Source organism: Candidatus Uabimicrobium amorphum (genome assembly GCF_009002475.1).
In the GTDB taxonomy this organism is placed as follows: domain Bacteria; phylum Planctomycetota; class Uabimicrobiia; order Uabimicrobiales; family Uabimicrobiaceae; genus Uabimicrobium; species Uabimicrobium amorphum.
This window is the reverse complement of sequence record NZ_AP019860.1, coordinates 7,356,339-7,817,711: the sequence shown is the minus strand read 5'-3', so window position 1 is coordinate 7,817,711 and position 461,373 is coordinate 7,356,339. Positions and strand designations below refer to the sequence as shown.

The window sequence follows — 461,373 nt, the reverse complement described above, 5'->3', positions numbered from 1 at the left end:
AATTACATACGTGTTGCTGCAAAAAATCGTTTTATAGACTTTCTTAGACGACCAAAACCTCGCAGATTAGAGGATATACAGCCTGTAGTTATTGATACGCGAGCATGTGACATTGAGGAAGAATTTAAAAAATTAAATTCAGCTTGGGAGTCTTACAAGGAAGACTGTGTAAAAAATGATCCCACACTAAAAAGTATCATCGATTTTATCGAGTGTCAATATGAACAATGTGGTAGATGTAGTGCGACAATCGTTTTTCGTAAATTTATTTTGAAACCTCTTTTTTATTTAGGTCAAGAATACAAGTACATTGTAGAGGAGTGCAATATTAGAGATCTACAAAAAGTTTTTAAATTTAAAAAGATATCATTATCCATCAACAGTAGCTTTTATCTGGCTTTCAAAAAGTATTGGGAAATAAACGACAAGCACTTTAAAAAAAAATATGCAATTTCTTGGTTAGATAAAGAGTATCAGTTAGAGATTTTTGAACGCAGTATCACCTACAAACAATTTGCCAAAAAAATAATTCCCATCAAAAAAATTTACGAAAACTACTATATCCTTAGGCAACATTGGCAGGAAAACCAACATGGATGAAAATGAACAATTAGAAGGCTTTTTATTTATGATTAGCCACTACACTCGAAATCAATTTATTCACTTTCTAAAGAAAAAAGAATTACCTTACGAGATGAGAAGCTTAATTCTTCAAAACAGCATTAAGGTTAGTAACATAATAAAAACGTTGATTGAAAAGCATAATTTTAATGAATCAGAGATGAATGAAATTTTTGAACATACAAACGAAGAAATCCTTGAAATGCTGGACGGTTCTACTTTGGACATACAACAGAAAATCGAAATAGAATTTTCAAATAGTGTTCAACAGTATCTTGTTAACTTTCAAGAAGAAGGAACATACTCTTTCTCTTCGGAAAACGAAAAAAAAATTACAGGAAAATTAGATAGTGGGCGTATCACATGGGAACTTGCTAAAAATGAAAGTAATTATATTTTTGGCTTTTATTCACAGGATCAAAGTTTAGAAGGTAAAACTTTTATCCTGAAAGCTGGACTGAAAGAAAAGCTTACATTTGGGAGAATTAGCAAATACTTAATGGGGTGTGAAGTGGAGTTTGATTTAAAAGCTCAAAAAGAACTTATAATTTTAAAAAATTGGCAAATTTCTTGGTGCGAAGAAGGAAAATCTGATGAATCTGAAACCAGATCCAAGTTCAACACCAACGGATCACCGCAAAGCATGGACTGAGATAACAAAAAACGTTTGGAAGCTTTTACAAAATAATGACCATAATAAACTTGTACAGTGTTTTGATGAATGGGAAGAACTTTTCAAAAGCTATAAATCACTACATTCTTTCCCTCAATGGGAATTTGAAATATCACAACTAAGAAATTATTCTTCTATAAAAAATAGAAGTACTTGCTTTGGGAAACAAAAAAACATCAAGTTTATACTTGAAGGTTCAAAACTGGAAGTGATCAGGGAGATTGAACTTGCAGTTCTTATGGTTGAAGATCAATTCAATCAGGGACATGTTGGCCATCTTCAATTAAATTTTATTAAAAATGGTACCGGAGAAATTTACCCATGCCCATTGGCTCATCCATTTCTAAATATACATCAGACTTTTGAGCCTACAATAGTAAACGTAAAAAAATATTGGTGTAAAATACATAACGAATGTGAAAAATATGATCTTCGTTGGAAGATAATTTTGCCAAGCAGCAGAGATATACATTTGATTAGAGGTGAGTCTCTTGGAGGTGCTTTTGCTCTGGGTTTACTTGCTTTTACCAAGAAGTACCATAAACCACTAAAAAGATTTGCAATCAGTGCGAAGCTTGATAGTAAAGGAACTTTTGAACCTGTAGATATCGAAGAAAAGATTAATGATAAGTTATTTACCATTGTAGATAAAGTAATACTAGCAGATGGCCAAGATCTCTCGAACATAAATTTTATGAAAGAAATGTTTCATACAGTAAATTCTCCCCAAGAAGCATTTGTCATTATAAAAAGTAATAAAAAACTACAGTTCATTTACTTATCTGTGGCGATTTTCATTTTTGCTATGATATTATTTAATATTGACCTGCAACCTACCCATGTAGAACTTGAACATACACAACCCCATCACTTGAACTCCAAGATCAAAGAAGTTTCACAAAAAACGGAACCTGTTAAGATGAACCTTAAATATACAAAAGATTCAGGTCTAAATTCCGAATGGTTGGACGCAACGCCCCAAAAAACGATGTTATACACTGACGATGTCTGTCAATTACATCTTCATTTATTAGAAGAGTTTAGAATCATCATTATCGAGGTTACAAAAGACAAAAACAACGATCTAAATTTTGAAAAAGTCTTTCCTAATGAATATGCAGATTTTCATAATCCTTTATCCCGAGGAAGTTATGTACTACCTAGTAAAAAAGTAACTTTGCTGTTGCGAGACGGGAGAGAATTTGAAAAGTTCTATGTGTTTTATCAAAGAGAACCTTTTCGCAAAACATTTGCAGATCTTTGTAAATCCATCGAAAATTTAGATGAACATGAAAACCTGAAAATATTTAGTTATCCAAAAACATACGTAGAAAGAGATAAATAGAGCTTAAAGGAGCAAACTCATATGAAAATATTTTTTATACTTTTTTTTAATTTTATTTGTGTTGTTGCTCAAACAGATAAAGAGATTTGGGACAAAGTAGCACATTACTGCAAAAAAGGTGAAGAGCGTCTTGATGAACAACCTGGTGCAGCATCTATAGACTTTCGAGAGGCAAAAAAGTTAATAGACCTTTATTTCTCTAGGCACAAGATTAGAAATGAAGATGACTTATATGCTATATCATTTGTTTACAATAACTATGGAAAGTCTTTAATTCTTATAGATCGAGTGGAGGAAGGCACAAAACTAAGAAAAGTTGTTTTAAATTTATTTGAAAAAATTTACCAAGATAAGAATTCTTTTTTATTTTCCCAAATTCTCAACAATATGGGATATACGTATGCTGTAAGAAGTGAATTTGATAAATCCTATCAGTACTACAAAAGAGCTTTTAATATGCAAAAAGCTTTACAGTTAGAGCACTCAAAATCTACAAAAAATCTGGAAACATACGCTAAAACCCTAAATAATATGGGCTCTGCACATGAACGTTTAGGAGATGATTATCTCAAATCAGGAGATACCAAAAAATCTTTTGCATTTTACAAAGAAGCTCAAAATTACTATACCAAATCGCTTAACTTGAAAAATAAAATTTTCAAGGAATATGTCGAAAGCATTTCAAAAACTGAAATAAATATTGCAGATTGCTACATCAAGATGGGAGCTATCAAACCAAAATATATTGAAACAGCACATGAGAAAATTGGAAAGACTCTATCTTCCATGTACAAAAATCTGAATAATAAAAAGTCGAGTACCTTTTCAAAAGCCTACATTTCAAAGATAGAAGTCTCATTTAAGAGAAATGAACTTAAACACATTCCGGAGTATGTAGAAAAGCTATATAAAATTCAAAAAAACTTTTTAGAGAATAATACTTGGGCTGGAGCTACTTTGCATAAACAACGTATGTGGAAAGAACAGTTACAGCTCCCTTTAAACCTCTTGCTTTCAACTTTATCTTCGGAAGTTAATTCACAAGATTATATCAAGCGAGCATTTATTTGCAGTGTGTATACTAAAAGTGTCATAAATTGTGCGTTAAAAGCAGAAAGGCAATTTTTAACCCAATTAAAAGGTAAAAGTTCTAAAAGCTCCAATTTTTTTGAAACCTATAAAAAAATAGTAAGCCAAATATCTGATGTTACATACTCTTCTGATAAAAAAGTTTTAAAAGCCTACAATGATTTTGAACAAAAAATTTTCAATTTAGAACAAGCAATCTCACAAAAGTTCAAAAGATACTATGAAGATCCAGAATTAACAGAAAAGCAATTAATTCAGTTGCAAGAAAAATTAAAAGAAGACTCTATTTTTCTTGAGTGGATCGAGTTTGAAGACTGGAATAACAACAAGCAAAAATCTCTTGGGTGCTTTGTTGTTACCCACAAAGGCATCCGCTTTGTAACTTTGCCTGATTCACCAAAAAAAGTGTACAAATTAATTCACAAAATTCGCAGACAAATAAAGCTGGACTTACTGGAACTGAAAAATAACTGGAATAAAGCTATCATTGCAAAAAAAAGTACAGAAAAAGCTTTAGAAACTCTTAAAGAGGCAGAAAATCGTTTATTGCCAAAACTCGCAGAGTTAAAAAATATTTTGTGGATGCCAATAAATGATATTTCGCTTAAAGTACGTAATGTTGTTGTTGCTCCTTGTGGTGATTTACACTTAATACCTTGGGCTATTTTCCCTGATAAATCTCAAAAGGCGTATTCTGTTGAACATTACAATTTTTCTTATTGTTCTTCAGCGAAAGATTTACAAGAAGAACATTCAGTGGAAAATTCTGTCGCCACAAATGGAATTCTCTGTATAGGAGATCCTGCGCTTTATTCAAAGAAAGAGATGAACGATGAACAATTAGCAATGCGAAATATTCGCAGCTCTGTTACATGGGCAGTATGTAATTATTTTAAGCAGGAATTACAGGAGGCAAAAGAATCATCGCTAGAACTTTTCTCCAAGGAAGGAGAGTTGGTACACGGTAAGAACGCTACTAAAGCAAACTTCAAACAAAAAGCTCCCAATGCTGATATTTTACACATTGTAAGCCACGCAACAATGATTAAATCTAATGATGAAGAAAAAATGATGGAAAAATTTCCACTTCTCAAAAATCGTTTTTTAAATAGTTTATTACGAGCATCTATTCTATTTTCTAAAAATGGAGTTGGTGTTGGTTATATGACCGCTTTAGAAATTTCAACACTCAACTTATCACAAGTCCAATGCGTGATTATATCATGTTGTAGTACAGGCGATATCATTCCAGAGGATGCATTTGGTTTTTTAGGTTTTCGTTGGGCTTTTCGCCAAGCAGGCGCCAAAAGAACTTTAAGTAATCTTTGGGATGTACTTGATAAAGAGTCAGCAAAAATAATGAAGCACTTTTATACTGAATATCGAACTTGGACATCGTATTCGTTTGCTGTTAATGAATGTCAGCGAGAGTTTCTCAAAAACAATAAAGCGTATACACATCCAGGTGTGTGGGGTTATATTATTTGTGATGGAGTACCTGATTTTGACAAAAAGAAGGAAGATGATATGGAGGAGGAAGAAGAATGGTAAAAATGATTACGTTGTTTATAGTTACTCTGAACATTTTTTGTGTGGCTACGGAATCCGTTAGCATTTCAATACACAGAGGTGACAATATCATCGAAGTTAACAATAACGAAAAAGTAGAAGCTTTTCTTGACGATAAACTAAAGATATCTTGTTCAGATAACCTTTTAACGTTCTGCAAAAAGAGCAATCAACAACCAATCAAAATTCAAACTATAAACAAAATACTCACGAATATACCACTAAATCACATTAAAAAATCTCAATTGTGGTTTGGGGTCTTGAGTCGTCACGAAATCTTCGGGAGAAAACTTAATCTCGTAAAACAAACTTGTAGAAGCGAGTTTGTAAAATTTTCTAACAAGTGTACTCATAATCCATATGAAAGTGCACAGAAAAAGCTTGTACGTGTTGTTATTGTAAAAAGAGTAAAAGGAGCTTTTGAAAAGGTATTTCAAGTAGATTTGCATGTTCATATTTCAAAACTGTATGCAGTGCTAGATCAAGCAAAAGATTCTCTTAGTGTGCAAATCGTAAATTACCAGAAAGATAGCTTTGCGTACGTGTATTGTGTTAGAAATAACAAAATAGAAATACTTTTTCCCAAAGACGATTCTCAAGATTCTACTCCATACAAAGAACAGCTATTTGTAGCAGATATCGAAATAGACAAAGACGTATGTTATTTACTTTTTTTTCATGAAGAACAGCACCGTAGTAAAAATATACGGCGAAAATATTTACAAGAACTTAACGAGGAAGATTTCGAAGGATTATTTTCTGAAGGTGAATTTATTTCACAAAGAACCGGTGCAGAAATTATGGCAATAAAAGACAAAAAGCAAATTTTATCAGAGCTCGAGAACCTTGTTGCTTTCAAGATAAAAAAACATAAATTAGCAGGACGTTAATTTGTGATAATTATCTTGAAAGCTCTATGAAAATACAGTCCTTAACCATCAACCAGTTAAGGACTTATCAATACCATGTAAAACTCTTTCAAAATAAAAAACATGTCTCAACCAGTGTAAAATAAGAGCATACAAAATATTTATTTTTGTGTGCTTTTTTCTTTGTAACAAACAGTAGATGTTGAAAGCAAAATGACATTGTCTCTGTTACAAAGGATTACAACATGCCAAAACGTTTAACGTTTTTTCTCATACTCATACTGCTGGCACTAAATTTTTTTTGTGTCGCAATATGTACTAACGTACTGCTTATCAAATCAGGTGTAACTATACGAGTTATTACATCAATCCTTATGGCTACAATTACCACTTTGATCAACGTAGTAGGTTACGAACTTGTACGGAAAATACGCAAAAGAGGTATAAAGTTTTTGGAAGTGCAGCTCTCATATATTACCACATACACAATATATGTGTTTTTTGTACACCTCAGTATTTTTGCCAACATATTTGTAGTATCCATTCTCTTTTGTGATGCAAAAATACCACTCTCTGCGGAGCAGTTCTTTTATGTACCAGATGCGTTTTTCCAAGTTATTACAAACAATTTCTTAACGGCAATTGATGTTTTCGCCTTAGTTACTGTACTTAGCATAGCACCGTTCGCACTCTGCTTCTCGCTCAAAAAATTGTTTCGTAAGGAGAGTCTGATATGAAATCTTCGCGGGTATTAAAAGTATTTATTAAGCTCTGGATTATGGTAACGGCCATCTTCGTTGTTTTAGATTTGGTGACCAGTATCATTGGAATATACACCTTAATCTCTAATAAAACGCCGCTTATTTTTCGCATCATTATTTCATTTGTTTTAGCGCTTAGCGCGATCATTGCCAATGGTATCGGCAAAATCTTTTCTGTCGTTACAAAAGAGGGTTACAGTGTCCGCGTTTATAGTGAAAAAAATGGCTTCCAGGATGTCATTGTCACCAGTAAGTTGGTATATGTTCTGGTAGGACAACTTCCACTTTTCTTAAGTGCTTTTGACTGGCTTACTTCATTTTTAGGCACTTGTATTCTCTTCTCTAAACACTCCGTTACCAACATAGATGAAGTATATTCTATTTTTCTTTGGTTTATGTTGCAGTTCAATGAAAACGTAGTTGTCGCCATCATTATCACGATCATAACCATTTTTTCCAGTTGCTCACCGTACTTACTTTTGAGATTAAGTGAAATAGATGAGTATATCGACTACACCAGTGCGGCTCGTCGTAATGATGGTCCATCTGAAGATTCGGAGAGCGAAGGTCTTTAATGATTGTCCTAATCATATGTGTCGTTGTTTTAGTTGTCCTTCTCATGAACCTGGAACCCGAAAGTGTCGAAAGACTAAAGGAATTGGGCAAAGGGTTAGGAATCGTTTTTCGTGGTTTTATTGATTTATGTAAAGAACTTTTTGCAGGAGTTAAAGCGTTTTTTGGATCTGCAAGTTTTGTTATTAAAGAAATTTATGCTGGGGTACGAGCACCCATCCGCGATGTTACTAACATTATCGGTGAAGCCTTTCAACAATCGAAAAGTACCCTGGCAAACTACAAAGAAAAACGAGATCAACGAAGAAGTGATAACAGTCTTTTGTATCAAAAGGTATTTGATGCATTACAAAAAATAGCAATGGAAGATGAAAACGGTAGGAAAGAGCTTATTGTTCTGAGTCAAGAGCATGGAGAACAAAAAATCGCGGCTATTGTAAAGGATATAGAGGAATATCTATGACAGCAAAATCAATCGCAAAGATAAAAGAAAGCATTCGGCTTACTGAAAAAAGGCTTAAAAAAAGTAAAAATGCCAATGAAATTGTATCTCTCAAGAAAAAGTTAAAAAATCTTGGCAAGCAGCTACGAGAAATACAGTCAAATAGGGGGAAAGACATCCTCAAAAAGATAGAGGTGCTCCTAGCACAAAAAAGATTTGTGGAAGTATCTCAACTTTTTGCAAACATACACAGCTATACAAACCAGTTTGAGCGTGAAGAGTTAAATTACTTCCAAAACTTGTGGCAAAAATTTGATGAAATGAAATCACAAACGGAGCAGCAGCCTTCTCCACAAAAGGCAAACGACGTTCTACATAGTGATATTAAAGACTTGAGCAAAACCCAAGAGTACATTAGTGAAATACAGAACCTCAAAGCTGAGCTACAACATGCACAAGAAAATAATGAGAATTTACAGACTCAGATTACATCCCTACGACAAGAACTTACCACAACAAAAGAAGCAAATACGCTGACCGCAGTAGTAATCTCACACTCTTTTAACCATGAGAAAACCGCTGTTTTACCCGAGGTATGTGAAATGATTGAATTTTTCATGAAACAATTTAAGAAATCATCGCGTTTAAACGATGGCTATTTAGACAATATAGTGGATTTGGTACTGGCAAATTACCATAGCATTGTTCAGCCGTACCAACAGATTATGGAGGACTACAATGACAAACGAAAAACCAGATAAACACAAGCTAGCACAAGAAATTGAAGATGATGTGGTTGAAATTCTAAATCCTGAAAGAACCAGGCTAACTCAATTAGAAAAAAACACCTATCTTCTTAACACTGCTGCAAATTTAAAACCAAGGCCCAGAATAACCCCCGTTGCCATTCCAAATAAAATGAATCTACAGCAACAAAAACAAATAGCTACGCAAAATATGGTAGATAATGTAAACGCACTGCAACGCTCATATGAAGAAGATAAAAGCTCTGGCGACATAGATATGACTCCAGCGCAATTTAAGTTTTCGAACCCACAACAAAATAACAATCACTTTACTGGCGATTTTGAACAGATGCAAAATTTCAAACAACAGTTCCAACAAAACTATCAAAAGGCAAAGCAAGACATACAAAGCATAAAAAGGCTCATCGATGATCGTCAGGCCTCAGAATAACCCTCCTGCCTTCCCCTTCGAACTTTACTTTGAAACCACTACGACTCCCCATGAAGTCATCTTCGGGGAGTCAAACGGTAAAATCATCAAAAACAAACTCAAAGACCTCTTTGTCCATCATTTCCTTCTAGGCAAAACTGGAGCAGGAAAAACGTACTACCTCTATCTTTTTATTGCCAACATGATTGCAAGAGGGCAAAGAATGGCGTTTTTTGACCCTCTGGGTACTCTATATCAACTCGTGCAGCGTTATGTGGCGTATATGACCATGCAGTACCACACGATGGGAGGGAAGCGATGGAAGTGGTTTAAGGAAGAGGTTCTCGACAAAATTGTTTTTCTCGATTTGTCGAATGAAAACCACAAGTATCGTTCAAATATGCTACACGCATTTGAAGGCGAAAGTCTAAATCAAACTATTGCTCGCGTAATCAAGTTTCTCAATGCGGAGTTCTCCCCAAAAGATAAACAAGGCGAAGATTTAGATACACAAAGGTTAAGAAGGCGTGGGATCGTCACACTCGCAACATTGTTTATTACTACAAAAACGCCAATGACCGAGGCTGACAACTTTATTTATCACAAAGAAGTCCGTGAGAGCATCATCAGCAAGGCCGAAGAAATTTCAAACTTACCTCTTGTTGTCGATGCCGTAGAGTACTGGCGTTTTGTTGATAGAAGTTACAAAGGCTCATCTTATGCCGATAGAGTTTCTTCTCTTCTTACCGCTTTAGCGCCTTTCAAAGAGTCAAATTCCGTATACAATTTTCTATTTCGTGAAGAATGTAATATTGACTGGCTCGATATTTTTAATAACAAAACTGTTTTTGTACGTTTTCCTATCGATAGTCTTGCTGACCGCAGCATCCTAATGAATTACTTATACTCCGGCGTGTTTTTTTCGCTAATATCGAGACGGAAGGTCAATCAATACACTGATAATTTCTTTCTTGGTAGTGACGAATCAGGCACCATAATCGATAAGGTATACGCTGATGTAATTACCAGGTCGCGTAATCGTAAGGTATTTTTCATATCTGCGATGCAAACCCGGAAACAAATGGGCTCTCAAGAAGGTATACGCCTTGTCGAAAATTGTGAAGATCAATCTGAATTTTGTGTTTATTTTCGCGTAGGTTATGACGATGCAGAAAGAATCGTACGAGAAAAGATAACTCCTACTGGGACTCTCTACAAATACACTGAGATTACAAGATCTCTAACGAAAAGTATTACCGATTCATACAGCAAAACTTTTTCTAAAATGATGTCATGGATGAAGTCTTTAATGTATGGCCAAAGTGCGCAACAAACGTCAACAAAAAGTTTAGCTGAAACATATTCTGCTACTGAAACAGAATCTATTGCCAAAGGCTTGAGTCAAAGTCTATCTAAAGCCATTAACAAAGGTAAAGCTGTAACCTACATGCACGGACAAAGCTTTACAATAACCTGGACGGAAGGAAACACCATTGGGCGTGTTTCAGCAGATGGATTTAACTTTACAATGACAAAAGGAATTTCGATTGCTGAAATAAAGACCAAAAGCGGTAGCGTTACAATCACAGAAACCCAAACACAGGGAGAATCTGACTCTACAGGCAATACTCATACTCAAGGTAGCTCGTCAAATTCAGGATACAACTACACTGTAGATGTAAATGGCCGTAGGCTCGTATCATCTAACGAAGGCGTTGGACAAAGCATTTCTGATGCTTTTCAAAAGGCAAAATCAATTAGCTCAAGTTACGCAACAGGAAGAAATGAAACAGAAGGATATTCATACAGCGATAATCGCGGCTGGAATGAAAATGAGAGCTTTGGTATGTCAAAACAAATGTCTGATAGTATTTCTGTGATACAAAACTTTGCTGAAGGAATAGCAGAAAATTTTAGCACTTCGCAAAGTTTTAATGAGTCGGTTGCAAAAACAAAAGCACAAAACAAGTCACAAACCAAAACAACAGCACATGCCAATGCTCATTCACAAAGTAAAACAGATTCCTTAGCTCAAACACATGGCGAAAACACTTCCCAAGGCTTTAATACCGGCCAAGGTACAACAGATAGTGATGCATTCACGCAATCCATTGGGGAATCTGCTACAGCCTCTCATCGCGATGTTTACCACAGTGATAGCGAAGAAGAAAAAGTGTATATCAAAAAGATAATCAATCAGGACCTTCGCATACACCTACAATGCAACAAAAATAATGAACCAGTATTTGTAAAAACAGCTACTTGTTTTGAGTTGCCATATCGTAACAGCAATACAGACTATTGGGATGCCGTTATTCTTTTAAATGAAGATCCTGATAACAACATAGATGAAATTCTCTCAAGTCCCGCAACTATCCCAATAAAAAATCAGTCCATCGAGGTATTCCAATCTCTGCCAGACGATTTAGATCATTTATTTCCAAAGGATTAAATTATGCCCATAGCAATATCTACAAAAGAACTACTTATACTACAATTCCTTTATGAAGAAGGATATGCTACAACGAAAGATATCAGTGACTACTTATTCTTCTCTGGTGAAAGCGGCGTATCGCAGCAAAATGTTCAACGAATTGTAAAAGAACTCGAACAACGCAAAATTATCACCGATAAACACACGTATGATAAAAAAGAGCTAGCGCGCTACTTAACAAAATATGGTTTAGAACTACTCGAAAAAACCAAAGACGAGATACAACATCACGAAAAACGCATAAAAGGTATTCGTGCTATACATCTATACCACTACTTTTTGATGCGTAGATTAGAAAAGATACTTCATCGGAGTTTTAAAAACTCACAATACTTATTAGAGACTTGCAATGAATTTAATCACGATGGTCATCTTCAGGTCAAAGTAGAAGATCGTTGGGAAACATGCACCCTGCGCTCCGATGGTGAAGTAAAAATATCATTCAACAACTATGAACTGCTTGTTTGCCGCGTGGAAATAGATACAGGAACAGAATCTATCAGTGGTCCAAAAGGACAAATCAAAAATAAATTTGATAACTACAACATCTATCTACGCAGTAACTACATCAATCAGGAATACCAGACCTACCCCGTGTATGTACTGTTTGTGACTCCCCAAGAACGTATCAAAACAATTATTACCAAACTGGGTAACCATGAAGTAATGCCATTTATTTTATTTATGCCTCTCGAAAGAATACAAAGTTTCCGCATTGATAAAAAATGGCAAGAAGAACTCGACCAACACAAAATCATCAGTGAAATGCGTAAACAGATTCGCAAGAATAAGCGCAAAATTTCTGCCGGATCAGAAGAGGTTACTACTTTAAAAAAAAGTAAAAGATGGAAGATTATTGATAATGAATACCAAGTAGAGTACCTGGCACGGTTTGATAATAACTACATTACTGTAGCAGAAGAAAAAGATTTTTTAAATTGTAAAGTTCTCTATGATGCTAAAAATTACTCTCACTGTTTAAAAGATATGCTGTGTGAACGTGAGCCTATCTTAGCTTTTAAAAATTCGGTAGAAAAAAGTATTGTTTCCGAAGCAAATTATCAATGTAGAGTACATACACAATTTTCGACGCCACATAAAAATGCAAATTTTCCTACACGCATACATGTAAACAATAAAAGTAAACTATGGAGTCCTCACGGAAGCTTCAAACTCGAAAAACGCAATAAACAAGAAGTACAAACTCTATTATTCTCGGCTATTTTTGTTTGCCAGCAATTCGAAGATCACGTTATTCAGGAGCTATCATTTTACGATGAATTTTTAAATGAAAAGCATATTCAAAAGATTACATCAGATCCCACGTATTACGGATGCATTATCATCGTCAGGGATACTAATACCCGTAATTACATCTGTACTGCTCTTAGGAGCTACCAAATGGCAAATAGGACAATTATCATTTTGCAGGATGACTGCCATGTAGACTCTGTTTTTTCTAAACCAGTATGGATGACTTTCTCAGGCACAATGCGTACCTTTTTTAAGCATCATGCTGCAACGGATGCCCATGCCTGATTTAAAGTTTTCTCCATAAAAGAGTTTTGCAAAATTTGCTGATTCATACGATCAAAAGCTCTTTGTATCTGCAATTGTGAGTTTACCATTTGCATATGAATGTGCCATTTTACAACAAACTCTTGTACAGACTGCTCAATCTCATTAGAAAAACCGAAATCTTTGGAAGTTTCTTTTGGAGGTGTATACGAACAATTTTCAGAAATATTGAAGATCCGACTACGTATATAATTTTGTAAATCGGACTTTCTGTGTTCAAATTGATTTTCGTTGGATTTATTTTCTATAGCAGAAGTGAAGTTTCTCACATCAAAATCTAATTCATAGTAACTGGCCGTTTCTACGGCCAAGTTTAACCAACCGTGCCCAAGTTCATCTTGGCCACGTTGGTATGCCAAGAAGGCCTTATTCTTGTATTCTTCTAATCTTGTACTGCCGATACTATCTATTACTTGTTGTTTTTCCATATTACTACTGTTGCACAAAAGCTATAGATTAACAACTACTTTGTCTTGACAAAACGCTATATTTGGTTCCACTACTGTTGAAAATTTTAAACTGACTAACAGTGCAATTTGCTTTTTAGTTACATTCGGGATAGAATAGAATGTTTATTTTTTAATTTTAAAACTGGTTGGTAAAAATGGAAATTTACGCTGAAAAAATTATCGAAAACTGGAAATGGTTGAAGAAAAAAGAAATTGTAAAATTCGTAGACGTCAATCCAACATGTATTGATAAGTATGTTGACACACTAAAAACGTTACCCAAAAAACAAGTATATTGGGATTTTGAAAATATTCATCCTAAAGATGATTTTGCATTTGCAAGATTTGCAATTATAACATCAGCTATTAATTTTTGTTATATGGATCTTCAAAAACCAGAGCAAGCTTTTACTATAAAAGAGAGTGAAACGAGCTACAAAGGTGCAATGGCCATGTTTCGCTGTTTTTTCCGTACATTTGGTGAGAAAAATATCACAAGCAAAAATTTAAAAAAAGTATTTTGTAGCCAAGATGCGACTAAAGAATTCTTTACGGGGGTAGTCCAGATTCCCATGCTAGAGTATAGACATTGGATAATCCAGGAGTTAATAACTGTTTTAGATGAAAAATTTAATGGCGACCCAATCAACTTATATGAAGATTCTAACTGGGATGCTCTGTTACTATTAGATAAGCTAATTCAATATTTCCCTATGTCTTTTCAGGATATTTCACATATATATACAACACAAAAAACTTTACAGTTCCCATTTTTTAAGAAAGCAAAATTAGCAATTCTTCTATATCAAGGGCGGTCATCTAAAACTAATAGTCAATTAAAGCCGCTATCAAACTTTAATGAAATTATAGCTGTAGAAGACTATAGAGTTCCACAATACCTCAATAGTGTAGGTGTTTTAAATTATCAAGATGACCTCAAAAAAATTATTGAAAAGCAACAAATAATACTTCCACATCAACAAATGGAAATAGAAATCAGAGCTGCAACAACAGTTGCCAATAGTTTAATTTTAGAAAAGCTAAACAGCGGATTAAAGGCTGATGATAGTCGCTACTGGAGCATTGCCAACCTTGACGCTCATGAATGGTTTGGAGCACAAAGTGTAGATTTTCCTCATCATATTACCCCAACGACTGCCTACTAAAGGAGAACAATGAACGAGGTAAAAAAAATAACTTCCGAAGACGAATGGCATCCAAAGCATTTGGACATAGTTGGTATAGCTTTTATAGTTACCCTCTTAGTTTCAAATATTGCTGCTGTAAAATTATTTAGTCTTGGAAGTGCTATTTTTAGCGCTGGCATTTTAATTTTTCCGATCTCCTATGTTATTGGAGATGTACTCACTGAAGTATATGGTTATAAACGAACTAGAAGATTAATTTGGTTAGGTTTGCTGTCTAATGTGTTTATGGTTTCATTTCTTACTATAGCAGTTATTTTACCGCCAGCTCATAATTGGTCTTACCAAGATCAATTTGCCATAATCCATGGATTTATACCTCGGATAGTGCTTGGATCTTTGGTTGGTTATTGGTTAGGAGAAATAGTTAATAGTACTATTATGTCAAAAATGAAAGTATGGAGTGATGGTAGACACTTATGGCTCAGAACTGTAATCTCGACATTGTTTGGAGAAGGTGTTGATACAATCTGTTTCATAAGCATTGCATACATTGGTATTCTGCCTAAAAACATCTTAATAAGTGCTATGATTTCGGCCTGGATATTTAAGTGTTTATATGAAATTATCGTAACGCCTTTTACATACATGGCAGTAAACTTTCTAAAAAGAAAAGAAGGCGTTGACCAATACGACTCTAAAGTAAACTATAACCCTTTTAAGATATCGATAAAATAAGTTACTCACGAAAGCGATTGATATGCAAAAAGACTTACCCAAATTACTAGTGATTACTTCGTGCACAGGAAAAAAAGCATCGAAACCCGATAACCAGCTCGTGCAAGAAGATTTTAAACAACCAGAACTGCTAAAATCAAAAACTGAAAAGCTAGATAATTATAAATGTACTGCTGAGAATATGTATACAGGAGAGCAGCACATACGATTAATGAAGGGGATAAAAAAATTAAGGGAAAAACAAGCTAATGTAGATCTATGGATTGTTTCAGCTGGCTATGGTTTTATAGGAAGTAATAAAGAAATTGTACCCTATGAATGTACTTTCGATACTATGAAAGCCAAAGAAATTGATGAGTGGTCAAAATTACTAAAAATACCAAAAGATTTTCGTTCTGTGTTAGGAAAATACGATTTAGGTATTGTATTACTGGGGAAAAAATATTTAAGGTCTTTACAAATTGAAAAAAATGAACAGTTTTCTATACCATTAATTTTTTTCTGTTCACAAGAAAAACAGCTTAACGGCTCCAATGGAACAATTTATCCAACAAGTATTCAAGAGGCTAAAGATTTTCATTGTGGTTTGGTTGGCTTAAAAGGAGAAATCTTTAAAAGATTTGCCCAGCATGTATGTCAAAAAACAAACATTTTAAATACATTGAAAAAACAACCCAAAGAAATAGTCACTATTTTAAATACGATGAGAAAAGCAAACAATTCTCAACATAAGAAGGATAAAGACTTGGGTAACTTGCCAAAAGGATATAAATTGTCTGAAAAATGCCCATTTGAGTTACGTTTAGGGTTACCTACGGATTACAAACCACCAAAACGAGTAGAAATTGCTTACACTCCAAGAAAAGACGCAAAAATGCTCTATTTTATACCAGAATGGGATGATCGTGTAGATCCACGTTATGATTTCATTAATGATTTTCACTACTCAGAACTTTTTGGCCTGCAACATGATTCTTATCGTGATGACTATTATTCACATGAATTGATGAAACAATACAATTACGATGGCATATTAGTTTCAAAAGTGACTATTGAAGAAAGTAAAAAAAAGAAACAACTGGTTGAATCTTTAGGTATTCATGCATATCTTCGATGTCCAAAAGAAGTTCCAGTGATGGGAGATTGTGGCGCTTTTGGTTACCTAAATGAGTATAATCCACCTTATACAACAGAGGAAATTATTGATTATTATGAAAGATTAGATTTTAATTATGGAGTTACCATTGATCATTTGATTGTTCCAAGCGTATGCCAAAGAAAAACATATTGGGTTGAGAATAAAAATGGTAATTATGAACCTATCTCAAAAGATAAATTCGAATCTATTTCAAAAGATAAAAAGTATCGTGTAGTAAAATCTCCTCCAAAATCTTCTGATTTGTTCGATAATCGACTTTGTACTTATCAAAAAACAGAGTTTGATTTTTCAGAAGCAAAGAGAAGGTGGCAAATTACACTTGACCATGGCAAAGAGTTTATAAATTTATACAAACAAAAAAAATACAACTTTAAACCTATTGCTGCTTGTCAAGGATGGGATGCTGATTCCTACACTAAGATGTTCGAGGAATATCAACAACTAGGCTATAGTTATATTGCTCTGGGTAGTTTAGTCCGTAGTCAAACAGAAACAATTATTGAAATATTAACCTCTATTGATAAAATAAGAAAGCCAGAAACTCGAATACATTTATTTGGGATAGGACGCCTGGACGCTATTTCAAATTTTATCAACCTTGGAGTTTACAGTTGTGATAGCGCATCGCAGTTAAGGCGCGCTTGGTTAAGTGCACGTGACAACTTTTGGTCTACTTACGATAAAAGATATAGTGCGATTAGAGTACCTCAAGCAAAGATCGGTAATCCTAGAATAAAAAAGATGTTAGAACAAGAACGTGGGTGTTTACAAGAATTTGTTAAATTAGAAAAAGCAGCACTGAAAGCATTGAGGAATTTTGACCAAGGATCACTATCTCTCGAAGAGACATTAAAGTATGTTCTGGAGTATGATCAATTTGTCGGAGACAACAGAGAAAAGCACGAGCGTTTATATGAGGAACTATTAAGGGACTGCCCATGGAAAACGACAAATAATTCGATATGCGAAAAAAATGGTATAGAAGTTGCCATTTTCCGTGGAAATAACCGCAACCGTCGTAGAGGATTCCACAATACCCATGTATTTTTCCAGGAATTTAAGCAAGCAACGCAATAAAATTGGAGTTTAGTGTGGAACCCATCCCAGGAAAAAAAGTTCTAATTAAAGGGCAAGAAAAACTTGGTTTTGGAAATATTTATTGTTACCCAGGTGTGGATGGAATAGTAGAGGTACATTTCTTTATTAGTCCAACTCATTTTGAATCTATACAAATTCACAAATCACAGCTAATTTACCAGATGATCCCCCGCCAAACATGCTGCTTTCAAACAAATGAAAATGTGTCATACGGACGCATTTTATTATGTAGTAATGAAGATAAAAACTTTAGAAGTTACCAGATCACATTTGATAATCAAAAAGCCCCAATCGAATTTCGCGAAGATGATTTTCAAGTCCGATCTTGCTGGCCATCTAGTCCAGAAAAAATGTTAGAAGAACTTGTTCAAGGAACACCTTTTTTTTTCCATCAAAGATATAAACTTTTAGAACAACTGATATACCATCGTCAACTGTGTGAAGGAATTACTAGCTTCACATCCAGCAAAGTGGAATTATTTTCTCATCAGATAGAAATAGCATCTCGTATCTTACGAGATCCTAATATACGCTATCTACTTGCTGATGAAGTCGGTTTAGGAAAAACAATCGAAACAGGGATAATTTTAAAACAAGTGCTTCTGGATTCTCCACAAACGATGATAAAGATTTATGTTCCCACAGCATTGGTTTGGCAATGGAAAGAGGAATTAAAAAGACGTTTTTCTATTACAAATATATCAGTTGTTGAACACAATGATTTATTAACTAACTCTAACAGCCAGTTAGATTTAGTTGTAGTAGATGAAGCGCACCGAATAGTTACCGCTAAAAAGTCTAGTTCGGAGAAAGCGCCTCTGTATGAAGCATTTTGTAAACTAGCTAAGAAAACAAGGCATATTTTATTACTTTCTGCTACTCCAGTTTTGCACTGCGAATCGCAACTTTTAGCTCTACTTCATTTACTCACTCCAGAAACATATCAATTGGAACACATTGAGGTATTTAGAGAACGCCTTGCAAAACGACAGGAAATAGGACGTGTACTTCTAGCTTTATCTAAAGCAAAAAACCCTCTTTTACTTAAAAGGCATGCGAAGAAGTTGTCTGTGATTTTGCCAAGAGATAAGACCATTTCTAGTTTAGTAAATCAAGTATACGAAGCTAAAAAAGATGACATCATAAAAGTAGTAAAATCTTTACAAATCCACATAAGCGAAACTTATCGTATTCATCGTCGGATGTTAAGAACACGTCGAGCATGGATGACAGAAGATCACGGTTTATGTTCGCGTAAAGTAGCATTAAGTTATGAGTTTGAACTTAACGATGAACTTCTTGAATTTCTTTGGGAAAATCTTGAAAATTGGCGTATAGAAGTAGCAAGTAACATTAGTCAACAAATCGATTTACAAAAAAACATAGATCTTTATTTTGAAATCTCAGAGATTATAGCTAGCGATACAATGTTACTGTCTAAAAAAATCAAGAAACTATTAGTCGATAATCCAAAGCAAGAAGGGGCATATATTCTACAAAAAATGTGTGATGCCGTTGAAAAAAAATGGCCTGAAGATAGAATCTTTCTAATACAAGAAATTCTCAAACAACTTAATTCTAAGAAAACTTTACAAAAATATGTAGTGTTTTGTTCGACTGTAGAATTGTGCAATAAAATTGAGGAACGTTTGAAAAAAACTTTCAAAAATCATTTGTATGTACTCCATGAACAAATGTCGGCGGAGTACAGTCAAAAAATCATTCAAGGCTTTAAAAAGAGCAACCGAAATAGCTTTCTGATTGTAGATTCCTCATTAGAAGAGGGAGTAAATTTACATTTTGCTACTGGTATAATTCTATTTGATATCCCTTGGTCACCGATGCGTATAGAGCAACGTTTAGGACGTTTAGACCGTATCAGTCGTACAGAAAACATACCGTGTAAAGTTATTGTTACTCTAGACAATGAAGAACTTGCTGTCGATGATGCTTGGCGTAGACTACTAGTTGAGGGGTACGGAATTTTTAACGACTCTGTTTCTGATATACAGTTTTTAATAGACGAACAGATGCCCTATTTAAAACAGCGTACTTTTGAAGGTGGTCCCAGTGCATTAGTCTCTGCAATAGGTGAGCTTAAATCTAAAATCGAGGAAGAACGACTGCGAATAGTAGAGCAAGATGTTGTTGATGGAATGTATACGTTACGCAAGGTAAACGAAATGTTTAAAAACTTAGACATGGGGGATAACGAAGAGGTTAAAAACAAAACTTTATCAAAAGCATTAATTAGTTACTTAAAAGATAATGTTGGTTTGCGGCCTATTAAAGTAAATCGTGACACATTTAAGTTTACATTGCCTAAACGTAAAGAACCTCTAATCCCATTCAATTATCTAGATGAAATGCAAAGTTTGTTTCAAGAAGGAACCTCTATTCGAAATGTTGCAACTATAAGAAATTCAGGGCTTCAATTTTTTCGACCTGGACATAGAGGTCTCGATATATGTCATGAACTTCTAAAGAAAGATGATCGAGGGCGTTGCTTTGTATTATGGCGCAAGTGTTATGGAAGAATAGATCCTTGTATTATTTTCAGAATAATCCTTAATGTATATCCAAACTTAGATCCAATAATTAAATTTTTAAATGAACATGATTGGGATGATATTGCTCGCGGCGGATTATTACGAATGATAAAGGGGTGGTTTAACGAATATCTTTATGAATTATTCTTAGACGTAGAGGGAGAAATTGCGAAATTGGATTTAATCGAAATTTGTAAAAAACCTTACAAAGCTCCCCCTGATATAAACATGGGAAAAGAAAAAGCTACATATCTTAAAAACTGGTTTGGGGAAGAAAGATGGAAGTTATTATGCCAGGAAATTACGGAAAAAGCTCTTAAAAAAACTTCCACTAGTGATAAATTAAAAACAACTAGTAGCAAAGCTTTGCTTTCAGCCGAAGAATACTTTACCATCAACAAGGCACGTCTAATTGCACGATCTCAAAGTGGTATAGATAGTAATTTAGCCATCGACTCTGATATATGTAAACTTTATTCATTGCATAGTTTAGTATCTCAAGTATTAAAAAATCCAAATATATCAGTTGATGCAATCGGGGTATATGTTTTATCTGAAAAGTTTTTTTGGAAAAAAATATAGTGATAAATTATTTACAAGAACTTCAAAATTCATGGTCATGTCCGATAAAAGGCTTGGCAAATACCTCCTCTGACTGGCAAAACACACCTCATTGGCGTTTATTAAAAGCCTTGAATGATAATAATTACAGAGGAAAAGACTTAATGGTTTTGTTTCGCTCTGTTATCCAATACGAAAAAATTAATAATTCAAAATTAGCAAGTTTAAAAATCCCCAAAAATCTTTGTACTTCTATTTTGCAAGAAGAGTATAAATTGGCGTCTTTAGATGTTAGACAAACCTCTTCTGCAAATACTTGTATAAGATCTTTTGAATGGTATCCTCAATGGTTACCACATGCAAACAAAGAATCATTAGAAAGTAGATTATTTATAGATGAAAATTGTCATTCAAAAACTGAATGTGCAGGGGATCCGTTTTTAAAATTTTTAAATTTTCAAAGGTATCGGTCTAATGCCCAAAGAGAAGCCGTGCGCTCTGTACTTTGCGCACCACCTGGCCAAACGCTCGTATTAATTCTTCCAACAGGTAGTGGAAAAAGCGTATGTGCATTTATCCCGGCAATACTATATCCGTCTGTAGAATCCGAGTTAATGGGTGTCACCCCTATTGTTGTACCAACAATTTCTCTTGCTTTGGATTTGGCAGCTAAGATTGAGAATATTGTTGGTCATAGGGTCGCTTATCGCCCAGAAGAAAGAGAGAATGCTTTAGGAATTCGAATGAGATGTGAAAGCGGTACACAGGGTCCTTTAATTGTTTCTCCAGAAGTTTTTGTAGGTTCTCTATTTTCTACTTTACTTAAAAGTGCCAAAAATGGTCATATTCGTCATGTTGTAGTTGATGAGGCTCATATGATTTTAAACTGGGGAGATGAATTTCGTCCATCTTTTCAACAAATGTCTTCAGCTAGACGAAAGTTACTAAGTCAAACAAAGACCCCCTTTGTTACAGTTTTGATGTCTGCGACTTTAACACAGTATCATTTAGAGTCGTTAGAAAAAATGTTTTCAGAAAATGAAAACCTAACCATTGTACATGCGACGCGATTAAGGCCAGAACCAATATACTGGCAGGCTCAAGCACCAACAAAAAAACAACGAATAGATTGGATATTAGAAGCTATTCACCATTTACCACGTCCTCTAATCTTATATACCACTTTAAAAAGTTCTTGTATTGAGTGGAACAACATAATTATAAATAACGGATTCCAGCGAGTTTCAATGATACATGGTGATATAACACCGCGAGAATACCAGAAGCAGCTACAAAGATGGAAAGAAAATGATGTTGATATCATAATTGCTACATCTGCTTTTGGCTTAGGGGTTGACAAAGCAGATGTTAGGGTTGTTATTCATGCTGAGTTGCCAGAATCATTAGATCGTTTTTATCAAGATGTAGGTCGTGGTGGTCGAAACGGTAATCCATGTTTGTCTTTACTTATTTGGACACTTGACGATTGGGAAATTGTTGATTCTCTCTCAGCACCAACGTTTATTGGCGGAGAAAAGGGAAGAAAGAGATGGAATGCTATGTTCAATAGCAAAAAAGTAGTTGATAAAGCAGAATCCATTTATTGCGTCTCTTTAAACTCTGCTCCAGAACTAGATATGAAAAGCGAACAAAATAGACTTTGGAATTTGCGAACCTTACTTCTAATGGACCGGGCAGAAATAATAAACATTGAACATCCAACAAAAGAAAACACTAGAAATTTTGCGAATGTTCGATTATCAACACTTGGTCATACTCAGCTCAAATTATGGGACGAGAGAATTGTTCCTTTTAGAAATGATCTAAATCAACACTATGCGAAACAAAAAGAGCTTTTAGCAAAAATGTTGAATTTCGATATGTCTTGTTGCATTTCGAGTCTTTTTGAAGAATGTTATAAAAGTAATCGATATCAAATTCCCATTGTACGAGCCTGTGGAGGCTGTTTTCACTGTAGAGAAAAATCCCAACGGCCTTTTTGTGGGAAAATACTACCTCGTCGTACCCCAAAAATAACATTTTCTCAAAAAACAGTAGGGAAAGACTTACAAAAACTATTGAAAACAGACAAGCTTGGATGTGTGTATTATCCTTCAACCATCAAAGGTGATAAACTTCTAAACGCAATACAAGATTTAGTGTTGTGGTTAATTGATCAAGGGGTAAAAAATATAGTATCGTTTGAGAATTTAGAAAAACGTTTGTGGAAAACTCCTTATAACGACCGCTCTCGATTATTTTTTCTACACCAAGATGTCCCTTGTGATATTACAAAAAATCAACCAACAGTTTTTGTTCTTGATCAATCACCAACAACATGGTGGCCAAAAACATGGGAAATAATACAGGACTCTTTACCAACTACAACCATTTTAATTATTCCGATAAACACACAAGCACCAGATCATCCTAATCGATATGTTTACGATGTACTACCATGCCCGTCTATTCAACTTCAATCTTGGGAGGAAGAGTATCTAGAATGAAAATATACAAACAACCGGAACCTGTTCCTAGCCGTATGCTAGCGGTGATAAAGCTATTAAAAATATCGAGTCCTCTGCCAAAAAACGAAATAGTGGCACTGCTCTATCCCACTGCTCAAACCCAAGATAAAACCCCTATACAAGTTACTCGGACTTTATCAGCTTGCGAGGAATGCGGCTTGGTAGAAAAAGATGGAATTCTATATAAATTATCTGATGAATTGTGTCAGGATACAGATAATATCGACAAAACATTTCCAATTACAATGGCTTCCAGAGCTTTATCTCCAGAGGTTGGAGGAACAACTAATTTGTTTGCTCAAATTTGCGCGTGGATACTGGCACAACCTGTTTTAGAACTACCACAAAGTTATGACGAATTTAAAAACACTTTTAATAAACAAGGCTTTGATATCTCCGATTTTGGTCTTCGTAACGATCAACGATGGGATATGATCATTTACTGGATGAAATATCTTGGACTTATAAAAAAGATAAAAGATGAGGGAATAAAAGGTGTATTTCTAGACCCAACTCTTTTTTTTACAAGACACATAGATAAACTAGTAAATAGAGATGAAGAAGTAACCGCTCATAAATTTCGTAAACGCTTGGGAAAATTATGTCCCGTCCTTGATGGTGGGGAAGTTCGAAAAACGGTATTGAATAATATGGAAAATGAGTGGCCAGATGACAAGCTTTGCGAAGCAACTTCTTTTGGTTTAGAACGTTTGAAACTGCAGAAAAAAATAGAGTATTGGTGTCCCGATGACCAAAGAAAATTTTTGCGAACTAGTTTTGGAGAAAAAATAGCTTTTGTGAAACTTGGAAAGGTCTAACTATGAAAGTGCCACCTAAATTTCCTAATGTAATCTGTTGGAATACAAACGATCGTCCCAAAGTGATGAATACAGTCGCATTACGTGTTAACAAAGCCGTCTTTCAGGCTACGCATTTTCCTAGTCCAATAAGGATACTGAATTACGAAACAAACAGCTCGATGCGTTATGATGAACAACAACTTCTGAAAGATTTCTTGGATCAACGTTGTGAGCATAGATTTTGTGCTGCAGTCGGCGACTCAGGAACAGGAAAATCCCATTTGATTCGCTGGATGTATAATAGCACCCGAGAAGCAATATATCACTCTGTTCTAATCCCCCGCGATTGTGCTAATCTGGCAGATGTTCTGTACTGTATTTTACGAGACTTTGAAGGGGAAGAAATCGATCGTATTCGAAAAGAAATTCAATGGACTAATAATATTAGTATTAGAGGTGCTATGACAAAAATTCTTGATGAATTAGCGTTTGTACTTGAACCCGAAAATATAACTACATCTAACCTCTCTTTTCCAAACGATGAAGAGCATGAAATTATCTTAGAATCTATGCCTGCTTTTCTTCGCTCAGATAGTATACGCCAAAAATTAATGGAAGATAAAGATAACGGTATTGTTGTTCGACTAGCACGTCATATTTCGGCAACTGAACGTGAAAAACGTCCTGATGATGAAGAAGAATTAAAATGGAAAGTTGAAGATGTAATAGTAGATGCATCTACAGCAGAAAAAGCTGGGGAAAAAGCTGGAGAACTTGCAGCCACACTGCTCACAGATTCTGATTTATCTTCTTTGTCAGCGCAAATTCTAAATCAAGCGACATCAAAAGCATTAGCAAATTTGTTAGGTCTTAGACATGGTAATTTGCTAAGAGCATTATCTGAAATTCGTAGGGCGTTAAAAAACGAAAACAAACAATTACTTCTTTTCCTTGAGGACCTTTCGATAACTCAAGGAGTAGACGCTGAGTTAATAGAGTCGTTACTCATTTCAACAGAAGACGCTGGAGCTGATTTATGTATTCTACGAAGTATAATTGGGTTAACCAATGACGATTTTGCTAGACTTCGCGAAAACATCAAAGGAAGAATAGATATTACTGTAAATTTTGATTTGACAATCGGTGAAAAAAACAAAAATGGCTCTTTTGGTCAAGATGAATTAGTTGATTTTGCTTCACGTTACTTAAATGCTTCAAGATACAGTATTGAAGAAATGGAGAATTTTCTAACAACAAAAAGTTATGGAGATTATCCCAGTTTTTGCGATCAAGTAAAATGTCCTAATATCTCGTTATGCCATAAGACTTTTGGAGAAGTAAATGGTAGGGGTTTATATCCGTTTACCCCTGAATCCATCGTTCGTTTATATATTGACTATACAAAAAGTCCCTCTAATGAGCCTCAAGCGTTTAATCCTCGTAAACTCATTAGCCGTATAATTAATAGAGTATTAGAAGATGGCGAAAGTAACTTAGAATATAAAAATTTTCCTAGTCCGAGGATGCTAGAGTGGTTTAAACTAAGTTCTGTGGGGGTTAACATACAACAAGAACTTTATGAAAAATATGGAGAAAAAACAGCTGACAAAATAAGAACTGCTTTAGAAATATACTCCAAAAACCCAACAAAACCATCTTTACCTTCAGGCATAATACAAGCCTTTGATTTTCCAAAGCTCTCTAAAATTGAAATAACTCCAGATGTTCATACTACGCCAAAAATAACTGAAAATGTTGGTATAAATATAAATACCTCAGTTGATATTTTTGATAATTGGGTAAATAAAAAATCTGTTGAAGATAAAGATATTAACATTTGGCGAAAAGCAGTATATGAGGCTATATGTTCATCATATGATTGGGATTCAGACACTTATGGCTGGTTTTTTTATCAATTCTTTCAACGCTCAAACATCCACTTTGATGGACAGCATACCAAAACTAAAGGAGGTGATATAAGACTAGAAATAGATGCTTCCCCAAAAAATGCTCTGGCTATTAGAGGATTGGTTAATGGTTTCGGAAAAGATCATAAAAATTTAGTCTTTATTTTTGATTTCGTGGATAGATGTACAAGTGAAGTACATCACAAAATACGCAAATTAGCAAAAACATCTGGAAAACACAAACCTCTCGAAATAACGACCCGATTACTATCTCTTGGAGTCCTACTTCGTCAAAAATGGCCATCAGAACCTGTCTCCCAAGATTTACTATTAAACATTTCAAAAACGCCTAAAGAAAGTATAGTATTCGACGATCTGCGCTCTGCTTCTTGGAAAGGTCTTCTTAAAGCATATGAGCAGTATGGAGAAAAGATAATTGAGGAATGTATTTTTGATGTTTTAACCTGTCGTAAAGGTAAATCTAAAGAAACAAAAATGATAGATGTTTCTCCTATCCTACAAGAGTTAGATGCTTCATTACAAAGAATACAACCTTACAAATTACCAGAACAATCTAAAGACTGGTACAAAAGGACATACGGTAATTTGATAACATTCGCTAAACAAGTTGAAAAATATTTTGATAAAGCTATAGAAGAAGAAGTAGAAAGATGTCAAAAATGGCTAGATCAAACATTAGAATATACTGGAACACTTTCTATAAAATCTATTAGCGAAGAGTTGAGTGAAGCTCTAAATCTGGGCATTGAAGCTGATATTTTTAGTAATCCAAAAGTTATTGAAATATCAAAACGTTTAAAAATTTTGGAACAAGTTGATAAACAAATTCAATTAGCTCGCAAAGTTATTAGAGGTAATTCCCTCATACAGCGCATACAAGCAATTGTTTCATTAGACTATACAATTATGAAAGAAAGTTTAGATATTTTAAATAGTTCTGAGCAAATATTAAAGGATGGTATAAAAAACTTACAACAAAATTTAGATGATGAGGGAATTGAAGACCCTATTGTATGGAAAAAAAAGATAAGCCAAAAGCTCCAAGAACTAGATGAAGACCTTGAAAAATTGGAGGAATAGATTATGTCAGATACAAGGCCAAACATAGTAGATATTGCTAAAGATTTTAAAAATAAAGTTAAATTGTATCAAAATCATAGAGAAGTTAGCGAAGAGATAGAAAAATTAAAAAAACGTTTTAAAGAGATAGATGCAATAAACCTTCAAGCGCATAAACTTGTACATCACTATTCTATTCTATCTAGTTATTGTGAATTAGACATCAATAAACGCAAACTAAAACAAAGACGTAAGCAAATTAGCAAGATTTTAGAAAATGCTAACATCTCCAGTGTTATCCTGGAGCACAAGGGCTTTAACTCTCAAGAATTCAAAAATACTCTAGGAGAAATAGAAACAACGTTACAAAAAAATTGGCGTTCATACATAGATTTACCAAAAAATATAAAAACTTTAGTGGAAGAAGTCCTGGAAGATCCAGAAGAAAATCAGCCAAAAGTAAAGCAATTATATGATACTTTACTCGAACAGGTAAACAAATTACCTGCTGATATTGAAGATGTAAATACATTGCAAGAAGTAAAAAACGAACTTAGTGACATTTGCGAAAAATGGGAAAAGTTAGACGAAGAAGTACAAAAGTTTATAACAAGTATTCGTAAAGGTGGTATTTCCTTACACAAGGTACTTAATGAACCAAAAATTATCAATTGGCTTCAAAAGGATGAGCGAGCAAAGGCTTACTTGGTCACTAGAAAATAGGGGGCGAAAATGGACGAAATTTTAAAGATCTTATATGAAATAGAGCGCGATTTTCTAGAAAGAGGTGTTTTTGATTTTTGGATAACTGCTGAAGAAATTACAAAACGATTACCACATGATCTCCAAGATCATGGTGAGGAATGGGTATTAGAACAATTGAAGAAACTTTGGAAAGCACGAAAAGTTTTACAAGTTCCTCATACAAGTCATAATAACTTCAAATATGAAGATATTGAGTTACAAGGATTAGATTGTTATGGAAGTGAAAAAAATCTAAAAAAAGAGGAGAATGATTGTCGAAACAGCACTAATTCTCCATATGAACAGGTCGCTGTTTATGAAAAAGGTGTGTCTTTAATTTACCGCTCTCGAGTCGCTGAAGTTATACGTCTGTTATCTAGCAATTATCAACGATTTGATATGGCCCCAAGTACCGGTGTTTTGCGTTACAAGAGACAAGCACAGTTACGGCCCAAAAGAGACATTAAAATTCTGGATGTTTCGCAAAAATGGCAATCAGAAATCAAAGCAGGAGAACTGAATAAACATCGTATTAATTCAGAAATAGACCAAGCTATTCTTTCCCAAGCTGTTAATTTTGTCCTCCGCGCGTTAGCAAATTTTTTAGGCGGAAAACATACTTGCTTAGCTACTTTCCAGGTACACTCAATTTTAGCAACACTATGTGGATTATATTGTAATTCATATCGTAGCAAACAAGATGCACATGTCATTACTGCTGGCGTAGGATCAGGTAAAACATTTGCTTTTCAAGTTGGAGCACTTATCCATGTAGCCTATAATGTTATCAGAAAAGAAAAAGGTATTAAGGTATTATTATTGTATCCCAGAGTAGTCCTTGCTGCTAATCAATTTCGCGATTTGTTTAGTTTGATAGAAGAAGTGAATAAATTATCTGGTGCATCAATCCCTCAGCCAATATTGGATGCCGGAGGGCAGCTAAAACAGCAAATGAGTTACGATGATGATACCAAAGGAGCAAACTTTCGAGCTATTCGTGATGCATACAATGGTAATTTCCCGATGCTTATTTCCAATATGGATACACTGGCCAATCGTTTAGTTCATCCTGAGGCATGTCAAGGATTAGCACAAGATCTAGATTTAGTCATTTTAGATGAGATTCATCTTCTCAATGGAATTTATGGTTCGCATACCAAAATGTTGCTAAAACGTATAATGCTCATGCGGGCAATATGTAAATCTAGAAAGCAGAACCCTAAAAGCTGTTTTAAGGATTTATTAGAAAATAAAAAAAATATTCAACTTCCTTATTACATTGGAGCAAGTGCCACAATTGCTGAACCTTGTCGTCATACGTCTAGAGTTTTAGGATGTGCTCCCAATCGCGTTCTCGAGCTGAGTGCAAAAAACATGGAGGAAACCGGCTGGGTTCATCATGTGTTTTTACAGCAACGTCCAGAGGTTAGTAGTATAACAGCATTAGTAAACGCAACTTCTTGCTTAATACACAATCGACGTAATGGTCTATTTCGCGAATATTACCAACTATTATCTGATCAACCAATTGCTCTAAGTGATTTGGGTAATCCTGTACAAACTTCCAATATTTTGAAAGCGCGCTTATCATCTCATATTCACAAAACGCTTGGTTTTTGTGATTCTTTAGATGGAATTGGTCGTTGGGCGGATTTAGTTGCTGACAATGAAAAAAGTAAGTCAATAAAGATGTTTCAACAGGCTAACCCTCAAGGTAATTATCCTTATTTTATCCGATTCCAGGAGCCTTTGTGGCGTGTTATACATCACCTCTCTTTTCGGCAAAACCCTTCTCGGTGGCAACAAAAATTAAGAAGCCACTATGGTGACCTATGCAAAAAATGTAAACAGGGAATAAAAACAACCATTGATCGTGAACCTGATGATGTTTCTCAAAGGCAGCTTTGCAAAATTCAAGAATTGTGGGATTTCTCTCCACAAAACGCTAATAGTTATCTCTCACGTTTAGGTGTTAGGGATGAGTTTCTTACAGCCCAATGGTTTCAACCTCTCCATGAATCAGCGCAATCTAAAACACTTTCCAATCTTGATAAATGCCCTTTTTTTAAATGTGGTTTGTGTTGGTGGTGGTCAATGGACCATGCTGGAAGCAACACTCCTCAGCCTCTGAACAATAATTCCCCTCTCAATGGTTTAAAGCAACCAACTACACGTAACCATCAGCCTCTATATAACTTTATTAATTCTATTCGTCTGCGATCATTCACCTCGCGCACAAATTTTAATGCTCTAACGTTAGATAGTATTAATGATATCTTTTCAGAAACAGCTAATGTAATATTTCGTGATATACATTTTGAACACAACGCAATAGAGAATAGTGCTTTTCTAATTGGTTCCCCACGCCTTGAAGTAGGTGTAGATTTGGATTTAGTCCAAGAAGGAATCACTTTTAAAGCAATGAGTGACCCTTCTAGTATACAGCAAAAAGTTGGACGTGTTGGGCGGGAATTACTATCAGATACAATGCTAGTACATATTGTAACTGAAAACATTCGCGATCAGTATTATTTTAGAAATCCTCAAATTGCCCTAGACCCCGACTATTTGCAACCAATACCTTTTCATGAAGATAACCGTATTATTGCATGCCATCATTTTTTTATGGCAATTATTGATTTTTTATGTTTGCAAAATGATGGGCCAAACAATTCACGTATTCAAAATGATGGACACCGAATAAACCTGATTAATGATCATCAATATGATCGTTCTTTTTCTCGGTGGGATAAGAAAGTGGAAGCCGTTTATAATTTTCTTTTTGGAAATCATCCATGTAAAGAAGAAAATCTGAAAAATTTAAAAATCTATTTAACAGATCTAGGTGCAAAAACTCATGAGATATCTAATCCAACAGAGGTAAGCGAGTTAACTTCAGCCGATGCCCCTCTAGCAAGGAAAGTGGGAGTCATTGATGTTTTCCAACACGAATTTGGACCTAATTTTTTTCTAACGCCTTTACCAATTCAAGGAAACCCTACATTAGCTGAAATTTGCGCTTCTAAGTATGAACCACCTACTCGTAATTTACCAGGATCTTTAGGTAGACATGAACGTTTTTTACAAACATATGATAAAGTTCCGCCGGGTCAAACACCCAATGCTTCACTTCACCGAAGTTATCTGTGGAATTTACTCTCATCAGTGATATTTAGAAGAGGGGTACCAGAAAAAAATATTCCTAGCAATCAGCCCTATTTATGGCCTCCAAATCTATTTGAAGCATCTGGAAACGAAACGGTTCGAGTGTTTGAAATGGTCAATGGGCAACAGCGCGAGTTAGGATATGAAACCGTTTCATTAGCAATATCTCTACTTCTTCCAGGTACAATTACATATCGTTACTCCTCTTCTCCACGTAAGGTACCAGTTAGTCAATTAGCTGCTCAGGGTTTTCCCAATGCGGTTATTCCCAGAGTTCAGGGAGTTTATTTATGCGTAGATAATGCAGAATATTTTGAGCCAACGGTTTGTTCAAATTTACTACCACAGGATCTTCCCCCTGGCTTTGTTGGTACAGGCGAGATTACAGTTTACACTCCTCGTCAAATTGGAGTGATTACTTCATCAAGTGAGCCACTTGTACAGATCTCGGATGGCATGTTGGCTGATGGGGATAGTAGAGACCGGGTTAGTGGAGATAATAATGGAATCATTAGCGTACCAACTCCTCCACGTTGTTACCCACTGAAATGGTATAGAATAAACAAAGGAAAAAAAGCTTCAGTTATTCCTGATCGTTTTTCTTATTTTCAGAAATACGCAAGTAAAAAATTACCTAGTATTCCTCAACCACTAACAACATCATTATTTTATAATATTTCTTTCGAGCCAAATTTAAAAATTACTGAATTTGCATGGGGATTAGAACGCCAATTTATGTCACGTACAGTTAACGCTTCACGCCTTGTTTATCGTGGATTAGAATCTGATGGAAGTCATCCGCCAATAGCTATTGGTCACGAGTATCAAGCACCTGGCATAGTTTTTCAGTTAGATACAGGAGTAAATTCCAAAATTGGAATGTTTATTAATGAAATACACCAACATTCTAACTCTGTAGTCTACCAATCCCTCATTATTCAAGTTTTACACGCTTTTTTAACTGAAAATGCTTGTGATCCTCCTGCTGCAGATGCACCTCCATGGCTAGCAAATCAAAGTCGTCCGTCGGTGTTTACTGTTCGTAATTTGAGAACTATAATTTTGTTTCACTTAATGGTGAGGTGGCATCCTTCTGATTCAGAGGAAAAGAAAGCTTCTGAACCATTTAGTCTAATTTTTGATGAAGTGGTTGGGTGTTTTACTGAAGAACATCCCAATTTTCTGGACAGGAGAATTTTTCGAGAGATTTGCAATATAATCGCGAGAATACACGAACCAAATAATGTACAAGCCCACTGTGACTCTTTAATGAGCACATATGGTAATTTTGAACAAGCTTGTTCAAATATTAACCTGCTTACTAACGATTTTTTCAAAGAAAAATCGTTAGATATTCTTATCAATTCTTTGGGAATGACTATACATTCTGCAGCTCTACGTTTAACAGGTGCAGAAGCCCAAGAGTTAAGCTATTTTTATCGTATTTTAGAAGAAGATAAAGTAGACATATATCTTTTTGATACTGATGCTTTTGGTAACGGTGCTTCTGAACTTGTTCGTGACCATTTTTTAATAACAGCAATAGAAAGGGTTTTAACATCAAAACTTAGTGCACTAGAAAACACTCCAGACCCACTTCCAACAATGGATTTCACACATTGTTTTGAAGAAGCCTTACACGAATGTGAAAGTAGTCACGCAACACATATAGCTTTTCATAACTTAGGTATAGAGGATTGGTTTAAAGATTTGGAAACCGCTGTTCGTGGAGAGAAACAGATAGCAGGAAAAATATTTGAATTTTTTCGTAATGAATTTGGTATGAAATCTTTTGATCATATTTTACCTTTCCAGTACTGTCCAGAGTTTATTGCTTATGTAAGTAGTGAATATTCATGTTATCAAAATGCTAGACTAGTGGGGAGCGAGTTCTATCCTGTTTATCAGTCTTTAGAATCAGCTATGGGGTTTTGCATCAGTGGTTGTATTTCATGCATTTTATCGCCAGAACAAAACATCCATGGTAGTTTAAACGCACAGGAAACTGTAAACAAACTGGTACTTGATGCCCTATATCGTTACCTAATTTGCTCATCTGAAGAGCCTGAAACTAGACTACGCTATCCAGGAACAGAAATGGCTCATACAATATTATGGGAAGATCTTGGTCAAGTTGTTGCGTCTTGTATGGGACAAACCTTACCAAACTTTCCACAAATCGAATTGGATTTGCCAGATATGAGTTGTAATGGTAACCAACACTTAGTTATTATTCCTACTTCCGTTCCTGCTGGATGGGAGAGAGTTTTTCGACGATCATGGGATGCAACATTTTTACTAAAACCTTGGATTCGCCCACACATGGATTTTTAATTTGAAGGACTATTAATGCCCAACGTTACATGGCTAGAACCCAAAATATTATTGGACATACTTGCTCTAAATTTATATACAGCTCAAAATAATCTAAAAATGCCAAATGAAAAAGAACTTTTCATTATTTCTCCATGGATATCCAATTTTGAGTTGACAGTAACCCCAGGAGTTTGGCACCAACAATTGACAATTGGTTATAGGGAAACTAGTTTACGTTTACTAGACTTAATTTATCACTTTTCCAAACAAAAATGGAAAGTTCATATAGCTATATTGAAATACGGTTTCTCAAAAAAAGGATTAAGCAAAGATAAAGAAAAATATTGGCATGAGCGAACTTTTTTAAAAAAATCGCTACGATATCAAGCAAGTATATATGAATGTCCAGAGTTACATGCTAAAGGAGTGGTTACACCTTTAGCAATAATAACTGGGACAACGAATTACACTCATAGTGGTTTATATCGGCAGTCACAAAATGCAAACTATTTTGCATTTGATCACCCAGAGTATAATGGTAATAAAATACAACTAGTCGCAAAATTAAAAGGAGCTAGAAAATTGTCGGCGAAAGATCTTTAGGTAAAACAGTGGACTATTTTACTTAATTTTTATGAGTGTACCTTCTTAATAAAAAATTGGTGACCATGTCTATATGCCTTATTGTATTTTGAATTTCATTCCATGGTAAAATCATTGATTTACTAAACTTCCAAGTACCATTATTCCATGGAACATCTTTACCAAGAATTTTTAATTCATCTAAATATCTCTCAGATAAAGGAACTTTTCCACGCTTCATAAGTCGCCATGAGATAGTATCCATGAGATATCCCATACTTACAATACCAACGCCATGTGTTAACCGATTTCTTCTCGGAGGGAGATGCCATATATCTGAATAGTATGTTTTTACAGCATTCCAATAATTTAGAAGTATGTCAGATACTTTTTGTGGATTATGTCTATACTTAAAAAGGATACCGTTGGTAAGGCTATTTTCAAGCATTTTTAAGATAGACATGTCTTTTATATTCGCAGTTTCTATTCCTCTATAAGTCATTGTTTTTATACGCATATAAAAAGGTGAATTTCTATCAACATTAAGTTTTTCAAGAATAATATAAGCTTCACGCCTAGTCTTTAGTTTACTTGGTACATGTTCTTCAAAACTTGGTAGTAACTCATATATTAAACTTTTTGGAAGAGGTTTTGTATTATTTACAAGAACAAATTGTTGTCTTTCATCATTTTCTCCGTTTGATACGAAAGCAACAACCGAAATAGGAAAATTCGGTTGATTTGCTACTCTTAAAGCTGCTGCTCTTTGCTGACCATCTACAATCCATCCAGGTTTATTTTTATCACTATAGCTTATGGTCAACTTACCCAGTTCACTGTAAACATTTATTTTTTCGCAAGTACAAAAATCAATGTTCTTCTGAAAAGCAATAACTAAAGAGTTTGGAAGTATTGAATTGTCACTTTCTATGTACTCCTTTATTTCTTGGATATGCTGCATCACCTCAGGTCGCTGATAGCCTAACAGATCTCCATTATCTCCTCTTTTAACTCTCGAAACAGAGGCAAATTTTGAGATGTCTTTACCATTCACTACAAATGAATATATATACTTGCCTGGACTCTGCTCTGTTTTTATGCACGGTGCCACAATTTGTTGTTTCATTTCTCTTACCCTTTGAAGTTCTTGGTAGAAATGGAAAAGGTTATGAAATCCTCTACGTTTATTTCTATTTGTTCCTCTGTAAATTATAACTTCTATCCCTAACTGCTTACATATTGGGCAAGTACAATTTTTCCAAGGACTTTCATAAAGTACATTACGATATTTTTGACGGCAACTTTTTCCAAAAACATAGTTTTCATAAGTAACTATTGCTTCTAATGATTCTTCTAAACCAGTCTTTTCTTTTGCATAATTTCTTATTTTCATCAAGGCATCTTGTTCCAATTGAGATGCAACGTCTTGATTTATAACACCTCTCTGAACTTTTCTCTTTATGTCCATATTTTCGTAAACTTGGGGGATTCTAATAGCTCGATATCTTTTGGATTTACCAAAGAAGTAGTTATCATCTTCATCTTTGAATGCTTTTAGTATCGGGGAAGTACTATCAAAAGAATCAATACCCAAACCAGTAAATTTTTCAATTTTCTCTAACCTATTAAAACCAAAAATGTGCAATTTTACATTACTTGGGATCTTTGAACGAACTTCAGAAATAGCATCATAAAGAAAGTCTGTTGGTTGATAAGCCATTCCTCCTAACCCTATGTACTTATATCCGGCATCGACTAAAGTTTTTGCGTACTTACCAGCAGATTTGGGACTCCAACTTTGCACTGCTCCAATTGGTGTAAAGTCAACTTTTTTCGCTTGGCAAATTTTTAAAAATTCTATAGCACTTCGAGAAGAGAACTCTGCTCTTTTAGTAATTTCAGATGGTCGCCTTTTCTCATTGTCCCAAACAGTTTGCATTTTTGCGATAACATGATCTATAGAAACTCCATGAGTAAAATTACACATCTGATAGTACTCAATAATTTCATTATTAGTAAAAGGAGGTAAATCCATGTTTATATATGAAAACGAACCACAATCACCGATGACAGGAAAATTTGTTTTTGGAAGCCTAAAATATTTATGAACGCCTTCTCTAAAAAGGCGATACTTTTGGTTAGTTGAAAACTTTCCTTTATGAAATAAATCCCCTACAATATTACGAGAAACCAAGAGTCCATCATACGGACATGTCTCAAATACTTCATGTGGATATACATCATCAATTTGAGGAATTCTATTTTTCGACCAAGTTTCGGTATCAAAATTAAAGTTGGGATCAATATAATCTATATTTTCAGCAAAAAAAAATTTCACTTAGTTAACCCCCATATAAACTCTAATAAGCATATTTGAAAGTAATTTGATGTGACTTGATGTATTTTGAAGATGATTCCACTGAATGCCTCCTAAATGCTCCCACTTTCCCTCTGTCCAGGCACATACAGGTGGTATGATGGACATTTTCTGTTTTATTGTTTGCTGTAAATTTTTTTCATTTATTGTATGACTTACCATAACTCTATCCATTAAAACGCTCATAGACTTTATCCCAACACCATGCATCAAACGACTTTGAGTCGCTGGTTTTCCCCAAGCATTAGGAAATAAATCTTTCACAACACCCCAGTAGAGATTTAGAGTTAACCTAACACTTTCAAAATCAATTTCGCCACTGGCTACGTTTTTATATTGGTACAAACATCCATGAGGATTGTTCAAACTACTTCTTACCATTTGAATAATGGAGTTATCTGTAACGACTGCTGCTTTTTCAATTTTTCTATCTGTTGTTTGCCTGATAATGAGACCTCGGAATGGAGATTCTGGATCTTTATTGAGAAGATTACATATTGCCGATGGAATTTTATTTTTTGCTAAACTTGGTGGTAAAAGAGTATTCACTTCTGGAAGAAGTTCATTGATCAAACCTTTTGGTAAGGGTTTAACTTTGTTAACTAGTAAAAATTGTGTTCGATGAACTTCGAAGTCATCGCTTATGAATGCTGTGATGGGAACAACTAAATTTTTATTTTTGCACTTCATAAGTGCAAGACTTCTCTGTTGACCATCTACAATCCATGCAGGTTTTTTGCCAGAAATTGTCTTAGGAATTTCAAGAATTCCAGCAGTACAATAATTGCCCCCAACTTGAGGTCCTCGACTTTGCTTGAAAGAAACAGCACTAGATATAGCTAAAATGATGGAGTTAGGAAAAATAATATTTTTTGAGTCTAAATACTCAACTATTTCTTTTACATGATTGTTAACTTCATTTCTTTGGTATCCTAACAATTTTTCATTTTGATCTTTCTTTATTCTTGAAATATCAGCAATCTCAAGTATGAGTTTTCCTGGCAGAAAAAAAGAATAAATTGTTGTTTTATCTTGTTTTGTACAAAGAGTACGCACTTTGAGTGTTTTAGACATATAGTTTTCTACAATCTATACAAGAATTTAATTTAGGAATAATTACGAAAAACAAATATAATTATATTATACAGTTATTTTTAATAAGTTTATATATTTATAATGCAGTTATTTGAAAATTTATTTAGAATACTTTTGTCAATTAATAAACAAAGTAAATATCATAGCTAAACCATTGACAATAATTTTTGTAAATAAAAAACTTAAAAACCTAAGGAGAAACCAATGAGAGATGTTCAAAATAGCCATGATAATCGAAAAATTCCTATTAAAAAAGTAGGCGTAAAAGATCTTCGTTATCCTATTGAAGTGCTAGACAAAAATAATGAGTACCAATCTACCATTGCCAATATATCGATGTATGTAGATCTCCCTCATCATTTCAAAGGTACTCATATGTCTCGCTTTGTTGAAATACTAAATGAATATCGTGGAGAGGTTACCTTAAGAAATATAAACCAACTTTTAGGAAAAATGACAGACCAACTCAATTCTGATTGTGCGCATGTTGAAATAGATTTTGCTTACTTTATCAGCAAAATCGCTCCTGTTTCTAAACGTAAGAGCCTCTTAGATTACAATTGTTCGTTTATCGCAAGCTATAGTAAACAAGATCAGCAATATAACAATATCTTGCAAGTAAAGACTCCAGTAACAACACTATGCCCTTGCTCAAAAGAAATTAGCAAATATGGCGCACATAACCAAAGGGCGATAGTTACAATTCAAGTAAAGTATTCCGATTTTGTTTGGATTGAGGAACTAATAGAGATTGCTGAAAGTTCAGCAAGTTCTCCACTTTACACATTACTAAAACGCGAAGATGAAAAATATGTTACTGAGAAAGCGTATGATAAACCTGTTTTTGTTGAAGATTTAGTCCGAAATGCAGCCGTCTTACTAAATCAAGACCCCCGTATACTTTGGTATCGGGTCGAATCTGAAAATTTTGAAAGCATACACAATCATTCAGCATATGCAATGGTGGAGAGTGGATAAGAAATCAAAACTTTTTATTTAGATTTCAAATAGTATTGTTCTTGGTCGAGATATTTATTAGCATCTTTTTGTGAACCTTTTATGAGAAAAGATGTATTGCTCTATTGCAATAGAAGTGGCGAGAATGTGAAGTACTTTTCCAAAATAACTCAGATATAGAAGTATACCAAAAAGAATGACAATACCATATTGGTGTGATAAAAATATCTTAGGTGTCCAAAACAATACAAATTTTATGTACAAAAAAATTAGTTGCAAAAAAAGAGTTGGTTGCATTGCAAAAAAATGTTTAAATTTTTTTTCCTGTATCTAATATCGAAAGGATTAACAGTTGTTTTTGAGATATCTCATGAGTATGGTTATTTACGACAAAACTCAAAATTGCCAAACCTTTAAAAGGTTACAGTAGCTAAATCATGGAGACATTTAGGATGAAAATTTTAGTTATCAAAATCTGGGACAAACTTGGAAGAGTTCGTTTACTAAATCTCTCCTATTCTATCCCATTTTTCGAAATACTCTTCATTAGAGTACGATTTCACCTGTAACCAGTATGATACTTGCCCCTCTTTCTCCCTTTTTTCTGCTAATTTTTTAACTTCTTCAGGAATTAGGACAAAAGTCTTTGGTTCTTTATCTATTTCATTTACAATAATCCAATAATTTCCCATCACTTTGCCAAGATCTCTTCCCAAGGGGACAGCATTACGTTTGCTAAGGGTTTTAACCTGTATGCTTATCATTTTTGAGCAATCAGAGTTATAAGCAATGATATCGACTCCTTTAGCATTTCTTGCTGTAGGCATAGCATTCCAACCTTGTAATGACAACTTGTAGCAAACATAGTAAAGTCCTACGTTGCTTGTAACTTGTAGATTTTTTTCTTCCATTTTTAATTCTCCAAAGCTATTTTTTGTACTCAAAGACATATAATGGTTATTTTAAATAAATTTAAGATCTTTAAAAATACTTCTTGCAATTTCTTTCTGATTTATTCATCATAAAATAATACTAAAAAATTCATAGCAATTGGTCCGTGATAAGCAGCTAATCCAGATTATTAGCTGTTCGGTTCTCCATTTGCTCATCATAAACCCATATTTAATCTGGAGGGTCACCCATGAAAAGCAAATCGCAAAACTAATCCTCACTTTACAATTCCATAAAATATAACCCCTGAAACTTGGTCCGTGTTAAGTTGCTAATCCAGTTAGCAATTCGGGTTACCATGGTTCAAAATTGATTTCTGGAGGGGCACATGAATTCAACTTCAACCCAAGTTGTTGTTTTAATTGCAACTTGTGATCGGGATGACTTATTGCTTGATCGTTCGTTACCATCAGTACTAAATCAAAACCGATTACCTGATTATATCGTTGTCATTGATGATTCAAAGAATAATTCCAAACTGGAAGAGATTCTAACAGACAGAATACCACCAGGCGTAAAATTTATTTTTCTTAAAAACAAAAGAGCTAAAGGCGCTTCGGGAGCGTGGAATACTGGTCTGGTATTTGTAACAGATAATTTTAAAAATCCCGAAAATACATTTATTGCTATCCTCGATGATGATGATGAATGGCATCCATGCCATTTAGAAACATGTCTAAAACACACTCCAAACTACGATGTAGTAATAGGAGGGATTACTCGATATAGTAGTAAAACCTACAATGATAGCATTCCCAATGTTTTAAATATTGATGAACTATTAGTCACAAACCCTGGAATTCAAGGATCAAATACATTTGTACGCTTGTCTGCAATCCTTGAAGCAGGGCTCTTCGATGAAAATTTAGCAAGTTGTACTGATAGAGATCTATATATCCGCCTTGCACAAATGGGTGTGAAAACAGTATCAACGGAGAGACATACCGTCCATCACTATTGTTGTTCTGATAGATTACGCCTTTCTTCATATGGAAGTCCTTCAAAGCTAGAAGGGCTCCAGGCATTTTGGCAAAAATATCAAAGCCAAATGAGTAATGAGCAAAAGCAAATGTTTCTGGAAAGGAGTAAAACTCTTTTTGGTTTTGTTCCAAAACAGATAGCATCAATCCCTACTGCCAAGATACATTTTCCCAGAGATCCAGAGCCATTCCATTTAATTGTTGCTGTTATAAGTAACAATGCACAACAGTTAAAGCCTTTACTAGAGGATTTGCGTTGTTTGAGAGAAGAATCTTTCTTGTTAGACCTTGATGTACTTGTGATGGAAAATGGTGGAGATGGACAAAACTTACTGGAACTTACAAAAATGGATGGGATAAATTGCCATTTTATCAGCCTTAGTCAACAAATCAGAGATAATTCACGTGGAATATTTGGCAAAGGTTTTCAAAGAGAAAAATCATTGCTAGGTATTGGAAAAGCAAGGACTATTTTACAGCGATATATTCATCGCTTTATGGACAAAAAACAAAATTCTATTGGTTGGATACTTGATGATGATATGAGGCTTGATTTCCGCGCAAGACTATATCTTCCCTGGCTGCCAAGTTTTCGCAGATGGAAAGTCGATGTTTTGTTAGGCTCTTTTGAATATGCATCTCCTAATCCTCCATTGAACGGATCTCGAATACAACTTGTAGATTTAATCCATAATTTACAATGGCTAGATAATTTAAAACCTGATGATGTTTTACCTGATCGTAGTAATGAAAATAGACAAACTCGCCTGGTATATCCAGATTATTACTACGATTTATCGCGACTACATACAGGACATCTGGAAACACCGTACTGGTTAACGCCTATCTACGAGGGAGAAACGGTCAAAGAAGCAAGAACGCGCTTACTAGAACGTGCTCCTTATCTTTTAGCTGGCGAACCGCTTACAAGGCCGATATTGGTAGACTTACCTACTGATCCAATAAACGAAGCAAAAGAGTCTGTGAATAGAGGCGGTAATACTTTCATTTTGAACCCCTTGGCTTTACAAGCACCGAATGCAGTTGCCGAAGTATCTGGAAAAGAAGTAAGACGCTCAGATATGATTTGGGCAGTTATCAATCGTTACTACCATGGCCTCACAATTAAGCATGTTCATTTTCCTGTTATCCATAAAAGAAAGATTGAAGCAAAGCCACAGCTTAATATTCAAAAAGTTGTTGGGGAAATACAAGGATCTTCTCTTTACGCCGCCTTAAAAGAGATTTTAAAAGGACATGCGGTACACAACTTTGAATTTCATGAAGAAACAAAGAATGTTATCTGTGATAAAGTGCAGGAATACCAAAAAAAGCGCCTATTATCTTTAAAGATAAACTATTTTCGAGCTCGCGGTATACAAAAGTATATAAAGAACTACGACCAAACAGGTGAGCTTGAAGAGTTTGTAGAACAGTTATCGCAGTGGTACAGCGAAACTACGTTTGAAGCAATAGAATCAAGAGTAAAAACCCTATCAAAAGATGAAATAAAAAAATTTATAGATTCATTAAAACCTCAAATAGAAAACTATACTCCTAAAAGAGACCTATATTTAAACAACTGGTGTTATCTCCCTACTAACTATGGAGAATTTCGTATGTATGACACCGGAGATGAAGAGATTCGCCTTGTTAGTTATGGAGATGTACATCAGTTTAGTAGTATACCTCTAGTACGAATACATTCCTCTTGCATGGCCTCTGAACTATTTAAATCAAATGATTGTGATTGCGCTGATCAACTTGAAGAGGCAATGCAACGCATTGCTTCTCAACAGGAAGGACTTATTTTTCACCTCCATCAGGAGGGGAGAGGACAGGGACTTTCTAACAAAATCAAAGCAATATCTTTAATGCAAAAGCAAAAAATGGACACAGTTGAAGCCTTTGAAAAACTTCAGCTAAAACAGGATGTTAGAGACTATCAGAAAGTTGTAGATATTCTTTTGGATTTAAACATCAAGAGTGTCAGACTCATAACCAATAACCCTCGAAAGATATCTTGTCTTAGAGAAGCGGGTCTGGTAGTTGAGCCTGTAAATACTCAACCTAAAATCCGTAAAGAAAATCGCGATTATCTGTACACCAAAAGAGACAAACTTAACCACTTTTTTTGCTTAGATTAAAGGCCTGGCGTATTTTCTAATACGCTAGCATTTTAGCAACACAATCAGGAGGCCAAAATGAGTATCTCAATTATTGGATATGATGGCAGAGGAAAAGCTATTCATGAAATGTTTCCTTCTGCAATTATTTACGATTCAAATATCGTTAAATACTCTCAAAACATGGATGCGGCGCTCAAAACACATTTTTGTTTTATATGTGTTTCTGCTGGCGAAATGGAAGGTGGAGAAATAAACACTTCTACTATTGAATCCATAATAAAAACGTCACAAGCAAGAATTAACATCATTCAGACTATACTTCCACCAGGAACTGCACGCTACTTTGCAGAAAAATACAAAAAACAAATTGTTGTATTGTTTAGATACTGTGAGACAGAGAATCAACACCGTACCTATCTCATTGGGGGTGAATGCAACTCTATAAAAGAAGTTACGAACCTTTTGAGTAAAGATTTGAAACATTTCTTTTTGAAAACTTCTTTTGAAACAGCAGAGCTAGGTATGTATGTATATAACATTGCTTCTGCTATGCAAATAACTTTCCTAAATGATTTTTTTGAATTTGCACATAATTTGAATGCTGACTTCGACGTACTGTGCAAATTTTGGAATTTATTGTGTAAATACAACCCCAGATACAAGCCAAAAAATGATCTTAGGGGGTTTACTTCTAAGGATTTTATACTAAGTCTGAGTTCCGCGATTAATATTGCTGAAGAAAAGGGCATAAACACATTTTTTTTGGATGGTATAAGCCGCGCTAATAGTTTCAATATCCGCAAAAATTTTTATCCAAAGGAAAGACATTCCAGCAGAATACTATTCTATCAGATAGAACAGCCTTATGGATGCTTCTCTAATTTTTCTAAACACCCTGTTTATCTCAAAAACAAAATATGGATGACAGTTGAGCATTACTACCAAGCACAAAAATATGCAGGAACTCCTTACGAAGAGGAGTTGCGTATGGCTCCATCCCCAGTAAAAGCATCAAAAATGGGTCGCAAGAAAAACAATCCGAAAAGAGATGACTGGGAAAATGTAAAAAATGATGTTATGCGCGAAGCCATTTTTGCTAAATTTACTCAGCATCCAGATCTAAAAGCCAAACTAATCGCAACAGGTAAAGCAGATATCATCGAACACACAGAGAATGATAGTTATTGGGGAGATGGCGGTGACGGGTTAGGCAAGAATATGCTGGGCGAAATTCTGATGGAAGTTCGTAGTAATCTTCAGCAAGGAGAAAAGATATGATTTACAACATTTTCAAAAGTGTAACTCTTGATTCTTTACCTCTGTGGTTACAAAACGATGTTTATAAAATTTTAATCCATAAAGATTCTGAACCAGACTATAGCCTTACTCTTTGCCGAAAACTCCTTGAACGTTTGTGCGGAGAAATTTGTATTTATGAAGGACTGTTAAATAAAGACGAGATTTTACATTATAAGTTGAATGCCCAATTAAAAATTATCGAAAGAAAGTCGACCATTCCAAAAGTAATCATGGCACATCTATGGACTATAAAAGAGTATGGTAATTGTGGTGTACATGATCACAGAGAGTTTAACAAATGGATTAATTCCCAATATACGGAACCTTGTATATATGCGCTCGCAATGTTTTTAGAATGGTGTGCTAATGCATACCTTGTGGAAAGGAGTTAATTCCATGTGCGGAATTGTTTTATACTTCGGTCCACATGCAGACTCTCGTTTATCAGAAAGCACACATAAGATTAAGCACCGCGGACCTGACGACACAAAATTTTTTCATCAAGAAAATTTGGCTATAGCTTTTAATCGCCTGGCTATCAATGATAAAAGTACTCTAGGGAGTCAGCCATATTACTACAAAGATCATATAGCTGTTGTTAATGGCGAAATATACAACCATATGTCTTTAAGAGAGGAATATGAAATAGATATTAAAGGAGCATGCGATACAAATGTTATTTTACCTTTGTTCGATAAACTTGGAGTAGAAATCATTTCTGTTTTAGATGGCTTTTACTCCGGCTTGATATACAATCGAAAAGACCACAAACTATTTTGTATACGAGACTACATCGGTAAAAAACCTTTATTTTTAGGTAGATCAGGCACTGAAATTTTCGTGACCAGTGAATTGAAAGCTATACCAAACGTGGATAGCTTTGAGATGTTACCTAAAGGAGTAAGTCGGATAGACCTTTCTACAGGGGCAGTTTATCAGGAAGTAAACCATAAAACCAATGTATTAGACAAAGCCACTTCTCTAAAAAACCTTGTACAAAATGCGGTAATAAAACGTTTGCCAGCAGATCCTTTTGGAGTCTTTCTAAGTGGTGGGCTTGATAGTTCGATTGTAGCTTCTATAGTTTCAAAGCATCGGAAAGATGTAATATACTATGCATTAGCAAAAGAAAACTCCATTGATTATAGTTATATTGTAGAGCTACAAAAATATTTAGGCATTCAGGTCAAATATATCGATCCTCCCCATAAGAACACGCTAAGAGAATTGATTTGCAAAGTGGTCTACACCACCGAAAGCTATAACCCATCTATCATAAGTAATGGTATTTGTACGTATTTATTAGCTGAATCTGCCCATAAAGACCAACTAAAAGTTGTTTTGTCTGGAGAGGGAGCTGATGAACTTTTCTGTGGGTATCATATGTTCAAAAAGGATGATGATTGGATCAATATTCGGCAGCAATTAATTAATGATATGTGCTTTACTGAGTTACGTCGTATAGATCAATGTTGTATGGCACATTCTATAGAAAATAGATGCCCATTCTTAGACAAAAAAATACATGATTTCGCTTCTAGCTTAAAATATGATGATTTTTTTCATATAGAAAATGGAACGATGGAAAACAAGTTTATACTGAGACAAACTTTTGAATCTGATCTGCCAAAGAGGATCACTCGTCGCAAAAAAATATCATTTGATGTTGGCAGTGGAATACGAGCTCTGACAGTTTGCCATCTGACCAAAGAGAGTGATACAGAGAAGCAGGTACTTAAAGAAATCTGGCAAAGGTTTTTTGATATAGGTTCAGATGCAATTTATTTCCACTCTTACCCTGTTTTCAACAATGCAATAGCATCTCGTGGTAGGACACACAAATGACAAGTATAAATTACGTGGAAAGCTTAATGTTAAACAAATTTAAAACAGAGCCTTTCCATAACCTATATCTATTATCAAAAACAACACCAAAAACACTAATCTATGGTGGTACTTGCTCAGATAAAACATTAAGCTTTCTTAACACATTAAAAAGTTTAGGGATTGAGGCAAAACTGCATTCTTCTTTGATAAACAACCAAAATATTCATCGCTTAGTGGCAGTTAACATTGAAGGGCAAACTTATTTTGCTGATGTAGGCAATGGTTGGCCATCGATTAAGTTGTTTCCTAAGCATTATGAAGTAAGATACACTTGCTACGGAATTACCTATAGATCAGAAATTAAACCATACTCTTTGAAAGTTTACCAAACTAGAAGAGGAGAGGAGCGTCTATCAACAGAAATTCCGTTTGAATCAAAAAACGAACAACAGATAATGGATGATATCAAAAACAGATTTGATGGAAGTGTTGAGTATCCTTTTAGTACAGGATTGCGATTTTCGCAGGTAGTAGATGATAAATTTCTTTTTTTGCGTGATGATACGTTACTCTTTTTTTGTGAATGTGATAAGCCACAAGACATTACAAATATCGATAGAGAAAAAGCCTCTGACATAATAAAAAAACATTTTCAATTCGATGTTCGAGTTCTTTTTGAAGAAAACCAGGTCAGTAAATTTTCTTAAACATCTACCAAGTGATAGAATTTTCAGGAATACAAAATGGGCAAAGAATCTAGAATATGGGTGACTGGTGGATACTTTGATGAGTCAGGAGAAGGTTTTGTATATGAGGTGGATGTTTTCGGAAGCAACGTGGAAAAAATTATACGATTTACACCACCTGAAGATTTGTTAGTCTCTCGTAAAGGTTTTACTGGTGCCACCTGGGTCGGCACACCTGGACAATCAGACTTACTAGTATGTGGTTTTTGCGCAGTATTTCGCTTTTCTCCACCTCACTGGGATCTCTCTGGAGTTTTACATCAACCATGTATGAATGACTTGCATCATATAACTGTAAACCAAGGAAAAATATTTGTTGTAAATACAGGCGTTGAGAGTATTGATATCTTTGATTTACCTGGAAACTTTGTAGGAAACCACTGCTTTCAACCATCATGGCTTAATAAAGAAAGGCTACATGGCATAACACCTGCCCGCCAAGATTGGCCAAAACTCTTAAAAAGAGGATGGACAAAACAAGATACTCCCATAGTAGATGCTCCTCCTACTAAAGACTACTACCAAAGTGACAAGGAGAATTTTTGCCAAAAGCCAGTTAGAGATTTCGTTCACATTAACCATGTCTCTATATTGCCAACTCAAGTTCTTGTAACTAGTTTATCGGCTTGTGGCATTTATAATATATTGGACTTCAGCAAAATGATAACCACTCCTGCCCCACCACATGATGGATTTATTTATAATGATAAATTCTGGATTACCTGCGTTGATGGGAGAGTTTTAGCTTATAGAATAGAAAATAACGCGGTCACAGATGATGTGATGTACTTTACAAATATTTTTGAAAAAACTTCATATCATGGTTGGTGCCGTGGTCTTATGATCCAAGATAACTATTTATTTGTAGGCATAACTGAAATACGGCGAAAACCACAATATGATTGGCAAGTATCTCCATGGAGTAAAACAAAAACGGGTATTATCTGTTGGGACATTGTAAATGATGAATTTATAGGCTTCGCTGACCTATCAGAAGAGAGACATAGTAAAATTTTTTCAATTATAGAAAGTCCATAATCTTATTTGTGAATGGAGAAAAAGTGCCAAATATAGCCATCTTAATGTATCACAGAATCTGTGAAAAAACAAAACACAATAAATGCTATTTCGCGAGGGGGACAGCCGTTGAACCTCAAGTTTTTGAAAGACAGCTAAATTGGTTGATAAAAGAAGGTTATACCTTTACTTCGCTAACAAAAGCTGTTGAGCTATCAAAACAAAAGGAGGAGGGTAAATATTGCGTGCTAACATTTGATGATGGCTACAAAGAGATTAAAGATGTCGTTTGGCCATTATCTAAAAATCTCCAAATTCCCATTTGTATATTTCCAATAGCAGGACATACGGCAGAAGCTGATTTTCCTGTATACGTAGACCATTACTACATGATATTGCATTACGCTAATAATCGTTCCCCTATCCATTTAAAGTTCCTTGACGTCGATATGCAAGTACCAGCAATAGACACAGACATTCAATGGTGGATTAAAGGAGAATTTAAAGAAAAATTGCACATGGCGACAGCAGAAGAGCAAATTATCCTACTACAAAACTTGAAACAAGTACTTGATAGTCAGATTCCTATAGATTTACCACAGAATTTATATCTCAGTCGAGAAGATATTTCTAGCTTGCATAAGGATGGTGTTGAGGTAGGAGGACACGGATACTACCATCGACGCCTTGCCGAAATAGGTCAAGAAGAATTAAATTTTGAAATATCTGCATCTTTAAAACTGTTACTTGATATTGGAGTTACCAAGCCTGAGCTGTTTTGTTATCCAGATGGAAGTTACTCTAGTAAAGTTATAGAACATCTCCATAAGTATGGGTTTGCCACAGCCTGCACCGTCAATAAAGGCTTTTATAATCCAGATACATCACAAATGGAAGTCCCTAGGATTTTTGTACGTAACATAGAGCCAGGCCACCCAAGTTGGTTACGAGAATACTCTATACTTTTGTAAAACTTGGGTGTTATCGGAGGAGTTAGAATTTACATTTCAAAAAAACTATTAAAATGGCAAAGAGATATTATTTTTACTATGTAAAGGATAGTACTTGACTATTTCCATAAAAACATTTCGTAGGCTTTTTCAAAACATCTTCTTTGCTTGCCAATAAAATTTTCGTTTCAACGCCTTGTCGTTTAACTTTTTGAAAAACATTTTCTACAAGTTTTTGTGTTCCGTTAGGGAATATCAACCCAATACAAACTTCCTCCACTGGTACATAAAGTTTATTTTTCTTAACCCACTTGGCGACATTTTCGTGATCCTCTAACCACAAATGGTATGCACGGAGTATATCCCAATACTTTTCCTGTCGCTCGCCCAACATATATGCGTTGTATAGCGGTAAAAAGTCAAAAACTACACAAATACACTGGTCTTTTTTTGTTAGTACTAACACAAAGTTAGGCGATAAAGAACCACGTTTCACATCAACACGACGAATCTTAAGGTTACGCTTTTTACGTGGATTAAAGTTGGATACCCAGTGAAACATCTGATATTGTTTATGCGATTGGCAATATTTTTCGTACGCAAGAAGTACTTCCAGCTCTTCAATAACACTTGGCAAAACATTTGTATCATCAACACCAAACAACGCTTCCTTTTGTAGTTCTTTGTAGTTATCCTGCGTGAGATCAGCAAGTAATTCTAAACTTTGCTTCGTGTGCAAAAGTATCGTTTCATCACCATGCGTTACAGCTTGCAAGTTATTGTCGAAAACGAGATTTTCCGCAGCTTCTTTGGACAAAAACTTTGCTGCTTGCTTTTGTGTCATACAACCGTATTTGAAAATAAGGGGGTAAATAATTTGTTTGTCGCTATTTGAAAGTTGAAGAATTTCTAACGATTTTTCTATTGCAGGTTGCTGATACTGTTGGGCTGTTGTATCAACTTGTAATACAACACCTTCTTTATCGTTATTTTCCTTATCCATGCTTTCTTCTACAGCATTATCCTGTACATTTTTGTTGTTGTTTGCAAGCGGATCTTGTTCATTATTTCGGCTAAATAATCCCATTTTTTATTCTCCATTTCTGTTTTACGGCAAGATTAGCAATTAGATATAAAGCTTTATATGCCAAATTGTTAAGTCTTTATTTTTGCAATACACCTTAATGATAGTCCTTCATATTTTTTTGCAAAAATATGAAGAGGAAATTCTCTATTTACTACTAGCAAATACACAGAAAAATAACCGGAGAAATAGAAATTTATGTAATTTTTTCTTCGTTTAAACAGTTGTTGTTAGAACAACTATATAAGCTGAATTACGTAAAGAATAGAAGCTATGAACAAACATGAACAGTTAATCGATTACGATAAAATGATTGTAAAATATAAAGGCATCTGGAACTTCGATAAAATAACTACTGATAACGAAATAGCTGTTAGGATAGCCTTTTCTTTTTGCTTAACAAGAGGTGGAGCAGGAGCTGAATATCTTGCATCTATTTTAATTAACAAATACAGTTACATGCAGCCATCAGTCGACATATGGTGGTTGAATACCAAACTTGATGATCAAGTAAGAATGTTGGCATTTAATGTAATTTGTTTTGACAAAGAACCACATAAGATACAAGGTGGGTGGGAATTGATGAAAGAGCTGTTGGAAAAGTATGAGGTTAAATAAGAAAAGAGGGTGGAAAACCCTCTTTGATCTTGAACTTAATCAAGCTTTGATCTTTCTTTTTGGAAAAGATCGGCCTCTTTGCTTTTTTGAAGTAGATCGATGATTGCATCAGGATCTATACTTTTTATTTCATCAAATGCTTTACGTAAAAGTTCTGAACGAACTTCCTGGCTCTTTTTGTTTAAGATACCAGTCAAAACATTACCGATGATGTTGCAGAGAACAGTTTTTAGAAGTGGGTTCATAATAAAAAGATAAAAAAATAAAATAAGAGGCAATACCGGTTTTGTAAACCGATACATATGATACGTACCTGGATTTATCTGTGTTTGCTGCGAAAATAAATTAATGAGAATTTTATTTTATGAACGGCAATGTCATAGATTGTGGGATATAATTTACTATCGGGTTTTACACTCGGTATTTGTCTTATTTCTTAACTACATCAGACTATGTTTGCAAACGAAGTATTGGTGGGGTTTCTTGTGGGGGTAGCGGTTGTCCTGGTTTTGGGTATGCCGTTTCTTGTTATGAGAACTATCTGGCGTATTTTCGGCTCTGTCGGAAATGCTGTTCGCTGGATGTTCAACATCGGTAACAACACCTCCACATGGTTGGAGAACAAAAGGCAGGGTCATGTTGTTGTTGAAATGCGTTTCAAACAGCAAGACCAAACACTGGCTTATGAGAGGTTGTATCTTTCATTTGGAGAAGCCAAAAAACTTCGAAAAATGACCAATAACTTTTCTGGTCAGATCTAGAGGGCTTTCGCCCTCTTAATTTTTTATTTTCAGTTATATTGTTAAGGTTAAATATTGGATAATTTTAATACAAAAATTGAACAACTTGAAAGTCGTATCGCAAAACTAGAAAACTTTAATGCTAAAACTAAAATTGTAAAAGAGAAAGATCACAAAGCTACTTGGATTTTTATTAGTATTGTGGGAGGAGTAGTCTTTTACATCTGTTTGTTATATTTAGTTCTTGATATGGATAGTGCCGCCAAGTTTGGTGACGCTTTTGGGGCTGTTAACGCGCTCTTTTCGGGATTGGCTTTTGCGGGCGTTTTGGTAGCGTTGTTTTACCAAAGAAATGAACTAGCCCTACAAAGGGAAGAATTAAAATTAACAAGATTAGAAATGAAAAGCGGTAATGAAAACACAAAAGAACAAGCTGAAGCTGTAAAAAAACAAAATGAACTTCTAGAAAAACAAAATGAACTGGTTAAAGGTGACAAAAAATACAAAAAGCTGTGGGAAATGTATCAAGATGATATTCCTGTAGAAATTCGATCGGGAAACTTTAAATATCTTCGAAGTGAAGGTTTCGATTGTTTCCGTGGCATTAATTTCTCCGGTTTTGACTTTGCTAATACAAATCTATCACGTTGCGATTTTTCAGGTTGTTCCTTTGTTAAAGCTAGTTTCCAAGAGTGTAAATTGCAACTATGCAATTTTTCAGGTTGCGATTTAAACGAAGTTGATTTTTCAGGTTGTAGTTTGGAAGGCAGTAACTTTTCAGGATCGCGGCTACGTCGTGTTAACTTAGAAAGAGCAAAAGTTGATAACACCAACTTTGGAGCAAGTTATTTATCACCTGCAAGATTCTACGAAACCGAGATGACTCAAGAGCAGCAAAGAGTTTGTGGAAATCTAAAAGATGTTGTAGGACTAAATAAATAAGTTGTAACGGGGCTAAGGCCCCGTTGTAAGAAAACTAAGGTGAAAGAATTGTGATACCGACGGTTGATCCTTTGATGTTGATTCCACCAACCGAAACGGCATTGTGAGATTTTACACGGTCTACAGAGAATTTATTCATGCCAGGATACCCTTTCGCAGGGCTCCAACCTTTTGCACTGCTGTGCTTTTTACTGAAGCCTACCAGAATGGATACCTTATAAGATTTTCCTTCATTCTCTTTGGAAAACTTTCGTGCGTCTTGGCGTAGTTTGCTCAAATCGCGCCAGAAGTCGCTTTTGAAATCTTTACTGTATTTGATGTCGAAACGTGTACGAAAGTCGACTTCTTTCGAGTCTGTGTTTACAACATCAATATAGACATGCTTCAAAGACTCTTCTTTTAACCATTGAACAAGAGAGTCCCGGAGGTACTTTATCTGCCAATCCTCAAATGATTCATCATCAAATTTATTGGCAATGTAGCCTGCGTGGCCGTCAATGGTGTCAGCAGCGTACTCTTCAGGTTTGTCGAGGTCTTTTGCCCAAACGCTGCAAATAACCATCAGGAGAATAATTATTCTCTTCATTTAGTGCTCCTTTCCTGATTTGTATATTACGTTTACACCTGGTTCTTGAATGTGAAGATATGGAAAGTGCGCTATTGCGGTTTTGGACTTTACTTTTTTCCAGTTGTGAGGTGTGTACACGATCTCGTTTAGTGTTTTGATGTGTATTTCTAAGTTTGCATGTTTCAAAAAACTGGACAAGTTGTATATGTTTTGGCGCACAGGCAAGGTGTTGACTTTGTTTGAGGTTAAATTGTATACAATGTTGCAAAACATCGTACGTTCTTGGTTGGCAACAACAAATTTTACCGACTTAAGAGAGTGACTTTTCATAAATTTTTTCAAATCTCCGATAAAATGTGTCACTTGCTCTTCATCTTTCTTCATCTTGTAAGAAAGTAAGTACGAGGTCTCAGTAATAATGTCGAGATATGACTGGGGATGTACTTTTTTTATCTGCTTTTTAGGTGCTTGGTGTGTGAGTTGCTTTGTCTCTTTTTTAATGGATTCAACAACGTGTTTAGCATCGCCAACGTAAATTACACCAACATCGACTTTCGCAGTAATTACACCTGGAGAGTAAGAAAACATTCCTACTGAGCTTTTTGCGTGTAACGTTATTACCACTTGTTTGTGGCTTTGCGCAATCTTGGATAAGATGTGGTGGTGATAACGTAACTTTGTTACGTTAGGATGTTGTTGCATGAGTTGATGCGTTTTTGTTTTTTCATGCTGTACACTGTGTTTTAGTGTGGCATCATCGCTGAAATGATATGAAGCTTTAGATTCACCTGTTCTTTCCATGAGATGAATCGTTGGTTTTAATATACGCCATCCTTGAGGAGCGGTAAACGTAAAAGCTTTTTTTACGCTTTCATTTTCGTCATCGGTTCGTACAGTGATTTCATGCTCAAAGACATTTTTCATCACACCTTCATCACCGATTTTGGACGGAGTGTATTGTGCATCGCCTTGAGCAAAACACACACTTAAAAGTACAAACAGAATAGTATATATTCGCATTTTTTCTCCTTTATAGTAGATGTTTGTTATGACTTTCTACCATCTACTGTCAGCAGAGAAAAAAATAACCTATCTTTTTTTGTAAATTTTAAATGCAAACAAAATCTGACATTTTTACCTTTTAATCCGACATTATTCAGACATTTTAAACGGGTATTACATAGCAGCTGTTGCGACGATGTCCTTGTTTTTGTAGTAAACCCTTCTCTACTAGTTGCTTAAGGTCTCTTAAAGCTGTACGGTCGGTTACAGCAAATAGCTCACGGTATTCTTTGTTAGTAATCTTTCCATTTTTATTGATGTAGGAAAGTGCTTTCTTTTGTCGTTCAGATATTTTTTGAGTTTTGCCAGATTTTGGATCATAAATTTCAGAAGTTTTTTGTTTAATGGGGGTTGTCGGCAGATGCACATTGTGTATCATGCATAACTCTTCTATATAGCGTTGCTTATCTTCAGCAGAAAGATCGTAAGTATTGCTAATCTCATCGATCAAATGGTTTATTTTTTTCCAATTATCAAACATGCTGGGGGCGAGCGACTCAGATAGTCTTGCTTCTATATTCTGTAAAACTTCAATAGTATTTTGCTGAAAGTTATTTTGCTTCATGAGCATCTTCAACAAATCACGCATGATGGAGTGTTGATTGAGTACCGTTTTGTGTAACGTATCAACCTTTATCGATAACTGAAACATCTCCAGAGAAGTTACTGCATTCTGGGAAGTTTTATACATGCCTGTCTGGCGAATAGAGGGCAAAACTTCGCAGGTAATCCAACGTCGAAATTGTTGAGCATCAGGTTTACGAGAAAGAAACAGAGCGGTGTATAAACCCGCTTCTGTGAGTAAAACTGCTGAGCGAGATTGTTTTTGTGGATAATCCGCCATAACAGGGCCAATAGTATTGGCTCTGTTAAGTAACTCCTTGAAAGACTTGAGTTTAGAACCACGTAAAATGATGTATTCTACATTTTCAATGAAAGACTCACTGTGACGAACCGTTTTAGCAAGATTATTGTATTCGAGTTGGCTTTCGAGCTCTTTCGGAAGAAATACAAAGCCTTCGTCCTCCATCTTGATTGGCGTAATGCGGAACCCTGTTTCTTGAGTAAAGGTATCTGTTAGGGCAAACATTTGTATATTCCTTTTTTATGTCGGAATGGAATGTCGGAATTAATATTAGTTTATTGTACATCAATTATGTCGTTTTACCATAGCTCTTTTAAGTCTTTGCCCGTTCTTATTACTTCTCTTGCAGTCTCTATCACATGGGAGAGAGCATCATCCTGAGCTTCTTTGCGTGAGTCAAAAATTTTACCTGAGTCTTTTCCTTTTGGAATAAGAGTTACATAGCCCCAACGACCATCGTGTCTTTGGTATGGCAAATGTATCGAGATCCCCCAAAAGATATACAATGGGTCATTTAAAACATCTTCATCACTCATATATTCCCTTTCATACCAAGCATCTGTCAATAAAACGCTTGTATTCTAGCTTATTCATAAAATTACGATGTCGGAATTCTGCTTGCCAAAATTCCTGAAAAATAGGTTTGGTCATCGCATCTTTTATCGCAAAGTCCCAGTCACGTTTAAGGTATCCTGGTAACGATTTACGATCATGTCCTTCTATCCACATGTGGAAAAAATACCAGAAGAATCTTTCCATTAGATGCGACAGATCATGATGATCGTCTTCTGCTACTTTATCCATCGAAAAGTCTATCATTTTAAAATACTTGTACAGCTGGCCTTTACTTTTATTTAGTTCCAGATAGCGATCCTGATTGTCTCTACCAATTACGATAAATTTGGCTTTCCAATTTTGATGTAGCTTGTATACCGCTAAAAGTAGTGATAGTGGTATTGCCAATGTTTCGAATATTTCTTTTAGTGTACTGATATATTCCATAAAAAAAGAGTTAATGAATTACGAAAATATCATAGCCTGATTTCTTTGCGATGTGAAGTTATCGATGGCAGAGACAATTTGTTGTGCACCGTTTGTACCTAATTTTTGTAGTACTTTTTGTTGATTATTGTGGTGGTGTGGCCAGGAACGTTTTGCTACGAGAAAATTTTTAACTTTGTGCATAAATACTTTTTGGTGTTGTAGATTTTGCGAAAACTGCCTAATCGCGGATAAAACTAGGTCTATCTTTTGCTGCCGTGTCGTACATTTATTGTATGGAAAACGACAAACTTGCTGCCAATCAAAGTAGTTCGTTGCGATTTTGTAATCAGCGAACAATTGTAAGTTATCCACATGAGAATGATTTGATGGCGGTAAGAAAAACAAAGGCAACTTGTCCGCCGCATCATAAAATGTTTGAATTCCTGGAGTGGTAAAGCATACTTGTGAACGATGAAGCTCACTTAACATTTGTTTGGGCGATAGCATTTTATATTGTACCTGGTCATCGGCAAATTTACTTTGGCATTGATCCATAACACATTCGCGTCCTGTGACAAGAATGCTTTCAAAGTGCTTTTTTAGAATGGGTAATAAAAGTTTTAATATGACAAACGGATAATTGCTATTCTTTCCTACGAGTATGAATGAATTTTGTACACGCCCATCACAACCTCCAAAATTAATGATCGCCTGATTGATATTTTCCCCCTTATTGAAATGTTTAGTGATAATAGGTGTAATGACTTGAGCATTGTGCATGTTGTCTTTACGAATTCTATCTGTAATTGGTTGTATAAAGTCTTGGCAAAAGTATATATCGGCAAGATGTGTTTGTTGTGGAATTGTTGGCCACCACCAAAACAACGAATCCACGAGAACACTTGTACACTTAGTTTGAGCTGCTATATCGATGAGAGGAAAGTCCATTACGTTAATAAACACATCACTATTTTGTAGCAAAGAAGAAATTTGCGGTACATCATCGTGTGATAACTCGTAAACTTGCTCGAAATCATGTATTTTTGCCAGATCAAGTGCGACACCAGTACCAAAGAAAATCCTTGTGGCATTGCTAATTTGTTCTGCTATAGCAATTGCCTTACTCACAGGGCCGAAGCCGAAAGGTTGTGCGGTAAAGATAACGGTTTTCAATGTTAATCCTCCTTTTGTGGAGTTTTAACAAATACTCTAGCGATACAGCCCTTTTACAGCTTGTATTTTTTCACAGTTAAAAGCCGCAAGATACGCCATGGTAACTTCGATACTACTGTGCCCCAAAAGTTGTCGCACTAATTCCACATTGTATCTGCTTTGCTTGTATACTCTCACGGCAAAAGTATGACGCATGGAGTGTGTGTAGAAACGTTGTGGATTTTGAATGGTGGTTGCCAATTTCAAAACACGTTTAAACATAATATACAGATTTTCTCTACGATAATGTTCGCCATGCGATGAACGCAAAAATGGCTCATCTTCCTGCCAGGTTTCTCCCCATGAGCGTTTGTATTCTCGGTATTCTAATATCTTTGTAACAAGATATGGATCGAGAGGTACTCTGCGCCTACTGTGAATTGTTTTACCTGTTTCGACAAATATATTGGGGTTCTCATTGTTCTCCAGCTCAATATGATGGCAACTTAAGGCAGCAATTTCTGAGGCTCTTAGGCCTGTACTAAATCCTAAGTGAATAAGAATCCAATCCTTAATGGCAGCTTTGGTATTAAGTTGTTTGCGCTTTTCTGCAGCTTGAAACATCTTCTTTGCTTCCTGTTTTGTCATGCAGGTTTGCGGAGATGGCTTCCACTTCTTTTTCGTAATCACTTTATCGCTTTTCACACATTTCCTGAGAAATGTGCGAATTTTTTTTGAGAAATTGCTCGCGGAATACCTTTTTGATACTTGCATAGGGGAATATTAGGTGTGGTGTTCAAAAATGAAATGTGAGCGGGTTTTTTAGTCAAATGTGATTTTCTTAGGCGGTATTTTATTGATTCTATGGGGAAAATAACCAGTTTTTTTTGAAGTGGATTTTTAACAAAACTCAGGTTTTGTTTAATATTGAGAGCAGATTTTAGAAAAATTTGTTGTAGAAAACAAGCAGTTTTTTTGTAGAGGGCGAAAAAGCACACTCTTTTAAGTTGTACGATCACTAAAATTGTGCGCAGTAGAGTAAACACTCATCTTGTTGTTAGAGAATAGCGGTATTCGTTGTTTTTTTGTCGGCAAAAATTGACATTCATACAACTTTTATCTAACTTTTCTTCCATAAATCGATTGCGAATAAATGGCTTAGGCAAGCCAAAAAACTTGCTGTTGTATCTTGGGTGTTCTAACGTGTAAACGTTTTAAAACATCCATCAGGTTGTATTTCATTTCATTAAACACCTATGAAAATAATCAAAATCACAAACAAAGTACGCTACTACCGCGAAAGGCTATGCCTTTCTCAAGAGGATCTCGCGAAAAAATGTAAAGTCGCCGCCGAAACGATTTCGCGTATCGAAACACAAAAAACTCTCTTACCACATCCCAAAACACGTAAAAAAATAGCCGAAGCTTTAGAGGTGGAAATAAATGAGATATTTCGTCCTGTACAGATAAAACCATAAATTAACTTTATTCATGTCTTCAGAAAAGAAATATTGTTGTATTTGCAACAACACAGGGGTTCTACATTCGCAGGTGTACTATCCAAATTTCGATTTAAGTTCCATTGCATATTGTAAATGTTCTATTGGAGCACAACTATTTGCCAAATGGTGTCAGAGTAACAAAGTTCAAGAATCTATAAGAAATAAACGACTACAAGAAGTTGAGAGAGCCTTAAAATTCTCTAATATTCCGCAGCAGTGGCAGGATAAAAGCTTTTCCAACTTACGCGGATGTCAGCACATCAAGCAACTGTTGCATGATTACCTGGAGAATTTTTATAAAAAAAAGATAGGGATTTACCTGTGGTCCATAGACTCACGTACTGGCAAGACACATGTATCTATTGCCTTGTGCAAAAAGATTATGGATCGCTACGTCGTACCAGCGATATTCATTACAGAAGAAGAAATGTATACACGCATTCGCAGTTGTTTTGATAACCACTCGAGTAGTGAAGAGGTAACAATCAACAAGTTCAAAAAAATCAATTGCTTATTTATTGATGACTTAGGTGCCACAAAAATTACCAAGTGGAAATTAGAAATACTGACAGGTATTCTCAACTTTCGCCTTATGAATTGTAAGCCTACATTCTTTACCAGCAATTACTCTATTGACCAATATCAAAAGAAAATTGCCCAAGTTTGCGACCGACCACAGCGAATACCAATGCGCATTCGCGAGATGGCAGACATCATACATATGACCAAATCCTAACTATGACGTACTTCTACAAAATAAAAATCGCTAACCACAATCAAAGTCCATTAGTTATGGAGCAAGTACTGTCTGTATTACATGGAATCAATGAAAAGACGAGCTTCGAAGTTTGGAGCCGTAAAGGAGAAATGTTCTTTGCTTTTCATACAAAGAGAAAAAAGCTCATCAAGGATCTGCTGGAGATGCATTATCCAGGTGTGTTCATCGAGAGTAAACCTGACATTCTGCAATCTGATATGGAGTTTTTATCTTGTGATTTAAAACTAAATGAAAATGCGATCTTTCCCATACGGCGCTATTCGCAAACAGCGGATCACTTTAATCGTGGTTGGGTCAATCCGTTTAATACTATTCTTCCTGTGATGCAACAAATCCGGAAAGATGAATTGCTTGGCTTACAAGTGATCTTTGCTCCAGGTACAACCACCTGGTATCAAAGAGCCAATGATATCTTACAAATTCACCAATTTTTGTCATCGCTGTGGTTGTTTGAACGTTGTTTACAAAGTAAAAACTTTTTCATTTTCCTGTGTGACAATTTATGGTTACTGAGAATCATCATGGTCATTATCAGTAGAAAATCACCAAGGTTTCTGCGAGAAGATCAAATAGATCATCGTAACCATAATCGTGAATCTATATACAGTGCTGCCCAATCTAAATTGTCCCAACTTACGTTTGTGGTAAATATTCGCTTACTCCACAGTAAAAATCAAGATTCGCCAAAAATACTTCACAACTTGGCAGGTTGTTTTACTCAATTCAATTTACCTGACTTCAATTCATTTACCGCTGGAAATGCAAAGACATTGAGTGGGAGAAATACTCGTAACAGAAAGCTTTACAGAAAAAATGTTGTTCTATCAGTAGAAGAACTGGCTGGCATTCTTTCGCTGCCAAGTGCGAAAGAAACAGAAGAGATTCGCCATTTGCAAAAATCGAGATTTAGAGTGTTACAAGGCGATTTTAAATGTAAAAATGGCATTCATATTGGAAATACACTGAATGATAAACCTGTACGCATTGAAGGCCGAAATACAGCTATTATCGGACGTAGCGGTAGTGGAAAAAGTACAGCTGCATTGAATATGATTTACAATTTTATTCAAAGAAATGAAGGTTTCGCTGTGGTGGATCCTCATGGAGAACTTATTGAAGCAGTTGCAGGTATTATTCCACTTGATAAACATTGTATCCTGATAGATCCCGCAGACGAAGAATTTCCTATTGCATTCAATGTTTTACACTCTTCGCGTGAATTAGCAGCGCAGGTAGTCTCTGGTGTTGGTGATACACTAAGCCGTATTTTTAGTGATAGTTGGGGAAGGCGTACAGATTACTTTTTACGTCATGCTCTCTATTGCCTTTGCATTGCGCAAAAATCAATCTTGGGCATACCACAATTGTTTTTAAATGCTGCTTTTCGCAAGCAATGCATCGCTCAACTATCAGATCCCATTGCTATTGCTTTTTGGAAAAATGAATACCGGACCATGTCTCCCAAAGCCAGACGCGATGCGATAGATCCAATTTTAAATAAAGTTGGTCGTTTCATGCAAGTGCCAGCTCTACGTAATATCTTGGGGCAAAAAGAAAACCGTATCGATTTTCAAGACATCATGAATAGCAACAAAATCTTGCTCATCAATTTATCTAAAGGTCTGTTAGGTGAAGACAATGCTGCTCTCTTGGGAAGTTTCTTTATTTCTCGTTTACAAATAGCCGCTTTGGAACGCACCAAAATCAAACACAAAAACAGAATGCCATTTCATTTGGTGGTAGATGAAGTACAAAATTTTAAAGCATCCATACAGTCGCTAGCCACAATTTTATCGGAAGGTCGCAAATTTAAAGTTCAACTGACAGCAATCTTTCAACACCTAAGCCAATTAAATCCAATATTAGTAGATTCCATACTAGCAAATGCTATAAATCTGATTTCCTACAATGTAAATCATAAAGATGCACAGGTATTGAGCCCTTACTTTAGAGAGATCACACACGATGACCTTATAAATTTACCGCCCTATCACGCATATTTACGTATGATATACGAAAAGCACAACAACGTTTGTACTTTCCGCAATATCTCTATTCCACAACACAAATATAAAACAAAAAGTACTACGCGAAAATATAGCCGTCCACGTAAAGAAGTAGAAAAAGAGATCAGCAAATTTTTTCGCAATACATTCCCTATCCCTTAATAACCAAACATGGTTTGCATTTTTACCTACACTCTGACGAACAATAAACAAATTCGCATCATTTCCTTAAGCTGTTGTGCGGCAAACAAGACATTGTTTCGCCTCTACCCACAGGCTGATGTAAAGCACCTGGCCATCACAATTCGCATAAAATTTCCCCAACCCATATTTTAACCCAATTTATATGAGCACTTCGATTATCTACGTCAATGCCAACGCGCAACCTTCGCAAAAATTCGTTCACGATAGTCTCGAATCATTTTACAAAGAGTTTTGTGAAGAGAAATCCATCATCAAAGAAATTCGTCTTACCGTTACTGAAAACCCAAACCAACAAAAGATATTGCATGACATTATCTGCGACAGTGAAAACTTATAAATTTTAATCCCAATAGCTATGAAAACATTTGCATTAACGCCCAAAAGAAGAAAACTTGTAAAGCTTTTAGGACTTACCATGATAAGTGCTAAGATGCTTGTTCAAGGAGGTATTTTCTACACACAAAACGGTAATAAAAAAACATTGTTGCGTAATGCGCAAAAAACTTTGCAAGAGTTGTTGGAAGCAAAATACATAGATTACAAACGCTACCCAATTCTCGAAACAGGAAAGTATCGCCGATTTTATTTTTTACCAGATCATGTAAAGATGGGCTTCGACTATAAAGACTCCCACATGATCCATGAAGGACTGATAGAGCATGATCAACTCACAGCCTTGTTTCTTGTACATTTGTTTCGTTGCTGCGATAAACAAGGAATATCAGTAAAGTGGTATCCTCCATTCGAGATAGAAACAAAAACAACAGATGGTGCTGTTACTTTAGCTAAAGATGGCAAAATTTATCAGACATTTATTCTCGAATCCGATACTGGTACACATGACTACAAAGAAATCCGCCAGAAATATGAAGAGTACATCAAATGCTTGGAAAATCATCCACAACGCAAGGTACTATTTCTTGTAAAGGGTACAAAACGTCGTGACAATCTACGTAACCTTCTCAAAAAGATGCTTCAAGACTCTCATCACCAAAAATATATAAAGCAAATCGCATTTATATGCCCACTTGAAATCCCGCCACAGGCGAAGTTCTTTTAGGTAAACACTTTTACCTCCGTTTAGAGGTACGTTACAAAACACATGTAGATGTATATCTACACCAATTATTGTTTTTCAATACACGTAGCGTAGAACACAGCATTGGTGTGTTGCTAAGTGTATGCCCATTTATCCTTTAATCTATCTACATATGCTATTTGACAGAGTCATTCCACCATTATCAGAAAACATCCAATCATCAGAAACCAAGCTACCCGATTTAAACCAGCTAGCAGAAATGCCTTCAGATTATCTAATCCAACAGCGTATTGAAAATCTACGAGAAAAAATAGATAAAAGTTTCGAAGAGGTTCTTGAATTGAAAAGACTAGAAAATAAATATGGTAATAAAGAAATCGGTCATAAAAGTGCTCCCACAAAAACACAGCATTTTATCTCGGCATTAGAAGAGAAAAGAACTGGAATATACAAAAATCAGCAGTACGATGGAGAAAACTCTTTAGATACTCAATGTAGTGTAAACAGATACTACATGAGCCTCTTCAACAAGAGTTATCTTAATGTAAAGTCGTTTGTTGTATTATCTAAAGAAAGTAAGCCTTTGTATGTACAAACAGAAAGTGGCAAAAGCAAACAACTAACTATTTTCGATTTATTTGCTACCAATAACCGTAAGCTCGGATTTGAGGAGTACTTGGCGATGATTTGGGATACCGATGAAAATACAGCAAAAGCGAAATTACAAAATATTTCATCAAGTCATGCATGGCAATTAAAAAAAGAGTGGCAATCTTATCTTGACGATATCAGGACATCCCGCCAATCTCCCTACCAAAAACTCTTAATTCTTTGCAAAGATATCATCACATCACCTATTTTTAAAGACATGCAAAAACTGGAAGAGGATACATACTTGGTTCGCCAGAAATATCGCATGCGTTTTACTGACAAAACCGCTGTATTTACTATCCCAATGAGCGAATTTGAGGGGATTCCTCAAAATGTAAGTGCCTTAAATCCAACACATATTTCTTTTGCTATGGTCTTGCCAAAATGTGCCCAAGAGAAAAAACGTTTTTTTCGCAAAGGTGGCTGTTTAAACGAACTAATTAACTTTGTTGCTTTTACTGGTTACGAATTGCCTGAGAAATGGTGCAATTTCTTACAACAGTTAAAAGATAACCAATTTATGCGGATATACCACGAGAATTTAGAATATGGCGGTAAGAGACAAATACGTGGTTATTTTATCAATATAAAAGATGTTACTCGACAAACAGAAAAAGGCCGAAGTGCATATCCAAAAGAATACTTATATCGCCTTTTGCGAAAGCAACTACAGCAAGAGAACTGCATCGTAAAGGAAGTAAGCCATTTACATGAAGGTTATCCTGAGTGGATGAGAAAAATAGGTGGTTTACTGGTTGAGGAAAAACATGGCTTGGTAATGGAACAAACGCTTATTGTTGTTGATCCATCACTACCACAAACAACAAAGCACCAAAAACTTTTGTTACCATCGTATCACTTGCAAAATTCACATTTCCCAGTAGAGCAATTTCGGACTGCATATGTAAATGAACTAAGACAATCCTACCAACATAATCCTAAATTATTCGAGCAATATGCCTTCAACGTTTGTCGTAGTATTGCGGTATTAAAATGTTCTTGTAAAGGTAGTCACAACGATTGCTGCACAGTTCCTGTTCTCCACAAAGTATTTCGTAAAATATATAACCAGCAGTAAAGATACTCAGTTTCTTTTCTATGTTCTCAATTAGGTCATAACTAACATTTATCCGTTTATTTAATATCCATGATACATTCTCAAAGCAACTCCCAAAATAGTTCCAGTAAATTTACTCATGAAGAATTTCGCTCATTCTTCATGAGACTTGCTAAAATCATCAAAAAGCTTGACGATCATAGCAAAAAAGATCAGAATGACGATGCGTAACTATAATCGTTGATTTTTGCGGATTTCCGCTACGAAGTGGGGCAACTTCTAACTTTCAAATATCTGTAAAGATCAATGATAGTTACGCAAAGAAGTTGTCCCATTTTGTTATATGTTAATTTTAGATTTATGAAAAAGTATGTTGGTTATATTCGTGTATCAAATAAAGAACATGATACATCCATTCCTGCCCAGGAGTTAAAACTTAGGGAATATGTATTGCAGCATAACATTGACCTTGTAGAAATATATGTAGAGGAAAAAAGTGCGTTCAAAAAATCAGACCGTAAGGAATTTAAAAAGGCGATGAGGCATTTAGAACAAGACGAGATCCAAGGAATTGTTTTTCATAAGGTAGATAGAAGTGCACGGAACATGAAGGACTTTGCCATACTGGAAAACTTCTTTGATAGAAAAGATATTCGTGTAATTGAGGGAGAGTTTGATACATCTTCTGCTCAGGGAAGATTCCAATTTCGTATCTTCTGTAGTATGGCAGTATGGTACTCTGAAAATCTTTCTGAGGAAGTTACTACCAAGATGACGCAAAGATTACGTAATGGATATTACCCTGCAAACCCTCCTTTTGGTTATCGTAAAGGAATCAAAGGTAAAGATAAAGATTGGAAGAAGAAATATCCCAATCATAATGCACGGTATGTGCGTGAAATATACGAACTTTATGACTCTGGGGCTCATACCTACAACTCCCTTGCTGCTAAAATGCGACTAAAAGGAGCAAAAAACTCCAATGGTGGTAAATTCAACAAACGTCTTGTTGAAAGGATTCTAACGAATCCTTTTTACTACGGACAAATAAAATGGACTCGACGGGCAACAGGCAAAGAACTGTACTTTGAAGGTAACCATAAGCCATTAATTTCAAAACAACTTTTTGAAAGTGTAAAAGACAGAAGAGAAGGTCGAACGGTTGCAAAAGGTGGTTATGGTAAATTAACATACTCACGGATGTTTACCTGCAAATGTGAACGTTACCTGTGTCCAGAGAAGCCTACAGGAAGAAATGGTAAACGAAAACATGTATATCTGCGTTGCCACAATAAAAATTGCGACTTTTCATCTATTCGTGAGGATCATTTAGAGAATTTAATCGTTAATGAATTTGAGAAATACCAGATAAAACCGAAGGCCCTAGAAGGATATAAGGCTGTTATAAATGATATGAACGAAATGGTTGTGGAAGAAAATGAATATATGAGAAAAGAACTCAATATGAGACTGGCACAAATAGAAAAAGAAATCGCCAGAGTACAAAAAGGATATCTCGACGAGTTATTTAACGCTAAAGAAGCAAAAGAAATGCGTACTAATCTTCAGTTGGAAAGAACTACACTTTTCGAAAAACTCAACAAGGAGTCGAACGCGCTGGATGAAGCACTTTTTAAAACAACACAAGATTTTCTCGAAACATTCGCAAAGCTCTCTAGTAACTACAAAAATGCATGTATTGATTTGAAGAGAGAAATTCTAGAATTTTTGTTTTCGAAACACTCTATACAAGGAGGAAACCTCTTACTAGAGCCAAAACCTATCGTTAAAGAAATTACTTTTATGTCAAAGTCGACAAATGGCTGGGGCGACAATACTAAGTCCGAAACATTATCGGCTTTCAAAAGATCGTTTTTGTCCCTCGCGAAATTTATTCAGGAGAATAATTTATCAGGCGTGATTCAAAGACTCGTAAAAGAAATCCATTATCTTAGTACCTCTCCGTTATATACATAATAAAATGAATTTTGTTATGGTGTTTTGAGAAATGAAGCCACTTAAGAGTATTCTAGATCCATAACAAATTTTCTATAGCATTTTCTGGTGAATTAAATTTTATCAAGGAGATGCTCATGTCAAACACTCAATATTATTGCCCCATCTGTCATTCACACAGTGGTTGCTTTGAACACTGTTTTGACAAAATGTATTTGTACTATCTAAAACATTTTCCCCAATCAACACCTGCACTCGAAATTTACAACCGTAATCCAAATTGCAAATCTGAGAAAGCCAATTTCAGCAGTGAAAATCCATTGAAACCCTTAAAAGAAACTGACACTTCTTAGCTTTGAGAAATTCGCCTTTACAAAGGTGAAAATTTTCTTATGCATCCTTTTATGAACCTATTTCTAATAACACGAAAGGAGTGTGTATGCAGTTGTCCATGTCTGAGCTGAAGCAATACATTCGATGTCCAAGAAGCTACAAATTACAAGAAGTTGACGGTGTCGAAATGAAATATACCTGTTTATCTTCGCTTCGAGTAAAAGTCTTGAGCAAAGCAATGTATCAAATTCATTGTGAAGATAAAAAGCCTTGCGACTACAGCAAGGAACACATTGCTACTATTTGTAAAAGCTTATGGTTGCGCGAAATCAACGAAGCCAATATCAATCCTGACGAATTGAATGCGATAATCGTTCAAGAAAAGTCTGCAACGAAAAAACGTGAAGCTATTCCTGCAATCACAAAAGCTGATCGCATACTGGACAATATCACTACGTGGATATTTGAGTATTCGCGTGAAGAAGTCGATGTAGAGGTACTTTACAACAATGTTTACTTTCAAACAACTATTGGTGATTGTCAACTAGTGGGATGGATCGACCAGATTCGTTGTGTAAATGGTGAGCTACAACTGTTGATTTTCAATTCATCGAAGCAAGCACCAAATACGCAGTTTTTGGATCATGATTTTTCACTACGGATGTACATACATGCTATTAGGCACGGTAGCCTTTTCCCAACATACCCAGACTTAACAAACGAAGTAAAACTGGAAGGAATGCCACATGTATTCGTGTACTACTTTCCTTATTTAGAAAGATGCCAACGTAAAAACCGCAAGCATAAAAAGGGGGAACGCAAAGGAAATCCTCTAATCGAGATTAAAGTTGATACACAGCAACTTATAGACTTCGAATATGAAGTGGCGTACACAATTTCAGGTATCGAAAGTGAATACTATCCGAAAATGCCACGTGCAATTGCAGGATGTTCACTTTGTCCTTATAGCGATGCTTGCAAGGATGTAGATCGTCTTTTTACTGATGTATCTTTCAATGTTGAAGAACTTGAAGAAAGAGAGGAAAGTTCATGCAAATAGCTACATTACAAACTTTACGCGAGCAGCGTTTGCCAGATGAAACGCTAAACGAAACCTGGAGAAGACTCAAGCGACAAGGGGCTTTTGACTCTCCCGTTTCGCAAAACGAAAACTCTTACGATGAGGATATTGTTATTGCCAGATATAAACTTCTTCAGCCTTCTTGTCAGATCGAAGGAGCGACACCTGGTTGTTTTTTGAATACCGTTACCCAGGAAGAAGTGGAAAAACTCGAAAATGTAGTATTTCTAAGCAGGCAATACAGTCGTAGCTTATTTGCAAACGGCGACTTCTCCGGTCGAAAAACCTGTTGGTCGTGGAATGGTTATACTCCAGCAATAGAACAAATACGACTCAAAACGGGTAAAGAGCCACGAGATTTGGTCTGCGCAAACCGCGATGAAAACGGCAAATTGATTTTTGTTTGTCCTTTTGCACAGTGGCGCGATGAGTTCGATCAACCTGATCCTTCAGGAACAAAACCACCAACATGTAAAACATCAATTTCTTTTCTTGGATTGGATCTCGTAAAACAAATGCCTTTCTGGATTGTGTTCCATGGGAGTTCTTTACCAATTGTAAAGTCGTATTTACGTGTAATTGATTACAAATGCGTAGAAGCACGAAGACAAAATCGCGAATTGCACATGTATCACTTTAAAACCACGATTTATCTGAAGCAACAAACAACCTCAAAAGGACGCTTTTATGTTGTTCATTTTGATGACAAACAGGAAGTCACAAATAGCGCACAAATTGCTTCTATCAAGCAAGCTCATGACTATTTCGTAGGTAAGTTTTCCAATAATCCAGGGCAAGATCTACAGTAAAATTTGGGGCTTTGGCTCCAGTCATTTAGGAGGCTATTATGACCACAAAATCAGCTATGTCTCGCGCGCAAATACAGCAACAAAAAGTAAAATCGACATTGAACACAATTGTAAACCTATTCAAAAATGGCGATGTTCCCAAAGCTATATCAATAGCAGTGTTTCCACCATACGCAAATATTCCATCTACATCATGGTCTTTAGCAAACAGGCTCATCATGATAAGTAATGATACAAACGATTCTCGTGGTTTTCGCCAATGGCAAAAAATTAGACGCAAAGTGAAAAAAGGTGCAAAGTGTTTTTATATTATTTCTCCAAAAATGGTTAAGAAAACAATTGATAAGGTAAATAAAACCACTGGTGAAACTGAGACCATCGAAAAAAAGATTATTGTTGGTTATATACCTGTTCCTGTGTTTGCTGTGGAAAATACCGATGGAGAAAAATTGGAATATGAACCAATTGAATTACCAAAACTACCTTTGTTTGATAAAGCAAAAGAATGGGGCATATCGGTTTGTGGAGTCAACTTCATGGGATTGTACTATGGGTCCTATGAACAAAGAGGAAGTAGAGAAACAATACGCCTGGCTACGCCATCTGAAAAGACATGGTTTCATGAATTGTCGCACGCGGCACACTCAAGAGTTGTTAAGAATCTCAAGCGCGGACAAGATCCGTACCAAGAGATTGTGGCTGAACTTTCAGCCCAAGTTCTTGCTCAATTAGTTGGCACACAAGTAGAGTCATCTTTGGGGAATTCGTATAAATACATTAAACACTATGCGGATGAGATGAATCAGACCGTTGAAAGAGGTTGTTTAAGTGTTATTTCAGATGTAGAGAAGGTTTTAAATTTAATTTTGCAATAACAAAACGTATTTTACAATAACTTCCCAATGTGCTAACGTTCTTTGTATAAAGTGTTATTCTTGATTATGCAAATAACAAAGTTTGTTGAAAAAGTATTCGCAGGCAAATTCCGCAAAACAGGAGAGCCTTATGTTACTCATCTGCATGCGGTCCATGATATTTTACTTGAAGCAGGTGTAGAAGATCAATACATACTAGATGCAGCTCTGCTTCACGATGTCTTGGAAGATACATCTATTACCAAAGAGTGCATAGAGCAAAATTTTGGCAAAGTGGTTACCCAGATGGTAATAACACTTTCTAAAGAGCCTATGTGGCACACATCGTACTGTAAATTTAAAAGTTATTTATACTCATTGGAGAGCTGCGCCATGTATTATCCAGAAGTTATACTCATAAAAATGGCAGATCGGCTTCATAACTTAATGACGATTGAAGTTTTTGATTTTCAAAAACAAGTAGAATATATCGAGGAAACAGAGTATTACCTTTTCCCTGTATTTAGAAAAGCGATGCACTTTGCACCTTGTAAAAAGCCTTTCATGATTATTTTTCGCCAACTGGAACGAGAAATAAAACACATAAAAAATTATATTTTAATACCTCAAAATGAAAAACACCCCCAAGGAGTTAGCTGAAATCATAGGGATTAGCGAAACAGCACTTGAAGTTTATTTGTTTGTTCTACAGCATGGAGAATTGCCCGAAGAAAAAATTCAAGTTCTTTCAAATATGTCTTCACAAGAAGTCCAAGATGCCATAAAGGAACTGAGTGATCACCAGCTTATTTCTCAAAAAAACAATCCACAAATGTTTTTTGCGAAAACTATCCTGCAAATGCAAGCAGGTATAGAGAAACAGCAGCAACTGGTAAAAGATATTAAAAATTTTGTGTGGCCATCGCTACAAAACCAGGACAATAAAAGATTCTTTCAGTTCTCAGGTTGGGATGCGATTAAACAAGTATATATGGAGCTTTTACAAGAAGCGCGTAAAACGCAGCTACACTTCATTGCCTTTGAAAATAATTTGGTCAATAGCAAACTAGGAAAAGACTTTGTTGATAAATATGTTAATTTGAGAACCAAATATGAAATTACAGCTCATGTAATATGCCCAAAAAATTTAGAGGATGAATCTTACAAAAAAAATTACAAAAACAAATACACAAAGATCAAGTTGATAAAGAATCTTGATATAGATGAAAACGTAGTAATTGTAGGTAATTCTATCATGTCATTTTCACCAAACACTCTTGATGGTAACTTCCACCGCAATTCGTCCAAAGCTAACACCTGGCGCTCTATTTTCTGGCACTTATGGAATGATTAAATAGGATACTTCTGTCGCCACAAAATCGTCTTTTTTTTCTCTGCTACAATATCCGTTGTTTTTGGAAAAAGTAAGCATTCTTGTTCCTTCTGCTTCAAATAAGGAATGATGTCATCAATTGAGTTTCCGGCAAATAAATTGACAATTTTTTCAGATGAGCCTATCTCTTTCTCATATAGCCCAAGGTTTTTTATACCGCTGGGAGCAAATGTTACAGTACTTTCATTTTCCACCAGCCCTACAGATTCCAATTCTTGTCGATGTTTGCCATTGCATGGTATATAACGAATATGATAGGGGAATCCACTACTTTGAATATCTGTAAAATCAGTGAGTAGCATATGATCATTTTCGCCTTCGAGAATTCCCATCTCATGCAAAATATGGTAGGTTTTGAGACGTGCTACATAGTAAAAGTTACCAATTCCTTCACTAAAAGGGATTTCTTCCACAAATACACCTTGCTTTGTGAGCAATTTTTTTACGCTATGATACAAATTATTTCTTACATCTCTTAATGAATCCACATTCGAAAAATCACAAATCTCAGATGTTACCATCCACATAGCGAAAATAGCATCAAACTGCACATCTATATTCTGGGCAACTTCGGTAAAGTCGCCTGGTACAAACTGTAGTTTTACCCCATCAATAATTTGACTGCGTGTTCCATAACAGCGCGCTACTTTTTCGCGTACATGTTCCACATGTTCTGTGAGGAGATCATTTAAATAAATTTCTTTTATTTGTAACTGTTTTGCGATTTCAATTGCAGCAATCGAAGTCCTTCCCTGCCCCTCGCCCATAAAAAAGACTTTATTTGATTTTTGACGTGTAGTTTGCCCTACAAGATGAATTGCTGACCGGAAAAACTCTGCGAGTAGACGGATATGTACAAGTAAGTTGGTAAACCCGTGTTTTTCCAAATCAAAACCAATATAGTTTCCAGCAACAATTGTCTTTTGATAGTACTCTTTAGATACTTTATCATGAAAGATAACCTGTGCAGCTTTACGTAGATTATCATTGTTTAGATTATGATAAATGTTACCACGATTTACTGTGAGTTGCAGTTCTTCCTCTTCAAAGGGCTTGTGATGGTCGATATTGTTGTGCAAAAGATGTGATAAAAAATTTAAAGGAGAGCATAATAATACAGTTTCACGAAAAGTCAATAGAATTATAGCACAGAAGATATTCCTACTGTGGAGAACTGTCGAAAAATGTTGGAGATAAATCCGTCAGTTTCGAATCGAAACTGAGCTCAATTTATGAACTGCTTTTTGCTGCCTTGTGCTCTGCGAGATATCGATAGAAAGTTCTTTTGGCTATACCTAAACGCTTACAAAATTCAGTCACAGGTGTTTTATTCTCTTCATATAACTGTAGAGCTATTTCGAAAGTTTGTTTGTCGATGACTTTCTTCCGACCACCTTTACGACCTCTTGCACGAGCAGCTCTTAAACCTACTTGTGTACGTTCCCGAATTAAATTGCGCTCAAGTTCTGCGAATGCAGCCGTTATGTGAAAGAAAAATTGCCCTGTGGGGGTACTTGTATCAATAGCTTCACTTATACTTTTAAATAGTACCTGCTTTTCTTTAAGTTCATTTACAAACTCAATTAACTGCCGAACAGATCTTCCCAGTCGATCTAGCCGATAAACAACAAGAGTATCACCTGGACGTAAATACTCTAAAGCTTCATTCAAAGCCTTACGATCTTTTTTTACACCACTGACATGTTCTTGAAATATTTTTTCACAACCTGCTTTTTCCAAAGCATCAATTTGTCCATCCAGCGACTGGTCGTCAGTCGAGACGCGAGCGTAACCTATAAACATTTTGCCTACCTGTGCCATTTCTCATAAAAGCTAATTATATATGACTCTTTGTTTTTGGCATGAATTTTAGCACACATTTCAATTACATTCAAGGTCAAAAACGGAAATTGAGGATGGTGTGCCAAAAACCCCGGTTTGTGGCATATTGAAAATTGAAAATTTAATGTTATGAAAATAAAACTCGGGTGATAATTACTAATATTCAAAGAAAATAACAAGATGAGATGTAACTTGTACTTAGTTTGCGAAAAAAAAGTAAACAAAAATTAAAACTGATAAACCGATAAAAAAGAAAATTGCTACATTTTCTATTTTAGAGTCAGTATCATTTTCCCAGTAATCTTTAGCATAGGGGCTACCGCTTTGGTGAGTAGCATCCGTTACAGGCATCTCCATAGTCTCGTCGTTTGCAGCCAGGTTTTCGTAAAAAATAAGTTTACAAAATCCAATAGTAACTTCATCGCCATGAGTAAGGATTTTTTTGGCAGTAACTGCTTTGCCATTCAGCATTGAACCATTACGACTCAGATTTTGGAAAGACCATTGCTGTGTAGACTCTATTTTGATCACGGCATGTGTTTTAGAAATAGCTGGGTGGTGTAAGATAATTGTATGGACTCCTTGTCCCAAAGAACGACCAATAATATTATCTTGGTGAGGATCTAGAGTAAATACTTGTCCTGTATTTTGTTCGATCAGGTAAATGCCTGTGTCTAATTCAGTTTTGTGCATAATGTAAGAACCTCTTTTTTCTTACGAAAAAAGAGGTATTCCTTCAATGAGTTTAGAGTTTAATGGTCATGGCCGTGGTCATGTTCTATCTTTATATTATATTTTACTCCCTTTATGGTAATGGCTATTCTGCCAGCAACTTCTTCCTTTAGAATTTCATCTGTAACTTCAAAGTGGGAGGACTTATTTTCAGCAGTATTCATGGCGACCGTCTTAAGTTGTTTTTTCGTTTCTTTATACCTTAAGTTTAACATGGGAGTACCTTCAATCGCTTCTGCAGTTTTTGCATCTTTTCCCAAAATATATAGGGTTATTTTTCCTACTTTTTCATCATGAATAAATTCTATATGAGCAAGGTGTTCCCCTACTTCTAACAGTTCACCTCCATTAGGTCCGTGTTCATGACCATGAGAATGACCATGTCCTTGTTCTTCTGTGTTCGAATTTCCGTTGTTTGTTGATGAGTCACATCCCATAAAAGATAAAGCGATAATAGAAAAACATATGACAATATATTGTCGAGTAGACATAATATAGTCCCTTAAAATTTACACATGTGTGAAATGTTAGTTTCATTTAATTAGTGTAAGGAACGTCAATGTCCCTCACAGAACCGGACATGCGGATCTCCCAGCATCCGGCTCTTCAATCTAATTCACCTTACACGAGATAAGTAAAAGTTGTGTACTATCTTTGGTTTTGGGAGCGGGTAAAGTTTGAGATATCTCTGGAATCCTTCCCAATTCATACTTTTCTTTTGACTACGACGATTCATCCATTTTATCACCATTCTTATAGTGACTCGATAGAAGTGGCTAATGCTTTCGTAGTTTTCGCTAACACCGTAATATTGATAGTGGCCGCGTAGTTTGGCTTCTAGTGTTTTCCACCATTCTTTGGCTTCAACCAGGTTTCTGATAGATCTTAACCAAGTATTCATATCTTTGCATTTTGCTGCAAATTTCTTACGGCTAGTTTTTCTACCTATTTTAAACCGGCCTTTTCTTGTTACATCACAATAGTGAGTAAAGCCAAGAAAATCGAAAGTATTAGCTCTCCTGTTTTGCAGTCTGGCGTTTCCCCTTTCGAATCTACCAAAAGATAGTATTCGTGTTTTCTCTGGGTGTAGTTCCAAACCACATCTCTTGAATCGTTCGTTGAGTGCTTTTTCTATTTTAATCGCATCTTCTTTGTAGCGTGTTAAGCATAGAAAATCATCTGCATAGCGAATCAGTTCGCAATAGCCTTTCGCACTTTTCTTTATTGTATTTTCAAACCAAGTATCTAGTACATTGTGGAGATATATGTTTGACAGTATTGGACTTAATATGCTACCTTGCGGCGTTCCTTCCTCTGTCCTAATCATCATTTCATGATCTACATAGCCTGCCTTTAGAAATTTCTCTATGAGGTTTAACATTGTTGTGTCTTTTATCCTCATTTTAATACTCGAAAGTAACATCGCGTGAGGTACTTTATCGAAGAATTTTCTTATATCAGCTTCGACTATGTAGCTTACAGGCTGGCTGCTCACTATATTATTTATTTCCTTGAGCGCCTGATGACAGTTCTTTTCTGGTCGAAAACCATATGAGTTATTTAGGAAATCTTGCTCATAGATACTTTCCAGTATCCATGTTATTCCTCGTTCAACGATTTTGTTTTCTATCGCTGGAATTCCTAGTGCTCGTTTCTCGTCACCTTCTTTTGGGATGTAAACCCGTCTTGCTGGCATTGGTTTGTACTTTTTGCTTTTTAGCTTTCGTACTAACTTTGAAAGGTTTTCTTCCAGATTTTCTCCATAATCTCTCCAACTTACATTATCTATTCCTACTGCCTTATTCCTGTTAAGGCTCTTGTAGCAATCCCGAAGGTATTCTTCATTCAGCAAATGAGCTAAGCTCGTAAACTGAAATCTCCTATCTCTTCGAGCATGACTGGATATTAGAGATAACTTCTCCCATGTTTTTCCTGTTTCAGTGTACAGCATGTCGAATTTTACCTCTATTCATTAAACTGCTGTCCCCTTCGAGTTTCCTTTATGGAATCAATAGGCATTACCCTATCTACTCCTCTACTACGAGACAGTCCGACTACCAAAGTATCGTACCTTTTCGTTGCCTCTTCAGCTCCTCCAAGGCTTCTTTGGAATACTTTGGTTCTCCCAAGTTCCAACATAAACCGTTTGTTTGCCCGCTACGGCCTTAGACCCCGGTAAAGTTGTTGCATTCTCACCCTTACGAATGCTACAATTCTGGCTTCAGAGAAATGAAACTCCTGGCCCTTTACGTTAGAGAGATATTACGGGGCTCAATACCTTCACTTGCGTTGCGGCTGACAAACTCCTTTCCCATGGCTTCACGTAATTTGTTACCTCCTTACGCGCATGGTTCCGTTCCGTGCCAGTGGTTAACCTTTACACGTGCTGGATTGTCCAGCTGGTTTTATGTTAGCTTAGCTTGGCGCACTCATTTTTTTCTCCTTATTTTAAGATTTAAGATTATTTTTTGATTGAAACTCAGAAAATAATTTTTCTGTTGCTGTATCAAATGTTTCAGGGGTTTGAGTAACAGTTTCTGCTGCGTTTTTTCCAAAAAGCCAAAAAATAGATGGGCGCACTAAGAAATCCAAAATGGTACTGGATATTAGACCACCGATGATTACAGTTGCTACAGGATATAAAATTTCACTTCCAGGTTTATCTGGATACAAAGCAATAGGTACAAGAGCAATCCCACTTGACAATGCTGTCATCATCACAGGAACCATTCTTTCCTGGCCAGCGCGAATAATCATTTCAGCGCTAAAAGGAATTTTTTCTTCTCGCATTAAATATAAGTAACGATCCAAAAGGAGGATTGCGTTGCGAGAGGCAATTCCTCCTAATGAAATTAATCCTACAAGAGTGGCGATAGAAATAGGCTGCTGGCTCCATACAATGTAGAAAACAGCGCCAATAACGGCCATTGGGATACTCATTAAAATTTGCAGTGATAAGTTTACTGATTTGAAATAGATATAAAGAACCATGAACATAATCAAAATGGAAGCAATACTCAAAAGGAAGATCATGCGCGTTGCTTGAACTTGAGCTTCATATTGGCCACCAATTTGAATAGAATATCCAGGAGTTTGTGCAAGCTCTTTACGTATAGGCTCTAACGCCTGATCTACATCAGCAACCACTTCGCCTAAAGATCTTCCAGCAATATTGTGTTGGATGATGATACGTCTGGATACATTTTCGCGATTGATATTATTAGGTGTTTTGCCAATATAAACATTAGCAACATCAGAAAATAATACCGATACACCGTTATCGCGTTTTACTCTGAAGTTTCTTATTTTTTCTAAATCGTTGCGGTCGTTCTCTTCCAAACGTAAAATAATGGGAAAGGTAAACGATTCTATACGCATACGAGAAATAACTTCACCTTCCATTGCTAGTTCAATGAATTCGGAGATATCCTCGACAGTTAATCCCAGGCGTGCAAGTTCTTCACGCTTTGGTTCAATAACGATGTTGTCTACAAGAACTTGTTGTTCGACATACAGATCCGCAATTCCAGGGATGTTATTTATTGCGGCCTCTACTTTTTTTGCTTGGCGCCGCAAAACATCTAAGTCAGGGCCAAAAATTTTAATAGCTACCTGAGCGCGAACGCCAGACATCATGTGGCTTAATAAATGAGAGAGAGGTTGATCGACTTCCGTGGGAATCCCTCGAAAATCCTTTTTAATTTTTTCTCGTACTTCGCTAATAATTTCTTCTCGGGAACGTTTTGAATTCGAATCAAAAGTGATGATAACCTCTGTGTTGTTAACTCCTTCGGCATGTTCGTCACCTTCAGCTCGACCTGTCCTTCGGGCGATGTGTTTGACGCCCTCTACTTGTGTTAGTATCTTTTCTAAGCGTGCTCCGAACAAATTGGAAGTTTCCAGCCCTACTTCAGGAGGCAAGAACATATTGATTTGTGCAACCCCTTCGTTAAAAGGTGGTAAAAACTGAGAACCACGTGTCACCAGTAAAAAAATACTGACAATGAGCAATGATAAAAACAATCCGATAATGATTTTTGCCTGTTTGATACTAAAAAAAATCATTTTTCCTACTACAATTTTCAAGCATCTCACTACCAAGGAATCACCTTTTTCTTTATGTTCTTCTTTATCTGATAGTAAGGTGTAACAAAGAATGGGAGTAACTGTTAGTGCAACAAAGAGGGAGGCAGAAACGCTTAAAATGTAAGCAATACCAATAGGAATAAAAAGACGTCCTTCTAAACCAGATAAGAAAAAAAGAGGTAAATATACCACGATCACAAGTAGGGTACCGATTAAGATTGGTTGCCTGACTTCGCTGGAGGCGCGAAAAATCACCCAAAGTTTGTTCTTAGGAGATTTCAACTTGGCATTTTCTTTTAGTCGACGATGTACATTTTCTACATCGACAATAGCATCATCAACAAGTGCGCCAATGGCCACCGCCAGTCCACCTAAGGTCATGGTATTGATAGACAAATCAAATATAGAAAAGATAATAGCTGTAATTGCGACTGATAAAGGAATCGCTGTTAGGGTTATAAATGTAATGCGCAAATTCATCAAAAATAACAATAAAACTAAAATAACTAAAACACCACCATCTCGTACAGCTTCAATTACATTGTCTATAGCACGATGAATAAAAGTCGCTTGTTGAAAAAGATCTTCAACGAGTACAATATCTTCTGGAAACCCTTCTTTCATAAGCTGTAGTTCTTTGTTAATACGGTTTGTTAGTGCTACTGTATCGGTTTGTGGTTGTTTAAAGATGACCATGATAACGCCACCTTTACCATCAATACCAGCTTCTCCTGTACGCACCAAAGCAGGTCCAAATTTGACATCAGCTACATCTCTTAATCTGATGGGACGTGTAGGAGAAAGTTTTACCACCGCATTTTTGATAGCTTCTTCGTCAATAGCAAGTCCTATGACAGTGATAATAGGACTTTTTGCTCCCATACTCAGGAAGCCTCCAGAACTGTTGATATTCGTTTTTTGCACAGCGGTCTGTATCTCATCGAGAGATACATCTAAAAGTCTTAATTTATCGATATCAACTATAATTTGTAATTGGCGTGGGGCTCCGCCAATGGTAACAATTTGAGCAACGCCCTGAATAGATAGTAGGCGATATTTTATAGTGTAATCAGCTAAAGCACGTAAATCAGTAGAATCAATATTTCCGCTTTTGCTCTGCACCCCTATCATCTGTATTTGTCCCATAATACTAGAGATGGGAGCCATTTGCGGAGTAATATCTGGTGGGAGTTTACTGGCAATTAGTTGTAATTTTTCTTGGACAATTTGACGGTTGCGATAAATATCTGTGCCCCAGTCAAATTCAACATAAATCACTGATAGCCCCAAACCAGAAGCTGATCTCACTCTGGTAACACCAGTAGATCCATTGAGAACTTGCTCCATCGGAAGAGTGATCAAACGTTCGATGTCTTCAGGGACCATAGATGGAGCTTCTGTTAAAATTGTAACAAGTGGTCGATTTAAATCTGGAAGAACATCTATAGGCATGTAAATAGCAACTATAGTACCATAACACATGACCAAAAGAGCGATAACTATCACAAATAGGCGATTTTTCAATGAAAATGCAATAATACGATTTAACATGATAATATCTCCTTTCTAATGAGCATGTCCATGGTGTCCACCAGATTCTTCAGATCCAGATTTTAGTGCTAAACCTAAGGCAAAAGCACCTGTTTGTACAATTGTATCTCCAGGAAAAATATCCAAGTTATTAGCAATTACTACCACTTTGTGATCCTGATACAAAACTTTTACTTTTATAGGCTCAAAGCTCTTACCATTTTGTAGAAAAACTATTTTTTCAGGTCCATCTTCTGTTACTGCTTCTTTTGGAAAAACATAAACTTTTTCCATTTTTTCTACTGGAATCTCTAACATATACTGTTGACCTTCCTGTACTTGCCATGTACGAAATTGTCCTCTACTAGGGTGTTTTATGATATGAAGAGGTTTATTTTTAACGCGCATATATGCCTTCATACGACTTTGGTCATCGCCAATAGTGTTGAAAAAAATCAGATTTTCCAAATGTGTTCCAACACCAGGAATTAAAGGAGAAGCTTTCATACTTAAGTTTTGAGGCAATGCCTTCAAAACGATGTTTTTTTCGCTACCTATAGGTTCAACCAGCAAATGCAATTCATCAAAATTTTCCAATGTTAAAAGTGGAGTTCCTTCCTCTACTAACGAACCAACTTTCACTTTTATCTCATGGCAATCCCAGTCTTTTGCTAAAGAGGGAGCCTTCACAACAACAACAGGATCAAAAGCTCGTATAGCATACAAAGATTTTATTTTTTCTAGAGTGTGTCCGTTTTGCAACAAACCACCTATTTCCAAAAAGTACTTGCCTGCTCTCGGCTCTTTTTGCAACCATTTTAAAAGCGCTTTATTTAATAATCCTGCGGCTACTAATTCTCCAATAGTAACAACAGTCCAATGAGTTTTTTGAATATCTTTTGGCAAAGTTTTGTAGATATCAGAAGCGATGGGAGGCCATAGTCCATTACGCTTTAAAGGTAAATACCATACTTTGATATCAAGATCAGGTCTTTCTCCCTTTTTAATGTCATCAATTTGCTTTATGGATAAGCCATGTCGTATTAGTTCATCTTTAGTTATAGATAACTCTTGTTTTGCTCTTTCTAATTCATATTTGGCATCAATAAATGTTTTTTTCGATATCACTGGAAATTTATTATTCCCATTATTTTCAGTATATTGCTTTATACGTCTCAATTCCATTTGAGCAATTTCGACATTTTTAATAGCTCTTCTATAACTACCTAAGATTTCATGAACATCTTCAGTCGCAGGCTTTATGATGTTCTCTGTTAAAGTGAGGTTCACTCGCGGAAAAGGGTCGCGAATAATAGTAACTAGAGGATCTTTTGATTTGACCATCGCACCAAAGTGAATCTTTACCTCCTTTACATATCCACGTACAGGAGAAAAAACGGGCTGTATATTGGCTGAAATGATCTTTGTTGTTGCAGGAATAGAGTAATTTTTGACAAAAGTAGTTTGCTGCACTTCACCCATTGTTATTCCCATATTTTGAAGTGCTTCCTCTGAAAACTCGACAGAATGTTCACCATGAGATTCTGTGTCAGAATGTTCATTGTTAACAACAGGACTTTTTTCCATGCCAGCTATCCAACCAGCAGCCAAACCTAAGCCAGTACAGGTTATGCTTAGTAGTGCAATCGGTAGCACTTTGTACATTATTTTTTTTAACATGTTATTCCCTTCCTTCTAGCGATAGATCTTCGATGTTTTGCTCTGCATCAAACAAAATAATAGGCATACCGACTATTTTTTCTATTTCAAGCCATGCTGTGTACATATCCATTTCAGCTTGAACACTACTTAGCTTTATCCTTTGACTGGTGCGTTGCACTTCCAAATATCTTAAGAAATTGACGTTGCCACTATATACAGCAGCTTCAGTCAACTTAATATTCTCTTCGGCTTTGTTCAAAATTGTATCTTTCAACAATGTAAATCTTTTTTGAGCCAGGATATAAGTTTCGTATGCTTTTTGCAGTTCAATTTTATTGCTCTGCAAAGTATTCTGGTATTGGTTTTTAATGCTGCTCCGATTTCCTTTGCTAGCTGCTATTGCCTGCTGGTTTCGATCAAAAATAGGTAGTGGAATTTCAACAGAAACGCCCCATATCTTTGTATCAGCACCAGGATCTCCTTCAAAAGAACTTTGTAGTCTTATATCTGGAGACTGTTTTGCTATTTCAAGTTCCAGCTCTTTTTCAGCAACTTCATAAGTCTCGTTTAAATTAGCAATATCAGGGTTGTTTTTTAGCATTATTTTGTGTAGATCTTCTACATTGGGAATATTCGTTATTCTTGGTATTTCCGGCTTTTCTAAATTCTTTAAAACATGGACATCCAAACCTACTATCTCGAACAAATCAGCTGCTATTTTTAGTAGTTCTGTTTGTAGCTGTAGCTCTTCATTTTTGCTTTGCTGCAACTCTATTTCCATGATACTTACATCTAAACCCGTTGCTCCGCCGGCTTCTATCAACTTTTTGGAAGTTGCAACAGATTTTTCTAAGCTTTTGCTAATCCTACTTTGGACATCATATTGTTTTTGCTTTAGTAGCAATTGAAAATAAAATGTTCTTAGTTGTAAGTACTCGACTCTGTATTTATACAAAAGCTTGGTATAAGCTAATTTGGCTTGTGCTGTATAAACGTTGTCCTGAGCTTGTAATCGGTTTCCTAAAGGAATATCTATACCAATAGCTACATTTGGTTGAAGACGCCGTTCACTGGCACCATTTAATTCAGACCCTATTAACAATCCGATTTCAATTTCAGGATTAGGCCAAGGGGTTTTAATTTGCGACTGTCTCTGTGCATTTTCATATTCTACACGTGCTTCTTTTACTCTGAAATTATTGGTTCCTAACCATTTTACCAGTATTGGTAAATCTATTTTTGTCTGTCCGATCTCTTGCTTTGGTATACTTTCTTTTGCTTCTGGAATAGATTTTCCCACATGTATTGGTTCTGGTGTCGTGAGTAAATCAATACGTTCTGGTGTATAAGATTGGCAAGAAATGACAAAAATCATGGTAATCACTAAGAAATTACGGTTCATACCATACTCCTATAATCATTATCTTTTTTGTTGTTTGTAATATTTCAACAAATAACAACCTACGCATAGCAAAATGCGAAATTGCTTTGCTGAAATAGTATTAAAATATGAAAGATAATAATTTTTTTAGGTGAGTAAAATGCAGGATTGCAATAGAGGAGAAATACCATAACAAAGAGAGGTCTTTGTGTATGTTTGATGTTTATGGAGGGTAATAAATTGATAAGGGATTGTATCTAAGAGGTTGTAAGGCAATACAATTTTTGATTTAGCAGTACATAAAAATTGAAAACCTTCTATTTCAATATCTAGGCACCAATGTGTAGCAAACTGTGATGTTTTTTCTTTATTGCCTGGTTGAGTATCTGTGTGACTATGTTCATGTTTTTGTTCAGAACAACAGGAATAATCTCCAGGATGGGCACCAAAACACTCGCAATAGTTTATGGAAAATCCAAAACACTGCACCCATACTACACAAAATAGTAAAATCCATATTCCTTTTTTTTTCACAGGTTTTCTACCTTTTTTTGAGTTAAATAAAAAATACTATAATAATATTTATTCCACAATAAAAAGCTTTTGTCAACTCAAAAATGATAAGTATTAACTATGCATTAACTTAAAAACAACTTTCATCAATATCCGAAAATTTATTGGAAAAGTATCTGTTTTTTAGTATATATGAATAAGTGTTCATGTGTTTGTCTGAAAGGGAGTGTAAGAATTATGAGTAAATGTAGTTGTGAAGAAAGTTTGCATAGTAGCGAGAGACAGTCTTCCTGGTGGAATGAATACCAACCATACTTTTGGGCATCTTTTAGTGCTATACTGTTGCTCTCTGGTATATGTTTAGAAATGTTCAGACCTGATCTCTTCAAAAAAGAATTGCAATGGATCGTTTATGGAGTAGCCTACTACATTGTTGGAAAACCAGTTGTATGGAAAGCAGTGAAAAAGCTATTTACTGCTGATTTATTTAATGAATTTTTTTTGATGAGTTTAGCTACCATTGGAGCATTTGTCATTGGTGAGTATGCTGAAGGTGTAGCGGTGATGCTGTTTTATACCGTTGGAGAATTATTTCAGGAAGCAGCTGTAAATCGGGCAAAACGTTCTATCGAATCCCTCTTGAAACTACAAGTCGAAGAAGTACAGGTCTTAGAAGATGGAAAATCATTTGTAAAACATCCGAAAGATGTTCAGCCAGGACAAATTATCCAGGTCAAATCCGGCGAGAAAGTAGCATTGGATGGTGTACTTTTTAACAAACATGCATCTTTTAATACAGCAGCTTTGACCGGAGAATCTTTACCTGTTGACAAGGAAAAGGGTGATGAAGTACTTGCAGGTATGATCAATCTACACATGCTTGCTGAAATAAAAGTTTCTCGCAAATATGAAGATTCAAAACTGTCTCAAATATTGAATCTTGTACAGGAAGCCACTAGCAGAAAAGCTAAAGCACAGAGATTTATTACCCGTTTTGCTAAGGTTTATACACCGGTCGTTGTATTCTTAGCAGTGGGCTTAACATTGTTTCCCTGGTTTTTTGTGGAGAACTATGTTTTTAATGACTGGTTATATAAGTCACTAATCTTTTTGGTTATTTCATGCCCTTGTGCATTGGTAATCTCCATTCCTCTTGGTTATTTTGGAGGGATAGGAGCAGCTTCCAAAAACGGTATTCTTTTTAAAGGTTCGAACTTTCTTGACCAAATAACTCGAATTGATACGGTAGTAATGGACAAAACGGGAACTCTTACAAAAGGGGTTTTTGAAGTACAAGATGTAGTTGCTGACAATCTAGAAAAAAACGATTTCGTACAAATGGTAGCTGCGCTAGAAGCTCACTCTAACCACCCTATTGCTCAGGCCATAGTAAAATACGCAGGAGATACCTTTAAAGAATTATCAATTGCTGAAGTTGAAGAAATACCAGGGCATGGACTGAAAGGAAAAATAAACGATAACCAGACCATACTAGCAGGTAATGAAAAATTACTTTATAAGTTTAATATCCCATTCGATGAAAAACTTAGTATGTTATCTGATACAACTGTTTTAGTCGCCATAAATGGAAAATTTGCAGGGTACATTATCATTGCTGATACCTTAAAAGAGGATGCTAAGATAGCGATTAAGGCTTTATATGATGCTAAAATAAAAACTCTTGTGATGCTTTCAGGAGACAAACAAATAGTTGTTGATAGAATAGCTGATCAGTTAGGACTGGATAAAGCCGTTGGCGGCTTATTACCTGAAGATAAAGTAAAAGAGGTAGAAAGATTAAAAGAAGAAGGTCGATTAATCGCCTTTGTTGGAGATGGCATTAATGATGCGCCTGTGGTTACCGTTGCCGACGTAGGTATGGCAATGGGAGGACTTGGTAGTGATGCCGCTATCGAAGCAGCTGATGTGGTGATTCAAACCGATCAACCATCTAAAATAGTAACGGCTGTAAAAGTAGGACATGTCACTAAGCGAATAGTTTGGCAGAACATTGGATTAGCATTTGGGGTAAAACTCATTGTACTTATATTAGGAGCTGGCGGAATAGCTACGATGTGGGAGGCTGTATTTGCAGATGTTGGTGTAGCTCTCTTAGCTATTTTTAATGCCATGAGAATTCAGAATTTCAAATTTGTGCAAATGTAACCTAAAAAATAGTTGCGAAATTATTTTCATCCTGGTATATATGAATAAGTGTTCATATGTTTTCTCAAAGGGGTAAAATGGCAAAATCTAAAGAAAATTTTAACTGTAGTGTCAATAAAATACACCATGAAAAGCTCAATCAAGCTAAAGCAAATATGTCATCATTTGAAGAGATAAATCGTCTTAGCGAGGTTTTCAAAGCATTGGGAGATCAAACAAGACTGAAAATCGTGAATGCTCTCCTATACAATGAACTCTGTGTTTGTGATCTTGCAGCACTATTTGAAGTTACACAATCAGCTATGTCGCACCAACTTAGAGTTTTACGTCACTTAGGCATTGTACATCATAGAAAAGATGGCAAAATTGTATACTACTCTATAAACAAAGAAAAAATAGGTCTGTTAAAAAAAGAAGTAGAAAAAATACTCTTTATGGAAAGACTTGAGTTACTATGAAAAAACAAGATGTAGGTTTATACAAATGAAAACATATGACAGAATTTTTGGTGCTGGGCCAAGAGGTTTTTTTATAAGTTTGGTAGCTCTTGCAGTTGCATGGAAACTTGAACCATTAGTTAGTTTACCAATTGTATGTAGTGATGTATTGATAAGATGGAGTATGTTTTTTATCGCTCTCATTGCTACGTTATTGTTGGTCATTTGGAGCTTTTGGTCACTTCCTCCTGCAACTCGTGGCAAAGAGTTGGTTACAACTGGTGCATTTAGATACTTTAGGCATCCATTATATGCTGCGTTTCTCTTATTTTTCAATTTTGGATTGGCGATTTTACTCAACAATTGGATTTACATTTTTTGGGCTGTTGCACTACATGGTATATGGCATTTAAATATCATAAAAGAAGAGAAACTCATGAAACAAGAATTTCCGAAGGAATATACTGAGTACTGCACTAAGACAGGTCGTTTTGTACCAAGGCTATGGTAATTTAGATGATTGTTGCAAATTTCATAGCGTAATAAGCTGTATATTTGTTAATTTTGGGTATTAAAATATGTTTACGAAAAGATTTTTCTCAGTCTTTATTATAATCTTTGTGATGAAGATAAGTTTTTGTACTTTACTTTGCAATCAAGTATCTTGTTGCGTAGACTCATGCCCTTCCAAAAAAGAACATTGTTGTTCCAACTATCCTTTATTAGCTCAAATTTCAGACGATCCACAAAAATTTAAAATCTTACCTCTTATAGAATTTTGTTGTTTAAAACCTTATCACAACACCTTTAAATTGCCTTCTTTTTTTACCAAAGACTTTTGTTTAAAATTTATACTTCCCTCTCCCTTAACATTTCTCTCATCTCAAGTTCTCCTTATATAAGCCAAATGATTACTTGTTTATACTCTAAGTTATATTTTGGTTAATAATTTTAAGGAGATTTCCGTGAAAAAATCTTTGATAATACCTCTTGTTGTAGCGGCAGTTTGTGCTGTTGCTATCTTTTTTCTAAAACCATACTATTGGTCATTGAGTTCTACAAAATCTAAAGTAAATATTGAGTTATGTTCGCATGGTTATGCAAAAAACAACTGCTACCAATGTAATCCTACATTAGTTGATAAATTTAAAACGGATCTTGATTGGTGTAACGAACATTCATTACCAGAATCTCAATGTGAATTATGTGATCCTTATGCAAAATTTAAAGCAAAAGGAGATTGGTGCAAAAAGCATAGTGTTCCAGAATCTCAGTGTGTAAAATGTAATCCCGAACTGGCGCAAAACCAACCGAAATTTGTCGATTGGTGTAAAGAACACAATATTGCCGAATCTCAGTGTACGATTTGCAATCCCAATTTGACAATCTCATTGAAGTCAGATTGGTGCCAAGAGCACAATGTACGTAATTCAAAATGTGTTTTATGCAATCCGAGTCTTCGAAAAAAATTGAAGCAATCAAACATAACAGTACAAAATTCCGCAAGAAAATGGTGTGAGCATGGCTTCGAACAAGGAAATTGCTATCAGTGCGATCCCAAGTTAGCAGATAAGTTCAAAAAATCAGGAGACTGGTGTGGTGGGCATGATGTTCCAGAATCTCAGTGTTTTCCATGTAATAGTGGCTTACAAGAGGAAGTCAATAAAAGGTTGGCCGAAGATACGGCGCAAAATTCCGCAAGAAAATGGTGCGAGCATGGTTTCGAAAAAGGAAATTGCTATCAGTGCGACTCCAAGTTAGCAGAGAAGTTCAAAAAATCAGGAGACTGGTGTGGTGGGCATGATGTCCCAGAATCTCAGTGTTTTCCATGTAACAGTGGCTTACAAGAGGAAGTCAATAAAAGGTTAACCATTTCAGCAGTAAAACCTGAATTACTCAAAAGTGACAGCGATACCACTATCTCTTTTGATGCTACACTACCAAAGTCTGCTTTTTGTGGCACACATCACTTGCGTATTAAATTTTCGAGAAAAGAAATTGCTAGTCTAATCGGAATCAAAATAGCGCCCGTACGAAAAAGAGCAGTGAAAGAAATTTTAACATGTAATGGCGAGGTGATGTACAATGCTACTAACCAAACAAAAGTCGCTTCTAGATATCGTGGAATTATACAAAAAGTTAATGTTCACATTGGCCAGAGAGTCAAAAAGGGACAAATTTTAGCAGTCATTGATAGCCCCGATTTAGGCCAGCTCAGAACAAATATCGCAACACAAAAAAAGCTTTTTGATAACAAGAAAAAAATATACAGCAATATAAAAAAAATGTTGGCTTTGTTAACGAAAAGCAACATTTCTTCGAGTCAGGCTACAGAAAAAATGAAAACATTAGAAATAGGCCTGGCAAAATCTTCACTTTTAGAAAAACTTGCAGAACTTGAATTAGCCCAATCTGAACTAAATCGCCAGAAGGAGATGGAGAAAGAGGGCGTTGGCCTGAAAAAAAATCTCCTTCAAACACAAAAAAGATTTGATTCGATTTATACATCATATGTCTCTCTACTTGAACATACAAAAGTATCAGCAGAAATAGAAATCATAGAGCTTCAGGGAGAACTCAACAATGCTTTACAAAATTTGGGAACTAAGATCAAGAGAGTTTCAAAGAAGCCATCAGAATATCTAATTCGCGCTCCTTTCGATGCAACAATTATTTCTGTAAAAACTGTAAAAGGAGAACTTGTTGAATATGGAAAGCCTCTTTTCTTAATAGCAGATTTATCTTCTATGTGGGTGCGATTAGATGTATTTGAAAAAGATTTACCACGATTAAAAAACGGTCAACCTGTTCGTTTTAAAACAGACTCTATTAAAGATGTCAACTTTGAAGGCAAAATATTGTGGTTAGGCTCTGAAGTTCATGACAAAGTACGTACAGTGTCTGTTTTAGCTCAAGTAAATAATAAAGAAAATCTATTGCGCGTTAACATGTTTGGAAAAGTCAAAATATTAATACACCAAAATGAAAACGTAGTTGTCGTCCCTAAAAAGGCTATACAGTGGGAAGGATGCTGCCACATTGTTTTTATTCAACTTGAAAATGATTTATACGCACCAAGAAAAGTTCGGTTGGGATACGAGGGAAAGGATTTTTACGAAGTAAAAGCCGGCTTGTTGGCTGGTGAACCTGTTGTTACTGAAGGAAGCTTTCTCTTAAAAACAGAAATTCTAAAAAGTAGTATTGGTGCTGGTTGTACAGATTAACAATTCAGACTACGACTTTTACAATTAATACTATTTTTTAAGGAATTTCCCATGTTGAATAAATTAATAGAATTTTCTTTGATCAATCGATTTCTTGTAATCACGCTGACACTGATTTTAGCAGGAACTGGCTTTCTGTCTTTATCAAAACTTTCTATAGATGCTTTTCCTGACACTACTCCTATACAAGTTCAAATAAATACAGTTGCTCCTGCTCTAAATCCTGTAGAAATTGAGCAACAAATAACCTTTCCTGTAGAACTTGCCATTAGTGGTTTGCCGAAACTTAAACTAGTTCGATCTATTTCCAAATTTGGATTATCTCAAGTAGTTGTGATATTCGAAGATGGAACTGACATCTACTTTGCCAGACAACTGGTAATGGAAAGACTTCAGAGTTTAGAGCTTCCTCAAAATACTCCGCAACCTGTATTAGGACCTGTTGCAACAGGCTTAGGAGAAGTATTTCATTATCTAGTTAAAAGTAAAGCTCACGATTTAACACAAATCACAACTGCCCAAAATTGGATCATTAAACCACAATTGCGTATGGTTCCTGGAGTTGCTGAGATAAATACCTGGGGCGGGTTTGAAAAACAATACCATGTACTTATCAAGCCAGAACTTCTAGTAAAGTATCACCTGACATTTAAAGATATATTTGAAGCTCTTGAGTATAATAATCGCAATATTGGAGGAGGAACAATTACTCCTCATGAAGGTGAAGCTTTTCTTGTTCATGGTTTAGGGGTAGTATCATCTATTTCTGAGATCGAAAATATTGTTATTGACGCTAAAGATGGTATTCCTATCTACATTCGCGATATTGCTACTGTAGAAATCGGTCATGAGATTAGAAGAGCTGCTGTAACTGCAAATGGTAAAGGAGAACAAGTTCTTGGTCTTGGCTTCATGCTTATGGGAGAAAATAGTCACACTGTTACCCAACGTTTAAAAAACAAGCTAGAAGAAGCCAAAAAATCGTTACCTCCAGGGATGACAGTAGAATTAGTCTATGATCGAACGGATCTTGTTGACGCAGTATTAGATACTGTAAAAAAGAATTTATTTGAGGGTGCAATTTTGGTTATAGCAATCCTTTTTATATTCTTAGGTAATTTAAGAGCAGGATTAATAGTTGCTTTGGCCATACCTCTTTCTATGTTATTTGCTTTTAATGCTATGTTGTACTTTGGTATTGCTGGTAGCTTAATGAGCTTGGGTGCTCTCGATTTTGGCCTTGTTGTGGATAGCTCTGTCATCATGGTCGAAAACAATGTTCATCACTTATCTACCGAAGACCAGAGATCTCGTCTAAACATAGTACGGGATGCCTCTATCGAAGTAAGAAAACCTACTATGTTTGGCGAGCTTATCATCATGATTGTGTACTTGCCTATATTATTTTTGGAAGGTGTAGAGGGAAAACTTTTCAGACCGATGGCTTTAACCGTAATTTTTGCACTTGCAGGCTCTATGATTCTATCCATGACCTTGATGCCAGTTCTTTGTAGTTTATTTATTCGAAAAAAAGTAAAGAAAAAAGAACCATGGCTAATTCGTGCTCTCAAATGGTTGTATCGTCCTATACTTCATCTGGCTTTACGTTTAAAATTTCTAGTTATTATCGGAGCACTTTTACTGCTGATATTTTCTAGCTGGATTGCCACTCGTCTGGGCTCTGAGTTTATTCCTCGTTTAGAGGAAGGCGCAGTAGTTGTCAATACTGTACGTCTCGCAGGCGTTTCTTTAGAAGAATCGGTACGTTATGGAAGTCGTATAGAAAAAATCCTTCTTGATGAATTTCCCAATGAAATAAAAAGCATATGGACAAGAACCGGAACTCCTGAAGTAGCCACTGATCCTATGGGATTAGAAGTATCTGACATTTTTATTACTCTAAAATCTAAAAAAGAGTGGAGACGAGCAAAGACGCAGGAGGAATTAGTAATTCAGTTAAGCCGTACTTTACAGGGACTACCTGGCATGCGGTCTGCATTTACTCAGCCAATAGAAATGCGTGTAAATGAAATGATAGCAGGCATTCGTACCGATTTGGGAATCAAGATATTCGGAGATGACTTTGACATTTTAATTCAACTCGCAGAGCAAGTAGAAAATATTTTAAAAAGAACCTATGGTTCAGCTGAACCTGTAACAGAACAACTAACAGGCCAACCAGTTTTACAAATTCGTATCCGTCCAGATGATATTGCGCGTTTGGGAATTTCTAGAAACGATATTCTTTTAGCTGTTGAATGTATAGGTGGGCGCAAAATAGGAGAAATTCGCGAAGGTCAAATGCGATTTGCACTTGTAACACGACTCAAACAGCAATATCGCCAAAATCCACAAGCTATAAAGGAAATATTACTGAGAACAGTAGATGGAAAACAAGTTCTTTTAGAAAAAGTTGCTGATGTTGAATTAGTAGAAGGTCCAACAGTTATCAATCGAGAATGGGGACACCGTCGCATTGTAGTGTCTTGTAATGTACGTGATCGCGATGTAGGTTCGTTTGTGGGCGAAGTAAAAAAAAGGATCAATGAATTAAAATTTCCCCCAGGATATTCTATAGATTACGGAGGGCAATTCGAAAATCTTGAACGAGCACGTTTACGTTTGACGATCATTGTCCCACTAGCTCTTCTACTGATACTTATTCTTCTTTACACAACATATAACAGTATGCGTGATGCATTGATCATTTTTACAGGTGTCCCTTTCGCTACTATTGGAGGTATTTTAGCTCTACATTTACGTGGAATGCCCTTTACTATAAGTGCAGGAGTCGGATTTATTGCTCTTTCTGGAGTAGCTGTGTTAAATGGCTTAGTCATGGTTTCTCGTATTAGAAAGCTACTAGCTGAAAGAAAAACATTAGAACATGCAATTACTGAAGCTGCAGAATCAAGACTTCGAGCTGTTTTAATGACTGCATTAGTTGCTAGCTTTGGATTTATTCCTATGGCACTAGCTACAAGCGTTGGGGCTGAAGTTCAAAGACCATTGGCAACAGTTGTTATTGGCGGAATTATAACAGCTACAATACTTACTTTAGTTGTTTTACCAGTGTTATATTCTTTTTTTGGAAAGGAAGATAATCATGAACCAAAAAATTAATTGCGAAATGATAAATGGTAAAACTTCTATAATAACTGTACTTACCATTTTTATTATTTCATGTACAAGTTTGCAACCTAAAGAACTACGGCTAGAAGAGCCAAAGCTCAAAGAAAAATTGATAATAACTCAAAGCAGAGAAAAGAGCCCCATTAAACAGATAATAAATGTATCAAAAGTATTAACTCTTGACCAGGTTATAACATGTATAAAAAACTATAACCCCAGATTACAAGCCTCCAAAGCAGTAATTCTCGAAGTTCAAGGAAGTGCACAGCAACAGATGCTATATCCCAATCCAGTTTTGGGGTTTGAGTCAGAAGATATGCCACTTGATAATTTTGGCAATTTTGGACGTGCTGAAAATAGCGTTATCTTAAGACAACGATTTATCATGCCCTGGAAACGCAACGCTACTCAAGCAACTTTAAATAAGCAAATAGATATTGTAAAACAAGACTACATAGTTTTTGAAAATCAAATTGTAACAGAAGGTAAAAGAACTTTTTTCAAACTTTTAGCGATACAGGAAAAGCTTACTACAACAAAACGATTGCTAGAAATTGCCAAAACCAGCCTGGACGTAAGTAAAAAACGTGTAAAAACAGGTGAAGCAAGAAATGTAGAATCTATACGTGCTCAAGTAGAATGCTCACAAACTATCTTAAAAATACAAGAATTAGAAAATGAAGTAGATAATACATATCAAAAATTACTTTTACTTATGGGAATGCCAGATTTAAAGATAAAGAAACTACAAGGTGCATTATTTACAAAAATACCTGAATTTGATTTAAAAGAATATCTTTTTAAAGATCATCCCGAATTAAAAAAAGAAGGTTTGAACCATGATCTTGCCGAGTTAAAAATACAACAAGCAGAAAAAGGACGTTGGCCAGACGTGCAAGTTGGGATCGGAATTGAAGATGATAATAACGAAAATGAAGAATCCTTTAGGCTTTCCTTAGAAATCCCGTTGCCAATATTCAATCGTAACCAGGGAAAAATTTCTGAGGCAAAAGGAAGCAAACAGAGAGCTCAAAACACAATACAAGCAACTCGCAATGAACTAAAAACGAACGTAGACCAATACTTACGTTTGTATTTTACTGCACAGAAACAAGTAAACAGTTACAAAGAAGATATCATTCCCAAAGCAAGCCAAACATTTGAGTTGACAAAAAAATTATACCAAGCGAGTGAAATTGGTCAGATTGAACTTCTGAATGCTCAGCAAACACTTGTTAAAGCAGAACTAGGCTATATAGACGCTCTTGCCGATTTGTGGGACTATGTAATATATTTAGAGTATTTTACAGGAGCAAAACTCCTTCCAATTAAAGATTAATGATAAGGTAAAAAACTTTTAGGAGCATACCCTTGGACATGAGAGTAGTTTAGAGGAAGCTCTCCAGGAAAAATTATTTTTATTTAGGAGATATTCCAAGAGTTGTGCTTGAAATAACCAATGAAATGGGGAGGCTCTTTTATGGTATGAAAATTTAGAGAAGGAGGAATACACTGCCTTTGTTATTTATAATTATAGTGTAATATACAAAAAAATACATCATTTTTTTACCGCTACCTTTTTATATAAGGTCCTGGTATACCGTTACAGTCTGTCGTTATGATTTGTTGTTTTGAGGAAATTTGTATGAGGAATTCTTTATTTCAGGAAGTAGAAGTACAAGGTTCTCCTCCACGGCGTGCGGGAATATTTACCATTCCGTTTTTACTACTGTTATTGCTTGTGGGGCTCTTTTTTTGGGTAGGAAGAGATGCCTTCATGTACTCTCGTAAAGTAGACGTTGCCAAGGTACGCCTTGCCCAAGGAAAGGTTGTGGTAACGAAAGAAACGGGTGGCACTCTTTTTCAAACTGCTGGATGGATAGAAGCACGTGTGTCTTGATGATGATTAACGCTCAAGAGATTTATGTGGAATAGACTGAAGTTTTATTAAGTCACAAAGGAATCGAGTTCTCCTTACTGTCATTAAGTTAAACGTTAACTGGAGAATCTGGATTCCTTCGTGATTTACTAGGTAAATTATTTTACTTGATATTATTGATGGTACGCATTGCCAATGCATGTCTGACAATAGGTACTGTTGTATTGTCAAAAAAATCTTCGATGTCATACACACGATATTGGATCTAGAATCTTCATTAAAAAAACTCAATATTGGTGATTGTTCTCTAGTAAGTACCGTGGCAATGCATAGTTTTTGAAATATTTTTATATAATCTTGTTGATTGCATTTTTTGAAGATCTATCTAGTTTTCTAAAAGAAACTATCTCATAACAGTTTCCGATATGATCGCGAAGAATAATGTTATCTTGTGAAATGCATAAAAAATCGCGATTGGGATTTTTCATCAAAAACTTCCTTGGTCCTTTTTCTGTTTCTACATGCCAGTAACGACAAGACCGATGCGATTTTGTTTCAAATACCTTGATAATTTTGGGTAGAAAATAATTTCGTATTAGTTCATCTTTAGCGATTTGGCGACTTTCCGTAGGTATCGAGTTTAGAGAGTCTAAAAATATAATTTCTTTTTTCTTCTCATCTACAATTGAAATTTCTTTCCATCGCCCAGTTAGGGGTCTCGCCCACAATATTTTAGCTAGTTTTTCCTGTTGTTTTTCGAATTGGATGTATACTTTGCCATGCTTTTTTAGTAAGCGAAAATTCATAGCTCAACCTCTTATGAAATTTGTTTTACTTCGTAATTGATTATTCTCTTCTTGAGCCTTAACCAAACTTGCATATCGTCCTTGTGTTTTTATTAGTTCTTCGTGAGAGCCTTTTTCGACTATTTTGCCATCATCTATAACGAATAGTCGGCTGGCGTGGCGCAAAGTGGCAAGACGATGGGCTATTGCTATAGTCGTACGTCCTTTTACCAAATTGGCAATAGCTTCTTGAATCGATTTTTCGGTTTGGCTATCCACCGATGAAGTTGCTTCATCAAAAATAAGTATAGGTGGATCATGAAGTATTGCTCTTGCAATGGCAATACGTTGTTTCTCTCCTCCAGATAAACGACTTCCTTTTTCTCCAATTAGTGTATCGTAACCATTTTCTTTATTGACAATAAAGTCATGAGCATTTGCTGCTTTTGCTGCACGCACTACATCTTGAAAAGATGCTTGCGGGCGACTACAGCGTATATTTTCGAAAATCGAAGAGTTGAACAAAAAAGATTCTTGTGGAACAATTCCCAGACTTTGGCGAAGTTGCTCAATATTTATTTGCTGCAGGTCGTTTCCATCAATAATAACTTGCCCAGAGTCTATTTTGTATAAATGACATATGAGATTCATAATGGTACTTTTTCCTGCTCCTGACTTTCCAACTAAACCGATCATTTCCCCAGGCATGATGTGAAATGAGATTCCTTTTATTACTTCTTGTCCCTTATCATAACTAAAACGCACATCTCTAAAACAAATTTCACCTTGCACTTTTGGCAGGTAAGTATTGTCTTCGACTTTATAAGTTTCTTGTTCCTCATCTAATATCGAAAATATTCGTTCAGCGCTGGCAAAAGCGTTTGTCGAAGAATTCATAATGGAAGTGAACCACTGTAATGGTCCATAGAAAAGCCAGATATAACCAATGAAGGCTAGCAAATCCCCCAATGTTAAAGAAGGGTCTCCAGCAACAATACGTTCCGTCCCAAAAAGCCAAACTGCGGTTACCCCCAAGGACATAATCCAAAACATTGTTTCGTTAAAACCTGCGAAGGTATAATTTATCTGACATCGAATGGAAAAAAACTTTTCATTGTCCGTTTTGAATTGTTTGTTTCGCCGCTTTTCAAGGCTAAAAGATTTGACCACTTTAACTCCATAGATTGATTCGTTTAGTAAGGAATATAAAGCACTAATTCGAGTATTACTTTTATGAAATAAAGGAACAAGGCGATTCCAAAACCAACGTCCTCCTCCTATCAAAAAGGGAACAGGTAAACAAACTAACAAAGCTAGTTGGTAATCAATACTAATGAGAATTATGGCAATTGCCACAAATGATAAAGAATTGACCAAGAGATAGGGAACACCATTTATTAAAAATCGCTGTAGTTGTCCAGTATCATTCATCACACGGCCTATAATCTCTCCTGATTCACGGTGATGGTAAAAACGCATTTGTACACGTTGTAATACATAGTGAAGTTGTGCACGTAAGTCAGCAGCTAATCTGGCACTTAACCATGAGGTCAAGCAACTAGAAACCAGCTTAGAAAGTAGTAATAAAATACCACAGCCAAGCATTAGTAAGATATAAAAATGTAATAAGTTTACATTTGTCCCACTTATACAATTATCAATGATTAATTTACTAATGTATGGTGGCCCCATTTGCGCAGCAACAGTAAAAACTGTAGCAAGTATCAAACAGACAATTTTACCTTTGTAAGGTTTTGTTAAAGCCAGTAGGCGTAAAAAAATATGAGTTTTTTTTAGGCACTGGCTGCACTTGATTTTGCGATCAAGAAGAGGAGTTTGACATTTAGGACAGTACAAAGAAAAAATTTGCTTTATCTGCCAGACATTTGTCGCTAAAAAACGATTGAATGCTTTTTTAAATTCTGCAAATTCGGAGACATAAGCTCGTGAATAGTAGACTAATGGTATTTCTTTTTCATTGGTTACAGCAACCAGGCATGAGTGAGCAAAAAGTTCTTCTATTTTTATGCTTTCGATATTTTTTAAGGAGACCTGTAACGTTTTGTGTTGTTCGCCAACAATAAGGTGTTCTCTTGTAAGAATAAGGTAAGTTGTTTGATATTCTTTATTAATATTTAAATCGCTGGCTTGAAAAAATATTACTTGTTCTTTTTGCAAACCATATGCTTTGTAATTCATTGCGAAATTCTCATAGAAATGCAAATAAGAAAATGGAGAAACTCTCCATTTTTCTATTTGCGAATGCTTTTTATATATTCAGGGGTGTACTTATCAAGATAATCAGAAAACCATTTGATTAACGTTTCTTCTCCCATGTGGTCGTATATAAAGCTGTACATTTCTTTATACTCTTCTTTTTTCTCTGCCATTACACCTTCATAATTTTCTTGTAAACGATCGTGCATTTTGTCTTTTTCATATTTTGTTGTAGGTTGGTGATGAATGTAATGTCCAAAATGCCGTTTACAGTAGTCAAAGTATTCCCTGGTAAAAAGTATAAATGTATGCCACATTTCATCTAAAATAATCATTGATTGAGTAATGACCATCTTTGGTGAACCAGGGTTTTGTATGGAGTATGCACATAGCCACAACCACTTTTTGGTTTCATGAAAAATATCTTCGCATTCTGCGAATGGCAAGTCAAAGTTTTCCATAAATTTGTATACAATTATATCGTTTTTGTAAGCTAAAGCTTCTTCAATAGAACATAACTTGTTTTGTTTTTGTTGTTCAGTCGTTTTCACTTTTACTCTTCCTAAAGAAAACACCTGCAAATTATTTTATTTGCAGGTGTTTAGTTTGTTAGCCAGCCTGGCAGTTTCCACTGCTACATTGACCATTACAACTTCCACCACTACATTCACCATTGCAGCTTCCATTGCAGTTTTCTCTGACTTTGTTTAGGTTTTTTTCAACAAGGTTTTCAATTAATTGCATTTTGTTCATAAAATTTCTCCTTTATTTTGAGATAAATTTTGTTGTAGTAACTATTATAGGTAAAAAAAACACATCCGTCAATTTAGATGCTTACCTTTACAAAGGTTTCCAAATATTCTAATAAAAGATTAGCAATGCAAAATAAAACAAGACAAAATACTTTTGCGAGTACAATCTAACGAGATTTTTTATCGCTTAAAAATTTATTTAAGAAATCAGTAACATCCTTAAACGCAGGATCTTGTATAACATCTTCTATAAAATTTTTACCTTCATTCTCATCATAGTGTACTTCCAGTACAAAATGTAGGCTCTCAACTCCTGATGTATTTTTACCTATTTTAGTCTTAGCCTTTTCTGCAGCTAAATCTAAATTATTGCTAGTAATGCAAGAACATTGTTCAACAACTCCATCGACACCACAGAAATCTTCAAAAGTACTTTCCACAAAAATGTTATTCACTAAACAATTGTGAGTAACGCTGTTTTCTCCTGTGACTATTCCGTATTTATTAGAATTTTTTAATTGTACTCTGATCGTACTTCCTATAGGAAATTTAGGCTTAGATCGCATTATAAACTCCAATTATGTACAAGATAAACGAGATCACAAATTACCAGGAGTAGCAACTTTAAAACTTTAGCTTCTTCAATCTAAGAGAATTTAAAATAACAGATACAGAGCTCAAACTCATTGCGGCTCCTGCAATCATAGGATTTAATAGCCAGCCAGTTATAGGGTAAAATATTCCAGCCGCTATAGGAATTCCCATTACATTGTAAGCAAAAGCAAAAAATAGATTTTGGCGGATGTTGTTCATAACCGCTTTACTCAATGTTAGTGATTTCGCTACGCCATGTAGGTCTCCCTTAACAAGGGTAATCCCCGCACTTTCGATTGCTACATCTGTCCCTGTTCCCATTGCGATTCCGATTTCTGCTTCAGCTAAAGCTGGTGCATCATTAATTCCATCTCCGGCCATCATTACAACGGCTCCTTTGTTTTTTAAATCACTTATGTTTTTTAAATCACTTACAATCTTCTGTTTGTCTAAAGGAGTCAATTCTGCCTGGACTTCATCTATTTGTAGCTCTTTGGCAACAGCCATTGCTGTATTTTCATTATCTCCTGTAAGCATGATAACCTTCAATCCCATTCTATGAATCTTTTTTATTGCTTTAGGAGTTGTTTCTTTTATAGGGTCGGCAATGGCAAAAATTCCCATCGTTTGTTTTTTGTAAGCAATCCAGACAACCGTTTGAGCTTTGCCTCTTAGTTTATCTGCCTGTTTTTTAAGTTCTTCATTGATAGGAGCTATTTCTTTAATAAACTTTTCTTTTCCTAAAAATACATCTTCGCCACCTATTTTACCTTGAACGCCTTTACCTGTTAGCGACTGAAAGTTTTCTACTGATCGCAACTCAAAATTTAGGCCTTTTGCATAATCAACAATAGAACGCGCAAGAGGATGCTCACTACTTTGTTCAAGAGAAGCAGCCAAAATAATCATTTCTTTTTTATGCTGTTCTTCGAGAACAACACAAGAAGTAACAACAGGTTTTCCTGCTGTTAAAGTTCCTGTTTTATCTGTGAGCAAATGGGTAATTTTTTCTGCTTTTTCAATGACTTGTGCATTTTTAATCAGAATACCCGACTGAGCTCCTTTGCCGATACCAACCATTATTGACATTGGGGTTGCCAAGCCAAGAGCACATGGACAGGCAATAATTAGTACTGAAATAGCATTAACCATAGCATATGATAGTGATCCAAGGATAAACCAAATCAAGAAGGAGATAATCGCACATAATATGACAAAAGGGACAAAGTAGGCTGATACCTTATCCACCAATGATTGAATGGGAGCCTTACTCCGCTGAGCCTCAGCAACCATTTTTACGATTTGAGATAAAAGCGTTTCTGAACCTATTTTTGTCGCTTGCATGACAAACGTTCCTGTTTGATTTACTGTCGCTCCAATAACAGGATCTCCTATTTTTTTTGCAACAGCCACTGGTTCGCCAGAAATCATCGACTCGTCAATGGTACTTTGTCCCTCTATAATTTGACCATCTACAGGTATTTTTTCACCTGGTCGAACACGTAACAAATCGCCTTGTTGAATCTCATCAATTTTTACCTCTTGTTCTTCATCATCTACAATTCTATGAGCCGTTTTTGCAGCGAGGCTTAATAACGATTTTATTGCTTCTCCTGTACCTTTGCGAGCCTTTGCTTCCAAAAGTTGCCCCAGAATCACTAAAACTGTAATTACAGCTGCTGCTTCAAAGTATAGCCCGATAGCTCCATGATGTTTTAACTCGTCGGGAAAAATGTGAGGAAATAGAGAGGCAATAACGCTGTAACAATACGCTGACATCACTCCTATTGTGACTAAAGTAAACATGTTAGGACTGCGATTGATGATAGATTTCCATGCTCTTTTAAAAAAAATATTACCAACCCAGAAAACCACTGGTGTTGAGAGTAAAAGTTGTAGCCATTTAGAGGTCTCGTTAGAAATTAGTGCTTCAACGTTAACTCCTGGAACCATTTCTCCCATAGCCAGAAAAAAGACCGGTAGCGTCAAAATCAAGCCCCACCAGAATTTACGCGATAATATCCTCACTTCGTGGTTTTCTTCGCTATCCAATAGCGTTTTTGTCTCCAAAGCCATTCCACATTTAGGGCAATCACCAGGTACATCTTGTTCAACTTCTGGATGCATTGGACAAGTGTATGAGGCCTTAGAAACGTTTGCAACTTCTAATGACATACCACATATCGAACAATCATCAGGAAAATTAGAGCCGATTTCTGGGTGCATTGGACATATATATTTGAACGTACTTTGTGGATTTTTTTCCATCTCTTGCCTTTTCCCTTCTAAAAAATTCTTAGATTACTCAACTTTTAATTGCCCAATCCCCGACTTTATTTTCCACACTAAACTATTTAGTGATCGTGGCCTGAGTGGTCATGGCCATGTTCATGGTTTGAATGATCATGCTTGGAGTCATTGTCTGGTTTTTTTCCCGATGAGTATGAGATCAGTGCTTCGTGATATTCCTCTGGATTATCATTGAATTTTTTAACACATTTAGAGCAACAAAAACGCACCAATTTTCCTTGGTACATTGTACTTCCACCATCTTCTTTTACTTTACCTTCCATTACAGGACAATGGGTATTGTTCCATTCTACAACTTCATTACTTATGTTTTCTTCGTTTATTGTAGTGTTGTCTGATATTTCTGTAGTACCGCTATTTTGCCCTCCATTACACGAAACTAAAATAAAAATGCAGGATGTAGATAGTAAGATAATTAAAGTTTTCATAATCATGTCCTTAAAAGTTATTAAAGTATTCAAAACTCTAAGGTTGGTGTAAGCAAATGTTATGCCATAACTCTTGCTAAAAAGTCTCAGAGCAAAAACATCAGGAAACTCAAAGGAAAAGTAAATTTTTTATTGTTAAAGGCAAAACTTACATAAAAATCAAGTGGAAAGAAACTTTCCATCAGTGGTGAAAAGAAACTTTCCACTTTAATAGAGGAGGTACTACCACTAAAAATAGACGATACTCTCTATGTACTTTAAAATATAGCTTTATGGAAATCGTTTTATATTGGTATGTTTATTGCGTATGTTGGTTTTACATTCGTAAATTTTTTAGAAAGGTTAATAATCATGTTGAACAAAAACATACTATTTATATGTGCAATTTTTCTCATTGGTGGTCTATTTGCAGAAGGAGATGCTTATCCTCTTAGTCACTGTATTGTTACAGGAAAAGATATTTCTCACATAAAAAGACCGATCTCGTACAACTACAAAGGAAATGACTTCAAATTCTTTAATATGAAAGCGCTAAAAAAATTTAAAAGAAGTGTGCGCAAATACATGCATAAGATGAATGAACAAATTATAAAACAACAATTAGCGCATTACCCAATGAATAAATGTGTGGTAAGTGGAGAATTATTGGATAACCACTCTATCAATATAGTTCATAAAAACCGCCTTGTACGTTTGTGTTGTAAAGGATGTGTTAAAGACTTCAAGAAAAAAGCAAAGTCATATATCACAGAGCTAGACAATATCGTTATTCATCACCAAAAACCACACTATTCTCTTACACATTGTGTTGTTATGGACGACGAAGCTCTTGGAGGTGCGATGGGAGAACCTATTGATTTTGTCCACGCTAATCATCTAATAAGATTTTGTTGCGATGGATGCATTAAAAAATTTCGCCGCAATCCATCTAAATTCATGAAAAAAATTCAACACAACCACCAAAACAAAGAAAAGCACCATAAACAAAACGGCCACAACCACAATCATAAACACGATCATTAGGAGAAAATAATGTCTCGAATGTCTGTTGCTATGCTATTCCTATTGACTTTTTCATTAACAATTTATGGAGATGTGGAAGTAAACTCAATGTGCCCTGTAATGCCAGATGAAGAGATAGATAAAGCTATATTTACTGATTATCAGAATAAAAAAGTGTACTTATGTTGTAAAAGATGCCTTAAAAAATTTTTAAAGACCCCAGATACATATGTAAAAAACCTTCCTCAATTTATACATAAAAACAAAGTCACCAAACATGGGAATCATCAACATGAAAACCATCAACATGGGAGTCAGCAAAAGCACTTTAATTTTCTTCACTTTATGAGTAAATTTCATCCACCTAGTACGCATTTTCCTATTGCACTGATACTCTCAGCTATGTTTTTTGAAGTATTATTTTGGTGGAAAAAAAAGTCTATTTTTCAAGAGATGGCAAGAATAATGGTGTTAATGGCAGCATTGATGAGTGTTGTAACTGTTGTGCTAGGCTGGTTTGCTGGAACATTCTCTAGTTATCCGGGAGAGCTGGGTTCAGTGCTAGAAGTACATCGTTGGTTAGGGACATCAACAGGTATCTTCATAATAATAACTAGCATTTTTTCAGAGTTGTATCACCGCAAAAAAGAAAACAGGTACAAAGTAATTTATAAATTCTCTCTATGTATTAGTTCCATGTTAGTTATTGCTACTGGTCACTTTGGTGGGACTTTGATCTACGGCCTAAATTATTATGGATAGGTTTTAATAACTTATGCTAGAAGTTTGTACTGTGCTCCTGGTCGTAATCGGGATCATAACACGCGATTACGACTACACTTTAAGTAGACTCCAGATTTAAAATAGTTTTGGAAGAATTGATATTGTGCTAGTCTTCTATTTTAATCGATCTATTGCTATTTGGTATTCATTAATCTTTTTTCTTAAAGTTGGACGGGAAATTCCTAAAATACCACAGGCATGGCTTATATTACCACTTGTATGCCGTAGAACCTTAAGGATGTGCTTCTTTTCTATTTGTGCTAGAGACAGTAATTCTTTTGTTTGAGATTTTGGCACATGTGCTGCAAATAAATTCTTTGGTAAAACAAGTACTTCACTTGAAGACAATAAAGCAGAACGAACTAAAACGTTTTCAAGTTCTCTTATGTTACCTGGCCATGAGTAACTTTGCAGTTCATGCAAAACGTTTTCAGGTATTTTTTGTATTTTTTTATGTAATTTGTGGTTTGTTTTTAAAACAAGATACTCTACTAACTCAGGAATATCTTCTATGCGTTCACGTAAAGGGGGAATATGTATTTCTTCTGTACATAAACGAAAATAAAGGTCTTCGCGAAAAGAACCTTCTTTCATCATGTTTTGTAAGTTTCTATTCGTTGCACTAAGTATACGAGCTTTAAAGCGAATTTTTTTATTACCACCGACGCTCTCAAATTCTTGTTCTTGAATAACTCGTAGTAACTTTACTTGCAGGTCGACAGGAAGCTCTCCGATTTCATCGAGAAATAGTGTTCCCTCTTTGGCTAGTTCTAAACGACCGATACGCTTTTCAATGGCATGAGTAAACGCTCCCTTTTCATGTCCAAAAAGCTCGCTTTCTATCAAGTGTGGCGACAACGCAGAACAGTTAACAGCAATAAAAGGTTCCTCAGGTGAAGAGTATAGGTGAATTGTTTGCGCAACAAGTTCTTTCCCTGTACCACTTTCCCCAGTGATTAGGACATTTACTTTTCCCTGGCTAACAGTACCGATCTTCTTTAGGATATTAGTAATTTCTTTACTACGACCTATTATTCTACCTTTTTGAAGTAAGTCGTTAGAGCTATCTATATCGCGCAAAGATTTTTGTTGAATAATTTGACTTTGTACACGAGTAATAGCTATTTCTATTTCATCAATATCTAAAGGTTTTTTGATATAATCAGTTGCTCCCATTCGCATCGCGCATATTGGGCTTTCCATGTCCGAATGCCCTGTAATCATAATCGTTGCAACAGTATCTCCAGCATTACGTAAACTTTGTAGTAAATCTAAACCACTACCATCTGGTAGTTTTAAGTCTAAAAGCAATAAATCTGGATTAAATCTGGAATACGCTTCTTCAAATTCGCTAACTGTAGCAATTGTTTCTGTTTGATATTTATCTGAAAAATGAAGTTTAAGGGTTTTACGAATACTTTCTTCATCATCTAAAATTAAAATCTTTAACATAATTTCCTCAATATTGCAGATGCAATAATTATCAAAACTTCTGAAGTGTAGTATTTCAAATACTAGGAGACAATCAGTGATAACAAAACGTAAACCAAAAAGTAAAATCGGCAAAAAGCTTTTTTTACTTTTTACAGTTTCTACCCTTGTTCCTCTAGTGATAATGACGGTTCAGGGGTTTCATTGTGCACACCGTGCTGTTCATAATGCCGCAGAAGCACATCTTCTTTCTTGTGTCGAAGCCAAAAAAAACCAAATTAAGAATTGGTTAGAAGAAAGAGAAAGAGAAATTCAATTTTTATCTGAGATTCCGTGTTTACAATCATGTTGTTGTGATGCTGGATACAACGAAAGTGTTTGCAATATACTACGTAACACAATTGAAAGGATGCCTAGTTATGAGAACATTTGCATTTTTGATATATCAGGTAATGTAATACTCCAAGAAGGAAAGAAAAAATATACAAAAAACTTTTCGTTGCCTACAGAGTTTAAAGCGGCTTTGAAAAGTAAATCATCTGTTTTTAGTCCCATTTTTTTTAGCGACAAAGGTATTCCTCAAATTCAAATAGCATATTGGATTCAAGAACCTGATGGACAAAAATCTCAAATTTTATGGGTTCATCTCAATCTGCAAGAGTCCATTAATAAGTTTCTTTCTGAAAAATCATGGCTTGGAAAATCTGGAAATATAATCCTTATCAATAAAAATGGTGAATTGATCGTGCCTAAGAAACAAAAAACAATAACTACAAGCAAGAATATTTTAGAACTTATAAAGGAAAAAAAAGTAGGTACATATCCCAGTCATTACAAAAAAATAGGCGCTTACAACTCCATAGATTCTTTAGACATGATTGTTGTTGCAGAGATGTCTTGGAAAGAAGCAATGTCTGAGTTATTTCCTTTTCTTAAGTTCTCTTTCATAACAGCCGGCATTTCACTAGTTTTTATGTTTTTTATTGCGAGCATGATGTCCAAACGAATAAGTACGCCTCTTTTACAAATGTCCACAGTTGCCCGAAAAGTCGCGGGAGGCGATTTAGAACAAAGAGTATCTAGCAGATATACAAAAAACCAAGATGAAGTTGCTACTTTGGCTTTTGATTTTAATTCAATGGTGGAAGAATTACAAGAAAATCGCCAAAGAATGGAACAAAAGCATAGAGAATTGATCAATGCTTATGAAAACTTAGAGAGAACCAAGTATCAGCTTAACCAAATTGAGTCTTTAGCGGTGATAGGAAAAACAGCGGCAAGTATTGTACATGAAATAAGGAATCCTTTATCATCAGTTAAAATGAATTTACAAATTCTTACTAGAAAGCTACAAGACGACCCTAAATATCATGAACATGGTCATATTGCCTTAACTGAAGTGCAGCATCTTGAAAATGTGTTATCTGAGTTATTAGATTATAGTCGTCCAATAAAGTTAGAACAAGTTGTTACAGATATCGATCATATCATAAAAGAATCTTTACAAAGCATATCAGGAAATATATCTGAAAAAGAAATAGAAATTTGTTGTAACGTAGTTCCAGTAAAGATTTCTATAGACAAAAGACGTTTTAAGCAAGTCTTGTCTAACATTATTTTAAACGCGATCCAAGCATCAAGACCCAAACAGAGAATTACCATAGAAGCTTTTTATAACAAAGAAGAATCAAAAACTATTATTGAAGTAATTGATCAAGGAGAGGGAATATCTTCGGAATACATAGAAGAAGTTTTTGAACCTTTCTTTACAACTCGTGAAAAAGGTACTGGACTTGGTTTGAGCCACGTCAAAAAAATTGTAGAGTTACATAGTGGAACGATAAAAATAGAAAGTAGTAGAGGCGAAGGAACAACAGTTAGAATAGCTCTTCCTATAAACAAAGAGGAGAATACATTTTGAAAAACTCCGAAGAATATATCCCAGCTTTAAAATATAACTTTTTAACACCACTGTATGATTTTTTACTACGCTGGACACTGCGAGAATCTACATTTAAAAGTGCTTTAGTTCGCCAGGCAAACATAAGAGAACAACATCAAATACTAGACATTGGTTGTGGAACCGGAACACTAACACTTCTAACAAAGCAAATGCATCCTCAAAGTCAAATATTTGGTATAGATGGTGATAGCACTATTTTAGAAATTGCAAAAAGGAAATCTATGTCAACTAATATTCAATTTGACAGAGGAATGTGCTACGCCTTACCTTATTCGGATAATTCTTTTGACAGAGCAATTTCTAGCTTGTTATTCCATCATTTAACAACAGATAACAAGAAAAAAACTTTAAAAGAAATATTCCGAATCCTTAAACCAGGTGGAGAGGTGCATATTGCAGATTGGGGAAAAGCACAAGATCCTATTATGAGAACAGCATTTCTTCTTATTCAAATGTTAGACGGCTTTAAAACCACAACTGATAATGTAAAGGGACAACTACTTTGTTTTCTTTCTGAAGCAGATTTCCAAGAAGTAAAAGAAGTAAAGAAATATCGGACCGTTTATGGTACGCTTTCACTTTATAAAGGAGTCAAAACATAGTTTTGAGATAGAGATGAAAAACTCAATAATTTCTAGTTATAAAATTATCAAGAAACAAAGGTTCATTCTTGTTCTATTTTGCCTTTTTATTCTCATATTCGTAATAGCCCCTCTCTCACGGCCAGATTTTATAGGTTGTATTGGTATTGATGCTAGTATTTCAATCTTATTAATTGTAAGTTTATTTTTTGTCACCGAAAAAACTTTTGTACTCGCCTTGCTAGCAACGTTTTCCGTATTATTGATCCGTAGCTTACTTTATATCTTTCCATCGAATTTGTTAGTTATAACAAGTAATACATTAAGTTTTATATTACTCATTGTTGTTACAATGAATATTTTTGTGCTGCTTTCACAGAAAAACAAAACTGATATTGAAACACTAGCAGCAGCAATATCAGTTTATTTAATGATAGGACTAATATTTGGGTTTATCTACGCGACTATGCACCACTTAAATTCTTTATATTTTTCCTTTAAAGAAGAGCCTCTTTTGCATCAATTTTCAGTGTGGCTATACTATAGTTTTGTAACTTTAACAACTTTAGGTTACGGAGATATTGTACCGTTATCTCCTTTTGCAAAAATGCTCTCTTGTCTGGAAGCGATTTTGGGACAAATGTATTTAGCAATTACCATAGCTCATGTTGTGGGGTTAAGGATAAACGCAGGTAGATATAGGGATTCTGGCTAAAAAAATAAGTGTTTATCTCAAAAATTCTAAACGATGATTACTACTGTGATTTTCGTCAATCTCATTAATATTTATGACTTAAGGGTATCATCAATTTAAACTGGAAAGAAACTTTCCACCACTGGAAACATTTTTTCCACTTAAACCTTTTTGTGAATTTAACAAATCTTACACCAAATCGCCCCAATCCTTTATATTTTGAATATCTAAAACAAAACCATTTGAGCTTCTAACTAAATGGAACAAGATTTGCTAGTCTTCCATTAAAGAAATCTAAAAACGAAACTCCAAAAACATTTAAATAAAGGATTGTAATATGAGATTTTTTATAATTTTGGTTATCTGCATACTTATCTCTGTTTCTTGTACAGAAAGTAACAACACCAACTCCGAAAGTACAAATCAAACGGAACAAAACAATACAGAAAACACAAATAGCACAGATACCGCTGAAGTGCCTGAATGGAATAATACTCACTGCCCAGTAATGGAAGGGAAAGTAAAAGAAGATGGTGGAAGCATAATGTATCAAGGTAAGTTGGTTCGCTTTTGTTGTCCGAAATGCATCAAAAAATTTAATGATAATACCGAAAAATATCACGAAACTTTAGTTTCGTATTCGCAAGGTGCAAAATCTAAATCTGAAAATCATGGTGAGCATGATGACGAAGATCATTCTGGGCATAACCACTAGTATATGTCTAAGAAAAAACAGCGTTCTGCAGCTCTTATGCAAAACGCTGTACATTTTGCAAGAACCTAAATAGAGGTAGCTCTTTGTAAAGGAAAAGGGTAGATAATGAGTAATCTATTTAATGATATAAAAAAAGAGCTGGCAAGCATGGTGTCTTCAGCGGTGGGGCTTTCACCGCTTTCTCCTGATGCCAGTGAAGAAGAAAAAAAAATATACCAACAAAAGTTAATGGAGCGCGTAGCTCGTAGAGGTATGTGGAGTACTATTTTATTAATGCCTGTATTCCTGACGCTACTATGGCTAGGAACGTTTCTTGCGCCTGAAAAAAAACATGACCACAGTAAACACAAACAAAAAAACACAAAAAGCAACGAACGAAAAATTAAGTTTTGGACGTGCTCTATGCACCCACAAATTAAATTGCCAAATAACGATGCAAAATGTCCGGTATGTTTTATGGATCTAGTCCCTGTTTATAGCGGTGGAAATGAAGTCGGACCAAATGAACTTAGCTTAACAAAAAATGCTCTAAAACTCGCCAAAGTAAAAGCAGAACCGGTACTATATCGTAGATTAACTCATACTTTGAGAATAGTAGGTAAAGTCGATTATGACGAAACAAAAGTAACAAATATAAACTTGTGGACTCCAGGAAAAAGCAAACTGGATCGTATGTTCATAGACTTCACAGGTGCAAATGTAAAAAAAGGTGCACCACTTGTTGAAGTCTATAGCCCTGATTTAATTGCTGCCCAGGGAGAATATTTGTCCGCTTATGACAGTTATAAAAAACTAGTAGAAGATTCTCATGTGGGAGGACTTGCTGACAATTTACAAGCCTCCAAGCGCAAACTAATAGATTTAGGAATGACAGAGGAACAAATCCATACTCTAGAGAATAAAAAGCAACCACAACAAACAACGATCATTTATTCCCCTGTATCTGGTACTGTTGTGGGAAAACTAGTAAATGAAGGTGAATGGCATGGCCGCGGAATGTCGCTTTATCGTATTGCCGACCTCTCAAAAGTTTGGGTAAAATTAGATGCATATGAGACTGATATTGGACGGGTTCGTAATGGCCAACAAGTTGAGTTTGAAACAGAGGCGTATCCTGGCAAGGTGTTCACAGGAAAAATAGCATTTATTGATCCTTTTTTAAATACAACAACACGTACTGTTCGCTTAAGAGTTAATGTTAACAATCCTGATGGAGAGCTTAAGCCGGGGATGTTTGTAAGAGCTAGTATTAAAGTACGAGTCGCAGAAGAAGGGCAAGTGATTACTCATAAATATACGAAGAAACCTATAAAGATTCGTAGTCGTGTGCTAACAATACCGCACACAGCACCGCTATTCACAGGAAAAAGAGCCGTGGTGTACTTGCAGAAAGAAAAAAAGAAATATGATAGTAGTCTCGGGAAAATGAAAGTAGTCCAAAGGCTATATTATGCTGTCGAAGTGGAATTAGGACCTCGTGTGGGTGACTATTATGTTGTCTTGTCGGGTTTAGAAGAAGGACAAATGGTTGTAAGCCAGGGAGTATATAAGATAGATTCCGCGCTACAAATTATGGCCAAACCAAGTATGATGAATCCTCCGAAAAAACAATTGGCATCAGAAAAAACAAAAACTTCGCAAGAAAATGTACCTCCATATGCAATAGCAAGCTCTAACTACCACAAAAAGATGAAAGATATTGTAGATAGTTATCTCAAATTAACACAGAGTTTGGCGAAGGACAATGTACAAGACGCACACCATTCGCTATTGGCGCTTGAAAAGCATAGTAAAAAAGTATTAGCCGATGGTTTTTCTTTACCACAAATTTCCAATGCTAGAATTACAGAACATGTGACAGCGTTATCTAATTTTTTAGCAAAAATAGACAAAAAAGAAGATGTCAAACTTTTGCGTAAAGAGCTTAAAGGTTTAACACGTATAGTAACAACTTATTTAGAAGATTTTGGCCATGAGTATTCGAAGTCTTTACACCGCATGTATTGTCCTATGACAAAAGGTTATTGGTGGCAGTTTTCTGAAGAACTACAAAATCCATACTTTGGAAAAAAAATGCTACGCTGTGGTAACAAAAAAACAACATTAGATCCGTTGCAAGAAAAACAAATGGGGAAAATTGCGGCGATGTCGGGAAAATATTGGGATAGTAACGCTGCATATCACCAACCAATAAATGAACTCATCACAGCCTACCTCAATATAGGCAATATTATGGCCCAGGATCAGGTACAAGAAATTCACAAACATAAAAAAACTATGGTAAGAGCTCTCGCAAAAATTAATACCAAAACAATGGTTCGTGGATCGCAAACCAGGAAAAAGATAAGGTCACAACTTAGTGCTTTGCGTCAAGTACTTATGGAAATGCACGGCCATGATATTAAGCAGTTGCGGCGAGACTATTTTGATATTTCAAATGCACTTATTGCCTACATAAAAGATTTTGGGCATCTTTACTCTCGTGACTTATACATAGTGCATTGCCCAATGTATCGTTATGACTTAGGTGGATCTTGGATTCAAGACAATAAAAGAGTTAATAATCCATACTTTGGAAGTGAAATGCTGCGTTGTGGAGATATTGAAGGAATTATTCCTACTATCGCAAAATCAAACAAGGAAGGAGAATAGAAATGGTCGAATCGAATAGTGATAAAACGTTTATCGATAAGATTATTTATTTTTTTCTGGCCAACAAACTTGTTGTTTTTCTTCTAGTTACAGCGATTGTAGGCATGGGGTTTTACGTTATGCCTTTTGATCATGGTTTAACCTGGTATCCGTCTGACCCTATTCCCGTAGATGCGATTCCAGATATTGGAGAAAATCAACAAATTGTTTTTACTGAGTGGATGGGAAGAAGTCCACAAGATATAGAGGACCAAATTACCTATCCGTTAAGCGTATCATTACAAGGTGTACCTGGAGTAAAAACAATTCGTAGTTATTCAGCATTTGGATTTTCTACAATCTATATTATTTTCAAAGACAATATTGATTTTTATTGGTCGCGATCGCGAGTTCTTGAACGACTTAGTGTAGCAAGCAAGGAATTACCCTCGGGTGTAGTTCCCAATTTAGGGCCTGATGCGACAGGTTTAGGACAAATTTTCTGGTATACACTAGAGGGACGAGATGAAAAAGGAAATGTTACCGCAGGATGGGAGCCTCAAGAGTTAAGAAGTATCCAAGATTGGTATGTTCGTTATGCTTTACAAGCGACAGAAGGTATCAGTGAAGTATCTTCGGTTGGTGGGTTTGTAAAAGAATATCAAATTGATGTAGATCCAGATGCCATGTGGGCACACAAAATAAAACTGCAAGATATTTTTAAAGCTGTCAAAAAAGCAAACATTGATGTCGGAGCCAAAACTATAGAAAATAATGGTGTTGAATATATTATTCGCGGAATAGGCTTCATTAAGAATACAAAAGATTTAGAAAACACAGTTATTACAACAAGAAATAACGTTCCTATTTACATAAAAAACGTAGCAAAAGTTGTTATGGGACCTGCTTTACGTCGTGGTGCTTTGGATAAAGGAGGTGCAGAAGCTGTTGGAGGAGTAGCCGTGGTACGCTATGGTGAAAATCCTAAAAAAGCCATCGAAAATATAAAAAAGAAAATCGCACAGATTGCCCCAGGACTTCCCAAAAAGACTCTTGCTGATGGAACTGTTAGCCAAGTTACAATTATACCTTTCTATGACCGTACAGTTTTAATTGAAGAGACGTTGGATACATTAAGAATAGCACTAACAGACGAGATTATTATTACTATAGTAGTCATCATCTTATTTTTGATGAATTTAAAAATATCAATGTTAGTTTCCCTCACTTTACCTCTATCGGTTCTGATTACATTTATTTTAATGAGTTACTTTAAAATCGACTCTAACATCATGTCGTTATCAGGAATTGCAATAGCAATTGGCACCATTGTTGACATGGGGGTGATTATGTCGGAAAACATTGTACGTCACTACAATGAAACTCCCAAGGGACAGCGTAATTTGAAAGTGGCTTTTGAATCTTCTTCCGAAGTAGGAAAAGCTATTTTAACAGCTATATCAACAACTATTGTTTCTTTCATTCCCGTTTTTGCCATGCAAGGGCCTGAAGGTAAGTTATTTAAACCTCTGGCGTTCACAAAAACTTTTGCCCTTTTAGGGAGTGTTGTGTGTGCTTTGGCGATTATCCCCGCTTGTTGTCACGTACTGCTAGGTGATTGGAAACTTTCGAAGAAAGCAAAAATATTTCTGATTTACTTTTCTCATATAGTATTTTTGTCTATAGGAGCTGCTGCGGCATATGTTCTGACATGGTGGGTAGGTGTTATTGTTGGTGTGATGACGGTGTATTCATTTATAAAATCGCAAATACCAGAAAAGAGTAAGTATTATCTCGATTTATTTATAAATTTAACCATTGTCGCCATCGCTATTTTTTATATGACAAAAAGTATGGCGCCGCTGGGAAAAAACGCTTCTTTTATAGCAAATTTTATCGTAGTGGCAGGAGGCATATCGTCTTTAATTCTCGCTTTTATGGCATTTATATGGATATATCGTCCCTTACTATCACTGATCTTAAATTTTAAAAAGCTCTTTCTATGTTTTGTAACACTTATCGTTCTCACTGGAATTACCATTGGAATGGGATTTGATCGAACATTTCGCCCCGTTGTCAAAGCACTAAATTTATTTGGAGTATCTGAAGAAACGGTACGCTCAACAGACTTCTGGGTGTGGGGAGTGCATACTTTCCCTGGATTAGGAAAAGAGTTTATGCCTCCACTTGATGAAGGATCTTATTTATATATGCCTGTGGTTATGCCTCATGGATCAATTGGTGAAGCAATGGATGTTCTTAGTCAACAGGACATAAGACTTAGTCAAATTCCAGAAATTGATATTGTTGTCGGTAAAATTGGGCGTGTAGAAAGTTCTCTTGATCCTGCTCCTGTATCAATGATCGAAACTATTATTCAATATAAACCGGAATATACGATTATAAACGGCAAAGAAATCAGACAGTGGCGAGATCACATAAAAACACCTGATGATATATGGAAAGAAATCCTAAAAGCAACTGAAGTGACAGGAGCAACATCTGCACCGAAACTACAGCCCATAGCAGCTCGTATTGTCATGCTCCAATCGGGAATGCGCGCACCTATGGGAATCAAAATTCGCAGATCAAGCAGTGACGACGTTCGTAAAATTTTACAGGAAATGGAACAATTTGGATTCGAACTGGAAAAATTTCTTAAAGAAGTTCCCGGAGTTCAGCCCGCATCTGTTGTTGCTGATCGCGTTGTTGGTAAACCTTATCTTGAATTCCATATTGATCGCGAAAAAATAGCTCGTTATGGGGTAAATATTCGCGATGTTCAAGATGTTATTGAAATTGCAATTGGAGGTATAAAAGCAAGTACAAGTGTTGAAGGCCGTGAACGTTATCCTATTCGTGTTCGTTACAAACGTGAACTAAGAGACTCAATGGATGCCATGGAAAAAATATTGGTACCTACGAGTTCTGGTACACAAATCCCAATTATGCAAGTCGCTGAAATTCGCTATGTACGCGGACCACAAGTAATTAAAAGTGAAGACGGATTTTTAGTCAGCTACGTTCTTTTTGATAAGAGAAAAGGATATGCCGAGGTTAATGTTGTAGAAGCTGCTCAAAAATATTTAAAGGAAAAAGAAGAAAAGAATGAATTAATTCGCCCAGACAGTACAGAGTACAACTTCTCTGGGAGTTATGAAAATCAGGTACGCTCTGAGAAACGTTTGATGATTCTTATTCCAATATGTTTGTTTACCATTTTCATGATTCTATACTTTAATTTTAATAATCTACTGTTGACTATTGTTGTGTTTATGGCGATACCAGTTGCACTTTCTGGTGGATTTATTCTTATCTGGCTTTACGGGCAACCTTGGTTTTTAAATTTTGACATTTTTGGAACCTCTGCAAGAGAAATTTTCAACATCCAACCCTACAATTTATCGGTTGCTGTTTGGGTAGGTTTTATTGCCGTTTTTGGTATCGCTTCGGACGACGCTGTTGTAACGGCAACATACTTAGAGCAAACATTTAAAAAACGAAAAATTACCTCTGTGGTAGATATTCGTATAGCTACTGTTGATGCTGGAGCAAAACGAATCCGCCCATGCTTGATGACTACAGCAACAACAATATTAGCATTAATGCCTGTTCTTATGAGTTCAGGAAGAGGTTCCGATGTAATGATTCCCATGTCTCTTCCAAGTGTTGGTGGAATGCTATTTGCTTTAGTGACGCTATTTGTTGTACCAGTCTGCTACTGTGGAATCAAAGAAATCGTATGGAAATTTAAGCTGGACGCTGAAGGAGAAGAAGATGAATAACGTTTATCTTGTTTATCATAATGCCGGAAAAGAGTACCTGCTTAAAGAAACTGAAGACAATATTATTGGGCGCGGTATTGAAGGTGAAAGTCCTATTGCCGCCATCGTTCTACCGCATCCATCAATATCCAGGCAACATGCTAATATTAAGTTTTGTAAAGAAACTAAGCGTTGGCTATTTCACAATTTAAGCCGTAATCCTTCTCAAGTTTCAGGAAAATCTATTTCCGAAAAAAAAGAACTCAAGCATGGAGATCAAATCAATATTGGGCCATTTAGCTTTTCTTTTTTTGAAAAGTCTTTAGCTCTTGATGATACCATGGAGTTACCTATGATGAAGCCACCAAGGGAAGGATCATTTGCTAGTAATTGGGAGGATAATGAAAAAACTCCTTTGGGCTCAACAATCGAAGCAGTCGTTATGGTTTTTTTCATACTTCTGTCACTGTTTATCTTTTTTTATTGTTTTGTGTGGTAGAGGTCCACTATGAATAACATGTATATCAAGTTTTTATCTGTCCTTTGTACACTTTGCATTGCAAGTTGTTCTACAGTAGATGTAGATGATGACACCGCTGAAATTTTTGCAACTATTGGCGAACCACTAGCGGTTTCTCAACAAAAAAATGAGACAGATATGAAAACGCAAAAAAGTTCTAAAGGTCCGGTGACATTAAACTCACTTATCAAGTTGGCATTAGAGAATAACCCGCAAATACAATCAGCTCGTCATAAATGGAGGGCTACAGCGGAAAAATATCCTCAGGCAATATCATTGCCTGATCCAATGTTAACATATACTTTCTTTTTGAAAGAACCAGAAACACGTGTAGGACCGCAAAGGCATAAAGTCACTATCATGCAGAACATACCTTTCCCAAAAAAACTACATCTTAAGGGGGAATTGGTAAAGGACGATACGCAAATAGCACGTTTAGCTTATGAGCGTACAATTCGCGATGTTGTGGCTAAGGTACAAAAACATTTTTATGAATTAGTTTATATCGAGAAAGCAATTGAAATTACGAAAAAAAACGAAGATTTAGTTGCGCAATTGGTAAAGGTTGCTGCTGTCGAAAATACTTCAGGGAAAGCACCTTTACCTGACTTGATGAAAGCTCAATCCCAACTAGCACAGTTGGGCTATGATTGTATTCGGCTGCAGGAATTGCGTGAAGTAGAAATAGGTCAACTAAACGCTTTTTTGAATCTCAATCCGCAAAATATTATACAGCTACAAAACCTTATTTTTATGGAAGCGGAAGAACTAAAGCAATTTGAAGTTTTCTATCAGTATGCTCTGAAGAATAACCAGGAAATTTTGGCAGCAACTGTAGCTATTAACAAAGCCGATCATAAACTAGCTCTTGCTTTTACTGAGTACTTTCCTGATTTTTCGGTTGGCGCATCATGGACGCAAGTAGATAGAACACTTTCTGGATTTAATTTTGATTTTGACGATGATGGTCAGGACATTTATGGCATTACCTTTGGCGTTAACCTTCCAATATGGATACCTAAACGCAATGCTCGTGTACGTGAATCACGACATAATATTCAGGATGCCAAGCAAACCAAAAAAAATATAGAAAACCAGCTCGCAGCAGAATTAAAAAAAGTGTATTACAAAGTCAGCAATTATGTGCGTTTGACAAAACTTTATAACGATAGGTTGTTACCAGAGGCAGAGAATTCGATAGAAATTGCCGAAAATTGGTATCGAGATGGCGAAAAAAGCCTTCTTAGTGTTTTGGAAAGCCAAAGTGTGTGGCTTAATTTTTCGTTGTCATTAGCTCGTGCTCAAAGTGACTATGCCCAGGGCATTGTTACATTATCGCAATTATGTGGTGGATCACTTCCTTCAGAAATCACTACAAGAGAGGAGAAATAAAGATGAATATTTACTATGTACCGAGTTTATTGTTTTTATTACTTCTCACTGGTTGTTGGAGCTACAAACCAAAAGTTCATTTGAGTAAACCTCCAGTTATAAAACCTCTTGTACAGCCACAAACTTCTAGGATCAATACGGAAGAACATATAAAAAATCGTTGGCATGAGTCGTTGAAAAGAGATAATGAACAGCAAGTAATTCTATATGATTTTACTTCGCCCTTAGCAAAAAAATACAGATCTTTTGCCGATGCTCCTGAAGATAAACTATCTCAACAGTTGTCTTTAGAGCTTTTAATCTGTCTTGCATACGAACGTAACTCAAGTATTAAAGATATCAAAAAGAAAGTAGAATCAGTAAAACAAAGATATCCACAAACATTCTTTTTACAAAATCTACTCGCGCAATACTCTTCGTTTACGAGAACCATAAATACAAAAGTAGGTATGCAGACACAAAGTCCTACAGTTGATATGAGCACACCTCAACCAGCCAGATCGAGCATCATGGGAGAGATTATTAACACAGAAGTAAAGATGGTAGAGTTAGAATATACCATTGTACTGCGAGATTTAATTAACAGAATAACAAAAGACTATGCCGATTTGATCTATGCAGAAGAAAGTCTGCATATCCAACAAGAACACGAACAAATAGTTTCCGCTTTGGAAAATACAGCCAGAGATAAATTTCGTGCAGGACTAACTGGTTATGCTGATGTTTTAAAATTACAGATTTTAAAAGCTAATATCCAGGAAGATACAAAAACATACGAAGAAAGATTGAAAACGGTAAAAGTAAGTATCCTTACCACGTTAGAACTGCCAACAAATTCAAATTTAGGTGCGCCCTCAAAAAGAAATATCCATAAACTACAAGTAGACCTCAATAAACTATACGAAAAAGGTTTGTACAACCGACAAGAAATTCAAATGATCGCCTTAAAAAGCCAAAAACTACAACAAGTCATTTCTCTCGCAAAGGATAAACTATATCCCGATTTCACTACTGGCTTAAGTTATTTTGAAAATAGAAACAAAGAACGCGTTGGAGCAGGAAGACAAAAAGAATCATTCTCTGATCGCATTGACAATATGCCGCGATTTGATTTTGCACAAAGAGATAGTTATATACAAGAAATGGTCGTTAAAAATACTGCAATACAAGAACAGTTAAAAGATACCAAGCAAAAAACGATTCATAAAATTCGCGATTTATACTTCAAAATAGATACAAGTTGGCGTCAGATTATCCTACACGAAAAGAAGCTAATCCCTCTTGCAAAAGAAGCACTCAAAGTAACACGTGTCTCCTACCAAGCTGGAAAAAAAGTAGATTTTTTAGATGTATTAGACACAGAAAGAACACTACTCGACCTTTCTTTAATGTTAGTAAAGTTCAAGAAAGAATACCAATGGCATGTGGCTGATTTGCAAAAAACTATGGGACTTTTTGAAATTAATAATTAAAAGTATTACAAATTCTTTGAAACGGTCCAAATTTGGTTATATTAATGAAAAGAAGTCTCAAACCCGAATTTTACTGTAAAGCCTTAGTTAGTAACGATTTATAATTCGGGCAAGATAAGTCTCACTTTAGTCGCAACTCGCAAAATAAAACTGCGATTGAGGGTTTGCGACTAAAGTGCGACTAGGAATACCCGAACCTTAAAACATTGCAAAATAATTACTTACGAATTTTTGCGGGTTTGCGACTAAATTTTACAAGTTTGGGATTACAAACCATATTGAAAATCTTCAAAAACAGACCCATGTAAATGCAGTTTATCTTTTTCTAAAGTTCCAATTCCCTGCTCAGAGGCCCATTTCAATAATTCTTTCGCTGGTGCTGATTTTCTGATGCCCATGAAATGACTTTTGTAGATATCTTGAGCAGAGATCACAGATTTACTTCTTTTCTTCGCATAGTTCATAATCTTACGCACTTTTTCTTCATCGGCAGTTTCGTCAAGAATTCCTAAAACTCGTTTTAAGTGTTGCTTGTAATACTTGATAATTTCAATTGCATTCTGCAAAGTCAGTTTGGTAAGTAGAGGTTCATCGGCGATCACAGCAAGTATTAGAGAAATTCTTAAAAGTTGCCCTGGCATTTTGTTTAGTGGATTTTGTAAAATTTCCGCTTGTTCTAAGCTTGTTTTCTTATGGGAAACGAACCATTTTATCCAAAGTTTCTTAGCTTCCTCTGTGAACTCTATAATTTTAGGTTCGTTATTATTGTAGAGATTCAAAAATAATTTTTGAATCTCTGTTTCAGCTTCTACGGATATATCTTTTTCTGACCACTCAGTTGAATGAATGGGATCTGGATAGGAAAAAAGTATCCTGTCGAGAAAGCCATCATCCTTCATACCCTTTTTGAGGGTATCGAGTTCCTTAGGTGGTATAGCACCAGTTATAGACAAAAAGGGATCTGTCAAATACTGAGGTGCTTTTCCTTTTCTATCTACAGGACTTGATGCTCCTGCCCACACTGAGAGAAAGAACTGCCTATCACTACCGTTACCACCTTTGTATTGGTTATGCGATTTTACCCATGCAGTTAGTTCGTCGCGAATAAGAACGACTCCTTGAGGATTGTTGGCGAGTATTTCGGCGATAGACTCAACAGTTGCATCGGCAATATGTGTTCTGATGTAGTAAAATGGTTCTGGCGGTTGAGGGGGAGAATCAACAGCTAAACCTTTTTTCTTGTCTTTTTTCCAAGTTTGGATGTCAGATTCATATTCTGCTAAGCTTTGTAGATACTCCTCCTTACTCTCATTGTTTCTTTCAATGTTTTCTTTTTCAATTGGCTTAAGTAAGTCGGTGACTTTTATCAAAGCAGGGCTTTTACCTGATCCGGGAGCTGCAACAACAGCCGAATATATTGCACAACTTTCTGTCCATGATTTTTTTACTTGAATTTTTTTTGAGCTGCCAATGACACCAGCAGCAACGGTCAAAAGAGGAGTAGCAACAAAATCAGTAGGGCAATCTACTGCTTCAGCAACTTCTTTACAAAATCGGCGTAAAGGTTCTGGTAAACAGCATATAGGAAATTTTGGGACTTTATTCCTGGAGATAAGGTTCTCTCTTTCCAACTGTGTTTGGCTACTACTAGCATTTTTTATATACTGTTGAACTAAACTTGAAAAATTACCATTGGCTTCCTTCAATAAATCGTTTACATCAAACTTGTCACTCTTTTTGTCTTCGAAATAAATAGCTTTGACTTTTTGATGTAAGTTGATTATCTCTTCGGAAATCTCTTCTGTACCTTTATCAAACCAAATATATATTTTTCTATTTGGAAAGGCGCTGATAATTTCGGATATATTGTTTGTGTTGGTAACACCAAATATAGAAACTCCTGTAATTCCAACGCTTGCAAGACAAAGAGCATTTGCTAACGACTCAACGATGACCACTTCTTCGCTATTGGTATCAAAACAAAGCATGCCCTTTTTTGTTCCATGAGCTATCTTTTGAGAGTCTTGTAAACCAATCTTTTCGATACCAACAAGATTTTTACCACTATAGCTGTATATGGGAGCGACGATACTTATGGTATTCTGATAACTATTGATTCGTAGCTTTTCACTGCAGTATTTTGCGCTTATTTCGGCCAGTTTAGAATCAAAACCTCTTTGATTTTTTAACCAATTCAATGCAGTGCTAAAATCTAATCTTTCGGAAACATCCCAGATGTAGAGAAAGAGATTTTTGTTGTTATTTTTGTCATCAGAGACAGTTGGTTTGTAGAATGGGATATTTTCTCCGATAATCTTGCGAGCTGCTTCGTGGGGCTCACAATTGCTATAAATGCTTTCAAAGTCAATAATATCTCCCTCTTTGCCACAGGCAAAGCAATGAAAAAATTCATTTTTTATTCCGAAGCCCTTACTTTTATTATTACAGAAAGGACATGTTTCTGCTCTGTAACCAGAACCTACTTTTTTTAATTTTATACCAGTTCGATTTTCAATGTAGGATTTCAAATTTTTCTGTTTGGCTGCAACAAATATGTTTTCTTTACCCATGATTACCCTCCTTGGAATAGCGATTAGCTACCCTTATCAAAAAAAATTTGAATGCAGAGGGATTTTTTGGTAGGTTATAAATCCTCTGCATGCATGTGGGTCGACTCGGAAGCCAGGAGCCCTAATTCCTGGCTTCTTCATATCCACACTTCAAGACAATACACTTTTGCGACAACTAGTCGCTAAAAGCATTTTCAATTGCCCGTTTTATTGATTCGGGAGTAACATGTGTATAATGTGCAGTCATCTCTGAATTGGTATGACCAACAAGATTACCTATTTCCTGTAACTTAGCTCCGTTATCAGCAAGTATGCTAATAAAAGAGTGACGAAAACAGTGAAAGCCTATACCTTCGTAATCACTATCCTTTAAAGCTCTCACAAAAGTCGGGTATAATGTGTGTACACTCAACTGCCCACCATTTGGTCCAGGAAAGACCCAACGTTCTTTGTTGCGACTCTTTTGTTCTTCTAAAACAGCTTTGAGCTTACTCGACATGTAAACTCCACGACATACTTTCTGTACTTTTCTTGATTGTTTATCCGAGTACACATACAAAATTTCTTTGGTGAAATCTACATTAAGCCAGGTAAGTTCAATCAGTTCTTTCCTACGAATACCTGTATGTGCAAAGGTAATAATAATAGGAATGATCCAATGATCTTCACCTAAACGTTCTTTTGCCAATCTAATGATATGCTTAATTTCTTGACGATTTAGATGGCGGAAACGTTTTATCTTTTTTATTTCCTCTACTGTAAAATTCTTTCGTGCAAGAAGGCTCTTTATTTCAGATGTTGTACGGAAGATATTTTTTGCTTCATCTTCTTTTTCTTTTTTGACATGATCCAGCACGTTTTCGGTAAGATATTCTTTTTCTATAGCACATTGGAAAATTTCACGAAAAGTGTAGAGTTCTTTGTTGATGGTTTTGGCCATTACTTTTTGTTTTTTGCGATATTTTTTGTATCTCTCAAAAAAAATAACGGTAACATCCTTGATAAAAAGGCGTTGATAGTGTTTTGATGCGAATTTCTTCAGGTGGTTTGCATGAATAATTTTTGTCTTAGATGAGTTACTGTCACTGTCAATTTCAGAAATATATATATCGATAAATGCCAAGACGAGTATACTCTTAGAGGGATCCTGGTGTGGTTTTTTAGGTTTGTTGATGGTTTGGGAAAATACAAAGTCACCTATGTTGTGCTTTGGGATTTCTACAAATCCATAGCGCATTTGTACAACTAAGGTATTGATTTTGCATTGAACCAATTCTGCGTAATGTTCACTTTTCCCAACATATTTGACATATTTTTCACCGAATAGGCAAAAGCTGACTCGCCATCCATTTCCATGGCGAAGAGGTTTGGGTTTTATTTTAGCCATAACTTTCTTCCTAAAATTTAGTTCGAAAATTTGTATGGCCTTTAGAAAGTCTGGCTGTCGGAGAATTCCCCCACTTTTTCCCCCATGACCGAGCATAGGCAAAAAAAAAACAGCAGATTACCATATTTAAAACTGGTTAGAATCTGCTGTTTTTCTATGTTTGGTTAGTGCGACCATCACTAACTCTTACATTATACTGTTTTGCGGCTTGTATTGCTCGCAAATTTTGTAAAATTAGTTTGGTGCGAAAGGAGGGACTCGAACCCTCATGCCCGAAGGCACTAGATCCTAAATCTAGCGCGTCTGCCAATTTCGCCACTCTCGCATTTCAGGTTGGCATTGTACCAGAAAAGACTTTGATGTCAAATACTTTTTTGAAATTTTTTTTGTTTTTTCTATTTATTACTGGTAAATGACGAAAATGTGTTAGAAAATCTCCGTTGCAAGACTTTATAGTTTACAAATTAATCAGAATAATTTATATTTTAATGAAACTAGTTTTTCTAACCCATTTTCATGATTTTCATTCCGGAAATACCTTATGATAAAGAGGAAAGATTTTAAGATTTTATCTGATATTCACGATATATCATTAGATGAGACGAAAATAATTGAGCTTTCTCCTGGAACGACTATAGGTCCTAAAGTTGGTAGTTCTCGTCGTTACGAAATTATTACTTTACTGGGAACAGGCTGTATTGGTTGTGTTTATTTGGTAAAAGATCATGAGAGTTCCGGAAAGTTATTTGTTCTGAAAATAATCATTCCTCATCATCTCAATACACAAGCAAAGGTTGATAAATTTATCTCACTTATCAATGACCTTTATCAACTTGAGCATGAAAACTACATTGAAATCATCGATTTGTGGAAACAAAAAAAGCTGTACTTTTTTGTAATGGAGCACATTGAGGGAGCGGCGCTTTCTGATTGGCTACAGCAACAGAAAAATACCGGAAAGTATGTGTCCATTGTCGATGCGTGCAAAATGGTTTTGCAGTTGTGTGAGGTTGTGAAGTATTTTCATGAAACTCGGGCGCATCGTTTACTTCATCCCAATAATATTCTTATTGGGGAAGGTGATGACATTTGTTTAAAGATAGGGGATTTGGGGCTAGAGGAGCTTCTTAATGATAGTGCCTGGGAAAGGTTGTCTATTCATGAAAATTATCAAAATTACCTATCTCCTGAGAGTGGGTCTTCTTCTGCCGATGGACGGCTCTGCGATATTTATGCTTTGGGTTCGATTTTGTACGAAATCCTAACGTTCCAAAGTTATGAAGAGCATATTCGTCTATCTTCTATTCGTTATGACATTCCTCCTGGTTTAGATGATATCATCACAAAAGCTACTCGTATCAATCCTGCTGAGCGTTATCGTGACATTGATGCTTTAATTCTTGCTCTGAATACTTTCCAAAAGAGTATGGTGGCGCGAAAAGCAAAAACTTTGCGTTATAAAGAGTCTGAAGTTCGGGAAAAGGAAAAATTAAACGAGGCATCGCAGATATTGGGGGCTATCGTCCAAAAGTATAAACAAAAAGAGAAGGAAAAGCAAAAAGACGAACCTCAGGCTGACGAAGAGCAAATGGCGTCGAAATTCGAAGAAATTAATGCGGCGTTAAAAACAAAACATGAGCATTTTCAAATTGTTGAAACGTCTAGACAAAAGAGTCCGCAGCCTAATAATGTAGAGAAAGTCCAAAATAGCGAAGATGAGTTACTGGAGTTGTCCAAGCAGATTCAGACGACCCCTGAAGAAAATCATATGGAGAAGTTGTTCGCGGAGGAGACTACGAAAAGAGAGGCACTTTCTGACATTGGACCGTTAGAGGCTATACCTGTTGACCCCGAAGAGTTTCCTGAAAATGAGGAAAAAGAAAAACCTCAAGCAGAGAAGAAAGAGGAAAGCGAAGAACCTCTTCTTGGCAAACCAAAAAAATTAAAGTTGAAAAGATATTTTCCTGGGGCTAAATCAACGGGTACTAATATCAAAAAGATCTCCGAGGAAGACCGCGAAAAGCGCCATATTACAAAGAAAAAGCTTATTAGTAGTATCCAAGAGCAAAAAGAGCAGAACATTGCCGATGATTTTGCACATGCACAAAGCATATTGGAGAAGGCGAAAGAGGAAGAGCAGGAGCAAGAAAATACTGCTGCTGAGAATACTGCCGATACAAACGCAACTGAAAATACGGAGGAGATAAGCTCGGCGGAAAGTGGCGATGAAATCGCGACAACTAACAAAAACAAATTAAAGAAATACTCCCTTCCGTCTGGGAACAAAAAGAAGCGTTTTAAGGTTACCATTGATTATAAGAAAGATTTGGAATCATTGGGAGCACCTAAGAAAGTTGGCTTTTCAGGGGCAGAACAGTCTGAAGATAATGATGCTGGTGAAAATTTAAAAGACGCTGCGGAGAATACGGAAGAGAATACCGTAGGTGCGTCCACGGATAGCGATGGCAAGAGTGATACTGTGGATAGTGAATCTTCGCAAGAAAGCGCAACGGAGGATTCCAAAACTTCAAGAGAAGCCGTTTGGGAACAAGAAACACAGATTGATCGTAAGGTTGAGAGAGCGTCTGAAATATTAGACGAACCTGATGAAAAGCAGTCCCTCGAACAACATGGATTGGATTTGGAAGATCTTGCGCAAAGTGATTCTACTTCTGAAGTAAATTCTACAGAAGAAAGCGGTGAATCTGAAGCCGTGGAAGATGAACCTGAAGAGGAAAGTGAGTCTGTGGAGGAGGATGAATCCGCAAGCGATGAATCTGAATCAATGGAAGACGAATCTGAAGCGGAAGAGTCCGAATCGGAAGAGAAAAGTGAGTCCGTGGAAGAAGGCACATCGGAAAGCGATGAATCTGAACCAGTGGAAGACGAACTTGAAGAGAAAAGCGAGTCTGCAAAAGAGGATGAATCTGAAAGCGATGAGTCTGAATTGGTAGAAGACGAACCAAAAGCCGAGGAGTCTAAGCCAGAAGAGAAGAGCGAGTCTGTGGAGGAAGGGGAATCGGAAAGCGACGAACCTGAACCAGTGGAAGACGAACCGCAAGCCGAGGAGTCCGTACCAGAAGAAACTGTGTCGGATGAAGCTACAGAAGAAAAACAGTCGCAGCTCGAAGAAGAAAACGAATCTAAAGAAAGCGTTTCTAGTGAGTCGGAAGTTACTTTGTCAGAACCTGAAGACAAAGATGAGTCTGCCGGTAAGGCAGATGAACAAGACGATTCCGAAGTGGAAAATGAGATACAACAAGTCCTGAACGAAGGTGACGAACTCGCGATGGACAATTTATTTGAAGAAGCGATTTATAAATGGATGCAAGTCGCTCACTTGATTGATCCCGTTGAGATTGAAGAGCGATTGATGCAGGTAATTGATATGGCGGTAGAAATTGCACAAGACCATTTGGATAGTGATGAAATTTGGGAAGCAAAAAAGTTACTTGACCAAGTTATTGAGCACAACCAAGATGACTTTGTGCAAAGTCTTTACGATGAAATCAATGGTAAACTAGATAACCGTGAGCAGGAATTCCAAGAGGCCATCGGTCAGGTAAACAATCATATTCAGAAAAAACAATACCAGGCGGCTATTGATATTTTAAATACCATAAGGGATTCTTTTCCCGAACACAGCGAAGTCCTCGATGAACAAATTGTAAAAGTAGAAAGTGCCCAACGACAGATAGTTGCTGATGAGGAAGAGTACATGCAACTCATGTACACCGCGAAACTTTTGGAAGACAAAGAAAACTTTCAAGAGGCGTTGCAAACTTTGGAAAAGATACATCAAAAACAAAATGTATGGCGGTGTCCTGTTACTGACATTTCTTCTGATATAGAGCGTGTGAGTAAAATGGTCGCATCTATGCAACCTTCCAACAAAGCAAATCAAATTCTAACACAAATTGAAAATCTCATTACGCAAAATAAATGGAAGGAAGCACATGAGGCTTTTGAAAATCCTATTTTCAATCGCAAATTGCTACCTAAAGTAGAAAAGCGTATTGCAGAAAAAAAGAAAAAACTGGCAGAGTTGCAACAACAGCGTAAGAAAAAACTAGCTACGATGGTTACCTTAGGTGTAACTTGTTTGGTGGTGGTTGCAGTTCTAGTGTATACCTTTGCACTGTAGTCTATTAGATCGTTTGACAAAGTATATAGATTATTTTTTTCTAAGAGTTGACATTTGTGTAAAATATTTTATCATGTCTTTTTTAAGCCTAACCAAAATTTTATTTGATTGAGACTGATTCTCAGTCTCTTTTTGAATCGGAGTAATTATGAGAGCATTATGTCTATGTATTCTATTGGTTTCTATACATGCACAAACATCGTGGCCTGGTTTTCGAGGAAATGGCAACAGTAGCACCGCAGCAAAAGACCTACCAACAAATTGGTCACAAAGTAAAGGAATCGCATGGAAACATGAAATCTCTGGTTATGGGCAATCAAGCCCTGTTGTTTTTAACGATAAAGTGTTTGTGACTTCTAGTGTGGGGGAAATGAAGGAAACACTGTGCGTTTATTGTTTTAATTTGTCCACAGGTGAGCTGCTGTGGAAAAAAACCTTTGCCTCATCCCATCAGCACAAGCGTAGTAAAATGGTTGCGCAATCAGCACCAACACCTGTCGTTGACGAAAAAGCGATTTATGCTTTTTTTGAAAGTGGAGATCTCATTGCTCTAAATTTTAAGGGAGAGGCTCTTTGGAAAAGAAATCTTACCAAAGAGTACGGTGAGTATAAAGGAAATCACGGTATTGGAAGTTCTTTAGGACAAACGCAAAAGTCCATTATTGTACTTGTCGAACATGAGGGACCATCTTATTTATTGAGCATTGACAAAAGCAATGGAAAAAACTTATGGAAGAATGAGCGTTCGCCTCGTGTTTCTTGGGCATCACCACTTGTTTTACAAGACAAAATTATCATAAGTTCTAATGGTGTGGTGGAAGTGTACAATGCACAAGATGGTAAACGGTTATGGTTTATGGACGGTATTAAAAAAAATACGGTACCTTCGCCTTCTTGTACCGACGATGTTGTTGTTATTGGTTCCTCAGCTAAAAACTGGTGTATGGCCATCAAGCGCGGCAAAGATCCCAAGGTTTTATGGAAAGCCTCTGTGGCATGTTCATTTTCTTCTCCTCTTATTGCTGACGATTGTGTGTATTTTGTAAATCGGGCAGGGGTTTTGTATTGTGTGGATTTAAAAAATGGTGAAAAACTATGGTCAGAGCGTTTACCGGGTTCGATGTGGGCATCTGCGGTAAATGCGGGGAAGTATATCTATTTTTTCTGTAAAGACGGCGCAACAGTTGTGTTACAAAAAGACCGTAGTAAGTTTAACAAAGTAGCGGAAAATGTTGTGGAAGTCAAAGGTACTTCTGTCTATGGCGTTGCCGCCACGGACGGTTACTTTTTGATACGCAGTGGTCGCGAAATTATTGCAATTCATACACAGTCTTAAGTGACTTAGGAGAAAACATCTTGAATCAAACATTGCAAACATCAGAAGAGAACATAGAGCAGTCACCACAAATGAAGACAACACCGCCACCACGGCGTCGAAAGAGTAACTATTTATTTTTACCATATAAATTTAGCCGTGGAAAATTTTTAAAGTGGTTGCGGAAAACACACGCGTGGCTGGGTCTATGGGGAGCATTTTTAGGGATAATGTTTGGTGTGACTGGTATCTTGTTAAATCACCGTGGAATTTGGAAAATACCAGCTTCGCAAACGGAAAAAACGGAAATGAAGTTAGCTATTCCAGATAGTGCACGTGAAAGTAGTGATCGTTTTGTGGCTTGGTTGAAAAAAGATTTACAAGTACCTAGTAGCTGGAAAGAGTCATTGCGGGTTTCTGCACCAGAGGAAATTACTTGGGGAGGTAAATCCGTTACACAACCCGAAAAATGGCGTGTTAGCTTCTCGGCACCACACATGGCTTACAGTGCAACGTACTGGCACGGGGACACTTTTGCCACTGTAAATCGCTTTGACCGCAATATATTTGCGATGCTAAATCGCTTACACATGGCAAGCGGAATGGGCATAGCGTGGATTTTACTTGCAGACTCTATTGCCGGAAGTTTTATCATATTGTCTCTGACAGGCATTTTATTGTGGACGCGTCTGCATGGTAAACGTGTTCTTGCTGCGGGACTTGCTTTGACATCCTTAATTGCGGCAATTGTGATTGTATTGACGGCTATGTAGGGCATTTTTTTCCGAACTCGAACCCGATCCCGTATACTCAAAGCGTAATCTAATTTAGCTACCTAATTTACGGGAATGGGATCGGGATCAGGATCGTGAGGTAAAATGAAGTTATTTGTTTTCGGCAATGGCAATACCAGTTTTGAAGAGTATACTGAAAAATACGTTTCGTATTTATGTCAATTGAAAAATGCGGAATTTTTGGTGTGTGATTTTCGCGGTGTGGACACTCTTACCATGGAATATCTAAAAACCAAAAGTAGCAAGGTTTCCGTATATCATATAGGAGAAAAACCGCGCTACTTACCCGCGCGTTATCGAACAAAGGTAAGTAGCTGGGAGTTATTTGGCGGTTATACAACTGACCATGAAAGAGATATGGCCGCGATTTATCATTGTACTCATTTTCTGGCATTTGATTTTAACGTGTCTGCACAACGCAAAAGCGGTACAGCAACTAATATTGAGCAATGTTTGCGTTTAGATAAAATACCATTAACGGAAGTGTTGTAATTATTCGGCAATCGTTTGGTAGACTAGCGTGCGGAATTTTTCTCCCAATTCATTTGAAAATGGCAACATCTGGGTAAAAAGCAAAGCGACTAGGTCTTCTTTGGGATCGATGGTGTAAAATGTGCTTGCTGCTCCTGCCCATTGAAAGGAACCGTTACTGATGATGGTATTTGCTTTTGTGGAATCCATCACCACTGCCCCTCCAATACCAAATCCATATCCCCACATGTCTCTATTTGTACCAAAAGGAAGTTGTGCGGAACTTAGCTGATTTGTCATCATAAACTCTACGGTTTTGCGCCCGAGAATTTGCTTATTTTTGAAACGCCCCTTTTGTAAGAACATCGTACAGAAATTCATATAATCGTTTGCCGTGGATACCAAACCTCCTCCACCAGAGAGGAATTTGGGTTGTTTACTAAAAAAGCCTTGACGTGTGTCAAAAATTTGAGGCTTTTTATCTTTCATTGTGTACAGCGCGGTAAAACGTCCCAGTTTTTCTTGGGGCACAAAAAAGTCGGTATCTTTCATTTCTAAAGGAGTAAAAATTCTATTGCGTAAAAACTCGTCGAAACTTTGTCCTGAGATAACTTCGACTAAATAGCCTAGAACATCTGTGGAAATGCTATACTCCCATTTACTACCTGGTTGGTGTTTTAAAGGAAATTTGGTAAGTTTTGTAATAAAACCTTTTAATGAGGTATTGCGGTCTAAGATATTGGCATCGACATACATTTTATCTACGGGAGAAGTGGCAAAGTAACCATATGTCAGTCCAGAGGTATGTGTTAATAAATCGCGAATGGTGGGTTCACGTTTCATATCTTCTACTTGGATACCGTCCTTGGTTTTGGCGACAAATACTTTGAGTTTTTTGAATTCAGGAATGAATTTAGAGACGGGGTCGTATAACTGAAATTTTGCTTCTTCATGTAAAATCATGACCGCAACACTTGTGATGAGCTTTGACATCGAATAGATGCGAAATATGGTGTTGTCTTGCATATGATGACCATCAACTTCCGCAACACCTTGTTGCTCGAAATGCACAATCTTTCCGTGTCGTGCAATCATGACACTCATCCCACAAATTTGCTTCTCTTTTATGTAATCGCTTAGTACGGATTGTAATTTTTGCAATCTTGGGAGAGAAAGTCCTTGGTATACATCGTGTTTTTGACAAAAAATACTACAAATACTAAATATAAATATTAAAAAATTTTTCATAAAAGGTTCCTTACCTTAGAAAGCTCTATGCAAAATATGAACATCTGTGTTAATATATTTGTCTTCAAATGCTATATTACTGTAAAAAAAAATGAAATCTACATATTTTTTGCGGACCACCATATGTATTAGAGTTGTGGAGCAATAATGTTTATACTCGATATATTTTCTCTTCCCCAAAAGATCGACTTTTCAATAAATTCGTTGATGATTAGTTTAGCTCTCGGAGCGTTGTTGTCGTGGGGACTCAAGATTCACTACCAACGCTGGGGTTCTTCGCTTTCCAATCGCGTGGCTTTTTCTAAAGTATTTGTCTTTATCACATTAACAACAACACTAATTATCAGTATTGTTAAATCTTCTTTGGCCTTGTCACTTGGTTTGGTGGGAGCACTTTCTATTGTTCGTTTTCGGACACCTGTTAAAGAGCCAGAAGAACTGGCCTACTTATTCATGTGTATTGCTGTAGGTCTTGGTTTGGGAGCGAATCAATGGTTGGCGACGGTTGTTGCTTCGTGTATGATCATGGCGATTACCACGTTCAGCCAACGACAAAAAAATGATGAGCAAAGTTTATTTTTAGCGCTTGATTGGAAAAAATCACAGGAAGTGTATTTAAATGAGTTGCAAAATGTGATGAGTAACTTAATGATTGAATGCGACCTACGGCGTTTTGATTCGCATGGTGAATGCGAAGAAGTGGTTTATTATGTCAATATCAAAGACAGTGAAATATTGTTGAAATTCATTGATAAGCTCAAAATGGATTTTCCAAACATCGGAATTTCTTTTCTAGATAAAACAAAGATTCCGGGAATCTGATGAAAATAAAACAAACTCCTCGAAAACAACCTCCGCGCGTTACAAAAACGCCCCGCAAAAAACTGCGGATGGCATGTTTTTTTCTCGTGTTCGTTGGTGTATTTGTCGTGGGCTTTTTTTGTGGAATAAAATATCGAAATGCCCTGGTCGGGGAGCTAAGTGTTCGCGGTTTTACCAAACGTAGTAATTCCTTTACATTGGGAGCTAAGAACTTTCTACGCACGCTACCCAAAGTTCCACAACGTTATTTAAAAGCATCGCCCGCGCAAAAAATCTATCTCAATATCAAATTTAAACATCTCAGTAAGTTGCAGAAAAAACGCAGTGAAGCCCTAAGTATTGGTCATCTTACCAAGACTGATGACGATTATGTTCCGGCGGAGGTGATCATCAACGGAGAAACCTTGGCGGTAAAACTGCGTTTAAAAGGCGATGATCTCGACCACTTACGTGGCAATAAAATTTCTTTACGTGTCAAGGTGCGTGATGGAAAACATATTTTTGGCATGCGGCGTTTTTCATTACAAGCGCCACATACAAAGGGTTATCAAGCAGAAGCACTGATTCACGACCATATGCGTTTGGAAGGTATTATTGCCCCTAGGTATTTTTTTGTGGATACATATATCAATGGCTCAAGGATGGGAATTATGGCTGTTGAAGAACATTTTTCCAAAGAAATACAAGAATTCCATGGGCGCCGTGAGAGTGTTATCCTGTGTTTTGATGAATCATTGATGTGGCAAAGTACAAATGCCAATGCTTCGGCGGGAGTATTCGAAAACTACACAACCGCGACGTTACGCGCATTCCATCCTAGTCGTATTGAAAAAAGTCCACAATTGCAAAGAAATTTACAAACAGCCATTGGTTTAATGCGTGGATTTCTCGAAGGGAAATTGCGCGCCGAAGACGTCTTTGATATAGAACTGTTTGCTAAGTTCTTCGCCATAAGTGAGATATGGAATACCTTACACGGGTTACGTTGGAACAATATGCGCTTTTACTATAATCCGATTACCGCAAAGATGGAGCCTGTGAGTTTTGATGTCAACGCGAACTATGTGGAAGATAATAGTTTACTAGTGTTACAGCATCGCTTCGCCACTTTACCGCGACACATGATGCAATCGCCGAAGATGAAAGAGGCATATGTACGCAATTTACACAAAGTCATTCAGCGACTGGTGGAAGGTGAGACCATTTCTACTTTGCGCAAAAACGAGCAAGGTTATCTACAAATATTATTTGGTGATACACCTCTGCTGGGAAGTTTTTCTTTTTCAAATCTGGTAAAACGTGCACGTACTCTGTCACAAATTACCGTTGATAACTATGCGACGTATGTTCCAAAGATGGTTTTTTCGCAGTTTAATTATCCTCAAATTGTTCACGCGTATTTAGTAAAAGAACCCACGAAACATATCGAAATACATAATGTGAGCGATGTTCCTATTGAAGTGGTGGACATAAAAGCGCAAAAGGCCGTTTCTTGTTCTTTGCCAATGGTCATTGCAGCAAGTCCTTTCGGCCAAAAATTGCAGTACCACTGTGTTGATTACGATTTTGCAGCACAAGAAAAAATCGAAATCACCGTACGATTGCAAGGAAATGAGAAGTTGCACAAAACTGTGGCCCTCCACTATGCCGGAGTTCAAAATAGCCATCCTATTTCACCGCAGCCGCTCATGCAAATTTTACGTGAAAACTCTTTTTTGTTTTGGGATAAAAATCGCCGTTGTGTGGTTGTGAAAAAAGGGGAGTGGCGGGTTGAAAAATATATTGTCTTTCCCCAGGGAATTCAGGTACGCATTCAGAGTGGTTGCAAACTTTATTTTGCGGAGAAGGCCGGCCTGTTAATTCGCGGAGCACTTTTGGCAAATGGCGAAGCCCAAAATCCCATTTTTTTGCAGGCCGTAAAAAATACATGGTGTGGGATTACGGTTTTAGAAGCAAATGAAAGTTCACAACTGACGCATGTGCATATTCACAATACGTCAGGGCATCTATTGCCACATTGGTCTATAACAGGGGCCATTACTTTTTATAAAAGCGACGTGCAAATTAAAAATTGTACTATTGCACATAATAGTTGTGAAGATGCACTTAACATTATTCATAGTCAATTTCTTCTGGAAAATGTACACATACACGATACCATCTCGGATGCTTTTGACGCTGATTTTGCAGAAGGTATTGTCAAAGGCTGTGAATTTTTCCAAATAGCCGGTGACGCTGTGGACAGTAGTGGATCAAAGATAAAGATATACAATACCACAATTCGAGATATAAAAGACAAGGCACTTTCTTTTGGAGAACGCAGTAAAGTAGAGGCGCGCAACATTCATATACTACGTAGTGGTACAGGGGTGGCGGTAAAAGATAATTCCTACTTGGAGATTTTACAGGCCAAATTTACTGATATAAAGCATGCGGCACTTATGGCTTATATAAAGAAAAATGAATTTGGTCCAGCAGAAATTCACGCTACAGATGTCGAAATTATTGGGAAAAAAAACATCATCGCCCAAACGCAAAGTACGATTGTACTCAATAAAAAAGTTATTGAAACACAAGATATTGATATAGATAAAATATATAAAGATGGCTATATGAAAAAGAAACGTTAAAATGGAATATCGCTACGAATTAAAATTTGTTGTAGATAGATATAGACTTTCAGATTTGTTGATGGACATACGTTTGCATCCTTTGCATTTTTATTCTCCGTATGACAAACGCACGGTGAATAATATCTATTTTGATACATATGACTTTGATTCATACCAGGATAATTTAGCGGGCATTAGTAAGAGGTTTAAGGTTCGTTACCGTTGGTATGGAGATGGTTTTCTCGGTAGTTGCGGAGAATTACAGGTAAAGATAAAAAATAACTCATTGGGAACAAAACTGTGTTTTCCTGTACAAGAAATTTTTTATGATGGTAAAAAATCATGGCGAGAAATTACCGATAGTCTACAGAAATCTCTAGGAGAAGAAGGTGCTAAGTGGCTTGAAATTTATCGCTTCCCCACTCTCTTTAACATTTACAACCGCGAATATTATGAAGATTTTTCACGCAATATTCGCATAACGGTTGACTATGGACAACAAATGTACGAACAAATATCGCGTTCTACTCCCAACACAACGACAAAACTTCACATTGCCGATGTGGTAATTATGGAAGTGAAATTTATGCCTGATTCACGTCGTTGTGTCTCGAAAATGTTGAAGAGATTTAACGTACGTCTTACACGCTATTCTAAATATGCTCATGCTATTTCGCATTTTGTTGAGTTTTAGGTGTTTTGTTATGAAAAACCAATTGCTTCACAATCGTTATCGTTTAGTATCTCCTATTGGGGTAGGAGGGTCGGGAGTTGTTTATATCGCTTTTGACACAGAGAACGCACAAAAAGTGGCGATAAAAAAAGTGTCTATCGTTTCTGGAGATAAGTTACAACTCATCGAAAAAGAGTACCGCTTTTTACAGAAAATAACCCACGATAACTTAATTAAAGCGTTTGAATTTTTTGTCATCGATGATCACGCCTACATTGTTTTTGAATATGTATATGGAAAGAACCTTGCCGATATCGTCGTGAAAAATAAACACTCCGTTTGCTTGGTAAGCCAATTGGCCATTGCCAATCAAATTGCCCGCGGAATTGAGGTTCTCAATACGGGGGGCATTATTCACCGCGATATAAAACCGCAAAACATTATGCTCAATATTCGTACTGGGCAGGTGAAGATTGTTGATTTGGGAATAGCGCGAAATATCGAAGATATGAGTGACTTACAAGACGACATTACTGGAACATACGCGTATATGAGTCCCGAACAAACACAAGGAAAAATAAGTTGGACGACAGATATTTTTTCACTGGGAGTGGTTTTGTATCAATTTTTGACTTGGGGTGACACTTCGCCTTTTGAAGAAAAAAACATGTACAACACGATACAAAAAATTCAGAACTACAACCCTATTGATATATGTAGTGTGATTGACTTTACCAACGCGACAAATAAGCAAAAGCAAACCTATGAAGAAGTTTCGCAAATAATAGAGAAGGCATTATACAAGCGACCTGAAGCACGTTGGGAAAATGCGGGAATTGTGGCGGATATGTTTTTTAATTTGCACCAAAAACTTTTACACGAAGTGAATGAAAATCCTGAAAAGTACAAAATAACAACTTCGCGGCAAATTTCACCACAATTACAAGACGTTCTACATGCAATGCGCGACAATTACAAATCTATTTAGAAGAAAGATAGTTTTGCATAATACTCATGATTCTTCCGGCATTGGCGAGGTCTTTTTGTTTGTTGTTTACGATCATGTCTATCGCCTTTTCGTAGCATTTTTTGACTAAGGTGTGATTTTTTTGTTTGAGATAGACATTTCCTTTGAGAAAATGAGGTTCATACATCCAGCCTTGCACTTGGATTTGCATATCACAAATTTCTAGCGCTTTTTTGTACTGCTCTTTTTTTAGAAAATAGTGTATGTAGAAGTGAAAAAACTTGTACGCATGATAGTCACCGAGTTCCCAATTCGGCATTTTTTTATACACGATATCCCATTCGGACATTGCAAGCTTGTCATACTGGTTATTATTCATTGAGGCGATAAGAGAAGCTCTTTTGTAGTATAGCCAAATATTATCATTTCCAGTACGGGCAGCTATATTGTATTGTTGATAGGCTTCGTTCTCCATTTGTAATTTTTCATAACACTCCGCAAAATTAAAATGCATCCACCCAAGATCCTCATCGTTTGCTTTTGTCAGCGCTTTTTTGATGATTTCTAATCCCGATCTATCTTTATTCGAATGTACCAGCGCGTAGCCATATCTTAACTGTGTCCAACCGTGATTGGGATTTTTTTGTGTGGCTTTTTGGAAGATTTTGATGATTTGTTTGTCTTTGATATCGACATGTTTCGCATATGTATACTTACGACCGTATAAATATTCGGTCAGTATTTGTAATGACCGTGCGTTGTGAATGCCTAAAAAATACAGTTCCTGTATGCGTTTTGCGGCTTTTTTTTGTTGTTTTTTTCTTTCATTCTCATCTTTTATTTTTTGTCGATGCGCGCTTATGCATATATGGAGTAGCTTTTCCTTTATTTTTTGTGCAGAAGGCAGGGATAGTAGGGCCACTTTATGCAAGTCTTCATTGATCTCATCACACTTTTGTAAAAATTGGTACTGCTCTTTTAAGATGTCAAAATCATCACTCATGGGTATTGTTGTGGTTACTTTTCCCTCAAAATTAAAATTTTCGCGTAAGATTTTTTCATTTTTCAGGTTTTGTGAGGAATAGTATTGTGCTTTGCTGCGATAGTGTACTACAGCAAAAGTCATGAGTGCAAAAATAAGTGGGATGAATACCATTAACAATACGCGAATGAGCGTTTGGTTTTGATAAAGTACCGACTTATACGATTTTTTTGCTTTGGCATTTACGTTTTTACCTTCGATAAAACTTTGCAAATCTGCGGCGAGTTTTTTGGCGGTTTGATAACGATCTTTCGGTTTTTTGTTTAACGCCTTGAGACATATGTTATCCAAGGCTTTGGGGATTTTCGCTTTTATTTCGCGCAGAGGAATGGGCGGACGGTTGACAATATCGTGAAGTAACATAAAGGAACTGCCGTTGATAAATGGCGCGCGTTCGGTAAGAAGTTCATAGAGGATTACCCCCAGTGAATATACATCACTGCGCTCGTCGATTTTGCGATTTTTGCCCTGGGCTTGTTCCGGTGACATGTAGGTAATCGTTCCCAGAATCATTCCTGACTGTGACAATTTTTGGTTTTCATTAAAATTTTTTGCTAGGCCAAAATCCATAATAATCGGTTTTTGGTCGACAGTCATCATTATGTTGGCTGGTTTGAGATCGCGGTGCACGATACCTTGTTGGTGCGCATGAAAAATGGCTTGACATATTTCTATCATCAACTGTACGATTTGCCGTGTAGACAGGGTATTTTTTTTGTAGTAGGCGCTGAGATCTTGCCCTTCGATGTAGTCCATGGTAAAGTAGGGCTGATTGTTGTAACTACCTACCTCGTGTATGTGGATAATATTGGGATGACGCAACTTGGCCATGGTTTCCGCTTCGCGCAGAAAACGTTGTAAATCGTCTTGTCCTAAGTTCGTTGGGATTTTTAAGGCTACGTAGCGTTTTAGATAGCGATGATAGGCCTTGAATACCTTTCCCATCGCCCCATGCCCCAACTCTTCGACAAGTACATAGTTTCCGAAAGGAACATTTTTTGTCGTTTGGTTTGCTTGGTTTACTTGGTTTATTTGGTTTGCTTGGCTTGCATTGAGCTTTAGAGTTTCTTTGGTACTAATCTTATTTTCATTGCCCATGTCTTACGCCTTTTAATTTAACTTGCGCATTGCAATAAGTATATCTCTATATCTTCTAGAGAATCGTTTTTGGCCAAATGAATCAAGTGCTCCAATTCATCTATGTAATTGACTTTTTCGATTTGTTCGTAGAAAAAACTAGACAATTTTTTATATTTATTTTGCAGTATCCTACGTAGTTCTTCGCGCTTTCCTTGCATACGCTGTAGCATTTTCTTTTCATCTCTACAGCCAATGAGTTGCGCAATCCAGTAACTCCAATCGTCTGCACCAATTTGTTTGTATGTGTGCCATAATTTCCGAGCGTAATGGGTCTTTTGCGGTGGATTGCTATTCACAAGGCGTGTTATACTGCGTTTTGCCAACTTTCTATCTTTAAATTTAACATGCAAGGCCGCAAGAATTTCAAACGATACGTCCATAATAGGAAAAATTTCAACGAGGTTTTCCGCAGCCTTTAACGCCTCTTCTTTGCGACCAACTACGGCGTATGTCAAGCTAAGGGCATATTGCAATTCATAAATGCGCACTTGATTATAACAAAATTTACTTAGAGCAAGAGCTACTTCACCTATTTTGAGCGCTTTGCGCACATTACCTTGCAACATATACAGTGCCCAAAGGCCGTGCGCACCAGCGGCTTTGATTTTTTCTTCGGCGTTGGTGTATAATTTTTGAAAATAGTGTAGTGCTTTTTCACTATTATCTTCACATAAATATAACCAACCCAAAGCCTCGTGAGCATGTATCTCGCCAACGGGTAACAGTAAGTTTAGCATCCATATATCTTCGAAATCCTGGAATATTTTTTCGAAATAGAGGCGAATGACGGTGTAATTGTCACTTATGGTATCTACTTCACCATAGGCCATAAAATGGTTTTTAATCTCAGCAACAGCACCAGCAACAAGTCCTGTACTCAACCATTTTTCATACCAAATGAGAAAATTGTCGCTATCTTTGCGCAATTCACCTTTGCTATGATTGTACTTCCATACTTGCTGTGCTTTTTTTCCCGAGAGTATGATTAGAAATACACTTCCGCAATCGCTGTCTGCGATAGGCAAACACCCATCAAACATCCACTTGAGTTCCTCTTGCGTTGAGAAATCTCCAAAAATAAAGTAGCTGTCTAATGTTAAACGGTTGGGCTTATTGGGATGCCAGTCGTTGTTACGTGCTGAGTGCAATGATTTTTCTAGAGTATATACGCCATAACCAGGACCTGCACCACCATTCCCTATTTCAAGGAGAAATGAGCGATGGTGGTGTGGAAGTACGGTGTACTTTTGCTCGCTATCGTGTAGTTTTTCTTCACTAATGGTTTCATTTAGTGAGTATTTATGTATATCCGCTCCAGGTAGAAAAAATGCTTCATCTAGTTTATGGAGAGCTTCTAAGTATTTTTTTAAGTATAGCATCGTTGTCTAACTTTTAGTCTTCCTGATATTTTTCTTTTAAAGCGTCGATGACACCGGCATCGGCTAGTGTAGTTACATTACCTACGGCGCGTCCTTCCGCGATATCACGTAGCAGGCGACGCATGATTTTTCCCGAACGCGTTTTTGGCAAATCTGCGGTAAAGATAATGCGCTCTGGAATGGCGAACTTGCCGATTTTTTCAATGACGAGTTGTGTGAGCTCTTCTATTAAACTATCACTACCTTCGTTGCCTTCACGTAAGGAAACAAAAGCGACCATTGCCTGTCCTTTTATCTCATGGTCGATCCCAATCACCGCGGATTCTGCAACACTCGCGTGCGAAACAAAAATACTTTCCAATTCCGCTGTACCAATGCGGTGACCTGAGACGTTCACGACATCGTCTACCCTACCGAGAATCCAAAAGTAGCCGTCTTCATCGCGACGAGCGCCATCTCCTGGGAAGTAAATATTTTCCCATTGAGACCAATAAGTATTCTTGAAACGTTCCTCATCACCATAGACACCGCGTAGCATGCCAGGCCACGGTTTACGCACGGCTAGAAAACCCGTGTCTTGCTCATTACCGTCTTTATCGAGAATGGTGGCGTCTATGCCAAAGAAAGGAAAAGTAGCACTTCCTGGTTTTGTTGTTGTGCATCCTGGTATAGGTGTAATCATCATTCCACCTGTTTCTGTTTGCCACCAAGTGTCAACAATCGGGCAACGTTCTTTACCGATGACTTTATGGTACCACATCCACGCTTCGGGATTTATTGGTTCACCGACTGTTCCTAGAAGGCGTAAAGAAGAAATGTCGTATTTATTTACCCAATCCTCTCCCCATTTCATGAATGTACGAATGGCAGTAGGTGCGGTATAGAAAATGTTTACGCGGTATTTTTCGACAATTTCCCAAAAACGTCCTTTGTGAGGTGCATTGGGAGCTCCTTCGTACATAAGGCATGTCGCACCATTGGCGAGTGGTCCATAGACGATGTAACTGTGTCCGGTGATCCATCCGATGTCTGCCGTACACCAATAAACATCTTCTGGTTGTAAATCAAAGACGTATTTTGAAGTGTAATAGCTGTATAGCATGTAGCCAGCGGTGGTATGAATAATACCTTTTGGCTTTCCTGTTGTTCCACTTGTATAAAGAAGAAATAGCATATCTTCGCTGTCCATTTCTTCTGCTGGGCAAGAAAGAGAACAATTCTCAATGAGATCGTGATACCAGATATCTTTATTTTCATCCATAGCGCACTCAAAGTGGTCTTTGTGTGAACGTTTTACCACGATATTTTTTTCAATAGATGGACATTTTTTGACGGCCTCATCTACAATGTTTTTTAATAATAATTTCTTACCTTTGCGCCAGACACCGTCAGACGTTATGGTTATTTTTGCTTGACAGTCATTTATACGGTCGCTAATGGAATCGGCAGAGAAACCGGCGAAAATAACAGAGTGTACTGCGCCAATACGTGCACAGGCAAGTACAGAAATCGCCAATTCTGGAATCATTGGTAAATAAATGGCAATGCGGTCGCCTTTCTGCACACCCAATTTTTTTAAACCATTTGCAAGTTGATTTACTTTGCGCGCTAAGTCTGCATAGGTGAGAACTACTTCATCTCCTGGTTCACCTTCCCAGATAATCGCAGCTTTGTTACGCGTGGCGCTATCAAGATGGCGGTCAATGCAGTTATAACATATATTGGTTTTTCCACCTTCAAACCAACGATAAAATGGTGGATTTTCCGCATTTAGAACACGATCCCATTTTTTGAAAAAATGCAATTCCGAGGCCGCATTTGCCCAAAATTCTTCAGGATTTTCAATACTCTCTCGATATTTTTCTTTGTACGCTTCCATGGATTGAATTTTGGCATTTTTTTGAAAATGATCTTGAGGTTGAAAGGTTCTTTTCTCTTGCAAGACAGTTTTTAAATTTTCGTTGCTCATCGCAGTTCTCCAATTTTTATGGTTGGTTCCTGGTGTTTATGGTGTCTATTTCCAATTGCCGTCCAATGGGACGATTTCTAAATGATTATCTATGCGCATTTTTATATTATTTTCGATATATGTTGACAATTTTGTGATGGGTAAACGTAAAATGTCTTCATCTATTTGCAATTTGCGAATGACAATGCTTTTGTCTGTAGATCCAGAGGCGATAATATTTTTATTTCGACCAAAAGAAACACATGTACTACCTTCTGTGTGGTTTTTAAAGTAAATTTTGCATATGCCTTTTTCAACATTCCACAGAGACAAAAATCCTTGTGTATCCACGGCCGTTAACTCATTCTCGCCAAAAAAGGCCATATCGCGAATGGTAAAATTGTGAAAGAATAGGTTTTTTTGCAAAGTAAAATCCTTTGCGGACCATATTTTTATCGTTCCGTCACTGAGTCCTGTGGCAATTAAACTACCGCTCTTGTTAAAAGCGACAGATATCACCCCAGCGGTTTTTACGTTGATGGTTCCAATTTCTTTCAACTGCTCTGCATTCCATAACGATACAACACGCCCGGCACAGTAGGCAAAAGTTTTCGTGGCGTTGTTGTAGTCACTAGAGTAGGCCCATGCATTTCCGGTATATATTTTTTTCGTGTTAGAGGCGGAGCGCACGTAAGCACTGTTTTTGTCTGTAACAAGTAAGTTATTTTTGCCTACATAGGTTAAGGAAAATATGCGTTGGGTGTTTGCGCGAAACCCAAATAATTTTTGCTGCGTCGTCAAGTCAAATTCTTGAACGTCGATAAGACCAGATACCGCAACTTTTTTTTGCGAAGGTGCCACGGCCATTGCATAGCGCGCGAGGTTGGTCTTTATTGTTTGTTGTAGTTCACCATTTTGATTCCACAGTTGAATGTGTCCATTGCCATTACAGGTAATAAATTGATTTTTACTCGATAAAAACTCGATACCGTATGCTGGGTAGTTCCTTTGCGGTACGATACGGCGATGGGTACCTTTATCAAACTTCCACAACCTAAGAGTTTGGTCATTGGAAAATGAAGCCATGTATTCGCCATTGTCGTGAACTTTGAGAGCGACGACAACATCTTCATGCCCCTCTAGGATAAATTCCGTTTTTTGTTGGTAGGTGTCAAAAATGTGAATTTTATTGTCATGTGTTCCCACGGCTAAATAACTTTGCTCTTCATCTACGTCTGCTGAATAGATACGGCCACCAAGCCCTGGTAAGATGAGTTGGTACCTGAGTATTGCCGGGCTAAATAACTTCAAGATACCATTTTCCCCACAACTCACGATGCTTTTTTCTTTTGCAATCATGAATCTTACGGCGGATGAGCTAAAAAGCCTTATGGGCACTACCTTTTGCGATTGTAAATTACAAGCATACAGCCAGCCGTCTTGTGTGGTCGTAAAAAAGCTGTCTGTTGTTTTGTCGCATACGAGTTTGCTTAGAGGCTTGTTGGTAATAGGTGGCATTTGCCGCGATACAGTCAATGACTGTGTGTCCCAAACTTTTATATTGTTATCGGCTTCTAGAGTAATAAAACTTTTACCGTTAAAGTGATACTTGGCTTGCAAGAAGGGCGATTCGCCACTAATCTTTCCAATAACTTTTCCTGTCGTGGTATTCCATATATATACGTAGCTTTTTCCTGCTGTAATCATTGTTTTTCCGTCGGGATGGAAATCTATGTCGTACAAACTCGATGCCACTTTGTCCCATTTGGCGTTTTGCGGATCGTTGACTATTGTCATTTGGCCGTTATTTCCTACGGTAACAAACAATGGCGTTTTTGGCGAAAAAGCCATGGCGTTTATATCGCTCTTCATGTAAATAATTTTTTCACACTTTGGGATTAGACTGTAGCGGTAAGCCAGTTTTTCACGTAGTTGGGAGATAGGCTCTTTTTGTTGGAGTTCTTCCGCGTGCTGTAATGCCTTGGTGTAGAATAGGCAAGCTCTTTGATAAAAACCCTTTTCCCATTCTAAGTCTCCTTTAGCTTCGAAGCCTTTTATTTGATTTTCGGCAACGGCTTTTGTATGCATTTTTTGCAGAGCGCGAACTTCCCCGGCGTTTATAATTGTTTTATAGATGAGAAAAGCACACATGGCACTAAGGGGTATGAGTAACATCATCAATAGAATGAACGGACGGTGTTTTTTAAAGGTTTTACTGCTCTGTTGCCAAATAGTCACTCCAGGTGAAGATAGCATTTCGCCTTGTAGGTAGCGGTCAATATCTTCGGCAAATGCTCCGGCACTACTGTAGCGATCTTGGGGAGATTTTTGCAAGGCAGTCATGCAAATAGTTTCTACCTTGGCTGGTAGGCGATTGTTGTATTTTTTAGGAGATATAATGTCTTCGTGGAGCACATTGTAGATGATCTTTGCGGGGTTATCTCCGCGTACCGCAGGAACACCAGCAATCATTAAATATAGGATGGCGCCAAGAGCATATACATCTGTGGAGGGACCGACTTTTTTATTTTTACCGCTGGCTTGTTCGGGAGCCATGTAGCGTGGCGTACCCAATATTGCGCCTGATTTTGTCACTTCTGTGGAAAGCTCGGTGTTTTTCGCCAAGCCAAAATCCATAATAATTGGACGGCCGGTACGGTTATTTACCATTAAGTTACTGGGTTTCAAGTCGCGGTGAATAACTCCTTTGTTGTGGGCGTAATCCATCGCTAGAGCAACTTCTTTAATGATTTCTAACGACCTGCGCAACGACAACTTAGTATTCTTCAATATCAAAGATAAAGGAACACCATCAACAAAATCCATTACGATGTAGTCCATATCATCTTCCATTTTTACATCGTATACTTTTACAATATTGTCGTGCTGCAATTTCGCGGTGAGTTGCGCCTCTGCATAAAAACGATTTCGTTCTTGGGGAGATATTTCGCTATTTCGCAACATAACCTTAATGGCAACGGTTTTGTCTTCCTGGGGATGATATGCCTTGTATACTTTTCCCATCCCCCCGGTACCGATTTCTTCTAAGACGCGGTATGGGCCTATTTGCCGTGTGGGAATTTTTCCAGTTGTGTTGAGTTTAAATTGTTTTGGCGGAGCAATTATTTCTTGTTCTGTTGCGGTCTCTTGGATAGAACTTGACTTTACTATTTTACGCGTATGTCGTCCTTGGGTTGTTTCATCTACCTTGCTGGAGATATCTGACAAATTCAAGTCTTTGTATATCTTTTTTAGTATATCGAGTTCTTGGGTGTTTAGAATTTTTTGTTCCAGTAGTTTTTCGATCGCTTTTTGTGCTTGTTCTATGGTAATTAAACGCATATTCACGCATTGGAGGCTATACGAAGCATCGTGACTTTTTAGGTTATCCAATTTTTCTTGCAAAAGATTTTTGCATGTATCTTCGTCCAAAAAATTTAATTGCTGACAATGTTTTAGTATGCAGTGTTTTACAAATATAAATAACAACGAGTAACTCTGTGAGGCTGTTAATTTAATTTGATGGCTGACTAAAAATTGCTCAAAACTTGTTGTCGAAGAAGCAGATTCTTCGTAAACATCGCGGGTAATATAATTTAATTTTTTAGCGAAATATGCCAAACATTGACTTCTTTGATCCATATCAAATTCCAGAACTTTTTAAATAACTTTGTTCTAATTGAATTGGCCATACGTAGTTGTTGGCCCATAAAGTGATGGCTCCGTTTTTTGCTCCAGACACAGCCATTTTTGCATCTGCGGTAACTGCTATGTCACTAATAGAGTTACTATATGCTTCTATTCTTTGTAACTTAATCTTTTTCATGGTGTTCCAAATATCGATAAAGCCCTCTTCGGTACTTACCAATATATATTTTGCGTCCCCTGTAATCGCAATGCTCGTGATATTTTCAAGAGAAAAATGCATTTTGCCATTATTGCGCAAATCCCATAAAATTAGGTTGTGTGGTGGTAGTTTGCACATAGACACAGCAACTCTTTCATTAGCAGAAATTAAAATTTTCTCTATGTGACTGGTGTGGGCATCAATTTTCACCGCGGAACCTTCTTGCGGTACAAAGTAAATACTACCGTCGTTACCTCCGGCAATGATTCGCGAGCCCGATAGATTCACCCCAAGTGTCGAGAGCTGTGTTTGTACTGTGTATTTCTTTTCTGGTTTTTCGCCTTTAAGTTGCCAAATTTTTTTCTTTTTCAGCAACTCTTTCAAGTTCCACTGCTTTATTTCTCCGTTGGTGTCTCCTGATACCAACCTACTTTCGTTATTGCAAAACACCAATCCTACAATCGGGTGTTTATGAGCAGAGACTTTTTTTTGTAAACACTTTGTTTGCAAATTATACAATAATATATCGCCACTTTGCAGTCCTAAAGCAATTTGTTTTTGGGTAAGATTTGTCGTGAGGCACGTGATTTCATGTTCGATCTTGAACTCGCAAATCAGTTTTTTATGTTTTACATCCCACACTTTGACGAATTTGTCCTCGCCTATGGAGACTACGTTCAGACCATTCGGAGTGATGATGATTTTCTTTATCGGTTTTTTGTGGCCCTGTAGCTGGCCATATTCGTGCCAAAAAGGAGTTTTCGGTACTTCTCCTCCGGCAATAATATCCTTGGCGCGTTCCAGTGCATCATTAACGCCGCATTTTTTTTCTCCCACGCGCAAAATATCCCAGGATTTTTGGCGCAAATCTTGAGGAATGACCAAGCTAAATTTATCTGCTTTGGGAACTATTTGACAGTGGTCATTGAGTATTTCACAATGAATCATTGCACCTACTCTATCGTAAAAGTCTTCTACGGTTGCATGGTCTTTTTCGCAAAGCATTTCCAATATTTTGAGAGCTTGCTGAAACTCCCCTTTCAAGTATAGCCATTTGGCTTTTTTACGGGCTAAATTGGGGAAGCTTTCGATGTCTTGAATTTGTTGTAGGATTTGCAATGACTTTTGCATGTAAGCGCGTTTTTCCAATGCACCCCCTACCATAACCTCAATAACTTTACTTGTGTCAGAGGTTTGTTGCAAAAGGCTGTTTGTTTCCAGCCAGAACTCTTCAAGGGTAAAAGATTTGGTTTTTAACTGTAAGAGTAGCAAATTTAAATGCGCGTAGAGAAATTCTGGATTTTCTTTGTGAATGTTATTTAATATGTCTCGCGCTGCTTTGGCGTGTTCATTTCCTATTTTTAGAAGTGAAACGGCTTTGTTGTTTTCCTCTTCCCATTTTGATAAAGATGAGGCCGATATTTTAGAACGTCGGTAACTCTTTTTACACAGTTGTTCATAAATACTCTCTAGTTGCTTTTCGATTGCTGCGAAATTCGCCGGGCGTTCTCTGTTGGTTTTGGCCAAACAACTCATTACCAACTCATACAACTCATTGCGTGTTTTATGATTGAATAGGGATATTTTTACTGCCGCTTGTTTTTTTATGTGTCTAGGCGGACGATATAAGTGTGCGTGCAACCAACCTGTTGTTGAGTTGGCTTCGAATGGGAATTTTCCACAGCTAATCATTTCATAAAGAATAAGTCCAAATGCATAGATGTCGGTAGACTCGTTGACTTCTTTACTTGATGTATATTGCTGTGGCGACATGTACTGTGGTGTGCCCAGCACTTGGTTGGTTTCGGTTAATTCTACTTTGGCGGCTAAGTGTCGGCCACTCATTTTTGTACTTTTACTTTTGCGCGGCAGAACTTTCAGTTTTGATAAACCGAGGTCTGTAATTTTCACAATACCAAAACCATCGTCTTCTTGGATAATAATATTTTTTGGATTCAAATCGCGGTGGATGATGCCTTTTTCATGGAGGTGATCCATACCGCGGCATATTTGAATGGCATAGTCTAAGACTTTCTCAAGGTAGAGCTCTTCGCGGTCTGTTTGGCTTTGTTTGATCACATCTTTTAGTGTCGGCCCCTTGACATATTCTATGAACAAAGTGGGCTTGTTGTTAATGCGATCGAAATATATTGCGGAAACGATATTGGGATGTTGACCTAATTGCAACCATGCAAGCACTTCTCTCTCAAAGCGATCCATGTGATCTTCGGAGAGACAATACTTCATCGCTAGCATTTCTTGTGTTTTTATATCTGAAACTAGGCAAACAGCGCCCATTCCCCCCATGCCCAGTTTTTTCACATAGCGGTATTTGCCTGCTAGAATATCACCTTTTTTGATGTTGATACGCCCGGAGATGGCGTACATTTTTTCTAAGTCTTTCATCTGATAGGAAGTTCTATAATAAAAGTGGTACCCATCTCTAATTGGCTTTGAACAGAAATGTTTCCCTGGTGCTCTTCTATAATTTTTTTAACTATAGACAATCCTAAGCCAGTTCCCTGTTGCGTTTTCGTGAAAAATGGATTAAATATTTTATCTAAATCTTCGTTTTTAATTCCACATCCACTATCGCGGACGGAAATTTTTGTTTTTTCGTTTTCATTGACCGCTGTCACTTCGATAAAGCCCTGTTTTGTCGCATTTTTTGCATTGATCAACAAATTTAATAGTACCTGATGTAGTTTTTCTTCACTACCATATACTTGTAAATGAGGATCAATATTCATTTTTAATTGGATATTTTTTTCGATTAAATCTTGCGCAATTAGTGCCTGGACACGGTCTATTAAGTCGGCCAAGCAAAAGTGCGTGAAATCTTCTTTTTTTGAGAACATTAGTAAGTTGTTTAATATTTTCTGACATCTCTTTGTCTCGGCAATGGATTTGTCGAGATAGTGTCCAACACCTTGTAATTCTTCTACCGTTACTTGGGGTTTTTTCAAAAAGCCCAAAAACAAATCGATGAATCCGCTAATACATGCCAGGGGCGTTTTTATGTCGTGGGCAATTTCCGCTGCTAGCTCGCCTAAAAATACCAGTTTGTTTGATTGTTTTAAGTCGATGTCTTGATCACTTGCGGTTCGTAAAATTTGTGAAAGAGAGTATTGGAAATCGCTTTTGTCTAATGGAAGCGGAAAATAGTCGTGAGCACCATTTTTGATAAAAAACACCGCTTCGCGAATAGAATAATTTGAACTGCAAACAATTAACGAAGCGCTAGGTGTTATTTTTTTGATTTTGTTGATAAAGGAAATGGGCTTTTGTGTACATAGCGTGTTAAAAATGATAAATGTTGGAGATATAGATGATATTTTATTAAATGCACTTAACTCATTATCAATAAAACAAATGTCAATATTTTCAGGAATAAATTCATTGTATTGTTCTATTGCTGTCGGATCGTGTTCTAGAATAAGACAACGAGTTGTCTTTGCCATAATTCAACTTTCGAAATAATGAATTTATAATTGGTCGTCATGTTCGTATTTCATCGGTACTAAATCATATTTTTTTATAGCTTTTGTTATAAAATATAATGATACAGCGCCACCAACAAGTGTCAGTGCGATACCTGGAGTATCCAGAATCCCGTGGGCGACAGGATGAAATTTTGGGTTGAATAAATCTACATGGACAACATAGTGATCGGGAAATTCGTGAATATGTAAACTTTGAGTTGCTCTGTTATCTCTAAACTGTCGCAACTCCCCCTTTGATAGTCCCATGTGTGTTTCTTCAAAAAAATCAGGAAGTTTTTGTACATCAGCTTTTTGAACGGTGATAAATTCACCTGTGCGAATGCATTCTTCTCTAATTTCTTCCCAATCCATCGTTTTATCCTATGCTGTTGATTACATCTATTCCACGTATAGAAGTTTTTAACAATTTCATTTTTGCACGAATTTCAACATAGTCTGGCGGGTTGGGAACAAGCTCTAAGTATTCATTTAAACAATCTAGAGCTTCTTGGTAAGACTCTAAACGGTAATAAGCATTCACAAGGTCTTTTCTGATTTCGCCATCAGTATTTTCAACTTCTAAAACTTTTTTAAATTCATTTATGGCTTGTTGATGTTCATTCACATCATAGTAAGTAATGCCTAGATTATAACGATAGGATGTGTTTTCTGGATTTAGATCTATCGCTTTTTGATATGAGTTAACAGCTTGAACAAATCTTCCGCACTTTCGGTATGCGTTACCTAAGTTATTATATGCTTTGGAGTATGAAGGTTCTATGTCGATGGCCTTTTCATAAGCTTGTACAGATTCTTCATAACGTTGTAAGTGAAAATATGTCATTCCTAAATACACATACACACGGTGATTATTCGGTTCTAACTCTAGAATCTGATCCCAGGACTTCAAACTTTTTTCATATTGTTGTTCTGCAAAAAGAGAAGTACCTTCTTTATATAATTTTGCAATTTTTTTATTTTGTTTGCTCATTACTACTAAGGTTTCCAAATATTTAATTGTTTTGTTTTGGCACGTTGTTCTGAAGACAAAAATAAGTCTAAATATTTCTTGTTAGGAGGAGTAGCAGTTACTTTCGCGTATCCATACTCTATAAGTTCTTTATTCACAAAACAATAATGAAGTAGAGGAGTTGGCGCAAAAACATAGGCTAAATAACGACCGTCTTGGTCGCGTTTTTCTTCTCCAAATTCTAAGAAAACTTTATTTTTTGCTCTAGTAACAACAAGTAGGGTATTTGCATCTTTGGCTAGGTCAAAATGTTTTTCGCCTTTTTGCGGCGCTGTAACATGTATGTACTTTACAATGCGACCATCTTCCAGTTCTATCGAGTCACCACTAATTACTTTTTTAACAATGACTAGATTTGTTTTGTCGACGGTCTTCTGTTTTTGTTCGTCATTGTAAACATGTACCTCTTTTGGTCCACACGAGACCAAGAAGCCAAATATAAGAAAGAGAGTTATTGTTTTCATATCATTTTACCGATTATTAATTGTTCTGCGACTGGAAAAGTATTTGTTTTGCAATGTCTATTTTTTACAAAGAGTTACAAAACTTTTAACCAGTCTATAAAACTTCACTTATTATATACAAAAACAAGGTTATTGGGCAATAATAAAATAAAAATGCTTGGTGTTTGTAGTGGGAATTTTTGTGTGGAAAGATGAGGTGTGTGACTGTGTCGATAAATTGCGACTTATTTTGCAATAAGTCGCAGTATTTAGCAAGTTGTTAACCGCTTTTGCCAACATTTAGCTTCATTTTGCGTCCAACTTTAAAGGTAACAACATTTCTAGAAGGGACTTTTACAGTGTCACCTGTTCTTGGATTTCTTCCTACTCTAGAAGCACGTTCCTTTACCTGGAATACGCCAAAATCTCGCAGTTCGATTCTGTTTCCTTTTTCTAGCTCTTCTGTAATACAATCTAAGAAACGTTGGATTGTATCTTTGGTGCCAACCTTAGTTTGCTTGGTTTCAACAGAAATTCTCTCAACCAGCTGTTTTTTCGTCACAGTTGCCATGTTTTGCCTTTCTAAATTCAAAGCATGGAAAAGAAAATTGTTTGAATCTAGGACGTGTCCCTAAACAGTTTTTTGTTTATGTTATTTCTTGTAATATTTGTAGTTGCTGTAGCTCATTTATACAGTTTTATCTGTATAAACAAACTACACCACACTAACTTTTACAATACACAACTTTAACTTTCTGTTGAGGGACACGCCCTGATACAAATCGCAAGGCAAAGTTTAAATCTTTAATACAACACTTTTTTTACAAGTTTCTTTTTGGTGTTGTCACCACAAAGAAAGCAATTGTAAATGAAAAGGGTTGTAAAACACTTCGTCTTACTTGGTAATAAAAATAGGCTAAAGCAAACTACCACCTGGTTGTTGTGGTTGAAAACTTTAGCCAGATATAAAATATCATCTTGTAAATGTAATTATTATATTGTTTTACAGCATTTAGTCAATAGAAAAATTGCATAGTTTTGCAAAAACTATGTACAATTTATTGCTTATGATAATGATCGCAAATGCTGCGCGTGATACTCAATATGTTTTTCGATAAAAGAGGCGACAAAATAGTAGCTATGATCGTAGCCTTCGTGAATATTTGCCGTAAGTGGGTACTCATGTTTTTGGCATGTCTCATGGAAAGTTTCTAGGTGCAGTTGCGTTTCGCGAAAAGGATCACAAGCACCCATTTCAATGAGAATGGGGATTTTCTGTGTCGCTGTTTCCACAAGGCAGTTACTGTCATACATTTTCCATGTGTTTTTGTCATCACCTAAATAACCACCAAATGCTTTTTCTCCCCACGGACAAAGACTAGGTGCACAAATAGGTGCAAATGCTGACACCGAGTAATATTCTTCGGGGTTACGTATCGCAATCATCATTGCTCCATGCCCGCCCATGGAATGACCGCTAATAGATTTTTTATCATTTACTGGAAAGTTTGCGGCAATTACTTTGGGCAACTCTGTGACTACGTAGTCATACATATTGTAATGGTTTTTCCATTTTTCTTGGGTGGCATTTACGTAAAATCCGGCGCTGCTACCAAAATCCCAAGATTCGTCCTCTCCTTCGATATTGCAGCCTCGTGGAGAAGTATCTGGAGCGACGATAATGACGCTATTTTCTGCTGCACAACGTTGCGCCCCCGACTTCTCCATAAAGTTTTTTTCCGTACATTCGAGACCAGAAAGCCAGTACAATACCGGAAGTTTGTTTTCGGTGCTCGCTTCCTGGGGAATAAAAATAGAAAAACTCATCTCGCAGTTGCAACTCGAAGATGAATGTTTATAGAACTCCACTTTTCCACCAAAGCAACTTTTTGATGAAGTACGATTGATTGTAGTCATTGTTTTCCTTCTATGATAGAGAAATTACCGAGCGAATACTTTTGCCTTCGTGCATGAGATCAAATGCTTCGTTTATTTTTTCGAATGGCAAATTGAATGTTACCATATCGTCGACATTTATTTCTTTGCGCATGTACATATCTACATATCCTGGGAGTTCCGATCTTCCCTTTACTCCTCCAAAAGCTGTTCCGCGCCATACGCGACCGGTGACTAACTGAAAAGGTCGTGTCGCAATTTCTTGGCCAGCTCCTGCAACACCGATAATAATAGATTCTCCCCAGCCTTTATGGCAACACTCAAGAGCCGAGCGCATAAGTTCGACATTTCCAACGCACTCAAATGAGTAATCAACACCACCATCTGTCATATCAACAATAACATTTTGGATAGGCGCGTCATGTTTCTTTGGATTTACACAGTCGGTTGCTCCGAGTTGTCTTGCGAATTCAAATTTAGATTCGTTAATATCGACGGCAATAATGCGTTCTGCCTTGGCAATAACAGCTCCCTGAATAACACTAAGTCCGATACCTCCGAGTCCAAAAACAGCAACGGTTGACCCAGGTTCTACTTTGGCAGTATTGAACACTGCTCCGAGACCTGTGGTAACACCACAGCCGAGTAAGCATACCTTATCCAAAGGAGCTGCCTTGTTAATTTTCGCCACGGCAATTTCCGGTAAGACGGTGTATTCGGCAAAAGTAGAGGTTCCCATGTAATGATAAATTGGTTTGCCATTTTTGGAAAAGCGCGAAGTGCCGTCTGGCATAAGTCCTTTACCTTGTGTTGCACGGATTGCCTGACATAAGTTTGTTTTTCCCGAAGTACAAAATTTGCATTTTCCACATTCCGGTGTATACAGAGGAATGACGTGATCTCCCACAGCTACCGAGGTAACTCCTTCGCCAACCTCCATAACTACAGCTCCTCCTTCGTGACCTAAAATAGAAGGAAAAATGCCTTCTGGGTCTGCACCTGAGAGTGTATATGCATCGGTATGGCAGACACCAGTTGCAACCATTTTTAGTAAAACTTCTCCTTTTTTTGGTCCTTCTAGTTCAACATCCTCTATGACAAGGGGTTTTTTTGCTTCCCAGGCAACAGCGGCGCGTATTTTCATGTATTTCTCCCAAAAAATAAGTATTTTTTATTCCACCCCTAGTTGACTTAACATAGTGTTTATTTTTAGTTTCTCTTTCAGATTGGTGCCCTCACCATCGAATAGCAGTTTTCCGCTTAGCTGAAAACTACTTTTCTCATACCTCTCCCACGGGAGAGGTATAATGCTTCTCTTTTGTAAAAAACAAAATTCGCTTAAGTTACGTAGCAAAGTAGTGACCTTATATCCCATTTACACTGACGTTACACCTTTTGACATGTCTAAATAGAACAATAAAAACAAATTCAGATGCATTACGCCTCTCCCTGTGGGAGAGGCATGAGGAGTACAACTTTCAGGTCTAACTGAAAGTTGTAAATCCGATGGTGAGGGCACCAAATAGAAAGTGTAACAATTTAGTCAACTATAATTCCCTACACTAAAAAGAATAACCTAAATCTCGTAGCGAAGGTGCATTGTCTATGATATCGGAGAGTTGTTGCGGTTGCAAGAGTGTCTTCCATTTTTGACTATTCTTTTCATATAGATGAGAATGAGTCTGTGCTTCGTAGGGTAAATCTAAAAATTGAAAAATTTCCTTGGTTACTTGCGCGGGGTTGTTCAGCAATGTCTCATAGCAAATGTCCATCCACTGCGAAGGCGAAAGCTGCGAGGCGCATTTTTTCGCTTCGCGGATGCGCGATTCCCAAGCCCACGCCATTTTTTTTGCGAGACTCCATTCTTGCCATTCGCAGTATTGTTCTTTATTTTCTATGCCATACCATGGTTGCGGCCAACAAGAGTTTTCGTTTATTTTTACTTTTGTGGAAAAGCGTCTTACTAGACGATCGTAGCGAAGCATTGATGTGACAACATCTCGTGCATCGCGGTATATGTGTAGAAATTGACTTTGGGGAAATGCACGGCGTAATAAATTTACATTGACAACATGTTGATGGGATTTGTCGGCGTAGCGTGTTATTTGTGACGGAACATAACATGGGGAAAGTATGCCGTGTTTTTGGTACTGAACTTTTCGGCAAGCCGAAGAACAATTTTGGCATTTGCGCCATGTTTTTCTCCACGCGTTGTCGTATAAGTTTTGCAAGTTGTCTATCGTTTGTGGGTTATGGTGTTCTTTGCGATGAATTGCTAAGCGTTGCGCGTATTTGAATGTCGTGGGGTACTCCACTAAACAATGAACATTAGAATGCTTTTTTAGTATCTCTCCTAACAAACAAGTTCCCGATCTGGAACAACCGACAATAAAAATAGGATTTGTGAGCGTCATGTTACTTGGGAATGGTAAAGGTAAGAGAGGCCCAAAAACTATCAAAGTCGACATTTGGAGTTGCAGTATGCTTCTCGATAACAATGCTAGAAATCAGCCATTTACCAGGAGTGAGTTGCAACACTGCACGTCCCTCTTTTGTGGTTTTGACTACTTTTTCGGCGTAGTCATCAAGAGATACAATACGCAAGTTGTTGTTTGGCAAAGGTTTATTTTTATAGAGTAATTGAACATTGAGCGAGTCTTTACCATGTTGGGGATTCGTCTCACAAATAAGTTCTATGGGCATCCCAACCTTGCACGGAGTGTACTGTTCTTCTTTCCCCACTTGGACGATCGCTTTTGCGCATCGCAGGTAGTGTTCGTGAATCATATCTTTTTGGGGGATTTCTACGCTCACAAATGCTTCCTCTGCGAGGTATTTTGCAAATTTTTCCTTGGTCATAGAAGACAAACTCGTAAAACTTTCATAACTAATTGTATGGCTACCTTGTTCGCGAACGCGGAAAAATCCTGCGGGAGATCTACCTGCGAAGCCAACTACAGGAACAGATTTTTTGTTATGGTGAAGTAAAAATCTGCGGATATGATATGGGTTGCGCGTATATTCTATGGGTTCTTTGACATGGCCAATTTGTATTTTCATCTTCACCACTTCATTCTTTACAGGTGTGAAGGAGGACGGCTGTAGCCAAAAAGTATGTGCGTGGAGTGCTGAGCAACACAGGAGAAAAATGATTGGTAATTTACTCACTTTTTTATTCCTAAAAAAACAATCGCTGGTAATATGTCTTTACGACTATTACCAGCGATTGTCAGTTAATACGACACCCTTTATAGATGATCGCGATCAAGGAATCCTTCCAACTTGCGTGCTCTAACAGGATGTTGCAATTTACGTACAGCTTTTGCTTCAATTTGCCGTACTCTTTCACGCGTTACGTTAAAAAGTTTTCCCACTTCTTCAAGTGTGTATGTGTATCCGTCACCAATACCATAACGTAGTTTAATAATTTCGCGTTCGCGATACGTCAATGTTTGCAGGACACTTTCGATTTTGTCTTTCAACATCTCGTGTGTCGCGGCGGTAACTGGTGATTCAGCTCCTTCGTCTTCAATGAAATCTCCAAAGTAGGAATCATCGCTTTCTCCAATCGGACGGTCAAGTGAAATAGGGAGCTTTGCTATTTTCATGACGCGTTTTGTTTCATCGATGGAGATGTTTGTTTCTTTGGAGATTTCTTCGATAGTTGGTTCGCGTCCTTTTTTCTGTATTAATTTCTTGGACACATTCCGTAGTTTACTCATCGTTTCGATCATATGCACAGGTATACGAATTGTACGTGCTTGTTCCGCAATAGATCTCGTTATTGCTTGTCTGATCCACCATGTTGCATACGTCGAAAACTTAAAACCACGACGATATTCGTATTTTTCAACGGCCTTCATGAGACCGGTATTGCCTTCTTGGATTAAATCAAGAAACGTTAGACCGCGATTTCGATATTTTTTGGCAATAGAAACAACCAGTCGCAAGTTACCACTTGATAATTTGCGTTTAGCACTTTCGTATTCTTCGTAGCGTTCTTCGATTTGTTCTACGCGTCTTTTTAGTTTTTCAGGACTTTCTCTTGTTTTAAAGAGCAGTTCTTCTAAGTCCTTCTTTAACTTTTTTACTCGAGACGTACGGCGACGATTTCCTTCGATTTCTTTTAATTCACGCAAACACGACTGTACTTTTCGCGACAGTTTTTGTAGTTCTTGCATCATAGGACGTATTTTTTTTGTTTGAAGGCCTAGCTCTTCTAAGAGTATGACACCCTTTTTTCTACGGCTTCTAATGCGTTTTACTAGTTTCGTTCTCTCACGTGACATGGGTTTGCTGTCTAAGTATTCTTTGAAATCGTCTCTGTTTCTTTCCAACATTTTACTTAAAGTTTGGATATTTTCACAAAGACGAGACTCCATATCTGTTTTTTTCAGCTCTAGGGTGTTGTTCCCACGAAGAGTTCGATCAAAAGCTAGTTCACCGTTTTGTACATCAATGAGAATTTCAAGAGCAACTTCCAATGAGACTTCCGACTCCAATACTTTTTTGCGAAAGCGTTTTCTTGTCAATTCTATTTTTTTGGCGAGCTTTATTTCTTCTTCTCTTTTTAAAAGTGGAATTTCTCCCATTTGAGTTAGATACATACGTACCGGATCATCAATGCGTTCGCTGTATGTATCTTCTATGATCATTTCCTCATCAATTTCTTCATCCCCTTCTCTGATGAGGTCGCGATCTAAACTAATATCTGGAGCATCTTCGTCTATTAGCTCGATTCCATGTTCGTCAAGAGTCATCAAAATGTTATCTAACTTTTCTGGATCCTCATCTGGAAGCAAGTCATTAAACTCATCGTAGGTAAGAAATCCTTTTTGTTTTCCTGTTTCTAGAACAGCTTTCAAGTCGGAATCAACGACCTTTTCCATAGAAGAATTCTCCTTTTATTCTATATCTCGCAAGCGAGTTTTACAAACTTCTTGGGCATTAAGTAGTATTTGTTTTTGTTTTTCTTCGTTTTCAGCAGAGGTAATAAGCTGTTGGCGCAATTTGTTCATTTGTGCTCTTTTTTTCTGACGTACTAGACCTTTAATGGTTCTTTTTAGTCGATCTGCTGTTTTTTCTAGATTTTCAAGATTTTCACTATAGTAAATTGAAACAAGGGCTTGGCCAATTTCTGGCTCTAATTGTGCCGATAGTGCCGCAAGTTCAATAGGTTCATTTTTTTCTATATACTCTGCAACAACAGATGCTATTTTTGCAACTTTGGGGTCGTAAAAATCTGCTGGTTGATAGTATTCGAAAACTTTGGGTCCCAAACTAGGGTGCTGCATTACAGCTGCAAGAACAAAATTTTGCTCGGCAAGTGCTAAGGCATTTACATATGATTGGGTGTTTTGTACCGGCGGAGCTACTTTTTTACTTTTTTTTATGCCCAGCTCAAGTAAGACGCTGTCAAGGGGTACATGAAAAACATCTACCATCCTTTGAGCAAAAAGTCTTTTGGTAATTTCGTCCGGAATCGTAATAATTGTTTTTGATAGCTCGCGAATCACATTGCGTTTGCCTTGAATGGAATCGATATCGTGTTGTTTTTTGAGTAGTTGTAACTCAAAATCGAAGAAATCTTGGGCATCCGTAATCATTTCGCGAAAACCATCTACACCATATTCCCGCAAAAAATCGAAGGGGTCGAGTTTTTGTGGAGGAACTGCAATTTTAACCTCAATGCCTTTTTTTAGAAAGTGCTCCACAGAACGTGAAGCAGCGTTCATTCCGGCCGAATCGCCATCGAATACCAGCACGGTGTGTTCCGAATAACGCTTGATAAAACCTGCGTGTTCAGGTGTTAGCGCGGTTCCTAAGGTTGCAATAGCTCCTGTGAATCCCTTTTGGTGGGCCATGAGTACATCGGTATAACCTTCCATAATAACGACTTGTTTTGTTTGTGAAATGGCTTCACGTGCCAAGTGGAAGGCATACAGTGTTTTTTTCTTTTGGAAAATAGAAGTTTCAGGTGAATTCAAGTATTTTGGCTGATCTTGACTACTTAAAACCCTTCCCCCAAAAGCGATGACTTTGCCACGACTATTCCATATTGGAAATATAACGCGATGACGAAAACGATCGTAGTAACCATTTTCTTTTTTGACCACCAAGCCTGCATCCAAGAGAACTTGTTCTGCAAAACCTTCTTGTTTTGCTTCCTTGAGAAAATTATCCCACCCTTTCGGGGCATAACCAAGCTCAAATTTTTCCATAGTAGATTTCGTAATACCTCGATACAACAAATATTCACGTGCTTCTTTGCCTTGTTCGCTTGCCAAGTGCCTTTGAAAGAAAGTTTTTGCCCAGTTTAAAGCTTCCATAACGCCAACAGCTTTTTTTTGTTCGCGTTCAAAGTGTTTACTTTTTTCTGGAAGGGGAATATTGTATTCTTTTGCGAGGTGTTCAACCGCTTCGGGAAATGAAGAGCCTTCTATTTCCATAATGAAGTGAAATACGTTGCCCGCTTTTCCGCACCCAAAACATTTAAAAATTTGCTTTTGAGGACTTACGACGAAAGATGGAGTTTTTTCGTTGTGGAATGGACAACACGCTTTGTAATTCGCTCCAGTTTTTTTTATACTCAAGTAGTGAGAAATAACAGGTATAATATCTGCCGTTTCTCGAACTCGTTCTATGAATTCATTGTTAAAGTGTTGGGCCACTTATATTTCCAATAAATTAGGGTAAATAGAATTGTAAATTTGTGGAACATTTAAGTATACTTTCCTTACATTCATTGTGCAACTATTTTTATAGGAAAAAAAGTTTTTGTGGTTTTTTTGTAAGGAAGTGCAGTGTGTGGTGATAGGAAAAGTTGCAACCACAAACGATTGCAACTTTTAGTGGAAATTTAGTGTCCGCCTTGCTCGCCGAAGTTTTTCTTGATCATTTCGTTGTTCGGATTTACTGGACCTAAGAACTGAGGATAACTTGTAGAAAGTTCTTCCCAGATATACTTAGATAGTAAACGGTGAGCGGTGTGACTTGGGTGGAAACCATCAACAACTTCGATCAATTCAGCAACGTCTTTACCTTGTTTTTTCCATTCTTCGATGGCTTTATCCATTGGTAAATCAATGTATGCTACTTCGAAATTGTTAAAAGTTTGTGTGTCTGCAATTTCTTTTGCTACTTTAGATAACTCAGCAGCTCTAGCACTTGCTTTGTCTCTCATAGAAGAGTCAGATGTCAACCATGTACGACAAGGATTTCCTTTGATATCCCAAAGTAAGTCGTACAATTCAGCGTAAGTCATTCCAATGGGGTGCATGCGATCGTTCATGGTGTCCCAAAGAATGCGGCCATCTACAAGTCCGGTGATCACAACTTTGCTTCCTGGAGCAAGTTTGCCATCTAATAGTTTCAAGCCGGTGATCATTTGTTGGCGATATTCTTCTGGTGTTGTCATGTCTTCAAGTTTTTTCTTGCAGATATCATTTCCGATATATGCAACGAAAGCTAAACTTGGTTTGTCACTCTTATCACGAGAAAAATTTCCCACTTGCTCAACTAAACTCTTTGCCTTAGCTCCGTTAACAGCGAGGTTCTGGAAATCTCTGTGGTTACAACGGTTGCGATCGCGCATTTTCATGTAAATAGATTCGCCATTAATGTCTTCAGCGAAACCTGTTGCCCATGATTTATGAGGCCAATCGAATTCGTGGACGATCACATCGAAGTCATCATCACGGTCATGGCGTTGTGTGCGACGTTGTTGCGCAAGTTGGCGTAGATGATCATAGTTTAGAAGTTTTGCAAAATCTTCGATGTTGCGTGTTACTGGTAAGAAAGATACTGGAATGTGAAAAGCAGCCGCAGCACTGTCACCAAAAATAACAACACCACGAGACTGTGCTCTTTCGCACAACCAATTTTCGTTACTCTTACCTTTTGACTTTGACCATCCCGAAATACCATTACAATTGTAATCCACCGAACCATCGCGTTCTAGTTCGCCAGCGCCTGGATAAACATCTTCATCTAGGTCGGAAGCATCTTTTCCGCGCCAGTTTGCTCCACGAAAACCATATTCATTAGAAAAATAGTCTCCGTCAAGGTCCATAACAGGCACATGAATGCTGTCGTTTCTATTGTCATCAGCAAATGAAAAGGTACATGCTACTGCTAGCATTAAAAGAATAGAAAGAAAACGCATAATTTGTTAAACCTTTCTTACAAGGAATGTTCGGATCGAAAAGTATAATTTTTCAATTATAGCATATCGCCAAAACAAGAGCAAGAATTATGAATTTTATAGATCGACTCGTCACGAAGCGGAAATTTTAGAAGTGTTAGTGGTTTGGGTGTGATTTGGATGTGAATTCAACTATCTTTGTTTAAGCAAAGATTCTTTGTGTCTAGTACCAAAGTTGGTACTAGATTTAATTCTACTTGCGACGTAAACCAAGTAAGGCAAATATACCAAATAACATAGCAATGTATGTACTTGGTTCAGGAATAACATTGCTAGCAGGGTTTACTGTAACACCACTGCTTTGAGCACCTGTTACCGCAAATGTTCCAGAGTCAGAGTTTCCATTTTCTAAGGTGACAGAAAAAGCCAGCCCTGCGAATAAATCACCAGAGGTGGCTCCAAAATCAATATCTGCGTCAAAACGAAATGAGTCTCCTGCTTCGAAAGAACCAGCCGCAAAATTTGCAGTGATGACTGTTGGAGCAACACCAGTAAAAGAAAAAGTGATGTCTGAACTTTGTAAACCGACTAAATTTGATAGTAAAGGCTCTGGTCCAAAGTTTCCAGCGCCTGTAAATGCAGGATCAAAATCAAAAAAGAAATTTGGAAAACTGGAGACATCCCATGTAATAGATTGGACAAATCCAGACCCAGAATCAAAAGAGACGCCCCAGAAATCTATCGCATTTGAAGTCTCCGGACCTGTTGCATCTGCTGTTATTGTTGCCGCGCTTATCGGTAACGATATTGCGCATATAACAATAAGTAAGTATTTTGTCATATTGTTCTCCTAAAACTATACCCTTATAAAGTATTGTGAAATCTTAAGATTTTTTATCATAGCAAAACCTCAAGTATAAATCTTTACTTTTCTCTATGCAAACGTTGTATTTTTTTTTGATTATAGGTTTTTGGAGTCACAGAGAACCCTGAAGTAAACTCCAGTTTCATTAAAATGTAACTTTCTCCAGGGTGTCATTCCTGCAAAAGCAGGAATCCACAATACAAAGTTGACTTGTAAACGCCTGGATCCCTTGTCAAGTAAGGGATGACACCATAAGGAAGTTTTGTAGTTCCAGAGAACTTCGGAATCAAAACGTTTTTTCAATTACTGGTACGAGTCGGGATCACAGTATCATTATCTATTTTATTTTTCGCTGCAACTCTTTGATTTCCGCGACAATTTGCTTCTTATATTGATTGCGGTATGAAAACTTTTTCAAGAACTTTTTCCAGCGCTCTACGGCTAACTCGTACTCTTGTTTTTCTATGTAGGTGTCTATTTCTTTGCGTACTATAATATATTGTTCTTCTATCAATCCATGAATTTTGGCGTCGGCTTGTTGTTGTTGTTCTCTATCAGTGATGTTTATAAAAACAACGGGCATCATAATGAGAAGACCTATTGCTAGGGCCCACACCACTTTTTTGCCTGAGGCATCGTAAGCCATTGTGTTACTCCTTGTTATTTTTTCCATGTTGTTAATATTGATTTACATTGTTTTTGCATTTCAGGCGAGACAATATAAAGGATACTTGCCTTTTTATACATTGCAATGGCGCTCTCCATTATCTCAATCGCCTTTTTGGTTTTGCCTTGCTTTTTGTATGCAATCGCTAAATCGCGCTTTATAGGAATAGTATAGTACGAATAACGGTATGTGCGCATGGGTTTTTGTTTTTCTTTTGCATATAAATTTTCTAGTAAGTTGATAGCTCTTTGTGTATTACCGGTTGCGATCGCTTTTTTGGCTTGGATAAATTTAAGAACTGTCGATGCTCTTAAAAAATTCATCGTTTTGATTTCTTGCGTATATTTTTGCCATGACAAGTCATACGGCATTTTATGGATTTTATACCAAATTACTTGTAATCTTGCGCGTTGTTTAGTGTCAGTCCTTTGTAGTTGTGAAAAGTAGTGGGTTGCGGTCTTTAAATTTGTCGCGACACCTTCATCTTGCCACAGGTAAATTTGTCCTAAATGTAGGATCGCTCCGGCATTTCTTTGCGCTTTTGCTGCGATCTTCCATACTTCAATCGCCCTTTGTGTATTTTGTTTGACGCCAACGCCTTTGAAATAAGCTAAACCCAAACGGACGCACAGCCGTGTATCGTAGTATATTGCTTTTTCCATATGCGCAACCAAATTCTTGTAGGATATGGTTGCACTTTTTGCGATTACGTTGTAATCATTTGCCCCCCACATCATGTTTACATAGAAAAAATATGGGCGATCTTCGATGTATTTTGCCGCTTGAATGGCTTGCAAATAAAGTTCTCGGGCATTACTTAAGTTACTCAGTATTCTTTCGTTTAGCCATGCATAGGCCGTTAAAGAATATATTGTACGATATGACTTCGTGTCTATCGTTTGCTGAACACGTTGCGCGAGTTGTTTGGCAAGGACAGGGTCTTTCTTGTAAATTTGACCTGTTTTGGTAAACCTACTTTTTAATGCCAAATAGAATGGATCATCTGGATATTGTTGCAAGGCAAAGTCTAGGAATAATTTGATAGGAGCCCCTGTTTTTTGCTTGGCATTTTGAAACGCGAAAATAGCACACTGGTCGGTGGTGAAGCGTTTATTTATATTTCGTGCTTTTACCAACCAGAGTTTTGCACTTTTGTAGTTGCTGGTTAGTACTAGAGAACGTGCCAGGTAAAGCATTGCATGTACATCATTGGTTTTGGCAAATTCTCGAAACAATGTTGTCGATTTTTGTGGATCGTTGAAGTACATGTCGCTTAAAAAACGATAACAACGGTTTACCCTAGCACGTGCACCTTTTAAGAAAAATTTTTCCGCTAAAGCGATATCTCGTTGTCCGCCTAATCCATAGTATTGTGTCATGGCACAGAGGTAGTATGCGTATCCGTCGTTGAGTTTTTGTAAATTTTTATAATGTTTTTTTATAATTTGTAGGCACTTTTTGTCATTTTCCTCGTAGCCATGTCCTAAAAAATACATTTTGGCCTTTTGCACTTGGAAAATAGCGTAATTGGGGTGTAAGGCGATGGCTTTTTCTAGAAAATCCCTTGCGGTGTTGTAATCGCGTTTATCGAAAGATTGTAAACTATTTTCAAAGAACTTTTTGGCTTGAGACGAGACAGCACGTGTTTTCTGGGATGTGAGAATGTCTTTGTCATTAGGCGTTTTGCTCACTTGTTTTGTGGAGCTTTTGCCATGGGAAAATACCAATAGCAATGCTATACTCACGGTAATAACTACAGCTGCGGTTGTTGCGGTTAATTTGAAGTTATTTGCGGAAGTTTTGCGTGGGCGTTTATTTACTTTCAACGCTCGGGCAAAACTCTTTGCACTTTGATAACGCAACCCCTTGTCTTTGTTTATGGCTTTCAAGCAAACCTCACTCAAAAAATGTGGTATATCTGGATTTATTTCGTGAGGAGGTGGCGGGGTTTCCATAATAATTCGCGTAATCGTATGTGCCGTTGTTTTTCCGGCAAAAGGGTGCACCTTGGTACAAATTTCATATAACATAACACCTAACGTATACAAATCGCTACGATGATCAATTCCCTTGCCTTTAAATTGCTCGGGAGGCATATACAGTGGTGTTCCGAGAACCTCTCCTGTTTTTGTGAGTTTGTCATCACTATCCATGATTTTGGCAAGGCCAAAGTCCATAATCCGCGGTTCGCCGTCAAGATCTATCATGATATTACTCGGTTTTAAATCGCGATGGATAATTCCCTCTCTGTGGATGTAGTCCATTGCTACAAGAACTTTGCTGAGTATTTTTAGAGATTGTTTTAGAGATAATTCGTTGTTTTTGATTAAATCTTCCCAAGTCTGTCCCTCTACATACTCCATCGCCAAGAACGGTTTTCCATTTTTCATGTCGACATGGTAAATTTCGACAATGTTCGCATGACGTAATTTGGCGATGGCTTTACCCTCGTTAAGGAAGCGCTTAATAGATTTTTCATCTTGCTGCGCTTGTGGTTTTAGTACCTTGAGAGCAACGACTCGGCCGGATGCATCTTTCGCTTTATAGACCGATCCCATTCCGCCTTGACCGATTTGGTTTAAGATTGTGTATTTTTCCATGAAACCTTATTTCCCAAATGTCCTACCAGTTAGATGTATGTAAAAGTTTTTAATCTAAATTTTTCACCAAGCGAAAACCCAGAGATTTGCTACGATAATCTTGCTGCGCAAATGCACGATACCCTACGCGAATTCTTTTGGAGTCACTATTCCAACCGCCACCGCGTATTACGCGATTTTTACCTGTTTTTGGACCTTTAGGGTCTTTGGTACTGCGTTTGGGTTTACCCACGTAAAAGTCCGCACACCATTCTTGGACATTACCACATAAATCATGGCATCCGTAAACAGAACCTTCGTATTGGGCAAATTTACCCCCAGGAGCGGTGAATTCGTGTCCATCTCGACCTTTTGCGGAAAACTTGTCGTTGGCTCTGTAGTTACAGCGATAACGTCCGGCAGCATTGGGAAGCGTGTTTCCCCAAGTGTATATGCGAATAGGCAACGGATTTCGATAAAGCGGCAAAGGCTTTTCTTGTACACCCCATTGCGGAATTTGATGGCCTCCACGCGCTGCTTTTTCCCATTGTGCCTCAGTGGGGAGACTTTTCCCTACCCACTCAGCGTAGAGGTTGGCTTCTTCCCATGTTACGTTGACGACAGGATGTTGCTCATTACTTCCTGGTGGTTGTTTGGGCATTTGGCGTTCTGTCGCGTAGCAGAACTGTTGATATTGACTTACCGTTACCTCATAACGATCGATGTAGAAGTGAGAAATCTCTATTTTTTGTATGGGCTGTGAGTTGGGAAATTTCGCGTCTCCCATGGTGAAGGTTCCGCCAGGAACATACATCATCGTACTATCATCGCGAAAATAACGATATTCCCCAAAAGTTGTCGAGAGAGACATTCCTCGTGGTACATATTCGCCAAAATATCCATCTCCTTCTGGAGTTTGGCAATGTAAAGTTGTAATAGCAATAAAAATAAAAAGACATTTTGCAATGAATGTTTGCATTTTGTGCACCTTAAATAGTAATGGAATTTACACGTGGTATTTCTAACTATTATATGACAAACACATGAGAAAAAGAGGAAAAAATTATTATGTAGGGATAAAAACTTTGATGTGTTTATGGTTGGTTGTGGAATGAAATTGTGTGAGTAGTTACTTGCACACTCACCTTGTATGGTGAGTGTGTTGTCGCTTTGCGATTTATTAATCTTGGCAGTGTTTTTCGTAGGCTTCGTTGCCAAGTAGTTCTTCTATTTCATCAGGAGTGGCTATTTCTACTTCGATCATCCAGCCGGTTTCATATGGATCATCTGTTAGTTCATCTAACATGTCACCCAAATCTTCATTGACAGCAATAACTTTACCCGAAATAGGTGAATACAGTTCACTTGTGGTTTTTACCGATTCTACCTCTCCGAAGGAGTCACCTTGGTTGATCACTTCGCCTTCTTCGGCACTTAGTTCCAAGAATGTCAGGTCTCCTAATTCGCTAATTGCGTGAGCGGTGATGCCAATTCTCGCTTGTTTTCCTTTCACTTGAACCCACTCATGGGTCTTACTGTACTTTAAATCTTCTGGATTCATTTATAATTTCCTTAACCTATACTGCGGACAGATTGTTTTATCATATCTTGTCTCGCAGACTAATCTAATAAATTTTCTAAAAATTGCGTAGTATAATTCCCAGAAATAAACTCTTCATTTTCAATGATCGATAGAAGCAGTGGAATAGTTGTTTTTACTCCTTCAATTTCAAAAGCCTGTAGTGCTTTCTTCATTGTCGCAATAGCATCTTGGCGATCTGTACCATGTACAATCAATTTGGCGATCATGGAATCGTAGAAGACCGGAACCTCATAACCTTCTTTTACGTGAGTATCCAGGCGCACTTTTTCAGAAAGTTCAGGTGGTACAAATTTGGTGATTTTTCCTGGGCATGGTTTAAATTTTTGTTGAGGGTCTTCCGCATTAATGCGGCATTCAATCGCATGCCCTTGTATTTTTACGTCGGACTGTTGGATGGAGAGTTTGTGGTTAGCGGCTATTTTCAGTTGTTCGTTTACAATGTTCGTACCTGTTACCATTTCTGTGACGGGATGTTCGACTTGCAAACGGGTGTTCATTTCCATAAAGTACAAATTATCCCCATCCATAAGTAACTCCATCGTTCCCGCATTGCGGTAACCGATTTTTTGTAGAGCATGTGTGAGCTTACTACCGATTTCCGCGCGTTTATCGTCTGAAATTACGGGGGAAGGTGACTCTTCAATGAGTTTTTGGTGGTTACGTTGAACGGAGCACTCGCGCTCCCCTAAATGAATGACATTGCCATAATGATCGGCAAGTATCTGAAATTCAATGTGTTTACCACCAGTTATGTACTTTTCGAAATAGATGTCAGAGTTGGCAAATGCCTTTTCTGCTTCAAGAGATGCTTCTTTAAACTGAACAAGTAAATCTTGGGGAGTTTTACAAATGCGCATACCCTTTCCACCACCACCGGCAACCGCTTTTAGTAACAACGGAAATCCAATCTCTTGGGCTTCTTCTTCAGGTTTGGTGACGATACTTTTTGAGCCAGGAATAACATCTACCCCCATAGAGCTCATGGTTGTTCGCGCTTCGTTTTTGTCTCCCATTTTCATGATTGTATTTGCCAAAGGTCCAATAAAACTTATATTGTATTGGCTACATAGCTCTGCAAATACGCTATTTTCTGACAGAAATCCATAACCTGGATGTATTGCCTGACACTCCATTTGTATTGCAGCTTGTAAAATTGTTTCCATATTTAAATAGCTTTTACTGCTTTGTGCACGACCAATACATATTGATTCGTCGGCCAAAGAAACATGAGGCGAATCTTTGTCTGCTGTAGAATATACTGCGACAGTTTTGACTCCTAGCTCATGACAAGAACGTATAACACGGCAAGCTATTTCTCCGCGGTTGGCTATCAATATTTTTCTAAACATAAAATTTTTCCAGATCTAAGATACGCCACATTCTCTAATTTTCTATTCTCCAATGAGGCTTTCTTTTTTCGAGAAAGGCTTGAAAACCTTCTCGTCCTTCGTCACTCATTCTCATTTTGGCAACAGTTTTTGCACCGTGCACCAAAAACTCTGCGTAGCTCATATTGGGGACATCACGTAACAGCGCTTTGGCCATTTGGGTTGCATTTGGGCCACACTGTAAAATGTGATCGCACAACAACGCTATTTGGCCCGTAAGGTTTTCGAATTCGCATACCTCACTCACTAAACCAATGGCATGTGCTGTCTGAGCGTTTATTTTTTCTCCCGTAATAAAATACCTACGTAAGTAAGTGGGTGGTATTTTATGCAATAGATACGCGGTTGTACATGCAGGTACAAGACCTGCCTTTGCCTCAGAAAGAGAAAATACAGCTTCTGTAGAACAAATAGCAATATCGCATGCCGCGACAAAGCCAACACCACCTCCAATGGCAGCACCTTGAACTTTGGCAATGGTTGGGATTTCTATGCTGTAAATATCGTCAAACATGCAAGAAATCTCATACATGTCGTCATAGTTTTTTTGGTAATCGGCATGCTGTGCGTCTTTCATCCACTGAAGATCTCCCCCTGCACAAAAATGTTTCCCTGCCGCACAAATAACCAGCACGCGTATGTGAGAGTTTTTAATTTTTTGTATCGCACCTCGAACCTCGGAAATCAACTGCGCATTGAACGCATTGCACACATTGGGTCTATTTAACATCAAATATGCTATGGAGTCTTCCATGGTTAGTTGAATGTTCTGGTAATCCATCTTTAGTACCTCAATTTTCAAGGTGTTGGGCAGGGGGGCCTACAACGTTAGTTCGAAAAGTCACACATTCTAAATGTCTTAGTGTGCTTTTATCTTCGCAAATAGCACCATCAAAAATACAGTTGGAATTGTGTAACGATATGTTTTGATAATGCATAATGTATGCGAAATGACAGGACAAACGTACGAATAATAAGAATTCTTCGTTGCGAAAGTTAAATCTTATTGTTACTATAAAACAAATTCAAGCAAATTATAAAAAAAATAAGAGATCTCATGTTAACTTCTCATTTAGTGCGTACGAAAGTACACGGACAGTACATAAAACCTAGCTATATAAAAGAAGCAGATTCCTCACTATTGAACACTGCGGTGACACTTATTGATATGTACAATCACCACCGCGGAAAAACTAAAGGAGAATTAAACAGCTGTTTTGAAGAGTGTTTTGGGCAATCCTCTAACAATATAGTTAACCGAGGACTCTATAAAATACTTGAAGACCGTTGTGAATTTGAATTTCTTGCAGAGCAAGATCCCATTGCTTTGCGCGAGCAACTTTTTGTCCTCGCCTCACAAAAACACCAAAGTGGTTGTTTTGTACGTGAAGAAATTATTTCTCAAGTGACAGAGCACCTAGATTTACCCAGTGAAAATTTTGACAAACTTATCTTTTCTGATTTGAAAGACAATCACGTTATGATAGACTTTGCCGAAATTTCCGCGGAGAATTTGCTACGCCGCTACAATACCGCATTGGCACAAGCTGTTTTATTGAAAGCGGATAATTTGGAAATTACGATAAAAGATAAGGATCCACGTCGGTATCGTCAATTGTTCCGGGCCATCAAATTTCGTCAACTGTTGTATACAATTAACGGCAATGTGAAAAACGGGTTTAAGATAGTCTTAGATGGACCAATGAATCTCTTTCGTTCTTCACAAAAGTATGGCCTACAAATGGCATTGTTTTTTCCAGCTCTACTACTTTGTGATCGTTGGCAACTTCGCACCCAAGTTGCTTGGAAAAAAAAAACAAAAATATTTCGCGTCGATCACAAACAGAATTTATACTCACATTACCCCGATACGGGAATGTTTATTCCAGAAGAAGTAAAAATTTTTCTCGAACGATTTTCAGCACTGCAAAGTGAATGGGACATTTCTTCTCATCCAGATTACATTGAGATGGAGTCGCAGCAAATCTGTATACCAGACTATGTCTTTACGCACAAAACAAAAGGCATTGTTGTTTACCTGGAAATATTTGGCTTTTGGCGCAAGTCAGCTCTGCAAAAGAGATTGCAAATGGATATGCAGGAGAAAAACATTTTGCTGGCTGTTTCCGAAAAACTCGACGTAGGAGAAAAAGCAGAGTCTCACAACAGCAGATATGTTTACAACTATAAGACTGTTCTTATTCCCAAGGCAATACTTGAGATGTTAAACTCTCTCTATTTGAAGGAACAAATATGATGCATCGCATACTACTCTATCTTCTAGGAGTAATGAAAGCGATTTTTCTTCCCATCACCAAATTTTTAGAATACATTGGTGGACTGGGAATTTTATTTTGGCAAACGTGTTTATATGTACCTTCAGCCTTACCTTTTACCAAAAAATCGAAAGCCAAATATATTGTCGCACAATTAAAGAAAATAGCTTTTGATGCTTTACCTATCGTAATCCTAATGGCCTTCTTATTGGGAACTATCCTTGCTTTACAAGCTGCGAAACAACTCGAACGATTTGGCGCAAGTCTTTATATCGCTAACCTTGTGGGAATTTCGCTTTCGCGTGAAATAGGGCCTATATTGATTTCCATTATCATTGCTGGTCGCACTGGATCTTCCACTACCTCGGAAATTGGAACCATGTTGGTTACGGAAGAGCTTACAGCTCTGAAAGCTATGGGGATCGATCCCATTCAGATTTTGGTGATGCCAAAAATGGTGGCGATGTTAATTGGTCTACCTGCGCTTGTCTTAATTGGAGACTTAGTGGGGATTGCTGCAGGTTTTTTTGTCGGATGTGGACTGCTAGGCATTCCTTTTGGGGATTACTACGCACAGACTGTGAAGGTGATGTCTTTAACTCATATTTGGGTAGGGATACGAAAATGTTTTTCCTTTGCCATCATCATTACCATGATAGGATGTTACCGAGGCTTTTGCATTTCTGGGGGAGCGGAAGGTGTGGGGCGTGAAACCACAAACTCGGTTGTTCACGCTATTGTATCTATTATTGCGGTGAACTCTTTGTTCACAATCGTTTTCTTCTACGCAAGATAAGGAGAGTCGTATGAGTCCGGTGACTATATGGCAAAAAATAGGTGCGGGAATTTTTATTGTGTTAACTGTGACATGCTGGGCATTTTTCAACATCACTCTCGCGAGCAAGGAAACAGGAAAGCGTTATGTGGTATTTTTTGAAGAATCGGTGCGTGGATTGGCACCGAGTTCTCTTGTGTGTTACAATGGTATTCCCGTAGGGAAAGTGGTTAAGCTCGACAATGATCTCAAAAAAAATCGCGTAAAAATAGAAGTTCTCATTTCTGATCCGCAGATTCGTATATTTTCTATTACAAAAGATGATAAGGGCGAAGAGCGAGGGACAAAAGCAAAATTAGTGACGTACCTCATGACCGGTTTACAATATATTGATTTACAGGGATTTGGTAAGGATGAGCTAAAAGAAGGACGGACAATCCCGACGATAAAAGACAATGTCGTTGCACGTATAGAGGGACAGTTTAAAGCCATTTCCCAACAAACAGAAAAATTTGCTTTGCGTCTAAATAACGTGTTGTCGGACGAAAACATCGAACACCTGAGTGGCATAATTGCCAACGCCGAAGCAATTTCGCAAAATATAGCTGTTGCCACTTCTCCTGAAAAACCTGATGGTATCCCCTACCGTTTGAATGCCGTGCTCGAAAATGCCAACCGTATGGTCGCCGAAGATTCGGAAGTGGATAAAATATTGCGCAATGTTGTCGTTTTAACAGATCCGAAAAAAAATGGTGTTTTTTATTTAATACGCGACATGAGGAAAGAGTTAAAAAAAGTGTCACATTCTGTAAATACACTGGTGAACAACATCAATCGCCTTATCGATTCGAATGGAGAAAAAGAGGATGCGACACAAACACTGAAAGAGGTGAATCTACTTTTAAGAGAAAATCGCCGCAGTGTTAACGAAATTATGCAGAATTTTAGTCGTATATCTGCGACCGCAGACCGAGAGTTTTTAAAGATAGCAAAAAATGCCAATAAGACCGTGACCACATTTAACCATTTTTTACAAAAAGAACTTTACCAAGCTAGTTCGAAAATGAGTGTTCTTCTTACTGAGCTAGCTAATGTCGTGCAGATTCTGAAGGCAAAACCAAATGCCTTACTTTGGGGATCAGATGTTCGTCGGAAATAAAGAAAGGAGTACTGGGGCGTTTTGCGCAAAAACCCGGTATGTCGTATGAAAAAAAACATATATTTTATGTGGATAGTGAGCATTTTGCTGCTGTTGGGGTGTTCGTCTCCTGTTGCACTTGGCCACTATAGTTTAGAATTTTTTGCTCCTTCGTCAGATAACACGACATCTCTTACACAAGATAGCGTAGGAATTGAGGACTTTTCAAGTGTCAAAGCGTTAGACCGCAATGAAGTTTTACTGCGCACTGGGGAGACCAACCAAGTACTTTTTGCGACACACAGTCTGTGGTGGGCTTTACCAAAAGAGATTGTCAGCGAAACATTTCACAACTATCTTGAGGCACAAAATGTCTTTGTTCATGTAGTCCATTATCCCACATTACAGAAGATTAAATACGTCGTTCAGGGAAAAGTTCATCGTTTTGAGATACGGCAAGGTGTCGATAAATGGGAAACAGTTTTGGCAATACAACTCTACCTCATCGATGCCGAAACTCAGAAAATACAATGGAAATCCGGAGTTATCGAAAGCAATCTTACATGCGAAGCAGACATGGACAGCGCCGCAACATCTATGGAGGAGAACTTAGTGCGTATCTATGACCTGCTCCTAGAAAAACTCAAAGACTTTCTTAAAGTTTGATAATATGACAACTGTAGTTTTAAAGAACATTAGCAAAAGTTTTTTTAACTCTAAGTTGAAAAAAATGGAGATAGTGCTCAACAACATTTCTCTTACTGCACAGCATGGGGAAGTCACGGTACTTATGGGACAGTCGGGATGCGGAAAGAGCACATTATTCCGCATTCTAATAGGTGAAGAGATTGCCGACAGCGGTTGTGTCTCTATATTGGAAAAAGAGGTATTTCCTCTAAACAAAAAAAATTTGCAGGAAGTAAAAAAGAAATTTGGTATTTTATTCCAATACGGTGCGCTCTTCAATTCGATGAATGTGGGAGATAACATTGCCTTTCCGATTTTAGAACATCAACCCCAGCTTCATCGCGACATTATCGACATTATGGTCGATACAAAATTGCGTCAAGTTTCACTAGAACCAGAAAAATTCAAACATAAAATGCCTGCCACTCTGTCGGGAGGAGAACGAAAACGCGTTGGTTTGGCCAGAGCTTTGGCTTTGGACCCACAATTGATATTTTACGATGAACCTTCTGCTGGTTTAGATCCTATTGTGAGTAGAACCATCGATAAACTGATCAAAAACTTGGTGAAAATGTTGGGAATTGCGTCTGTAGTGATCACCCATGAACTGGATAGCGCCTTTGCCATCGCAGATCGGATGATTATTCTAAAAAGAGCCGTTCCCGAACATAACGACGATTGGGATGGTACGATCGTTTATGAAGAAGGTACTCCCGATGATTTGCGTAACTCACAAAAACCATATACAGTAGAATTCCTCGGAGAGTTTTCCAATTTTGAAATTTGTAAAAACTGTCGTTTCGTCCAACAAAAACAATTTACCACTTGTGAAAAGTGTGGAAAACCGCAGAGTGAATGAGTGGTTACTTTAAAAGAAAGGAGAAGTGGCACAAGAAATATTTGCAAAAAGATGCCACATTACCCATGGAAATAAAAGTAGAAGAGGTCTCGCCACAAATGTCAGTGATTATCCCCCAAGGTGAAATTGACATGGGGAGTTCAGGTGAATTGCGCGATGTGTTGCATAAGACCACCAAAAATAAAGTACAAACGATTATTGTTTCTTTAGAAGATGCCGGACATATAGACAGCTCTGGTATTGCAACACTTATTGAAGCTCTGAAAAAAGTAGAAGCCTATAGTGGTGAGCTACGGGTTGTCATCAACACCAAAAAAATATTTAATGTATTCAAAATTGCCAATCTAGATATGGTTTTCAAAATCTACGAAAGCACTCAAGATGCAAAAAACGCTTAACGAAAGTGTTTACATTCAGTTATCTAGTAACCCCAAGATGGCGACGTTTTTGCGCAACAATGTTCATAAAAGCTGTTCTATGGTTGGTTTTGATGAAGAGCAAACAGACATGATTGTTCTCGCCGTGGACGAAGCATTTACCAATATTATTCGCCATGGCTACAAAATGGATTTTACCCAAAGAATCGATATTCGTTTAAAGATACATGAGAACAAGTATTTTAAAATTATACTGCAAGACAATGCACCTATTATTGATAAAAATTGTATTAAGGCTAGATGTTTAGATGAAATAAGACCGGGAGGGCTTGGGGTACATTTTCTGTATACTATCATGGATTATGTCGAATACACGACGATCAATGAACGCAATGCTCTCATCATGACCAAGCATCTACCTAAAAAATCACGTACCAAGCGCCTAAGTTCCGTGAACCAACAGTTGTTACAAACACTTCTCGACATCGGACGTTATGTTCACCAAATTCTAGACCTCGATACCCTCCTCAATGTTATCGTGAATGAGGTGAAAAATCTGATCCAATGTGAATCGGTAAGTGTACTTCTCGAAGATCGCGAAACCAAAGAACTTTTTTTTCATACCGTATTAGACGAGAACAAAGAAGTCGCGAATAAATTGCGTGGACTTCGTTTCGATTCCAATAAGGGTTTTGCTGGCAAAGCTTTTGCCTCAGGTGAACCGCTTCTAGTACGCGATGTAGAACATAATCCCGAACACTATAACAAGATAGACGAAGATACAGGGGCAAAGACGTCTTCGCTTCTTTATTCACCTCTCAAAGTACAAAAGCGCGTTATTGGACTCTTGGGAGTCAAAAATAAAATTAGCGGTTCCTTTTCTGAGCAAGATGTAGAAGCAGTTACCGCTATTGCTAGCACCGTGGCGCTGTCGATCGATAATGCCTATGCTCATGAAACTTTACAACAAACAATACCTGACTTATCCGAAACCAATAGGATAAGAAAAGAAATTGAATCGGCGCGTTTGATGCACCAAGCGACTCTTCCACAAGCACTCCCGAGCATTCCACAGCTCGATATTAGTGCTGTTTGTCAACCGGCAACGGAAGTAGGTGGCGACTACTACGATTTTATTCGTTTGAATGAGAATAATCATGCCTTTGCTGTTGGCGATGTGAGCGGACATGGCTTAGAAGCGGGAATGATGGTATCTATGGCACGTAGTTGTTTGTATACCCAGGTAAATTTTTCTAACTCGATTAGCGATGTGATGACGGCCATGAATCGCATGGTGTGTGGTAGTATTGACAAGAACTTGATGATGACGTTTTTGTTTGCGGTGTTCAATACGCAAACGAAGGTAATGGCTTTTGCCAACGCCGGTCATCCATACCCATGTTACTACCAAGCCAAGTCAGACACATGGCAGTTAATCAAAGATGGAGAGTTTCCTCTGGGAATTCACGAAGAATTTCAATATTCAACGCATCGAATACAATTTGACAAAGGAGACTTTGTTGTTTTATACTCCGATGGAATTTTAGAGGCTTCTGACGAAAATAAAGAACACTACGGACTCGAAAGATTACTGAAGCTACTTGGTTCAAAAAAATGGATGAACGCTCAGGAAATACAGCTCGCCATGTTGCGCGATGTGCGTAACTTTTGCGAAAGTTTGTTTCATGACGATTTAACTATTTTGGTAATACATTTTCTGTAAAGTGTTGCAATATTTCATCTTGATGAGATCTATTCTCTAAATATTGTGAAATAACTTTAAGATAATCGCTATGTATTCTCGCGATAGGTTGCAAAAAGGACACGGACATGCTATAATGTAGACATACGATTTTTTGCTAGTAAATGAATATTCCACATAACATTTTTTTTGGCAAAAAAAAATTTTGTTAGACAAGAGTAGTTAAATTTGTTATACCGAAGTCCGAAACAAGTCTAAAAAGGCTTTAGATCTTTTACAAAATTTAAATCCACATAATTTTTTCGGTTAAATACTAAGATAGGTTTTCTTAACGTATCACGAAAAAATTAGTATCCTAGTCTAACAGTATCCGAAAATATTATTATGCCAAAAATCTCACAGACAATACAGTTTGTATTGACAAAGTACTCCTCTAAATCTCCCCAAAACCAAATTACTTCATTCCATCGACCAAGGAAAAAAATATGAAAACGAGAAGTTTGTTTTTATCTTTTTTTGGCATTCTTGTACTTTTATGTCCTCAAGTTTCTGCCAAAGAAATAAAAATCGGTATAGAAGAACAACTTGGAAAACAGGTTCCTCTTGACCTAGAGTTTACAGATGAAAACGGCAAGAAAGTAAAATTAAAAGACCTCTGCGACAAACCAACCGTCCTAGCTCTTGTTTACTATCGCTGCCCAGGAATTTGTACTCCACTGCTCAATGAATTACAAACAGTTATTGATAAGGTAGATTTAGAACCTGCGAAGGATTTTCGCGTCATTACCGTGAGTATTGATCCGAAAGAAACCTCGGAAACAGCACGCGAAAAAAGAACCAACTACACAAATTTGATGAAACGCAAGAAAAACTTTCCGCTTGATGGATGGCGCTTTCTTGTAGGAGATGAAGACAATATTCGCAAACTAGCTAGTGCTGTCGGATTTCGTTATGTTCCTGAAGGCAACGAATTTCGCCATGCCGGAGCTTTGACGATACTATCTCCTGAAGGAAAGATAATTCGTTATTTGTTTGGTCTACGCTACCTACCGTTTGATTTAAAAATGGCGGTCGTAGAAGCTTCTGAAGGTCGTGTCGGCCCAACAATAGCAAAAGTTCTCAAACTTTGTTTTAGCTACGATCCAGAGGGAAAAAGATACGCTCTCAATATTGTGCGTATTTCAGGAGTAGTTGTTTTATTCTTCGTATCTATGATAGCGGCATTCGTGCTCTTGACTAGAAAAAAAGTTGTCCCTGAACCGACAACCCAAGCTTAAATAACTCTTCACAAAAACAGTAATACAATTCACTGAGAGGAAACTCTCAATAAAGATTATCATACAGTGACTTTTTTCTTTTACTTAGAAAGGTCTTTCTTATGGCGCAAACAGCAGCAGAACTCTCTTACACACCATATCACAGAGAAACAAGCGCCTTCTCCGGGATTTTCAGTTGGATATTTTCCACAGATCATAAGCGTATAGGTATTCTCTATATGATTTCGGTCCTAACGATGTTTATCGGTGGACTCTGTCTGGGGTTACTTATTCGTCTTGAGCTAATTGCTCCTGGAGCAACGGTTATCGATGCTCCTACGTACAACGCTGTTTTTACACTGCACGGCGTAATTATGATCTTTTTATTCATTATTCCTGGCATCCCTGCGATATTTGGAAACTTTATTATGCCTCTGCAAATAGGTGCGGAAGACGTTGCATTTCCACGTCTGAATCTTCTATCGTGGTGGCTATATATTTCGGGAGCAGCGCTTCTCATTATTGCGCTTTTTACCGGAGATAAGCTTCCTGACACTGGTTGGACGTTTTACGCTCCTTACAGTACTGCAACGGAGGGGAATATTTCTCTAGCAGTTTTTGCAGCGTTTGTTTTGGGATTTTCTTCGATCCTGACTGGTTTGAACTTTATCACGACAATTCACAGATTGCGCGCCCCAGGAATGACATGGTTTAGAATGCCTCTTTTCTGTTGGGGACTTTACGCAACCGCGTGGATCCAAGTACTAGCAACCCCTGTTGTAGGGATTACACTACTGCTTGTTATCCTTGAGAGAGGTTTTGGAGTGGGAGTTTTTGATCCAGCGATTGGTGGGGACCCAGTTTTATACCAACACCTTTTTTGGATTTACTCACATCCAGCTGTATACATCATGATTTTACCTGGAATGGGTGTAATTTCCGACTTACTACCTGCTTTTACTAAGAGAACAATCTTTGGTTACAAAGCCATCGCATTCTCTACTGTTTCCATTGCCGTTGTAGGTTACATGGTATGGGGACACCATATGTTCACAAGTGGGATGTCTGGAACTGCGCAAATCGTCTTTTCATTTCTGACATTTTTAGTGGCCATTCCTACGGGAATTAAGATATTCAACTGGATTGCCTCCTTGTATAAAGGTTCCATTGAATTACGCGCGCCCATGCTGTACACATTATCTTTCATTTTCCTATTCTCCATCGGTGGACTTACTGGTCTAGTACTAGGTGCTTTGGCAACTGACATGCACGTTCACGATACCTACTTTGTTGTAGGACACTTCCACTATGTGATGTTTGGTGGTTTAGGAATCGCACTTTTCGGTGCAATGCACTATTGGTTCCCGAAAATGTTTGGCAAAATGTATAATGAAGCAGTAGCGGTTGTCGCTTGGGCTCTCATTTTTGTTGGATTTAATGTTCTATATTTCCCAATGTTTATACTAGGTTGGAATGGAATGCCACGTCGCTACTACGACTACCTTCCTGAATTCCAATACTGGCATGTAGTGTCTACCATTGGTTCTTGGATTTTGGCACTTGGTATCTTTATGATGCTATTTAACCTAATCCGCGGAATCACAAGTGGTGAAAAAGCAGAAGACAACCCATGGGGAGCTTCTACATTGGAATGGACAGTTCCATCTCCGCCACCGCTTTTGAACTTCTTGGAACCTCCACATGTTACTCATGGTGCTTACGATTTCGAAGCAATGAACAAAGGTAAAAAAGACAGTAAAAAGAAGAAAAAAGGTAAAAAATAATGAGTCATACCGCTAATGTTGCAGCTCCTGCTCATATTCATAAGGATTACAATGGTGCAAAAATAGGCATGTGGTTATTTTTGTTTACTGAAGTTCTTCTCTTTGGTGGACTTTTCCTCATATATGCCGTATACCGCACCGCGCATTCTCATGACTTTGCAGAAGCAGCAAAAGAATTGAATGTTGTTTTGGGGGCACTAAATACCGCTGTACTCCTCACAAGTAGTTTGACAATGGCTCTTGCTATTGCTTGTATACATCGGGCAAAAAAGACTCTTGCTCTTACATATCTTGGTATAACCATACTATGCGCACTTGTGTTCATGGTCATCAAGTATATTGAATGGAGTGGGAAGATTTCTCACGGATTATATCCTGGTTCTGAATTCATTATGGCAAACTATTCCAAAGGACAACGGATATACTTCGGCCTTTATTACAGCATGACAGGGCTACACGCTTTACACGTAATTATCGGTGCTACTATTTTAACCGTAATGTTTTACGTAATTTATCAAAGACCAAATGAAACTCATCGTTGGGATGTTTTTGGTAAAGACGCACTCAACGGCTGCCGTGTTGCTATTCTTGATAAAGATGGTAATGAAAAATGGGGTAGCGAGATTGACGAATCGGTAAAACAAGTACATCTCAAAATGAGGTACTATTCCACGCCAAAACGCATAAAACATGAAGACTACGTTAGCTTAGAAAATAGTGGTCTGTATTGGCACATTGTAGATGTTATTTGGATTTTCTTATTCCCATTAATGTACCTAATCGGCTAAATCAAGGAGAATAACATGGATCATGCTGAACACCATGAAGAGCACCCCATGATTGGTTATGGGACATACATTAGTGTGTGGTTAGCTCTTCTAATACTTACGTCTTTAACTGTGGCAATTGCAGGGTTCGACTTAGGTCAATACACAACCGCTGTAGCGATGTTGGTGGCAGTCGTTAAGACGACACTTGTCGGTTTATACTTCATGCACCTTCGCTATGAACCAAAAGTATTCCACTATATGATATTGGTAACTTTTCTGATTATGGTGGTGATTGTGATATTCACATTTATCGATGACTATCGATTTAGCTATTTGAACCACGAAGTACAAGCTGAAGTCCACCATTAAGGTCAGCTTTTTTTTAGATGAGGAAATACTATGTTTCTAGCAGCTTCTAGTTATGCAAGTAAAGTAGATTTTGCGTTTTACTTCATTATCTACACCTCTGTCATTCTACTGGGTCTTATCGTTGGTTTTATGTTGTTTTGCGTAATAAAGTACAGCAAAAAGAACAATCCGGTTCCTACCCAGATCGAAGGACATGTTGGCTTAGAAACCGCCTGGACAATTGGCCCGACCATTATCGTAATGATGATGTTCTACTATGGTTATCAAGGATGGATTGATATGAAAACCATTCCCGATGACGCCATGGAAGTCAAAGTTATCGGAAAAAAATGGTCTTGGTCTTATGAATATAAATTCACAGACAACGGCGTAGAAAAAGTCAAAAGAAGTGGTACACTTGTTGTACCAGTAGATCGTAATGTAAAACTGCGTATTGAATCCTTGGATGTTTTACACAGTTTTTATATTCCTGCGTTCCGTATGAAACAGGATGCTGTTCCTGGGACTCCTTATTATATGTGGTTTCGCGCCACTGAGGTGGACCAAAAGTACGACGTTTTCTGCGCAGAATATTGTGGAGATTCACATGCATATATGAGATCATATGTCGAAGTAGTTTCCGCAGACGCATTTGAAGAATGGGTACGCAAAGAACCACCTCCGGAAGAGATGGGTGAAAAACTATTTCACGAAATTGCTGCGTGCTCCACTTGTCACTCTATCGACGGCTCAAAACTCATCGGCCCAAGTTTAAAAGGGATATGGGAACGTAGAGGTAAAGTAGTTACCGACGGCAAAGAACGTTCAATCGTCGCCGATGAAGAGTACATCATCAACTCAATTCGTTATCCACAAAAGGATTACGCAAAAGGTTACGAAGGTGTCATTATGACCGCTTTCGATGAAACCGTTTTGAGTGATGAAGACATTGCAAAAATTATTGAGTATCTCAAAACTCTCAAGTAGTTGAGATGGTATGTTGAACGAGAGAAAACTCTGTTTTCTCTCACAACAATTTTCTGTGCACTCAAAAAAATGGTTAAAAATGATTACTAACAAAACAAAGTACTCATTATCCAAAATAGTACATAGATTGCATGAAAGGGAAGATAATGGGTGAAATTATTGTGCCCCCTTCACTCGGTGGCCTAACATTATTTAAATATCTGATCATATTTACTTTTGCCATTCATTTACCTTTTATCTGTTCATTGATGGGAAGCCTAGTTCTTTCTTTGGGCTTTGGCGCTTTGGGTAAAGATCAAAACAACGAAACATATTTGCGTCTTTCCAAAGATCTCGTAGACAAGACCAGTGTTAACTTTGGTGTGGGAATTCTTTTGGGAGTTCTTCCTCTGGCAACACTGATCGTTATGTACCTACAATTGATGTATGGTGCCAATACGATGATGTCTCATCAGTGGTTAGCAGTATTAGGTTTATCCATCGTAGGAATTGCATTTGTATACGTTTACAAGAATTCTTTCTCCAAAAGAGATGAAAATTTCTTGATGCACTTTGGCATGGGTAAGACCGCCGTGGGTCTACTTTTTCTAACATATTTTGTATTTCTGAGTAACAAAACGTTTATCCTCTACCCACACAATTGGGCGATCGTGGAATATCCAATTCTACAATCTTTTTCATCGGTAAACCTAACTCAGTTTATACACTTTAAACTACTATGTTTTGTTTTCGCTGGTGCGGCGATTATTTTTCATTTCCGCCTATGGCCGAGCAAGGAAGAGCAAGAACAAAACAAAGAATATTACAATTACGCTACTAAAGTAGGTCTATATTGTGTACTTGTTGGTACAGTGCTACAACCAGTTGTTGGCATCGTAGATCTATATTTCCTACCAGAAGCGGCAGTATCATCAGTTACCGGTAACCTCTACATTGCAAATGTTGCATGGGGCTTGGTAATTTGTTTGGCAGTTTTGGCTGCGGTACAGTATCGCGGAGAGCCAGAAAAAGGCGTTACCTCAGGTGTTGTTCTGAGTTTCGCAGCTTTGTCTGTCTTCATGCTTCTAAATCAATTGGCGGTTATGATTGTCATTCTACTGACAATTGCTGCTGTGATAGGTTATCTTGTCTATCAAACACCTGGGCGTATGGCCGAAAAATGGGTGGTAGCTCTAGTATTTGGTAGCTTGGCACTGACACTTGGTAGTGATTTCCACTCACGTAACAACTCGATGATCGAGCATCTTGCGTATTTGGATGAAGTTGCGCCAAGACCTGTCGAGCATAATCCTGCAGCGATAGCGATGAAGATTTACGAAGTTAATTGTAAGACCTGTCACTCTATTGATGGTTCTCCAGGAGCAGGACCAAGTTTTCTTGGTATCTATGGTCGTAAACAAATTGTAATGACCAACGGTGAAGAGCGCGAAGTTACTTCTGATGATGAGTATATCACCAACTCCATCATGAATCCAGGCGACGATGTTGTCAAAGGATATCAGAATGTGATGCCAGTTCAAAACTTGACTCCCGCAGAAATCGAGTCGATGATTGCTTACATGAAAACGTTGAAAGAATAGGAGACGAAAATGCCCAAGTTAATATTAACTTCCGTGATCGTGGGATTTCATGGCTTTTTCGTATTACTCGGTATTGCTTATGGATATGGAGTAGAGAAGCACGCAGAATCTCTTGAGCAGCCGATAGCCTTTAGCCACTACAAACACGTGAAGAAAGCTGGCTTGCAATGTAATTATTGCCACACAAAAGCCGCAACGACAACGCGTGCGGGTATTCCACCTATCGAAACATGTATGGAATGTCATAACGCAATTAAGACGGATAGTCCTGAAATCCAAAAGATACATGCATACTACGGCAAACAACTTTTTGAAGTAGATGCCGAAGAGCATAAAAAAGACTTGGCGGAAGGTAAATTGACCAAGCTGGAAAAAATCTTTGCACAGCAAAATCACATTTTGCCAGTAACAGCAATGTTGCAAACAAAGTCCAAAGACAGCAAGTGGAAGATTACCGACACAGGACAAGAAGACAAAGAATACGAAGTTGTCGAAAACGAAGGTGTCTTAGAAGTACGTGGAGTGAAAAAGCCCATTCCGTGGAAACGTGTATATTGGGTACCTGATCACGTGTACTTTTCACACAAGAGACACATTAAAAATGAAAAATCTCGTTACTTTTTGTTTAACGCTCCTGCACAAGACGAAGAAGGAGTTGAGCATACTGAGTACTTAAACAGCTTGACGATTTCTGACGCTCTTAAGTCCGAGTTCGTAAACAACAAAATGCCGATTTCGGATGAATCAAAAGTCGTAGCAAAAAGTGACAGTGAGTGGTGGATTAACGATCCTGACAAAGATCAGCCGTACTCTATCACCAAAGAAGGTAAACATATTAAGGTCTCCAAAGTAGGATTAGACTGCACCGAATGTCATGGTAAAGTGCAATACATGGGAATTCCTCGTAAATTGCCTTCATTGCGCATGGGTTGGTGTGTTCAGTGTCATACGAAAAAAGGAGCTTCTTTAGACTGTGTTACTTGTCATAAATAATTGATATTCAATAAACACAGATAACGTACACACGGAGGAGTGTTATGAAACGTAGGGATTTTTTAAAGCTTCTAGGCGTTGCTGGTGCAGCGACAATGAGCACTTCTTGTATTGAGACATATCACTGGATGGGTACCAAGTCTCGTAGAAGATACTCCTATTTGACAGCCAAAGAGGAAGAAGCAGCAAACGGCGAAGCTTACTACGCAAGTACTTGTATGGAATGTTCGGGAAGTTGCGGTGTTGAAGTACGCGTTCGCGAAGGCAAAGCCGTCAAATTAGAAGGCAACACCGAGCATCCTGTAAACCACGGAGGATTGTGCGCTAGAGGACAGGCATCTCTGTCCCGTCTGTATGATCCACAACGTTTACAGTCTCCAAAAATGAAAAATGCAGACGGTAACTTTGAAGACGTGAGTTGGGGAAAAGCATACGCGGCAATCACCAAAGTAATCAAAGGTGCTGAGCAGAAATACTATTTGTCTGGTAGAACCACTGGTTCGTTGTCAGAACTAATAGACTCTTTTTGCAAAAGTCTGAAGGTCACAAAATTGCCAGAATTTGAGCCGTATGCTCACGCTAACTTGCGCATGGCGAATAAAATTGTCTTTGGGCAAGCGGATGTACCTGCTTACGACGTTGAAAACAGCGACATGATGTTTACCATTGGCGCAGAAATGCTAGATACGTTCGTCAGTCCTGTTTCACACGCAGTGCAATTTGGTAAAGCCAAAGCACGAGGCGACTGGCAATGGCTACATGTAGAACCGCACCTCAGTTCTTCAGGCCTTAAGGCTTCAAGACGCTACACCATAAAACCACAAGGTGAGGTGTACCTACTGAGATGGCTTATTGGTAAGCTTGCAAAGACATTCAAGAACCAACTTGCTGAAGATGTTGTGAAAAAAATTACAGCAACAGATGAAGAGGCTTTAAAGTCTGGTCTACAAATAGAGCAACTAAATCCGATACTAGAAGCTCTAAAATCAGCGAAGAAACCTCTTGTGGTAAGTGGTGGTACATCGATTACACATGAGACAGGTTTGGAAGTTGCTGTACTTACAGCGCTTTTACAATGGGGACTTGGTGGTGAAACAGTTAACTTCACACATAGCCAAAACTATGCCAATGTAGGAACTCGTCTTGATTTAGCAAATACAACCTCGCTACTAAAAGATAAAAAAATAGATGTGCTATTTGTGACTCGTTGTAATCCAAATCTTCACAGTGCTGACTTTAAGGCCCAATTCAATAACGCGAAGTTTAAAATTGGTATGGGTATGAAGTTGGATGACACTTTAAGTGAATGTGATGTCGTATTACCAATGTCACACTTTACAGAGTCATTGGACGATGCACAGCCACGTAGAGGACTTCTAAATTTAATACAACCTGTTGCAAAGGCAAATAACACCAAACAAGAAGGTGATGTTCTTCTTGAATTGGTAAACATTCTCGATAGTGAGACAGAATTGCCAGGTCTTTATGAAGATTATCTTTACGATAAATGGGCAACGCTCAATCCAGGCAAGCCTTTTGTCCAGAATGAATTTCTCGCAAAAGGTTTTTATGAGACAAAAGTTGAGGAAGTAAAACTGTCTCTTGATGCCGCAGCGAGTGGTGAATTTGTGAAAAATGCGACACTTGCACCTGGAATAAAAGATGGAAACACCTTATTCGTTATTCCGTCTATTCGTTTCTTTGACGGCCGTAGTAAAGATATTACTTTGTTACAAGAGATACCAGACACACTCACCACAATTACCTATGGCGAATGGGTATCTGTAGCGCAAAAAACTGCAGAAGCCCTCAACATAAAAGACTGTGACGAAGTAGAAGTGAAATCTGGGGATTTCTCTGTAAAACGTCCTGCAAAAATTCAACCAGTAATGGCGGACGGAATTCTTACGATACAAGAACCGCATTTACTTGGACAGTTGAAAGTAGACGAACGCAGTGGTGAAGCGATTGCAAGCGTTTACGAGTCCTCTATTGTGAAGACGGGTAAACAAATACCTATTCCGATTTTGAGTGGGTCAATGGAATCACGTGATGACGGATCTATATATGACCGACAAAACGGAATCAACCGCCGTGGTGTCATACCATATGGATATGATCCTCATGGCCATGGCGCTCATAAAGATGAACACAAAGATGAGCACAAAGATGAGCACCACAAAGATGACACTGTTACTCATGAAAACCATGACCACAGTAAAGACGAATACGAACATGAAGCACGTAAATCTCTATATCGTGACAACCACGATGAATACGAGATAACAACCGGAGAACGTTCACCATATCGTTGGGCAATGGCCGTAGATTTAGATACGTGTAATGGTTGTGTTGCTTGTGTTGCTTCTTGTTACATTGAAAACAACGTTGCCATTACAGGACCAGAGGAACACCTCAAGGGACGTGAGATGTCTTGGTTGCGCTTCGAACCATATGTATACGAAGATGAAGAAACCAAGGAAGAAACCATCCAAGTTGTACCAATGATGTGTCAGCAATGCGAAAGTGCCCCTTGTGAGTCTGTATGTCCTGTATTTGCCGCCTATCATAATCCAGATGGACTCAATGCGCAAATCTACAACCGTTGTGTAGGAACAAGATATTGTGCAAACAACTGTCCTTACAAAGTTCGTCGTTTCAACTGGTTTGACAATGGTTACAAAGGAAGACACCTTCCTTTACACACTGTACACAACCCAGATGTCTTCGTTCGTACAAAAGGGATTATGGAGAAGTGCACTTTTTGCGTCCAACGTATTCGCAGCGCAAAGGATATAGCGAAAGATAAAAAGACGTTGGTCGGTGAAGGTGAAGGTCAAGTACCAGTCTCCCCTGCTTGCGTACAAACTTGTGCTACAGGTGCTCTGACTTTCGGAAACATATTAGATAAAAATTCAAAAGTATACAAAATGGCTCAAAAAGATAATGCACACCGCATTTTCGAAATCACAGGTATAGGCCCTAGTGTATACTATCTTGGAAAGAAGGGAAGCAAAAATGACACAGGAAAACACGGCTAAACTCACCAAAGATGAACTTGATGATACCATCCTATATGCGATGGAAAAGCCGACCATCTGGTACTGGGTTGCACTTGCCGTGTCCGCAACTTGCTTTTTCTTTGGCATAATATGCTGTTGGGCATACCAAGTTTACACAGGTCTTGGAGTCTCCGGTCTAAACAACCCTGTAGGATGGGGAGTCTACATTACAGACTTCGTATTTTGGGTAGGTATTGCGCACTCTGGTACGCTAATCTCGGCAGTACTATTCCTGTTTAGAGCGAATTGGCGATGTAGTTTTAACCGTTCAGCAGAAGCGATGACCGTATTTGCGGTAATGACCGCAGGTCTTTTCCCTTTGATTCACTTAGGGCGCGTCTGGCTATTTTACTGGTTAATGCCTTATCCAAACCAGAGGCAGTTGTGGCCGAACTTTCGGTCACCGCTGATCTGGGATGTATTCGCCGTTAGTACATACTTTACCATTAGCGCTATTTTCTTCTATGTTGGTATGTTACCAGACTTAGCAATTGTTCGAAGAAAAGCAACAGGTATACGCAAATGGGCGTATGGTGTTCTATCCATAGGATGGAAAGGGACACAAAAGCAATGGAAACACTATAATCAATTATATATGTTCCTTGCAGCCTTTGCGACCCCGCTGGTAATTTCTGTACACTCTGTTGTATCTTGGGACTTTGCAATGGGTATTGTTCCTGGGTGGCACACCACAATATTTCCACCGTACTTTGTTGCTGGGGCGATTTTCTCCGGATGTGCGATGGTAATTACCCTTGTAGTGCCTATGCGTAAAATCTTTCGTCTAGAAAGAGTCATTACAATAGACCATTTTGAAAGCCTTGCAAAACTGATGTTGGTTACTTCTATCATTGTAACCTACGCTTACATTGTCGAGTTTTGTATCGCATTTTACAGCGGAAACATGTTTGAAGCGTACGCCTTTAAATATCGCCTAGTTGGTGATTATTGGATTCCATACTGGATCATGCTGATTTGTAACTCCATGATTCCATTCGTGGTATTTTTCAAGAAAGTTCGCCGTAATCTAGTCGCGCTATTCATTATCTCCATTTTTGTAAACATTGGAATGTGGTTCGAACGTTTCAACATCATTGTAATCTCTCTATCTCGCGATTTTTCACCTTATTCGTGGGGAATGTATACTCCAAGTTGGGTTGAATTCGGTATTACTATTGGAAGTTTTGGCTGGTTCTTCTTGCTATTCTTGATATTCACCAAAACATTGCCAATCGTAGCGATTACCGAGGTCAAAGAAATCATTTCTGCGGAACATCATTAGGATCGATAACGGGAAAAATTCCCGTTGTCTTTAAGGAGACATGTTGTGAGTAACGAGTTTATATTTGATAGTGAAACCGAATTTATAGAAAAATTGAAAGAACTGATTAAAGACGGGGTAACAGAAGATGACGTAGAAATATACGCTCCGTATCCAGTTCATGGCCTAGACGCAATGTTTGGAAAACCTTCAAAGTTGAAGTTTTTCACACTTACAGGTGCTCTTAGTGGTGTAACAACAGGTTTAGTTTTGACAAATTACGCTTCGTGGCACTGGCCGCTAATTACAAGCGGAAAACCAATACATTCGCAGCCACCATTTTTAGTTGTATCTTTCGAGTTGACGATCTTACTTGGGGGAATTTTTTCATTACTTGGCTTTTTATTTCTGAGTAGATTGCCTAATCCAACGCAAATTATACCAGAAAAAGAATACGGAAATAAATTTGCCATTGTCATGAAGGAGAAACAAGAATGAAACCTCAAAAACTAGTGGTGATGATTGGCGTGGCTGTACTAGTTACATTAGGTGTGGAATACGGTATCGGTAAATTTCACCAAACATCACTTATTTTTAACCTAGCAATCTTCTTAGGTGCTGCACAAGGCTGCGTTGCCTTGATGGCAGCGGCTCAGTTGTGCGAAGGTAAATGGGCAAAGCCGATACGAAGGCATCTACTAAATGCTGTACCACTTATTTTAATGTGCGCATTTTTGTATCTGCTGATCGTTCCACAGTGGAAAGCGCTGTACCCTGATGTTGTAACAAATGGACATTCGAAATGGTTTACAGGTCTCGCATTCTGCGTTGGACGAAACTTTGCGCTGATGGTCGTATCTTTTATTTTTGCGGCATTATATGCAAAGCACAGTCTAGCTGAAAACGAAGTTGTTTGCAGAAGATACGCCGTACTGTACCTTTTCTCCTATGTTATTTGTCAAACATTTTATGCCTTGGACGTAGTAATGCCATTGGAATTTCCATGGTTTAGTACGCTGTTTGGTGCGTCATTCTTTGTCGAAGGTTTGTATCTTGGCTTGGTAATAGCGGCATTTATATCTTACGCAATGTTTAAGCAACATGGAGACAATATACCTGCAGACGTTAAGAAAACTCAGTACGATGTTTCTCTTCTTATGCATGGTTTTAGTATATTGTGGACATACATGTTCTTTTCACAGTTCCTAGCAATTTGGTACGGAAACATTCCTGAAGAGGTATTGTTTTTCAGCGTAAGAACATTTGAAGGCGCAGGACAAAATGTACATATGAGTAAATTCGTGTACATTGGTGGTGCCGCAGCTGTAATGCTATTCTTGATACCGTTTGTATCGCTTATCTTTAAGCGTATAAAGGGAAATCCGAGAAACATGATAGTTTTGGGAATGATAATTATTGCCGGTTCTATACTCGAAAAAGTATACATCATCGGTGGAGTTCCCAAAATGGATTCGCATCACGAAATGTTCAGTGGAAGGCTTGATTTAAACGCAGTTGCTGTTGCGATTGAGTTCGTTCTTTTGGCGAGCATTTACTACATGCAATTCAAAGCTGGTTTTGCTCAAGAAGAGAAAGCCGCAGCATAATAATTCTACAAGAATTGTTATCATTCACAAAATAGGAGTCTGAGAAATCAGGCTCCTATTTTTTTTTGTGGTTTGGGTTTTGCTTGTGTTTGGGTTGTTTCCATGTTGGTGCCCTCACCATCGAATTTAAGGTTTTAGCTTCGCTAAAAGCCTTAATTCTCATGCCTCTCCCACAGGGAGAGGCGTAACACGTTTGTTTTCGTTCTTTTTGTTTGGTTGTTTGCGCGTTGAATGAGAGAGCTACTTTACTATAGAGGCGCCTACGTACAAATTTAAGTTAGGCGTTAATGAGGTTGCCAACGCCGTTTTTTCATCTTGCACGGAAATTTTGAAGTGGCGTTTGAAGGTGTCCTTATCGCGCCATATCCAATCGATTTCGACTTCGATGGTATTGTTTTTGATAAGTGGAGTCGCGCTTAGTTCCCAACTTTTACGTTTGTCTATATGGTCCTTAAGTTTGTCGAATTTCGAATAACCACGGACAATATCGCGGCGCAACGTAATGTCTTCTGGGGTATTACCCATTACCAACTCTCCGCTTTTCAATACTACCTTGTGACTATTACTTGTGGTAAACGCACAAATTCTTTGGGGATTATATTGACTTTTTCCGACACTTATCCACACATTAATTCGTTGGTAGTCTTTTGTCATCCTTTGATGAAGATCAAAAAGAAAGTTGTTGATTTTTTGGTGTACTTCGGGTGTTTGATGTACAATTAACAAATGTCTCCAGCCTTCGATACTTGTAACGTTGTCATCCCAGCTGCGTTTTTCAATGTGGGATGTAATGAAGTCTTGGGCAAATACAGCAGGCCATTTTTCGGTGTTGAGGGGTTGTAATTTGAAATGATGAAATAGACCGGTATCGTATATTTTCATGGATGTTTGTGGATGTCGCGAATACGAAAATTGATTTTTCCATCATCATGTATTTTGTGGGTAAATACGGTATTTATTTTATGCGTGTCGCCGATGGTATCGATCGCTTTAAGAAATGGGGTATTGACAGAATAAATAAAGTTAAGAAGCGCATACATATTCCCTTTCGTTAGATAGTAGGTATTTTTTTCGATGTGAACTCAACTTAATCATGCTGTACAACTTTTGACTCGCAACTCAATTGAATTTTGTTTGTACGAGTTGGATGTATTATGCCTCTCCCTGTGGGAGAGGCATGAGAATTAAGGCTTTTAGCGAAGCTGAAACCTTAAATTCGATGGTGAGGGCACCAACATGGAAGTGTAAAACCAATAGCAAGTTTAGAATAACAGAATGCGAATAGGAAACGTTTATCTATTGTAAATAGCAACTTGAGGAAAGTGATTCGTTTTCAGATTGGTGCCCTCACCATCGCCTTGCTATTTCAGCTTCGCTGAAAGTAACAAGTCTCATGCCTCTCCCACGGGAGAGGCGTAATGCGTTTGTTTTCGTTCTTTTTGTTTTGATGTTGTGCGCATTATACGCACAACATTTAATTTGACGCGTTTACTTGCGCAAACGCCCCGTAGAAAACTCCTCGTTACCGTTGCCGTGTTGGTCTTGTGCATAACCCGCAGGAACGGTTATTGTGGTAGGTTTTACATCTATTTGTGCGCTAAAGTATCCATCACCGTTCTTACTCGGTTTGGCTTCGTATACTTTACGCTCACCGTTTGCGGTAAAACGAATGACGCCGTTGTTCACGTACTTTAATTTATGAGAAAGGTCGTATTCGGTAGCACCTGGGTATTCCAAACGAAAATGGATGGTATTACCACTTGCATAACAATGCGAAATCCACATGCTCTTCGATGGCACAACCGAGAATTCATTGGAGAATCCCGAATAAGGTGTGAGCTCTTGTGTCCATGAATCTTTGTATTTTCCGCTGTGAAATATGCGATACGTTCCCAGTGGTGCATCCGCAGGGATATCCCAGATCACTTCGATTTGCGATTGGTGTTGCCCTATACGGTGCCATAAGAACGCGGTGTCCAAATCGTAGTCGAATTTTACCGGAACCCATTTGTCCTCGTCTACTTTGCGTTCAATGACGAAAAAGCTGTCGTTTGTTTTAAAGGTATTGCGTGGATTGGCTCCCCAAAACTTCATGGAAACCACACTCATGCGTTCGACTTCTTTGGGCATTTTTTCGGCGATGTCACCGAACTCTCCAAGAAAAGGCGCTTCGTCGTAAGGCGACTCGTCAAGAGGCATTTGCTTGCCGGTTAAGTCGCGTGGGGTTGGTCCTGGTGGAAGTTGGGTATTTTCTGCGATAGACTCTGCCAATTCTGCGAACAGTTGTTGGTACGCGGCGCATGTCCATTGTCCGAATAGTGTGGAAGCACCTTCGTAGTGTTGCTGGTTGTACTCTTCACGTGTGGAAACGTAGTTGGCAAAAGCGTTGGTGGGTGAAGAAATGATGCAGGTGTCAACGCCTATCTTTTGCAAGTGTTCTTTTGCGGCTTTGCGCATGCGTCTTCCCGCGTGTGTAGTGGTTTCAGCGGGTACACCTAGAATACCTAGGTTACCGATGGTGAACAACTGTATCGGAAGCACTTCTGGGGTCCATGGTGTGGAAAATTTTCCGGTTTCTAGGAAAATGATTTTGGTTCCATGGGTGGGGTCGTATTTACCTTTGTACAAACCTTCCTTGATGTAAGGTAGGTTACTCGGTCCATCGCGTTCTACTCCTGCGGTGAAATTAATACCTAGTGCTGCGAAGGTGGTTTTGTAGTCGCGAATGCCGTCGGTGTATTTGGCCTTAACGGTTAAATCTGAGAAATCACTGTATATGTGGCGAAAGTGAATGGTCGGTTGTAGTTCGGTGGTGGCATTTTGATACAATTCCCATGCTTTGTCGAACTGCTTTTTGCCGGCGATCGAGCAACTTGCGTAGTCGTTGATTCCGCCGCCATCCATGTTACCGACAACGTTGGCACTAACGTCTCCCAGAGTACTATTGGCGAACGCCGCGACAAATGTATCCTCGGTTGTGGTGTAGTCGGTGTCTTTTTTCATCTCAAATAGGCGTTCGGCCCATCCTTTGTTGTCGCTAGAAATCAAGCGATTGGTGTTGTCTTCATCGGGATTTCCGGCGTCGGGATGTGCGAAGAATACCGAAGTGGTGTGTACGCCAAACCACGAGATCATACCGATTTCTTTGCCACCGGGGCGTTGAAACTTGAGCACTGTCATGGTTTCATCAATAGGTGTATGAAGGTTGGCATCGACATTTGCCATATACGCTTCTAACGAACGGTTTACCGCTGCACCTTTTAGTGTGCCTTGCGCCATAAAAATTTTTGCGGGAGCAACGTTGTTGTGTGCGCGGGAAATGGCTTCGCAAATGCCAGCGACAATGGTGTCGAAATTGCGTTGGCTAAATCCCAAAATGTAGGTGTTGTAAAGCGTATACCAGGCATAACCACCAGGACCACTGTGAGTGTGGTTGGCATTGAGCATGACATTCTTTACGTTGTAAGTGTCTCCGTACATTTTTTGTAGTTTTTCGACAACTTTTATTTTTATTCCCTGGGGAATCGCCCATAGGTCACTACATACAAATGCAATACGTGTGTTATTGGCTTCGATAACATAAGCTCTAGCGCGCAAACGCGTATGTATACCGCCGGTTTTCATTTCCATGCGCGCGAATCCTGCCATAGTAACATCTCCTGCAGGACCTGTCACATCGTAAATACCGGTTCCCACGAGAAATTGATCGGCAGATGCTGGTATGGCAAAGCATACCATGCATAATAAAGTGAATAAATACCGCACTTTTCTCCCCTGATAATAGATTTCATGTAATTTTAATTTACTTTTTTTGCATAAGCTATATTATTATAAAGATTTACCTGTGTATATTCAACACAATTGCAAACCGCTTCCAGATCAAAACAGAAAGAGACTACATGCTTCACGACCTAAGACCAAATCAGAAATTTGCTCACTATCAGCTACAACAGAAAATAGGTGAAGGGGGAATGGGATCTGTTTATCGGGCGATAGATTTGAGATTACAACGCGCGGTTGCCATCAAGTTTATTAGCAACCAAGTTACCTCGCAACAAGATATCGAACGCTTTTTGCGCGAGGCGCGTGCTATGGCAAAACTGGATCATGAAAATATTGTCAAAATATACGAAGTGGGAATTTCCCCTGCGCCATTTATAGCCATGGAGTTTTTGGAAGGGCAAACGTTAAAGGAACTTATTCAGCAAAAATTACCCGCACAACAATTTGTCGAAATCATCATTCAAGTTTCGCAGGCACTCATTGTTGCCCATCGGCAAAACATCATCCACCGTGATATTAAGCCTGCCAATATTATTGTGGGTAATGGTAAGGCAAAACTCATGGATTTTGGTTTGGCCAAAAATCGAGAAAGTCAGGAACAATCACTTTCGAAAAGTGGCGCAATAATTGGTACAGCGGCATATATGCCTCCTGAACAAGTCAAAGGAGAAACAGCACCAACGAACGATATATATTCTTTGGGAGCGGTTTTGTACGAAGGGCTTACTGGTATGCCCCCTTTTCAAGGAGACAATTATCTCAACATTCTTTCGCAGTTGGTTTTGAAAGATCCCGTTGCACCGCGAGATCTCAATCCCGATATTTCCATCTATCTCGAAGCCATTTGTCTAAAGTGCCTACACAAAAAACCTCAGTACAGATATCAAAGTGCGAAAAGTCTAAAGCAAGATTTGGTAAATTTTATGAATGGGCAACCGATTGTTGCCAAACCATATACAAATATTGAAAGATGGAAAAAGTCACTAGCTCAACATAAAGTACTGTTTTCTGTGATTGCGCTTTTTATGTTAGGACTTTCCACCATGTTTGTTGTTGTATTGCGCCGTGGTTATGATCTACAACAAGCAAATGCCAAGTTGATTGAAGTTAACAAAGTTGCTGAAAAACGAACGCGGCAGCGCGATCAACAAATTATACAACTTGAAAATTCTTATCAATATTCCGTTCAGGAAATACTGACTTTGTTTCAAAAAATAGGACTACAGCAACCGCAACTTCTTAGTAAAAAAGATGAATTGGCCATTTTTATGGTAAAAATTGCGCGTTATGCGCCGAAAAATTTACTTCCCACAGACAAAGAAATCGCCAACGAATTTTTAATGATTTATTTTCAAACTCGGTTAGGTCTTCCCATAGACGGGACAAAATTGTACGCAAATTTGGCGAAGAAGTCATCATTTATGATGTTGTATATTGAAAAACAAGCCTTGCACTGCTCAAAAGGAGAGTATCAACAAGCCTTAGATGATTGCAAAAAAATGTTGCAACTAAATCGCAGTAGTACCCACCCGTACTACTTGATCGCTTTTATTTTATTCCTCGAAGGGAAGTACCATCGGGCCCTAAAAAGAATAAATATATTACGGAAAAAGAATCCAAAACACATTGATATCGCCTTGCTTCGTGGTAGGATACTTCACGCCTTAGGTCGACATAAGGACGCAATTCGCGTTTTTAATACTGAAATCAATAATGCTACTCACATAAAACCCCAGTTGTATTACCAACGTAGCTCTTGCTATGCAGCATTACAAAAATTCGACAAAGGCATTGCTGACTGCGAAAAAGCTCTGGAGATAGATCGCACTTTTATTGACACTTATGTTCGCCTGGCAGATATTTACGTAAAAAAGGGAAAATATTCCGTTGCGATTGATAACTATCAGAAATATGTGAAAGCGCCGCAAAAAAATAAAAAGATGCTTTTTGTATGCTACAATAAAATAGCGCTCTGTTTCCACAAGAAGAAAGAGTTTAAACGTGCGATCACATATTGGGAGAAAGTATTACAAAACCCAAAAATCGATAAAGCGATGAAAACCAATATTCTGAAACAAATCGCCAAGACCAAAAGACACATAACAAAAAGACAGAAATAACAAAAGTAGAGTTTGTAAAGGTTCATTTTAAATTTACAGAAAGTGAATATATGCTTCGCGATACAAGTTTGAAACCAAATCAGCAATTTGCGCACTACCAATTACAAGAAAAAATTGGTGAAGGTGGAATGGGTTCTGTTTACCGCGCTGTGGATTTAAAGTTGCAGCGTACCGTTGCCATAAAAGTGATTACGAATGAGGTAACATCGCAACATGATGTGGAACGGTTTTTACGTGAAGCGCGTGCTATGGCAAAACTGGATCACGAAAATATTGTGCAAATATACGAAGTGGGAATTTCCCCTGTGCCATTTATAGCCATGGAGTTTTTGGAGGGCAAAACCCTAAAAGAACTCATTTACGAAAAACTTTCTCCGCAAAAACTTGTGGAGATTGTCATACAAATTGCCCGGGCACTGCGTGTGGCGCACAAGCAAAGCATTATCCATCGCGATATTAAACCTGCTAACATTATTGTGAGCGATGGTAAGGCGAAACTCATGGATTTCGGCTTGGCAAAAAATCGTGGAAATAGCGAAAAGTCTCTTTCAAAAAGTGGTGCTATCGTTGGCACTGCGGCATACATGCCGCCCGAACAAGTCAGAGGAGAAACCGCTCCGACGAATGATATATATTCTTTGGGGGCAGTATTATATGAAGGTCTTACTGGAATGCCTCCTTTTCAAGGAGATAACTATTTGAATATTCTTTCGCAGTTAGTTCTAAAAGACCCTGTTGCGCCGCGAGAGTTAAACCCTGATATCTCTATTTATCTTGAAGCCATTTGTTTGAAGTGCCTACACAAGAAACCACAGCTACGCTATCAAACAGCGAGAAGTCTTGAGAATGACTTAGATAACTTTCTCCAAGGTAAGCCTGTAACAGCAAAACCATACACTACGATTGTTAAGTGGCAAAAATTATTTGCACAAAACAAGATGCTGTTTTTGATGATTGGTGTTTTTTTGGCATTTTTAGTAGTTATGTCTGGATTTTTGTTGTTTATGCAAAAACAATTACGGAATAGTAATGACTTACTAGTGAAAGAGAAAAAAAATTTAAAAGACAAGGTCATTCAAATCGAAAATACCTACCAATTCTCTCTAGAAAAAATGTTGAGTTTAATAGAGTTTTTTGCAGGAAATCAATCAATGCAAGATAGCGAAATATTGATGAGAAATAGAGAACGATTGGCGACATTAATTATCGAAGTCTCCCCATTTGCTCCTCGAAATTTGTTACCAAAAAGTCGTGCTGTTGCGCTGCAATTTCTCGACGCGTATTTTGCGTCGCGCATAGAACCCAAAATTGGTATTTTGTTGTACAAAGAGCTCCTTAAAAAAGAAGAATTTGTTTTGTTATATGGCGATAAACAATATATACATCGTATGTTAGGTCAATACGATGAAGCACTTCGCGATTGTCAGGAAATGCTAAGATTAGATCCGGATGGTATCCATGCTCGTTATTTAATTGCATACGTTAAGTATGAACAAGGTAAGTACTCGGAAGCATTGGAACTTACCACGAAATTTTTTGAAAAAAAGTACGATCATTTTGGTATTCACCAATTGCGTGGCAAAATACTAAGTGCGCAAAAGAAGTACAATGAAGCGATAGAGTTTTGTAGTAAAGGTTTACTGAAAACACCAGAAGACAAAGCACTATTGTATTTACGCGGTTATAATTATGGAAAGCTTCGGCAGTACGAGAAAGCTATTGCAGAATATACAAAGGCTATCAAGGTGGATGGTAATTATACTCGGACTTACTTTCGTCGCGGGACATTGTATAAACGCCGAGGGAATATAGATAAGGCGATAGATGATTTCGAAGAGTACATTTACAGAGAAAAAAAAGATGACAAGATGATGGGTGATGTATATTCCTTACTTGGTGACTGCTTTTTTAAAAAGAAGAAATATTTCGTGGCAATAAAAAATTACCGCAAGGGGTTGCAAATCGCGAGAAATAAATATGCGAATCTTGCACAAAGTCTACGTTCAAAAATAAAATCTACGCAAAAATTATTGAAGAAAAAATGAAAATTGTACGGTAGAGATATATTAGTATTTGATGCCCCACCGGGGGCATCGTACGTTAAAGAGTCTAACTTTGATTTTCATTTGGTTGAGGTTGATAACCAGGGCACTCCACCATCGGTAACTGTGGGTATTTGCGGAAACGCTCGTCGCTTTGTGAAAGTAAACACAAGTAAAACGTACTTCCCCGGCTGTTTATAATTTTCTTCACATGTTGGCAGTGGTCACACAGGCCGGCATCCATCACTTAATTTCCTGTAAAAAGGCGAGTAGTATTTCGCTGGTTTCTTGTGGACGTTCGTATTGCGGAACATGTGCACAATTTTTCATGACCTTTAGTTGCGAGTTTGGCAAAAGTTTATGATAGCGTTCACCTACTTGGGGAACCACAACTCTATCGCTATCTCCCCATAAAATGAGAGTCTGCTGCTTTATTTGCGGAACGCGCTCATTTAGGATAATGTCTTTCCCTTCGCGAATTTCTTTGCGCATATGGTTTAACCACTCGAAGTTTTTTTGTGAATTTTCGATAAAAAGTCGTTGGACCGAACCAGGCATGAACGGACGCTCGACGAATAAATACGTCATGTATTCATTCAGTTCTTCCATCGTTTCAACAGGCTTGGGGGCTGGTTGGTAAGGGAGTCCATCGATTACTGTCACTCCTGCGGCGTTTAGAAGTAGTAGAGATTTGACTTGCTCAGGATATTGTAATGTATATGCGGCGCTGATGTGTCCGCCCATCGAATTTCCCCCAAGGTGAAACTCTTTTACTTGCAATTTCTCAAACATCTTGTGAAAAAAGACGACTTGATCACGTATGCCATAACGGCGATTTTTATCGCGAGCTGTTATTCCAAAGCCAGGAACTTCAGGTAAAATAACGCGATATTTTTTTGTCAACCACTTCGCTACCTGTAAAAAAGAGGCCTTGCTATCGCTAAAACCATGAATGAGAATTAGATTTTCACCATGTCCACCATCGTAGTAAGTGACCTCGTAGTCGTCGATGGTGATACTTTTTTTGGTAAGTCCTGCTTTCCATTGAAAGATTTTATAGTTGAAGTTCAGTACCTGCTGAGGAAAAAACAGGTATATAATTGCTACATATACGATGAGTAATAAAAAGATAAGTCCTAAAATATACATGAATTTCTTCCTACCTGAATTTTTGTTGCTCATGAAAAACTTCCTAAAAATTTCACTGTAGAGATCAAGATGCGTACACTATAATAGCAAACACTGTTACAACCATACTCTTAAACACGATAGAGATGTAAAAGGAATACAAATGCATATAAAACACTTCGTAATCATAATTTTTTTTACTATGGCAGTATGTGCTTTAGAATACGATGAAGCAAGACATTTGTTAAGTCGTACAGGCTTTGGCGGGACTCCTGCTGAAATTGAAGAGATACTACCTCTTACCTATGAACAAGCGGTGGATCAGTTGCTCTCCGGGCTGGGAAATGGGTCAATGATTGACTCTCCAGAATGGACAACACAACTTCCCGAAGTAAAGCCTCGAAAAAACAAAGCGCTACTACAAGTAATGTCTGAAGATCAAAAAAAACAGTATCGAAGACTAATGCGCCAAAGAAGAAATCAAAAGGGTGTACATCTCAAGATGTGGTGGTACAAACAGATGATTCACACCGATTCACCTTTGACAGAACGCATGGTGCTATTTCTTCACAACCATTTTACTTCCAGTTTAAAAAAAGTAAAGTTTCCTTATTTGCTTTACCAACAAAATATGTTGTTTCGTAAATACGTTAAGGGAAATTTTCGCGATTTAACACAGGCCGTTGCCAAAGACCCGGCCATGATTTTATACCTTGACAACCAAACCAATCGCAAAGGCAAACCAAATGAAAACTTTGCGCGCGAATTACTAGAGTTATTCACCCTAGGCGAAGGAAACTATACAGAAGAAGACATCAAACAAGGTGCTCGTGCATTCACCGGATGGATGGTGAGTAAAAGAGATGGCTTATATCAATTTAATGAGCGCTTTCACGATGCGGGTGACAAAAAATTTATGGGACAAGTGGGAAATTTTAACGGAGAAGATATTGTAAATATCGTTTTTACTAACCCACAAGTGGCAAAGTATATGGTAAACAAATTGTGGATAGAGTTTATTTCCCCTGCTCCAGTAAAAGAAGAGGTGGATAGGCTAGCCAAAATATTTGTAGACAGCGATTATGAAATGTTGCCGCTACTTCGCGCGCTATTTTTGTCAGAGCATTTTCGTAGTCGCGAGAATTACGCACAGCAAATAAAGTCGCCCGTGGAACTTATTGTTGGAACTCTACGCATGTTCAAAGTTCATGTGACCAACCATCGTCAATTGGTTCAATATGGTAAACAACTTGGACAAGATTTGTTTGATCCTCCCAATGTAAAAGGATGGCCAGGAGGAAACGAATGGATTACAAGTCACACATTACTCAATCGTCGCCAAATGCTAGAAAGAGCACTTCGCGGTAACGATATGTTCATGCAGCGTTTTTGGGTTTGGGATTATTTAGACAAAAAAATGAAAATGTCGTCGTGGATTGGTTTAACGTCAGAAGAAAAGATGCAGAAAGTACAGCTCACGCTTCTCGCCGCAGATCCAGTAAATAAATCGGAATCCAAAGAACTTCTTGCCCATATCAAAAGTTTTGTTTTAGATTTAAGTTACCAATTAAAATAAAGGAATGTATGCATGAACAGAAGAGACTTCATTAAAATAGCTGGTCTATCGCTAATTGCCCCGCAACTTCTTGCGCAAAAAACAGATCCAACCATTAATAGCAAGACATTGGTTCTTTTAGAACTCAAGGGTGGAAATGACGGACTAAACACCGTAGTGCCATACAGCGATGAAAAATATTATAAGTTACGTCCACAATTGGCAGTGCGCCGTGAACAAGTTTTGCAATTGTCTCCTGAACTTGGTCTAAATCCAGTGATGGAAAAATTTATGCCTATTTGGCAAGAAAAGGAACTCGCGGTAATTTGTGGTGTGGGATATCCCGAACCAAACCGTTCGCATTTTCGTTCTATAGAGATTTGGGAAACGGGTTCTGATAGCAACGATTATTTACAAGACGGGTGGATCGCGCGTTTATTTGAAGAAAGCGACCCAGGAAAATTACTCGCGGACGGAATTATTTTAGGTAACAATGAAGGTGGTCCACTTGCGGGTCTAAATATGCGCAATATTTTTATGCGCAATCCAAAACAGTTTTTTCAGCAGGCGAAAAAACTAAAGGAGCTACAAGCGAAAACAAATAACAACGCCCTGAAGCATTTACTAAAAGTTCAGCAAGATATTCATACCGCTGCACAAGATTTAGAGAAAAAAGTAATGGAAAACTCGATGGCTGGTTCGCAATTTCCACCAAGCCAAATAGGTAAACAGTTACAAATAGCGGCGAATATTATTACAAGTGACACTCCAGTGGCGGTGATCAAAGTGTCTCACGGTGGATTCGATACGCACAGTGGACAAAGAGCGAAACATGATCGTTTACTACAGCAACTCAGTAATGCGCTACATTCCTTCCGTAAAACACTTATCGAAAAGGGCAAATGGAACGATACTCTCGTGATGACCTATTCGGAATTTGGGAGACGCGCATACGAAAATGGTAGTAAAGGAACCGACCACGGAACCGCAGCTCCTCACTTTATGATGGGGGGAAAAGTTCGCGGAGGTATATACGGCAAACAACCAGAATTAACCGAACTCAAAAAAGGTGACTTAGTCTACCACGTGGACTATCGCAGTATGTACTCTACTGTGGCAAACAAATGGTGGAACGTATCCAATGACTTTAGCAAAGATTACGAAATGATTAACTGTATCAAATCATAAATCACACAATACCTTAACTGCAAAATCATAAATTTCATACAAGACCCTAGCCAGTTTTCTCAGAAAACTGGCTCATTTCACACTTTTCCTCTAAAAAAAACTTTTCCTTCGCTTTTTGCCAGAAAAAAATAATAATAGAATTAAGGTGATGTCCAACTACTTTTATTCCATTTATCACATCATAGTTAGAAAGCTAAAAACATGAGACATATCATATTCGTTTTTGCATGCTTGGGATTGTTATTTGCTAACTGGGGAAAAGAACAAAAAATTTACTACGCTATCGAGATGAAAGAACAATTAGTGGGTTATGCTGCCATTGAGATCGCAAAAGATCCACAAGGAAATCCATTGTGTAAATCTTCTGTGTATGCTCGGATGACGCTCATTGGCGGTTTTGCCGATTACAAGCATGAGGAGAAAATCAAATTTTCTGCGGAGTACAAGCCTTATTTTTTTGACAATAATTTCGAGCAAGGAACAACTAAGGGCGGAGCGATCACTTATGTTACAGAAGGTCGCGCGCGAGTTATTGCCAAATCGGGTGGTTTAAAAACCATAAAATTACCACCACAAATTCAGTTTGAAGTATATCCTTATTACAATTTTCTTCGCAATTTCGCTGGAAAAAAACGCGACTATCCTATCTATAGTGATCTACTAAAAAAAGTACAAACCGTTTCCTACGAAAAATTGGGAACAGAAAGATTAAATTTCTACGGAAAGTCCTACAACGCCACAGTTTTTTCACGTAGTAATCAAGACTCTGGTGAGCGAGAAAAACTATGGATGGATATTAGCAACGGGCAAGTTTTAAAATCAAAATCGACGGCGAGCACCATCTATTTGGCGAACTCTTCTGTTGTGGATCAAGTAGAGTCTATACCTAAAAATATCAAGTATGTATCACTTAAAAGCTTGAGTTCCTCGGTGATGAAAATAGATACAGTATATAAATATCGCTACCTATACAACGGCAAGGATATTGGAAGCGACTTATTTTCTTTTCGCAAAGATGAACAAATGTACTCTTTTGATGCCAAATTAAATCTTCAGGGATTAAATACAACGACTAAATGGAAGTTAGCAGATAGTGTATTACCCAATATGTACAGTTTAAAAGGTAGTGATAAGGATACTCAATATTCACAGACATGTAAATTCAGTGAGGATGAAATTGTACAAAAGTTTGCGAAAAATGCGCGGAAGAGTACACAGAAAAAAAAGCTAGAAAGCAAAACGTATTTGTATGCAACAAGTAACATGGGGTTATTTTGTACCCTTATTTCGTCTATTCCTCTTGCAAAAGATAATGTTGCAATTTTAAAACTGTTCAATGCCACCACAGGTAAGTTTTTACTGATGAAGTGCAAGGTAGTGGGGGAAGAAAAGATATTTTACAACAATCGCCAAGTCAAAACGTGGAAAATCGATATTCTTTTGGGACGCGAAGTTGTTTATGCTTGGGTAAATAGCGCGGGAATGGTACTACGTAAAGAACAAGGCAATATGATTGTCGAGCTTCTTGACGATTGAGGAAGTGTTTGCAAACATCCTTGATGTTTGCAAACGTAGGCCATCTAAATAACTATGTAGCCTTTTAGGCTAATAAAAATTCCTAGTGCCAGATACACAACGCCCGCCACGGGAAGAGTTTTACTACTTTTTAGTATAGTACCTAGGTTGATGATTTGCTGTGGTATTATGAGTAAAAGTACTCCTTTGACGAGTCCCATCCAACCAAAAAAAGTAAGAATTACTTCCCAGCCAAGTATCCAGTGGTTGTGGGCATTTACCATAATGAGACCAAACATCATCGTCAATATCGAAACCACGTACCACACCACCGGATTCTCTAGAAAGCCATCTACAATGGCAACATAGCGTTCGCGGTGCAATAAGAGACTAACGGCAACAACTGCTAGAATAGGTCCCATTATTTTTGCTATATACAAAGACATAATTTTTCTCCCATTGAAATTGCGTTTTGTAACTTTACATTTGCGTTTTTAAAATGTCACATATTGTGGGCAACGGTGATGTTGGATCAATATCAAATGTACAGTCGCATTCTTCCTCTGCTTCCATCAAAATTTCGACAAAGTCTAAATCATCCAAACCATATTCAGATAAAGACGTATATTCATTGACGTCATTGCGTCCGCTAAATTCCTTGGTTATTGCGATCAAGCGGCTTGCCATTTTCCGTTCTTGTTTACCAATGTAAGGATTGAAAATTGGCTCGCTCTCATCATAATTAGTACTTGCGACTGCTATACTTTCTTCATAAGAGTTAAATGACGGAGGTGTATTTTTTGGTAACACGACGTTTTCGTTTTGAGTAACCCACTGTGTTTGCGAAATAGGATCGATGCCAAAAGCTTTTGGACAACTTTTTCCTTGTAAAGCTTGGTTTTGCAATAATAGACCAAATATTTGAATAGGGATATGGTATACAGAAAATTCCCCCAACATATCCGCCATGATAAATGAAAAATAGTTTGGCTTTTTTTGTGCTGTTGCCAGAGGTTCTTTTATCCCGCCATATTCCTGTGGATGCAACCAAAAATCTTGGAAGGCACGCTCTTCGTATAACAGTTTAGGCAACATGACAAAATCGTGGTTGGCGTCGTACTGCTTAAGATTGCGAATCGTCTTGTTTACCGATTCAACACCTTTTTCAATGTTGTTAATCGTCTCTAGTACCTTTTTTAGATTTTGGTTGTTGTCGATCGTTTGTTTTTGTAGTTTTTGCCAATTTTTTTGTTCATTCATTTCGCGGATTACTTGGAAAATTTTTCCCGCAACAGGTATATTTTCTAAAGCGACAGTGAAACTACTTTTCACTAAATTAGTTAGCTGACTCATTGCTTTCTTCTTTTGTGGTAAAAATCATGCTTAAAATCAAAATGACAATAGGTATGACAACACTCGAAGCCCCCAGGTATATAGCCCATATGGGGTAATTGTTGTACGAACCTTGCAGTTCTTTATTAAATTGAATGACGATCAAAGTACTGAGAATGATGGGAATAATGTAACAAATCATGATATCCCACCACTTTCCTAATTTTAAAGTACTGACACTGTTTACGTACTCACGTAGTTTGGGTGCTCCGTAAATCCATCCTACCACAATACACTGCAAAATTCCCACGGTAACTAGACCAAAATTGGTAATAAAGTGATCGAATATGTCCAAATAGTACAGTCCAGCATCGGTAACGAAAAGTAAGGCGCAGACAAAAGCGACGCTACATACGACAAGAGCAATGTAGTGCATCGAGACTTTTTTGACATCGGCAATCACGGTATTGATCGCTTCAACAAGAGAAAAAGCACTATCTATTCCCAATGTAAGTAGCATTAAAAAGAACAGAGCGGCAAAAAAAGAGGCAAAAGGCATTAACGACAACGCTTTGGGAAATACGACGAATGCCAATCCTGGTCCAGAGGTAATCACATCTTTTACATTGGCGTTTACTTGTGTTGCCATAAAACCAATGACGGAAAATACCACAAAACCAGAGAGTAAACTAATGCATGAATTGGTGACCCCTGTAATGAGAGCATCGCCGACAATATCCTGGTTTTTTTTATTATAACTGGCATAAGCGATCATAATTCCAAAGCCGAGACTGAGAGAAAAAAAGATTTGAGAGGCGGCGGCCAACCATATTTTGGTGTCAAATAAAGCTGAAAAATCTGGCGATATGTAGTATATAACTCCGCTCCATGCCCCGTCGAGTGTCATGCCGCGGACAAAAAGTATTACTAAGAAAATAATGGGTAGTGGCATGGTAATGACCACCACTTTCCCAACGCTTTTTACTCCTTTGCGTACACAAAGATAAATGGAAACCCAAGTGAGTAAAAGAGCAGTAAATAATGCGGGACTGATTCCCCCTAGTTGGCTGATTGACTCTGACTTATTAAGTACATGTTGAAAAAAGTACGTTTCGGAGTTTTGGGCCCAAGGCAGTGGGGACTGGAAAGAATCAAATAAAAATACCAACGTCCATGCCATAACCGCGGAGTAGTAGACCATAACCACGAAACCTGAAAATATCGCCATAAAGCCAATACCTCTTAAGCGTGGGTGAATGGCTTTAAAAGAAGAAATTGCTCCGCTTTGAAATTTTTGTCCGATGGCAAATTCCAAAATCAATAGAGGGATACCTAGTATAAACAACGCCAGTAGGTAAGGAATGAGAAAGGCTCCACCACCATATTCATATGCCAAGTAAGGAAACCGCCATACGTTACCTAATCCAACTGCGCTACCAATCGCAGCAAAAAGAAAAATAATTCGAGAGTTCCATCTCGCGCGCATAATTTTTGATCCTTGTTTCGAGTACGAGTGACTATAAAAACTCCTATTTAGGAGTTTGCACGGTAATTTCAGACACTACGAAGTGTATGGGAATACTCTGTGTTGTTTGTAATGCTTGAGATGGACTAAATTCAAAGCAAAAAGCATACCGTTTAACACTGTTAACAGTATGCTTTTTTTTGCGGAGGGGGTAGTTCGAAAAGAAACGCAAGTGACGCATCTTTTTGGAGCGAAACCTATTTGGTGGTTTAGACGTCTTCTAGAGTAACATCTTTTGTTTGATTACTAGCAGGTCGGAATACATTTATCGGTATTTTCAAATAGCGAACTTTATTGTCTTCTGGTTGCGGTAGATTACCTGCATCCACATTTACTTGTACGCTTTGAAATAATAATCGCGGAGCGCTTAAAGTGGCATCGCGTGTTTGGCGAAATTTTACAAATTCTTCTTGGGAGCGATCTCCCGGAAGTTGTATATTGTTTTCTTTTTGTTCCTTGATGGTACTTTCGTAACGTAGCTCACGTCCACCAGGCATATAATCATGTCCGACAAATACCTTGGTATCATCGGGCAATGTGTACAATTTTTTGGTAATAGATTCATATAGGTCACTGGCACTTCCCCCGGGGAAATCACATCTCCCTGTTCCCATATCAGGCATAAATAAAGCATCTCCCGTGAAAATGACATTATCAATTTTATATGTTGCGCAAGCCGGAGTGTGTCCAGGTGTATAAAAAGTTTCTATTTCCATATTGCCTACTTTGAGAACTTTACCTTCTTCCATTAAGTGGTCGAACTGTCGCGCGTCTGTCGGAAAATCTTTTGGCAAATTGAAGACTTCTTTAAAAACTTTTTGTACCTCAACAATATTTTTACCAATGGCGACCAATAAATCTGGATATCTCTCTTTTAATATTTGTGATCCGGAAAGATGGTCGGCGTGGGCATGAGTTTCCAGAACGTATCTTAGCTGTAGGTTATTTTCCGCGATAAACTGACACACCTTATCGATAGAATCTGTTTTTACGGTCGAGGATTGTGGCTCATAATCCAAAACGGAGTCAATAACGACGGCTTCTTTTGTGTCATCGAAGACGACGTACGTCAATGTATATGTATCTTTGTCGAAAAAAGTTTTGATTTCCATTTTGTTATTCCTATATATAACTTTGTTGGTAGAAATGTAAATCGTACATATGTATATTCTAATATTCTTATAGATATTGCAAGTTTTTTATTAAGGATTTTAGTTTTATCAAAAAATCTTACAGTGTGTCCATCTGACACAGACGCATATTTTCCAGTACATATGGAATTTCATCTATGGAAAATCTTGGACATTCTCGTGGAGTATCTTTTCACATGAAACAAATTTACGAATGATGTAATCCATTGTATTACAAGGCGAGAGCTATATCATCGCACCAGCAATAAATTTATAAAAAGATAATGTAAACCAACCTAGTACCACCATACAATTAAAAGAAATTACCAAATAAAAAAAGTTTCGTGACAAAATAAGTTGTTCAAGTTTATGGTACGAGATGCCTATTTGAATAGAGTAATTATCTGCATCAAGTTCATTTTTGTCTTGTCAAAGTTGCGGTGATATTTTGCTAAACAGCGTTTTCTCTAGTGTTGAACAAATATTAGTGGTTTTTTCATTGTGAGATTTTACCTATAATAGAATTGTCATATTAAAATTTACATACCATGCCGATTGTATTTATCGGCTGTTTTTTTACAAACTTTAGTACTTTTTGAAAAAATTTTTATATTAAAAAATAACTACCAGCACTAATACCCCAAATAATCCATATAAAAACTACATTCGAGGATAAGGGATGAAAAAAAAGCAGCGTAAAAAAAGACATTTAAAGATTGAAAATCTAGAACCGCGCATTTTATGGAACGCGGTTCCTGCCGCAGATTTGCAACTACCAGATACCGCACCTGCCGGTGAGCAAATCGAATTCGAAGTCAAGTTAGAAAACCAAAGCGACGGCGAAGCCGGACGCAATCCTTTTGTGGATGTGCATCTGGACGCAGACATGACATTCGATTCGGCGGCGTTAGAGGGAACAAACGTCAATGGACAATCCGTTGTTTTTGATGGCAACGGCCAAGCGACGCACCCCATTACTGGTGAATTAATCACTGGTACCGCAGGTGATACCTTAATCGCTTTTGACTTAAAAAACATCAATGAAAGTTTTGCCGCAGGAGAATCTGCGCGCCTTTCTGTTTTTGCAAACATAGATAACGGTCTTGCCTTAGAAGACCAAATAAACGTATCAGCGTCTTTTGGCTTTGACGATGATACGGCAAATGACGGTGTCATTGAAGCACGGAGTGCCTTAAATACCGAAAGTATCGAAGTTCAAGACTTCAGCCTATTTACCAAACTGAGCCAGGAAGAATTTGAAATTGGAGATACCGGGACTGTAACAACCAACGTGGTGATGAGTGCCGAAGCAGGTGAGTTTTCTAGTTTACAAATTAAACAAGTTATTCCTGATGGTGTATCGGTAGATCCGAATGACATAAATGCCGGTATCCTGCAATTTGACGGTGGCATTACCGCTATTATTGCCAATGTACAAGTTATCCAAGAAAACGGTCAAGATGTTGTTTTTATCGACCTAACCGATGTGGAAAACAATCCAGCACAAAATACCGATGCCATTGATATTGTTATCTCATACAACTTTGATGTTGCGGGTAACATCGGCGATGTCAATAATTTTGCAACTAGTCTTGAAGCCGATCAGGTTCTTCTCTTCGACAAATTTATCGTGGGAAATGATGACAGTGCCACTATCACCGAAGCGGGAGTAGGACGCGTTGAGTTTAGTAATGAATTATTTGATGCAGATGTTACTCTTGCAAGTAATAGCGGTAACACCGTCCTTGAACGTGCTGTTGACTTTCAGGGCTTCGATTTTGAAGGACAAGAAATTTTCGAACGTTCTCTACACTTCCGTGTAGGTACAGAAAACGGTCTTGAAGGGGAAGTAGATCCCGATATCCCTGGCAATGACAACGAATTCTTTGGTATTGCGACTGCGACATTCGATTTTATTGATCCTAATAACAATGACGCAACCATTGCTCTGGAAAACCTAAAAGCTTCCTTCCTTGATCTCGATGGTTTTGGCAACGAAGCCAATGCCGAAGTTATTCGCATCCAAGGTTTCCTGAACGGTGTAGAGGTAGATCCGCAACTTGTATTCCTTGGTGATCTTCTCGAACAAATAGACGATAGTACATTTCGTAGTACCGACGGCGCTTTTGTCGACTTCAACCCCGACGTTAACGTCGAGTTATTCTTTACTGAGGTAGACCAAATTGTCTTTACCTTTAAAACCGACCAAACGCAAATTAGTCGTGACTCGTTTGTCGGAAACTTCAAGCGTCAGGTACTAGACGTTAATTCGGAAACATCTTTTACCACAGTCGGGCGCGACCTACAGTTAGAAAAAGAATTGTTAGTGGTCGATATCAATGGTGTAGAAGCTGACGCCACAGACGTAGCGAACAATCCTGTAGATGCCGGAGACTTACTACGCATTCGCAATACCATCCAACATGTTGCGGGACAAAGTAACACCGTGGCTCTCATCGATAACTTTAGCGATATTATTCCTGATAACACCACTATCGAAGGTGATATTACCATTCGCGACGATGAAGGAAACATTCTTGCGACCGTAGATCCTACCGATGCCAATTTGGTGACATTTAACGGCAACGAATTCACTCTAAACTTTGATCAAATCGACAGCAATCTTCGCGAAGTGGGCGTTGATCAAGTTGTGATAATTGAATACGATGTACGCATTGAAGATACCGTTGAGGTGCAAGAAGATTTACAAACCACCGCAACCTTGGTTCACGATGGTAACGCACCTGAGCAAGCATCTGAACAAACAGAAGTTAGTACCAGACTTGAAGTTACTACAAACCTAACAGATGAGAATGATCAAGCAATAACCGAAGCACAACTAGGTGATATAATTCGCATCAATACCGATGTAGATATGACAGAGGGGACATACCCAGACCTAGTAATTACACAGGTGTTACCGGAAGGTGTGGTTCCAGATCTTAATAACATAACAATCAACGGAATTGTCGAAGAAGGACAAAACGCACCGGATGTAACCGCTGTATTTGATGCGAATAACAACAGAGTCACATTCACCTTTAACGGTAACCATGTTGTTGGAGGAGAAGATGGTTTCAGTGCTAACGGTGAGATAGAAATTATCTACGACACAGTAGTTGATGATGTCACAGACCTGATTGCACAGGGCGTAAATAATAGATTTAGTTTTAACATAACCACCGATGCAAACTTTACTGACTTTAATGCAGTTGTAGTGAATGCCGTTCAAGATCAAGATCCGATTGACATCTTGTTGCCGCAGTTAAATCTCAACGAAGAGATTTTACTGGGTAACAACGTGATTATTGATGACGCGAATGGCGATGCACAAGACCAAAACGATATTAATGAGCAAGTGGATGCGGGTGATACACTGACAGTGCGCAGCACAGTAAGCCACGATGCAGCCTCGTTGGGAGCATCGAATGTAGAGACATTTGCAAACGTTATCCCAACAGGAACAAGTTTAGCGAGTGATGTAACGCTGACAATAAGAGATGACAATGGTAATGTATTGCAGAACATAAGCGTAGCGGCAGCGGACGCAGTGGTGAATGGTGATATAAGCATAGACCTAGAAGCACAAGGTTTGGATCAACTGGGAACCAACGATACTCTGACGGTAGAGTACGACTTACTGGTAGAAGATGTGGTACAAGCGAACCAGGAACTAGACACAGATGCGGCAGTGACCGCAGACGGTGTGGATCTAGACGACACCAACAAGGTGACAATAACACCTCTTCTAGAAATCGAAACTACGCTAACTCCTCAATCTGACCCACTAAGTATAGGCGACTCGGTAGAGATCAACAATGTGATCAACGCCACCGAAGGAACAGCATCGAACTTGGTGGTGACACAAGTATTACCAGAAGGATTGATTCCAGATGGATTTGACGAAAATGGCAACCTCGTAGATGCGACGGAGTTCACATTTACCGGTATAGCAGACACCAACGGCAACGCAATCGCAGCCAATGACGCGGCAAATGTAACGATTACATTTAATGCGGCGAACGGAACGCTGACATTCACGTTCTTGAACGATGTGGTATTTGCGGCAGAAGATGGCTTTAGCCCGAACAATGAGGCAACGATCGTCTACAACGCTACACTAGATAACGTTGATGTAATTGTAGATGGAAACGAGACCGTAGAAACAACAATAGAGCAAGACGACAACAACGATCAACCTCTAGATGACGACGACACTGATAATCTCACCATTGGTATACCAGTACTGGTAGTAGATCAAGTGGTGAATGATGCGGGTGGTGCCCAGATCGCGGATAACCAAGGTGTGGTAGACAACAACCAGCAAATAGATGCAGGTGACACACTAACTATTGTAAACACGATTAGCCATGATAATGCAAGTACAAGTGCTTCTAACTTAGAGAACTTTACCGATGATTTGCCAAATGAAGATCTAGTGGTGGTGAACAACAGCGTAACAATCCAGTTACTAGATGTAAATGGTGCGGTAGTGGAAACGGTAAACGTCGCGGCAGCGGACGCTGTAGACGTGAACGGTGACATCGACCTTGATTTGGCCAATGAACTGAATAGAAGTGTCCTAGATCAGGGTGAACAGGTAATCGTGACCTACGATGTATCGGTACAAGATACCGTACAAGTGGCGGATGACCTACTGACAAGTGCAGAAGTAACACACGACAGCACGAGAGATGCTCAAGACGCGAACGCTTTGACTGTACCAGCAGTAATCGAGCCAGTGACAACACTGACCGATGAGAACGATCAGGCGATCACCGAAGCGGAGTTGGGCGACACGATTCGTATCAACACCGATGTGAACATGACAGAGGGAACATATCCAGACCTAGTGATCACCCAGGTGTTACCAGAAGGTGTGACTCCGGATCTAGGTAACGTAACCATTGATGGAATCGTCGAAGAAGGACAAAACGCACCTAACGTAACGGCAGCGTTTGACGCGAACAACAATACGGTAACGTTTACCTTCAACGGTAACCATGTTGTGGGTGGCGAAGAAGGATTCGCGGCATTGGATGAAATCCAAATAAGCTACGATACAGTGGTTGACGATGTGTCAGACCTCATTGGCAACGACGGTGGCGACAACAGATTTAGTTTTGACATAACCACCGATGCAACATATACCGATGCGGATGGTAACACAATCGATGCGAACCAGGACGTAGATCCGATCGACATACTGTTACCTCAACTAGATCTCAACGAAGAGATACTGCTAGGTGGTAATGTGATTATCGACGATGCAAATGGCGATGCACAAGATCAGAACGACGTAAACGAACAAGTAGATGCTGGTGATACAGTGACAGTGCGGAGTACAGTAAGCCACAACGCAGCTTCACTGGGAGCATCGAATGTAGAAACGTTTGCGAATGTGATCCCAGCAGGAACAAGTCTAGCAAGTGATGTGACACTGACAATAGTGGACGACAACGGTAACGTACTACAGAACATAACGGTAGCAGCAGCGGATGCAGTGGTGAACGGTGATATAAGCATAGACCTAGAAGCACAAGGTTTGGATCAACTGGGAACCAACGATACTCTGACGATAGAGTACGACTTGCTGGTAGAAGACGTGGTACAAGCGAATCAGGAACTGGACACGGATGCAGCGGTAACGGCAGATGGTGTAGATCTTGATGACACCAATAAAGTAACGATAACACCGCTACTGGAAATCGAAACGACACTGACTCCAGAGTCAGACCCACTAAATGTAGGTGACTCGGTAGAGATCAACAATGTGATCAACGCGACGGAGGGAACGGCATCGAACTTGGTAGTAACCCAAGTACTGCCAGAAGGATTGATACCGAATGGATTTGACGCGAACGGTAATCTGGTAGATGCAACTGAATTTGCGTTTACTGGTATAGCAGACACTAACGGTAACGCAATAGCGGCAGACGACGCGGCGAATGTGACGATCACCTTCGATGAAACCGATGGAACGCTAACATTTACGTTCTTAAACGACGTGGTATTTGCGGCAGAAGATGGTTTTAGCCCGAACAATGAGGCGACGATTGTTTACAACGCGACACTAGATAACGCTGATGCGATCATTGATCCAAATGAAACCGTTGAGACCACTATAGAGCAAGACGACAACAACGATCAACCTCTGGAAGATGATGACACGGACAACATCGTCATCAGTGTACCAGTATTGGTGGTAGATCAAGTGGTGAACGATGCGAACGGTGTTCAGATAGCGGATAACCAAGGTGTTGTAGATAACAACCAACAAATAGACGCAGGTGACACACTGACGATCGTGAATACAGTAACGCACGCTAACAACAGCGTAGGGTCGGCGGTACTGGAAAACTTTACTGACGACCTACCAAACAACGAACTAGTAGTGGTGAACAACGTAACAATCCAGTTACTAGACGTAAACGGTGCGGTAGTGGAAACGGTAAACGTCGCGGCAGCGTTAGACGCGAATGGCGATATAGATATAGATTTAGCGAGTGAGCTAAATAGAAGTGTCCTAGATCAGGGTGAACAGGTAATCGTGACCTACGATGTATCGGTACAAGATACAGTACAAGTGGCGGATGACCTACTGACAAGTGCAGAGGTAACACACGACAGCACCAGAAGTGCACAAGACGCGAACGCTTTGACTGTACCAGCAGTAATCGAGCCAGTGACAACACTGACCGATGAGAACGATCAGGCGATCACCGAAGCGGAGTTGGGCGACACGATTCGTATCAACACCGACGTGAACATGACAGAGGGAACATATCCTGACCTAGTGATCACCCAGGTGTTACCAGAAGGTGTGACTCCGGATCTAGGTAACGTAACCATTGATGGAATCGTCGAAGAAGGACAAAACGCCCCGAATGTAACGGCAGCGTTTGACGCGAACAACAATACGGTAACGTTTACCTTCAACGGTAACCATGTTGTGGGTGGCGAAGAAGGATTCGCGGCATTGGATGAAATCCAAATAAGCTACGACACAGTGGTTGACGATGTGTCAGACCTCATTGGCAACGACGGTGGCGACAATAGATTTAGTTTTGACATAACCACCGATGCAACATATACCGATGCGGATGGTAACACAATCGATGCGAACCAGGACGTAGATCCGATCGACATACTGTTACCTCAACTAGATCTCAACGAAGAGATACTGCTAGGTGGTAATGTGATTATCGACGATGCAAATGGCGATGCACAAGATCAGAACGACGTAAACGAACAAGTAGATGCTGGTGATACAGTGACAGTGCGGAGTACAGTAAGCCACAACGCAGCTTCACTGGGAGCATCGAATGTAGAAACGTTTGCGAATGTGATCCCAGCAGGAACAAGTCTAGCGAGTGATGTGACACTGACAATAGTGGACGACAACGGTAACGTACTACAGAACATAACGGTAGCAGCAGCGGATGCAGTGGTGAACGGTGATATAAGCATAGACCTAGAAGCACAAGGTTTGGATCAACTGGGAACCAACGATACTCTGACGATAGAGTACGACTTGCTGGTAGAAGACGTGGTACAAGCGAATCAGGAACTAGACACAAATGCAGCGGTAACGGCAGATGGTGTAGATCTTGATGACACCAATAAAGTAACGATAACACCGCTACTGGAAATCGAAACGACACTGACTCCAGAGTCAGACCCACTGAATGTAGGTGATTCGGTAGAGATCAACAATGTGATCAACGCGACGGAGGGAACGGCATCGAACTTGGTAGTAACCCAAGTACTGCCAGAAGGATTGATACCGAATGGATTTGACGCGAACGGTAATCTGGTAGATGCAACTGAATTTGCGTTTACTGGTATAGCAGACACCAACGGCAACGCAATAGCGGCAGACGACGCGGCGAATGTGACGATCACCTTCGATGAAACCGATGGAACGCTAACATTTACGTTCTTAAACGACGTGGTATTTGCGGCAGAAGATGGTTTTAGCCCGAACAATGAGGCGACGATTGTTTACAACGCGACACTAGATAATGCTGATGCGATCATTGATCCAAATGAAACCGTTGAGACCACTATAGAGCAAGACGACAACAACGATCAACCTCTGGAAGACGATGACACGGACAACATCGTCATCAGTGTACCAGTATTGGTGGTAGATCAAGTAGTCAACGATGCGAACGGTGTTCAGATAGCGGATAACCAAGGTGTTGTAGATAACAACCAACAAATAGACGCAGGTGACACACTGACGATCGTGAATACAGTAACGCACGCTAACAATAGCGTAGGGGCGGCGGTACTGGAAAACTTTACTGACGACCTACCAAACAACCAACTAGTAGTGGTGAACAACGTAACAATCCAGTTACTAGACGTAAACGGTGCGGTAGTGGAAACGGTAAACGTCGCGGCAGCGTTAGACGCGAATGGCGATATAGATATAGATTTAGCGAGTGAGCTAAATAGAAGTGTTCTGGAGCAAGGTGAACAAGTAATCGTGACCTACGATGTATCGGTACAAGATACGGTACAAGTGGCGGATGACCTACTGACAAGTGCAGAAGTAACACACGACAGCACGAGAGATGCTCAAGACGCGAACGCTTTGACAGTACCAGCAGTAATAGAGCCAGTGACAACACTGACCGATGAGAACGATCAGGCGATCACCGAAGCGGAGTTGGGCGACACGATTCGCATCAACACCGACGTGAACATGACAGAAGGAACATATCCAGACCTAGTGATCACCCAGGTGTTACCAGAAGGTGTGACTCCGGATCTAGGTAACGTAACCATTGATGGAATCGTCGAAGAAGGACAAAACGCCCCGAATGTAACGGCAGCGTTTGACGCGAATAACAACACCGTAACGTTTACCTTCAACGGTAACCATGTTGTGGGTGGCGAAGAAGGATTCGCGGCATTGGATGAAATCCAAATAAGCTACGACACAGTGGTTGACGATGTGTCAGACCTCATTGGCAACGACGGTGGCGACAACAGATTTAGTTTTGATATAACCACCGATGCAACATATACCGATGCGGATGGTAACACAATCGATGCGAACCAGGACGTAGATCCGATCGACATACTGTTACCTCAACTAGATCTCAACGAAGAGATACTGCTAGGTGGTAATGTGATTATCGACGATGCAAATGGCGATGCACAAGATCAGAACGACGTAAACGAACAAGTAGATGCTGGTGATACAGTGACAGTGCGGAGTACAGTAAGCCACAACGCAGCTTCACTGGGAGCATCGAATGTAGAAACGTTTGCGAATGTGATCCCAGCAGGAACAAGTCTAGCGAGTGATGTGACACTGACAATAGTGGACGACAACGGTAACGTACTACAGAACATAACGGTAGCAGCAGCGGATGCAGTGGTGAACGGTGATATAAGCATAGACCTAGAAGCACAAGGTTTGGATCAACTGGGAACCAACGATACTCTGACGATAGAGTACGACTTGCTGGTAGAAGACGTGGTACAAGCGAATCAGGAACTAGACACAAATGCAGCGGTAACGGCAGATGGTGTAGATCTTGATGACACCAATAAAGTAACGATAACACCGCTACTGGAAATCGAAACGACACTGACTCCAGAGTCAGACCCACTGAATGTAGGTGATTCGGTAGAGATCAACAATGTGATCAACGCGACGGAGGGAACGGCATCGAACTTGGTAGTAACCCAAGTACTGCCAGAAGGATTGATACCGAATGGATTTGACGCGAACGGTAATCTGGTAGATGCAACTGAATTTGCGTTTACTGGTATAGCAGACACCAACGGCAACGCAATAGCGGCAGACGACGCGGCGAATGTGACGATCACCTTCGATGAAACCGATGGAACGCTAACATTTACGTTCTTAAACGACGTGGTATTTGCGGCAGAAGATGGTTTTAGCCCGAACAATGAGGCGACGATTGTTTACAACGCGACACTAGATAATGCTGATGCGATCATTGATCCAAATGAAACCGTTGAGACCACTATAGAGCAAGACGACAACAACGATCAACCTCTGGAAGACGATGACACGGACAACATCGTCATCAGTGTACCAGTATTGGTGGTAGATCAAGTAGTCAACGATGCGAACGGTGTTCAGATAGCGGATAACCAAGGTGTTGTAGATAACAACCAACAAATAGACGCAGGTGACACACTGACGATCGTGAATACAGTAACGCACGCTAACAATAGCGTAGGGGCGGCGGTACTGGAAAACTTTACTGACGACCTACCAAACAACGAACTAGTAGTGGTGAACAACGTAACAATCCAGTTACTAGACGTAAACGGTGCGGTAGTGGAAACGGTAAACGTCGCGGCAGCGTTAGACGCGAATGGCGATATAGATATAGATTTAGCGAGTGAACTGAATAGAAGTGTCCTAGATCAGGGTGAACAGGTAATCGTGACCTACGATGTATCGGTACAAGATACCGTACAAGTGGCGGATGACCTACTGACAAGTGCAGAGGTAACACACGACAGCACCAGAAGTGCACAAGACGCGAACGCTTTGACTGTACCAGCAGTAATCGAGCCAGTGACAACACTGACCGATGAGAACGATCAGGCGATCACCGAAGCGGAGTTGGGCGACACGATTCGTATCAACACCGATGTGAACATGACAGAGGGAACATATCCAGACCTAGTGATCACCCAGGTGTTACCAGAAGGTGTGACTCCGGATCTAGGTAATGTAACCATTGATGGAATCGTCGAAGAAGGACAAAACGCACCTAACGTAACGGCAGCGTTTGACGCGAACAACAATACGGTAACGTTTACCTTCAACGGTAACCATGTAGTGGGTGGCGAAGAAGGATTCGCGGCATTGGATGAAATCCAAATAAGCTACGACACAGTGGTTGACGATGTGTCAGACCTCATTGGCAACGACGGTGGCGACAACAGATTTAGTTTTGACATAACCACCGATGCAACATATACCGATGCGGATGGTAACACAATCGATGCGAACCAGGACGTAGATCCGATCGACATACTGTTACCTCAACTAGATCTCAACGAAGAGATACTGCTAGGTGGTAATGTGATTATCGACGATGCAAATGGCGATGCACAAGATCAGAACGACGTAAACGAACAAGTAGATGCTGGTGATACAGTGACAGTGCGGAGTACAGTAAGCCACAACGCAGCTTCACTGGGAGCATCGAATGTAGAAACGTTTGCGAATGTGATCCCAGCAGGAACAAGTCTAGCAAGTGATGTGACACTGACAATAGTGGACGACAACGGTAACGTACTACAGAACATAACGGTAGCAGCAGCGGATGCAGTGGTGAACGGTGATATAAGCATAGACCTAGAAGCACAAGGTTTGGATCAACTGGGAACCAACGATACTCTGACGATAGAGTACGACTTGCTGGTAGAAGACGTGGTACAAGCGAATCAGGAACTGGACACGGATGCAGCGGTAACGGCAGATGGTGTAGATCTTGATGACACCAATAAAGTAACGATAACACCGCTACTGGAAATCGAAACGACACTGACTCCAGAGTCAGACCCACTAAATGTAGGTGACTCGGTAGAGATCAACAATGTGATCAACGCGACGGAGGGAACGGCATCGAACTTGGTAGTAACCCAAGTACTGCCAGAAGGATTGATACCGAATGGATTTGACGCGAACGGTAATCTGGTAGATGCAACTGAATTTGCGTTTACTGGTATAGCAGACACTAACGGTAACGCAATAGCGGCAGACGACGCGGCGAATGTGACGATCACCTTCGATGAAACCGATGGAACGCTAACATTTACGTTCTTAAACGACGTGGTATTTGCGGCAGAAGATGGTTTTAGCCCGAACAATGAGGCGACGATTGTTTACAACGCGACACTAGATAACGCTGATGCGATCATTGATCCAAATGAAACCGTTGAGACCACTATAGAGCAAGACGACAACAACGATCAACCTCTGGAAGATGATGACACGGACAACATCGTCATCAGTGTACCAGTACTTGACCTTGATCAAGTGATTCTTGATGACAATGGTGTGGTCATCGTTGACGATGCCAACAACAACGACGTGCAAGTGGATGCAGGTGACACCATCACCGTACAAAATACCATTGACCACAACGCAAATAGTATCGGAGACGCTGTTGTACAAATCTTCACCGATACTCTACCTGACAACACAGCGTTTGTTGATCCAAATGGTGTAGCTGTCACCGTGACGATTCCTGACGGCAATGGTGGAACCACGGATGTTGTTCTAACGGCTGCGGAAGCAAATTTTGATATCAACAATAACAGTATTGAAGTAGATCTCGAACAAATCTTGCAGAACGTTGGTCTCAACAATCTTGCACAAGGTGACGAAATCATCGTTTCTTACGATTTGACGGTTCAAGATTCGATTGAAGTTGCAGATGCATTGACAACTGACGCCGAAGTGACACATGACAATACAAGAAACGCCACCGATGAAAACTCTGCGGTTGTGGAAGCGAAACTAGAAGTTGTGACAACACTGACAGATGAAAACGGTGATCCGCTAGCGACGGTTGAAATCGGCGACACCATCCAGGTGCAAACTTTAGTGGACGCAACCGAAGGTACATACGATGACCTTGTCGTCTCGCAAACTCTACCACTTGGTTTAATTCCTGACACAAATGGTGACGGAGTTGTCGACGCCGCGGACTTCACGGTGAACGGAGTGGAAGATGTCAACGGTGATCCGGTCGCTCCGGCGGTTGTTTTTGACGCGGCCACAGGTGACCTGACTTTCACCTTCCCAGCGGGAAGTATTGTGATTGCGGAAGAAGGCTTTAGTGCCAACGGTGAAGTGGAGATTCTATATGACATCGTCGTGGACAATGTCGATGACCTTGTGGACAACGACGGAAACGACAACAATATCTTAAACGTTGATATTCCGACAGACGCAACCTTCACAGACGCCAACAATACCAGAATTGACGCTGTACAAGACAATGATCCTGTTGCGATTGGTCTTCCAGTACTACAAATAGACGAACAAATTCTAAACGCAAACGGTGACGTTGTCGTTGACAATGGTGTACAAAACGAAGACTTTGACGCCGGTGATACACTGACGATTAGCAGTGTCATCTCTCACGATGCCGCGAGCGAAGGCGCTTCTAACTTGAACATCTTTAGCAATGTGCTTCCAGCAAACACAGAGTTTGCCGATGCGGTAACTCCAGTAGTTGTGACACTACCCGATGGTACTCAAGTAACTCTAGATGCTAACGACGTCGATAACGACGGTGATGCCACGACCATCGAAATAGATCTTGGTCAAGTTCTGGCGGACAATGGTTTTGATCAACTGGAAACCAACGAACAAGTCACAGTTTCTTATGACATCAATGTTCTTGACTCGATCCAAGTCGCTGACACAATTGTTACCGACGCAACGATTACGCACGATAATAATAGAGATGCCACTGATGACAACACGGCTGAGGTGAACGATAGACTTGTGATTGACACCACTCTCACAGATCAAAATGGCGATCCTCTTGGTGTACTGAATGTCAACGATGTAATAGTAGTGAATACAAAACTAGATATGACAGAAGGAACTGTAGATGCTCTCACAGTTACCCAGGTACTTCCTGTAGGATTGACTCCTGACACAAATGGTGACGGCAACGTGGACGCAGCGGACTTTACCATAAACGGTATTGTGGACATCAACGGTGATCCGGCGGTTCCGACAGTAACGTTCACGGCAAACACCGGAGTTCTTGAACTTGTGTTCCCAGACGGTAGCATTGTTGGTGGTGAAGAGGGCTTCAGTGCGAATGATGAAGTGGAAATCATCTACGAAGCGACACTTGACAACATTGACAACATCAATGACTCAAACTTCGACGTCACAACCGACGCTGATTTTGATGACGCAAACGACAATGCGATTGTGGCAAACCAGGACGTTGACCCAATTGTGATCGCCGTACCAGTACTCGAACTTGATCAAGTGGTGAACGACGCGAATGGCAACTTAGTTGCAGATAACCAAGGTGTGGTAGACAACAATCAGCAAATAGACGCAGGTGACACACTGACGATCGTGAATACAGTGACTCATGACATTGGCAACAGCGTAGGGAATGCGGTATTGAATGACTTTACCGATGACCTACCAAACGCAAACTTGGTGGTTGTTAATAACAGTGACGTAACGATTCAGTTACTCGATGTTAACGGTGCGGTAGTAGAAACGGTAAACGTCGCGGCAGCGGACGCAGTAGATGCGAATGGAGACATCGACCTAGACTTGGCCAGCGAGCTAAATAGAAACACTCTGGAGCAAGGCGAGCAGGTAGTTGTGACCTACGATGTATCGGTTCAAGATACAGTACAAGTGGCGGATGACCTATTGACAAGTGCCGAAGTAACACACGACAACAATAGAAGTACGCAAGACGCGAACGCACTGACGGTACCATCAGTCATAGAGCCACAAACCACATTGACCGATGAAAACGATCAACCGATCACCGAAGCACAATTGGGTGACACCATCCGTGTGAACACAGACGTGAATATGACCGAAGGGACATATCCAGACCTAGTGATCACCCAAGTGTTACCAGAAGGTGTGACTCCGGATCTTGCAAACGTAACGATAGATGGAATCGTAGAAGAAGGACAAAACGCACCTAACGTAACGGCAGCGTTTGACGCGAACAACAACACCGTAACATTTACCTTTAACGGTAACCATGTTGTGGGTGGCGAAGAAGGATTCGCGGCGTTGGATGAAATCCAAATTAGCTACGATACAACAGTTGACGATGTGTCTGATCTCATTGGAAATGACGGTGGAGACAATAGATTTAGTTTTGATGTACTCACCGACGCGACATACACTGATGCAGATGGTAACACAATCAATGCGGACCAGGACGTAGATCCGATCGACATCTTGTTGCCACAGTTGAATCTCAACGAAGAGATCTTACAAGGCAACAACGTTATCATTGATGAGGCCAATGGCAACAATCAGGATGCGGGAGAAGATGTAGACGCGGGTGACACATTGACGGTACGCAGTACAGTAAGTCACGACGCCGCTTCACTGGGAGCATCCAATGTCGAAACTTTTACCAATGTGATACCAACAGGAACAAGTATCGTTGGGGATATTACACTGACAATCACGGATGTCAACGGTGGCACACAAGACATAACCGTTCTCGCTGCAAATGCAGTAGATGCCAATGGTAACATCAACATAGACCTACAAGCCGAAGGCGTTGGCCAACTGGGTGTAGGTGAGACTCTGACCATCGAGTACGATGTTGAAGTAGAAGACGTTGTGGAATCTAACCAAGAACTGGATACGGACGCGGCAGTAACCGCTGACGGTGTAGCTCTCGATGATGATAACACAGTCACAATCGCCGACGAGATCACTGTGGAAACGTTCATCGGTGATGACGGAGTTTTTGTGATAGGTGAACCGATTCCAGTGACGACAGAAGTTGGTTTGGTCGAAGGAACTCACAATAATCTAGTGATCACACAACCGATACCCGACGGTGTACTTCTTGAAGATATTGTAAATGGTGTGACGGCACAAGACAAAGATGGTAATGCGGTTAACATTGACAATGTCGCGTTGAACGGCAATGGAGATCTTGAAATTACCTTTAATCAACTTGTGGTTACCGGTGAAGACGAGTTCAATGAAAATGCAGTTGACCTAATCATCGAGTACAACCTAGTTCTTGAAAATGACAACGTGGAAAATGCCAACAATGATGTTCTGGCTCTAGAAGGCGCAACAGTAGACTCTGATGCGACGAACGATCCAGGAGTGGCACAAGATGTTGACTTTCAAGTTGCCGAACCAATCATTGAACTTGTACAAGAGTTGTTTGGAGTCGACGAAGACGACAATGTTTTCGAACTTGTCGACATTGATGCCGGAGACGCCATTCGCATTCGCAATACGATAGATCACGCTGCGGCAAGCACCGCTGATGGCTTCGATTTAACATTCAGCGATGTGTTACCGATCAATAACGGTCTAACATTTGTGAATGACTCCATCGTGATTACCGCGATTGACAACGGTGTGACGACGGATATACCAGTCAATGGCAACTTTACCTTTGATGCGGGAACCGGTGATTTAACTGTTGACCTTGCCGCATTGGGGCTAGATGCTTTAAATCTCAATGAAGAAATCGTTATCGAATACGATATGACCGTCGACGATGGCGTAAATCCGCTACAAGATCTAGGTACAACAGATGCCGAGGTGGTCTTCGAGTCTGTGGACGGTGACCCTGCGGCAGGTGTTGATGAGCTGGTAGGTACTTCTGAAGACGATAACAATCTGGCTATTTCGGAAGCCAAGGTTGACATCTCTACTTTTGTGCCTAACAACGTAGCGCTACAAGATGGGGACACGATTACCATTACCAGTGATATTGATCTCATCGAGGCGGTTACGGAAAACGTTGTGGTGACTTACACCATCCCTGAGGGAACCATTGCAGATCCTGATTCTGTTGAGGTAACCTCTAACGGTGGAATTCCTTTGGTACCGGTGAGCGTTAACTTTGATGCGGACAATAATCAGTTGATTATCGATCTAGGAAATGTCGATATTTTTGGTGTCGAAGTCTTTGACGGTATTGCACAAGATGTTGAGCTGAGTTTTGACCTCACGGTGGAGAATGCGGATATTGCACAGAATGACCCAGTCGTTGATACTCTGGTTGTTGCAAATCCTGTCTCTTTCGTGCAAAACGCAAGCCAGGATGGCGAGATTGATCCGCTCAACTTCACGATTGCGGCCTTTGATGGAAACGATCGATTTGAAATCTTGGAACCGTTTAGCTCCGAGAACTTAGGGATTTTCGAAAGAGGCAGTATCGAAGATGGGCAAAAGTTAAAACCAATACTCACTTTAGCACCTATCTACTCAGGTTCAGCAACACCGGGTTCTACACAGGTCGTGAACCTGTACGATACAGCAGGACGCTTGGTGGCCACGAAGTCGATCATCGTACCAACAAACGGTAACTGGGTGGTTCAATTCCAAGACATTGTTGTTTTTGAAGCACCACACAACATTCAAATACAGTCAAGTAGCTCTGCGATGGAAAGCGTATTCAAAGATCGTTCGACAACGATGACATACGCTCCAGCGCTACACAGTAGTTTGTTCCAAGGAGAGGCTACGTCACTGGATGATGTGTTCAACGGTGGTCTTGACTTCTCATTGTTTACACCTTTTTCATTGCTCTTTGATTTAGATGACGATGACAATGACGACAATGAAGATGATTTAACTGTAGAATCACTTCCTAAGGTGAAGAAGTAATTTAAATGAAAAAAGCGCACTGTCTAAATTTAGGCAGTGCGCTTTTTTTTTGTTTTACCATTTACCAATATAAACTTTATATATTTAAACTTCAATGATTTGGCGGTTTTGATACCAACCATTTGATCACTATAGTGAGAATATTTGATACATTTTGCCATCTTAGATTGATTTTACTATCTTTATTGTTTTCATTTGTTATACTTATATATTGAATTCTAGATGAAGGAGATTGAGATGAAAAGATGTATTATAATAGCATTAATGTTTGTAATCTCTGTGTCAGCAGAAACTTTTACAATCGATTGGTCGTCGGGTACACTTAATATTACAAGTGCCACGACATTCACCTATACCCAGTCAGATGGTTTTGGTGGAACGATCAATGTAGAAGGAACCAGTAGTACGTTCGATTTTAATACTTTTAGTGGTGATGTAGAATTACGTCACGGCAGTAACTTTGCTGGACCTCTGAATGTAAATATCAGTCACTCTAGCGGAGCTTTAATCGAATTGGTTTCGATTGATGTTCGCGATAGTTTTAGTGCAAGTCCTTTTGGTAATCCTGGTCGCGCTATTGTTCAAGCACTTGATGCTGGAGGATCATTTATTGCCTCCGAGGATTTTGAAACTAACCTACCGTTTTATCAAACGTTCAGTCCTACAGGAGATTTAAGTGGGTTATCTGCGAATCAATTTCGCGTTCGAATTGACCACAACAGTAACGGTCGACGTCCAGCTATTGATAACCTTGTGTTTTCTGTAAGCCCCATTCCTGAACCGTCTACATATGGTTTTTTTCTGTTAGGGGTTGTTATTTTTTGCTTCCGCAAAAAACCTACCAACCGCAATTAGTGCATATCATTTATCTACTAATAAAGCAGAGATGCGTATGTTTTAGTTGAATACATACGCATTTTTATTTATTATTTACCTTGGTAGACAACGCATATTTGAGTATTCTCAGGGTTAATAGCAATTCTGTTAAAAATACCAGAGAATCTGTCTTTGCCATCAAAAATTATTTTCCAACTGTCTTTTTGGTACATGTAAATCTTGTTGCCATCGGCCATAATAATTTCACCTTGCATTGTACAAGCGAAATCCTCCCCTTTTCCTATCGTTTTGGTCACTTGTTGTATTTTTAAAGTTTCTAAATCATGAAGTTTACAAATAGTAGACTCTTTCGGATTGTCTTTGCTTACGTACAGTAATTTTTTGTCACGAGGATCGAGTACTAAAGCTCGACCGATATTCTTTGCCACATGTTTCATTTCGGTACTATTTGTATAGATTATTTTCAAGTTCATGGTTTTTTCGATGCGAAAAATAGCAATAGTGGTATTGCTTAACCAACAATGATAGCCTATTTGCTCAATGTGTCCGGCAACCAATTGCGGTTTGTGTCCTGTAAATTTCCATATGCGTTGTTTGTTGTCTTTCTCGACACGTACAGTTGAGAAACTATGTTGCGCGTCAAGTATAGTTGGCGAATACTCTGCCTCAATTGTTGTAGTTACTTGCTGTGTTTTTCCGTCCGCAATACAATAGCGATAAATGTCCGAATTTTTTTCTCCGTGAATAGAACTATAGTACACATATTTGCCATCGAGAGAAAAATACGGTTGGTTGTCGTAGCCATTGCGATTGGTTATATTTTTTTCATTTACCAATTTATACACACCATCTTGATTATCTAAATCAAATAAGTAAATTTCGGTATCCATTTGTGCATAGCACATGCTGACAAGTACAAATATACATATCCACTTCATATTCTTTTCCTTACCCATGTAAAATTCTGTATTGATTTTGTTTAGGGATGTTGATCATAGACCGTTTCTATTTAGACTAAAAAATCTAAAGTAGTGTATAACACTCATACACGAAGGATTCCAAAGATAGTACCTTTAAAAGAATTAAAACTCTTTTGTACGACCATGGAAGATAAAGATACAGAGTGTATCCAGCCCTTCAAGTAATGAATGTGACTGGTGCAATGGGTTTTAGCACCAGCGTCCTGACGAAACAGTGAATCAGGCAAACGAGTCTTCTTATAGACGACTGTTTTTGTACATTTTTTGAGATTCTTTTTGAAGAGAACTTTGCGAGCAATATTGATGCAGGCAACATAATCGCGATCCGCAGAAAATTTGCATTTTGCACAGTGAAACCACGAAAAAGTTTTGTGTATTTTTTGTTTATTGTCAGAGGCTTTAATGTGTTGTCCTTTGTGAGAGCATCGAGGGCAAAGAGAACTGGTACCTGCCGGGTGAACAGGCTTTGCCAGAGTGATCCCACACAAACGAGCCTTGTAGTCGACTAGACTCATGATTTTCTGACGAACAGTGGTGTTGATTTCGCGATTTTTATCTTTTGATTTCTTTTGTGACTTAAGTGATTTGAGATTTTCGCAGTAGATTTTCGAACAGTTGAAGTGTTGGGCAAAGAAAACAATGATGTTTGCAGTGGTGTGAGCAATTTCCTTATTAAGAGTTGTTATTTTGCTCCATCTTTTAGCAATTTCTCTGTTACACTTTTTGAACAAAGAATCTTTATGGGCGAGTTTGTCGCGTTTACTTTTCCAGTGGTCAATATCTTTGTAGATACGCTGCAACTTATCCTGCACTCTTGAGAAATTGACAAAATGTGGTTGAGAAAGTTGTTGTCCTTTTTCGTTAAACACACACAAAGTGGTGAGCTTGCGAACTCCCCAGTCAAAAGTGATGAAGTTACCACTTTCTATTTTTTGAGGCTTCTCTATTGTTACCTTGAAATCAAGTACAGGTAAGTAATTACCTCTAACACATTCAAAACGAATATCTGGAGAAGTGATATGTTTGTCTTCTAAAAATAACGGAAGTTTGATGTTTGTTTTGAGCCAATACCACTTGATTGCTCCATTTTTTCTGTCAATCACTTTAAAACTAACAACTACTTTGTTGTTTTTCTTTTCTATTTTGATTGCCTGACCATCATCTGGGGCATATGTGAGTATCTTCTTTTTTACTTTTGGTGGCTTTTGTAGGGCATAGAAATCTTGTGGTAGCTCGTTGTTGTTTTTGCGTTTGTAGTTGATCACCTGCTCTTTGATGTTTTTTATGTAATCTATTTTTATGTAGATACCATCTTTTACCAGGAGTTTGCTCGTCCACTTCTTTGGGTCTTGTGTTTTTTTCATCAGCAAGTCAAATACTCGCTTGCGATCTCTCACCTGGCGCATCGTACGTCCGACAATCTCCAGCACCCCACGATTTATTCTACTTGGTAGTTTACTTTGCCTGTACAGCTTTACAAATATTGGTTCAAGTACTTTGTAAGAGTACTTACTTTTGTTTTTATCAAACACATTATACAATCTGTTTTCATGAGCAAACTCCAGGTACTCGTTGCTTTTTTGCTGCACATATTCCAATGTTTCACGTAGTTTTTCTGCTACTTTCTTTTCTTCTATCACTATGGGATATGCCAGTACCTGACCATTTTTTATTTTGTCTTTTTTTTCTTCGCTCATGCGATCGTCTTCCGTAGATCTTTGCACAGTAAACGGTTAGCACACATAAAACATCTTCAACTACTGCCTCTTCAAACTTTTTTTGTGGTCTTTCGTTAAGGATCACTATTTCGACATTTTTTGCTGCACATACCTGTTCCAGTATTTGCGTTGCAAAGCGCATCAGCCTATCTTTGTATGAGACTACTATTCGCCTTACGCCACCACTTAGTATTAGATTCAGTAACTTTTTCAATCCACGTTTTGCATAGTTCAACCCTGAACCTATTTCTGATATTTCCACTACGTTGCAATGTTCTTGTTTTTCGATGTAATCCCGTAACTCTTTCTTCTGCCTTAGCAAATCTTCTTTCTGGTCGTGAGCGCTTACTCTTGAGTACAACACTGTTTTCTTGTTTTTGCTTTCTATTCCTAGTATTTTTTCTATTTCTTCCAGGTTATATCTTCTGTGACCACCTAACGTTCTTCTTGCTGATAGCTTTCCTTCATATGTCCACAACCTGATCGCTTGTGTTGTAACACCAAAAAGAGCAGCAACTTTACCGATACTAATCCATGCCATTATTTTTTCTTCTGACATGGGTTTTTATATATTTTTGTTATTATATCTTATAATGAAAATAACTCAATAGGAAACCGTATATTTGCCGTAAAAAAATACCTCTCTTGCAATTTCTTAAATACATCTACTTTAGATTTTTATAATTAAAAGGGTTGCTGTCGTGTGCCCTACTTATTTGTTTGTTGTTGAAATTTTTGCAAATAGCGTTGCGCTTCTTTGTTTTTGTTTTGCGCTTTGTAACAAATATATAAATTTTTGTATACCTCTGGAAATGTCTGAGACATCGGCACTACTTTTTTGAAATCGTTTATGGCTAGGTTGTATTTCCTTAGGTGTAGGTATAGATAACCACGGTTATAATAAATTTCAAAAAAAGTTGGTTGGAGTTTTATGCTGTGATTGTAGTCGTTTAGTGCTTTTTGATAATCCTTGAGAGAAAAATAAAGATTACCGCGATTATTGTATAGTCTAGAAAAATTTGGCGCAAGTTGTATGGCTTTATTATAGTCGGAAAGAGCTTTTCTGTACTTTTTTTGATTTTTGTATAAGTTACCGCGACTGTCATAAGCTTTAAAGTAACGTGGATTAATCGCAATGGCTTTATTGTAATCGAAAAGTGCTCTGTCGTAATCTTTTACATCGGCATATAGGTTACCTCTATTGTTATATACCTGAAAATACTGCGGATGAATTGCAATGGCTTTATTGTAATCGCGAAGAGTTTTGTCATAGTCATTTACATTACTGTAAGCAATACCTCTATGGAAGTAAGCTTCTGCATGTCGATCATTCATTTCAATAACTTTTGTGTAGTCGCGAATAGAGTCGCGGTATTTTTTTTGTGATGTATACGTTTGTGCACGTTGGTAGTAACTGTCTATATTTTTAGGAGCAATCTTTATGGCCATTGTGTAATCGTGGACAGCTTCGTTATATTTTTTGAAGGTTAGTTGGTAAATCATACCACGGAAATGATAAACCTTAAAATCGCGTAATTTCATGTCGATGGCTTTTGTATAATCATGATACGCTTTACGATTTTGCTTTGTATTGTAAAAAAAGTGTCCACGTTGTGCATATAGCAAAGGTAGCTCAGGTTTAAGTTCTATGGCTTTATTGTAATCACGAAGAGCTTTTGCGTATTGTTGTAAATTTAAATACAGAATGCCACGATTTATGTAACCTTGGTAGGAGTGAGAATTGATTTCAATAGCTTTGCTGTAATCAACGACTGCTTTTGTATATTGTTTTGTGGTCGCATAAAAAAGAGCGCGTTTCATGTAAGCGTCAAAAAACGAAGGATAAAGTTCTATGGCTTTGTTGTAATCGCGAAGAGCCTTTTCATATTGTTTTTGTTTAAAATATTCGATACCGCGATTTAAGTACACTTGAAAGTGACTAGGTTTAAGTTCTATGGCTTTATTGTAATCTACGAATGCTTCATTGATTTTGCCTAACTGAGCGTATAGTCTTCCGCGATTGATGTAGTTTTCCACGTTTTTGGGGTCATTTATTATTGCTTTATTGTAGTACTCCATGCTCTTTTGGTCTTCACCAGCGTTTCCTGCGATATACGCTTTTATGAAGTGCCATTTGTCGCTATGGCCATACTTTTCAATGTCAGGAAGAATTTGATACGACAGCTCGCAAAATTTTTTGTCTTCACGTAAAGGTTCATGGTGATACATCGCATAGTTGAGAATCTTCATAACTTTGTGGAGAGAGGAACGTATTTCTCGTTGCTGTTGCTCCTTTTTTTGTACCGCTTGTTCTGCCCTAAACCTAGCTTGCTCTGAGTCGCTCCATGCCTTTAGTGTGAAAGTAAATGCCGCAATAAAAATTACGAAAATACACGTCAGACTACCAACAATAATTTTATGTTGTGACATAAAAATTTTCGCAGCATCCCATTTGGTGTATTTTTTGGCAATAATAGGCTTGTCGTCGCGAAAATTTTCTAATTCTTGAAGTAATTGTCGTAGACTTTTATATCTATTATTTTCTTTTTTGGCGATACATTTTAAACATATGGCTTCAAAGTAAGGGGATATTTCTGGATTGAGTTGTCGCGGAGGAATGGGATTTTCGTTGAGAATCTGATACATCACATTCATCGGGCTTTCCCCCTGATAAATAGTGCGATACGTCAGCGCCTCATAGATAACGGCCCCCACGGAGTATATGTCGCTTTTGTAAGTGGCTTTGCCAAGGACTTGCTCGGGAGGCATGTAAAAAAAAGTTCCGACCACGTTTCCTGTTCTGGATAAATCTTGGGTTTGGGAAGCATCTAATTTGGCCAATCCAAAATCCATCACTTTAATCACACCGTCTTTTGTCACCATTATGTTGGAGGGCTTAATATCGCGATGCATGACCTTGTTACGATGAGCATGCAATAATCCTTTACATACCTGAATGATAATATCAAGCAGTTTTTGTTCTCCAAGTTCACGATTGTGAATGGCGTGGGAAAGAGTATAGCCTTCTATATGCTCCATCGTAAAGTAAGGTTGTGGGGACATACCGGATTCGTATAAGCGCACAATGTTGGGGTGGTTGAGTTTTGCGGTTGTTGCAATTTCACGTAGAAATCGTTCCATGGTTTGGCGGCCGACGTTTTCTTTCGTGATGCGTTTCAAGGCAACCCAAATTTTACTTTGCGTATCGTAAGCCTTATAAACGGCACCCATGCCTCCTCTTCCCAACTCTTTTTCAATACGGTATTTGGCAAATGTCTTCGGAAAAGTTTCCGCGCCATTGTCAATAAGTCGCTTTGTTTGGTCTTGCACATGAGTTTTGTCCATTTTTTTCTCCGTAACTTTTCTGTTGTAAAGAGTATGCCAAATAAAACTCTATACGAAACGTTAAGCGCTGTCGTTTATGTGAGAAGAGATTAGTCTTGGAGCGATTTTATACGTTTGTATTGTGAAAGGTTTATGTGCCTTTACACTGTTCACCATCATGTTAAATGACCACACAAAGTTGTGGCAAATGAGCATGAATGGCAGCCAAATAACATTGTATTTTTATTTATAATGATTTATGGTTGTGTTTCGTTATAATATGAATATGTTTTTTATTGTTAATTAAATTATGGCATGTAATTTGCTTATACTCTCAGCTATGTTAAGTTTGTTTATAGCAAGTTAAGCACTACACTATTTAGGAACATACATATGGCACAAGTAAAAGTCGCAGATCTAATGGCAAAAAACGTCATTACTGCACAAAAACATCATACGATTGATCACATTCGCAAACTAATGCAAAACAATTCTATTCACGCAGTTCCCATTGTTGATTCTGAGAATGTACCTGTAGGAATAGTCACCTCTATGGATCTTTCCGATGAACACAAGCCAACTACTCCCGTGAGCAACGTCATGACTGAGCGTGTATATCGCATTCCTCAGTATAATGGCGTTCATCAGGCCGCAAGATTAATGCGCAACCATAAAATACACCATGTTCTCGTCACTCATGAACAAGAACTTGTGGGTATTTTAAGCTCTTTTGATCTTCTGGCACTTGTTGAAGAACACCGTTATGTTCCTAAAAATAAAAAATAAATAAATCTCCTTCATAAAAATTGTATTGTATTGATGTGTTGATTATATAGCCGTAGTTGTTTGCTACGGCTATCGTTATTTATGCTGCCAAATTTTTTGATTACGCGTCATTACTTTCCATATCATAGAAGTTGCGGCCTTTTCTTGTAAAATTTTTAGATACTCTGGGAAAACATCACTTGCCTTTAGCCCTTTGCGCCACTTGGTTTGTTTTCTTTGCCACTCTTTGAGTTTCTCAAAACTAATCACGTGGACGTTATTTTCTTCAATGACTTTCTTTAGCTGTGGGTCCGTAAAAATGTCAACGTCATCCTGGCGCATTTGATGTGCATTGGTAATGTTTTTGAGTTCTTCATTGGCCAATGCTGGGTGAATATACACTTCCGTTACTCCAGGAGGCAGATTTTTAAACAGGTTGAAATAATATTCGCGCCTTTGTGGCATACCTCTGGGAGCTTTAAAACCTCTTTCCAAATGATCGAGGATTGCTAAACCTTTTTTGCGAAAAGGATCGGTCATGTCAAAGTAAGGAATGCGAAATGGAAGTCCGTACTCATATGACAACGCCAGAGCCATTGCCATGAGTTCTATACGATTGGTTTCTGTGCCATAAAAAGAACCCATATGTGAATCAAAATGCGAAAGGTTTACACCACGTTGTAGTGCGTAATCAAGTTGTGCACGTACCTCCTCTTCGATTTCTTTTAAACTAGCATTGAGCTCTACCTGTTTCGATTCACGCCACATATAACCTTCGCGATCAATCAATGTTTTCTTGTCACCACTAATTGGCCGCCAACGATAGTATTTCCACTCACTGGTAAGTGTGACATGAACTCCAATATTTTGCAGTTTGCGTCTTTTAATGTATCTGATGCTCTCATGAATCCATGGACAAGGAATCATCATGGTTGCTGAAGAGACAATACCCGCTTTGAACACCTTATGCGTTCCCATATTCTCTGCGTGACACATTCCATAATCATCAGCGTTAATGATAATGACGCGATCATCTTTTTTATAACCCAATGCCTCTGCTAAACTCTGCGCTGTACAATACGCGATCATACAAAGTAATAAACAAAAAACGCGATACATAAAATGACCTCTTTCAGGTGAATGTTAACACTTGTTATGGATTTCTTTTGTTACTCCATGCATTCGGTTCCGACTCCACGGTCGAGCTTGCGATCCATGTCATATTTTGGGTCGTAACCGTGTTTGATGTGTTGTGCTTCTTTAAAAGAAAGCCCTTGGTAACGAACCAACGTTTTGGGAAGTGTCGCGGCGAAACCCTTAAACAGAGTTCGTGCCTCTTTTAACGAGTTTACTTGCTGTAATTGATTGCGAAATGTCTTACAACCTGGAAAACCTTTCGCGTACCATACAAAGTATTTGCGAGCCATTCGCGTTGTGGGCACATTGTCTCCGTAGTGCTCTTCGTGGTACTGCAATTGACGTAAGATGACGTCCAACCACTCTTCTACGGTAGGGTGCACTGGTTTTCCTTGCAAAATTTCGCGAAAAATCCACGGATTTCCCAACGAACCACGACTGATCATGATCGCGTCGCATCCTGTTTGTTCATGCATACGCAATGCGGATTGATAGTCAAAAATATCTCCATTTCCCACAGTGACGACGTCACTTTTGTAGCCCTTTCCGGCGTTAATTCCGTCGGCTATTTTGGCAAAATCAACAGCGTCGGAATAGTTTTGTTGTGCGGTACGTCCATGAATCGTAAACATTTCTACGTTGTTTTTGACCGAACACAAAGAGGAGTCTTCTACATTGACGCGATCAAAACCGATGCGAAATTTTGTCGACAGTGGTTTGGAGGTTACTGCACGCACTGCCGCAACCACTTCGGACATGTATTCCGTGTCTTTGGTAATCGCACTTCCGCAATTGGCTTTCACTACTTTTTTTACCGGACATCCCATGTTGATATCGATGGTGTCAAAGTTTTCTTGGTCGAGTCTTTCGACGGCTTTTGCCAAATCTTCTGGTGTTGGACCCGTTACTTGAACGCCGAGTATTTCTTCACTTGGGTGACGCGCGCGCATGCGTAGCGTTTTTTCATTTACGTAGTTTACCGCGTTGGCCGATAACATTTCCACATAGGTTAAGCCCGCGCCAAATTCTTGACAAATACGACGAAATGGTATATCACTAACACCTGCAAGGGGAGCGAGAAATATACGATTTTTCAGTTTTAAATTGCCAATGTTAATCGGCTGTGCAAAAAAATTCTCCATGCAATTTATTCCCGATTTTTTTGTTGAATGTTTTTTAGATTAGGTGCTGTTTTGGGAAGGAGTATGTTGGTGTGCGATGCCGCCACAATGTGCTGTCAGGGTAGGTTTTTTGTAAAACATTTGATAAAAGGTACTTGTAGTTAAAAAAAGATATTTCTTCAAGCTAAATTTTCCCAGGGTTGTCATTCCCGCGGAAGCGGGAAACCAGCAATATAGATTCGACTTGAAAGCGCCTAGGCTCCTGGTCAAGCCAGGGATGACAACCTGGAGATTTGTAGTTTAAGAGTTTTTATCTCTTTTCTTCGTATGCACTTAACAAAAAACCTACCCTTATCAGCCCGTTGGGGAGCAATCGCTGCTCTGCAGCCCTGTGGGGGCGTCGCATACCAGCATATTTCTTCCAAAAATAGCTTTATACAATGCTACTCATTATAGTTTAAATGAACTTTGCTGCCAGTTTTTTTTGTAAACGATAACGACGATAGAAAAGTAATTTTTCGCGTCGATGCCACGGATTTTTTGCCCTTATGTGTTTTTCTACGTGACGATTTATTCTTTTTTCCCATTCTAAATGAAAACGCACACCTAGGTGTTCTTTGCTGTTGTTGCGGCACTCAAACCATAAGTCTTCGAGTTGTAAACAACGAACCTCTACTATTTTATGTGCATTTGCCAGCATTTGAATGATACGCTGTAATTGTAAACGACATTCTTCAATATGCAATTCAATATCGCGTTTCTCGTACATTTTGTTTATGTACTTTGTCATACTTTGTTCATAGTCGGCGGTAGGGAATTGTTCTTCGTCATCCAGGCAGAGAACAATGTGTTTATAGCTCATCAATACTTCCGTGTACATCGTGTATAAATCGCGGCGCGAATAACGCATAAAAAAGGCAAAAATAACAAAATCCTTCCACGGAGTAATTAATTCTGTGGGGTTGGGAATAAAACTCGTTATAAAGTCCCACACTGACTTTTTGGCTGTAGCGGTCATCTGCTGTACGGTGAATATGGATAAGTCGCGTTTCATCTCGTCGAGGCGATAGCGAATTTCTAAGACAAGTTCGAGAGCAAATGTTTCTTGTAGATTACTTTGTGGTAAGGAATTGTTGGTATATGGACAAAAATGCGGCAAACATAGCAGGCGTGAAATCTGGTGGCGCACAACATTGAGGTCTTCGTAAAGCCCCTGTATTTGCCTTTTCTTGTCGCGTCGAGATAGTCGTTTGTGAATACTTTTGCTTATTTTCCACGTACGGTAAATATTATTGATATAACCAGCAACAAATTCGAGAAGGTTGTCAAATAAGTTGATGAGCATCACCACACGTAGACCAATGGTCGCTTGTAAAGTAGAGATGAGTAATCGCGATTGGGCGATGGTTCTCTCCATAATCCCTGGTTGTCCTGCGTCTTCGCTTAAAAAAACCTCAAATAGGGGGATTTCAATTCCCGCCACTTCTTTGGTGCATTTACGTTTCAACCACGTGGCAAAATTTTTCACAACGTTCACCATACCGACGACAATACCTTTTACCGCGAGAAAAGTAAAGGCGACGCTGTAAGCAATCACTCGCGGAACAAAGGCAACGATTTGGAATATGGCATTAAAAACCGAAAAGCCTTTTTTTTTCTCCATTCGCGTAAATTCTTCTGGGGCGTAGAGACCACCAGCGGCAGGTGCACGTCCGGCCGCTCTGGTTACGCTGGGTTGTATGGTCGGTTGTTCTAATGTAGGTTCTTCATCAAATGGTGCTATTTGCCGCTCGTCGGCAAGCTCTTTGAGGTCAGACTTATCGGTAACATCACCATCGATCTCTAGAGGTTCTTTTTGTAAGCCAGTGTCTGACTCAATAAAAGTCTCCATGTCGGGGTCTCCCTCTATTTCGAGGATTTCTCCCGAAGAATCGATCAATACATCGTCGGAAGACTCTAGAACATAAGACCCACTGTCTTCTTCAAATGTGAGTTCCTCTGTCATGGTTTTTTCCTCTGCCGCGGAAGAATCGTCAAAGTCAGAAGAGGAAAAGTCAACCGTTGGTACTGTCGTAGTGGTTGTTGGCTCATCTAAATCATCGATATCTAATAAAGTTTCGGAACGATCTTCTTCTACGATAAGTACTTCATCGCTTGACGAAAGTTCTTCGCTCGAAGGAAGTAGAATCGTTGGTTCCGTCATTCTCCCTTTTGTGCGGTCGTCGATATCTTCCTCACGCTCTTTTTCTTCACGTTTTTTTTCTTCGACCTTTTTTTCTTCGACCTTGCGCGATAACTTTTCCTCTTCAACTTTGCGTAGTTTTTCCTCCTCTATTATTTCGGGCAACGGTTCCTCACGACGCCCTTCGCGTTCCTCTTTGTCTAACTTTTTTTTGGCTTTAAAACGGGCAAATTCCTTGCCCACGTCTCTGGGCATGGCCGCTGCTTTTTTCCCCTTAACTTTTACTTTACTGTATCGTATACGAGAAGGTTTTGGCTTCGGGGGGGCAGGAGGTTCCTCTATGGGAGATTCTTTTAGGCCCAGTGATCTTTGAATCCTGCGAATAGGTAATGTATCGATAAATGAAGGGGTTTTGGCGATTTTTATGTCGCGAAGAACAATGGAATCGAGACCTTCGATATCGCGGTATACCGCCAAATCCGATTTTCGCACGTATAGTTTTTTGTTGCCATATACGGCGATAAGCTGTCCTTGGGCCACCAGTGGTAAAATGGTGTCATCTGTTATTTCGATAAATTTGTCGTTCTCATAACGATGGAGGAGTAATGTGAAAATTTCCGCATAATCGAAGACCACTTCTGTGCGTTGGTAGGATACTTGTAGAATACCTTTGTACACACATTCTAACAGTTGTTTTTTCTCCACCTCAAAGCACTTACAAATACTTTCCAGTGTAGATACCGCAAATAAATACGGATCTATATTCCGGGGGAATGTACGTTTTTTGTATATGTAAACACAGCTTGGTTTGGTGATCACACCGGCAACATGAGAGCGCACACTCTTGTCGTTTACTCTTGCGGATTTGTGTAGCAAAGTTTGTGATACCTTATTCTTTTGTTCTTGTAGGTAAGATACATTGATGCGATTATTCTGCGAAATTTGATGCAAGTAGTACGCGGCTATTTTTTGCTGCGAGGTTTTATTATGAATGTGGTGGAAAAATAAATCGGTGATTTCTTTCCAACGCTTATTGTTACCATGGAAAGCTTCCCATTGCAGTACCGCGACTAAAAAGTCGCGATGTGTATGGTTTTGTATCAATGCGTTGACAATTTGCGATAAATCCATCTCAGAACCTTTCATAAACGACTATTTTTTTAGCTTTTGGGCTTTGTGGACTTTTGCTCTGAGTCTCTTGCGTTCAGGAGATTTTTTCTCTGTGAGTTTTACTGCTTTACGCCAATTGCCGATGGCCAAAGTATATCTTTTCTTTTTGAAAAGTATGTCGGCATATTTTTCATAATACATGATGGCTTTGTCGTTGTTCCCTAAATTTTGATAAGCTAGCGCTAAAAACGAATTTAACCGCGCGACATTCGGAGCAAGTTCAAGAGCTATTTTGTAATCTTCGATCGCTTTGGGGTAATCTTTTAAACCTAAGTATGCGTTTCCACGATACATATATGCCATATGCCCTTTTCTCTTCTCCATGACAACGCTTAGATCTTCAATCGCTTTTTCGTAATTTTTTAACTGGACATGAATTAAACCCCGCCACAGGTACGGTTGATGTGCTTCGACTTTCTTAACAAACACTTTTTCAATTTCTTCTAGGCCTTGTTGGTATTTTTTGTCGTGATATAAAACTTTGGCGAGTAACCAGTAGCCCATACTTATGGTAGAATTGAGACCGATGATTGTGCGACAGTCTTTTTTTGCCTCGTCATACATTTTTAAATCTATATAAATTTCTATACGTGCGGATAAAACAACGATAAATGGATTTTTTTCAATAATGGCGCTGTATTTTTGTAATTTTTGTTTTGGTGAGCCGGGAAAGAGAAAGGCGGTAAAGTATTCATTAGCAATTTGCGGATCAGCGGTGAATAGATTTTTTGGACCGATTTTTCTGAGGTTGTTCATGTATAGTGAAAATTTGTCGGCAAGAGATTGGTCTTGGACGATTTTTTTAACATCCACTAATTCCATGGCATAGGATAATATTTGGCCGTAGATATCGCCTTTGTATCCTTCTTCTTGGTCAATCACTTTGTCTCGTCGAAGAATCTCTCTGTTTTTTCTTTGTAACTCCAGAAAGGCAAGACACAAAATCACAATAATTGACACCAGGGAAATAAACAATGCACCGACTAAACCGGAGGCTAATTTGTTACGCGATACTAGTTTTCTGAACCTATCCACACGTGTGTATGGTTTGGCCTGTATTGGACGGTTTTGTACAAAGTTTTGTAAATCTCTGGCGAATTCTGTGGCAGAGGTGTATCTCTTCGCTGGTTTTTTATGCAAGCACTTTAAACTAATCGCTTCCAAATACGGAGAAATGTCGGGGTTTAAATCTCTAGGAGGTATGGGATCTTCCATCATAATTTGCGCAAGTATGTTAATCGAAGTTTCGCCCTCGAAAGGAGGTCGTCCCGTTAGCCCCTCGTACAAAACGGCACCAAGAGAGTATATGTCGTTGGTTGGTTTCACAATTCCCTGTACTTGTTCTGGAGGCATGTAGGCGGGTGTACCAATCACCGAGCCACTTTTCGAAAGTTGTTGATCTTCTTCCACTTTCGCAAGTCCAAAGTCCATCAGTTTGGCAACGTGATTTTTGGTGATCATAATGTTCGATGGTTTGATATCGCGGTGTATGATACCAGCCTTATGCGTCACTGACAAAGCTTTTGCGGTGTCGATGATCACCTTTATGAGTTGCTGTGTGTTTATTTGTGACATTTTTATCAGCGTAGATAAGTCACTTCCTTCGATGTATTCCATTGCAATAAATGGCGTCGGAGCAAGACCAGTATCGTAAATTTTAATGATATTTTCGTGATCTAATTGTGCCATTGCCCGTGCTTCACGTAAAAAGCGCTTTACTTCGGACTGCGAGACCCCTTGTCCTGTAATGATTTTAATGGCAACAGGACGTTGTAACTTATTGTCGAAAGCTTGGTAAACTGCTCCCATCCCTCCGGCGCCTATTTGTTTGTAAATAGTGTATTGCCCGAACATTTTTGTGTTATTCGGTTGCGTCATGATTTTCTTTCTGTTTAGCAATTCTGAGTAAATAAAACGCATACTTTATTTACTCAGAATCTATTGTTAGCACTCTAGTTTCCCAGTAAAGAATTCAGTTTCTCATATGCTAGTAAAATGTAAATATCTTTATTTTTTTTGAATAACTCGGGGCCAAATTTGCCCTGAAAACTACTTTCTTCTTGAGTTTCGTACACAAATTTTTTCACACCCGCCATCTCTTCGGCGCTGAGTTGTCTGTTATTTACGCAATGGTGGATTTCTTCTACAAATTTTGCGCTGTCGTTGTGTTTGTCGATGACCGGTTGTAATCTTTCGTATACGTAGTCGAGATAAAGTCTTATTTTGTCGCGTACCACATCTTTTTTGAAAGAATCGAAACTGCTGTTGTCGGTAAAAATAGGATCGAGAATTGCTTTGGCTCGCTGATACTGTTGTTCTTTTATGAAGTTTATCTGATTTTCGCCATCGTAACTCATCATGTAAAACCACGCGCCAGCACCGGCCGCTATGAGTAAAATAACAACAATGGCCAATATAGCCGCCTCTCCGGTTGTGTTTGATTTTCGCATTATCTTTTATCCTTTATGTTAGAGTTGCTATTGATAAAATTTTTATAAAGCTGCAAAACGCCCACATAGTAAGCGATCGCTTTGTATTGATTTACTTTTCCCTCGCTGATAATTTTTTGTTTTACGTTTGTTTCTACGCTGTTATTTTGTGCATCGTACACAAATCCCGGTTCGTAGTTATTGAGCCATTCGCGCAAACTTTGATCGCTGTCGGCGATTTCTAAGAACATTTGTAGTCCGTCATCAAACATGTCTTCGGCTGCCAATTTGTGAAAAACTTGTTCGATCACAGGATAGCGACCGTGTACCCATGCACGTATGCCCTGGCTTGCACGTAGTTTTTTACTCAAGACTTCACGTACGGCATTTTTGAGAAGTTGTTGTTGGGCAGCCATATTGTCTTGCTGTTGCCGGTTTTTTTGTTGCAATTGCGCCACTTGCGCCTGATTTTGTTGGGACAGTAACTGTAGTTGTTGATTTTTGCGGTATAAGTGAAAAACACCGAATACAAGAGCAATAACAAGTAAAGTTGTTATTGCCATAAATTTTACGTGTTTATTGTTCAGAGCTTTGACTTCAAGATTTTGTTTGTTGTAAGCCAACGAAAATTCTGTCCAATGGCGCACTTGGGGATCTATTTGTAAAAAGTTGCTACTGGCGATCCATTGTTGTATTTGATCTTTTCTTTGCGAAGACAATATGATGATATTCCAACTTGCTACGGGGTTATTTCTCTTGACGACGAGACTTCCTGTTAATCGAAATGTCTTGCGCCCCGCATGGTCTGTTACGTCGTGGTCCAGGCATGCCGGTAACCAAAAGTTGATATTTTTTTTTGCGTCGCAACCCCACAATAACACTGCATCTATTTCTATTTTGCTGTTTTGCGCTTGGAGAAAGGATTGCTCCTTTAGAAAAGCGTTTAAAGATTCGCGAATTTGTGGCAGAACTTGTGCGGGAAATTCTTTGATGTCGTAGTCTTTTGTGTTACTAATGTCTGTGGTATATCCGCTGCTAAATTCCACTTTCATACGTTTTCTCCGTTTTGGGGTATTTCTTGTTGTTGGATTAAGTGTTTGTTTTGGGTGTTCTTCTCCGTGTTGGTGCCCTCACCATCGAATTTAAGGTTTTAGCTTCGCTAAAAGCCTTAATTCTCATGCCTCTCCCACCGGGAGAGGCGTAACACGTCTGAATTTGTATCCATTCGCTTTCTTTGATGTGTATCACAATGCAACATCCATCAAAAAAGTGTATTGCATGATTGCTTTTGTCTCGCAACTCAAGCGAATTTAGTTTTTTACAGATTGGGTGCCCTCACCATCGAATTTAAGGTTTTAGCTTCGCTAAAAGCCTTAATTCTCATGCCTCTCCCACCGGGAGAGGCGTAACACGTCTGAATTTGTATCCATTCGTTTTCTTTGATGTGTATCACAATGCAACATCCATCAAAAGAGTGTATTGCATGATTGCTTTTGTCTCGCAACTCAAGCGAATTTAGTTTTTTACAAAAGAGAAGCATTACACCTCTCCCTGTGGGAGAGGTATGAGAATAGTAGCTTACAGCGTAGCTGTAACTGCTAATTCGATGGTGAGGGCACCAATACGGAAACAATACTCTTTTCTTATATTGCACCAATCTGAAAACGAATCAACTACTCCTCAGACCAATAATGTAAAAGCCACGGAACAATCCACTCGCTGCACTGTAGTTGCAGCACATATTTCACCTTATTCTTCAACGTTTTAGTGACCACATATTCGTCGGTTTTTTCCGCAACTTTTGTAAACTGCCAAAAGTTGACTTGTTGTTGCTGCAAAATATCATCATCAACAATCTCTTCTTGGTCCGTGTCGCCATCGGAGTCGACCCATGCGTAGTTGACGGTAAGCCACGGATGCCAATCTTTTAGAGTACCTACACCGTCTTTTTCCACAATGAGAAGTTGTTTGTCTAGGGTGATGCGCGTATATAGATAGTAGCGCTCAAAAGTTTCATCGTTCCATTCATTTTCGCACTGCCCGTCACTGAACACAGGATGGTTGCCTTCGTTGTCAAATTTGCAGTCGACAATTTTCAATGACACTTCTTTGGGAGTCGTTATGTTTTTTAACTGTGTGGAACGTTCACTCCATATTTTTACAAATTCTTCGCGCCAGGTGTATTTATCCACGAAACGATACGCGAAAGATGTGTCTTCGGGAAGTTGATCTTTGAGTATTTGTGAAATCCATGCGGTGATGATCTCTAGTTGTTGCGGTACTTTTTGATATTCACTGTTTTTTATTTCGTGAAATTTGCTGCGGAAATATTCGCTAAAGAAATACATAACAACTTCGCAACCAATGTATTTTTGCGGCGGAAGTTGTGAGAGCAATTTCTGAATAGACTGGGTACTGCGTTGCCGTACGTAGGGCGATTGCAAAAATAGATTGTGAAACCATGGTAAATATTCGTTTTTGTTGTCCTTCATCACCAAAGGTTTGGCACTATTTTCTTCCTGCAAAGTGACAAAATAGTCGACAAAGCGCGTTAGTATATATTTCTCTACGTAAAGAGGAATGCAGTCGCGATCGGTATGTAAACGATAACCTTTTAAAGGATCGCGTTCGCGTAGAAAACCGAGAATCAAGTCGAGTTTATCTTTGGTACTGATTTTGTTTTCGGCTTCTTGTTGTAGTGTATCTATCGCTGTTTTCCAATGCTCGTCTTGGGCATACCATGCCTTTTTTTCAATGACATCAAACAGAAGTTGTTTGAAGCGTTGTTCACCACGCGCATCTTTTGCCACGCGAATCCATTTGTTTAATGGATCTAGTCGTTGTGGAAATGTCTCATTGAATGCTTGGGTGTTGACATTTTCCAAGGCCAACGCACAGCGATATTCGATGAGAAAACGCAAGTGGTGTGCCACAACGTGCTCTTCTGCGGCGATGGTTGAAAATATATAAACGACATTAATGTAGGCAACAGGATCATTGCCTTTCAGTTTCTTGTACTCTGACCAACAATTTTCCGCGACATCGAGAAATTTTCCCATTTGTTGTACTTGGTCTACTGTTATATGCGAATGTATTTGAATCTTGGTGAGTATGCGCAACCAATTGCGGCGTCTGCGAATTTCTTTGTCTGTTTCTTTCTCAATATTGGTGATAATATCACGACTGGTATTTGCCTGTGGTGTTATGTTGTTGAGAATGTTTTTTTTGGTAATGCGATTTCCCTGTAGGCGCTCGTGAATTGCTGTGGCAATTTGTGCAAAAGAAGAGGTGATTTTCTCTTTGTAGAAAAAGCCGTAACCAAACGCGGAACGCGGGGATTTTTTTAGAAACATTCTCATACGATCTATTTTGCCTTCGATTTCTTGTATACTGCCGTCCATGGCTGTAGGGGAAATATCGGCGACAAATTGTAGTTTTAGCTTATGGTAACGATAATGATCAAACGTTTCTGCGATGAGAATAAGACAGGCAAATACACTGACAATGCCTGCAAACAAACTCAAATACGTCTTACGCGTTTTTTTCTTCTTTTGTTTTTGCATTAACAAATATACGTCTTGGTAAAAATCGCGGAATCCGGTAATGTCACCGTCATAGTGCTTGGATTGCGGCGTTTTGCTTTGGAGTCGCGCATATGGTTTTATATGTGAAGAAAATTCCAAAATGGGGGCAAAACGCTTGGCATTTTTTTGTAAAAACTCTTTGGCCGAAGATGGATTTTTTGCAATGAGGTCTGTCTTGGTAATGGCAAGCCATACCGGGAAATTGCTTTTGCCTTTTGCTGCCCTTTCGATTGCTTGGGTATAGGCATTGTACATTTGTACATGATCGTTTTGCGGAGGATTTTTCCCATCAATGTACAACAAAACCCCACAAGAATTTTGTATTTTCTTTTGTAGGTCTAAACCACGCTGATTGTTTTGTTGGAATTTTTCAAAATCTCCACCAGGAACATCGTACATGCGCACTAGGTGCTTTGCATCTTGTACATCTGCCTCTTCAACATGTTTGTAATGAATGTTGAGAAAGCAATCTTCAGGCCCCAATGTCGGTGTTGTTCCTTCGCGAATGAACTTATCTACCATGTGATATGTGTGGCGATGTGTGGGTTCGTCGGCAATAAAAGTATCCAATTCGCGAAGTTCCAATTCGGTTTTGTCTTCGACAAAGCTTCCCCAGATGCGTTTGCATTTTTTGTTGTTGAGCTTATCTATCAGTTGCACAATACCGGTTGTTTTACCAGCACCACTGTGCCCTAGTACCGCGATCTCCACATCAATTTTTTCGCGGCGGAACTTTTTATATGCGTAGAAACCATATATTCCCAAAATAAGAAAAACTACAGAGCTACCCGCTAGTAGTAAAGTCATTTAAATCTTAACCTCCAAATTCATAGCATAGGATGAGAAAGAAAATCAACAATATGCCCAACATGTTGCAGATGTTTGCGCGGGTTAAAAATTTTATGGTATCCATTGGATTGGATTTTTTGCGTGTACCATAATAAAAGCTGATAATACCAATGGCGAATCCCGTAACCGCTGTTTTTAGAGTAAACATTCCAAAGCCTTTAAAAAATGGAAAAGAGCCAAGGCTACTCCAAAATGTTTGTTGCCACACATAGTAACTGCAAAGTGGATTTAATACCAAGGAAGTAATGAGTGTACCGCATGCCGCAGCTAGAAATGAGAGGTACGACAGCAATAAACATCCCAGAACGAAGGAAAACAGTACTTGTGGTAGAAAAAATAATGTCGGATTTACCCCAAAGTTGCGCAGTGCGTCCCATTGTTTGGTGTTACTATCGTGTATTGCCGAAAGATAAGCGGTGATCGCCGTTCCCGAACGCGAAGCAATGAGTATACAGCTAATGAGTGGAATAAGCGCGTTAAACATAATAATACCGAGTCCGGTGAGCATTTCACGGTAAAAAGCCGGTAGCATAAAATCTTTGACCTGAACATTTTCCCCCGACTCTAGATGAATTTCTCCGAAGTTGGTGTTGAGAGTAAAGTAGGTAATGACAATCCCCAAGAAAAATCCGGCGATAATGTTGTACGGTAGCGAAAGAGTGACAAGGCGATGAAATATATTTTTGAAAAATTTCATGAACCATTGTATACGCCGCGAAAGGAACATGTTCTTTGCCTGCGAAAGCGTTTTGCCAATTTCACCAAACATGTTGCTCCATTTCACATCAAATGCTTTGTTTTGACGTTTGATGGCTTCTTTATCATCTATAATACGTGGGGCAATTTTACTCATACTGGCATGGAGTTTGTGCTCTATCTCTTTCAAAATTTCTTGTTTTTCTTCTTCACTTTTTCCCTTTAAACCGTAATTTTCAATCGTGTGATCATGGATGAACCAAATGCGGTCGGCTATTTTGGGGGGCTCTTTGTAGTCGTGGGTAATGATAATCGTGAGAGATGAAGTTTCTTTGTGTACTTCGCGTATTAAATTGAGCGACTCTTTCACCGAAAGTGGATCCAAAGCCGAAGTTGGTTCATCTAAAATCATGACACTAGGGGCATAGGCGAGTAAACGTGCTAAGGCGACGCGTTGGCGTTGTCCTCCAGAAAGGTTACCTGGATAGCGATCCACAAACTTTTCCAGGCCCAATTTATCTGTGGTTTCTTTAAACCATTTCTTGAAATTACTGGCGCTGCGATTGCTATTTTTGGAATGATCATAGGCAAAGCGAATGTTTTCTTTTACGGTGAGGTCATCAAAAAGCCCCAGAGCTTGAAACATAATTCCGATTTTGCCTTCGAGAACTTGTGGATATAGATTTTCCTTCATATCGACGAACTCGGCATCTTGTTGTAATTTCACCCGAAATTGTGCGTTTTCGCGATCCTTCTCCACCATAATTTGTGGATGGTCGTATTTGATAAAGCCAAGTAATATATTTGTAAGAAGCGACTTTCCGCTACCACTAGGACCTAGTAGAAGTACCACATCTTCGGTGTCGGCATGTGTCGATATGTTTTGCAATATTGTTTGTATCCGCGGAGACTCCTGGGAAAAATCCAGGAGATTTATGTCCAAGTCTTTTATGTTTATTATTGTTTTACTCACCATCTGTCCCTTCAATATAACAAATCACACTGCTCTCGGGGCTATTTTGCCAGTTGTATTCATAACCGTTGTTCACTGCTTCGTCGTCTCTTAGCGGAAAGTAAGCAATTTGCGGCTCGCGTTTGCCCAAAAGTCTTTCGCGGGCAAATGTCAAAAACGCCGGATTCACACCGGTTTTGTTTTTGTTGAGAAGCACTTTGGAGGTCATACCCACAACTTGTTTCTCTACCATTTCTTTTGTACCACGCAGTAAATTCGACACTTCAGGATCTGTGGCCATTTCTTGAAGTGCGGCGAAAAAAGCTTCCGCAGATTCTTTGCCGTAACGATCTTGGACGTATTTTTTTAACTTCTGATCGTACCATAACGCCCGTAGTCCAAGACCCAACTTGGAGCTGAGTTGTATTTTTTTCGCAAAGTCTACGGGAATTTTTTTGGCAGCGGTATCGTTTTTGCGTACAGTATCTTTGATGGAACGAAATGTCTCTCCCCAGCCAATTTCAAAAGCCTTGTCCTGAGCACTAGATAAGGTTTGACGCATGAGTTTGTCACGGTCTAGTAATACGCGGTACATTAAATGAAAACCGTTTAAAGCACTGCCAAAAAAAGTGCGACTTTTGTATTTGTTGGCTTCGTCTCCTAAACGTTCTGCGCCACCAATCCATAAGCCCTCCATCGCTCCAAAAAAGATGTTACGGTACTTCATATCGGCGAGTAGTTTCTCCACTTCTTCTGACTTACTTATTCCTTTTAGGGCCCCTTCGAAATCTATTTTTTGCAAAATTTCGGTGTTTAGTGTAGCAAAAATTCGGTCTTGAATAAATTTATCGTTTAAAATCTGACGCACTTTGTTTTTGTCAATTCCTTTTTCTTCCATTTTTTTGACAAAAATATCGAGAATTTTTTGGTAGTTTTCTTTTTGATGACTACTAACAACCACCGCCAAATCTTGCCACTTTCCATAAACTTTTATGTCTGTATCTTCTTTTACAACTAGATACAGTGAGGCTTTTGTTTCCTTGTCGACTATCTGCCACTTGCTATGTGGTGTGACAATATTGATATTCGCTTCTTCAATGTCCAAACCACGAGAGGTAAATTCTTTGCGTATTGTCTCGTCGACATGCTTTTTGTCGAAGGTAGCGGCATATTCGTGATCAAGAGAAAACAGGAATTGTCTTTCGCCCTCATCATTTAAAGATTTGAGAAGCAATGTATAAAAAGATGGCGACGCGTGTAGTAATTTAAATTTTGTATTTTTACGCAAAACGCGCCCACGATGTTTGTCGAGAACACTTACCTTGAGATATTTATACCCTTTTTCGTTTTGTGAATCCTCTATCCCTTCGACAAAACCGGCAAGCTCCAGATTTGGTGTATAACTATACAAGTGCGTTCCTGTGGGAAAAAATTTGGCATAGGTTTCGGGAACATGGAGTTTGACATGCGCGTTATCATTAAAAGGTGTGCGCATTTTAATATTGCTATACACTGTTTTTGCAATAACGAGAACATTCCATAACACAAATGCTCCGATAAATAAAGACAAGGCGAGAAAAATTCGATATTTTTTCTCTTTGCGTCCGGTTATTTTCAAAAAGAAGTGATAGAGTTTTTTCATGAAAAATCCTTCCAGGTACAGAAGCGATGGTTGAGATTAAATTTGTTTACAATAAAGAAACTTTTCTTTATATACTACATACGAAATAAAAAAGTTCAAGTTTGCGAAAATTTTAAATATAAAAATTGTATAAACGATAAAATTATGAAGAAAAAAATAGTAAAAGGAAAATCGCTACAAAGAATACAACCGCATACAAAATATATGGGGTGTGCTTTTTATCTAGAGGATCTGTGTGGCGACGATTTGATAGGTGTCGAATTTGACAATTGTTCTTTTCGCGGTTGGCTAAGCGATTGGGGAAAAGACAGCTATGGTTTGTGGATGGCATTCACCTATGAAAACGTGCGTCATGTCTTTCGCTGGATTGAATCAGGAACTTTTTGGATGGGGTCTCCTAGTGACCAAGCCGGTAGATCAGGCAACGAGCGCCGGCATCAAGTTACCCTTGAACATGGTTTTTGGCTAGCAGAAACAGCATGTACACAACAGCTATGGGAAGCGGTGATGAAAAGCAATCCCAGTAAATTTTTAGGCGAAAACTGTCCGGTGGATAGTGTCACGTGGAATAACTGTGTCAATTTTATCGATACGTTGAATGCAAAAATACCACAGTTGAATTTGTGTTTGCCCAGTGAAGCTCAGTGGGAATATGCGTGTCGTGCAGGGACAACAACACGTTTTAGTTTTGGCGATGAGGTGACGACAAAGCAAGTAAATTATGGTCGGATGCGTTACGATAGCAATGAAGAATACAATGGAAAAACGATTGATGTAAAAGAGCTACCATGTAATGCGTGGGGGTTATATCAAATGCATGGCAATGTTTTAGAATGGTGCAATGACTGGTATGGCAATTATAGCGACAAAGCACAAATAAACCCCACTGGTCCGGAAAAGGGAACGTGTAAAGTGTCGCGTGGCGGAAGTTGGTACAATAATATGGAAGCTTCGCGTTGTGCATACCGCCACGACTTAGAACCGAATGTGACCGGAAGTGCGATTGGTTTTCGTTTATCAAGACGTTATCCCTAAACATGAAATGGTTGTGTTGTATGTGTCTGTATACAATCAAACATCGATAATGTTCATGAAAATTTTGTGAATTGTGACTTTTTAGTTGCTTTCGTCTAGATGGCGCAATGCTTTTCTTGCACTTAGCACAAATGAAGGGGAACCTGTTTGTGATATTTCTTGTAGAACACTCCGTGCGCGTTCGTCTCCCATGTTGCCTAGGGCTGTTGCGGCAATGGCTACCATCTTCGGATTATTGTCTTCTAAGTTAGGAAAGATGACGGGAATGGCTTCTTTGGCATTTTCTCCCATTTTTCCGAGAATATGAATAGAGTACATTTTCGTTTCTTCGTTGCCACCTTGAATGAGTTCGATCAATTGTGAAATTGTTGTGGTGTCTTTGAGATCTCCCAGGGCGTGCATGGCATAGTAACGGACGTTGTAATTTGGATCCTCACACATGAGCTTTAATAGGTGTGGTACAGAGCGGCGATCATGAATTTCACCTAGAGTGTTGGCGGTGATCTCGCGGATGTTGTCGTTTGTACTCTTTAAAAATGTGATTAGGTCGGGAATGAAAACTTGTGCATTATTCGCGTAGCGTAGGGATAGAATGATATAGTATTGCGTATTAGAGCAGCTATTGTGTAGTTTGTCGCGAACAATTTGAATGACAGAGGGGCACTGAGTGATGACATTTCCCAGAGCTTGAGCAGCGCTGTATTTAAGTTCATCTTTAGCAAATAGATTTATTAACTGAGGCACCACAGCGACATCCACGTTTTCTGCTGTGATTAATGTTTGTAGGTATTCTTTGTCCATTTGCCCATCTCCTACCTATTGTTTGCGATTAGACCGGGTAATATGTGCACATGCGCTAAATAACATTATATTTGACCAAAAATGTGCACCGTATGCTTGCAGAAAGGCACTGTAGTGTTTTCCCCATAGAAAAGATCCACTGAAGGTATGAAAAAAACAACTGACAATGAGCAGATAGAAAACGGTTGTTTTTGTGGCATTTTTGATCGAAAATAAATGGGACAATAAAAAGATGTGTGGAAGGATTAGCAATATTTGGTGGTGCTTCCAGGTTCTTTCCGACATAAGTAGCATCGCCAAAAATACCATGGCGAATTCTCCCAGATAACCAATATGTGAGCGGTCTTCATTGGTTTGTGCGCATACCCATATGGCGACAAATAAGGCGATACACGCTATTTTTATCAGGAGAGCTACTTGCGACGGTGCCAAAGAGATTATGTTGATTTTATGTGCACCTCGTGTAATGGCGACACAATCGCTAAATAAACGGTGAAAAATTCCTGTTAGCGACTGGTTATTGTGGTTGACTTGCATTTGCAAAACTTCGCCAGAGATAAAAGGATAGAGCATTTGCTCTCCCCAACCGACGATTAGGTCATTGTTGTAATCCCAACCGATAAACATTGCCGGGAGCACAAATAAAAACAATAAAATACCCACAATAGAGAATATCGCAATGCGCCACTGTTTTTTTACGATAAAATAGGGAATAAATAGCAACGGTGTTACTTTTAAAACACTTGCTAAACCTATGGTCAATCCACATAGCGCGTCTTTATGATTTTGGAAGAACCACAAAGACAGCACCACCAGACCACCGATAAATAGATTGACGTTGCCGTGTGTCATGTCGCTTGCGAATATACGAAATGTCAAAGCCACAGCTAAGATTTTTGCCCAGTTGGGAAAATGGTGAGCATAACTAAGGGCTACATAAACAATCAAAATAGCCCATAGTAATTTAAATATCATCCACGAAAGTGAACCTGGTATTTTTCCCAAAGCATAAAAAGGTTTTAGAATGAGTAGCATCATGGGCAAATTAGGATACTCATCTTTTTTTTCCATTTTTTGGCGTACGTCAAAAGGGTAATACAGCATCTCTTTGTTGTCAAGTTTCTTACAAAAACGTGACCAACGAACAAATGCTGTGCGATTTTGTTTTTCGGTATCGGTGATTTTCTTCATCACTTTGATGACCGAAAATACAAACATTGATGTGAATATCAATGCAATGATAACGCGTGTTTTGTCTGAAAACATTACGTCGAAATTACCCTTCCTTTGAGAAGTCGCGTCACTTTGTTTACTTTTACAATTACTGCGGGACGTATTTCACGTAGTACGGTGCCAGGGGCCACATCTCTTTTATTTTGGAAAATGACATTGCCGACATATTTATTGATACTTGTCAATGTATCGTTATTTGGAGAAAAATCGCGTACGAAGATGTTATTTTCTTTGCGTACATAAGGGCGCCAGCTCTGTACCCTACGGCGCAAACGATCAAAGAAGGAGTATCCTTTTGGTCGTCCATCATCATGAAAAATGCTCCAAAAACATTCTTCGATACGCCAATAGTTGGTTGCAATTCGATAAATGGATTCTTCGCCGCGGATTGCGTTTTTAAGCGCTTCGCGACGGCGTTCGATTTCTGTAATGATACTGTCGCGACAGTCATTTAAGGGTTGAACGCTACCTTTATTGATTGTTTCTATAGAGCAATAAACATTTTCTTGAATATCCAGATAACTAAGGAGAATATCCACCTCACCTAAAATACCACTCCAATGTAGTGGTAGGTCTTTGTCTGGATAATCTTTGGGTAGTTCACCGTTTTTTGGTAGGGTCACCAAAGTGATGGGAGACACAATCTCAACGTCGTCTTTGCGTAATCCTGGACGGATGAGAATATTTTCTCGCGATTTTGCTTTGGGACGGAATGAATAGATGATTTTGCCTTGCGCTTCGGGAATACGACCGTACTTAACTGGAAACACTTCATAGTCATCTTGCGAGGCTTGATCGCGTAACATTTTCCAATAACGATCGAAACGTCGTAGCTTTTCTTTGAGGGACTTAATACTTAACGAAGCGCTTGCCAAATTACTGCGGACATCTGTTGCGCGTAGTACAAAACTCTTGAGATGTTTTTCGATGTCATTGTCATCGTCCAAGTGAATGTAGAACCACTTATCTACTTTTTTATTCCATCTTTCGGCTAAGTACTCGTAGGAGTTTTTAGATTCTATTTCAATGGTGTCTTGGGTTTCGAACAGCGACTCTTGCAGTTGCGATTCCTGGGGCCAATTATCAATTTCCATTTCTCCGGTGTCTTCAATGGCCTTTGTTATTTGAGACTCTTGGGTACCGCTTTGTAGGAAATCTTCGTCACTCTCTTCGTAGAACGTAATGATACTTTCTGATAAGGAGATGGTATCCACAGAAACATTTTGCGGTATTTCCGCATCTTTTGCTTCCTTTATGGACGACACATCTATTTTTACATCGGTGTCTTTGCCGTCTTTGTTAGGAGATACGTCTATTTTTATCTCTGTATCTTTGGCTGCATCTATTACCTTTATGTCTTCTCTGTTTGAAGATACATCTATTTGCACTTCCGTGGTTATTTGTAAAATATTGTCTATTCTACGCGCTGCTTGTTGCGCCTCCTGGGCAAATTTAGAATCTTCATGTAGTGAACACACTTCTCTCAACAAATTGAGCGAATGAATTAGGATATTTTTCCTATTTGTCTTTTGATCTTTCAGAAGATTTTTTATTAGATCTTCAAATGGCGTGTGTGGAGGTGTCAATTGGTTTGCCTTTCACATTTAAACAGGCAAAATATGCGAAATGAAAAGCAGGACTACTTTTACTTTCGTAGCCCTGCTTTACTATTGTTTTACAAATTAGTGATGACCGCAGAATGGATCATAATGAATGTCCATTTTTTGAGGTACATATTCGATGTCAGCCCAGATTTCTATGTCATATAGCGCTCCGGTTAACATGCGTAGTTTGCCTCTTTCATCGCAAACAAGTGTTGCTTCGTCTGTCTCTTCTTCGTCTAGGGTAAAACGCGCTGCCGCGTTTTCATCAACGGCTGCATTCTGATCAAATGGACCATCCTCTGTTGGCTGTTCCGCATAGAATTCATATTTCTCGCGAATCGGGAGAGGTTCGCTAATTGCGCACTTAAATGTTCCCTCTGGATATTCCACTTGGAATTGCAAGCGTTGTCCTGCAACGATTGTCGCACGACGATCGAAGATTTCTTGAGAAGTAACGGTTTGCGCCAATGAGTACTTTGGACCCTCTTCTTCTTCGGCTTCACGATAGCTGCGAGGCTTTTTCTTTGCTTGTGGTTGTTCTTCCTCTTCGTCGGTAAAAGTCTCTTCGTGACCTTCATCTTCTTCGGTGTCTTCGGTTTCTTCGGTAAAATCGTCTTCTAAACCAATTTCCTCGTCTTCTTCTTCCATGTCATCGCTTGCAGGCATGTATTCAGATTCTTCGGAGTATTGTTCTTCTTGTTCTTCCTGTTCTTCTTCAAAACTTTCTTCTTGAGGTTCTTCTAATTCTTCTTGAGGTTCCTCATCCTGGAATGTTTTATTTTGTACAGAGAAAGATCCATCACTTGTGACAAGTTCTGGATACTCACCGCCATTTTCTGCATCAACAAAGTTGTCAGATTTAATGGTTTTGAGTCCCTTTGGTAAAAAGAAAGCTCTTACAAAGAGTTCAGCATCTGCTTCGAAACCCACTAGATACTCTTCGCGGAATTTACGGAAATCATCGAAACCGTATTCATCGGCAACAGCCTCTGCATTGATCAAGCCTAAGTATTGTGGTTCTGCACCTTCGAAGTCAATGCGATAGATCCAGAATTTTTCCTGAACCGGACGTAAGTTGTTGATGGATGTACGTGCCACTGGACGACGATCGGTGAATGAACGAAGATTGAGTTCATGTCCTTGGTCAAAAATTGTTACCATCGCGACTAACGAGTCGTAAGCAAGACGACAAGATAGGTAGGTGAAAAGGTTTTCGATCACGAGTTCGATTTGATCGTAACCATCGCGTAGCATCTCACGTGTTTTTGGGTTCCATGGATCGATACGTACCGATTCCAAATAACGTCCGATACATGCACCTAAGGCCACAGATGTCTTGGCTGAATCGCGGTCAAATCGAACGTTTGCCGGATCATAGTCAAACACTCCATCGCTTTCACGGAAAACTTCCATTGCGACTTCTTGAATTGCCTTCATGTTACAAGATTGACCAGATAAGATTAGACGGTCAATGCGATCGCGGTAGTCTTGTGTTAGAAGACGTGCTTTAGATAAACTCACCGCAAGACTCAATGATTGCTTGATCGGTTCTTTGGCGATAAGGCTCATTTCTTCTTGTGTCACACTCAAGCGCAGGTCGTCTTGTTGCACCATTCCCGAGTCTGTTAACCATGGGTGTGCCGTTTGCACAAGGTTGAACAATTGTCCACTGTCGATTTCTGTTTCTTCTGGCCAATCCATTGCCAGACCACTTCCTGAATCGGTGACCACAGGAGTTCCCAATGTCTTTTTGAGTTCCTCGGTGGTTTCCCATAGAGTGAAGAAGTTTGGTATCCTACTCGAATCATTTGCAAAACGCGTAGGTACAAGTGGATCAATGATTGTTTCATTTAAGTGATTGTAGGTACGCATTTGTTGCATCGGTTGTAAGGTCCATTCCAAAAGCGCTCCACGGCGGTATTGGGTAGGAGCTTCATCGTCAACACCTTCTTCGACAAGTTGATCAGATAGATTGAGTAGTAGTTGACTTAGTTCGCTGTCCATTGGTGGCTCGATATTCTTTTCAGTAATCAAGCTGAGTAGACAATCGGCTAATTTTGCCTTGATAAGACGGAATAGCCATAGAGTGATCAAGTCTCCACCGATGTAACGGTGACCTGTGGTTCCCAGTAGACGTGGTGTAATACGGAAGTAACGTCCACCATTTCCTCGGTCTTCACCTTCATCAAATATAGGTAGTTCTTCGTATAAAAGTTGGATAAGGGCGATGTCGGTTGTACCACCACCAAGGTCGTAAAGGAGAATGTTTTGGTAAGAGCGTCCATTAGGATCTTTACGGCAGCGCGCCATCAAACCATTCATACCACAAACAGGGTCTGATCCTACTTCGCGCCATATGTAGTAAATTGCCGCAGCAGTCGCTTCGTCAAAACGTGTGTCGATTTCTTTAATGTTCAGATCTGTCAGAATTTCCTTCAAACTACGACGCAGAGATGCGGGGTAAGATGTTGGGAAAGTTGCGACGAGAGAACAAGGCCAATCGGCATCTTGGAATTGTCCATTTTCTGAACGACGATGGATGTCACCTACAGCACGCGTCAACAGTTCTCTGTATGCTAAACGACAAAGAGTGTCCGCTGGAAATTGTATAGGAGTTTCGTTATCTGCAGGTACAACTTCGATAACTTCATCGCGACCAAAATAACGTTTGATCGATATAACAAATTGGCGTATGTCAGCACCACCGCTTGCAGCACTACGTAAAAGAAGTCCTACTCTCGCTCCCATGTCAATCTTGGTTTCTTCCATAAGAAGATTTAAATCTTCTGTATTTGGGGCTGAAACGACTTGGAGAGCACTTGGAATAGGTCCTGGGCCTGCATTTTCATCGAGTTCCAGTACAAAGTACCGTTGTGACTCTAAACTTTTAGAATCAATAACAGATTCAAAACCCAGCATCACTTCGGGAGCGATTTCTTTTAGTATTTTTGCATTTGTACCTTCTTGGGAGAAGTTTGATAGGCGGCAAATAGTTTCACGCAGTATTTGTTCGCGAATGCGGTCGTCAATTTTGACCAAAGAGCGACGAATTTCATCTTCGGGTGTACCACATGTCGGTAAGTCTGCATTGGGAACAATGCGCGTAAGATTTTCGACAAACAAATCTGTATCTGTGGTTTCAATTTTAGACAAGTGCGTGGATAGCCAATTGTCGACCCATTCACAGAGAGATTCCCATTGCTCTGTACTTAGCTGACCTCTAACCTCTTCCGCCGCAAATCTTGGATCGCGAACAACAATCGCGGAGTTGGTCGTTCCATAGTCGATGGCAACTAAACCACTATACAAACCAGCCTCAGAACGTTCTTCTTCTTCATCTTCGCCGTTGTCTTGGTCTGCTTCTTCATCATCTATGTCGCTGTCTATTTCGCCTTCTTCTTGCTCATAAGAATGATCGGTATCCTCGTAGTTTTCTTCTTCACCTTCTTCATCATCGAAAGTAACATCTCCTGGATCTTCGGCGTGGTCTCTTTCGATAACGAGAACAAGTTCTTGTTGACACTTAAACTCAGCTTGTTCGCTATCTGCAGTTGCAGATTTTACCAATTTAACTAGGATAGGTACTTTTACAGATTCTTCATCGGGTAAAAGTGATTCATCTGTAAGTTGTCTTGTTGGAACTTTAATGGCAGCTCTACCACTTTCAGACTCAACACTAAAATTTGAAATATCAAGAACATCAATGAGTATCTTACGTACTTTGTTTTTTACATCAGGTGATGCACTATCGAGTCTCGCGGGAAAAGCATATTTCAAGGTCATTTCGTTTTGCTCGACCTCCCCTTCAAATCCCTCTAAGTAATAAGTGAGATCTCCTTGAGGATCTGTAGGGTTGAGCATTACATTTTTTTGATCAGGGTAGAATCTTAAATCAGGCATGATTTGTGGCCCTCTAGTTATATCTGTATAAAATTGAGTTTAGGAACCGAATTCTTTTTAAGATTCCAATACATCTATCTGTAAGTATTACAAGGTATCTAGACTTTAAATCTACTTGTACACATAGATTACATTGAAATAATCTCTTTGTAATTTTGTTCCCAATACAAATCTTACAAAAGGTTGTGTTAGTCCAAACTGTTTACAATGGCTATTAAAAAATGGAAATAGGTTTTGTGTATTTATTTCAGATTTTGGCCATTTCATTTTGGATAAACTTTATCACAATCACAAACCTTATCTTTCATGAGATAAATGTTGTGGTTGTGGTGAAGTTTTTGACGAAAAGTATTTATAAACAATTTGTTCTATGTCTTTATTTAATTCCTTATTTTATATAGCTTTGGTCTTTTGCGCAAGAATAATTTATGTCTATTTACGAGAAATGCTAGAAATAAAACTGTAGTTATTTAGGCTATTGCGTATTAAGGGAAGTAGTTCACCTTCTAAAAGAACTTGAGTAAAAAATTCTTGGAAACTCTCTTCGGCAATGGCAATAATTCCAAATATTTTTTCGCGAAGTGTCCGTAGTATTTGAATTTGTAAACGTATTACTAGAGCAAGGTTCCAAAAACAATCCTTTTGCGGATTGTAGGGAAAGCGGACATCAGAAATAGATTGTAGTTCTTTTTCAATTTTGAAAAGAACTTCCGTGGTGATATTTTCTTGTAAACGCGTAGGGTACCATATATCGAAAAAAGGTAGTGCTTCGGGATTTTGTTCGAGTTTATCTATGTAAAGATAACTGCGAAATTCTTTGCATGCCGCGGCATACGGAGGGTGTTGTTCAAAGCGCTCTAAACTTGCAATAATGGCCTCGTGAATCATATCTTTTAGATAAGAGCGTATTTTTTCCACGGTTTGCAGTATTTTGTCATCAAAGTATTTAAATTTTTTGGGAACACTTGTTAGTTCCTGTTGTGATTCGTCTTCTGCTTCGGTTTCGGCTTGATCTTGTGATTCTTCGGGAGACAGGACTTGTCGCCATTCGTCCCAACTGGCAATGAAAGAGGCCAAATGTTTTTCTATGACTTGCCACAAAGGAAGTTCTTCATCGTCACGATTTATTTTAAAAGTTAAATAATCGCTTTTTTCTCCTGGAAAATTGTCCACGATGGCGATTTCTATCGCTTTATAAAAATTTTGGGTAATTTTCAGAAGAGCGTCATTTTCGGAAATACGATTCGGTGTAAGGTTGCTGTCCACGTTTACATCCTTAATTGTTCTGTAAATATGAAGTCATATAGTTGTACTGCCACAAGAGCTTTTCTACTACGTTATTGATTCTGTTCGTTACTATGTTGATTTGTCGATGTAATTTTTTTGTATCATTTGCATGTGCCGTTTGCAGTAAAATTCCATAGTATAGATTCACCCACTTTTTTTGCCACGTCAGGCTGGAGGTACTATTGCGTAAGAGGCGTTGGGCGATGTTTTTGTTCACAACATAATTTTCGAGATGTTCTACCTCGGCAAACAATCGCGAGGAGTGTTCCTTCAGTTGCCAACAGACCTTCACAAATGTGTATTTACCTTTTGGCAAAATAACTTGTGACAAAAATACGTGTTGTGGAATCACCGTATTTTGTAGATTGTAACCATAGTCGGCGGCTTGCTCTAGTAAACCAGATAAGACAATGGTATATATGGTGGAAAGGTTTTTGGGTAAAGAAGAAATATGCTGGCGTACTTTTTGGAAAAATAATAATGCATGAAGGTAGTTTCTTTGTTGAAAACGCGCGCGAGAAAATCGATTATGTGTTATTTCGGAAATAATGTGAAGGGACTGTGTGTTGGCGAAAGGCTGTGTGGTGTCTACTGCGCGCATAAATATGCGCATACTTTGCTCCCACAAAGATTGCGAGCGACTATCGTGGAAAATCCATTCGTTTACGCGCCAACAGAAATAGCTATGGATGAAGAGTTCTAAGTGGTTTGTGGGCGTACTTTTTTGCAATGCGACAACTTTTTTATGAGCAAAATCATACGCTTTTTTATAAAGGCTACGATGTTTGTTGCTTTGTGAAACGATGTTTTGCGACATGTTAAAAAAAATGTATTTGCGCTCAAAGTAAATTTGCACCAAGAGCTTAATGTTTTGCGGTGGAAAATTTACATGCGTTTGTAGAGCATCCATTATGGAAAAGAAACTATCTAAGTCGGTGAATATTTTTTGCCAAGTATCGCGTTCGTTATTTTCATAGTTTATACGGTGTAAGAGAGGAATTATTTCTAGGGACACCGATCTTATTTGTTCAATAAATTTACGTTGTTGGCGCTGACTCATTTGCGAAAAATGCGTGGTGAAAAACATCGAAATCTTTTGTATTTCGTTCGTTAAGGATAGCGCTTTTTGTAAGTCTTCCTTTTTTTGGAATGTACTATTCGCAGAGAAGATTTTTGAATAAACGTGTCTATTTCACGACGTGTTAATCTCTTGGGAATATTGTTTTTTGTACTTTTTACGGGTGTTGAGTATTTTTTCTCTGGAGATTTTGACGAGGAGTTTGTCGATTTTCCTATCGCAAGGTACACTGCCACGGTGGAAAAAAGGAGTACCACGACTATTGCGGCTTTTTGCCAATGGGGGTTTTTCTCTACTTCAAGAGCATGGACCGGGGTGTTATTTTCGTAACGTTCGATATCTTCTATCAGAGCTTTGGCACTTTCATAGCGACGATTACGCCGAAAGGCGATGGCTTTACAACATATGGCGTATAAGTTGTCCTCGATGTTTTGCTGATTAGGGCTGATATTGGTTGATTTGGCATACAGGGTTTCTGCTAAACTGTTGCCAAAGGGTCTACTATCTGTGATCATCTCGTATAGGATCACTCCTAGCGAGTATATATCTGTGCGGTAGTCTACGTTGCGCGCTTTCAGTTGTTCTGGAGACATGTACATAGGAGTACCCATGACCATACCCGTTGCCGTTATTTTATCTTGTTGCAGATCTTTTACTAAGCCGAAATCCATAATACATGCTTCACCATCTAAGCGGACCATGATGTTGGCTGGTTTGATATCGCGGTGAATAAGTTGATGAGAATGAGCGTATTGTAGTGCATGAGCAATTTGTTTAAACATTTTCAAGCGCGCCGAAAAAAAAGTATTTTTTTTCAACCATACATCAAGTGTTTCCCCGGCAATAAATTCCATTGCGATGAGGTATAAGTTATTTATTTTGGCAAAATCATAAACTTGCACAATATTGCGATGCTTTAAGCGCTTTACCGAGCAGGCTTCGCGTTGAAATCGTCGAATATTTGCTTCGCTTACTTTGGTACTGAGAATTTTTATTGCACAGACAGTTTTGCTGGGAACATGTGTGGCTTTGTACACAACTCCCATGTTGCCGTTCCCAAGTTTTTGCTCAATATGGTAAGGACCTAACGTGTAGTATTCTCCACTGTGGAGTGTTTTGTCTATGAAGTGCGGCATTGGTAAAACCTAAATTTGTTGAGTTACACTGTTTATTGTATATCATTCCTGGCTAAGCCAGGAATGATTGGTTTCGGAAGTTAACTTTCGCTTTCGTTTTTATCGTTAAGTTTTGTTGTGGTTTTTTCTAGCCAAGTGTAATTTTCGTCTAGAATTTCACGTGCAAGTTTGTATCTTTGGTCATCGTCGTTGCTCCACAGTGCTTTAAAATTCGACTTAATGCGCTGTTTTGCTTGGTTACAAAAAGCATCGGCGAGATTCTGTGCATTTTTATCCTCTTGTTTTTGCGCGTAAGCGACTGTTGCACTCATCGCAAAAAGTTCGGCACCCATTTCTACTATGCGAAATAAGAATGCCTGCTTTTTTTCCAACTTGGCTTGGTGAATCATCATACCATGGAAAATAGCGCGTGAAAGTTTGCGTGTCGTACGTTCGATGTAGCGCATATGTTTTGCTAATTTGCCATAACGACTGTATTTTGGCCACATTGACCACCCTAGCCATCGTGTGGGATACCACCATGCGTAGAATAAACCTATCTTAGGCAGCGCAAGTATTTTGTTACCGATACTTACTTTTTTGTCGATGAAAGATCCTGCAACTGAAAGGTGTTTGTCAACTGCTTCGCGAGCAATAAACAAACGCATAACTTCACTGGAACCTTCAAATACAAGGTTGATTCTATAGTCACGCATCATTCTTTCCACAGGCCATGGCGACTCTTTACGCGCCTCAAGTGACTCCGTAGTTTCGTAGCCTCTCCCTCCGCGAATTTGCATGGTGTCGTCGACGATTCCCCACCCCATTTCCGTGTTGTACATCTTGGCGACAGAACTTTCCAAACGTACGTCGTAGCCTTGCTCCATCATGGCCGTGGATACTTTACTGACCGCCTCCATTGCAAATGTATTTGCGGCCATGGAGGCAATTTTGTGGCCGATAATTTCGTGTTTACCGATGGGTTGTCCCCATTGGAATCTTTCATTTCCCCAGCGACGCGAAATTTTCAAACATGTTTTGGCAACACCTGTACAAATCGCAGGAACAGACAAACGTCCGGTGTTCAGTGTGATAAGAGCCAATTTGAGACCCGCACCTTTTTTCCATAGTAAATTTCCCTTGGGGATTTTCACGTCTTTAAATGAGATAACCCCATTTTCGATACCTCGTAGCCCCATAAATTGACAACGGTGTTCTACCTTGACACCTTCCCAATCCATATCCACAACGAAGGCGCTCAATGCTTTTTCACCTTCATGTCGCGCCATAACAACAATATAGTCGGCAATGGTACCGTTTGTGCACCATAGTTTTTCACCGTTGAGTATATAGTTATCATCTACCTCTTTTACGGAAGTTGTTAAGTTCGCAGGGTCGGAGCCAACATACGATTCTGTCAGGGCGAAAGCGGTTACTTTGCCTTTGGCAATTTGTGGTAAGTACTTTTCCTTTTGCTCTTTTGTTCCAAAAAGCTGCAATGGCTGAGGTACACCTATGGATTGGTGCGCAGAAAGAAGAGCCCCCAGGTTGCTGTCTTGGCTACCGACTAATTCCAAAACCGCATTGTATTCCGTTTGGGAAAATCCTAGACCGCCAAACTCTTTTTTAATTTTCATACCAAAGGCACCGAGTTCCGCAAGTTTATCGAGCACTTCCTGCGGTACCTTTTCATTGCGGTCTATCGCATCGGAATCAATATCTTTTTCTAGTAAGTCACGCATCTTGTCATAGAACTCGCTGAATTCTTTGCTGGGCTCTTTCATCGCAGCGATCGCTTCTTCTACTAAATTTAAACGCAATTTACCTAAAAAGATTTCGCGAAGAAATGTTCCCTTTGTCCATTTTTTTTCTCTTGCAGCTTCAGCTACATTCCGCGCTTCCTCTTCAGAAGCTAAATTTTGTTTTTCGTTTTCAATAACTTTATTCATATCAAAATTCCTTTTCTAAGTTGCGCCTTGAGATTGAACGAAAATTTACCTGAATTGCTATCCCTTAAAATGAACCACTTTTGTAATTTTTATGGTTTACTTCTTTATTTTTAAGAAACAATTGTGGATACTCAGGGTGTTACCCCCTATTTTTCGGAAACGGTTTATTTTTTTGCTTTCCCAAGTTACGAAGTTGTTTTATTTTTAATATACCACAAAAAATTTTCTTTATTTAATAAAAAAAATTCCAACCTTTTTTGCACTTGCGACACATATAAGCGTCCGAAGTAAAGTTTTGGGTGTAATTCGGCATTCGTTACCACAAATTTGTGACATATTTTTTCAAGCTCTTAAGAGAAAAGATTGAAGGGCAAGATCTTGCAAGAAAATGAAATGCACGACAAAATTTACCGTATGGCTTTTTTAATGCTTGGCAACTATCACGATGCTTGGGATTTGACTCAAGAGGTTTTTTATGCTCTTGAAGAAGGTCGTTCCAAGTGGGATAGTGCCGACAATAAATGGGCCTGGGCATGTGGCGTATTTCATCGTCAGCGTAAAAAGTTTTTTCGCAAACAAAAACAACGCGCCACAGTTTCTCTAGTCGAAAACAGTCATAGCGAGACACCTGATACGCAGGTTATTGTTCAAGAACAACTGCAAAAAACATTCGATGCGATCAAAACATTGAGTGAAGATCAGAAAGAAGCCTTACTATTGTTCTCGTTAGAAAACTTGACCATTAAAGAAATTGCGGCTTTGCAAGATGCGTCGATTGGCACTGTCAAGTGGCGTATTTTTGAAGCGCGCCGCAAAGTGAGTAGTTTAGTACTGGGATAATAATGGCAAAAATATGTGAAGACTTTCGTGCGCAAATAGCTTCGTTTTTAATAGAGCCCGATGCGCAAACCTTGGAAAAATGGCAACCTCATTTAAATGAATGTGCGGATTGTCAGGCGTTCGTCGCTGAGAACCAAGAACAACAACAACTAGGACAAAATTTAACAAATAATCTTATTGATTATGTACCTTCACCACCTATGCAGTCTAAAAGAGCACCGCGGTATTATCTTGTGGCGGCGTGTGTGATTTTCTGTTTCGCGGGACTGTACATTGCCAGTCGTTATATAACAATGAGCATTTCGCAACAAATTGATAGTGTCATTGCTGCTGATTTCAATGATTTATCGCAAGAACAGCACAAAGTAGTTCACAAAGCGCTGAGTAAATACGGCGAAGGCTTTACAGTTGAAATGCGACAAATTGCAAAAAATTTAGACCAAACAGAAAAATTACTACAACAAAAGTTTATTCCTCTGTTGCGGGTACGAGTTATCGTAAATTGTCGCCTCTATCTTCATTCATCTTCTTTATCGACATTCAACAGGTTGTGTGAGGATAATGATTTGGGTAAAGTGGAGCATTTATTCTCTCGCGCTTTGAAAAATATAAGTACCGACGAACAGTCGCGTTTGGTACTGGCACAATTCTTTCAAAAAAGTGCCGTACATCTAAGAAATATCAAGGCTATGCGCCAAGAATTACATGATAAAATTCAAAAAATCAATCTAGGTAACGGTGAAGCCGTTATTTGGAAAGTAGAAAATGTGTTTATCACAAAAGGAGTCATAAAATGAAAAAATTATGTATAGCAATCGTAGTTGTCAGCCTTTCCTTTACTCTTGCGGAAGAACAAAAAACTTCGATTTTCGATAAACTGGTTACTCTGAAAGATAAAGTAAAAACCTATTTTGAAGATGCACCACGCTTGAGTTTTCGCCAAAAACTAAAAATAGGTGCCTTACTCAAAGAACACCGCAACGAAATACGTGCCATGGTTGACGAACTTCGTCCTCATGTTATTAAGGTACGTAGAGAATGTCGCAATGTTCTGACTCACGCACAACTTATCAAAGCGATGGAAATGAAAGATGAATTGGTGCTGCGCCCTGGAGGAGAGAAAATAGCCATGGTGTTGCAGAAATTGGATAAAGAAGATCGTTTACAACTTTTAAAGTTGATGCAAAAGGTGTGGCGTGGTGAAACACAAAATATCGGACAAAATTTAGAGACATTACATGTATTCATGATGGAAAGCATTATGCCATACCATGTAAGAAATCTTGAATTAACTGTGGCACAACAACAGCAAATCAAAGATATTCTTGCCAAAGAAAAGCAAAATATCCGTCCTCTCGTTGTCTCACTACTGACAAAAGCTCATGAAATTCGCGATAAAGTAAAGAGTAAACTTTCTCTTGCACAAATCAATTTTTTCGAAACAAATCGCGAAAAAGTTGTCAAAGAAGTTCTTGAGTTTGTAGAAGGTCTATAAAGTAAAGGTTGAGAGCGTTACGAACGCTCTCAACTTGAAATTTATCCGAAAAAATCTCCTGGAGATACTTTGGTTCCCAACAAAAAATCTTTCACCTTGAGAACCGACTTCCCCGACTTCTGAATTTTCTTAATTTTTAGCGTTTTCGAAGTGGTTTGCACCCAGACATGTTCTTTGTCAACCTTAACGACTTCTCCCGGCTTCCCTCCATCGTGCGTAAAATCTACCTCAACGCTATGCAAAATAACGCGATCGCTCTTGTCATTTCGTGTAAGGTTTGTGTGGGCACTGGGCCACGGTGACATGGCGTATACAAAGCGTTTGATCTGTTCTGCTGGTTGCTCCCAGTTGATGAGACCGTCTTTTTTGCTAATCATACCACAATACGTCACTGCCTCCTCATCTTGAGGTTGCGGCTCGATATTTTTTTGTTCGAGCTTTTCGATAACTTCAAGTAGTGGTTGACCAGCACAATTTCCCAAACGTTCTAACAAGTCACCCGTCGTATCTTCTGCACCAATGGGGGTTATGTATTGGTGGAGAATGGGACCTGCGTCCATTTCGCGAACCATATTCATGATGGTGATACCTGTTTCTTTGTCACCATTTAGTATAGCGGCATTGACCGGGGATGCCCCACGATACTTTGGCAGCAAGGAAAAGTGCACATTTACACAACCGTATTTGGGAATATCTAATATTTTTTGACGTAGAATACGCCCGTACGCAACGACAATCATGAGATCCGGTGCGTACTCTTCTAGTTTTTGGCGAAACTCTTTGTTGAGCTTTTGCGGTTGCATTACCTCTATATTGTGGTCGTGACCATATTGCGCTATTTCAGGGGGAATAAGTTTTTTTTTGCGCCCTTTGACTTTGTCTGGTTGACTGACAATGGCCACTATTTCATGAGAGGATTTGTTGAGTGTATCTAAAATGGGAACGGCAAATTCTGGTGTTCCCCAGAAAATAATTTTCATAAAAATCTCTATTAAAAATGCCATGGAAACTTAGTAAAGTCTTGCTCGCGTTTTTCTAAAAACGAATCGCGCCCTTCTTTAGCTTCATCTGTACCGTAGGCCAATCGTGTTGCTTCTCCTGCAAAAATTTGTTGTCCCACAAGGCCGTCATCAATTAGATTGAATCCAAACTTAAGCATGCGCATGGCTGTCGGACTCTTGTTGTTCATAATTTTTGCCCATAGTAGAGCGACTTCCTCTAGTTCTTTGTGGGGAACAACTTTGTTGACCATCCCCATCTCAAACGCTTCTTGGGCCGAATAATTTAAACCGAGAAAAAATACTTCTCGTGCGCGTTTTTGCCCTACTTGTCTCGCGAGATACGCCGAGCCATAGCCACTGTCAAAACTGGCGACATCGGGATCTGTTTGTTTAAAAATCGCGTGTTCCTTGCTGGCGATGGTCAGATCGCAGACCACATGCAAACTGTGTCCACCGCCCACAGCCCACCCAGGAACAACGGCGATGACAATTTTTGGCATAAAGCGGATGAGTCGTTGCACTTCGAGGATATGTAAACGCCCCAAACGCGCCGGATCTACCTTACCCTCGTTACCTTCATATTTATATCCATCTTTACCGCGAATGCGTTGGTCGCCACCAGAACAAAACGCCCAGCCAGCATCTTTAGGCGAGGGACCATTACCGGTTAAAATAATTGTACCTACATCACTGGTCATGCGCGCATGGTCAAGAGCGGTGAAAAGCTCATCGACTGTTTGTGGTCGAAAGGCATTGCGTACCTCAGGACGATTAAACGCTATGCGCACCGTTCCCTGATCTTTCGCGCGATGATATGTCAAATCTGTAAATTGAAATTCGGAGATTTCTTCCCATTTTTCAGCGTCAAATATTTGCGAAACCATTTACTATCCTTTTACACTACTGTAGTTTTTGTTGTATGTATTCCAAGCATGGAGAAACACCATCTTTTTCCAATAAATGCTCAATGTACAGTAAGCTATAACGTTTTTTGTACTGAAGTATTTTCATTACATCAGAGGTTAGCTGCTCACAGTTTATACTTTTGATCATTATTTGCAGTAAATAATGATTGGGCGTTGTATTTAGCATGATAATTTGCGCAATGTATTCACTGTTTTTGAGTTGGCGGTAAACGTGAAGTGCTGACTCTTTGGAGGAATCACTAATGACCGCAAGTCCCTCAAGAGCGTAATTGCGTGTATCGCTATATCTCAAAAACGTGGCGATAAATGAAACTTGACCAGGGAAATTTCCCAAGGCTTTTATCGCAATATAACGTGCGCGTCCACTATCGTTGAGAGCAACGACGCGTAACTTTCGCACTATTCTTGTACAATTTTTATATTTACTCAAAGCCTCTATTGCTGCACAGCGAACTTCGTCGTCTTCATCGTCGCACTTTGTGAGTAGTGCTCGGACACAGAGATTCTCATCGATCGCGATTTTCGTCAGACAACTCGTGGCTACGCGTCGTACAAAAGGGTCGTGATCTTCCATGGCTAAATCAAAAATGGATAAACTAACATCACTAATGTTCACAAGAGCTTTTATGGCAGACGCACGAACATCTCCATGTTCATCGTTGAGAAAGGAATACAAATGACGATTATTATAGTCACAGTGCGCCAAGGTATCAAGGAGGAAAGATTTTATTAACGGATCTTTCGCTTCGAGTAGAATAGATGCGATCTCTTCTACAAATGGTTGCGCGCACATTCGCAGTTGGTAAATCTTTTGTACCGCTCGATACTTTTGGCGCATTGTGCCATGTTGCACATGGTACAAGTACGGTCTAAGTTTTCCGGATTTTTGGGGAGCGTTTACTTGTAAACAAATGAAAAGACCGGAGAAAAACAAGGCGGCAATACACAGAACTTTGTAAAAATTTTTCATGACTTTTCCTCTCGTAAAATTTTGTTTTACATATTGTAAACGCAACTACGACAGAATAGATCGAATGACTAATTACTCACTATGGGCGGTTTCCCCAATGGTTCGCACAGTTTTTCTATATGCTGGGCGATTTCTAGAAGTCTTAAATCACGCCAGCGTTTCGCATGAATTTGTATACCTATTGGTAAACCTGACTGCGATTTAGCAATAGGAAGGGAAACAATAGGATTTGCCATCATTGCCGTGGGGCAGTTGTACATCCCTGTAGCAAGAGAATACGAAATTTTACGGTCATCTACTTTTAATTTTGTCCCTGTGCGACAGTGGGGGAAAGACAAAGTGGCGGCAGCAGGTGATAACCAAACATCCCATTGGCTTAAAAAGTTTTCCATTTTCTCAATAATTTGTGAACGTAGATCCTGTGCACGAAAGTAATTACGTGTAGACATTGTCAACCCTTTTGCCAAACCACGCGAGAAATTTCCACTGCCAAATCTAAGTTGTACAAATCCCATGCGTAGTAACCAACTAAACGGAGGTATTTTGATGATTTGTGGAGCATGAACACCTGACTCAAAGCCTTGAATCCAGCCCCATATTTTTAGCACATCGTTAAAATCTATATCTCGCGGAGTTTGTTTCTCTATAATCGCTCCGGCTTTTTGTAATTTGTCGATGAGTTCTTGCATGTGTTGTCGCACTTCTGTTGACGGTGGAATTCCTCCTATTTCATCACACCACGCTATTTTTATTCCATGTAAATCGTTTATCTTTTTATCACTACTTGGTAATGGAGCGGTTCGCCAATGGCATTCATCGACTTTTCCTACCAAACTCATCGCCAATTGTAAATCTTCTACGCTACGCGCCATAGGACCGCAAGCCATGTAGTTGTAAAGCGTGTTGGTGAGTTTTTTGACTTGGGCATGACCGCCGCAACTGACCACCCCTTCGGTAGGGCGCAGTGCACTAATTCCGCAAAAATGTGCTGGAACGCGTATTGAACCGGCCACATCACTGCCCATTTCTAGAGGAGAGAACCCTACAGCAACAGATGCTGCTGATCCTCCCGAGCTTCCTCCCGGAGTATGATTTAAGTTCCAGGGATTGTTTGTCTTGCCATAGTGGGGGTGTTTGCATTGCCAATCGTAACAAAAAAGGGGGACATTTGTTTTTCCCCAAATAATCGCACCGGCATCTTTGAGTAGCTTTACCACTGTTGCGTCGCGGTCGGGGTAGTAATTTTTCAAAAAAGGAATACCTAGCGTGGTTTTAAAACCTTTTACATTATAGGAATCCTTTATGGTCATTGGCACACCGTGAAGCGGGCCATGTATTTTTCCGCAAGCAAGGTCTTCGTCGGCTTTTTTTGCTTGCGCTCTTGCATTTTCGATATCTGTGGCGACTACCGCATTGACTTTAGAATTGTATTTCGTAAAATGTTCCCAATACGCTTCTAGAGCATCGCTTGCCGTGTATCTGCCTTCGCGGATATTTTTCGCCACAGTGGTTGTTGTTGAAAATGGTATCATAAAAACATCTCCATCAATTACGTTGGGATTTGGATGAATTTACAAATGTACCAAAACTCGGTTTGTCTTGCAATATATACGTTGCGATGAAAATGTAGTTCGAAAACACGATAGGAAAAACAAAATGGACGAAAATATTTGGATTTTTGGTTACGGTTCGTTGGTATGGAGACCAGGGTTTGATTTTTTAGACAGCCGTATAGGTTATATCGAAGGCTGGAAGCGTTTTTTTTATCAAGGTTCTCCAGATCATCGCGGAACCGAGGAAAGTCCTGGACGTGTAGCCACTTTACTGCCAAAGCCGGAATCTAAATGTTGGGGAGTGGCCTACCAAATTTCTTCTACGGCGTTTCACACAACATTTTCTTACCTGGATCATCGCGAAAAATGTGGTTTTCATCGTTATGAAATGAAATTTCATTGCCGCAAAAATGTCGCGTGCAAAGTATACACATATGTCGCATCGGAGGAAAACCCTTGTTATCTTGGACCTGCTTCGATGCAGGAGATGGCAGAGCAAATCCATTACTGCAAAGGACCGAGTGGTACAAACAGTGAATATTTACTAGAACTCGCAGCGAGTTTGCGTTCCCTGGGAGTGGTAGATGATCATGTGTTTGAATTAGAAAAACATTTGCAAAAAATTCAACAACGACCATAGCATACCAATTTACTCTTGAAAAGAGTAAAACACTTACTGTATTATATATATGTATTTTGCGGATATTTTTGTTGAATATATAGAACAGGAGGCAGGTGTGAAAATTAGCAAAAAATATGAATTTTCGGAAAGAGAAGTTGACCGTATTATCGGAATGGCATGGGAAGATCGTACTCCCTTTGAAGCGATTAAAACGCAGTTTGGTTTGAAGGAAGACGAAGTAGTGCGTTTGATGCGCCAGGAACTCAAACCCTCTAGCTGGAAAATGTGGCGTAAAAGAGTAAACAGCCGCAAGACAAAACATCTCAAACTACGCAATCCCGAAGTGAGCCGTTTTCGCTGTAAAACGCAAAAAAATCGCTACTAGTTGTGGTCACTGTATAAATATAGATGTTTGTGGCATTTAGCACACATGGTTCAAAATTTACAAAATAGGAGTAAGGAAATCTACTTTTTCGAGACTAAAAGAGAAATTTGTAAATTCTGTGACTCACAGTGTAATGAAAAAGAGGTGAAAAAATGTCCACAAAAAAAATTTTATGGGTTTTCTGTATAGTGTTTCTGTTGAGCTGTGATAATACGCGAACAAACACTTCTACAATTCAGGAAAGAAAACAGCAAGTGTCGTCTACGAAAGGAAAGAGAATGTTTTTAACCAGTAAAAAAGTTTCGCAAAACATACCACCTTTAGATGCTAGTATCCCGGAAACATTGCACACCGCTACTTTCGCATTGGGCTGATTCTGGGGACCAGATGCCCAGTTTGGTAGCATCAAAGGCGTTTTTCGCACACGTGTTGGATATTGCGGTGGCACAACAAAGTCACCTACATATCAAAGGATGGGAGATCACACCGAAGCGTTTCAGGTCGATTACGATCCAAACGTTATTTCCTATGAGGATTTATTGAATATTTTTTGGAAAAGTCATAATCCATGTCGACCGTCATGGTCCATTCAGTATAGACCTGCGGTTTTTTATCATGACAAACAGCAACAACAGCAAGCGGTAGAAACTAGTAAAGCGTTTGCAAAAACAGGAGAGATTAAAACCGCGATTTTGCCGGTGGGGGAATTTTATGTTGCGGAAGATTACCACCAAAAATACTGGTTGCAAAATCGCAAGTCGATGGCAAAAGAGCTCCACGATTACTACCCCCATTTTTCTGATTTTGTCAATTCTACTGTTGCGGCGCGACTCAATGGGTATGTTGGTGGCGATGGTACACAGAAGCTTTTACAGGAAGAATTAGATCAGTATGGGCTTTCGCAGAAATTACAAAAAGCATTGAGCAAAATGGTAAAACGCTAAGGCTATTATTTATGGCTCTAGTGTCATCCCACTTAATGCGGGATAACCGTTTCCTGAAGTGAACTTCAGTTTTATTAAAACGAAACTACCACAAGGTGTCATCCCTGACTTGATCAGGAATCCACAATATGAAGTAAACTTCAAAGCGCCTGGATCCCTGATCAAGTCAGGGATGACACTCCTATGGAGAACACCCCGATGGTTGTTTTGTAGTTCCAAAGAACACTAGAAAAAATCACTAGCGTGGATCGACAATACGACCTGCAAATAGTACACTGCCGGTTTTTGCATTGGATATCACAAACGCAAAGGGACGGTTGACGATAAAACGCACATCTACCATAACAGCACTTTCTGCGTTCATGACAACACCTGTTGCCGCAGCTGCTTCTGTACCTTTTTCGTCGACATTGACGACGGCTTGGTGTACAACTTTGGAGATAAACAAGCGCTCCTCTGTTGTCATTTCGGAAAAATCAGCTACACCTTCGGTAAATGCATCTTGCATCCCTAATTGTTCAAGTACTTCACCCAATTCAAACTCTGATTCTGCTTTAAACTTGGGCAGTGCTAGCATCATACTCTTTCTTTCCATCTTTCCTCTAACACTCGCTACTTTTTCAGCGGTGAGTTGCGCTTCGATGGTTTGGATACCATCAATTTCTGTTGGCAGAAAAATAATCATTTCGACTTCTTCTCCCTTGTAAGGCAAAGACACCGCTTGAAAATCTGGTTGTTGGTAATGTAGAAAGGCTCGTTCATTTTGTGACATCGTCGCCACCTGTACGTTTTCGCTTTTATTTAAGTGAAATGTTTGATCATAGGTGTCATTGGCATCAAATGGATGTAACCAGTCGCCTTTGAAATAGATAGCATTTGTCAACACCAAGCGTGTTTTGTCTTTGATGGTTCCTTGTTTAAGTAATTCCTTTATTTTTTGTTGTGTATTGTGTTCGACCCAGTGATTAATCGTGTTTCGCGCCTGCTCCGTTTCTTTTTTGAAATCGACTTCAAATAACCCGGCACCGTAGTTTTTTCCCGTTGTTTGCAAAAACTCTGGCAAGAAATCATAGTCCTTTTGTCCCCATAACGCGTTGGCAACATATAGTTTGTACAGTGCATTTGTCGGCTGCGTGGCATCTATGAGTGCCGAAAAAGAGGGGTGTGGATTTGTGGAGGGAAAGTGCAAAGTCTTTTGCATTTGTTGGGCGGTATTACCCGCTGCTCCTGCATATGTCATTGCCAAAGCGGTCGAAATACTATATGGAGAAAAAAATACATTTTTTTGTTCGGTGGTTAACTTTTTGTATAGTTCCCACGCAAAAGTATTGTTTCCTGTTACCAAAGCATCTATTTGTTGTTGGGACACATCGGTGGCGGTTTCTTTTTGGGGAAATTTAGGTTTAGGCAAATTTGCGGAACAGCCCAGTAACATAAAAACACATATTGATAGACACAAAACGTATCTCATTTATTTTCTCCTCAGCTAAAAATAAAAAAGCCCAGAAACATTCTGGGCTTTTGCTTGTTCATTTCCTTGTACACTTCTGTCGTTTACAAAAAACTATTCAATTTCATATTTGAAAGAATAGCTTTTTTTGGTTACGTCAGAACCTACTCTTGCGGTAATGGGAAACGAGTAGTTACCTGAGTTACCTTTGATGGTTTTTTGCAATACGAAAAAGTATTCGTTGTCTTTCATGGAAGTAAGTTCCATTTTTTGTTTTCCTTCGCCTATGGCAGAGAAGTCTATTTCAACAACAATGTCCTTGGCGTTAACGCTGTAGTGAATTTTTGTTTCTGCTTGCTCTGTCCATAATGGTGCGCCGAGCATGTGTCCAATGTATTTGGGACGTTGCTCTTTGGTGAAAGGTCCGATTTCGACATAGTACTTGTCTTTGTCGGCATCGTATTTCATTTCACTGTCAATACTCTTGCCGTCGCTACCTACTTTGTGCTTGAATTCTGGATGGAGATATGCAGCATCCGGAGCAATCGCTGGACCATTGCTTGTTTCTCTAAACCACCAGTGGGCAACATGGCTTTTCGCTGTGGCACGTTCGAAGTATAGTCGTAGGACCTTTTCATGTGGGTGGCCTTCGTTATCTTGTTCTAGCTGTGCCGTAACGTTGAATGTTACCTTTTCACCTGTTTGTCCCGATTTGGGGTTGGTGGTGGCTTGGGTAATTTTGATGCGATCTACAGGGGTGACAAATGGATTGATTCCCTGGCGATTTCCTATCCAAACGTGTTGAATTTCCGAACGTTTTACATTACCACGACTGTCCACAGCTTCGATGTAATAATCAATCAGGCAATTTTCATAATCTTCTAAGTATGTGTAGTAGAGTTCTCCACAAATCGATGCAGGAAGAGGATTGTAGTATTTGTCGTTGTAATTTTTATCTCTTGGCATTCCATTTGGGGGAAGTTTGCGACGCGTCATGTCGTACTCAACCCAAGAACCAACGGCATTTGCATTTACAGAAGGAACACTATTTGGGTCATAAACTTCGTTGGCATTGTCTCCGATGGGGTTTACTCCGTCATTGTCAACGCGTATTTTTAGAGTGACTTTATCAATACCAGCAACATCGTACGCATAAGTGTAGATGGCAAAGTGGTTGTTGAAAGTTCTTTTCACCCAGCCGGTTGATTTGTCGCGATTTAATCCACCAGGATTTGTTGGCCAGCGTTGTACCCACCACATTGTTGGTCCTGTTTTGTCTTTGTCTTTGTGTTCTTCGACAAATTTTTTGGTGAAGTGTAGTGAGTTTTCCATGCCCACGATTGGCTTCATCGTGTCATCGACATTTTCACCGTAGTATGCAAAACCAGAGTCAAGAGATGAAGAGAGAAAATACCAACCTAGTTCCGCAAAATTTGCGTTTCCTTTTATAGGGTTGGTGATTTGGTCGATACGCAGTGGAGCACCGTTATTGAAATCTACTTGAATTTGTTCCGCCGTGATTGCGTAGTTTAAGTATGCCTGTAGAAGAGCATAAAAACGCATTTGGAAATGATAACCGGTCTCTAAGTCAGCAGTGAAAGGCTCACTGCCTTTTTTTTGCGGGTGTTGCCATCTTCCAGGAGGCAATTGCCAATGGTACCAGTTTTGGTCTCCAGGGGAGTCACCGGTATCGATCCATGATCCGTCTTCGACGCGAACGACATCATCTTGAGGAACAGGATTTTTACGCAAATATTCTTGGACGGTCATCGGTTCAATACTTCCACCGGAATATATGCGTGTTGAGTTGTTATATCCATCTTGCCCACTACCATAACCGCTAGAGTTGTCTCCGTCTTTTGCGGTCACGAAAATGCATTGGCGATTTGTTGATCCGGCGTTGGCGACAACATTGTCGGCGAGTTCAGGTCCTACTTGCATAAAACCTTCTTGCCAGCTGGCGGCCTGGTTGGCAGGAACAACGATTATCTTGTCTTCTTTGCCTGAAGCAGGGTCTACGTATTTCGCCCAGTGTGGCAAAGCCGAAAATGGATATTTGTTGGTGACTTCGCGATTTTGGTTGAAAATGGGTTCAATATGCCACTTGCCTTGTCCAGAGGTGTTCGTCATGTATGCTTTGTTTGGCGGACTAATCAAGTTGTTGGTGTGTGTTAAATCGACATTGGGATAATCCGCAAGAGCGCGGGATAAGTGCACATTCGATACGAAAGACCACTCAATTCCGAGTTTACGCAACGTAGGAATGAGTCTTTCCGAAAAGCCTAGCTCTGTTGGGAAAAATCCTTTTGAGGCTTTGTAGCCTTGTCCCATAAAGAAAGAAGCGCCGCTGATATGTTCGTGCATGCGCAATTCTTTTTCAAAATACTCTGGGCCAATCAGAGGTCCCATGCTGTGATGGTAAGTGAAATAAACAAAGTCTAATGCACGAAAGCCGTTTTGTGTCTTGGTGTTGTAGTATACATCGCGGAAGTTACCTGCCCAATTAGGCCAAAAATGGATATTCAAAGCCGCAAGGTTTTCCACATTGGTCATCAGCGAGCCAGAAAAAGTTAACTGTGCGCCTGACATTGGCCAACGGCTGTTGTTCTCGCGAATTTTGTTTGGCGGACGATTGGTGTATCCATTTTGTTTTGCATCATGAGCATAGTATGTACGTAGATCATCGTGTGGGGTAAAGGGGAGTTTTTTGCCCGCTTCTTTCCACAAGATAATATCGCCGTCTAACTTGTATTGTATTCTTTCGCCGTTAGGTATACTATCATAAGAGTTTACATCGAAGTACGGCCAAAAGTTGGGCATATGCATATGGTATAGATGTGTTGCCGCAACTTTTTTTCTAGTGTTTTCGCTATTATCATCTTGTGCAAAAATACAAAAAGACAGTAGCAAAACAATGATCAAAAATTTTTTCATAATTGTGTGTTACGAGAAAACGGTGAGATATGAAATAGAATAAACTCTTCTCGTACTCCCTACTAAGATTGTAAATTGATGTAATAAAGTACTATATTTCAATTTTAGCATATACCACTACTATGGGTAAATACATTTTCTGGTAAAATTGACGATCATTGCTTTATGGGGAAGATTTTCGGAAACGTACACCATGGTGCTTTTTTCTGCGTTTTAGTATAGTTTTTTCGTAAACCACCGAAAAATTGAGAATGAGATGTAAATGCCTTAAATATCTTATGGTATTTTAATATATTTAAGTGTATAATTGTCTTTGTGAACAAGACGGTAATGTGAAGTTGTCATAAATCTGCTCAAAATAGGTATGCTGCCATGAAAAAAATAGGTCTATTTTTACTACTCACTCAGATGTTATTTGCAGGGAATTCGATTTACAACATAAGTGTCAATGGACGTGGTGGTGGTATGGGAGGCGTTGAGTTGGCGATTCCCGGAGATGCGACAGGAATTTTTTCTAATCCGGCGAATATCACAACGATTCATCCACATACTTTCTCGGGGACTTTGGGGGCTAGTACTTCTTTTACCTATGTAGAATCTGGAGAGGGGACACAGAGTCCCGATTTCGAAGTATATCCTCTTGGCGCGTTTGCCTATGCGTACCGCTTGAGCGACATGCCCATTTCTTTTGGTTTTGGAATCTATCCGATCGTTGGCGCTGGTGCAAGTTATAGCAATTTTGAATTAGGTGGTGGTCTAGAGGCGACACTAAAATCGCAATTTGCCTTAATAAAAGCCGTTCCTACTATGGCGCTACACATTACAGAAAATCTGTCTATTGGTGCTAGTTTTGAAGTGGGCTACTCTACGATTGAGTCCGACAATTTTTCCGAGTTGGCGGTGATTGGCGGGCATAAACTTGAAGCAGATGCCATCGCTTTTGGTGGAAAATTCGGAATTTTCTACCAACTATTTCGCACGACGTTGGGTGTTGTTTATACCACAAAAATGCCCGTGCGTTTTGAAGGGGATTTTGAAGAGGGTGATGACAAACAAGATCTGGAAATACTTGGTTTTGAAATTCCTCATGTTTTTGAATTGGGAATTGCACATGCTATTACGGACAACTTAACTATCGGTATGGATTTTTCCTACTATTTGTGGAATGATTCGTTTCGCGAGTTGGAGTTTTTGCGCGACAATGCCGATAATTCTGTCAATCCCAATCCACTGGTCGCCCCGTTGGATTGGCGCAATCAACTATCCATGGCGATAGGTGGAGAATACGTATGGGGAGACCATACATTTCGCTTGGGGTACAATTACGGAGAAAATCCTGCGGCACGCATCAGCATCACTCCCACACTCTCTCCGATTATTGAGCATCATGTTACCATAGGGTATGGAATAAATGTAGGCAATTGGACTTTTGACTTTTCTTACGACTTTGAAATACCTAACACCAAAACTAGCAAAAACCCCGCGTTTCTGGACGCCGACCAAACAACATCGGCGCATATTGCTTATGTGATGATACGCTATCGTTTTGGTGGCCCACAGAACGACGATTCAAAGACGCGAACGCTCTTTTAAATGACGTGAGAATTTTTTCCAGTAACATAGACCGCAAATCGTAAAGCAAGCGTCGCGGCTACGAACAAGAAGCGTTGTGATGGCACTGGCGTTCTTATCAAAACCGAGATATTGAATAACCCACATTTGGCTGGATTCTAAGACCCCCATTCCTCCAGGAAAAGGCGTTAACAGCACCAAACGCAGACTGAGAAGTACGGTGATGGTATCAACGACAGATGGGTTTAGGTCCAGCGCATGTAATATAAACCACACTTCATAAATCGTCATTCCCCAAATTAGTATACAAAGAAAAAAAAGCTGTAGACATGCCATTTTCGCTTGATGCAAAAAAGCAATGATTTGCGTTTCGACTAAGTGAAAGAAACTATAGAATCTCTGCAAGAAATATATTTTCTTCGCCAAGAATGAAATTACGGTGATTTTTTTTATGTAAAAAATCATAACGCTAATGTAGACGAAAAAAAATAATGCAATCGTTAGCGATAAAATGAGGGAAATGTCGTCCCAGAATAACATAGCTGTGGCAATTACAATGAAAGTGAAGTTTGCCAAAACATCTATATAGCGATCGATAAACAACGCCGAAGTTGCCGATGCGGTAGGTATATTGTTTACCTTTTTGAGTAAATAAACCTGTAATGGTTCTCCCCCCACAAGAGGTCCTGGTGTGATGTAGCTTACGGCAAAACCCACCAAACGGTTTTTTGCCAAGCTAACAAAACCAATGGAGCGGTCTATTTCGCGAAAAATGAGCCATGTTCTCGTACAAAACAACAAAAATATCACAAGATTGATGGATATCCAAATGACCATTTCACCAGGATCTATTTTTAAGAGTAAAATGGAAACTTGGTGCCAGTCTAACTGTGAAATAAACCAATAAATAAAAGACAGGCCGACAATAAAAATAAGTATTTGCATGAAAGGTAATTTCTTATTCTAGGTACTTAGAGCAGACTTGGTACATATGGCGAATATCTTCGATAATCATGTACAAACACGGAACCAAAACCAACGTAATAAATGTGGCAAATACAATACCAAAACCAAGAGAAATTGCCATGGGGATTAAAAATTTCGCTTGGCGCGATGTCTCAAAAATCATAGGCATTAGACCACAAAAGGTGGTGATCGTTGTGAATAAGATGGGTCGGAAACGCTGACATGCACCTTTTATCATCGCCGTCGGGGTATGCTCTTCGCCTTCCATACGCAAGCGATTCACACAATCCACTAAAACCAAAGAGTCATTCACAACAACACCTGATAGAGCAATAATACCTAAGATACTAGGAATACAAAGTGTATACCCCATGATGATATGTCCGAGGATTGCCCCAACAAAGCCAAAAGGAATGGCAAACATAATGATGAGCGGTTGTATGTAGCTGCGAAAGGGAATTGCGAGTAAGGCGTACACCACAAATAGAGCCAGCATAAAGGTATTGCGCAAACTAGAAAGCGATTCGCGATTGTCTGCCTGTCGACCTTCAAAACTCAACGTAAGTCCTGGGTATAGCTTTCGCAATTCGGGTAGAACCTCTGCGGAGACTTTGTTGATGACTTCAAGTGTTTTGCTACGCGGTACCACATTTGCCGTTACTTGTACCACGCGACGCCCATCACGGCGGCTTATGGCTGTGTATGCATACCCTCGTCGCCAAGTTGCCACTTCGCTTAAAAGAACCTCGGGTCCTTTGGGAGTACGTACCACCATTTGTTCTAAGTTGTATTCACTAATGCGTTCTTCTTCTTCTAAAAGTACTTTTATCTTGATTTCATTACGTCCACGAAGCTGGCGTGTGACCTCTGCGCCAAGATAGGAATTGCGAAGTTGACGGGCAATTTGTGCTGACGTCAATCCCAAAGCTTTGCCTTCGGGTAAAATGGTGAAGTCCAGTTGTTCCTTGCCTTTTTGATGGCCATCATCAACATCGGCAGTGTATTGTAGTTCTCGGATCACCGCTGCGAGTTTCTTGCTGGCCTCTTCTAATATTTTTGCATCGTCGTAAGCTAATTCAATGGTTAGTGAGGCACCACTACTGGGCCCTCCTGAATCTGCTGCAAAACGTGCGTATTCGGCACCAACGATTTCTCCTGTTTTGTCTCGCCACCTGTTCGTGAAGTCGGTAGTGGAAATTCCCACTTTTTTACGGATGTTTGCGTCCACTAAGTACGTACGCACTTGTAGATTGTGACTACCGTCCTTGCCCACTTCGGAGAAAATACCTTTGACAAATTGTTGTTCAATTTCATCGCGTACCCCTATTGCTGCATCTACAATACGCTGACTAATGGCAAACGTTTTGTCTATAGGCGTTCCAAAAGGCATCACTATGTTCACATTGGAGTAATCGGATTCAATGCGCGGAAACGATTGGAATCCTAAACGTCCACTCGTCGTCCATGCGATAGCGATCATTAAAATAGTTATGGAAACTCCGAGTGCGATGTAGCGAAAAGGCAATAATAAGCGCAGGAGTGGACTATATACTTTGTGTACAAACCACATTAAAGTACCACTGAACGCTTTTTGAACATTATAGATGACGCCCTGTGGTTTCTGTGACGATTTTTTTTGGTGACCTAGGTGAGCAGGTAAAATAAACAGGGATTCAAAAAGGGAAATGGTAAATACGGTAATGACTACCATGGGAATTTGCCAGAAAAATTTCCCCATACGTCCGGGCATAAAATAAAGTGGCATAAAAGTCACAATATTTGTCAAAATACTAAAGGTGATAGGGGTCGCCATATCTTGCGCCCCTTTAATGGATGCTTGGAGAAATGAAGAGCCTTGCTCGCGGTACTGGTAGATATTCTCTCCAATGACAATCGCATCATCAACGACAATACCAAGAGACACTATGTAGGCAAACAGCGATACCATATTTAGTGACAACCCGGTAAACGGTAAGATCAACATGGAACCAAGGAAAGAAATGGGGATTCCCATCATTACCCAGAACGCCAAGCGAATTTCCAAAAATAATCCCAATGATATGAGTACCAGCAGTAATCCCAAAGCCGCATTACGTAGTAGTAAATCAATGCGTTGTTCGTAAATTGTCGAGCGATCGCGTAATATAGCGACATTTAAGCTTTTTGGTAAAATTTTGTGTAGTTTTTCGAGGTTTTTTTTCACGGCAGAGGAAACTTCAATAGGGGTTTGACGACCGATGCGAAATACTTCTAACATGACCGCTGGTTGGCCGTCAAAGGTTGCGATATAATCACTTTCTTCAAAGCCATCCTTAATTGTGGCGATTTCTTCCAAGGTGATTTCACTACCACCACGGTTACTAATAATGGGAATTTGTGCAAACTCTTTTCCGTAGTCGCGACGTTCGGTCATACGCAAAAGTATCTCTCCATGAGAAGTTTTGATCGCTCCAAAAGGAAGCTCTAAAGACGCGCTGCGTATACGCCGTGCAATTTCGTCAATGGTGAGGTTATAGTGACGTAAAGTTTCCTGTGAGACGTGAATACCAATTTCCATTGCAGGCAAGCCAGAAAGCTCTATTTGAGTAATGTTGGGGTCACGTAGCAAAGTGTCACGCACAATTTCCGCATAGTATTGTAGTGCGCGGCGATCGACATCACCATAAAGTACTAAGTCAAGAACTTGTCTTTTTCGCGAAAGAATTTGCACCTTTGGCTCTTCGGCATCTTCGGGAAATGTACGTATGCGCTCAACTTCATCGCGGATTTGGGTGGCGAGCTTTTGCAAATCTTCCCCTTCGACAAGCTCGGCAGTAACTGTTCCTACCCCCTCTCCAGCTTGTCCCTGTATTTCCTTAACACCTTCAAGATTGCGTATGGCTTCTTCAATGGGCTTTACGATACCTTTTTCTACCTCTTCAGGACTAGCACCTGGGTAGGTGACGGAAGCATGAACCACATCGAGTTCTATTTCAGGAAAAACCTCTTGTTTTATATAACCCAGAGCAAAAAAACCACCTATCATACACACAAACATAACCAGATTGGCGGCAACGGAGTTTTTGGTCATCCACGCAATAGAGCCTTTTTCTTTCATTGTTGAATCTCTTTCACTGTCATACCTGTTACTGCTCCCGGAATTTGCGATACGATCATTTTTTCTCCCGTAGAAATTCCACTATCAATAAAAACATCGTCTTTCTCACGCCAAACAATGTTTACGGCACGCTTTTGTAGAGAATTATTTGCAAAGATCCATACAAACTTACCATCGTGAATATGTTCGCGAGGAATTTGTATGACATTTTTTAAAATTCTACCCTCAATTTGCAAACGCACAAATGATCCCAACAGGAGTACTGGTTTATCTGCTTTTTTTTGCAAACGTAGTAGCGGATCTTCTACTTTGATAAGAATGCGTGCCATTTTGCCCTCTGGCTCTATTTGAGGTAACAATCGCGCCACTTTACCCGTGCGAAAAACGTTCGCCCACGATCGATGGGAAATTTTGACACTGCTTCCTTGTTCTTTGCTGTTTATGGGTATGTGAATGGATGATAGCTGGCTTACGGGAATCGTTGCCTCAATCCAGTAATAATCTACGGCAACAATTGTGGCAATGTTGGTATTGGTCGTAACTGTAGAGCCTGGACCTACGCTTTTAGAAATGACAAAAGCATCAAAAGGAATGTTGATGTTTGTGTATTCGAGATTTTGTTGTGCTTTCTCCAAAAGTATGGCTTGTAAATTCACTTGTTGTTTTGCCAGTTCAATATCTTGCGTTTTTAACGTAAGCGCTTTGCGCTCGGTTTTTAGTTCATTTAGACGCAAACGAGCGGTTTCTAATTCCGCAGATTTTTGAATGGTAGTGGTTTTGGCTAACTCGTATACCTCTTCGCTGGTCAGTTTGCGTTGCAAAAGTTGTTCCTGACGCTGTGATTGTTGCAAAGCGTTTTCATATTGCTTTTGTGCCGATTTAAGAGTGGCATTGGCTTTTTTTTGTTCTACCGCTAAACGTTGTTCTTCAACAGTATAATCTCGCTGTGCACGTCGCAAACGCGCTTTGGCAATCGCCAATTGTGCTTTTGCCTCTGCAACATTACGTTGTTCTGTAATCGGATCAATGCGAGCAATCGTTGTTCCTTGTTTCAAAAATCCTCCAGGGACAAGAGAAGAAGAAATTTTGAGTATTCTACCGCCTATCTGTGGGAATATATCGATTCTTTGCGAAGGAGTCGCATTTCCCATCGCTGTAATATGAGTAGCGTGATCCTTGGCAATCATGGTGACTGTTTTCACAAAAGCTTCGCGTTCTACTTTTCGCTTGCGCACCTTGGGTTTCGACTTCATTAAGTATGTGCTGGTGAAATACCCCATGGTGATAATGACCACGGTAAGTGTTATGTGTATTGTGTATTTAATGGCGATGCGAATTTTTGAGTGGGTGTTTTCCATGATGACTCCTAAGTTGTACGTTTGGGCTTGGCTATATGTTGGTATCACATGTAATACGATCCCGAACCCGATCCCGAACCCGTTCCCGTTTCGCAAGAGAACAAAGTTATTTTCTAATTTCACAATAATACAAAAAATGTAATATTAATACCGTAACACGCTACTAATATTCAAAAAAAATCTAACTTTTGGTAACATTCAACAATCCTTGTATTCATTCATACATCTATGATTGCTCAATTTTCGGGAACGGGATCGGGTTCGGGATCGGGAACGTATAAAAGTAGTATCTTTCTACTAGCACAAGTCATTATGTTTTAGTTCAAAGAATGATTTTCGATTGGTAGGCTATCGCGAGTTTTTGTAAACGTTTAAGACAGGCGGATCACGATCCGCCTATCGAGTCTATCCCTGTACACGTTCGTTGAATTCCATAATTTTTTCGTCGATTTTCTCTTCCATGGCGTGAATTTTTTTCCAGTACTGTGGGTCTTGCCATTGCGCGTCGAGTTCTTTGACGTCGCGCTGTTGTTGTTCTACCCAAGTGTAGTACTTTAGTGAATGAATGCGCTTTTTCTCGTAATAAGTCAGTTCTAACATATTGTCCAATGTTGTCGCCATCAAAGAAGCATGGTAGTCTTTTGCTGCGTCGATTTCGCGATAGTCGCCAAATTCTTCGCGTAACTGTTCTATACGTGTTTGGTATAGGTCCATGCCATCGGTGGCTACGGTAATGAGAACATCTTTTTCGTCCATTTCGTAGTATTTCGCTACTTTTATTGTCGATAGTAAATTGCAAATAGCGGAGATACCAAAAAGCGGTAGTTGGGCAATGACTTCGTCACTAACACCTTGCGTTTTTAGATATTCATGCCCTTTTTCTTCGTTGAAGAGTCGCGATAAATTCATACAATGATTGTCGTCAACCGCAACGACGAGGTCAGTATTGCGTGTATTGTGAATCCATGGAATGTGTTTATCTCCAATACCCTCTATTTTGTGGCCACCAAAGCCGTTGTATAGTAACGTTGGGCATTGTAAGGCTTCCGCAACAGCGATTTTGGCTTGTGGGAATACCTCTTTGATAAGATCACCACATGCGGTGGTTCCGGCTGATCCGGAGGAACTAATTACCGCGCGACAACGGTCCCCTTCACGCATATTGTTCTTTAGTACTTCTACCATTGCATTTCCTGTGACAGCGTAATGCCACAAGTGGTTACCGGGTTCTTCAAACTGGTTAAAAATAACTACGTTTTTGCGTTCTCTCTTTAGTTCCCAGCACTTGTCAAAGATTTCCTTTACATTGCTCTCGCAGCCAGGTGTGGCAATAATTTCCCCAGCGACTTTTTGGAGCCACTCAAAACGCTCTGCGCTCATTTCTTCAGGAAGAATGGCGATGGATTTACACCCTAACAAAGCGCTGTTGTAAGCACCTCCACGACAAAAGTTTCCTGTTGACGGCCATGCCGCTTCATGGGTGGTCGGATCGAACTGACCGGTGACTAGTTGTGGAACCAGGCAACCGAACGTCGCCCCTACCTTGTGAGCACGGATGGGAAACCAGTGACCAAGGATGACAAAAATGCGTGCTTTTACTCCTGAGATTTCGGGAGGAATTTCTACATAGTTGACACTTCCGTACAATCCACCGTGTTTTTGTGGTTCGTTTTTCCACGATATACGAAATAAATTGCGCGGATGAAGATCTTCTAAACCAATATTTTTCAATTCATCTTTTATTTTTCCCGGGATAAGATCTGGATTTTTTTGCTGAGCAAAAGTGGGAATAATGATATTTTTTTCTTTGGCACGTTGTACAACATTTGCCAATTGTTTTTCGTTTGTGGTTAAGTCTATCATACAAAATCTCTTTATAACTTGACACGTTTCTCTTTTATCGCTATATTAGCTACAAAATTTAGCCTGCCAGCCAAATTTTACTACTTTCCTACAATTTTGGTTACATGTATGTTCATAGCAATCTATTACAACCAGCTTTCACCGTAGTTTGGGAGTTCCCGATGGCGAATGATGATCACATTCAACAAATGATGAATGTTCTTAAGAACAACCCTCGCGACATAGAAGCTTTTAAAAAGCTAGAGGAAAACTATTTGTTGTCACACAATTGGAAACAGTTGAGTGAACTTTATCAGTTGCGTGCAGACACTATAAGAAATGAAAATCCTTCTGAGGCTGCAAAACTTTACTGGAAATGCGGAGAGATATGTGAGCAACAGCTCAATGGGCGAGATGATGCCTTAGCTCCGTATAAAAGCGCTTTTGATTTGCAACCCAATTCTCAGTATGCAAGTAAGATAGTAAATATCTATTTTTTACAACAGAATTGGCACAAAGCTCTTGAAATTCTAAGACGGCAAAACGATTTATGTCAAGAAAAAAATGAGAAAGTCAATATTCTATTACAAATAGCATCAACGTATATAGAAAAACTCAAAGATCGCGACCAAGCAAAAAAATACTATGCCGATATTCTAAAAATGGCTCCTGAACACGGTGCCGCGTTCCACGCTTTAACGCGTTTATTTTCGGAAGATCAACAGTGGCGCGCTCTTTTAGACCTCTACAAACAGAAGCTATCGGTTACGGAAGATCGTCAAACACTTAGCGAACTTCTTACCCAGGCGGCGAGTATTGCTGACAATAAACTGAAAGATTGGCAATCGGCTTTGCAACTTTACGAAAAAATCATCGCCATATCTCCTAACGACTTCAATACGCTAAAAATTCTCGAAGGTCTCTACATAAAACAAAACAACTGGCAAGGTGTTATTGATATTATGGAGAAGCAGGTAAATGCCTGTGCGGAAAATGAAGAAAAAGGCGCAGCACTGTTGCGCATCGCCGTCATTTATCGCGACAAACTAGAACAGCGCGATGCGGCGATTCGTTGTTGCGAGCGAGCAATTGCCGTAGATGAGTCAGAAGCGGTGCTTTCGATGCTAGAAGAGATGTATCTGCAAAAAGAAGCGTGGAAAGATCTTGCGGAAATCTACAAACGGCAATCCGCACGGATAAAAGACCCGCAAAAGCGTTTGCAGATATATTGCAAAATAGGGGAGATTGCCAATGAAAAACTCAACAATCCTTCGATTGCAGTACAATGGTATCAGGTAGCCCTCAAGGAAGACCCCAAAAATATAACCATACTCAAGAAGTCGCAAGGCTTACTTGAACAGCTCAATCAGACGGATACTTTGATAAAAAGTTATCGCCATGAGCTAGGTTTGGTTTCTGATCGCGAGCAGAAATTGGCCATTTATGAAAAAATTGCAGATGTGTACAAGAAAAAAGGGGACTTGACGACCGCTGTTGCCGTTTATGAAGAAATGTATCCGGTATTCCCCAAATATTTGCCTGTTCTTGAAAATCTTAAGACGCTGTACACGCAATTGCAAAATCACGAAGGAATGGTAAATACCTTAAAAAGGCAAGCATCGTTAGCACCAAAAGCGAAGGAAACAGTAGCACTATATTTACAAATCGCCAAAATCCACAAAGAACAGCTAAAAGACTCCGACAAGGCCGTCAAATACTATCACCGCGCCTTGGAAATTGATGATACACAAATCAAATTGTATCACACCCTTAAAGATCACTATGCTGGCAAAGGGGATTACCCAAATTTAATTGAGATCATAAAGAACATCATTCGTTTGGAAAAAGACAAAGTGATTGCTGGTTACATGGAGATCGCTGAAATTTACCGCGATCGCTTGAGTGACATCAATGAGGCCATCACTACTTACGAAAAAGTACTGTCCATCGATAGCAAAAATGTACAGTGTTTAAAACAAATCGCCTTCCTGTATCGCCAACAAAAAAACTGGCCCAAATACGAAGAAATACAAAAGAGACGTATTAATGTTAGCTCTAGCACCAAAGAAATTATCGAATTTCGCTTTTCGCTATGCGAACTGTATCGCGCGAAACAAGATGCTGCGAATTTGGAAAAAGAACTACGTGAAGTTTTAAAAATAGACATCAATAACAAAATCGCCATTCAACAACTCGAAAAGTTATATCATGGTCAGGGAGATTTTAAGAGTTATATTGAAATTCGCAATTTGCAAACCGAAGCAATGGAATGGTCGACTTCGGTATTGTTCCAACGTTACTACGAAGTCGCGAGTTTGTATTTATCTAAATTGAAAGATGTTGAAAAAGCGATTTTTTATTTTGAAAAAGCACGGCATTTAGAGCCAAACAATTGGGATGTATTGTGCCACTTAGAGAAGTTGTATACCGAAACAAAACAATATCGCGAGTTAATTGGCATATTGGAAAACAAAGCTCCTCTCTGCGAAGAGGAAAGCGAGTGCGTTGCACATTGTTTTCGCATTGCTGTTACGTGGCAACGACAACTAAACAATATTGAAGAAGCGATTAGTGCCTTTCAAAAAGTGGTCACCCTTGACATTTTTAACCTGCAAGCACTCAATAGTTTAGAAAAACTATATGAAGAACGCGAAGAATATGCTGAACTTGCTGATATATATAACCGCAAAGCAAAAATAGCCGACGACGAAAATACGATTGATTTGTATGTGAAGGCCGGAAAATTATGGGAAACTAAACTCAATGATTCGGCAAAAGCGCGGTTTTTTTATGAAAAAGTGATCACCCTTGTTCCCGATCACAAAGCCACCATTGGTAGTTTGCTACGCATATATCGCAAAGATGAACGTTGGGACGACTTAGCGGCGACATATCGCAAAAAAATATCGATTACTCCTGGGCAGGAAGAAAAAATCATCCAATTGTTTGAACTGGCGTCGCTGTATCGCGAACAATTGCAGAGCCCTGAAAAAGCGATAGAGATTTACAATGAAATACTACAGATAGACCCCAAGCGCTTAGAAGCCATTTATCCATTAAAAGAATTACATTCGAAATTGAAGCGTCTCGTTTCATTATTCAATACCATTAAAATGGAATGTGGGCTTGTCACTGAAACAGAGAAACAAAAAAGTTTGCTATACCAGATGGCGGAAATTGCTGAGGACAACTTGTCAAACTTTCCGACCGCAATTGAGTGTTTTCACCAAATAGCTAAAATAGAACCAACACGTGAGGTTTATATTTCTTTACGTCGTTTATACTACAAGATCCAAAATTTGGAACAAGTGGTATGGAGTATTGACGAAGAAGTCAAGCTACTTGATGCAAAGGAAAGCAAAGTCAAAGTACTTTTTGAAAAAGCAAGTTTATGCCAAGGCTACCTCAAAAAATTAGAGGATGCGATTGCCACTTACGAAAATATAATTGCAATGATGCCAAATAGTATCAAGGCATACGAATCCATTACTAAAATTTATCGCCAAACACAAGACTTTGCAAATATTGTTCAAGTTCGCAGTCGGCAAATTCAGGTGGTTTCTGTTCCTGAAAAGAAAATAAGTTTGTTACTAGAATGTGCAAACTTGTGGGAGCACAAATTACAAAACGACGAAGAAGCCAAAAAGTGTTTGTTGGAAGTATTGAAGCTAAACCCCTCACTATTCTCTGCACGGCGTGATTTAGAGAACTTATATCGCAAAGAAGGTGCATGGGAAATTTTGATCCAATTCTTAGGGGAAGAAATTGGTTTAGTGAAAAACAATGTACGCATGGTAGAGCTACACAACACTATCGGAAAAGTGTATGAGAAAGAACTCAAAGATTTAGCGCAGGCGTTGAACTCTTACCAAGAGGCCATTAATATCAACAATCACGATTTACACGCCATCCAAAGTCGACAACGCATTTTTCAAGAGCAAAATAATTTTTCAGAGTTACGCAATGCGTATCGCATGGAGTTGGATATTCCCGATATCGAAAAACAACGTCGTATTTATCTACATTTGACCTGTGCAGAACTAGAGCGCTACAAACTCAGCGACATTGAAGCTGCGGCAGAACATTACAGATCAACATTGAATTTCGAATTAGACCCAAATAATCTTGTTGCGGTACGTGGTCTCGAAGAAATTTACGAAGAACAACAGAAATATCCGCAATTACAAAACATGTTGTTTAAGGAACTCGAATTACAAAAAAATCCACACCGTTTGATAGAAGTTCACTTACAACTCGCATATTTGATGGAAGATAAGCTAAACAACATTGATGTTGCCGCGGAGCACTTTGCTGAAGCGCATCTTTCGCGACCTAAGAACTTAGTGATTTTGCGCCGTCTGAAAAACTTACTACATACACAACAGCAATGGAAAAAATATGCCGAAATTGTGGAAAAGGAAGTGAACCTGTGCTCACATAGCAGTGAACTCATTCCACTCCATGAAGACTTACTCAACATATACCAGCAAAAACTTACCAATTTCGAAGCGGCGATCCAGCACGGTGAAGCTATTTTCGAGCTGGACGACAGTTATTTACCTAATATACAAAGTTTGCAAACTTTGTATAAAGAAATACGAAATATGCAGCGCTTGTCGGATATGTATTTACGCGAAGCGGCAATTATTCCTGAAACGAGTGAAAAAGAGCGTTTGACGTTTTTGTTCATGGAAACAGGAAAACTTTTTCAGCATGAATTGGGTAATTTAGAACAAGGTGTCAGGTGTTATCACAAGACTTTGTCACTGGTTCCGGCACATAAAGAGGCTTTGTCTACTCTAGTAAAAATATTTATCCAACACAAAAAGTGGGAAGATTTGCTTAGCTTGTATCAAAGAACCGTCAAAATTACCAAAAACAAGGGCGAGGTAGAAATTTTGCATCTCAAGATCGCCGAGTTGTTTGAAAAACAATTTCAACAACCAGAGCAAGCGCTCTTGCATTACCAAATTGTGCATAGCATGAACAAAGAAAACGTTCCTGCGATTGTGGGAATGAGACGTCTATTTGAACTGCAAGAACGCTGGGCATCGGCAATCGAATTCTTAAGCCTTGAAGTTGAGGTTACCGAGGAGAAGAAACAACCCTCTTTGCACTTGAAAATGGGAGAGTACTGGGAAGAGAAACTCGGTATGCCACATCAAGCGCTTACTTGCTACCAACAAGTGATGGCGCGTGGTTTCCACCGTCCAACCGCGGAAAGAATTATGTCGATCCAAGAGCAGGTGGGTGATTACCAAGGACTTCTTGAGATTATCGAAAAAGATTTGCGCGTCACGGAAAACCCTGAGCAGTTAGTGGACAAGCTGTTGCACCAAGGAAAAATTTTGTGGAAGAACCTTAACAATCTCGATGAAGCAATTGTTGCATATAGTAAGGTTCTAAAATTACAACCCACACAAATGGAAGCTATTGACGCTCTTGTCGAGCTATTCGAGAATAAAAATAAGTGGAAAGAACTCATTATTATTCTCAATCGCAAAAGAGAAAATACCAATGAACCTGGTACATTATGCAAAGTGTATTGTAAAATAGCCGATATATACAACCACCATATGCATGCCGGTAATATGGCCATCAAGAACTACGAGCATGCTTTAGAAATTACGCCTAAAAATATCAAAATCATTCATACTCTACAAAAACTTTATGATGAGTGGGGATATTCGAAAAAGCTCATTTCTTTGTATCAGCGTGAAACACAGCTGACGGAAAATGAAGAGCGCATCATCATTCTCTACCATAACATTGCTAAAACTTGGGAAAAGCGCCTTTTTGACGATACAGAGGCCATTAAGTCGTATGAACACTTGATGACACTCTCTCCTGAACATTTGGACGCCACAAGAGCACTTGCGCGGTTGTATAAGCGCTATCGTTTATGGGATAAACTCATTCCGATATATAAAATGTTGATTGCGCATGCCAAAGAAACACAAAATGTCAAAGAGGAAATTACGATCCTATTTTCACTTGGGGAAGTATATCGCGATGAGGTGAAAGATCTTGAGGCCGCTATCCAGATATTTTCCAATATTCTCGAACTGGAAGTAGCAAATATCAGTGCACTGCAAGCTTTGGAACAAATGTACAAAAGTCTTGGACGCTCACGCGATATGGCTATTCTCATTTCGAAGAAAATATCACTGTGCACCACAGATCAAGAGCGCATAGAGTTATATATTCATCTAGGTTCACTATACGAAAAAGAGCTGGGAGATCCAGATCATGCCATTCAGTCTTATGAATATGCACGTAGTATACAAGGTGACCGACTTGATATTTTAAACGCTCTCGATTGGCTCTATTATCGCAAGCAAAATTGGCAAAAATTTGCTGAAATTTGTCAACAAGAAATTCAACTGACGAAAAATGTTTACGACAAAGCCGATTTGTACTATCGCTTAGGTAAAACGATGCGTGATCATTTTGCGAATCTCGATCAGGCGAAAAACAGTTTCCTCAAAGCCATAGAATGTAAACCCGATTTTCGCGAGGCGTTGAAGTCTCTGCGCGGTTTAGCTCTACGCGAAGAAGACTGGACACAAGCCGTAAAATATATTGCGATGGAAATCAATTACATCCAAGATCCCGACGAAAAAATAGCAGCACTAACAGACCTTGGCTCTTTATATCAAAATAAATTGAAATTGATACAAAAAGCCAAAGAAGCATATCAGTCGGCCTTAGACATTGATCCTAAGTCGGCATTTGCGGTGCAGGCGATGGCGGACATTCACTACACCCAAAGCGAATGGCAAAATGCTGATGCACTGTTCGGACGTCTTATTCTACTTGTACATAAAGAAGAGAAGAGAAAGCTATCGAGCATTTATTACAAGTGGGGCTATATTTCGGAAAAACTCAACAAGAATGACGAAGCAATTATCCGTTATAACAACGCGTTAAAAGAATATGAAGAGAATCTCGAAGCGTTGCAAGCAGTGGGTAAACTATATTTTGAACGTGCACAGTGGGGATTTGATAAGAGTCAATGGCAAGAAGCCTTAGACATTTATTCGAAAGTTCTTGAGCATTCCGAGTTGGAAGATAAAATTACGGTCATTCGTCAACTTGCTATTATTCAAAAAAATCTTGGTCAAGTAGACGAAGCGATCGAAAAGTACCAAAAAGTCTTGGGAGCCTCTCCTGAGGATATGGAGGCGGTTAGTTCTCTTGCCAAACTTTATATTGAAATAAAAAATTATGAACAAGCTCTTCACTATCTTGACATGGTGGTAAAAAGCAACGCATCCTTTGTGGAAAGACGTGAAGCACTTCTTATCCAAGCAGATACTTTTGATCTCCTTCAGGACTATCACAAAGCAATTGATGCCAATCTCAAAGCTTTTTCTATGGGACTTGAAGACCACGAAATTCTCAAGAAACTTGGCGAACTTTACATTAAAGTGAAAGATTGGGAAAATGCACAAGAGTGGTTGGATAAACACTATCAATGTCTTGAAGAAGAAGAAGAAAAGGCAGAAAACCGCTGTTTAGTCGCACGTATCTATGAAGACGGCCTTAAAAAGGAAGATTTAGCGATCTCTGCTTACAAAGAAGCCCTACAGCACGATTCAACATGCGTACCTGCGATTCAAGGAATGGCAACTATTTATAAGAAAAAGCAAGATTGGGAAACTCTAGCAACAAGTTACGAAGAGTTCCTCAATAATTTACCACATGACAAAAAATTTATGGGGCTCCCCATTCATCTTGCTTTAGGTATGACATACGCCGATCATCTCAACAATTCTAAAGCGGCAATAAGTGAGCTTTCTAAAGTAATTGCCATTGACCCACATCACCTTGCGGCACGAGCTGCTCTTGCCAATATTAAGTCACAAGATCCCGTTCTGCATTCTGAGGCAATTTCAGAGCATATGTTGTTGTTGAGCAAAGATCCAACACGTGTATCTTCTTACCGGGCGCTTTTTAATATATTCGAAACACGTGAGCAAAGAGATCATGCCTTACGTGCTTGCCGTGCCCTAAATTTCCTTGGCGAAGTTCAAGAACAAGAACAAAATTATCTAACGTCTTCACAAGTAAAAAAAGCGGGACGTTTGTCCTATAACCACGTATTGCAGTACTTAGTGCCCAAAGAGGTGGGAATTCTACATGAGGTGATGGCACAAACCAACGATTACATGGCTAAGGCCTACCCCACAGATTTAGAAAAAGATTATGGTTTAAAGAAAAAAGATCGTTTAGGCCCCGAAAATTCACAATTACCAATATGTTACTACGGGGACAAAATGAAGCGTTGTTTTGATATCGAATTTGAAACCTATATCACACCGAAAAAAGGATATAAAATTTATATCGAGAACACGCAGCCAGCAAGCCTCATCATTACACAGCAATTTTTGGAAGCACTTTCTGATTTAGAATTAAAATTTGTGTTAGCCAAATACCTATTCTACATTGCGCAGAAACAGAGTCTTGCTGTGAAGCTACCTAAAAAGCAATTGAATAAACACTTTGATGATCTACACAAAGCATTCACGAACCAAGCGGCGATTTCTTCTTTCTCTTCTTTGACATCGCTATCAGAAGCGGATACGGCTTTAAAGAGAATCCGTGGTGGAATTCCACGTAAGATACGAAAAACCCTGGAAGATCGCGTAGATTTGTGGCGAAACTTGCCGAAGGCGAATTTCAATGCTTACCACACATCACTTGAGTTTGCCTCGAATCGTTGTGCAATGGTCCTTACCGACTCATTGGAATTAACCATTAACATGGTGTATAAGTTGGAGTTATTGAAAAATAGCGGAACTTGGGACAAAAACGCGGCCATTGCCAAGAATAACATACTACAAAGCAATGCGATTATAGATGTGCTTCTCTATAACATATCGAATAAATATGGTGAGTTGCGTAAGCTTTCAGGCATGGCATAATTAAGTACAGAAGTATGCTAGTATTTGGTGCCCCCACAATCGGCGATTAGCCGGCGGGAGGGCATCGCATACTAGTAAAACCCAATACTTAAAAAAAAGAGAGTCAAACATATCAATGAATGTTTGACTCTCTTTTTTTTTGGTTATGACGTATTGTTACGACTTATCTTGTTCTGGATCTTTTTTGGGCACAAAGTTAGGGGTTTGAATCGTTGCACCGAAAGGATCATCTACAGGAGCGTTATTGCTTGGCGTTTTTGGTGGAGACAGTGGAGAAACAGGTGTAAAACCACTGGTGTTTGTTGTTTGAATTGTCGCTGCAAAAGGATCATCTACACCACCCGCTGCCGGTGCTGCTGGCTTCGGAGGAGACAATGGAGACGCAGGAGACAATGGAGACACAGGAGAAACCGATTTAAAACCACTTAAATCATTCGTTTGGATCGTAGCACCAAAAGGATCCTCTACATTTTGGGGTGCTGCCGGACTGGGTGTTGATGGAGCACTCAGAGGAGAGATTGGTTTAAAACCGCTCAAGTTGTTTGTTTGAATTGTAGAGCCAAACGGGTCGTCGACATTGTCTTGAAATTGAGTATTTACAATATTATTGAGTTCTTGGGTGGCTGCTTTCAAATTATCGCAAAATACTTTGTCGTCGTTAAAACCTGCATAACGAAAAATCCCTTTGAGTTCCGCTGGAACATCTAGTAGCTTCACATCTCCGCCACGGTCGCGTGCTTTAGATATATTTTCTAAAAAATTCATCAATACTGGCGCGCTGATATGTTCAACCTTTTTCATATCGCAAATGATTTTGTGTTGTTTCAAGTTGAAAATACTGCTAAACGTGTCTTGTACTAAACCAATTGTCGCTTCGCTAATTTGCCCCTCTAAAGTCATTAGCTTTACATTGTTTTTTAAATCTTTTGTATTGATTTTCATCGCAGATTAGGTAGTCACCTACCTATCTCCTTTCTCAAGAACCATATAACAATTAAGAATATTCCTTATATGATTATATATTTTTTAATAATTATGAGCAAGAGCAAATTTGGTGGATACAAGGAAAGAGTGCGCATAGAGATCAATATACTTTTTCGAGAACGATGTCAAAATAACCAACACGACAATTTTGTTGTAGACGTTCAAAATCGCGGTAGTTGTTGTTTTCTTGGGCGTTGTTAAATTCCACAACAACTTGTTGTTGCTCTTCACGAGAGAGTTTGCGTAAAATCCTATCTTTTTTGTTTAGTGGATGATGGGCAAAATACATTTGCGAAGTTAACTCGAAATATCCACGTTTTGTCACCTTAAAATGAATATGTGGTGGACGCCACCAATTTCGATTCACCGGATACGGTCCAGGAACGATGGTTTTAAAGGCGTAACGACCACTGTCATCACAAATGTATCTTCCCCAATACTGAAAATTTTCATCAAGTGGTGCGTTGTGTGTATCTTCGCTGTGTTTATAGCGCCCACTTGCGCATGCTTGCCAGATTTCGACAATGGCTTTGGGAATAGGTTGACAATTTTCGTCGCGAACACTACCAAATATATAGACGATGTTACCTGTTGCTTGTTGCGTACTACCTTTAATCCTCGTTAAATCATTATCTTTCTCTTGGGATAAATCTTGTGGATAAAAGGGGCCTTCTGTTTGCGAAACAGTGGTTTCACAATCGGCCTTTAACGTAGAGAATAAACCCGCAAAAAAGCCAATGGAAAGTCCCAAAGCCTTGCGTCGTGATATTTTTATACCCATTGTGTTCTCCTATAAATAAACATAGTCATCTATGTAATATATATGATACAATAATCGAACTATGCACAAGAAAATTTTTATTGCAAGAAATTTAAAGGAAGTTAGCAATGAGAAAGAATCAATTTTTTTCTGCAAAAAATGATCAAAAACAAGAAAAAAGTCGTGTGAATGTCATTAGCAATATTATTACCAATGCCACGGGAAAAAACACACAGCAAACCATGGGGGAAGAGATACAAAATTTACGTGTGAGAATACAAACCCTAGAAGAAGAAATGCGGGAGTTAAAATCCCTGCTACAAAAAGATGATGGCTTGTCTGAACCCTCGTTACAAAAAGAGGAACGTCTACCCAAAACAGTAAAAGGGTGGTCGATTAAAAGCACCGCGAGTGCTATCCATGCAACAAAAAAAATCAAAAACAAACATCACCGCGTATATATATGTAAAAATGCCAAACTATTTTCGAAAAAACGAGCGCAAGAGAAAATCGAAAACTACATAAAAAAGCATAAAATATCTTTGTAAGGGAAAATTTTTGCATATATATTTTTCAACAGATTTTAGTGCGCAAAATAAACGACAAAATATTGATGATATCAAAAATCAAGTCAGTATTTGCAACATGCGCAACACAATTCAAGAAATAGAAGGACCACGTCATTACTCCTTCAATCCACATCACAACCATCATGTTCGCGAGTGGATTGCTACACAATTGATTGACTATGGCTACAATGTATACGAACAAGGACAGTATAAAAATGTTGTGGCGTTACCCAGGCAGTTGGAGTCAACAGTTACTATTGTCGCGGCACATTACGATAGTGTCCCTGAGACACCGGGGGCGGACGACAATGGAAGTGCTGTGGCGGCAATGCTAGAGTGCGCTCGGATTGTTGCTTCTCAGTCACTTCCCATTTGTTTTATCGCCTTTAATTGTGAAGAAGATGGTTTTCTTGGTAGCTATGATTTTGTTGAAAATTTATATGATTTCCCTCAAAAAATCGACTGTGTCCATGTCTTGGAGATGTTGGGATACTGTAGCCACGAACCTAAGTCGCAAAAAATTCCCACAGGAATATCCGTTCGTGGTATTGATACGGGTAACTTCATCGCCATCGTCGGAGATAAACAGGCCAAAGGTCAATTACAAAAAACATTACAAAACATCGCAACATACACAAATGAGTTATTGGCCGTAGGTTTACAAGCAACAATGATATCGACAAGACTATTACACATCTTAAAACGCAGTGATCATTTTCCTTTTTGGCAAACAAAAATACCCGCGTTGATGTGGACCGATACTGCTGAGTATCGCAATCCCCACTATCATCAACCTAGTGACACGATAGAAACTCTTGATTTTGAATTTATGCGCAGTGTAACCACAGCACTTGTTGCTTGCTTGTTGGAAAGTATGGTTTAATCTTAACTATAAGACTGTTATCCTAATTGTGATCGTCACCTTGACCGTGATCGTCACCTTGACCGTCACCTTGACCGTGATCGTCACCTTGACCGTCACCTTGACCGTGATCGCCACCTTGACCGTGATCGCCACCTTGACCGTGATCGCCACCTTGACCGTGATCGTGATCGTCACCGTCAAAACCATTGACGTAAGCGTAAATATATTTTAATGATAAACTTACTTCACCGTGTCATCCCTGACTCGATCAGGGATCCACGAACAGAAGTAGACGATATTGTTGGATCCCGTATCTTTCCAAAAACCAAGGTTTTTGGGTACGGGATGACAAGTGTTGTAAACCTTTTTTGGATTTCGTACTTACCTTTTAAGTTACTTTTTTCGGTTACGATTACGGTTACGATTACGGCTACGATTACGGCTACGGTCACGGTCACGATTTTTTAGATGATCTTTTCATTGGTCATCACTAGGGGCTGACATGTAAGGAGAAAAAATGTTTCGTTGTTCAAATTGCCATGAAAATTTAGTAAAAACAAAAGGCGCAAATGGGTTATATTGGAAGTGCCCATCATGCAAAGGACGCGCTGTTAGCTTGAGCATTTTGCGCCGCGTTTTGGATAAAAAATATGTAAATCAAATGTGGCAGTCGGCTTTCAAAGCCAAAAATTTAGGGCAAGATTGTCCTATTTGTCGTAAAGCCATGTACGAAATCTACAAGCCAGATCAAGATGTTTATCTCGATATTTGTAAACGTTGCCAATTTGTATGGTTTGATCCAAATGAATATGAAGTGGCACCTAAAGTAGAAAAAGCTCCGGAGAAGAAGGATCACAAAGCTTTATCAAATGAAGCCACACAAATGCTCGCCATCGCTAAAGTTAAACTGAAACCCCATAAACCTGCGATTGTCGATGATCAATTGCCCGATGCTTGGTGGAAAGGTGTTTTGGGAATATTTGGTCTACCAGTGGAAGAAGATATGGAAAAGCCTTCGCGGCCAGCGATCACTACGTGGTTGTTATCCGCAGCTATTTTTTTAGTCAGTGTGCTTTCTTTTTCTCATCTCATGGATGTGGTGATGGCTTACGGACTTATACCAGCACAAGCAATGCGCGGCGGCGGGATTACTTTCTTGACATGTTTCTTCTTACACGGCGGAATTATTCATTTACTGGGAAACTTGTACTTTCTACTCGTCTTTGGAGATAATGTCGAAGATTATCTGGGAGCGCCTAAGTTTTTGTTGATGACTTTTGTGGCAACGTTTTTGGGATGTTTAATGCACATTGCGTTAGACCCTTCGTCTACACGGCCGTTAATCGGAGCTAGCGGTGGAATATCTGCCATCATAGTATTTTATGCCTTACAATTTCCCCATGCGCGATTGGGAGTATTTGTGTGGATTTTTACCTACATTCGTTGGCTAAACGTTTCGGTAAGATTTGCTTTAGGTGTATGGATTGTGATACAAGTCATTGGTGTTTTCGAGCAAGTTGCCGGATTTACGAATGTTTCGGCGATGGGACACTTGGGGGGAGCGATTGTCGGTTTTATATTTTGGTGGTTTTTCAAAGAAGATCGACAACAAAAGTCGCTACGAAGATTGGATGAGATACGCAGCCAACGAAACGTGTAGTGAATTAAGATAAGAGTATCGTTTTCAGATTGGTGCCCTCACGATCGCCTTGTAGATTTCAGTTACGCTGAAAGCAACAATTCTCAGGCCTCTCCCACTGGGAGAGGCGTAATACGTTTTAATTTGTGTTATTATTTTACTTTATTGCGGTCAAAGATCATTTCCGTATATTGTTAGAAAGAAGAATTTATGAAATATCTACAGCTATCTAGTGGTGAAAAAATGCCCGCTTTGGGTCTTGGAACTTGGAAGTCGGCTCCTGGTGAAGTATATGAGGCGATTCGTGAAGCCATCCGTATAGGTTATCGTCATATTGACTGCGCAGCCATTTATCAAAATGAAGCGGAAATAGGCAAAGCGTTTAGTGATGCGTTTTCTGCAGGAGACGTGAGCCGCGAAGAGTTGTGGATTACCTCAAAACTTTGGAACGACGCGCATAAAGCCGAAGATGTTTTACCCGCTTTGAAAAAAACACTGCATGACTTGCAGTTGGATTATCTCGACTTGTATCTAATTCATTGGCCAATCGCTTTTCAACCACAAACGACTTTTCCAAAAGATGCCAGCGGATTTTTGAGTTTAGAAGAAGTACCTCTGAGTGAGACATGGCAAGCAATGGAAGAATGTGCACGTCAAGGCCTGTGCAAGCACATTGGCGTTTCTAATTTTAGCATTACGAAGTTAAAGAGTTTGGTATCGTCTGCACAAATTATACCCCAAGTAAATCAAATCGAAATGCATCCACTTTTGGCGCAACCAAATATGCTAGAGTATTGCAATGAAAATAATATCGTTCTCACCGCTTACGCGCCGTTGGGATCAAAAGGTCGTGAAATCAAAGAAGAGGAACCTGATTTGTTGACAAATCCCGTTATTAGCGATATTGCCAAACAACACAATTGTACTGCTGCACAAGTTCTCATTCGCTGGGCAATTGAGCGCGGAACCTCTACGATTCCTAAATCAACCAATCGCGATAGGTTGGCTCAGAACTTTGCCTCCATCAATGTTTTTCTCTCTGCCGAGGACATGAAGGCGATCGACGCTTTAGATAAGCATCTGCGATTTTTTCATGGAAAGTTTTGGGAAATGGAAGGAGCACCATATACTGTTGCCAACCTTTGGGATGAGTAAATTCAAACCGAGTATGTACAATGCTCATGATGTGTGGAACACGTTGTAAAAAAATTTATAAAATTATTCCGACAGCCATCGCAGTTTTCCCAATATATTTACACAACTTATAAGGAGCATATGATGGAAAAACGTAAAAATATGGGGGACTTACTGGGTTTAGGCTTGTCGGATAGTTTTGAAATTTCAGACAGTAATGTGGAAGCATCGCAATTTCAACAACAATTCACTATAAAGCCCGGTCAACAAATCAAACAGTACTCAATTATTGACAAACTGGGTGAGGGTGGTATGGGAGTTGTCTACAAAGCTTTTGACAACCATTTGCAGCGCGAAGTGGCGATTAAAATTTTATGTGGTAACAAAGACTTTAACAAGTTGTTAAAAGAAGCAAAATCCATTGCACAACTCAATCATCCGAATATTGTCCAAGTATACGAGGTTTGCGATACATACCCTTATTTCTTTGCCATGGAATTTATCGATGGCGTTTCCCTGGATCAATTCATCCAACAATACGGTAAAAAATTCCAAAAACAAAATTACTATCGCGAAATCGCAAAAATATTCTCGTTGGTTGCAATCGCTCTAGGTTTTGCCCATAAACGCGGGATAATCCACCGCGATTTAAAGCCCGAAAACATTATGCTGGATAGCAACTTGCAGCCGAAAGTCATGGATTTTGGTATTGCCCAGGTGATGAATGACAAAAGAGAAACTGCAGAGGACAATTTTGCTGGCACACCAATGTACATGTCTCCACAGCAAGTCAAAGGAGTAAAGCTCGATAAAACAACCGATATTTACTCTTTAGGAGCGACTTTATATGAGGCCATCACTTCTAGAGAACCTTTTCAGGGAGACAGTGCTTTAAACATTATGTTCCAGATAGTACATAGTGATCCCCTCGTACCGCGCACAATAAATCCCGAGATCCCCATGGACTTGCAGAGCATCTGCTTGAAATGCTTGCAGAAGGCACCCCAGCGGCGTTACCATTCCATGCGATTACTTGCCAAAGATTTACAGAACTTCCTTCAGTTAAAACCTATCGCGGCAAAACCACCACGTAAAATCGAAATTGTCTACAAATGGATGTTGCGTAACAAACTCACTACGATGATTGCGTTGGGTTGCGTTTCCATTATAGTACTACTCAGCACGTACTATATTCACAATCTGAAACAGGCGCTACAAAAAATATCTACCGCTTTACACGCAAAAGAGGAAGCACAACGTGAAAGAAATTATTACTTAATCGGTCGTTATTATGAAATGGTGAATCGCAGTGTACAACAAAAAGAGTTTTCTGCTGCCCAGAGAGATTTGCTAGAATTAACAAATGCTTACTCTCAAGCCAAACTAGGAGATGCACAACAATATCTAGAGTATCGCTTTTTCAAAAATAAAGTTGCTCCATACACCGAGAAGTTAATCGCAGATTTTGGAAAAGAGACAAAGATTTACCACGTTGGTTCCACTCTTCTTACTGTAGATGGACACGGTGTAATTGCGCTACACGACAAACAACGAGGCATGTTGAAAAAAAAGAAAGAAGTTCACGATGTACAAGCCGCATATGATAGCGCTCTTAGCAAGGATAAAAAATATATTGTTCTGTTGTGTAAGAAACGTTTAACTGTCGGTTCTAACTACTGTCTATACATTTATGACACCACAACTCTAAAGAAAATTGTTTCTCAAAAACTGATAAACACCCATAAACGCGAATATAGCCTTTGTCGTTTTTACGATGAGAAATCTATCGTAGTTGCAGGTAAAACGATAGATCTTTGGCAGTGGCGCGGGAAAAATGTTTATGAAAAATATAGTCACACCTCTCTGAGTAAAGAAACAAACCACGATATGTACAACAAAGTCACTTCTTTGGACATACATCGTGTAAATAAAAAACTGATCTTTGTGTACAGCGGATTGTTGTATGAATATTCTTTTACTGATGATCGACTGAAAAAAATTCCTTGTATGCCGGATAAATACAAAGTGTTTTGTCGATATGACCAACGGCAAAATGTTTTGTTTGCTACGCATGACGGCAAGATGTATCGTTTAAATAAACGTGGGGAAATCATTGAGTTTGAAAAAAAGGATCATTTTGAAATCAACAAAATTATATGTCGCAAAGATTATATTTTTGCTTCGAGCAAGCAAGGTCTAATACATATTTGGAACTCCACGGGGAAAATATATCGAACCATTGCCACGGACGTTGAGCCATTACATGATTTTTCTGTAAATAAGTCACGGATATTTACCAACAATATGCGATTAGTTTATGTCTATGCGATGACACCACAAGAAAATCCCTTTGTCGTAGAAGAAAAGAAAAACTACAAATATGTTTCTCTTGCCAAAGATCATTTTGTTTATGGCGATGGCTTTCTAAAAATAGTAACGCGTGATTTGCGAACATCGACAATGCAAACCACCGCATACCAATCGTCTTATGCCACCTATGTACCAGAGAGTGGTGAGTTATGCATACTTGCCGGTGCGCTGGATACTTACCAACCCGTTCGTTACCAAAAAATTGATTTTCGTGAAACATACCGCCAAAAAAGTTCTCAACAGTTTTTTCGTAGGTTTATAAACGGTTTTATTTATCGTTCATCGCAAAAATTATATGTGTACAACAAGGCCGCCGCAACGACTGTATGGAATTTACGAACGCGTGATTTACTTAATGAAACTTCTGCGATTGAGAGAAAATCATCTGTGGTTTCTGCTGCCTTAAGTCCTGATGAACGTTATATGGCCTTTACCTTTCAACGTGGTAGTTCTATTGTCGTTTCCGATTTACAAACGAAAAAAAAATACAGTGCGACAATAGGCTTTGATGTTCATAGAGAATCAAAAATTACATTTGCTGTTTTACAACAAAAAACGTATCTTATTCTGGCAATAGGTAGTAAAATTTTTGTGTACGATTTTGATAAGTTACTACAAAAACAAACGCAAAACGTTTGTATGCAAAAATACAAAGACTCTATTACATCTTTCACCGTTGTGTCTGGAGAGCGTTTAATTTCCATGGACAGCAGAGGACGCGTTATCGTGTGGAACTTAGCAAACATCGAACAATCAAACCTTGATCGTTTTCTTTGTGAACTTCGCGGAGAATCTGCGCAAATCATAAACGACTGCGTCTACAGCAAAAAATACAATAAGCTGATTACTGTGGGATCGCAGGTTTTAATTTGGGATTTTAATTAGTTGGGTTACTATGTGGAAAACAACGCGTTGGTCGCAAATTTTAGAAGCACAACAACAAAATAGTAAAGCGCTAGAGAAGCTATGTCAAGACTACTGGCCGTGTATTTATAAATTTGCTGACCAACGCTACCGAGGTCTTGAAATAGAAGATCTTGTCCAAGATTTTTTCGCTAAATTTCTCGAAAATAAATGGATTGAACGCGTTTGTAAAAACAAGGGAAAATTTCGTACATTTTTGATCACCACATTTGTGCGCTTTGTTCGCGATGAGCGCGTGCAAAAACAAAGCAAGTTCGAAAATAACATGTGTAGTTTCATCACCGAAGAGGAAATGAATAGCTTTAATAGCTACTGGGTAGAAAACTTGCTAGAGCTTACAAATCAGAGAATGTACGAATATTATCTGCACAAAGACCGATGTGAATACGTTATATTTCGCATCTATTACTATCCTCCTCAAAGCGCTTTTTTTCGCAACGAAGATATTTTTACTGATGTGTTGTTGGAGCGAATTCGTCAAAATAGTACAACTGTAGATCGTTTAGTTTATCGGGAAGTGAATAGCAATAGTAGTTATTCTTTGTCGCAAGCATTCAACAAACTCATCAGTGGTCGTTGTTTCACTGCGGCAGATGAAAGTGACTACTTGTTTGATGAAATTGACTTAAAAAATAAGAAGTTTTTCATCGGTGAGTTGCATAAAGTTTTTCATCAGTACAAATTCACAGAGCACAATCTAACCTCTGTTTTGAATGAGTTGATTCAAGATGAAAATCTAGCCCAACAACTGGATGATCAGCAAAAAAATACCGGCCATATAAGACAAAACCGTTGTCTTCTAGAAAATCAATATCCACAATACATAGAAAAGCATTCTATCAAAGTAAACCGTAAGTACTTCGACAAATATTATCATAACTTCGTTGTACCCCTCTTCTTACACAAACCGTCCTATCTACAAATGGCAGAATACTTTGGTATATCTAAGCACTATGTTGAGAAAGCAATGAAATCTTCCACTCAAGTATACAAGAAGTTACTACGCGATGAAGTGTCACGTTATGTTTGTCCACAAGACATCGTTAGTGAAATTCGCTATTTACAAGATTTAATGTTATAATGGCAGAGAGGAAAAGTTTCGATATCTACTTATTCTGTTTGGGGAGAGACATTTGAATTTAAAACATCTTGGTCTACGCATCAAGAGGCAACGTGAAAAGCAAAAGTTACGTCAAATTGACATCGCAAATGCATTGCATGTCAGTTCTCAAGCCGTTTCAAAGTGGGAACGCGGCGAAAATGCACCTGATATTTCCTTACTAGTGGAACTCGCACGTCTTTTAGACATCAGTGTCGAATGGTTACTTGTAGGGGAATTTCCTGAAGCCGACACGTTTGATGCCACTATTTTTTGTACGAGTCTAAATGGCTTTGCTGAAAAATCCAAGACAACACATCCTCGTGATTTAGCTACTGAGATGAATAGCTTGTTTTTCACCATCACCGAAATAGTGCTCAAACACAATGGAGTACCCGTCAAATATGTGGGAGATGGTTTTTTAGCCTTTTTTACCGGAGAGAACTCGCGAACAAATGCCATTGATGCGGCGATAAGATCGAGAAAACTAACTGGTAACAACGATTTGATTGTGTCTTTGCATTTCGGAGCCATCTACTTGGGAACGATTGGCCACCCCGATTATTCGTGTAAAGATATTTTAGGAAAAAACGTAAATACTTGTTTTTTGGTTCTGCCGTGGATTGCGAAAAACTGTGGCTCGGGGATCGGTATCACGAAACCAACTTTAGATGAAGAACATGAATTTACGTATTGTGGTAAGCTGACTACGGTGGCTGGATTGGAACAAGAGGTTTTTCAAGTCGACTATTCGTGATAATTTTGTGGTTTTTATGAGACACAAATGTTATAACATGCGTGTTACAACACAATTAGTTAAGAGGATGATCATATCAACTTAACAGCGTACAGGTATATTGCGATGTACTTTGCTTAGAGATGGGGAATTATGATGAGAAACACAATATATTTTTTACTACTAATACTTTCTTGTAGTTTTATATGCGGGTGCATGGGAATTAACGTAGGGGGTGTAGCTGCATATAATTTGGTTACAGGAGAAGACAATCCCGTACAGCCAGACCAACCATTTACCACCGCACCACAAATACTATCATTTCCACCACGTTTTATAACGACTCCTATAGGTTTTATTATCGAATTTGGTACTTTTCCGGTAATGGCTCCGTTGGGTTTTATCGGTGGGAGTGTCTGGGGAGTTGCTAACATATCATCTGCACGTAAAAAACAGAGAGCGCGCAATCCAGAAACACCTGTAGAAGAGATGGAAAAAATGTCACAAGACTCCGATCCTGAGTATCGTAAACAGGTCGCTTTAAACCCAAAGGTACCTCTGCGTATTTTACTGCGTTTAGCACGTGATAAGGAACCTGAAGTACGTCGTTACGCAATATTCTCCTTAGGAGATCGCTACGATGACATCGATAAAATACTACCGATACTACTAGAGAGTCTTGAAGATCCTCTTATGGAAGTTCGTCACACGACAATACAAACGGTAAATACCTACCGAAGATTTGCACGCAAAGCCGTTCCGCAACTCACGAAGTTGTTGTCTGATCCTGCGGATTTAATAAAAATGGCCGCAGCAGAAGCTTTGGGTAATATGGGTATGCACGCAAGATCGGCAATGCCAATGTTGAAAAATCTACTGCGTAGTGACAACGAGCGTCTCAAGAAAGCTGCTCTAGATGCGCTGGATAAAATTACTGGACGAACAAACGAATAATGGAAACGTAGTCCTTTATCGTTGCATAAAACTGTATCACAAAATGGCTTTGTAATTTTGACCGTAAGTAATAACACATCAATACATTGCACGACCAAAGTGTACACTTGTAACTGCAACTTTAAAGTAGTTTGATTTTAATAAAACAACAGCAAGCTGTTGAGTAAAGTTATCCCTGAACCTCAGGGATAACGAAGTAAAACCATCGTCGGGTAACAATCTTAGCACCAAAAGTAAAAAGTTGGATCAATATTTGACGGAGGAGTTTCATATGCTTTTTACTGACAGCGACAAATATCTTCATCACAATACATCTTCATTACCTACCATCGATAAATCCATTGTTTTATTGTCTTGTTGTCAACAACTCCTCAATGAAGTGGATTCCTTGCAGCATATGCGATCATTTTTACAACGCACACTAGCGATGGTACTTTTCTGGAAATACAACAAATACCGTGGAGAGGTACAGCGTTGCACGCAGAAAATTAAGCAACTGATGGAAGGCATAGGGCAACTATTCTCGCAACTAAACCATTCATGGCAAGATCCTAAGTCCTCGGGAGTAACAGATGAGTGTAAAGTACGAGAAAACCAAGCGTTGGTACAGAATATACATGGTACAGAAAGTGACATCATAGATGATGTCATCGGGTGGCGACTCGTTACTTTGGCGATGATGGGGGACCGTTTGCAGCCAGCTCTTCTCATTGCTCCATATGTTCGAAAACACATGAAGGTTACTGATATTGAGAAAACACATCTAGCACTTCACCAACTTTCACAAGGCTTAAAGAAAATTGTCGCTTACGACGTGGTGGATCGCGAAGTGTTAAATCTTTTGATCTATCGTTTGCGGAATTTGTGCATCGCTGTGGAGGAGAATGCACCGCAAAAAACCAAGTTTGTATTTTTATATACCTCTATGGAGTGAGAATTGGTTTGTGGACAAGCGACAAAATACTTGTCCATTATCTTTACTTTTGCTCTAACCAGTTGCGAATCTTACGTGGGGTAAATTTCTTGCCATACATCGCTCGTAGATCTTTGTAGTTGTTTAATTCTTTTGCGACATCAGCATAACTGAGTCCTTGGCTTTTTAAATCTTTTGCCGTGGCGATGATTTGTACCTTGTTTTTGTCTTTTTCATTTTCTTGAAGTTGCTGATCTTTCTTAAACAGCTCACTGCATGAGTTATGAGCATGATCAATAGCGGTTGGTACGGGCAAATCAAATACAAAGTTCTTGGCAAATTCCAAGTCTACTTTGTGGCCAACGGAAACATAGGTCACTTCGCGATTTTTGCGCATGGCAATACCGATTTCATCTCCCATGTGAGAAACAGGGGCGATAGGTGCCTTTTTTGACAGCGGTTTGTGATTGCCCACTAGAAGAGATTTTGCACAACCAATCGTGGGTATGTCGAGACACAAACCCATATGACACGCAAGACCAAAACGACGCTTGTGAATGAGACCATTGCCATCTATTAAAACGACATCAGGTGTTGTTTGCAATTTTTCAAATGTCTTTAGCAAACACGGAACTTCTCTGAGGGCAAAAAAACCAGGTTTGTAGTTATGCGGCGGTTTCCCGACCCACGTGGCTTTTTCCACGACTTCGCCACTTGATATATCAACGACCACTACCGAAGAAAACGCCTTTTCTCCGTGTTTACCATAACTGACATCGGCACCGGCGACAAGCCGCGGATTTTGTGCATGATTTTCATGAATCACTTTTTGTGCATGTTGCTCTTGCCATAGAATCGCTTGCTCGGTTTCTTCCGGCATCAATAAATATTCTTTTATTTCCATTGTTTCGCCTTTCTAACTTACTCGTTTGCAAAAACAACCACAGAAAACACACTAAGTTAATGGACGAAAAAAATAGTCTATTGTTTGCTGTTTTTTGTTTTCTGTGGTTATTCATCAAATTTTAGGTGTAGATTAGCGTCCCCAAACCTCGACAACTCCTGGCTGAGAATAGTCGATACCTTTGGTTTGATACACAAAGTCAATGCGTTTGACGACTTTTTTGCCTCCAATACTAAAAGCGCGACTTGCCTCGCCTGCTTGGAATGTTTTGTTGATCGGAATTTGTAGCGAAGTGTCGTCGGTAAAATAGACAACCGCTTCGGTGATGTGCACTTTGCGATTGCGAATATTGGTACGCAACATGCTAATGGTTTGCGAACTACCGTAAATATAAATACTTTCCAGGTCAGATCCTTGTGACACATTGGCCTGCCCAAGTAAATTCCAATTTTTTTCGGCTTTTTCGGTCATGGTCACAACTTTTTTTCCGCGGGCACCGAGTAAGTGGATCAGGGCACGTCTACCACGAGAATGGCTGGCGTATTTGAAAACAACTTTCTCGATGAATCTTGCCCCTTGAAGTTTCAACTGCTCAGAACTGTTTTTCGCCACGAGTTTATTGACAACAATACTTTGTAATTCGCCATTACCAAGATGCACCGCTACATTGTGAATAAACACGTCGTTCTCTTCTGCCTGCAATTGCAAAGCATGAAATGCTCCGTGGTGTTTACCAACGACAATAGTGTCGTATTCGCTGCGAAAGTTGACGGTTTTAGAGCCAAGGTGTTGCCAATCCGTTTTCGGAATATTACTCGTTGAGTCGCGTAGTCCCCACACTTGAATGCGTGGTTTTTTACCAAATAATTTTCCGCGGTACTTGAGAGAAACGTGTAAAATAACGCGTTTTCCACCACGCAAGCTAAAAACCTCTGTCTCTTGACCACGACTTAATTTACGACCAGCAAGTGGTATAAGTTGTTGCGTGTAGTCGGAGAAGTGAACTGTCATACTCTGTAAACGCAAACGGCCTCCGGCAGCGTGCATGAGCTTTATTTTATTGAACATTCCTTTTTCTTTGACAGTAATCGCATCTTTATCTCTTCGGGTTACGGTTCTTTCTCCCAATAAAATCCACTCTCCTGTAGGTGTACAGTAAGCCATACTTAAGATACAAATGGTCAACAACAACTGTTTCATGAATTTCCCCCTAAATTTAAATTTATTTATCTTAAAATTGCCCTATAATCGTAATCTGTGCAAAATTTAATCGATGACACACTTTACAGTTTGCTGAATTTTGTCGTCATTGTCAAACGGATAATAGGAGACGTACACATGCGTGGTATTTTCATTTTGTTATTTTTATTTTTATTGGGTTGTGGTGGCGAAGCAAAACGCGCGGCAATAGGGGAAGATGAAGTGATCGTTGCGTTTGGCGATAGTCTTACATATGGCGTGGGAGCGTCCACACAAAATAATTATCCTAGTGTCCTCGGAAAATTACTGGATCGCGAGATCGTTGCAAGTGGTGTATCAGGCGAAACGACAAAACAAGGCCTGCGCCGTTTACCAAAAGTTTTGGCAAAATATTCTCCGCGTATTTTATTGCTGTGCTTAGGTGGTAACGATTTTTTGCGTAAGCATTCTCAGAAATCAACGGTGGCAAATCTCGAAAAGATGATAGAGCTAGCACAACAACAAGATATCGAAGTGGTCCTTATAGGGGTACCGCGGCCTTCGATTTTTTTATCTACCGCAGAATTTTATGCACAACTTGCTGAAAAGTATAACCTGATATACGAAGGGGAGTCTCTGGAAAGAATATTGGGCAAACAAAGCCTAAAAGCAGATCCCATACACCCCAACGCCGCAGGATACGCGCAAATGGCGCAAGCAATTGCCAATACCTTACGTTCGTCAGGTCTTGTGCACTAAGAGTTCATCAAGAACGTAAACTATGCTTGTGAACGGAACAAAAAAGACTAGGTTTCGGCTCATAAAACATTCGAAAGGAGTTTTTCACTTGGAAAAGTCACAAGAGTTAAATGTCGCCGTTGCGCAAATTTTAAATAGTGAAGTATCCCCATTAGATACCGATGGCATCGCACATTATTTCGTTGATCCTAAAAATACACGTTATGCCAAAGTCATTCCCCATGAGAAGTGGCAAGAAAGTACATTTCACCAACGGCTAGTTATTGATGTTTTTCCTAAAGATCAAAGTATCGCCGTGTCGTATTTCTGTAAGGAAAACGACGTTTCTTTTCGGATAACTCACTGTAAAATAGATGCCGTTCTCGTTTATGAAGACAAAGAGGAAGATGAACCGGAATACGAAATCATTTTTGAGACACCTGATTTGGGAGGAAATTCGGTAATGGTGGAACTGCAACCTAGCTTGAATGCAGCGGTGGGAATATTTTACAACAAAGACGTTTTTCCTGAATTGATTACGAAGAAGTGGCCCATATAAATCGTTTGTTTTTTGATAAGTAATGATCTATTTTTCGAGCCCGAGCCTTCGTTAGTTTGAATGATGACAGGATCTAGTCGCGGCCATTTGCGGTATGGGAAGGAAAGGAGTGCCTAAAGTTGTTTATCTGTTTTAGGCACTCCCATGTTTTGTTGTCGCGTAAAAAGTACACCATGCTATGGCATCGCCATGATGTTGTCTAATCATATGGTAAGGTTTTTTGTACTGTTTTTTGGACAAAGATGTAAAACAAAAAATGCTTATGTAGATTATATCATTTGGAAACAGTGATATCTCAATATTATATGAAGCGCTCAATAACATCAAAAATAGTGGAAATATCTATTGGTTTTGTCACATACTCGTCACATCCGGCACTTAGGGCTTTTTCGCGATCTCCTACCATCGCATTCCCTGTTACAGCAATAATCGGAATATGCTTGGTTAAGGCATTATTTTTTAAAATTTGTGTTGCTTGTAATCCATCCATCCTAGGTAGAGAGATGTCCATGAGTATTAAGTCGGGTTGCTGTCTCTGGGAAATACTAATGCCAGTGATCGCTTCTTCCGCTTCTAAAAGCTCATAGTCATCTTCTAAAAGTTGAATGAGGAGGTCGCGGTTATCCTCAATGTCCTCGATAATTAAAATTTTTTTCATCTTTCCTCCTCTAAACGCGAGTTAGAACTTTTTTCAGTTCTTCGATGAAATTTTTTTCTGAAAAACATTTTTTCTCCATTACTTTTTGCGCTTTGATTTGCAACAGTTTTTTTTCTTCTGCTGACAAATCTTTTGCCGTAAGAACAATTACTGGTATGTCGCGCCAATTGTTTTTTGCGTGTAATTGATCTAGAACCTCAAACCCGTCCATTACAGGCATCATGAGATCCAGCAGTATCAACTGCGGTTTGTTTCTTTCGATGGTTTGTAACGCTTCTTTACCATTGTAAGCACTAGTTACCGTATGTCCATGCTCCTCTAGGACATTTTTTACAATTTCTTGTATTTCTGGAGAATCATCCACAATGAGAACGGACAAATTCTCAGGTAAACACAGGCGCTGAATGGTCGCAATAAGTATTTTTTTCTCAACTGGTTTTACGAGACACGCGGCAATTCCTGTCTCGCAAGCGGAAAATTTATCATCGACATTCGAAACGACGATAATGGGAATATCCATTGTCTTGGCGTCGCATTTTAACGATTGAATGATTTCGTAGCTGCTCTCTCGTGAAAGAAACAATTCTAGAATAATCACTTGGGGTATGATTCTTTTCGCTATATGTAACCCTTGTTCTTTATCAAAAGAACAAACAACAGAATAGCCCTCGTCTTCGAGATTTTTTTTCATGGATTGTAAGGCAACGATGTCGTTTTCGATAATGAGTATGCTGTTACTTTTTACCACATCAGTTTTCGTTGAAGGTGAAACTAGCGGCAACTTGACTGTAAACGTACTTCCTTTGCCTTCTTCGCTATCTAATTCTATTTTCCCTTGGAATACATCGACCAACTTTTTTACGATAGACAATCCTAAACCCGTGCCCCCGTATTTACGTGTCGTTGATGCATCTTCTTGGCGAAACTCCTCGAAAATAAATCTTTGAGCCGCAGGTGAAATACCCACCCCTGTGTCGATACACGCACATACCAAGTAATCATTTTCATGGTAGGCCTTTAAGGTGACACTACCTTGATGAGTGAATTTTACGGCATTACTCAGTAGATTGTTTATGATGCGTAAAAACTTTTCTTTGTCACAGTAGAAGTCATTGAGTTGTGGGGCAATTTCCAGAATAATTTCTACATCATCATTTTTTAAGACGTCTACATATTGTACACTTTCTCCTAGTGTTTCGGCAACATTAAAAGAGGTATAATACAATTCCATTTTTCCCGATTCGATTTTTGAGATATCAAGAATATCGTTTAATGAATGTAGCAATGATTTACTATTCAACAGCACCTTTTCCAAATTTTTTAGTTGGCGTTTGGGTAGGATGTCCCGGGTTTTTTTTATGACAAGTCCTGTGAAACCGATAATGATGTTCATTGGCGTGCGTAGCTCATGAGACATCGTTGCCAAAAATTCTGATTTTAAACGATTGGCCGTTTCCACTTCGCGTTGTTTTTCCAATAGTTCGTATTCTTGGTTGCGCAAAATTTTATTTTGTTTTTCTAGTTCGCTGCGCTGCACCTTTAAATCTTCGGCAAGACTTATGATTTCATCTCTAGAAAAAATATTACTTAGCGCTGCCGCAAAATGAAAAAGGATTTTTTCTAAAAAAGAAATGGTATTTTGTGCATAGTGAGAATGGGTAGAACCTACAACGAGAACACCGATGAGTTCATGCTGTACGACAAGAGGTAAAAAAAGTAAAGATTGTATGGCGACCATCCCTCCACTTCCGGTAAGTGGCCAATTTGTTTGGGTTAAATCGCGTAAATGTATGGTTGTCTTGAGTTGACCAGCTTCACCAACAAAACTTTCTCCCAACGCATAGTTTTTACGGAATAGTTCGCTGTCAGGAACCGCATAGCCATTTTTGGGCTCTAATAACAAGTTTTGTTTATTGAAAATATAGAATAATCCCATCTGTGAGTGGCTAGATTCTATAATTTTTACCATACCAGCTTGTAATAAATCTTGTGTTTGCAGATGATGATTTAATATCTGTAGTATTTCGGTTTGCTGTTTAGACGCCAGTTGTTCTTTTTTGAGGAGAGTTTCGTTCTTGATTAAGTTATTCTCCACATGTTTACGTTCCTGAATTTCTTTTTCCATGTTGGAGGCTTGCTGTTCTAAATCGCGATGGCTATTGCGAAGTGCGTGAAGAATAAACCCCAGAAAAACAACACCGCTAAAAATCATCACCGCCAACAAAATAGCTGTGGAAGATAGATCCTTGTGAATATCATCAACGGAAAAAGATACTTCGAGAACTCCACGCACATCTCCGGTTTCCCAACCATCCTTTGGAGTTTGTGGATGTGTGTTGTGGCAGTTAACGCAACTTTCACGCATTACGTCCGCTGTTGCATAACGCAAAATACGTTGGTTGTTTTCCTCGGTGAATTCATAAAAAGGTTGATAGCGATTTTTGTTAAGGGATTCCCAGGCTCTACGTCGAAAATCATCTTTTAGGCCCTCTTGCATGCGCCACGGAAAGGGATATTTGCTATATAAATATGTTTTGACATCGCTGTCTTTTGATAGGTGATTTCCAATCATCATGCTCAAAGTTGCCGGTAGTGGTATTGCATTTTCGTTGTCCGCATAATTGTGTGTGATATCCAGTCCCTTTTTTTTCATAGGTACGACCACCTGTGAGGTATACAAAGTGCGAAAAGTACGCAACGCTTCGGAGTAATTTTTCGCTGTATACAGAGCTGTGTTTTCTGTGGATTGACGCGATATATAAGATAGATGCCAAATTGTGGCAACGGTAGCAATGAAAGCCGACACCACCAAAATAGAAATGGTGTGTTTATATAAAATAGAGTAGATGTACTTCGTCATAATTTTTCCGCCATAACATTAGTGTAATGCAACGAAGCGAAAGTAAGCCGTATAATGTTGCAAATACGCCTTACTCTACGAGTTTACGAAAGTTAACACGCGGAATATTTATATTTGGTTTTATTTTATGGTAGACTCTTTCTTTTTAAGGGACCGATTTAGAGTTTTTGTATAATAACATATCGCGAAAACCGAGTGCACGACAAATTATGTTTTTTCGAAATTTTGCTAGGGATTTATGCCTTTGAATGGCAGTGGTGATTATTGATGTCCACCCGCTCTGCGTAGTGCATCGGCAATTTCATGCTGTTCAAAGGTGATGGCTCGTTCCAAAGCTGTATTCTGATAAATATTGCGTTGGTTAACGTTTGCCCCAGCTTTAATAAGCAATTTCACAATATCATAATGCCCTTTTTCCGTCGCGATCATCAGAGGAGTGTATTTATCTTTTACTGAAAAGTTCACGTCCATTTTGGCTTGTAAGAGTACTTTTACAATATCGATATATCCATTTTTTGCCGCCACATATAGTGCCTTGTTGTGATGACGTATGCTTGTTGTCGCGGCAAGAAGCACATCTACAATTTTTTTATGCCCTTTTGCAGATGCCATTGTCAAAGCACTGTCACCCGATTTGTCTTGCATATCAATATTCGCCCCTTGCATTACAAGAAAAGAAACGTTTTCGGTATAACCTTCCTTAGCTGCGATCATTAAGGCGGTATTGTCAGATAGATCTTTCATGTTTAGATTGGCTCCGTGTGTGACCAATAATTTCGTCATATCATACTGGTGTACTGTTGCGATTAACGCCGTGCAACCAAGATCATCTTGTACATTGATGCTGGCACCTTTCTTTAAAAGAGAGATAACACGTTCGTGGTTTCCCGATTTTGCGGCCTCTATAACACCCAAAGAAAATAATCGTTGTTTTTGTCGCGCAATCTTCCACGCAATTACTGGCGACACCACGACATCACCCAGTGCACTAAGAGAGGTATCGGCAAGTGCCAGAGAGTATACCGCAGAAATTTGCGATAGCCCCAACGCGAGTCCCACAATACCTCCTGTAGGCATAGGTATAAGAAAGTCTTCTGGGTTTTGCAAGGAACTATACTTTTGGGCCCCACCAAAATGGCGTGTATCATACGCCTGTAAATTTCTCACCGTTCCACAACTACAAAAGAAAACCGTAATGAATACAATATATTGTTTGTTGCGTTGTAAACTACGAAAGAATAAATGTGACATATTAAATTCCCTAAATAAAGTTGATATTGTTTTATCTAACACTTTATTCAGGTGGTGTTGGTAAAAGGTTATGTAAAAAAATAGTTTGTTACAGAAATAAGAACTTGTTTTTAATGATGATAAAAGATTAGGTATCCGAAGCGATTATATTGATTTGTTGTTACAAGTCCATAATGGGAAAGTACAATAAAAGCCTTTGTGACATTGCTGTTGAAGGGCATCTAGAAACGTTGTACAATTATATTGCCGTAATTGTCATGTTCGTCTGTAAGATAAATCAGACAGTGTTCGTTTTACCAAACATACACCATATTCGTGCGAATTCTTACTAAAGGAAAACAAGTTGCCAAAATTAGAGATAGATTCTTATGAACTGTATGTAAAAAAAGAGACGTTAATCGAAATCAAAAGTTTGTCTTCGTCTTTACAAACGAAAAAATGGACAAATATAATTTTTGAAGAAGATGAAGTTCTTTTTAAAAAAATCACACAGTTGTCTAATAACCTTGGAATTGATTGCCATTACATTACGATAAACCAAAAACAGTATATGAAAAGCTTGAACAAGTTAGATTTACATAAACATTTGCTGTTTGTGGAAAAGAACTATCAAAAAATACTTGTTACTGCGGACATTATTTCTATACATTCTCCATATTTACTGTTTTTACTACATAACAATTCTTTATTTGGTAACGTGCTGTGGCATTCTTATGCTGCGCTTTCTGAGAAATGGTTTTATATTTTAAAACCGTACATAGATCAATGTGCTGCAACTGTTGTGGGGACAGAAGATTTTTACAGTGAAAAATCAAAGGGACCGCTATATCAAATTTTTCCATATATCGATCCTCTTAGGCAAGTAGAGAAAATGCCACAAAAAGACAATGACAAACTTGAATTCATAAAAAATCATCATTCCATTTCCATTGTATGTTTCCCTATGGCAAATCATGACTACACGGCAAAAATTTTATCTGCTTTTCGCCAATTAGATAGGTCGTGCTATTTGATTTTTGTTAGTTGTACTGAAGATAAAAAATATGTCAAAAAATTGCAAAAAGAAGTTGCGAATGAGGGGAATATTGAGATACTCCAAGATCTACCATCATGTGTTGTCCATAGTATCTTGAAGGTAAGTACTGTTGCCATTTATTTGAACCAAGACGTTCCATCCGCTGATAATATTGTCGCAAATGCTATGTGGTACCACACCCCCGTAATTGGCCTCAACACGCCAGCGATTTCCATGCAAGTTGCACACCAAAAAAGTGGATACCTATTGGATGAGGTTACCGAAAAATCCATTTTCGCTGCGATAAATTTTATTATAGAGAATAACGCAAAAGCAATCGGGGAAGAAGGTCATAAGTATGTACAAAAGCATTTTCTGTTACCCGAGTTTTTGTACCGTTATTTTCAACTACTGTCCTTTTATTCTGATATGAGTACGGAGATACCTCCATTTCGTTTGAATGAATTAAGTTATAACGAGTTAATTCAAGATATCAGACCAAAACATCCTTACTTGAGTATAGCCACGGAAACGAAGGTGGATCTCTCTAACCAAATTCCACGAGGCACTAAAACGAGATATGCAAATTTGGTCGGAGGAAGTTCGAAAATGCAAGACTTGTTTTCGACGATTGATAAAGTAGCGAATAGTGATGCTTCTGTCTTGATTATTGGTGAAACAGGAACAGGAAAAGAACTTGTCGCTGCGGCACTGCACAGTAAAAGTAAGCGTAATAAATACGAGCTTGTCTCTGTTAACTGTGCGGCAATCCCAGAAACTTTGCAAGAAGCAACATTGTTTGGTTATGAAAAAGGGGCGTTTACCGGGGCGCAAAAAAACAAGTCCGGATTAATTGAAAAAGCAAATAATGGGACTTTGTTTCTAGATGAGTTGGCATGTGCAAGTATGGAGCTTCAAGCAAAGTTATTGCGCGTCTTGGAAACCAAAAAATTTTCAAGAGTAGGCAGCACAAAAGAAATTGCGGTGGACTTTCGTATTGTTTGTGCTACCAATGTCGATCCACAGCAACAAGCACGAGAGGGAAATTTCCGCGAGGATTTGTGGTATCGTATCAATAGTATTACTCTTGAGCTCCCTGCTTTGAGAGAGCGTGAAGATGATGTTGTTCTTCTGGCGGAGCACTTTGCGAATTTATACGCTAGGCGCAACAAGATAGACTTACCAAAATGGAATCAAGACACGCTAACAGCCTTACGAAACTATTCATGGCCGGGAAATATTAGAGAATTAAAACACGCCGTAGAGTTTGCATTAATTATGGATGGTGATTCTGTTATTAGTTTTGACGATTTGCCCAAACACATTACACAAATAATCAAAAGTAAAAGTGGTTTTTCTGGTAAATTACAAGAGGCCAGATCAACTTCGGAACGAGATTACTTTATTCAGCTTTTGCAAGAAACAAAGGGCAACGTTTCCCAAACAGCAAAAAAATCAGGATTGACAAGACCATACCTCTATGAAAAACTCAAAAAACTACAGATTAATATTCGAGATTATCGAAAATAATATACGATTGGAATGCAACTTGCTGTAATTCAAACATCAATGAATGAAATAAAAAAGTCAGAAGGAGTTTGCCATGAATATTCAGCTAGAAGAAAAACAAGGGATGGCAGTTATTGTTATTAACGAAGAAGTACTAGATGTTTCTAATTCTAGAGAATTTAAAAATGAGTTGAAGCAACATCTACAAAAATACAATAAACTGATTTTTGATATGAATAAACTCAACTTTGTTGACAGTTCCGGTATTGGAGTTTTGCTATTTTGCTTGCGTGAAGTCAATAAATGCGGTGGAGATTTAAAAATGTTTGGTGTTGGTAGGCAAGTGATGGCACTGTTTGAACTCATTCGCATGCAAAAAGTTTTTTCTATTTACGAGAACGAGGAGCAAGCAATACAATCTTTTGTATAAGGAAAAGTTATGTATGGATTAGTAAATAAAGCCATTGAAGATTTGGTTTGTGATCGTTTTGGATGTGAAGCTTGGCTGAAAATTAAAGAAAAGGCCAATGTCAAAATAGATAACTTTATTGGGATGGATCACTACGATGATCAAATTACATACGATCTAGTTGCCGCAGCAAGTGAATCACTCGGCATGTGTGGGAGGGACATCCTGGAAGCCTTTGGCGAATATTGGATTTTATATACTGCCCGCGAAGGTTACAAGGAAATGTTGGATCTTGCGGGAAGTACCTTTGTCACGTTTTTACAGAATTTAGATGCACTACACACCCACATTGGGTCATTGATGCCTAATTTACAACCTCCGTCCTTTTCTTGTTCCGATGTGACAGAAAATTCATTGTTACTACATTATTATAGTCATCGAAAAGGTCTTGCTCCTATGGTCATTGGACTCTTGCAGGGGCTCGGTAAGAGATTTTCTCTTGAAGTGGTCGTTACCTTGACTCAAAGTCGTGAGCAAGGAGCAGACCACGATATATTTTCGGTAACATGGTGATTTATGGCGGGAATTTTTTTATCTCCACAGGATTTGCATAGGGTTTTTCCTTTTCACATAGCCTTTGATCAACAGCTACAAATTACTCAACTAGGACCTCATGTTACCAAGCTTTGTCCAAACGTACAGCTTGAGGATTTGTTGACCAATCATTTTGTTGTGAAGCGTCCTTGTATTCCCCTTACGTTTACATCTTTAATTGATAAGTTGCAAACCCCATATGTGTTGAAGTCCTTAGATAACCATTGCGAATTGAAGGGGGAAATGCTTTATCTTAAAGAACAAGAGGCGGTTATTTTTTTATGTACACCAAATGTTCTTGATTTGGCAAGTCTTCAATCTCTTGACATTTCTCTCAACGATTTTCCGATTCATAGCGCGGTGAATGACTTTCTTTTTCTGTTACAAACGCAAAAAGTTGCTTTAGAGGATGCCCGCAAATTGGCGGAAAAACTTTCTTTGCAAAACGAAGAACTGAAAAAACGCGAACAAGCTTTGAAAAAAACGCAACGAGAAAAAGAAATCCTCCAAGAACAAAATGTACATTGTGAAATGCAAATAGCTTTTAATATTCAACAATCGTTATTATTCGGAAAAATTCCTCAGGATATACCAGGACTTCATATTGAAGTCATGGCAATTCCATCGCAAAATGTCTCCGGAGACTTTTATGATTTCTTTAGTCATAACACAAAGTGTTTGGATATTGTCATTGGTGATGTTATGGGCAAAGGAATACCTGCGGCTTTAGTTGCTGCAGCAATTAAGAGTCGTTTACTTCGTTTTGCCAGCCAAGGAATTTACATTGATGATTATGAATTGCTACCTCCCAAGGAAATTATTCAGCAATTACAGCAAGAAGTATCTTTCGAGCTTATTCAGCTGGAGACATTCGCAACTATGTGTTATATGCGCTTTGATTTACTCAATCAAAAGCTGAGGATTCTTGACTGTGGACATACGAACATACTGCATTTCAAAAGTGGTCTGAACAAAGTTCAAAAAATAACCGGTGAAAACATACCTCTAGGAGTATTGCTAAAAACAGAGTTTTTAGAAAAAAGTGTTTCCTTCGACCATGAGGACATATTCTTGTTTTATTCCGACGGTATTATTGAAGCGAAAAACAAAGAAAATGTACTATTTGGAGAAGAACAGCTCATCGATTTTTTTCAAAAACACCACCATTTACCAACAAGAAAGATGTTGGAAAAATTACAGCAGTATATTATTGATTTTTCGCAGAATGTACAAGATGACCTTACTTGTATCGCTGTACAAATTAAAAATATTGGTGGGCATACGAAGTTTCACAACATAAAAATCATAAAAAGTCGTCTATCTGAAATTGCAAGAGCGCGAAAGTACATTCAGAATACCTGTCAAAATTTGTCATACTTTCAGGAAAATGAACTGGCATTGCAGGAACTCTTGTTAGTTACCAATGAGGTTTTGAGTAACATAATTCGGCATTCCTATAGTGAAAACCCCAATTATATTATCCGTATTGAAGTGTTAACTTCTGCGTCTTTTGTAAAAATTTATTTTGTAGATAAGGGAATTGCCTTTCCCCTACCCAAAAAAAACGAAATTGAAAATTTACGCGATCTTCCTGTGGATAAAATCAAAGAAATGGATGGAGGATTTGGAATGTTTATTATCTATGAACTTGTAGATGAATTGTCTTATCATCGAGATGATAAAGGATGTAATTATTTGTGTGTTGTCAAACATCTCAATTAGGTGTTCGTGAGGGGGTAGAGCAAATGGGGTTAAAACAAACGATTAAAACAAAATATCCAAAAATGTTTCATTTTCTAAAGGCGATGAATCAACGTAAAATTTATCTGCGCCGCAAACTACATTTTCTTGCAAATTATAAAAAATATCGATCTTATCAACGTGTAAGCCGCAAAGTATTTTCCCATTGTAAAGCTAGAGTACTTCAGGGGCCATTTCGCGATATGAAATATATAAAAGTGGCGCATGGTAGCGTTCTTGCACCAAAGATTTTAGGTACTTACGAGAAAGAGCTATATCCATTTGTCGAGGAAGTCATTGCGGGTAACTACAAAAATATATTAGACATTGGCTGTGCAGAAGGATATTACGCCGTTGGATTTGCTGTTCGTTGTCCTAAGAGCCAAGTATACGCATATGATGTTATGTTTAAAGCGCAAAAGATGTGTCGTAAACTTGCTGAAGTCAATAATTGTACAAATATTAAAGTCAAAGGTGAGTGTGGTTGGGAAGAGATTGCGAAACTCAGTAATGAAAAATCTTTTATCTTTTGTGACATAGAAGGTGCGGAGACATATGTTTTCGACCCTATTAAGTGCCCTGAAATTACGAAATATGATTTCTTAATTGAGATGCATGACACAGCAGAAGAGAACATTAGCGATGAATTGATGAAGCGCTTTGAAGACACGCATGATATCACGATTATCCGTTCTCAGAAGCGCGAACCTGACGAATATATCAATTTTTTATCTACTGATGACCGTATACTTGCTCTTGAGGAACTCCGAGGAGAAGAATGTTGGGGATACTTTAAGCGTAAATAGGAAGTGGTTGCTCGTTATTATTTTTTTCTAAGTTTACGCTTCAAGTTTTGTTTTTCGTCATCACCAAGACTAAAACATACGAATAGTATGACGAATAACAAAACAGCAACACCTTCATAGATGGCAACAAACCATAGGTTAGTCGCGGGATAAATAATTTGCATGCCAGATAAAAAAAAGATGACGGCTAAACTAGGCAACAACGACGGAACACAAATTTTTTGATAAAAATGCCAAATTCCTATCTCAAACAGTCGGCACGCTTTTACTTGTACAAATAGAAAATACGAAACTGCTGTGCTGATAAGCGTTGCGAGAGCCACTCCTTCAATTTGCAAATGACGAATAAGTACAATAGATAACGCAAAGTTGAGTAGTTGACCAAATATGGTTACTTTCGCAAAATATTTTTGTTGGTCGCACATTGTCAGCACAATATTGGTGTTACTGTGAATGATGTTAATAAAAATTGCTGCCACCAAAAGTTGACATGCCATTGTCGCGTCGGCAAAATTTTCCCCTGCCCAAGAAGTGATGATTGGGTAAGACAAAATAAATAGTCCAATAAGAAGTGGAGCAGCAAAGGCCGTGGTGTATTTTGCCCCTTTTAACCATACATCGATAACTTTTTGTTTTTGCTTTTCTCCATGCAACTCTGAAATGATCGGAGTGAGTGTCTTCGCAATTTGTGTGCAAAATCGTTGGGCTTTTTCCGTAATACGCATTGCGATAGAATATAGAGCGACCATTTCTAGGCTCAGGTATTTTTGGATGATAAATGAGTCGACACGCGTATAAATGAGTGTCGATATTTGTACAATGAAAAAGTACATGGAAAAAGAAGACATCTCTTTAACCATTGATAAATCAACATGACGCGGGTGGATCGAAATATGTTTATAAAAGCGTCGCAGATGAACATGCATTGCCAGTAACGGTAGAATACCAATGACTGAGTTGACGAGGGCAAGGGTACGTAAGTCAGGTATGAGAGATAACAAGACAATCGCCGTTAACAAATAAAGAATACTTGCAATCATTTTGTAAACGTTTGCCACACGATACTGATGGTAGCTGACAAGAACACCGCGGAACAGTTCTAGTGGCATACAAAGAGCAGCACGGCAACCTAATATGAGTAGAACATGCTTCGCTGCTTGCTGTTGATGAGCAGGAATTTCGAAAATAGAGTTAAAAAATAAGGTACAGGTAGCGACACTAATAAACAAAACGCTTCCCAATAAAGTATAAATCCAAAACAGCGTGGCAATAGCACGTTGCTCTTGTTGCGAATTACCCTCGCCTCTCGCTTTTCCTACATATTTTACCACAGAAGGTCCAAATCCAAAATCTAAGAGAGCAAACAAGCTAACAAACGCCCAAATGAGAGACCACAATCCAAACGTTTCTTTTCCTAGAGTATGAATAATAAAGGGAATTAGATATAAAAAAATGACCACATCTAAGATGTCGCGACCGTAGTTCGTCACTGTATTTATGACAATATTGTATTTTTTTCGCATCTATCTCGATTGCCCTTTCTAATCATCATTCTTGTTGATGACTTACGCCTTAATAATACATCTGTATTTGTAATAACGTTCTTTTCTATTTTCTTTTCTTGTGTTTTTTGTCCATCAAGCGGTAAATTTTTTCGTTGTACAAAAATACTTACGAGTACTCCGGAAAGAAAGTGAAACAAATAAAATACTTGTGTCTGACGATACACCCATTCTAATAAGCCTTGTAAATGTAATGTTGTAAAACCACACAAAAGGCCTATTAAAAGGGCGTTATAATAGGGAGTTTTGCGCGTAAAAAAAATCAGAAAACTATTTAATAGCATAAAAATAGCGATGATCCATAAAAAGAGATACATACTCACCCAACCGCATTCGCTGGCCCACAAGAGGTAAATGTGATGACAATTTCCTAAACGGCTTACTGCTCTTGGATTATCGGGATCGCGGAAGATTTCACGGTCGTCTTCCTCTACGTCAGGGTATACAAACCAGTAATATTCGGTATTGGCTAACGAGTAAGAATAGCTGTTGATACCTATTCCCCAAAAATAGTCATTGGCCATTGCCCGTGCAGCATTGTTAAAATAATGCCTTGTTTCGGCGGATTCTTTTGGTGCTTTTTGAAAACGCTGGATCATTTTTGGAGCAGCAAAACTACCTAGAACACAAACAACAATGAATCCCAAAAATAAAACGCGGATTTTTTGGAATGACATTTTTAACATGGTCGAGATTCCGGCCGCCATCAATAAACCACCGAGCATAATGATCAGCCCACCGCGTGACTTGGTGAATACAATGGATACCATACCTAGTACTAGAGCCAGTGAGTAGTATAACGTTTGTTTTTTTGATTTCGAAATGAGTACCATACATAGTAAGGTGGGTAAAATTAAATTGATATACATTGCCATTGAGTTGGGGTGGGGAAAGGTTCCCACAGAACGTACAACAACAGTCTTTACGATGTATTTGGCATATATGACAACCACCCCTTGAAATATAACCGAAAACGCCAAAGCATTGATCGCGATGTCAAAATCTTCTTTTGATTTTAGTATGTTTACTGTCACCCAATACAGAACGATTCCACGTAGCATTTTGTGAATGGTAAAAAGCCCATAGTATGGGTTGATCGAGTTGGTGAGTGACAACAAAGCACAAATGACAAGAGCAAACATGGGCAAAGTATTCGTCGGTAACCATTTGCGTATTTTTTGTACATTTAGTAGTAACCATAGCATGTAACCAAAGAAAAAAAAGTCGCATATCGTCACACCAAAACCACGATCCACGCCACGGTACTGTTCAAAAAACAACTCCATGTAAAAAGGCTTTTTTACATGACACATCCATACCACCATGAGCCATAGGCATACTTTATGTGCGCGAGGTCGCATTATTGTTAGTAGAAGGGTAATTGTAGGAACAATGAAGCACAGGGCACCGATCCATACGGGGTTTTTGAGGGGGTTTGCCAGAATATACATCGTACTAAAAAGGTCTTTGTATATTAGAAACACTCATACCTAAAATAACACTTTCCTCTTCTTTTAAGATGTTTTTCGCTTTAAAGTAATGCCAAAAAGGATGAACACCTGCTTCAATTAACATAATACTTCCTTCGCAGTATCTGACACACAAACGAAAACTTGCGGTATGTTCCGCGGTGGGGGCTAATATAAAAATGACATTATGTTGATCCTTTGCTTTTTCTAAAAGGTCTGCAAAAGACTGTTCGCGTATGATTTTTTTATCGCTTATTGGAATGGAAACATAAGAAATATTTTCTGACTCACACATACTTTGTAAATCGGTTTGCTTGTGGGAAACCATATCAACAAGCATCGTTTTGTAACCCATTTTACTTATGTAGTAGGATAGCCCGTAACCGACACTACGTAAGTGGTCACTACCTTGGTCATGCGCTTCGCATAACGCAATTGTCCAACCTCTTTCTCCTTGTATATGGGGAGAAATTTTACTGGCTAAATTGTAAAATTGATTGCCATCTATTTCATAATTCGGTAGATGAGTTTTTACAGTGAACGAGCGCCTGAAAAGGTTTAATATTCGTCGTGTTATGCGCTTGACAATGCCGGGATATCTCTTTTGGGAAGGGCTGCGGAATTCTCCCAATATTTTAAGCCCTAAACGCGCTCTAGCTTCACCAGCAGAACGACATGATAATGAGATAAGGCCGTAAATACTAGGTACGGCAAATGCAAGCATAAAGAATAAAGCAAAAATAAGTATTGCAATGAGTTTTTTATTTGATTTAGAGTGACGTTTAGGGAGTTTGGGAGGAGAAACGACGAGAAAGTCTGGCTTTTTCAATTTACTAATAAGATCGGCCGCCTCTATCATTTTTCGGTATTGTTTTACTACAGAGGCGCTCAAGGCAATCGTTCTTTCTAAACCATTGTACTCCTCTTGTAGGTAAGCGAGTTTATCAAGGTGCTGTTGGTTCTCTCGTATATTGTTTTCTATTTTTGTAACGCGATCTTGGGCTGCCACTTGCTGTAGTTGCAAGTTAAACATTTGCAATAGAATATCTTTTAGAATAAGAGAAGATGGTGTGTCTTCTTCGGCTTTCGGCACAATAAAATTATCGAGTTTCTCAATTTCTTTTTTCCACTTGGTAATTTCCTTTGTATCTTTTAACTTTGCTTCTATGGATCTTATTCTTGCTTTCGCTTCTGAAATCTGTTGCTCCGAGGCAACATTTTGGTTTTTCATTTTTTGTAGGCGCTCTAGGTTTTCCTGCGCTGCTCGGAGTTCCGTTGTAAAAATTTGGCGATTTTTCGCTTCTGAAATGAGCTGACGTAGTCGTTCTTTACGCAAGGACATATCCGTGAGAGATTCTTTTTGCCCCTGCGAAATTCTTTCTTTTTTTACTTTTTTTTCTAAGTCCTGGAGAATGCTTTGCATCTTATTTAGTTTGATATCGGTAGCAGAGAGATCTATTCTTGCGTGTTGAAGTTCGATTTCAATACTGACAATCTTTTCCAAATACCACTGCTTTTCCTTAGAAATATCCACTATTTTATTTTTTTGAATAAACGTTTGCATTTCTTGTTGTGCGCTACGTAAGTTTTGCAGAGCTTTCTGATATTGGCCATTAAATGCGGTAATGTATTCTTGGGCATGAGAACGACGTTTTTCGATTTGCGAACTAATAAATACATCGGTAACTACCTTCATCGTCTCAAAAGCATCTGTCGCAGAAGAGGATTCTACTAAAAACGTCACCATTCCTTCTTTCTTGCCAACAATAACATTGAAAGATCCCGCAATACTTCTAGAAGATTTCCCTAAACGTTGTGCCATGACTTCTAAGTTCGCAGGAAGTTTGATTAAGCTGACATGCGTTTGTAATGAAAGTGCCCCGAACGTCACTAGTTCAGGTATTTGTTTTGGAGAGTATAAATAGATAGCACGGCAACGATACAATTCCTTACCAAAGGAAATCGCTGTGATAATCGATACAAATACTCCAATGACTAACGTAAGGACAGCAAACCACCATAGCATTAAGAAAGCTTTAATTGTTGTTGGTATATGAATAGGGAGAGGTTTTTTTTCTTCCGTTGGCATTATTCTATCTCTTGAAAACGCTGGGCATTTTTCCACACGTTGAACAGACGAAAAGGATTTTTACTATGGATATTTAGCATAATCCACCTGCAATAGTGAAAAGTACGAAATAAGTTTTTTGTTTGTGGGAATACGGTTCGTTCGCCAATTCCTTCATGGAAGGCCTGAAGAATTTCTTTTTTCAAACTGCTTTTGATAAACATGTTATTGATGGCAATCGTAAAGTTCATAATGTCGTTCTCAATGTGACTACAGTCGTTACTGTTTGCAAAATCTATCAGTCCAACTTTTTCATTGTGCAAGTGGATGTTCGCTGGAACGAAATCTCCGTGCGAAAAAGAAATACAATTTTCTTTAACCTTCTCAACAGGTAAGAGGTGATAGCGTTTACTTAAACACCCGGGTATACCATGTATATTTTGCAATTTTTGTTGGCAATATTCTATGTACTCGTAGAAAAAAGGATCTATTGTTCCTTCTCTTTTTGTTTCATTGTACAAAGAGCCCAATAATTTTCCTAAGGAAACAACATTTTGTAAAAGTTGTGGCTTATTTTTGCAACTGTAAATACAGCGAGACAGAGAGTCGCCAGGTACAAAACTGACCACTAACAAGCCCTTTGGGGGGTCACATTCTATTACGGTACACTCTGACCATATATTTTCGCCATGTGTAATTTTTTGATATAGCTCAATTGATTTTGCTTCGTTTGGCACTAACGTTTCTTGTTGTTGAATATAGTGTTTTACAAAAACGATTTCTTTGTGAAGTTGTGCACGATAAATAGAACAATACGGATTCTTTTTTATAAACGTAATGTTTGTTAGTGGTAGAGTTGTTGGTATATCAGTCATGGTGCTATTCATTTTCACTTGCCGTAGATTTCATTAATGAATACAAGTCGTCGAGACGTTTAGGAGGATTTTCTAAAGTATAGTTACAGCAAAACATCGCCGTTGAATCTTTGTCATGCGGGCAATAGCCATGCATTCCTTTGAGTGGCTTGTCACCCATAAAGCTTGGGCATATGAGAACACCGGGATTCATCAAAAAAAAGAGTTCTCCATAACGATGATCGCTAAAGTAGCAGCCATAATCCGAGAGTTCTTCTTGACTCAGTATTCGTCCACACGATACATTTTTAAGCGTTTTTTCGATATCATGCCGTGCGTTTTCATTTAAAAACCAAAAGCGCGCCATTGTCGAGTCGTAAACAGCAACAAAGTCTTTACCAAATTTATATGAAAGATTGTTGACGACAGACATGAGGTCAAATGTATCGCACACATTTGTCATGCCGTGGTCTGAGAATATATGTAATTTTACGTCTCGGTAGTGCTCTTTTGCCAAATTCAGTATACCTTGTAGTTGTTCGCTATACCAAGCAATTTTTTGCGTGACCAATTCATGGTCGGTGCCGTATTGGTGTAACGTGGCATCCATTGCCGCCAAGTATAAATAAGCGAAAGGAACTTGTTGCTCGCAAATAGCTGTGTGCAGTTTTTGTATGTTTTCGTTTTCTCCACGCCTCCAATCCGATAGATAAAATGCAATATTCTTTTCACGCAGGTGGTCAAAGATATTGGAGGCACCACTGTTGATACCATTTTGTTGATAAATGTCTCTTTTCTCCGAGTAATCAAATAAGTGGAGATGGCGAAAAGGCATGTTGTATATTTGGAAATATCCTGTAAATTTGTAGTAACGTACAAGCAATTTGCTCAGTAAACGTCGTACACGCCCACGCTTGGTAAAGAATTTAGGGAATACATCTAATAAGCGACATATACGAAAAGGTGACTTTTGTGGGTTATAGTAGAAAAAAGAAAAGTGACCATGTTGATGAGGCATTTTTCCTGTCAGTATTGTTGGATCGCACGTACAACTATAACCTAACACAGTATCTAATTTCGTTTTTGTGTGCAAAATATCATCAAGAAAAGAGTTTTTTTGCAGTAGCTCCCAACCAAAAGCATCGATAAACACAAATAGATTTAAAGTTTTAGACATGGTAATGTTCCTCTATTACATTTTCATATAAACAGATGAGGTCACGTGTTATTTTTTCCCAACTATATTTTTTTTTGATTTCACCAAATCCGTTTTGCGCCAGATTTTGAGCATAATTGTTGTTCCTTATGGTTTTTTCTATCGCATCTAGAAACGGAGAGTGTTGGTTTACCTGACACAACAACGCGTTTTTTTGTGACGTCACAAAAGAAGGAATACCTCCTACATTACTTGCAACAACTGGCTTTTGTGCTGCCCAAGCTTCAAGAATCACAATACCAAATGGCTCGTGGATAGAAGGTAACAAAAATAGTTGACATGCATGATACGCTTCGAGAAGCTCTGTACTTTTTGCTGGCAATCCCTGAATAATTGTGACACAGTTTTGTAAATTGTGTTGTGCAATATATTTTTGTAATTGTGCAAAATAAATATGATCATTCACGGGACCAATGAGCACCAAGTGTACTTGGTGTTTTTTTCTGAGTTCATTGAGCAATTCGAGAGAAAATTGTTGGTTTTTTTGCGGAGTAATACGTCCGACTTGCAAAATAATTTTTTTATGCCGATCAATACAGTACTTATTGCGAAAATTCTTTGGGTTACATTGTTGAGAAAAATGTTTTACGTCTACGCCATTAGGTAAAAACAATGCTCTTTTGTTCGGAAAGCGCTTTTGTACTTCTTGGTGTTCCTTTTTACCAACGCAAATAATTGCCGCAGCATTTTGTAGTACGCTGCGCGAGCCGACCCAGAGTCCAAGAACCTTGCCCCATTCAAGAGTACCTTTTGTTGGTGAGGTCCAGCTTTCTCGTTCTTGTTGTGGAACGTCGTACACGCCGCCATGTAGTGAAATCACAAAAGGTATATTGCGTTTTTTCGCTATGTAGCTGGCAATCCCACCTATTCTTTTTCCTGTGTGCAGATGAAATATATTTGCGGGCATACGTCGTAGTTGACGCATTAACGCCAAAGAGAAAATATTTCCGCCACGTTTGTCGAGAAGGCGTCTCGCATCCTTACTAAGGCCGTAGTACGGATAAAAATAAGGACAACGTTTTACGCGAATTCCCTCGATGTATTCTTCGTGACGAGAAGTGAGAATATTAGGACAGATAATCTCGGTTTGGTGTCCTAATGCTTTTAAGCTCTTGCTTGTTTCTAAAATGACTGTTTCTGTGCCTCCCCAATCCTCTTTGACAAAACGTCTTGGTATTTGCAGTATTTTCATTTTTTCTCCTTCTCCAAGCACTCTTTCAAAAATGTCTCTAGCTGCGAAACATATGCTTTGATCGAGAGTTTATTTTCTACCATCTCCCGGGCATTTTGCACAATCTGTGATGTTTTCTGGGGATGATGCAATACTTCTTGGATTTTATCCGCTAAGTCGTGTGGGTTATCTTTTTTGAAAACATATGAATTGTCATGATGTTTCAGAAACTCTCCATGCCCCCCGTCGTTTGTACTAATGACAATTGTTCCTGAAGCCATTGCTTCGAGATGAGTTAGCCCATATGGCTCTGGCCATATCGAAGGGAATATAAATATATCATGGCTACGGTATACTTCAGCAATTTTATCGTGTGGTACCTTGCCAAGGAACTCTACACGCAAATTTTGTGCCTCACTTCGCAACCGATCTTTATATTGTTGTGGACCGTCGCCAACAATAGATAATTGTATATCTAGGTTTGGCAGAAGTCGCAATGCTTCGAGAATCGTGTGAACACCTTTGTATTCGTGTAATTGTCCAACATACAGTAGCTTTGGTTTTTCTGTTATTTTTTGCCGCTTTTTGTAGGGGAATTGTTCTATAGGTATTCCCTGGTTAATAACACGCGAATTTTGAATCGGGACGCGTTTTTGTAATAAAGTATCTTTCACAACATTGCTTATACAGGTGGTATAAGAGAAGTCAAGATTACGATGAGTGATTTGGCGGTAGAAGACGTTGTCTAGAATATAGCGGAAGAAGGGGCGTAAGCGCAGCGAAAACGCACTTGGACTATAACCACCCATGTAGTAGTCGTTGAAGGTATAGATTGTTGGTATTCCGACTTTTTGCGCTGCTTGTGCTGACCCCAGTGTCAGACGTAGTTGACTCCACATGAAGACAAGGTCCGGCTTTTCGTCATGTAAAAACTTTTTGGTTGTGTCATAGTTTGTGCGACTCGTTCGCAATCGTTGCCTGCGCATTAATTTAGCAGCTTTCGGAAACGGCACATACAGTTCAAGTTGGCGATGAATCATAAACTCTTGGCTTTCTACACATGCTTTTTCCACTCCATGCTGTGATGTGAGCACCACTATTTTGTGGCCGCGGTTATGCAATTCTTTACAAACTTGCGCACATAAAATTTCATATCCGCCCAAGTAGTAAGGCGGATATAGGTTAGAAATAATCGCTATTTTCATAATGTTTATCCTGATTGGCATGTTTTTTGTTTAAGTTTTATTAAATAACGCAATAGTAATGTTATAAGAATTTACAGGCGAATCTTTTTGTGAGTAAAAATATGCATATTATGTGGATTAATGAACCCGCAGATTTTACTGGCGGCTGCGAACAATATATTTTTCAAACGGCAAATAGTTTGAAGAAAAAAAAATACAAGAACACTCTTCTATACGATGTTGAGGGAGCAATTTCCCCAAAATTTTTAAAAATTTTTGACAGTGCGTTCCCCATCGTCGATATTCAAAGACAAATCAAAGAAGCGAAACCTGACGTTATATATATTCATCGGCTTGCGGGAAAAAAAATTCTAGATTTTATACAAAGTGGTATACCAACAATACGTTTTTTTCATGATCATAAACTGTTTTGCTTACGAGAGCACAAATACCGCACTCTTTCGCATGAAACATGCACGAAACCTATGGGTTTGCGTTGTTACCCATGCTTGGGATTTATCAACCGCGCTCCACAAGGTATCAAACTCAAATTTGTACATTCTTTGAAAAAAGAACAACGTTGGAATCATAAATTATCCGCATACATCGTTGCTTCTCAGTACATGAAGTCTCACTTAATTGCTCATGGTTTTGAAGAAGATAAGATAAAAGTGATTCCACTATATGCCCAGCCACCTCAAAGTGGTAACGAATTTGCACGTGAGGAGAAAACACTGCTGTTTGCTGGACAACTTCTACGTGGCAAAGGACTCGATACGCTACTAGAAGCATTATCTATTGCAAAAACTGGGCCACAACTGTGGGTTGCCGGAGAAGGTCATCAAAAAGATATGTTTATGGAACTTTGTACAAAATTTGAGCTGCATGACCGCGTACGATTTTTAGGGAAAAAGTCCTCTCTTGACGAATATTACCAAAAGTGTAGCTGTGTGATTGTACCGAGTAGAACACCCGAAACGTTTGCACTAATTGGTCCAGAGGCAATGCGTTACCAAACTCCTGTCATTGCATGTGATGTCGGCGGAATTCGTGATTGGTTGCAGCATGAAAAAACCGGATTGTTGGTTCCCGCTAATCACCCCAAGAAGTTAGCGGCTGCGATCGATCAGATAATCGAAAATAAAGAGATGCGCATACAAATGGGTGCACACGCCCAACAAAGTTATTACGACAAGTTTACTCCAGAAAAGCATATCGCTGAGCTGAGCGCTTTTTTTGAAGGGTTGAAATAATATGTGGGGAAAATTTACGGTACGGGGTTCTGAAAGTCTCGAAAAGAAAATTACGGAGATCATGCACGAAGTTGTCGCGACACTAAAGCCTCACCTTCGTGAAGAATATTATGTGGCTTTGGTGCTAATCGGTGGTTATGGACGTGGAGAAGGTGGTGTGGAAATACAAGGTGGTGAGGAAAGGCCACACAATAATTTTGACTTTTTGTTACTAACAAAAGGTAGTGGCAACCATCAACTTAAAAGTAACTTAGACAAAGCTATTTCACCACTGATAAAAAAATATGACCTTGGTATGGATATCGGAATGATTGATTACCAAAAGCTAAAACGTTCTCCGCGGCTTGTCATGTGGCATGATATGTATTTCGGTCATAAAGTGATCATTGGTGAGCCTGACTGTGTTCGCAAACTGACAAAGTTCGCCAGAGGTCACATTATTCCCCAAGACATTGCCAACCTGTTAGTGAATAGAGGAACGTTGTTACTCATCAATGAACTTCTTTTACAGAAGTGCTCTACCGAAAATGAAGTGATCCGTCGCCTTATTGTTAAACATGTTGTCAAGGCGATCATTGGTTATGGAGATGCATTGTTATTTTTTAATGGAGCATACAGTTGGAGCTATTGCGAAAAACAACAACGTATGCGTACGCAAGATGTCGATGCAGACTTTAAGAAATTATACGATGATATGCTCGAGTTTCGTTTTTTCCCGCAGTATGATAAATATTTACAACAAGATCTTCATAAATGGTTAGAAGAGCTACGACCGCAACTGGCAAAAGTTCATTTGTATTGCGAAGAGAAGCGTTTTCGACGCAAATTAACATGGGACAATTACTTGCAAATAGCTTTTGCGCACATTTGTGGGGAGGGATTGTTGTCATTGCGCTCTACAGTTAAAAAATTGATATACATGACGAAGAAAAAGCCACGGATTTGTTTAAAAGGTACTATTGCACGTCTTGGCTATAAGAGTTGTAGCCCACGCCAGATTTTAACGATAGTTTTCCCCATCGTCGCTTACCACATTCAAAACGATGCTACGTTGGTCGTACAAAATATTTTACATACCCAAGAACAAAAGTTACTAGAACCATACTTACGCCAATGGTGTATACATGGTGATACAAATTTTATTCACTTTTTACAACGCTATGATATAGATCTAGGAGATAAAATATGATTTGTCTTTCAGGTGACTTACACCATACAACACTACAAACAGGTAACCAGAAATGCTGTGATATTACGGAATTAGAGACCGCACAATTGTTTTTGAAAATGCTAGAAGAGGCCCAAGTTAAGGTAACTTTTTTTATTTCAGGTAAATGTTTTGCGGAGGAATGGGGTTTAACCAAAAGTATATGTGAAAGTGACTTTGTTGAAATTGGCGGTCATAACTACTCTTGCTTCACTCCCGAGATTGTGCATCGCGTTTGGAATAAATTGGTTCACAGTTACAACGGTCCACTGTGGGTGCAAAGACGCGATGCGAAAAAAACAATGGATATCATTCGCAAAAAAACAGGGCGTACGATAAAAAGTTGGCGCAATCATATGTACATGCATGGTCCTTTTACGGAAAAAGCTTTGTGGCAAAGTGGCATAAAAATTTGTTCGGATGGTGTAAAAAAGGATTCGAATGGACCAATTTTGCATCCAAGTGGCATTTACAATTTTCCATTAAATGTAATGCCCGATCACGAACATTTATTTCATGCAGAGAGAACGCCCGAATATGTGGAATGGTTTAAGAAGCGCTACAATTGGAGCGATGATTATGGCCCCGATTCTTATTATATTGAGGAATGGACAGAACGCGTTTTAGACGAATTAAAAGCACATGAACGCGACGGTATTATTTCAAATATGATTATTCACCCCATCACCATGTACCTTTGCGATAAATTTGCGGGTTTTCGTAAGATTTTAGATTTTATCTCCGGGTGTGAAACTGTATTTATGTCTGAAATTCTCGAACAACAAATGCAAAAAAATGGAGAACAACAATGACAAAGCCACGTGTATCGATCATTATGCGCTGCAAGAACTCTGATTGGGTAATTGCACAGGCTCTTGCCGGTTTATTTTCGCAAACGTTTCGCGATTTTGAACTTATTGTTGTCGATTCTGGGTCAACGGATCGCACTTTGGAAATAGTGAAGCACTATCCTTGCAAACTCATCGAAATAGAGGCAAAAGCATATTATCCTGGAAAAGTGCTCAATATGGCGATTGAACATGCACAGGGAGAAATTATTGTCTTCCAAAATTCAGATTCCGTACCGCTGTGCGACTATTCGTTAGAACGGTTAGTCGCTGCTTTTGATGATCCTGAAATCAAAGGGGCTTTTGGACGACAAATACCGCGACCTGAGGCCGTTACTTGGGTACGTAGAGATTATGATGTGAGTTTCCCTGTAAGTGGAGAAGCTCCCCCGTGGATTACTTTGTCATTGCCTCTTGCCGCGATTCGCAAAGATATATGGCAACAGCATAAATTCTATGTAGATGCTTGGGCTTCAGAAGACACAGAATGGGGAAATTGGGCACGTAATAATGGCCATAAAATACAGTATGTGGCTGATGCGATAGTTATGCATTCCCATAACTACAACTTAAAAGAGATATATGGACGAAGATTTGTTGAGGGCGAAGCAGACGCCTTTATCTACCAAAATAAAGACGGTATTTTTAAAGCAATGAGACGATTTGGTGTGTCTGTTCTACGCGATACTGTTTATCACCTTCGCCAGTGTGCGTTTATTGAGATGTGCAAAATACCTGCGCGTCGTTTTGTGTATCAATGGGCATACTACAAAGGAAACAAACTGGGGAATAAGCGCAAATTGAGTAATAGCGATGATGCAAGTGTTGGGCAACAAATAGTGTTGAAACACTACGGAAGTGAAAGAGGTTCATCATGAAAATTGGTGTAACGACATTTGGGGGAGATGGCGGCAAATCGGGAATTAGCCGCTACATCATCACCTTATTAAAAGAGTTGCAGCGTTATAGTGACGAACACTCTTTTGAGATTCTTACGTACGAAAGTGAGAAATCGATATTCATTCCTGAAGAGAGTAATTTTACTAGCCGATTTTTTTCCGAGAAGTGGCGTAACCCCGCAAAAAATATTTTTTGGCACCAAGCGTATTTACCACACTACGCAAAGAAATATGATGTGCTGTTTCTCCCTGCCGCCAACAGACGCCTACCCACTTTTTGTGGCACAAAAACAGTGGGAACTGTGCATGATTTCTCCAGCATTCACGTTGCCGGAAAGTACAACTTGGCGCGGGATTTTTACATCAAGAAAGTTTTACCTTTTATGGTGCGACGGCTTGATCATATTTTGACTGTGAGCGAGAGCAGTAAGAAAGATATTGTAGAATTTGCTAGAGTTCCAGAGCATCGCGTAACTGTAACACCTCTAGCCGCGGATGAAAATGTTTACAAACCATTAGACAAAGAAATAGCGCGCAAAGAAGTAGAAAAGCACTATGCATTACACAACGCGCCGTATATTTTGTATATCTCGCGCATTGAACATCCTGGGAAAAACCATGTAAATTTAATACGTGCTTTTGAATTGTGTAAACAAAGGCACCATGTACCTCACAAACTTGTTTTGGCAGGAAGTGAATGGTCTCGCGCAGATGAAGTGAAAAAAGTAGCGGAAGAGACTTCATGCAAAGACGATATTATCTTCACTGGTTTTGTCAAGGATGAGCTCTTACCATTTTTATACAACGCTTGCGATGTATTTGTTTTTCCGTCTTTATACGAAGGTTTTGGTTTACCCGTTATAGAGGCAATGAGCTGTAAAGTTGCCGTGGCATGTTCAAATATTTCCTCTCTTCCGGAAGTTGCCGGAAACGCCGCTCTGATGTTCGATCCATATGATGTGGAAGATATGTACTTGAAAATCTATTCGATTATTTCACAACCCAATGTGAAAGAAAAATGCATTGCAGAAGGTTGGCGGCAAGCGCAAAAATTTCGTTGGTCCCTTACAGCACAAGAAACAATGAAGATTTTTACTAAAGTATTTGATAGTTAGGCATGAAAAATGCTGTGCTTATAGAGAAACATACGTAAAATTTTGCGGAGAAATAATTATGATGAGTCAAGATTTTGAAGAATTATACAATAGATATGCCAAAGGCAAAGGTGTATTGCGCAAGGTAAAATTTTATCGCAAAAAATATATCTGGGTATTGGTGATTGGTGGAACAAAGCTTATGAAGCGTACCATCGATATTACAGCGAGTGTGTGCGGCATGGTATGTTTATTGCCTTTATTTATCTTTGTAGCACTTTGTATCAAGGTAACGGATGGTGGTTCAATATTGTTTTGGCAAACGCGTGTTGGACAATGGGGACGCGAGTTTCCATTTCCCAAATTTCGCTCGATGGTAGCCAACGCAGAAAAGCTCAAAGCTAAATTGATGGAGCAAAATGACCATAAGGATAGTATCACTTTTAAAATGAAGAAAGACCCGCGTATTACATGGATTGGGCGTATTATTCGCAAACTTAGCATTGATGAATTACCACAGTTGTGGTGTGTACTAAAAGGCGATATGTCTCTTGTTGGTCCACGTCCTCCTGTTCCATCAGAAGTAGAGAAGTATACTTTAAGTGATCGTAGACGTTTAGATATTAAGCCAGGACTTACTTGTATTTGGCAGGTAAGTGGACGCGGAGACATACCTTTTAAAGAGCAAGTAAAGCTTGACGTGCAGTATATCGAAAGCCAAAGTGTGTGGTTAGATATCAAAATAATTATCATGACTGTTCCCGCTGTTTTAACAGGAAAGGGGGCTTACTAGTGCGTGATCCACGGGCGGAAGAGTTATATAGACGTTTTTCACGAAAAGGCATCGCTAGGCAGCGTATCCATAAGTGGTTACGTAGTTTTACATGGGTTTTTACCGTGCAGCTTTTAGGCAGTGTCAAGCGAGTGGTCGACTTTGTTATTGCTCTGTGTTTGTTGCTGTTATTTTTGCCGGTCATTTTTTTGTATATGATATTCAGTTTGCGATTGCCAAAAGTTGACAAAATTGCGCGTTTAGGACGGTGGGGAATTGTTTTTTACGAATATAAATTTAAATTGCCAAATAACATGTTTGGTAAGGTTTTACAAATGCTACGCTTTCATCGTTTACCGGCTATGTGGAATGTGGTCAAAGGAGATATGTCGTTGATTGGACCAAGTCTTGTTTCTCCACAAAAATTGACACTTAATCAAGAAAAAGTACGACGGCGTTGTAGTGTACGTCCCGGTTTTATTTGCTTGTGGTGGATTCGTAAACGAGCGAATATCGATTACGAAACAGAACTAGATGTGGACAATGAGTACATTGAGCGGCAAAGTTTTCGTCGCGACCTCGGCATTGCTTTGCGATCTATTCCGGCGATGATGTACGGAAAAGGTGTTAAAATTAGCCGCGATTACATCAATATTTTTGGCATTTTGATTCGAAATGTCACGATGGACGAAGCCATTGAAGAGATTATGGACGTTATGGATGGTAGTGAGAAAAAGCAGTTTTGTTTTGTAAACCCTGATTGCGCCAATATTGCCTATAAAAATCGCGATTACTTTACCGTATTAAAAAATTGTCACTACGTTTTGGGAGATGGAATCGGAATAAAAATAGCGGGGAAACTTTTAGGAAATGAGATTAAACAAAATGTTAACGGAACGGATTTATTTCCGCGGTTGTGTGAAAAATTACAGAAAACATCTAAAAGTCTCTTTCTACTAGGAGCACGTGAGGAAGTAATTCAAGGCGTTGCTAGTTGGGTAAAAGAAAACTATCCGAATTTAACGTTAGCAGGCTATCGCAATGGTTATTTTACACAACAAGAACAGCAACAAGTAATTGAGCAGATAAACGATAGTAAGGCAGATCTTCTACTCGTGGCCTTTGGAGCTCCCAAACAAGAAAAGTGGATTGCACAAAATCAAGCACAACTCCATGCAAAAGTTGCGATAGGAGTAGGTGGGTTATTTGATTTTTATTCCGGACGTATGCCAAGAGCTCCCCAATGGATGAGAGAAATTGGTATGGAGTGGGTGTATCGTTTGTATAACGAACCACGAAGATTGTGGCGTCGCTATGTTATTGGCAACGTTGTTTTTTTATATCGAGTTATGAAACAGAAATTACGAGGGACGACGATATGAGAGCAGTAATCATTGCGCCAGGACATTCGGATAATATGTCACTTATCAATGAATATTATCCCACAGGTATGATTCCATTTTTGGGAAAACCTTTCTTGCAGCACATAGTTGAATTTATCATTTCTCTTGAGATCAAAAAAATCGATTTTATTTTGACTCATCTTCCACAAAAGGTAGAGAGCTTTTTTGGAAATGGCGAACGTTGGGGATGTGATTTCACTTTTCACTTGGCAAAGTCTACAGATCGCGCATACGAAATGTTAAATGTTATTGATTTTGCTGATGAACAGGCAACGCTCATTGCTCATGAAGCGTTTTTACCACTTATTGAGCAGCAAAAATCGCAAGTATATTTTACAAAGGAGAATGACAAACTATTCTGGTGTGGTTGGGCTTGGGTCCCCACAGATCAAATCGATACAGTTACAAGTTTGCGAGAACGTAGTGAAATTACAGAAGAAAATGATTGCGAAATTACCCAATACTTAACCATTAATAGCTATTCCAATTTGTTAGCATCTATTCGCAAAGTTTTGAATAAAGATTTTGATAAACTGTTGTTAACTGCGAAAGAGGTAGAACCAGGTGTATGGCTGTCGCGCAATGTACTTCTTCCTTCTACCACAGCGATACAGCCCCCTGTCTATATTGGTGAAAACTGCCGTTTCGCTCAGAATATAAAAATAAATGGCAATGTTGTTATCGAAGAAGGTTGTATTATTGAGGATAAGTCTACACTCGAAAATGCTGTGATTTTTCCAAAAAGCTATGTCGGAGAATCTTTAGATTTGAAAAATGTCGTGATCGATAAAAATCGTTTGATTAATATTGAATTTGGCGCAGAAATAGAGGTCGTGGATGACTTTATCTTAGGAAATTTAAACGATAATGTATTAAAAAATATAGCAATGAGTATTTTTTCACGTACACTAGCGATGACACTTTTTATTGTTTTTATGCCATTGTTTCTTTTCACCATCATATCTTTAAAGCTACTGCGTCGTGGAGCTGTTTTTTTTCAAAATGACTACATCGTGCTCCCTGCAAAATGCGATGCAAACCTATGGCAAAGCCAAACGTTTTTTAGTTTTTGCAAAAAGGAACAGATCAATCACTTAAGTCCTACGCGTCACTTTTTTTTACTCTTCATTCCCGGGTTATGGAAAATCGCTTGTGGTAAAATGCATTTTGTTGGTATACCACCGCGCAATAAAGAAGAAATAGAAAACCTTCCTCAAGATTGGCGTTCTCTATACATTAGCAGCAAAAGTGGTATAATTACCGAGCAATATGTAAAATCTTTAGCAAGTACAGCTGAAGATTTGTATGCCTCTGAAGCTTTTTATGCTGTTTCTGCTGGTTTTAAACAAGATCTTTACATTGGCGTGAGTTATTTGAAACAAGTTCTTTTCGGGCGTACCTTAAAATAGTTCTTATTTTGACAGTTCATTTTTCTATAAGAGGTGTATCATGATCTCAACACAAACAGAAAACGATATCCGAATTATTACCGTAACGGCAGATGTTTTAGATGCCAGTAACAGCAAAGAGTTTAAAGAGCAAACCGCAGAAATTGTCAAGCATCCCAAAGTATTGATTGATATGAGTGCGCTTAAATTTATTGATAGTTCTGGTTTGGGAGCAATTCTGTCTTGTCTACGAGGTTGTAATGAGAGTAGCGGAGAACTAAAACTTTTTGCCATCTCGAAAACCGTACGTACGCTATTTGAGCTTGTACGTATGCATAAAGTGTTTGATATTTGCAATACCAAAGAAGAAGCTATTGCTTCTTTTTGATTTGGGGTGATTTTATGTCTCAAGATATTGTCATCCCATTCTCTTCGTTCGAAACAATTTTTCCGCTACATGTTGTATTCAATGATTCACTCGTTGTCGTAAGTGTAAGCGAAGAAATGCAGTCCCTGTGTGCCGCAATCAATGTGGGTATTCCTTTCAAAAATTGCTTTCGTATTTTGCAGCCTTATTTGGAAGATTTTACTTATGAGCAAATTTGTGCGATGCCAGATGAAAAGTATATTATTCAAACAAGTAATCACTTAAAGTTTAAAGCAAATGTCATTGTTCAGGAAAAAACAGTTGTTTTTTTGTGCCAATTGTTCATTGATGATGTGGAAGATTATAGCGCGTTACCAAAAATGGAATTTGGTGGTGATTTGCTCTTATGTACAAAAGCTTTAGACAAAAAAATTGAAAACTTCAAAGCTCTTGAACAGTCATTGCGTCAAAAAGAAGAAGTTATTGTGGAAAAAGAACGCGCTTTGGTGGCGGAAAAAGAACAAGCGCGCATTAATAAAGAAAAGTTATCGCAAAATAACAAAGAAATAGGTTTTGAGATCCAGAAAGCGTTGCTTTTAGGGCGCCTTCCCAAAAGGGAAAATTTAACGATTGAAGTATTGAATATTCCTTCCCAAGAAGTGTCGGGTGATTTTTATGATTTTTTTAATCATGATACAAAATGTATGGATCTCGTGATTGGTGACGTTATGGGAAAAGGGATCGCAGCAGCTTTGGTGGCGGCAGCTCTAAAAGGTGTTTTATTGCGTTGTGCGGGAAAAGCAAATCTTCCCACTCGTGGATTTATTTCACCACAGAAAATTATGCTACGGTTGATGGAAGAAATTACCCCTGAGCTTATTGAATTAGAAACATTTGCCACCATGTGTTACAACCGTTTTAATCTTTTTACTCACAAACTGATATCGGTAGATTTTGGACATACCAATATCCTCCACTACAAATTTTTATCAGAACAGGTCCAGCGTATTGTAGGTAAAAATTTGCCTCTCGGTGTTCAAACCCAGCCAAATTTAGAAATAGCAGAAGAGCACTTTGATGATAATGATATATTCTTATTTTATTCTGATGGGGTTATTGAAGTTCAAAATGAAAAAGGAGAGATGTTTGGTGAACAAAAACTCATGAACATTTTGAAACAAAATAGCACAAAGACACCTGGCGAAATTATCGCAAAAGTTAGAGAAAGCCTCATTGAATACAGTTACCAAGACTTCAAGGATGACGTAACGTGCATTGTTGTCAAAATCGAGGAAGTATTTAGCCAAACCCGAATATACAATGTTCTTATGATCACAAGTTGTTTGGATGAATTAAAACGCGTACGCAATTACATAACGAAAACGGCCTCTAAAATTAGGTATTTCCAAAACGAAGAAAACTTGAACAATTTGTTATTGGCAGCGAATGAAGTTGTTGCAAATATTATTCGGCACGGCTATAAAAATGACCCCGACAATGTAATCCGCATCGAGATATCTGTGTCCCATTCCTGGATTCGCATTTGTTTTGTTGATAAAGGAATACCATTTTCGATGGCCGATGAAAAAAATATGAACGATATCGATGAAATTACGGATGCGGACTTACAACAAATGAGTGGGGGGTTTGGCCTTTATATTATTCACAGTTTAGTAGATAAAGTTACCTATCATCGCGATAGTAAGGGGAATAATTATCTATCACTTATCAAGAATTTTCAAAGTGAAACGTTGCGCACCGCGAGTTCTGATTTAGATATAACTTAATCTAATGACTTGTACTAGTAGAAAGATATCACTTTTATACGATCCCGTTCCCGATCCCGTTCCCGATCCCGTTATGTATAATTTCTGGGATAGGGGGGCGGGATCGTATTTAGGTGTTCAATTTGTGTAAGTGTCAGAAAAAACAGACAGTCAGAAATAAATGACGTATGGCATTTTCCTAGACGTTAGTTTTACGCTCTATAACGCATCAAATCGGTAATAGCACCAAACAAAATAAATTTTGAATTTAATGGCACACTTTTTGGTAGTAATAAAACCTATCGTATTTTAAGAGGCTTTTGCAGCTAAATTAAACTTTAGGAGAAACAGATGAAAGTGATACATTTATATTTATGTGTGATACTAACCATTTCTCTAGTAGCACAACAACAGTCACCTGTTCAGTCATCGGCGCGACCGTTTGATCTTGACATTGTCAACCCTGTTCAAATTGCAGGTTCCGATGCACGCGCTGTAGAGTTTCAGGAAAATTACTTACCTGGCTTTCAAAATTTCATATCTACTAATCTTGGCGAAAGTTCTGTATTTGAAAATGCACAACTCTTCAACGTGGACCCAGCAGAGCTTGTTTTGAAGTCTGACTTTGAGTCACGTGTATATTTTATTTCCGAAGGCGCTGGTTTTCGCAATACCTTAGGATTTAATACCAATGGTGAAAGTGGTATCAATGAAAGCTCACAGTTGATTTTCCCCGATGCGTCCGCAGGTCGATCTCGTAGCAATTCTACCCCTCTGCAACAAGGCGATTTTGTCGAACTTGGTAATTTAGAAAAAGGTACACAGTTGGATTTTTTCTTGATTGCCAATGGCGCAAACGGTGGACAAACAGTTTTTTCGACAGACAACAATCCTGATGGTTTACAGCACATGATTGCCTTTGTTCCGGGAGGAAGTCCTTTTTTACTTGTCGGTTTTGAAGATTTACTTGGTGGGGGAGATTTGGACTATAACGATATTTTATTTGCGGTTGATATTGGGGAAGAGAATTTAAATAGTATTGTGGGCGCACCAGAGCCAGGAACAACAATTATTTTTATTGCTTTTTTTCTTATTTTTGCATTTGTTTATCGTCGCAAATCTTTAAAAGGTAGTCTTTGTACGTAAATGGTGTTGGATCGACCATAATGGCCATTGTTTTGTCGTTATTTGTTACATTGGGGGGGATCGTGAAAAAGAAGTATATCGCAATTACTGCTTTACTCTTTTTGATACTTGGAGGTGCAGGAGCAAAAATTTGGCGTGATGCCGTGATCAAGGAGCAAGAGCAGTTTCGTTATAAAAAAGCAAAACAATTTTGCCGTAGCGAGCATTACAATAAATCATTGATTGTTGTTTACGCATATAAAAAAATGCTTGGAAAGAGTGAGTATCACAATTCTAAATGGCAAAAACTAGAATTAGAAATCTTGCAAAACCTTCGTGATATCCCACGGCTTGTTTTTTTATACGAGCAAAACCCTGATTTACTCTTAGAGAATGAGGAAGCATCTTTGTGGGTAGCCAGGGCATTTTTTGAAACAAAATTTTGGAAGAAATACCAAAAAATTGTTGAGGTATGGCATACCAAAAAAACGCGCGTGTTTGAGTGGTTTATTCTCGAAGTGGACACTCTAATAAAAAGGCAAAAACGAAAGCAAGCGCGGAAGAAATTGTTGGAAAATAAAACAAAATTCCGCGATAAAGCGGAGTTATGGATCCGCTTGGCATTAATGGAAACGCAAGAAAATCAATTTGCACAAGCTTGGGAATACTTAGAAGAAGGCCACAACTACGATTCAAAAAACGCCGATTTACGTTTGTTTCGTGGGCAGGTCTTGGAAAGTTTAGGCAGAGATAAAAGCGCACGCGTTGAGTATGTGGCGGCCTATCTATCCAATCCTAAAAATTTCGTCATCGTTGATCGTTTGGCTGAATTTTACGTTCGCCAAGATAATTATTTATTGGCCATCGAGACATGGAGTCGTCTCACCGAAAAAGCACCTGCTTATATATGGCAAAAATTAGCTTTTTACCAACGAGTTGCTATCAATAAAAAACAAAAAATTACCAAAGAGAATGGTATGCTACAAGCAATAAATCAGCTACCTATAAGGGAATTTTGGAGTGAAGATTTAGCAAAAGAATCTCACAATCGTAACCAGTATTTATACTGGTTACGTGTACTACATTTTCTAAAAAATCAACAGTATGACAAGGCATTGGAATGGTTACAGCAATATTCAGATGAAGAGTGGAATCCACGCTTACAGAATAACCTACATCGTATTTTGTTCCATAAAAAATACGGAGGGTTTACCCAAGGAGGGACTTCGTTCATTGAAGTGAAGTCAAGTTGTGGTGAACTAGGAAAATTCTTAGATGATGCTGCTCGCCGTGAGCGTTTACAGCTAGCAGTTCCGCGTAACCATGATTTATTGAATTTCATAAAGACTCCCTACGTCTTTCCCGCTTTACTATTGTGTCATAAATGGTTGGAAGCCGCTGTTATTTTACATGAGAACTTACCGAAAGGGAAATTGCCAGAATGGTATGCTCAACAGATCATGCATGCAATGAGTGTCGTTCGCGATAAAAAACGCGCCATTTATTTTGCGGAAAGTTATCCGGAAATGCTTTCTTTACAGTTGTTGAAAGCTGAACTTTTGATTGCGCAAGGGGATGTGGTTGTTGGATGTGACATATTGAGAATTTTAGCGAAAAGAGACGATGGTGTTGGCATACGTGCTTCATGGTTACTCTCGTTGTACTATTTAGAGTTGCGCAACTACAAGTTGGCCAAAAGTGTGTTGCGTTTACATAAAAAGTTGCTCTATAGTGTGTTGGGACAAGAGGTACTTGCGCGGATTTTTTTACTGGAAAACGATAAAACCCGGGCACAAAAAATTTATCAAAAAATTGCCCAGAAATCTGTTGAAGCGAAAGTCTTTTTAGCAAAAGAAGCTTTCCAAAATCGCAACTGGCAAGAAGCCGAAAAGTGGACGGTTATTTTACAAAAACAGTTCCCTGATCAACTACAGTTTGCCGAAAATTATAACAAGATACAACAAATGAAAAATCAAAAATGAAAAACATAAAACGTTTATTCGCATTTATTTTTATCGCGCTATCCTTATTTACATGGCTGCGCGATACAAGTTGGTTTACCTCCTTGGAAGACACCATTCCTTTGCTAATGTCATTTGCCTTGTTCATGTGGTTATCTAAACCTTGGGAAACGAGTGATGTAGTACACAAACCTTCGAGTGTCGTAGCCGTAGTTGGTTGCGTATTCTTTACGAGCGCTTTTGTCTTGAATTCCACATTGTTGTTTGCTTGTTGTACTTGTTGCATTGCTTGGTTGTGGTTTGATGTATTTTGTGAGGGAAAGACAAAACACCTTATTGTATTTTTATTTTTATCATTTCCATGGATTGCATTAAGTGCAGAGCAATTAGGTTGGATTTTTCGGGTGAGCGGTGCTACATTCGCTTATGAGTTTTTTACAGCGTTAGGCTTTCCCGCGGAACAACAAGGAACTTCCCTAATTATTTCCGGGGTATTTTTATCTGTGGATAGTGCATGTGCAGGTATGAATACTCTACAAGCGGTTTTGGTGATGGGTTTTGCTGTTATGTATCTTTATCTCGAAGACAAAATAAATATTGCGCTTAACCTGTTCTTGTTAACGCTACTTGCTTGGTGGACAAACGCACTACGCATCGTTGTCATCGGTTTTGCCGCTCTGGCGGCTGGAGAAGAATTTGCTCTTGGACTATTCCATACTTGGGGTAGCATGATTCTACTTGTGTTTATGTTTTTCTTTACTTTTTTGCTAGCTCATTTACAACAAAAATGGGCAAAGTTTTGCAGTGAAAAAGTAGTTGTCGTTGTGGCATTTGTGTATATTTTACTGAACTTAGGTGAACTTTGTAGTAGTTGGTGGCGTTCCCCGTTAGAAAAATACGGTTGGTTGGTTGTTGGTGTATGGCTAGTTCCGTGTATTTATCACTTATATAAAAATCGTCAGCTACGTTGCAATTTCTTGCTGTTAAGTGTCGCCATATTGTGCACTTTTTTGGGATGTGTTGGAGATTTAAACACACTATGTTACATAGGATTTGCCTGCTTTGTGTATTCTCTCATGACCAAAATCAATGCCACTACTTTGTTATGGGCAGTGTCGGGAGTCGTATGGATGCCTGCGTTTAGTTGGTTGATTAGTTACTATATCACAAATCACATTCTATTACCAAAACTATGCATTGTAAGCATTACCTCAATCTTTGCTATTCGTAGTAGAGAGCAAAGTGTGTCAATTTCGTTGAAGTTGTCCCAACTTGCGGCAGCATACGCGATATTTTTTATTCTCGCTTTTATTTGGCCTTTCTTACCACATCGCGAACAACAACGCTTATTTGATATTCCCAAAAAAGGTTTTGGTTTTGTCAGCCAAGATATTGCTCTAACAGATAGAGAACAACGTAGTTTTGGAAAAGCAAATGCATTAAAACGCTTCTATAAAGTAGGAAAACAAGAATTTATTTTGTTAGCAATTGATGGAACAAAAGACCGCCATGCTGTTCATGATCCCCATTACTGTATTGTGGGAGCCGGTTGGAAAATTATCTCAGCTCGAAAAATTTCTCATCGAGGCGGAGATCTGAATTTCGTTAAGTTACAGCGTGGTCAACAAACGAAAGAAGTTGTTTATTGGTTTGCAGCTGAACTATCTACTTATACAAGTCCTACGCGTTATTGGTATGAAACGACTATGCGACGTATGACTTTGGGGTATTTATACCAGGAGCCTGTTTTGGTAATTTTACAAACGGTAAATAGTAAACCACTCAAATGGAATAAAATTTTTGATTTGATGCCGCAAATTCTCGAATTCTAGCTAAAATTTAAGTACAGAATCTATGTAGTTAGGCACAAAGTACATATTTGGAAGCATATACATTTTTTGGAAGAAACAATGAAAACAACAACATTTGCGCGTTACCAAATCATTTCCCAACTCGGTCGCGGTGGTATGGGAATTGTATATGAAGTTTACGATCCAAGAATGAAGCGCAAAGTTGCCCTCAAGGTAATAGAAAAATTTCAAGATATGCAACACTCCAAACGCTTTCTTCGCGAAGTGCAGGCATTGTCGCAGTTGTCACATCCAAATATTGTGCGCATTTACGAATATGGAGAAAACCCCATTCCATTTTTTACAATGGAATTTATTGCAGGGTTGAGTTTGGCCGAGTATATAAAGACAACAACGGAAGTGGACTATCGCAGAATCGCGGAGATGATCGAAAAAGTAGCAGAAGCCCTGCACGAGGTGCACAAAAACAATATCATCCACCGTGATATCAAGCCTGCAAATATCATGTTGGATTCGCAACTCAATCCTAAGTTAATGGATTTTGGCTTGGCAAAAGATAGCGATCGCGAAGCGAGTAAGTTGTCGCAAACAGGACAAATTGTGGGTAGTGTCACTTATATGTCGCCTGAGCAGGTTGAAGGCGGAGTGAGTAAATGTAGTGATATTTACTCTATCGGGGCAACTTTTTACGAGGCTTTGACCGGGAAAAAACTATTTTCCGGCGATGCGGAATTTCGCATTATGTTGCGTATTTTAAACGAAGAGCCGATAGCACCGCGAAAAATAAGAAACGATATTCCTATAGAGTTAGAAAAAATTTGCTTGAAATGCTTGGCGAAAAATCCCGAAAAACGCTATCAGAATGCATGGGAATTGGTTCGCGATTTACGCAATTTCCGCAATAACCGTAAAATAGCGGCAAAGCGCACATTTCATTTTAAAGGCAAAAGCAAAGTAAAGAAATATGCTTTTGTGCTCGCTGTTTTGCTACTCGTCGCAGTGAATACGGTCGTATTGCAGTACAAAACGCAAATGAATCCACAGCAAGAGGACATTTTACGCGACATCAAAAGGTATTTAGCCAGCATTGAAAAGGTTGTTAAAAAAAGTCAACGCAATCAACAAGATTTAGCACAGCACCTTCAATATGTTCAGCAAAAACTACAAGTCATTCATGATGAAAACCTTACCAACGAAATTAGAGAGCCTCTACAAGAAGTTTTTTCTCTATTAACACAGGGGGAGAAAAACAAAGAGAATATTCGAGAGGTAATAAATAAAATCAATGGGCAGGCTGTGGCCGATCATAATGTGCGGCATAAAAAATTGGCAAAAGAAATGGAACATGTCAGTTCGCAATTGTTTGACCTAAAAATGCAGCAGGCAGTGCTAAAGATGACCTCTATTGGGACGCAACTAGATATCAAAAATAGTGGCATTTATAAAATTAGAGGAACGCAGTACAAGATATTGGCGAGACAAAAAAACGATGTACAAGAAAGAGAAGACCTTTTTGCACGTGCCATTAAAAATCTCGATACAGCAATAGAAATAAATCCAAAAATTGGATATTACTACTACCACCGTGGTCAGTGTTACGGGGCAATGGCGCAAAGCAATTCTGAGTTTTTTTCACTTGCAGAACAAGATTTTGCCAAAAGCATCGCATTAAATCCTGATCAAGGTAGTTACTACGGCGCACGAGCTATTTTTGTCCACATCCCGCAGGAAAATTTTAGTGAAGCGAGAGCGGATTTGCAAAAAGCCGTTGATTTAAAACATCGCTACACCGGCATTTTGAATCTTTTAATACAAAAGATCGATGCCGGAGAATATGACTCTATTGATAACATTGGCAAGTTGTTCGTACGCAACAATGAATGAGAAACGAGTTTGAGCGCAAGACTAATGCGTATCTTAAGTATGGAAATTGCTGGTATGCGATGCACCCCAGCAATTACCTAGTAGGAGGGCACCGCATATCATTGAAAATGCGACTATTTTGTTGGCAAAACCTTTATGTGAATATGCGAAGGATGTTCTTTAGAACGATAAACACGGTGTGTTGCGCGAATAAAATCCTCTTCGTTGGCTTTAAAGATATTGTCTACATATTTTTGAGGATTGCGATCTACCATGGGAAACCATGTGCTTTGAATCTGAATCATAATGCGATGACCTCGTTTAAAGGTGTGACACACATCTTGTAAATTAAAAGACACTTTGGTGATTTTATTTGCGGTAAATGGTTTGGGGTGCTCGTAACTTTCGCGAAATCTACCGCGAATAATCTCACTGCGTACCATCATCTGGTAGCCACCCATCTTTTTTGTTTCCTTTTCGCCTTTTTGTTCATAATCATTGGGAAAAACGTCGATAATTTTTACCACCCAGTCAGCAGCAGTTCCGGTGGTGGAAACCCATAGGTTGGCATCGATAGGCCCGACAATGGTCATATCTTCTTCTAATACTTCCGTTTGGTAATGAAGTACATCGGGACGACGTGCGGCAAATCTTTGGTCTTCGATCATGTACTCTCGTGTCATGCCAATGGCGATTTCATTTCCTGAGGGCACGGGTTTGTTGGGGTCACTGATGTAGTCGTCAAACCCTTCTTTTTGAGGTGGCGAGAAATGTAGACGACTTTTGTCATGCATATACAAATTCTTTGGTTGCAAATTCTGCGGAGGCCATTTCTGAAAACGTCGCCAACGATTGGCCCCGGTTTCAAAACACAACGCCTCTGGCAACTGCAATTCACCTTTTCCTTTTAGGAAATGATTGAAAAACATACTTTCCACATGTTTTTGATAGTACTTAGATGTTTTGGCACCAAAAGAAATGTCACCCAATGAATTTCCTTCGCTACGTGCCCATCCACCATGAACCCACGGTCCCATGACAAGCATATTGAAAATACCGGGATTATTTTTTTCGACTTCTTTATAGATATTCAAAGGCCCGTAGAGATCTTCGGCATCAAACCAACCACCCACAGTCATTACCGCACATTTTACATTTTTGAGGTGCGGTAGTATGTTACGTGACTGCCAAAATTCATCGTAATTAGGGTGCTCTACGATATCGTTCCAAAACTTGATTTTTCCGTGCAAGTATTTTTCATTGGCGTTTTTTAGTGGTCCCATCTCTAAGAAAAATTGATAGCCATCGGGAGTTTTATGATCAAAGCGCTTGCCAAAGGTCGTGCGCAGTTTGTCGCGTTTTTTACCAAAAACACTTAGAAAGTTAAATCCATGAGGAAGAAAAAAAGCACCATGGTGATGGAAATCATCCCAAAACCAATCAGCGATGGGGGCTTGAGGTGAAACAGCTTTCAGCGCCGGATGGCTATCTATCATGCCGGCGGCACTATAAAATCCAGGATAGGAAATTCCCCACTGCCCTACTTTGCCATTGTGGTTTTTGATATTTTTTAGTAGCCATTCGATGGTGTCGTATGTGTCGGTGCTCTCATTGGTCTTTTTCGCGGAAACATGAGGTGTCATATTCACAAATTCTCCCTCGGACATCATCGTACCGCGCACATCCTGGTAGACAAAAATATAACCCTCTTTTGCCAGAAGATGATTAGGACCCAAACGCTTTTTATATTGATCAGCACCATATGGACTTACCGTATAAGGCGTACGGTACATCAGAATGGGATATTTTTGCGATACATCGTTTGGTATATACACCGCGGTGAACAATTTGGCTCCATCGCGCATCGGGATGCGATATTCGTATTTCGTGTAGTTTTCGCGGATATATTCCGCTTGTTCTTGCGCGTGAAAAATATTTAGTGAGAATACGACAAGTAGCAAAGATAAGTACTTCATTTTCTTCCTTTCAACGTAAGTGACAGGTCATTGTTATTAGAAGGAATTCTTGTGTTATTTCATGCCAAGCAATACACGTAAAGGCTTTATTCTCAAAATAAGACCTTCTAGTAAGCTTAAGCAAATAATAAATGATGTTGTGACAACAATCACGAGTTTTAAATATAGATTCAGTTGTAATTGCACGACATAAAATGCCACAAACAGAATAACAGGTTGGTGTAGTAAATAAAAAGGATTTATGATCTTCTGCCCATAGCTGAGTAACGGAGTGCTATAATTCAAATAACAGCTTCCCAAATAAACTACATATATTGCCCAGCACCAACTCATGAGCACAAAAGCAAGCCATATGGCATAAAACTCCACACTACCTGGTTGAGAAATGGCTTGTTGTGGATTTCCATACACCGCAGTGACAATGCCAATCACCACACCAAAGATTCCACCGCATAAGAAGATATTTCGATCTCGGTGAATAATTTCCATATAGACTTGTTTGGTGTAAAAAATATAACCCGCGACAAAAAAAGTAAACATGTACAAGAACTCTGCCCATCCGTGTTGACCGGGAATAGGATGAAAGATCAACTTGATGGCAAATAGAGGTAGGATAAACAACAACATGCCGCCTTTTTTTTGCAACAAAGCCTCAAGGTAAGATAAAAAGCGTTGACCGCGTTCCCCTTTTAGCCACTGAAAAAACGGAATAGCGATCACGGAAAACGCAAATAAAAAGCCCAGGAACCACAAGTGGATACCCCATCTTCCAAAAATACTTGGGCTAAGCAAAATTGTGGGGTCGGTAATGTGTTGCCAAAAAGAGGGGAGAAATTCCAAAAACGTTCCGCTATGTTTTCCTTTGTGGATCCATTCCAGGTATATTTGAAATGGCGAAAGAAGAATCGATCCGACAATAAAAGGCACAAAGAGCCGTTGGACGCGTTCAATGGCAAAGCGATATCCCGTTCTTCGCTGCAAAGAAAACCAACTTCCCGCACCAGAGATAAAAAAGAATACCGGCATTGCCCACGGAAAAACCATGATTAATACAACTGTTACCAGCATACTTTTGTCACCATTTTTGATATGCCAGTCTACCAAGTCAAAAGGATGGACAGCATGAAACAAAAACACTCCCAAAATTGCCAAGACACGTAGCCAGTCAAGGTAATACAATCGCTTTGGCTGATCACTATCCATAAAATCCTCCAGATTTGTTACTTTGATAGATAATAGAAAACTTATGTTTTTTCTATAAGTAATTGATTGTTTACAAAACGGTAGTAAATAACCTGTTTTTCTCTTGGTGTATATGTTTTTAAATCAATGGTATCCCCTGGTTTTAACTTCCATACTTGTATGGCTTGGGGATCTTCCCAACTAAACTGCTTTTCTGAGTCTTGAAAAACGGGTTCGGTGAGCGGTATAACAACATAAACTTCGCTAGGGTATTTACCTTGCTTTTTCTTTTTGCCATAAACGACAGCGACGCCGTTTTCGCCCACGACAAGAGCCGTAGCTTCGTTAATACCTATGCCAATAACTTTTTTGGCTGATTCTACCCAGCCGCGATGCACAATTTTCGCTAAAAACCCTACCAACCTTTTTTCACGCTTACGATTACTAAAGTGTGTATCCGTGATCGTATTTTGCATAAACGGTACATTTAGAAAGTCTTTGTGAGGATGCCCTTTGGCTGCAGTATAACTAAATTGACCTAATATTGCCAAACCCGCACTGATTCCTCCAATGGGAATTTTTTTCTCTGTCGCCAAATATTCGATCGCTTTTTCTACTTTGGTGTCTTTCCAATAACGAAAGTATCTCGATTGTTTTCCACCGCCGATATACAGTGCTTCCGCATTCCTAAGAATCTTATATACATAGTCACTTTGGGCTTTTTCACGAGAATCCACCACCAAGGTTTGGGTAGAATCAAAGCCCTTCTTGAGCGAGACCGACCGTTTGTTAGAAGCCGTTAAAAAAACATAGTCGCCACCACCGGATTTTTTGCGAAACCATTCGTTGCGTCCAAGTGGCTCCGCTCCGCCACCTGAAAGCCATAAACCGTAAGATGTTTCGGTGGTAACATCTTCAGGATTGCCAGCGATTAAGATTTTAACTCTCGATTTGGCAAAGTTTACCAACTTAACCTCTTGTGGCTTTTCCTCCATTTTTTCCTGTGCGAAACAAAAAGAAAGAGTGGTGATCAAAAATAAAAACAGTTTCACTAGGAGCCTCCTGTTATTTAGCTGTCGTTTTTTGTGAACTACACTGAATTTACTATAACAGATAATAACGGATTTGCATAGAGGACTACACTCTATCATTTGAAGTGACAAAATGGCACTCCAAAAATACTGGCTTTTGAAATCTAAATATAAGATAATCTACGTTTACTTGAAGTGACAAAATGTCACTTCAATTTTTAAGTGCCATTTTGTCACTTCAATATTAGATTTGTATCTAAAGTAGGTAATACATGAACGAACTAGCTATTAATATCAACAATAACTCATATCCAGTACTTGAGTTACCAGGACGACCGAAAGCTTTATTAGATAGAACTGTCGCCACCATTTTTCAAATAGAGACGAAATATCTCAACAGAATAGTCTCGCGCAACAAAAAGAAATTCCCGGAGGACTTTTGTTTTGTACTAACAGATGAAGAAGTGGAGATTTTGAAGAGACAAAATGTCACTTCAAATCCCAGAGCTTTTAATCGTAGTAAGCCTAAAGCGTTTACCTGGGAAGGATGTAACAGCGTTGCTTTATTGTTGCGCTCTGACCGAGCTGCACAAAGGTCTGTTGAAATTATACGTGCTTTTACCTCCTCCGAGAGAGGTAACTACTCTGCCGCTGATTTACCGCAAATGATTTCGTCGGCGGTCGTCAACGATCGACGTTTGATCAAAGCGGTTGTGAACGAAATTGATTTTATCAAAACAGCGATGAGTTCTATGCAGAGTAGGCTAAACGGTTTAGAAGAGTTACTACATACACATACGCGGCAAATAGAGAAAGTGGAGAATGCATGTATATCTCCGGAACAAGCGGAAGAGCTACGCGATATCGTCAAGGAAAAGGCGAAAAGTCGCAAACAAATGCACAAAATTTGGCGTGAATTTAAAGAACACTTTCATTTGGCTCGTTACACGCAGTTACCTACCAGTGAATTTCCACAGGCCGTGCAGTGGTTGAATGCTTACCGGTTTTGAGTGTGTCAGACGCGAAAGAGATTCGTTTACCGTGTCACAAAACATTACAGGAGATTACATGAGACGCCAACGTCAAACGAGATACTACGTGGACCTACTCATACTAAAAGGCAGAGAAAAGTATAATATACCTGCTATTTTGTTGTTGCCAACACCTGTATTATTCTTTTTTTATGTTATTCTTCAAGGTGAGGCAGAGGCAAAAGTAAACCCAGTGATTATTTTGTTTGTGATGATGTTTTTGTTACTTGTGTTGGCTTTTAGAAAAAGCCATCAGATAAAGAGAGAAGATCAAGAATATTTCGCCAAATTAAAGAAGAAAAGAATAAACTCTAAATAACCATGACAAAAAGTTACTTGTTGTGTAGGGAATTATGAAGCTTTAGGAGTAGCAACATGAAATTTAGAAATTATCGCCTTTTAGACGAACTAGGCCGTGGCGGAATGGGGATCGTTTATCTGGCGCGCGATGAGCAACTAGGGAGAGAATGCGCTCTTAAAGTTTTAATAAATGCCAATACCAATAGTCGCCAACTACAGCGTTTTATGAGAGAAATGCGTGCTGTTGCGCGTTTGAACCATCCTTGTATCATCACCATGTTCGAGTCAGGAACAGAGCCTACATATTTCTATACCATGGAGTACATTCCTGGAATTACTTTAAAAGAAGCGATTCGCCAAAAATGTTTTTCTACAAATGAATTGATTCATATTTTCATCAAAATTTGCCATGCTATTGAATATGCGCATAAGAATAACGTGATTCATCGCGATTTAAAACCAGCAAATATTATGGTTCGCAAAAATAATGAACCAGTGGTGATGGACTTTGGCCTTGCCAAGCAACTAGGAGAACAAGACATTTCTATTTCGACAGATATTCTTGGCACACCTATGTACATGGCACCTGAAATTTTGAATGGACGAAACACCACCCGGAAAAGCGATCTTTACTCTTTGGGAACTATTTTGTATGAAATATTGGTAGGGCGACCTCCCTATGTGGGCGATTCGGTGATGAATATCTTTTACCAAGTTGTGCACACCGAGATATTGCCACCCACATGTCTAAACCCATCTATAAAAAAAGATTTGGACATCATATGTCTGAAGTGCCTAAACAAAAAACCTCAGAAACGTTATTCCTCTGTTTGTGAATTACGACAAGAACTACAACGTTTTATCGACAATAAGCCCATTCTTACAAAATCCACGGGAACTTGGGCCAGAATCCAAAAATGGATTTACCGCCACCCCTTGCCGTCGACGATCATGGTGATCAGTGTTCTCTCTACAGCGATTATCTCGTTATTGCTGATTGCCGTTTCCCAAAAAAATAACGAGCTTGCACAGCAGCGACAAACCCTCGAAAAAAGTAACCATCGTTTAGCTCAAAATCAGGAAGAACTCAAAGCAAACAACATCCTACTAAAAAGATCTTTGGCAAAAGCAAGTTTAAAACATGCCTATACTCATATAGGTAACAAAGAGTATCCACAAGCAGCACAAGAGCTTGTATACGCGCGTAAGATATTGAAAAAACACGACAAAACAAATGAGTTACGCGAAGAAGTAGAGTTTGTATTAACGAACGCCATTTATTCTAATTTACCTATTTGCTTAGGAGAAGTCGAGTTACCAATCGCTGAGTTTGATATGGCTGATTTCACTGGACGTATTCTAACGAAAGAGTTATCTACCACAAAAATTTGGGATGTCTCGCAGATGGAAAGCTCTCCACGATTGTTGTATACAATTCCTTCTTCAGTAAAACTAGCGCGTATTTCTGCAAATGGTCGTTTTGTGACGCGTGTCAATCCTCTCAATCAAATTGAAATTTATGATGTACGGTCACAACAAAAAAAGAGCGTATTGCCAGGAAAATATCCTGGTATTTCCCACATAAAAATTTCCGATAGTGGTCAGCAGGTATTGTTTATCGCAAAGGATCGTTTATGGTTTTGGGAAAAAGGTAAAAAAATAAGAAAATTGGCACTGGATAAGAAGGAAAGAGTACACAACATTGCTCTCGCTGCAAATGGTAAATATTTTGCGGCAAGTTCGGGTGGTGTGGTTTTTATCTTTAAAAATGGGAAAAAAGTACGCGATGATTATATTCCCATCAACCATCACTCTGAAGCTATGTCATTGAATCCGCGTCGTAACATCATTGTGTATACGAGCAACAGAGGAGAATTTGTTATTTCCAACTTTAACGAAGATTATCGTGTTTCTTATGAAGCACATTCGGGAAAGATGGCCGATATCGCCTTTAGTCGGCGAGGACACTTTTTTGCGACGGCAGGGGAAGATGGTCGCGTCATTTTATGGAATGCGGCGAATAGTAAAAAACTATTTGTTTTGCCTACTACAATGGGGGTGCAACAGGTTTGCTTCGATAATAGTGGACGTTTTTTATATGTTTGCGGTACGCGCCAAAGAAAAATATTTTGTCAAAAATGGCAAATTCATTTTGAGAAAGCCACACAGCAATTTACTCTGTCCGCAAAAGAGCAGCAACAACTCAATCGTATTGTAAATTTGAGTGTCAATACCAATTTCAATACAGAAACGGCCACCATTAGCCCCAAAAACCGCTATTATGCCTTTAATTTAAAAATTAGGGTTGTTGTTGTGGATCGACAAAACCCCAATACCACCAAATCTATTTTTAACAAAAATTATCAAAAAATTAGTAGCCTGTGGTTTGATAATGATGAAACAAAGATGCTCGTTCACGAAGGGCCTAGTATCACAATCTATGATCTTCCGGACCTCACTAACCGTGAGATGAAGATTAAAGTGCACGACCAACGCATGTCTAAATTTTCACCCGATGGTCGATTTCTTTATGTTTCTAGGGACAAGGGCTATTCCTGTATGGAAGTTTATAGCACCGCTTCTGGGCAAAAAATTGCTGAGCGAAGAACTTTATCCCTAATTAGGGAGATTGCTTTTGACCCTCAAAGAAAATGGGTCGCTCTAGGTGCAAGAAGGGGCATCATCGAAATTTGGCCAGCAAATTTTTGGGATAATCCAAATAAAGAGGAATACTCTTTGGTGGAGAGTGATCACTATGCACTCGCTTGGGATTACGCGGAAAAGCTAATTTCCGCTTCTGCCGATGGCAAAATAACGGCATGGGAGAGACAAAATGTACAATGGCTAAACACTACCTCCATTTCTATTGGATTACAAGCGAAAGAAATAAAAATTTCTCCCGATAATCGTTTTTGGGCAGCACTTACCAATCACAGTATTGTGATTTATGACTTATCGCTAAACAAACACGTCAAGAGCTATTTGGGATATAATGAAGATGGCTCAGCCAATATTAGTAAAGATTGGCAATATATCGCACTTCCTTCGATCCTCGGAGAATTTTCTCTGCGAAAATTTCATCATAAAGATCCTTTGATTCCGCAGCAAATACAAGATGCTTTGCATCGTAATTCTGTAAAGTAGAAGGAGAGATAATTGAAAATCATAAAGGGAAAAACGCTACACCACATTGAGGATGACACATACTACCGAGGTTGTACGTTCTATCTAGAAAAACCTGTGGTACTCGAGCTTGGCTGTGCTTTTAACAATTGTAGTTTCCGCACGCCATTACGTACTCGTATAAATCATAGAAGTATGTTTATGAATTGCAACTTCAATGATGGTGTGCAACTTGTGATAGAAGACACCAGCCAATTGCCTGTGCCCATGGCACTCATACCTCATGTCAAACATTTAAAGATGTCTGGAATTAAGATATGGATTGTTGAAAATTGGATTTCTTTAGAATCTATAGATTTACGTATGTCCAACGAGAACATTTTGTCAGACGATATGTTCTCGTTGCCGTCTCTTCGACTCATCGAGTTACCGAAACAACCAGATCCCGAAAGTTTTCTTGCCAACTACACGAAAATTATTGAATTTTTCAAAGAGGATATGTGGTATTCGCGACGTATCGTTGCATTTCACATGAAGGATTATGACGCCATAAAAATTTGGCCCATAGAAGAAATTGGCTCCGAAGAAGATAAAAAATGGGGGAAAATTGTCTCCATGGATTGTGCTCCGTCTGAAAGAGAATATGTGTCTGTTCCTAAGTTAAGTAAAAGTAAAAATAAAAAAGGTAAGCGGTTAGATACTGTAAGGGATGATATTAAAGATTACTTAGAGACAGGACTCTCAAAACGAAACATTGTGGAGATTCTGAATCGTGGTCTTGATAAGCCCGTCGCATATTCTACTTTATTAAACTACATCAAAAACGATGCAGAATTGTCACTTATTCGTAAAAAGAAAAAATAAGGAACACAAAAATTTTTCCTACTTGTTTTTTTAGAACTTACGGTTTATGTTTGAGTGTATGATTCTTATTTTTTTATAAAACAAGGAGACTTTATGTGCGAAGATTTTTTTGCCGCAATTGTGGCGGGTGATCAAGAAAAAGTCGGAGAGTATTTTGGGGAGAACTTTGACTTAAACATACGTAGTAGCGAAAAAGAAATAGAGGGCTTGACACCTTTACATGTGGCAATTGATACGGAGCAAACAGAGCTTATTATTGAATTTTTGAAAAGGGGTGCAGATCCTAATCGCAGAGACTGCGAAGAAACTTCACAAAATATCCGAGATGCCAAATGGTACTCTGCGGATACTGATTACGAAACAATAAATAAAATGATGAACATTAGAACAGGACGAACACCTTTAATGTATGCCTTAGGAATAAACAACAACGATATTAGCAAATTACTCCTTGAAAACGGGGCGGATCCTAACATCGAAGATTTTCTTGGCTTTAATTCCTTAAGCATCGCCGTCGAAAAAGGTAATAAAGAAATGGTGGAAAAATTTCTAGAAATGGGAGTGGAGACGGATTGGAATTTTTGGGAAGAGAACTATCTCTTATCAAAAAAGATGCGGAAATTTTTAGAGAAAAAAGGTATCAAAAAAACAAAGAAAAAAAAGGAGAAGAAAGAATTTGTGATTGAAGAAACACTAGATTTTTCTCCTATTGCGGCGGATACTTTAGAGAAGTATACATTTGAGAATGTATTACAAAAACTGCATCAAAATGTACAATCAGAAAAATTTTTAGAAGCGAAGGAACATGCGGAGAGTTTTTTTGGTAAAGCTTTTAAGAAATTTTCTGTGGAACGTAAATGGGTAGGATACTTTTATAGGTGCCCTAAAAAACGGAACCTGACTAATGAAGATCTTTTTCGCTTACAAAATGAACTAGCAAAACACAATGCATTCGCCTATGTTTGTAAACGTGCCACCAGTGAACGCCAAGTTCGCATTATTCCGGAGGCAGATAAATATTACGCCATAGTACTAGAACAAACCTGGGATTGTCGACTAGGCACAGATGGTATCGTAGAATTTGTAATGCAAATAGACCGCGATAACCCAGTTATACTTGATAGTATAGAGAATGATGCACTCAGCGGTGAGTTTATTAACCCCATAAACAATCCGCGACACTTAGCCAAAAAAATGCAGGATTTGTGCCCTGACCTTTACGAATCTAAAATGAAACTTTTGGCGGAGGAGTTAGAAGAAAATAGAGAATTTTACCTGTGGTGGGACTAAATGATAGGTAAAGACATAATGACTAGCTGATAGAAGGAAGATATTTGCAAGCGCAGGTTTCAGATTTGAAACTTGTGCTTACAAACGGATTCTGAAGAAGTTCTAAATGGGTCGCCAAAAATTTATATTTTCATACGACGCCGTAAAAAAATCAAAACACCTGCGATTAGAATTACAATAGGAACGCCAAAACCTACAGCGACGATGTAAATGGAAAAAAACTGAGAGAAAGATTCATATTTTTCCGTCGATACAAAACTGATCATCCAAATAATCGGAGCTGCAATCAGAATTCTTACCACAAGATGAATAATGCCTTTTAACTTGTCCCATATACTAGTTTTAGGGAATCTCATACCGCTAAATAGTGATGTTTTTGTACCGCCTGAGTGTCTTTTTTCGTCTGGCGTTGCTGGTCCTTTATTTTCGTGAACATATTCCTGTTTTTCCACTTTTGGTTTAGGGCTCTCAGAAAAAGATTTTATGGCACTTTCTACGGAGGAATAAAAGCAAAAACCTTCGTAAGCGTTTGGTCTTTCCGCATATATACGTAAGTTTTCTTGGATATTCAACATTCTGACATCTATTTCTCTGTAAGAAAAATACCTCCACGAACCGATCATTGCCGATGTGCAATAGTCATTGCTTTGCAAATCAGAAAGATCGATAATGACTTTGCCGTCTGTTCCTCTGTACGTATCTCTAATAAACGAAATAAATGGTCTGGAGTTTTGCGATGTGACACTCCCTGAAAGTTTGATGATGCATATGTCACTACCATTTTTGTATTCTGTAGAAATAGAGATGTTGGGAATGATATCTTCTTCTATTTGGGGACGAAACGTTTGAGAATCGGAAGAAATGTCAAAAAATGGTACGTCAGAAAACAAAAAACTTTGCGAGTTGCGTGCCTTTTCGACGATTACCCACAATGCACCGAATAAAACCAATAAAATCAGTATACTCATACCGTTTAAAAACGGAGGAACATAGTCGAAAAAATATAAAAACGCGGACTTTAGTATGAAATACAAAGCGTATACACAAGAGATCGCAATGATGACGGGAATGGTAGATCGTAGTTGACCAAGATTTCGTTGCGGGGATTTTAACATTACGATTGTATTATAATTTTCTTTGTCTTCGCCGCTTAACAGTGGATTATTGTCTAAACGGATATGGTCAAGAAGTGGAAAGTCATTGATGCTGCATGGTAGTTTTTGTAGTTGGTTGTGGCGCAAGTCTAAATACTTTAATTTAATGAGGCTTTTGATACTGTCAGGCACCGTGGCTAACTGATTGAAGCTGAGATTTATATTTTGTATTTGTGAAAAAGCCAACTTGTCGGGGAGAGAAGTTAGTTGGTTGTGGCTCAAGTTTATTTTCTCCAGAGATGCAGTGCTGGTCGCTTCTTGCGGAAAAAAAGTAAGTTCGTTATTACTTAAATTTAAATCTTTCAAATTCGATAAGTGACCAAATGTTGTTGGTAGCGATGTTAGTTTGTTCGATTGCAAATAGAGTTCTTGCAATTGGGTAAGATGGCCGATACTTTCAGGTAGAGAATTAAGATTATTATAACTCAAATCCAGTTCTTTTAGTTGAGAGTTTAAATTTGGCGGTAGTGTACTCAGTCGGTTGTTGGTCGCGTAGAGATAATGTAGTTGCTCCAAATTACACAATTCTGTTGGTAAATAATTGAGTTGATTAAAACTTACATCTAAATGATATAATTTTTTTAAACCACCTATTTCAACAGGTAAAGTAGATAATTGGTTGTTGGAGAGGTATAAAAATTCAAGCTCGGTAAGTTCGACAATTTCAACAGGCAGTTCCGTTATCAGGTAGTTGTTTAGATAAAGGTAGCGTGTTTTTTTTTGCGCAGCGTAACGAATGAACTCAATGAGTTTGCTTTTTTCAAAAATATCGGTTTGGGTCATCGTTTTTCCTCGACTATATGATCATTGAGCTTAGAAATTGACTATGTTTACGAAAATGAATTCGATAACAAAGTATACCATGTTTTGCAAGTGAGAAGAACAATCTTAAATGAACAGAAGTGTTAGGAGTAAAAGCTTATGTCTAAGGAAATGAAACCTCCATGGGAAGTTTTTCCCACTTATGAGCGGTACACCATTGGCTGGAGAATGGGAGCAGGAGAGCAGTACCGCTATGATTGGTACGATTTTCTCAAAAGGATACCAAAAAAACTAGAAAGTCGTTTGGCGTATTTAAAACGCCACCGACCAGCTCCCATCAATTGGGGAGCTTCGGTTTACCAGGTACTGTATCCAGACTCTGATTATGACGACTACAACAAAGAAAAAACGCCAGAACTTTTGGACATGGGAGTGATCGAATATGATGCGGCATACAACACGTGGTTGAAAATGCAAAATGAAATCGCATGGCCGTGGGCAAAGGGGTTTTTTGATGGTCCAGAAGAAACGCTCAGGTATAACACCAGAGAATTTTGGTTTTTTTCGCGGCAATTTCAAAATGAAAAAACGCCTAGCAATATTCACATTCCTGACGCGTGGCAAGGTATCGCGGAAGAAATACAGACGGGGAAGATGAGTGATGTCAATCCCGAAAAAGGTCTGTTAACACTGGCGAAAATGTTGTGTGCTGGCTCAATAAAGCCGCCTTGGTTTTATGAACTCTCCCTCGATGATTTTGAAGATAATTTTGAAATGGATATGGGTTACGTCGATGCTTTTCGTTTGTGGATTATGTGCTCTTTTGATGATGATTTACTATTGCGTGATATGTTAGAAAAGTTCGGAACACCTAGTAGTTGGAAACAGTGGATTGAGGAGCAGTGTGATTTTTAAAGTTCACTCTATGTTGCCGTACATTGTCAGTGTCATTTATGTAAACCTGTTCAGAAAATAGTCATAGACGACACTCTGTAAGAACTAGCGGTAGTTATTAACAAAAAACCATCATATTTTTTTTGAACACGTCTAAAGTAATACTTGTTTCAAATATACAAAAGCGAAACTATTTGTATTTGCTACCAAACAAAAATTGCAATTAAAAACAAGCCTGAATCATCTTATCAAAAAAACAAAATTTTTTTAGCGGAAAGTTTTGTTTATGAACTTATTGTGAAAGGTATAATATGAGAATTATATGGTTATTGTCTATTTTTTGTTTGTTTGCCATATCTTGCACAAAAGATTTGTACAATGCGAATGAAACAGTTGTCGTTGACCTGTTTCGCAATCATGGTCTAACTTGTGAACAGTTAGACGACGTGACAATAAAAATTCATGCATTTGCTGAAAATGAAACAGCGAATGCAGACTATACAACAATTGAAGAAGGATACTACCAATTTCCCTACGCTGCCAAAGCAACAGAAATGGTTTTTTGGTTTCCCCTATCTGTCGCTTTTTATCCTTTTCTATTTGTCATCCCTATTGCCCCAGACCATATTCATCCTGCGTCCGTACCTCTTTTGTTGTTGAATCCACTAAAATCTGTGGCCTACCGCAGTAAACTTGTTTCTACGGGACAGAAAATCCAAAAGCACTGGTTACGGTTTCGCGAAAAAAGCCATATATATCCATCCCCCAAGTCAACGATTTTTGTTGATACACGATCAAAAACGCACAAATTAGTCACAGATACAAAAGGTAACCTCATTCTTGATATTCGCGCAATCTTGAATCCTAAAGAACTCGACGGAAGTAGTTTTGTCATAAGACATAAAGAATTTCAAAAGGTAATCACCATACATAATGGTCAAATTGCAAGTCTAAATTCCCATCAAAAATTGCGACAAGCACGCAATACCTCACGGCAAAAAAACTTAGCAAGTGGTCATATCAAATTGACGTCAACTAAAGACTACTTTGTATACGGAGATCGTCCGCAATTGGAGGTATTTACTGGTAATCTTGAAGGGGAGGCAATTCAAAGTTCTTTAAGATACTCCGTGAGTTTTGTAATAAAAAAAACGGATCAAACTACAAATTTTTTCTCACAACCTATGACGAGCTTAGGAAATGAAAATATACATCTCTCGCCTTTTGCTCATGAAAAAGAAATTGACAATGGTTTACTTTTGACCAATACCCAAGGAAAAGCACAGTTCTCTTTTGACCTATCAAAGATTGTATTACAAAAAAACTCCATTTCCTTAGCACAGCAATACAATATGTCTGAGAAAAACGAAAATGTGTATATTAAAATTGATTTCACAACCACTGAGCAAGATCCGCCAAGTAGTACATTTTTATTTCCTATTTATTTTCCGGCATTATTGATAAACGCCATTCCTTCTCGCGAAGTCTTTAAAGACGGAGAAGATAACCACCTAGATATTTTTGTCACAGAGCTAGATGGTCGCCCGGTACAGGCAAAATTAGTCGTTGCGATACACGGCCATATAATGCACTTAACAACGGAAGGTAATATACGTATTGCTGTTCCTCGTCCACAACTTACCTTTTCTGATGGGCCCGGATTTTATACGGAAAAATTTTTAAAACAACGAGACAAGGGCCACTTTCCCGTTACCATATGGGCGGTAGGGAAAAATGGACTGCGTGGAAAAAAAAGCACCCTTTTTTCTTATGACTACCACGATTTAATTTTGAAGATGAACTCTAGCAATTGATCACTTGGGTAATGAAACGACATCTGCTATTCTTTTTCATCTAGAGATTTGCCATTCATTACACGTATAATTTGCGGCTTAATAATAGAAGTCCACAGTTGATAGCCTTTTGCGTTGATATGAATGCGATCCCAAGTAAATAACTCTGACCTAACTTTTCCTTGTTTGTCTAACATGGCGGAAACGATATCCACATAAAAAACGTTGTCTTTTTTGGTGGTAAATTCTTCTATTTTTTGATTGGCTTCCGCGAAGGATTTACGCCATAGAGAACGTAAAATCGGTGGCTTTATGGAAACATAAATTATTTTTGTCTTTGGTAAATTGCTGTGGATAATGTTCACCAACTTTTCAAATTCATTGCGGACTTGAAGGGGAGATATGGAGTCCGCGATGTCGTTTTCACCACAATAAATCACAACAACCTTCGGTTGGTAACATAGAATAATGCGCGAGCTAAAATGAGTTAAGTGGTGCATATAAGAACCACCAAATCCGCGATTTAAAACAGGTAGCGGTTTCATGTCTTCTTGCAGAGAACTCCAATAATTAATACTTGAGCTGCCTGTAAAAACGACTCCACCAAGTACTGGTGGTTTTTTTTGATCTTGCTGTTCAAATGCAACAATAGAAGACTCCCAAAACGAAATACTTCTCATAAATGCTTTTGCAGCAAAGTACCCGGCAATAGTAAGAAGTATAACGACGCAGCAGATATACAATATTCTTTTTTTCTTCATAGAGCACCCAATGGTCCAATTTTGTACAAAATTTCTTAAAAATCACAATGTTTACTGTGTTGTATTTCTAACGCCTAAAGTCTGTTTGATAGTCTTGTATGCGATGTAATTGATCTGAGGCGACGTAATCAATGATTTCGGTTATATGATCGAACTGTGCTTTAGCACATATACAGTTGGCTCCCGCAGCCTTTAGTCTTTCATTTCCTTCTTTGTGTGAAGAAACAGCGATGATAAAACTTTGGTGTTTTTGTTTTTTTGCATAAGCAATAAATTCGTTGCCTTTTCCATCATCTAAATCGTAATCTACTAGTAAAATGTCAAAATTAGATTTGGCGATGAGTTCTTTTGCGCCTTGAACTGTTGGTACGATAGTGACATTGTAGTTTTTGAGAAAACATTTGCAAACTACATCGGCAAATGATGGGTTGTTTTCTACATATAAAATTTTCATATTAGCCTCGTAGGATGAGTATCTTGGAATTTTAGCTTCTCTTGCTTTTCGAAAACTAAATCGCTAAATCCTGATAGTTTTGTCTCGTACTTGATCCCTTAGTTTATTCTTCATTTTATAACCTACATTTGGTAAACATTTCTGCGGATAAATTCTTGTGAATTTTATATCCGAAGTTCCATATAGTTACGTATACAACAAAATTTTTTTGTGAGAAAGTTATATAATCAGCCATTATACACAATTTTGTTTTTAATATTTTTAGCTAAATGAAAAATTAGATACAGGTAATTGATTTAAACAAAACATCATTCTATTATGAAAGGACAAATTTATATCTATAAACTTTACGTAACATTTGATTTGCTAGGACAAATATGGAATTCAAACACTATAAAAGTATTCAAAACACTTCATCTCAAAAGTATATAAATAAACTTGTTACGCAAAGACGTACAAGTGGTTCTTTCATCGTACAAGAAAAGATACATGGAGCCAATTTTAGCTTATGGTGCGATGGGAAAGAAGTGAAATATGGCCGAAGAAAAGGCTTTACCGAAAAGGGAGATTTTTACGACTATAGTGCCATTCAACAAGATTGTCAGGAAAAAGTTACACGACTATATAACATTTTGCAAGAGAAAGGCATTACCCAAGTAGCTGTTTTTGGTGAACTTTTTGGTGGGTTTTATCCACATCCCTCTACGACAGAAGATAAGGAAGTCCCTATTATTCAACAGAAAATCTACTATAGTCCACACTTGCAGTTTTGTGCGTTTGATATTTTGGCCGATGAGCAATTTATTTCTGTTCGGGAAAGCAACAAACTATTTGCGGAGGTTGGATTTTTTTACGCCAAAACGCTTTTCTCTGGTAGTTTTGAAGAATGTATGAAGTATCCTAACTTTTTTCCCACTACGATTCCCGCAAGTCTCGGGCTGCCTGAAATGGAAGATAATATTTGCGAAGGTGTGATTATTCGCTCAGATGATCGCAGTTTTTTTTCCACTTTCCAACGCGTGGTTTTGAAAAACAAGAATGAAAGATGGGAAGAAAAGAAAATAGTAAAAGTGGACGAAGTGGACTTGTCCGAAGAAGCCAATACTCTCTTAGGAGAACTGCTTTCCTGCGTTACGGCAAATAGATTACGCAATGTCATTTCAAAAATAGAGCAAATTAGCGAAAATAGTTTTGGTACTCTAATGAAAGAACTAAGTAGAGATGTATGGGATGAATTTAACAAAACCTATCAATTAGATTTTGAAAAACTAGATAAATTTTCTCAGAAAAAGCTAAGAAAACAAACAAATACCGCCTGTGCTGCCCTGATCACCGAAAACTTTACAGATATTGTTGCCAATAAATTTTGAGCTTTGCCAGTCGGATTGCCATCCCATAATCATTTTCTTAAATAAGAATTGTTTTGATCAACTGCAATAAGTGCTACATTCTAATTTGAATTTGCTATTTGATAAGGAAGATTACGTCGAAAATTACTGTTGGGCGTCATGTTTCTTTAGTAAACGTATGATTCCTTTGTGTCCGTATTTGCGGGCAATGTCTATGGGTGCTATACCTTTTTTGTCGCGTGTATTTACATTTGCCCCCAAAGATATCAGTTTTTTACACAACTTGCTATAGCCTTTCACAACAGCAATGGAAAATGCGGTTTCTCCTTGAACGTTTTTTACATTGATGTCGGCTTTCGCAGCGAGGAGCATATTTCCAATTTTGACATGCCCTTTCCAGATCGCGAGCATAAGAGCCGTATGGCCATACAGTTCTTGGAGATTGACATTCGCGTTATTTTGAATGAGCAATTTGACCATTTTATCGTCGCCTTTTGTTGTTGCCAAAGCAAGAGGTGTATACATCGCATTGGTTTGTGTGTTGATGTTCGCTTTGGCGGCGATTAACATTTTCACACCATCGTAATTACCATTCGTACAAGCCAGAGACAATGCATCGAAACCATGATCCTTTTTTATGGACGTGTCGGCATTGTTGTCGAGTAGTTGCTGGACAATGTTATTATATCCTAATCCCGCTGCGAGCATCAGAGCGCTTTCACCATCACTATTTACAACATTCACGTCTGCTTTGGCGGCAATGAGTTGTGCAACGACCTTGCTATACCCTTTGTAGCTCGCAAATAACAAAGGGGTTCCGGCATTACATTTTAAATTGACATTTGCTTTGGCCTGTAATAAGAGTTTTGTAATCATAATATTGCCATTGAGGGCCGCGAGTAACAGTGGGGTATATTGTTGCTTATTTTGGTAATTTACATTAGCCTTGGCGGTCAATAGCATTTGTGTGGCTTGGATATTTTGCATTGCCACAGCAGTAAGAAGTGCGGTGTTGCCAAAGTGGTCTTTGGTCGGGGCATTTACGTCAACCCCTGCATCAATGAGTATTTGTGCCACTTTTGTCTTTTTTTGTTGTATGGCTAAAATGAGTGCCGAAGAATCGATCTCTTTTACTTTCACTTGTCTAACGATATTCTCTACAGCGTTGATGTCGTTATTTTGTATCGCATGTAACAAATTTTGTTGTGCCACTAGAGACAGTGTCAAAATGATCGATAAAATGAAATATTTCCATGTGTTTGTAAAGTTAGACATAATATTCTCCTGTATTTGAAAGTATGTTTATGAGGTCTTTGTCGTGTCTTTTTTATTGTGTTTAAACGTAATCGCGGACACAACTCGGTGGTTCTAAATAGTTATTGGCGGTGTAATGAAAAAAGGTGACAAAGAATTTGAAATTTATTTTGGGAGGTTTTACATGTCTATAAAACGTGCGTTTATTATGTAGGGCTTAACACCATCGACAAAGTTCTTATCTATAACAAAATGAGGAAAATCGCGTGTCACTTGATTCTGTAATAGTTGATATCTTGAGCGATAAATGGCATAATCGATTTACTATATAAGTGGGTTGTCTGTTCCGCGAAAGATTTATTTTGATAACACGGCGGTGGTAAAATTCTTGTCGCCTAGTTTTGTAGGATATGGAAAATATGTCATCTAATAAGAGAAAAGATGATGATTTGCTGGAAATTACTAATTTAAAGTCAAATCGCCGCATCACCCAGTTAGGTATTTATTCCCTCAAGGAACAAATCGGAGCGGGTGGTATGGGAAAGGTGTTTAAGGCATATCATCCACGGCTGGCGAAAGCAGTGGCGATTAAAGTTATGATGGCTCAAACTTTTGAGGAGAAACGCAATCGCTTTTTTCGCGAAGCGCGTTTGATGGCAAAGCTCAAGCATCCCAATATCATCACCGTTCACGATTTGGGGTCCGAAAGCAATATCGACTATATCGTAATGGACTACATCGAAGGTGTCTCACTGGACCAGAGCCTAAAAACAACGCGTTTTTCAAAACGAAAATCTCTAGAAACAATAAAAAAGATAGCGCTGGCCATAGAATACGCCCATCAACACAACATCATTCATCGCGACTTAAAACCGTCCAATATTATGATGGAAGCTTGCAGTGGCGAACCGATTGTGATGGATTTTGGCCTTGCCAAAGACGTGGATGTGCCAGAAATGACAAAAGACGGAACGGTCATAGGAACACCGCGTTATATGTCTCCTGAGCAAGCCGAGGGCAATATCGCGAAAGTCACGAAAGCTTCTGATATATATTCTCTAGGAGCCATACTGTATGAGATGTTGGCAAGAACACCCGCCATTCAAGGCAATTCTTCCGTTTCGCTCATGTGCAATGTACTCGAAGGAAATATCAAATCGCTTCGGGAGGTAAGCCCAAAGATATCTGTAGATTTGGACACCATATGCATGAAAGCTTTGCATAAAGATCCTCAACAACGATATCGTTCTGCGCGTAAAATGGCAGAGGATATACAATGTTTTTTAGAAAATAAACCCATTTTCGCAAAACCGAGAAAAAAAAGTTTTCCTGTGACGACAGCTGTTTTTTGCGGTGTATTGATACTTTTAGGTGTCATTGCCAGTGTGTTGTTTACACAAAGCGAACAACGGCCAAAATCGCCCAAGTCGGCCAAATCGTCCAAGTTGCCCAAGTTGCCAAATACGCAAAATCCGATTGTTGCCAAAGACGCTTCGTGGTTTGTGGTAAAAGAAAAACCATACAAAGTTGCTTATCAAGTGAAAAAGAACTGGCCGGTATATTTTCATCAAGAATTTCCCACTTCTAAATTTGTCATTTATGAAGTCTTGCCGCAAACCTATGTGTGTTTTAATTTCTGCCGTACAAGCAGCAGTAAATTGAGCGACCTCCTGCCACAGTTAGAGAAAAGCCTATTTGACGGTCATTACAAATTTCAAAGGCAGCAGGTTTCCGCACATAAAATAAAGAATCTTCGCGGGCAAAAAATCACATACCGATTGTACAAAGAAAATCGCGAATACTATGGCGAGTCTTTTTATTGTCTACACGTAAATTACATCTATGTCGTCACGGCTATTTGCAGAAAAAGTGCTCCAGAACTAACCATTTTACGAGAATCGATGTCTTCTGTTCAATCTTATGGTCAGGTGGTAGCGGAAGGAACTTTCCAAGACGAAATTCACGAAAAGAATTTCCATGCGACTTACAAAATTGATCGTTCATGGATAAAGCACGAAATTGAAACACCGCCCACGGAAGTCGCCAAGCAGTATTGGAGAGGAGCGGCCTCCTTTATACAGTTTAATTTTTGGGTTGTTCCCTCATCAAACTTGACGGAGATTATCCGCAGCTCTTTGCATAATTTCTTTTCCGATTTTTACACATACAAGGTCGTCAAATCTTCCCATCGCACTGGCAACGGATTACGGGGGAAAGAGTTACTTGTACATCTAAAAGTAAAAACGAATCCTCAAGACAAACGCTATGCGAAAGTTTTTTACAAACTGGCAAATGGAAATGTCTACACTGTTTTCTATATGTATCCTGAAAAAGAAAATGAGGCGTACTTTTCTCCTTACGAAAAGGCGTTGAACAGTTTAAAAATAAGATGAGTAATTCCACGGAGACTCTATTCGTAGTCAGCATTTTTGGGCAGGTCCACCACTTTTATGATCTTCTCGATAGGATCTATATCAAAAACAGTCGGCATTCTTTCGGCCTCCCAGGTGGTTACATTTGCAAAACATGTAGATTGATGAAACCACACGCCTCCATCATGATGAATATGCCCAAATAAATGTAATACGGGACGAATATTTGCGACACGCTTACGCAAATATTCACAACCAGCTCGTTGAGAAGAATTTAGACCATCACCTATACCTTTTGGAGGACCGTGAGTGATTAGCACATGTGTATTGCTAGGTATTTTAGACCATTTTTCATCGAGAGCATTGCGTGGTAAGTTAAACGCCCAATCGTGAAACTGTGGTTGCCATGGACTCCCCCAAAAATTTATGCCTTCAATGGTCACACCGCTATCTTCAAGGTAAATGACATTTTTTAAAAGCCCACATGCTTGTAGACTATCTTCTTGAAAGCACCTATCGTGGTTTCCTGCCACAATGATCTTGTATTTATAAGGTAATGAGTTGATCCAAGGGGAGACTTTCTCTAGTTCATCCAGAGAGCCCTTACGAAGCAAGTCTCCCGCATGAATAAATATATCTCCATCAGGAAGCTCACCCAAACTTTTTTCAAATGTGTGGGTGTCAGCAACAGCAACAATTCTCAATTTATTGTTCCTTACAAAAACTTATTGTATCAATATTTAGATGATAATTTTATTTCAAATTTGCGAATCTCTTGCACAAATTCATCATACGAAATAAAATCATCCGCATTCCTTTCATGGAGTTATATTATACTATTAAAACATAATGCTTTATGTTTGTTTATGTCCAAAGTGTTTTGCAATTGGATTATACAAAGTCTATCAGCTACAGCACTGTTAACTTCTAGAAAGGTGGCTACTTTGAAAATCGGCTTGAAATACAGCGCTAGTTAGTTTAGTGTAAAGTAATTAGATTTTTTTCTAAGTGGATTATATCGAACGGGGTTAAGCATGAAAAAGTTCGCATTTTACTCAAGCGTTATTCTGTTGACATTGGCTCTTTTGTGCTACATGCTATTTTGGGTGGCAAAAAACCAAGTAGTGAGTACATTTGGGTTCGTTGAAAAAACGGATAAATTCCAGGTATTGTTCGATAACTTCAAATTGTACAACATAAGATTTAGAAAAAAAGAGTATGTACAATTTATCTTTGTCTGTGATCAAGCTATAAAAGCAAACAATAATACTGAAGGAACTGGCTATAAATATTATATTTGCTGGAGTCTTAAAGGCAAAAAATTACGCTATAGTCAGCAGGAAAACAAATTTCCTGTAGATCGACGTGACCTATTTATACAACAAAAAATACAAGCATACGAAAAGCACATTGCGGAACAAAATGGGGAGTAACTCATGAAGAAAACATTTTACGGTTCAATTCTAATTTTACAGTTGGTCGCTAGTGGGCGGTACTACCACAATGATTTTGACGCTTTTTTAAAAGTTCTTACATTGAGTATAAAAAACGAAGATAGTTACTAATAAACTAAAAAGGTACACACCTTGTTTGTATCTTTCTCTTTGATACACTACCTCTTCTTTGGTAAATTGGGTATGGCAACCACAATAAAAAACAAACTCTTCAAAACTAAGATCCGCGAAAGGAAAAAAAATTGGAACATCAAATATCCACAACAAAAGCAACTGATTTTTTTTACATCTTTCGCCATTATCCTTATCCTAATGCACTCGAACTTTGCCGAAATAACAAAATAAAAGGTCGATACGGAACGTCCATGTGGCAAGATATCAAAAATGTGATAGGATTTTCCGCGTTCGCATTGATATTTTTTATATTCCTAAATCATAGCGTAGAGTGGGACCCCGTCACTTATATCTTTCTACTTCCTTTCTTGGGTACTATAGGGCTTCTAGCTGTCATTTCCTTGTTTTTTTTGAGCTTGGCAATGCAAAAAGTCACGCGTTTATATAAATATGGGACAACATTTTTACATCTCAAAAAAGCCCCTATTTATTTTCGCAACTCTATTGAGGGGGATATCGAATTTGCTGGCAGAAACTTTACGGACCTTACAGTATGCTTGCGTTATGTTAACCGTTTAGGAACTATTCTTTATGAAGACAAATTGGTTTTGAAAGACGTATTTAGCCGACAATCTTTTTCATTTAAAATGCCGGAGGAAAAATTTGACGATATCCTGTATCCTCCGAATGCAAATTGGCAAATTGAGGCATATAGTGAGGGGCATTTTTCAAATTTTCGTGCGACCTATTTTCTTCCCATAGAATACAAGACAGTAGAAGAACAAGAGCAACAGGAACAACAAGAGCAGCAAAAATCAGAAAAAGAACAAACTTCCCAATCGTATTATTCTAACGGATTTCAACATACCGTAGACCATCGTGCGGTATCTTCGCGTTCATCTATGCACAAAAGTTTGTGTTTACAGGAAGACAAAACAAATATTTCTTTTGCCGCGGGTATTATCTTTTTATTGGGATTTGCTTGGACCCTCTTGACTATTTTGAATCTTACAACGTCAAATCTTTCGGTCAACCTCCTGCGTTTCATCGCGATTGTTATCTATTTTATTCTTCCTGTTGGGTTAATGGTGATTGCGAAAACACTATACGAATACTCAAAATACCACGGAGTATTTGGTAAAAATGGAGAAGTAAAACCATGGACAGAAAAAGGTGTCGAAGCTTTGCCTATTTCATTAATGGATCACTTGTATGATTTTATTGGGATATGGATTTCCACACTTTGTATTTTTTCAGCGAAAAAAAATGTTTTCATTATACTTACTGCGAGCATATTTCTATTGTTTTTTGTCGTAAAGACAGCGTATAGATATAAACGTAACTGTTCTAAAAAAACCTATCTACATTTTCCTTGTTATCCATTTCAATGTGGCGAAGAGATGAATTTGTTATGGGAATGTGAAAAGCTATACTCTATCGCCGAGATTAACTTTTTTCTGGAGTGTGTCGAAGAAACTATCGTGGAAAAAATAGACAGTAACGGTGATGTTAAACAAAGTCTTCTTAAGTCTCGCGTGTATTTGGATCACTTTACTATGCTAAACGCTCATAAACATACAGAAGCTATTCCTCTAAATTTTACCCTACCAAAAGAAGAGCTAGAAGTGATGTTTCAAGAGTTGCGCTGTAGATATTGGCAATTAAAAGTAAAGGTAAAGACAAAAACAGGAACTAGATTTGAAGGCCGCTACTTATTACCTATTCTTTCCTAATCAACACCGAATCTCCATAAAATTCTAATTTGGATTAGAGCTTATATTTTTACTACAGTTTATGATCAGTTGCTGTAATTCTAAAACTTCTTCATCATCACCTAACGCGAAGTAGTGGCTAGTACTTTCTTCATAGTATTTCTTCGCTGTGTGGTAATCCATGAGGTTATCGTTGTAAATCATACCGATGTTTTTGCTGCACAAAGCGGCGAGTTCAATATGTCCAATATTTTGCGTAATTTCTAGAGCTTCTTGTAGGTACTGTAATGCCTCTTGATCATTTCCCAGAGCGTTGTAAATACTACCTATATTGTTCAAACTGGTCGCCAATCCTTCTACATCATTTAGGGAACGACTAATTTGCTCTGACTCACAATAATATTGGAGTGCCTCCTGGTACTTTTCATGCAAATCGTAAATACCACCAATGTTATTCAATCTTGTGGCAAGTCCTTGCTTATTACCTAATGAACGATCAATTTCTTCTGCTTCACGGTAATGTTGTAGTGCTATGTCATAATCGTCCAAAGTTTCGTAAATGACACCTATGTTACTCAATGAATCTGCAACCCCTTGTTTGTTTCCAAGAGAATTTTCTATTTCCTTTGCCTCTTGTAAATAGCAAAGAGCTTCTTTATATTCTTCGAGGTAATGATATATCATCCCAATGTTGTTGAGGCGAATCGCCAAACCTTCTACATTTCCTAAAGCGCGATCTATTTTTAGTGCCTGTTGGTAGTAATCTAATGCTGTATCTAAATCTCCCTGCGAATCGTGTATACTACCAATATTATTTAAAGTATTGGCAAGACCCTGTTTATTTCCCAAACAGCGATCAATTTTTTCCACTTCCTTGTAGTTTTTTAATGCACGATCATATTCGCCCTGAATTTTATAAATGGTCGCTATATTATTGAGTTGTGGCGCCAAGGCCTCTTTATTGTTCAGGGATTTAAATACCTTTTGGGCTTTATCGTAATACTTTAAAGCGGTGTTGTAATCTCCTTGATTTTTATAAAGCATACCTATATTGTTTGCAATAGCGGCTACCGTACCCTCATTCCCTAAAGAGCGATTGATTTTTTCTGCTTGCCGGTAGTAATTCAACGCTTTAGTGAAGTCTCCCGTGAAATCGTAGATTAAGGCAATATCGTTCAAAGTGACCGCGCGTCGATGCTTGTTTTTGGCCTTGGCATAGAGAGATTCTGTGTACTGATAGCACTTTAACGCGCTCTGTGTTTCTCCACTATGCTTGAGTAGATCGGCAAATATATAGCAAGCATCCTCTTTTGTCACGTGATCTTTTGCCCATTTCTCTAGATATTGTTGTAACTTTGCATTTTTGTCCTGTGTCCATTCTTTTTCTTGTTGCTGATTATACATTGTACGCTCAATTTGATCTGCATTTGCAATCAAATGGTCGAAGATCTCCGGCAATTTTCCATGGGTGATATGCGCCTTATTTTCGTACAAACGGGCAAGTTGCGCAACATGAGGATTGATTTTTTCTTTATAATCTTCTACCTGTAAGAAATTCCATACAAACCCCAAAGCTTTATCTTTCGAGCTTACCATACGTAAATAATCGATATCTATTTTTAAATCCGCACCGCTATAACCCCAAAAAATAAAATGATACCTCCTAAGTAGTTGCTCTAAAACTTTCCCTTTGGAAAAAGTAAGTCCTTTCGCCTCTTGTTCTACAGTCGCGGTTATTGTTTGAGGATGGTGGATGCAACCGTGTATCTTCAGAAGATGAACACCGTCGTCATTTTCTAAGGAAAATGAAGCAAACTGTTCTTCGCTACTGTATACTTGATACTTCAATCCTTCCTTTTGCAATGCTTGCTCGATGAACGCATCAAAGTTAGTCGTGACAATATATTTTAGTAAACCCGCCTTGGCCATTTTCGCCAGATACCGGTGATTAGTGTTTGGTTCACCATCTTCCAGTGCGCGAAATGATTCGAAATAGCCTTCGCAATTTTTGGCTATTTTAGACGCAACAACCTCTGGTGTCATCCCTTTTTTTCCTGGAGAAGCAATCATCGGCACGGATAATAAACTCTTTAAATATTTGCGCAAAACTTTATCTTTTTTCGCAATAGCCGTGAGTGTATAATCGCGTAAACTATTCCAATCCGGCAGCCCCGCGGGAGGTTCAAGACTAATACCTGCTCCACAAAATACCACAGCTTGATGACAGTTAAAAATATGCGCTAGATGTTGATTGATAGATATAGTTGTTTGAAATTTCAAGCCTTTCTCCTTTTATCTAACTTTTTTACTCTTGGATAACAATGGTCAGATCAAGTAGACGATTTTACCTTTACCAACCACTTGTATCCTAACAAGCTATGAAGCAGTTTGGTAATGATTTTATGTTACTTTTTACTACTATTTTCATATCTCGAATGAGTTACCATTCCAATACCAATAATAACTAAGCTTGTCTAAGACAAGCTGAAGTGGACCTTTTATAGAATTGGGACTGTCTGGAAATGTAGTATTTCTAGTGATATGCTGTGCCCCTCCCGCCGGCTAATCGCCGGCTGCCCTCCCACAGGAGGGCTTACGTATAGAACTTTGTAAAAGAAAAAACGACACGTTGGTAAGTAATCTATACCATGTGTAAGTGGCTCGAACTAACGTTGCGTTTTTTCAACACTTTTTGAACTACGTAAACTCCCCCGTGGGGGAGTAATCGGCGTAGCCGATTGTGGGGGCGCCAAGTGCTAGGGAATATCTATACTTAGGCAATTTTTACAAATTAATGTTCCGAAGTACTAGTTATGCCGGATTATTTTATAAACCAGTATATATTGTTTATAACCTGTTACTTGTAGGAAAGTTTTAGTGGTATAATTTATACGAGGCATTTTTTATTTATTTTATAAGGATTTTGAAAATGGTTTTAGATGGCAAAAAATTTATGATATTTTTTCTTTTCACACTTTCTATTTTTGCACAACAAGAACGTACCTTTTCAGGACTGCTAATTCCTTCTCTCGTAGATCAAGAAATAGACGCATGGCACAAAGTTCCCGTTGGTCAAGTTCCTTCTATTTCTCAGGTTGACTTTGTTACAAGACATCAAATGTTTCACCTAGTGATACTTTTTAGTCATTTCGCCATAGACAAAAATGGTAGTACAAATATTTCTTTTGATATGCAACTCATCTCGCCCGATAAGAATGTTCATTCTGTGAGGAAAAATCTCTTGGGCTACAAAGAAAAAGTCGCAAATAAAAATATTCTTTTGATGTCACGCAGCTTGATAAAAATGGCTTTTAAAGAAAAAGATCCTGTGGGAGAGTATACAATCAAAATCCATGCCCGAGATCACGTTGCAAAAAAAGACTGTGTGTTAACAAAGAAAGTAACTTTGCGTGAATGGGAACTCGGAAACGAGCCAAAAGACGTGAAGGAATATGAAAGTTTTATGTTCAAATACTATGACTCCCCCTCTCCTAACAAAGCGATAAAAGCTTACGTTGAATACACAAGCCTCATTGACCAACACCAACAAATCAATGCCGCGGGAATATATTTCTTTTATAAGATATTCCAAAACAATACCTATTTAGCAGACCACTTATATCGCCTAGCGAAAAAATCAAATAAGCAAGTAAAGATAAAAGCGGCATTCATACTTCAGCTCATGGGAAAAAAGAAAGAAGCGGCATCTCTACTTGAGGAAAAAGATAAGACACTACTAAAGCTTTTTGTTTTGCCAGATCCCTATGAGGAAATTACTCCTACAGGGTTAGACATGCTATGGTGTGATTTTTTTGCCACAGGACGAATAGAACCCATCAAAAAGCTAGTAGAGGCTTTGAAGTACGCAGATTATGCGGGGTCTATCGAAAAGTTTTCGGTTTCAAAAAAGACGGAAGAAGATAGAATGAATGCCATTAAAGAAGCGACATTTCGCGCCGCAAACTGGTCACTAACGAGTAACTGTCAACAACATACTCTCGTACGCAACTATTGTTTGTACATCATACAAAACGAAAAGTTACCTGGGCTGACAAGAATTTATTTGGGTCTCATCATGCAAAAGTTTTTTCCCAACCTTGTAAAAGTCAATATTCCCAAAGGTGGAGGAGAAGCCACGGTGGAGATATTTGATAAATAAAATTATGCAATTGCATTGGGAAATGTAATGAATTGGAGCCTGTAGGATTTGAACCTACGACCTAACGCTTATCAGGCGTTCACTCTAACCGGGCTGAGCTAAGGCTCCTATATGTTTTAAACTGGAGCCTGTAGGATTTGAACCTACGACCTAACGCTTATCAAGCGTTTGCTCTAACCAAGCTGAGCTAAGGCTCCTGTGTTACTTAAGTATTCAATTTTTTCTTTAGGCGATGTAATCGCGTATCCACTGTTTTCGAAGAAATTTGCAATATTTTCGCAATTTCTTTTCGCTTATTACCTTGCAATAACAGACAAACAATCTCCTTGTCTTTTGGTGACAGCTTTTGTAGAAAATTTACCAACGACTCTTGTTGTTCTACAGCATCATAATGGAAGACTGTATTCCCAAACTCCGTATGTTCCAAGGAGCCTGTACGTTTTTTGCGGAAGAAATCGATGCATTTACGTTTGGCAATAGTCCAGATAATAGCGTGAGAATGAATGGATTTCTTGTTTCGCCACACATCAGCAAAGATATCCTGAACAATTTCTTGTGCGTCAATTGCTTTTTGTGAAGTTTGATTTGAGCAGCGGCATTTTGAATCAAACCTTGCATAAATTTTCCGGGGATCGTTTCTCGGCCGTAGGCATTCCATAGTCCTTCCCATGCTTCATGAGATTCCCAGAAATAAAAATGATGATACAAATCGATTCCATAAAGATAGTCTTTGTTTTGTTGCCAATTATCAGGATCAAGGTATTCTAGAGAATACGTCGGTTCTTGGCTTCCATAGGAGTGTCCTTTGGGATCTTTTATGGGATGGGGATTTAGTCCATTTACATAGCGATAAGGCGAAAAAGGTCTTTCCGGAATTAAACGAGGCATTTTACTACAAATAGATAAATTTGACATAGTAGCGTTTCCTATAAAATTCGTTTAGTTCTTTTATACTGAGGCTTGGATGTCCACTTTACATGAATCCATGGTTTTTCGAGGCTTTTTTTGTTCCGCGATGTTTTCCGTCAAACCCTATTTTTTAATATGACCGCCTCGAAATAAAAGCCTTACAATTTCTTGATTTGTATCGAGATAATCGGCAATTTCTTGGTGGCTCATTGCATGTCGTTTCTCCCGTGGTAGTTGGTGGAACATCTGTTGATACTCTTTGATTTTTGTGAAAGCTTGTTTTATTTGTTTAAAGTCTTCCATGTTTGCTTAGCTCACTATATATACAGTAGTTGTTACTTCATACTGATGTAATCTTTGGTTTGCGATATATTTATCATTGAATTCATAATCACTGTTTCAGCACCTTGTAATTTTAGTATGTTTTATTTTGAAGTTCAAATTGGTTATGAGGATTTTACTCCCTAGGTTTCAATAAGATTACGCGACCATCTACACCAAAAAAAGAACTGCTTTTAATTTTTCCATACCACTCCGAAAAATAACAGTGCCCAAAAACATGACATTGAATATTACTGTTCGTTACAATCTCTGTCAATTGTGCATAGCCTTTTTTTTGCTTGGAAATAGAAGGAATGCAAGGTACTTCGTGGGTAACCAGCCACTGTAAACCTTTTTTGGCTAAATTTTGTATTTCTCGAAAGTATTCTTTCTTCGGTGTGCGGTGTAGCTTTTTTTTCGAAGAAATAATGCCGTCCATTCCTGCAATCCATCCAAGTTCTGCAATATTCTGTCTTCTTCGCGAAAGATGACACAACGTACCATCTGAATTTTTCATCTTCTGAGCATGAGGAGAATTGAAGTCGTGATTTCCCTGGACAAAATAGACGCGACGAAACAACCCCTTTGCCCACTGTAAATGAGGAATTGCATCTCCATCTCCTCCTTTTTTTCCGTCACCTGCCATGTCCCCAGCGCTAATGAAAGTCCAGTCTTTGGCTTTTGGCAATACTTCCTCCAGGTGATTTAGTACCAAGTCTGTATTGTTATGCAAATCACTGGTTAATATAATCGGACATTGTACATCACCTTCTGCTTCTATGATTGTGACCGTCGCTTGATAACTAGCAGGCTTTCCCTGACGACTTAGCGGAGCGCAGACATCTATAGTATATGTGTTTTTTATTGTGAAATTCATTTTGATTTACTTTATCAAGAAAAAGTCTAAAGAAAAGTTTTGTCAACAGTATTGAACTATTTACAAAGAAGTAAAGTAGCTATGGCTTGTGCTAGTTAAAATTAGAATACGAATTCGATCCCGAAAAGTCGATAACTAAATAAGTAATTTCAATTTAAAATTTACATAAGAATAGTGCTTTGGAAAATTGATTTGTAGATATTCCAGAAATACAGAAATGTGATGTACGTTTTACTTTCCGTTTTTTAGTATAAAAAGTGAATTCGCATTATTTTGTTTACCGATTTATTCCAAAGTGCCAAGGAGTGTCCAGTGAATCTATCCAAACATTTATTTCTAAGTTTTTTGCATTCTCAAGATGAAGATGAAAAGCCAAAAAAGATAATACCTAAAAGCAAAATACTTGATTTGGAGTTAAGAAGCGAATTGTTGTGGGAATTACGACGGAGAAAAAATAATTTCATTTGAATAAGAGAAAAAAAACTGAATGCTATTCGAGAAAAAAGTTAGTAAATTTACAATGAGGATTAACGTTTCTTTCCGCACTCGTCAAGAGCATGAGTAAAAACTCTTTTAGCTTTTATATTTATGTCATCGCGTTCGACTAACTTTTTTAGTTCTTCCTCATGACAGGGGTGAATAATTTGTTGCCATATATTTTGTATTTCTTTTTGTTGATAATTCCAAGGACAACTGTAGTGTTCAGCTAACTTCTTAAATGATAATTTGTGTATGGCTCTATCTAAATCAATCAACAAATCTTGTAAACTCTTTGACATATTATATATCCTTGTAGCAAATGAAGTTTTTAGTGATACGCATGGTTTGTAGATCGATTAAATAAACACATTATGCAAATAAAATTATAGTGAAAGAGACGCGATGATAGCTACTAAGTATCGCAATATTTTGTTTTTTATTATTTTAGTGTTTGTTGTAATGATCATTTTCATGATTATAGTTCATTGCCTTCCCATTTACGCTTTTCATTGACGCAAAACGGCTAGTGCCAGTGCATAAAAGTGAAAGCCCGCAAGAAAAAAATGAGCAGTAAATCCATAGATGGTTTGTTTTACATCACAAAAAAGAAAAAGAGCGATAACAATAAAGGTAGGTGGAGTTGTTAAAAAAGTGACTATTCCTGATAAGAAGAAACCAACATGGGGGAATAGTTCCCATGGAATGTTTGGCCAACGTGACTGCGGGTATACGTTTTCATAATCACAAATTATGACAAAATATACTACCACAAAATGAAAATAGACAGACAATCGCATTCTGTGTTTTTCTAGCCATTTATACATTAAAATACCTCGTTCATCATATTATTCATTGTAATGTGAACTCCTTGTGTAGTTTCTATTTTAGCTTATCAATTTCTGTTTTAGGTCTAAGAATATAACTGTCTTTGTTTCCTTCATAAAATATTCATTTACCGTTAGTCTTTTATACAGCACTTTGATTCTAAACGGCAAAGTTAATTAACTCAGTTATCAGGGAGTGTATATCGGAGGTTTTTCATCACGCAATTTTTTCAATTGGGGTAAAACACGGCAAAATAAGTATCCCAAATAGATTTTTCATATTTTCTCGCATATATTTCGGCATATTCTTCGCCGCGAATAAGATATCCTTTACCTGGGGTAGTCGTGCAATCTTGGTGATGACCAAGTTCATGTAATAAAATATGCAAAAGTTGGTAGTCTCTGATCGTTTCCCTGGTAAACTTGCACAGATAGTCTACGGAATAGATATCAATTGTTTGTTCGGAGATCATTGCCGTATACAGTTCTATCTCTCCTCTATTTATCTGCCACTGAAAATCACTGGCATGAATAAGATCAAAGGTAAACTCTTCCCGCCAGTCGTCACACAACACTTTTTCCATATGATACGGAATTTCTCCTTCGTATAAGTCAGTAACATCGACAATGTCAAACTGATGCATCAATTCCCCAGAAATTTTTTCGCAAGGAATGGACAACTCAGCCAATATCTCCTTGTGCTCGTCATAATGCAGTGCATCAAACACTCTGTGCATCTCTTGCTCCCAAGCACATATGTGTATATTCCCGTCTTCATACCATCCGTCGCAATGTTCGTGATCTACTAAACAAATAGACTGGAGCCCAGACATAATGGTTTCTTTTTGTGGTAGTATATTGAGAAACGTTTTTATATCTTGTTGTGAGACAAAATGTTCATAACCTAAACGTGGAGATTCCACGTGTATAAAAAACTGTTTATCTGGAGAATTCCTTACATCGCGAAAATTCTTCCTCTGCACTTTTCCCGCTTTGACTTTGGGAGTTTTTTTGGATTTATGTTTTACTTGTCGATGTCTCATTACAGTTACCTTTTGGTTTGTGGGATGTCAAAAATACATGTTCATATCTTCCTATTTTCATTGTCATTCGCCTATGTTTTGTGAAGATATGAATAAACTTCTCACTATTTTTTGCATTGCAGCTGTTTCGAACTTTTATCTACTTAAAACCACTCAATAAAAATTTTTCGAATGCGACGATTTTTCGCTCAAGTTTGACCTGCTGTCTTAATTTGGCGTTTTTTTCCATGATTTGTTGCTGCTGATCATTTGCTTGCCAATTTTTTGATCTGACGTCGGAAAATTGTGGATTTATTTTAGAATAATCCCCCGTGATAAAGAGACTTTCACCTTCTAAAAACGAATACTCCAGGCTATTGCGAACCAAAGTGAGCACATCGTAATAATTTAAATCATAACGACGAATTGCCTTGATAAATTCCATGGTAAGATTGCTACGGCTAATGCCTTCGTCATCGGTGCTAATTGCCATAGGTATCCCGGCTCTTTTGTACATCATAAAAGGATGGCGATCACCTTTGATACCTAGAATGGATTCGTTACTGCTAAGGCAAATTTCTACAAGAATTCGCCTCTCTTTCATATGTTGTAGAAGACCAACGACATTGTTTTCCCAGGCGATAGAAACACCGTGGCCTATACGCAAGGCATGCCCAATATGGATACTTTCGCTAATGTGGTGTCGCATAGGCTCCACGGGGGATTCTCGCAGAGACAATTCACCGGCGTGTAAACTAAAACGAGGTTTTTCCATTTTTTCCCATAGATAGCCCAGTATCTTCATATGGTGAGAAAAATTTACAATGGCGGCAGGTGAGTCTTCCGGGGCCACGATATTCACACCAGCAACTCGCTTGTCGAGCTTTGAGGCTTTTGCGGCAATAAAAGCGGTAATAAAAACATCTTTGGGACTTTTAAAACGCTTCAATTGATGCATATAGCGAATAACAATATCTCCCCGATTATCACTAGGAGGATAGCGTAATCTTAAGTACGTTTGTACATCTGTGTCGATACGATTGATGTATTCGCGGATCTCTTCAAGCATATTGTAGTCTTTGGCTATGTCTTGTACATGAGTAAACATTTTATCTAAGTTGTGGATATCAAAATCAATGGCAAATTTTTTGGCGATACCTTTTTCGATTTTTTTGGGAAAACTTCTCATCATGACTTCTAGGTATTGAACGTTTTGGTAACGATTGCGCGGAATCATCTCAACAAGCACATCTTTTTTGCTCTGTTGACTACTATCCAGATATTCGAAAATTTTAAAGAAGTGATCATGGCCGTTATTTTTTCCCTCTGACCAACCACGCATACTATAGCGATCGAGAAAACTAGAGAGAAGAGAACTGTCTCTTTGTAAATGATCTATCGTAATAATATCCTGTGTTACTGCAAATTCGTAAGAGTTGCTTTGGTCTTTTAAGGTAATGTGGTGAATATTTTGCGGGTTTTGTATCGTTTGCGAAACAAAGGTTTTTGTCTGTTGGTGATAGGAAAAGATTATGCTGTCGGAAACCGCATTGTTTTTTGTGGGTAGGAAATGGCTGTTTTCCACTTCCAAACTCGCAATGCTATCGTACTTTTCGATCTGATTCGATACGAATTTTTTGCTTTCGTTGTGATAACGTATTTTTAGGTATGCCACAAATTTTTGAGTGTCTTTATTGTATTTGAGTTGATTGTCTCGGGCTGCTTGTAAAACATACTCGCAAAATGAAGCGCCGCTAGCATGATTGTGTAAGTCGGCGCCTTTGGGCATACGTCGTACAAACGCAATAAGTTCTGGTTCTGTTCGCTTCGCTAATTCAAAACGAGCGGCAGGACTACCCATGTTCGCATCCCAAAAATTTTTTTGAGAATCAAAAGAGTTTTTCTGTGGTAGTTCTATTTCCCAGTAAACTTGCACAGAGGTAAAACAAATAATAGACAGTAGTATTAGTGTGATTGCTCTAAAAAGACTTTCCATAATCCATTCTCACCTATTTCTTATTTTCTAAGGTAATTTGCTGAATCGCCTGTATAGCGGCCTGACGCACTTTTTGGTTTTCATCTGTTTTCATTTTTGTGATCATTGGTAGCGCTGCCATCGCATCTTGCCCAAGGTTTCCTAAACATTGAATGAGCGATTCCTGTAAAGATTTACCAAAATGGTATTCGTTGTAAACTTTGAACATCGCTGTTCCGCAGGCACCTCTGGTCAAGCTTTTAGGGTGAATGTAACTCTTGTTACACTCTTCGGCAAGAGTCGCTAACAAAATTGATAGAGCTAATTTGGTTTCCGAACCGATTTGGCTTAAAATTTTTGCCGCGTAGTAACGTGTGGCCAAACTTTGTTCTTGTTCCAGAATGGCGATAAGTACCGGAATTACTTGATGACCTTTTGCAACAAAACCGTTGATGACTCTTGAATTTTCGCTTTGTGGATTTAGATCTTGTAATAGCGTGAGAAATTCCGTGGGATCGTCGCTGATTGCCAAAGGTGGTTTTGCAATGCGCAATATCGCTTCTTCCATAAGCTTCTTGTCTTTAGGTTCCGTTGTTGCAGCAAAAAGTTCATTTAAAGCCGGCAACGCTTGTTGCGCTTGTTCCTGTAAACTTGCCAGAGTTTCCACGATGGCTTTTTGGTGTTCCTTTTGTTGTAGCATCTGTAGTAAAAAAGGTATCGCTGTTACGGCTTGTGGGTCTTTTGCGATCGCTTGTATCGCGGCGTTTTGAATTGCGACACCGGAATCATTTGTGACTAAGGATATCAACTCTAGCAAATACGATTTTTTTGAGAAAGGCAATGCTGCGGCAATCGCCTCTATCGCGGCTAACTTTACTTTTGGATTGGGATTTTCCATCACTTTCCACAACGTGGACATGATGGCAAATTTATCTGAAGAATTTTCTTCCACTTTGTAATTGAAGATATCGCGGAGTGCTTTCAACGCTAAAACGAGAAGTTCTAAATCCTGGGTTTCGTTTTGAAGTATCTTTTGTAAGTGAGGAATGGATGCGGCACCAAAATGTGAAAGATAAATACCCACTACGTTACCTACTGTGTCCCAGTTATTGTATTTTGATTTGTCTCTTAATCTGGTAACGATGATTTCGATGATACCAAATTCCTCAGGCGTATCAATTCCCTCAAGGGCATCCAGAATACCGGTGATATGTGTAGACTCTTTTTGATATGCTTCCAGTAGCAGAGGTACAACCCATTTACACTGTTCTTTGGTAAAGGTAATATAATCCGCAGGTATCGCGTACCCTCGGACAGTGGCACTTTTATGAAGTAAGAGTTCTTTGATCACCGGTTGGGCATTTTGACCGATACTGTAAAAAACTTCACATATTTTGTCGCAGTATGAGTCTTCTTTTTGGTAGCTTTCGAAAAACATTTTTTTTAGTGCGGGAATTGCCGGTGTGGCAGCTTCTTTCATGGCCATGAGTGTAAACAAGGCATCAAAGTTATGCCTTTTTCCCTTGTGTATTTCTGTTAGGAGTTCCGGAATAATTCTCGCGTCTACAACACGATAGTTGCGTGAGGTAATAACGGCAAAGGCATCGTCGCGAACATTATCGTTGCGGCTTTTCATCATGGCAACGATAATATCATCGCTCAATTTTTGATTATTTTCGTACAAAACATCGCTAATATAGTAACCAATATTTCTATTTGGGTGTGGAATAAGAGGTATCAATTCTTTGGTAATGAAATGTTGCATTTTGGGATAATCTATTTTGAGGAGCGCTCCAATGGCGCGTACGCGTATTTCAGGCGGAGATTTTTGCACCACACCAAGTAAAAATGAAGTAGCATTTTCATATCGTATGTGACACAAAACTTCTAAGGCGTTGTTTTTAATCGTGTTGTTTTTTGCATTCAGCAGAGGCCACAGTAGAGAGTAGGCGTTTTCTTGTCCCATTTCCACTAACGCGTAAATTGCCTGTTCCCGAACTTCGGCAACGGGTGAATTGGTGAGTTCTTCAAAGATGGGTATTGCCATTTGCGGAAGTTTTGCGAGGCGACGCAGTATCTTTAACGCGCGTTTCTTTACATACGAGCGAGTATCGCGACAACAAGTGAATAACTGTGGGAGGAGTATTTCGCGTATGCGCTGTTGGGTCTTTTCTACCAAAGGTAATTTGTGCTGATGTGGTAAATAGTGAAAAAAGATAAGTAGAACGAAGTCGTCGATTGTCTGTAGATCTTGTTTCGGTTTGTACGTTTGTATTGTTGTGACCAACTGATCTACCATTTGAGAAGGAAATGCAAGTCCTATTTTACACAACGCATCTAACTCTGGCGATTTAACAAGACCATAAAGAGATCCGCGGTCTTCGATAGGAACGCGTTTTAATAACGCAGGTATCGCTTGTACGGCCTTCAACTCGCCTACGGCTTTCATGGCTGCTTGGCGGAGATACTTTGGTTGGCTTTTGTGTAAAAACGGAACAATGTTTGTAATGGTCGCTTGGGCATTTAATTCCCCTAACGCACAAATCGCAGAATACCGAACCATCATATTGTCATCAGATAATAGTTTTATAAGCGCAGGAACAACTTTTACGTCTTTAGATTTTCCCAATACGCGCGCAATATAACTTTTTTCCATCACCGGAGCAGTAGGAAGTTCCCCCAGCAACTCAACAATGCGTTTGTCAGAAATGTTTTGTGCAATAACCAAACAACTAAAGGCCATTACCATGAAAAGTTTTTTCATTCCGCTCTCCAAAAATGATTGTATTACAATTATTCACATGAATTTCGGAAGTTTCGATATCACAACAGCGACGCAAAATATGACATGCGAAACATGGAAATCCAATATCGATACAATTTGTTTTACTAAATTTTAAAATTTGCCACTTATGGATTATGAATTCTTAGAATAGGAATCACGACATTAGAAAAGTTTGGCGTCCCATTCCAAAAAGGCTTATAACAACGTTTCATTTCTGAAAACAATTCGGTAATAGAAATTCCCATGAAATTGTTTCTGTCATTTCTTTGCAGACAGTCACTTACAACAGTTAAGTTTGCCCAAGACTTCTTGCTTAAAGAACATACACCAGACAATTGCTTTTTGTGAAGTTTGATTTGAGCAGCAGCATTTTGAATCAAACCTTGCATAAATTTTCCGGGGATCGTTTCTCGACCATAGGCATTCCACAGTCCTTCCCATGCTTCATGAGATTCCCAGAAATAACCATGATGATACAAATCGATTCCATAAAGATAGTCCTTGTTTTGTTGCCAATTGTCGGGATCAAGGTATTCTTGAGAATACATCGGTTCTTGGCTTCCATAAGAGTGTCCTCTGGGATCTTTTATGGGATGGGGATTTAATCCATTTACATAGCGATAAGGAGGAAAAGGCCTTTCTGGAATTAAACGAGGCATGTTACTGCAAATAGGTAAATTTGACATAGTAGCGTTTCCTATAAAATTCGTTTAATTTTAATTTTAGTATGTTTTATTTTGAAGTTCAAATGTGAGTTTTTATATTTTTAGCTGTAAATTTTTTCCACTGGAAAACTACTCTCCCATCTCTTGGTAAAGTGCCGTGAGACTCTCAAGACTAGCTGTATAAGCGGGGTGATCTTTGCCAAGAGTTTTTTCAAGTATTTGTGTTGCCTCTTGGCAAAGAGAAACTGCTTTTCTATACTCTCCGATTTTTTTATACAATGCTGCAAGATTATTAAGACTAACTGCATAATTGGGGTGAAATTTCCCAAGAGTTTGTTCAAATATTTGCGTTACATCGAGGTAAAGAGGTTCTGCTTTTCGGTACTGTTTCATCTCTTGGTAAAGTGCAGCAAGACTACTGAGGCTGGCTGTATAAGTGAGGTGAAATTTCCCAAGAGTTTGTTCAAATATTTGTGTCACCTCGCGGTAAAGAGGCTCGGCTTTTCCATACTCCTGCGTCTGTTGATACAATACGGCGAGTTTGTAGAGAATATTTGCATAACTAGGGTGATCCTTTCCGAGGTTTTTTTCAAATACTTGTATTGCTTCGAGGTAAAGAGACTCGGCTTTTTTATACTCTTTTTTTACTTGATATAAACCCCCAAGATTATAGAGACTCGTTCCATAATCAAGGTGATCTTTGCCGAGAGCCTTTTTAAATATTTGTGATGCTTCGCGGTAAAGAGGTTCTGATTTTTCATATTCGCTTATCGATTCGTACAAGCAAGCAAGGCTATTGAGGTTATTTGCATAATAAGGGTGATCTTTGCCAAGAGTTTTTTCGCATATTTGAATTGATTCAAGGTAAAGAGGCTCGGCTTTTTCGTACTCCCTCATCGATTCGTACAATACCGCGAGATTATGGAGATTATCTGCATAATGAGGGTGATCTTTGCCAATAATTCTCTCAAATATTTGCATTACTTCAAGGTAAAGAGGTTCGGCTTTTCCATACTCGCCTATCGACTTGTACAATAACGCGAGATTACGGAGAGCATCTATATAGTAGGGGTGATCTTTGCCGAAAGCTTTTTCATATATTTGCATTCCTTTGAGGTAAAGAGGTTCCGCTTCTCCATATTCCCCTGTTTCTTTATACCATGCCGCGAGATTGATAAGACTGTTTGCATAACCAGGGTGGTCTTTGCCAAGAGCTTTTTCCAATATTTGCATCGCTTCAAGGTAAAGAGGTTCTACTTTTCCATGTACCCCCATTTCTAGATACAACACCGCAAGATTATTTAGGCTTTTTGCATAAATAGGGTGGTCTTTACCGAGAGTTTTTTCATATAGTTGCAATGCTTCAAGGTGAAGAGATTCTGCTTTTCCATACTCTTTCATTTGTTGATACAATTCGGCAAGATTGATAAGACCAGCTACATAGTCAGGATGGTCTTTACCAAGACTTTTTTCAAATACTTGTATTACTTCAAGGTAGAGAGGTTCGGCTTTCTCATGCTCTCCTATTTCTAGATACAATCCAGCAAGACAATTGATATTATTTGCATAGTAATGGTCGTCGCTGCCAAGATTTTTTTTATATATTTGTATCGCTTCGAGGTAAAGAGGTTCTGCTTTTCCATACTCTTTTATCTCTTGATACAATACAGCAAGATTACTGACACTCGTTGCATAATCATGATGATCTTTGCCCAGATTATTTTCACATATTTGTATGGACTCAAGGTAAAGAGGTTCCGCCTTTCCATGTTCTCCCATCTTTTGATACAGGCCAGCCAGATTATTGACACTTGTTGCATAATCAAGGTTTTTACCGAGAGTTTTTGCAAATATTTGCATCGCTTCAAGATAAAGAGGTTCGGCTTTTTTATACTCTCCGATCAATTTATAAAACGCAGCAAGATTGATGAGACTAGTTACATAATCAACGTACTCTTTACCGAGAGTTTGTTCAATTATTTGTAATGCTTCTAGATAAAGAGGTTCGGCTCTTTCATACTCTTCCATCTGTTGATACAATCCAGCAAGGCTATTGAGATTATTTGCATAGTAGGGGTGGTTTTTACCGAGAGTTTTTTCAAATATTTGCATTACTTCAAGGTAGAGAGATTCTGCTTTTTCGTACTCACCCATCTCTTGATGAAGTGCTGCAAGATTACTGACACTCGTTGCATAATAATGATGATCTTTGCCTATCGTTTTTCCACATATTTGTATTGCTTCAAGGTAAAGAGGTTCTGCTTTTTTGTAATCTCCCATCTGTTGATACAATCCAGCAAAATTATTTACACCCATCGCATAATCAAGGTGATCTTTGCCGAGAGTTTTTTCACGTAGTTGCACTGCTTCAAGGTAAAGAGGCTCTGCTTTTTCATACTTTCTCATTGATTTGTACAGTTCGGCAAGACCAAGGATATTCGTTGCATAATCAGGATGACTTTTGCCCAAAGACTTTTCGTATATTTGCACTGCTTCAAGGTGCAAAGGTTCTGCTTTATCATATTCCGCGATCTCTTGGTACAATGCCGCGAGATTATGCAGGCAAATTGCATAATAAAGGTGGTCTTCGCCTATTGTCTTTTTATATATTTGCATCACTTCGAGGTAAAGAGGTTCAACTTTTTCATACTCTCCTATTTCTTGATACAGCCCAGCAAGATCATTGAGACTGATGGCATAATCAGGATGATCTTTGCCGAGAACTTTTTCCTCTATTTTTATCGCCTCAAGGTAAAGAGGTTTTGCTTTTTCATAATCTCTTCTCACATAATACGATTGAGCAAGGTTATAAAGGCTGATGGCATAATCAGGATGATCTTTGCCGAGCGCTTTTTCACGTAGTTGTATCGCTTTAATGCAAAGAGTTTCAGCTTTTTCACACTCTCCCATCGCGTTATATTGCTCACCAAGATCATTGAGAGTAGTCGCATAATCAGGATGGTCTTTGCCCAAAGCTTTTTCTCGTATTTGCATGGATTCAAAATAAAGAGGTTCTGCTTCCGTATATTTACCCATTTCTTTATATAAGTTCGCAAAATTATTGAGAGTAGTTGCATAATCAGGGTGGTCTTTGCCGAGAGCTTTTTCTCGTATTTGTATCGCTTCGAGATGAAGAGGTTCTGCTTTTTCGTATTTGCCCATTCTTTTATACAAGACACCAAGATTATCGAGGGCGGTCGCATAGTCAAGGTGATCTTTACCGAGAGCTTTTTTGTGTATTTGTATCGCTTCGAGATAAAGAGTGTTCGCTTTTTCATATTCCCCCATTGAGTAATGAAATTGAGCAAACTTATGGAGAGTGGTTACATAATCAGGATGGTCTTTACCTAAAGCTTTTTCGCGTATTTGTATCGCTTTAAGGTAAAGAGGTTTCGCTTTTCCATATTTGCCCATCTCTCGATATAATATCGCAAGATCATTGAGAGTGGTTGCATAATCAGGGTGGTCTTTGTCTAAAGATTTTTCGCGTATTTGCAGCGCTTCAAGGTAAAGAGGTTCTGCTTTTTCATATTTGCCCATTTTTTGGTACAACGCAGCAAGATTGTTGAGAGTAGTTGCATAATCAGGGTGGTCTTTACTGTACATACTTGGGATGATCTCATTTATTTTTTCGACAACACAAGCTAATTGAGAATAGTGTCCTTTCTCGCAAATTTGTATTGTTTGCTCCATTAGAGACTTTAGATTTTGTTCTTGCATAATAATTCCTATTTGTTGGTGGTGTGAAATAGCGACTGCTCTTTAAATTGGAAACCATCGATTCAATAATTTCGCTGAACAGTAAATTCGCATCGCGCAATAATCATTGTGAAGTTTCTTGCTTTTGCAATTTGCTTTTCTTCTCCATAGAGATGATTAACTATAATATCTATATTTACTAAAAAAATTAAAGATCAAAAAAAATTATTTTTTTGCATAACCTTTTCGCAAAAAACTTCCGATAAAAAGTTAAAGAAACAATTCGTTTATTGAAATGCGACATTAATTGTCATCAACAAAGTAGTAAAGGTTATGTCATGAATAATTTAAATCCAAGCGAGTTACCTGAAGTATCGATCATTTCTATGTGTGGTAGTAATTATCAAAAGGACTCTGCGGAAATCGCTAGTTTATTGCAAGACTATCAGTACTATATGATGTATAAAGAAAAGTACAAAGAAAATGGCCCTAGATTTCGCGGTGTAAAACTTATATGAGGTTGGATAAATATTGAGAATCAATTATTTATTGTAAACAATAAACGAAAATTTGCGTATCTCCTGCAAGATCTAAATTCACCATGAGACAAGTAAAATTTGGTTTACTTACAAAGTTCTTGCAGGGCGCTAGGTCTGAAAAATAGAAACTAGATACATAAAATACTCATTTCAAAATTTACACCCATTCCTGCTTCATCAGCAACTATCATGACACACCATTTCTTCTAGATGTCTCTACCAGAGCGCTTGAACTATTTTTAAGGTTTTTTATAAAAGCTAGCGGTCTATTCATACATTTTTCTGTGTTATACCGTTATAAAATAGCCATTGTTGTATGTACTTCAATGACGATTGTTGTATAGTAATAGTGGAGTTATAGATTATCTACATTTAGTTGATTATTTATATTCATAGTGATGCAATGGCCACAAAATGGAAGTGAAATCTAAAATCATTAAAAACAATAGAAAATAATGTAATGTATAACGGTTGTGCTTTTTTCCTGAAGAAATGGAAGCCAATCGACAATGTAATAGTTTATTTGAGTTTAAAATATCGAAGATTCAGGAAAAGTTTTATGGAACTATGGGTTCGTTACAAACAAGCTAAAAATCTATTGTGGGACGATAAATTTATTGTCACGTCGCGTAATGACTGGTATCAAATTATCTACGATAGAAATGTCATTTCATCTATCCTGTGGCCAACAGATACTATTTTCAAAATTGGTGGTGAGTTTTTTAATCGTCGTCATCCTCACGAAAAATTATACAAAAATGATACTGAGCGTAATTTATCTTATTTATCGGCCTGTAAACGTTTGTCTGCACGCTTACAAACAATCATCCAAAATCAAAAATGTATAGTATACGCTCCCATGAGAGGCGCTTATCCCATCTGGCGTACTATGTCACAATTTTTGGACTTAACTCACATAGATGTATACTATCCTGTGACATCTAGTTTTGTGCTGTATCCTAAAGAGTTTGGTATCGTCAGTAAAAAAGGTAAAAATGCTTCGGGAAGGTACAATAACTACCAAGAGCTAGAACGTTTGAAACCATTATTGAGCAACTATCAATATTTTGTTTATATCGACGAAATTATTTCGGGAGGCATGATGCTTGGCCATATAAAAGAAATGATTGAAACCAAAATTCAAGATCACCTCAATATAATTGCTGTAGGACTCGCTGATCGTTTTGGCCAAAGATCTACGTCATGTAGAAATAAAATTAACAAAAACGTAGAGAATGGTAGCCTTCACAGCTTTTTATGGGAGGGCTGCGAACAGCTTATTACGGAAGATCAAAAATTTCTCCTCGGTATACATTACGAAGACTACAAACACGGTCCGCATATAATACCTGTTTTAGATGAAAACCTCGATTTTTATCCAGAACGAAAACTTTTTGAACAAGATGTCAGAATATGTAAACGGTGAATCATGGCCCGAAAAATTCCTCGCGGTGTTCTCTGCGATAGACTTCTAAAAAGATGTTTACCGATTAGCTACTTTCTGTTTAACTATAATATCTATATTTACTAAAAAAATTAAAGCTGGGTGCGTATCTAGCGTTTAGATTTTATTCGTTAGAAAAGCTCTAGAATCAGTAAAGTAGCCATGAAAATTTTTGCTAGCAAATTTTAAGTAAATTCTAATATGCCAATTATTTATCCTGCTAAAATAATAAAAAATGATACTTTTGTTAGAGTGGAACATGAAATTGAATTCTTCAATGAAACGGATTATCCATCGGTAATTTGGTATGAAATCCCAGTTGAATTTGAGAATTTATTGTGTGGAGACAATATGAATGGTATTGTCATTGCCGTCCTACCAATAGCGATGATTTTAGAAGAAAAATTGGTAATAAAAGGAAAACTGTCGCCAAGATTACTATTTGGTTTGAGAGAATATCAAAGAGTTTTTCACTCTATACTCAAAGATAAAATAAACTTTATTGACATCGAGCCCAACGCATTGAAACCAGATTTACCTTATGTAAAAAATTCATCGGCTATTTCTCTATTTTCTGGCGGAGTAGACTCGTTTTATACTTTATATCACCACAATCGTCAAAACGAAAAAGTATCTGACTATCAAATCTCACACTTGCTTTTTGCTCATGGACTCGATATTAAATTAGAAGAACAAACCATATTTGAACGAGTTTTTGAAAATTACAATGATTTAGCAAATAGACTTGATGTTCACTTAGTAAAAATGAAGTGCAACTTTCGCCGTTATATACCAGATTATTCGATGTTCCATGCACCATGTTTTTTGGCCTTAGCACAGTGTATAAGCAAAAACTTTTCCTGTATATATATTCCTTCAACTTTAAGCTATCGCAACCCTGCTATTTGGGGATCGACGATTTACACCGACCATTGCTTTAGTACAGAAAAAACATTTGTATTCCACAACGGAGCAAACAAAGATCGTACGCAAAAAATTGAACAACTCATATTTTGGAAAGAGACCTATTCGCATCTAAGAGTGTGTTTCAGTCCAAATATAGAGAAAAACAATTGTGGCAAATGTGAAAAATGTCTTAGAACAATGATCCCCTTAAACAATCTTGGGATGTTAAACAGATATAGCGTATTTCCCCAAAAAATATTATGGAGTTTAATTACTATGATATTTTTTTCCCGCAAAACTATTTCACCGCATTTTTATCACACAACGATGATACAGTGCTTGCGCAGAGGTAAAATATTGTATCTATTTTTGCTATGTTGTTTTTGGTGCAAATGCTATCTCTATAAGAGATTTATTCCTTCACACAAAAACATCTATGATTTGGTCAAATAAAGCGGGGAAAACAATGGAATTGCAAGAATTTTGTCAAATATGCCAAGAAAAGCAGGCCCTACACTGGAATAAACCTCGTTATTGGTGCAAATGCAATGTGCAAATGTGTAGAGCTTGTACGACAAAACGACAATACCACAAAATGGTCTCTTGCGGTAAAGGTGGCTCTCGAGAGATCACTCTGGTGAAATGCTTTTGCCCGAAATGCGGTAATCTTCTCGAAGCCGAGACTCCAGGAGTTAGTTGTGCATTGGTATCTGCGGTCACCATTTTGTATGGTTTACTTGTATGGTTAACATGACCAAAAACAATTCGCTGAGAATAAAATAGGTTTCTCTCTAAGGTAATAGAAGCATATTGGTGTATTCATACTTGTTGGATAATGGAGAATTTGATGAAAAAATCACAAGAGTATTGCCATGTATGTAAAAATTTGACCAGCAATTTTTTGTGTCCTGGATGTCGGCGAACAACATGCCATAGTTGTCTTAAAAAAGAGCAGCGCACAAAGTTGGTTCCTCGCGGAAAATGGGAAGACCCTGTCAAAGAAGTGTATTTTGAATATTATTGTCCCACATGTAGTTTCTCAATGACTTCGTTCGCACATCAAACTTCTAACATGAATTCTCTATTTAGCAAATCCCCAGTCCCATCTCTGAGTTTAAATCCACGGCAAGCGCTCTTTATTTTCATTCTCGTACCTGTTGTTATTTGGCTATTTAAACAAATAGGGTAAACCGAATGAACAAATGGCGCAAGTTTTATACAACAGGACGGAGCAATAGCTGGTTATATGCTGTGATCAACTTATTCCATTCCGTCGTTCCTTATCGAATTCTACACGTTAGATTCTATGCTATTTTTTCTATTCCCAACTCTTTACCACAACGAAAATTAACTACGTCTTGTAACTTGCAAACGGTGACGCATAACAATGTTGCTACATTGGTCAATTGTGGATTTCATCCGGAGATTTATAAACAGTGGCTCGATTGTGGAGCAACGGGATGGATTGCGACAGAACAAGATGAGATACAAGCATGTTACTGGTTAAACCCCAATGAAAATTACTATTTTTATGATTGGCTTACTTTGAAGTCGTCCAAATCTAGTTTGTGGACAATGTGGTGGTGGACAGCACCAAACAAACGCCGTACAGGCCTTGCCTATGACGTGACAATTCCGGGTATTTCTTATTATATAAAACTAGGTTTTGGCAAACGCTTAAGCCTGATTGATTTTTTTAACAGAAATGCCATGAAGGCTTTGAATAAAATGAAATATAAACCGAAAAATTATATATGGACAATTAGGTGTTTAGGATTTTCCTGTGTTTATTTTAAATATAAATTTTATTTGGGGAAATGGACAGCAAATTACCCTTTGCAGTTGTTTGTGGATTAGGTTGAAGACTACCTTGTGTACCGTAAATTACGACGTTTTATATTCCGAACTTTCACCATCCTCTACCCATTGAAGGAGATATCCCAATGTTTCTCAAGTACAAATGTCCAAATTGCGGACATATTTTTTTTGCGAATGACAGAAAAGTTATATGTAGTAAATGTAACACCACATGGTGTCGTGGTAATAATCAAAATGTGTCCAAGCCCGCTGTGCAAAAATACGCCAAAGGAAAGATCACTTTTGAGAATTTTGAAAAACATGAAATCAATTTTGAAAAGTTAAGAAGGTCTATCAAGGGGCAGAGAATATCTATTTCAACTAGCAAAGAACTAAATCCATGTCAAATGTGCGAAGAAACGAGACCTCGATATAGGTGTAGTTGTGGAGTGGAGGTTTGTAGATCTTGTACAAACAAAAAACAATATCGGCAAATAGTTCCCGGCGGCAAAGACGGAGAGAGAGAAGTGACACACATTTTATACTTTTGTCCTAAATGCCATGTGTATTTAGGATCAGGTAGTGATTTCTCATGGGAAGATAGCGCACCATTTTTCATTATTGTCGTGATTATTGGCATCATTATCTTTATCGCCGCGAATGCCGATAAATTTTAGATTTTATTTATCATAGGAAATTCTAACATGGCCGAGTGAAAGAGTTATGCAAGACTTCATTTGCCGATTTTAATAAAAATACTGATTAGCGGACTCGTACTCCAAACTGGCTCAAAGTGATTCGTAGAATGAGAACATGAAGCAACGACAAATTTTGCCAAAGATCAATTGAAAAAAAGAAGAGCAAATAAAAAATGAAAACGATAATGACAAAAATACTCAATATGTTCACCGGGAACGTAGAAAATCATGTAGAAAGAACAGAAATAAAATCGCAATCACTGCAAAAAATAGAAAACTACATTTCATATTTCGGATGTGTTTTTTTCTTAGAAGAAGATCAAAAATACGAACTAAAAGATTGTGTTTTTGAAAATTGTAGTTTCCGTACGGATGTCACCTTGCAGAATGTAAAAGGCTGCCACTTTGTAAACTGCAATTTTTCTAATATGCTTTCCGTGGAATTAGATGTGAGCAAAACAACAGTATTTCCCAAAGAGGTTTTGCAGCTTTCTAGTCTTACTCACTTAAGCTTGTTTTCTTTTGACATAGAACAGTTGCCTGTGGAAATATTCCGACTTCCTGTGCTTACCCACCTTGAATTGAGTGGTTCGTATATCGAAGAATTGCCTATAGAATTCTCACAACTTTCTTCTCTAACACACCTTGATTTGAGTAATTCATCTGTGACAAAATTACCACGAGAAATACTCCAACTTCCTTCTCTCACGCATCTCGATTTGAGTACTACAGGAATTTTTGAATTGCCAAGAGAGATTGAACAGCTTTCTTCTCTTACCCACCTCAACTTAGCGTATACACAAATAGCTGAACTGCCCAGGGAAATAGAACAACTTTCTTCTCTTACTCATCTTAACTTATCGCATACACTAATAACCGAACTACCTAGGGAATTATTTCAACTTTCGTCCCTCAAATATTTGAAAATGCGCTGTACACCCATAACCAAGTTGCCAGAAGAAATCGGGAACTTAACTCTCTTGTCAAACTGGATATAAGTGATACAAACCTAACAGAACTTCTGCCACAAATATAATCTAGACTTTTCGTGTCAAGCATTGGTTATGATAGGTGCAGTAATTTTTTAGGTTGTAGAGGGAAATGGAGGGAAAAGCGTTGTTTTTCACTAAAATCTTCTTCTCCGCATATAAGAACAAAATAACAATTACGTTGCTTTTCTCTCTCCATTGAAAACGCTGGCAGGGAAAGCGGGACTCGAACCCACAACCTACGGTTTAGAAAACCGTTGCTCTATCCGATTGAGCTACTCCCCTATTTTATTGGTAGAGGAGGCAGGAATCGAACCTACATTTGCGGTATTCGACACCGCCGCTTTAGCCGGGTTAAGCTACTCCTCTTTATACTGATGGCAGGAGAGGCGGGATTCGAACCCACAACCTTCGGTTTCGTAGACCGATGCTCTATCCAGATTGAGCTACTCCCCTTTAAAAATGGAGGAGAGGGCGGGATTCGAACCCGCGGTTCCTTTCGGAACAATGGTTTTCAAGGAATAGATATTTTTGTGGGAAAATCAAGATTTACAAGGGTAACAGAAAAATCGGAATGTTGTGAGGGGTAGATTGTGGGCAACTGAAATTTCTCCTCCCTGTAAAGACGAGAAAATAACCCAGTTGCACCAACAAAATTATAGCAATACACCTCCCTAAATTCAAGAACTTAGGGGGTAAAAATGAGAAAACTGCCAAAAAACCTGGACATCGTCAACTATTATCAACGTCACATAGGCATTACCATTCAAAAATTTAACAGGAATGGCTGGAGCAAAAACGTTCGTTGTCCATTGCCAAATCACACCGACAAAAAACCTTCTTTTGGTTTTAATCGCAACAACGGATGCTTCAAATGCTTCGCCTGTAATGAAAAAGGTAGCCTGGTTCAATTTGAGAAACTCATCAGTAATCATTCGAACATCAAAGAAGCCTCTTTTGAGCTTAAAAAACAATATGGTGATGTATCAAGTCCACTACAAGAAAAAGTCGAACGCTACCAATACAATCTACAACAAAACAAAGACAAAAGCCTTGATGCGTTAAAAACAATGGGAATTTCACGCAAAACCGCCATCAAAAATCAACTTGGCTACATACCAAAGTACGGCAAGTATGAAGCCAGACTGGTGTTTCCAATATTCAACCATCGCGGCGAAGTGATTACCCTAAAAAAATATTCACGCAAAGTACCAAGCAAACACAAATCGATGTTTGAACGCGGTGGCAAAGTATCGCTATACGGCATTGAAAGTATCAACCGCGAAAAGACCACTATTCTATGCGCTGGAGAAAAAGACAAAAACGTAGGTGAGAGTTTTCTTGGAGACAAGTACAACTTCGTTACCTTCACCGGAGGAGAAAACTCACTACCACAAAAACAACACTGGCAACACACCATCAGCGCACTACAAGACCAAACCATCGTTATTTGTTATGATTGTGATGCCGCAGGACAACAAGGCGCACACAAAGCTGCGGAAGCGCTATCACAAGCCACAAACGACATCAAAATTATTCAATGGCCACAACAATTTCAACAACAATATCCCAAAGGCGACCTCAGCGACTTTCTCATTCGCGAAAAAAACAGCAAACAAGATCTACAACACCTCATCGAAAACGCACAATCATACCAAGTACAAAACACAACCGCCGACTCACAAAAACGTCAATGCGGTGACATCAGCGAAGAAAATTATTCATACCTTAAGAAAAGAAAGGACGACACCATCGCCATTTCCAACTTTATCATCCTGCCGCAACAACGCATTTGGGTAGATGACAAAGAAGCAGTAAAAGCCGTCTTAAAATCGCAAAAAACGCAATACGAAGTGGTACTAGAACGCGAAGCATGGACATCACGAAGCAATTTCCTCAAAGAAATCAAATCCATCGATCTTTCTTTTCGTGGCTCCGACAACGATCTACAATGTATCCAAGAAATCGTCGCCAGCTACACTATTTCCGTATGCAAAGGAACTCGAGAACTAGGCTACCAAACCCAAGACCACATTTTCGTACTCCCCAACAAAGTCATCGGAAAAGAAAACCCCGATTGCCAAACCAAATTTATTCCTACCAAAGGACAACATCCGTTCCACGACATGTTGCACTTCACCACAATACCAAAGCACCAACAACAGCCATTTCTACAACAACTATTTACCTACCTACCAAAACTCAACGAAGAGGCTCCACTAGCCGTTATGCTAGGCTGGCTATTCGCCGTCCCATTTAAACAGCAAATAATGCCGCATATGCGCCATTTTCCCATCCTAAACATATTCGGAACCAGAGGAAGTGGTAAAACGTCCACTGCGAGCCTTCTATGGCGCTTAATGGGATTTTCAGGTGAACTATTCTCCTGCACCCAAAGCAACTTTAGCTGGCTAAAACTCCTCTCAGCCACCAGCAGCCTACCCATCTTCGTAGATGAATACAAACCCTGTGACATGCATCCTAAGCAAGTCAATTACATCCACCGCTTAATCAGACGCATATACGCAGGAGAAGTAGAAACTAGAGGACGCCAAGACCAAACCCTAATGCACTACAAACTCCAAGCTCCGATATGCATCGTAGGCGAGATGACCTTCACCGAACCCGCCGTCCTAGAAAGAATACTACCCGCACCATTATCATTTAAATCCATGACAACCGAACGCAAACAAGCACACAAAAAACTCAACGCCATGCCACTAGAGGCTTTCGCCAGCATCTATCTAGATTGGGTATTACAACAAAATGTAGATCAAATGCTAAACGAAGCCACGAAAGACGTAAAAGACATCATCGAAAACTGCCCCGAACGCCCAAAAGACAATATGACCATTGCTGTATTTGGTTTACGCTGTATGGAGAAATTCGCTCAAGACTTCAACCTATCAATGCCATCGCTATCCAAAGAAGAACTCATGAAACTATGCGAAAAAGAAATCTGCGAAGTATCTGGTGGCAAAATAGCGTTAGACGATACGCTGGAAAAGCTAGCCATGCTCGCGGAAAAAGGTATCCTTAAGGAAAACATGCATTTCGCTACCGAAAGCGAAAATGCTACTCCAAGCAAACTATACCTACGCCTCAAGTTCTGCCTACCCGAACTAAAAGAATGGGGAAAAAGATCCGGTGAGCAATTTGAAATACTAGATATGAAAGCTTATCGTCGCATGTTCAAAGAACGAACAAACCTATACATTGACAGCCCCGATAAACCCAAATGGATTGGCAAAGGAACAAAACGTTGCGTGGTAATTGATATGGCAAAAGTGAAAGATTTTGGCCTAGACCTAGAAGGATTTTGGCAGTGTTAGCAAATCGCATGCGTCTGCATAAAATCTCTCTACCCCTGCTGTGTATCTTTCTTTTGTAAGGAAGGTTGAGTTTTCGCCTCAAAGCTATACTGTAAAAAGCTTTGAGGCGAAATCGAAAATGTAAGGGATTTTTGTAAGGTAGCCTATTTTGCATATTCGTAACCTCAATTTGTAACTTGTCATATAATCTGATACAATGTAATTACAGACTTAAAATACTTGGTGAAAGGATGAATATGATAGCAACAGATTACCGCTATATTGTAAATGTAGAAGGTGTCCCTATTATTGAAGGAACACGCTACAAAGTAGAAGACATTGCTATTTGGTACTTGTCTTATGGGTGGTCTCCCGATGAAATACACATTCAGCATAGAGATTTAACAAAATCTCAAATTTGCTCTGCACTGGCGTATTACCATGACCACAAGCAAGAAATGGACAAAAAAATAGAACAAGACGATATTGAAATAGAAGAAAAACGCCGTGCCTCAAAACAAATTACACGCCAAGAACTACTAGATCGGTTGAAAAATAAATGATAAAACTATACTTTGATCTACATGTTCACGGAGTAGTGTTCCAAAATTTAATTGCAAATGGAGTCGACGTTATCCGAGGTCAAGACGATGGTATGGACGGCGTACCAGATGAAAAACTGTTAGAAAGAGCTTCCGAATTGAAAAGAGTATTGGTAACAAGCGATAAAGATTTTTTTGAGATAGCAGCAAACTTTCAATCTAACCAAAAATATTTTTCGGGAGTTCTTTTTTACAGAGCTACAAAAGTGGGAATAAAAGACTTGATTGATGATTTAACTTTAATTTCGTCGGCAGGAAAGTTAATAGATTTTGAAAATTTACTCATTTGTTTACCGTTGTAACATATGCAAAAAATATCGAAACTGGTGAAGATATTGGCATCATATAAAAGAATCGATTTAGATTATTATACTTTAAACAACGCAGTGAAAGAATTATTAAAAAGAAATACTAAATAATTCTAATACAATAGTAAAATGGCATATTGTAGAAGAAAAGTTAGGCGCAGCAATCATGGGTGACTAAATTTTATAAGGTAAATTTAATTCATCATCTAAAACGCTAATCCAATGTTGGTCTTTCGCTTTTTTACAGTGGTGGTCTCTCGTGGAAGTGCTATTGTAGATAATGAAAATGTAGTACTCTCTTTATAAGCAATCAAAGAAGTCGTCACAATGATGTTTTAAAACTGAGTAGGAGTATCTACTTATGATTGAAGTAGTTTTGGGAAAAATAAAATGGTTTTTTGTTTCAAACGTTGGTTCTTTCTTGATAGCTGCAATAATTCTTTTATTTTTGATTTCTCAAGGTATAAGAAATGAAGGGATGTGTAAAGAAGAGAAGAATATGAGAATAAGAATATCTCTTGTTCTTTTGATTGCAATTCCATTGTTATTGTTTGTTTTTTTTGTGACAAAGTTTCCTCATTAACAGGATTTTACTACCTTGCAGTAATGTAATCATACATATGTGGAGCAACAGGTGTGTTCATTTTAAATTTAAACTGGACAACAGAAACATCCTTGCCATGATCGTCTTTTATTGTTGATTGCTCAGAGTCTGTTGCGGTAACATCACCCATGTAATAAAAGTCAGTGCCTTCATCATTGCTTTTTTTGATAAATAGAGGTAAACGCAATTCATTTTTTTGATGATTGCGAATTGCAATGATTTCTTTGCTTTCCAGTGTTCGCTTTGATCGTGACATCCAGTTGAATTCATAACGATTGATAAAGTAATCGTGGTATTTGGTTGACTCGGAAATGTTATCTTCCTTGTGATAGTTCACAAATATCGGACATGTATTGTATTTCACTTTGTATCCGTACATTGTCGAACTTTCGTTATCTTGCCAATTTAGGATACGACACACATCTTTACGCGAGTATTTCCGGTAAAGCAAAAAGCCGGAGACGTAAGAGTCTTTATCAAACAATCTTTCATACGTGTCTTTCGCATATTCAAGATTATCGTGTAAGAACTTGTAGAATGTTTGATCGCAGAGGTGCGAAGTGAAACTTTCATGTTGTTGGATAACATCTTGCTGACAATGAACGATTTGCTGTGGTTGTTTTACAAAGACGAAGTTTAAATTTCGTACACAAGATTCGATGGTAGCCATACTTGAAATTCCATATCGTTCCTGAATATGTGTTTTGATTTGCGCGAAGGAGACCTCCTGTTTTGTCAGGAGTTCTAACAAAATCAAAACTTCTTCGATGCGTTTTCCGTTGGCAATTTCTAGAGAAAATAGTTGTAATAAAGTTCTTTGTTGTGGCGACAATTTCGTTGCATACTCGCTTTCTTCTCCTGCCACAAAATTGAAATATGATTTGCTATTTTTCACATACAAGTATGGATCTCGTGAACCTAAGCGCACAAAATCCATCATCATTGGAACTTTACCGATCTTAAACTTGAGCAGTTTGTAGTCGGCACGCAGGTCTTTTTTTAACGAAAGATTGGTTCGATCAATTGCTGCGAAAATCTGCTGCTGTACAATTCGTTCAAAATTCACTGTAGATGTTCCAGGCATCAAACAACTTCCACTCGCCATCATCTTGCGTAGTGTATCCTTGTTATATGAGCTATCACCGAAAAGAGCAACGGGAATTAAAAAGTTATTGTTGTAGTTGCCAATAAAATCAAGGACTGTCAGGTATTCTTTGCCATGCGCTTTTCGCAAACCACGTCCCAATTGTTGTACAAATATAATTGCCGATTGCGTTGGACGCAGCATAATGACCTGATTTACTTTTGGAATGTCAATACCTTCATTAAAGATATCACGAGTAAAAATATAGTCTAGCCCCACATCACTTTCTAGTAGTTCAATTGCTTTCGCTCTTTTTTCTTCGGAGCTAGCTCCGGTAAGAGATATAGTGTTAAAGCCTCTTTCATTAAATGCCAACGATAATGCATTGCTTTCCTCCACAGAACGGCAAAAAACTAAACCTTTTGTTTTTCCATTGTCAGTGCCATACATCTTTACCTTGTCGATAATATGATGAATGCGTTCGTTTGCGGTAAGGAGGTTAAAGGGAGTTTCTTCGCCAAGAACTTGGCCATCAACAGAGACATCGCGAATACCGTAGTAATGAAAGTCGCAAAGCATCTCTTGCTCTAAAGCGTCATGCAAACGTATTTCATAAGCGATGTTGTAATCAAATTCTTTAAATATATTGTGACCATCGGTTCTCTCTGGAGTTGCGGTCAAACCCAGTAAGAAATTAGGTGTAAAATGGCTCATGATTTTTTGATAGCTCTTGGCTCCCGCGCGATGAGTTTCATCAATAACGATGTAATCGAAACTATCAGGTGAAAAGTTAACAAGATGATGATCTTGGGAAATGGTCTGAATGGTTGAGAAGACAAAATCGGCACTAGAATCTAACTCTTGACCGGAATACATTCCCATTTTTTTGCTCTCGCCAAAGACTTTTTGAAAAGTGTGGAGAGCCGCCCTAGCTATATTGGCGCGGTGAACAACAAATAACAATCTATCGGGATTTAGCTTTTTAGTATCAAACGCTGATAGATATGTTTTCCCGGTTCCCGTGGCCGAAATCAATAACGCTTTGTTCTTTCCCTCACGTCGCAAATCATCTAAATTTTCCAGCGCCTCCAACTGCATTTTGTTAGGCTTTGGAGGCTTAGTGAAATCAAAATCAGCATCAAAATGAAACGATTTGCGTGAATAGATTTGCGTATAGCGATCGATAAAGGCATCATCTACCACCGTTGCCTGGGCAAAATCATCTTCAAACTTTTGCAATGTATCAACAACTAGTTTGCCTTCGTATGCTGAAGAAACCTTCAAGTTCCATTCATTATTCTTTTGCAATGCGGGAGCCGTTAAGTTGCTACTACCAACAATCAAATTGTAATACTCATCATATTGAAATATATAACCTTTGGCATGAAAACAACCATCGCTGACTATACGCAGTTGTATATTTTTAAACTGCAACAAAGAACGCAACGCCTGAGGCTGTGTGTAGTTTTGATACTGTGATACCAATACCTGCCCAGACACCTTAGCACAACGCAAATCATCAAACATTTTCATCAGACTCGCGACACCGCTCATTGTTGCAAAAGCCACCGAAAAACGAAAAGAACGACATTGCTCTAGTTCTCTCAGCAACACTGATAATACTGTTTGATTTTTACGTTTGTCATTGATCAGAAGCTCTGGCTGATAACAAAACTTCGAATTTAAATTGCGGTTGACAAAACCTGTCAACAGGCTCTTTTGTAATTCTTGATTGAATTCACTCATACCTTTTGGTTTCTAGTATGGAATATTTTAGATGATTTGACAGTAAAAGTTTTGGATATGAAATTTGCGTAGTTATAGTCGTAAGCATTCGGTTATTTTATATTGGATGAAATGGTATAGCTATAAAAACATCGTTTCGCATTTTTTTTTCTTTGTTCTAAAGTAGTTGCTTGATGTAGTCACATGTTTAATTCAAACCGATTTTGACATTACGGTGTCGTAAATAATTATATAATGTACTTTTAGCTATCCCTAACTGATTGGCGATTTCTTGAACGCTTAGTTTTCCTTCTTTATAAAGTGCTTCTGCTGCACAAGCTGTTGATTGCGCTTTTTTTGATAGACCTTTTGGTCTACCACCAACTCTACCTCGTTCTTTCGCGGCTTGTAAACCTGCTTGAGTACGTTCGCGAATAATTTCACGTTCAAATTCCGCAAGAGAAGCAAATATCTTAAATATTAAGCGTCCTTGTGCAGTAGTTGTGTCAACAGGATCATTAATGCTTTGTAAGCCTACTCTTTTTTTCATTAGGGTGTTAATGAGTTCGACAAGATGCTTTAATGACCTTCCTAGGCGATCAAGCTTCCAAACAATGAGAGTATCCCCTTCTCTTAAATTTGATAAGAGATTCTCAAGTACTTTTCTTTCTGACTTTGCTCCAGAAATAACCTCTTTGTATATTTTATTACAACCTGCTTTTTCTAAAGCATCAACTTGCAAGCTGAAACTTTGATTCTTAGTCGAAATTCTTGCGTATCCGATTTTCATATTGTTTTCCATATAATAATCAACGGTTCGATAATCTCATTGAGATACTACAATCGTCAAACTGATTTTTCAAACGACTTTTTCGAACTTTTTGTAGAAATTGATGATAAATAGAATTTGAAAGGGGTGTGTGGAATTTTTAGGTTAAATTTGAGGCGTGTATTTTTTAGAAAAGAGGAGTAGTAAAAAACGAGCGTTTTTTACTACTTAGGTTGGCAATTTTAATTCGGGTTTTTTTCAGAATCGCTGTAATGACAACGCCATTGTCACTATCTATTTTATCTTTATTTAAGAGCTAAAATAGATAAAATATTAAGGGTAATACGTTCTGAAACTTTTTAAAATAGTCTATACAATGAAGCTCACTAAGACCTCGATGCCCCTCATCCATCAAACTAAGGATCTCATCAGAATAAAAAAATTGTTGGCGATGAGTTAAAAGAATTAAAAGTAATCTGGAAAGTTAAATTTTTTCTCTGTTCGTTTGTAAAATTAAGAGGACCGATAGTTACCCAACAAACTTTTATAGGTGTTCCTGAGCTTTACATTGTAAAATTAATCCAACATGGGCAAGATTGGGGGGGATACAAAATTACAATTAAAAACTGGGGGTAGTGTACCAGCGCATAATGTAATTGTTAAAGCCCAAATTTACCTGTATTTTTGTTTTTTTATGTGATAGTATAATTCGTTATCAAAAGCTGGCGGAAATATCTATTTTAAGACTCTGATAAAACAAGCCCACTGTACGGAGAAAAGGATGAAAATCAATGAAAATTGGAGCCTAAGTAACGGTGAAAAGTTAACAACAAGCGAAATTTTTTTACGCTTGGTACAAAAGCAAATCTCGTCAGAGTTAGTATGTTGGAACGAAAAAAATTCTCAAGATATTGTCAATAAAAGATTTGCGATACTAAACAATCGTTATGGTTTACTTCGAGTATTAGGGGAAGGTGCTTTTGGAAAAGTATACCTTGGGGTGGATATTAAGCGACTACTTAATACTAAAACAAGATTTGTGGCGATCAAAAGACCAACAGAAAAAATTTTGCATAACTACGCACAACAAAGCGGTTATAAGCATAACGAAAATCTTTCCTCCAAACAAAACGAACAGGAAGCGATTCAATGGGCAAAGTTGGAACTAGGACAGATGTTTTCACAGGAAGCTTTATCTACAGGTAGACTATCAAGTTGTCCAAATGTAGTCTCAATTCTAGATCACGACATTCGTTCCCCGTATCTCGCCTTAGAATATTGCAACGGGGGGGTGTTAAGACATCGCATGCAACAGCCATACAATGCTGAAGATATCGAGCGCTGGGCAAAAGAGATTGCGAATGCTCTACAAGCCTCTCATAGTTTACAGCCAGATCTTCTTATACACCGCGACTTGAAACCAGATAATGTTTTATTGCACAATGGCATTTTGAAAGTATCTGACTTTGGTACAGCACAAATGAAGTTAGAAAGTGAATCGTTGAAATCCCTCAAAGGAGGTTATACTCCACGCTATGCTGCTCCGGAGGCTTTTGATGGTACGGCGCAACCAGCTACAGATATTTGGTCGTTGGGTGTTATACTGTATGAAATGATTTGCAAAGAATCTCCTTTCAAAGGACAAACCATGCCTGAGTTGATGCGTAGTATATTTGTTTGCGAGGCTACAGATATCGAAGAGAAAGCAATATACCCGGTTTCTAGTCGTCTCAAAGAACTTGTAATGAGAAGTCTTAACAAAGATCCACAACAGAGGCCAACAGCGAAAGATTTTTTACAAACTACAGTTGAAAAAGAGGTCACCGAAACCGAGTTTTCGATAAACGAAATAACACCACATGACAATGTCGAACAATGTAAAAAGAGACATAAAAAAAGAAGTAAAAGTCGCTATTTGATATTGTTCTTTATTATTTCATTGGCAATTCTTGCCTTTTGGTGGAAAGGAATGGATAATGCTGATGTGGTCAATGTGGCGAGTATGCCAGGGTTTAAGTTTTTGCATGAGAAAACATATTCTTGTGGTGGACAAACACATACAATGAAGGAGTACCGCCATGATCGTACAGGAATGGAGTTTGTTCTTATTCCCGGAGGAAGTTTCAACATGGGAAGTAACGATTCTGGTGTGGGCGTTGATGAAAAACCAATGCACCGTGTGAGTGTGAACAGTTTTTTGTTGGCAAAGCATGAAGTGACTCAGGAAGTTTGGCGAAGTGTTATGGGAGATAATCCTTCATATTTTAAGGACAGTAAATTTTCGGATGTCAAAGATAACAAACTTCCTATGGAGAATGTGAGTTGGACAAAGAGTAAATCTTTTTGTGATAGACTTGGTATGCGATTGCCGACAGAGGCGGAGTGGGAGTACGCCTGCCGTGCGGGAACTCGTAGTAAGTATTATTGGGGAAATTCGATGGATGGGAACTATGCGTGGCATAGTAACTCTAGTCGTCAAACTCATAAAGTAGGGCAAAAATCTCCAAATGCATTTGGTTTGTATGATATGGCAGGGAATGTGTGGGAGTGGTGTGCAGATTGGTATGACAGTAACTACTACACTAGTAGTACAACTAACAATCCTCAAGGGGCATCGTCGGGTTCGAGACGTGTTATTCGTGGGGGTGGGTGGGACTATCATACTGGGGATTGTCGTTCGGCGGATCGCCACTATGCTTCGCCTAGCTTTTTTGTTAACGATTTGGGGTTTCGTCCTTGTATTACTTGGACTGCGGACAATTAACAGTAGACTTGTATCACTTTGCTCTTTTACTTTTTTACCCTTTGCGGTTCATGAAATAGTTACTCTGTGTTATATATACTGTTACTTGTAACATATGTAGTTTTATACATTTTACTGGTATAAAAAAGTACAGTCAACTGTATAGCTAACTAGAAGTAAAATGCACACCAAAACAAGCCAGATACACAACAAAATCGAAGATGTCACTCCTCAATGAATAGAATGTAAAGCTACCTTAGCCAAAAATATCAAGATCAATCCAATTGCAAAAAGTCCCTTATTAAAAAGACAGTCAAGATGGCAAGGAATATCAAAATCACTTTGTTTTTTCCTGAATTTTGTTGTATCTTCACGACTAACTCTTCAGCACGCTGTGTGACCTCATTGTTGGTTGAGGTTTGGGTTACCACAGTTAAGTATGGTAGAAATGCGGTATCGAGCGTATTAGTAGCGTATTCAATTCAGAGAAGTTGCAAACGCTTTGAGTTACTAGTCAAAGCAGTTACTGCCGCTGTTTCGCGAAATCGTTTTTTTATTGGCGGATTGAAGTATTTTGGAGTAACCTTTTTAGGTTTTCAGAACATTCTAAAGGATATCTAATGTGAGAATAAAAATAAAAATCAACTGCCCTTCGTGCAAGGAGGACCACAAAATCATATTTCAAAATATGGTTGATAGATATGAGTGTCCAAATACAGGCCAAATATTCGAAGTAGATCAGAATGCAACAGTTAGTCCGATAAACGATATTGATCCAACAATCCGATACTGGAGATCCATTGAAGCAAGCGAATATTTATATCCCTTATTCCAGACGGCTGCCAGTAGTATAATTGAACAAGAAAAGACAAAGACTATAGACTTAGATAAACAAAAAATAACCAATAACTTAAATGAGAATGCAACAGGTTCTCAAAAACTTACAATAGACAAATATGAAATACTGGAAAAAATTAGCGAAGGCGGTTATGGAATTGTTTATAAAGCATTTGATCGCTCATTAAAAAGGCATGTGGCAATAAAAAAGAGTAAGTTTATTCTGGATGAAAAAGGCATAGAACAATTCGAAAAAGAAGCGCAGATCGTTGCGAAGTTTAATCATCCTAACATCGTACATATTTATGATTTTGGAATAGATGAACAGCATATTCCTTATATTGTAATGGAGTATGTTGAAGGAGATAATATTAAAGAATTTTTTCATGAAAAACGTGACGAATCAAGATTTGAAGCAAATGTATGTGAGTATTTTGCACAACTGGCCGATGCTCTAAATTACATACACCAGAAAAACATCTATCATCAAGATATAAAACCACAGAACATATTAGTTTCGTTTGAGACAAAAAAACCAAAAATAGTAGACTTTGGAATTGCAATCATTGGCGATGCAACAAATAAAGAAAACACATCTGGTACTTTAAGATACATTGCTCCAGAAAGGCTTGACAAAAACAAACCAGCGCCTTCTCATGATATATATTCCTTAGGAGCTACTTTGTATGAAGTCCTAACCGGAAGATACGCAAATGATGGCGAATTCCTACCACAGATTTTAGCTAAAAGTTATATCGATAAAAGCTTCAAATCAGAAGATAGAATATCTGAAGAACTAAAAACTATCTGCTTAAAATGTCTAAAATCTTCCCAGAAGGAAAGATATAGTGATACCCATACTCTCCATTTACATTTGATAGAGCATGCCGGAGAATTTAGTAATGAGAACATCTATCCATATCTCTACATGATAGATAATCAAGGTGGAAAAATTCTATTGCCATTGAAAAAACGCAACAATTATTTAGGAAGAAGCTTTAATAACGATATAGTTATACAGCACACTAGTATATCTAGAACACAGGCACTAATTCGCGTAGAAGAAGGTAAAGTAACAATTGAAAATTTAAGCCGTAATGAATCAATTGTTGTCCAATCAAAAGTTGTAAATGAAAAAACGGAACTTCTAGATATGTCTCTGATTCAGATCTCCGATTATGAATTTATGTACCTTGCAAAAAATACCAAATATTCGGATGGGAAAAGCGAAAAAAATGATTCTTTAGAGCAAAAAGGTACATCAGAAGCAATACCCAAAAGCCAAAATACAAATTTAAGTATACCTATAGAAGATTTATCAAAAACTCAAGTATTAAAATTTTTGCAGATTACTGAAGAGGAACTAATAAACTATGCCGTAGATGGATATATTAACTTAATTGAATCTGATGGTGATCTTTTCTTTTCTAAAGAAGATGTTCAACACCTCCATAGAGAGATAGTAAATAAGCAAACCGTTATGCCACCATCAAAAGAAGATATGAAAAAAGCGGAAAAATATGAAGAAGTAATAGAACGCATAAAGGCAGAAAAATATATAAAAGCAAAAGAAATACTCGAAACAGAACTAGATTCAGGATTGTTGGATTTAGGTGCGGCAAAACTAATATTAGAAGAACTAAAAAATGACCTAGAAGGCCAAGCACTTGCGCCATCATTAGCAGAAGAAGAAATGGAAAAATGTGAGAAGTTATTAGAAGAGAGACAACTAAAGCGACAACTTGAAATAGAAAGGAAACTAGAAGGCAAAACGCTTGTGCCATCGCCAGCAGATAAAATAGAAATACTCGAAACAGAACTAGATTCAGGATTATTGGACTTAGGTCAGGCAGAACGAATATTAGAAAACCTTGAGGCAGAACGAATATTCAAAGAACTTGAACTTGAAAGGGAACTAGAAGAAAAAAAAGTCAAAAACAAAGAACAAGAAAAGTTTGCTGAAGAGGACCTAACTCTTTTTGTACTTGCTTTATTTGTTATACTCCTTTCCGCCTTTTATGTGATATGGATAAGTTCCTAGCGTTCTGGAATATGAAAACGACATGTAAATAAAAATTTGTAGGAGAAAATAAATAAATAAAGAAGGTACAGAGCGTGTAATCGGGCTATTAAAAACTCGAATTCGATAAAGAAAAATTTGTCGGCTACAAAATATCCGCGAGTAAAACAAAATGGAAAAACATTGCTATTCCGTCTTTAGAAAACTTCAAACAAGTAAAGCGAAGATTAACGTCGGAGAGTACTGAGTTCGATTGTCATAATCTCACTCCAGAAGAAGGTAAGAGAGCAATCACTTTAAAAACGAATGGAATGCGGCGAGAGCAAGGAGAAATTCAACCTACCTTTCTCTGTTTTAGCCGTTAGCACTTACTCGTGAGTAACAAATTGTTAGTTTTTGCTCATCTTGTTTCATGCTTAACTTTTTTCTTCTCTAGAGTATATTGATGTTTTCCTGTTGTTCTTACTACGATAAATTCTCCCTGGTCTATCTAGTTCCTGATCGTTTGTGCCGTGAATAAAAAAATTATATAGTCACTAAAATATTGTTAGAAAGGTAATTATGAAGTTATACACACTCCTATTTATAAATCTTTTTATTTTTGCAATTTTTGCATTTAGTCAAGAAAACTATCTCTACATCTCTGATATAGAAGTCTCATCAAAAAATAAAAAGGGTAAAAAATGGGATAGTCTTCTTGGCAAACCCGATATTATTTTACATGTAGATATTTGGCAGGAGAATCGCTGGACAAATGTATTTGTAAGTAAAAAGTACCAAGATAGTGTAAAAATAGATGAAGTTTTAGAAACACAGGTTTCTATTTTGTTGGATCAAAAAATTCGTATGACATTGTTTGATATAGATATGAGTAACAATGATCTCATAGGTCAATATGAATTTACTGTAAGTAAAACTACAATATTAGGAAAAAAGCAAAATGTGGATTTCGACAATGTTAAAAAGTTAGTCTATTATACATTACCGTATTCACATAAAAATAACAAAAGCTTGTATAAAAATTTTTCTGAAATAAGTTTGCTAAAAAAGAAAAAAGAGAAACAACAAAAAATTATCCAAAGGCAGAAACAGGAAATACAGAGACTTAAAAAGAAACTAGAAAGTATAGATCGTGTAATTAACCAGGTTATTGAAGAACTTGGGATTGGCGACGAAGACATCTACAAAAATATAAGCAAGTATAAAGCCGAACAGAAAAAATTAGCCAAACAGGAAAAATTAGAGAAAATGACAAAAGAACGGAAAAAAACATGGCAAAAAATTTTGCAAATAACTAGAAGTTTAAAACTTTCCAAAAATGAATTAGAACAAATGCGTAGTAACTTTGATAGAAAAAGACGACCAACTAACTACAAAAAAATAGTTACGGCTGATAAATGTAGCGAATGTCACCGAAAAGAAACGGCCCAATGGAAAAAAACACCTCACTACAAAACTAAATGGATGCCTTTAAGAGCAAATGCAAAACAAATATCTAAAAAACTAGGTCTCATGGGCAGTATTAAAAGAAGTGGTCGTTGTGTCAAATGTCACTTTACGCAACAAGAACAAAGAGGCAAACCAAAAGCAGTGTCAGGTGTTTCTTGTGAGTCATGTCATGGTGAAGGAAAAGACTGGCTATACATTCACAACAATTTTGATATACCACGAAAAAAAAGATTGGAAAGCGCTGCTAAAAAAGGTATGGGCAATACACTTGATATTTACAACATTGCTCAAAAATGTTATGCATGTCACAGCGTACTAGATGAAGAACTGGTAAATAAGGGGGGGCATCGAGCCGGAAGTCGGAATTTTGAATTTGTAAGTTGGTCTCAAGGGATGGAGCGCCACAATTTTGTTCGTAGTCGTAATGCGCAAAATGCAGAAACTACTAAGCAACGACTACGAGTTATGTTCGTGGTTGGAGCTATGCTCGATTTAGAATACGCTTTACGAGGGATAGCTAAAGCTACCCAAAAAGGTATCTATTTTACTAATGCGATGGAGCGCGCAAAAATTGGATACAGGCGTTTGGTTGCGCTACAAAATAAAGCTGATATTCACGAAATCTCCGAGCTATTAAAGCTGTTTAAGAAACTGAGTTTGCGTCCAGGCAACCATGAGCAACTACTTGCAGGAGCAAATTTGATTATCTTAAAAGCGAAAAAGTTTACCAAAAACCATGATGGAAGTAAATTAGAATCATTGGATGCTATTATTCCCAAAAACTATAAGTGAAAAGTAACTCGTTTATATCATAACTTTTGTTATGATAAATCATTTTATTGATCTCACAAAACGATCCCTGTATGTAGAGGCTTGATTTTATAAATCGTTGTGCTTGAAAACATAGTATTTTTAAACTAATTAAATGAGAACAAAATATCTCTTAGGCTATCGAATAGGTTTACAATTAACTATGAATAAGCCTGATAACATAAACTTGAGCTATCTCCTCCTTCCTTTAGATAAAATAAACTAAAATATTGTTAGAAAGGTAATTATGAAGTTATACACACTCCTATTTATAAATCTTTTTATTTTTGCAATTTTTGCATTTAGTCAAGAAACCTATCTCTACATCTCTGATATAGAAGTCTCATCAAAAAATGAAAAGGGTAAAAAATGGGATAGTCTTCTTGGCAAACCCGATATTGTTTTACATGTAGATATTTGGCAGGAGAATCGCTGGACAAATGTATTTGTAAGTAAAAAGTACCAAGATAGTGTAAAAATAGATGAAGTTTTAGAAACACAGATTTCTATTTTGTTGGATCAAAAAATTCGTATTACGTTGTTTGATATAGATATCCATAGTAATGATCTTATAGGTCAATATGAATTTACTGTAAGTAAAACTACAATATCAGGAAAAAAGCAAAATGTGGGTTTCGATACTGTTAAAAAGTTAGTCTATTATACATTGCCGTATTCACATAAAAATAACAAAAACTTGTATAAAAATTTTTCTGAAATAAGTCTACTAAAAAAGGAAATAGACGAACAACAAAAAATTACCAAAAGACACGAACAAGAAATACAAAAACTTAAAAAGAGGCTAGATAGCTTAGATGGTGTAATTGGCGAAATCTTAGAAGAACTTGGGATCGAAGATTACAATTATGACAGTAGCGACAATGACTACGATGGCAGTGATGACAGCGATGACAGCGATAGATGATGATATTGACGATGACAGCGATAGTGATATAGATGATGATATTGACGATGGCAGCGATGGTGATATTGACGATGACGGCGACAGCGATGATAAAACCAAATAGAAAAAATTACTTTCCGAAACTGAAATAGAACATACATAGTATCTAACAAAAAACAGTTAAATAACTACAAAAAAATAGCGATGGCTGATAAATATGGTGAATGTCATCCAAAGAAGCTTTCTTGAAAAAGCCTCACTACGGGCACATGTCATTATTGGGTAATGTGAAAAGAAAATGCACATAGCATAAAAAATGTGAATGAAACTCTTATATTTTTCGTTAAAAATACTGTGGTAAATCCCACTAGGCCTTTTGTATTTCTAAACTCCAATCACACACAACTTTGTTGTGTGTGATTGGTATTGTTTTCTCTAATGCCTGCCAAATAAACCTCACAAGTGTTTTTTCATTTATTTGTTTCTCTTTTTTGAAATTCAATCACACATAACGATATAATTTAATAAAGACTATTAGATCGTTTACAAAAGGAGGAAAAATGGAATTTGTACACCCAATTCGCGACCGTAAAAAAATTGACGCGATGAAAAAGTATTTACGCGGAAGTAGTGAGCGAAATCATTGTTTATTCATCTTGGGAATCAATTCTGGTTTGAGAATTAGCGATTTGCTCAAACTGCGAATCTTGGATGTGGTTGATGGCAAAAAGATAAAGGAACGTATTTGTATACGCGAGAAAAAGACAGGAAAGAATAAGGAATTTCCAATCGGAACGAATGCAAAAAGAGCTATTGTGGACTATTTAAAAACAAGAGTAGAATATAGTCCCAATGAACCACTATTTATCTCACGAAAAAATAAAAGACATCTTGGCCGATGGCAAGCATACAAAATTATTAATGATGCGGCAAAAGCGGTTGGTATCAAAGAAAAAATAGGTACCCACAGTTTGAAGAAGACATTTGGATATCATGCTTACAAGGAAGGTAAAGATATTACCTTAATCCAAAAGTTGTTCAACCACTCAGCACCTTCGGTAACTCTGGCTTATATTGGAATTACTCAAGAGGATTTGGACAACGTTTATTTAGAACTGAATTTGTAGTGGTTGTCAATATGTAAACAAATTTTATATAGTAGTACTATTACTATATAAGCCTCAGCATAAAATGTAATTCTCGACGGACAAATCTGTCCATCGAGGTTTTATTTAAATTAGCATTTTACCATCTTATCTCCAATACGCCGGTAACAAACGTTATTTTTAACAACATGTGCATATGCAATTTTGATATTACTCGCTTTTTCCTTACTAATAATTTGTTCTACGTATTCTTTCACATTTTTCTGTCCGGCATTTTTTCTTGCAAAGTGGATTAAGTAGCCATAGTCTACACCACTATTTATCAACTTTTGATGGTCATTTTGTAGATGCTTAAAGTCGTAATTTAAACCCATCTCTATAACAATAGAGGGACGAATAAGACCTTTACAAAAATCATCTGTTGTAATTTTTTGCTCTTTTTTACTTGGGGGAGTCAATAAAGCGAAGTCAAAATTTCCTCTTTGGTTTTTACCTTCATATTCTCGTGGGATTGTCTCTGGCCATTCTTTGTGAATGATGCCTGTTTGAAAGTGCTCAAAGTTCAGTACTTGGTTTAACGGATCTGATTGCAATAAATGACGAAAAAGTTCGCAGTGTAGTGACTGTTCAACTCTATGAAAATATGGAACTTGAACAAAGTGCTCAAGTAAATTGTTAATCGCTTGCTCTACATAAAAAATACTTTCTTGCATCCAAGAATCTAATCCTGCCTCCGTGCCATTGCAAGATTTTTCAATAACAGCATTGTGCTCTTTTATTAAGTTTTGTTGCATCTTTTGAATAGAAGTGTGACCTTGTAGTAGATTTTGATTCACGAAGCGTTTTGAATCGCTAATGCGAAATTTGTAGCAACGTTCACCTTTTGTGTTAAACACATTTATGGTTTGTGTTTTCTTACCGGTGACGATTTTTACTTTATAATTTCCAATTTGAAACATTGACTTCTCCATACTGAATTTATAAACCGCGTAGTCATTGAATATCTAATTTATTATACAAACCTTACAAAATATTCACCAACCATTACAAAATCAATTTACTCAATTTTTTGCTCTACCATCCTTTATTTATCTATCATCTATATAAATATATATTTATTACCTTACATAACATTACATTTTTTTGTAATGTATTCATCCCTTTGATTATAAGCTTCTCCAACCAAAAAGTATTTCTACTTACAAAAAAAACTGTATACACCTATTGTCAATCGTGTAAAAATGTAGCACAAATCTTTGGTTCTACACACAAATGATGCGAATAAAAAAATGACAAGTTTTTTCAACTTTTTTTTGCGTGGTTTTACTCGGTTATTGGTCGTGTTTAGTCCTTTTACCTACTTTTTGTAAAGCGTTTAAATTATTGACGGATAAACGAGTTTGCGGTTGTGGGATTTGCGGCATAGAATTCTCTTGAGGGATGGTTTTCTTATAGTAGTACTAAACTATATCAGGAGAGTTGTATGCAGGATGGACGTTTGTATTTAGAGACTTGTCTTTGTTGTGGTTTGCCGGATCATATGTTGATTAAGCCCACGAAAAAGATTGTGCGTTATTATGCGCATTGTTCGCATTGTCGTTTTGCGTTGTTTGTGCGCAAGTGTGATGTTCCGGCTTTGCGCACGCATTGTTCGCGTAAGAAAGATGTGCTGAAGTATTCTCGGGCAAATAAGCGTTTGTTTGATACGAGTAGTTTTGAGTTTGAGGATACGATGTGTATGTTTTGTTCAAAGCAGATCAAGGTAAAGAAGTGTGCGTGTAAAGATCCAGAGAAAAGAATGGTTTCTTTTGGATGCAAGGATTGCTTGACACGGTTTTTTGTACCGGTGGCATTTTTGGACTTTTTCTATGTTTGTTGAGTGGAGTTATGGGTAAGAGTTATAAGCCTAGAAGTATTGTGGAGCGCAATATTTATTTTGGTGGTGATCGTTATCGCTTTTTTTATACGGTAAATGATGCCGCAGCGCAGATGGGAATGGCAAAGAGTAATTTGTTGGGACTCGTGAAGAGAAATAAGGTAGAGCATGTGCTCATTACCGATTGGGATCGCAATGATACGGTGCAGCGCGCGATGATTGAGGAACATTCGATTGTTTATGAGAGAGAGCGGGTGTTGGCGAAGAAAGAAAAGCGCAAACCGCGGCCGTGTCATTATCGCCAACTCGTGGTTACGGTAAAACCTCATGGTCATCGTGTTTATTTACCGGCAAGCAATTATATGGTGGTGGGCGAGATTATTCGCGATTATGATGGCGATAAGTATGAGATCGAGTATCGCGATGTAAAGAGCAATGTGGGGGAAAATGAACCACTCACAGATATTGCGGAAATTTATATGAAGGATCGCGACGTGTTGCAAGTGATTCCTTATAGTATACTGTATCGCAATGCGGAAAATCGTTCTACATTTGCCGATACGGATAAGTTTGATGTGCATCTCATTATGCAGTTTTATCCACGCACATGTACGGTACAACTTTTTTTAGATGAATGGGAACCTTTGAAGGAAAAGATGCTTGCGGAGAAGGATTTTTCTGTTTTACAGGAACGTTTTTTGGCGTGGATGGACAAATAATACAAAAAAGAGCTTTAAGTTTCCGTATAAAAACCGTATAATTTTTATAAAAAAATGTTGAAATAGCAAAAATTTTGCTATAAAATACAAAATGACCATATCGGCCAGGATATGGTCATTGTAAATTTTATAAGAATCCTTACAGAGGAAGGAAACTTACATATGAATTATAACATACAAAATGATTTAAGTACACTGTTAAATCAGATGGCTCACCTACGCAGAGATGTGGATGCTCTAAGGAAGTCATTAAACAAAGAACGTAACCTACCTACAGATCGTTACACCATAAAAGAAGTCGCAGAAATCGCAGGTTGCTCAACCGAAACCATCAAGAATCATGTGCGCGCTGGTTTTTTGAAAGTGCGTTATCCCATGGCAAAAAGAAGGTTTGATGCTAAGGATGTTGAGCAATATTTGCGAGGAAAAGGCTAATGCCTTGGAAAGAAGGCGGAAAATGGCGTGGCGGTGTTTCCTATCAAAAGAAACGTTATCGTTCGCGTGGATTTACAACGAAGACTGCGGCACGGCAATGGGAAATAGAAAAACTTGTCGCGCTCAAGCAATCGGAACAGCGTAAACAGAAACGCGATTTTTCGTTAGCGGAAATCATAGAACGGTTTCTGAGTAAGAAAGTGCATGATGACAAGCGCGAAGCGACGATTCGACGCTTACAGTTTGGTTTGCAGCACTGGCAGAGTTATTTTACGCAAAATAATTTGCTCTATATCTCAGAACTGGAACGAGCACATCTTTCTGATTATCAACAATGGCGTCGTGGGCAAATTACCTCTCGCTACAAGCCACCTAGTCTGACCACCATCAATCACGAGTTGAAGGCAATTCGCCAGTGTTTTAAGTGGGCAGAATGGGAATTGAATATTGATAATCCTTTTCATCAGATTCGTTTGAACAAGATTCCAAAGCCTGATCCACCAAAGTATCTTACCATCGAAGAGATTGAGCTCATCGAGGAAGAGGCGAAGAAGGATCGGCGCAAAACTTGTTTTTACGAAGCTTTTGCACTATTGGTGCGCACGGGAATGAGGAGTAATGAAGCTTGTCAGCTCGAAATCACCGATGTGGATTTGGAGAAAAAGCAGATTATTTTGCCGGCTCTGAAAACTAAGAGCAATAGCCCACGTATTATTCCGATAGGTGAAAGTCTTAAACCGATTCTACAGCAACTCATCACAGACGCAATAGCGAAAAAGCACACACTATTACTACGTACACGCACGGGAAAAGCCCAGCAACCACAAAACTTGTATCGCCGTTTTAAAAACATACTCAAGAAATTGTATGACGAAGGCAAGATGAAGGATGTGGAGCGCATTGGCATTCACGTGCTCAGAAAGACGTATATCTCGCATTTAGTGATGAAAGGTGTTGATCCCGCCAGGGTTATGTCCATTGTGGGGCATGAGGAATACAGCACGATGAAACGCTATTTGTATCTATCTCCTGAATATCGCAATCGTAGTTTGGATATTTTGGAGTACTAAATTTATTGTTTAAAATGTAATCGTGAAGGTGGGGCAGAAGTGGGGCAGATGACTTTGGTTGTTTTACTCACTTTTACCCACTTTTTGTCAAACAACATGAATTTTTAAGAGGGATTTTGTTATAAAATCTCCCAACACAACATTTGTACTGATTTACCTTTGTGATACCTTTGGAAATCTCGATAAAATAAGCAAGAGAGAAGTGTTTTTGTTTCACTAGATATTCTTCTCCGCACGAAAAAAATACAAATACATACACTTCTCTCTTCTTTGAAAACGCTGGCAGGGAAGGCGGGACTCGAACCCACAACCTACGGTTTAGAAAACCGTTGCTCTATCCGATTGAGCTACTCCCCTATTTTAGTGGCAGAGGAGGCAGGAATCGAACCTACATTTGCGGTATTCGACACCGCCGCTTTAGCCGGGTTAAGCTACTCCTCTTTATACTGATGGCAGGAGAGGCGGGATTCGAACCCACAACCTTCGGTTTCGTAGACCGATGCTCTATCCAGATTGAGCTACTCCCCTGTGAATATGGAGGAGAGGGCGGGATTCGAACCCGCGGTTCCTTTCGGAACAATGGTTTTCAAGACCATCGCCTTAGGCCGCTCAGCCACCTCTCCTATACTTTGTTTTTGTCTTACGTGTTAATAATACACCTGTATTTTCTTTTTGTCATGTAATAATATAAGTCACCGTTTTCCAGGAACTTAAAAACTACGTCGTTTTGCAATACCGATTAAATATAGGATAATTTATTACTTAAGTGTATTATATTTTCATCGTGTGCATAGCAAACTATCTAAATTTATGAGGAAATGAAAGATGACAAAAAAGCGAAATCTATGTATCGTCATTGGTGTTGTTTTATATTTTTTGGGAGGGAATGGCGTTGTGTACTTCAGCAAACAGCCTCATTTCTTTTATTGCAGTATTGCAAGTATTATTCTGGGAGGTGTTTTCATTTGGTACGCTAAAACTCTGCTGCATCACACGGAAACCGACGGTATTGGGTGTGCGCTTATCGTCTTTGGAATTATAGCTTTTACTTTTGTAAAGTATTTTTTTTCTGAATGGTCTACTTCGCCTTATTTTTCAGCAAATGTTACTTTGTATATTGTACTAACAGCGTTTACTTTGGTAAAAGGTAATAAGGGATTTTGAGCAATATAGAAATACACCAGTTTGGGATTACAAGTCTAGGAAAGCAAACCGATGAGGCAACAAAGAATAAACTCTGGCAAAAATTTTAGCTCTTTACTGAACAAACCCGTAGATGTAAGTTCTAGAATAAAACTGCAAGAGAACGATTTGCAGATAAGGGCGTCTGTGTCACAACGTTCCTTTGTCCAAGGAGTCGCTCCACTTCTCTTGGGGATCTTTTTTGCTTCAGTTTGCATCGCACTTATTGATGTGTTGTCAGAGGGGATTCGTGCTGAATTCTGGGTACCTTCTATTTTACTATCCATTGTGGCATTTAAATTCAAAAAACTTTCATTTCTCCTTCCGCTAGCTCTTTACTCATCTTTTATTTCCGCGGTGATTCTACGGAGTTATGTGGCAAGTAATCTTTTTATGGCACTACTATTGTCTTTCTTTATAGTGGTAATTCTTAATATTATGTTGCGTTCTTTTATCGAAATGCTATCTTTTTGGTTTTTCAAAAAAACCATTGTAGTATTAAGTGACTCGCAACTCGAAATTTGTCATCAGCTCATGCCTTTTATCGCTAGACAAGAGAGCATTTTACTTACAAATATTAAAAAAATTACTTATGGTGATGCAATAAAGTTGGAAGGTGAAGAGATAGATTTGAGTTTGGCGAAAAATATGTCTGCTGCTTTAAGGCAATGGTTGGTAGTGTTTTTGTATAAAGAAATTAACAAAAGACAAAAAGGAATCGAACATTGTCTAGATAAAATTTTTCTGTAAACTTTTGAATTTAGATTATCCAACGTTAGGTAAAAAAATGACAACGAAAATCCCCATAATTTTTTCGAAACATTATGATATTACTTTATTTGGTATAGAGAAGTTACATCCTTTTGATACGGCTAAATATGGTAAGGTTTATAAACATTTGCGTAAGCATCTCGGATTTAAAAAACAAAATTTTTATACACCAAAAATCGTTAGTGAAGAGGAACTACAACTTGTCCACTCCGCAGAGTATTTGGCGTCGCTGTCATCTTCAAAAAATGTTGCTGCGATTGCGGAAGTAGGTCCTTTGGCCATGGTCCCTAATATGTTGTTGCAAAGTCGCTTATTAAAACCAATGAAATACGCAACAGGAGGGACGATTCTTGGTGGTGAATTGGCGATGAAATATGGATGGGCGGTCAATCTTTCCGGAGGATATCATCATGCCAAGGCCAATAGTGGAGAAGGATTTTGCTTTTTCTCTGATATCCCTATTGTTATTCGTAAATTACAAATGCAGCAGCCACAGTTAAAAGTGTTGATTATTGACTTAGATGCCCATCAAGGAAATGGTTTTGAGGCTGTTTTACAAGATGACCCCAGAATTTGTACTTTGGATATTTACAATGGCGAAATATATCCTGTGGACACCGCAGCTATGAAGTATATTGATTTTAACTACCCCTTGTCTTCTTACGTAAAAGATGGCGATTATTTGTCGTTGCTTCGAGAAGGATTGCAAAAGTGTGATTCATTTAAAGCAGATCTAATTATTTATAATGCTGGTACAGACATATATGAAAAAGATCAGTTAGGGGATATGAGTGTTTCCGCAGAAGGCATTCTCGAACGAGATAATCTTGTTTTTTCTTATGCTACAAAGAATAAAATACCAATACTAATGTTATTATCTGGAGGCTATAGCAGAGAAAGTGCCAATATCATTGGAAGATCATTAGTGCAAATATACAAAAATCATTTGCAATGAGATAGTTGTTGGAATGGTTCGGGGCAAGATTCGTTTTGGACCGTTCTAGTTATTGAATTTTTACGCGGGATGAATGTCTATTATAGAAACGGTTCGTTACGTAAAAAAATAACTTTAGGGAGGTGCAAATGTTTTTTTATAAACAGTTACTTATTTTTTTATCGCTCGTGTATTGTTCTTTGGCATTTGTCCAAGAAAATAATGTTGAGCAAGATATTGACAAGCATGTGGCTAATTTACGTACAAAAAGTAGTAAGGCAAAACTCTCTTCCATTGTTGAGCTAGGAAAAATAGGTCCTGATGCTTCCTCTGCTGTTCCGCTGTTGATAGAATGCCTTAGCAGTAAAAATTCACGTATTGTTTTACGAACGATTCGTACCTTGCAGCAAATTGGTACTCGTGGATTGCCCGATTTACAAGAAGCGCTACATCGAAAAGACAAAAATATTCAGCGAAAGATTCTTCGAGTACTCTGCGGTATAGAATCACAATTCGAATTAGCGTCTTTTGATGTTGTCGCACTTCTCCAAAGTGAAGATGTTCGTGTTCGAATTTATACGCTAAATTTACTAGAGAGATTGCCTTCCCACGCTGCGGAAGTGGTCCCTGAGTTATCACAAATCATTGTTAGTGAAGATCCCGAACAACGGATGGCAGTAGTAAAAGTATTTTGTGCCTTAGGAAAAAGGGTGATGGACATGGCTTGTATTCTTCATACATTGAGATATTCTGATAAAAATAGTCGTAACTTGGCAACAAAAGCCCTCACGGATCCTGCCTCATTAGCTTTGATAAGAAAGAATACTCATCACCGTTTTGTGAAAAAGCATGTTTTAGAGATACTAAAATCTATAAACTATAACAGTCCCCTGCTCATGCCTACTATTAAGCAAGCCATTTTTTTGAGAAATGATGATATACAACGATATATTTTTTACATATTGCAAAAAAAAGAAGAAAAAATAAAAGAGGCCCTGCCCTGTATTAAGTACGCTATCGCAGGAAGAAAACTTCACATAAAAGTGATGGCCATTAAAACTCTAGCAAAAATAGGGGACGATGCATTGCCCATACTAGAAAAGAATTATGCCGCGGGAGATAGTCGGCTAAAAATGCTATTGCTACAAACACTACAAAACATATCTCCGTCACGCAAGATGACAAAAGAGGAAACAATACTTCATCGATATATGGACACATTCGCAGAGTTAGAAAAAGAAATTTTATCTAAATATGGAGAATATGAAGAACTTGCGATATCATTTTTCTCTAATTTTCCGATTTTTGGTTTTTTGTTAGGCGACCAAGTTGTTCTACACAATACACAAACAGGACAAAAATCGTTTATAAATCTTTTTAAAACCGAAAGACATAAACAAAAGGTATCACGGAGAAATTTACATTACATTGCAAAGTTTAAAACCATAACGCGCATCTCATTAATAGATAGCGATATCAACAATGAAGACTTTCAATATTTAGTCGATAATTTACAAAATTTGACGACATTAACTATTTTTAATGACCATATTACCAATTTAGAAGGTATTGAAAAACTTCGTAACTTGGTCGACCTGCGTCTTGATCTTAAGTCGGCGGATAACATAGAACCATTATCTAAACTATCAAACTTACGTTCACTTACCATTCACAGGGCTTCCAAAATCAAAGATTTCTCTCCGCTGTCAAAAATGAAAAAACTTACTTCTCTGTATTTAAGTCGCGTGGCGACAGATCATTATCATTTCTTATCGCCTTTGACCAATTTGAAGTATTTATATATAAAAACTTCATCCATAAATGATGTTGACTTGCTGTGTCTGAAAGAAATGAAGGCTCTGTCCTCTCTTGATCTTACGTATAATCAAATCGGAGATCCTGGGGTTGCTGTGATTCCAAATTTAGTTAGTTTGAAATCCCTTGATTTATCGGGTACAAGGATCACAAACAAAAGTATGGTGATGATGAAAAATCTACCTAAATTAGAATCTTTGGATTTATCCGGTACAAAAATAACGGAGGAAGGTATAACGTCTCTTATTAAAGATTTTCCATCGCAATTGAAGCGTTTGTATGTTCCTCGTCGTGTTAGCCATCAAACAATACGCAGAATAGAAAAATTGGGTTGTCAATGTATTCTCTCTCGTTAATTGGACTATAGAGGAACATCGTAATATGCATAGAAAGTAAAATGAGATGTCGTTTATCGAAAAGGAACTTGCTTTAGCGGTACAAAAAAATACAAAGCCAACATACCGGGCAGCAATGATGGATGGAAAACCAATTCACGACGTCGCGAACAAAGGTTTGAAAAAAGGCCAGGTGGCCATTCGTATGCGTAACGGTGAGTTTCATGGTTTGGCGGTAGAAGCTCTTGAGGATGTAAAGCCACTACTCAATGACGTCAATGTGGCTAAGGCAATTTTATTTTTAGCCGAAAATGACACAAATAGTGCAATGTCTGTGTTAAACTTACAGAAAGAAGTGCAACAATCGCAAAACATTGGAATTATGTATGAAGCGTTGAAGATTTGGCTACAAAAAAATGATTTTCCCGTACCGCCAGAGTATGCGAAACAAGCGCGAGAAATAAAATGTGAGAAATTACGTAAGTGGGTCTTGCAATCGCGGCATCAACCGATGGATGTGCCATTACGCATTAAGTCGATTGGCAAAGCAAAGGCGGGGCATAGTGTTGTTCCGGAAGAATGGTTAGAGCGCGTTTTTGAAAATGCGGAACATTTACACAAAGAAATGGACAATCTAGACTCGCGTAAAGGAAAAGCCCCAGTTACTTTTTGTTGTAGTCATAGTATGAGAATACGCGAAGATTACAAGTGGCAAATGGCAAATGATTTTTTACGTAAATTTATCCCACAGTTTGCGGTTGAGATCGAATATAACAATAACAAGTTACACACCCAAGTACGCGATTTTGCGACATTAGACGAATACCTATCTTGGATCGATACACCGCGTAAGGGAAAATATTTACCTAAGACGACACACAGTGGCAACAAAATTGTCATTTTCTGTGATACAGAAAATATTTGCCGCTCATCGCCTGAATACTCTCGTAGTGAAAATGTTGGTTTGTTGGTTTCGATGTTGCAAAAGGCGATTCGACGTGGACGCGGTGCTGCCAGTTTGTTGGAGGAAGTGATCCACAAATTGGCAAGTTCTCCTTCGTATAGTTTACCCGAATATCAATTTGCACGTGTGAGTGGATCACGTCAGCTTGTGTGGAGATTATTTATTACGATATTAGAAGACGTGGAGCCTTATGAGCCTCAAGGTAATTCTCTGGGACTTCTCGAATTGGCCTCCTTGTCACTTCTGACTCATTTTGATCCAGACGTACAACTCACTCCTTCTATTATTCAACAAATATTGTACACCGCACTACGAATTCAACATGAAGATACTTTGGGACAAAATTGGTCATGGGGAGATGGAAAAGAAAAGAATGTAGACCTCAAAAATAAGACATTTGGCGAGAGTCGTATCGAAAATAGTTTGCTGTTGGCGCTAAAAACCATGCCGATGATGGAGGGAGATCGCAAACTACTGTGCAAGAGTATCGATTATTTACACAAATGGCAAACAAGATCCCTTAACAACAAGACTATAGAAGAATTACAAGCAGCCAACTGTTCGACGGTAAGAGAACAGACCATTATGGCCGCGTATGATATGCATTGCTTACCAGGTATTATATTACAATGGCAGGCAAACCTTCCTTTTGTCCCCTACGATGTGAAAAAACACGGGACAAAAAGAGCGGTGAATTTTATTTGGGACTACTCTTCATCGTATAATGTGCGAAATAAAACCAATGTCTCTGTTGACGATGAGCAACAACAGATGCTGACAACATTGCATCAAACCCAACAATATTTACGCTGCTCACCGCAATACAACTTCTGTTTTCGTCCATCTCAAAGCCATGAACATACAGGGCGTATACCGAGTGCGCGTGAAAGTCGCATTGCGTTTCAGATGATTTTTGGGCAAAAAGTGACACTTCCTACGATAGGAAAAGCAAAATCTGTGGAAATTGTCGTTGCGGGTAAACCAAAACAGCCATGTAGAGTAAAGAGAAAAAATAGTTACATTTCAGGTCAAGAACGCTTTGTCGCAGAGCATCGCTACATCGAACACATGTCCGTAGCTCGGGAAATTGCTGTTCCCCCAGCTCCTTCAGGATTCCAATGGATATGGGGGACAAAAAACAAAATAAAAGTGCGCGTTGAATTGCAACACAGTGATGAAGAAAAGCACGAAAATGAAATACTATTTTTCGCCGAAGAAATTCCGATGAAGGCTTTTGACGCCGGCCCAGTACTCGTTGCACTCAAAAAAGTACAGTCGGAACCATTAACAAACGATTTTATGGAAATCGTACAGCAGAGTTTGTATGCGAAAAAAAGTGATTTTGATATCAACTATCGATTGCGTGCCCTACATCGCGCGCGGAAAAAAGCACAAGATTTTGCCGTATACGATTGGCAATCTATTGCCCTAGATTCTCCTCTTCCGGGTATTATATGGCGAAATGTACTCGTGAAAATGAACAACAATTTCAACAGTGAAGTACTTATTGGCCCTGTGGATCGCAATGGTAAAAGGCTACATGACGCCATTAGTTATCTTTACGAGGGGACTTTGTTACGCATGTTTCGTTTTTTAAGTTTTCTATACCCACAGTGTGTTGCACCACAAGGCGAATACAAGTTCAAAATAGATAAAAATACATCTGCGTATTTACACTTACGACAATGCTTGTACCACCTAGCATTTGGCCGACAACAAACTCGTGATGATTCCATCAAACCAGTTGTCCCAAAAATAACAACCATATTGTGGGACCATCAACAAAGTGCAAGTGACGAAATATTTTATGGGCTTGTTCATGCCGGGAAAAAAGGCTACGGCGATGCCTCGAACGTTGGTGCCGGAAAAACCCTTACCGCATTAACCGTTTTAGCAAAAATACTACATCATAACATCGACCATAAGCAAAATGTCTATCGCGGATTTTTGGTATTGTTACCTACCGAAAAACTTTATAAGACGTGGCAAGATGAAATAGCAAAGCATACAACAGGCTTTGACATTGTTTTGCAAAATGCAGATGGGTCACTTAGCCATGACATCCAAATAAATTCTATTGTAATTACGACTCTAGGACGTATGCGCAATCATCCTGTCTACAATTTATGGCAACTCGTTGTCATTGATGAATGCCTGTCCGTACAAAATAAAAATGCACTACAAACAGAAGAGGCTTGGCGACAAGTGATCTCTTCGCAGTACGGCGTTATGATGATGAGCGCTACTTTTTTTCGTTCGCGATTTGATAAACTATTCTACATGTTAAAAATGTTACGCAGTGGACTTCCTGAGCAAAAAGCGTATTTAGATACTATTCTAAGTGAAGCAATTATTTGCCACATACCCAAAGAAGCGAAAAAGTGGATCACAACCGTTCATCGCTTTCCCCTGTCAGCGAAAATGCGACAAGAGTATGAAGACCTTGCCTTACAGAACATGTCGGCGCAACAGGTATATATTGCCTTGAGTAACTATCTGTTCCAACATTTTGACTATGTAGAATGTTTTGCGGCGGTCATCGCACAATTGCAACAACAAGACCGTGCACTTATTTACGCGAGAAGTAAAGACGAAGCGGAACAAATTGCCCAAAGAATTACAGGTGTATCGCGTTATCCAGATAAGTCAGGGAAACACACGGTAGTCTCTTATGCGGAGGGAACATATGGTTTAAATGACTTAATTGCGTATAACACAATTGTGACAAGACCCCCTGAACCCGACAAACTTCCGCAAATGAAAGGAAGACTTGATCGGCCGGGTCAACAAGCTGCGATACTCAATATAAAATACATATTGGTGGAAAATACTATTGATGAAGCATGGTTATTCCGTTTAGAGATGGCAAATAACTTTTACAAAAATCACATATTACCATTGGCAACATTTTATGAAATCGCCATTGGCAGAAGAAAAAGTTCGCAAGCTTTTACAAGCGCGAATTGATTATCCTGAGTTTCGTTGAATAAGGACCTTTATCTATCTTTCCTCGTTTTCAGCTTGTCTTCCCATACTTACAGATCAATGTTCGTTATATATAAATGACACCGTATGATTTATCTGACAGTTTTTTGTGTAATATCCACGATGTTTCGATCAGAAAATAAAAATTTTACCACCTCTATTGAGTAATTACAGCATAAGCAACGTTTTTTTCTCTACAACTTTTTTTTGTGGCACATGGTTTGCTTCCTGTAAATAAACGAGTAATAAAAGGGATAAATATGAGTATGAAATAGAGGAGAAATATATGAAAGCCATTATCATCATTCGCAAAAAAAAGCACGAAGATTTAGATTTACTGAAGCAAGAAAGTACTTTCTGTATCGTCCTTCCAACTATGAATGTTTCTTTTTTACAAAATTTTATCAAAAACGTCATTGACGAGGGAATCACTGAATTTGAATTCATCTCATCTGAAGATATAAGTAGAGTCCAAGAACTACTCCAAAAAAAATATGTCGGAATAAAATTCTCTTGTCGCAAGACTTGTTATTCTTCTTCGCATGTAGGTAATACAAAACCATATAACCATTGCTGTGAGAATGTCCTCAATAACAATGCAACTCGCAATGAAGTTTGTTTAAATATGGTATTTTAACGTTATAAAAAGATGTGGTGGGATATGGATTATTTCGAAATACTTATTTTGGGAATTGTTCAAGGTGTGGGGGAGTTTTTGCCTATATCGAGTTCTGGGCATTTGGTGCTAACACCGTGGTTATTTGGATTTAACGATTCTGGTTTAGCTTTTGATGTTACTTTGCATTTAGGAACTTTGTTGGCGGTAATGATTTATTTTCATCGCCAGTGGTTATGCTTGGTATGTGATCCCGTCAGGTACGTGTTGCAGAAATCTTATCGTACACCTGAATCCAAGCAATCTTGTATATTACTACTATGCCTTGTTGTTGCTTCAATACCTGCTGCTATTGCTGGCTTACTATTGAAAGACACAATTGAAACTACATTTCGCAGTCCAGTAACCATTGCCATAAATTTAATTGTCTTTGGTATGGCATTGGTATATGCTGACAAAACGGGTCGCAAAACTAGGGAGTTTGAAACCATTGGACTCAAGACTGCTTTTGCCATTGGTTGTTCGCAAGCGCTTGCTTTGTTTCCAGGAGTGTCAAGGTCAGGAATTACCATTGCTGCGGCTCTACTACTAGGCTTCAATCGCAAAAGTGCAGCGCAGTTTTCTTTTTTAATTTCCGCCCCCATCATCGTCGGAGCATGTGTTTTAAATTATAGCCATTTGCTCACCGCTTTTGCAAATTTGCAGATTTTGTTTGGGTTTCTTGTGGCAGTGATCTCTGGCCTTTTAAGTATTAAGTATCTACTTCAATATGTGCAAAAATACGATTACAATATTTTTTGTTATTACCGTTTCTTTCTTGGAACAACCATTTTGTGGTTGTTATTCTCTAAATTTTCCTAAACTAAAACAATTGAACGCTAGCCTACATTTGGCAAGGGAGACAGGGATCGAACCTGCAACCTGTGGTTTCGAAGACCACCGCTCTCATCCGATTGAGCTACTCCCTTGTGTAGAGCAGGCGGCAGGATTCGAACCTGCGAATATGTGATTTGCAATCACACCCCTTAAGCCCCTTGGGTACGCCTGCTTGTGGAGGAGAGGACGGGATTCGAACCCGTGATGATTGTTGACCAACCATAGCAGATTAGCAATCTGCCGCCTTAAGCCACTCGGCCACCTCTCCGTTTTTGTAATTGGGAAGGCAGGACTTGAACCTGCAGCCTGCGGATTATGAGTCCGCCGCTCTATCCCGGTTGAGCTACTTCCCCGTCTTACAGGGGCGGCAGGAATTGAACCCGCAACCTACGGATTTGGAATCCGTTGCTCTACCAGATTGAGCTACACCCCTTTATTTTTTTGTAAGCTTTGTGACAGATACAAAACTTTTTTATTGGCTGTTGTGTTTTCTGTGCTGTTTTTTGCTTACGTATGAATAATACAGCGAGGGATGTGATATGTCATGTAATAATATAAGTGATTTAATACAAGTGTTTTACGTTTTGCGATGCTTGGGGAGTCCCATTGTATCGGGTTTTGTTTATTACATTGTTGTGGAAAAATTTTGGTAGAGTGTTGTAATGGGGCTTTATTTTATTTTGTCGCGATGGTTGTTTTATGGGGAATTGAGGTGTGTTGAATAGATCGATTTTTTATTTTCGTGGCCCATAGGCGGGCCACGAATTTTCAATTATTTCAAATAAAAACGAAAAGGTCTATAGATCTTGTCGCCGTTTTCGTCAAATTCATCTTCTTTTTGCAAGTCTTTGTATATCTTGGTACCTAACAAAATAGCTATGAGAGCAAATAGTATATAGTGATAGGGCATTAGGCGTTCTTGGATTGCGTGGTTTTGCGGTTTTTTACGAGCAATGCCTCGCTTCTTCATTTCACGATAGGTCATGTTAAAGTCTACGTTTTCATGCTTTTTGAGCAAATCGGCTTCTACTTTATAGAACTCCTCTAGCCACTTTTCGCATTCTTTTAGTTCTTTCGAGACGGCATTAAGGACTACCTCTTTATCATTGATGTAATATGACCAGAACATGGCGTTTGCACCGTATTTCATGATTTCGTAAGTACGGTCAATTCTTTGTTTTACTATGTCTGGTCGTGGATGGCCTAGTTTTTGGGCACGTAAATAACACCATAAACTTACTAAATATTGACGACGTGATATGAAAAATTCATCGCCTAGGGCGATGTAAGCATCAGAAAAAGAGTTGTCCGCTTCTAACAATAATCGTAGTTTTTGTTGTACTTCTCGATGGTCTTGATCATGGGATAGACTGTAAGGAATGGGGTCTTCTAGGTATTCCATTCCCAAGAAGTTCTTTTGTATTTCGGAGTCTGTTTTTTCTATTTTAGCCTTGTATTCTAGCATCTTAAGATACCAATCTCCAAGTCCTAGATGTCCTTCGGGTTTGATGGCGAGAGCTTTTTTTGTGTAGTGAACTGCTTTAGAAAACTTACGCATTTTTTTGTACAGTACGCCTAGGTTCGAATATGTTTCGTAGCGTCCTGGGCTGAGTTGTTCAATTTTTTTCAGCTCACGTAAAGATGCTGTGTAATTGCGCAGTTTCATGTGAGATACTGCTAAATCGTTGCGTGCTTGTATGTCATTTGCCGCCAAGTTTAACTTTGCCTTACTTTTTTCAGCAAGCTTTTTCCAGTATGCGTCTCCATGATGAGGAAATTGCCCACTAATGATATAAAAAACATCACTGTGTCTTTGGATTTCATCTTGAATCGTATGTGAGTACCAAGCACAACTGATGTATGTGATTAGTATAAAATGAATAGAATAAAATTGCATTTGTGTTTCCTTATAGATAGTGCATGTCAAGTTATTGTTCACGACATGATTTAGTATAAAAATATAAATGTATACCTATACATACCAAGTTTAGTGTCTTTATGTTTGCAATTTATTCATTTTGCCACGAAATCTTTGTGTTTTTATGAAAAACTGATTGCCTGCCTTTAAAATTTTAACCTAAATCGACGTCGATACTTGTCAACGAGAAACAGAATATCTATATACAGCCAAATGAGTGAGAAATTTAGAGCAAAAGCACAATAATGTTCCATGTATTTTGGGGCATCGTCACTTGTATTTTCGGCGATAAAATAAAAATCTAAGACCAAGTTATACGCTGCCATAATCGCGGCATACAGAACAAAGCCGATGCCCGCAATACTACTCTCGTGAATGTAAGGGATTTGCACATTGGTAAATTTTCTTATGAAGAAGTTCGTTCCATAGACAAAGCCAATGGCCAGAAGCGTTACTGTGATTTTCAAAGAGGCACTATTACGTGGTTTTGTATATTGAAATTTATAGATAATCGCAAGCATAAAAAGCGTACTATATGTTAACCATATGCCTTGAATGATAATACCTTTGTAGTGTCTGTTGATCGCATACGCCATCGAGGCAAAAAATATTCCCTGTACAATCGGGAAAACGTGAACCAATGACGGTGCTAATTTGCGATTGTCGCGTAAGGCTGCTGTCATAATCAAGCTGACAATTGCACTGACGACAACAATGCCTATGATGACAATAAGTTGGGTTCTCGCTAGTGTATACCAAGTAAAAGCGGTGGAGATCATCAATAGGATGATAGAAAAAATTGTTATATTGGCAACGCCTTGTAACTCCATTTTTTGTTGTGTTTCTTCTAAATTTTGAAAGACCCGAGCATCTAAAATTGGATTGGAAGATTTCATGAGTTTTCCTTTATATCACCGAATTACGATAGTTTTCTATATTTGGTAACTTGTGTTGACCATGTAGTTTTTTGTAAAATGATAGCAAAAAACAATACAGAATAGCAAACGCTTGTTTCGAATGATTCACATGTGATGATAGGACAAAATGATGAGTTCAAATCCGGAAATTTTAGATAATCAACCGGTGGTGTACGACCACACCAAAGGTTTTGCGAATGTATCTCTTCGAGTGATGACCTCTATTTTTATCTTTTTGGGTATGGGAATGTTGATCGCACTCTTTCGCGGAGACTTTGCCGGAGGAAAGCTGGGAAGTGATGGATAGAGAATCCAAATGAGTGATGCATCCAGACGACATGTATAAGCTGACGGCTGCCAGCCTATACATGTGATATTTTGTTAGGAAGCTTTTCCCGCCTCGGTAGCTTCTGTGATTTCTTTGAGTTCTCCAGAAGCAACATCGAATATATAGCCGTAAATAGGAATGTCTTTGGGAACGAGTGGATGATTGCGTATTCTAAGTACATCCTCGACAACACTTTTTGCATTGTCTGATATCGTCATCCAGTTGATGTATTTACCTTCTGTTGAGCCTGGACCTTCGCAACAGTCATGCCATCCTGATTCGTCTACGGATGCTGTTTTTAAACTGCTAGCAAGTAAATCATTCATAATCTCGTCGGTAAAAGACTCCATGCCGCAGTCGGTATGGTGAATGACAAACCACTCCTTTGTACCAAGTAATTTGTAAGAGATGACAAGAGAGCGAATCGCGTCATCACTAGCTCTACCACCGGCGTTGCGCACGACGTGGGCGTCTCCCTCAGCAAGTCCAGCATACTTTGCCGGATCAAGTCGCGCATCCATACAGGTTAGAATGGCAAAACGTCTTGCAGGTGGCATCGCGAGCTTGCCTTTGTCTCCAAATTCTTGCACGTAGGCTTGATTGGCCTTTAAAACTTCTTCGCGTACTTGACTCATATTTTTTTCCTTTACTATGGCGTGTCGATAAAATACTATTTTTTCACCTCGATAGGTAGTTTATATTCTACATATGTTAGCATGATTTTAGAATAAGTCCAGCTTTTTTGCAAAATATTAGTCAGCTTTGTTTTCTGAGAGGGGATCAAAAATAGAGTCGTACAAAAAAAGGCCCTAAAAAATAGCACTCCAAAGCGAAACCGCACGATCGCCGGCTTTATTACCTATCCAGCGAATAAAAGGCGCTGCTAATCTAGTAGTAATCGGCCCGACTACGGGGATCGCTCCCACACTTCCTTCAATGATATTCACAACTGTATTGCTGACCGCGGTGCGCAAAGAAGAACCACGTTGGTATTGCTGCCAGCCGTCTAAAATCTCACCGTTGTGTTGTACCGCCTTGAGTACCGACAAATTAAGGCGCAAAAAATCATCGTTGCCTTTGCTCAACTGTACAATATTAGCATTCGCCTCTAGAATATTGTCGTTGATGTTGCCTAAATTGTAGTGCAGCAAAGTGAGATATTTTGCCACAGTTCCACTGCGCATTTCACGGAGGAGACTTTTCTCCATGCGCTGTAAATTTTGTTCAAGACTCATAAAACCATCGCTAATTTTTGTGTCGATGTGGCTAAGTTTGGTGTTGAGATCAAGATGCATTAGCTGGAGATTTTTTTGCAACTGTGCAACGGATAGGTGCAAGGTATCGATTTTTTTGTTGGTGTTGGCAAAGTTATCATCGATGTTCTTACGCAGGCTTGCGAAGTGATTTTGCATTTGTTGCAAGGTATCTTTGTGGAGTTGTTGTTGCAAATCTTTGATTTCTTTACTTATCGTGGCAATTTCATCGAGTTTTTGCATCATCAGAAGCGTCGAAATCACATTGGTATCATTGTAGTATGTGTGGAGTGTATTTTTTATTCTTTGTATTTGTACACCTGTGACAAAACGTTGGTGAGAGCTTTTGGTATCTTTTAACGCCGTAGTTAGAAGCAGCCACTTATTCATGAGTACATTGGCTCTCTTGTTGCGTGTAGATTGTAGTGCCAACTGTCGAATGTATTTGTCTTTGGTATCGATTTTTTTCACTAAATTATGGATAAAATCTTTTTCTTGTTGTAGTGCTTTTTTTTGCGCTAAATTGCAGCATTGTCGTGTGAAAAACGACATATTCGGATACATTTCTGCAAAAGTATCGTAAGCTTCTATGCTATCTTTGGCACATACCAGTTCGTACATAAGCGCTTTAATGTGCTCATTGGCCACTAGACTGTGCTCGCTATGAGGAAATCTTTCGATAAAGTTGTGATAGAAAGATATGCGATTTATCTTGGTGTATAGTTGAAAAACTTCGTGAATGGCGACTTTGGTGAGCAAACGCTGAGGATACTTTTCGATAAATACCAGGTAGCTATTGATGGCTTTGATAATATTCTGTTCTCGTTGTTGGCGATTTTTTACATTTTGATTTCGTTCAATGGCCGCGTCGCGCACTTTACGGCAACATTCTAAACGTAGGGCAAAGATAATAGGAGCCAATTCCGATTCCGGGAAGTCTTTCAGGAATTGATCTAGTTGTTCTACGGAGGAAAAGTCAAATTTTTTGCTAGTAATCACCGTTTCTTTTTCTAAAAACGCGCGTGCGGGATCTACGTAGGCAAAGGGAATAGAATAGTGTAATTTTTGTAGTTGCACATCACAAGATTTAAGTCGAATCGTAAGTGGAATACTGTTCTCGCGAAAACGTCCGTCAGAAATAATGGAAAAATGAAGTTGTTTTTCTTTGTTTTTTGGTAGTGCGAAAACAACGGGAGTGTGTGGAACGAGATGGATATTTTGTGGCACTTGTACTTCATATTGCAATTGTGGGATGTCTTTCGCTGATTTTATGTTGGCAAATACTCCCAACATTTCAAAAGACTGGGCTATCTCGTCGTTATTACCCCACGAAGTATTGGTTTTTTTGTCAGTATGATTGATTTTGTATTGGAAAAGATTTTTGGTTTGTGCAGGATATGAAATTTTATTTATGGTGCATGATCCACCACCATAGGCGCGGGCAACTTTGCGAAAAACGAATTTTATTACATGTGTTCCGCGCTTGACTTTGATGTGTAAAACTTTTTCCCCTTGATAAAAATATGTTCCCTGGAGCGCATCATCGAGAAAAATGCGCAGGCTTTGTTCTTTTCCACGTAAATCGGTGGAAAACGAAATGGCAACAACACCTTCTTCGCTGTTGAATTGGAGTTGACATGAGCTTCTTTGCAATGCCGGAATATGCCCTGAACGAATACATTTTTGCCGTTCGATCCACTCCCAAGGTTCTGGAGAAGACGTACTCCATACTTCGTCAATAAAGTTTTCAGTAAAGGGGTCTTCTGTGAATGAAATCTCGCGATGGTTGTTGGCGTTTACGCACAACATGAGTAAAAATACCATGCACAACTTTTTCATGATAATCTCCTGACAATCTTTTACGGTTTGTTTATCTTTATTGTACAGGATAAGACGCGCAAATGGCAAAACTAATTGCGTTTAAGTTCTCTATGCGTGCGGCGAAATGGAGGGAAAATCTCCAGGAATCTCCTGGAGATTTTGTTGATTTACTGTTGGACGTAAAAAGAACAAACTTCGACGAATTCGCTTCTTTTCGATAGCAATCGATAATAGTCTTTACGCGATTCTTTGGAAGTTCCTTCAAATAACACTACGGTAATTTTTACGCGGGTTTGCCCAGCGCTACCGCCGTAATATTTGGATTTTACGATATACTTGCCATCAATGGCGTTGGATAACATGAACGTTTCTGGTCCAAAGCCATCGGTATCATCGTGATCTAGTTGTCCACCGATTTTTGACTCTTTTGAAGAGTAGTACGTTTCTTCTCCCGAAGGGTCTATTACGTGCAAATCGATGTCGGTCGCGGTGTCCCAGGTCATGAGTATTTTCACATCGCGTTTGGGAACTTGAGAGTAGATCACAACGCTGTCACGCCCGACACCATGTTCATTTTCGACGATGATCTGGATGATATTTTCTCCAGGAGCCAGAACAACTGAGTACTTGAACTGCCCGTTTTTTACATCGAACATGTTTGCCGAGGAATTGATGACAATGTATGCGCGCGAAATGTTGGTATCGCTAATGGTTCCGCTAACCTCAACGATGCGTTTACTGCACTGGCCGCCACTCGGGTCGGTTATTTTTACTGTGGGAGCTTGTGGCTCAGAAGCGTATATTGTCAACATAAGAGTCACAGCGATCCATATTTTTTTCAACATCAAAAACTTCCTTTCTTCACATATTCTTTTGCCATGGACAGAGCCTCCGCTTTAAAGTTTTCTGTGTCGGCCCATTCATCACTACTACCAAAGTTCATGTGACTCCCATCGGCAAAAGCACATAGAAAATGCGAACCTCCCCCGAAAGCTTCTGCCATGGCGTTTACCTCTGCTGTAATAAAAGTACAGGGAGCAGTTTCTCCTGGGCGGTAAACACTCAGTACATATAAGTATTTTATTGTACCTAATGACTGTATATTTCCCAATAAACGCGCTTCAAAAATGTCGGTGGTGAAACTTTCCAACACCTCAGAAGATTCTATTGCAGGTCCGTACATTATTTTCTCCTATTTGACTGTAAATACACTTTCTTGCGAATTGCCACGCACTTCAGGGTAGTACATCAGAGATCCAATCGCGGGTAGTGCGTGGTATTCACCGCTAATGGATGGACGAAAAAAGTAATGTACTTTGTGCGTACCACTGGGTAACTTCGTGAAAAAGAATACCGTTTTTTCATCATGAAATTCACGGTGCGTGTACGTGGCATCTTCTACACCGACAACTTGCATGATGCGATCTTTGGTGATGACCATTGCACTTGCGGGAATGTAATCCTCTAACATTACAAATTCGCGTGTCTTGTCGCTGCTGAGTTCTAACTCCACCATGACGATATCGTCGGGAGATACACTTCCCTCAAGAGCCTTACGCTCGTATGCGTTTTCGGTGCCACTCTTGTGTAAGGTGAAATAAGAACGTTTTACGGCAATACCGTTTGCGGCACTGGCGATGTTTTCTTCTTCGGTAAAGTATTCGATATATGCCGTGTAGTACAAATGATCTGCTTCATTTGCGCAACTCAGTTGGAGTGTGTTTGCTATTTGTAGATTGTTAAAAACATGGGTAGTACCTTGGCTGTTGACGTCTACTGTTGTTGGCTTACCGTTTACTTCTAATGTAACGGGCGTTGTGGTATTTGCTTCCACACCGCGAGAACTTAGATAACTGCACAATGTTAGGACAACTTCCGCGGTGTCCTTTGTAGAGTTCCAACCGCGGTCTTTGCGCTGTGACATTAACCATTCGAGTGCTGGGGAAATCATTTTGTGATTTTTATCCACGGCAATCAGGGCACGAACGACCATTGCGGTTAATTCGATGGCGTTTTTGTCCCAAGACAACGCTTTGGCATCTCCCCAGAAAGGTAAACTGTCTCCAGCAAGTTGTGCTCTTTTGAGGATTTCTTGTACTAAAACTTTCGCCTCTGTAGAACGATTTTCGCGAACAAACGCCAGCGTGAGAAGCGACAACGTATAACTGTCGGCTTTTAAGCGCTCGTCGGTATCGAAAATTTTATCTAGCATGCCATTGGGAAGTTTTTTACCACAAGACAATGCATAGGCAACATAAGCTCTTGTGGCGTAGTTTGCACTGCTATTTGTCAGAGTAGATTGTAAAAACTTCATCGCGCGTTCGATGATTTGACTATTTACTTGGTAATCGAGATTTTTTGCCTGAACGAGTCCCAAAGAAACGTATGCAGAAAGCATCGGGTGAGATGCCTCACCACTACGCCACCATCCCCAACCACCATCTTGGTTTTGAAGTTGTGCGAGGCGTGTGATCCCTGCGTCGACGTTTTTTTGTAGAGTGGCGACATCGACTTTACTTTGTATTTTTTGTAAGATTTCGCTGGCAACGATGTTGGGCATAAATCGCGACATCGTTTGTTCTGCACAGCCATACGGATACTCTAACAGCATGTGTGTTGATTCCTGAATGGCCGCCAGATATCCAGGAAGAACACGAACTACGATTTTGCTCTCGGACAAGTTGGTGTTTTTCGGCAACGCAAAGCTATGGTTGACTTTGGCCTGTAAACGTCCGCTGTAGCCGTAGTTTTTTACGATGCCGTGCGCCAATACCTTTATCTTCTCGGCTTTGGAATCACTGTGTTCTTTTGCGGTAACTTGGCTGTGAATGTTCGCTATTCCGCTGTGCTTTGCCACAAAAGAAACATCTTTGCGCAGCCACTGTCCCGCAGGTACCAAAGTCTCTTGTGTTTTGAGTTTCGCGAGTTGCAAATGAGAACTGCTTTGGATACTGAGTTGCAATTGTTGCGATTTTGCCGTGGCGTTACGTGCTTGTAACGAAAGGTTTCCCTTGTCTCCTATGACAAAAAATCGCGGACGGGTAAGTGCAACCATCACCGGTTTACGTGTAGATGTTTTTTGCTCTAGGTAACCGACGCGTGTATGACGATCGATGGCTCTTATGACAATACGCCAATTGGTTAGATTGTCTGGGAAGTCAAAAGAAACTTGCGCGTTGCCGTCTTTGTTTGTCGTGACAGAACCAAACCATGCAGCGGTGGTTTTGAATAAATTGCGCGTGTTTTGCTTTTGCGCGTTGTCTTTTTTGGCCGCTGGCTTTTTCTTTTGTGCAGCAACAACGGCTCTTTCTCTGCGTGGTGCTGCTGGGGCTGGTTCAGATTCTGATGCGGAAGTTGCGACGTCTTGTGGGGCTTCATCATCTGCTTCTGCAGCGTCTTCATACATAGCATCTCCGGCAGGAGCATCCCCACCCGCAGAATCGTTCAGTTCCATAACGCGTTCCGCCATTTTGGCTTTTTTGTTGTCGTTCTTTTGCGGTCTATGAGGAACAGGAAGGCGCTCTGCTACTCGTGAATAGTCGTAAGAAAGCAAGTTGATGGAAGAACTGCTTTTGATATTTTCGCGACGTAAAGAGTAGAAAAATTGATGTAGTAGCGCATTACGATCGCTTGCCAAAGAGTAAATGGACTCATCGACAACCGCGATCGAAAAATCTGTGGCAACCGCTTTACCTTGGTTGTCTTTAACATCAATGTTAAAAGTTGCTTTTTGCCCTGGACGATACGAATTTTGGTCTGTGGTTACTTTGACGCTCAGGATCTTGTGTTGTGGTGGAACCACAATCATGTGTTGGCTTTCAATAAAACCGTTTTTGTATATGGCCGCGACCTTGAAATAGACATTCGGGGACATATTTTCGGTAATGGGTAACTTAAACACATAACTATTTTCATTTAAGGGAACCACGGTGTACTGTAAAAGATCGACACCTTCAACAGTAAGAATCGGAGCCACTTTTTTCATTGGTAGAACGACGAGTATATTGGCAATATCGTGAATACGATATGTTTTTTTATCGGCGACGAGCAATATAGAATCACCGCTGTAAGAGAGTGGTGCGTCGCCTTCACTCACCCATACCGTTTTTGTGACTTCGCTCTTGCTGTTCGTTGCTTTTACTTTTATGTCCACGGCACCACGGATTGCCGCAGGAATTTCGATATTTGCCATACCGTTTTTGTCGGTGGTACCTGTGGTGGTGAAGAAAGTTTTTGTGGCCAATTTTTCAACAGCTTCACTACTTCCGCCTTTAAGAGACATACGTTCGCGGCGTGTCGCTTCGACAACAAATGGAACAGCTATTGGCTGGGAGTTTATGTCGACGGCTTTTACGGTCACAACGATTTGTTCTTCCAGAGCATAAAGCTGTTTACTGGTTTTCATGTCGAATTTCGTAGGGTAACGCTCTACTTTGATAGATCCTGATCCCGAAGCCGCATTACGACTGGCATCGCGTACCGAAACGCGCAAGCGATAGTTATAGCTGAGTTCATCTTTCGCGGTGGCAAAAGAAAGTGATAGCTTACCGTCTTTCAGTGTGGCACTACCATTTTTTACCAATTGCGGTTTAAAAGAACGAAATTCATTTTTACTATAAAATTGATCTAAACCTATTTCGGAAAACAGCGGTTGGTGAAACGAATTTTTGTAAAGTTCGTAGGAAACTTTACCATTGGTAATTTTACCACCGGCATAGTAGCTACAGTCTATGGTGAAATCGGCTTTTTTTCCCATGAGAATCGCTGGTTGCGCTGGGGTTACACGAACTTTGAACTTAGGTTTTTGGAATTTTTCAACTTGAAATTCGCTTTGAAAAGTTTTGCCAAGGCCTTTGCATTCTAATACGCATGTTCCAAGGGCTGTTTGTTTGGGCAATTCAAATTTCGCGGAAAAGTATCCCGAGCGCGCGGTTGTTTCACCGGAAGCAATTTTGGTTCCTCTGGCATTTTTTACGGTGTAGGAAACGGAAAAATTGCTAGTTGGCACCATGTATTCGCCGCTTTGCTGTAGGCGCATAACACCTTTAAAGTGTACTTTCTCTCCTGGAAGATATAAAGGTCGTTCGGTGTAAATATAGCATTTTTTTACGTTGACAATCGATGGGAAAAACAACGCATCATCGATGGTGAAATCATTCCCTGCCGTAGCTGTGATGAGGAGTTGTGGAGAATAGGTAACGTTAAAATGAGCGATACCTTTGTGGTTTGTCTTACGTGTTTCGATCAGTTTTTTGTTGCGAAATACCGAAACGGAACTATTGGCAAATGGTTGACCAGTTTTACGGTGAACACTATAAACAATGAGTTGTCTCTCATCGCGGCGCGTTATGATCGCCAAGTCGGTAATCGCGGCTAATGTGTATGCGATATAGTTTTCACTACGGCATTCCACTATATACAGTCCCGCACTTTTTACGGTAGAGAAAAGTAGCTTTTTGTATCCATCTCCGCGTGTTTGTCCCAATGGGGGCTTTTTTACAAACGCCACGAGAGAGAATTTGTCATTTGTCGCCACTTTTCCGTGAACTTGTGGTTTTGTTGTTAGTGAGGATTGTTGGATGGCGTAATTCAATTGTGCGCGAACTTCGCGTCCTTCAATCTGTAATTTGTGGAAATTGTTTTGTGAGGTTAAGAAATCATTTGCATGATGAATTTTATACACGCTTGCCTGTAGTGAGTTAGCGGAACCTTCCACACCCACTTCAAGAGCGTTGCCAATTACATTGACTTTCTGTTGTTTTACACGAAAGTTATTGGCAAAGCATGTACAAATCATTACAAGTATAAGAGCATAAATTCTCATAGTGATCCTTTGCATTAAAATACGAATATAGAGTTGGTATAAACCACCCCAGAGTAGAGATTTATTATTCCAATATACACATTAGAGCATTTTTATCATAAAAAGTTTCCAAATTTTTTATGCAAATAGTACAATATTCTGTCGATTGCCAAAATGCAAATACAACTATAGAGTGACGGACAAAAGTGTGGAGGTTACGCGCACACAAATACAAGGAAAACAATGTATCCGATTTTTCTACTGTAAAGAAAACAACATCCAAGATATGAGTCGAATAAATACTTTTGTCTATCGCGATATACACACAATTTCAACGAAGAGGATGATTTGATGATCAAAAAAGAAGATGCACTCCATTACCACAGCAAAGGACGCAAAGGAAAAATAGAAGTAACGCCCACCAAAGAATGCTTTACGCAGCGAGATCTTTCTCTCGCGTACTCTCCAGGTGTTGCCCATCCATGCCTTGATATTGAAAAAAATCCCCAGGACGCATATGAATACACTGCTAAGGGAAATCTTGTTGGGGTAATTTCAAATGGAACAGCAGTTCTCGGTCTTGGTAATATTGGTCCGTTGGCTTCAAAGCCGGTGATGGAAGGCAAGGGAGTACTGTTCAAAAAATTTGCGGATATTGATGTCTTTGATATTGAGCTCAATACACAAGACGCCGATGAATTTATCCGCACAGTACAACTACTAGAGCCTACCTTCGGTGGTATCAATCTTGAAGATATCAAAGCTCCTGAGTGTTTTTATATCGAAGAACAACTGCAAAAAACCATGAACATTCCTGTTTTCCACGATGATCAACACGGAACAGCCATTATTTCGGGTGCGGCTCTGATCAATGCGCTTGACATTATCGGTAAAGATATTTCAAAAATTAAAATTGTCATAAATGGAGCGGGAGCTGCCGCCATTGCCGGTATTCGTCACTATTTAGATCTTGGGGTTGTACAGGAAAATATCATCATGTGTGACCGCAAAGGGGTTATTTACAAAGGGCGTGGTGATGAAAATCCATACAAAGCTATGTACGCCGCCGAAACAGATTGTCGTACGCTAGAAGAAGCGATGAAAGGTGCCGATGTATTTCTCGGTTACTCCGTTGGAGGAGTTGTTTCGAAGGATATGTTGCGTTCCATGGCCAAAGATCCCATTGTTTTTGCTCTTGCAAATCCTGATCCTGAAATTACCTATGAAGATGCTCTAGATGCTCGCGATGACGTGATCATGGCAACAGGGCGTTCCGATTACCCTAACCAAGTAAACAACGTTCTTGGCTTTCCATTTATTTTTCGCGGTGCATTAGATGTACAAGCAAAATGTATCAATAAAGAAATGAAAATAGCTGCGACACACGCTCTTGTAAAACTCGCACGCCAACCCGTTCCCGAATCTGTTGCCCATGCTTATGGTGTGGATGAATTTAAATTTGGCCGTGATTACATTATTACAAAACCGTTTGATCCACGCGTAATCGTTTGGGAAGCATCTGCCGTTGCGAAAGCGGCGATGGATACAGGTGTTGCGCGAATTAACATTGATATTGAAGAGTATAAAAATCGCCTAGAGTTCCGTATGGGTAAATCGCGTGAAATAGTGCGGGTGATGATCAATAAAGCGAAAAATTCTGGTACGCGTATTGTGTTTCCCGAAGGTGAAAATGAGAAAATACTACGTGCGAGTAATGAGATTGTCGAAGAAGGCATCGCACATCCTATTCTTGTGGGAAATAAAGAGAAAATACTCCTCAAAATTAGCGAGCTAAACCTTTCCACCGAAGGTATCGAGATTGTCGATCCCAACACCTCACCGCGTTTTGATGCTTACACCGATGAATATTTCAGACTACGTCAACGCAAAGGTGTTACCTTAGTGCAGGCCAAAGAGCTTCTCAAGTCGCCTATGCGTTTTGCGGCGATGATGGTGGAAGTAGATGAGGCCGATGGAATGGTGGCAGGAATTGAGAACTCCTACATTGAGACCATTCGTCCTACAGTACAAATTTTAAAGACTTCTCCTGTGGCAAAAACACTCGCGGGAATGTACATGATGATCGTTAATAACAATATAAAATTGTTTGCCGATGTAATTGTGAACGTCGATACCGATCCCGAAATTCTTGCGGATATTGCCATCCTATGTGCAAAACAAGCACGTCAATTTGATATTGAGCCTCGCATTGCAATGTTGTCGTATTCGAACTTCGGTAACTCAAAGCATCCTGAAGCTTTAAAGATGAAGAAAGCCACTGAAATTGTCAAGCAACGCGCTCCGCATCTAGAAATTGATGGTGAAATGAGTGCTGATGTCGCGATCGATGATCAGATTCGCGAAAAGAACTATCCGTTCTCCACTTTGAAAAAATCGGCCAATATTTTGATCTTTCCGGAGCTATCTGCGGGAAATATTGCATATAAATTATTGCAAGCATACGGTGGCGCGGAATCAGTTGGACCGATCCTGCTTGGAATGAATAAACCACTACAGCTTTTACAAATGGGTTCTAGTAGTGTTTCTGACATTGTAAACATGACCGCAATTGCCGTAGTTGAAGCACAAGGAAAAAAGGATAGCTCTACGTAATCCTGCTGGAACATCAAGTATAGAAATATGCTAGTGTGCGATGCCCCCACAATCGGCGATTAGCTGGCGGGAGGGCACCGCGTATTAGAAAATTGTAATATTAACTTTAACTTTACGCATCAACCTACAACCGCTCTTTAAACGAAAGGCGAACAAATTGAAAGCAAATTGGGACAATATAGATGCGCAGATCACTATGCAAAAAGAAAGTTTAGCAAACTTTTTCGTACATTATTTGAAATTTTTTGGCGGAAAAGATCGCTACAGTGCAAGTGAGTTAGACGTTTATAATGCTCTAGCTTATACAATTCGCGACCATATCATTGAAAAATGGCTGGCGACCAAGGTACTGTACAACAAAAGTCACTCAAAGCGCATTTACTATTTGTCGATGGAATATCTACTCGGCCGACTCTTTAGCAACAATATTATCAACCTCGGGGCAGATAAAGAATTTCGCGAAGGCCTGAAAAAACTAGGTGTTGATTGGGAAGACTATACCCCATGGGAACGAGAGTCAGCCCTGGGTAATGGTGGTCTTGGACGTTTAGCTGCATGTTTCCTGGACTCGATGGCAACTCTAAATCTTCCTGCCATAGGTTATGGACTTCGTTATGAATACGGTATCTTTCGCCAAGATATTTGCCAAGGTTACCAGGTAGAAGAGCCTGACGAATGGCTGAAGTTTGACAATATATGGGAAATGAAACGTATTGAACACACTGTTCCGGTGCATTTCGGTGGAGAAGTCGAAACGTATCACATTGACGGCGTCGAAAAATTCAATTGGTGTCCTTCTTACACAGTATTGGGAATACCATATGATATGCCTGTAGTGGGTTATGGTAACAACATTGTCAATACTTTACGTTTATGGTCAGCAAAAGTTAGCGAAGAATTTGATTTACAAGACTTTAACCAAGGAAATTATATTGATGCTGTTAGTGAAAAAGTCGAAGGCGAAACCTTAACAAAAGTGCTCTATCCCGATGACCGAACAGAGAGTGGTCGCGAGTTGCGTTTTCGTCAACAATACTTTTTTGTTTGTTGTAGTATTCAAGATATTATGCGTAAGTTTTTAAAGGAAAGTAGCGACTTCAGAGATTTTCCTAAAAAAGCAGTTATTCAATTGAACGATACCCATCCGTCGATCTCTATCGCAGAATTAATGCGTATCTTGGTCGATGAAAAACACCTTCCTTGGGACGTGGCGTGGGACATCACTCGCAAGTCGTTTGGTTATACCAATCACACCATACTTCCCGAAGCTTTGGAAAAATGGCCCGTGGAGTTTTTTCAACGTCACCTTCCGCGTCATTTGCAAATCATTTATAAACTCAACCAGCACTTTCTACAGGAGGTTTCTGTACAAAATCCTGGAGACAACGACATACTACGTCGTATGAGTTTAGTGGAGGAGTATCCTCAGAAAAAAATACGTATGGCTCATTTGGCAATCATTGGTTCTACTTCGGTAAACGGTGTATCTGAAATACACAGTGAAATCTTAAAAGAACAAGTCATGCCTGATTTCTACAACAGTTTTCCACATAAGTTTAACAATAAGACAAACGGTATTACGCCACGTAGATGGTTACTGCAGGCGAATCCATCGTTAGCAAAGCTCATTACGGAAAAAATAGGCAAAGAGTGGATCACCGACTTAAGTCAGCTAAAGAAGCTCGAAAAGTATGCCGATGACAAAGATTTTCGAAAGCGCTTTGATAAGATCAAATTGGAAAACAAGAAAAAACTTGCGAAGCTCATTGAAATAGAAACAGGTGTTGTTGTTGAAGACGATGCTATTTTTGATGTGCAAATTAAGAGAATACACGAATATAAGCGGCAGTTGATGAACATTTTACACGTCATTCATCTATATTGCGAGCTACGCGATCATAAAAATTTTAAAGATGCGCCACAACGCGTCTTTCTTTTCGCCGGAAAAGCCGCTCCTGGCTATTACATGGCGAAAATGATCATTAAGTTGATTCTGAATGTTGCGAAAGTCATCAATAACGACGAATTGATCAAAGATAAAATTAAAGTGGTGTTTATTCCTAACTACAAAGTTTCCTTGGCTGAGACGATTATACCCGCAACGGATATCAGCGAACAAATTTCCACCGCTGGTAAAGAAGCTTCGGGGACAGGTAACATGAAGTTTGCCTTAAATGGTGCTCTTACGATTGGAACTCTTGATGGAGCCAATATTGAAATCATGAATGAGGTAGGCAAAGAAAATATTTTTACTTTTGGCCTCGACATTGATGAGATTAAGGCAAAACGTGAAGGGAATTACGAACCGTATCAGTTATATTCGGAAAATCCGAATATTAAAAAGGTGATCGATTTAATTCAGTCGAACTTCTTTTCTCTGCACGAACCAGGTATTTTTGAGCCAATCTGCAATTCGCTACTGACCCAAGATCAGTATTTTGTCTTTGCGGATTTCAATGCATACATGGAATGCCACGAAAAGATTTTGCAAGAATATAAAAATCAAAAACAGTGGACGAAAAAAGCCATTTTGAATGTCGCGCGGATGGGTAAGTTTAGTTCTGATCGAACGATCAATGAATATGCTGCGGATATTTGGAAGGTTTCCCCTGTTAAGCCTAAAAAGGGTAAATAAACTTCAGTTTTATTGAGACGGAACTACCACAAGGTGTCATTCCTGCGAAAGCAGGAATCCACAATATGAAGTAAACTTTAAAGCGCCTGGATCCCTGATCAAGTCAGGGATGACACCCTAATGGTAGTTTTGTAGTTCCAGAGAACACACCAATGGTAGTTTTGTAGTTCCAGAGAACACCAAAAGTAAAAAAAGCGTACAAATGTACGCTTTTTTTTTCTACTTTTGCATCTTAGCTTGCATACCTGCTAGAGCCTGTTTTTCTCCAGCAATAAGTTGTTGGTAGTGCTCACGTGACACGATGCTTTGATACCATTTGGCTAACTCAGGGTATTTTTCGGCATCGATTTCGTAATCTGCGTGCTGCAGATTGATAAAGTTGCTGGCAACGCAAATATCTGCCAAACTGTAGGTGTTATTGACAAAGTATTCTTTCCCCTTGATTTCTTGTTCTAGGTAATTCAAAAACTTAGGGGCCGATTCAATGGCTTCTTTGACCACATTTTCATCTGTTGGTTGGCCAGCTAAAAGGGGCATGACAATTCTTTGTCCGAAAATACCAAAAACGATTGCTGGCGCAAAAGTACTTCCTGAATATGCTTCAAACCATCTTGCACGAGCGCGATGGTAAGGGTCTGTCGGCAATGCCGAATTTTGTGGAAAGCGCTCTTCTAAGTAATTTACTATAGCACTACTGTCATTAATAGCACGTCCTTCTTCATCTACCAATACCGGTATTTTCCCCAGAGGACTTATTTTTAAAAATTCGGGATCTTGCGAAGGCGGTGCCATTACGTGGTCGTGATCAATACCTTTTTCTATTAAAAGAATTTTGACTTTACGCACAAATGGGGATAATGTTACACCGTGTAGCGTTAGTTTTCCCATAGTAAATTCCTTAAAAAAATATCTGTGATTTTGTCATTTAAAACGTTAGGTTTGCAGGTGGACAATAAATTTAACGTCCACAGCACTTTTTATATTTTTTACCGCTGCCACAAGAACAAGGGTCGTTGCGTCCTACTTTGTCGACTTTCATGGCCATTACTTTTCCTTCATCGAAAAACCATTCGTTGTCAATTTTTTTGAACGTCGACTTTTCGTGATGTTGTTTGCGTATGCCTTTTTCTGAAAAGTGGGCGATAAATTCAACGTATCCTTCAGAAGAATCCATTATATCTAATCCATGCCATGTTGCGCCTTTTGACCAAGCCGTAATGGACTCCTCATCACAATCGTCACGATGATCAGGGTGTGTCGTATCTATTATATGTTGTGCAAATCCTTTTACGTAAGCGGTATATCTAGAGCGCATTAACGCTTCTGCAGAGCTCGCCACCTGTTTTTTTTCAATAATCGGGCCGCAACAATCATCATAGTTTTTATTTGATTGGCAAGGACATAGTTTAATACTCATTACGATCTCCAAAATGAAACGCTTGCTCTAACCGTGTAGAGCAAGCGCGTTTTTTAGTCTTCTTCTTCTTCTTCTTTTTGCAAAACTTGGATAAAGTCGTAGCTGTATTTTTCAACAATCGTGTCTGTTGTGGCTGTCGAAACACCATTTTCAATGAGCCATTTTTCCCAAACAGAGTCAATTGATTTTACTTCTCCAGCGGTCATAGTGCTACGCATATCCATGCCAGAGACAAGAGGTGCCACTTCTTCCATCGTTTTGTAAGTCGCAATCAAAAGAGATTTGTACTTGCTGTCACTGACAGGTGTATTGTTGTAAAGTTCGTCAATAGATCTCTGTAGAGAAGTATCACTCATCTGGCAGTTACTGTCTATTTCATTTGAAATGATGTCATATACAAACACTGCGAAGTCAGTTTTATCTATCATTTGTATACTTTCTGTACAATAGTTGTTTTCTATTCGTCAATATATTCCGTTATATTGTATTTACTTTTTAACAAATGCGCCACGGAAGCACTGTCTAAAATGTCTTTGTTTTGTAAAATTTCTTCGATTTTTTCAAGTAAAAAAGTAAGATTTTTTAGCGCAATGCTTTTTGCATCTGTTGGTATTGAAATTTCGATTTCGTCATCTAAAAAATAATAAATCCAAAAATCTAAGTACGCTTGCTGCAAATTACGACGAAAACTCGAAATAAAAGGCGTACTGTTGGTGTATTTTTTATTTTTGTCGAGCGCATACAACTCACTCCAAATACCGTCCGTTAATCCATCGAGTAGATCGGCGATGGTAAAAACCTCGTCACCTTTTTTTATTTGCAAAGGTGAATTTTCTAAACGCATCAATGTCATTGGCTCAATCAAGTTTAACAATACAACCGTTTGGTAAGCAATAATCATATCGTGTAGTGGATATGTGGCAATATTGTCTAGCTCGTTCGTCCCCCAATGCCACCATGTTCCTGGGGCAAGGTGATTTAGTACCTCTGGAGAAAAGTTAGGTGAAGCAAAAATTGTTTCATTTAAGAATTTTAGAGATTGACGTTGTTTTTCCGCGGGAATAACAACGAAAGGGTTGCGCGCTTTGGGGTCACCCTTGTGGTCCCAATATAAAGATTGTCCACCTATACTGCGGGCAACAACAATCGAGTTGTAAGCATTTTCTGCGAGTAACATGTCAAATGCTTGGCGTACTGGATGGAATTCTTCTCCTTCGGCAACGTAGCGCTTCAATATATCATCCGACAGTTGACGCAACAACTCCCTATTTTGTTTGGCAAAAGCGATGTGGTCACTACTTAAGTCCCAACGGAAAATAAAGGGATCGGGGTCGATAGCTGATGCGTAAAGGTCATTGGCGTATGCCAGACCATCTTCGGCACAACGTTGTGCTATTTTTTGTAGTTCAGCATCTTTTACTTGGGCATACCCATACTGAATTGCCCAGTAATCATAAGGACCGATGGTTGTTGTTAGGTAATTTCCTTGTGGCTTACCCTTAGGGGCGAAGTTAATGGGGTTGTAATCCATTACTGAGCCAGAGGTTGCGGCAGGTTTTTCTTCGCTATTGATTTTATCAATGGACAACCAACTACTGGCCTTAAAGTTATGATATAAACCAAGGGTATGTCCCACTTCGTGCATGGTGACTTCTTTTACAAATTGCCCAATAAATTCTAAAGGTACGTCTTTTTTTCCTTTTGCACGCATAATGCCATATGCAAGACGTAGTTGTTGACACTTGTGTTCGCCGTGAGTACATACAGGAATGTTGCGCTTGCGCATCACCGATAGTAAGTTGCGTTTGCGTTGTATTTTCTCGTGCTGTTGCGGAGAAATAAAATGTAAACGCTTTAACGGATTTAGTTTTCCCATAGCTTCCAGTCTCTTGGCAAATTTGGCATCGTGCTTAAGAAGAGCAAATGCGTTGTTCATCGAAACGTGAGAGCCTGCGGCGTAGCGTAGCATACTATCGTCGAAAATGATATCGGCATCGAGAATTTCTCCGGTCATAGGGTTGACCCGTGAAGGACCAGCAGCAAATCCTAATTCATTTGTTGTCCAACGAAAGAAATTATAACGTGCATCTTCTGGGTCGAGATCATTAAATTGGGTAGCGGTTTGTTGACGTACGATAATTGCGTCGACAAAACCAATTTTTTCAAAGGCCTTGTTCCATTCTGCAATACCTTCTTTTACGTATTTGCGATAACGATAAGGTACTGTTTTCTCAATATAAAATATAATGGGTTGTTGTGGTGGAGAAAGTTCCAGCGATGGGTCTATTTTTTGTAAATTCCAACGGTTTATGTAACGATGAAATTTATTTCGCGCGCTATACTTTTTGGCAAAATCTTTAATGGCGACGCCGAAGTAACCAATACGCGTATCAGCGACACGAGGTTTGTAGCTACTAGGAGGTATTGCGGCGAGACTGAAATGAACGGAGAGTGGATAACTGCGACGTAAGTCCATAGTATCCGAAAAGTTTTCGTCTCCGGAAAATTTTACGCCGGTAAAAGCTAGTTTCACTCCTAGTTCCACATTGCTAGGAAAAACTTTCACCTTATTCCAGGTTCCTAGAGTAGGATTTAATTGAAATTGGCCTTCAAGTAAAAAAGGAGCGACAACAGATAGACCAGCAATATCACTCTTGAAGATACCCGCTAAATCAATTAAATATTTACTTCCACTCTTTGCTAGAATAGGTACTGCGCGAATAATTGTGGCGGGAAATGTGCGCTGTACAACTTCTTCCATAGTTGTTTTTTTTGCTCTATAACGCAGATCTGGACGCATGAGAAGTAGTTTTTTACCCTGTTTTTGCCAGTAAACCATCATGTGATCCCACTGCATTCCTCCATAAACACCGCTTGATATAGTCATGGCTAACAAAAACGGTTTGTTAAACTTGCTTGAAGGAATTAAAGCGTACAACTCTTCGTTCTTTTTATACAAAGAGAAAAAGCCTTCCATTGGTGTCATTTTTTTCGTTATTTCATCTGCGGATGGAAATTCTGGTTTTGGCTTTTTGTTATCAGCAACCATGGAAGTTGCCGCCAAAAAGGCAAAAGCGAATATTGTAACCAGGTATCTTTTCATCGACTTGTTGCGAGATTCCCTTATCGGGTTTATTTGCGCTCAACTGCAAGTGAAGAGACTAAACCTCGCATCTCCTTTCCAAGAATAGAAAAAATTGTTATCCAAACATCTTACAATGCATGAGTATGTCATTTAATTTTGTTCATTCTATGTATTTTATTTCTATAAAACAACTATCTTTTAAAACATATTGATGAAGAGAGGCTATTTATATATACTATTAACAAACAAAAAAATAATACAAAAACCTAAAATTATTGAAGAGAGACAAATGCAAAAAAAACAAATTGTTGCCGTAATTGGTGGTGCATGTGCTGGTTCTGAAGTTGCCCATCAATTAACGCAAAAAGGTATTGATGTAGTCGTATTTGAGCAGAATTCCTTACCATATGGAAAAATAGAAGATGGTTTACCGCGTTGGCATGGCAAGTTACAAGACCGGGAAATAAAGAAAATCGATGAAAAATTGTCGCACAGTAATGTACGATTTGTTCCCCATTGTAAACTAGGTGAAGATGTTAGTGTGCAGCAACTCTTGGATTTAAAATTTTCCGCCATCATCCTGGCAAATGGCGCATGGAAAGATCGACCACTTCGTGCCGAAGGTTTAGATAAAGTAACTGATTTAACATTTTGTTACCAAAATCCTTTTATTTATTGGTTCAATCACTACCACGAAAAAAACTATCAAGGTGAGACATATCCGGTTAGTGAAGGGGCCATAGTTGTTGGAGGAGGTTTAGCTTCCATTGACGTGGCCAAAGTGTGCCAACTAGAGTCGGTAAAGAAAAAACTCGAAGAACGCGGTATTGAAGTTGACGTAATTGCTATGGAACACAAAGGTATTCCTAAGTACTTGGCGAATTTTGACATTAAGTACGAAGATTTAAATATAAAGCCCGCGTGTATCTACTATCGTCGTCGTGATATAGATATGCCACTTGCGGAGATGCCGAAAGGCTGTACACCAGAGAAAAAAGAAAAAGTACAAAATGTGCGCGTGAAAATATTGGCAAATGCCAACAAGAAGTACTTTTTTGAAGTGCGCCCACTACATTTGCCAAAAGAAATACATTCTACGGATGGTAGTGTGAGCGGTATTACCTTTCACAAAATGAACTACGATGGCGAAAAATTGGAAAAGTCAGGTGAAGAGGTCCACGTAGAAACAAATTTGGTGATCAGTTCTATTGGTAGCATACCTGAACCTTTGAGTGAAATTCCCATGGAGTGGGAAACATATGATATTTCCGATACAGTGACTGGTGCAATCAATAAATATGAAGGTGTATACGGTGTGGGAAACGCTGTCACTGGAAAAGGAAATATTATGGTTTCCAATCGTCATGCAAAAAATATGGGGGCTTTCGTTGCATCCTCTCTTAAAAGTGAAGAAAAAGAGAATGTGGCCAAAAGTTGGGAAAAAGAAACGCAGGAGATTGCCGATAAAATGCAAGAAATTTATGCATATTTGAGCGAAAAGCCTGGGTTGGATGACGAAGATTGTACAAAGATTGCTGATTTTGTGGGTGATTTAAATAAGAAGGTAGACTACGATAATTATAATTCGTGGAAGGAAAGTATTTTATCACAACGTAATTAGTATGTGGACGGTGATCTCTTCACCATGGTGAAGAGATCTGTTATCTTGAGTAGTATTGATTACTTATCAGTTAAACTCTTTTTAACCACAAGATAACTTCCGTTGTGTCCAGGAACGCCACCCTTAACAACAATAAGACCTTTTTCCGCATCCACTTCAACAACCTTTAGGTTGCGAACTGTGCAGTTTTTGTTCCCCATTTGTCCGGCCATCTTCACACCTTTGAAAACGCGTGCAGGTGAGGCAGAACAACCGATAGAACCACGAGCACGTAGACGGTCTCCTTGACCGTGACTTGCTGGTCCACCAGCAAAACCGTAGCGTTTTACGGTTCCTTGGAAACCTTTACCTTTGGAAACACCAGAAATATCGACGATTTTAAACTCCGCGATGTCCGCAGCGGTAACTTCTTTTCCTACTTCAACTTCGCCTTCACCGTTCCAAGAAATTTCTTTTACGAATTTCTTTGGAGTAGCATTTGCTTTTTTCGCATGGCCGACTTCTGACTTTGTTGCGCGCTTTTCTTTTCTGTCATCATAACCCAACTGTAGAGCGGTATAACCATCTTTTTCTTGGGTTTTTACTTGTAAAACAGAACATGGTCCTACTTCGATAACAGTTACCGGAATACAATCTCCGCGTTCGAAGATTTGTGTCATTCCTACTTTTTTGCCTAGTATGGCTGAAATCATGACTTTGTCCTTCTTTCTTTATGTTTCAGTTAGTTCTGAAGTCTGTCGTAATTTCTCGAAAATTCAAGAATTGCCTACTATCTTTAACAAACTTATACACACTTAGTAAGCTCAGCAATTGTAAATCTTATATTGGCTTTGTCAAGAAAAAACCCATTTGTAAAGCGAAAAGGTAAAAAAACATTTGAATTTGCCTGCCAAAACACTTTTTGTTATTATTCAACCACATTAGTTGTAAGTCATTTTGGGTTAGGTAATCTTTGGTTTGTCATGCTCTAGCGAGTGGTTCATCGCCTTCTTGAGGTCATCGCAAACCACAGCCTGTCTAAAGCCCAAGTTAATCACTACTTTAGGTTGTAGAAACATGATAAAAATTCTCAGTATATTACTCATATGCTTACTGTGCTTACCAATGCTAGTAAGCGAAAATGAAGAGTTAAGAGGTCTATGGGTTACGCGCTTCGAGTGGCCGGACAAAGATCCACAAAAATGTCGCGAAAACATCAAGCGCTGTTTTGCGGACATGGCAAAAGCCAACTTCAATGCCGTCTTTTTTCAAATTCGCGGGGAAGCCGATGTTTTATACCCCAGTAAACTAGAACCATGGTCAGAACTCATTGGAGGAAAGGACCCTGGATTTGATCCTCTAAAATTAGCTATTGCGGAAGCACGTAAATACGGTATTCAGTTCCATGCGTATATCAATCCAGTACCTATGGTATTGTGGGTAGATCAGAAACCACCACAGAACAAAAATCACATCTTTTACAAACATGGCCCGCATTCTGATGATTCTTGGGTGTGTATCGATGAAGATGGTAAAGTTATGGACGCCAAAGCCGCTGCGTACTATTATTTTTCGATGGGAAATCCCAAAGTTCAAGAGTATTTGCGTACTGTCATACGCGATTTAGTCACGCGTTACGATATCGACGGCTTACACCTAGATCGTATTCGCTATCCTGGCCCACAGTATAGCCATGACAAACCTACGGTCCAGCGCTTTCGCAGTCACGGTAATCCAAATCACCACAGTTGGCAAGATTGGCAACGTGAACAACTCAATAAATTTATCAACGATGTGTATGCGGAAGTTTCTGCTGTCAATCCTAAAATTGTTCTTTCTTGCGCTTCATGGGGGATATATAGTCGCTATCATGTGCCGGGATATGAAACTTTTAGCAGTGGCTACCATGACTATTTTCAAGATTCTTGGTCGTGGATCCACGGGGGTATGATGGACATTCTCGTACCAATGATCTACTGGGATATGAAAGATCCTAAACCCAACTACCAAGAATTGGCAAAAGATTTTGCTCGTGGAGTCGGAGCAAAACGTTTCGCTGGTGGGCAACGTATGTATGGAGATAATTGGCCTGCTATTGAGAATGTCGCACAAGTTATCGAAAGTCGCCGCCAGAAATTGTCGGGTACCGTCATTTTTTCCTATGAATCGGCGACACAAAAAAAAGCTTTTGCACTACTTCGCGACAAAGTTTACCAAGAGAAAGCCACGCTTCCTGATTTAAAAAATCCGACGCACAAAAACGCCATTATTTTAGGGAAAGTCTTAAATAGTGAAGGCAAACCAATGGTCGATACGTGGGTAACTCTCCACGATGCTTCTGGCAAAAAGTTAAAAACTTGGACTTCTGGACAAGATGGTCGTTATGCATTTGTCAATGTTCCTGTTGGCAAGGTGGATGTCGTCGTCACTTACCACAATGATAAGACACAAAAAATACAGGTGAGCGTAAAAAGTGGCGAAGTACGCAACTTAGATTTCACACTAAACACTGCTAAAGTAGATGTTCCGGCGATTGATGTGTGGCAAATACACAATAACAATGATCATTGTCATATATTGGCGAGAACTTCGCCAGCAAATGCCATCACCGTAAACGGCAAGAGGGCAGAGGTAAACATAAATGGAATGTTTGCTTATGATAATATCGCGCTACGACAAGGTAAAAACGAAATTGTGATCGAAGCTGTTAGTCCTACTGGAGAAAAAAGCCAGCGTATAATCACCTTAGAGGCTTCTCGTGCCACAGCAACTGCAAAAGCTACCACTAAAATCGTTCGTCGCCAAACATGGCAAAAAAGTCGTTTGGCACAAACCAACGAAGACAAAGTGGGAATTACTCACGGCACTCATTACGTGAGACTGGGTGGCCCCTACATTGCGGAAGTAGAAAAAGGTACTATGTTAGAAATTATCGGAGAAGAAGGAAATTTCTACGAAGTAAAACTAGCACACAGCTTAAATGGTTGGGTAAAACAATCGCAAGTGACGCTAATGGAAAATAGTAACGCCGTTCCACAAGGCTACTTTACTTACTGCAACGCTTATGGAGAGAGCAACTACGATGTAGTGCGTGTTCCCATGGGGGCGAAAGTAGTGTATTCTCTAGAATCAGAAACATCGCCACAAAATGCTATTTTGGTAAACTTCTATGCCACGCACCATGCGACAACGTGGTTTTCTCATCGCAATACAGCACAAGTCATCGGTGAAATGAGTGGAAAGCAAATACAAGAAGGTTGGTACCAACTGCGCATTCCGGTAAAAAGTGCAAAAATATGGGGTTTTTGGCATCAAAGAGATGCCAGCGGCATTTCCATTTACATCAAGCATCCACCGAAAATTGATCGCGAAAACCCATTCAATGGACTGACCATTGCTCTAGAAGCAGGCCATGGTGGTTCCAATACCGGAGCCATTGGCGTATCCAAGGCCAAAGAAAAAGATGTGAACCGTAAAGCCGTAGATGTTTTGCAACAGCAACTAGAAGAACGCGGAGCAAAAGTAGTACTGCTGCGCTATCGCGACACGTACCCTTCGCACAAAGAACGTTTAGACAAAGCGATTATGGAGAAGGCCGACCTTTTAGTTTCGATGCACGCAAACGCCACCGGAACCAAAAAAGGATTCTTACGCATTTCGGGTGTTTGTACCTTTTACAAAGGTGCACATAACTACACTTTGGCAAAAGCGGTTTACGATGAACTGTTAGGGTTAGGATGGGACGAGTTTGGTGTGGTGGGAAATTTTAACTACTATCCACTGCGAAGTACTCATATGCCTGCAGTACTCGTTGAACAAGGTTTTATGACAAACCCCTATGACGAAGCACAGCTACTCGATAAATCCTTCCAAGTACGACAAGCCGCAGCGATTATTCGTGGGCTGAGTAACTTTTTAACTAAGTAAAGACAAAAAAATAAGTGGCTATCTTATGATAGCCACTAACGTCATTTGCTACTGCAAATTCCAAGCCTTTTACGAATGTGCAATATTATAACAACTACATATCACCGAAATGTCACGGCGAGGTAACTTTTTGGTCATTCTTCTATTTTTTTTGATGACATTTCGCGTTTTCTAAGTGTAAAGTTAATGTAACACTACAAAAATTCGCAAGCCAGTCGACATCTTTTCCTGTACATCTAAGACGTATTTGGCTGCCTGCAGGTTGACAAGGGCAATAATCATAGATTAAATCGAGCCCGAACCCGTTTGCGAGCCCGAGCCCGATAAATTCTTGCGAAGCCAGTAAAAAATTAGTTTTTTTCCTAATTACATTATCAATAGTACTTATTTGTTTTTCGGGCTCAGAAGCGGGCTCGGGCACAGGTTCGGTTTTATAAAGTACTTTAAAAAACAATACTTTTTTCTAGGGAGAAAATTATGAAAAAGCCGCTACTAGTTATCGCGACTTTATTATTGGGAACTGCTATTGGTTTTTTCATCGGGCGTGAACAAATGCGCCAAGAAATCCATGGAAAGTTGACCTCATTCCAAAAGTCTTTCTCCATTACAACAAAGGAAACACCCGAAGACCATTCCACGAAAATGCTTTTTCTCATCGCAAAGGATATCGAAAAGCAAGTTCGCGAACAGGAAAAAATTGCCGCAGAGCAGCGTAAAAAACAAGATGAAATACTGCGTAAAAAGCATGAAGAGCAAAAGAAAGTCGAAGAAGCACGCCGCAAGAAGCAACAAAAGCAACAACAAATTACGCAAATGAAAAAAGTGATCAAAATCTCGCAACAAAAAGTCTCTGAATTAAAACAGGCGTTGTCCAATGCCTCTAAACAGAAAAAACAATACTTTTCCGACGTAAAGAATCGCAAAAAGATAAAAATCTCTACGAAATACACACTGCATGGAGAGTATTTGAAACGTCCTTCTGTTATGATTAGTATAAAAAATAATAGTAAAACGGTTATTTCTGGTGGGCATATATTCTTGTCTTTAGTTGATCCCAAAAGAACGACTCCTTATGAGGAAGGCGAATTGAGATTTAATATTCAGGGCGGATTAGAAGTGGGGGAAAGTAAACAAAAATTGATCTATACTCTTAGTGGTTTTGACAAACGCTGGAAAGTTTCCGGTGTCGATCCTAACGATTTAATTTTGAAGAACCGAAAAGTTGGTTTCTATGATGCCAAAGGCAATAAAATTTGGTATAGCGATTGGGATAAGGAAAATGAAGATGTGTATAGCAAAGGCATTGAGGGGTATAAAAAAATGAAAAAAATGCTTGAGGAATATGAGGAAAGACTAAAAAAACTCCAGGAGCAATAAATCAAATGGCAAAATATCCTGACTAGCGGCCAGGATATTTTTGTCGCAACATTGATTCTAAGATGTCTCTGATTCCTCAAATGTTTCTGACGCGTCAGATTCTCGCTCAAATTTCTTTTTCTTAGATCTGACCTTTATGTACCACCATATGACTAATACAGGTTGAACGACGCTTATGATAAAGAATGAAATGCCTGCAATCCACTCGTTATCTATTGCAATTCCCATCCACGGAAGAGAGAAAAAAATCAAAATAAGCAATAAGTCGCGATTACCTCTCTTCAACGCTTCTTTGTCAACATTTTTATTTGTGTACTCCTCGATGATTTCGATTGCTTCATCTTTTTTCTCTTGCGGTACATAAATTTGAATTGGTGCAAAAACATTCCATAGCGGATCAGTGTGCTGTAGTCCCTCCCCTGTTGTTTCGCAGGGAATGTCTTTGCTTTGTAGTAAAACACGTATATTGTGCATTTCTTGTGGGTTTGCTACGCGAAAAACTTCTGTATAACCATTCATTGTGAATTCTCCTAATTATTTTAACGTATACATAATACGGAGAATTTTCATAAAAGTTTGCTAAATTTTCGGTTTGCCACAACCCACAAAGGTAAAATAGGCGTTTTTCTTAGTTGCCGTGGCGATGATCGTGACGATCTTGACGCATATCCTGTTTATGCTTTTGGCGATCTTGGCGCATATCTTGTTTGTGTTCTTTACGATCTTGACGCATATCTTGGCGATGCTCATGGCGATCTTGGCGCATTTCTTGACGATGACGTCTCTGTCTACGGCAGCTAGAAAGGAATGTGGTTGCTATGAGTAAGAATACGACCAATACAATTAGTTTTTTCATCTGTGTTCTCCTTCAGATAATAAATGAAAATATCTATTAATATACATAGTGTAGACAAAAGAGAGGTTTCGGTGAGAATAATTCGATTTACATGTAACCTTTGAAAACATAGTTCCAATTCACCTGCTCTTTTTTTAACTGCTCTTTGAGTCTTTTTGTGTAGATATCTTTTTTAAGTAGTTTGGAAATGGGAATGACTTCGACATTTACAATTAGTTGTGACATTTTTTTTGCACCGTCAGGGTTCATCGAGTGTATCACTACTTGTGTTTGCGCATTGCGCGATTTTGCTAAACATTCTGCTACTTCTAGACCTGTTGTTTGTTCGGCCAAATTATAGTCTAGGTGAATAAGATCAAAATCGTACGCGTTTACCAAGCGTATTGCGTGTGTCGATATTGTGGTAGTGACCCACGCGTGTTCTTTGTACATATTGCAAATTTGTTGTTGTCTTTCCGGTAAATCTTCGACAATGAGTATTCTTAATATTTTTGTCATGGTTTCTTTCACTAACTTAGCTCGAACCAACCCACCACTTCACATCCACGGATTAATCTCGATAAAATTCAAATAGTTTACGGCGAAATTTTGTCATCGGTATTCCCACCAGTTCCGTAAAAGCTTGCTCTTGATCTTTTCCACGCCAAATATTATCTATGTAAGGCGTAAATATGTCGTTGCGTTTCATATTGGTCAATGTGGTGATGTAGTATGCTACTCCCCAAGACTGAATGTAATAGGTGTCGGAACTCTTGATGTTTTCACGTGACGTTACCACAAAATCGTTGTCGCCTGCGGCAAGTAATTTCTGCAATGACAGCTCATCGCGTCCCGCAACTTGGTTAAAGTAGTTCGTGCGATCCTTGTCGCGTTTACCGAGAATGACGCGCTCGCCAGAAAGATATAGATCTTCAAAATACTGTGCAAAGCCCTCTAAAAACCATCGCGGAGTGTACACAACTTTTTCCTCTGTAAATAGGTAATTTTTTGTATAGGCAATGAACATTTCGCGGTAAATCATTCTCATCATGGATTCAATAAAGTCCAAACGATCTCTAGAGCTAGAACGATCAGAGGTCAGCTTACCGCCCAACTTTGCCTTGAGCCGCTCTATTTTTTTGATCTGACTATTGAGTCGATCTATCTCTATGCGTGTGTTGCGATAGGCGTCGTTGTAATCTCTTTGGGAAATTTTTCCGCGTGCAAGTTGTTTGTCGAGTTGTTTAAAAGTCGCTCTTTTGCTGCTGAGTTCTTTGTTGAGTTCAGCAAGTGCTTCGTTGTGTTTCTTTATCTCATCTTTGGCATCTTTGTTGTCTTTCTTGGAGTCCTTTAGATACTTTCGGTAGTTATCTAGATTACAACGAGCGATGATGTGATTTTTTACACGGTTGTATACTGCATCATTCACGGTTTCTTTGGTAATTTTTTGGTACTTTGTTGTCGAGGTGAAGACGTGGATGTCTATTTTTTTATTGGTGTTACGCTTTATCGGAAAATATTGTTGATAGGCGGCAAACGCTACCTCGATGCGAAATGCAATTTGTGGGACGAATTCCTGTGGGGTGTCCGAATACAGCATGAAATATTTGCTAGGATACAAAAGGCATGCGCGGCTGTATTCCGAATTGGTTTTTTCCACGTTAATTGCGTTACTTTTTTGTTCATCGACAATAAGAGGTTTCTCCGAAGTGCGTATATCTTGTAGGCGTAGCCTTCTTATATCTTTGGCGAGGCGTTTGATTTTTTTGACTTTGCGCTTGGCAATTTTGATTTTCAATGAAGAGGTGATTCCGGCCTTACTACTCAACATAATTAGATCAAGACCTTTGGAATTTTCTTTGGCAATAAGTCCCTTTAATTTGCGACCGTTTTTCATGTACACAACATCTACACTACTTTGCCCATACATTTTGATTCGCGGTGCTTTTTTGACCGCAAGTGTTTCTAGTGAAAAGCTTTCAGGAGTCCATTTTTCAAGTTTTTGCTGAAAATCTTTGCGTGCAACATGAAGAATTGCTTTTTGATCATCGTCAATTTCTCGTTCTTTGGGGAGTGATAACTGGTGACTAGAAGATATGACGCGTTCCCAGTTCAATACTTCGTTACCATTTACCCAATAACTAAAGTGGCACAATACACGTACGCGGCGCACATACGGACGGTCTTTGTCGTAGCTTCCCATATCCACTTCGCGATAACGGCAGTTTAACCAATGCCTTGCAGAATCTCGCTGCGGAGTCTGCGAGGAAATTTTGTAATATATATTTGTTTCGCGGATAATATTTTCAATACTATGGGCAATTTTATTTTGTTGGGCTTTGTCACGCGAAATACCGAAAAATTTATAGTCTAAGTACATAAAAAGGGTATTTTTGCGCGATAGCTCATAGTAATTTTTTTTGCAACGAGCCATTTGTGCATCAAAGTCGTTCCACTTTATATATTGAAACAGCACAAATTTGCTCACCGCAGAAAAATGTCTGGTTTGTTTTTCCAAAACTCGTGTGACGAGACCTTCTTGGTTGAGTTCTGTTAAACGATCCACAAACGATGTGGTCTCGCTGTGCAGTTCTTCAAGGTGCTCTTTCATCATGTTACTGTAAGTTTTTTCGGCTTTTTTACTGCGGATAGTGAGAGACTTTAATAAAGACACAAAAGTAGTATTTGCCCCTTCGTACATGGCAAACATTGCCTGCCAATCGGCTAAGTATCGGTCAAATTCAATGGTGTGATTATTTTGTATATCGCGAATGATTTGTTCTTGAGCGGTTTTCAAGTTGTCTCGCGCTGCGGCAGCTTCGTTTAAATTTTTCTCGACTGCGAAAAACTTTGACTGTACGGATACCCAGCCATCTTCTATACGAATATAGCCTTGTTTCATCAGTTCATTGGCGCGCGACCAGCGACCGTCCATGTAAAAGTATATCTTTTCGTATATGCGAGGTTTGAGTTTGACCAAACTACCCATGGCTTCTTGTTTTAAGTCTTCGTGAGTCGATGAGTTGGCGACAAGTCTTTGCAATAGAGACTCGACATCTCCACGCATACTGCCGAGAGCACGTACAGCTGATAGTTTAGCTTGGTGATTGTATATAGACGAAGGATCTTCGACAACATCGGTTAGGTAAAAAGATGCGCTGCCAGGATATTTGCGAATGTGTTTGACAATCTGATTGCGTACACGTGATTTGGGATGATTTAATCCGTACATAAGATAGGGAATGGCTTCTTCTCCGCGATTCTTAAGTTCGTCTAAAGCGTTTTTTTGGACAACACGGTCATCGGATAGAAGCTGTTCTTGCAAAGTTGACATACTCGCAGGTACTAGAAAGTACACCGCGGCAACGAGCGCGACGCAACCGAAAATGATGCGCTCTTTGTGCTTCATTAGCACTTGTTTAATGACAGGAACTACCGATTGTTTTTGATTGTCTATGCCCATATTTTCCCCCTTCGCGATGAACTAGTGCTTTTGAGTTGGTTCCTCTTCGGTATTGGAATATTCTAGTATGCGATGTTTGACACTGTTGAATTAAGATAAGGGTTTCGTTTTCATATTGGTGCCCTCACCATCGCCTTGTAGATTTCAGCTACGCTGAAAGCAACAAGTCTCGTGCCTCTCCCACGGGAGAGGCGTAACGCGTCTTAATTGTTTCCATTGTTTTATTTTGTTGCAGTCCAGGGAATAGCATCCATCAAAGATTTTAGAGATCAGTTTTGTCCGCAAATCAAGTGAATTTTGTTTTTTACAAAAGAGAAGCATTACACCTCTCCCTGTGGGAGAGGTATGAGAATCGCAGTTATCAGCATAGCTGATACTGCCTATTCGATGGTGAGGGCACCAATATGAAAACGAATACCGATACCAATACCAATACCAATACCTACAAACCAATTTTACTAAGTACTAGATTAAATTTAATTACGATGCTGTGTAGTTGTAATAATATATATTATATACATTGAGGTTTTTTTGTAAAAGGATAGTTTACATGGTAAAAGGTATTTTTTTGCAGGAGTGTTATTGCTATTGGCATCGAGTTGTTTTATTTTTTGCGAAAAAAATAATGGTTTCGTTCGTGAATTTAGTTTCTTTCCACGAACGAAAACATCGCTAATTTAGTATTGCTGCAATGGTTTTACTTGTTTTACTGTCACTTTTTGAATTCTAGCAAAAGGTTCCTGTATGTCATCCACTACAATCCATTCGTGTCCAGTGGTTGCTTTGAGTTTGGTGCCATTCTTCATCACACCCTGCCACGCAAATTCTACATTGACTTGGTATTTATTCTCTCCAAGAGATTTTATGGTAAGGTTTTGTGGAAAGTGTTGACTACTTTGTAGTTGCATGGGCATGCCATTTAACCACTTCTCCAATTGATCGATAGAAGTCATCTTGCTGTTGGTGGAGAAATTTAATTCGAACTCGTTGGTGAGCAGTTGTTTAAAAGGTGTGACGTTACCATCGAGTTGTTCCATACATAACAACCAATAGTGCATCAAGGATTTCATTCTATTTTGTGGGTAGGCATCTTCAAAGACTGCGCTTTCCATTTCTTTTTTGGGGGTGATTTTTATTTTGGTGAAAACGGGCAATAGACCATCTGTTTTTTTCAAATGTGCGTCGTAATGCAATGCAAAATTTTTTTTGCTGCCATCTGGTAGAACACACTGGTATATAATGTCTGCATCAAGAACCATACCGTCTTCTTTTTCTTTCACCGTTACATTTTGAACATGATGAGCGTTTTTCCAGTCCTTATAGGCCTGTACTCTCTTCGGATAACTGTCACGTCCTGTCATTTTTCCCGCAACTGTTTCTATTTCGATGTCTTTATCCAAAATAGACAATTGGTTGGCGATTCGGGCATCGTTTATATCTCTTTCATATAACTGATACCAACGAAAGTATTGGGTTTTCGCAGCATGTGCCACGCTCGTCTTTGTTGCGGTTTCGTTTTGCGCTGCTATGCATGAGAGTACAAACGTGAGCAGTAATGCGATTTTATAACAATTATTCATATAAACTCCTGGGGATGAGATTTTTTTGAATCGTAAGATGTTACGATTATAGTTTGGGTAATTTTGTTAGAATTGTCAACATGTAAAGTTTGACAACGTCTTAATCGCAATTTTGACAGGATGAACAGGATGGACAGGATAAATTAATTAACTGTCTTTCATTAGATAGATTTTTCAGAAGGCATTTTCTGTTTAGGCTTTCACAAGAACGGGAAAGGAAAGATACACCGCTTCATGGTGAATAGGGTTTGGAGGAAGTGTGCGTTGTTGTCTGCGGGTGCATATTATGTAGCGATTTGTGGTTTCGATTAGTACGGAACTGCGGTCGTCGTGGCGTGTGGGTTTTGCGCTAAAACGCGACTGGCATAGTTTGTCTTTGAGTTCTACGGAAAAAGCGCCAAAGTTTGCAAAGCTGCTGGAATGTTTTTCTGTATTGTTGACAAAGATGGGCACTACGTAAATGTAATAGGTGAGTGCATCGCTGTAGCGATTTAATTTATACAGTAGTTTTAATACTGATTCTGTTTCCTGTAAATAGCGCATATTAATAAATAATTTTTCCGCGAGTAATGGGCCAAAATACAAGAGCAGCACGGCCTATGATGTACGATTGGGGGATAAATGGTGCGTCTTGGCGCGATAGATAATTTTCCAATAGGTTCTCATGGGGAATATCTCTGTCAAAACCGTAAATGTCAGTAAATTTTCGTGTTTTGCCATGTGGGAAGTTTTTTTGATCTCCCTCTATGCTGATTCCATTTTTATAAAAAAAACAAAAACGTTGCCAATCCTTACTATCACGACTGTTAGGTGGGTTGTCTCCTAATGCGAAGTAGTGATGATTGGGTACTTCAAAGCTTGTTAGACCACCAAAAAAATCGCGTTTACTAATATAGTAGATATCACGCCACAGTTGGGCATTTTCTAACTCGAAAGAGCCACTTACTCCCCAGCGAAAAGCTGTGTCAAATGTTATGCGTTGTGCTTGCTGTTGTTTTTGGGAATAGTCGAGT

General features: G+C 38.5%; 332 protein-coding genes, 15 tRNA genes and 3 pseudogenes (2 of these 350 running past the window's edge). 183 read left to right on the top strand and 167 right to left on the bottom strand.

Features of this window, described 5'->3' with window-relative positions:
- From UABAM_RS27335 to UABAM_RS27285, 11 genes are all read left to right on the top strand, one after another.
- A protein-coding gene (locus UABAM_RS27335) for a hypothetical protein (RefSeq protein WP_151971168.1) crosses the window boundary here: on the top strand, positions 1-600 show its 3' portion. Its footprint begins 255 nt before the window's first position; only the last 600 of its 855 coding nucleotides appear in the window; its start codon lies off the left edge, out of view; its stop codon occupies positions 598-600.
- Positions 593-1,273 carry a hypothetical protein gene (locus UABAM_RS27330; protein ID WP_151971167.1) on the top strand — a complete coding sequence of 227 codons (681 nt, stop codon included), beginning with the start codon at positions 593-595 and terminating at the stop codon, positions 1,271-1,273. Before UABAM_RS27335 ends, UABAM_RS27330 begins: the two co-directional genes overlap by 8 nt.
- Positions 1,215-2,639 (top strand): hypothetical protein, encoded by a 1,425-nt coding sequence (locus tag UABAM_RS27325; RefSeq protein WP_151971166.1) that lies wholly within the window; start codon positions 1,215-1,217, stop codon positions 2,637-2,639. Before UABAM_RS27330 ends, UABAM_RS27325 begins: the two co-directional genes overlap by 59 nt.
- Positions 2,640-2,660: 21 nt before the next feature.
- Positions 2,661-5,279 carry a CHAT domain-containing protein gene (locus UABAM_RS27320; RefSeq protein ID WP_151971165.1) on the top strand — a complete coding sequence of 873 codons (2,619 nt, stop codon included), beginning with the start codon at positions 2,661-2,663 and terminating at the stop codon, positions 5,277-5,279.
- Complete coding sequence (locus UABAM_RS27315; protein ID WP_151971164.1) at positions 5,273-6,187, top strand: hypothetical protein; 915 nt, start codon at positions 5,273-5,275, stop codon at positions 6,185-6,187. Before UABAM_RS27320 ends, UABAM_RS27315 begins: the two co-directional genes overlap by 7 nt.
- A 712-nt stretch (positions 6,188-6,899) precedes the next feature.
- Complete coding sequence (locus UABAM_RS27310) at positions 6,900-7,502, top strand: hypothetical protein (protein ID WP_151971163.1); 603 nt, start codon at positions 6,900-6,902, stop codon at positions 7,500-7,502.
- Positions 7,502-7,963 (top strand): hypothetical protein, encoded by a 462-nt coding sequence (locus UABAM_RS27305; RefSeq protein WP_151971162.1) that lies wholly within the window; start codon positions 7,502-7,504, stop codon positions 7,961-7,963. Before UABAM_RS27310 ends, UABAM_RS27305 begins: the two co-directional genes overlap by 1 nt.
- Complete coding sequence (locus tag UABAM_RS27300) at positions 7,960-8,703, top strand: hypothetical protein (protein WP_151971161.1); 744 nt, start codon at positions 7,960-7,962, stop codon at positions 8,701-8,703. The genes UABAM_RS27305 and UABAM_RS27300 overlap by 4 nt, the downstream gene beginning before the upstream one ends.
- Positions 8,681-9,139 (top strand): hypothetical protein, encoded by a 459-nt coding sequence (locus UABAM_RS27295; RefSeq protein ID WP_151971160.1) that lies wholly within the window; start codon positions 8,681-8,683, stop codon positions 9,137-9,139. The genes UABAM_RS27300 and UABAM_RS27295 overlap by 23 nt, the downstream gene beginning before the upstream one ends.
- Positions 9,117-11,570, top strand: coding sequence for a serine-rich family protein (locus UABAM_RS27290; RefSeq protein WP_151971159.1), 2,454 nt, complete (start codon positions 9,117-9,119; stop codon positions 11,568-11,570). Before UABAM_RS27295 ends, UABAM_RS27290 begins: the two co-directional genes overlap by 23 nt.
- 3 nt (positions 11,571-11,573) lie before the next feature.
- Positions 11,574-13,151: a replication-relaxation family protein gene (locus tag UABAM_RS27285; RefSeq protein WP_151971158.1), complete on the top strand. Its 1,578-nt coding sequence runs from the start codon at positions 11,574-11,576 to the stop codon at positions 13,149-13,151.
- Here the strand turns inward: UABAM_RS27285 and UABAM_RS27280 are convergent.
- The gene (locus tag UABAM_RS27280) at positions 13,124-13,618 is read right to left on the bottom strand and encodes a hypothetical protein (RefSeq protein ID WP_151971157.1); all 495 of its coding nucleotides are present in this window, start codon (positions 13,616-13,618) and stop codon (positions 13,124-13,126) included. The genes UABAM_RS27285 and UABAM_RS27280 overlap by 28 nt on opposite strands.
- 176 nt (positions 13,619-13,794) lie before the next feature.
- On the opposite strand from UABAM_RS27280, the gene UABAM_RS27275 reads away from it, so the two are divergent.
- The 10 genes from UABAM_RS27275 to UABAM_RS27230 are packed head-to-tail and all read left to right on the top strand — an operon-like array spanning position 13,795 to position 34,032.
- Positions 13,795-14,805, top strand: coding sequence for a queuosine salvage family protein (locus tag UABAM_RS27275; RefSeq protein WP_151971156.1), 1,011 nt, complete (start codon positions 13,795-13,797; stop codon positions 14,803-14,805).
- Between the two features lie 9 nt (positions 14,806-14,814).
- Positions 14,815-15,522 carry a queuosine precursor transporter gene (locus UABAM_RS27270; RefSeq protein WP_151971155.1) on the top strand — a complete coding sequence of 236 codons (708 nt, stop codon included), beginning with the start codon at positions 14,815-14,817 and terminating at the stop codon, positions 15,520-15,522.
- Positions 15,523-15,544: 22 nt separating this feature from the next.
- Entirely contained in the window at positions 15,545-17,758 is a 2,214-nt protein-coding gene (dpdA, locus tag UABAM_RS27265) for a tRNA-guanine transglycosylase DpdA (protein WP_151971154.1), read from the top strand.
- 14 nt (positions 17,759-17,772) lie between these two features.
- A complete protein-coding gene (dpdE, locus tag UABAM_RS27260) occupies positions 17,773-20,910 on the top strand; it encodes a protein DpdE (RefSeq protein ID WP_151971153.1) in 3,138 nt (1,045 codons plus the stop codon).
- Positions 20,895-23,396: a protein DpdF gene (gene dpdF / locus UABAM_RS27255; protein ID WP_151971152.1), complete on the top strand. Its 2,502-nt coding sequence runs from the start codon at positions 20,895-20,897 to the stop codon at positions 23,394-23,396. Before dpdE ends, dpdF begins: the two co-directional genes overlap by 16 nt.
- A complete protein-coding gene (dpdG, locus tag UABAM_RS27250; protein WP_151971151.1) occupies positions 23,393-24,235 on the top strand; it encodes a protein DpdG in 843 nt (280 codons plus the stop codon). The genes dpdF and dpdG overlap by 4 nt, the downstream gene beginning before the upstream one ends.
- Positions 24,236-24,237: 2 nt before the next feature.
- On the top strand, positions 24,238-27,225 hold the full coding sequence (gene dpdH, locus UABAM_RS27245; protein WP_151971150.1) for a protein DpdH: 2,988 nt from the start codon (positions 24,238-24,240) through the stop codon (positions 27,223-27,225).
- Positions 27,226-27,228: 3 nt separating this feature from the next.
- Positions 27,229-27,927: a hypothetical protein gene (locus tag UABAM_RS27240; protein WP_151971149.1), complete on the top strand. Its 699-nt coding sequence runs from the start codon at positions 27,229-27,231 to the stop codon at positions 27,925-27,927.
- Between the two features lie 9 nt (positions 27,928-27,936).
- A complete protein-coding gene (locus UABAM_RS27235) occupies positions 27,937-33,447 on the top strand; it encodes a DEAD/DEAH box helicase (protein WP_151971148.1) in 5,511 nt (1,836 codons plus the stop codon).
- A gap of 15 nt (positions 33,448-33,462) precedes the next feature.
- The gene (locus UABAM_RS27230) at positions 33,463-34,032 is read left to right on the top strand and encodes a phospholipase D-like domain-containing protein (RefSeq protein WP_151971147.1); all 570 of its coding nucleotides are present in this window, start codon (positions 33,463-33,465) and stop codon (positions 34,030-34,032) included.
- A gap of 22 nt (positions 34,033-34,054) precedes the next feature.
- On the opposite strand, the gene dpdA (UABAM_RS27225) is transcribed toward UABAM_RS27230, so the two are convergent.
- Together dpdA (UABAM_RS27225) and dbpB are read right to left on the bottom strand one after the other, a co-directional pair.
- Positions 34,055-36,349 (bottom strand): tRNA-guanine transglycosylase DpdA, encoded by a 2,295-nt coding sequence (dpdA, locus tag UABAM_RS27225; RefSeq protein WP_151971146.1) that lies wholly within the window; start codon positions 36,347-36,349, stop codon positions 34,055-34,057.
- Positions 36,350-37,462: a DGQHR domain-containing protein DpdB gene (gene dbpB, locus UABAM_RS27220; RefSeq protein ID WP_151971145.1), complete on the bottom strand. Its 1,113-nt coding sequence runs from the start codon at positions 37,460-37,462 to the stop codon at positions 36,350-36,352.
- A gap of 225 nt (positions 37,463-37,687) precedes the next feature.
- On the opposite strand from dbpB, the gene folE2 reads away from it, so the two are divergent.
- The gene (folE2, locus tag UABAM_RS27215) at positions 37,688-38,461 is read left to right on the top strand and encodes a GTP cyclohydrolase FolE2 (RefSeq protein WP_151971144.1); all 774 of its coding nucleotides are present in this window, start codon (positions 37,688-37,690) and stop codon (positions 38,459-38,461) included.
- Positions 38,462-38,943: 482 nt separating this feature from the next.
- Here the strand turns inward: folE2 and UABAM_RS27210 are convergent, their stop codons facing one another.
- Entirely contained in the window at positions 38,944-39,351 is a 408-nt protein-coding gene (locus tag UABAM_RS27210) for a hypothetical protein (RefSeq protein ID WP_229759311.1), read from the bottom strand.
- A gap of 368 nt (positions 39,352-39,719) precedes the next feature.
- On the opposite strand from UABAM_RS27210, the gene ribA reads away from it, so the two are divergent.
- Genes ribA through UABAM_RS27175 form a run of 7 tightly spaced genes read left to right on the top strand, consistent with a single transcriptional unit; the run spans position 39,720 to position 48,360 of the window.
- Entirely contained in the window at positions 39,720-42,518 is a 2,799-nt protein-coding gene (gene ribA / locus UABAM_RS27205; RefSeq protein WP_151971142.1) for a GTP cyclohydrolase II RibA, read from the top strand.
- A 57-nt stretch (positions 42,519-42,575) separates the two neighbouring features.
- On the top strand, positions 42,576-43,778 hold the full coding sequence (locus UABAM_RS34055) for an NADAR family protein (protein ID WP_261343917.1): 1,203 nt from the start codon (positions 42,576-42,578) through the stop codon (positions 43,776-43,778).
- A complete protein-coding gene (locus UABAM_RS27195; RefSeq protein ID WP_151971141.1) occupies positions 43,775-44,191 on the top strand; it encodes a DUF4145 domain-containing protein in 417 nt (138 codons plus the stop codon). The genes UABAM_RS34055 and UABAM_RS27195 overlap by 4 nt, the downstream gene beginning before the upstream one ends.
- 4 nt (positions 44,192-44,195) lie before the next feature.
- Entirely contained in the window at positions 44,196-45,644 is a 1,449-nt protein-coding gene (locus UABAM_RS27190; RefSeq protein WP_173013607.1) for an asparagine synthetase B family protein, read from the top strand.
- Positions 45,641-46,333, top strand: a complete 693-nt coding sequence (locus UABAM_RS27185; protein ID WP_151971139.1) for an arylamine N-acetyltransferase — start codon at positions 45,641-45,643, stop codon at positions 46,331-46,333. Before UABAM_RS27190 ends, UABAM_RS27185 begins: the two co-directional genes overlap by 4 nt.
- A gap of 36 nt (positions 46,334-46,369) precedes the next feature.
- A complete protein-coding gene (locus UABAM_RS27180) occupies positions 46,370-47,410 on the top strand; it encodes a hypothetical protein (protein WP_151971138.1) in 1,041 nt (346 codons plus the stop codon).
- A 23-nt stretch (positions 47,411-47,433) separates the two neighbouring features.
- Positions 47,434-48,360, top strand: coding sequence for a polysaccharide deacetylase family protein (locus UABAM_RS27175; protein ID WP_151971137.1), 927 nt, complete (start codon positions 47,434-47,436; stop codon positions 48,358-48,360).
- A 76-nt stretch (positions 48,361-48,436) separates the two neighbouring features.
- Here the strand turns inward: UABAM_RS27175 and UABAM_RS27170 are convergent, their stop codons facing one another.
- A complete protein-coding gene (locus UABAM_RS27170) occupies positions 48,437-49,426 on the bottom strand; it encodes a hypothetical protein (RefSeq protein WP_151971136.1) in 990 nt (329 codons plus the stop codon).
- 270 nt (positions 49,427-49,696) lie between these two features.
- On the opposite strand from UABAM_RS27170, the gene UABAM_RS27165 reads away from it, so the two are divergent.
- Positions 49,697-50,041: a hypothetical protein gene (locus UABAM_RS27165; protein ID WP_151971135.1), complete on the top strand. Its 345-nt coding sequence runs from the start codon at positions 49,697-49,699 to the stop codon at positions 50,039-50,041.
- 35 nt (positions 50,042-50,076) lie between these two features.
- Here the strand turns inward: UABAM_RS27165 and UABAM_RS27160 are convergent, their stop codons facing one another.
- Entirely contained in the window at positions 50,077-50,343 is a 267-nt protein-coding gene (locus UABAM_RS27160) for a hypothetical protein (RefSeq protein WP_151971134.1), read from the bottom strand.
- Positions 50,344-50,556: 213 nt separating this feature from the next.
- Between UABAM_RS27160 and UABAM_RS27155 the strand changes: the two genes are divergently transcribed.
- On the top strand, positions 50,557-50,802 hold the full coding sequence (locus tag UABAM_RS27155; RefSeq protein WP_151971133.1) for a hypothetical protein: 246 nt from the start codon (positions 50,557-50,559) through the stop codon (positions 50,800-50,802).
- Positions 50,803-50,856: 54 nt separating this feature from the next.
- Positions 50,857-51,723 carry a pentapeptide repeat-containing protein gene (locus UABAM_RS27150; protein WP_151971132.1) on the top strand — a complete coding sequence of 289 codons (867 nt, stop codon included), beginning with the start codon at positions 50,857-50,859 and terminating at the stop codon, positions 51,721-51,723.
- Positions 51,724-51,757: 34 nt separating this feature from the next.
- On the opposite strand, the gene UABAM_RS27145 is transcribed toward UABAM_RS27150, so the two are convergent.
- From UABAM_RS27145 to UABAM_RS27115, 7 genes are all read right to left on the bottom strand, one after another.
- On the bottom strand, positions 51,758-52,309 hold the full coding sequence (locus tag UABAM_RS27145) for a hypothetical protein (RefSeq protein WP_151971131.1): 552 nt from the start codon (positions 52,307-52,309) through the stop codon (positions 51,758-51,760).
- Positions 52,310-53,311, bottom strand: coding sequence for a hypothetical protein (locus UABAM_RS27140; RefSeq protein WP_151971130.1), 1,002 nt, complete (start codon positions 53,309-53,311; stop codon positions 52,310-52,312).
- Between the two features lie 145 nt (positions 53,312-53,456).
- Positions 53,457-54,443 (bottom strand): BRO-N domain-containing protein, encoded by a 987-nt coding sequence (locus UABAM_RS27135; RefSeq protein ID WP_151971129.1) that lies wholly within the window; start codon positions 54,441-54,443, stop codon positions 53,457-53,459.
- Between the two features lie 74 nt (positions 54,444-54,517).
- The gene (locus tag UABAM_RS27130) at positions 54,518-54,754 is read right to left on the bottom strand and encodes a hypothetical protein (protein ID WP_151971128.1); all 237 of its coding nucleotides are present in this window, start codon (positions 54,752-54,754) and stop codon (positions 54,518-54,520) included.
- A 10-nt stretch (positions 54,755-54,764) separates the two neighbouring features.
- Positions 54,765-55,220 carry a hypothetical protein gene (locus UABAM_RS27125; RefSeq protein ID WP_151971127.1) on the bottom strand — a complete coding sequence of 152 codons (456 nt, stop codon included), beginning with the start codon at positions 55,218-55,220 and terminating at the stop codon, positions 54,765-54,767.
- Between the two features lie 18 nt (positions 55,221-55,238).
- A complete protein-coding gene (locus UABAM_RS27120) occupies positions 55,239-56,375 on the bottom strand; it encodes a hypothetical protein (protein WP_151971126.1) in 1,137 nt (378 codons plus the stop codon).
- A gap of 36 nt (positions 56,376-56,411) precedes the next feature.
- Positions 56,412-57,059, bottom strand: a complete 648-nt coding sequence (locus tag UABAM_RS27115; RefSeq protein WP_173013606.1) for a tyrosine-type recombinase/integrase — start codon at positions 57,057-57,059, stop codon at positions 56,412-56,414.
- A 551-nt stretch (positions 57,060-57,610) separates the two neighbouring features.
- Here UABAM_RS27115 and UABAM_RS27110 point away from each other — a divergent pair.
- The 12 genes from UABAM_RS27110 to UABAM_RS27055 all read left to right on the top strand — a co-directional run bounded on the left by UABAM_RS27110 (position 57,611) and on the right by UABAM_RS27055 (position 69,978).
- Positions 57,611-57,832, top strand: a complete 222-nt coding sequence (locus UABAM_RS27110) for a helix-turn-helix transcriptional regulator (protein WP_151971124.1) — start codon at positions 57,611-57,613, stop codon at positions 57,830-57,832.
- Between the two features lie 73 nt (positions 57,833-57,905).
- Positions 57,906-58,592 (top strand): ATP-binding protein, encoded by a 687-nt coding sequence (locus UABAM_RS27105; RefSeq protein ID WP_173013605.1) that lies wholly within the window; start codon positions 57,906-57,908, stop codon positions 58,590-58,592.
- A gap of 56 nt (positions 58,593-58,648) precedes the next feature.
- Entirely contained in the window at positions 58,649-60,802 is a 2,154-nt protein-coding gene (locus UABAM_RS27100) for a type IV secretory system conjugative DNA transfer family protein (RefSeq protein ID WP_173013604.1), read from the top strand.
- 184 nt (positions 60,803-60,986) lie between these two features.
- A complete protein-coding gene (locus UABAM_RS27095; protein ID WP_151971121.1) occupies positions 60,987-61,181 on the top strand; it encodes a hypothetical protein in 195 nt (64 codons plus the stop codon).
- A gap of 78 nt (positions 61,182-61,259) precedes the next feature.
- Complete coding sequence (locus tag UABAM_RS27090) at positions 61,260-61,904, top strand: hypothetical protein (protein ID WP_151971120.1); 645 nt, start codon at positions 61,260-61,262, stop codon at positions 61,902-61,904.
- Positions 61,905-62,025: 121 nt separating this feature from the next.
- The gene (locus UABAM_RS27085) at positions 62,026-63,612 is read left to right on the top strand and encodes a hypothetical protein (protein WP_151971119.1); all 1,587 of its coding nucleotides are present in this window, start codon (positions 62,026-62,028) and stop codon (positions 63,610-63,612) included.
- Positions 63,613-63,897: 285 nt separating this feature from the next.
- Positions 63,898-65,568 (top strand): recombinase family protein, encoded by a 1,671-nt coding sequence (locus tag UABAM_RS27080; protein WP_151971118.1) that lies wholly within the window; start codon positions 63,898-63,900, stop codon positions 65,566-65,568.
- Positions 65,569-65,986: 418 nt separating this feature from the next.
- The gene (locus UABAM_RS27075; RefSeq protein ID WP_151971117.1) at positions 65,987-66,940 is read left to right on the top strand and encodes a PD-(D/E)XK nuclease family protein; all 954 of its coding nucleotides are present in this window, start codon (positions 65,987-65,989) and stop codon (positions 66,938-66,940) included.
- Complete coding sequence (locus UABAM_RS27070; protein ID WP_151971116.1) at positions 66,931-67,770, top strand: hypothetical protein; 840 nt, start codon at positions 66,931-66,933, stop codon at positions 67,768-67,770. Before UABAM_RS27075 ends, UABAM_RS27070 begins: the two co-directional genes overlap by 10 nt.
- 38 nt (positions 67,771-67,808) lie before the next feature.
- The gene (locus tag UABAM_RS27065; RefSeq protein WP_229759310.1) at positions 67,809-68,645 is read left to right on the top strand and encodes an ArdC family protein; all 837 of its coding nucleotides are present in this window, start codon (positions 67,809-67,811) and stop codon (positions 68,643-68,645) included.
- Positions 68,646-68,711: 66 nt separating this feature from the next.
- Positions 68,712-69,284: an HD domain-containing protein gene (locus UABAM_RS27060; protein WP_229759439.1), complete on the top strand. Its 573-nt coding sequence runs from the start codon at positions 68,712-68,714 to the stop codon at positions 69,282-69,284.
- The gene (locus tag UABAM_RS27055) at positions 69,256-69,978 is read left to right on the top strand and encodes a hypothetical protein (RefSeq protein ID WP_151971114.1); all 723 of its coding nucleotides are present in this window, start codon (positions 69,256-69,258) and stop codon (positions 69,976-69,978) included. The genes UABAM_RS27060 and UABAM_RS27055 overlap by 29 nt, the downstream gene beginning before the upstream one ends.
- Here UABAM_RS27055 and UABAM_RS27050 read toward each other — a convergent pair.
- The 8 genes from UABAM_RS27050 to UABAM_RS27015 all read right to left on the bottom strand — a co-directional run bounded on the left by UABAM_RS27050 (position 69,975) and on the right by UABAM_RS27015 (position 81,271).
- Positions 69,975-71,096, bottom strand: a complete 1,122-nt coding sequence (locus tag UABAM_RS27050; RefSeq protein WP_151971113.1) for a class I SAM-dependent methyltransferase — start codon at positions 71,094-71,096, stop codon at positions 69,975-69,977. The two genes, UABAM_RS27055 and UABAM_RS27050, sit on opposite strands and share 4 nt — an antisense overlap.
- 151 nt (positions 71,097-71,247) lie before the next feature.
- Complete coding sequence (locus tag UABAM_RS27045) at positions 71,248-71,820, bottom strand: recombinase family protein (RefSeq protein ID WP_151971112.1); 573 nt, start codon at positions 71,818-71,820, stop codon at positions 71,248-71,250.
- Between the two features lie 237 nt (positions 71,821-72,057).
- The gene (locus UABAM_RS27040; protein WP_151971111.1) at positions 72,058-72,552 is read right to left on the bottom strand and encodes an FHA domain-containing protein; all 495 of its coding nucleotides are present in this window, start codon (positions 72,550-72,552) and stop codon (positions 72,058-72,060) included.
- 59 nt (positions 72,553-72,611) lie between these two features.
- Positions 72,612-73,082: a hypothetical protein gene (locus tag UABAM_RS27035; protein WP_151971110.1), complete on the bottom strand. Its 471-nt coding sequence runs from the start codon at positions 73,080-73,082 to the stop codon at positions 72,612-72,614.
- Positions 73,083-73,207: 125 nt separating this feature from the next.
- Positions 73,208-74,542, bottom strand: a complete 1,335-nt coding sequence (ltrA, locus tag UABAM_RS27030) for a group II intron reverse transcriptase/maturase (protein ID WP_151971109.1) — start codon at positions 74,540-74,542, stop codon at positions 73,208-73,210.
- A gap of 497 nt (positions 74,543-75,039) precedes the next feature.
- Positions 75,040-78,228 (bottom strand): efflux RND transporter permease subunit, encoded by a 3,189-nt coding sequence (locus UABAM_RS27025; RefSeq protein ID WP_151971108.1) that lies wholly within the window; start codon positions 78,226-78,228, stop codon positions 75,040-75,042.
- A 15-nt stretch (positions 78,229-78,243) separates the two neighbouring features.
- The gene (locus UABAM_RS27020; protein ID WP_151971107.1) at positions 78,244-79,887 is read right to left on the bottom strand and encodes an efflux RND transporter periplasmic adaptor subunit; all 1,644 of its coding nucleotides are present in this window, start codon (positions 79,885-79,887) and stop codon (positions 78,244-78,246) included.
- A gap of 1 nt (position 79,888) precedes the next feature.
- The gene (locus tag UABAM_RS27015) at positions 79,889-81,271 is read right to left on the bottom strand and encodes a TolC family protein (protein ID WP_151971106.1); all 1,383 of its coding nucleotides are present in this window, start codon (positions 81,269-81,271) and stop codon (positions 79,889-79,891) included.
- 729 nt (positions 81,272-82,000) lie between these two features.
- On the opposite strand from UABAM_RS27015, the gene UABAM_RS27010 reads away from it, so the two are divergent.
- The 7 genes from UABAM_RS27010 (at position 82,001) to UABAM_RS26980 (ending at position 92,622) form a co-directional block, all read left to right on the top strand.
- On the top strand, positions 82,001-83,929 hold the full coding sequence (locus tag UABAM_RS27010) for a heavy metal translocating P-type ATPase (RefSeq protein ID WP_229759309.1): 1,929 nt from the start codon (positions 82,001-82,003) through the stop codon (positions 83,927-83,929).
- Between the two features lie 77 nt (positions 83,930-84,006).
- Positions 84,007-84,387, top strand: a complete 381-nt coding sequence (locus UABAM_RS27005) for an ArsR/SmtB family transcription factor (RefSeq protein WP_151971104.1) — start codon at positions 84,007-84,009, stop codon at positions 84,385-84,387.
- A 25-nt stretch (positions 84,388-84,412) separates the two neighbouring features.
- The gene (locus tag UABAM_RS27000; protein WP_151971103.1) at positions 84,413-84,877 is read left to right on the top strand and encodes a methyltransferase family protein; all 465 of its coding nucleotides are present in this window, start codon (positions 84,413-84,415) and stop codon (positions 84,875-84,877) included.
- Positions 84,878-85,331: 454 nt separating this feature from the next.
- Entirely contained in the window at positions 85,332-87,590 is a 2,259-nt protein-coding gene (locus tag UABAM_RS26995) for an efflux RND transporter periplasmic adaptor subunit (RefSeq protein ID WP_151971102.1), read from the top strand.
- 51 nt (positions 87,591-87,641) lie between these two features.
- Positions 87,642-90,713 carry an efflux RND transporter permease subunit gene (locus UABAM_RS26990; protein WP_151971101.1) on the top strand — a complete coding sequence of 1,024 codons (3,072 nt, stop codon included), beginning with the start codon at positions 87,642-87,644 and terminating at the stop codon, positions 90,711-90,713.
- A complete protein-coding gene (locus tag UABAM_RS26985) occupies positions 90,697-92,061 on the top strand; it encodes a TolC family protein (RefSeq protein ID WP_151971100.1) in 1,365 nt (454 codons plus the stop codon). Before UABAM_RS26990 ends, UABAM_RS26985 begins: the two co-directional genes overlap by 17 nt.
- Positions 92,062-92,367: 306 nt before the next feature.
- The gene (locus UABAM_RS26980) at positions 92,368-92,622 is read left to right on the top strand and encodes a hypothetical protein (RefSeq protein WP_151971099.1); all 255 of its coding nucleotides are present in this window, start codon (positions 92,368-92,370) and stop codon (positions 92,620-92,622) included.
- A 326-nt stretch (positions 92,623-92,948) separates the two neighbouring features.
- Here the strand turns inward: UABAM_RS26980 and UABAM_RS26975 are convergent, their stop codons facing one another.
- The 7 genes from UABAM_RS26975 to UABAM_RS26950 all read right to left on the bottom strand — a co-directional run bounded on the left by UABAM_RS26975 (position 92,949) and on the right by UABAM_RS26950 (position 99,687).
- On the bottom strand, positions 92,949-93,407 hold the full coding sequence (locus UABAM_RS26975; protein WP_151971098.1) for a DUF1854 domain-containing protein: 459 nt from the start codon (positions 93,405-93,407) through the stop codon (positions 92,949-92,951).
- A 3-nt stretch (positions 93,408-93,410) separates the two neighbouring features.
- A complete protein-coding gene (locus UABAM_RS26970; protein ID WP_151971097.1) occupies positions 93,411-95,585 on the bottom strand; it encodes an ABC transporter ATP-binding protein in 2,175 nt (724 codons plus the stop codon).
- A gap of 53 nt (positions 95,586-95,638) precedes the next feature.
- On the bottom strand, positions 95,639-96,154 hold the full coding sequence (locus UABAM_RS26965) for a glycine-rich domain-containing protein (protein WP_151971096.1): 516 nt from the start codon (positions 96,152-96,154) through the stop codon (positions 95,639-95,641).
- Between the two features lie 58 nt (positions 96,155-96,212).
- On the bottom strand, positions 96,213-96,356 hold the full coding sequence (locus UABAM_RS33585; RefSeq protein ID WP_173013603.1) for a hypothetical protein: 144 nt from the start codon (positions 96,354-96,356) through the stop codon (positions 96,213-96,215).
- Between the two features lie 166 nt (positions 96,357-96,522).
- A complete protein-coding gene (locus tag UABAM_RS26960; protein WP_151971095.1) occupies positions 96,523-96,921 on the bottom strand; it encodes a hypothetical protein in 399 nt (132 codons plus the stop codon).
- Positions 96,922-96,979: 58 nt separating this feature from the next.
- Positions 96,980-99,217 (bottom strand): copper-transporting P-type ATPase, encoded by a 2,238-nt coding sequence (locus tag UABAM_RS26955; RefSeq protein WP_173013602.1) that lies wholly within the window; start codon positions 99,215-99,217, stop codon positions 96,980-96,982.
- An 86-nt stretch (positions 99,218-99,303) separates the two neighbouring features.
- Positions 99,304-99,687, bottom strand: coding sequence for a YHS domain-containing protein (locus tag UABAM_RS26950; RefSeq protein WP_173013601.1), 384 nt, complete (start codon positions 99,685-99,687; stop codon positions 99,304-99,306).
- Positions 99,688-100,038: 351 nt separating this feature from the next.
- Between UABAM_RS26950 and UABAM_RS26945 the strand changes: the two genes are divergently transcribed.
- Positions 100,039-100,710 carry a hypothetical protein gene (locus tag UABAM_RS26945; protein WP_151971093.1) on the top strand — a complete coding sequence of 224 codons (672 nt, stop codon included), beginning with the start codon at positions 100,039-100,041 and terminating at the stop codon, positions 100,708-100,710.
- Positions 100,711-100,719: 9 nt separating this feature from the next.
- Positions 100,720-101,451 (top strand): DUF2231 domain-containing protein, encoded by a 732-nt coding sequence (locus UABAM_RS26940; RefSeq protein WP_151971092.1) that lies wholly within the window; start codon positions 100,720-100,722, stop codon positions 101,449-101,451.
- A 135-nt stretch (positions 101,452-101,586) separates the two neighbouring features.
- On the opposite strand, the gene UABAM_RS26935 is transcribed toward UABAM_RS26940, so the two are convergent.
- On the bottom strand, positions 101,587-102,924 hold the full coding sequence (locus tag UABAM_RS26935; RefSeq protein WP_151971091.1) for a sigma-54-dependent transcriptional regulator: 1,338 nt from the start codon (positions 102,922-102,924) through the stop codon (positions 101,587-101,589).
- 76 nt (positions 102,925-103,000) lie between these two features.
- On the opposite strand from UABAM_RS26935, the gene UABAM_RS26930 reads away from it, so the two are divergent.
- The 9 genes from UABAM_RS26930 to UABAM_RS26890 all read left to right on the top strand — a co-directional run bounded on the left by UABAM_RS26930 (position 103,001) and on the right by UABAM_RS26890 (position 116,635).
- Complete coding sequence (locus UABAM_RS26930) at positions 103,001-104,824, top strand: ATP-binding protein (protein WP_151971090.1); 1,824 nt, start codon at positions 103,001-103,003, stop codon at positions 104,822-104,824.
- Positions 104,821-105,468: a class I SAM-dependent methyltransferase gene (locus UABAM_RS26925; protein WP_151971089.1), complete on the top strand. Its 648-nt coding sequence runs from the start codon at positions 104,821-104,823 to the stop codon at positions 105,466-105,468. The genes UABAM_RS26930 and UABAM_RS26925 overlap by 4 nt, the downstream gene beginning before the upstream one ends.
- A gap of 13 nt (positions 105,469-105,481) precedes the next feature.
- A complete protein-coding gene (locus UABAM_RS26920; RefSeq protein ID WP_173013600.1) occupies positions 105,482-106,162 on the top strand; it encodes an ion channel in 681 nt (226 codons plus the stop codon).
- 316 nt (positions 106,163-106,478) lie between these two features.
- The gene (locus UABAM_RS26915; protein ID WP_151971087.1) at positions 106,479-106,856 is read left to right on the top strand and encodes a hypothetical protein; all 378 of its coding nucleotides are present in this window, start codon (positions 106,479-106,481) and stop codon (positions 106,854-106,856) included.
- Between the two features lie 105 nt (positions 106,857-106,961).
- Positions 106,962-109,508, top strand: a complete 2,547-nt coding sequence (locus UABAM_RS26910) for an efflux RND transporter periplasmic adaptor subunit (RefSeq protein WP_151971086.1) — start codon at positions 106,962-106,964, stop codon at positions 109,506-109,508.
- Between the two features lie 2 nt (positions 109,509-109,510).
- A complete protein-coding gene (locus tag UABAM_RS26905; protein ID WP_151971085.1) occupies positions 109,511-113,272 on the top strand; it encodes an efflux RND transporter permease subunit in 3,762 nt (1,253 codons plus the stop codon).
- A complete protein-coding gene (locus UABAM_RS26900; RefSeq protein WP_151971084.1) occupies positions 113,265-113,750 on the top strand; it encodes an FHA domain-containing protein in 486 nt (161 codons plus the stop codon). Before UABAM_RS26905 ends, UABAM_RS26900 begins: the two co-directional genes overlap by 8 nt.
- A gap of 9 nt (positions 113,751-113,759) precedes the next feature.
- Entirely contained in the window at positions 113,760-115,163 is a 1,404-nt protein-coding gene (locus UABAM_RS26895) for a TolC family protein (protein WP_151971083.1), read from the top strand.
- A gap of 2 nt (positions 115,164-115,165) precedes the next feature.
- Positions 115,166-116,635, top strand: coding sequence for a TolC family protein (locus tag UABAM_RS26890; RefSeq protein WP_173013599.1), 1,470 nt, complete (start codon positions 115,166-115,168; stop codon positions 116,633-116,635).
- Between the two features lie 266 nt (positions 116,636-116,901).
- Here the strand turns inward: UABAM_RS26890 and UABAM_RS26885 are convergent, their stop codons facing one another.
- The 3 genes from UABAM_RS26885 to UABAM_RS26875 all read right to left on the bottom strand — a co-directional run bounded on the left by UABAM_RS26885 (position 116,902) and on the right by UABAM_RS26875 (position 120,917).
- The gene (locus tag UABAM_RS26885; RefSeq protein ID WP_151971081.1) at positions 116,902-119,205 is read right to left on the bottom strand and encodes a DUF3987 domain-containing protein; all 2,304 of its coding nucleotides are present in this window, start codon (positions 119,203-119,205) and stop codon (positions 116,902-116,904) included.
- A 175-nt stretch (positions 119,206-119,380) separates the two neighbouring features.
- Positions 119,381-120,592: a tyrosine-type recombinase/integrase gene (locus UABAM_RS26880; protein WP_173013598.1), complete on the bottom strand. Its 1,212-nt coding sequence runs from the start codon at positions 120,590-120,592 to the stop codon at positions 119,381-119,383.
- Between the two features lie 240 nt (positions 120,593-120,832).
- Positions 120,833-120,917 (bottom strand) — tRNA-Leu (locus UABAM_RS26875).
- 216 nt (positions 120,918-121,133) lie between these two features.
- Here UABAM_RS26875 and UABAM_RS26870 point away from each other — a divergent pair.
- The 4 genes from UABAM_RS26870 (at position 121,134) to UABAM_RS26855 (ending at position 127,337) form a co-directional block, all read left to right on the top strand.
- Positions 121,134-124,736, top strand: a complete 3,603-nt coding sequence (locus UABAM_RS26870; protein WP_151971079.1) for a serine/threonine protein kinase — start codon at positions 121,134-121,136, stop codon at positions 124,734-124,736.
- Between the two features lie 148 nt (positions 124,737-124,884).
- On the top strand, positions 124,885-126,072 hold the full coding sequence (locus tag UABAM_RS26865; RefSeq protein ID WP_151971078.1) for an outer membrane protein assembly factor BamB family protein: 1,188 nt from the start codon (positions 124,885-124,887) through the stop codon (positions 126,070-126,072).
- A gap of 20 nt (positions 126,073-126,092) precedes the next feature.
- Positions 126,093-126,824 (top strand): PepSY-associated TM helix domain-containing protein, encoded by a 732-nt coding sequence (locus UABAM_RS26860; RefSeq protein WP_151971077.1) that lies wholly within the window; start codon positions 126,093-126,095, stop codon positions 126,822-126,824.
- Positions 126,825-126,929: 105 nt separating this feature from the next.
- On the top strand, positions 126,930-127,337 hold the full coding sequence (locus tag UABAM_RS26855) for a hypothetical protein (RefSeq protein WP_151971076.1): 408 nt from the start codon (positions 126,930-126,932) through the stop codon (positions 127,335-127,337).
- Here the strand turns inward: UABAM_RS26855 and UABAM_RS26850 are convergent, their stop codons facing one another.
- Complete coding sequence (locus UABAM_RS26850) at positions 127,338-128,564, bottom strand: serine hydrolase domain-containing protein (RefSeq protein WP_151971075.1); 1,227 nt, start codon at positions 128,562-128,564, stop codon at positions 127,338-127,340.
- 147 nt (positions 128,565-128,711) lie between these two features.
- On the opposite strand from UABAM_RS26850, the gene UABAM_RS26845 reads away from it, so the two are divergent.
- The 4 genes from UABAM_RS26845 to UABAM_RS26830 are packed head-to-tail and all read left to right on the top strand — an operon-like array spanning position 128,712 to position 133,659.
- Entirely contained in the window at positions 128,712-129,386 is a 675-nt protein-coding gene (locus UABAM_RS26845) for a DUF4956 domain-containing protein (RefSeq protein ID WP_151971074.1), read from the top strand.
- The gene (locus UABAM_RS26840; protein ID WP_151971073.1) at positions 129,386-132,016 is read left to right on the top strand and encodes a right-handed parallel beta-helix repeat-containing protein; all 2,631 of its coding nucleotides are present in this window, start codon (positions 129,386-129,388) and stop codon (positions 132,014-132,016) included. Before UABAM_RS26845 ends, UABAM_RS26840 begins: the two co-directional genes overlap by 1 nt.
- A 1-nt stretch (position 132,017) precedes the next feature.
- A complete protein-coding gene (locus tag UABAM_RS26835) occupies positions 132,018-132,692 on the top strand; it encodes a VTC domain-containing protein (protein WP_151971072.1) in 675 nt (224 codons plus the stop codon).
- A 10-nt stretch (positions 132,693-132,702) separates the two neighbouring features.
- The gene (locus tag UABAM_RS26830) at positions 132,703-133,659 is read left to right on the top strand and encodes a serine/threonine protein kinase (protein WP_173013597.1); all 957 of its coding nucleotides are present in this window, start codon (positions 132,703-132,705) and stop codon (positions 133,657-133,659) included.
- On the opposite strand, the gene UABAM_RS26825 is transcribed toward UABAM_RS26830, so the two are convergent.
- The 24 genes from UABAM_RS26825 to UABAM_RS26710 form a co-directional block, all read right to left on the bottom strand.
- Entirely contained in the window at positions 133,652-135,778 is a 2,127-nt protein-coding gene (locus tag UABAM_RS26825) for a serine/threonine protein kinase (RefSeq protein ID WP_151971070.1), read from the bottom strand. The genes UABAM_RS26830 and UABAM_RS26825 overlap by 8 nt on opposite strands.
- Before the next feature lie 17 nt (positions 135,779-135,795).
- Complete coding sequence (locus UABAM_RS26820; RefSeq protein ID WP_151971069.1) at positions 135,796-137,199, bottom strand: SMI1/KNR4 family protein; 1,404 nt, start codon at positions 137,197-137,199, stop codon at positions 135,796-135,798.
- A gap of 13 nt (positions 137,200-137,212) precedes the next feature.
- Positions 137,213-139,168 (bottom strand): acetate--CoA ligase, encoded by a 1,956-nt coding sequence (acs, locus tag UABAM_RS26815; protein ID WP_151971068.1) that lies wholly within the window; start codon positions 139,166-139,168, stop codon positions 137,213-137,215.
- Between the two features lie 45 nt (positions 139,169-139,213).
- Positions 139,214-142,789 (bottom strand): WD40 repeat domain-containing serine/threonine protein kinase, encoded by a 3,576-nt coding sequence (locus tag UABAM_RS26810; RefSeq protein ID WP_151971067.1) that lies wholly within the window; start codon positions 142,787-142,789, stop codon positions 139,214-139,216.
- 1 nt (position 142,790) lies between these two features.
- Positions 142,791-145,400 (bottom strand): serine/threonine-protein kinase, encoded by a 2,610-nt coding sequence (locus UABAM_RS26805; protein ID WP_151971066.1) that lies wholly within the window; start codon positions 145,398-145,400, stop codon positions 142,791-142,793.
- The gene (locus UABAM_RS26800) at positions 145,397-146,455 is read right to left on the bottom strand and encodes a sensor histidine kinase (RefSeq protein WP_151971065.1); all 1,059 of its coding nucleotides are present in this window, start codon (positions 146,453-146,455) and stop codon (positions 145,397-145,399) included. Before UABAM_RS26800 ends, UABAM_RS26805 begins: the two co-directional genes overlap by 4 nt.
- Positions 146,456-146,479: 24 nt before the next feature.
- Positions 146,480-146,848: a hypothetical protein gene (locus UABAM_RS26795; protein ID WP_151971064.1), complete on the bottom strand. Its 369-nt coding sequence runs from the start codon at positions 146,846-146,848 to the stop codon at positions 146,480-146,482.
- 4 nt (positions 146,849-146,852) lie between these two features.
- Entirely contained in the window at positions 146,853-147,467 is a 615-nt protein-coding gene (locus UABAM_RS26790; RefSeq protein ID WP_151971063.1) for a tetratricopeptide repeat protein, read from the bottom strand.
- Positions 147,468-147,472: 5 nt separating this feature from the next.
- Positions 147,473-147,970, bottom strand: coding sequence for a thermonuclease family protein (locus UABAM_RS26785; protein WP_151971062.1), 498 nt, complete (start codon positions 147,968-147,970; stop codon positions 147,473-147,475).
- A gap of 259 nt (positions 147,971-148,229) precedes the next feature.
- Positions 148,230-148,520 (bottom strand): HU family DNA-binding protein, encoded by a 291-nt coding sequence (locus tag UABAM_RS26780; protein WP_151971061.1) that lies wholly within the window; start codon positions 148,518-148,520, stop codon positions 148,230-148,232.
- A gap of 494 nt (positions 148,521-149,014) precedes the next feature.
- Complete coding sequence (gene fghA, locus UABAM_RS26775) at positions 149,015-149,866, bottom strand: S-formylglutathione hydrolase (protein WP_151971060.1); 852 nt, start codon at positions 149,864-149,866, stop codon at positions 149,015-149,017.
- Positions 149,867-149,876: 10 nt separating this feature from the next.
- Entirely contained in the window at positions 149,877-150,989 is a 1,113-nt protein-coding gene (locus tag UABAM_RS26770; protein ID WP_151971059.1) for an S-(hydroxymethyl)glutathione dehydrogenase/class III alcohol dehydrogenase, read from the bottom strand.
- Positions 150,990-151,407: 418 nt separating this feature from the next.
- Complete coding sequence (locus tag UABAM_RS26765) at positions 151,408-152,259, bottom strand: sulfotransferase family protein (protein WP_261344014.1); 852 nt, start codon at positions 152,257-152,259, stop codon at positions 151,408-151,410.
- 1 nt (position 152,260) lies between these two features.
- Positions 152,261-153,013 carry a DUF4198 domain-containing protein gene (locus UABAM_RS26760; RefSeq protein WP_173013595.1) on the bottom strand — a complete coding sequence of 251 codons (753 nt, stop codon included), beginning with the start codon at positions 153,011-153,013 and terminating at the stop codon, positions 152,261-152,263.
- Positions 153,014-153,093: 80 nt separating this feature from the next.
- Positions 153,094-154,734 (bottom strand): RNA polymerase sigma factor RpoD, encoded by a 1,641-nt coding sequence (rpoD, locus tag UABAM_RS34105; protein ID WP_151971056.1) that lies wholly within the window; start codon positions 154,732-154,734, stop codon positions 153,094-153,096.
- Positions 154,735-154,749: 15 nt separating this feature from the next.
- Entirely contained in the window at positions 154,750-156,516 is a 1,767-nt protein-coding gene (gene dnaG / locus UABAM_RS26750) for a DNA primase (protein WP_151971055.1), read from the bottom strand.
- Positions 156,517-156,704: 188 nt separating this feature from the next.
- Positions 156,705-158,009, bottom strand: coding sequence for an SGNH/GDSL hydrolase family protein (locus tag UABAM_RS26745; RefSeq protein ID WP_151971054.1), 1,305 nt, complete (start codon positions 158,007-158,009; stop codon positions 156,705-156,707).
- Positions 158,010-158,241: 232 nt separating this feature from the next.
- On the bottom strand, positions 158,242-158,829 hold the full coding sequence (locus UABAM_RS26740) for a PEP-CTERM sorting domain-containing protein (RefSeq protein ID WP_151971053.1): 588 nt from the start codon (positions 158,827-158,829) through the stop codon (positions 158,242-158,244).
- A gap of 361 nt (positions 158,830-159,190) precedes the next feature.
- Positions 159,191-159,499 carry a hypothetical protein gene (locus tag UABAM_RS26735; protein WP_151971052.1) on the bottom strand — a complete coding sequence of 103 codons (309 nt, stop codon included), beginning with the start codon at positions 159,497-159,499 and terminating at the stop codon, positions 159,191-159,193.
- 14 nt (positions 159,500-159,513) lie between these two features.
- A complete protein-coding gene (locus UABAM_RS26730; RefSeq protein WP_151971051.1) occupies positions 159,514-162,120 on the bottom strand; it encodes a serine/threonine-protein kinase in 2,607 nt (868 codons plus the stop codon).
- 49 nt (positions 162,121-162,169) lie between these two features.
- Positions 162,170-163,078, bottom strand: coding sequence for a formylglycine-generating enzyme family protein (locus UABAM_RS26725; RefSeq protein ID WP_151971050.1), 909 nt, complete (start codon positions 163,076-163,078; stop codon positions 162,170-162,172).
- 201 nt (positions 163,079-163,279) lie between these two features.
- Positions 163,280-163,660: a glycine cleavage system protein GcvH gene (gcvH, locus tag UABAM_RS26720; protein ID WP_151971049.1), complete on the bottom strand. Its 381-nt coding sequence runs from the start codon at positions 163,658-163,660 to the stop codon at positions 163,280-163,282.
- A 59-nt stretch (positions 163,661-163,719) separates the two neighbouring features.
- Positions 163,720-165,051, bottom strand: a complete 1,332-nt coding sequence (gene accC, locus UABAM_RS26715) for an acetyl-CoA carboxylase biotin carboxylase subunit (RefSeq protein WP_151971048.1) — start codon at positions 165,049-165,051, stop codon at positions 163,720-163,722.
- A gap of 34 nt (positions 165,052-165,085) precedes the next feature.
- The gene (locus tag UABAM_RS26710) at positions 165,086-165,871 is read right to left on the bottom strand and encodes an enoyl-CoA hydratase-related protein (RefSeq protein ID WP_151971047.1); all 786 of its coding nucleotides are present in this window, start codon (positions 165,869-165,871) and stop codon (positions 165,086-165,088) included.
- A 276-nt stretch (positions 165,872-166,147) separates the two neighbouring features.
- Here UABAM_RS26710 and UABAM_RS26705 point away from each other — a divergent pair, with 276 nt between their 5' ends.
- From UABAM_RS26705 to UABAM_RS26620, 18 genes are all read left to right on the top strand, one after another.
- Positions 166,148-167,347, top strand: coding sequence for a DUF790 family protein (locus tag UABAM_RS26705; protein WP_151971046.1), 1,200 nt, complete (start codon positions 166,148-166,150; stop codon positions 167,345-167,347).
- Positions 167,344-168,162, top strand: coding sequence for an MlaE family ABC transporter permease (locus UABAM_RS26700; RefSeq protein WP_151971045.1), 819 nt, complete (start codon positions 167,344-167,346; stop codon positions 168,160-168,162). Before UABAM_RS26705 ends, UABAM_RS26700 begins: the two co-directional genes overlap by 4 nt.
- Positions 168,163-168,172: 10 nt before the next feature.
- Complete coding sequence (locus tag UABAM_RS26695; protein WP_151971044.1) at positions 168,173-169,300, top strand: MlaD family protein; 1,128 nt, start codon at positions 168,173-168,175, stop codon at positions 169,298-169,300.
- 45 nt (positions 169,301-169,345) lie between these two features.
- Positions 169,346-169,945, top strand: coding sequence for an ABC-type transport auxiliary lipoprotein family protein (locus UABAM_RS26690; protein ID WP_151971043.1), 600 nt, complete (start codon positions 169,346-169,348; stop codon positions 169,943-169,945).
- A gap of 4 nt (positions 169,946-169,949) precedes the next feature.
- Positions 169,950-170,825 carry an ABC transporter ATP-binding protein gene (locus tag UABAM_RS26685; RefSeq protein ID WP_151971042.1) on the top strand — a complete coding sequence of 292 codons (876 nt, stop codon included), beginning with the start codon at positions 169,950-169,952 and terminating at the stop codon, positions 170,823-170,825.
- Positions 170,822-171,223: an STAS domain-containing protein gene (locus UABAM_RS26680; protein ID WP_151971041.1), complete on the top strand. Its 402-nt coding sequence runs from the start codon at positions 170,822-170,824 to the stop codon at positions 171,221-171,223. The genes UABAM_RS26685 and UABAM_RS26680 overlap by 4 nt, the downstream gene beginning before the upstream one ends.
- Positions 171,207-172,925, top strand: coding sequence for a SpoIIE family protein phosphatase (locus tag UABAM_RS26675; protein ID WP_151971040.1), 1,719 nt, complete (start codon positions 171,207-171,209; stop codon positions 172,923-172,925). The genes UABAM_RS26680 and UABAM_RS26675 overlap by 17 nt, the downstream gene beginning before the upstream one ends.
- A gap of 464 nt (positions 172,926-173,389) precedes the next feature.
- Positions 173,390-174,181 carry an SCO family protein gene (locus tag UABAM_RS26670; RefSeq protein WP_151971039.1) on the top strand — a complete coding sequence of 264 codons (792 nt, stop codon included), beginning with the start codon at positions 173,390-173,392 and terminating at the stop codon, positions 174,179-174,181.
- Positions 174,182-174,282: 101 nt separating this feature from the next.
- Positions 174,283-175,944, top strand: a complete 1,662-nt coding sequence (ctaD, locus tag UABAM_RS26665) for a cytochrome c oxidase subunit I (protein ID WP_151971038.1) — start codon at positions 174,283-174,285, stop codon at positions 175,942-175,944.
- Complete coding sequence (locus tag UABAM_RS33825; RefSeq protein ID WP_152022059.1) at positions 175,944-176,732, top strand: cytochrome c oxidase subunit 3 family protein; 789 nt, start codon at positions 175,944-175,946, stop codon at positions 176,730-176,732. The genes ctaD and UABAM_RS33825 overlap by 1 nt, the downstream gene beginning before the upstream one ends.
- Positions 176,733-176,747: 15 nt before the next feature.
- Positions 176,748-177,083 carry a cytochrome C oxidase subunit IV family protein gene (locus UABAM_RS26655; protein ID WP_151971037.1) on the top strand — a complete coding sequence of 112 codons (336 nt, stop codon included), beginning with the start codon at positions 176,748-176,750 and terminating at the stop codon, positions 177,081-177,083.
- Between the two features lie 30 nt (positions 177,084-177,113).
- Positions 177,114-178,049 carry a cytochrome c oxidase subunit II gene (coxB, locus tag UABAM_RS26650; RefSeq protein WP_151971036.1) on the top strand — a complete coding sequence of 312 codons (936 nt, stop codon included), beginning with the start codon at positions 177,114-177,116 and terminating at the stop codon, positions 178,047-178,049.
- 146 nt (positions 178,050-178,195) lie between these two features.
- Positions 178,196-179,629, top strand: coding sequence for a c-type cytochrome (locus UABAM_RS26645; protein ID WP_173013594.1), 1,434 nt, complete (start codon positions 178,196-178,198; stop codon positions 179,627-179,629).
- Between the two features lie 9 nt (positions 179,630-179,638).
- The gene (locus UABAM_RS26640) at positions 179,639-180,622 is read left to right on the top strand and encodes a cytochrome c3 family protein (protein ID WP_151971034.1); all 984 of its coding nucleotides are present in this window, start codon (positions 179,639-179,641) and stop codon (positions 180,620-180,622) included.
- Positions 180,623-180,666: 44 nt separating this feature from the next.
- Positions 180,667-183,663 (top strand): molybdopterin-dependent oxidoreductase, encoded by a 2,997-nt coding sequence (locus UABAM_RS26635; RefSeq protein ID WP_151971033.1) that lies wholly within the window; start codon positions 180,667-180,669, stop codon positions 183,661-183,663.
- Entirely contained in the window at positions 183,641-184,966 is a 1,326-nt protein-coding gene (gene nrfD / locus UABAM_RS26630) for an NrfD/PsrC family molybdoenzyme membrane anchor subunit (RefSeq protein WP_151971032.1), read from the top strand. Before UABAM_RS26635 ends, nrfD begins: the two co-directional genes overlap by 23 nt.
- A 45-nt stretch (positions 184,967-185,011) precedes the next feature.
- Entirely contained in the window at positions 185,012-185,443 is a 432-nt protein-coding gene (locus UABAM_RS26625) for a DUF3341 domain-containing protein (RefSeq protein ID WP_173013593.1), read from the top strand.
- Entirely contained in the window at positions 185,440-186,552 is a 1,113-nt protein-coding gene (locus UABAM_RS26620) for a hypothetical protein (protein WP_151971030.1), read from the top strand. Before UABAM_RS26625 ends, UABAM_RS26620 begins: the two co-directional genes overlap by 4 nt.
- Positions 186,553-186,792: 240 nt before the next feature.
- Here the strand turns inward: UABAM_RS26620 and UABAM_RS26615 are convergent, their stop codons facing one another.
- The 3 genes from UABAM_RS26615 to UABAM_RS26610 form a co-directional block, all read right to left on the bottom strand.
- A complete protein-coding gene (locus UABAM_RS26615) occupies positions 186,793-187,434 on the bottom strand; it encodes a hypothetical protein (protein ID WP_151971029.1) in 642 nt (213 codons plus the stop codon).
- Entirely contained in the window at positions 187,431-187,592 is a 162-nt protein-coding gene (locus tag UABAM_RS33570) for a hypothetical protein (RefSeq protein WP_173013592.1), read from the bottom strand. Before UABAM_RS33570 ends, UABAM_RS26615 begins: the two co-directional genes overlap by 4 nt.
- Before the next feature lie 448 nt (positions 187,593-188,040).
- Positions 188,041-190,317, bottom strand: coding sequence for a neutral/alkaline non-lysosomal ceramidase N-terminal domain-containing protein (locus UABAM_RS26610; protein WP_151971028.1), 2,277 nt, complete (start codon positions 190,315-190,317; stop codon positions 188,041-188,043).
- Positions 190,318-190,451: 134 nt separating this feature from the next.
- Here UABAM_RS26610 and UABAM_RS26605 point away from each other — a divergent pair, with 134 nt between their 5' ends.
- On the top strand, positions 190,452-192,455 hold the full coding sequence (locus tag UABAM_RS26605; RefSeq protein ID WP_151971027.1) for a serine/threonine-protein kinase: 2,004 nt from the start codon (positions 190,452-190,454) through the stop codon (positions 192,453-192,455).
- 50 nt (positions 192,456-192,505) lie between these two features.
- Positions 192,506-194,500, top strand: coding sequence for a protein kinase domain-containing protein (locus UABAM_RS26600; RefSeq protein ID WP_151971026.1), 1,995 nt, complete (start codon positions 192,506-192,508; stop codon positions 194,498-194,500).
- Between the two features lie 64 nt (positions 194,501-194,564).
- Here UABAM_RS26600 and UABAM_RS26595 read toward each other — a convergent pair whose 3' ends face one another.
- Together UABAM_RS26595 and UABAM_RS26590 are read right to left on the bottom strand one after the other, a co-directional pair.
- Positions 194,565-194,744 (bottom strand): hypothetical protein, encoded by a 180-nt coding sequence (locus UABAM_RS26595; protein WP_151971025.1) that lies wholly within the window; start codon positions 194,742-194,744, stop codon positions 194,565-194,567.
- Positions 194,741-195,679 carry an alpha/beta fold hydrolase gene (locus tag UABAM_RS26590; RefSeq protein ID WP_151971024.1) on the bottom strand — a complete coding sequence of 313 codons (939 nt, stop codon included), beginning with the start codon at positions 195,677-195,679 and terminating at the stop codon, positions 194,741-194,743. The genes UABAM_RS26595 and UABAM_RS26590 overlap by 4 nt, the downstream gene beginning before the upstream one ends.
- 109 nt (positions 195,680-195,788) lie before the next feature.
- Here UABAM_RS26590 and UABAM_RS26585 point away from each other — a divergent pair, with 109 nt between their 5' ends.
- From UABAM_RS26585 to UABAM_RS26575, 3 genes are all read left to right on the top strand, one after another.
- Positions 195,789-197,201, top strand: coding sequence for a DUF1800 domain-containing protein (locus UABAM_RS26585; RefSeq protein ID WP_151971023.1), 1,413 nt, complete (start codon positions 195,789-195,791; stop codon positions 197,199-197,201).
- Between the two features lie 12 nt (positions 197,202-197,213).
- The gene (locus tag UABAM_RS26580; RefSeq protein ID WP_151971022.1) at positions 197,214-198,368 is read left to right on the top strand and encodes a DUF1501 domain-containing protein; all 1,155 of its coding nucleotides are present in this window, start codon (positions 197,214-197,216) and stop codon (positions 198,366-198,368) included.
- Between the two features lie 201 nt (positions 198,369-198,569).
- Positions 198,570-199,904 carry a hypothetical protein gene (locus UABAM_RS26575; RefSeq protein WP_151971021.1) on the top strand — a complete coding sequence of 445 codons (1,335 nt, stop codon included), beginning with the start codon at positions 198,570-198,572 and terminating at the stop codon, positions 199,902-199,904.
- Positions 199,905-199,948: 44 nt separating this feature from the next.
- Here the strand turns inward: UABAM_RS26575 and UABAM_RS26570 are convergent, their stop codons facing one another.
- The 4 genes from UABAM_RS26570 to UABAM_RS26555 all read right to left on the bottom strand — a co-directional run bounded on the left by UABAM_RS26570 (position 199,949) and on the right by UABAM_RS26555 (position 203,852).
- Positions 199,949-200,329: a hypothetical protein gene (locus UABAM_RS26570; RefSeq protein WP_151971020.1), complete on the bottom strand. Its 381-nt coding sequence runs from the start codon at positions 200,327-200,329 to the stop codon at positions 199,949-199,951.
- Positions 200,330-200,363: 34 nt separating this feature from the next.
- Positions 200,364-201,236 (bottom strand): acyl carrier protein, encoded by an 873-nt coding sequence (locus tag UABAM_RS26565; RefSeq protein WP_151971019.1) that lies wholly within the window; start codon positions 201,234-201,236, stop codon positions 200,364-200,366.
- Complete coding sequence (locus tag UABAM_RS26560) at positions 201,220-202,701, bottom strand: sodium-dependent transporter (protein ID WP_229759308.1); 1,482 nt, start codon at positions 202,699-202,701, stop codon at positions 201,220-201,222. Before UABAM_RS26560 ends, UABAM_RS26565 begins: the two co-directional genes overlap by 17 nt.
- Positions 202,702-202,949: 248 nt before the next feature.
- Positions 202,950-203,852, bottom strand: a complete 903-nt coding sequence (locus UABAM_RS26555) for an MBL fold metallo-hydrolase (RefSeq protein WP_151971017.1) — start codon at positions 203,850-203,852, stop codon at positions 202,950-202,952.
- Positions 203,853-204,549: 697 nt separating this feature from the next.
- Here UABAM_RS26555 and UABAM_RS26550 point away from each other — a divergent pair.
- Together UABAM_RS26550 and UABAM_RS26545 are read left to right on the top strand one after the other, a co-directional pair.
- Positions 204,550-221,259 carry a beta strand repeat-containing protein gene (locus tag UABAM_RS26550; protein ID WP_151971016.1) on the top strand — a complete coding sequence of 5,570 codons (16,710 nt, stop codon included), beginning with the start codon at positions 204,550-204,552 and terminating at the stop codon, positions 221,257-221,259.
- Between the two features lie 237 nt (positions 221,260-221,496).
- Positions 221,497-222,114: a PEP-CTERM sorting domain-containing protein gene (locus UABAM_RS26545; RefSeq protein WP_151971015.1), complete on the top strand. Its 618-nt coding sequence runs from the start codon at positions 221,497-221,499 to the stop codon at positions 222,112-222,114.
- Positions 222,115-222,185: 71 nt separating this feature from the next.
- Here the strand turns inward: UABAM_RS26545 and UABAM_RS26540 are convergent, their stop codons facing one another.
- From UABAM_RS26540 to UABAM_RS26525, 4 genes are all read right to left on the bottom strand, one after another.
- On the bottom strand, positions 222,186-223,034 hold the full coding sequence (locus UABAM_RS26540; RefSeq protein WP_173013591.1) for a TolB family protein: 849 nt from the start codon (positions 223,032-223,034) through the stop codon (positions 222,186-222,188).
- Positions 223,035-223,138: 104 nt separating this feature from the next.
- Positions 223,139-224,773: a zinc ribbon domain-containing protein gene (locus tag UABAM_RS26535; protein ID WP_151971013.1), complete on the bottom strand. Its 1,635-nt coding sequence runs from the start codon at positions 224,771-224,773 to the stop codon at positions 223,139-223,141.
- Positions 224,679-225,353: an IS607 family transposase gene (locus UABAM_RS26530; protein WP_151971012.1), complete on the bottom strand. Its 675-nt coding sequence runs from the start codon at positions 225,351-225,353 to the stop codon at positions 224,679-224,681. Before UABAM_RS26530 ends, UABAM_RS26535 begins: the two co-directional genes overlap by 95 nt.
- 149 nt (positions 225,354-225,502) lie before the next feature.
- On the bottom strand, positions 225,503-228,139 hold the full coding sequence (locus UABAM_RS26525; protein WP_151971011.1) for a serine/threonine-protein kinase: 2,637 nt from the start codon (positions 228,137-228,139) through the stop codon (positions 225,503-225,505).
- 372 nt (positions 228,140-228,511) lie between these two features.
- Between UABAM_RS26525 and UABAM_RS26520 the strand changes: the two genes are divergently transcribed.
- On the top strand, positions 228,512-228,904 hold the full coding sequence (locus UABAM_RS26520; RefSeq protein WP_151971010.1) for a CBS domain-containing protein: 393 nt from the start codon (positions 228,512-228,514) through the stop codon (positions 228,902-228,904).
- A 75-nt stretch (positions 228,905-228,979) separates the two neighbouring features.
- Here the strand turns inward: UABAM_RS26520 and UABAM_RS26515 are convergent, their stop codons facing one another.
- The 9 genes from UABAM_RS26515 to UABAM_RS26475 form a co-directional block, all read right to left on the bottom strand.
- Positions 228,980-230,002 carry a polysaccharide deacetylase family protein gene (locus tag UABAM_RS26515; protein ID WP_151971009.1) on the bottom strand — a complete coding sequence of 341 codons (1,023 nt, stop codon included), beginning with the start codon at positions 230,000-230,002 and terminating at the stop codon, positions 228,980-228,982.
- Between the two features lie 50 nt (positions 230,003-230,052).
- Entirely contained in the window at positions 230,053-231,162 is a 1,110-nt protein-coding gene (locus tag UABAM_RS26510; protein ID WP_151971008.1) for a tRNA dihydrouridine synthase, read from the bottom strand.
- A gap of 436 nt (positions 231,163-231,598) precedes the next feature.
- Positions 231,599-234,454, bottom strand: coding sequence for a hypothetical protein (locus UABAM_RS26505; RefSeq protein WP_151971007.1), 2,856 nt, complete (start codon positions 234,452-234,454; stop codon positions 231,599-231,601).
- A gap of 21 nt (positions 234,455-234,475) precedes the next feature.
- Positions 234,476-236,371 (bottom strand): protein kinase domain-containing protein, encoded by a 1,896-nt coding sequence (locus UABAM_RS26500; RefSeq protein ID WP_173013590.1) that lies wholly within the window; start codon positions 236,369-236,371, stop codon positions 234,476-234,478.
- Positions 236,372-236,445: 74 nt separating this feature from the next.
- Positions 236,446-236,943, bottom strand: a complete 498-nt coding sequence (locus UABAM_RS26495) for a hypothetical protein (RefSeq protein ID WP_151971005.1) — start codon at positions 236,941-236,943, stop codon at positions 236,446-236,448.
- Positions 236,943-237,974 (bottom strand): hypothetical protein, encoded by a 1,032-nt coding sequence (locus tag UABAM_RS26490; protein ID WP_151971004.1) that lies wholly within the window; start codon positions 237,972-237,974, stop codon positions 236,943-236,945. The genes UABAM_RS26495 and UABAM_RS26490 overlap by 1 nt, the downstream gene beginning before the upstream one ends.
- A 621-nt stretch (positions 237,975-238,595) precedes the next feature.
- A complete protein-coding gene (locus UABAM_RS26485; RefSeq protein WP_151971003.1) occupies positions 238,596-241,313 on the bottom strand; it encodes a GTPase domain-containing protein in 2,718 nt (905 codons plus the stop codon).
- Positions 241,314-241,320: 7 nt separating this feature from the next.
- Entirely contained in the window at positions 241,321-243,027 is a 1,707-nt protein-coding gene (locus UABAM_RS26480; protein ID WP_151971002.1) for an ATP-binding cassette domain-containing protein, read from the bottom strand.
- On the bottom strand, positions 243,017-244,645 hold the full coding sequence (locus UABAM_RS26475; RefSeq protein WP_151971001.1) for a hypothetical protein: 1,629 nt from the start codon (positions 244,643-244,645) through the stop codon (positions 243,017-243,019). Before UABAM_RS26475 ends, UABAM_RS26480 begins: the two co-directional genes overlap by 11 nt.
- 144 nt (positions 244,646-244,789) lie before the next feature.
- On the opposite strand from UABAM_RS26475, the gene UABAM_RS26470 reads away from it, so the two are divergent.
- Entirely contained in the window at positions 244,790-245,680 is an 891-nt protein-coding gene (locus UABAM_RS26470) for a formylglycine-generating enzyme family protein (RefSeq protein ID WP_151971000.1), read from the top strand.
- Between the two features lie 81 nt (positions 245,681-245,761).
- Here the strand turns inward: UABAM_RS26470 and UABAM_RS26465 are convergent, their stop codons facing one another.
- The 8 genes from UABAM_RS26465 to UABAM_RS26430 all read right to left on the bottom strand — a co-directional run bounded on the left by UABAM_RS26465 (position 245,762) and on the right by UABAM_RS26430 (position 258,647).
- The gene (locus UABAM_RS26465) at positions 245,762-246,481 is read right to left on the bottom strand and encodes a HEAT repeat domain-containing protein (protein WP_151970999.1); all 720 of its coding nucleotides are present in this window, start codon (positions 246,479-246,481) and stop codon (positions 245,762-245,764) included.
- A gap of 15 nt (positions 246,482-246,496) precedes the next feature.
- Positions 246,497-247,747, bottom strand: coding sequence for a glycosyltransferase family 87 protein (locus tag UABAM_RS26460; protein ID WP_151970998.1), 1,251 nt, complete (start codon positions 247,745-247,747; stop codon positions 246,497-246,499).
- The gene (locus tag UABAM_RS26455; protein ID WP_151970997.1) at positions 247,747-249,300 is read right to left on the bottom strand and encodes a hypothetical protein; all 1,554 of its coding nucleotides are present in this window, start codon (positions 249,298-249,300) and stop codon (positions 247,747-247,749) included. The genes UABAM_RS26460 and UABAM_RS26455 overlap by 1 nt, the downstream gene beginning before the upstream one ends.
- 96 nt (positions 249,301-249,396) lie before the next feature.
- Positions 249,397-253,218 carry an Hsp70 family protein gene (locus UABAM_RS26450; protein ID WP_151970996.1) on the bottom strand — a complete coding sequence of 1,274 codons (3,822 nt, stop codon included), beginning with the start codon at positions 253,216-253,218 and terminating at the stop codon, positions 249,397-249,399.
- Between the two features lie 432 nt (positions 253,219-253,650).
- Positions 253,651-254,484 carry a hypothetical protein gene (locus UABAM_RS26445; RefSeq protein ID WP_151970995.1) on the bottom strand — a complete coding sequence of 278 codons (834 nt, stop codon included), beginning with the start codon at positions 254,482-254,484 and terminating at the stop codon, positions 253,651-253,653.
- Between the two features lie 10 nt (positions 254,485-254,494).
- Positions 254,495-255,592: a hypothetical protein gene (locus UABAM_RS26440; protein WP_151970994.1), complete on the bottom strand. Its 1,098-nt coding sequence runs from the start codon at positions 255,590-255,592 to the stop codon at positions 254,495-254,497.
- Between the two features lie 23 nt (positions 255,593-255,615).
- Positions 255,616-256,719 (bottom strand): serine/threonine-protein kinase, encoded by a 1,104-nt coding sequence (locus UABAM_RS26435; RefSeq protein WP_151970993.1) that lies wholly within the window; start codon positions 256,717-256,719, stop codon positions 255,616-255,618.
- Between the two features lie 80 nt (positions 256,720-256,799).
- Complete coding sequence (locus UABAM_RS26430; RefSeq protein WP_151970992.1) at positions 256,800-258,647, bottom strand: acyl-CoA dehydrogenase family protein; 1,848 nt, start codon at positions 258,645-258,647, stop codon at positions 256,800-256,802.
- Between the two features lie 393 nt (positions 258,648-259,040).
- On the opposite strand from UABAM_RS26430, the gene UABAM_RS26425 reads away from it, so the two are divergent.
- Genes UABAM_RS26425 through UABAM_RS26415 form a run of 3 tightly spaced genes read left to right on the top strand, consistent with a single transcriptional unit; the run spans position 259,041 to position 260,982 of the window.
- Entirely contained in the window at positions 259,041-259,487 is a 447-nt protein-coding gene (locus UABAM_RS26425) for an RNA polymerase sigma factor (RefSeq protein ID WP_151970991.1), read from the top strand.
- Positions 259,488-259,489: 2 nt separating this feature from the next.
- Positions 259,490-260,284, top strand: coding sequence for a hypothetical protein (locus UABAM_RS26420; RefSeq protein WP_151970990.1), 795 nt, complete (start codon positions 259,490-259,492; stop codon positions 260,282-260,284).
- The gene (locus UABAM_RS26415) at positions 260,281-260,982 is read left to right on the top strand and encodes a hypothetical protein (protein ID WP_151970989.1); all 702 of its coding nucleotides are present in this window, start codon (positions 260,281-260,283) and stop codon (positions 260,980-260,982) included. Before UABAM_RS26420 ends, UABAM_RS26415 begins: the two co-directional genes overlap by 4 nt.
- 41 nt (positions 260,983-261,023) lie before the next feature.
- Here UABAM_RS26415 and fmt read toward each other — a convergent pair whose 3' ends face one another.
- The 4 genes from fmt to UABAM_RS26395 form a co-directional block, all read right to left on the bottom strand.
- The gene (gene fmt, locus UABAM_RS26410; protein WP_173013588.1) at positions 261,024-261,962 is read right to left on the bottom strand and encodes a methionyl-tRNA formyltransferase; all 939 of its coding nucleotides are present in this window, start codon (positions 261,960-261,962) and stop codon (positions 261,024-261,026) included.
- 11 nt (positions 261,963-261,973) lie between these two features.
- A complete protein-coding gene (locus UABAM_RS26405; RefSeq protein WP_151970987.1) occupies positions 261,974-262,867 on the bottom strand; it encodes a 1,4-dihydroxy-2-naphthoyl-CoA synthase in 894 nt (297 codons plus the stop codon).
- Between the two features lie 16 nt (positions 262,868-262,883).
- Complete coding sequence (locus UABAM_RS26400; protein ID WP_151970986.1) at positions 262,884-263,879, bottom strand: HEAT repeat domain-containing protein; 996 nt, start codon at positions 263,877-263,879, stop codon at positions 262,884-262,886.
- Positions 263,880-263,947: 68 nt separating this feature from the next.
- Positions 263,948-265,411 (bottom strand): amidase, encoded by a 1,464-nt coding sequence (locus UABAM_RS26395; RefSeq protein ID WP_151970985.1) that lies wholly within the window; start codon positions 265,409-265,411, stop codon positions 263,948-263,950.
- A gap of 124 nt (positions 265,412-265,535) precedes the next feature.
- Between UABAM_RS26395 and UABAM_RS26390 the strand changes: the two genes are divergently transcribed.
- From UABAM_RS26390 to UABAM_RS34295, 4 genes and pseudogenes are all read left to right on the top strand, one after another.
- On the top strand, positions 265,536-266,072 hold the full coding sequence (locus tag UABAM_RS26390; protein WP_151970984.1) for a gamma-glutamylcyclotransferase: 537 nt from the start codon (positions 265,536-265,538) through the stop codon (positions 266,070-266,072).
- A gap of 97 nt (positions 266,073-266,169) precedes the next feature.
- On the top strand, positions 266,170-266,439 hold the full coding sequence (locus UABAM_RS26385; RefSeq protein WP_261343915.1) for a TIGR03643 family protein: 270 nt from the start codon (positions 266,170-266,172) through the stop codon (positions 266,437-266,439).
- Positions 266,440-266,825: 386 nt separating this feature from the next.
- Positions 266,826-267,188: pseudogene (locus UABAM_RS26380) on the top strand (peptide-methionine (S)-S-oxide reductase MsrA); the annotation flags it as partial.
- A 12-nt stretch (positions 267,189-267,200) separates the two neighbouring features.
- Positions 267,201-267,383, top strand: coding sequence for a hypothetical protein (locus tag UABAM_RS34295; RefSeq protein ID WP_368239218.1), 183 nt, complete (start codon positions 267,201-267,203; stop codon positions 267,381-267,383).
- A gap of 238 nt (positions 267,384-267,621) precedes the next feature.
- Here UABAM_RS34295 and UABAM_RS26375 read toward each other — a convergent pair whose 3' ends face one another.
- Positions 267,622-268,854 carry a serpin family protein gene (locus tag UABAM_RS26375; RefSeq protein ID WP_151970981.1) on the bottom strand — a complete coding sequence of 411 codons (1,233 nt, stop codon included), beginning with the start codon at positions 268,852-268,854 and terminating at the stop codon, positions 267,622-267,624.
- 93 nt (positions 268,855-268,947) lie between these two features.
- A complete protein-coding gene (locus UABAM_RS26370) occupies positions 268,948-271,767 on the bottom strand; it encodes a polysaccharide deacetylase family protein (RefSeq protein ID WP_151970980.1) in 2,820 nt (939 codons plus the stop codon).
- Positions 271,768-272,139: 372 nt separating this feature from the next.
- On the opposite strand from UABAM_RS26370, the gene UABAM_RS26365 reads away from it, so the two are divergent.
- A complete protein-coding gene (locus UABAM_RS26365) occupies positions 272,140-273,360 on the top strand; it encodes an OmpP1/FadL family transporter (RefSeq protein WP_151970979.1) in 1,221 nt (406 codons plus the stop codon).
- Here the strand turns inward: UABAM_RS26365 and UABAM_RS26360 are convergent.
- The 4 genes from UABAM_RS26360 to UABAM_RS26345 form a co-directional block, all read right to left on the bottom strand.
- The gene (locus UABAM_RS26360) at positions 273,337-274,284 is read right to left on the bottom strand and encodes a lysylphosphatidylglycerol synthase transmembrane domain-containing protein (RefSeq protein ID WP_151970978.1); all 948 of its coding nucleotides are present in this window, start codon (positions 274,282-274,284) and stop codon (positions 273,337-273,339) included. The two genes, UABAM_RS26365 and UABAM_RS26360, sit on opposite strands and share 24 nt — an antisense overlap.
- 13 nt (positions 274,285-274,297) lie before the next feature.
- Positions 274,298-277,402, bottom strand: coding sequence for an efflux RND transporter permease subunit (locus UABAM_RS26355; RefSeq protein WP_151970977.1), 3,105 nt, complete (start codon positions 277,400-277,402; stop codon positions 274,298-274,300).
- Entirely contained in the window at positions 277,399-278,760 is a 1,362-nt protein-coding gene (locus tag UABAM_RS26350; protein ID WP_151970976.1) for an efflux RND transporter periplasmic adaptor subunit, read from the bottom strand. The genes UABAM_RS26355 and UABAM_RS26350 overlap by 4 nt, the downstream gene beginning before the upstream one ends.
- 405 nt (positions 278,761-279,165) lie before the next feature.
- Entirely contained in the window at positions 279,166-280,623 is a 1,458-nt protein-coding gene (locus UABAM_RS26345) for a pyridoxal-phosphate dependent enzyme (RefSeq protein WP_151970975.1), read from the bottom strand.
- A 161-nt stretch (positions 280,624-280,784) separates the two neighbouring features.
- Here UABAM_RS26345 and UABAM_RS26340 point away from each other — a divergent pair, with 161 nt between their 5' ends.
- Entirely contained in the window at positions 280,785-289,529 is an 8,745-nt protein-coding gene (locus tag UABAM_RS26340; protein WP_173013587.1) for a tetratricopeptide repeat protein, read from the top strand.
- A gap of 156 nt (positions 289,530-289,685) precedes the next feature.
- Here UABAM_RS26340 and UABAM_RS26335 read toward each other — a convergent pair whose 3' ends face one another.
- Both UABAM_RS26335 and UABAM_RS26330 read right to left on the bottom strand, forming a co-directional pair.
- Complete coding sequence (locus UABAM_RS26335) at positions 289,686-290,471, bottom strand: STAS domain-containing protein (RefSeq protein WP_151970973.1); 786 nt, start codon at positions 290,469-290,471, stop codon at positions 289,686-289,688.
- A gap of 142 nt (positions 290,472-290,613) precedes the next feature.
- Positions 290,614-291,294 carry a dioxygenase family protein gene (locus tag UABAM_RS26330; protein WP_151970972.1) on the bottom strand — a complete coding sequence of 227 codons (681 nt, stop codon included), beginning with the start codon at positions 291,292-291,294 and terminating at the stop codon, positions 290,614-290,616.
- A 107-nt stretch (positions 291,295-291,401) separates the two neighbouring features.
- Between UABAM_RS26330 and UABAM_RS26325 the strand changes: the two genes are divergently transcribed.
- Both UABAM_RS26325 and UABAM_RS26320 read left to right on the top strand, forming a co-directional pair.
- Positions 291,402-291,821, top strand: coding sequence for a hypothetical protein (locus tag UABAM_RS26325; protein ID WP_151970971.1), 420 nt, complete (start codon positions 291,402-291,404; stop codon positions 291,819-291,821).
- A 10-nt stretch (positions 291,822-291,831) separates the two neighbouring features.
- On the top strand, positions 291,832-292,725 hold the full coding sequence (locus tag UABAM_RS26320) for a M20/M25/M40 family metallo-hydrolase (RefSeq protein ID WP_151970970.1): 894 nt from the start codon (positions 291,832-291,834) through the stop codon (positions 292,723-292,725).
- A gap of 6 nt (positions 292,726-292,731) precedes the next feature.
- Here the strand turns inward: UABAM_RS26320 and UABAM_RS26315 are convergent, their stop codons facing one another.
- Positions 292,732-292,902 carry a hypothetical protein gene (locus tag UABAM_RS26315; protein ID WP_173013586.1) on the bottom strand — a complete coding sequence of 57 codons (171 nt, stop codon included), beginning with the start codon at positions 292,900-292,902 and terminating at the stop codon, positions 292,732-292,734.
- 322 nt (positions 292,903-293,224) lie between these two features.
- On the opposite strand from UABAM_RS26315, the gene UABAM_RS26310 reads away from it, so the two are divergent.
- The 7 genes from UABAM_RS26310 (at position 293,225) to UABAM_RS26280 (ending at position 302,497) form a co-directional block, all read left to right on the top strand.
- A complete protein-coding gene (locus tag UABAM_RS26310) occupies positions 293,225-294,367 on the top strand; it encodes a rhomboid family intramembrane serine protease (protein ID WP_151970969.1) in 1,143 nt (380 codons plus the stop codon).
- Positions 294,368-294,556: 189 nt separating this feature from the next.
- Positions 294,557-295,501, top strand: a complete 945-nt coding sequence (locus UABAM_RS26305) for an aldo/keto reductase (protein WP_151970968.1) — start codon at positions 294,557-294,559, stop codon at positions 295,499-295,501.
- Between the two features lie 120 nt (positions 295,502-295,621).
- Entirely contained in the window at positions 295,622-298,735 is a 3,114-nt protein-coding gene (locus UABAM_RS26300; RefSeq protein WP_151970967.1) for a serine/threonine-protein kinase, read from the top strand.
- Between the two features lie 10 nt (positions 298,736-298,745).
- Positions 298,746-299,855 carry an RNA polymerase sigma factor gene (locus UABAM_RS26295; RefSeq protein ID WP_151970966.1) on the top strand — a complete coding sequence of 370 codons (1,110 nt, stop codon included), beginning with the start codon at positions 298,746-298,748 and terminating at the stop codon, positions 299,853-299,855.
- Positions 299,856-299,907: 52 nt separating this feature from the next.
- Entirely contained in the window at positions 299,908-300,630 is a 723-nt protein-coding gene (locus tag UABAM_RS26290; RefSeq protein ID WP_151970965.1) for a helix-turn-helix domain-containing protein, read from the top strand.
- A 132-nt stretch (positions 300,631-300,762) separates the two neighbouring features.
- Positions 300,763-301,563 (top strand): HEAT repeat domain-containing protein, encoded by an 801-nt coding sequence (locus UABAM_RS26285; RefSeq protein WP_151970964.1) that lies wholly within the window; start codon positions 300,763-300,765, stop codon positions 301,561-301,563.
- 271 nt (positions 301,564-301,834) lie between these two features.
- Positions 301,835-302,497 carry a hypothetical protein gene (locus UABAM_RS26280; RefSeq protein WP_151970963.1) on the top strand — a complete coding sequence of 221 codons (663 nt, stop codon included), beginning with the start codon at positions 301,835-301,837 and terminating at the stop codon, positions 302,495-302,497.
- Positions 302,498-302,540: 43 nt separating this feature from the next.
- Here the strand turns inward: UABAM_RS26280 and UABAM_RS26275 are convergent, their stop codons facing one another.
- Together UABAM_RS26275 and UABAM_RS26270 are read right to left on the bottom strand one after the other, a co-directional pair.
- Positions 302,541-303,380: an endonuclease V gene (locus tag UABAM_RS26275; protein ID WP_151970962.1), complete on the bottom strand. Its 840-nt coding sequence runs from the start codon at positions 303,378-303,380 to the stop codon at positions 302,541-302,543.
- Between the two features lie 132 nt (positions 303,381-303,512).
- Positions 303,513-304,580, bottom strand: coding sequence for a hypothetical protein (locus tag UABAM_RS26270; protein ID WP_151970961.1), 1,068 nt, complete (start codon positions 304,578-304,580; stop codon positions 303,513-303,515).
- A gap of 138 nt (positions 304,581-304,718) precedes the next feature.
- On the opposite strand from UABAM_RS26270, the gene UABAM_RS26265 reads away from it, so the two are divergent.
- Positions 304,719-305,318, top strand: coding sequence for an arylesterase (locus tag UABAM_RS26265; protein ID WP_151970960.1), 600 nt, complete (start codon positions 304,719-304,721; stop codon positions 305,316-305,318).
- Positions 305,319-305,406: 88 nt separating this feature from the next.
- Positions 305,407-305,856: a hypothetical protein gene (locus UABAM_RS26260; protein ID WP_151970959.1), complete on the top strand. Its 450-nt coding sequence runs from the start codon at positions 305,407-305,409 to the stop codon at positions 305,854-305,856.
- A gap of 301 nt (positions 305,857-306,157) precedes the next feature.
- Here the strand turns inward: UABAM_RS26260 and UABAM_RS26255 are convergent, their stop codons facing one another.
- The 3 genes from UABAM_RS26255 to UABAM_RS26245 all read right to left on the bottom strand — a co-directional run bounded on the left by UABAM_RS26255 (position 306,158) and on the right by UABAM_RS26245 (position 310,625).
- Positions 306,158-306,514 (bottom strand): response regulator, encoded by a 357-nt coding sequence (locus UABAM_RS26255; RefSeq protein ID WP_151970958.1) that lies wholly within the window; start codon positions 306,512-306,514, stop codon positions 306,158-306,160.
- Between the two features lie 10 nt (positions 306,515-306,524).
- Positions 306,525-309,374, bottom strand: a complete 2,850-nt coding sequence (locus UABAM_RS26250) for a response regulator (RefSeq protein WP_151970957.1) — start codon at positions 309,372-309,374, stop codon at positions 306,525-306,527.
- A gap of 261 nt (positions 309,375-309,635) precedes the next feature.
- Positions 309,636-310,625 carry an ankyrin repeat domain-containing protein gene (locus tag UABAM_RS26245; protein WP_151970956.1) on the bottom strand — a complete coding sequence of 330 codons (990 nt, stop codon included), beginning with the start codon at positions 310,623-310,625 and terminating at the stop codon, positions 309,636-309,638.
- 343 nt (positions 310,626-310,968) lie between these two features.
- Between UABAM_RS26245 and UABAM_RS26240 the strand changes: the two genes are divergently transcribed.
- The 5 genes from UABAM_RS26240 to UABAM_RS26220 all read left to right on the top strand — a co-directional run bounded on the left by UABAM_RS26240 (position 310,969) and on the right by UABAM_RS26220 (position 316,698).
- Positions 310,969-313,170: a sigma 54-interacting transcriptional regulator gene (locus tag UABAM_RS26240; protein WP_151970955.1), complete on the top strand. Its 2,202-nt coding sequence runs from the start codon at positions 310,969-310,971 to the stop codon at positions 313,168-313,170.
- 73 nt (positions 313,171-313,243) lie between these two features.
- On the top strand, positions 313,244-313,579 hold the full coding sequence (locus UABAM_RS26235) for an STAS domain-containing protein (RefSeq protein WP_151970954.1): 336 nt from the start codon (positions 313,244-313,246) through the stop codon (positions 313,577-313,579).
- Between the two features lie 9 nt (positions 313,580-313,588).
- Positions 313,589-314,131, top strand: coding sequence for a heme NO-binding domain-containing protein (locus UABAM_RS26230; protein WP_151970953.1), 543 nt, complete (start codon positions 313,589-313,591; stop codon positions 314,129-314,131).
- 3 nt (positions 314,132-314,134) lie between these two features.
- Entirely contained in the window at positions 314,135-315,874 is a 1,740-nt protein-coding gene (locus UABAM_RS26225; RefSeq protein WP_151970952.1) for a SpoIIE family protein phosphatase, read from the top strand.
- 23 nt (positions 315,875-315,897) lie between these two features.
- On the top strand, positions 315,898-316,698 hold the full coding sequence (locus UABAM_RS26220) for a class I SAM-dependent methyltransferase (protein ID WP_151970951.1): 801 nt from the start codon (positions 315,898-315,900) through the stop codon (positions 316,696-316,698).
- Positions 316,699-316,715: 17 nt separating this feature from the next.
- On the opposite strand, the gene UABAM_RS26215 is transcribed toward UABAM_RS26220, so the two are convergent.
- From UABAM_RS26215 to UABAM_RS26185, 7 genes are all read right to left on the bottom strand, one after another.
- A complete protein-coding gene (locus tag UABAM_RS26215; protein ID WP_151970950.1) occupies positions 316,716-318,221 on the bottom strand; it encodes a flippase in 1,506 nt (501 codons plus the stop codon).
- Positions 318,194-319,573: an O-antigen ligase family protein gene (locus UABAM_RS26210; RefSeq protein WP_173013584.1), complete on the bottom strand. Its 1,380-nt coding sequence runs from the start codon at positions 319,571-319,573 to the stop codon at positions 318,194-318,196. The genes UABAM_RS26215 and UABAM_RS26210 overlap by 28 nt, the downstream gene beginning before the upstream one ends.
- 142 nt (positions 319,574-319,715) lie before the next feature.
- A complete protein-coding gene (locus UABAM_RS26205; protein ID WP_151970948.1) occupies positions 319,716-321,818 on the bottom strand; it encodes a GumC family protein in 2,103 nt (700 codons plus the stop codon).
- On the bottom strand, positions 321,818-322,672 hold the full coding sequence (locus UABAM_RS26200; RefSeq protein WP_151970947.1) for a BUD32 family EKC/KEOPS complex subunit: 855 nt from the start codon (positions 322,670-322,672) through the stop codon (positions 321,818-321,820). The genes UABAM_RS26205 and UABAM_RS26200 overlap by 1 nt, the downstream gene beginning before the upstream one ends.
- Positions 322,673-322,676: 4 nt before the next feature.
- Positions 322,677-323,828 (bottom strand): alkaline phosphatase family protein, encoded by a 1,152-nt coding sequence (locus UABAM_RS26195; RefSeq protein ID WP_151970946.1) that lies wholly within the window; start codon positions 323,826-323,828, stop codon positions 322,677-322,679.
- Positions 323,821-325,059, bottom strand: a complete 1,239-nt coding sequence (locus UABAM_RS26190) for a glycosyltransferase family 4 protein (protein ID WP_151970945.1) — start codon at positions 325,057-325,059, stop codon at positions 323,821-323,823. The genes UABAM_RS26195 and UABAM_RS26190 overlap by 8 nt, the downstream gene beginning before the upstream one ends.
- Positions 325,056-326,243, bottom strand: coding sequence for a glycosyltransferase family 4 protein (locus UABAM_RS26185; RefSeq protein WP_173013583.1), 1,188 nt, complete (start codon positions 326,241-326,243; stop codon positions 325,056-325,058). The genes UABAM_RS26190 and UABAM_RS26185 overlap by 4 nt, the downstream gene beginning before the upstream one ends.
- 89 nt (positions 326,244-326,332) lie before the next feature.
- On the opposite strand from UABAM_RS26185, the gene UABAM_RS26180 reads away from it, so the two are divergent.
- The 14 genes from UABAM_RS26180 to UABAM_RS26115 all read left to right on the top strand — a co-directional run bounded on the left by UABAM_RS26180 (position 326,333) and on the right by UABAM_RS26115 (position 344,000).
- Positions 326,333-327,475 (top strand): glycosyltransferase family 4 protein, encoded by a 1,143-nt coding sequence (locus UABAM_RS26180; protein ID WP_151970943.1) that lies wholly within the window; start codon positions 326,333-326,335, stop codon positions 327,473-327,475.
- Between the two features lies 1 nt (position 327,476).
- Positions 327,477-328,664 carry a hypothetical protein gene (locus UABAM_RS26175; protein WP_151970942.1) on the top strand — a complete coding sequence of 396 codons (1,188 nt, stop codon included), beginning with the start codon at positions 327,477-327,479 and terminating at the stop codon, positions 328,662-328,664.
- Positions 328,661-329,494: a polysaccharide deacetylase family protein gene (locus UABAM_RS26170; RefSeq protein ID WP_151970941.1), complete on the top strand. Its 834-nt coding sequence runs from the start codon at positions 328,661-328,663 to the stop codon at positions 329,492-329,494. Before UABAM_RS26175 ends, UABAM_RS26170 begins: the two co-directional genes overlap by 4 nt.
- Positions 329,491-330,408, top strand: coding sequence for a glycosyltransferase family 2 protein (locus tag UABAM_RS26165; RefSeq protein WP_151970940.1), 918 nt, complete (start codon positions 329,491-329,493; stop codon positions 330,406-330,408). Before UABAM_RS26170 ends, UABAM_RS26165 begins: the two co-directional genes overlap by 4 nt.
- Complete coding sequence (locus UABAM_RS26160; RefSeq protein ID WP_151970939.1) at positions 330,405-331,544, top strand: glycosyltransferase family 4 protein; 1,140 nt, start codon at positions 330,405-330,407, stop codon at positions 331,542-331,544. Before UABAM_RS26165 ends, UABAM_RS26160 begins: the two co-directional genes overlap by 4 nt.
- A gap of 58 nt (positions 331,545-331,602) precedes the next feature.
- Positions 331,603-332,316, top strand: coding sequence for a sugar transferase (locus tag UABAM_RS26155; protein ID WP_151970938.1), 714 nt, complete (start codon positions 331,603-331,605; stop codon positions 332,314-332,316).
- On the top strand, positions 332,316-333,677 hold the full coding sequence (locus tag UABAM_RS26150) for a WecB/TagA/CpsF family glycosyltransferase (RefSeq protein WP_173013582.1): 1,362 nt from the start codon (positions 332,316-332,318) through the stop codon (positions 333,675-333,677). The genes UABAM_RS26155 and UABAM_RS26150 overlap by 1 nt, the downstream gene beginning before the upstream one ends.
- Positions 333,674-335,107: a GlgC family sugar phosphate nucleotidyltransferase gene (locus UABAM_RS26145; protein ID WP_151970936.1), complete on the top strand. Its 1,434-nt coding sequence runs from the start codon at positions 333,674-333,676 to the stop codon at positions 335,105-335,107. Before UABAM_RS26150 ends, UABAM_RS26145 begins: the two co-directional genes overlap by 4 nt.
- A gap of 40 nt (positions 335,108-335,147) precedes the next feature.
- Complete coding sequence (locus tag UABAM_RS26140; protein WP_151970935.1) at positions 335,148-335,474, top strand: STAS domain-containing protein; 327 nt, start codon at positions 335,148-335,150, stop codon at positions 335,472-335,474.
- 14 nt (positions 335,475-335,488) lie between these two features.
- The gene (locus tag UABAM_RS26135; RefSeq protein WP_151970934.1) at positions 335,489-337,240 is read left to right on the top strand and encodes a SpoIIE family protein phosphatase; all 1,752 of its coding nucleotides are present in this window, start codon (positions 335,489-335,491) and stop codon (positions 337,238-337,240) included.
- A 330-nt stretch (positions 337,241-337,570) separates the two neighbouring features.
- Positions 337,571-338,365, top strand: coding sequence for a DUF4114 domain-containing protein (locus UABAM_RS26130; RefSeq protein WP_151970933.1), 795 nt, complete (start codon positions 337,571-337,573; stop codon positions 338,363-338,365).
- Between the two features lie 62 nt (positions 338,366-338,427).
- Complete coding sequence (locus UABAM_RS26125) at positions 338,428-340,326, top strand: tetratricopeptide repeat protein (protein WP_151970932.1); 1,899 nt, start codon at positions 338,428-338,430, stop codon at positions 340,324-340,326.
- Complete coding sequence (locus UABAM_RS26120; protein WP_151970931.1) at positions 340,323-342,137, top strand: exosortase-associated EpsI family protein; 1,815 nt, start codon at positions 340,323-340,325, stop codon at positions 342,135-342,137. Before UABAM_RS26125 ends, UABAM_RS26120 begins: the two co-directional genes overlap by 4 nt.
- Before the next feature lie 78 nt (positions 342,138-342,215).
- A complete protein-coding gene (locus tag UABAM_RS26115) occupies positions 342,216-344,000 on the top strand; it encodes a serine/threonine-protein kinase (protein ID WP_151970930.1) in 1,785 nt (594 codons plus the stop codon).
- A 113-nt stretch (positions 344,001-344,113) separates the two neighbouring features.
- Here the strand turns inward: UABAM_RS26115 and UABAM_RS26110 are convergent, their stop codons facing one another.
- Genes UABAM_RS26110 through UABAM_RS26100 form a run of 3 tightly spaced genes read right to left on the bottom strand, consistent with a single transcriptional unit; the run spans position 344,114 to position 348,189 of the window.
- Positions 344,114-345,955, bottom strand: coding sequence for a CocE/NonD family hydrolase (locus UABAM_RS26110; RefSeq protein ID WP_151970929.1), 1,842 nt, complete (start codon positions 345,953-345,955; stop codon positions 344,114-344,116).
- Positions 345,956-346,009: 54 nt separating this feature from the next.
- Positions 346,010-347,158 carry an acyltransferase family protein gene (locus tag UABAM_RS26105; protein WP_151970928.1) on the bottom strand — a complete coding sequence of 383 codons (1,149 nt, stop codon included), beginning with the start codon at positions 347,156-347,158 and terminating at the stop codon, positions 346,010-346,012.
- A 41-nt stretch (positions 347,159-347,199) separates the two neighbouring features.
- Entirely contained in the window at positions 347,200-348,189 is a 990-nt protein-coding gene (locus tag UABAM_RS26100; RefSeq protein ID WP_173013581.1) for a cyanophycinase, read from the bottom strand.
- Between the two features lie 251 nt (positions 348,190-348,440).
- On the opposite strand from UABAM_RS26100, the gene UABAM_RS26095 reads away from it, so the two are divergent.
- The 5 genes from UABAM_RS26095 to UABAM_RS26075 all read left to right on the top strand — a co-directional run bounded on the left by UABAM_RS26095 (position 348,441) and on the right by UABAM_RS26075 (position 354,776).
- Positions 348,441-349,178: an ORF6N domain-containing protein gene (locus UABAM_RS26095; RefSeq protein WP_151970926.1), complete on the top strand. Its 738-nt coding sequence runs from the start codon at positions 348,441-348,443 to the stop codon at positions 349,176-349,178.
- 58 nt (positions 349,179-349,236) lie between these two features.
- The gene (locus UABAM_RS26090) at positions 349,237-349,518 is read left to right on the top strand and encodes a hypothetical protein (RefSeq protein WP_151970925.1); all 282 of its coding nucleotides are present in this window, start codon (positions 349,237-349,239) and stop codon (positions 349,516-349,518) included.
- A 56-nt stretch (positions 349,519-349,574) separates the two neighbouring features.
- A complete protein-coding gene (locus UABAM_RS26085) occupies positions 349,575-352,643 on the top strand; it encodes a WD40 repeat domain-containing serine/threonine-protein kinase (protein WP_151970924.1) in 3,069 nt (1,022 codons plus the stop codon).
- 12 nt (positions 352,644-352,655) lie between these two features.
- Positions 352,656-353,486: a hypothetical protein gene (locus UABAM_RS26080; protein WP_151970923.1), complete on the top strand. Its 831-nt coding sequence runs from the start codon at positions 352,656-352,658 to the stop codon at positions 353,484-353,486.
- 93 nt (positions 353,487-353,579) lie between these two features.
- Complete coding sequence (locus UABAM_RS26075; protein ID WP_151970922.1) at positions 353,580-354,776, top strand: ankyrin repeat domain-containing protein; 1,197 nt, start codon at positions 353,580-353,582, stop codon at positions 354,774-354,776.
- 122 nt (positions 354,777-354,898) lie between these two features.
- Here UABAM_RS26075 and UABAM_RS26070 read toward each other — a convergent pair whose 3' ends face one another.
- A complete protein-coding gene (locus tag UABAM_RS26070) occupies positions 354,899-356,713 on the bottom strand; it encodes a leucine-rich repeat domain-containing protein (protein WP_151970921.1) in 1,815 nt (604 codons plus the stop codon).
- Positions 356,714-356,851: 138 nt separating this feature from the next.
- Between UABAM_RS26070 and UABAM_RS26065 the strand changes: the two genes are divergently transcribed.
- Together UABAM_RS26065 and UABAM_RS26060 are read left to right on the top strand one after the other, a co-directional pair.
- Positions 356,852-357,607, top strand: a complete 756-nt coding sequence (locus tag UABAM_RS26065) for a hypothetical protein (protein ID WP_151970920.1) — start codon at positions 356,852-356,854, stop codon at positions 357,605-357,607.
- A gap of 290 nt (positions 357,608-357,897) precedes the next feature.
- The gene (locus UABAM_RS26060; RefSeq protein ID WP_151970919.1) at positions 357,898-359,400 is read left to right on the top strand and encodes a hypothetical protein; all 1,503 of its coding nucleotides are present in this window, start codon (positions 357,898-357,900) and stop codon (positions 359,398-359,400) included.
- Positions 359,401-359,426: 26 nt separating this feature from the next.
- On the opposite strand, the gene UABAM_RS26055 is transcribed toward UABAM_RS26060, so the two are convergent.
- Both UABAM_RS26055 and UABAM_RS26050 read right to left on the bottom strand, forming a co-directional pair.
- Positions 359,427-360,140: a GDSL-type esterase/lipase family protein gene (locus UABAM_RS26055; protein ID WP_151970918.1), complete on the bottom strand. Its 714-nt coding sequence runs from the start codon at positions 360,138-360,140 to the stop codon at positions 359,427-359,429.
- Positions 360,141-360,207: 67 nt separating this feature from the next.
- Positions 360,208-360,594, bottom strand: coding sequence for a response regulator (locus UABAM_RS26050; protein ID WP_151970917.1), 387 nt, complete (start codon positions 360,592-360,594; stop codon positions 360,208-360,210).
- 377 nt (positions 360,595-360,971) lie between these two features.
- Between UABAM_RS26050 and UABAM_RS26045 the strand changes: the two genes are divergently transcribed.
- Positions 360,972-361,964 carry an RNA ligase family protein gene (locus UABAM_RS26045; protein ID WP_151970916.1) on the top strand — a complete coding sequence of 331 codons (993 nt, stop codon included), beginning with the start codon at positions 360,972-360,974 and terminating at the stop codon, positions 361,962-361,964.
- 123 nt (positions 361,965-362,087) lie between these two features.
- On the opposite strand, the gene UABAM_RS26040 is transcribed toward UABAM_RS26045, so the two are convergent.
- Entirely contained in the window at positions 362,088-363,218 is a 1,131-nt protein-coding gene (locus UABAM_RS26040) for an ankyrin repeat domain-containing protein (RefSeq protein WP_151970915.1), read from the bottom strand.
- Between the two features lie 398 nt (positions 363,219-363,616).
- On the opposite strand from UABAM_RS26040, the gene UABAM_RS26035 reads away from it, so the two are divergent.
- Positions 363,617-365,590 (top strand): serine/threonine protein kinase, encoded by a 1,974-nt coding sequence (locus UABAM_RS26035; protein ID WP_173013580.1) that lies wholly within the window; start codon positions 363,617-363,619, stop codon positions 365,588-365,590.
- Between the two features lie 17 nt (positions 365,591-365,607).
- Here the strand turns inward: UABAM_RS26035 and UABAM_RS26030 are convergent, their stop codons facing one another.
- Entirely contained in the window at positions 365,608-366,273 is a 666-nt protein-coding gene (locus UABAM_RS26030; protein WP_151970913.1) for a metallophosphatase domain-containing protein, read from the bottom strand.
- Positions 366,274-366,603: 330 nt separating this feature from the next.
- Between UABAM_RS26030 and UABAM_RS26025 the strand changes: the two genes are divergently transcribed.
- From UABAM_RS26025 to UABAM_RS26020, 3 genes are all read left to right on the top strand, one after another.
- Positions 366,604-367,002 carry a hypothetical protein gene (locus UABAM_RS26025; protein WP_151970912.1) on the top strand — a complete coding sequence of 133 codons (399 nt, stop codon included), beginning with the start codon at positions 366,604-366,606 and terminating at the stop codon, positions 367,000-367,002.
- A gap of 3 nt (positions 367,003-367,005) precedes the next feature.
- Positions 367,006-367,134 (top strand): hypothetical protein, encoded by a 129-nt coding sequence (locus UABAM_RS34040; protein ID WP_261343914.1) that lies wholly within the window; start codon positions 367,006-367,008, stop codon positions 367,132-367,134.
- 131 nt (positions 367,135-367,265) lie between these two features.
- Positions 367,266-368,870 carry a hypothetical protein gene (locus UABAM_RS26020; protein ID WP_151970911.1) on the top strand — a complete coding sequence of 535 codons (1,605 nt, stop codon included), beginning with the start codon at positions 367,266-367,268 and terminating at the stop codon, positions 368,868-368,870.
- A 24-nt stretch (positions 368,871-368,894) separates the two neighbouring features.
- Here the strand turns inward: UABAM_RS26020 and UABAM_RS26015 are convergent, their stop codons facing one another.
- Positions 368,895-371,129: a tetratricopeptide repeat protein gene (locus UABAM_RS26015; RefSeq protein WP_151970910.1), complete on the bottom strand. Its 2,235-nt coding sequence runs from the start codon at positions 371,127-371,129 to the stop codon at positions 368,895-368,897.
- A 649-nt stretch (positions 371,130-371,778) separates the two neighbouring features.
- Between UABAM_RS26015 and UABAM_RS26010 the strand changes: the two genes are divergently transcribed.
- A complete protein-coding gene (locus UABAM_RS26010; protein WP_151970909.1) occupies positions 371,779-373,008 on the top strand; it encodes a hypothetical protein in 1,230 nt (409 codons plus the stop codon).
- 33 nt (positions 373,009-373,041) lie between these two features.
- Here the strand turns inward: UABAM_RS26010 and UABAM_RS26005 are convergent.
- The 12 genes and pseudogenes from UABAM_RS26005 to UABAM_RS25950 form a co-directional block, all read right to left on the bottom strand.
- Positions 373,042-373,116, bottom strand: a tRNA-Ile gene (locus tag UABAM_RS26005).
- 14 nt (positions 373,117-373,130) lie between these two features.
- Positions 373,131-373,205 (bottom strand) — tRNA-Ile (locus tag UABAM_RS26000).
- An 8-nt stretch (positions 373,206-373,213) separates the two neighbouring features.
- Positions 373,214-373,666 carry an RNA polymerase sigma factor gene (locus tag UABAM_RS34290; RefSeq protein ID WP_368239217.1) on the bottom strand — a complete coding sequence of 151 codons (453 nt, stop codon included), beginning with the start codon at positions 373,664-373,666 and terminating at the stop codon, positions 373,214-373,216.
- A pseudogene (locus tag UABAM_RS34285) lies at positions 373,582-373,896 on the bottom strand (DUF309 domain-containing protein); the annotation flags it as partial. The gene UABAM_RS34290 and the pseudogene UABAM_RS34285, both read right to left, overlap by 85 nt.
- A gap of 144 nt (positions 373,897-374,040) precedes the next feature.
- Positions 374,041-374,220, bottom strand: coding sequence for a hypothetical protein (locus UABAM_RS25985; protein ID WP_151970907.1), 180 nt, complete (start codon positions 374,218-374,220; stop codon positions 374,041-374,043).
- A 154-nt stretch (positions 374,221-374,374) separates the two neighbouring features.
- On the bottom strand, positions 374,375-375,115 hold the full coding sequence (locus UABAM_RS25980) for a metallophosphoesterase family protein (RefSeq protein WP_151970906.1): 741 nt from the start codon (positions 375,113-375,115) through the stop codon (positions 374,375-374,377).
- A gap of 527 nt (positions 375,116-375,642) precedes the next feature.
- Positions 375,643-375,894: a hypothetical protein gene (locus UABAM_RS25975; protein ID WP_151970905.1), complete on the bottom strand. Its 252-nt coding sequence runs from the start codon at positions 375,892-375,894 to the stop codon at positions 375,643-375,645.
- A gap of 755 nt (positions 375,895-376,649) precedes the next feature.
- Positions 376,650-377,462, bottom strand: a complete 813-nt coding sequence (locus tag UABAM_RS25970) for a hypothetical protein (protein WP_151970904.1) — start codon at positions 377,460-377,462, stop codon at positions 376,650-376,652.
- Positions 377,463-377,601: 139 nt separating this feature from the next.
- Entirely contained in the window at positions 377,602-379,437 is a 1,836-nt protein-coding gene (locus UABAM_RS25965; protein WP_151970903.1) for an amidohydrolase family protein, read from the bottom strand.
- 13 nt (positions 379,438-379,450) lie between these two features.
- Positions 379,451-382,180 (bottom strand): HEAT repeat domain-containing protein, encoded by a 2,730-nt coding sequence (locus UABAM_RS25960; RefSeq protein WP_151970902.1) that lies wholly within the window; start codon positions 382,178-382,180, stop codon positions 379,451-379,453.
- Positions 382,181-382,326: 146 nt separating this feature from the next.
- Positions 382,327-382,887: a DUF309 domain-containing protein gene (locus UABAM_RS25955; protein ID WP_151970901.1), complete on the bottom strand. Its 561-nt coding sequence runs from the start codon at positions 382,885-382,887 to the stop codon at positions 382,327-382,329.
- Between the two features lie 108 nt (positions 382,888-382,995).
- The gene (locus UABAM_RS25950) at positions 382,996-386,586 is read right to left on the bottom strand and encodes a tetratricopeptide repeat protein (protein WP_151970900.1); all 3,591 of its coding nucleotides are present in this window, start codon (positions 386,584-386,586) and stop codon (positions 382,996-382,998) included.
- Between the two features lie 317 nt (positions 386,587-386,903).
- Between UABAM_RS25950 and UABAM_RS25945 the strand changes: the two genes are divergently transcribed.
- The 8 genes from UABAM_RS25945 to UABAM_RS25910 all read left to right on the top strand — a co-directional run bounded on the left by UABAM_RS25945 (position 386,904) and on the right by UABAM_RS25910 (position 392,947).
- On the top strand, positions 386,904-387,083 hold the full coding sequence (locus UABAM_RS25945) for a hypothetical protein (RefSeq protein ID WP_151970899.1): 180 nt from the start codon (positions 386,904-386,906) through the stop codon (positions 387,081-387,083).
- Between the two features lie 580 nt (positions 387,084-387,663).
- Complete coding sequence (locus tag UABAM_RS25940) at positions 387,664-388,530, top strand: hypothetical protein (RefSeq protein WP_151970898.1); 867 nt, start codon at positions 387,664-387,666, stop codon at positions 388,528-388,530.
- A gap of 369 nt (positions 388,531-388,899) precedes the next feature.
- Complete coding sequence (locus UABAM_RS25935) at positions 388,900-389,907, top strand: hypothetical protein (RefSeq protein WP_151970897.1); 1,008 nt, start codon at positions 388,900-388,902, stop codon at positions 389,905-389,907.
- A 13-nt stretch (positions 389,908-389,920) separates the two neighbouring features.
- Positions 389,921-390,208, top strand: coding sequence for a hypothetical protein (locus tag UABAM_RS25930; protein ID WP_151970896.1), 288 nt, complete (start codon positions 389,921-389,923; stop codon positions 390,206-390,208).
- A 93-nt stretch (positions 390,209-390,301) separates the two neighbouring features.
- A complete protein-coding gene (locus tag UABAM_RS25925; protein WP_151970895.1) occupies positions 390,302-390,643 on the top strand; it encodes a hypothetical protein in 342 nt (113 codons plus the stop codon).
- 5 nt (positions 390,644-390,648) lie between these two features.
- Positions 390,649-391,311, top strand: coding sequence for a hypothetical protein (locus UABAM_RS25920; RefSeq protein ID WP_151970894.1), 663 nt, complete (start codon positions 390,649-390,651; stop codon positions 391,309-391,311).
- 86 nt (positions 391,312-391,397) lie between these two features.
- The gene (locus tag UABAM_RS25915) at positions 391,398-391,928 is read left to right on the top strand and encodes a hypothetical protein (protein ID WP_151970893.1); all 531 of its coding nucleotides are present in this window, start codon (positions 391,398-391,400) and stop codon (positions 391,926-391,928) included.
- 194 nt (positions 391,929-392,122) lie between these two features.
- On the top strand, positions 392,123-392,947 hold the full coding sequence (locus UABAM_RS25910) for a leucine-rich repeat domain-containing protein (RefSeq protein ID WP_151970892.1): 825 nt from the start codon (positions 392,123-392,125) through the stop codon (positions 392,945-392,947).
- 199 nt (positions 392,948-393,146) lie between these two features.
- Here the strand turns inward: UABAM_RS25910 and UABAM_RS25905 are convergent.
- From UABAM_RS25905 to UABAM_RS25895, 3 genes are all read right to left on the bottom strand, one after another.
- Positions 393,147-393,223, bottom strand: a tRNA-Arg gene (locus UABAM_RS25905).
- A 7-nt stretch (positions 393,224-393,230) separates the two neighbouring features.
- A tRNA-Ser gene (locus tag UABAM_RS25900) sits at positions 393,231-393,307 on the bottom strand.
- A gap of 9 nt (positions 393,308-393,316) precedes the next feature.
- A tRNA-Arg gene (locus tag UABAM_RS25895) sits at positions 393,317-393,394 on the bottom strand.
- A gap of 245 nt (positions 393,395-393,639) precedes the next feature.
- Between UABAM_RS25895 and UABAM_RS25890 the strand changes: the two genes are divergently transcribed.
- The 4 genes from UABAM_RS25890 to UABAM_RS25875 all read left to right on the top strand — a co-directional run bounded on the left by UABAM_RS25890 (position 393,640) and on the right by UABAM_RS25875 (position 397,742).
- Entirely contained in the window at positions 393,640-396,270 is a 2,631-nt protein-coding gene (locus UABAM_RS25890; RefSeq protein ID WP_151970891.1) for a CHC2 zinc finger domain-containing protein, read from the top strand.
- A 230-nt stretch (positions 396,271-396,500) separates the two neighbouring features.
- Positions 396,501-396,812 (top strand): DUF433 domain-containing protein, encoded by a 312-nt coding sequence (locus UABAM_RS25885; RefSeq protein WP_151970890.1) that lies wholly within the window; start codon positions 396,501-396,503, stop codon positions 396,810-396,812.
- Positions 396,809-397,153: a DUF5615 family PIN-like protein gene (locus tag UABAM_RS25880; protein ID WP_151970889.1), complete on the top strand. Its 345-nt coding sequence runs from the start codon at positions 396,809-396,811 to the stop codon at positions 397,151-397,153. Before UABAM_RS25885 ends, UABAM_RS25880 begins: the two co-directional genes overlap by 4 nt.
- A gap of 367 nt (positions 397,154-397,520) precedes the next feature.
- Entirely contained in the window at positions 397,521-397,742 is a 222-nt protein-coding gene (locus UABAM_RS25875) for a hypothetical protein (protein WP_151970888.1), read from the top strand.
- 10 nt (positions 397,743-397,752) lie between these two features.
- Here the strand turns inward: UABAM_RS25875 and UABAM_RS25870 are convergent, their stop codons facing one another.
- A complete protein-coding gene (locus UABAM_RS25870; RefSeq protein WP_151970887.1) occupies positions 397,753-400,593 on the bottom strand; it encodes a DUF3427 domain-containing protein in 2,841 nt (946 codons plus the stop codon).
- A gap of 196 nt (positions 400,594-400,789) precedes the next feature.
- Positions 400,790-401,362 (bottom strand): annotated as a pseudogene (locus UABAM_RS25865) (recombinase family protein); the annotation flags it as partial.
- Between the two features lie 760 nt (positions 401,363-402,122).
- Between UABAM_RS25865 and UABAM_RS25860 the strand changes: the two are divergent.
- The 5 genes from UABAM_RS25860 (at position 402,123) to UABAM_RS25840 (ending at position 411,231) form a co-directional block, all read left to right on the top strand.
- On the top strand, positions 402,123-404,105 hold the full coding sequence (locus tag UABAM_RS25860; protein WP_151970885.1) for a bifunctional serine/threonine-protein kinase/formylglycine-generating enzyme family protein: 1,983 nt from the start codon (positions 402,123-402,125) through the stop codon (positions 404,103-404,105).
- Positions 404,106-404,706: 601 nt separating this feature from the next.
- A complete protein-coding gene (locus UABAM_RS25855; RefSeq protein WP_151970884.1) occupies positions 404,707-406,962 on the top strand; it encodes a protein kinase domain-containing protein in 2,256 nt (751 codons plus the stop codon).
- A gap of 540 nt (positions 406,963-407,502) precedes the next feature.
- Positions 407,503-409,182: a cytochrome c family protein gene (locus tag UABAM_RS25850; RefSeq protein WP_151970883.1), complete on the top strand. Its 1,680-nt coding sequence runs from the start codon at positions 407,503-407,505 to the stop codon at positions 409,180-409,182.
- Positions 409,183-409,447: 265 nt separating this feature from the next.
- Positions 409,448-410,125, top strand: coding sequence for a hypothetical protein (locus tag UABAM_RS25845; protein WP_151970882.1), 678 nt, complete (start codon positions 409,448-409,450; stop codon positions 410,123-410,125).
- A gap of 539 nt (positions 410,126-410,664) precedes the next feature.
- Entirely contained in the window at positions 410,665-411,231 is a 567-nt protein-coding gene (locus tag UABAM_RS25840) for a site-specific integrase (protein WP_151970881.1), read from the top strand.
- A gap of 110 nt (positions 411,232-411,341) precedes the next feature.
- Here UABAM_RS25840 and UABAM_RS25835 read toward each other — a convergent pair whose 3' ends face one another.
- Positions 411,342-412,169, bottom strand: a complete 828-nt coding sequence (locus UABAM_RS25835) for a hypothetical protein (protein WP_151970880.1) — start codon at positions 412,167-412,169, stop codon at positions 411,342-411,344.
- Between the two features lie 524 nt (positions 412,170-412,693).
- On the opposite strand from UABAM_RS25835, the gene UABAM_RS25830 reads away from it, so the two are divergent.
- From UABAM_RS25830 to UABAM_RS25815, 4 genes are all read left to right on the top strand, one after another.
- A complete protein-coding gene (locus UABAM_RS25830; protein ID WP_151970879.1) occupies positions 412,694-413,089 on the top strand; it encodes a hypothetical protein in 396 nt (131 codons plus the stop codon).
- An 8-nt stretch (positions 413,090-413,097) separates the two neighbouring features.
- Positions 413,098-413,805, top strand: a complete 708-nt coding sequence (locus UABAM_RS25825; RefSeq protein ID WP_151970878.1) for a hypothetical protein — start codon at positions 413,098-413,100, stop codon at positions 413,803-413,805.
- 162 nt (positions 413,806-413,967) lie between these two features.
- Positions 413,968-414,240 (top strand): helix-turn-helix domain-containing protein, encoded by a 273-nt coding sequence (locus UABAM_RS25820; protein ID WP_173013578.1) that lies wholly within the window; start codon positions 413,968-413,970, stop codon positions 414,238-414,240.
- Positions 414,240-415,310 (top strand): tyrosine-type recombinase/integrase, encoded by a 1,071-nt coding sequence (locus tag UABAM_RS25815; RefSeq protein ID WP_151970876.1) that lies wholly within the window; start codon positions 414,240-414,242, stop codon positions 415,308-415,310. Before UABAM_RS25820 ends, UABAM_RS25815 begins: the two co-directional genes overlap by 1 nt.
- Positions 415,311-415,590: 280 nt before the next feature.
- Here UABAM_RS25815 and UABAM_RS25810 read toward each other — a convergent pair.
- From UABAM_RS25810 to UABAM_RS25795, 4 genes are all read right to left on the bottom strand, one after another.
- Positions 415,591-415,667 (bottom strand) — tRNA-Arg (locus UABAM_RS25810).
- Positions 415,668-415,674: 7 nt separating this feature from the next.
- Positions 415,675-415,751 (bottom strand) — tRNA-Ser (locus tag UABAM_RS25805).
- A 9-nt stretch (positions 415,752-415,760) separates the two neighbouring features.
- Positions 415,761-415,838 (bottom strand) — tRNA-Arg (locus UABAM_RS25800).
- A gap of 7 nt (positions 415,839-415,845) precedes the next feature.
- Positions 415,846-415,933 (bottom strand) — tRNA-Ser (locus UABAM_RS25795).
- Between the two features lie 202 nt (positions 415,934-416,135).
- Here UABAM_RS25795 and UABAM_RS25790 point away from each other — a divergent pair.
- From UABAM_RS25790 to uppP, 7 genes are all read left to right on the top strand, one after another.
- Positions 416,136-416,474, top strand: a complete 339-nt coding sequence (locus UABAM_RS25790; RefSeq protein WP_151970875.1) for a hypothetical protein — start codon at positions 416,136-416,138, stop codon at positions 416,472-416,474.
- A 51-nt stretch (positions 416,475-416,525) separates the two neighbouring features.
- Positions 416,526-417,242, top strand: coding sequence for a hypothetical protein (locus tag UABAM_RS25785; protein WP_151970874.1), 717 nt, complete (start codon positions 416,526-416,528; stop codon positions 417,240-417,242).
- Between the two features lie 37 nt (positions 417,243-417,279).
- On the top strand, positions 417,280-418,218 hold the full coding sequence (locus UABAM_RS25780; protein ID WP_151970873.1) for a histone deacetylase family protein: 939 nt from the start codon (positions 417,280-417,282) through the stop codon (positions 418,216-418,218).
- A gap of 128 nt (positions 418,219-418,346) precedes the next feature.
- The gene (locus UABAM_RS25775) at positions 418,347-420,368 is read left to right on the top strand and encodes a hypothetical protein (RefSeq protein WP_151970872.1); all 2,022 of its coding nucleotides are present in this window, start codon (positions 418,347-418,349) and stop codon (positions 420,366-420,368) included.
- A 46-nt stretch (positions 420,369-420,414) separates the two neighbouring features.
- On the top strand, positions 420,415-424,278 hold the full coding sequence (locus UABAM_RS25770; RefSeq protein ID WP_151970871.1) for a DEAD/DEAH box helicase: 3,864 nt from the start codon (positions 420,415-420,417) through the stop codon (positions 424,276-424,278).
- Positions 424,279-424,582: 304 nt separating this feature from the next.
- Entirely contained in the window at positions 424,583-424,933 is a 351-nt protein-coding gene (locus UABAM_RS25765; protein ID WP_151970870.1) for a hypothetical protein, read from the top strand.
- A gap of 24 nt (positions 424,934-424,957) precedes the next feature.
- A complete protein-coding gene (gene uppP / locus UABAM_RS25760; RefSeq protein ID WP_151970869.1) occupies positions 424,958-425,773 on the top strand; it encodes an undecaprenyl-diphosphatase UppP in 816 nt (271 codons plus the stop codon).
- 29 nt (positions 425,774-425,802) lie between these two features.
- Here uppP and UABAM_RS25755 read toward each other — a convergent pair.
- From UABAM_RS25755 to UABAM_RS25725, 7 genes are all read right to left on the bottom strand, one after another.
- Positions 425,803-425,880: transfer RNA gene (locus UABAM_RS25755), tRNA-Arg, on the bottom strand.
- A 6-nt stretch (positions 425,881-425,886) separates the two neighbouring features.
- Positions 425,887-425,960 (bottom strand) — tRNA-Cys (locus UABAM_RS25750).
- A 3-nt stretch (positions 425,961-425,963) separates the two neighbouring features.
- Positions 425,964-426,056: transfer RNA gene (locus tag UABAM_RS25745), tRNA-Ser, on the bottom strand.
- Positions 426,057-426,067: 11 nt separating this feature from the next.
- Positions 426,068-426,141, bottom strand: a tRNA-Ile gene (locus tag UABAM_RS25740).
- Between the two features lie 6 nt (positions 426,142-426,147).
- Positions 426,148-426,221 (bottom strand) — tRNA-Trp (locus tag UABAM_RS25735).
- 339 nt (positions 426,222-426,560) lie between these two features.
- Positions 426,561-427,685, bottom strand: coding sequence for a tetratricopeptide repeat protein (locus UABAM_RS25730; protein ID WP_151970868.1), 1,125 nt, complete (start codon positions 427,683-427,685; stop codon positions 426,561-426,563).
- Positions 427,686-427,852: 167 nt separating this feature from the next.
- Positions 427,853-428,602 carry a Bax inhibitor-1/YccA family membrane protein gene (locus UABAM_RS25725; protein ID WP_151970867.1) on the bottom strand — a complete coding sequence of 250 codons (750 nt, stop codon included), beginning with the start codon at positions 428,600-428,602 and terminating at the stop codon, positions 427,853-427,855.
- A gap of 148 nt (positions 428,603-428,750) precedes the next feature.
- Between UABAM_RS25725 and UABAM_RS25720 the strand changes: the two genes are divergently transcribed.
- Positions 428,751-428,930: a hypothetical protein gene (locus tag UABAM_RS25720; RefSeq protein WP_151970866.1), complete on the top strand. Its 180-nt coding sequence runs from the start codon at positions 428,751-428,753 to the stop codon at positions 428,928-428,930.
- A 74-nt stretch (positions 428,931-429,004) separates the two neighbouring features.
- Here UABAM_RS25720 and UABAM_RS25715 read toward each other — a convergent pair whose 3' ends face one another.
- From UABAM_RS25715 to UABAM_RS25695, 5 genes are all read right to left on the bottom strand, one after another.
- Positions 429,005-429,586: a beta-class carbonic anhydrase gene (locus UABAM_RS25715; RefSeq protein WP_151970865.1), complete on the bottom strand. Its 582-nt coding sequence runs from the start codon at positions 429,584-429,586 to the stop codon at positions 429,005-429,007.
- 174 nt (positions 429,587-429,760) lie between these two features.
- The gene (locus UABAM_RS25710; protein WP_151970864.1) at positions 429,761-432,043 is read right to left on the bottom strand and encodes a hypothetical protein; all 2,283 of its coding nucleotides are present in this window, start codon (positions 432,041-432,043) and stop codon (positions 429,761-429,763) included.
- A gap of 149 nt (positions 432,044-432,192) precedes the next feature.
- On the bottom strand, positions 432,193-432,870 hold the full coding sequence (locus UABAM_RS25705; RefSeq protein ID WP_151970863.1) for a YfaP family protein: 678 nt from the start codon (positions 432,868-432,870) through the stop codon (positions 432,193-432,195).
- On the bottom strand, positions 432,870-433,208 hold the full coding sequence (locus UABAM_RS25700) for a hypothetical protein (protein WP_151970862.1): 339 nt from the start codon (positions 433,206-433,208) through the stop codon (positions 432,870-432,872). The genes UABAM_RS25705 and UABAM_RS25700 overlap by 1 nt, the downstream gene beginning before the upstream one ends.
- A 9-nt stretch (positions 433,209-433,217) precedes the next feature.
- Positions 433,218-437,849, bottom strand: a complete 4,632-nt coding sequence (locus UABAM_RS25695) for an alpha-2-macroglobulin family protein (RefSeq protein WP_173013576.1) — start codon at positions 437,847-437,849, stop codon at positions 433,218-433,220.
- A 330-nt stretch (positions 437,850-438,179) separates the two neighbouring features.
- Between UABAM_RS25695 and UABAM_RS34100 the strand changes: the two genes are divergently transcribed.
- On the top strand, positions 438,180-440,441 hold the full coding sequence (locus UABAM_RS34100) for an NADP-dependent malic enzyme (protein ID WP_151970860.1): 2,262 nt from the start codon (positions 438,180-438,182) through the stop codon (positions 440,439-440,441).
- Positions 440,442-440,598: 157 nt separating this feature from the next.
- Positions 440,599-443,076 carry a glycogen/starch/alpha-glucan phosphorylase gene (locus UABAM_RS25685; protein ID WP_229759307.1) on the top strand — a complete coding sequence of 826 codons (2,478 nt, stop codon included), beginning with the start codon at positions 440,599-440,601 and terminating at the stop codon, positions 443,074-443,076.
- 219 nt (positions 443,077-443,295) lie between these two features.
- Here the strand turns inward: UABAM_RS25685 and UABAM_RS25680 are convergent, their stop codons facing one another.
- The 4 genes from UABAM_RS25680 to UABAM_RS25665 all read right to left on the bottom strand — a co-directional run bounded on the left by UABAM_RS25680 (position 443,296) and on the right by UABAM_RS25665 (position 447,596).
- Complete coding sequence (locus UABAM_RS25680) at positions 443,296-443,964, bottom strand: glutathione S-transferase family protein (RefSeq protein ID WP_151970859.1); 669 nt, start codon at positions 443,962-443,964, stop codon at positions 443,296-443,298.
- Positions 443,965-444,034: 70 nt separating this feature from the next.
- Positions 444,035-444,493, bottom strand: a complete 459-nt coding sequence (locus tag UABAM_RS25675; protein WP_151970858.1) for a YchJ family protein — start codon at positions 444,491-444,493, stop codon at positions 444,035-444,037.
- A 53-nt stretch (positions 444,494-444,546) separates the two neighbouring features.
- Complete coding sequence (locus UABAM_RS25670; protein WP_151970857.1) at positions 444,547-444,921, bottom strand: hypothetical protein; 375 nt, start codon at positions 444,919-444,921, stop codon at positions 444,547-444,549.
- A 29-nt stretch (positions 444,922-444,950) separates the two neighbouring features.
- Complete coding sequence (locus UABAM_RS25665) at positions 444,951-447,596, bottom strand: zinc-dependent metalloprotease (protein ID WP_151970856.1); 2,646 nt, start codon at positions 447,594-447,596, stop codon at positions 444,951-444,953.
- Positions 447,597-447,867: 271 nt separating this feature from the next.
- Between UABAM_RS25665 and UABAM_RS25660 the strand changes: the two genes are divergently transcribed.
- Positions 447,868-449,199, top strand: coding sequence for an FAD-dependent oxidoreductase (locus UABAM_RS25660; protein WP_173013575.1), 1,332 nt, complete (start codon positions 447,868-447,870; stop codon positions 449,197-449,199).
- A gap of 59 nt (positions 449,200-449,258) precedes the next feature.
- Here UABAM_RS25660 and rplC read toward each other — a convergent pair whose 3' ends face one another.
- Positions 449,259-449,888, bottom strand: a complete 630-nt coding sequence (gene rplC, locus UABAM_RS25655) for a 50S ribosomal protein L3 (protein ID WP_152022056.1) — start codon at positions 449,886-449,888, stop codon at positions 449,259-449,261.
- A gap of 367 nt (positions 449,889-450,255) precedes the next feature.
- Between rplC and UABAM_RS25650 the strand changes: the two genes are divergently transcribed.
- A complete protein-coding gene (locus UABAM_RS25650) occupies positions 450,256-453,105 on the top strand; it encodes a family 10 glycosylhydrolase (RefSeq protein WP_151970854.1) in 2,850 nt (949 codons plus the stop codon).
- A gap of 477 nt (positions 453,106-453,582) precedes the next feature.
- Positions 453,583-454,482: a hypothetical protein gene (locus tag UABAM_RS25645; RefSeq protein WP_151970853.1), complete on the top strand. Its 900-nt coding sequence runs from the start codon at positions 453,583-453,585 to the stop codon at positions 454,480-454,482.
- Positions 454,483-454,539: 57 nt separating this feature from the next.
- On the opposite strand, the gene UABAM_RS25640 is transcribed toward UABAM_RS25645, so the two are convergent.
- From UABAM_RS25640 to lepB, 7 genes are all read right to left on the bottom strand, one after another.
- The gene (locus UABAM_RS25640) at positions 454,540-455,001 is read right to left on the bottom strand and encodes a putative signal transducing protein (RefSeq protein WP_151970852.1); all 462 of its coding nucleotides are present in this window, start codon (positions 454,999-455,001) and stop codon (positions 454,540-454,542) included.
- 109 nt (positions 455,002-455,110) lie between these two features.
- On the bottom strand, positions 455,111-455,338 hold the full coding sequence (locus UABAM_RS25635) for a hypothetical protein (RefSeq protein ID WP_151970851.1): 228 nt from the start codon (positions 455,336-455,338) through the stop codon (positions 455,111-455,113).
- 87 nt (positions 455,339-455,425) lie between these two features.
- Entirely contained in the window at positions 455,426-455,836 is a 411-nt protein-coding gene (locus tag UABAM_RS25630; protein WP_151970850.1) for a cyclic-phosphate processing receiver domain-containing protein, read from the bottom strand.
- Between the two features lie 52 nt (positions 455,837-455,888).
- Positions 455,889-458,780: a DUF1570 domain-containing protein gene (locus UABAM_RS25625; RefSeq protein ID WP_151970849.1), complete on the bottom strand. Its 2,892-nt coding sequence runs from the start codon at positions 458,778-458,780 to the stop codon at positions 455,889-455,891.
- Positions 458,781-459,457: 677 nt separating this feature from the next.
- The gene (locus UABAM_RS25620; RefSeq protein ID WP_151970848.1) at positions 459,458-460,360 is read right to left on the bottom strand and encodes a hypothetical protein; all 903 of its coding nucleotides are present in this window, start codon (positions 460,358-460,360) and stop codon (positions 459,458-459,460) included.
- Positions 460,361-460,552: 192 nt separating this feature from the next.
- Positions 460,553-460,903, bottom strand: coding sequence for a hypothetical protein (locus UABAM_RS25615; protein ID WP_151970847.1), 351 nt, complete (start codon positions 460,901-460,903; stop codon positions 460,553-460,555).
- A gap of 1 nt (position 460,904) precedes the next feature.
- A protein-coding gene (gene lepB / locus UABAM_RS25610; RefSeq protein ID WP_151970846.1) for a signal peptidase I crosses the window boundary here: on the bottom strand, positions 460,905-461,373 show its 3' portion. The gene runs 830 nt beyond the window's last position; only the last 469 of its 1,299 coding nucleotides appear in the window; its start codon lies beyond the right edge, outside the window; it ends in the stop codon at positions 460,905-460,907.

Coding starts and splice junctions, on each gene's coding strand:
- UABAM_RS27330 (WP_151971167.1), top strand. CDS start 593: ATGGATGAAAATGAACAATTAGAAGGCTTTTTATTTATGATTAGCCAC.
- UABAM_RS27325 (WP_151971166.1), top strand. CDS start 1,215: ATGAATCTGAAACCAGATCCAAGTTCAACACCAACGGATCACCGCAAA.
- UABAM_RS27320 (WP_151971165.1), top strand. CDS start 2,661: ATGAAAATATTTTTTATACTTTTTTTTAATTTTATTTGTGTTGTTGCT.
- UABAM_RS27315 (WP_151971164.1), top strand. CDS start 5,273: ATGGTAAAAATGATTACGTTGTTTATAGTTACTCTGAACATTTTTTGT.
- UABAM_RS27310 (WP_151971163.1), top strand. CDS start 6,900: ATGAAATCTTCGCGGGTATTAAAAGTATTTATTAAGCTCTGGATTATG.
- UABAM_RS27305 (WP_151971162.1), top strand. CDS start 7,502: ATGATTGTCCTAATCATATGTGTCGTTGTTTTAGTTGTCCTTCTCATG.
- UABAM_RS27300 (WP_151971161.1), top strand. CDS start 7,960: ATGACAGCAAAATCAATCGCAAAGATAAAAGAAAGCATTCGGCTTACT.
- UABAM_RS27295 (WP_151971160.1), top strand. CDS start 8,681: ATGACAAACGAAAAACCAGATAAACACAAGCTAGCACAAGAAATTGAA.
- UABAM_RS27290 (WP_151971159.1), top strand. CDS start 9,117: ATGATCGTCAGGCCTCAGAATAACCCTCCTGCCTTCCCCTTCGAACTT.
- UABAM_RS27285 (WP_151971158.1), top strand. CDS start 11,574: ATGCCCATAGCAATATCTACAAAAGAACTACTTATACTACAATTCCTT.
- UABAM_RS27280 (WP_151971157.1), bottom strand. CDS start 13,618: ATGGAAAAACAACAAGTAATAGATAGTATCGGCAGTACAAGATTAGAA.
- UABAM_RS27275 (WP_151971156.1), top strand. CDS start 13,795: ATGGAAATTTACGCTGAAAAAATTATCGAAAACTGGAAATGGTTGAAG.
- UABAM_RS27270 (WP_151971155.1), top strand. CDS start 14,815: ATGAACGAGGTAAAAAAAATAACTTCCGAAGACGAATGGCATCCAAAG.
- dpdA (WP_151971154.1), top strand. CDS start 15,545: ATGCAAAAAGACTTACCCAAATTACTAGTGATTACTTCGTGCACAGGA.
- dpdG (WP_151971151.1), top strand. CDS start 23,393: ATGAAAATATACAAACAACCGGAACCTGTTCCTAGCCGTATGCTAGCG.
- dpdH (WP_151971150.1), top strand. CDS start 24,238: ATGAAAGTGCCACCTAAATTTCCTAATGTAATCTGTTGGAATACAAAC.
- UABAM_RS27240 (WP_151971149.1), top strand. CDS start 27,229: ATGTCAGATACAAGGCCAAACATAGTAGATATTGCTAAAGATTTTAAA.
- UABAM_RS27235 (WP_151971148.1), top strand. CDS start 27,937: ATGGACGAAATTTTAAAGATCTTATATGAAATAGAGCGCGATTTTCTA.
- UABAM_RS27230 (WP_151971147.1), top strand. CDS start 33,463: ATGCCCAACGTTACATGGCTAGAACCCAAAATATTATTGGACATACTT.
- dbpB (WP_151971145.1), bottom strand. CDS start 37,462: ATGTCTAAAACACTCAAAGTGCGTACTCTTTGTACAAAACAAGATAAA.
- folE2 (WP_151971144.1), top strand. CDS start 37,688: ATGAGAGATGTTCAAAATAGCCATGATAATCGAAAAATTCCTATTAAA.
- UABAM_RS27210 (WP_229759311.1), bottom strand. CDS start 39,351: ATGGAAGAAAAAAATCTACAAGTTACAAGCAACGTAGGACTTTACTAT.
- ribA (WP_151971142.1), top strand. CDS start 39,720: ATGAATTCAACTTCAACCCAAGTTGTTGTTTTAATTGCAACTTGTGAT.
- UABAM_RS34055 (WP_261343917.1), top strand. CDS start 42,576: ATGAGTATCTCAATTATTGGATATGATGGCAGAGGAAAAGCTATTCAT.
- UABAM_RS27195 (WP_151971141.1), top strand. CDS start 43,775: ATGATTTACAACATTTTCAAAAGTGTAACTCTTGATTCTTTACCTCTG.
- UABAM_RS27190 (WP_173013607.1), top strand. CDS start 44,196: ATGTGCGGAATTGTTTTATACTTCGGTCCACATGCAGACTCTCGTTTA.
- UABAM_RS27185 (WP_151971139.1), top strand. CDS start 45,641: ATGACAAGTATAAATTACGTGGAAAGCTTAATGTTAAACAAATTTAAA.
- UABAM_RS27180 (WP_151971138.1), top strand. CDS start 46,370: ATGGGCAAAGAATCTAGAATATGGGTGACTGGTGGATACTTTGATGAG.
- UABAM_RS27170 (WP_151971136.1), bottom strand. CDS start 49,426: ATGGGATTATTTAGCCGAAATAATGAACAAGATCCGCTTGCAAACAAC.
- UABAM_RS27165 (WP_151971135.1), top strand. CDS start 49,697: ATGAACAAACATGAACAGTTAATCGATTACGATAAAATGATTGTAAAA.
- UABAM_RS27160 (WP_151971134.1), bottom strand. CDS start 50,343: ATGTATCGGTTTACAAAACCGGTATTGCCTCTTATTTTATTTTTTTAT.
- UABAM_RS27155 (WP_151971133.1), top strand. CDS start 50,557: ATGCCGTTTCTTGTTATGAGAACTATCTGGCGTATTTTCGGCTCTGTC.
- UABAM_RS27145 (WP_151971131.1), bottom strand. CDS start 52,309: ATGAAGAGAATAATTATTCTCCTGATGGTTATTTGCAGCGTTTGGGCA.
- UABAM_RS27140 (WP_151971130.1), bottom strand. CDS start 53,311: ATGCGAATATATACTATTCTGTTTGTACTTTTAAGTGTGTGTTTTGCT.
- UABAM_RS27135 (WP_151971129.1), bottom strand. CDS start 54,443: ATGTTTGCCCTAACAGATACCTTTACTCAAGAAACAGGGTTCCGCATT.
- UABAM_RS27130 (WP_151971128.1), bottom strand. CDS start 54,754: ATGAGTGATGAAGATGTTTTAAATGACCCATTGTATATCTTTTGGGGG.
- UABAM_RS27125 (WP_151971127.1), bottom strand. CDS start 55,220: ATGGAATATATCAGTACACTAAAAGAAATATTCGAAACATTGGCAATA.
- UABAM_RS27110 (WP_151971124.1), top strand. CDS start 57,611: ATGAAAATAATCAAAATCACAAACAAAGTACGCTACTACCGCGAAAGG.
- UABAM_RS27100 (WP_173013604.1), top strand. CDS start 58,649: ATGGAGCAAGTACTGTCTGTATTACATGGAATCAATGAAAAGACGAGC.
- UABAM_RS27095 (WP_151971121.1), top strand. CDS start 60,987: ATGAGCACTTCGATTATCTACGTCAATGCCAACGCGCAACCTTCGCAA.
- UABAM_RS27090 (WP_151971120.1), top strand. CDS start 61,260: ATGATAAGTGCTAAGATGCTTGTTCAAGGAGGTATTTTCTACACACAA.
- UABAM_RS27085 (WP_151971119.1), top strand. CDS start 62,026: ATGCCCATTTATCCTTTAATCTATCTACATATGCTATTTGACAGAGTC.
- UABAM_RS27080 (WP_151971118.1), top strand. CDS start 63,898: ATGATAGTTACGCAAAGAAGTTGTCCCATTTTGTTATATGTTAATTTT.
- UABAM_RS27075 (WP_151971117.1), top strand. CDS start 65,987: ATGCAGTTGTCCATGTCTGAGCTGAAGCAATACATTCGATGTCCAAGA.
- UABAM_RS27070 (WP_151971116.1), top strand. CDS start 66,931: ATGCAAATAGCTACATTACAAACTTTACGCGAGCAGCGTTTGCCAGAT.
- UABAM_RS27065 (WP_229759310.1), top strand. CDS start 67,809: ATGACCACAAAATCAGCTATGTCTCGCGCGCAAATACAGCAACAAAAA.
- UABAM_RS27060 (WP_229759439.1), top strand. CDS start 68,712: ATGCAAATAACAAAGTTTGTTGAAAAAGTATTCGCAGGCAAATTCCGC.
- UABAM_RS27055 (WP_151971114.1), top strand. CDS start 69,256: ATGAAAAACACCCCCAAGGAGTTAGCTGAAATCATAGGGATTAGCGAA.
- UABAM_RS27045 (WP_151971112.1), bottom strand. CDS start 71,820: ATGTTTATAGGTTACGCTCGCGTCTCGACTGACGACCAGTCGCTGGAT.
- UABAM_RS27040 (WP_151971111.1), bottom strand. CDS start 72,552: ATGCACAAAACTGAATTAGACACAGGCATTTACCTGATCGAACAAAAT.
- UABAM_RS27035 (WP_151971110.1), bottom strand. CDS start 73,082: ATGTCTACTCGACAATATATTGTCATATGTTTTTCTATTATCGCTTTA.
- ltrA (WP_151971109.1), bottom strand. CDS start 74,542: ATGCTGTACACTGAAACAGGAAAAACATGGGAGAAGTTATCTCTAATA.
- UABAM_RS27025 (WP_151971108.1), bottom strand. CDS start 78,228: ATGTTAAATCGTATTATTGCATTTTCATTGAAAAATCGCCTATTTGTG.
- UABAM_RS27020 (WP_151971107.1), bottom strand. CDS start 79,887: ATGTTAAAAAAAATAATGTACAAAGTGCTACCGATTGCACTACTAAGC.
- UABAM_RS27015 (WP_151971106.1), bottom strand. CDS start 81,271: ATGAACCGTAATTTCTTAGTGATTACCATGATTTTTGTCATTTCTTGC.
- UABAM_RS27010 (WP_229759309.1), top strand. CDS start 82,001: ATGAGTAAATGTAGTTGTGAAGAAAGTTTGCATAGTAGCGAGAGACAG.
- UABAM_RS27005 (WP_151971104.1), top strand. CDS start 84,007: ATGGCAAAATCTAAAGAAAATTTTAACTGTAGTGTCAATAAAATACAC.
- UABAM_RS27000 (WP_151971103.1), top strand. CDS start 84,413: ATGAAAACATATGACAGAATTTTTGGTGCTGGGCCAAGAGGTTTTTTT.
- UABAM_RS26990 (WP_151971101.1), top strand. CDS start 87,642: ATGTTGAATAAATTAATAGAATTTTCTTTGATCAATCGATTTCTTGTA.
- UABAM_RS26985 (WP_151971100.1), top strand. CDS start 90,697: ATGAACCAAAAAATTAATTGCGAAATGATAAATGGTAAAACTTCTATA.
- UABAM_RS26980 (WP_151971099.1), top strand. CDS start 92,368: ATGAGGAATTCTTTATTTCAGGAAGTAGAAGTACAAGGTTCTCCTCCA.
- UABAM_RS26975 (WP_151971098.1), bottom strand. CDS start 93,407: ATGAATTTTCGCTTACTAAAAAAGCATGGCAAAGTATACATCCAATTC.
- UABAM_RS26970 (WP_151971097.1), bottom strand. CDS start 95,585: ATGAATTACAAAGCATATGGTTTGCAAAAAGAACAAGTAATATTTTTT.
- UABAM_RS33585 (WP_173013603.1), bottom strand. CDS start 96,356: ATGAACAAAATGCAATTAATTGAAAACCTTGTTGAAAAAAACCTAAAC.
- UABAM_RS26960 (WP_151971095.1), bottom strand. CDS start 96,921: ATGCGATCTAAGCCTAAATTTCCTATAGGAAGTACGATCAGAGTACAA.
- UABAM_RS26955 (WP_173013602.1), bottom strand. CDS start 99,217: ATGGAAAAAAATCCACAAAGTACGTTCAAATATATATGTCCAATGCAC.
- UABAM_RS26950 (WP_173013601.1), bottom strand. CDS start 99,687: ATGAAAACTTTAATTATCTTACTATCTACATCCTGCATTTTTATTTTA.
- UABAM_RS26945 (WP_151971093.1), top strand. CDS start 100,039: ATGTTGAACAAAAACATACTATTTATATGTGCAATTTTTCTCATTGGT.
- UABAM_RS26940 (WP_151971092.1), top strand. CDS start 100,720: ATGTCTCGAATGTCTGTTGCTATGCTATTCCTATTGACTTTTTCATTA.
- UABAM_RS26935 (WP_151971091.1), bottom strand. CDS start 102,924: ATGTTAAAGATTTTAATTTTAGATGATGAAGAAAGTATTCGTAAAACC.
- UABAM_RS26920 (WP_173013600.1), top strand. CDS start 105,482: ATGAAAAACTCAATAATTTCTAGTTATAAAATTATCAAGAAACAAAGG.
- UABAM_RS26915 (WP_151971087.1), top strand. CDS start 106,479: ATGAGATTTTTTATAATTTTGGTTATCTGCATACTTATCTCTGTTTCT.
- UABAM_RS26910 (WP_151971086.1), top strand. CDS start 106,962: ATGAGTAATCTATTTAATGATATAAAAAAAGAGCTGGCAAGCATGGTG.
- UABAM_RS26905 (WP_151971085.1), top strand. CDS start 109,511: ATGGTCGAATCGAATAGTGATAAAACGTTTATCGATAAGATTATTTAT.
- UABAM_RS26900 (WP_151971084.1), top strand. CDS start 113,265: ATGAATAACGTTTATCTTGTTTATCATAATGCCGGAAAAGAGTACCTG.
- UABAM_RS26895 (WP_151971083.1), top strand. CDS start 113,760: ATGAATAACATGTATATCAAGTTTTTATCTGTCCTTTGTACACTTTGC.
- UABAM_RS26890 (WP_173013599.1), top strand. CDS start 115,166: ATGAATATTTACTATGTACCGAGTTTATTGTTTTTATTACTTCTCACT.
- UABAM_RS26885 (WP_151971081.1), bottom strand. CDS start 119,205: ATGGGTAAAGAAAACATATTTGTTGCAGCCAAACAGAAAAATTTGAAA.
- UABAM_RS26880 (WP_173013598.1), bottom strand. CDS start 120,592: ATGGCTAAAATAAAACCCAAACCTCTTCGCCATGGAAATGGATGGCGA.
- UABAM_RS26870 (WP_151971079.1), top strand. CDS start 121,134: ATGATAAAGAGGAAAGATTTTAAGATTTTATCTGATATTCACGATATA.
- UABAM_RS26865 (WP_151971078.1), top strand. CDS start 124,885: ATGAGAGCATTATGTCTATGTATTCTATTGGTTTCTATACATGCACAA.
- UABAM_RS26855 (WP_151971076.1), top strand. CDS start 126,930: ATGAAGTTATTTGTTTTCGGCAATGGCAATACCAGTTTTGAAGAGTAT.
- UABAM_RS26850 (WP_151971075.1), bottom strand. CDS start 128,564: ATGAAAAATTTTTTAATATTTATATTTAGTATTTGTAGTATTTTTTGT.
- UABAM_RS26845 (WP_151971074.1), top strand. CDS start 128,712: ATGTTTATACTCGATATATTTTCTCTTCCCCAAAAGATCGACTTTTCA.
- UABAM_RS26840 (WP_151971073.1), top strand. CDS start 129,386: ATGAAAATAAAACAAACTCCTCGAAAACAACCTCCGCGCGTTACAAAA.
- UABAM_RS26835 (WP_151971072.1), top strand. CDS start 132,018: ATGGAATATCGCTACGAATTAAAATTTGTTGTAGATAGATATAGACTT.
- UABAM_RS26830 (WP_173013597.1), top strand. CDS start 132,703: ATGAAAAACCAATTGCTTCACAATCGTTATCGTTTAGTATCTCCTATT.
- UABAM_RS26825 (WP_151971070.1), bottom strand. CDS start 135,778: ATGGGCAATGAAAATAAGATTAGTACCAAAGAAACTCTAAAGCTCAAT.
- UABAM_RS26820 (WP_151971069.1), bottom strand. CDS start 137,199: ATGCTATACTTAAAAAAATACTTAGAAGCTCTCCATAAACTAGATGAA.
- acs (WP_151971068.1), bottom strand. CDS start 139,168: ATGAGCAACGAAAATTTAAAAACTGTCTTGCAAGAGAAAAGAACCTTT.
- UABAM_RS26810 (WP_151971067.1), bottom strand. CDS start 142,789: ATGGATCAAAGAAGTCAATGTTTGGCATATTTCGCTAAAAAATTAAAT.
- UABAM_RS26805 (WP_151971066.1), bottom strand. CDS start 145,400: ATGAAAGACTTAGAAAAAATGTACGCCATCTCCGGGCGTATCAACATC.
- UABAM_RS26800 (WP_151971065.1), bottom strand. CDS start 146,455: ATGGCAAAGACAACTCGTTGTCTTATTCTAGAACACGATCCGACAGCA.
- UABAM_RS26795 (WP_151971064.1), bottom strand. CDS start 146,848: ATGGATTGGGAAGAAATTAGAGAAGAATGCATTCGCACAGGTGAATTT.
- UABAM_RS26790 (WP_151971063.1), bottom strand. CDS start 147,467: ATGAGCAAACAAAATAAAAAAATTGCAAAATTATATAAAGAAGGTACT.
- UABAM_RS26785 (WP_151971062.1), bottom strand. CDS start 147,970: ATGAAAACAATAACTCTCTTTCTTATATTTGGCTTCTTGGTCTCGTGT.
- UABAM_RS26780 (WP_151971061.1), bottom strand. CDS start 148,520: ATGGCAACTGTGACGAAAAAACAGCTGGTTGAGAGAATTTCTGTTGAA.
- fghA (WP_151971060.1), bottom strand. CDS start 149,866: ATGACTACAATCAATCGTACTTCATCAAAAAGTTGCTTTGGTGGAAAA.
- UABAM_RS26770 (WP_151971059.1), bottom strand. CDS start 150,989: ATGAAAATACGCGCCGCTGTTGCCTGGGAAGCAAAAAAACCCCTTGTC.
- UABAM_RS26765 (WP_261344014.1), bottom strand. CDS start 152,259: ATGACGCTCACAAATCCTATTTTTATTGTCGGTTGTTCCAGATCGGGA.
- rpoD (WP_151971056.1), bottom strand. CDS start 154,734: ATGGAAAAGGTCGTTGATTCCGACTTGAAAGCTGTTCTAGAAACAGGA.
- UABAM_RS26745 (WP_151971054.1), bottom strand. CDS start 158,009: ATGCGTTTTCTTTCTATTCTTTTAATGCTAGCAGTAGCATGTACCTTT.
- UABAM_RS26740 (WP_151971053.1), bottom strand. CDS start 158,829: ATGACAAAATACTTACTTATTGTTATATGCGCAATATCGTTACCGATA.
- UABAM_RS26735 (WP_151971052.1), bottom strand. CDS start 159,499: ATGGCTTACGATGCCTCAGGCAAAAAAGTGGTGTGGGCCCTAGCAATA.
- UABAM_RS26730 (WP_151971051.1), bottom strand. CDS start 162,120: ATGGAAAAATACACAATCTTAAACCAAATCGGTCAAGGCGGAATGGGA.
- UABAM_RS26725 (WP_151971050.1), bottom strand. CDS start 163,078: ATGCAAACATTCATTGCAAAATGTCTTTTTATTTTTATTGCTATTACA.
- gcvH (WP_151971049.1), bottom strand. CDS start 163,660: ATGAATCCAGAAGATTTAAAGTACAGTAAGACCCATGAGTGGGTTCAA.
- accC (WP_151971048.1), bottom strand. CDS start 165,051: ATGTTTAGAAAAATATTGATAGCCAACCGCGGAGAAATAGCTTGCCGT.
- UABAM_RS26710 (WP_151971047.1), bottom strand. CDS start 165,871: ATGGATTACCAGAACATTCAACTAACCATGGAAGACTCCATAGCATAT.
- UABAM_RS26705 (WP_151971046.1), top strand. CDS start 166,148: ATGTTAACTTCTCATTTAGTGCGTACGAAAGTACACGGACAGTACATA.
- UABAM_RS26700 (WP_151971045.1), top strand. CDS start 167,344: ATGATGCATCGCATACTACTCTATCTTCTAGGAGTAATGAAAGCGATT.
- UABAM_RS26695 (WP_151971044.1), top strand. CDS start 168,173: ATGAGTCCGGTGACTATATGGCAAAAAATAGGTGCGGGAATTTTTATT.
- UABAM_RS26690 (WP_151971043.1), top strand. CDS start 169,346: ATGAAAAAAAACATATATTTTATGTGGATAGTGAGCATTTTGCTGCTG.
- UABAM_RS26685 (WP_151971042.1), top strand. CDS start 169,950: ATGACAACTGTAGTTTTAAAGAACATTAGCAAAAGTTTTTTTAACTCT.
- UABAM_RS26680 (WP_151971041.1), top strand. CDS start 170,822: ATGAGTGGTTACTTTAAAAGAAAGGAGAAGTGGCACAAGAAATATTTG.
- UABAM_RS26675 (WP_151971040.1), top strand. CDS start 171,207: ATGCAAAAAACGCTTAACGAAAGTGTTTACATTCAGTTATCTAGTAAC.
- UABAM_RS26670 (WP_151971039.1), top strand. CDS start 173,390: ATGAAAACGAGAAGTTTGTTTTTATCTTTTTTTGGCATTCTTGTACTT.
- ctaD (WP_151971038.1), top strand. CDS start 174,283: ATGGCGCAAACAGCAGCAGAACTCTCTTACACACCATATCACAGAGAA.
- UABAM_RS33825 (WP_152022059.1), top strand. CDS start 175,944: ATGAGTCATACCGCTAATGTTGCAGCTCCTGCTCATATTCATAAGGAT.
- UABAM_RS26655 (WP_151971037.1), top strand. CDS start 176,748: ATGGATCATGCTGAACACCATGAAGAGCACCCCATGATTGGTTATGGG.
- coxB (WP_151971036.1), top strand. CDS start 177,114: ATGTTTCTAGCAGCTTCTAGTTATGCAAGTAAAGTAGATTTTGCGTTT.
- UABAM_RS26645 (WP_173013594.1), top strand. CDS start 178,196: ATGGGTGAAATTATTGTGCCCCCTTCACTCGGTGGCCTAACATTATTT.
- UABAM_RS26640 (WP_151971034.1), top strand. CDS start 179,639: ATGCCCAAGTTAATATTAACTTCCGTGATCGTGGGATTTCATGGCTTT.
- UABAM_RS26635 (WP_151971033.1), top strand. CDS start 180,667: ATGAAACGTAGGGATTTTTTAAAGCTTCTAGGCGTTGCTGGTGCAGCG.
- nrfD (WP_151971032.1), top strand. CDS start 183,641: ATGACACAGGAAAACACGGCTAAACTCACCAAAGATGAACTTGATGAT.
- UABAM_RS26620 (WP_151971030.1), top strand. CDS start 185,440: ATGAAACCTCAAAAACTAGTGGTGATGATTGGCGTGGCTGTACTAGTT.
- UABAM_RS26615 (WP_151971029.1), bottom strand. CDS start 187,434: ATGAAAATATACGATACCGGTCTATTTCATCATTTCAAATTACAACCC.
- UABAM_RS33570 (WP_173013592.1), bottom strand. CDS start 187,592: ATGTATGCGCTTCTTAACTTTATTTATTCTGTCAATACCCCATTTCTT.
- UABAM_RS26605 (WP_151971027.1), top strand. CDS start 190,452: ATGCTTCACGACCTAAGACCAAATCAGAAATTTGCTCACTATCAGCTA.
- UABAM_RS26600 (WP_151971026.1), top strand. CDS start 192,506: ATGCTTCGCGATACAAGTTTGAAACCAAATCAGCAATTTGCGCACTAC.
- UABAM_RS26590 (WP_151971024.1), bottom strand. CDS start 195,679: ATGAGCAACAAAAATTCAGGTAGGAAGAAATTCATGTATATTTTAGGA.
- UABAM_RS26585 (WP_151971023.1), top strand. CDS start 195,789: ATGCATATAAAACACTTCGTAATCATAATTTTTTTTACTATGGCAGTA.
- UABAM_RS26580 (WP_151971022.1), top strand. CDS start 197,214: ATGAACAGAAGAGACTTCATTAAAATAGCTGGTCTATCGCTAATTGCC.
- UABAM_RS26575 (WP_151971021.1), top strand. CDS start 198,570: ATGAGACATATCATATTCGTTTTTGCATGCTTGGGATTGTTATTTGCT.
- UABAM_RS26570 (WP_151971020.1), bottom strand. CDS start 200,329: ATGTCTTTGTATATAGCAAAAATAATGGGACCTATTCTAGCAGTTGTT.
- UABAM_RS26565 (WP_151971019.1), bottom strand. CDS start 201,236: ATGAGTCAGCTAACTAATTTAGTGAAAAGTAGTTTCACTGTCGCTTTA.
- UABAM_RS26560 (WP_229759308.1), bottom strand. CDS start 202,701: ATGCGCGCGAGATGGAACTCTCGAATTATTTTTCTTTTTGCTGCGATT.
- UABAM_RS26555 (WP_151971017.1), bottom strand. CDS start 203,852: ATGGAAATCAAAACTTTTTTCGACAAAGATACATATACATTGACGTAC.
- UABAM_RS26550 (WP_151971016.1), top strand. CDS start 204,550: ATGAAAAAAAAGCAGCGTAAAAAAAGACATTTAAAGATTGAAAATCTA.
- UABAM_RS26545 (WP_151971015.1), top strand. CDS start 221,497: ATGAAAAGATGTATTATAATAGCATTAATGTTTGTAATCTCTGTGTCA.
- UABAM_RS26540 (WP_173013591.1), bottom strand. CDS start 223,034: ATGAAGTGGATATGTATATTTGTACTTGTCAGCATGTGCTATGCACAA.
- UABAM_RS26535 (WP_151971013.1), bottom strand. CDS start 224,773: ATGAGCGAAGAAAAAAAAGACAAAATAAAAAATGGTCAGGTACTGGCA.
- UABAM_RS26530 (WP_151971012.1), bottom strand. CDS start 225,353: ATGTCAGAAGAAAAAATAATGGCATGGATTAGTATCGGTAAAGTTGCT.
- UABAM_RS26525 (WP_151971011.1), bottom strand. CDS start 228,139: ATGGACAAAACTCATGTGCAAGACCAAACAAAGCGACTTATTGACAAT.
- UABAM_RS26520 (WP_151971010.1), top strand. CDS start 228,512: ATGGCACAAGTAAAAGTCGCAGATCTAATGGCAAAAAACGTCATTACT.
- UABAM_RS26515 (WP_151971009.1), bottom strand. CDS start 230,002: ATGTATCGCGTTTTTTGTTTATTACTTTGTATGATCGCGTATTGTACA.
- UABAM_RS26510 (WP_151971008.1), bottom strand. CDS start 231,162: ATGGAGAATTTTTTTGCACAGCCGATTAACATTGGCAATTTAAAACTG.
- UABAM_RS26505 (WP_151971007.1), bottom strand. CDS start 234,454: ATGGATTTATCGCAAATTGTCAACGCATTGATACAAAACCATACACAT.
- UABAM_RS26500 (WP_173013590.1), bottom strand. CDS start 236,371: ATGACGCAACCGAATAACACAAAAATGTTCGGGCAATACACTATTTAC.
- UABAM_RS26495 (WP_151971005.1), bottom strand. CDS start 236,943: ATGCGAAAATCAAACACAACCGGAGAGGCGGCTATATTGGCCATTGTT.
- UABAM_RS26490 (WP_151971004.1), bottom strand. CDS start 237,974: ATGAAAGTGGAATTTAGCAGCGGATATACCACAGACATTAGTAACACA.
- UABAM_RS26485 (WP_151971003.1), bottom strand. CDS start 241,313: ATGACTTTACTACTAGCGGGTAGCTCTGTAGTTTTTCTTATTTTGGGA.
- UABAM_RS26480 (WP_151971002.1), bottom strand. CDS start 243,027: ATGGTGAGTAAAACAATAATAAACATAAAAGACTTGGACATAAATCTC.
- UABAM_RS26475 (WP_151971001.1), bottom strand. CDS start 244,645: ATGAAAAAACTCTATCACTTCTTTTTGAAAATAACCGGACGCAAAGAG.
- UABAM_RS26470 (WP_151971000.1), top strand. CDS start 244,790: ATGAAGAAAAAAATAGTAAAAGGAAAATCGCTACAAAGAATACAACCG.
- UABAM_RS26465 (WP_151970999.1), bottom strand. CDS start 246,481: ATGGACAAAGAATACCTACAAACATTAATCACAGCAGAAAACGTGGAT.
- UABAM_RS26460 (WP_151970998.1), bottom strand. CDS start 247,747: ATGTTTTCAGACAAAACACGCGTTATCATTGCATTGATATTCACATCA.
- UABAM_RS26450 (WP_151970996.1), bottom strand. CDS start 253,218: ATGCCTGATTTAAGATTCTACCCTGATCAAAAAAATGTAATGCTCAAC.
- UABAM_RS26440 (WP_151970994.1), bottom strand. CDS start 255,592: ATGTTTTTCACCACGCATTTTTCGCAAATGAGTCAGCGCCAACAACGT.
- UABAM_RS26435 (WP_151970993.1), bottom strand. CDS start 256,719: ATGCCGCACTTCATAGACAAAACACTCCACAGTGGAGAATACTACACG.
- UABAM_RS26430 (WP_151970992.1), bottom strand. CDS start 258,647: ATGAATAAAGTTATTGAAAACGAAAAACAAAATTTAGCTTCTGAAGAG.
- UABAM_RS26425 (WP_151970991.1), top strand. CDS start 259,041: ATGCACGACAAAATTTACCGTATGGCTTTTTTAATGCTTGGCAACTAT.
- UABAM_RS26420 (WP_151970990.1), top strand. CDS start 259,490: ATGGCAAAAATATGTGAAGACTTTCGTGCGCAAATAGCTTCGTTTTTA.
- UABAM_RS26415 (WP_151970989.1), top strand. CDS start 260,281: ATGAAAAAATTATGTATAGCAATCGTAGTTGTCAGCCTTTCCTTTACT.
- fmt (WP_173013588.1), bottom strand. CDS start 261,962: ATGAAAATTATTTTCTGGGGAACACCAGAATTTGCCGTTCCCATTTTA.
- UABAM_RS26405 (WP_151970987.1), bottom strand. CDS start 262,867: ATGGTTTCGCAAATATTTGACGCTGAAAAATGGGAAGAAATCTCCGAA.
- UABAM_RS26400 (WP_151970986.1), bottom strand. CDS start 263,879: ATGAAAAATTTTTACAAAGTTCTGTGTATTGCCGCCTTGTTTTTCTCC.
- UABAM_RS26395 (WP_151970985.1), bottom strand. CDS start 265,411: ATGATACCATTTTCAACAACAACCACTGTGGCGAAAAATATCCGCGAA.
- UABAM_RS26390 (WP_151970984.1), top strand. CDS start 265,536: ATGGACGAAAATATTTGGATTTTTGGTTACGGTTCGTTGGTATGGAGA.
- UABAM_RS34295 (WP_368239218.1), top strand. CDS start 267,201: ATGGCAAAAGAGCTCCACGATTACTACCCCCATTTTTCTGATTTTGTC.
- UABAM_RS26375 (WP_151970981.1), bottom strand. CDS start 268,854: ATGAGATACGTTTTGTGTCTATCAATATGTGTTTTTATGTTACTGGGC.
- UABAM_RS26370 (WP_151970980.1), bottom strand. CDS start 271,767: ATGAAAAAATTTTTGATCATTGTTTTGCTACTGTCTTTTTGTATTTTT.
- UABAM_RS26365 (WP_151970979.1), top strand. CDS start 272,140: ATGAAAAAAATAGGTCTATTTTTACTACTCACTCAGATGTTATTTGCA.
- UABAM_RS26360 (WP_151970978.1), bottom strand. CDS start 274,284: ATGCAAATACTTATTTTTATTGTCGGCCTGTCTTTTATTTATTGGTTT.
- UABAM_RS26355 (WP_151970977.1), bottom strand. CDS start 277,402: ATGAAAGAAAAAGGCTCTATTGCGTGGATGACCAAAAACTCCGTTGCC.
- UABAM_RS26350 (WP_151970976.1), bottom strand. CDS start 278,760: ATGGAAAACACCCACTCAAAAATTCGCATCGCCATTAAATACACAATA.
- UABAM_RS26345 (WP_151970975.1), bottom strand. CDS start 280,623: ATGATAGACTTAACCACAAACGAAAAACAATTGGCAAATGTTGTACAA.
- UABAM_RS26340 (WP_173013587.1), top strand. CDS start 280,785: ATGGCGAATGATGATCACATTCAACAAATGATGAATGTTCTTAAGAAC.
- UABAM_RS26335 (WP_151970973.1), bottom strand. CDS start 290,471: ATGAAAATCAATACAAAAGATTTAAAAAACAATGTAAAGCTAATGACT.
- UABAM_RS26330 (WP_151970972.1), bottom strand. CDS start 291,294: ATGGGTATAAAAATATCACGACGCAAGGCTTTGGGACTTTCCATTGGC.
- UABAM_RS26325 (WP_151970971.1), top strand. CDS start 291,402: ATGAGAAAGAATCAATTTTTTTCTGCAAAAAATGATCAAAAACAAGAA.
- UABAM_RS26310 (WP_151970969.1), top strand. CDS start 293,225: ATGTTTCGTTGTTCAAATTGCCATGAAAATTTAGTAAAAACAAAAGGC.
- UABAM_RS26305 (WP_151970968.1), top strand. CDS start 294,557: ATGAAATATCTACAGCTATCTAGTGGTGAAAAAATGCCCGCTTTGGGT.
- UABAM_RS26300 (WP_151970967.1), top strand. CDS start 295,622: ATGATGGAAAAACGTAAAAATATGGGGGACTTACTGGGTTTAGGCTTG.
- UABAM_RS26295 (WP_151970966.1), top strand. CDS start 298,746: ATGTGGAAAACAACGCGTTGGTCGCAAATTTTAGAAGCACAACAACAA.
- UABAM_RS26285 (WP_151970964.1), top strand. CDS start 300,763: ATGATGAGAAACACAATATATTTTTTACTACTAATACTTTCTTGTAGT.
- UABAM_RS26280 (WP_151970963.1), top strand. CDS start 301,835: ATGCTTTTTACTGACAGCGACAAATATCTTCATCACAATACATCTTCA.
- UABAM_RS26275 (WP_151970962.1), bottom strand. CDS start 303,380: ATGGAAATAAAAGAATATTTATTGATGCCGGAAGAAACCGAGCAAGCG.
- UABAM_RS26270 (WP_151970961.1), bottom strand. CDS start 304,580: ATGAAACAGTTGTTGTTGACCATTTGTATCTTAAGTATGGCTTACTGT.
- UABAM_RS26265 (WP_151970960.1), top strand. CDS start 304,719: ATGCGTGGTATTTTCATTTTGTTATTTTTATTTTTATTGGGTTGTGGT.
- UABAM_RS26255 (WP_151970958.1), bottom strand. CDS start 306,514: ATGAAAAAAATTTTAATTATCGAGGACATTGAGGATAACCGCGACCTC.
- UABAM_RS26250 (WP_151970957.1), bottom strand. CDS start 309,374: ATGACGAAGTACATCTACTCTATTTTATATAAACACACCATTTCTATT.
- UABAM_RS26245 (WP_151970956.1), bottom strand. CDS start 310,625: ATGTCACATTTATTCTTTCGTAGTTTACAACGCAACAAACAATATATT.
- UABAM_RS26235 (WP_151970954.1), top strand. CDS start 313,244: ATGAATATTCAGCTAGAAGAAAAACAAGGGATGGCAGTTATTGTTATT.
- UABAM_RS26230 (WP_151970953.1), top strand. CDS start 313,589: ATGTATGGATTAGTAAATAAAGCCATTGAAGATTTGGTTTGTGATCGT.
- UABAM_RS26225 (WP_151970952.1), top strand. CDS start 314,135: ATGGCGGGAATTTTTTTATCTCCACAGGATTTGCATAGGGTTTTTCCT.
- UABAM_RS26220 (WP_151970951.1), top strand. CDS start 315,898: ATGGGGTTAAAACAAACGATTAAAACAAAATATCCAAAAATGTTTCAT.
- UABAM_RS26215 (WP_151970950.1), bottom strand. CDS start 318,221: ATGCGAAAAAAATACAATATTGTCATAAATACAGTGACGAACTACGGT.
- UABAM_RS26210 (WP_173013584.1), bottom strand. CDS start 319,573: ATGTGTCATGTAAAAAAGCCTTTTTACATGGAGTTGTTTTTTGAACAG.
- UABAM_RS26205 (WP_151970948.1), bottom strand. CDS start 321,818: ATGCCAACGGAAGAAAAAAAACCTCTCCCTATTCATATACCAACAACA.
- UABAM_RS26200 (WP_151970947.1), bottom strand. CDS start 322,672: ATGACTGATATACCAACAACTCTACCACTAACAAACATTACGTTTATA.
- UABAM_RS26195 (WP_151970946.1), bottom strand. CDS start 323,828: ATGTCTAAAACTTTAAATCTATTTGTGTTTATCGATGCTTTTGGTTGG.
- UABAM_RS26190 (WP_151970945.1), bottom strand. CDS start 325,059: ATGAAAATACTGCAAATACCAAGACGTTTTGTCAAAGAGGATTGGGGA.
- UABAM_RS26185 (WP_173013583.1), bottom strand. CDS start 326,243: ATGAAAATAGCGATTATTTCTAACCTATATCCGCCTTACTACTTGGGC.
- UABAM_RS26175 (WP_151970942.1), top strand. CDS start 327,477: ATGTGGGGAAAATTTACGGTACGGGGTTCTGAAAGTCTCGAAAAGAAA.
- UABAM_RS26170 (WP_151970941.1), top strand. CDS start 328,661: ATGATTTGTCTTTCAGGTGACTTACACCATACAACACTACAAACAGGT.
- UABAM_RS26165 (WP_151970940.1), top strand. CDS start 329,491: ATGACAAAGCCACGTGTATCGATCATTATGCGCTGCAAGAACTCTGAT.
- UABAM_RS26160 (WP_151970939.1), top strand. CDS start 330,405: ATGAAAATTGGTGTAACGACATTTGGGGGAGATGGCGGCAAATCGGGA.
- UABAM_RS26155 (WP_151970938.1), top strand. CDS start 331,603: ATGATGAGTCAAGATTTTGAAGAATTATACAATAGATATGCCAAAGGC.
- UABAM_RS26145 (WP_151970936.1), top strand. CDS start 333,674: ATGAGAGCAGTAATCATTGCGCCAGGACATTCGGATAATATGTCACTT.
- UABAM_RS26140 (WP_151970935.1), top strand. CDS start 335,148: ATGATCTCAACACAAACAGAAAACGATATCCGAATTATTACCGTAACG.
- UABAM_RS26135 (WP_151970934.1), top strand. CDS start 335,489: ATGTCTCAAGATATTGTCATCCCATTCTCTTCGTTCGAAACAATTTTT.
- UABAM_RS26130 (WP_151970933.1), top strand. CDS start 337,571: ATGAAAGTGATACATTTATATTTATGTGTGATACTAACCATTTCTCTA.
- UABAM_RS26120 (WP_151970931.1), top strand. CDS start 340,323: ATGAAAAACATAAAACGTTTATTCGCATTTATTTTTATCGCGCTATCC.
- UABAM_RS26115 (WP_151970930.1), top strand. CDS start 342,216: ATGAAAACAACAACATTTGCGCGTTACCAAATCATTTCCCAACTCGGT.
- UABAM_RS26110 (WP_151970929.1), bottom strand. CDS start 345,955: ATGAAGTACTTATCTTTGCTACTTGTCGTATTCTCACTAAATATTTTT.
- UABAM_RS26105 (WP_151970928.1), bottom strand. CDS start 347,158: ATGGATAGTGATCAGCCAAAGCGATTGTATTACCTTGACTGGCTACGT.
- UABAM_RS26095 (WP_151970926.1), top strand. CDS start 348,441: ATGAACGAACTAGCTATTAATATCAACAATAACTCATATCCAGTACTT.
- UABAM_RS26090 (WP_151970925.1), top strand. CDS start 349,237: ATGAGACGCCAACGTCAAACGAGATACTACGTGGACCTACTCATACTA.
- UABAM_RS26085 (WP_151970924.1), top strand. CDS start 349,575: ATGAAATTTAGAAATTATCGCCTTTTAGACGAACTAGGCCGTGGCGGA.
- UABAM_RS26075 (WP_151970922.1), top strand. CDS start 353,580: ATGTGCGAAGATTTTTTTGCCGCAATTGTGGCGGGTGATCAAGAAAAA.
- UABAM_RS26070 (WP_151970921.1), bottom strand. CDS start 356,713: ATGACCCAAACCGATATTTTTGAAAAAAGCAAACTCATTGAGTTCATT.
- UABAM_RS26065 (WP_151970920.1), top strand. CDS start 356,852: ATGTCTAAGGAAATGAAACCTCCATGGGAAGTTTTTCCCACTTATGAG.
- UABAM_RS26060 (WP_151970919.1), top strand. CDS start 357,898: ATGAGAATTATATGGTTATTGTCTATTTTTTGTTTGTTTGCCATATCT.
- UABAM_RS26055 (WP_151970918.1), bottom strand. CDS start 360,140: ATGAAGAAAAAAAGAATATTGTATATCTGCTGCGTCGTTATACTTCTT.
- UABAM_RS26050 (WP_151970917.1), bottom strand. CDS start 360,594: ATGAAAATTTTATATGTAGAAAACAACCCATCATTTGCCGATGTAGTT.
- UABAM_RS26045 (WP_151970916.1), top strand. CDS start 360,972: ATGGAATTCAAACACTATAAAAGTATTCAAAACACTTCATCTCAAAAG.
- UABAM_RS26040 (WP_151970915.1), bottom strand. CDS start 363,218: ATGTCTAACTTTACAAACACATGGAAATATTTCATTTTATCGATCATT.
- UABAM_RS26035 (WP_173013580.1), top strand. CDS start 363,617: ATGTCATCTAATAAGAGAAAAGATGATGATTTGCTGGAAATTACTAAT.
- UABAM_RS26025 (WP_151970912.1), top strand. CDS start 366,604: ATGAAAAAGTTCGCATTTTACTCAAGCGTTATTCTGTTGACATTGGCT.
- UABAM_RS34040 (WP_261343914.1), top strand. CDS start 367,006: ATGAAGAAAACATTTTACGGTTCAATTCTAATTTTACAGTTGGTCGCT.
- UABAM_RS26010 (WP_151970909.1), top strand. CDS start 371,779: ATGGTTTTAGATGGCAAAAAATTTATGATATTTTTTCTTTTCACACTT.
- UABAM_RS34290 (WP_368239217.1), bottom strand. CDS start 373,666: ATGGAATGCCTACGGCCGAGAAACGATCCCCGGAAAATTTATGCAAGG.
- UABAM_RS25985 (WP_151970907.1), bottom strand. CDS start 374,220: ATGGAAGACTTTAAACAAATAAAACAAGCTTTCACAAAAATCAAAGAG.
- UABAM_RS25980 (WP_151970906.1), bottom strand. CDS start 375,115: ATGAATTTCACAATAAAAAACACATATACTATAGATGTCTGCGCTCCG.
- UABAM_RS25975 (WP_151970905.1), bottom strand. CDS start 375,894: ATGTCAAAGAGTTTACAAGATTTGTTGATTGATTTAGATAGAGCCATA.
- UABAM_RS25970 (WP_151970904.1), bottom strand. CDS start 377,462: ATGAGACATCGACAAGTAAAACATAAATCCAAAAAAACTCCCAAAGTC.
- UABAM_RS25965 (WP_151970903.1), bottom strand. CDS start 379,437: ATGGAAAGTCTTTTTAGAGCAATCACACTAATACTACTGTCTATTATT.
- UABAM_RS25960 (WP_151970902.1), bottom strand. CDS start 382,180: ATGAAAAAACTTTTCATGGTAATGGCCTTTAGTTGTTTGGTTATTGCA.
- UABAM_RS25955 (WP_151970901.1), bottom strand. CDS start 382,887: ATGTCAAATTTACCTATTTGCAGTAACATGCCTCGTTTAATTCCAGAA.
- UABAM_RS25950 (WP_151970900.1), bottom strand. CDS start 386,586: ATGCAAGAACAAAATCTAAAGTCTCTAATGGAGCAAACAATACAAATT.
- UABAM_RS25945 (WP_151970899.1), top strand. CDS start 386,904: ATGAATAATTTAAATCCAAGCGAGTTACCTGAAGTATCGATCATTTCT.
- UABAM_RS25940 (WP_151970898.1), top strand. CDS start 387,664: ATGGAACTATGGGTTCGTTACAAACAAGCTAAAAATCTATTGTGGGAC.
- UABAM_RS25935 (WP_151970897.1), top strand. CDS start 388,900: ATGAATGGTATTGTCATTGCCGTCCTACCAATAGCGATGATTTTAGAA.
- UABAM_RS25930 (WP_151970896.1), top strand. CDS start 389,921: ATGGAATTGCAAGAATTTTGTCAAATATGCCAAGAAAAGCAGGCCCTA.
- UABAM_RS25925 (WP_151970895.1), top strand. CDS start 390,302: ATGAAAAAATCACAAGAGTATTGCCATGTATGTAAAAATTTGACCAGC.
- UABAM_RS25920 (WP_151970894.1), top strand. CDS start 390,649: ATGAACAAATGGCGCAAGTTTTATACAACAGGACGGAGCAATAGCTGG.
- UABAM_RS25915 (WP_151970893.1), top strand. CDS start 391,398: ATGTTTCTCAAGTACAAATGTCCAAATTGCGGACATATTTTTTTTGCG.
- UABAM_RS25910 (WP_151970892.1), top strand. CDS start 392,123: ATGAAAACGATAATGACAAAAATACTCAATATGTTCACCGGGAACGTA.
- UABAM_RS25890 (WP_151970891.1), top strand. CDS start 393,640: ATGAGAAAACTGCCAAAAAACCTGGACATCGTCAACTATTATCAACGT.
- UABAM_RS25885 (WP_151970890.1), top strand. CDS start 396,501: ATGAATATGATAGCAACAGATTACCGCTATATTGTAAATGTAGAAGGT.
- UABAM_RS25880 (WP_151970889.1), top strand. CDS start 396,809: ATGATAAAACTATACTTTGATCTACATGTTCACGGAGTAGTGTTCCAA.
- UABAM_RS25875 (WP_151970888.1), top strand. CDS start 397,521: ATGATTGAAGTAGTTTTGGGAAAAATAAAATGGTTTTTTGTTTCAAAC.
- UABAM_RS25870 (WP_151970887.1), bottom strand. CDS start 400,593: ATGAGTGAATTCAATCAAGAATTACAAAAGAGCCTGTTGACAGGTTTT.
- UABAM_RS25860 (WP_151970885.1), top strand. CDS start 402,123: ATGAAAATCAATGAAAATTGGAGCCTAAGTAACGGTGAAAAGTTAACA.
- UABAM_RS25850 (WP_151970883.1), top strand. CDS start 407,503: ATGAAGTTATACACACTCCTATTTATAAATCTTTTTATTTTTGCAATT.
- UABAM_RS25845 (WP_151970882.1), top strand. CDS start 409,448: ATGAAGTTATACACACTCCTATTTATAAATCTTTTTATTTTTGCAATT.
- UABAM_RS25840 (WP_151970881.1), top strand. CDS start 410,665: ATGGAATTTGTACACCCAATTCGCGACCGTAAAAAAATTGACGCGATG.
- UABAM_RS25835 (WP_151970880.1), bottom strand. CDS start 412,169: ATGTTTCAAATTGGAAATTATAAAGTAAAAATCGTCACCGGTAAGAAA.
- UABAM_RS25830 (WP_151970879.1), top strand. CDS start 412,694: ATGCAGGATGGACGTTTGTATTTAGAGACTTGTCTTTGTTGTGGTTTG.
- UABAM_RS25825 (WP_151970878.1), top strand. CDS start 413,098: ATGGGTAAGAGTTATAAGCCTAGAAGTATTGTGGAGCGCAATATTTAT.
- UABAM_RS25820 (WP_173013578.1), top strand. CDS start 413,968: ATGAATTATAACATACAAAATGATTTAAGTACACTGTTAAATCAGATG.
- UABAM_RS25815 (WP_151970876.1), top strand. CDS start 414,240: ATGCCTTGGAAAGAAGGCGGAAAATGGCGTGGCGGTGTTTCCTATCAA.
- UABAM_RS25790 (WP_151970875.1), top strand. CDS start 416,136: ATGACAAAAAAGCGAAATCTATGTATCGTCATTGGTGTTGTTTTATAT.
- UABAM_RS25785 (WP_151970874.1), top strand. CDS start 416,526: ATGAGGCAACAAAGAATAAACTCTGGCAAAAATTTTAGCTCTTTACTG.
- UABAM_RS25780 (WP_151970873.1), top strand. CDS start 417,280: ATGACAACGAAAATCCCCATAATTTTTTCGAAACATTATGATATTACT.
- UABAM_RS25775 (WP_151970872.1), top strand. CDS start 418,347: ATGTTTTTTTATAAACAGTTACTTATTTTTTTATCGCTCGTGTATTGT.
- UABAM_RS25770 (WP_151970871.1), top strand. CDS start 420,415: ATGTCGTTTATCGAAAAGGAACTTGCTTTAGCGGTACAAAAAAATACA.
- UABAM_RS25765 (WP_151970870.1), top strand. CDS start 424,583: ATGAAAGCCATTATCATCATTCGCAAAAAAAAGCACGAAGATTTAGAT.
- uppP (WP_151970869.1), top strand. CDS start 424,958: ATGGATTATTTCGAAATACTTATTTTGGGAATTGTTCAAGGTGTGGGG.
- UABAM_RS25730 (WP_151970868.1), bottom strand. CDS start 427,685: ATGCAATTTTATTCTATTCATTTTATACTAATCACATACATCAGTTGT.
- UABAM_RS25725 (WP_151970867.1), bottom strand. CDS start 428,602: ATGAAATCTTCCAATCCAATTTTAGATGCTCGGGTCTTTCAAAATTTA.
- UABAM_RS25720 (WP_151970866.1), top strand. CDS start 428,751: ATGATGAGTTCAAATCCGGAAATTTTAGATAATCAACCGGTGGTGTAC.
- UABAM_RS25715 (WP_151970865.1), bottom strand. CDS start 429,586: ATGAGTCAAGTACGCGAAGAAGTTTTAAAGGCCAATCAAGCCTACGTG.
- UABAM_RS25710 (WP_151970864.1), bottom strand. CDS start 432,043: ATGAAAAAGTTGTGCATGGTATTTTTACTCATGTTGTGCGTAAACGCC.
- UABAM_RS25705 (WP_151970863.1), bottom strand. CDS start 432,870: ATGTTGAAAAAAATATGGATCGCTGTGACTCTTATGTTGACAATATAC.
- UABAM_RS25700 (WP_151970862.1), bottom strand. CDS start 433,208: ATGTACGGACCTGCAATAGAATCTTCTGAGGTGTTGGAAAGTTTCACC.
- UABAM_RS25695 (WP_173013576.1), bottom strand. CDS start 437,849: ATGAGAATTTATGCTCTTATACTTGTAATGATTTGTACATGCTTTGCC.
- UABAM_RS34100 (WP_151970860.1), top strand. CDS start 438,180: ATGATCAAAAAAGAAGATGCACTCCATTACCACAGCAAAGGACGCAAA.
- UABAM_RS25680 (WP_151970859.1), bottom strand. CDS start 443,964: ATGGGAAAACTAACGCTACACGGTGTAACATTATCCCCATTTGTGCGT.
- UABAM_RS25675 (WP_151970858.1), bottom strand. CDS start 444,493: ATGAGTATTAAACTATGTCCTTGCCAATCAAATAAAAACTATGATGAT.
- UABAM_RS25670 (WP_151970857.1), bottom strand. CDS start 444,921: ATGATAGATAAAACTGACTTCGCAGTGTTTGTATATGACATCATTTCA.
- UABAM_RS25665 (WP_151970856.1), bottom strand. CDS start 447,596: ATGAAAAGATACCTGGTTACAATATTCGCTTTTGCCTTTTTGGCGGCA.
- UABAM_RS25660 (WP_173013575.1), top strand. CDS start 447,868: ATGCAAAAAAAACAAATTGTTGCCGTAATTGGTGGTGCATGTGCTGGT.
- UABAM_RS25650 (WP_151970854.1), top strand. CDS start 450,256: ATGATAAAAATTCTCAGTATATTACTCATATGCTTACTGTGCTTACCA.
- UABAM_RS25645 (WP_151970853.1), top strand. CDS start 453,583: ATGAAAAAGCCGCTACTAGTTATCGCGACTTTATTATTGGGAACTGCT.
- UABAM_RS25640 (WP_151970852.1), bottom strand. CDS start 455,001: ATGAATGGTTATACAGAAGTTTTTCGCGTAGCAAACCCACAAGAAATG.
- UABAM_RS25635 (WP_151970851.1), bottom strand. CDS start 455,338: ATGAAAAAACTAATTGTATTGGTCGTATTCTTACTCATAGCAACCACA.
- UABAM_RS25630 (WP_151970850.1), bottom strand. CDS start 455,836: ATGACAAAAATATTAAGAATACTCATTGTCGAAGATTTACCGGAAAGA.
- UABAM_RS25625 (WP_151970849.1), bottom strand. CDS start 458,780: ATGGGCATAGACAATCAAAAACAATCGGTAGTTCCTGTCATTAAACAA.
- UABAM_RS25620 (WP_151970848.1), bottom strand. CDS start 460,360: ATGAATAATTGTTATAAAATCGCATTACTGCTCACGTTTGTACTCTCA.
- UABAM_RS25615 (WP_151970847.1), bottom strand. CDS start 460,903: ATGCGCTATTTACAGGAAACAGAATCAGTATTAAAACTACTGTATAAA.